The 461,373-nt window shown below is 38.2% G+C and carries 428 protein-coding genes, 12 tRNA genes, 3 rRNA genes, 8 pseudogenes, 1 riboswitch and 2 other annotated features (2 of these 454 only partly in view); of the genes and pseudogenes, 266 read left to right on the plus strand and 185 right to left on the minus strand.

What is annotated here, in order from left to right; translation table 11 throughout:
• From gshA to SB028_RS04875, 3 genes are all read left to right on the plus strand, one after another.
• Positions 1–1,479: the 3' portion of a glutamate--cysteine ligase gene (gshA, locus tag SB028_RS04865; protein WP_069367093.1), read on the plus strand. 102 nt of this gene lie to the left of the window's left edge; the window shows 1,479 of its 1,581 coding nt (coding positions 103–1,581); its start codon lies beyond the left edge, outside the window; the stop codon is at positions 1,477–1,479.
• 162 nt (positions 1,480–1,641) lie between these two features.
• Positions 1,642–2,157, plus strand: coding sequence for an S-ribosylhomocysteine lyase (gene luxS, locus SB028_RS04870; RefSeq protein WP_069367094.1), 516 nt, complete (start codon positions 1,642–1,644; stop codon positions 2,155–2,157).
• Positions 2,158–2,350: 193 nt separating this feature from the next.
• Complete coding sequence (locus SB028_RS04875; protein ID WP_248620767.1) at positions 2,351–3,100, plus strand: hypothetical protein; 750 nt, start codon at positions 2,351–2,353, stop codon at positions 3,098–3,100.
• Between the two features lie 36 nt (positions 3,101–3,136).
• Here the strand turns inward: SB028_RS04875 and SB028_RS04880 are convergent, their stop codons facing one another.
• Together SB028_RS04880 and SB028_RS04885 are read right to left on the minus strand one after the other, a co-directional pair.
• Entirely contained in the window at positions 3,137–4,411 is a 1,275-nt protein-coding gene (locus SB028_RS04880; protein ID WP_069367096.1) for a CNNM domain-containing protein, read from the minus strand.
• A 34-nt stretch (positions 4,412–4,445) separates the two neighbouring features.
• A complete protein-coding gene (locus SB028_RS04885) occupies positions 4,446–5,246 on the minus strand; it encodes an inner membrane protein YpjD (RefSeq protein WP_069367097.1) in 801 nt (266 codons plus the stop codon).
• Positions 5,247–5,419: 173 nt separating this feature from the next.
• Here SB028_RS04885 and ffh point away from each other — a divergent pair, with 173 nt between their 5' ends.
• The 8 genes from ffh to SB028_RS04925 all read left to right on the plus strand — a co-directional run bounded on the left by ffh (position 5,420) and on the right by SB028_RS04925 (position 13,734).
• The gene (ffh, locus tag SB028_RS04890; RefSeq protein WP_023580979.1) at positions 5,420–6,781 is read left to right on the plus strand and encodes a signal recognition particle protein; all 1,362 of its coding nucleotides are present in this window, start codon (positions 5,420–5,422) and stop codon (positions 6,779–6,781) included.
• A 137-nt stretch (positions 6,782–6,918) separates the two neighbouring features.
• Complete coding sequence (gene rpsP, locus SB028_RS04895) at positions 6,919–7,167, plus strand: 30S ribosomal protein S16 (protein WP_004244772.1); 249 nt, start codon at positions 6,919–6,921, stop codon at positions 7,165–7,167.
• 18 nt (positions 7,168–7,185) lie between these two features.
• Positions 7,186–7,731 carry a ribosome maturation factor RimM gene (rimM, locus tag SB028_RS04900; protein WP_006534751.1) on the plus strand — a complete coding sequence of 182 codons (546 nt, stop codon included), beginning with the start codon at positions 7,186–7,188 and terminating at the stop codon, positions 7,729–7,731.
• Positions 7,732–7,769: 38 nt separating this feature from the next.
• Positions 7,770–8,522 carry a tRNA (guanosine(37)-N1)-methyltransferase TrmD gene (gene trmD, locus SB028_RS04905; RefSeq protein WP_006534750.1) on the plus strand — a complete coding sequence of 251 codons (753 nt, stop codon included), beginning with the start codon at positions 7,770–7,772 and terminating at the stop codon, positions 8,520–8,522.
• 52 nt (positions 8,523–8,574) lie between these two features.
• On the plus strand, positions 8,575–8,928 hold the full coding sequence (rplS, locus tag SB028_RS04910) for a 50S ribosomal protein L19 (RefSeq protein WP_023580978.1): 354 nt from the start codon (positions 8,575–8,577) through the stop codon (positions 8,926–8,928).
• 369 nt (positions 8,929–9,297) lie between these two features.
• A complete protein-coding gene (locus SB028_RS04915; protein WP_069367098.1) occupies positions 9,298–10,392 on the plus strand; it encodes a 3-deoxy-7-phosphoheptulonate synthase in 1,095 nt (364 codons plus the stop codon).
• Positions 10,393–10,419: 27 nt separating this feature from the next.
• Positions 10,420–11,544, plus strand: a complete 1,125-nt coding sequence (gene tyrA / locus SB028_RS04920; protein WP_069367099.1) for a bifunctional chorismate mutase/prephenate dehydrogenase — start codon at positions 10,420–10,422, stop codon at positions 11,542–11,544.
• Positions 11,545–12,393: 849 nt separating this feature from the next.
• Positions 12,394–13,734, plus strand: a complete 1,341-nt coding sequence (locus SB028_RS04925; RefSeq protein ID WP_069367100.1) for an anaerobic C4-dicarboxylate transporter — start codon at positions 12,394–12,396, stop codon at positions 13,732–13,734.
• 73 nt (positions 13,735–13,807) lie between these two features.
• Here SB028_RS04925 and pheA read toward each other — a convergent pair whose 3' ends face one another.
• The 3 genes from pheA to bamD form a co-directional block, all read right to left on the minus strand.
• Positions 13,808–14,965: a bifunctional chorismate mutase/prephenate dehydratase gene (gene pheA, locus SB028_RS04930; protein ID WP_069367101.1), complete on the minus strand. Its 1,158-nt coding sequence runs from the start codon at positions 14,963–14,965 to the stop codon at positions 13,808–13,810.
• A gap of 35 nt (positions 14,966–15,000) precedes the next feature.
• Positions 15,001–15,117, minus strand: a sequence feature (Phe leader region).
• Positions 15,118–15,270: 153 nt separating this feature from the next.
• Positions 15,271–15,606 carry a ribosome-associated translation inhibitor RaiA gene (gene raiA, locus SB028_RS04935; protein ID WP_069367102.1) on the minus strand — a complete coding sequence of 112 codons (336 nt, stop codon included), beginning with the start codon at positions 15,604–15,606 and terminating at the stop codon, positions 15,271–15,273.
• A 271-nt stretch (positions 15,607–15,877) separates the two neighbouring features.
• Positions 15,878–16,612, minus strand: a complete 735-nt coding sequence (gene bamD / locus SB028_RS04940; RefSeq protein WP_069367103.1) for an outer membrane protein assembly factor BamD — start codon at positions 16,610–16,612, stop codon at positions 15,878–15,880.
• 135 nt (positions 16,613–16,747) lie between these two features.
• On the opposite strand from bamD, the gene rluD reads away from it, so the two are divergent.
• From rluD to rrf, 8 genes are all read left to right on the plus strand, one after another.
• Positions 16,748–17,725: a 23S rRNA pseudouridine(1911/1915/1917) synthase RluD gene (gene rluD, locus SB028_RS04945; protein ID WP_069367104.1), complete on the plus strand. Its 978-nt coding sequence runs from the start codon at positions 16,748–16,750 to the stop codon at positions 17,723–17,725.
• Entirely contained in the window at positions 17,726–18,457 is a 732-nt protein-coding gene (gene yfiH / locus SB028_RS04950) for a purine nucleoside phosphorylase YfiH (RefSeq protein WP_069367105.1), read from the plus strand.
• A 147-nt stretch (positions 18,458–18,604) separates the two neighbouring features.
• Positions 18,605–21,178 (plus strand): ATP-dependent chaperone ClpB, encoded by a 2,574-nt coding sequence (clpB, locus tag SB028_RS04955; RefSeq protein ID WP_069367106.1) that lies wholly within the window; start codon positions 18,605–18,607, stop codon positions 21,176–21,178.
• Between the two features lie 582 nt (positions 21,179–21,760).
• Positions 21,761–23,303 (plus strand): 16S ribosomal RNA (locus tag SB028_RS04960).
• Between the two features lie 71 nt (positions 23,304–23,374).
• Positions 23,375–23,451 (plus strand) — tRNA-Ile (locus SB028_RS04965).
• 132 nt (positions 23,452–23,583) lie between these two features.
• Positions 23,584–23,659 (plus strand) — tRNA-Ala (locus tag SB028_RS04970).
• 338 nt (positions 23,660–23,997) lie between these two features.
• Positions 23,998–26,901, plus strand: a 23S ribosomal RNA gene (locus SB028_RS04975).
• A 117-nt stretch (positions 26,902–27,018) separates the two neighbouring features.
• Positions 27,019–27,134: ribosomal RNA gene (gene rrf / locus SB028_RS04980) — 5S ribosomal RNA — on the plus strand.
• The 16S, 23S and 5S rRNA genes sit together here with 2 tRNA genes alongside, the layout of an rRNA operon.
• Before the next feature lie 83 nt (positions 27,135–27,217).
• Here the strand turns inward: rrf and SB028_RS04985 are convergent.
• From SB028_RS04985 to SB028_RS05000, 4 genes are all read right to left on the minus strand, one after another.
• Positions 27,218–27,565, minus strand: coding sequence for a YfiM family lipoprotein (locus tag SB028_RS04985; protein ID WP_069370022.1), 348 nt, complete (start codon positions 27,563–27,565; stop codon positions 27,218–27,220).
• Positions 27,566–27,704: 139 nt separating this feature from the next.
• Positions 27,705–29,063, minus strand: coding sequence for a CDP-diacylglycerol--serine O-phosphatidyltransferase (pssA, locus tag SB028_RS04990; RefSeq protein WP_069370023.1), 1,359 nt, complete (start codon positions 29,061–29,063; stop codon positions 27,705–27,707).
• A gap of 178 nt (positions 29,064–29,241) precedes the next feature.
• Positions 29,242–31,911, minus strand: coding sequence for a bifunctional acetate--CoA ligase family protein/GNAT family N-acetyltransferase (locus SB028_RS04995; RefSeq protein WP_069370024.1), 2,670 nt, complete (start codon positions 31,909–31,911; stop codon positions 29,242–29,244).
• Between the two features lie 28 nt (positions 31,912–31,939).
• Positions 31,940–32,641 (minus strand): tRNA-uridine aminocarboxypropyltransferase, encoded by a 702-nt coding sequence (locus SB028_RS05000; RefSeq protein WP_069370116.1) that lies wholly within the window; start codon positions 32,639–32,641, stop codon positions 31,940–31,942.
• A gap of 139 nt (positions 32,642–32,780) precedes the next feature.
• Between SB028_RS05000 and SB028_RS05005 the strand changes: the two genes are divergently transcribed.
• Together SB028_RS05005 and SB028_RS05010 are read left to right on the plus strand one after the other, a co-directional pair.
• A complete protein-coding gene (locus tag SB028_RS05005) occupies positions 32,781–33,836 on the plus strand; it encodes a hypothetical protein (protein ID WP_069370025.1) in 1,056 nt (351 codons plus the stop codon).
• 174 nt (positions 33,837–34,010) lie between these two features.
• A complete protein-coding gene (locus tag SB028_RS05010) occupies positions 34,011–35,174 on the plus strand; it encodes a tRNA/rRNA methyltransferase (RefSeq protein WP_069370026.1) in 1,164 nt (387 codons plus the stop codon).
• Between the two features lie 93 nt (positions 35,175–35,267).
• On the opposite strand, the gene emrB is transcribed toward SB028_RS05010, so the two are convergent.
• The 8 genes from emrB to SB028_RS05050 all read right to left on the minus strand — a co-directional run bounded on the left by emrB (position 35,268) and on the right by SB028_RS05050 (position 44,822).
• Complete coding sequence (gene emrB / locus SB028_RS05015) at positions 35,268–36,785, minus strand: multidrug efflux MFS transporter permease subunit EmrB (protein ID WP_069370027.1); 1,518 nt, start codon at positions 36,783–36,785, stop codon at positions 35,268–35,270.
• 15 nt (positions 36,786–36,800) lie between these two features.
• Entirely contained in the window at positions 36,801–37,979 is a 1,179-nt protein-coding gene (emrA, locus tag SB028_RS05020; RefSeq protein ID WP_069370028.1) for a multidrug efflux MFS transporter periplasmic adaptor subunit EmrA, read from the minus strand.
• A 192-nt stretch (positions 37,980–38,171) separates the two neighbouring features.
• Complete coding sequence (gene mprA / locus SB028_RS05025; RefSeq protein ID WP_069370029.1) at positions 38,172–38,699, minus strand: transcriptional repressor MprA; 528 nt, start codon at positions 38,697–38,699, stop codon at positions 38,172–38,174.
• Positions 38,700–39,191: 492 nt separating this feature from the next.
• A complete protein-coding gene (locus SB028_RS05030; RefSeq protein ID WP_069370030.1) occupies positions 39,192–40,400 on the minus strand; it encodes an MFS transporter in 1,209 nt (402 codons plus the stop codon).
• A gap of 166 nt (positions 40,401–40,566) precedes the next feature.
• On the minus strand, positions 40,567–40,974 hold the full coding sequence (locus tag SB028_RS05035) for a hypothetical protein (RefSeq protein WP_069370031.1): 408 nt from the start codon (positions 40,972–40,974) through the stop codon (positions 40,567–40,569).
• A 10-nt stretch (positions 40,975–40,984) separates the two neighbouring features.
• Complete coding sequence (locus tag SB028_RS05040; RefSeq protein WP_069370032.1) at positions 40,985–42,316, minus strand: phosphatase PAP2/dual specificity phosphatase family protein; 1,332 nt, start codon at positions 42,314–42,316, stop codon at positions 40,985–40,987.
• Positions 42,317–42,420: 104 nt separating this feature from the next.
• Entirely contained in the window at positions 42,421–44,190 is a 1,770-nt protein-coding gene (locus SB028_RS05045; RefSeq protein WP_069370033.1) for a bifunctional alpha/beta hydrolase/class I SAM-dependent methyltransferase, read from the minus strand.
• A complete protein-coding gene (locus SB028_RS05050) occupies positions 44,187–44,822 on the minus strand; it encodes a CDP-alcohol phosphatidyltransferase family protein (RefSeq protein WP_069730315.1) in 636 nt (211 codons plus the stop codon). The genes SB028_RS05045 and SB028_RS05050 overlap by 4 nt, the downstream gene beginning before the upstream one ends.
• Before the next feature lie 550 nt (positions 44,823–45,372).
• On the opposite strand from SB028_RS05050, the gene SB028_RS05055 reads away from it, so the two are divergent.
• The gene (locus tag SB028_RS05055) at positions 45,373–47,700 is read left to right on the plus strand and encodes a TonB-dependent hemoglobin/transferrin/lactoferrin family receptor (protein WP_286139157.1); all 2,328 of its coding nucleotides are present in this window, start codon (positions 45,373–45,375) and stop codon (positions 47,698–47,700) included.
• Between the two features lie 83 nt (positions 47,701–47,783).
• On the opposite strand, the gene SB028_RS05060 is transcribed toward SB028_RS05055, so the two are convergent.
• The 8 genes from SB028_RS05060 to nrdH form a co-directional block, all read right to left on the minus strand.
• Entirely contained in the window at positions 47,784–48,134 is a 351-nt protein-coding gene (locus tag SB028_RS05060; RefSeq protein WP_069370034.1) for a ribonuclease G, read from the minus strand.
• A gap of 281 nt (positions 48,135–48,415) precedes the next feature.
• On the minus strand, positions 48,416–49,411 hold the full coding sequence (gene proX / locus SB028_RS05065; protein WP_069370035.1) for a glycine betaine/L-proline ABC transporter substrate-binding protein ProX: 996 nt from the start codon (positions 49,409–49,411) through the stop codon (positions 48,416–48,418).
• Positions 49,412–49,530: 119 nt separating this feature from the next.
• Complete coding sequence (gene proW / locus SB028_RS05070) at positions 49,531–50,730, minus strand: glycine betaine/L-proline ABC transporter permease ProW (protein WP_069370036.1); 1,200 nt, start codon at positions 50,728–50,730, stop codon at positions 49,531–49,533.
• Positions 50,723–51,922, minus strand: coding sequence for a glycine betaine/L-proline ABC transporter ATP-binding protein ProV (gene proV / locus SB028_RS05075; RefSeq protein WP_069370037.1), 1,200 nt, complete (start codon positions 51,920–51,922; stop codon positions 50,723–50,725). The genes proW and proV overlap by 8 nt, the downstream gene beginning before the upstream one ends.
• Positions 51,923–52,544: 622 nt before the next feature.
• A complete protein-coding gene (gene nrdF / locus SB028_RS05080) occupies positions 52,545–53,513 on the minus strand; it encodes a class 1b ribonucleoside-diphosphate reductase subunit beta (protein WP_069370038.1) in 969 nt (322 codons plus the stop codon).
• 24 nt (positions 53,514–53,537) lie between these two features.
• Entirely contained in the window at positions 53,538–55,664 is a 2,127-nt protein-coding gene (gene nrdE / locus SB028_RS05085; RefSeq protein ID WP_069370039.1) for a class 1b ribonucleoside-diphosphate reductase subunit alpha, read from the minus strand.
• 5 nt (positions 55,665–55,669) lie between these two features.
• Entirely contained in the window at positions 55,670–56,089 is a 420-nt protein-coding gene (nrdI, locus tag SB028_RS05090) for a class Ib ribonucleoside-diphosphate reductase assembly flavoprotein NrdI (protein WP_069370040.1), read from the minus strand.
• 10 nt (positions 56,090–56,099) lie between these two features.
• Complete coding sequence (gene nrdH, locus SB028_RS05095) at positions 56,100–56,324, minus strand: glutaredoxin-like protein NrdH (protein WP_069370041.1); 225 nt, start codon at positions 56,322–56,324, stop codon at positions 56,100–56,102.
• Between the two features lie 282 nt (positions 56,325–56,606).
• Between nrdH and SB028_RS05100 the strand changes: the two genes are divergently transcribed.
• Positions 56,607–57,080, plus strand: coding sequence for a methylated-DNA--[protein]-cysteine S-methyltransferase (locus tag SB028_RS05100; protein WP_069370042.1), 474 nt, complete (start codon positions 56,607–56,609; stop codon positions 57,078–57,080).
• A gap of 197 nt (positions 57,081–57,277) precedes the next feature.
• Positions 57,278–57,487 carry a transcription antiterminator/RNA stability regulator CspE gene (cspE, locus tag SB028_RS05105; RefSeq protein ID WP_069370043.1) on the plus strand — a complete coding sequence of 70 codons (210 nt, stop codon included), beginning with the start codon at positions 57,278–57,280 and terminating at the stop codon, positions 57,485–57,487.
• Positions 57,488–57,624: 137 nt separating this feature from the next.
• Here the strand turns inward: cspE and crcB are convergent, their stop codons facing one another.
• The 10 genes from crcB to rsfS form a co-directional block, all read right to left on the minus strand.
• The gene (crcB, locus tag SB028_RS05110) at positions 57,625–57,999 is read right to left on the minus strand and encodes a fluoride efflux transporter CrcB (RefSeq protein ID WP_023581134.1); all 375 of its coding nucleotides are present in this window, start codon (positions 57,997–57,999) and stop codon (positions 57,625–57,627) included.
• A 13-nt stretch (positions 58,000–58,012) separates the two neighbouring features.
• Positions 58,013–58,978: a lipoyl synthase gene (gene lipA, locus SB028_RS05115; RefSeq protein WP_069370044.1), complete on the minus strand. Its 966-nt coding sequence runs from the start codon at positions 58,976–58,978 to the stop codon at positions 58,013–58,015.
• A 101-nt stretch (positions 58,979–59,079) separates the two neighbouring features.
• On the minus strand, positions 59,080–59,724 hold the full coding sequence (gene lipB / locus SB028_RS05120) for a lipoyl(octanoyl) transferase LipB (protein ID WP_069370045.1): 645 nt from the start codon (positions 59,722–59,724) through the stop codon (positions 59,080–59,082).
• A 160-nt stretch (positions 59,725–59,884) separates the two neighbouring features.
• Positions 59,885–60,148 (minus strand): DUF493 family protein YbeD, encoded by a 264-nt coding sequence (ybeD, locus tag SB028_RS05125; protein ID WP_036912266.1) that lies wholly within the window; start codon positions 60,146–60,148, stop codon positions 59,885–59,887.
• Positions 60,149–60,348: 200 nt separating this feature from the next.
• On the minus strand, positions 60,349–61,560 hold the full coding sequence (gene dacA / locus SB028_RS05130) for a D-alanyl-D-alanine carboxypeptidase DacA (RefSeq protein ID WP_248620322.1): 1,212 nt from the start codon (positions 61,558–61,560) through the stop codon (positions 60,349–60,351).
• Positions 61,561–61,682: 122 nt separating this feature from the next.
• Positions 61,683–62,618, minus strand: coding sequence for an endolytic peptidoglycan transglycosylase RlpA (gene rlpA / locus SB028_RS05135; protein ID WP_248620323.1), 936 nt, complete (start codon positions 62,616–62,618; stop codon positions 61,683–61,685).
• 10 nt (positions 62,619–62,628) lie between these two features.
• A complete protein-coding gene (mrdB, locus tag SB028_RS05140) occupies positions 62,629–63,741 on the minus strand; it encodes a peptidoglycan glycosyltransferase MrdB (RefSeq protein WP_318859916.1) in 1,113 nt (370 codons plus the stop codon).
• A gap of 5 nt (positions 63,742–63,746) precedes the next feature.
• Positions 63,747–65,642, minus strand: coding sequence for a peptidoglycan DD-transpeptidase MrdA (mrdA, locus tag SB028_RS05145; RefSeq protein WP_069370049.1), 1,896 nt, complete (start codon positions 65,640–65,642; stop codon positions 63,747–63,749).
• Between the two features lie 37 nt (positions 65,643–65,679).
• Complete coding sequence (gene rlmH, locus SB028_RS05150; protein ID WP_069370050.1) at positions 65,680–66,150, minus strand: 23S rRNA (pseudouridine(1915)-N(3))-methyltransferase RlmH; 471 nt, start codon at positions 66,148–66,150, stop codon at positions 65,680–65,682.
• Between the two features lie 2 nt (positions 66,151–66,152).
• Positions 66,153–66,479 (minus strand): ribosome silencing factor, encoded by a 327-nt coding sequence (gene rsfS / locus SB028_RS05155; RefSeq protein WP_074454116.1) that lies wholly within the window; start codon positions 66,477–66,479, stop codon positions 66,153–66,155.
• Between the two features lie 519 nt (positions 66,480–66,998).
• On the opposite strand from rsfS, the gene SB028_RS05160 reads away from it, so the two are divergent.
• On the plus strand, positions 66,999–67,745 hold the full coding sequence (locus SB028_RS05160; protein ID WP_069370052.1) for a YbgA family protein: 747 nt from the start codon (positions 66,999–67,001) through the stop codon (positions 67,743–67,745).
• A 10-nt stretch (positions 67,746–67,755) separates the two neighbouring features.
• Here the strand turns inward: SB028_RS05160 and nadD are convergent, their stop codons facing one another.
• The 8 genes from nadD to SB028_RS05200 form a co-directional block, all read right to left on the minus strand.
• Positions 67,756–68,427 carry a nicotinate-nucleotide adenylyltransferase gene (nadD, locus tag SB028_RS05165; RefSeq protein WP_069370053.1) on the minus strand — a complete coding sequence of 224 codons (672 nt, stop codon included), beginning with the start codon at positions 68,425–68,427 and terminating at the stop codon, positions 67,756–67,758.
• Positions 68,420–69,454 carry a DNA polymerase III subunit delta gene (gene holA / locus SB028_RS05170; RefSeq protein ID WP_069370054.1) on the minus strand — a complete coding sequence of 345 codons (1,035 nt, stop codon included), beginning with the start codon at positions 69,452–69,454 and terminating at the stop codon, positions 68,420–68,422. The genes nadD and holA overlap by 8 nt, the downstream gene beginning before the upstream one ends.
• Positions 69,451–69,999, minus strand: coding sequence for an LPS assembly lipoprotein LptE (gene lptE / locus SB028_RS05175; RefSeq protein WP_069370055.1), 549 nt, complete (start codon positions 69,997–69,999; stop codon positions 69,451–69,453). The genes holA and lptE overlap by 4 nt, the downstream gene beginning before the upstream one ends.
• 12 nt (positions 70,000–70,011) lie before the next feature.
• Complete coding sequence (leuS, locus tag SB028_RS05180) at positions 70,012–72,594, minus strand: leucine--tRNA ligase (RefSeq protein ID WP_069370056.1); 2,583 nt, start codon at positions 72,592–72,594, stop codon at positions 70,012–70,014.
• A gap of 326 nt (positions 72,595–72,920) precedes the next feature.
• A complete protein-coding gene (locus SB028_RS05185) occupies positions 72,921–73,646 on the minus strand; it encodes an amino acid ABC transporter ATP-binding protein (RefSeq protein WP_069370057.1) in 726 nt (241 codons plus the stop codon).
• Entirely contained in the window at positions 73,647–74,321 is a 675-nt protein-coding gene (gene gltK / locus SB028_RS05190; RefSeq protein ID WP_006537724.1) for a glutamate/aspartate ABC transporter permease GltK, read from the minus strand. It abuts the gene before it with no gap.
• Positions 74,321–75,061 carry an amino acid ABC transporter permease gene (locus tag SB028_RS05195; RefSeq protein WP_069370058.1) on the minus strand — a complete coding sequence of 247 codons (741 nt, stop codon included), beginning with the start codon at positions 75,059–75,061 and terminating at the stop codon, positions 74,321–74,323. Before SB028_RS05195 ends, gltK begins: the two co-directional genes overlap by 1 nt.
• Before the next feature lie 117 nt (positions 75,062–75,178).
• Complete coding sequence (locus SB028_RS05200) at positions 75,179–76,072, minus strand: amino acid ABC transporter substrate-binding protein (RefSeq protein WP_069370059.1); 894 nt, start codon at positions 76,070–76,072, stop codon at positions 75,179–75,181.
• Between the two features lie 366 nt (positions 76,073–76,438).
• Here SB028_RS05200 and SB028_RS05205 point away from each other — a divergent pair, with 366 nt between their 5' ends.
• The 4 genes from SB028_RS05205 (at position 76,439) to SB028_RS05220 (ending at position 80,186) form a co-directional block, all read left to right on the plus strand.
• Positions 76,439–76,828, plus strand: a complete 390-nt coding sequence (locus tag SB028_RS05205) for a metal resistance protein (protein WP_069370060.1) — start codon at positions 76,439–76,441, stop codon at positions 76,826–76,828.
• 84 nt (positions 76,829–76,912) lie between these two features.
• Positions 76,913–78,952: a protein-disulfide reductase DsbD family protein gene (locus SB028_RS05210; RefSeq protein ID WP_069370061.1), complete on the plus strand. Its 2,040-nt coding sequence runs from the start codon at positions 76,913–76,915 to the stop codon at positions 78,950–78,952.
• Positions 78,952–79,683 carry a DsbA family protein gene (locus tag SB028_RS05215; RefSeq protein WP_069370062.1) on the plus strand — a complete coding sequence of 244 codons (732 nt, stop codon included), beginning with the start codon at positions 78,952–78,954 and terminating at the stop codon, positions 79,681–79,683. The genes SB028_RS05210 and SB028_RS05215 overlap by 1 nt, the downstream gene beginning before the upstream one ends.
• Positions 79,683–80,186 carry a protein disulfide oxidoreductase gene (locus tag SB028_RS05220; protein ID WP_069370063.1) on the plus strand — a complete coding sequence of 168 codons (504 nt, stop codon included), beginning with the start codon at positions 79,683–79,685 and terminating at the stop codon, positions 80,184–80,186. Before SB028_RS05215 ends, SB028_RS05220 begins: the two co-directional genes overlap by 1 nt.
• Before the next feature lie 8 nt (positions 80,187–80,194).
• Here the strand turns inward: SB028_RS05220 and SB028_RS05225 are convergent, their stop codons facing one another.
• The 6 genes from SB028_RS05225 to miaB all read right to left on the minus strand — a co-directional run bounded on the left by SB028_RS05225 (position 80,195) and on the right by miaB (position 86,421).
• Positions 80,195–80,878, minus strand: coding sequence for a hypothetical protein (locus SB028_RS05225; protein WP_069370064.1), 684 nt, complete (start codon positions 80,876–80,878; stop codon positions 80,195–80,197).
• 75 nt (positions 80,879–80,953) lie between these two features.
• Complete coding sequence (lnt, locus tag SB028_RS05230; RefSeq protein ID WP_069370065.1) at positions 80,954–82,480, minus strand: apolipoprotein N-acyltransferase; 1,527 nt, start codon at positions 82,478–82,480, stop codon at positions 80,954–80,956.
• 7 nt (positions 82,481–82,487) lie between these two features.
• Positions 82,488–83,369, minus strand: coding sequence for a CNNM family magnesium/cobalt transport protein CorC (gene corC / locus SB028_RS05235; RefSeq protein WP_023581153.1), 882 nt, complete (start codon positions 83,367–83,369; stop codon positions 82,488–82,490).
• 71 nt (positions 83,370–83,440) lie between these two features.
• A complete protein-coding gene (gene ybeY / locus SB028_RS05240; RefSeq protein ID WP_069370066.1) occupies positions 83,441–83,908 on the minus strand; it encodes an rRNA maturation RNase YbeY in 468 nt (155 codons plus the stop codon).
• Complete coding sequence (locus SB028_RS05245; protein ID WP_318859920.1) at positions 83,901–84,962, minus strand: PhoH family protein; 1,062 nt, start codon at positions 84,960–84,962, stop codon at positions 83,901–83,903. Before SB028_RS05245 ends, ybeY begins: the two co-directional genes overlap by 8 nt.
• Positions 84,963–84,990: 28 nt before the next feature.
• Positions 84,991–86,421: a tRNA (N6-isopentenyl adenosine(37)-C2)-methylthiotransferase MiaB gene (miaB, locus tag SB028_RS05250; protein ID WP_069370068.1), complete on the minus strand. Its 1,431-nt coding sequence runs from the start codon at positions 86,419–86,421 to the stop codon at positions 84,991–84,993.
• Between the two features lie 205 nt (positions 86,422–86,626).
• On the opposite strand from miaB, the gene ubiF reads away from it, so the two are divergent.
• Positions 86,627–87,814 carry a 3-demethoxyubiquinol 3-hydroxylase gene (gene ubiF, locus SB028_RS05255; protein ID WP_077885176.1) on the plus strand — a complete coding sequence of 396 codons (1,188 nt, stop codon included), beginning with the start codon at positions 86,627–86,629 and terminating at the stop codon, positions 87,812–87,814.
• Between the two features lie 47 nt (positions 87,815–87,861).
• Here ubiF and fghA read toward each other — a convergent pair whose 3' ends face one another.
• The 13 genes from fghA to nagB all read right to left on the minus strand — a co-directional run bounded on the left by fghA (position 87,862) and on the right by nagB (position 94,862).
• A complete protein-coding gene (fghA, locus tag SB028_RS05260) occupies positions 87,862–88,695 on the minus strand; it encodes an S-formylglutathione hydrolase (RefSeq protein ID WP_069370069.1) in 834 nt (277 codons plus the stop codon).
• A 53-nt stretch (positions 88,696–88,748) separates the two neighbouring features.
• Positions 88,749–89,861: an S-(hydroxymethyl)glutathione dehydrogenase/class III alcohol dehydrogenase gene (locus SB028_RS05265; RefSeq protein ID WP_069370070.1), complete on the minus strand. Its 1,113-nt coding sequence runs from the start codon at positions 89,859–89,861 to the stop codon at positions 88,749–88,751.
• Between the two features lie 19 nt (positions 89,862–89,880).
• A complete protein-coding gene (locus SB028_RS05270; RefSeq protein WP_036938507.1) occupies positions 89,881–90,156 on the minus strand; it encodes a metal-sensing transcriptional repressor in 276 nt (91 codons plus the stop codon).
• A gap of 254 nt (positions 90,157–90,410) precedes the next feature.
• Positions 90,411–90,495: transfer RNA gene (locus tag SB028_RS05275), tRNA-Leu, on the minus strand.
• A 50-nt stretch (positions 90,496–90,545) separates the two neighbouring features.
• Positions 90,546–90,620, minus strand: a tRNA-Gln gene (locus tag SB028_RS05280).
• 5 nt (positions 90,621–90,625) lie between these two features.
• Positions 90,626–90,702 (minus strand) — tRNA-Met (locus SB028_RS05285).
• A 36-nt stretch (positions 90,703–90,738) separates the two neighbouring features.
• Positions 90,739–90,813, minus strand: a tRNA-Gln gene (locus SB028_RS05290).
• Between the two features lie 41 nt (positions 90,814–90,854).
• A tRNA-Gln gene (locus SB028_RS05295) sits at positions 90,855–90,929 on the minus strand.
• Between the two features lie 27 nt (positions 90,930–90,956).
• Positions 90,957–91,041 (minus strand) — tRNA-Leu (locus SB028_RS05300).
• Positions 91,042–91,048: 7 nt separating this feature from the next.
• Positions 91,049–91,125 (minus strand) — tRNA-Met (locus tag SB028_RS05305).
• A gap of 399 nt (positions 91,126–91,524) precedes the next feature.
• Positions 91,525–92,757: a DNA-binding transcriptional regulator NagC gene (gene nagC, locus SB028_RS05310; protein WP_077885177.1), complete on the minus strand. Its 1,233-nt coding sequence runs from the start codon at positions 92,755–92,757 to the stop codon at positions 91,525–91,527.
• 13 nt (positions 92,758–92,770) lie between these two features.
• On the minus strand, positions 92,771–93,931 hold the full coding sequence (gene nagA, locus SB028_RS05315) for an N-acetylglucosamine-6-phosphate deacetylase (RefSeq protein WP_069370071.1): 1,161 nt from the start codon (positions 93,929–93,931) through the stop codon (positions 92,771–92,773).
• A gap of 124 nt (positions 93,932–94,055) precedes the next feature.
• The gene (nagB, locus tag SB028_RS05320) at positions 94,056–94,862 is read right to left on the minus strand and encodes a glucosamine-6-phosphate deaminase (RefSeq protein ID WP_069370072.1); all 807 of its coding nucleotides are present in this window, start codon (positions 94,860–94,862) and stop codon (positions 94,056–94,058) included.
• A 353-nt stretch (positions 94,863–95,215) separates the two neighbouring features.
• Between nagB and nagE the strand changes: the two genes are divergently transcribed.
• The 4 genes from nagE to SB028_RS05340 all read left to right on the plus strand — a co-directional run bounded on the left by nagE (position 95,216) and on the right by SB028_RS05340 (position 102,519).
• On the plus strand, positions 95,216–97,258 hold the full coding sequence (gene nagE, locus SB028_RS05325) for an N-acetylglucosamine-specific PTS transporter subunit IIBC (protein WP_069370073.1): 2,043 nt from the start codon (positions 95,216–95,218) through the stop codon (positions 97,256–97,258).
• Between the two features lie 197 nt (positions 97,259–97,455).
• On the plus strand, positions 97,456–99,123 hold the full coding sequence (gene glnS, locus SB028_RS05330) for a glutamine--tRNA ligase (protein WP_069370074.1): 1,668 nt from the start codon (positions 97,456–97,458) through the stop codon (positions 99,121–99,123).
• A gap of 629 nt (positions 99,124–99,752) precedes the next feature.
• Complete coding sequence (gene chiP / locus SB028_RS05335) at positions 99,753–101,147, plus strand: chitoporin ChiP (RefSeq protein ID WP_318859925.1); 1,395 nt, start codon at positions 99,753–99,755, stop codon at positions 101,145–101,147.
• Between the two features lie 532 nt (positions 101,148–101,679).
• Positions 101,680–102,519: a DUF817 domain-containing protein gene (locus SB028_RS05340; RefSeq protein ID WP_069370076.1), complete on the plus strand. Its 840-nt coding sequence runs from the start codon at positions 101,680–101,682 to the stop codon at positions 102,517–102,519.
• A gap of 79 nt (positions 102,520–102,598) precedes the next feature.
• Here the strand turns inward: SB028_RS05340 and fur are convergent, their stop codons facing one another.
• The 4 genes from fur to ybfF form a co-directional block, all read right to left on the minus strand.
• Entirely contained in the window at positions 102,599–103,045 is a 447-nt protein-coding gene (gene fur, locus SB028_RS05345) for a ferric iron uptake transcriptional regulator (RefSeq protein WP_023581171.1), read from the minus strand.
• A 188-nt stretch (positions 103,046–103,233) separates the two neighbouring features.
• On the minus strand, positions 103,234–103,761 hold the full coding sequence (gene fldA / locus SB028_RS05350) for a flavodoxin FldA (protein ID WP_069370077.1): 528 nt from the start codon (positions 103,759–103,761) through the stop codon (positions 103,234–103,236).
• Between the two features lie 275 nt (positions 103,762–104,036).
• Positions 104,037–104,345: a LexA regulated protein gene (ybfE, locus tag SB028_RS05355; RefSeq protein WP_069370119.1), complete on the minus strand. Its 309-nt coding sequence runs from the start codon at positions 104,343–104,345 to the stop codon at positions 104,037–104,039.
• A gap of 161 nt (positions 104,346–104,506) precedes the next feature.
• Positions 104,507–105,289 carry an esterase gene (gene ybfF, locus SB028_RS05360; RefSeq protein ID WP_069370078.1) on the minus strand — a complete coding sequence of 261 codons (783 nt, stop codon included), beginning with the start codon at positions 105,287–105,289 and terminating at the stop codon, positions 104,507–104,509.
• A gap of 459 nt (positions 105,290–105,748) precedes the next feature.
• Between ybfF and seqA the strand changes: the two genes are divergently transcribed.
• The 5 genes from seqA to SB028_RS05385 all read left to right on the plus strand — a co-directional run bounded on the left by seqA (position 105,749) and on the right by SB028_RS05385 (position 110,349).
• On the plus strand, positions 105,749–106,300 hold the full coding sequence (seqA, locus tag SB028_RS05365) for a replication initiation negative regulator SeqA (protein WP_069370079.1): 552 nt from the start codon (positions 105,749–105,751) through the stop codon (positions 106,298–106,300).
• A gap of 74 nt (positions 106,301–106,374) precedes the next feature.
• A complete protein-coding gene (pgm, locus tag SB028_RS05370; RefSeq protein WP_069370080.1) occupies positions 106,375–108,015 on the plus strand; it encodes a phosphoglucomutase (alpha-D-glucose-1,6-bisphosphate-dependent) in 1,641 nt (546 codons plus the stop codon).
• A gap of 146 nt (positions 108,016–108,161) precedes the next feature.
• Positions 108,162–108,644 carry a DUF1456 family protein gene (locus tag SB028_RS05375; protein WP_069370081.1) on the plus strand — a complete coding sequence of 161 codons (483 nt, stop codon included), beginning with the start codon at positions 108,162–108,164 and terminating at the stop codon, positions 108,642–108,644.
• A 531-nt stretch (positions 108,645–109,175) separates the two neighbouring features.
• On the plus strand, positions 109,176–109,382 hold the full coding sequence (locus SB028_RS05380; protein ID WP_069370082.1) for a YbfA family protein: 207 nt from the start codon (positions 109,176–109,178) through the stop codon (positions 109,380–109,382).
• A 223-nt stretch (positions 109,383–109,605) separates the two neighbouring features.
• Positions 109,606–110,349, plus strand: coding sequence for a type 2 GTP cyclohydrolase I (locus tag SB028_RS05385; RefSeq protein WP_069370083.1), 744 nt, complete (start codon positions 109,606–109,608; stop codon positions 110,347–110,349).
• Between the two features lie 72 nt (positions 110,350–110,421).
• Here the strand turns inward: SB028_RS05385 and SB028_RS05390 are convergent, their stop codons facing one another.
• The 7 genes from SB028_RS05390 to SB028_RS05420 form a co-directional block, all read right to left on the minus strand.
• Entirely contained in the window at positions 110,422–112,482 is a 2,061-nt protein-coding gene (locus SB028_RS05390) for an SWIM zinc finger family protein (protein ID WP_069370084.1), read from the minus strand.
• On the minus strand, positions 112,479–113,633 hold the full coding sequence (locus SB028_RS05395) for a VWA domain-containing protein (protein WP_069370085.1): 1,155 nt from the start codon (positions 113,631–113,633) through the stop codon (positions 112,479–112,481). The genes SB028_RS05390 and SB028_RS05395 overlap by 4 nt, the downstream gene beginning before the upstream one ends.
• On the minus strand, positions 113,620–116,202 hold the full coding sequence (locus SB028_RS05400) for a DUF5682 family protein (protein WP_248620340.1): 2,583 nt from the start codon (positions 116,200–116,202) through the stop codon (positions 113,620–113,622). The genes SB028_RS05395 and SB028_RS05400 overlap by 14 nt, the downstream gene beginning before the upstream one ends.
• Positions 116,203–116,301: 99 nt before the next feature.
• The gene (locus SB028_RS05405; protein ID WP_069370087.1) at positions 116,302–117,411 is read right to left on the minus strand and encodes an ATP-binding protein; all 1,110 of its coding nucleotides are present in this window, start codon (positions 117,409–117,411) and stop codon (positions 116,302–116,304) included.
• 25 nt (positions 117,412–117,436) lie between these two features.
• Positions 117,437–121,165, minus strand: a complete 3,729-nt coding sequence (locus tag SB028_RS05410; RefSeq protein ID WP_069370088.1) for a DUF4132 domain-containing protein — start codon at positions 121,163–121,165, stop codon at positions 117,437–117,439.
• 395 nt (positions 121,166–121,560) lie between these two features.
• On the minus strand, positions 121,561–124,179 hold the full coding sequence (locus SB028_RS05415) for a DUF4132 domain-containing protein (protein ID WP_069370089.1): 2,619 nt from the start codon (positions 124,177–124,179) through the stop codon (positions 121,561–121,563).
• A 108-nt stretch (positions 124,180–124,287) separates the two neighbouring features.
• Entirely contained in the window at positions 124,288–125,421 is a 1,134-nt protein-coding gene (locus SB028_RS05420) for a multidrug effflux MFS transporter (RefSeq protein WP_069370090.1), read from the minus strand.
• 101 nt (positions 125,422–125,522) lie between these two features.
• Here SB028_RS05420 and SB028_RS05425 point away from each other — a divergent pair, with 101 nt between their 5' ends.
• Positions 125,523–126,284 carry an AraC family transcriptional regulator gene (locus SB028_RS05425; RefSeq protein ID WP_069370091.1) on the plus strand — a complete coding sequence of 254 codons (762 nt, stop codon included), beginning with the start codon at positions 125,523–125,525 and terminating at the stop codon, positions 126,282–126,284.
• Between the two features lie 80 nt (positions 126,285–126,364).
• Here SB028_RS05425 and SB028_RS05430 read toward each other — a convergent pair whose 3' ends face one another.
• Complete coding sequence (locus SB028_RS05430) at positions 126,365–127,648, minus strand: citrate synthase (RefSeq protein WP_069370092.1); 1,284 nt, start codon at positions 127,646–127,648, stop codon at positions 126,365–126,367.
• Between the two features lie 623 nt (positions 127,649–128,271).
• Between SB028_RS05430 and sdhC the strand changes: the two genes are divergently transcribed.
• The 12 genes from sdhC to ybgE all read left to right on the plus strand — a co-directional run bounded on the left by sdhC (position 128,272) and on the right by ybgE (position 142,597).
• Positions 128,272–128,652, plus strand: coding sequence for a succinate dehydrogenase cytochrome b556 subunit (sdhC, locus tag SB028_RS05435; protein ID WP_128860624.1), 381 nt, complete (start codon positions 128,272–128,274; stop codon positions 128,650–128,652).
• Positions 128,646–128,990, plus strand: a complete 345-nt coding sequence (gene sdhD / locus SB028_RS05440; RefSeq protein WP_006537664.1) for a succinate dehydrogenase membrane anchor subunit — start codon at positions 128,646–128,648, stop codon at positions 128,988–128,990. Before sdhC ends, sdhD begins: the two co-directional genes overlap by 7 nt.
• Positions 128,990–130,756, plus strand: a complete 1,767-nt coding sequence (gene sdhA, locus SB028_RS05445) for a succinate dehydrogenase flavoprotein subunit (protein ID WP_023581183.1) — start codon at positions 128,990–128,992, stop codon at positions 130,754–130,756. The genes sdhD and sdhA overlap by 1 nt, the downstream gene beginning before the upstream one ends.
• Positions 130,757–130,790: 34 nt before the next feature.
• Positions 130,791–131,507, plus strand: a complete 717-nt coding sequence (locus SB028_RS05450) for a succinate dehydrogenase iron-sulfur subunit (protein WP_006537662.1) — start codon at positions 130,791–130,793, stop codon at positions 131,505–131,507.
• 245 nt (positions 131,508–131,752) lie between these two features.
• Positions 131,753–134,557 (plus strand): 2-oxoglutarate dehydrogenase E1 component, encoded by a 2,805-nt coding sequence (gene sucA, locus SB028_RS05455; protein ID WP_069370094.1) that lies wholly within the window; start codon positions 131,753–131,755, stop codon positions 134,555–134,557.
• 13 nt (positions 134,558–134,570) lie between these two features.
• Positions 134,571–135,776, plus strand: coding sequence for a 2-oxoglutarate dehydrogenase complex dihydrolipoyllysine-residue succinyltransferase (gene odhB, locus SB028_RS05460; protein WP_069370095.1), 1,206 nt, complete (start codon positions 134,571–134,573; stop codon positions 135,774–135,776).
• Positions 135,777–135,937: 161 nt separating this feature from the next.
• Positions 135,938–137,104: an ADP-forming succinate--CoA ligase subunit beta gene (gene sucC, locus SB028_RS05465; RefSeq protein WP_006537658.1), complete on the plus strand. Its 1,167-nt coding sequence runs from the start codon at positions 135,938–135,940 to the stop codon at positions 137,102–137,104.
• Positions 137,104–137,973 (plus strand): succinate--CoA ligase subunit alpha, encoded by an 870-nt coding sequence (sucD, locus tag SB028_RS05470; RefSeq protein ID WP_069370096.1) that lies wholly within the window; start codon positions 137,104–137,106, stop codon positions 137,971–137,973. The genes sucC and sucD overlap by 1 nt, the downstream gene beginning before the upstream one ends.
• A 1,476-nt stretch (positions 137,974–139,449) precedes the next feature.
• Complete coding sequence (gene cydA / locus SB028_RS05475; protein WP_069370097.1) at positions 139,450–141,015, plus strand: cytochrome ubiquinol oxidase subunit I; 1,566 nt, start codon at positions 139,450–139,452, stop codon at positions 141,013–141,015.
• Between the two features lie 14 nt (positions 141,016–141,029).
• The gene (gene cydB, locus SB028_RS05480; protein ID WP_069370098.1) at positions 141,030–142,187 is read left to right on the plus strand and encodes a cytochrome d ubiquinol oxidase subunit II; all 1,158 of its coding nucleotides are present in this window, start codon (positions 141,030–141,032) and stop codon (positions 142,185–142,187) included.
• A gap of 12 nt (positions 142,188–142,199) precedes the next feature.
• Complete coding sequence (cydX, locus tag SB028_RS05485; RefSeq protein WP_069370099.1) at positions 142,200–142,313, plus strand: cytochrome bd-I oxidase subunit CydX; 114 nt, start codon at positions 142,200–142,202, stop codon at positions 142,311–142,313.
• Positions 142,313–142,597: a cyd operon protein YbgE gene (ybgE, locus tag SB028_RS05490; protein ID WP_069370100.1), complete on the plus strand. Its 285-nt coding sequence runs from the start codon at positions 142,313–142,315 to the stop codon at positions 142,595–142,597. Before cydX ends, ybgE begins: the two co-directional genes overlap by 1 nt.
• A 182-nt stretch (positions 142,598–142,779) precedes the next feature.
• Here the strand turns inward: ybgE and SB028_RS05495 are convergent, their stop codons facing one another.
• Positions 142,780–143,667 (minus strand): LysR family transcriptional regulator, encoded by an 888-nt coding sequence (locus tag SB028_RS05495; RefSeq protein ID WP_069370101.1) that lies wholly within the window; start codon positions 143,665–143,667, stop codon positions 142,780–142,782.
• 89 nt (positions 143,668–143,756) lie between these two features.
• On the opposite strand from SB028_RS05495, the gene SB028_RS05500 reads away from it, so the two are divergent.
• From SB028_RS05500 to SB028_RS05550, 11 genes are all read left to right on the plus strand, one after another.
• Positions 143,757–145,127, plus strand: coding sequence for an MFS transporter (locus tag SB028_RS05500; protein WP_318859931.1), 1,371 nt, complete (start codon positions 143,757–143,759; stop codon positions 145,125–145,127).
• Positions 145,117–145,524 (plus strand): hypothetical protein, encoded by a 408-nt coding sequence (locus tag SB028_RS05505; RefSeq protein WP_069370102.1) that lies wholly within the window; start codon positions 145,117–145,119, stop codon positions 145,522–145,524. Before SB028_RS05500 ends, SB028_RS05505 begins: the two co-directional genes overlap by 11 nt.
• Before the next feature lie 310 nt (positions 145,525–145,834).
• Positions 145,835–146,230: a tol-pal system-associated acyl-CoA thioesterase gene (ybgC, locus tag SB028_RS05510; RefSeq protein WP_069370103.1), complete on the plus strand. Its 396-nt coding sequence runs from the start codon at positions 145,835–145,837 to the stop codon at positions 146,228–146,230.
• Entirely contained in the window at positions 146,230–146,916 is a 687-nt protein-coding gene (tolQ, locus tag SB028_RS05515) for a Tol-Pal system protein TolQ (RefSeq protein WP_069370104.1), read from the plus strand. The genes ybgC and tolQ overlap by 1 nt, the downstream gene beginning before the upstream one ends.
• Before the next feature lie 22 nt (positions 146,917–146,938).
• Positions 146,939–147,364, plus strand: coding sequence for a colicin uptake protein TolR (gene tolR / locus SB028_RS05520; protein WP_023581195.1), 426 nt, complete (start codon positions 146,939–146,941; stop codon positions 147,362–147,364).
• 28 nt (positions 147,365–147,392) lie between these two features.
• Entirely contained in the window at positions 147,393–148,460 is a 1,068-nt protein-coding gene (gene tolA, locus SB028_RS05525) for a cell envelope integrity protein TolA (protein WP_069370105.1), read from the plus strand.
• Between the two features lie 142 nt (positions 148,461–148,602).
• Complete coding sequence (gene tolB, locus SB028_RS05530; RefSeq protein ID WP_069370106.1) at positions 148,603–149,898, plus strand: Tol-Pal system beta propeller repeat protein TolB; 1,296 nt, start codon at positions 148,603–148,605, stop codon at positions 149,896–149,898.
• 45 nt (positions 149,899–149,943) lie between these two features.
• The gene (gene pal / locus SB028_RS05535; RefSeq protein WP_069370107.1) at positions 149,944–150,438 is read left to right on the plus strand and encodes a peptidoglycan-associated lipoprotein Pal; all 495 of its coding nucleotides are present in this window, start codon (positions 149,944–149,946) and stop codon (positions 150,436–150,438) included.
• A 9-nt stretch (positions 150,439–150,447) separates the two neighbouring features.
• Complete coding sequence (gene ybgF, locus SB028_RS05540; protein ID WP_069370108.1) at positions 150,448–151,215, plus strand: tol-pal system protein YbgF; 768 nt, start codon at positions 150,448–150,450, stop codon at positions 151,213–151,215.
• 154 nt (positions 151,216–151,369) lie between these two features.
• Positions 151,370–151,445, plus strand: a tRNA-Lys gene (locus SB028_RS05545).
• Positions 151,446–151,475: 30 nt separating this feature from the next.
• Positions 151,476–151,551: transfer RNA gene (locus tag SB028_RS05550), tRNA-Lys, on the plus strand.
• A gap of 169 nt (positions 151,552–151,720) precedes the next feature.
• Here the strand turns inward: SB028_RS05550 and SB028_RS05555 are convergent.
• A complete protein-coding gene (locus SB028_RS05555) occupies positions 151,721–152,608 on the minus strand; it encodes an aminoglycoside 6-adenylyltransferase (RefSeq protein WP_069370109.1) in 888 nt (295 codons plus the stop codon).
• Between the two features lie 253 nt (positions 152,609–152,861).
• Here SB028_RS05555 and pnuC point away from each other — a divergent pair, with 253 nt between their 5' ends.
• Positions 152,862–153,590 (plus strand): nicotinamide riboside transporter PnuC, encoded by a 729-nt coding sequence (pnuC, locus tag SB028_RS05560; protein WP_077885178.1) that lies wholly within the window; start codon positions 152,862–152,864, stop codon positions 153,588–153,590.
• A 244-nt stretch (positions 153,591–153,834) separates the two neighbouring features.
• Entirely contained in the window at positions 153,835–154,893 is a 1,059-nt protein-coding gene (aroG, locus tag SB028_RS05565; protein WP_069370110.1) for a 3-deoxy-7-phosphoheptulonate synthase AroG, read from the plus strand.
• Positions 154,894–154,966: 73 nt separating this feature from the next.
• Here aroG and gpmA read toward each other — a convergent pair whose 3' ends face one another.
• Together gpmA and modF are read right to left on the minus strand one after the other, a co-directional pair.
• The gene (gene gpmA, locus SB028_RS05570; protein WP_069370111.1) at positions 154,967–155,719 is read right to left on the minus strand and encodes a 2,3-diphosphoglycerate-dependent phosphoglycerate mutase; all 753 of its coding nucleotides are present in this window, start codon (positions 155,717–155,719) and stop codon (positions 154,967–154,969) included.
• A 389-nt stretch (positions 155,720–156,108) separates the two neighbouring features.
• Positions 156,109–157,575 (minus strand): molybdate ABC transporter ATP-binding protein ModF, encoded by a 1,467-nt coding sequence (modF, locus tag SB028_RS05575; RefSeq protein ID WP_069370112.1) that lies wholly within the window; start codon positions 157,573–157,575, stop codon positions 156,109–156,111.
• A gap of 182 nt (positions 157,576–157,757) precedes the next feature.
• Between modF and SB028_RS05580 the strand changes: the two genes are divergently transcribed.
• The 24 genes and pseudogenes from SB028_RS05580 to SB028_RS05695 all read left to right on the plus strand — a co-directional run bounded on the left by SB028_RS05580 (position 157,758) and on the right by SB028_RS05695 (position 182,619).
• On the plus strand, positions 157,758–159,302 hold the full coding sequence (locus tag SB028_RS05580) for a ShlB/FhaC/HecB family hemolysin secretion/activation protein (protein ID WP_069370113.1): 1,545 nt from the start codon (positions 157,758–157,760) through the stop codon (positions 159,300–159,302).
• Positions 159,303–159,317: 15 nt separating this feature from the next.
• Positions 159,318–164,612 (plus strand): DUF637 domain-containing protein, encoded by a 5,295-nt coding sequence (locus SB028_RS05585; protein WP_318859933.1) that lies wholly within the window; start codon positions 159,318–159,320, stop codon positions 164,610–164,612.
• Positions 164,612–165,118 carry a contact-dependent growth inhibition system immunity protein gene (locus SB028_RS05590; RefSeq protein WP_069370114.1) on the plus strand — a complete coding sequence of 169 codons (507 nt, stop codon included), beginning with the start codon at positions 164,612–164,614 and terminating at the stop codon, positions 165,116–165,118. The genes SB028_RS05585 and SB028_RS05590 overlap by 1 nt, the downstream gene beginning before the upstream one ends.
• Before the next feature lie 145 nt (positions 165,119–165,263).
• Positions 165,264–165,503 (plus strand): hypothetical protein, encoded by a 240-nt coding sequence (locus tag SB028_RS05595; protein ID WP_069370115.1) that lies wholly within the window; start codon positions 165,264–165,266, stop codon positions 165,501–165,503.
• Between the two features lie 297 nt (positions 165,504–165,800).
• Complete coding sequence (locus tag SB028_RS05600; RefSeq protein WP_318860133.1) at positions 165,801–167,396, plus strand: DUF637 domain-containing protein; 1,596 nt, start codon at positions 165,801–165,803, stop codon at positions 167,394–167,396.
• Positions 167,393–167,725, plus strand: a complete 333-nt coding sequence (locus SB028_RS05605; RefSeq protein WP_069369151.1) for a hypothetical protein — start codon at positions 167,393–167,395, stop codon at positions 167,723–167,725. The genes SB028_RS05600 and SB028_RS05605 overlap by 4 nt, the downstream gene beginning before the upstream one ends.
• A 465-nt stretch (positions 167,726–168,190) precedes the next feature.
• Positions 168,191–169,603 (plus strand): DUF637 domain-containing protein, encoded by a 1,413-nt coding sequence (locus SB028_RS05610; RefSeq protein WP_318860134.1) that lies wholly within the window; start codon positions 168,191–168,193, stop codon positions 169,601–169,603.
• 6 nt (positions 169,604–169,609) lie between these two features.
• On the plus strand, positions 169,610–169,942 hold the full coding sequence (locus SB028_RS05615) for a zinc ABC transporter substrate-binding protein (RefSeq protein WP_069369149.1): 333 nt from the start codon (positions 169,610–169,612) through the stop codon (positions 169,940–169,942).
• 29 nt (positions 169,943–169,971) lie between these two features.
• Positions 169,972–170,160 (plus strand): hypothetical protein, encoded by a 189-nt coding sequence (locus SB028_RS05620; protein WP_069369150.1) that lies wholly within the window; start codon positions 169,972–169,974, stop codon positions 170,158–170,160.
• 297 nt (positions 170,161–170,457) lie between these two features.
• Positions 170,458–172,032, plus strand: a complete 1,575-nt coding sequence (locus SB028_RS05625) for a DUF637 domain-containing protein (protein WP_318860135.1) — start codon at positions 170,458–170,460, stop codon at positions 172,030–172,032.
• A gap of 3 nt (positions 172,033–172,035) precedes the next feature.
• On the plus strand, positions 172,036–172,542 hold the full coding sequence (locus SB028_RS05630; RefSeq protein ID WP_318859934.1) for a contact-dependent growth inhibition system immunity protein: 507 nt from the start codon (positions 172,036–172,038) through the stop codon (positions 172,540–172,542).
• Between the two features lie 69 nt (positions 172,543–172,611).
• Positions 172,612–173,130, plus strand: coding sequence for a hypothetical protein (locus SB028_RS05635; RefSeq protein ID WP_318859935.1), 519 nt, complete (start codon positions 172,612–172,614; stop codon positions 173,128–173,130).
• 55 nt (positions 173,131–173,185) lie between these two features.
• Entirely contained in the window at positions 173,186–173,713 is a 528-nt protein-coding gene (locus SB028_RS05640) for a hypothetical protein (protein WP_260664481.1), read from the plus strand.
• A gap of 342 nt (positions 173,714–174,055) precedes the next feature.
• Positions 174,056–174,433: pseudogene (locus SB028_RS05645) on the plus strand (DUF637 domain-containing protein); the annotation flags it as partial.
• 1,037 nt (positions 174,434–175,470) lie between these two features.
• Positions 175,471–175,713: a hypothetical protein gene (locus SB028_RS05650; RefSeq protein WP_260665192.1), complete on the plus strand. Its 243-nt coding sequence runs from the start codon at positions 175,471–175,473 to the stop codon at positions 175,711–175,713.
• 277 nt (positions 175,714–175,990) lie between these two features.
• On the plus strand, positions 175,991–176,161 hold the full coding sequence (locus SB028_RS05655) for a hypothetical protein (RefSeq protein ID WP_318859936.1): 171 nt from the start codon (positions 175,991–175,993) through the stop codon (positions 176,159–176,161).
• 297 nt (positions 176,162–176,458) lie between these two features.
• Positions 176,459–177,871 carry a DUF637 domain-containing protein gene (locus SB028_RS05660; RefSeq protein WP_318860136.1) on the plus strand — a complete coding sequence of 471 codons (1,413 nt, stop codon included), beginning with the start codon at positions 176,459–176,461 and terminating at the stop codon, positions 177,869–177,871.
• Between the two features lie 6 nt (positions 177,872–177,877).
• On the plus strand, positions 177,878–178,210 hold the full coding sequence (locus SB028_RS05665) for a zinc ABC transporter substrate-binding protein (protein WP_069369149.1): 333 nt from the start codon (positions 177,878–177,880) through the stop codon (positions 178,208–178,210).
• Between the two features lie 29 nt (positions 178,211–178,239).
• Positions 178,240–178,428: a hypothetical protein gene (locus SB028_RS05670; protein ID WP_069369150.1), complete on the plus strand. Its 189-nt coding sequence runs from the start codon at positions 178,240–178,242 to the stop codon at positions 178,426–178,428.
• A gap of 297 nt (positions 178,429–178,725) precedes the next feature.
• Positions 178,726–180,300, plus strand: coding sequence for a DUF637 domain-containing protein (locus SB028_RS05675; RefSeq protein WP_318860137.1), 1,575 nt, complete (start codon positions 178,726–178,728; stop codon positions 180,298–180,300).
• Positions 180,301–180,303: 3 nt separating this feature from the next.
• A complete protein-coding gene (locus SB028_RS05680) occupies positions 180,304–180,810 on the plus strand; it encodes a contact-dependent growth inhibition system immunity protein (RefSeq protein WP_069367494.1) in 507 nt (168 codons plus the stop codon).
• A 317-nt stretch (positions 180,811–181,127) separates the two neighbouring features.
• Positions 181,128–181,439 carry a hypothetical protein gene (locus SB028_RS05685; RefSeq protein ID WP_069367495.1) on the plus strand — a complete coding sequence of 104 codons (312 nt, stop codon included), beginning with the start codon at positions 181,128–181,130 and terminating at the stop codon, positions 181,437–181,439.
• Positions 181,440–181,641: 202 nt separating this feature from the next.
• Positions 181,642–181,974 carry a hypothetical protein gene (locus tag SB028_RS05690; protein WP_069367496.1) on the plus strand — a complete coding sequence of 111 codons (333 nt, stop codon included), beginning with the start codon at positions 181,642–181,644 and terminating at the stop codon, positions 181,972–181,974.
• Between the two features lie 42 nt (positions 181,975–182,016).
• Positions 182,017–182,619, plus strand: a complete 603-nt coding sequence (locus tag SB028_RS05695; RefSeq protein WP_069367497.1) for a hypothetical protein — start codon at positions 182,017–182,019, stop codon at positions 182,617–182,619.
• A gap of 128 nt (positions 182,620–182,747) precedes the next feature.
• Here SB028_RS05695 and modE read toward each other — a convergent pair whose 3' ends face one another.
• Complete coding sequence (gene modE / locus SB028_RS05700; protein ID WP_069367498.1) at positions 182,748–183,539, minus strand: molybdenum-dependent transcriptional regulator; 792 nt, start codon at positions 183,537–183,539, stop codon at positions 182,748–182,750.
• Between the two features lie 158 nt (positions 183,540–183,697).
• On the opposite strand from modE, the gene SB028_RS05705 reads away from it, so the two are divergent.
• The 4 genes from SB028_RS05705 to modC all read left to right on the plus strand — a co-directional run bounded on the left by SB028_RS05705 (position 183,698) and on the right by modC (position 186,687).
• Positions 183,698–183,841 carry an AcrZ family multidrug efflux pump-associated protein gene (locus SB028_RS05705; RefSeq protein WP_071788544.1) on the plus strand — a complete coding sequence of 48 codons (144 nt, stop codon included), beginning with the start codon at positions 183,698–183,700 and terminating at the stop codon, positions 183,839–183,841.
• A gap of 307 nt (positions 183,842–184,148) precedes the next feature.
• Positions 184,149–184,919: a molybdate ABC transporter substrate-binding protein gene (gene modA, locus SB028_RS05710; protein ID WP_069367499.1), complete on the plus strand. Its 771-nt coding sequence runs from the start codon at positions 184,149–184,151 to the stop codon at positions 184,917–184,919.
• Between the two features lie 17 nt (positions 184,920–184,936).
• Positions 184,937–185,629: a molybdate ABC transporter permease subunit gene (gene modB, locus SB028_RS05715; RefSeq protein WP_069367500.1), complete on the plus strand. Its 693-nt coding sequence runs from the start codon at positions 184,937–184,939 to the stop codon at positions 185,627–185,629.
• Entirely contained in the window at positions 185,623–186,687 is a 1,065-nt protein-coding gene (gene modC, locus SB028_RS05720; RefSeq protein ID WP_069367501.1) for a molybdenum ABC transporter ATP-binding protein ModC, read from the plus strand. Before modB ends, modC begins: the two co-directional genes overlap by 7 nt.
• Before the next feature lie 76 nt (positions 186,688–186,763).
• Here modC and SB028_RS05725 read toward each other — a convergent pair whose 3' ends face one another.
• A complete protein-coding gene (locus SB028_RS05725) occupies positions 186,764–187,585 on the minus strand; it encodes a pyridoxal phosphatase (RefSeq protein ID WP_069367502.1) in 822 nt (273 codons plus the stop codon).
• A 149-nt stretch (positions 187,586–187,734) separates the two neighbouring features.
• Between SB028_RS05725 and pgl the strand changes: the two genes are divergently transcribed.
• Positions 187,735–188,724, plus strand: coding sequence for a 6-phosphogluconolactonase (pgl, locus tag SB028_RS05730; protein WP_069367503.1), 990 nt, complete (start codon positions 187,735–187,737; stop codon positions 188,722–188,724).
• Between the two features lie 59 nt (positions 188,725–188,783).
• Here the strand turns inward: pgl and bioA are convergent, their stop codons facing one another.
• Positions 188,784–190,058, minus strand: coding sequence for an adenosylmethionine--8-amino-7-oxononanoate transaminase (gene bioA, locus SB028_RS05735; protein WP_069367504.1), 1,275 nt, complete (start codon positions 190,056–190,058; stop codon positions 188,784–188,786).
• A 103-nt stretch (positions 190,059–190,161) separates the two neighbouring features.
• Between bioA and bioB the strand changes: the two genes are divergently transcribed.
• From bioB to SB028_RS05765, 6 genes are all read left to right on the plus strand, one after another.
• Positions 190,162–191,199 carry a biotin synthase BioB gene (gene bioB, locus SB028_RS05740; RefSeq protein ID WP_036912109.1) on the plus strand — a complete coding sequence of 346 codons (1,038 nt, stop codon included), beginning with the start codon at positions 190,162–190,164 and terminating at the stop codon, positions 191,197–191,199.
• Positions 191,199–192,362, plus strand: coding sequence for an 8-amino-7-oxononanoate synthase (gene bioF, locus SB028_RS05745; protein ID WP_069367505.1), 1,164 nt, complete (start codon positions 191,199–191,201; stop codon positions 192,360–192,362). Before bioB ends, bioF begins: the two co-directional genes overlap by 1 nt.
• Positions 192,337–193,101, plus strand: a complete 765-nt coding sequence (gene bioC, locus SB028_RS05750; RefSeq protein WP_069367506.1) for a malonyl-ACP O-methyltransferase BioC — start codon at positions 192,337–192,339, stop codon at positions 193,099–193,101. Before bioF ends, bioC begins: the two co-directional genes overlap by 26 nt.
• Positions 193,094–193,777: a dethiobiotin synthase gene (gene bioD, locus SB028_RS05755; RefSeq protein WP_069367507.1), complete on the plus strand. Its 684-nt coding sequence runs from the start codon at positions 193,094–193,096 to the stop codon at positions 193,775–193,777. Before bioC ends, bioD begins: the two co-directional genes overlap by 8 nt.
• A gap of 471 nt (positions 193,778–194,248) precedes the next feature.
• Positions 194,249–196,258: an excinuclease ABC subunit UvrB gene (gene uvrB / locus SB028_RS05760; protein ID WP_069367508.1), complete on the plus strand. Its 2,010-nt coding sequence runs from the start codon at positions 194,249–194,251 to the stop codon at positions 196,256–196,258.
• A 202-nt stretch (positions 196,259–196,460) separates the two neighbouring features.
• Positions 196,461–197,411, plus strand: coding sequence for a DUF1266 domain-containing protein (locus SB028_RS05765; RefSeq protein WP_069367509.1), 951 nt, complete (start codon positions 196,461–196,463; stop codon positions 197,409–197,411).
• Positions 197,412–197,515: 104 nt separating this feature from the next.
• Here the strand turns inward: SB028_RS05765 and yvcK are convergent, their stop codons facing one another.
• The gene (yvcK, locus tag SB028_RS05770) at positions 197,516–198,454 is read right to left on the minus strand and encodes a uridine diphosphate-N-acetylglucosamine-binding protein YvcK (protein ID WP_069367510.1); all 939 of its coding nucleotides are present in this window, start codon (positions 198,452–198,454) and stop codon (positions 197,516–197,518) included.
• Between the two features lie 279 nt (positions 198,455–198,733).
• A riboswitch (molybdenum cofactor riboswitch) is annotated at positions 198,734–198,876 on the plus strand.
• On the opposite strand from yvcK, the gene moaA reads away from it, so the two are divergent.
• The 5 genes from moaA to SB028_RS05795 all read left to right on the plus strand — a co-directional run bounded on the left by moaA (position 198,866) and on the right by SB028_RS05795 (position 201,975).
• A complete protein-coding gene (moaA, locus tag SB028_RS05775; protein WP_069367511.1) occupies positions 198,866–199,846 on the plus strand; it encodes a GTP 3',8-cyclase MoaA in 981 nt (326 codons plus the stop codon). It overlaps the preceding riboswitch by 11 nt.
• 39 nt (positions 199,847–199,885) lie before the next feature.
• Entirely contained in the window at positions 199,886–200,365 is a 480-nt protein-coding gene (gene moaC / locus SB028_RS05780) for a cyclic pyranopterin monophosphate synthase MoaC (protein WP_023581221.1), read from the plus strand.
• Complete coding sequence (gene moaD, locus SB028_RS05785; RefSeq protein ID WP_069367512.1) at positions 200,362–200,607, plus strand: molybdopterin synthase sulfur carrier subunit; 246 nt, start codon at positions 200,362–200,364, stop codon at positions 200,605–200,607. The genes moaC and moaD overlap by 4 nt, the downstream gene beginning before the upstream one ends.
• Before the next feature lies 1 nt (position 200,608).
• On the plus strand, positions 200,609–201,070 hold the full coding sequence (gene moaE, locus SB028_RS05790; protein ID WP_069367513.1) for a molybdopterin synthase catalytic subunit MoaE: 462 nt from the start codon (positions 200,609–200,611) through the stop codon (positions 201,068–201,070).
• A gap of 194 nt (positions 201,071–201,264) precedes the next feature.
• A complete protein-coding gene (locus SB028_RS05795) occupies positions 201,265–201,975 on the plus strand; it encodes a Bax inhibitor-1 family protein (protein WP_069367514.1) in 711 nt (236 codons plus the stop codon).
• Between the two features lie 107 nt (positions 201,976–202,082).
• On the opposite strand, the gene SB028_RS05800 is transcribed toward SB028_RS05795, so the two are convergent.
• From SB028_RS05800 to cecR, 5 genes are read right to left on the minus strand one after another with little or no spacing between them, the layout of a single operon-like run.
• Positions 202,083–203,192 (minus strand): ABC transporter permease, encoded by a 1,110-nt coding sequence (locus tag SB028_RS05800; protein WP_069367515.1) that lies wholly within the window; start codon positions 203,190–203,192, stop codon positions 202,083–202,085.
• Between the two features lie 12 nt (positions 203,193–203,204).
• The gene (locus tag SB028_RS05805; RefSeq protein WP_069367516.1) at positions 203,205–204,356 is read right to left on the minus strand and encodes an ABC transporter permease; all 1,152 of its coding nucleotides are present in this window, start codon (positions 204,354–204,356) and stop codon (positions 203,205–203,207) included.
• Positions 204,349–206,118, minus strand: a complete 1,770-nt coding sequence (locus tag SB028_RS05810; RefSeq protein ID WP_069730277.1) for an ATP-binding cassette domain-containing protein — start codon at positions 206,116–206,118, stop codon at positions 204,349–204,351. Before SB028_RS05810 ends, SB028_RS05805 begins: the two co-directional genes overlap by 8 nt.
• Positions 206,119–206,130: 12 nt before the next feature.
• Positions 206,131–207,117, minus strand: a complete 987-nt coding sequence (hlyD, locus tag SB028_RS05815; RefSeq protein WP_069367517.1) for a secretion protein HlyD — start codon at positions 207,115–207,117, stop codon at positions 206,131–206,133.
• Positions 207,118–207,128: 11 nt separating this feature from the next.
• The gene (gene cecR, locus SB028_RS05820) at positions 207,129–207,827 is read right to left on the minus strand and encodes a transcriptional regulator CecR (RefSeq protein ID WP_069367518.1); all 699 of its coding nucleotides are present in this window, start codon (positions 207,825–207,827) and stop codon (positions 207,129–207,131) included.
• A 375-nt stretch (positions 207,828–208,202) separates the two neighbouring features.
• Here cecR and rhlE point away from each other — a divergent pair, with 375 nt between their 5' ends.
• The 3 genes from rhlE to SB028_RS05835 all read left to right on the plus strand — a co-directional run bounded on the left by rhlE (position 208,203) and on the right by SB028_RS05835 (position 210,975).
• Positions 208,203–209,618 (plus strand): ATP-dependent RNA helicase RhlE, encoded by a 1,416-nt coding sequence (rhlE, locus tag SB028_RS05825; RefSeq protein ID WP_069367519.1) that lies wholly within the window; start codon positions 208,203–208,205, stop codon positions 209,616–209,618.
• Positions 209,619–209,627: 9 nt separating this feature from the next.
• Positions 209,628–210,560, plus strand: coding sequence for a tRNA dihydrouridine(16) synthase DusC (gene dusC / locus SB028_RS05830; protein WP_069367520.1), 933 nt, complete (start codon positions 209,628–209,630; stop codon positions 210,558–210,560).
• 166 nt (positions 210,561–210,726) lie between these two features.
• Positions 210,727–210,975, plus strand: coding sequence for a GlsB/YeaQ/YmgE family stress response membrane protein (locus SB028_RS05835; RefSeq protein WP_069367521.1), 249 nt, complete (start codon positions 210,727–210,729; stop codon positions 210,973–210,975).
• Between the two features lie 77 nt (positions 210,976–211,052).
• On the opposite strand, the gene sseA is transcribed toward SB028_RS05835, so the two are convergent.
• From sseA to metC, 4 genes are all read right to left on the minus strand, one after another.
• Complete coding sequence (gene sseA / locus SB028_RS05840; RefSeq protein ID WP_069367522.1) at positions 211,053–211,895, minus strand: 3-mercaptopyruvate sulfurtransferase; 843 nt, start codon at positions 211,893–211,895, stop codon at positions 211,053–211,055.
• 13 nt (positions 211,896–211,908) lie between these two features.
• Positions 211,909–212,094, minus strand: coding sequence for a hypothetical protein (locus SB028_RS05845; RefSeq protein WP_069367523.1), 186 nt, complete (start codon positions 212,092–212,094; stop codon positions 211,909–211,911).
• A 285-nt stretch (positions 212,095–212,379) separates the two neighbouring features.
• Positions 212,380–213,747: a C4-dicarboxylate transporter DcuC gene (gene dcuC / locus SB028_RS05850; RefSeq protein ID WP_069367524.1), complete on the minus strand. Its 1,368-nt coding sequence runs from the start codon at positions 213,745–213,747 to the stop codon at positions 212,380–212,382.
• A 34-nt stretch (positions 213,748–213,781) separates the two neighbouring features.
• On the minus strand, positions 213,782–214,957 hold the full coding sequence (gene metC / locus SB028_RS05855; RefSeq protein ID WP_069367525.1) for a cystathionine beta-lyase: 1,176 nt from the start codon (positions 214,955–214,957) through the stop codon (positions 213,782–213,784).
• Between the two features lie 403 nt (positions 214,958–215,360).
• On the opposite strand from metC, the gene purB reads away from it, so the two are divergent.
• Positions 215,361–216,728: an adenylosuccinate lyase gene (purB, locus tag SB028_RS05860; RefSeq protein ID WP_069367526.1), complete on the plus strand. Its 1,368-nt coding sequence runs from the start codon at positions 215,361–215,363 to the stop codon at positions 216,726–216,728.
• A gap of 81 nt (positions 216,729–216,809) precedes the next feature.
• Complete coding sequence (locus SB028_RS05865) at positions 216,810–218,198, plus strand: MmgE/PrpD family protein (protein WP_069367527.1); 1,389 nt, start codon at positions 216,810–216,812, stop codon at positions 218,196–218,198.
• 63 nt (positions 218,199–218,261) lie between these two features.
• On the opposite strand, the gene fabZ is transcribed toward SB028_RS05865, so the two are convergent.
• The 3 genes from fabZ to SB028_RS05880 form a co-directional block, all read right to left on the minus strand.
• The gene (gene fabZ, locus SB028_RS05870) at positions 218,262–218,687 is read right to left on the minus strand and encodes a 3-hydroxyacyl-ACP dehydratase FabZ (protein WP_069367528.1); all 426 of its coding nucleotides are present in this window, start codon (positions 218,685–218,687) and stop codon (positions 218,262–218,264) included.
• 186 nt (positions 218,688–218,873) lie between these two features.
• A complete protein-coding gene (locus SB028_RS05875) occupies positions 218,874–219,755 on the minus strand; it encodes a dihydrodipicolinate synthase family protein (protein WP_069367529.1) in 882 nt (293 codons plus the stop codon).
• A 55-nt stretch (positions 219,756–219,810) separates the two neighbouring features.
• Complete coding sequence (locus SB028_RS05880) at positions 219,811–220,719, minus strand: LysR family transcriptional regulator (protein ID WP_069367530.1); 909 nt, start codon at positions 220,717–220,719, stop codon at positions 219,811–219,813.
• Between the two features lie 252 nt (positions 220,720–220,971).
• On the opposite strand from SB028_RS05880, the gene dinG reads away from it, so the two are divergent.
• A complete protein-coding gene (dinG, locus tag SB028_RS05885; RefSeq protein ID WP_069367531.1) occupies positions 220,972–223,086 on the plus strand; it encodes an ATP-dependent DNA helicase DinG in 2,115 nt (704 codons plus the stop codon).
• Between the two features lie 63 nt (positions 223,087–223,149).
• Here dinG and dps read toward each other — a convergent pair whose 3' ends face one another.
• Positions 223,150–223,656, minus strand: a complete 507-nt coding sequence (gene dps / locus SB028_RS05890; RefSeq protein ID WP_069367532.1) for a DNA starvation/stationary phase protection protein Dps — start codon at positions 223,654–223,656, stop codon at positions 223,150–223,152.
• A gap of 274 nt (positions 223,657–223,930) precedes the next feature.
• Positions 223,931–224,824 (minus strand): threonine/homoserine exporter RhtA, encoded by an 894-nt coding sequence (gene rhtA, locus SB028_RS05895; protein ID WP_069367533.1) that lies wholly within the window; start codon positions 224,822–224,824, stop codon positions 223,931–223,933.
• 330 nt (positions 224,825–225,154) lie between these two features.
• Here rhtA and SB028_RS05900 point away from each other — a divergent pair, with 330 nt between their 5' ends.
• Together SB028_RS05900 and SB028_RS05905 are read left to right on the plus strand one after the other, a co-directional pair.
• On the plus strand, positions 225,155–225,733 hold the full coding sequence (locus tag SB028_RS05900; protein ID WP_069367534.1) for a TIGR00730 family Rossman fold protein: 579 nt from the start codon (positions 225,155–225,157) through the stop codon (positions 225,731–225,733).
• A 9-nt stretch (positions 225,734–225,742) separates the two neighbouring features.
• Complete coding sequence (locus SB028_RS05905; protein ID WP_069367535.1) at positions 225,743–226,207, plus strand: GNAT family N-acetyltransferase; 465 nt, start codon at positions 225,743–225,745, stop codon at positions 226,205–226,207.
• A gap of 81 nt (positions 226,208–226,288) precedes the next feature.
• Here SB028_RS05905 and SB028_RS05910 read toward each other — a convergent pair whose 3' ends face one another.
• A complete protein-coding gene (locus tag SB028_RS05910) occupies positions 226,289–227,989 on the minus strand; it encodes an amidohydrolase (RefSeq protein ID WP_069367536.1) in 1,701 nt (566 codons plus the stop codon).
• A 525-nt stretch (positions 227,990–228,514) separates the two neighbouring features.
• Here SB028_RS05910 and SB028_RS05915 point away from each other — a divergent pair.
• Genes SB028_RS05915 through SB028_RS05930 form a run of 4 tightly spaced genes read left to right on the plus strand, consistent with a single transcriptional unit; the run spans position 228,515 to position 231,121 of the window.
• Complete coding sequence (locus SB028_RS05915; protein ID WP_171729907.1) at positions 228,515–228,652, plus strand: hypothetical protein; 138 nt, start codon at positions 228,515–228,517, stop codon at positions 228,650–228,652.
• A gap of 31 nt (positions 228,653–228,683) precedes the next feature.
• Complete coding sequence (locus SB028_RS05920; RefSeq protein WP_069367537.1) at positions 228,684–229,478, plus strand: Gfo/Idh/MocA family protein; 795 nt, start codon at positions 228,684–228,686, stop codon at positions 229,476–229,478.
• A 15-nt stretch (positions 229,479–229,493) separates the two neighbouring features.
• Entirely contained in the window at positions 229,494–230,693 is a 1,200-nt protein-coding gene (locus SB028_RS05925) for a DegT/DnrJ/EryC1/StrS family aminotransferase (RefSeq protein WP_069367538.1), read from the plus strand.
• A complete protein-coding gene (locus SB028_RS05930; RefSeq protein ID WP_069367539.1) occupies positions 230,690–231,121 on the plus strand; it encodes an NUDIX hydrolase in 432 nt (143 codons plus the stop codon). The genes SB028_RS05925 and SB028_RS05930 overlap by 4 nt, the downstream gene beginning before the upstream one ends.
• A 75-nt stretch (positions 231,122–231,196) precedes the next feature.
• On the opposite strand, the gene moeB is transcribed toward SB028_RS05930, so the two are convergent.
• Positions 231,197–231,964: a molybdopterin-synthase adenylyltransferase MoeB gene (gene moeB, locus SB028_RS05935; protein WP_069367540.1), complete on the minus strand. Its 768-nt coding sequence runs from the start codon at positions 231,962–231,964 to the stop codon at positions 231,197–231,199.
• Positions 231,965–231,969: 5 nt separating this feature from the next.
• Positions 231,970–233,211 carry a molybdopterin molybdotransferase MoeA gene (gene moeA / locus SB028_RS05940; RefSeq protein ID WP_069367541.1) on the minus strand — a complete coding sequence of 414 codons (1,242 nt, stop codon included), beginning with the start codon at positions 233,209–233,211 and terminating at the stop codon, positions 231,970–231,972.
• A gap of 210 nt (positions 233,212–233,421) precedes the next feature.
• Here moeA and SB028_RS05945 point away from each other — a divergent pair, with 210 nt between their 5' ends.
• The 3 genes from SB028_RS05945 to yeiB all read left to right on the plus strand — a co-directional run bounded on the left by SB028_RS05945 (position 233,422) and on the right by yeiB (position 236,565).
• The gene (locus SB028_RS05945; RefSeq protein WP_069367542.1) at positions 233,422–234,591 is read left to right on the plus strand and encodes a YbfB/YjiJ family MFS transporter; all 1,170 of its coding nucleotides are present in this window, start codon (positions 233,422–233,424) and stop codon (positions 234,589–234,591) included.
• Between the two features lie 148 nt (positions 234,592–234,739).
• A complete protein-coding gene (gene folE, locus SB028_RS05950) occupies positions 234,740–235,399 on the plus strand; it encodes a GTP cyclohydrolase I FolE (protein WP_069367543.1) in 660 nt (219 codons plus the stop codon).
• A gap of 14 nt (positions 235,400–235,413) precedes the next feature.
• On the plus strand, positions 235,414–236,565 hold the full coding sequence (gene yeiB, locus SB028_RS05955) for a DUF418 domain-containing protein YeiB (protein WP_069367544.1): 1,152 nt from the start codon (positions 235,414–235,416) through the stop codon (positions 236,563–236,565).
• On the opposite strand, the gene sanA is transcribed toward yeiB, so the two are convergent.
• The 6 genes from sanA to metG all read right to left on the minus strand — a co-directional run bounded on the left by sanA (position 236,562) and on the right by metG (position 243,764).
• Positions 236,562–237,293 carry an outer membrane permeability protein SanA gene (gene sanA, locus SB028_RS05960; RefSeq protein ID WP_069367545.1) on the minus strand — a complete coding sequence of 244 codons (732 nt, stop codon included), beginning with the start codon at positions 237,291–237,293 and terminating at the stop codon, positions 236,562–236,564. The two genes, yeiB and sanA, sit on opposite strands and share 4 nt — an antisense overlap.
• A 140-nt stretch (positions 237,294–237,433) precedes the next feature.
• Entirely contained in the window at positions 237,434–239,131 is a 1,698-nt protein-coding gene (locus tag SB028_RS05965) for an NAD-dependent malic enzyme (RefSeq protein WP_023581254.1), read from the minus strand.
• 213 nt (positions 239,132–239,344) lie between these two features.
• The gene (cdd, locus tag SB028_RS05970; RefSeq protein ID WP_069367546.1) at positions 239,345–240,229 is read right to left on the minus strand and encodes a cytidine deaminase; all 885 of its coding nucleotides are present in this window, start codon (positions 240,227–240,229) and stop codon (positions 239,345–239,347) included.
• A gap of 201 nt (positions 240,230–240,430) precedes the next feature.
• The gene (locus SB028_RS05975; RefSeq protein WP_069367558.1) at positions 240,431–241,126 is read right to left on the minus strand and encodes a CidB/LrgB family autolysis modulator; all 696 of its coding nucleotides are present in this window, start codon (positions 241,124–241,126) and stop codon (positions 240,431–240,433) included.
• 2 nt (positions 241,127–241,128) lie between these two features.
• Positions 241,129–241,602 (minus strand): CidA/LrgA family protein, encoded by a 474-nt coding sequence (locus SB028_RS05980; RefSeq protein ID WP_036912149.1) that lies wholly within the window; start codon positions 241,600–241,602, stop codon positions 241,129–241,131.
• A gap of 134 nt (positions 241,603–241,736) precedes the next feature.
• Complete coding sequence (gene metG / locus SB028_RS05985) at positions 241,737–243,764, minus strand: methionine--tRNA ligase (protein WP_069367547.1); 2,028 nt, start codon at positions 243,762–243,764, stop codon at positions 241,737–241,739.
• A 204-nt stretch (positions 243,765–243,968) separates the two neighbouring features.
• Here metG and apbC point away from each other — a divergent pair, with 204 nt between their 5' ends.
• From apbC to SB028_RS06120, 28 genes and pseudogenes are all read left to right on the plus strand, one after another.
• Entirely contained in the window at positions 243,969–245,081 is a 1,113-nt protein-coding gene (gene apbC / locus SB028_RS05990; protein ID WP_036912151.1) for an iron-sulfur cluster carrier protein ApbC, read from the plus strand.
• A 220-nt stretch (positions 245,082–245,301) separates the two neighbouring features.
• Complete coding sequence (gene udk, locus SB028_RS05995; RefSeq protein WP_023581260.1) at positions 245,302–245,943, plus strand: uridine kinase; 642 nt, start codon at positions 245,302–245,304, stop codon at positions 245,941–245,943.
• A gap of 67 nt (positions 245,944–246,010) precedes the next feature.
• Entirely contained in the window at positions 246,011–246,592 is a 582-nt protein-coding gene (dcd, locus tag SB028_RS06000; RefSeq protein ID WP_006537532.1) for a dCTP deaminase, read from the plus strand.
• 46 nt (positions 246,593–246,638) lie between these two features.
• Entirely contained in the window at positions 246,639–248,573 is a 1,935-nt protein-coding gene (asmA, locus tag SB028_RS06005) for an outer membrane assembly protein AsmA (RefSeq protein WP_318859950.1), read from the plus strand.
• A 275-nt stretch (positions 248,574–248,848) separates the two neighbouring features.
• The gene (gene dcuC, locus SB028_RS06010) at positions 248,849–250,210 is read left to right on the plus strand and encodes an anaerobic C4-dicarboxylate transporter DcuC (RefSeq protein WP_069367549.1); all 1,362 of its coding nucleotides are present in this window, start codon (positions 248,849–248,851) and stop codon (positions 250,208–250,210) included.
• Positions 250,211–251,397: 1,187 nt separating this feature from the next.
• A complete protein-coding gene (locus SB028_RS06015; protein WP_069367550.1) occupies positions 251,398–251,709 on the plus strand; it encodes a hypothetical protein in 312 nt (103 codons plus the stop codon).
• A gap of 13 nt (positions 251,710–251,722) precedes the next feature.
• A pseudogene (locus tag SB028_RS20700) lies at positions 251,723–251,860 on the plus strand (type VI secretion system tip protein VgrG); the annotation flags it as partial.
• Between the two features lie 153 nt (positions 251,861–252,013).
• The gene (locus SB028_RS06025; RefSeq protein WP_318859953.1) at positions 252,014–253,003 is read left to right on the plus strand and encodes a DUF6708 domain-containing protein; all 990 of its coding nucleotides are present in this window, start codon (positions 252,014–252,016) and stop codon (positions 253,001–253,003) included.
• 437 nt (positions 253,004–253,440) lie between these two features.
• Positions 253,441–253,782: pseudogene (locus tag SB028_RS06030) on the plus strand (DUF2345 domain-containing protein); the annotation flags it as partial.
• Positions 253,775–254,557 carry a DUF4123 domain-containing protein gene (locus SB028_RS06035; protein WP_069368852.1) on the plus strand — a complete coding sequence of 261 codons (783 nt, stop codon included), beginning with the start codon at positions 253,775–253,777 and terminating at the stop codon, positions 254,555–254,557. The pseudogene SB028_RS06030 and the gene SB028_RS06035, both read left to right, overlap by 8 nt.
• A gap of 48 nt (positions 254,558–254,605) precedes the next feature.
• Positions 254,606–254,863: a PAAR domain-containing protein gene (locus SB028_RS06040; protein WP_069730294.1), complete on the plus strand. Its 258-nt coding sequence runs from the start codon at positions 254,606–254,608 to the stop codon at positions 254,861–254,863.
• A 50-nt stretch (positions 254,864–254,913) separates the two neighbouring features.
• Entirely contained in the window at positions 254,914–255,438 is a 525-nt protein-coding gene (locus SB028_RS06045; protein ID WP_077886967.1) for a DUF3304 domain-containing protein, read from the plus strand.
• A complete protein-coding gene (locus tag SB028_RS06050) occupies positions 255,423–255,968 on the plus strand; it encodes a DUF3304 domain-containing protein (RefSeq protein ID WP_318859954.1) in 546 nt (181 codons plus the stop codon). The genes SB028_RS06045 and SB028_RS06050 overlap by 16 nt, the downstream gene beginning before the upstream one ends.
• Positions 255,953–256,498, plus strand: a complete 546-nt coding sequence (locus SB028_RS06055; protein ID WP_318859955.1) for a DUF3304 domain-containing protein — start codon at positions 255,953–255,955, stop codon at positions 256,496–256,498. Before SB028_RS06050 ends, SB028_RS06055 begins: the two co-directional genes overlap by 16 nt.
• Complete coding sequence (locus tag SB028_RS06060; protein WP_069369409.1) at positions 256,483–256,707, plus strand: hypothetical protein; 225 nt, start codon at positions 256,483–256,485, stop codon at positions 256,705–256,707. Before SB028_RS06055 ends, SB028_RS06060 begins: the two co-directional genes overlap by 16 nt.
• Positions 256,704–256,904, plus strand: coding sequence for a DUF2235 domain-containing protein (locus SB028_RS06065; RefSeq protein WP_069369410.1), 201 nt, complete (start codon positions 256,704–256,706; stop codon positions 256,902–256,904). The genes SB028_RS06060 and SB028_RS06065 overlap by 4 nt, the downstream gene beginning before the upstream one ends.
• Complete coding sequence (locus tag SB028_RS06070; RefSeq protein ID WP_069730311.1) at positions 256,879–257,112, plus strand: hypothetical protein; 234 nt, start codon at positions 256,879–256,881, stop codon at positions 257,110–257,112. Before SB028_RS06065 ends, SB028_RS06070 begins: the two co-directional genes overlap by 26 nt.
• Before the next feature lie 65 nt (positions 257,113–257,177).
• Entirely contained in the window at positions 257,178–257,588 is a 411-nt protein-coding gene (locus tag SB028_RS06075) for a phospholipase effector Tle1 domain-containing protein (protein WP_318859957.1), read from the plus strand.
• Between the two features lie 67 nt (positions 257,589–257,655).
• Positions 257,656–258,498: a formylglycine-generating enzyme family protein gene (locus tag SB028_RS06080; RefSeq protein WP_069369401.1), complete on the plus strand. Its 843-nt coding sequence runs from the start codon at positions 257,656–257,658 to the stop codon at positions 258,496–258,498.
• 299 nt (positions 258,499–258,797) lie between these two features.
• Positions 258,798–258,911: pseudogene (locus SB028_RS20705) on the plus strand (hypothetical protein); the annotation flags it as partial.
• Positions 258,912–259,095: 184 nt separating this feature from the next.
• Complete coding sequence (locus tag SB028_RS06085) at positions 259,096–260,076, plus strand: DUF6708 domain-containing protein (RefSeq protein WP_318859958.1); 981 nt, start codon at positions 259,096–259,098, stop codon at positions 260,074–260,076.
• A 627-nt stretch (positions 260,077–260,703) separates the two neighbouring features.
• Complete coding sequence (locus SB028_RS06090; protein WP_286138796.1) at positions 260,704–261,585, plus strand: DUF2345 domain-containing protein; 882 nt, start codon at positions 260,704–260,706, stop codon at positions 261,583–261,585.
• 175 nt (positions 261,586–261,760) lie between these two features.
• On the plus strand, positions 261,761–262,384 hold the full coding sequence (locus SB028_RS06095; protein WP_069367554.1) for a T6SS effector amidase Tae4 family protein: 624 nt from the start codon (positions 261,761–261,763) through the stop codon (positions 262,382–262,384).
• Between the two features lie 480 nt (positions 262,385–262,864).
• Positions 262,865–264,772: a lipase family protein gene (locus SB028_RS06100; RefSeq protein WP_077885082.1), complete on the plus strand. Its 1,908-nt coding sequence runs from the start codon at positions 262,865–262,867 to the stop codon at positions 264,770–264,772.
• Entirely contained in the window at positions 264,720–265,514 is a 795-nt protein-coding gene (locus SB028_RS06105) for a hypothetical protein (RefSeq protein ID WP_069367555.1), read from the plus strand. Before SB028_RS06100 ends, SB028_RS06105 begins: the two co-directional genes overlap by 53 nt.
• Before the next feature lie 244 nt (positions 265,515–265,758).
• On the plus strand, positions 265,759–266,025 hold the full coding sequence (locus SB028_RS06110) for a PAAR domain-containing protein (protein WP_069367556.1): 267 nt from the start codon (positions 265,759–265,761) through the stop codon (positions 266,023–266,025).
• 2 nt (positions 266,026–266,027) lie between these two features.
• Positions 266,028–267,161, plus strand: a complete 1,134-nt coding sequence (locus SB028_RS06115; RefSeq protein WP_069367557.1) for a hypothetical protein — start codon at positions 266,028–266,030, stop codon at positions 267,159–267,161.
• 353 nt (positions 267,162–267,514) lie between these two features.
• The gene (locus SB028_RS06120; protein ID WP_318859962.1) at positions 267,515–270,517 is read left to right on the plus strand and encodes an ImcF-related family protein; all 3,003 of its coding nucleotides are present in this window, start codon (positions 267,515–267,517) and stop codon (positions 270,515–270,517) included.
• A gap of 127 nt (positions 270,518–270,644) precedes the next feature.
• On the opposite strand, the gene SB028_RS06125 is transcribed toward SB028_RS06120, so the two are convergent.
• Positions 270,645–270,944, minus strand: a complete 300-nt coding sequence (locus SB028_RS06125; RefSeq protein ID WP_069368816.1) for a hypothetical protein — start codon at positions 270,942–270,944, stop codon at positions 270,645–270,647.
• Positions 270,945–271,010: 66 nt separating this feature from the next.
• Positions 271,011–272,591, minus strand: a complete 1,581-nt coding sequence (locus tag SB028_RS06130) for a TerC family protein (protein WP_069368814.1) — start codon at positions 272,589–272,591, stop codon at positions 271,011–271,013.
• Positions 272,592–272,835: 244 nt separating this feature from the next.
• Here SB028_RS06130 and gndA point away from each other — a divergent pair, with 244 nt between their 5' ends.
• Positions 272,836–274,242 (plus strand): NADP-dependent phosphogluconate dehydrogenase, encoded by a 1,407-nt coding sequence (gndA, locus tag SB028_RS06135; RefSeq protein ID WP_069368813.1) that lies wholly within the window; start codon positions 272,836–272,838, stop codon positions 274,240–274,242.
• 126 nt (positions 274,243–274,368) lie between these two features.
• Here gndA and SB028_RS06140 read toward each other — a convergent pair whose 3' ends face one another.
• The 3 genes from SB028_RS06140 to SB028_RS06150 form a co-directional block, all read right to left on the minus strand.
• Positions 274,369–275,721, minus strand: coding sequence for a dicarboxylate/amino acid:cation symporter (locus SB028_RS06140; RefSeq protein ID WP_069368812.1), 1,353 nt, complete (start codon positions 275,719–275,721; stop codon positions 274,369–274,371).
• Between the two features lie 548 nt (positions 275,722–276,269).
• Positions 276,270–277,619, minus strand: a complete 1,350-nt coding sequence (locus tag SB028_RS06145) for a dicarboxylate/amino acid:cation symporter (protein ID WP_069368811.1) — start codon at positions 277,617–277,619, stop codon at positions 276,270–276,272.
• Positions 277,620–278,049: 430 nt separating this feature from the next.
• Complete coding sequence (locus SB028_RS06150; protein WP_069368810.1) at positions 278,050–278,547, minus strand: YbaK/prolyl-tRNA synthetase associated domain-containing protein; 498 nt, start codon at positions 278,545–278,547, stop codon at positions 278,050–278,052.
• A gap of 314 nt (positions 278,548–278,861) precedes the next feature.
• Here SB028_RS06150 and yiaY point away from each other — a divergent pair, with 314 nt between their 5' ends.
• The gene (gene yiaY / locus SB028_RS06155) at positions 278,862–280,013 is read left to right on the plus strand and encodes an L-threonine dehydrogenase (RefSeq protein WP_069368809.1); all 1,152 of its coding nucleotides are present in this window, start codon (positions 278,862–278,864) and stop codon (positions 280,011–280,013) included.
• Between the two features lie 99 nt (positions 280,014–280,112).
• On the opposite strand, the gene hisIE is transcribed toward yiaY, so the two are convergent.
• Genes hisIE through hisG form a run of 8 tightly spaced genes read right to left on the minus strand, consistent with a single transcriptional unit; the run spans position 280,113 to position 287,243 of the window.
• The gene (gene hisIE / locus SB028_RS06160; RefSeq protein ID WP_069368808.1) at positions 280,113–280,730 is read right to left on the minus strand and encodes a bifunctional phosphoribosyl-AMP cyclohydrolase/phosphoribosyl-ATP diphosphatase HisIE; all 618 of its coding nucleotides are present in this window, start codon (positions 280,728–280,730) and stop codon (positions 280,113–280,115) included.
• Positions 280,727–281,503, minus strand: a complete 777-nt coding sequence (hisF, locus tag SB028_RS06165; protein ID WP_069368807.1) for an imidazole glycerol phosphate synthase subunit HisF — start codon at positions 281,501–281,503, stop codon at positions 280,727–280,729. Before hisF ends, hisIE begins: the two co-directional genes overlap by 4 nt.
• Positions 281,485–282,222, minus strand: a complete 738-nt coding sequence (gene hisA, locus SB028_RS06170; protein ID WP_069368806.1) for a 1-(5-phosphoribosyl)-5-[(5-phosphoribosylamino)methylideneamino]imidazole-4-carboxamide isomerase — start codon at positions 282,220–282,222, stop codon at positions 281,485–281,487. Before hisA ends, hisF begins: the two co-directional genes overlap by 19 nt.
• A gap of 6 nt (positions 282,223–282,228) precedes the next feature.
• Positions 282,229–282,819: an imidazole glycerol phosphate synthase subunit HisH gene (gene hisH, locus SB028_RS06175; RefSeq protein ID WP_069368805.1), complete on the minus strand. Its 591-nt coding sequence runs from the start codon at positions 282,817–282,819 to the stop codon at positions 282,229–282,231.
• Positions 282,819–283,886, minus strand: coding sequence for a bifunctional histidinol-phosphatase/imidazoleglycerol-phosphate dehydratase HisB (gene hisB / locus SB028_RS06180; protein WP_069368804.1), 1,068 nt, complete (start codon positions 283,884–283,886; stop codon positions 282,819–282,821). Before hisB ends, hisH begins: the two co-directional genes overlap by 1 nt.
• Before the next feature lie 49 nt (positions 283,887–283,935).
• Positions 283,936–285,018, minus strand: a complete 1,083-nt coding sequence (gene hisC / locus SB028_RS06185; protein ID WP_069368815.1) for a histidinol-phosphate transaminase — start codon at positions 285,016–285,018, stop codon at positions 283,936–283,938.
• 5 nt (positions 285,019–285,023) lie between these two features.
• The gene (hisD, locus tag SB028_RS06190) at positions 285,024–286,337 is read right to left on the minus strand and encodes a histidinol dehydrogenase (RefSeq protein ID WP_069368803.1); all 1,314 of its coding nucleotides are present in this window, start codon (positions 286,335–286,337) and stop codon (positions 285,024–285,026) included.
• 6 nt (positions 286,338–286,343) lie between these two features.
• Entirely contained in the window at positions 286,344–287,243 is a 900-nt protein-coding gene (hisG, locus tag SB028_RS06195) for an ATP phosphoribosyltransferase (RefSeq protein WP_069368802.1), read from the minus strand.
• Between the two features lie 44 nt (positions 287,244–287,287).
• Positions 287,288–287,417: a sequence feature (His leader region), on the minus strand.
• Positions 287,418–287,780: 363 nt separating this feature from the next.
• Between hisG and SB028_RS06200 the strand changes: the two genes are divergently transcribed.
• Positions 287,781–288,602, plus strand: coding sequence for an SDR family oxidoreductase (locus SB028_RS06200; RefSeq protein ID WP_069368801.1), 822 nt, complete (start codon positions 287,781–287,783; stop codon positions 288,600–288,602).
• On the opposite strand, the gene SB028_RS06205 is transcribed toward SB028_RS06200, so the two are convergent.
• Positions 288,599–289,219: a glutathione S-transferase family protein gene (locus SB028_RS06205; RefSeq protein WP_069368800.1), complete on the minus strand. Its 621-nt coding sequence runs from the start codon at positions 289,217–289,219 to the stop codon at positions 288,599–288,601. The genes SB028_RS06200 and SB028_RS06205 overlap by 4 nt on opposite strands.
• Before the next feature lie 157 nt (positions 289,220–289,376).
• On the opposite strand from SB028_RS06205, the gene SB028_RS06210 reads away from it, so the two are divergent.
• Positions 289,377–290,579 (plus strand): serine hydrolase, encoded by a 1,203-nt coding sequence (locus tag SB028_RS06210; RefSeq protein WP_069368799.1) that lies wholly within the window; start codon positions 289,377–289,379, stop codon positions 290,577–290,579.
• Between the two features lie 250 nt (positions 290,580–290,829).
• Positions 290,830–291,999, plus strand: coding sequence for an RNA-guided endonuclease TnpB family protein (locus SB028_RS06215; RefSeq protein WP_318860138.1), 1,170 nt, complete (start codon positions 290,830–290,832; stop codon positions 291,997–291,999).
• A 43-nt stretch (positions 292,000–292,042) separates the two neighbouring features.
• Here SB028_RS06215 and SB028_RS06220 read toward each other — a convergent pair whose 3' ends face one another.
• From SB028_RS06220 to ybjG, 4 genes are all read right to left on the minus strand, one after another.
• Positions 292,043–293,713 carry a formate--tetrahydrofolate ligase gene (locus SB028_RS06220; RefSeq protein WP_069368152.1) on the minus strand — a complete coding sequence of 557 codons (1,671 nt, stop codon included), beginning with the start codon at positions 293,711–293,713 and terminating at the stop codon, positions 292,043–292,045.
• A 362-nt stretch (positions 293,714–294,075) separates the two neighbouring features.
• The gene (locus SB028_RS06225; protein ID WP_069368153.1) at positions 294,076–295,440 is read right to left on the minus strand and encodes an L-serine ammonia-lyase; all 1,365 of its coding nucleotides are present in this window, start codon (positions 295,438–295,440) and stop codon (positions 294,076–294,078) included.
• Between the two features lie 124 nt (positions 295,441–295,564).
• Positions 295,565–296,881: an HAAAP family serine/threonine permease gene (locus SB028_RS06230; RefSeq protein ID WP_069368154.1), complete on the minus strand. Its 1,317-nt coding sequence runs from the start codon at positions 296,879–296,881 to the stop codon at positions 295,565–295,567.
• A gap of 909 nt (positions 296,882–297,790) precedes the next feature.
• Positions 297,791–298,402: an undecaprenyl-diphosphate phosphatase gene (gene ybjG, locus SB028_RS06235; RefSeq protein WP_069368155.1), complete on the minus strand. Its 612-nt coding sequence runs from the start codon at positions 298,400–298,402 to the stop codon at positions 297,791–297,793.
• A 239-nt stretch (positions 298,403–298,641) separates the two neighbouring features.
• Here ybjG and SB028_RS06240 point away from each other — a divergent pair, with 239 nt between their 5' ends.
• On the plus strand, positions 298,642–299,067 hold the full coding sequence (locus SB028_RS06240) for a secondary thiamine-phosphate synthase enzyme YjbQ (RefSeq protein WP_069368156.1): 426 nt from the start codon (positions 298,642–298,644) through the stop codon (positions 299,065–299,067).
• Positions 299,068–299,320: 253 nt separating this feature from the next.
• Here SB028_RS06240 and SB028_RS06245 read toward each other — a convergent pair whose 3' ends face one another.
• A complete protein-coding gene (locus SB028_RS06245) occupies positions 299,321–299,584 on the minus strand; it encodes a GrxA family glutaredoxin (protein ID WP_036912158.1) in 264 nt (87 codons plus the stop codon).
• A 169-nt stretch (positions 299,585–299,753) separates the two neighbouring features.
• Between SB028_RS06245 and SB028_RS06250 the strand changes: the two genes are divergently transcribed.
• The 4 genes from SB028_RS06250 (at position 299,754) to SB028_RS06265 (ending at position 303,201) form a co-directional block, all read left to right on the plus strand.
• Positions 299,754–300,056, plus strand: coding sequence for a YbjC family protein (locus SB028_RS06250; protein WP_069368157.1), 303 nt, complete (start codon positions 299,754–299,756; stop codon positions 300,054–300,056).
• Positions 300,057–300,222: 166 nt separating this feature from the next.
• Entirely contained in the window at positions 300,223–300,732 is a 510-nt protein-coding gene (locus tag SB028_RS06255; RefSeq protein ID WP_069368158.1) for a YbjN domain-containing protein, read from the plus strand.
• 30 nt (positions 300,733–300,762) lie between these two features.
• Complete coding sequence (rlmC, locus tag SB028_RS06260; protein WP_069368159.1) at positions 300,763–301,896, plus strand: 23S rRNA (uracil(747)-C(5))-methyltransferase RlmC; 1,134 nt, start codon at positions 300,763–300,765, stop codon at positions 301,894–301,896.
• Between the two features lie 105 nt (positions 301,897–302,001).
• Positions 302,002–303,201, plus strand: coding sequence for a multidrug effflux MFS transporter (locus SB028_RS06265; RefSeq protein WP_069368160.1), 1,200 nt, complete (start codon positions 302,002–302,004; stop codon positions 303,199–303,201).
• A gap of 120 nt (positions 303,202–303,321) precedes the next feature.
• On the opposite strand, the gene artM is transcribed toward SB028_RS06265, so the two are convergent.
• From artM to SB028_RS06295, 6 genes are all read right to left on the minus strand, one after another.
• On the minus strand, positions 303,322–303,990 hold the full coding sequence (artM, locus tag SB028_RS06270; RefSeq protein ID WP_069368161.1) for an arginine ABC transporter permease ArtM: 669 nt from the start codon (positions 303,988–303,990) through the stop codon (positions 303,322–303,324).
• On the minus strand, positions 303,990–304,694 hold the full coding sequence (artQ, locus tag SB028_RS06275; protein ID WP_006537477.1) for an arginine ABC transporter permease ArtQ: 705 nt from the start codon (positions 304,692–304,694) through the stop codon (positions 303,990–303,992). The genes artM and artQ overlap by 1 nt, the downstream gene beginning before the upstream one ends.
• A 17-nt stretch (positions 304,695–304,711) precedes the next feature.
• Positions 304,712–305,446: an arginine ABC transporter substrate-binding protein gene (artJ, locus tag SB028_RS06280; RefSeq protein ID WP_069368162.1), complete on the minus strand. Its 735-nt coding sequence runs from the start codon at positions 305,444–305,446 to the stop codon at positions 304,712–304,714.
• A 14-nt stretch (positions 305,447–305,460) separates the two neighbouring features.
• Positions 305,461–306,189 (minus strand): arginine ABC transporter ATP-binding protein ArtP, encoded by a 729-nt coding sequence (gene artP / locus SB028_RS06285; RefSeq protein WP_069368163.1) that lies wholly within the window; start codon positions 306,187–306,189, stop codon positions 305,461–305,463.
• Positions 306,190–306,301: 112 nt separating this feature from the next.
• Positions 306,302–307,759: a DUF2867 domain-containing protein gene (locus tag SB028_RS06290; protein ID WP_069368164.1), complete on the minus strand. Its 1,458-nt coding sequence runs from the start codon at positions 307,757–307,759 to the stop codon at positions 306,302–306,304.
• A gap of 52 nt (positions 307,760–307,811) precedes the next feature.
• Positions 307,812–308,714, minus strand: coding sequence for a lysine exporter LysO family protein (locus tag SB028_RS06295; RefSeq protein WP_069368165.1), 903 nt, complete (start codon positions 308,712–308,714; stop codon positions 307,812–307,814).
• Between the two features lie 322 nt (positions 308,715–309,036).
• Between SB028_RS06295 and SB028_RS06300 the strand changes: the two genes are divergently transcribed.
• The 3 genes from SB028_RS06300 to macB all read left to right on the plus strand — a co-directional run bounded on the left by SB028_RS06300 (position 309,037) and on the right by macB (position 313,904).
• Positions 309,037–310,713: an ATP-dependent nuclease gene (locus tag SB028_RS06300; protein ID WP_069368166.1), complete on the plus strand. Its 1,677-nt coding sequence runs from the start codon at positions 309,037–309,039 to the stop codon at positions 310,711–310,713.
• Positions 310,714–310,848: 135 nt separating this feature from the next.
• Entirely contained in the window at positions 310,849–311,958 is a 1,110-nt protein-coding gene (gene macA / locus SB028_RS06305) for a macrolide transporter subunit MacA (protein ID WP_069368167.1), read from the plus strand.
• Entirely contained in the window at positions 311,958–313,904 is a 1,947-nt protein-coding gene (gene macB, locus SB028_RS06310; RefSeq protein ID WP_069368168.1) for a macrolide ABC transporter ATP-binding protein/permease MacB, read from the plus strand. The genes macA and macB overlap by 1 nt, the downstream gene beginning before the upstream one ends.
• 141 nt (positions 313,905–314,045) lie before the next feature.
• Here macB and cspD read toward each other — a convergent pair whose 3' ends face one another.
• Positions 314,046–314,255 (minus strand): cold shock domain-containing protein CspD, encoded by a 210-nt coding sequence (gene cspD, locus SB028_RS06315; RefSeq protein WP_023581298.1) that lies wholly within the window; start codon positions 314,253–314,255, stop codon positions 314,046–314,048.
• Between the two features lie 288 nt (positions 314,256–314,543).
• On the opposite strand from cspD, the gene clpS reads away from it, so the two are divergent.
• Positions 314,544–314,858, plus strand: coding sequence for an ATP-dependent Clp protease adapter ClpS (gene clpS / locus SB028_RS06320; protein WP_069368169.1), 315 nt, complete (start codon positions 314,544–314,546; stop codon positions 314,856–314,858).
• A 30-nt stretch (positions 314,859–314,888) separates the two neighbouring features.
• The gene (clpA, locus tag SB028_RS06325; protein ID WP_069368170.1) at positions 314,889–317,180 is read left to right on the plus strand and encodes an ATP-dependent Clp protease ATP-binding subunit ClpA; all 2,292 of its coding nucleotides are present in this window, start codon (positions 314,889–314,891) and stop codon (positions 317,178–317,180) included.
• Between the two features lie 122 nt (positions 317,181–317,302).
• On the opposite strand, the gene infA is transcribed toward clpA, so the two are convergent.
• The 5 genes from infA to trxB all read right to left on the minus strand — a co-directional run bounded on the left by infA (position 317,303) and on the right by trxB (position 323,180).
• Positions 317,303–317,521, minus strand: a complete 219-nt coding sequence (gene infA / locus SB028_RS06330; RefSeq protein ID WP_004244560.1) for a translation initiation factor IF-1 — start codon at positions 317,519–317,521, stop codon at positions 317,303–317,305.
• A gap of 340 nt (positions 317,522–317,861) precedes the next feature.
• On the minus strand, positions 317,862–318,554 hold the full coding sequence (aat, locus tag SB028_RS06335) for a leucyl/phenylalanyl-tRNA--protein transferase (RefSeq protein ID WP_069368171.1): 693 nt from the start codon (positions 318,552–318,554) through the stop codon (positions 317,862–317,864).
• Position 318,555: 1 nt separating this feature from the next.
• Entirely contained in the window at positions 318,556–320,307 is a 1,752-nt protein-coding gene (cydC, locus tag SB028_RS06340; RefSeq protein ID WP_069368172.1) for a heme ABC transporter ATP-binding protein/permease CydC, read from the minus strand.
• 2 nt (positions 320,308–320,309) lie between these two features.
• A complete protein-coding gene (gene cydD, locus SB028_RS06345; RefSeq protein WP_069368173.1) occupies positions 320,310–322,079 on the minus strand; it encodes a heme ABC transporter permease/ATP-binding protein CydD in 1,770 nt (589 codons plus the stop codon).
• 141 nt (positions 322,080–322,220) lie between these two features.
• Positions 322,221–323,180: a thioredoxin-disulfide reductase gene (gene trxB / locus SB028_RS06350; protein WP_069368174.1), complete on the minus strand. Its 960-nt coding sequence runs from the start codon at positions 323,178–323,180 to the stop codon at positions 322,221–322,223.
• Positions 323,181–323,726: 546 nt separating this feature from the next.
• On the opposite strand from trxB, the gene lrp reads away from it, so the two are divergent.
• The 6 genes and pseudogenes from lrp to serS all read left to right on the plus strand — a co-directional run bounded on the left by lrp (position 323,727) and on the right by serS (position 331,619).
• Positions 323,727–324,221 (plus strand): leucine-responsive transcriptional regulator Lrp, encoded by a 495-nt coding sequence (gene lrp, locus SB028_RS06355; RefSeq protein WP_004244566.1) that lies wholly within the window; start codon positions 323,727–323,729, stop codon positions 324,219–324,221.
• 132 nt (positions 324,222–324,353) lie between these two features.
• Positions 324,354–325,872 (plus strand): annotated as a pseudogene (locus SB028_RS20710) (DNA translocase FtsK 4TM domain-containing protein); the annotation flags it as partial.
• Positions 325,873–326,348: 476 nt separating this feature from the next.
• Positions 326,349–328,133: pseudogene (locus SB028_RS20715) on the plus strand (DNA translocase FtsK); the annotation flags it as partial.
• Between the two features lie 112 nt (positions 328,134–328,245).
• Positions 328,246–328,854: an outer membrane lipoprotein chaperone LolA gene (gene lolA / locus SB028_RS06365; RefSeq protein WP_069368176.1), complete on the plus strand. Its 609-nt coding sequence runs from the start codon at positions 328,246–328,248 to the stop codon at positions 328,852–328,854.
• A 7-nt stretch (positions 328,855–328,861) separates the two neighbouring features.
• Positions 328,862–330,211: a replication-associated recombination protein A gene (locus SB028_RS06370; RefSeq protein ID WP_069368188.1), complete on the plus strand. Its 1,350-nt coding sequence runs from the start codon at positions 328,862–328,864 to the stop codon at positions 330,209–330,211.
• A gap of 118 nt (positions 330,212–330,329) precedes the next feature.
• Positions 330,330–331,619 carry a serine--tRNA ligase gene (serS, locus tag SB028_RS06375; protein WP_069368177.1) on the plus strand — a complete coding sequence of 430 codons (1,290 nt, stop codon included), beginning with the start codon at positions 330,330–330,332 and terminating at the stop codon, positions 331,617–331,619.
• Positions 331,620–331,795: 176 nt separating this feature from the next.
• On the opposite strand, the gene SB028_RS06380 is transcribed toward serS, so the two are convergent.
• Positions 331,796–332,128, minus strand: coding sequence for a hypothetical protein (locus SB028_RS06380; RefSeq protein ID WP_077885105.1), 333 nt, complete (start codon positions 332,126–332,128; stop codon positions 331,796–331,798).
• Between the two features lie 390 nt (positions 332,129–332,518).
• Between SB028_RS06380 and allD the strand changes: the two genes are divergently transcribed.
• Positions 332,519–333,568, plus strand: a complete 1,050-nt coding sequence (gene allD, locus SB028_RS06385) for an ureidoglycolate dehydrogenase (RefSeq protein ID WP_069368178.1) — start codon at positions 332,519–332,521, stop codon at positions 333,566–333,568.
• A 108-nt stretch (positions 333,569–333,676) separates the two neighbouring features.
• Here allD and SB028_RS06390 read toward each other — a convergent pair whose 3' ends face one another.
• From SB028_RS06390 to ycaO, 5 genes are all read right to left on the minus strand, one after another.
• Positions 333,677–334,555: a BPSS1780 family membrane protein gene (locus SB028_RS06390; protein ID WP_069368179.1), complete on the minus strand. Its 879-nt coding sequence runs from the start codon at positions 334,553–334,555 to the stop codon at positions 333,677–333,679.
• A 367-nt stretch (positions 334,556–334,922) separates the two neighbouring features.
• Entirely contained in the window at positions 334,923–335,663 is a 741-nt protein-coding gene (gene pflA / locus SB028_RS06395; protein WP_069368180.1) for a pyruvate formate lyase 1-activating protein, read from the minus strand.
• 106 nt (positions 335,664–335,769) lie between these two features.
• Positions 335,770–338,052 (minus strand): formate C-acetyltransferase, encoded by a 2,283-nt coding sequence (gene pflB, locus SB028_RS06400; protein ID WP_069368181.1) that lies wholly within the window; start codon positions 338,050–338,052, stop codon positions 335,770–335,772.
• A 54-nt stretch (positions 338,053–338,106) separates the two neighbouring features.
• Positions 338,107–338,961, minus strand: a complete 855-nt coding sequence (gene focA, locus SB028_RS06405) for a formate transporter FocA (protein WP_069368182.1) — start codon at positions 338,959–338,961, stop codon at positions 338,107–338,109.
• 672 nt (positions 338,962–339,633) lie between these two features.
• Complete coding sequence (gene ycaO, locus SB028_RS06410; RefSeq protein WP_069368183.1) at positions 339,634–341,391, minus strand: 30S ribosomal protein S12 methylthiotransferase accessory factor YcaO; 1,758 nt, start codon at positions 341,389–341,391, stop codon at positions 339,634–339,636.
• A gap of 228 nt (positions 341,392–341,619) precedes the next feature.
• Here ycaO and ansB point away from each other — a divergent pair, with 228 nt between their 5' ends.
• Positions 341,620–342,657, plus strand: coding sequence for an L-asparaginase 2 (gene ansB, locus SB028_RS06415; protein ID WP_077885106.1), 1,038 nt, complete (start codon positions 341,620–341,622; stop codon positions 342,655–342,657).
• A 71-nt stretch (positions 342,658–342,728) separates the two neighbouring features.
• Here ansB and SB028_RS06420 read toward each other — a convergent pair whose 3' ends face one another.
• Both SB028_RS06420 and SB028_RS06425 read right to left on the minus strand, forming a co-directional pair.
• Positions 342,729–343,997: a filamentous hemagglutinin N-terminal domain-containing protein gene (locus tag SB028_RS06420; protein WP_069368184.1), complete on the minus strand. Its 1,269-nt coding sequence runs from the start codon at positions 343,995–343,997 to the stop codon at positions 342,729–342,731.
• Between the two features lie 127 nt (positions 343,998–344,124).
• Complete coding sequence (locus tag SB028_RS06425; protein ID WP_069368185.1) at positions 344,125–345,555, minus strand: MFS transporter; 1,431 nt, start codon at positions 345,553–345,555, stop codon at positions 344,125–344,127.
• Positions 345,556–345,691: 136 nt separating this feature from the next.
• On the opposite strand from SB028_RS06425, the gene serC reads away from it, so the two are divergent.
• Positions 345,692–346,780, plus strand: coding sequence for a 3-phosphoserine/phosphohydroxythreonine transaminase (gene serC, locus SB028_RS06430; protein ID WP_069368186.1), 1,089 nt, complete (start codon positions 345,692–345,694; stop codon positions 346,778–346,780).
• Between the two features lie 195 nt (positions 346,781–346,975).
• On the plus strand, positions 346,976–348,262 hold the full coding sequence (gene aroA, locus SB028_RS06435; protein WP_069368187.1) for a 3-phosphoshikimate 1-carboxyvinyltransferase: 1,287 nt from the start codon (positions 346,976–346,978) through the stop codon (positions 348,260–348,262).
• A gap of 150 nt (positions 348,263–348,412) precedes the next feature.
• Here the strand turns inward: aroA and SB028_RS06440 are convergent, their stop codons facing one another.
• Positions 348,413–349,582 carry an RNA-guided endonuclease TnpB family protein gene (locus SB028_RS06440; RefSeq protein ID WP_318860131.1) on the minus strand — a complete coding sequence of 390 codons (1,170 nt, stop codon included), beginning with the start codon at positions 349,580–349,582 and terminating at the stop codon, positions 348,413–348,415.
• Between the two features lie 56 nt (positions 349,583–349,638).
• Between SB028_RS06440 and tnpA (SB028_RS06445) the strand changes: the two genes are divergently transcribed.
• The 12 genes from tnpA (SB028_RS06445) to mqo all read left to right on the plus strand — a co-directional run bounded on the left by tnpA (SB028_RS06445) (position 349,639) and on the right by mqo (position 363,296).
• Positions 349,639–350,064 carry an IS200/IS605 family transposase gene (tnpA, locus tag SB028_RS06445; RefSeq protein WP_069368236.1) on the plus strand — a complete coding sequence of 142 codons (426 nt, stop codon included), beginning with the start codon at positions 349,639–349,641 and terminating at the stop codon, positions 350,062–350,064.
• 273 nt (positions 350,065–350,337) lie between these two features.
• Positions 350,338–351,024, plus strand: coding sequence for a (d)CMP kinase (cmk, locus tag SB028_RS06450; protein WP_069368237.1), 687 nt, complete (start codon positions 350,338–350,340; stop codon positions 351,022–351,024).
• A gap of 173 nt (positions 351,025–351,197) precedes the next feature.
• Positions 351,198–352,871 carry a 30S ribosomal protein S1 gene (gene rpsA, locus SB028_RS06455; protein ID WP_006537421.1) on the plus strand — a complete coding sequence of 558 codons (1,674 nt, stop codon included), beginning with the start codon at positions 351,198–351,200 and terminating at the stop codon, positions 352,869–352,871.
• A gap of 64 nt (positions 352,872–352,935) precedes the next feature.
• Complete coding sequence (gene ihfB / locus SB028_RS06460) at positions 352,936–353,223, plus strand: integration host factor subunit beta (RefSeq protein ID WP_006537420.1); 288 nt, start codon at positions 352,936–352,938, stop codon at positions 353,221–353,223.
• A gap of 400 nt (positions 353,224–353,623) precedes the next feature.
• Positions 353,624–355,993, plus strand: coding sequence for a DNA internalization-related competence protein ComEC/Rec2 (locus SB028_RS06465; RefSeq protein WP_069368238.1), 2,370 nt, complete (start codon positions 353,624–353,626; stop codon positions 355,991–355,993).
• A 36-nt stretch (positions 355,994–356,029) separates the two neighbouring features.
• Positions 356,030–357,775 (plus strand): lipid A ABC transporter ATP-binding protein/permease MsbA, encoded by a 1,746-nt coding sequence (gene msbA, locus SB028_RS06470; protein WP_069368239.1) that lies wholly within the window; start codon positions 356,030–356,032, stop codon positions 357,773–357,775.
• Positions 357,772–358,761 carry a tetraacyldisaccharide 4'-kinase gene (gene lpxK / locus SB028_RS06475; RefSeq protein WP_069368240.1) on the plus strand — a complete coding sequence of 330 codons (990 nt, stop codon included), beginning with the start codon at positions 357,772–357,774 and terminating at the stop codon, positions 358,759–358,761. Before msbA ends, lpxK begins: the two co-directional genes overlap by 4 nt.
• Before the next feature lie 512 nt (positions 358,762–359,273).
• The gene (locus SB028_RS06480; protein ID WP_069368241.1) at positions 359,274–359,489 is read left to right on the plus strand and encodes a cold-shock protein; all 216 of its coding nucleotides are present in this window, start codon (positions 359,274–359,276) and stop codon (positions 359,487–359,489) included.
• 415 nt (positions 359,490–359,904) lie between these two features.
• Positions 359,905–360,084 (plus strand): Trm112 family protein, encoded by a 180-nt coding sequence (locus SB028_RS06485; protein ID WP_004244593.1) that lies wholly within the window; start codon positions 359,905–359,907, stop codon positions 360,082–360,084.
• 4 nt (positions 360,085–360,088) lie between these two features.
• Positions 360,089–360,850 carry a 3-deoxy-manno-octulosonate cytidylyltransferase gene (gene kdsB / locus SB028_RS06490; protein WP_069368242.1) on the plus strand — a complete coding sequence of 254 codons (762 nt, stop codon included), beginning with the start codon at positions 360,089–360,091 and terminating at the stop codon, positions 360,848–360,850.
• 540 nt (positions 360,851–361,390) lie between these two features.
• Positions 361,391–361,786, plus strand: a complete 396-nt coding sequence (locus SB028_RS06495; RefSeq protein WP_069368243.1) for a cupin domain-containing protein — start codon at positions 361,391–361,393, stop codon at positions 361,784–361,786.
• Positions 361,787–361,799: 13 nt separating this feature from the next.
• Positions 361,800–363,296, plus strand: coding sequence for a malate dehydrogenase (quinone) (gene mqo / locus SB028_RS06500; RefSeq protein ID WP_069368244.1), 1,497 nt, complete (start codon positions 361,800–361,802; stop codon positions 363,294–363,296).
• A gap of 103 nt (positions 363,297–363,399) precedes the next feature.
• Here the strand turns inward: mqo and SB028_RS06505 are convergent, their stop codons facing one another.
• Both SB028_RS06505 and elyC read right to left on the minus strand, forming a co-directional pair.
• On the minus strand, positions 363,400–364,323 hold the full coding sequence (locus SB028_RS06505; RefSeq protein ID WP_069368245.1) for an AEC family transporter: 924 nt from the start codon (positions 364,321–364,323) through the stop codon (positions 363,400–363,402).
• A 446-nt stretch (positions 364,324–364,769) separates the two neighbouring features.
• On the minus strand, positions 364,770–365,603 hold the full coding sequence (elyC, locus tag SB028_RS06510; RefSeq protein WP_069368246.1) for an envelope biogenesis factor ElyC: 834 nt from the start codon (positions 365,601–365,603) through the stop codon (positions 364,770–364,772).
• A gap of 375 nt (positions 365,604–365,978) precedes the next feature.
• Between elyC and cmoM the strand changes: the two genes are divergently transcribed.
• From cmoM to SB028_RS06550, 8 genes are all read left to right on the plus strand, one after another.
• Complete coding sequence (gene cmoM / locus SB028_RS06515; RefSeq protein WP_069368247.1) at positions 365,979–366,752, plus strand: tRNA uridine 5-oxyacetic acid(34) methyltransferase CmoM; 774 nt, start codon at positions 365,979–365,981, stop codon at positions 366,750–366,752.
• 9 nt (positions 366,753–366,761) lie between these two features.
• Positions 366,762–368,084, plus strand: a complete 1,323-nt coding sequence (gene mukF / locus SB028_RS06520) for a chromosome partition protein MukF (protein ID WP_069368248.1) — start codon at positions 366,762–366,764, stop codon at positions 368,082–368,084.
• Entirely contained in the window at positions 368,065–368,796 is a 732-nt protein-coding gene (gene mukE, locus SB028_RS06525; protein WP_069368249.1) for a chromosome partition protein MukE, read from the plus strand. The genes mukF and mukE overlap by 20 nt, the downstream gene beginning before the upstream one ends.
• On the plus strand, positions 368,793–373,253 hold the full coding sequence (mukB, locus tag SB028_RS06530) for a chromosome partition protein MukB (RefSeq protein ID WP_069368250.1): 4,461 nt from the start codon (positions 368,793–368,795) through the stop codon (positions 373,251–373,253). Before mukE ends, mukB begins: the two co-directional genes overlap by 4 nt.
• A gap of 224 nt (positions 373,254–373,477) precedes the next feature.
• On the plus strand, positions 373,478–374,191 hold the full coding sequence (gene aphA, locus SB028_RS06535) for an acid phosphatase AphA (protein ID WP_023581332.1): 714 nt from the start codon (positions 373,478–373,480) through the stop codon (positions 374,189–374,191).
• Between the two features lie 350 nt (positions 374,192–374,541).
• On the plus strand, positions 374,542–376,269 hold the full coding sequence (gene ldtD, locus SB028_RS06540) for a L,D-transpeptidase (protein ID WP_069368251.1): 1,728 nt from the start codon (positions 374,542–374,544) through the stop codon (positions 376,267–376,269).
• A gap of 317 nt (positions 376,270–376,586) precedes the next feature.
• A complete protein-coding gene (locus SB028_RS06545) occupies positions 376,587–377,135 on the plus strand; it encodes a YcbK family protein (protein WP_069368252.1) in 549 nt (182 codons plus the stop codon).
• 37 nt (positions 377,136–377,172) lie between these two features.
• Positions 377,173–377,823, plus strand: coding sequence for an MBL fold metallo-hydrolase (locus SB028_RS06550; RefSeq protein WP_069368253.1), 651 nt, complete (start codon positions 377,173–377,175; stop codon positions 377,821–377,823).
• A 157-nt stretch (positions 377,824–377,980) separates the two neighbouring features.
• On the opposite strand, the gene SB028_RS06555 is transcribed toward SB028_RS06550, so the two are convergent.
• The 4 genes from SB028_RS06555 to pncB form a co-directional block, all read right to left on the minus strand.
• Positions 377,981–379,171 carry an amino acid aminotransferase gene (locus tag SB028_RS06555; protein WP_069368254.1) on the minus strand — a complete coding sequence of 397 codons (1,191 nt, stop codon included), beginning with the start codon at positions 379,169–379,171 and terminating at the stop codon, positions 377,981–377,983.
• A 424-nt stretch (positions 379,172–379,595) separates the two neighbouring features.
• Positions 379,596–380,717 carry a porin gene (locus SB028_RS06560; protein ID WP_069368255.1) on the minus strand — a complete coding sequence of 374 codons (1,122 nt, stop codon included), beginning with the start codon at positions 380,715–380,717 and terminating at the stop codon, positions 379,596–379,598.
• A 340-nt stretch (positions 380,718–381,057) separates the two neighbouring features.
• Positions 381,058–382,458 (minus strand): asparagine--tRNA ligase, encoded by a 1,401-nt coding sequence (gene asnS / locus SB028_RS06565; RefSeq protein ID WP_069368256.1) that lies wholly within the window; start codon positions 382,456–382,458, stop codon positions 381,058–381,060.
• 269 nt (positions 382,459–382,727) lie between these two features.
• The gene (pncB, locus tag SB028_RS06570; RefSeq protein ID WP_069368257.1) at positions 382,728–383,942 is read right to left on the minus strand and encodes a nicotinate phosphoribosyltransferase; all 1,215 of its coding nucleotides are present in this window, start codon (positions 383,940–383,942) and stop codon (positions 382,728–382,730) included.
• Between the two features lie 340 nt (positions 383,943–384,282).
• Here pncB and pepN point away from each other — a divergent pair, with 340 nt between their 5' ends.
• The 5 genes and pseudogenes from pepN to SB028_RS06595 all read left to right on the plus strand — a co-directional run bounded on the left by pepN (position 384,283) and on the right by SB028_RS06595 (position 390,481).
• Positions 384,283–386,898 carry an aminopeptidase N gene (pepN, locus tag SB028_RS06575; protein WP_069368258.1) on the plus strand — a complete coding sequence of 872 codons (2,616 nt, stop codon included), beginning with the start codon at positions 384,283–384,285 and terminating at the stop codon, positions 386,896–386,898.
• 203 nt (positions 386,899–387,101) lie between these two features.
• Positions 387,102–388,112, plus strand: a complete 1,011-nt coding sequence (pyrD, locus tag SB028_RS06580; protein ID WP_036912193.1) for a quinone-dependent dihydroorotate dehydrogenase — start codon at positions 387,102–387,104, stop codon at positions 388,110–388,112.
• A gap of 218 nt (positions 388,113–388,330) precedes the next feature.
• Entirely contained in the window at positions 388,331–388,882 is a 552-nt protein-coding gene (locus SB028_RS06585) for a cell division protein ZapC (RefSeq protein WP_069368259.1), read from the plus strand.
• Between the two features lie 1,016 nt (positions 388,883–389,898).
• Positions 389,899–390,210, plus strand: a pseudogene (locus tag SB028_RS20720) (colicin E3/pyocin S6 family cytotoxin); the annotation flags it as partial.
• A 13-nt stretch (positions 390,211–390,223) separates the two neighbouring features.
• Positions 390,224–390,481, plus strand: coding sequence for a colicin E3-like toxin immunity protein (locus SB028_RS06595; RefSeq protein WP_069368260.1), 258 nt, complete (start codon positions 390,224–390,226; stop codon positions 390,479–390,481).
• A 335-nt stretch (positions 390,482–390,816) separates the two neighbouring features.
• On the opposite strand, the gene SB028_RS06600 is transcribed toward SB028_RS06595, so the two are convergent.
• Complete coding sequence (locus tag SB028_RS06600) at positions 390,817–391,974, minus strand: YcbX family protein (protein WP_069368261.1); 1,158 nt, start codon at positions 391,972–391,974, stop codon at positions 390,817–390,819.
• A 108-nt stretch (positions 391,975–392,082) separates the two neighbouring features.
• Here SB028_RS06600 and rlmKL point away from each other — a divergent pair, with 108 nt between their 5' ends.
• From rlmKL to rmf, 7 genes are all read left to right on the plus strand, one after another.
• On the plus strand, positions 392,083–394,197 hold the full coding sequence (gene rlmKL / locus SB028_RS06605; RefSeq protein ID WP_069368262.1) for a bifunctional 23S rRNA (guanine(2069)-N(7))-methyltransferase RlmK/23S rRNA (guanine(2445)-N(2))-methyltransferase RlmL: 2,115 nt from the start codon (positions 392,083–392,085) through the stop codon (positions 394,195–394,197).
• A gap of 6 nt (positions 394,198–394,203) precedes the next feature.
• Positions 394,204–396,132 (plus strand): ABC transporter ATP-binding protein, encoded by a 1,929-nt coding sequence (locus SB028_RS06610; protein ID WP_069368263.1) that lies wholly within the window; start codon positions 394,204–394,206, stop codon positions 396,130–396,132.
• An 85-nt stretch (positions 396,133–396,217) separates the two neighbouring features.
• Positions 396,218–397,507 carry a membrane integrity-associated transporter subunit PqiA gene (gene pqiA, locus SB028_RS06615; protein ID WP_069368264.1) on the plus strand — a complete coding sequence of 430 codons (1,290 nt, stop codon included), beginning with the start codon at positions 396,218–396,220 and terminating at the stop codon, positions 397,505–397,507.
• On the plus strand, positions 397,500–399,152 hold the full coding sequence (gene pqiB, locus SB028_RS06620) for an intermembrane transport protein PqiB (protein ID WP_069368265.1): 1,653 nt from the start codon (positions 397,500–397,502) through the stop codon (positions 399,150–399,152). Before pqiA ends, pqiB begins: the two co-directional genes overlap by 8 nt.
• Positions 399,149–399,724 carry a membrane integrity-associated transporter subunit PqiC gene (gene pqiC, locus SB028_RS06625; protein WP_248620403.1) on the plus strand — a complete coding sequence of 192 codons (576 nt, stop codon included), beginning with the start codon at positions 399,149–399,151 and terminating at the stop codon, positions 399,722–399,724. Before pqiB ends, pqiC begins: the two co-directional genes overlap by 4 nt.
• A 97-nt stretch (positions 399,725–399,821) precedes the next feature.
• Positions 399,822–400,235, plus strand: coding sequence for an ASCH domain-containing protein (locus SB028_RS06630; protein WP_069368266.1), 414 nt, complete (start codon positions 399,822–399,824; stop codon positions 400,233–400,235).
• A gap of 462 nt (positions 400,236–400,697) precedes the next feature.
• Positions 400,698–400,868, plus strand: a complete 171-nt coding sequence (rmf, locus tag SB028_RS06635; RefSeq protein ID WP_069368270.1) for a ribosome modulation factor — start codon at positions 400,698–400,700, stop codon at positions 400,866–400,868.
• A 567-nt stretch (positions 400,869–401,435) separates the two neighbouring features.
• On the opposite strand, the gene fabA is transcribed toward rmf, so the two are convergent.
• From fabA to SB028_RS06650, 3 genes are all read right to left on the minus strand, one after another.
• Complete coding sequence (fabA, locus tag SB028_RS06640; RefSeq protein WP_023581351.1) at positions 401,436–401,954, minus strand: bifunctional 3-hydroxydecanoyl-ACP dehydratase/trans-2-decenoyl-ACP isomerase; 519 nt, start codon at positions 401,952–401,954, stop codon at positions 401,436–401,438.
• An 83-nt stretch (positions 401,955–402,037) separates the two neighbouring features.
• Complete coding sequence (locus tag SB028_RS06645; RefSeq protein ID WP_069368268.1) at positions 402,038–403,780, minus strand: AAA family ATPase; 1,743 nt, start codon at positions 403,778–403,780, stop codon at positions 402,038–402,040.
• Between the two features lie 293 nt (positions 403,781–404,073).
• On the minus strand, positions 404,074–405,243 hold the full coding sequence (locus SB028_RS06650) for an RNA-guided endonuclease TnpB family protein (RefSeq protein ID WP_318860131.1): 1,170 nt from the start codon (positions 405,241–405,243) through the stop codon (positions 404,074–404,076).
• Positions 405,244–405,299: 56 nt separating this feature from the next.
• On the opposite strand from SB028_RS06650, the gene tnpA (SB028_RS06655) reads away from it, so the two are divergent.
• Together tnpA (SB028_RS06655) and matP are read left to right on the plus strand one after the other, a co-directional pair.
• Positions 405,300–405,725 (plus strand): IS200/IS605 family transposase, encoded by a 426-nt coding sequence (gene tnpA / locus SB028_RS06655; protein WP_069368784.1) that lies wholly within the window; start codon positions 405,300–405,302, stop codon positions 405,723–405,725.
• Positions 405,726–405,904: 179 nt separating this feature from the next.
• Positions 405,905–406,366, plus strand: coding sequence for a macrodomain Ter protein MatP (gene matP / locus SB028_RS06660; RefSeq protein WP_069368782.1), 462 nt, complete (start codon positions 405,905–405,907; stop codon positions 406,364–406,366).
• A 199-nt stretch (positions 406,367–406,565) separates the two neighbouring features.
• Here the strand turns inward: matP and ompA are convergent, their stop codons facing one another.
• Positions 406,566–407,669: a porin OmpA gene (ompA, locus tag SB028_RS06665; RefSeq protein ID WP_069368781.1), complete on the minus strand. Its 1,104-nt coding sequence runs from the start codon at positions 407,667–407,669 to the stop codon at positions 406,566–406,568.
• Between the two features lie 347 nt (positions 407,670–408,016).
• The gene (sulA, locus tag SB028_RS06670) at positions 408,017–408,574 is read right to left on the minus strand and encodes an SOS-induced cell division inhibitor SulA (protein ID WP_069368780.1); all 558 of its coding nucleotides are present in this window, start codon (positions 408,572–408,574) and stop codon (positions 408,017–408,019) included.
• Between the two features lie 229 nt (positions 408,575–408,803).
• On the opposite strand from sulA, the gene SB028_RS06675 reads away from it, so the two are divergent.
• Positions 408,804–409,412 carry a TfoX/Sxy family DNA transformation protein gene (locus SB028_RS06675; protein WP_069368779.1) on the plus strand — a complete coding sequence of 203 codons (609 nt, stop codon included), beginning with the start codon at positions 408,804–408,806 and terminating at the stop codon, positions 409,410–409,412.
• Positions 409,413–409,482: 70 nt separating this feature from the next.
• Here SB028_RS06675 and yccS read toward each other — a convergent pair whose 3' ends face one another.
• Positions 409,483–411,651 (minus strand): YccS family putative transporter, encoded by a 2,169-nt coding sequence (gene yccS, locus SB028_RS06680; protein WP_069368778.1) that lies wholly within the window; start codon positions 411,649–411,651, stop codon positions 409,483–409,485.
• A gap of 114 nt (positions 411,652–411,765) precedes the next feature.
• Here yccS and helD point away from each other — a divergent pair, with 114 nt between their 5' ends.
• A complete protein-coding gene (helD, locus tag SB028_RS06685) occupies positions 411,766–413,817 on the plus strand; it encodes a DNA helicase IV (protein ID WP_069368777.1) in 2,052 nt (683 codons plus the stop codon).
• 2 nt (positions 413,818–413,819) lie between these two features.
• On the opposite strand, the gene SB028_RS06690 is transcribed toward helD, so the two are convergent.
• Positions 413,820–414,278: a methylglyoxal synthase gene (locus tag SB028_RS06690; protein ID WP_069368776.1), complete on the minus strand. Its 459-nt coding sequence runs from the start codon at positions 414,276–414,278 to the stop codon at positions 413,820–413,822.
• 137 nt (positions 414,279–414,415) lie between these two features.
• Here SB028_RS06690 and SB028_RS06695 point away from each other — a divergent pair, with 137 nt between their 5' ends.
• Positions 414,416–414,829, plus strand: coding sequence for a CoA-binding protein (locus tag SB028_RS06695; protein ID WP_069368775.1), 414 nt, complete (start codon positions 414,416–414,418; stop codon positions 414,827–414,829).
• A 79-nt stretch (positions 414,830–414,908) separates the two neighbouring features.
• Here SB028_RS06695 and hspQ read toward each other — a convergent pair whose 3' ends face one another.
• Positions 414,909–415,229 carry a heat shock protein HspQ gene (hspQ, locus tag SB028_RS06700; protein ID WP_171729935.1) on the minus strand — a complete coding sequence of 107 codons (321 nt, stop codon included), beginning with the start codon at positions 415,227–415,229 and terminating at the stop codon, positions 414,909–414,911.
• A gap of 195 nt (positions 415,230–415,424) precedes the next feature.
• Here hspQ and SB028_RS06705 point away from each other — a divergent pair, with 195 nt between their 5' ends.
• The gene (locus SB028_RS06705) at positions 415,425–415,706 is read left to right on the plus strand and encodes an acylphosphatase (RefSeq protein ID WP_069368774.1); all 282 of its coding nucleotides are present in this window, start codon (positions 415,425–415,427) and stop codon (positions 415,704–415,706) included.
• A 34-nt stretch (positions 415,707–415,740) separates the two neighbouring features.
• On the opposite strand, the gene tusE is transcribed toward SB028_RS06705, so the two are convergent.
• The gene (gene tusE, locus SB028_RS06710; RefSeq protein WP_023581360.1) at positions 415,741–416,070 is read right to left on the minus strand and encodes a sulfurtransferase TusE; all 330 of its coding nucleotides are present in this window, start codon (positions 416,068–416,070) and stop codon (positions 415,741–415,743) included.
• 182 nt (positions 416,071–416,252) lie between these two features.
• Here tusE and SB028_RS06715 point away from each other — a divergent pair.
• Positions 416,253–416,340: transfer RNA gene (locus SB028_RS06715), tRNA-Ser, on the plus strand.
• 164 nt (positions 416,341–416,504) lie between these two features.
• A complete protein-coding gene (locus SB028_RS06720) occupies positions 416,505–417,689 on the plus strand; it encodes a tyrosine-type recombinase/integrase (protein ID WP_318859970.1) in 1,185 nt (394 codons plus the stop codon).
• 3 nt (positions 417,690–417,692) lie between these two features.
• Here SB028_RS06720 and SB028_RS06725 read toward each other — a convergent pair whose 3' ends face one another.
• The 17 genes from SB028_RS06725 to SB028_RS06805 form a co-directional block, all read right to left on the minus strand.
• Positions 417,693–417,899, minus strand: coding sequence for a helix-turn-helix transcriptional regulator (locus tag SB028_RS06725; protein ID WP_161669813.1), 207 nt, complete (start codon positions 417,897–417,899; stop codon positions 417,693–417,695).
• A gap of 204 nt (positions 417,900–418,103) precedes the next feature.
• Positions 418,104–418,304, minus strand: coding sequence for a hypothetical protein (locus tag SB028_RS06730; protein ID WP_318859973.1), 201 nt, complete (start codon positions 418,302–418,304; stop codon positions 418,104–418,106).
• 7 nt (positions 418,305–418,311) lie between these two features.
• A complete protein-coding gene (locus tag SB028_RS06735) occupies positions 418,312–418,914 on the minus strand; it encodes an MT-A70 family methyltransferase (RefSeq protein ID WP_318859974.1) in 603 nt (200 codons plus the stop codon).
• Positions 418,901–419,467: a hypothetical protein gene (locus tag SB028_RS06740; protein WP_318859975.1), complete on the minus strand. Its 567-nt coding sequence runs from the start codon at positions 419,465–419,467 to the stop codon at positions 418,901–418,903. Before SB028_RS06740 ends, SB028_RS06735 begins: the two co-directional genes overlap by 14 nt.
• A gap of 158 nt (positions 419,468–419,625) precedes the next feature.
• On the minus strand, positions 419,626–419,853 hold the full coding sequence (locus SB028_RS06745) for a hypothetical protein (RefSeq protein ID WP_318859977.1): 228 nt from the start codon (positions 419,851–419,853) through the stop codon (positions 419,626–419,628).
• On the minus strand, positions 419,853–420,338 hold the full coding sequence (locus tag SB028_RS06750) for an ASCH domain-containing protein (RefSeq protein WP_318859978.1): 486 nt from the start codon (positions 420,336–420,338) through the stop codon (positions 419,853–419,855). The genes SB028_RS06745 and SB028_RS06750 overlap by 1 nt, the downstream gene beginning before the upstream one ends.
• The gene (locus tag SB028_RS06755) at positions 420,338–420,658 is read right to left on the minus strand and encodes a hypothetical protein (protein ID WP_318859980.1); all 321 of its coding nucleotides are present in this window, start codon (positions 420,656–420,658) and stop codon (positions 420,338–420,340) included. The genes SB028_RS06750 and SB028_RS06755 overlap by 1 nt, the downstream gene beginning before the upstream one ends.
• Positions 420,659–420,908: 250 nt before the next feature.
• Positions 420,909–421,466: a single-stranded DNA-binding protein gene (locus tag SB028_RS06760; RefSeq protein ID WP_172767685.1), complete on the minus strand. Its 558-nt coding sequence runs from the start codon at positions 421,464–421,466 to the stop codon at positions 420,909–420,911.
• Positions 421,456–422,154, minus strand: coding sequence for a lambda exonuclease family protein (locus SB028_RS06765; protein WP_159287667.1), 699 nt, complete (start codon positions 422,152–422,154; stop codon positions 421,456–421,458). The genes SB028_RS06760 and SB028_RS06765 overlap by 11 nt, the downstream gene beginning before the upstream one ends.
• Entirely contained in the window at positions 422,151–422,966 is an 816-nt protein-coding gene (locus SB028_RS06770; protein WP_318859982.1) for a recombinase RecT, read from the minus strand. The genes SB028_RS06765 and SB028_RS06770 overlap by 4 nt, the downstream gene beginning before the upstream one ends.
• 107 nt (positions 422,967–423,073) lie before the next feature.
• Complete coding sequence (locus SB028_RS06775; RefSeq protein ID WP_216483069.1) at positions 423,074–423,295, minus strand: hypothetical protein; 222 nt, start codon at positions 423,293–423,295, stop codon at positions 423,074–423,076.
• Entirely contained in the window at positions 423,292–423,546 is a 255-nt protein-coding gene (locus SB028_RS06780; protein ID WP_318859986.1) for a hypothetical protein, read from the minus strand. Before SB028_RS06780 ends, SB028_RS06775 begins: the two co-directional genes overlap by 4 nt.
• A 7-nt stretch (positions 423,547–423,553) precedes the next feature.
• Positions 423,554–423,709, minus strand: coding sequence for a hypothetical protein (locus SB028_RS06785; RefSeq protein ID WP_170110775.1), 156 nt, complete (start codon positions 423,707–423,709; stop codon positions 423,554–423,556).
• A gap of 53 nt (positions 423,710–423,762) precedes the next feature.
• Positions 423,763–423,954, minus strand: coding sequence for a DUF551 domain-containing protein (locus SB028_RS06790; RefSeq protein WP_063693272.1), 192 nt, complete (start codon positions 423,952–423,954; stop codon positions 423,763–423,765).
• Positions 423,955–423,976: 22 nt separating this feature from the next.
• Positions 423,977–424,177, minus strand: coding sequence for a hypothetical protein (locus SB028_RS06795; protein WP_069367902.1), 201 nt, complete (start codon positions 424,175–424,177; stop codon positions 423,977–423,979).
• A 62-nt stretch (positions 424,178–424,239) separates the two neighbouring features.
• Positions 424,240–424,503 carry a hypothetical protein gene (locus SB028_RS06800; protein WP_069367903.1) on the minus strand — a complete coding sequence of 88 codons (264 nt, stop codon included), beginning with the start codon at positions 424,501–424,503 and terminating at the stop codon, positions 424,240–424,242.
• 118 nt (positions 424,504–424,621) lie between these two features.
• Complete coding sequence (locus SB028_RS06805) at positions 424,622–424,864, minus strand: hypothetical protein (RefSeq protein WP_069367904.1); 243 nt, start codon at positions 424,862–424,864, stop codon at positions 424,622–424,624.
• Positions 424,865–425,030: 166 nt separating this feature from the next.
• On the opposite strand from SB028_RS06805, the gene SB028_RS06810 reads away from it, so the two are divergent.
• Entirely contained in the window at positions 425,031–425,312 is a 282-nt protein-coding gene (locus tag SB028_RS06810; RefSeq protein WP_318859991.1) for a DUF2622 domain-containing protein, read from the plus strand.
• Here the strand turns inward: SB028_RS06810 and SB028_RS06815 are convergent.
• The 4 genes from SB028_RS06815 to SB028_RS06830 form a co-directional block, all read right to left on the minus strand.
• Positions 425,299–425,652: a hypothetical protein gene (locus SB028_RS06815; RefSeq protein ID WP_318859992.1), complete on the minus strand. Its 354-nt coding sequence runs from the start codon at positions 425,650–425,652 to the stop codon at positions 425,299–425,301. The two genes, SB028_RS06810 and SB028_RS06815, sit on opposite strands and share 14 nt — an antisense overlap.
• A 14-nt stretch (positions 425,653–425,666) precedes the next feature.
• The gene (locus SB028_RS06820; RefSeq protein ID WP_318859994.1) at positions 425,667–425,984 is read right to left on the minus strand and encodes a hypothetical protein; all 318 of its coding nucleotides are present in this window, start codon (positions 425,982–425,984) and stop codon (positions 425,667–425,669) included.
• A gap of 443 nt (positions 425,985–426,427) precedes the next feature.
• Positions 426,428–427,336 carry a hypothetical protein gene (locus tag SB028_RS06825; protein WP_318859995.1) on the minus strand — a complete coding sequence of 303 codons (909 nt, stop codon included), beginning with the start codon at positions 427,334–427,336 and terminating at the stop codon, positions 426,428–426,430.
• 49 nt (positions 427,337–427,385) lie between these two features.
• Positions 427,386–428,030 (minus strand): LexA family transcriptional regulator, encoded by a 645-nt coding sequence (locus tag SB028_RS06830; protein ID WP_318859996.1) that lies wholly within the window; start codon positions 428,028–428,030, stop codon positions 427,386–427,388.
• A 105-nt stretch (positions 428,031–428,135) separates the two neighbouring features.
• On the opposite strand from SB028_RS06830, the gene SB028_RS06835 reads away from it, so the two are divergent.
• From SB028_RS06835 to SB028_RS06905, 15 genes and pseudogenes are all read left to right on the plus strand, one after another.
• A complete protein-coding gene (locus SB028_RS06835) occupies positions 428,136–428,345 on the plus strand; it encodes a helix-turn-helix transcriptional regulator (protein ID WP_004247477.1) in 210 nt (69 codons plus the stop codon).
• Positions 428,346–428,503: 158 nt separating this feature from the next.
• A complete protein-coding gene (locus SB028_RS06840; protein ID WP_260282495.1) occupies positions 428,504–428,845 on the plus strand; it encodes a lambda phage CII family protein in 342 nt (113 codons plus the stop codon).
• Between the two features lie 138 nt (positions 428,846–428,983).
• The gene (locus SB028_RS06845; RefSeq protein WP_318859560.1) at positions 428,984–429,652 is read left to right on the plus strand and encodes a GIY-YIG nuclease family protein; all 669 of its coding nucleotides are present in this window, start codon (positions 428,984–428,986) and stop codon (positions 429,650–429,652) included.
• Positions 429,652–430,467, plus strand: a complete 816-nt coding sequence (locus SB028_RS06850) for a hypothetical protein (protein ID WP_318859559.1) — start codon at positions 429,652–429,654, stop codon at positions 430,465–430,467. The genes SB028_RS06845 and SB028_RS06850 overlap by 1 nt, the downstream gene beginning before the upstream one ends.
• A 3-nt stretch (positions 430,468–430,470) precedes the next feature.
• Positions 430,471–431,325 carry an ATP-binding protein gene (locus tag SB028_RS06855; RefSeq protein WP_318859557.1) on the plus strand — a complete coding sequence of 285 codons (855 nt, stop codon included), beginning with the start codon at positions 430,471–430,473 and terminating at the stop codon, positions 431,323–431,325.
• 54 nt (positions 431,326–431,379) lie between these two features.
• Positions 431,380–431,586, plus strand: a complete 207-nt coding sequence (locus SB028_RS06860) for a DUF551 domain-containing protein (RefSeq protein ID WP_318859556.1) — start codon at positions 431,380–431,382, stop codon at positions 431,584–431,586.
• Complete coding sequence (locus SB028_RS06865) at positions 431,583–431,948, plus strand: hypothetical protein (RefSeq protein ID WP_318859555.1); 366 nt, start codon at positions 431,583–431,585, stop codon at positions 431,946–431,948. The genes SB028_RS06860 and SB028_RS06865 overlap by 4 nt, the downstream gene beginning before the upstream one ends.
• A 2-nt stretch (positions 431,949–431,950) precedes the next feature.
• Complete coding sequence (locus SB028_RS06870; RefSeq protein ID WP_318859554.1) at positions 431,951–432,124, plus strand: Lar family restriction alleviation protein; 174 nt, start codon at positions 431,951–431,953, stop codon at positions 432,122–432,124.
• A 14-nt stretch (positions 432,125–432,138) separates the two neighbouring features.
• Positions 432,139–432,582, plus strand: a complete 444-nt coding sequence (locus SB028_RS06875) for a YbcN family protein (protein WP_318859553.1) — start codon at positions 432,139–432,141, stop codon at positions 432,580–432,582.
• The gene (locus tag SB028_RS06880; protein WP_318859551.1) at positions 432,579–432,809 is read left to right on the plus strand and encodes a DUF3310 domain-containing protein; all 231 of its coding nucleotides are present in this window, start codon (positions 432,579–432,581) and stop codon (positions 432,807–432,809) included. Before SB028_RS06875 ends, SB028_RS06880 begins: the two co-directional genes overlap by 4 nt.
• A complete protein-coding gene (locus SB028_RS06885) occupies positions 432,802–433,281 on the plus strand; it encodes a hypothetical protein (protein WP_318860000.1) in 480 nt (159 codons plus the stop codon). The genes SB028_RS06880 and SB028_RS06885 overlap by 8 nt, the downstream gene beginning before the upstream one ends.
• Positions 433,253–433,895: pseudogene (locus SB028_RS06890) on the plus strand (recombination protein NinG). The gene SB028_RS06885 and the pseudogene SB028_RS06890 overlap by 29 nt, the downstream one beginning before the upstream one ends.
• Positions 433,896–434,037: 142 nt before the next feature.
• The gene (locus tag SB028_RS06895) at positions 434,038–434,556 is read left to right on the plus strand and encodes an HNH endonuclease signature motif containing protein (RefSeq protein ID WP_318859549.1); all 519 of its coding nucleotides are present in this window, start codon (positions 434,038–434,040) and stop codon (positions 434,554–434,556) included.
• A 152-nt stretch (positions 434,557–434,708) separates the two neighbouring features.
• On the plus strand, positions 434,709–434,900 hold the full coding sequence (locus SB028_RS06900) for a hypothetical protein (protein WP_318859548.1): 192 nt from the start codon (positions 434,709–434,711) through the stop codon (positions 434,898–434,900).
• Complete coding sequence (locus SB028_RS06905) at positions 434,897–435,397, plus strand: antiterminator Q family protein (protein ID WP_161752100.1); 501 nt, start codon at positions 434,897–434,899, stop codon at positions 435,395–435,397. Before SB028_RS06900 ends, SB028_RS06905 begins: the two co-directional genes overlap by 4 nt.
• 510 nt (positions 435,398–435,907) lie before the next feature.
• Here SB028_RS06905 and SB028_RS06910 read toward each other — a convergent pair.
• Both SB028_RS06910 and SB028_RS06915 read right to left on the minus strand, forming a co-directional pair.
• Positions 435,908–436,084 (minus strand): hypothetical protein, encoded by a 177-nt coding sequence (locus tag SB028_RS06910; RefSeq protein ID WP_310989978.1) that lies wholly within the window; start codon positions 436,082–436,084, stop codon positions 435,908–435,910.
• A 2-nt stretch (positions 436,085–436,086) separates the two neighbouring features.
• The gene (locus tag SB028_RS06915; protein ID WP_318859546.1) at positions 436,087–436,563 is read right to left on the minus strand and encodes a hypothetical protein; all 477 of its coding nucleotides are present in this window, start codon (positions 436,561–436,563) and stop codon (positions 436,087–436,089) included.
• Between the two features lie 225 nt (positions 436,564–436,788).
• Here SB028_RS06915 and SB028_RS06920 point away from each other — a divergent pair, with 225 nt between their 5' ends.
• From SB028_RS06920 to SB028_RS07055, 28 genes are all read left to right on the plus strand, one after another.
• Entirely contained in the window at positions 436,789–437,178 is a 390-nt protein-coding gene (locus SB028_RS06920) for a putative holin (protein ID WP_004916901.1), read from the plus strand.
• A gap of 8 nt (positions 437,179–437,186) precedes the next feature.
• Entirely contained in the window at positions 437,187–437,468 is a 282-nt protein-coding gene (locus tag SB028_RS06925) for a phage holin family protein (RefSeq protein WP_226693055.1), read from the plus strand.
• On the plus strand, positions 437,455–437,787 hold the full coding sequence (locus SB028_RS06930; RefSeq protein ID WP_318619889.1) for a M15 family metallopeptidase: 333 nt from the start codon (positions 437,455–437,457) through the stop codon (positions 437,785–437,787). Before SB028_RS06925 ends, SB028_RS06930 begins: the two co-directional genes overlap by 14 nt.
• Positions 437,774–438,166, plus strand: a complete 393-nt coding sequence (locus tag SB028_RS06935) for a hypothetical protein (RefSeq protein ID WP_318859544.1) — start codon at positions 437,774–437,776, stop codon at positions 438,164–438,166. Before SB028_RS06930 ends, SB028_RS06935 begins: the two co-directional genes overlap by 14 nt.
• 141 nt (positions 438,167–438,307) lie before the next feature.
• Positions 438,308–438,487 carry a hypothetical protein gene (locus tag SB028_RS06940; protein WP_318859543.1) on the plus strand — a complete coding sequence of 60 codons (180 nt, stop codon included), beginning with the start codon at positions 438,308–438,310 and terminating at the stop codon, positions 438,485–438,487.
• Between the two features lie 18 nt (positions 438,488–438,505).
• A complete protein-coding gene (locus tag SB028_RS06945) occupies positions 438,506–438,697 on the plus strand; it encodes a crAss001_48 related protein (protein WP_318859542.1) in 192 nt (63 codons plus the stop codon).
• 274 nt (positions 438,698–438,971) lie between these two features.
• Positions 438,972–439,556, plus strand: a complete 585-nt coding sequence (locus tag SB028_RS06950; protein WP_318859541.1) for a hypothetical protein — start codon at positions 438,972–438,974, stop codon at positions 439,554–439,556.
• Positions 439,553–439,759: a hypothetical protein gene (locus SB028_RS06955; RefSeq protein WP_318859540.1), complete on the plus strand. Its 207-nt coding sequence runs from the start codon at positions 439,553–439,555 to the stop codon at positions 439,757–439,759. The genes SB028_RS06950 and SB028_RS06955 overlap by 4 nt, the downstream gene beginning before the upstream one ends.
• Positions 439,756–439,914: a hypothetical protein gene (locus SB028_RS06960; RefSeq protein WP_318859539.1), complete on the plus strand. Its 159-nt coding sequence runs from the start codon at positions 439,756–439,758 to the stop codon at positions 439,912–439,914. The genes SB028_RS06955 and SB028_RS06960 overlap by 4 nt, the downstream gene beginning before the upstream one ends.
• 30 nt (positions 439,915–439,944) lie before the next feature.
• Positions 439,945–440,082 (plus strand): hypothetical protein, encoded by a 138-nt coding sequence (locus tag SB028_RS06965; protein ID WP_161748292.1) that lies wholly within the window; start codon positions 439,945–439,947, stop codon positions 440,080–440,082.
• A 10-nt stretch (positions 440,083–440,092) separates the two neighbouring features.
• Positions 440,093–440,491 (plus strand): terminase small subunit, encoded by a 399-nt coding sequence (locus SB028_RS06970; RefSeq protein ID WP_196571439.1) that lies wholly within the window; start codon positions 440,093–440,095, stop codon positions 440,489–440,491.
• The gene (locus SB028_RS06975; protein WP_318860002.1) at positions 440,484–441,827 is read left to right on the plus strand and encodes a PBSX family phage terminase large subunit; all 1,344 of its coding nucleotides are present in this window, start codon (positions 440,484–440,486) and stop codon (positions 441,825–441,827) included. Before SB028_RS06970 ends, SB028_RS06975 begins: the two co-directional genes overlap by 8 nt.
• On the plus strand, positions 441,824–443,242 hold the full coding sequence (locus tag SB028_RS06980; protein ID WP_318860003.1) for a DUF1073 domain-containing protein: 1,419 nt from the start codon (positions 441,824–441,826) through the stop codon (positions 443,240–443,242). Before SB028_RS06975 ends, SB028_RS06980 begins: the two co-directional genes overlap by 4 nt.
• Complete coding sequence (locus tag SB028_RS06985) at positions 443,208–444,014, plus strand: phage minor head protein (protein WP_318860004.1); 807 nt, start codon at positions 443,208–443,210, stop codon at positions 444,012–444,014. The genes SB028_RS06980 and SB028_RS06985 overlap by 35 nt, the downstream gene beginning before the upstream one ends.
• Positions 444,015–444,339: 325 nt before the next feature.
• Entirely contained in the window at positions 444,340–445,392 is a 1,053-nt protein-coding gene (locus SB028_RS06990; RefSeq protein WP_318860005.1) for a DUF2213 domain-containing protein, read from the plus strand.
• A 2-nt stretch (positions 445,393–445,394) separates the two neighbouring features.
• The gene (locus SB028_RS06995) at positions 445,395–445,883 is read left to right on the plus strand and encodes a hypothetical protein (protein ID WP_318860007.1); all 489 of its coding nucleotides are present in this window, start codon (positions 445,395–445,397) and stop codon (positions 445,881–445,883) included.
• Positions 445,883–446,908, plus strand: coding sequence for a DUF2184 domain-containing protein (locus SB028_RS07000; RefSeq protein WP_164526641.1), 1,026 nt, complete (start codon positions 445,883–445,885; stop codon positions 446,906–446,908). Before SB028_RS06995 ends, SB028_RS07000 begins: the two co-directional genes overlap by 1 nt.
• A 1-nt stretch (position 446,909) precedes the next feature.
• Positions 446,910–447,236, plus strand: coding sequence for a hypothetical protein (locus SB028_RS07005; RefSeq protein WP_318860008.1), 327 nt, complete (start codon positions 446,910–446,912; stop codon positions 447,234–447,236).
• 2 nt (positions 447,237–447,238) lie between these two features.
• Positions 447,239–447,643 carry a DUF4054 domain-containing protein gene (locus tag SB028_RS07010; protein WP_318860009.1) on the plus strand — a complete coding sequence of 135 codons (405 nt, stop codon included), beginning with the start codon at positions 447,239–447,241 and terminating at the stop codon, positions 447,641–447,643.
• Positions 447,636–448,094, plus strand: coding sequence for a hypothetical protein (locus SB028_RS07015; protein WP_318860011.1), 459 nt, complete (start codon positions 447,636–447,638; stop codon positions 448,092–448,094). Before SB028_RS07010 ends, SB028_RS07015 begins: the two co-directional genes overlap by 8 nt.
• Before the next feature lie 133 nt (positions 448,095–448,227).
• Positions 448,228–448,461 carry a hypothetical protein gene (locus SB028_RS07020; RefSeq protein ID WP_235365705.1) on the plus strand — a complete coding sequence of 78 codons (234 nt, stop codon included), beginning with the start codon at positions 448,228–448,230 and terminating at the stop codon, positions 448,459–448,461.
• The gene (locus tag SB028_RS07025; protein WP_318860013.1) at positions 448,449–448,934 is read left to right on the plus strand and encodes an LIC_12616 family protein; all 486 of its coding nucleotides are present in this window, start codon (positions 448,449–448,451) and stop codon (positions 448,932–448,934) included. Before SB028_RS07020 ends, SB028_RS07025 begins: the two co-directional genes overlap by 13 nt.
• An 11-nt stretch (positions 448,935–448,945) precedes the next feature.
• Positions 448,946–450,403 carry a DUF3383 domain-containing protein gene (locus SB028_RS07030; RefSeq protein ID WP_318860014.1) on the plus strand — a complete coding sequence of 486 codons (1,458 nt, stop codon included), beginning with the start codon at positions 448,946–448,948 and terminating at the stop codon, positions 450,401–450,403.
• A gap of 12 nt (positions 450,404–450,415) precedes the next feature.
• Positions 450,416–450,862, plus strand: coding sequence for a phage tail fiber protein (locus SB028_RS07035; RefSeq protein ID WP_129037599.1), 447 nt, complete (start codon positions 450,416–450,418; stop codon positions 450,860–450,862).
• Positions 450,862–451,272 (plus strand): hypothetical protein, encoded by a 411-nt coding sequence (locus SB028_RS07040; RefSeq protein ID WP_049206580.1) that lies wholly within the window; start codon positions 450,862–450,864, stop codon positions 451,270–451,272. Before SB028_RS07035 ends, SB028_RS07040 begins: the two co-directional genes overlap by 1 nt.
• 253 nt (positions 451,273–451,525) lie before the next feature.
• A complete protein-coding gene (locus SB028_RS07045) occupies positions 451,526–453,916 on the plus strand; it encodes a hypothetical protein (RefSeq protein ID WP_318860015.1) in 2,391 nt (796 codons plus the stop codon).
• 64 nt (positions 453,917–453,980) lie between these two features.
• Positions 453,981–454,445 carry a hypothetical protein gene (locus SB028_RS07050; protein ID WP_318860016.1) on the plus strand — a complete coding sequence of 155 codons (465 nt, stop codon included), beginning with the start codon at positions 453,981–453,983 and terminating at the stop codon, positions 454,443–454,445.
• A 38-nt stretch (positions 454,446–454,483) separates the two neighbouring features.
• Positions 454,484–455,026: a hypothetical protein gene (locus SB028_RS07055; protein ID WP_318860017.1), complete on the plus strand. Its 543-nt coding sequence runs from the start codon at positions 454,484–454,486 to the stop codon at positions 455,024–455,026.
• Between the two features lie 49 nt (positions 455,027–455,075).
• Here the strand turns inward: SB028_RS07055 and SB028_RS07060 are convergent, their stop codons facing one another.
• Positions 455,076–455,525: an Arc family DNA-binding protein gene (locus SB028_RS07060; RefSeq protein ID WP_318860018.1), complete on the minus strand. Its 450-nt coding sequence runs from the start codon at positions 455,523–455,525 to the stop codon at positions 455,076–455,078.
• Positions 455,526–455,653: 128 nt separating this feature from the next.
• Between SB028_RS07060 and SB028_RS07065 the strand changes: the two genes are divergently transcribed.
• The 9 genes from SB028_RS07065 to SB028_RS07105 all read left to right on the plus strand — a co-directional run.
• The gene (locus SB028_RS07065; protein ID WP_318860019.1) at positions 455,654–455,830 is read left to right on the plus strand and encodes an Arc family DNA binding domain-containing protein; all 177 of its coding nucleotides are present in this window, start codon (positions 455,654–455,656) and stop codon (positions 455,828–455,830) included.
• A gap of 112 nt (positions 455,831–455,942) precedes the next feature.
• Positions 455,943–456,440 carry a Bro-N domain-containing protein gene (locus SB028_RS07070; RefSeq protein WP_318860020.1) on the plus strand — a complete coding sequence of 166 codons (498 nt, stop codon included), beginning with the start codon at positions 455,943–455,945 and terminating at the stop codon, positions 456,438–456,440.
• Between the two features lie 75 nt (positions 456,441–456,515).
• Positions 456,516–457,298: an ORF6N domain-containing protein gene (locus tag SB028_RS07075; protein WP_318860021.1), complete on the plus strand. Its 783-nt coding sequence runs from the start codon at positions 456,516–456,518 to the stop codon at positions 457,296–457,298.
• Positions 457,299–457,375: 77 nt separating this feature from the next.
• Entirely contained in the window at positions 457,376–458,068 is a 693-nt protein-coding gene (locus SB028_RS07080) for a phage baseplate protein (RefSeq protein ID WP_318860022.1), read from the plus strand.
• Positions 458,069–458,344, plus strand: coding sequence for a hypothetical protein (locus tag SB028_RS07085; protein WP_318860023.1), 276 nt, complete (start codon positions 458,069–458,071; stop codon positions 458,342–458,344). It begins immediately after the preceding gene.
• On the plus strand, positions 458,331–459,218 hold the full coding sequence (locus SB028_RS07090) for a baseplate hub protein (RefSeq protein ID WP_318860024.1): 888 nt from the start codon (positions 458,331–458,333) through the stop codon (positions 459,216–459,218). The genes SB028_RS07085 and SB028_RS07090 overlap by 14 nt, the downstream gene beginning before the upstream one ends.
• Positions 459,199–459,891, plus strand: coding sequence for a phage baseplate protein (locus tag SB028_RS07095; protein ID WP_318860025.1), 693 nt, complete (start codon positions 459,199–459,201; stop codon positions 459,889–459,891). Before SB028_RS07090 ends, SB028_RS07095 begins: the two co-directional genes overlap by 20 nt.
• Before the next feature lies 1 nt (position 459,892).
• Positions 459,893–460,246: a hypothetical protein gene (locus SB028_RS07100; protein WP_049206563.1), complete on the plus strand. Its 354-nt coding sequence runs from the start codon at positions 459,893–459,895 to the stop codon at positions 460,244–460,246.
• A protein-coding gene (locus SB028_RS07105) for a baseplate J/gp47 family protein (protein WP_318860026.1) crosses the window boundary here: on the plus strand, positions 460,243–461,373 show its 5' portion. 60 nt of this gene lie beyond the right edge of the window; the window shows 1,131 of its 1,191 coding nt (coding positions 1–1,131); its start codon is at positions 460,243–460,245; its stop codon lies beyond the right edge, outside the window. The genes SB028_RS07100 and SB028_RS07105 overlap by 4 nt, the downstream gene beginning before the upstream one ends.

Below are 461,373 nucleotides of genomic sequence, written 5' to 3' on the forward strand. Positions count from 1 at the left end.
CCAGAAGGTCATTTAGCATCAACTGAGCATCCTATTTCATTAGGTAAATCATTAACTCATAAGTGGATCACAACTGATTTTGCCGAGTCCTTATTAGAGTTTATTACACCTGTTGATGACAACATTGCACATACCTTGCATTTTTTAGGTGATTTACATCGCTATACCGCACGTCACTTAGATAATGAACGTATGTGGCCTATGAGTATGCCTTGCTTTATTGAAGGGGAAGATAAGATTACGCTGGCTCAATTTGGCACATCTAATGTTGGACGTTTTAAAACACTCTACCGTGAAGGGCTTAAAAATCGTTATGGCGCGTTAATGCAAACTATTTCAGGTGTGCATTACAATTTCTCACTGCCTATCGAATTTTGGCAAGCATGGGCAAATGTAAAAGACGAAGAGAGTGGAAAAGAGGCGATTTCTGACGGTTACTTGCGTCTTATTCGTAACTACTATCGCTTTGGTTGGATCATTCCATTCTTTTTTGGTGCATCGCCGGCAATTTGTGGATCTTTCTTAAAAGGAAGAGAAACAAATCTCCCCTTCGAAAGCACTTCTAAAGGGGCGAAGTATTTACCTTATGCAACGTCATTACGTTTAAGTGATTTAGGATATACCAATAAATCTCAAAGTGATTTAGATATCACCTTTAATCATCTTGAAACTTATGTAAAAGGGCTGAAAAAAGCGATTCACAAGCCTTCAGAAGAGTTTGCTAAGTTAGGTGTTAAGAAAGAGGGGAAATATATTCAGTTAAACACCAATGTGTTACAGATTGAAAATGAACTCTATGCACCTATTCGTCCTAAACGTGTGGTTAAAGGTGATGAATCACCTTCTGATGCGTTATTACGCGGTGGTATTGAATATATCGAGGTTCGTTCACTGGATATCAATCCATTTACGCCAATTGGTGTTGATGAAACTCAAATTCGCTTTCTCGATTTATTCCTGATCTGGTGTGTATTAGCAGATGCGCCAGAAATGAGTGCATCTGAATTAGCGTGCTGCCGTTCAAATTGGAATAACGTTATTCTAGAAGGGCGTAAGCCAGGTCAAGTAATAGGAATGGGTTGTGGCGAAAGAACAGAGCCACTCGCGCAAGTTGGTAAAGCTTTATTTGCTGATTTAAAACGTGTTGCTAATGTTCTTGATTGCTGTTCAGGCACTAAATATATGGAAGTTTGCGTTAAGTTAGAAGAAATGTTTGATAATCCTGAATTAACTTTTTCTGGAAGACTTTTAGACAAAATTAAAACGCAAGGTATTGGTGGTTTTGGTTTGTCTTTGGCTGAAGAATATTACCAAGAATTAATTAAAACACCTTATGAAACGTTAACCGATGAAGCTTTTGATCATGAGAGAATTTCATCCATAAAACGTCAAGAAGAGTTAGAAAAGAGTGATACCATTTCTTTTGATGAGTATTTGAAGATCCATGCGGGGACAAACACCGATAACGTGGCTTCCTAAACTTAGATAGAAAAAAGCCACACTAAAATTTGTGTGGCTAAAAAATTCTATAGAGAAATAGGGATGATAACAATTTGCGCGTATTCATTACTAAGACCGAGCTACTTGCAGAAAGTTTCATTTTTTCTTAAAAATATTTAAATTTTTCTTAGGAGGTTTTTTATGCCTTTATTGGATAGCTTTACTGTTGACCATACACGTATGTCAGCACCTGCTGTACGCGTTGCAAAAACAATGAAAACGCCGTCAGGTGATACCATCACGGTATTTGATTTACGTTTTACTGTGCCAAATAAAAAAGCCATGCCTGAGAAAGGAATTCATACTCTAGAGCATCTATTCGCTGGATTTATGCGTAATCATCTTAATGGTGATGGTGTTGAGATCATTGATATTTCTCCAATGGGATGCCGTACAGGCTTCTACATGAGCTTAATTGGGCAACCAGAAGAGCAACGTGTAGCTAATGCATGGAAAGCGGCAATGGAAGATGTTTTGAAAGTAAAAGATCAAAACCATATCCCAGAATTGAATGTGTACCAATGTGGTACCTATGAAATGCATTCCCTGACAGAGGCACAAGATATCGCACGCGATATTTTATCTCATCGTATTGGCATTAATCATAATGATGAATTAGCACTACCTGAAGAGACGTTAAAAGAGCTACATATCTAAGCCATCGCTAATTTATAACATTAGGGGATAATAGATCAGAAAATTCGCATTCTGATTTATTATCTCTTTTTTATTTTTATCTCCTTTGTTCTTTTTCTTTTCTGCACACCATTGTTTTATTTTCTTATCTTCTTATATTGTTAGCATCGTAATGGATTAAATTGATATTTAATACACGGAGTATACTTCTGCTATGGAACATCGCCAATTTTCATCACCTAAATTAGTGTTAGAGTTTTTTGTTCGAGAATTTTATTTTGTAGGTAAAGGCACATTACGTACTCAATTTCCTAAAGATGCCTTTTTCTATCAAGGACGTTCTAAAGCACTTGAATATCGTTACTTTGAGCGAGTCCATAAACAGTATGTTAAACGCACTCAGTGCGAACCAGAGCTTATTATCAAGCCTGATTTATTATTGTTATCGTCTGAACTCAATTCTGAATTATTTACCAAAATCACTCAATTACAAACCAACACCATAATGAAGATCAGTGGTGATTATCTTTATAAAGAAAAAGAAGAAGAACAATACCGCTGGTATTTTCAACAAGATGAAATCAAAACAAATAGTTATAGTGGTGAGAATTTACAGTTAAAATATGAAAATATTCGTAGCTTAGCACCTCATCATTTTAATATTGAAGCAATAAATGATGAGGGGGCGATTATTACTAATTTTCCACGCAAGTCGCTTTCTCTTACTTTGAATAAAGGCGAAACAGCGTGTTTTATTTGTAGACGTGAAGAGTATGGTGCTGATTATTCTTATCAACCTGCATTAAACTTAGTTATGTGGGTGAAAAATCATGGTTTTTATTCTGCTTATCAACAATTAAATCCTGCAATACTAATACAAGAACAAGTGATAGAGCCTTTCTATATGAAAGCTGCGAGAGAGTTTGATTTTCGTAATAGTAAATTACGATTTGAACTAGGATAAACAGCAAAAAGCGCCTTAGAAGGCGCTTTATATTCACTAATGATGCGGAATAGAAAGGTGGCGAATTAACGCCTTTTTGATAACGTTGTCCTGAACTTCAAGTATTTCAAATTCGTAGTCACTCACTTTTATTTTATTACCAATAATAGGCAAGTCACCTAACTCTTCAATAATGACACCGTTGATCGTTCGAGCTTCATCTTCAGGTAAATGCCAGCCAAAAGCTTTATTGATATCTCGAATATTTGTTGTGCCATCAACTAATAGTGAACCGTCTTTTTGAGGGATAACCTCTTCAGCTAAAGAGGGGGACATCGAAGTAGTAAAGTCACCAACTATTTCTTCAAGAATATCTTCAACGGTGACTAAACCTTGGATTTCGCCATATTCATCAACCACAATACCCGCTTTTTCATTATTACGTTGGAAATTGACGAGTTGTAGGTTTAATGGTGTGCTTTCAGGAATAAAGTAGATTTTATCGGCAGCTTTCATCAGAATTTGTTTGGTAAATTCTTTTTTCTCAGTCATTAAACGATAAGCTTCTCGTACTCGTAACATACCAATTGCATCGTCAAGAGTATCACGATAAAGCACAATTCGACCGTGAGGAGAATGCGTTAATTGTCTGACGATCGATTTCCATTCGTCGTTGACATCGATACCAAAAATCTCATTTCTTGGTACCATAATATCGCCAATTGTCACTTTTTCTAAATCTAGAATCGACAGCAACATATTCTGATTTCTTTGTGAAAGCTTTGATTTAGATTCATTAACGATAGTTCTTAACTCTTCTTTTGAAACCGCATTTCCCTGTATTACTGGGGATTTGATACCAAAAATACGCATGAGTATTAATGTGATTTTATTAAAAAACCAGACAATGGGTAACATCAGTTTTTGCAAAGGAGAGAGAACAATACTACTTGGGTAAGCAACACGTTCTGGATACAGTGCCGCGATTGATTTTGGAAGCACTTCAGCAAAAATAAGGATGATAAAAGTCAGCACACCTGTGGCTATTGCTACACCTGCATCACCATATAAACGTATACCAATAATGGTCGCTAGTGCAGACGCAACAATATTAATTAGATTATTGCCAATCAATACTAAACTAATCAATCTGTCAGGACGTTGTAATAATTTTTCCACACGTTTTGCAGCACGATTTCCTTGTTTTGCAGCATGACGAAGGCGATAGCGATTAATCGTCATCATACTGGTTTCAGTCCCAGAAAAATAAGCTGAGGCAATAATCATACATACAAGTATGATAATGAGCGTAGTTGTCGACACATGCTCCAAAATTGAGATCCTTTTGCTACCCTAAAATAGAAAATTAATTAAGCACTAACTCTTGTAATAAACGATTACCAAAAAAAGCTAATGTCAAAATAATAGCGCCAATCAAATTAAAGATAATGACTTTCTTTCCTCTCCATCCTTCTCGGAAATGTCCCCATAATAAAATGATGTAAACAAACCAAGCAATGATAGAAAAAATAGATTTATGGATGTTTTCCTTACCAAAAATATTATCCATATACACCAAACCTGTGCATAAGGTCAGTGTCAGCAATACCACACCCACTTGTGTAATATGAAACATTTTACGCTCAATTGACATTAATGGTGGCATTTGAGGTGAGAATTTTAGTTTCTTATTTTTTAGTTGATAGTCGAGCCAACTAAGTTGTAATGCATAGAGAGCGGCAATTAACAGTGTGGCATAGCTTAATAAAGCCAGCCCAATATGAATAAAGAGTGATGTGCTACTTTCAAGATGTGTAACAAATTCACCCGGCATCAGCGCTGCAATAACGAGATTAACTATTGCGAAACAATAAACAATAGGCAGTAAGAACCATGCACGACCACGAGAAGCCACAATTGTCATGATAACGCAGACCATTAGGCTAACAATTGCACCTAGATTGGTGAGTGAAAGATTCTGTCCGCTATGCGGGCGGAAAATTAAAAATTTTAATGAAATGGCATGTGCAATGAGTGCAATTACCGCAAATAGCAGAGCTAATCCGCGGTATCCATTCTGCTCTTTCCGTAACAGACCGGGCAAAAACAGCACCAGACTGAGTAAATAAGCGCAGACAGCGACGATAGAGATTGATATAACGGGCATAGTTTCGCTTACATATATTGTTTGAATAACTTCCTAGTATAGCGCTAGGAGGATACGGCTCCAACTATTGAAGTCATTAAGCTTAAATCTCTATGCAGAGATCCGCGAGTCATCGTGATATAATCGGTGGCATACATGACCGATAAGCCCAACTTTAACACTGAGCTAAGATAATGTTTGAGAATTTAAGTGACAGACTATCGCGCACATTGCGCAATATAAGCGGTCGAGGAAGACTGACCGAAGAAAACATTAAAGAGACACTGCGTGAAGTGCGTATGGCTTTACTAGAAGCTGACGTTGCCTTACCAGTGGTTCGTGATTTTATTGCGCGCGTCAAAGAGAGCGCAGTAGGTCATGAAGTTAACAAAAGCCTGACACCGGGTCAGGAGTTTGTAAAGATTGTTCAAAATGAACTCGTCAATGCGATGGGGGAAGTGAATACCGACCTTGATCTATCAGCACAGCCACCTGCTGTTGTCTTAATGGCGGGGTTACAAGGTGCTGGTAAAACGACCAGTGTCGCAAAACTAGGTAAATTCTTAAAAGAGAAAAAAAAGAAAAAAGTTCTTGTTGTTTCTGCTGACGTTTATCGCCCAGCAGCGATTAAACAGCTTGAAACGTTAGCCGAAACGGTTGGCATTGATTTCTTTCCTTCGACAGTTCAAGAAAATCCAGTCACAATTGCAAGTAATGCATTAAAACATGCACAACTTCAATTCTATGATGTATTGCTGGTGGATACAGCGGGTCGTTTGCACGTAGATGAAGGCATGATGGAAGAGATCCAACTTCTCCATAAAGCCATTAACCCAGTTGAAACGCTGTTTGTTGTTGACGCTATGACAGGTCAAGATGCGGCAAATACAGCAAAAGCATTTAATGAAGCATTGCCATTAACAGGGGTTGTATTAACCAAAGTTGATGGTGATGCGCGTGGTGGTGCGGCATTATCAATTCGCCATATCACGGGTAAGCCAATTAAATTCCTCGGTGTTGGGGAAAAAACAGAAGCGTTAGAACCTTTCCATCCCGATCGTATTGCCTCTCGTATTTTAGGCATGGGTGATGTTCTGTCTTTGATTGAAGACATTGAAAGTAAAGTTGATAGAGCACAAGCTGAGAAGCTTGCTACAAAACTTAAAAAAGGTGATGGCTTTGATCTAAATGATTTCTTAGATCAATTAAAGCAGATGAAGAACATGGGCGGCATGGCGAGTATGTTAAGCAAAATGCCGGGTATGTCTCAGGTGCCAGATGCAGTAAAATCACAAATGGATGATTCAATTTTAGTGAAAATGGAAGCGATTATTAATTCCATGACTAAAAAAGAACGCCAAAAACCAGAAATCATCAAAGGTTCCAGAAAACGTCGTATTGCTGCGGGTTCAGGAACGCAAGTGCAAGATGTCAATCGTTTATTAAAACAGTTTGATGATATGCAACGTATGATGAAAAAAATGAAAAAAGGTGGCATGGCTAAGATGATGCGTAGCATGAAAGGTATGATGCCACCTGGATTCCCAGGCCGATAAAATCAAAAAGCCTGAAAAAAAACGTGCTTTGGATTGCTTTTTTCGCCAAAGTGAGTAAACTTTTCGGGCTTTTTATATGACAACCGGACTCCGTTCCTCGATGGCGTCTGGTTGTTTTATTAACTAATGAGGATGTTATGGTAACAATTCGTTTAGCTCGTGGCGGCGCAAAAAAGCGTCCGTTTTACCAAGTAGTAGTAACCGATAGCCGCAATGCGCGTGATGGTCGTTTTATTGAACGTGTCGGTTTTTATAACCCACTGGCAACCGGTAATGCAGAAGAATTACGTTTAGACGTAGACCGTGTTGAACACTGGGTTGCTCAAGGCGCAACAGTTTCAGAACGTGTTGCTGGCCTGATCAAATCAGCGAAGAAAAGCGCTTAATCTGTCGCGGTGGTAACAATGAGCGAACAAAAAACCTTAAAAGAGCCTGTAGAACCTATTGTTATGGGTAAATTGGGCTCACCTTACGGGATCCGTGGTTGGCTCAGAGTTTTTTCCTCCACCGAACACGCCGAAAACATTTTTGAATATCAACCGTGGTTTATTCAGCGTCATGGACAGTGGGAAACCATTGAAATTGAAAGTTGGAAACATCACAACCAAGATATTATCGTCAAGCTAAAAGGTATTGATGACAGAGATGCGGCTAATTTCCTGACTAATTTTGAAATTGTCGTAAATGCTTCGCAACTTCCAGAACTTGAAGGTGAATATTACTGGAAAGATCTGATGGGTTGCCATGTAGAAACGGATAAAGGCTACGATCTGGGTGTTGTTACAGACATGATGGAAACGGGCTCAAATGATGTCATGGTGATTAAAGCGAATCTGAAAGATGCGTTCGGTATCGGGGAACGGTTAGTTCCGTTTCTTGATGGGCAGGTTATCAAGAAAGTCGATCTCTCAGCGAAAAAAATTATCGTTGATTGGGATCCTGGTTTTTAGATTATCCGGTTAACGGTTCTCAATAGTGGGACACAAAAATGTGGATTGGGGTAATTAGCCTATTTCCAGAAATGTTCCGCTCTATAACCGAGTACGGGGTGACTGGTCGGGCAGTGAAGCATGGTCTGCTCAATGTAGAATGTTGGAATCCCCGAGATTTTACATACGACAGACACAATACCGTTGATGACCGTCCTTATGGCGGTGGTCCTGGTATGTTGATGATGGTTCAACCTTTAAGGGAAGCTATTCATCAAGCAAAAGCTGCGGCAGGTGATGGAGCAAAGGTGATTTATTTATCACCTCAGGGACGCAAACTCGATCAACAAGGAGTTTGTGAACTGGCAACAAATGAGAAATTAATTCTGGTTTGTGGTCGGTATGAAGGTATAGATGAACGTGTCATTCAGACTGAAATCGATGAAGAGTGGTCTGTTGGTGATTACGTATTAAGTGGTGGGGAATTACCGGCCATGATAATGATAGATGCAGTAGCGCGCTTTGTACCGGGTGTTCTCGGACACGCAGCCTCTGCGAAAGAAGATTCTTTTGCTGAAGGTTTACTGGATCATCCTCACTATACTCGTCCAGAGGTTTTAGATGGTATGGAGGTTCCGGCAGTTTTACTGTCAGGCAACCACGCCCATATTAATCGCTGGCGCATGAAACAATCACTGGGTCGAACCTGGCTAAGAAGACCTGAGCTTCTGGAAAGCCTAGCTCTGACTGACGAGCAAAGAGTGCTGTTAACAGAGTTCCAACGGGAACATCTGTCAGGAACAGCAGAGTAAGTCTGACACAAGATGTCATTAATATCAGTTTACCTAGGGTAAGAGAGTTATTATGAGCAATATTATTAAACAAATCGAACAAGAACAGATGAAGCAAGATGTTCCTTCATTCCGTCCTGGTGACACTTTAGAAGTTAAAGTATGGGTTGTTGAAGGTTCTAAAAAACGTCTGCAGGCATTCGAGGGCGTGGTTATCGCTATTCGTAACCGCGGTCTGCACTCTGCATTCACTGTTCGTAAAATTTCTAATGGCGAAGGTGTTGAGCGTGTATTCCAAACTCACTCACCAGTCGTTGATAGCATCACTGTGAAACGTCGTGGTGCGGTTCGTCAAGCTAAACTGTACTACCTGCGTGAGCGTTCAGGTAAGGCTGCTCGTATCAAAGAGCGTCTTAACGCTAAATAATACGCTTTCGCACATCCGAAAGTTATTGTTAAAAGGTCAGCATTTGCTGACCTTTTTTTATCTCTGTTACTTCTATATTCCTATCTCATCTACTCATCTTATATTGAGATTCATTAAAAGATAACATGTAAACTTATATTTACATTTTGGTATATTAATTTAATCTCTATCACATTATTTTATTTTCTTTTGTTTTTTATAACTATGTGTAATCTAATGTTTATTTTTTATATTAGTACTTGGTGTAAAGTTATAATTACAACATTGTCAAAATTATTAAAAATATGGATTGATTTCTTTACATTGCATGTTATCTTATCTTTCAGACACACAAAAATCACAATGACAGATATAAAAAAGGTAAAGATTATGATCATGCAAAAAGACGCACTCAATAATGTGAATATCAGCGAAGAGCTGGTTTTAATTACTCCAGAAGAGTTAAAACAAAAATACCCATTGAGTCGCAATGATCTGCATGCCATTGCTCAGTCACGTCAGACAATTTCTGAAATTGTCCAGCGTCGTGATCCTCGCTTACTCGTGGTATGTGGGCCTTGTTCCATTCATGATGTCGATGTTGCGTTAGATTACGCAAAACGCCTGAAAGTCTTAGCGTCTGAATTAAGTGATAGTCTGTATATTGTGATGCGTGTCTACTTTGAAAAACCTCGTACAACAGTTGGTTGGAAAGGTTTAATTAGTGATCCATTTATGGATGGTAGTTTTGAAATGGAAAAAGGATTACATATTGCCCGTAAGCTACTAACTGAACTTGTGCAATTAGGGCTACCTCTGGCGACAGAAGCATTAGATCCTAATAATCCACAATACTTAGGCGATTTATTTAGTTGGTCCGCAATTGGAGCCAGAACAACAGAATCTCAGACTCATCGTGAAATGGCATCAGGGCTTTCAATGCCAGTTGGATTTAAAAACGGAACAGATGGTAATTTAGATACTGCGATCAACGCAATGAAAGCGGCTTCTATGCCACACCGCTTTATGGGAATTAATCAATCAGGACAAGTTTGTTTATTGCAAACACAAGGTAACCCTGATGGTCATGTCATTTTACGTGGTGGCAAAACACCTAACTACCATGAAGAAGATGTTGCTCAATGTGAAGCTCAGATGGCAAAAGCAGGATTAAAACCATCATTAATGATTGATTGTAGCCATGGTAATTCTAATAAAGATTTTCGTCGTCAAACGGTGGTGGTTGATTCTGTGATTGAGCAAATCACTAAAGGTAATGAATCTATCACTGGTATTATGTTAGAAAGCCATATTAATGAAGGCAATCAATCGTCAGAGCAGTCTCGTAGCGAAATGAAATACGGTGTTTCAGTAACAGATGCGTGTATTAGTTGGGAAACAACGGAGTCTGTGTTAAGAAATTTACATGCTCAACTTTCCCCAATTTTGGCTCAGCGTGAAGCACAGTTAAAAAAAGTTAGTTAATCATAAAGAAAAAAGAGGCAAGCATAGATGGCTGAAGAATTACAAAGTTTGCGTGAGCAAATTGATCAGGTAGATAAATCACTGCTTTCTTTACTCGCAAAAAGAATGCAATTGGTAGCTGAAGTGGGAGAAGTTAAAAACCGTCATGGCTTACCGATTTATGCACCTGATAGAGAAGCCTCCATGCTTGCTTCTCGTCGTAATGATGCACAAATGATGGGGATTTCTCCTGATTTAATTGAAGATGTATTACGCCGAGTAATGCGAGAATCCTATACTAAAGAAAATGATAAGGGATTTAAAACACTCAACCCTCAATTAGGTAAAATCGTTATTGTGGGAGGAAATGGGAAAATGGGTAAACTATTTTCTCGTTTGTTTACACTCTCAGGCTATCAAGTTGAAAGTTTAGAAGCTGATGAATGGCAAACTAAATCGCCCGCTATTTTTGATAATGCAGGAATGGTGATTATCAGTGTACCCATTCATTTGACTGTTGAGGTGATTAAAGCGCTTCCTGTTTTGCCTAAAAATTGCTTACTTGTCGATCTCGCTTCTATTAAAAAGGCGCCTTTAGAAGCAATGTTAAAGGCACATAGTGGACCTGTTTTAGGTCTTCATCCAATGTTTGGCCCTGACGTCCCCAGTTTAGCGAAACAGGTTGTGGCGTACTGCGAAGGACGAAACCATACAGAATTTGAATGGCTGTTAGAGCAGTTAATGGTATGGGGAGCAAGAATTGAGGCTATTACGCCAGAAGAGCATGATAAAAACATGAGTTTTATTCAAGCACTTCGACATTTTACGACCTTTGCTTATGGTCAGCATTTAGCAAAAGAAAAAGTGGATTTGGCCAGCTTACTGCGACTCTCGTCTCCTATTTATCGTTTAGAATTGGCAATGATAGGGCGCTTATTTGCTCAGGATCCTCAACTTTATGCTGATATTATTTTGTCATCGAAAGAGAATATTGCCTTAATTCGTCGATATCATCATTCATTAGGTCAAGCTATCGATTTATTAGATATAAATGCCAAGAGTGAATTTGTTCATTCATTTAATAACGTGAGTGATTGGTTTGGTGATTATGCTTCTCAATTTATGAAAGAGAGTGGTATCTTATTACAAAAAGCGAATGATAGCCGAATATAGTTAAATTATTTGTTATATAAAAGGCCGAGCAATAAAATAAATTGTTCGGCCTTTTTATATTATTAATTATTTTAAGTTTAACTTATCATTATTCATTATCATAAAATGACCAAACATCGCCGCTGGGCTCTGTGGTCTTGCTATTATTTTGAGGTTATTCATTTATTGATGATTTATTTTCTTTTATATCTTCATAAAAATGAGCACTTATATAACGAATGAATAAAAATTGACGTATCAAAATATACATTTTATTCATAATAAACAATGTACTATAACTTAATAGTTTTTAGGATCTGGACATGGACTTACTGTACAACGGTTCGAATCTGATTGACTAGCTAATGAGTAAGTGTAATAACTCTCTTGTGATTTAATGTTATCTGCGGTATTAGTGAAAAATAGACTTGAAATCAGTATGATAAAAGCATTCATATTCTTCTCCCTGCCATTTTAAAATTTAATAATAGATAAGAATCATCTATTTTCATTCGAAAAATAAATGTGAAGAATTATAAATATACATTTAAAAACAATAAGATAAACATTTATTTTTATTAATCAACTAATCCATTCTATATTTATTGTTATTTAATTGTTATTACAGGGTTTAATTAAATAAAAATTAATGTTCAATATTGTCTTTTTATTAAAAATTATTTGTTGATGAGATCTTAAAACTGAATGAAATTAAAAGGCATTGTGAAAACTATAACAATGATCAAAAAAATGGTTATAACAGTTGTCGTAAATTATATTTCATAAACTCTTTTTTTGAAAAAAAAGTGCTGAAAATTTAATTATATTATTTTTTATTTATATTCTGCCGTGTTTTTCAAGGGGTAATTTATGGATTTTTTAATACAACTCGCCATTATATTAGTGTGTCTATTTTATGGAGCTAGGAAGGGAGGAATTGCATTAGGTCTATTAGGCGGTGTAGGTCTGGTTATTTTAGTTTTTATTTTTAACCTGCCTCCAGGAAAACCACCTGTTGATGTAATGTTAGTTATTATTGCCGTTGTTTCTGCCTCAGCGACATTACAAGCATCTGGTGGATTAGATGTTATGTTGCAGATAGCAGAAAAATTATTACGTAAAAATCCAAAATATATTTCTATTGTTGCGCCACTCGTAACTTGTACTCTTACAATATTATGTGGTACTGGGCATGTTGTTTATACCATATTGCCTATTATTTATGATGTGTCGATTAAAAATAATATTCGCCCTGAAAGACCTATGGCAGCAAGTACAATCGGCTCTCAAATGGGGATTATTGCCAGCCCTGTTTCCGTTGCTGTTGTGACATTAGTCGCAATGCTCGGTGGTGTGACTTTTAATGGTAAACACCTTGAGTTCCTAGATTTATTGGCAATTACTATTCCTTCTACTTTTATTGGTATTTTAGCTATTGGTATTTTTAGCTGGTTTCGAGGGAAAGATTTAGATAAAGACCAACGCTTCCAAGAATTTGTTTCAGTTCCTGAAAATCATGATTATGTTTATGGTGATACAGCAACACTTCTAGATAAAAAGCTACCGATGAAAAACTGGGTAGCAATGTGGATTTTCTTAGGTGCAATTGCTGTTGTTGCAATATTAGGTGCCTTTTCTGAAATACGCCCTGTTTTTAATGGTAAACCATTATCTATGGTGCTTGTTATTCAGATGTTTATGTTATTAGCTGGCGCATCAATTATTATTATTTGTAAAACCAATCCTTCTCTTATTTCTAAAAATGAAGTGTTCCGTTCAGGGATGATAGCAATTGTTGCTGTATATGGTATTGCTTGGATGGCAGAGACAATGTTCTCTGCACATATGAAAGAAATAGAAGCAGCATTGGGGCAATTAGTTCGGGAATACCCTTGGGCTTATGCGGTTGTATTATTGTTAGTATCTAAATTTGTGAATTCACAAGCAGCTGCTTTAGCCGCTATTGTTCCTTTAGCATTGGGGATTGGTGTTGATCCTGCTTATATTATTGCGTCGGCACCCGCTTGTTATGGTTATTATATTCTACCAACTTACCCTAGTGACTTAGCCGCAATTCAATTTGACCGTTCTGGTACAACTCGAATAGGGCGTTTTGTCATTAACCACAGCTTTATTCTACCGGGATTAATTGGTGTTACCGTTTCTTGTGTCTTTGGTTGGGTATTTGCAGCGATGTATGGTTTCTTATAATTCATTTTAAAATAAAAACAAAAAAGAAAAGCCGGATAGTTATATGCTATCTGGCTTTTCTTTTTGAGTGAGGTTATTTCACTTCAACAGGAACAACATTTTCTGAAGGATAACAACCTAGGATTTTTAATGAACGTGTAGTTTGTGATAAATCGTGTAAGGCTTTTTGCATATTGATATCACGTAAATTTGCTTGAACATCAATATAAAACATCTCTTCCCAAGGCGTGCCATTAATAGGACGAGACTCAAGTTTGGTCATAATAATATCGTATTTTTTTAAAATCATTAATGCATCGACTAATGCACCCGCTTGTTGCCCTGTTGCCATTAAGAAGGTTGTTTTCGCGGGCACTTGCTCTGAAACATCAATAGCTTTTCGTGCAATAACAATAAAGCGTGTTACGTTTATTTGTTGGTTTGCTAAATTGCTAGCCAAAGGTTTTAAACCATAAAGAGAGCCTCCCGCTTCACTCCCAATAGCAGCAACATGTGGTGATTGTGCAAGAGCTACTTTTTCCATTGCAGCCGCTGTACTTTCGCAGTATTCGATTTTCCAGTGTGGATACTGATTTAAATAATGGCTACATTGCTGGAAAGGTTGAGGGTGACTATAAATAGTTTGTAACTCTTCTGTGCGGGTATCAACACTTGTTAAAAGGGCATGATTAATAGGAATGCGAATTTCTCCAACAATAGAGATTGATGTTGTTTGCAGTAAATCGTAAACATCATTAATGGCACCAGAACTGGTATTTTCAATTGGAAGCAAACCGTAATCAGCTTGACCTGTATCAACAAGTGTAAAAATGTCGTCAAACTTCTGACAAGTGCAATCAATGAAGGTATCAAAATGGCGAGCGGCATATTGACGAGCCGCAATATGTGAATAAGAGCCTTTAGGTCCTAAATAAGCAATTCTGGCCGATGCATTGGGTGTCGCATTAAGGTGTTGTTGTAGAATGGCTTGTTGAGTTAATACGGAGTCTTCAATGATCATTTGAAAAATACGACTAATATAAAAACCATCTAGCCCAACGTTTTTTCCTTTCTCAATTAATAAATCAAGTAGTTCACGCTCACGATTTTTATCTCTAATAGGGCGATGTGTATTCAATTTAAATTGAGCAACATCAGCAGATAATTGACGTCTGTTTGCTAACAATGTTAGTAATTCTGAATCTAACGTTGTGATTTTATCTCTGATTGCTAATAAATCGAGTTTTTCCATGTTTAAGCCCTATACCGTTATGTCATACCATCATAAATAAAAAAGCCTCCAATTTGGAGGCTATTGTCGTTCTTACTTTTCTTTCTGAAATGACTAAGCCTCTTAATGAAAGAGTAGAAAGAAAAAGAAGAAAGGCAAATGTGAATATTTGTTCATTATATTGATTGGTCAATATTTAACATATCTCTATCAAACATGATGATGTGAAAGGAGTCAAGAAAAATACAATAAAAAGCGCATCACAAGGATGCGCAGAGGCGTTTTGAGTCAGTGATTTATTCTAATTTTTAATCTTGTTTTACTATTTATATTTCATCGACAAGTAAATTTTCTTCCTTCAGACTGTTATTAGCTCGACGAGATTCATTTTTATGCTGAACTTTGTTTAATTGACGTTCAAGTTTTGCGAGTAAGTCATTAATTGCAACATACATATCGGTGTGTTGTGCATTAGCGACCAATTGCCCATTTGGTGTATGAATGCTGGCATCAACACTAAAACCTTTTGGATCTTTTGTCAGAATAATATGAGGGTTGATTAAATTCACCTGCCATTTATTGAGTTTAGTTAGACGGCTTTCAATGTGCTCACGTAGTGCTGGGGTAATTTCCATTTGCTTGCTAGTAATATTTATAATCATATAGTTACCTCTTTATTACTCCGTCTTCGATAACTTCAGAATATCGTGATACACAATTTAAAACATGATCAAAATCACTTTTTGTTAGATGTCTATGTAACTAGTAATAGAAACGTGACAAATGATAGATAGCTGAAAAAGACCGCTTGTTAAGTTGCATTTATTCAGTCATATTAGGAAGGTTGGACTGATGAAAAGTAAAGACAATTTAGCTAGAAAAGAATAAAAAAACAGCAGCGATAAGCTGCTGTTTTTGATGGTGATGTCTTAATTAGGCTGGATTTGCTGCAATTAATGAAGCTACTTTATCTGCTTCTTGTGTCAGACCTAATTCTTTATACGCATTTTCCATATAGACAAGCGCGTCACGAGTGGCTTGTGTATCAGGATAATTACGCATCATTTGCTCTACTCTATTAATAACCGCGACATAAGCCCCTCGTTTAGTATAGAATTTCGCAACAGAAAGATCATACTTCGCTAAACGGTTTTTAAGAAAGACGAGGCGTTTGGTTGCATCGGCGGCGTAAAGGCTGTCTGGATAGTAACGAACTAATTGACTAAAATCTTTAAATGCCACAATTGCATGTTGAGGATCACGGTCTGAACGATCAATACCAAAGAATCCTTGTAATGCACTATCATCTAATGCTTGAGCAGTTAAGCCTCGCATATAAAGAACATAGTCGATATTAGGATGGGTTGGGTTTAATCGCATAAAACGGTCGATTGCAGAAATCGCCATTGGTAGTTCCGCTGACTTATAATAAGCATAAATCAGATCGAGTTGAACTTGTTGCGAGTAAGGGCCAAAAGGATAGCGATTATCGAGAGACTCTAATTGTTTGATAGCCGCTCCATAATTGCCATCTAGCAATTTTTCCTGACTGGTTGAGTAAAGCTCAGAAGGTGACATATCGGCAGTAGCGTCTTTGTCTGAACTCGAACAGCCAGTAAGTAACAGGCTTAAAGTGGCCGCTGCCACCAGGTATTTAATGCGTCTCATCACGTATTGATTATCCTCTGAATAGGTTTGGGGAGTCTCTCCGTGAAGCTCCCCTGAAATCGGTTACACTATAACTCATTTTAAATGAAACGGCTGTGCCGTCAAAACACTAACTTAATTAATAGAAAATTATTTATGTCTCAACAAATACGACTTAATGCTACAGTCGCAGATTCACAGCTGGGTCAACGCTTAGATCAGGCTTTGGCCGAAATGTTCCCTGATTATTCAAGATCTCGTATAAAAGAGTGGATCTTAGACAATAGAGTGCAGGTTAACGATAAAATCATCAATAAGCCAAAAGAAAAAATGCTTGGCGGTGAAAAAATTGAAGTCGATGCCTTAATTGAAGAGGAAGTTCGTTGGGAGCCTCAGAATATTCCGTTAAATATCGTCTATGAAGATGATGATATTTTAGTTATCAATAAGCCAAGAGATCTCGTTGTGCATCCTGGTGCTGGTAACCCTGATGGCACCGTATTAAACGCATTACTTTATCGCTATCCAGAGATTGCTAATGTCCCTCGTGCAGGTATTGTCCATCGATTAGATAAAGACACAACAGGTTTAATGGTTGTTGCAAAAACAGTTCCTGCTCAAACGCATTTGGTAGAAGCTTTACAACGTCGTGAAATCACGCGTGAGTATGAAGCGGTTGCAACAGGAAGAATGACTGCTGGAGGAGTAGTGAATGAACCTATTTCTCGACATCCAACTAAACGGACTCATATGGCTGTTCACCCAATGGGTAAACCAGCGGTAACACATTATCGTGTTATGGAGCATTTCCGTGCTCATACGCGTTTACGTTTACGTTTAGAAACTGGCCGTACTCACCAAATTCGTGTTCATATGGCACATATTCACCATGCTTTAATTGGTGATCAGCTTTATGCAGGAAGACCTCGTCCTTTAAAAGGGGCATCAGATGAATTACGTGAAACGTTACGTTTATTTGATAGACAGGCTCTACATGCAACGATGCTACGCCTTTATCATCCAATAACAGGTATTGAAATGGAATGGCATGCACCATTACCTGATGATATGGTTAAGCTGATTGATGTGCTAAAAGCTGACGTTGAACAGTTCAAAGATGAAATGGATTGGTAAATGACTTCATTAATTTTTCCAGATTGGCCACAACCTGAAAATATTGGGGCTTGCAGTACCTTGAGAGAGGGGGGAGTGAGTCTGCCACCTTATAATAGCCTGAATTTAGGCGCTCATGTTGGTGATAAACTATCTGATGTCGAAGAAAATAGACGCAGATTGTGTCAGCAAGCTCAGTTGCCTGAAATGCCACTATGGCTTGAACAAGTTCATGGCACTCATGTTGTTACGCTAAGTGCTGAGAAAAATAATGAAATACAAGGTGATGCCCTTTACACCTCTACGGTGAAAAAAGTTTGCGCAATTATGACGGCAGATTGTTTGCCTGTCCTTTTTACAACGGTTGATGGAACAGAAGTTGGCGCAGCTCATGGTGGATGGAGAGGGCTTTGCCATGGTGTATTACAAAATACACTTGCACACTTTAAAGCTCCTAAAGATCAAATTATGGCATGGTTAGGACCGGCAATTGGACCCACCGCTTTTGAGGTGGGGGCTGAAGTCCGTTTGGCGTTTATAGAAAAAAATATAGCCTTTGAATCTGCATTTATTTCCCACAATGGTAAATACTTAGCTAATATTTATATGTTAGCGAGATTAATCTTACAGGAAAGTGGAGTAACCCAGATTTATGGTGGTGATTTTTGTACTGTAACGGATCCATCACGTTTCTTTTCTTATAGACGAGAGCATGTAACAGGGCGAATGGCATCATTAATCTGGATTAAATAAAACTTTCCTCTTAACGTTTTTCTCACTTATCTCAAATATTGATGAATATTTTTGCTCAAAATTTCTATTTTGAGCTTGAATATCGTCAAAATGACCTCATCTATTCTCCAGTTACGAATTTTACTTTAAATTTTTCTTGGAGGTGTTATGCGTCTGGATAAATTAACCAATAAATTCCAGCAAGCTCTCGCAGACGCCCAGTCATTGGCACTTGGGAACGATAATCAATTTATAGAACCCATACATTTACTGAGTGCGTTATTTAATCAACAAGGTGGCTCAATTCGCCCTCTATTAACATCCGTAGGTGTTAATGCATTGCAATTTAATGAGCGAATTAATGATGCTTTGTCTCGATTACCTAAAGTCGAAGGTGCTGGTGGAGAGGTTCATCCCTCAAATGATTTAATTAAGCACCTTAATTTGTGCGATAAATTGGCACAGAAAAAAGGTGACGAATTTATTTCGTCAGAGCTCTTCCTTTTAGCGGCCATGGAAACCGGTGGTCAAGTTGCTGACATGCTAAAAGCCGCCGGAGCGAATAAAGCAAGTCTCGAGATAGCAATTGAAAAAATACGTGGTGGAGAAACAGTGAACGATCAAAATGCAGAAGACCAGCGTCAGGCATTGAAAAAATATACTGTGGATTTAACGGAAAGAGCGGAACAAGGCAAACTCGATCCTGTTATTGGTCGTGATGAAGAAATAAGAAGAACCATTCAAGTTCTACAACGCCGTACTAAAAACAATCCAGTGCTTATTGGTGAGCCTGGTGTAGGTAAAACGGCGATTGTTGAAGGGTTAGCTCAACGTATTGTTAATGGTGAAGTTCCTGAAGGGTTAAAGAATAAGCGTGTACTTTCTTTAGATATGGGTTCTCTATTAGCGGGCGCCAAATATCGTGGTGAGTTTGAAGAACGTTTGAAAGCTGTTTTAAATGATTTATCTAAACAAGAAGGCAGTGTCATCCTGTTTATTGATGAATTACATACAATGGTTGGGGCTGGTAAAGCTGACGGTGCTATGGATGCGGGAAATATGTTAAAGCCTGCATTAGCTCGTGGGGAATTACACTGTGTGGGGGCAACAACACTTGACGAATATCGTCAATATATTGAAAAAGATGCGGCATTAGAGCGTCGTTTCCAAAAAGTGTATGTGGCTGAGCCAACCGTTGAAGATACTATCGCTATTTTACGTGGTCTGAAAGAACGTTATGAACTTCATCATCATGTTCAAATTACAGACCCTGCAATTGTTGCTGCGGCGACTTTATCTCATCGTTATATTTCTGACCGTATGTTGCCAGATAAAGCGATTGATTTAATTGATGAAGCAGGTGCAAGCTTACGAATGCAAATGGATTCAAAACCTGAGGCGTTAGATAGGCTTGATAGACGTATTATTCAACTTAAACTCGAACAACAAGCACTGCAAAAAGAGTCTGATGATGCAAGTAAGAAACGTTTAGATATGCTAAATGAAGAACTTGCTGAAAAAGAAAAAGAGTATTCTGTTTTAGAAGAAGAATGGAAAGCGGAAAAAGCTGAGCTTACAGGCACTCAACATATTAAATCTGAATTAGAGCAGGCTCGTATCACATTAGAGCAAGCTCGACGTAGTGGTGATTTGGCAAAAATGTCAGAGATCCAATATGGACAAATTCCAACATTAGAAAAACAGCTTGCTGAAGCTAATAAAGCTGAAGATAAGCATATGAAGTTGTTACGTAATAAAGTCACTGATGCTGAAATTGCAGAAATCTTAGCCCGTTGGACCGGTATTCCTGTCTCTAGAATGCTAGAAGGGGAACGTGAAAAATTGCTAAGAATGGAACAAGAGCTACATAGACGCGTTATTGGTCAGGCTGAGGCTGTGAGTGCTGTATCTAATGCTATCCGCCGTAGTCGCGCTGGATTATCTGATCCTAATCGCCCAATCGGTTCGTTCTTATTCTTAGGACCTACGGGGGTTGGTAAAACGGAGTTGTGTAAAGCATTAGCGAACTTCTTGTTTGATAGTGATGATGCAATGGTTCGTATCGATATGTCTGAATTTATGGAAAAACACTCCGTTTCTCGTTTAGTGGGTGCGCCTCCAGGATATGTTGGTTATGAAGAAGGTGGGTATTTAACAGAAGCCGTTCGTCGTCGCCCTTATTCAGTCATCTTGTTAGATGAAGTTGAAAAAGCGCACCCAGATGTATTCAATATCTTATTACAAGTATTGGATGATGGTCGTTTAACAGATGGACAAGGTAGAACAGTTGATTTTCGTAATACAGTTGTGATCATGACATCGAACTTGGGGTCTGATTTAATTCAAGAACGATTCGGAACAATTGATTACCCTGAAATGAAAACCATTGTGATGGATGTTGTTGGCCATCATTTTAGACCAGAGTTTATTAACCGTATTGATGAGGTTGTGGTATTCCACCCATTAGGTAAAGAAAACATTGCAGCGATTGCACAAATTCAGTTACGTCGTTTATACCAGCGTTTAGAAGAACGTGGTTATCACGTTACGATCACAGGCGCTGCATTAGAGAAATTGAGCGAAGTTGGATTCGATCCAATTTATGGTGCTCGTCCATTGAAACGGGCTATTCAGCAAGAGGTTGAAAATCCATTAGCTCAAGATATCTTGTCCGGTAAATTATTACCAGGCAAAGAGATTATCTTAGATTTAGATGATAATAAGATAATTGCAAAACAGTAATATAGAGCATCTTCTCTATTTACTACGATAAATAAGATATAATGTGAAACGGAAAAAGAGGCTTATATAAGCCTCTTTTTTTATGTTTTGTGTTTTCGCTGGGAAGAATGAAGATAATCTGTCAATGGCGTTTTTTATATTTGAAACTTTTTTAGCCAGAAAGTGTCTATTATTTGTGCCAAAAAGGTTAATTTGATTATTAAGTGCGCTGTCGAAGTTTTTTTTTAAAATAATGCTTGTCACATTCAGAAAACTCCCTATAATGCGCCCTCGTTGTCACGGCAAACCACGCTAAGTGAGTTAGTCGAGAGAACGAAGAAAAAAGTGAAAAGCCTTGAAAATAAACGCTTGACACTCAATGAGGAAGATGTAGAATGCACCTCCTCGCAGCAACGCAGAAGACCGGAAACGGCAGCGAATGTTGCACTGCTCTTTAACAAATTATCAGACAATCTGTGTGGGCACTCGCAGAGACGATATCTTCTAAAATATTAGATGTATCAAGTCTTGAAGAGTGAACAACAAAAGTAAATTCATTTATGAATAGCTAAGTTTTCGATTTCTTTGAGCATCAAACACTTTTAATTGAAGAGTTTGATCATGGCTCAGATTGAACGCTGGCGGCAGGCCTAACACATGCAAGTCGGGCGGTAACAGGAGAAAGCTTGCTTTCTTGCTGACGAGCGGCGGACGGGTGAGTAATGTATGGGGATCTGCCCGATAGAGGGGGATAACTACTGGAAACGGTGGCTAATACCGCATGACGTCTACGGACCAAAGCAGGGGCTCTTCGGACCTTGCGCTATCGGATGAACCCATATGGGATTAGCTAGTAGGTGGGGTAATGGCTCACCTAGGCGACGATCTCTAGCTGGTCTGAGAGGATGATCAGCCACACTGGGACTGAGACACGGCCCAGACTCCTACGGGAGGCAGCAGTGGGGAATATTGCACAATGGGCGCAAGCCTGATGCAGCCATGCCGCGTGTATGAAGAAGGCCTTAGGGTTGTAAAGTACTTTCAGCGGGGAGGAAGGTGATAAGGTTAATACCCTTATCAATTGACGTTACCCGCAGAAGAAGCACCGGCTAACTCCGTGCCAGCAGCCGCGGTAATACGGAGGGTGCAAGCGTTAATCGGAATTACTGGGCGTAAAGCGCACGCAGGCGGTCAATTAAGTCAGATGTGAAAGCCCCGAGCTTAACTTGGGAATTGCATCTGAAACTGGTTGGCTAGAGTCTTGTAGAGGGGGGTAGAATTCCACGTGTAGCGGTGAAATGCGTAGAGATGTGGAGGAATACCGGTGGCGAAGGCGGCCCCCTGGACAAAGACTGACGCTCAGGTGCGAAAGCGTGGGGAGCAAACAGGATTAGATACCCTGGTAGTCCACGCTGTAAACGATGTCGATTTAGAGGTTGTGGTCTTGAACCGTGGCTTCTGGAGCTAACGCGTTAAATCGACCGCCTGGGGAGTACGGCCGCAAGGTTAAAACTCAAATGAATTGACGGGGGCCCGCACAAGCGGTGGAGCATGTGGTTTAATTCGATGCAACGCGAAGAACCTTACCTACTCTTGACATCCAGCGAATCCTTTAGAGATAGAGGAGTGCCTTCGGGAACGCTGAGACAGGTGCTGCATGGCTGTCGTCAGCTCGTGTTGTGAAATGTTGGGTTAAGTCCCGCAACGAGCGCAACCCTTATCCTTTGTTGCCAGCGCGTAATGGCGGGAACTCAAAGGAGACTGCCGGTGATAAACCGGAGGAAGGTGGGGATGACGTCAAGTCATCATGGCCCTTACGAGTAGGGCTACACACGTGCTACAATGGCAGATACAAAGAGAAGCGACCTCGCGAGAGCAAGCGGAACTCATAAAGTCTGTCGTAGTCCGGATTGGAGTCTGCAACTCGACTCCATGAAGTCGGAATCGCTAGTAATCGTAGATCAGAATGCTACGGTGAATACGTTCCCGGGCCTTGTACACACCGCCCGTCACACCATGGGAGTGGGTTGCAAAAGAAGTAGGTAGCTTAACCTTCGGGAGGGCGCTTACCACTTTGTGATTCATGACTGGGGTGAAGTCGTAACAAGGTAACCGTAGGGGAACCTGCGGTTGGATCACCTCCTTACCTAAGAGATACGTGTTATGTGCAGTGCTCACACAGATTGTCTGATGAAGAACGAGCAGAAATACCGGTATAGGCTTGTAGCTCAGGTGGTTAGAGCGCACCCCTGATAAGGGTGAGGTCGGTGGTTCAAGTCCACTCAGGCCTACCAAATCGCCTTGAATACTGCGTTGTGAAAGAACTCGTTTACTTTGAGTAAACTTCGTTATTTCACGCCTTGTCTCAAGTCGATTTATCTTGAAAAAGATAATGGTTGAAACACTGGTTATTTCGACTGCATTATGGGGCTATAGCTCAGCTGGGAGAGCGCCTGCCTTGCACGCAGGAGGTCAGCGGTTCGATCCCGCTTAGCTCCACCATAATCTCTTGAATATAAATGAATAATTCAGAGTATATTAGCAATAGTATACTGCGAATTATTTTGCTCTTTAACAATCTGGAACAAGCTGAAAAATTGAAAACAAATCAATATATCACCGAGGTATATTGATGAGTCTCTCAAAATCTCAGACCTTGAATTTGTGATACTCCAAGGCGAGTGTCATGAGCGAACAACAGCAATTCTAGGCGGACAGCGCGCAGTAAGCGCAGCATACTTAAGTATGTGAGCATTACGAGCACTGCCCAACAACGAATTGATGCTTGTGTAGCCATGACCTTTAAAGTCGTCTTCGAGAGAAACATCTTCGGGTTGTGAGGTTAAGCGAATAAGCGTACACGGTGGATGCCTAGGCAATCAGAGGCGATGAAGGACGTGCTAATCTGCGATAAGCGTCGGTAAGGTGATATGAACCGTTATACCCGACGATTTCCGAATGGGGAAACCCAATATCCCATGGATATTATCATTAACTGAATACATAGGTTAATGAGGCGAACCGGGAGAACTGAAACATCTCAGTACCCCGAGGAAAAGAAATCAACCGAGATTCCCCTAGTAGCGGCGAGCGAACGGGGAGCAGCCCAGAGTCTTAATCAATGGCAGCATCAGGAGAACGGTCTGGAAAGTCCGGCAGTAAAGGGTGATAGCCCCGTATCCGAAGATGCTGTTATTGTGAACTCGACGAGTAGGGCGGGACACGTGTTATCCTGTCTGAATATGGGGGGACCATCCTCCAAGGCTAAATACTCCTGATTGACCGATAGTGAACCAGTACCGTGAGGGAAAGGCGAAAAGAACCCCGGCGAGGGGAGTGAAAAAGAACCTGAAACCGTGTACGTACAAGCAGTAGGAGCCTCTTTATGGGGTGACTGCGTACCTTTTGTATAATGGGTCAGCGACTTATATTCTGTAGCAAGGTTAACCGTATAGGGGAGCCGTAGGGAAACCGAGTCTTAACTGGGCGAATGAGTTGCAGGGTATAGACCCGAAACCCGGTGATCTATCCATGGGCAGGTTGAAGGTTGGGTAACACTAACTGGAGGACCGAACCGACTAATGTTGAAAAATTAGCGGATGACTTGTGGATGGGGGTGAAAGGCCAATCAAACCGGGAGATAGCTGGTTCTCCCCGAAAGCTATTTAGGTAGCGCCTCGTGAACTCATCTTCGGGGGTAGAGCACTGTTTCGACTAGGGGGTCATCCCGACTTACCAACTCGATGCAAACTGCGAATACCGAAGAATGTTATCACGGGAGACACACGGCGGGTGCTAACGTCCGTCGTGAAGAGGGAAACAACCCAGACCGCCAGCTAAGGTCCCAAAGTCATGGTTAAGTGGGAAACGAAGTGGGAAGGCTCAGACAGCCAGGATGTTGGCTTAGAAGCAGCCATCATTTAAAGAAAGCGTAATAGCTCACTGGTCGAGTCGGCCCGCGCGGAAGATGTAACGGGGCTAAACCATGCACCGAAGCTGCGGCAGCGACACTTATGTGTTGTTGGGTAGGGGAGCGTTCTGTAAGCCTGCGAAGGTGTACTGTGAGGTATGCTGGAGGTATCAGAAGTGCGAATGCTGACATAAGTAACGATAATGCGGGTGAAAAACCCGCACGCCGGAAGACCAAGGGTTCCTGTCCAACGTTAATCGGGGCAGGGTGAGTCGACCCCTAAGGCGAGGCTGAAAAGCGTAGTCGATGGGAAACGGGTTAATATTCCCGTACTGGTGGTAACTGCGATGGGGGAACGGAGAAGGCTAGGTTGTCCGGGCGACGGTCGTCCCGGTTCAAGCATGTAGGCAGAGTGATTAGGCAAATCCGGTCACTTAATGCTGAGGTGTGATGACGAACCACTAAGGTGGTGAAGCAATTGATGCCCTGCTTCCAGGAAAAGCCTCTAAGCTTCAGGTTACCAACAATCGTACCCCAAACCGACACAGGTGGTCAGGTAGAGAATACTCAGGCGCTTGAGAGAACTCGGGTGAAGGAACTAGGCAAAATGGTGCCGTAACTTCGGGAGAAGGCACGCTGGCGGTAAGTGAAGTCCCTCGCGGACGGAGCCGAAGCCAGTCGAAGATACCAGCTGGCTGCAACTGTTTATTAAAAACACAGCACTGTGCAAACACGAAAGTGGACGTATACGGTGTGACGCCTGCCCGGTGCTGGAAGGTTAATTGATGGGGTTATCCTTAGGGAGAAGCTCTTGATCGAAGCCCCAGTAAACGGCGGCCGTAACTATAACGGTCCTAAGGTAGCGAAATTCCTTGTCGGGTAAGTTCCGACCTGCACGAATGGCGTAATGATGGCCAGGCTGTCTCCACCCGAGACTCAGTGAAATTGAACTCGCTGTGAAGATGCAGTGTACCCGCGGCAAGACGGAAAGACCCCGTGAACCTTTACTATAGCTTGACACTGAACATTGAGCCTTGATGTGTAGGATAGGTGGGAGACTATGAAGTGTGGACGCCAGTCTGCATGGAGTCAACCTTGAAATACCACCCTTTAACGTTTGATGTTCTAACCTAGGTCCATAATCTGGATCGGGGACCGTGTCTGGTGGGTAGTTTGACTGGGGCGGTCTCCTCCTAAAGAGTAACGGAGGAGCACGAAGGTTGGCTAAGCATGGTCGGACATCATGCGGTTAGTGCAAAGGCATAAGCCAGCTTGACTGTGAGAGTGACGGCTCGAGCAGGTACGAAAGTAGGTCTTAGTGATCCGGTGGTTCTGAATGGAAGGGCCATCGCTCAACGGATAAAAGGTACTCCGGGGATAACAGGCTGATACCGCCCAAGAGTTCATATCGACGGCGGTGTTTGGCACCTCGATGTCGGCTCATCACATCCTGGGGCTGAAGTAGGTCCCAAGGGTATGGCTGTTCGCCATTTAAAGTGGTACGCGAGCTGGGTTTAGAACGTCGTGAGACAGTTCGGTCCCTATCTGCCGTGGGCGTTGGAAGATTGAGAGGGGTTGCTCCTAGTACGAGAGGACCGGAGTGAACGCACCACTGGTGTTCGGGTTGTCATGCCAATGGCATTGCCCGGTAGCTAAGTGCGGAAGAGATAACCGCTGAAAGCATCTAAGCGGGAAACTTGCCTCGAGATGAGTCTTCCCTGTCACCTAGAGTGACCTAAAGGAACGTTTAAGACTAAGACGTTGATAGGCTGGGTGTGTAAGCGTAGCGATACGTTGAGCTAACCAGTACTAATGAACCGTGAGGCTTAACCTGACAACACCGAAGGTGTTTTGTCAGAGAGACGAAACGATGAAGTAAGCTTGTTTAAGATTGATAATTACTGGTGACGAGCCGTTGAAGGGTGAGTGACGGGTAATAAAACAGAATTTGCTTGGCGGCCATAGCGCAACGGTCCCACCTGATCCCATGCCGAACTCAGAAGTGAAACGTTGTAGCGCCGATGGTAGTGTGGGGTCTCCCCATGTGAGAGTAGGGAACTGCCAGGCATTAAATAAGACGAGAAAGCCAACCCAATGGGTTGGCTTTTTTGCGTCTGGAGTTCTCTATTTTACTTTTTGGAGATGAAACATTATTTTAATTGCTGATAAAGCAATGAACCTGCCGCCGCCCCTGCAACATCATAAGCGAAATCATGCCAGCTCCAGCCTGTACCATCTGGGCGACTATCATAAAGCTCCTTTGCTGCACCTAAACTAATAGAAACTGAGAGCCCAATTAATAATCCCTCTCTATAACCATAATTTTGATGGTCTGCATACGCATTTGCACCAGCAGATGCTGCCATTGAAAATAAAAAATGCTGGGCTTTATCTTTGCCTTTCCAATTATCATTGGCAAAATGAAATGACTGGCACCCATTTAAAATCACTATTGATAATAAAATAATTAGAGAGTGATACTTAAGCTTTAGTTTCATAAAAAATAAAAGTCTTTTCATTGATAAGCGTGTTTTTAATATAGAGGATTATTAAAGATAAGGGATGATTTAAGAAAAAATTTTATCAAACAAAAAAGCCTTGCTGTTATTTAGCAAGGCTTATCAAATGAAGCGTCGATTAAAGTATACGACTGATTAATCTATCAACACGAATACGTCGTAATCGTTTGATTAATTTCTTCACTTTTAGTGGGTAAAGCTTAATGCTTTCTAGATCTTGATAGTGTTTCACAACGCTTGTGTGTTGGCGAATACACGCTAACTCTTTATGTCGTTGTTCATGCAATTCATGTTTAGGATCATGAATTAATATGGCATTTTCTAAATCTAATCCCCATGCACGTGGATTAAGATTATTACCAGTAATTAATTGCCAGTTATCATCTACCCACAGACCCTTCAAGTGATAGGTGTTATCGCTATCTTTCCAAAGTCTTACTGTTAATTGGTCATTATCAATAAATCGTTGGAAACGTTGCGTAAATTTACGCAGATTGATCTCATAGAGATAAGGTAGAGCACCAATAATTTTAAATGGCTCTTCGGGGGGAATATAAAAGTCATTTGCGGTTTTATCACCAATAATAATTTCGACCTGTTTGCCATTTCTTAACAAATGACTGATTTGGCGTACAAGGATCGCAGGTAAATTAAAATAAGGTGTACAAATAACAAGTTTTTCTTCAGTAGAAGCCATAAGGTGAGAAATTGTCTTATTTAAGATATTCTTCTTACCTAAACCCATTAAAGGTGTTACTGCCAGTTCATTGTTAGAAGCATTGGCTTTAATATCATAGCCATCACGAGTACGTAAATTAAAACGAAATTGACGAATACAGTTTTTAATTTCGGCACAACGAATTCTATCTTTGATATCCAATCGTTGAATTGCTTCTGATTGTAAAAGATCAGTCACAATAAATTGCTTCATTGTGGAGGCTAATTCTCTATTTTGGATGATGTGATATCTGTCATAGCGATATTTATCCAGTTTATGCAAGTAAACGTTATTAATACTTGCACCACTATAAATAATCGTATCATCGAAGATAAAGCCTTTAAGGTGTAATACTCCTAATGCTTCACGAGTGTTTACGGGAATACCATAAATAGGGATCTCGATATCAGGGTGTTGTTGTGCAACATGGTAGTACCAATCTGCATTTGTTGCATCAGCAGAGACACCAATACGCCCACGCTGAGCACGGTGCCAGTCAACAATAACGGTAATGGATAATTCAGGACGTTGTTGTTTTGCGCTGTAAAGCGCATCAAGGATCTCTTCACCCGCCTCATCGTGCTCTAGGTAAAGAGCCGTAATAAAGATCTCTTTCTTTGCTTGAGCTATATATTTCAATAAGGTGCTGCGAAACGCGGACGTCTGATAAAGCGTTTCAACATCAGCAACTGACTGAGCTAATTTAGGCAGTTGTGCAAGGTGTTGTTGATGCTTAGCAAGTTTTAGTTTAGACAACATCACAGTGCTTAATTCTCTTGTTTATGATGGCTGATGGAGCCATCGTCCATGTGGATTTTCTTTAACCGATCTTCTGATCATAACATTAGTTATATGGGATGTACGCATAAAATCATCATATATAGCTAATTTATCAAAGGATGCGTGAACAATCACATAAAGAAACTTTCTCTTATGATTATAGCATTGGTGACTCTTTTGAGGATCCAAGTTGTAAATCAAGATTGACTATTCCTTCATCAAATTGTACTTCAACAGAAAATCCCAGTTTTTTCGCTAAACTTATCATGTTGCGATTTTCTGGCATTGTTATCGCGGTTAGACGTTTAATGCCATGCTCTCTAGTATAGTTGATCAGTTTAGTCATAAGTTGATGACCTAAAGTATTTCCTTTTAAATCAGAACGCACAAGAATAGCAAATTCTGCATGTTGATTATCGGGATCAGCCATCGCACGGGCAACCCCAATAATTTCAGGTTGATCTTCGAGATTTCTAATCGCGACAAAAGCCATTTCACGATCGTAGTCAATCTGTGTCATATTCGCGAGATCGTCATGTGTAAATTCACTAATTTCACTAAAATAGCGATAATAAAGATCTTCTTTTGTTACTTGGTTTATAAATGTTTTCAGTAATGGCTCATCTTCTGGCAAGATTGGGCGGATAAAACAAGGATTGTTATCTCTTAGAAAAAAAGTTTCTTCTAATTCATTGGGGTAAGGGCGAATAGACAGTCTTTGATGAGGGTCGCCTTGTAGAGGTGCTAACTCCATCGCGACATCGAGTAATGTAAAATCATTACCTGAAGCCAGTAGAGGATGAATATCTAATCTGACAATTTGTGGGCAATCTAAAAGTAAGTGAGAAACCTGCACTAAAAAATGGCTTAGACTTAATATATTTAGGGGTTGTAAAGCGCTTCTAGGCTGTATTTTTCCACTTTTTATCGCATTAATAACCAGATAACGGGCAAGCGCCATATTAAGAGGAGGCAAAGCAACAGCCGCTTTAGTTTCTATTTGCCATTCAACGCCTCCCTCACCTAATACAATTAATGGACCAAAAATAGGATCTTGCTCTATTGCGACCCGTAACTCTTGGGAACCCGCTCTATTTGCCATACTTTGCACTAATAAACCTTGAATTTGCGCTTGAGGGTAGAGTTCTGTAACCCGCTCTATAATCGCATGAGCTGCTGATGATACTTCTGTACTGTCTCGAAGATAAAGCATAACACCTTGCACTTCGGACTTATGAGGGATATCAGGAGAACGTAATTTCAGTGCAACAGGGTAGCCAATTTTCTCAGCAATACTAACGGCTTCTTGCGCATTATGGGCAATCCAAGTAGGCAGTGTATGAAAGCCATAAGCTTCCATAATTGGCTGAACTTGGTGTGTATCTAATCGATATTGCTTATTTTTTAATGCCTCTTCAATACAACGATGTGCTTGTCGTGTATTCATTTTGACATCTAAAGGCAATGCAGGCGTTTCTTTTAACTGTTTCTGGTTTCGACGATATTCCACCATATGCATAAATGCGGTGACGGCACCTTCAGGTGTTCGATAAGTTGGAATTCCTGCTTCACTAAATAATTTACGTGATTGCTGAGATGAATACTCCCCCCCCCAGTTAGTGAAGACGGTAAGCCATTTACGTCTAGGGTGTTTATTGATGGCATCTATGACGCGTTGTGCTGTTTCAATGCTAGGAGCAATGGCACTCGGTGTATGAATAAGGAGTAAAGCATCATGATCATGGCTATCTAACAAACAATTCAATGCTAAAATATAACGATCAACGGTTGTATCATCACCTAAGTTTAGTGGATTGCGAATGGCATTTTCTTCTTGAATAACACTTTGTAGTTTTTGTTTTGTTTCATAGGTAAGTTGTGCGAGCTTTCCTGAATGGAGAAAGAGTTCATCTATTGCCATCGCAGCAGGTGCAGATCCATTACTCATGATCATTAATCTTTCGCCTTTTAAAGGCGTCATATAGCTAAGTGTTTCAACTGCAGAAAACATTTCATGGGTATCTTGTACACGTAATAAACCTGCACGTTGAAAAGCTGCATCATAAGCCACGTCATAACTGGGTGTGTCACCCAATAACAGTTGAGCTTTTTGAGTACGTCCACTTTTTATCACCAGAATCGGTTTATTACGAGAAGCACTACGCGATGCTGACATAAAACGTCGTGCATCTTTTATATGTTCGAGATGCAATAAAATAGCACTGGTTTTACTGTCTCTTGCCAAAAAATCTAATAAATCATCGACTTGAATATCTTGATTATCACCTAACGCAATAAAATAGGAAAAACCGATATTACGGTAATAAGCCCAATCTAAAATTGTGTTGGCGACAGCAGCTGATTGCGAAATAAAAGCTAACTTTCCTTTTTTAACCGGAAGAGGTGAAAAGCTAGCATTTAAACCTTGCCACGGTGCTAAAAGTCCCAAACTATTTGGGCCAAGTAAACGGATGTGATATTGCTGGCAAAGTAATTTTATTGGCTGAAATTGTTCTGGTTGTGCAGAAAGCACAATCACGGCTTTGCAACCCGAGTCACCTAATTGTTTTAGTAGCTCAAGATTACGGCGATGATGTGTACAAATAATCGCAAGATCAGGAACTTGAGGTAACTTATCGATAGAAGGATAAGTGAAAACACCTGAGACTGAGCTACGAGAGGGATTAATCGGAAACACTGGACCATTAAATCCACCACTGAGCAAATTTTTCATCATGGTGGTTCCTGCTCGACCTAATTTTTCAGAGGCACCAATCACCGCAATAGATTTAGGACGTAATAGTGCTTCAAGACCTCTTTGGCTCATATCTACTCCAGAGTTTCATTATCAACTGCTATTCAATGTAGCTGATTTGCTCTTCTTTTGCCTGACTCCGGTCTGGTTTTCCAAGTAAATATTGTTGACGAAAGTAACTAAAATGAGAAAAAAGCTGTTGTGAAGCTTGAATATCGCCGACATTCTCTAAAATAGAAGCCGCCACTTCTGCGGTACAATGCTGATCTTCTCTTGCTGCTTGGCGAAGGATGTACTCACATTTACTTGCCTCATTTAAAGAAAAGAGGGGCAATGAATTGAGATAGGGGCTTTTGCGAAACATTTTGCGTGCTTCACTCCAAGTACCATCGAGAAGGATAAACAAAGGGGGTTTACTATTGGTAGGGAGTTGGTTGTATACAACGCGTTCACTTGATGCATAGCTTTCGGGGAAAACAACATAAGCTTGTCTATCTGGTGTATTGATTAGATCAAGCAAAGCTTGGTCTGGAGTGGTTCGAGACCATAAAAAAGCGTGTGTGTCTGGTAATACATCGGCAATTAATTTTCCCGTATTGCTTGGCTTCATCACTTCAGTATCATACATCAATAAACAAAATTGGCTTTTTGCTGGTTGATTGACAATGGTGTTACAAAGACACTGTTTTTCAGGTAATAAGCAAAAAGTGCAACGTTTTGTACGAAAACCTCGCGCTTTAAAAGGGCGAGTTGAAATAGAAAGTCGATATTGACGAAGTCGAGAGACTGCATTGTCATGCATAACAGATTGACCAATACTCATAAAAAAGAATTGAATTTTATCATGATACCCAAAGGTCTACTATCAGTTGTTTTTTTTATGAAAGTTAATTTATAGGGTGGTAATAGGATTATTATTATTTAATAAATTATGGTGATTTATGAGTATAACGCCAATCGCTTTTATACCTAATCAACAGAGTATTAAAGATAATGAAATTAAAAATCTATTTGATATCTTTGATATTCAGGTTTTTAATAATGATAGCTTGAGCCTCAATCTTGAAATTGCTAAAAATAAAATAAATGAACTCGCCGATTCAGTAAGAAATGGAAGTTCAAAAGATTTAGATTATTTAGTCAACATCATGTTTCATGATGATATAAAAATAAGCCTATATGCCACTAACCAACTCTATTTAATTTATTCTAAATTAAATGATTCGATAAAAGAAGATATTAAGGAATTAATTAAATCGTTCTATGAAATAAAAGTAAGAGACGATAAAGAATATTTCAAAGAGCGACCTTTATTAAGTGCTATGGCTTGTGGGGATGAGATTGCAGGACAACAGGGAAGCGGGAATAATGTTTTTATCTCAGCGATTGATAATTATTTAAACATGAAATGCAATGATAGCGTGTTGGTTAATAGTACTGAAAGCGTAAGTAGTCATAATCGTTATATCTCTTCATCAGAATTACAATCTTGGGTTTCACTTCAATCCTATCAATGTGATATTGGTCACTATGAAACAATGCTTAAAAAAATAGAAAATAACAAAAAATCTGATGAGTTAAAAAATTACGTAGTTTTAGTCAACAATAACCATTGGGTTGCAGTATTTACTTATAAAGATAGCTGTTTTTTATGTGATTCATTATCTTCAAACAAAAACAATAATGATGAACGTTATAAATTATTAACTAGGCTAAAAGAAAAAGGATTTAGAACCTTTAATATAGACGATAACTTACAAAAAAATGTACCGAATGGGTGTGGTCTTTTTGCTCTTAATTATATTGATAATTTACAAAATAAATTAAATACTGAAAAAGTAGCAGATTTAACATCCACAATAGAAACCGTATTACGGAATACGGGGAAAACTTTTCTTAGCCAGAGTGATGAAGAGCAAGCCACATTTAATCATGATTTTAGGAAAAAATTGATCATGGATACACTTTTTTGTTTTGTTAAATTTAGTAATGAATAACTTTCTTACATATTGATATATCGATTATTTTTTATTAAAAAAAAGTTAAATCTAATCTTATTTTTAAAGAGAGGTTTTTTTGATATAGGTTTATCTCTTACTCTGCGTGATTCTCTCGGTGACAGTTGCTAAACTATCATGTAATCTGCGCCCCTATTGCAGTTGGAGAGACAAATGAACGATTCTTATGAAGGTAAAAACGGCAAAGTAAAAGTGATGTATGTCCGCAGTGAGGACAATGCCGATAATAAACCTAAAAAACCATCCCGCCGTCCTGAAAATGGTCGTGGTGATAGCCGTGATAATAAACGCGGTAATAACCGTGACGACAAAAATCGTGATAATAGACGTGGTGATAACCGCGATGATAAAAATCGTGATAACAGACGTGGTGATAACAAATTTTCTCGTCGTGATGACCGCGGTGCAGGTAAGCCTTCAGGGCGTGGCGCGTCACGTAATGAATCAAAACCTTCTCGCGATAGCGAAGGCGGAAGTTTTTCTCCATGGAAAACGATTTCTCGCCCAGCAGGTGAAGAGGCAATTAAAGAGCACGATGGCATTACCGGTAAGAGCCAAATCGATCCTGAACAGTTGCGCCGCCAACGTTTAGAAGAAACACGTATTTATGGTGAAAATGCTTGTCAGGCAATGTTTAAAAATCGTCCTGATGCCATTGTTCGCGCTTGGTTTTTACAAGATGTGACACCACGTTTTCGTGATGCACTAAAATGGATGGCAGCAAACCGTAAAGCCTATCACGTTGTTGAAGAAGAAGAGATGGTCAAAGCCGCTCGTACTGATCACCATGGTGGCGTATGCTTCTTAATTAAAAAACGTGTCGGCCATGATGCAGAAACCTATCTGAAAGATGCACCTGAACATGATTGCGTATTAGCACTTGAAGATGTGGGAAATCCACATAACGTTGGTGCAATTATGCGTAGTTGTGCGCACTTTGGTATAAAAGGTGTTATCTCTCCTGATTCTGCTGTATTAGAATCGGGTGCAGCTGTGCGTACCGCAGAAGGTGGTGCTGAATATATCCAAGGTATTGATGCTGATAACTTTGCTCAAACGTTAGATAAATTTAAAAAAGCGGGTTATACGCTGGTGGCAACCTCAAGCCATAAAGGCAGTGTGCCATTATCAAAAGTACAATTACCAGCGAAAATGGTTCTTATCTTGGGTCAAGAGAAAGATGGCCTAAGTGAAAGTACCTTAAATCAAGGTGATATGAGTATTTACATCGGTGGAACAGGGCATGTTGAAAGCTTAAACGTCTCTGTGGCTTCTGGTGTATTATTAGCGGAATGGTGGCGTCAACACCAAGGCTAATCGTTTTATTACTTTAAAGAATAATATAAAAAATCCCGCTTAATAATATGATTTTTAAGCGGGATTTTTATTGATAAGAGCGGTACTAATACATTATTTTCCTGGTGTAAATGGCGGTTTAGCAAACCAAACCACGATCATCATGATGAGAAAAATACCTGCCGCTAACCAAAAAATCTCATTGGCTGAAATAATTAAACCTTGCTCTGTGATCGTCCTTGCCAAATAGGCTGATGCTTGTTCATTGGAAAGACCAAGATCATTCATTTGTTGGTACGCCATTTGAGAATCAGGATCGAGCGGATTAATTTTTTCTACAAAGGTTTCATGGTGAAGTGACTCTCTTTGTGTCCAAATTGTTGTGGTTAATGATGCACCAATTGCCCCAGCTAATGTTCTTAAAAAGTTTGAAAGACTTGATGCTGATGCCATTTTTTCTGGCGGTAATCCAGATAATGTCATTGTGGTTAATGGCATAAAGAAACATGCAACAGCTAAACCTTGCCAGAATTGAGGCCACGCCACAGTGGCAAAATCCATTCCTGGCTCGAAGGTATAGGCTCGCCAATAAAAACAGACAGAAAACATAATAAAGCTGAAGCTGATGATATAGCGTAAATCCACTTTACCACCAAACTTACCTATAATCGGAGTGATTATTAAAGGTAATAAACCAACTGATGCTGATGCTAATCCTGCCCATGTTGCTGTATAGCCAAAGACTTCTTGTAAAAGCAGTGGCAATAAAACGATAGTACCAAAATAGATCATATAGGCGAGGCTGAGAGTGACACAACCAATGGTAAAGTTTCGGCTTTTAAAGAGTGAAAGGTCTATCACTGGGTGATCATCTGTTAACTCCCAAACAATTAAGAAGCTAAGTGCAACCACAGCAACAATGGCGAGGACGATAATTTCTGTCGAATTAAACCAATCGAGCTCTTTACCCTGATCGAGCATGATTTGTAAAGCGCCTATACCTACAACGAGTAAAACAAGACCAATAGTATCGATGGGCTTAATTTCAGTTTTTGTTTCGCGTCCTGCTAAGGTGTTTGATATACACATAATAATCAACACACCAAATGGAACGTTAATAAAAAATATCCATCCCCAATGATAGTTATCACTGATGTAACCACCTAAAATAGGCCCTAAAATCGGCGCAACAACAATGGTCACAGACCATAGGGCAAGTGCCATATTTCGTTTTGCTGGTGGATAGTTATTCAATAACAAACTTTGAGATAAAGGAATAAGCGGTCCGGCAACTAAACCTTGAAGCACACGAAAGAAAATAAGCATTTCAAGGCTTTGTGAGATTCCACAAAGCCAAGAGGTTAACGCAAAAAGTGCCGTTGACCACATAAAGAGTCGAACTTCACCAATACGTTTTGCTAACCAACCTGTAATTGGGATAGAAATAGCATTCGCCACACCAAAAGAGGTAATAACCCAAGTTCCCTGTGAGTTAGAAGCACCTAAGTTTCCTGCAATAGTTGGAATGGCTACGTTAGCGATTGTAGAATCGAGAACTTGCATAAAGGTTGCCAACGCAAGAGCGATGGTCATTAAGGCAAGTTTTCCTCCTTGTAATGGCTCTTTGATCACCTTTACACCTCGCCTTTATTGTCCCGCATTTTGTTCAATGATTTCATTGATCAGTTTATTAATCTCTGACATCTCAATAGTTAAAACATCCGTATGGTAAGCAGGTTGTTGGCGCTCGCTGTGTGATAATACTTTTCCATCAAGGTTAATCGTATCAACAGTCACTTCAGAAGAAAGCCCTATACGCAATGGTTTTTCAGCTAATTCTTTTTCATCTAATGAAATACGAACAGGTAAGCGTTGAACAACTTTTATCCAGTTACCACTGGCATTTTGCGCAGGTAATAATGAGAAAGCACTACCAGTCCCCATATCTAAACCTAATACAGTACCGTGATAAATCACTTTTTTCCCATAAAAATCAGTTGTGATCTTTGCTGGTTGACCAATACGCATATTGGCGAGCTGTGTTTCTTTAAAATTGGCATCAATCCACATACCCGTTATAGGAATAACAGCCATTAACGGTTTACCTGGTGAGACTTGCGCACCAACTTGAACACTACGACGTGAAACATAACCATCTGTTGGACTTAAAATTTTAGTGCGTTCTAAGGCCAGCCATGCATTACGAACATCGGTTGATGCTTGCAAAACAGAGGGTTGTTTTGCAATTGGCGTGTTTAAGATAATTGCCTGATTAGCATTATATTGCTCTTTTGCAACGTCTAAAGCCGCTCTTGCGGTGGAAACCGCTTCTCTTGCATGTTGAAGTTCTTCTTTACCAATAACATTGCGTTCGCCTAAAACCTCACGGCGACGAAGATCATTTTGTAATTTAGTGAGTTCTGTTTCGCGTAAAACGATGTTTGCTTTTAATTGACGACCGTTGATGATTTGTTGATGCATTTGGCGAACACTATTCGCTAATGCTGTTTTTGCTTTTTCTAGTGCCAGTTTTTCATCACTTGAATCTAATAAAACTAAGGGGTCACCGGCTTTTACAAAATCGGTGTTATCCACATAAACAGTGGTAACAGAACCAGAAATCTGTGGCATCACCATGATTTGATTGCCTGTTACATAAGCATTATCTGTTGTTTCATGATGTCTTAACACCATAAACCAATAAGCTGTATAAGCTGCACCAGCAATAATAAATAGAATAGTTAGCAACAGTAGAACATTTCGGCGAGTTCGTTTTTTATTGCGAATGGGAGCCTGAGGGGGGATATTTTCCTCATTAACACTCATTTAGAAGATCTCCATAGAACCAGAAAAACATCATTAGCTATGTTTCCAGTTTTAAAACTGGAAACATAATTATAAAGTCAATCTTAGAATAATTATTAGCGTGAAGGTAAATTATAAATGCTAATGGGTAAGTATGTTTGCCGATTTATGGCGTAAATAGGATTAGATCAATAAAACTATTTATTATGCTACTTATTCACAATCTTTTTCAGCTAACGTATCTAATTGTAATAATAACTTACGCATTAGTGTCTCAAGCTGTTTTTGTTCCGATTGATCTAATACAGACCAAATTTGTTTTAAACACTGATGTTGCGGGGGTAATAAGCTATTTAAAAACTCTTCACCAGCATCAGTTAAATGGAGATGTAAACAACGGCGGTCATTATGGCTTTCACGACGTTCAATCCAACCTTGTTTTTCAAGCTCATCAGCAATACGCGTTGCATTTGTTCTTGAAGAACCTAAAGCTGCACTTAATTCTGATGGTTGAATACTACGATTTTCTGTCGTATCTAAAATCATTAGTGCCATAAATAATGTCTCGTTAATGCCCTGAGACTTCAACATATTATTACGACTTTCAAGAAGCTTGCTTTGAACATGCATAGAAAGACGAGTTAACAATATTTCTTGATAAGGAATATCTTTGTTAAGCGATTTCTGTTGTGTAGCGCGAGTGTTTAGTAATTCTTCTGTTGGCGTAAATGAGCTTTCCATTTTTAGACACCTTGTTAGTTTCGAAAATTAGGATAATGCTGTTATCAACATGTTAAATGGTATATTAAACACACAATTTAGCAATTTTTATTATTTATAGTCACTATGTTTTTTTGATTATGTTACCTGATTCATAAATTTTCTGAATGATAACACAAAAAAAAGGATAGGTACTTATCTCTTTGCAATAAGTTAATAAAATCAATTTATCACTTATCTGACAATGAATAGTAGTCTATTTGCGAAAAAAGGGATCATTTTTTACGATAAAACACGTAATAAATTTATTATTACTATCATTTGTTACTATGTTTATAGTATTGAAATGAAATTATTCATACAATACTTTATTGGGTGGATTGATATAATTTTCTTAATAAAGAATGAGATGATGATATACATTAATAGTAATCACGCTGTTAAAACATTTACATTTTATTCTGATTAGCGTGAGATTGAAGGAATAATATAGCCCATCCTTGGGTCTGAAAATTATTCGACATGGATTATTGGATCATTTTTATAACCTAAAAACCACACAATAAGACCGATAACACCAATGATTAATCCCGCGATAGAAACACCTGTCCATCCATATTGATGATAAGCATAGCCCGAGAGTAAAGATCCTAATGCCCCACCGATAAAATAGCTTGTCATATAAGCAGCAGTCAGGCGATTTCTAGCATCAGGCAATATACGGTATATAGTACTCTGATTGGTGACATGAACACCCTGAACAGCTAAGTCTAGCAAGACAACACCAATAATAAAGCTGGTGAGTCCAACCCAGTGATAATGAGGTGCAATAATGATAAACCCCCAAGAAAGAAAGAGAATGATTAATCCTATCGTAGTGGTTTTTTTGCCTTTCCCTTTATCAACTAATACACCTGCCTTACCCGCCATTAATGCTCCCGCGACACCCACAAGACCAAATAAACCGATCACAGCATCCGAGTAATTAAAAGGATCAGAAGCTAATAAAAAGGCCATTGAGGTCCACAATAAACCAAAGTGAGCAAAAATAAGTGCGCCAATCAATGAACGAGTTCTTAATACCGGCGTTGTTGCAAATAATTTGAAAATAGACCCTAACAATTGGAAATAATTTAAATATGTTTTACTTTTATAAGTGGGTAAACAGCGCCATAAAGTGATAGCTAAAATCGCCAGAAAAACACTCGCTACCCAGAAAATACCCTGCCAATTAGTAAATGACGCCATTAACCCAGATGCGGTTCTTGCGAGTAAGATCCCGAGTAAAAGGCCACTCATAATCGTTCCAACAGCCTTTCCTCGTTGATGAGGCGCAGCAAGCGTTGCAGCAAAAGGAACAAGAATTTGAGCCACAACAGAGAACATGCCTGAGAGTGCTGTTCCGATTAACATCATCCAAATATTAGATGCCATAGCGGTAATTAGTAGACCACTCGCTGAAATTAATGTCATGGTAATTATGAGTGAGCGACGTTCAAAGATATCGCCAAGAGGCACTAATAACATTAACCCTAGGGCATAACTTAATTGTGCCGTAGTGACAATAAATCCAGCCAAAGTAGGTGATATGTGGAAATAGTTTGCGATTGAATCAAGTAGAGGTTGTGCATAGTAGTTACTGGCAACAACCATACCTGTGGCAACTGCCATAAGTAAAATAAGGCCTTTGCTTAGCGATGTGTGTGGTGCGGTGTTTTCCATAATACTCATAACAAATCATTTGTAAGGTAAATGATAGTAACACGAGTCATTTTTTTGAGAAAAGAATTACTCCGATAGAGAGGTTCAATTGATTGGATATACCCCCTTAGAATATATTCTTATAACATATTGTTTTATATGATTAATAAATATTGGCATCAGCATGTTAATAACTAAAAAGCCCAAAAAATAGCATAGCCAAACACCATATCCATTGAACTGAAACGCCAAGCACGGCAAAAGAAAATAGACGTTTAGCACCTAGCCAGCGGGCTTTCATCGTCTGTTTTTTAAGGCGTTTAGGAAACAATATCAAGAGACTTTCATCAAAGCTAACATCGTCTTTAGAGCGATAAAGATCTCGAAAAAAGTGGCTATCAAGCCATAAACGAAAAAGGTGATATTGCGTAAATAAAAATAAAAGAGAAGCAACAAAGAAAGCTAATTTATTGTGAAAGTGAAGACTAAACACAGGCCATGTACTGATATAAGGTAATAGTGATAACAGCAGTAAATAGCGCCAACTTTGAGTTAAAGATAAAATGACGTTACCACTCGTTTCTGTTGTCAACATCGTTGCCTCGTTATTTATTTTGTTGGAAACGTGAATACCAAATTTGTAATGCCTCTTGTGTTTCTGTATTTAAAATCACTTGAGGACGGGCTTGATACACCTGTTTTATTGCATCTTCTAAAGTATCTACATTACCATTGTAAATTAGCCATGCAACCGCAATAGTGGCACTGCGCGAATAGCCTAATTTGCAATGAATATACACCGTACCTACTTGGCTGAGTCGTTCCATAGACAACATGGCTTTGCTGATATCATCAGGAGATAATGGTAATAAATCGATTTGAGGTTGGGCTAAATAAAGCTGATTTCGGCTAAATTTGTTTCTTGGCCATTCACAAGTTAAATCAAAGACTGCGTTCGCTTTTAATTTATAGAGGGGGCGCCCACCTAATAACATGTTTTCAGTCACGAAACTGGGTGTTTGGCAACGAGTTAGATAATAGCGATAAGTACACCAAGCAAAAAAACGATAAGGTAATAGGATTATCTGTGCGGAAAGAGGGATTTCACCCTGTTCATTTTTTTGAAAGATAGAAGCGCCAGCCCCTAAATAACCCAAAGTCACAAAAGTTAATGTGATTGCAGGCCAAAGAAAGATCCAAAAGAAACCTTGTAAGCCAAAAGATAACAGATAAAACACCATCGCTGATAACGCATAATTTTTACCAATACGTAAACTACGTTTGCTGCCGGTAAAATGCCATTTCCAATGGGCGTTTATTGGTAATAAATAACAAATAAACACGCCAACACCAAAGCCTGTAATGATATCAATAAAGTGGTGTTGCCACGTTGTCAGTACAGAAATTGCAATAAGCAATGACCAGAAATTTAAAAACCATTGCCATGATTTAGGCGTATGTGCGCGAAAACGTAACCAAAGTATCCACAATAAGATAATGTGTAAAGAAGGGGCTTGGTTATAAGGTAAATCAAAACCTTCTAATTGGGTAAATAACCAACCAGAGACGCCTTCAGTTGTTGGACGAATAAAACTAAATTTTAAAGGGAATAATAAAAAACCCGCACAAGCAATAAGCGAGGCTACAATTAAACGTAGCCCATGTATAAATTGTTCTCTTAGCGTTGTACAAATAATCAGTGAAATACCATAGGCAATATTCACACTCCAATAAGGAATAATTGTCCAAGGTAAAAAGGGGATCGCTTTTTCCCACGAATAAACAAAAGAAGGAACATCAGATAAAGTGGAAGTATAAGTATTAACTTGCATATAAGTTAAATAGAAAAATGGGGCAAGAAAAGACAACCATGCAATACCAGCAAGCCAGATACTTTTTCTCGATGATGTTATTTGAGTGTGTTGGGTTCCACCCATACTAAAATTCCTTTCTGTATTTTTGTTTCTATTTTTACAACGATTTAAAACTATCGCTATATGTTGCCATATAACGATAGCTCAGTTGTTGATGGTGTATTCCGTTAGCGACGTCTTGCTATCGATACACTAAAAATACCCCAATGATCAATTTGTTGATCTAACTTTTCAAATCCTGCTTCATTGACTAAAGCATCCATTTCACCTTGACTACGGCAACGCATGATCCAAGGCTGCCCATTTTGATGACTTGGCAATACACGCGCAATCATTTCCAGTTGAGGGTGCCAAGGTTGACAGGTATAAATCAATAAACCACCACTAGGGATGGCTTGCGATAGCCCTTTTAAAGACTCTTTTAGCAGATGATTTTCAGGGAATAATTCATAGAGTCCACTGACAATACCTAACGTTGGTGGTGGCGAAACAGCACTCAAGCTTTCGGCATCAAACGCGTTACCTTCTTCAAAGCGCACTTTATCTTCTAAGTGACGCTCTTTAATCGCTATCCTGCCTTGATCGACATTAATGGCACTATAATCGCGCATTAAAATAGAATCGACCTTACCATAATCATTAACCGCATCAAAAAGATAGCGTCCTTGTCCTGCTGCGATATCCATAATATGCACAGGCATATTATTGTGTATTAATTGGCGAATTGCGTAGCGGATCGTATTTTCAATATTGATTTTACGTTGGCGAATACCTTGCCAACCAATGCTATTTAAATACTGCCTATCAATAACACGACCAAACAATCCTTTCCCTTGGGGTTGATTTCGGTAGACATAATCTAGTGTTGATCCAGAATCAAAACCTTTATCGTATCCCAGAGCAACACCTTCAGACGCTTTACCTAATGTGCTCATAGAATGGCTAAGTACTTTATAATAAAGTCTTTTGGGACAATATTTAGGAAGGGGAGTCTGTAATGCGCGGTAAACATCAGCACTATGGCTCCACGTATCTTCATGTTGATAATCATGCTGATAAAGTGGTTGTGCAAATAAGGTTTCAATAAAACTACGCATTTTATTGATAGGAATAACTCTGTCTTTCTCACCTAAAGTATCGTGGTAAAAACCGGGTAAGACATGCTTTTCTTTGATAGGGGTATTTAAACGTTCATAGAAAAGATGTTGGGGCTTGGCGTGAACTACATGATCATTGCCTGAAATAAATAACTGTGTTGGTAAGGTAATCGCACTTGCATCTTCAACAACACGATCTGCCGTTTTATAAAGTTCTAATAAAATATTGACGGCAATAGGGCGAGTGATCAGTGAGTCTTGATTAAAAGAGTTGATACGGCTTTGGTCATGGGTTAAATATTTGGCTTTCACATACGAATTGACGTAAAAAAGGCCGCGAACTTTTTGCATTAAGGCAAGACCAGTACGTGCAAAAGGAACATATAATTTTACTTTAAATGCAGGGGAAGCGAGCACCATTCCCCGAATTTTTGGGGCGTAATCGTGTACCCAACCAGTAACTAAAACAGCACCGACACTTTGACCAACGACTAGAATATTCCCCATTGGAATATGATAGTTAGATGAAATGTAATGAACGAATTCGTCTATATCTTTTATTGATGTTCCCATTGATGGGCTATAACCGCGAGCGCCTTCATTTTTACCATGTCCACGAGCATCCCAAGCAAACATTGAAAAATCAGGAAGGTCTAACTCATCAACTAGATGAGAAACACGTCCTGAGTGTTCATGGCCTCGGTGAAATAAAATAATTGCTTTGGGCTCAGTGGTAATTTGAGCAGGCCAATGGCGATAATACAGTGGTGTCTTATCGCTGGTGGTAAATTCAGACTCAATCATATTCCTTTGAGTGTGATATTGCGGTTGTTGATTCATAACGATGTATCCTTATCTTTATCTGTCATCGTGGCTTCTTTTAATGCGCGATGAATTCGGTGATAACAAGTCAACAAAAGTAGTAAATTAATAATAATAAAAAGATAATGCGTGTTTTCTGATAATGTCAGCGAGGGGAATAATCCGATAAAAAACGCGATAGCACCGAAAGTAAAAGCTCTATCACTTTTTCCCATCGGTCCATCATAACGACGAGAAGCATGAATAGTTTGGGCAAGAACGCCTAAAAACTCGGTCATTATCATTAAAAAAAGTGCCAGCATAATCCACCAGTAGGCCTGTGGAAAAATAAAAGCAAAAGGGAGATAGAGGGCAATGTCTGAAATAACATCACTGGCTTCGTTTAATATCGCCCCAAGTGCACTTTTTTGATTATGTTCTCGTGCAAGCATGCCATCTATGGCATTAAGCGCCATACGAAAAAAAAGGACAAAAGGGAGTAATAAAAATAAACGAGGAGAAGGGGACAGCAAAAGCAACCCACCAACGGCAAGGGATAACAGTAAGGCAGAAAGTGTGATCTGATTTGCTGTGATCCCTTTTGTGAATAACCGTTCAACATAAGGGCGCAATAGAGATTGAAATTTGGGTTTTAGGTCATAAATTGTCATGACGCATCCTTGTGTTCAAAAGTGCGTATATTACCTCAAAATTATTATTTTATTATTAGCTGATTTTTATCTTATTGAATATCTTTATTTTAATGATTTAATTTATTTTGGCTTCAAACAGAGTATTCATCTCTAAAATTTACTTGAGTTAATAATTAGTTAGCCTCCAAATAAAGTAAAACTAAGATACGCAAAATTATCATTATCAGACTGTTCCGTGTCATTTTTACTCTTTTTTATTTTAAGAATGATTAATTTTTATTTAGAAATATTTACGTAATTATAATTAGATAATTAAATAATAGAAATGGAAATAAGGGATATTAAATACCTTATAATAATCAATGAAATTAGTTTAATTTATTGAAAATATTATTTTATATAATATTTAAATCTAACAATAAGGTATCAATAGCGTAGTTATCTGTATTGAGTGATAAGCGCAAAAAAACTAGATAATGATAATTATTATCATTATCATAATTAACAATGTTAATTATAGCTCTAATCATCTATCAAACTAATAACCATACAAAAAGATACTACTATTATGATCCATTTCTTAGCAAAAAATGATGCTTATCGTCAGGGAATGAGGATGTTTTCATCATCAGCGATGACATTATTATTGACTTCACTCACTTCATTAAGTAGCTATGCAGCTGAAAATGCAAAGACAGAAATCACGACATCCACAGAATTGGAGAATTCTGTACAACCGACATCACGCGAAAAGATTATTATTGAACCTATCTATGTATCAGGTGAGCTCAATTCAAGTGTTGATGCAGGAAGTACGGTCTTGACATTAAAAGATATCGACAGAATTCAACCTAATAATATTGCAGAGCTAGTGGATAAATTACCCGGAATTTCCTCATCAGGTTCACCAAGACCTGGCGGTCAAACATTAAATATCTGGGGAATGGGTAATCCTGAAGATATTAAAATCACCCTTGATGGCACGCCGAAAACTTTTGAAAAATATCGCCAAGGTTCAATTTTTATTGATCCTGAATTAATACGCCGTATTGATGTTGATAAAGGACCTCATAATATTACTCAAGGAAATGGTGGATTTGGTGGTTCGGTGAGAATTGAAACCAAAGATCCTGATGACTTATTGTTACCCGATCAGAATATTGGGATGTTTTTAAAATATGGTCACCATACCAACGATAGACAGAATCGTTATAGTGGTGCGATATATGGTAAATTACTTAATGGACAAGCCGATGGATTATTCTATTTTAACCGCCGTGAAAGTGATGATCTTCGGCGTCCTGATGGAACTAAATTTGGCTATTCACAGTCAGACCAAGATTCTTTTTTAATTAAAACGAATATCTATTTAACTGAAGCACAAATAATCACGTTATCAGCATCACGCTCAGAAATTGATGGTTGGACGCCTTGGGCGGCGAAACGTGATGAATTAGCTAAACCTAGTCAAGCTGAAGTGGATAAATATGGTTTTGATGCGGCGATGAAACGAAAATTAGTCTATCGTGATCAAAAAGATGACACTTTTAGTGTGAAATGGAATATTCAGCCCGTTGATTCTGATTTAATTAATTTAACGCTTACCTACGGTTATTCAAAAACGAAACAAAACGATAGTCGCCCAGAGACGGCAAGTTCCTATTTTAGTGGCAGTATGGGAAATCAAAGTTGGGTAAATTATCGAAATCATCAAATTGAAATTAAAAATGAAAGCACGATTATGCAAGGCGCTTTAGAACATAAGGTATTAATGGGAACACGCTGGCATCGTAATGATCGCGATGTCTTAATGTTTACTCGCGATAAAGCTAAAAATCCAAATTATAACTATGGATATTATGCGCCGCCTTATATGCCAGAAGGTACGCAAACAACCACCAGTTTCTATTTTCAAGATTCAATGAGTTATAGAAACCTGACGATAACACCGGGTATTCGCTATGATATTGTTAAAAACCAAGGTAAGGGAAGTCGAGCGATTACCTACCAAGATCCTGATCCCTATTATGGTCATGATTATTCGGATGTGACTTATCGTGGGGCAACACCTCATCTAGGTTTATTATGGAAAATGAACCAAAACTTCCGATTCTTTGGTGATCTAACTTACACATGGCGAGCGCCATTGATTGATGAACAGTATGAAGTCCAAGGAAGTATTTCTAGTTTAACGGGCACTAGTCGTCATCTAGAGAAAGAAACGGTAAGAGCGGCACGAATTGGTGCCATTGTCGATTTTGAAAATGTTATTCAACAAGAAGACCAACTGCAGTTAAGAACAACCCTGTTTGATACTCGAGGTAAAGACGAAATCTTCCGTCGACGTGGTGTTTATTGTGAAAGCCAAAAGGTGGATGGACATAATGGAAATTGCCCGCCTTCAATAGGTAATTACCGTAATTTACCAGGCTACCATATTCAAGGATTGGAAATTGAAGCTTTTTATAATAGCTCTAATGTATTCGGTCGGTTAGCGTATTCAACAATGAAAGGAAAACGTGATCAATCACCGCGTGATCCGTGGTTTGGTCAAAAAACATGGATTGCGGAGATCCAGCCTGATGCGCTACATGCCACTCTTGGCGTAAAAGTACCAAGTATTCATGTCAATATGGGGTGGACGGGAGATTTTATTGGTGCTCAACGCCGTTCACCAATGGATGCTGATCCTGATGCGGGCTACTGGTCATTACCAAAAAGTAAAGGTTATGCAATCCACGGCTTATTTGCAAATTGGGAACCTTCTTTTATCGATAATACTGAAGTTCGTTTTACGGTTTCGAATTTATTTAACCGTGATTATTACCCTTATTTAGGTGAATCTGTTTCAGGTGTCGGACGTGATTATCGATTTACTGTGGTAAAACGTTTCTAATATTACTGAAAATAATAACAGATAAACCCCATAGATATTATGGGGTTTATTGTCATTGAGAGTCGAATACTCAATATATTGGATTAATAACCTTGTGATGCAGACGTTGCAATCATTGCCATCATAGTCGTGAAGAAGAAAATAAAGAAAATAACGGCCATAATGATACTGATAATAAAGTAAACAAAGCCTGCTCTATTCCATGTTTCCTGCACTTTCATAAAGGTTTCAACAGAATCATAATCACCATTTTTCCATGCCCATTCATTCCCTTTAATACCACAGACAAAAATCCAAATAAGATTAAGTAAAGGAACCAGCGCTAATAATGGAAGATAGGATTTATTACCAAAGCCCCAAATAATATTAAACATGAAAGCCCCCCAGTTCCAACGTTTAATTTCTTCAGGCACAGGTTTGTTAGTATAAGACACAGTTTATTCCTTATCTAAAATAATAAATATAAAAATGAGAATGCCAATATGGCAACTGGAGAAAAAGGTAATCATAATTGAAGGAATGAGAGAATGAAAGACGAGGATATCTTTGCCATTAATAAAAAGAATAATCTTAATAATAAAATAGTATTAAGATCTTTTCATTTTTATATAAATTCATTTTATTTAATTACATGTAATTGGTTGGTTATAAATAAAAACAGGCCACAATAGTGTGACCTGTTTTGTGATAATCTTAATTTAAGATTATTTATCGATTACTTTGCAGCTGCTTGGGCTTGTTCAATCCAACCATCAAAGGTTTTTTGATGTGCTTTGATCCAAGCATTAGCATGACGTTCTATATCTGCCTGTGACTTTTGACCATTATGCATACGTAAGTTTTGCGCATTAATATCAGCAACAGACACTTTCATGACTTCAAAGAGTTTAGCCGCAGCGGGATTTTCTTCAGCCCATTTTTTATTTGCTGCAATATGCATGGTACTGGGCGGGAAGCCATAGTTTTTACCATTTGCTAATGTGGTATCGGTTTTATCATCACCCGGTAATGAAGAGAAAGGCACTTGTAACCAAACAACATCTTTACCCGGTTTTAATACATCACTGATCCAGTAAGGTGTCCATGTGTAATAAAAAATGGGTTTACCTTCTTTGTAACGTGTAATGGTATCAGCCATCATTGCCGCGTAATTACCTTGGTTATGTGTGACCGATTTTTCTAATCCATAGGCTTTTAAGTGATTGTTGATAGCTTCTTCACAACCCCATCCTGGATTACACCCTGTTAAATCGGCTTTGCCATCACCATTGGCATCAAATAATTTAGCAATTTTAGGATCTTTTAATTGCTCAATATTTGTAATGTTATATTTTTCGGCTGTTTTCTTGTCTATTAAATAACCTTGAGCGGCATTAACGACATAGTCCCCTTTACGATAAAAGGTATTATCACCTCCCGCAGCGGCATATTGTGAATTATGAAGAGGCACCCAACTGACCGCCATAAAGGTGGCATCACCATTGGCGATAGAAGAATAAGCGACATTATAGTCAACTTCTTTGATTGGCTGAACAGTGTAACCTAATTGTTCTAGTGCTTTATTAACGATCAAAGTTTGAAAGGTTTCTTCAGAAATCGTACTTTGCACAGGTTGAACCGAAACCCCTTTTCCAGGTAAATCAGCAGCGGATAACTGAGTGCTTATCAGTGTGGCGGACAATACGGTTGCCCAGATAACTGGATTACGCATAGTTTTTCCTTCTGTTGTGATGGTAAGAGATAAGTCGCGACAGCGAACTGTCGCCTTTATTTCTTATATTGATTGAACGTAATGTTTTTATTAATTTTGATTAAGAGTAAAAATAGGTATTACGATATTTTTTTGCCAAAGAGTCGATAAATTAAGCCAATCGGACCTGTCATATACCAGCATCGGTTACCTTTATGGCGACTGTTTTGACCTAACGATTGAGTTAATCGGTCAAGGATAATGGCGAGGATAACAATACCCGCACCACCTACGGCAGCAAGTCCCATGTCAAGGCGACCAATACCCCGTAATACCATCTGACCTAATCCACCAACGGCGATCATCGACGCGATAACAACCATTGAAAGCGCTAGCATCAAGGTTTGATTAACACCCGCCATGATAGTTGGCATAGCAAGTGGCAATTGTACTTTAAACAGCATTTGTCGCGGGTTTGCACCAAATGATTGTGCGGCTTCAATTAAATCTTCAGGAACTTGTTTGATCCCTAAAATAGTCAACCTCACAATGGGGGGTAAGGCAAAAATAATGGTGACCACAACACCGGGAACGTTACCAATACCAAATAACATGACAATCGGCACTAAGTAGACAAATGCAGGCGTTGTTTGCATCGCATCCAGTAAAGGTCGAACAATGTTGGATGCTCTATCGCTGTTAGCTAGCCATATTCCTAAGGGAAGCCCGATAATAAGACAAAACAGTAATGAAGTGAGTACCAATGCAAGAGTCACCATGGCTTCAGACCAAGCACCAATCGCACCAATTAATATTAATGAGATAAAAGAAGCGACACCCATCGCTTTACCTGAAAGTTGCCATGCAATTAGAGAAAATAGAATAATGGCAATAGGTGCTGGCATTGAGGTTAAGAAATTTTCAAAACCACTTAAGACCAAATCAACGGGCACACGAATACCTTGGAAAACAGGACGAAAGTGCAGCACAATCCAGTCAATTGCATCAGTAACCCAAGAATCTAAAGGGATCAGTGTGTTGTGAAACGGATCCATTAGATTGAAAGAGTCGGGAGCGACATCTGTTGGTGCAGCATCTAACCAATCGCTGCCAGCAGATGAGGTATCGATATTTTCAGTACCACTGCTAGTACCCCATGGATCAGCGTCTGTTGATGAACTGTCAGTGCTACTCCAAGGATCACTTTCTGTTGTGCTAGCATCTGTTGTTGCCCAAGGATCGTCATTTACGTTATTGGTTGTTTCTTGTGTTGTCTCACTTGTTGTGGTTTCTTGGATATTTGTATCCAAAACGGTATTTTGATCTGTTGTATTACTCATTTGGCGTCTCCTTATCCAGTGCTTGTAGTAACATTCCTTTAGAAATTAAGCCGATATAACGGTTTTTTTCATCAATAACAGGAATGGCACAGGGAGATTGTGCAACAGTTGAAATCAGCTCGTTTAATGGGGTATCACCATTAATGGCACAAGGCTCAGATAAAATTGCTGATTCAATAGGTTGTTTATTTTTGAGCGCTTCTTCAAGAGAGGTAACGGAAACGATACCAATAAATTTTCTTCCTCGTTCAATGAGGTAGCCAAAATTTCTATCTTCATCTTCGAGTACTTTCAAGGCAGAACGAGGACCAAAACCGGGCGCAATATGCAGTAAGGTTTCAGGGCGACGTTTGGCAATATCTTTTGCACTAAATACGTGGCTAATATCAACACCACGGAAAAACGTACGCACATAATCATTTGCTGGATTGTTAAGTATTTCATCTGGTGTGCCTGTTTGAACAACCACACCACCTTGCATAATGGCTATTCGGTCACCAATACGCATAGCCTCATCGAGGTCATGAGAGATAAACACAATGGTGCGTTGTTTATCACCTTGTAAGCTTAATAGCTCATCTTGCATTTCTGTTCGAATTAATGGGTCAAGTGCTGAAAAGGCTTCATCCATTAACAAAATATCGGGATCATTGGCAAGCGCGCGCGCAAGGCCAATACGTTGACGCATCCCCCCAGAAAGTTCATCTGGCCAAGAGTTTGCGTAACTCCCCAAGTTGACTTGCTCTAAGGCATCCATCGCTTTTTTATAACGCTCGTCTTTACTTAATCCAGCGAGATCCATTCCAAATGCGGTGTTATCAAGTACGTTCATATGAGGCATCAATGCAAATGACTGAAACACCATACTGATTTTTTTACGGCGTACTTGTCGTAATTCTTTATCCGACATGGTGGCAATATTTTCACCATCAATAAGCACCTCTCCTTTTGTTGGAGAGATCAGACGATTGAGAAGGCGGACTAGCGTGGATTTACCTGAACCAGATAATCCCATGATGACAAATATTTCGCCTTCTTCAATTGCCAGATTTGCATTTTGAACGCCTACCGTAAGCCCTGTTTTATCAAAAATCTGATCTTTATTCATACCAGACTCTAATAATTCAAAAGCGCGTTTAGGGTGCTCGCCAAAAACCTTGTAGAGATTTTTTACTTCAAGTTTAATTGCCATGAAATATAGAGTTTCCTATTTAAATATTGAAAGGAATAATTTAAATATTAATTAATAAGTGTTGTTGTTTTTCCTAGAATAAGATTTTAGTAAGAGAAATACCCTACCACAATGATTGAGCCTGACAACCCTATGTTAATTATAATTAATTAAATAATTTGGCTATATTTTCTTTGTTTTTAATATGATTAATAATTAAATAAAGTGAAATAAATAAAATTTTAAAAAAGATATTTATATTGCTAACTAACTGAAATAACTTTGGTTTTAGAGAAGTTGTGATTTTGATTAGGATCTCAATAAAAATGAAGACTTAATCTCGGAATAGAGAAGAAAAAGAGAGAAAAATTAAATGAAAAAAATCAATATTTATTAGTTTTGTTAATGTTTTTTGCCTTGTGATAAGGTTTATCTACGTGATGTAAGCTAAAATCATTCGAAAAAAATTGATATTTTGACAACATTGAACAACAAAAATCATCTAATTAGGTTGTTTAGTGAACAAATAAAAATACACCAAAAAATAATCTATATTTTTCAGTGTATTATAGTTTAGGTGTGATACATAATTAAATTGAATGTATTATGTTGTTTTTCTTAATTTTAACGAGAGGAATAAATTTTAAAAATCCCAATCATCATCTTCAGTGTTAATCGTTTTTCCAATAACATAAGATGAGCCTGAACCAGAAAAGAAATCGTGATTTTCATTTGCATCTGGTGATAATGAAGAAATAATGGCAGGACTTACATCGGTTATTTCATCCGGAAATAAGGCTTCATATCCTAAATTCATTAATGCTTTATTGGCATTATAATGAAGAAATTTTTTGACATCCTCTGTCCAACCAACAGTATCGTAAAGATCTTCGGTATATTTCACTTCATTGTCATATAAATCTAATAATAATGAGAAAGCAAAATCTTTAATATCTTGTTTCTCTAATTCGGATTTATTTAATAACTGATTTTGAAATTTATAGCCAATATAATAACCATGAACAGCTTCATCTCTAATAATAAGACGAATTAAATCAGCTGTATTGGTTAATTTCCCTCGGCTTGACCAATACATCGGTAAATAGAATCCTGAATAAAATAAAAAGGATTCTAAAAAGACGCTGGCAATTTTTTTCTTTAAAGGATCATTATCTTGATAATAACGCAAAATAATTTCTGCTTTCTTTTGTAAATAAGGGTTTTCTTCACTCCAACGGTATGCTTCATCGACATCGGTTGTTAAGCAGAGTGTGGAAAATATCGAGCTGTAAGAGCGTGCGTGAACGGCTTCCATAAAACAGATATTAGATAACACGGCCTCTTCATGAGGTGTGAGTGCATCAGGCATTAAAGTCGGTGCGCCTACGGTGTTTTGGATCGTATCAAGCAAAGTTAGCCCTGTAAAAACACGGATCGTCAGTTGTTTCTCAGCTTGGGTCAGCGTATTCCACGAAGGAATGTCATTAGAGAGTGGAATTTTTTCAGGCAACCAAAAATTCATAGTTAAGCGATTCCAAACTTCTAAATCTTTTTCATCTTCAATACGATTCCAATTAATCGCATTAACGTGGCTTAATAAAGATGATGGCATGTTATGTTCTCCTTATTGTTATTATTAAAGTGCACACGAAACACAGCCTTTGATTTCAGTGCCTGCTAATGCAGATTGTCGGATACGAATGTAATACAAGGTTTTAATACCTTTACGCCATGCATATATTTGTGCTTTGTTAATATCTCGGGTGGTTGCTTCATCAGAAAAGAATAATGTGAGCGATAAGCCTTGGTCGATATGTTGAGAAGCCTCAGCATAGGTATCGATGATTTTTTCTGCCCCTATTTCATAGGCATCTTGATAATATTGACGATTTTCATTAGTCATAAAAGGAGCAGGGTAATAAACCCGCCCAATCTTACCTTCTTTTCTAATTTCTATGGGCGCAGCAATAGGATGAATGCTTGATGTAGAGTGGTTTATATAGGAAATAGATCCTGTCGGTGGTATTGCTTGTAAGTTTTGGTTATAGATCCCATGAGTCATAATAGATTGTTTAAGCGTCTGCCAATCTTCTTGGGTTGGAATATGAACATTAGATTGACTGAATAGCTGGTGGACTTTTTGAGTTTTAGGCAACCACTGTTGTGATACATATTTATTAAAATATTCACCTGTTGCATATTTTGAATTTTCAAAGCCTTTAAAGTGCTGTTTCTTTTCAATAGCTAATTGATTAGATGCTAATAACGCATAGTAAGTGACGGTATAAAAATAGATATTAGTAAAATCTAATGCTTCTTCTGATCCGTAATAAATCCTTTCACGAGCTAAGTAGCCATGTAAATTCATTTGTCCTAAACCAATGGCATGAGACGCGAGATTACCTTTTTCAATAGAAGGAACAGACTCAATTTTTGTCATTTCAGAGACATTACTTAATGCTCTAATTGCAGTACTGACGGTATGTGCAAAATTAGGTGAATCCATTGCCATAGCAATATTCATAGAACCTAAATTACAACTGATGTCATGACCAATATGGCGATAACTTAAATCAGGGTGATATTCACTTGCGCTGTTTACTTGTAAAATTTCAGAGCAAAGATTGCTCATATTAATTCTACCGGCGATAGGATTAGCGCGATTGACGGCATCTTCAAACATAATATAAGGATAGCCAGATTCAAATTGAATCTCGGCAAGCGTTTGAAAAAATGCTCTCGCTTTAATTTTCTTTTTGCGAATTTGCGCGTTATTCACCATTTCATTGTATTTTTCACTAATACTGATCTCTGACATAGGGATGCCATAAACACGCTCTACATCATAAGGTGAGAAGAGATACATATCTTCATTGCGTTTCGCTAATTCAAAAGTAATATCAGGGATAACAACGCCTAAAGAGAGCGTTTTAATTCGAACTTTTTCATCCGCATTTTCTCTTTTTGTATCAAGAAAATGGTAAATATCTGGATGATGAGCATGAAGATAAACAGCGCCAGCCCCTTGTCTCGCACCTAATTGATTAGCATAGGAAAAAGCATCTTCAAGCATTTTCATAACAGGAACAACGCCAGAAGATTGATTCTCTATACGTTTAATAGGGGCGCCTGCTTCACGTAAATTAGTGAGCAAAAATGCCACGCCACCGCCACGTTTAGAAAGTTGTAATGCGGAATTTACCGATCGGCCGATAGACTCCATATTATCTTCTATACGCAGTAGAAAGCAGGAAACTAATTCACCGCGTTGTTGTTTCCCACAATTTAAAAAAGTCGGTGTTGCAGGTTGAAAACGACCACTGATGATTTCATCAACAAGATGAATAGCAAGATCCGTATCGCCTTGTGCAAGCGTGAGAGCTACCATACAAACACGATCTTCATAGCGTTCAAGGTAGCGCTCTCCATCAAACGTTTTTAAGGTGTAACTGGTGTAGTATTTAAAAGCGCCAAGAAAAGATTGAAAGCGAAACTTTTTGCTATAAGCATGTTTGAATAGTTGTTTGATAAAGGTAAATTCATACTGCTCTAATACCTGAGCTTCGTAATAGTGTTGTTGAACTAGGAACTCTAATTTTTCTCTTAGATCATGAAAAAATACGGTGTTTTGATTGACATGCTGACGAAAAAAATGATGTGTCGCTAATTTGTCTTTATCAAACTGAATATTGCCTTGCTCATCATAGAGATTTAGCATGGCATTTAATGCATGGTAATCCAGTTGTTCTGTTGATTGTGTCATGTTAATTATCTCGTGACGCATTGATCAGTAAGATTTGACCAAAATGTACTTAAACCTGTTTTGACGCGGTTTACATCTTCTGGTGTACCTAATAATTCAAATCGATACAAAAAAGGGATTTGACATTTTTGTGCGATAATATCGCCGGCTAATCCATAAGCTGTACCAAAGTTAGTATTCCCAGAAGCGATGACGCCGCGTATTAATCGGCGGTTTTCAGGAATATTTAAAAACTGAATAACCGCTTTAGGTACTGCACCTTTAGCACTTCCGCCGCCATAAGTTGGGCAAAGCAACACAAAAGGTTGCGTTGCAAGCAATGTTTCATCTTTAATAATTCTGGTTGCCTTTAAATTGAGCTTTTGTATAAAACGATGGCAATTTTCAGAGCGACTGGAAAAATAGATCAAAGGTGCCGTTTGCATAAGATGCTCCTTAGAGCGTGATCTGTCTGATTTTATCAGGGCAGAAACCCGACCAATGTTGTTCACCATGAACCACAACAGGTACTTGGCGATATCCCATAGAAACAATGTGAGCGAGGGCTTGTGTATCTTTGGTGAGATCAACAGAAACAAATGGAATATTTTTCTGTTTTAAGGCGCGTTCAGTGGCACTGCATTGAACACAATTCGGTTTGGTATAGAGGATAACAGACATAAAATAACCCTTATAAAAATATGGATGCGTCTGTTTTCACATCCATAATGAGAAGTCCTTGAATACTATATATAGAGTTATTTATTTTCAACCACACAATATATGGTGGTTTTTATTTTTGATAATGATTATCATTAAAATTAAATAGTTAGTGCCTAAATTTTATTTTTAGATCGCTCAATTGATCAATTTTTATTAGATATACGAGTAATTAGATGATTGCTTTATCAATCAAGCATGATTTAATCTTGATGCTAAAGACAAATCAGCAGAGAAAACATTATGTACCAAGACTATCTCGATGCACCTAAAGGTTTTCCAAAACCCTATATCTCTATCACTGCAAATGAAAAAGGGATCACGAGTCTCTATTTTGTGAGTGATAAAGAGATTGTTGTAAATTCAAACTCAGTGATTAACCAATGTATACAACAATTAAAAGAGTATTTTGCGGGTAAACGCACGACGTTTTCAGTGCCATTAGCGCCGGAAGGAACTGAATTTCAAAATCGTGTTTGGAAGACATTACAGACAATTCCTTATGGTGAAATTTGGAGTTATAAAGAATTGGCACTTACATTAGGTTCAGTCAATTATTGCAGAGCGGTAGGAATGGCAAATTCACGTAATCCAATTTCTTTAATTATTCCTTGTCATCGAGTTATTGGGCATAACGGTAAGTTAGTCGGCTATACGGGTGGATTAGATATTAAACGTTGGCTACTTCAATATGAAAAAGTAGACGTCGATGAATAGTTCAGATTGTAAGTATTAAGTATTGTTTCTTAAGTAAACTATGCGTTAAGGCATGGGATTTGTCTGAATATTAATCATTTGGCAGAAAAAAAATGTGAGTTTCGTGATCTAGACTGTGGACAGGGAATCATCATTTTTGTTTTACTATAGCCAACGCAAAACGCTTGCGTTTATTTTCTATTTTAAAGGTAAACTTGATGTCTAAATTAAAAGGTAACGTTAAGTGGTTTAACGAAACTAAAGGTTTTGGTTTTATCACTCCAGAAGATGGCAGCAAAGATGTATTTGTACACTTTTCCGCTATTGCATCAGAAGGCTTTAAAACCCTTGCTGAAGGTCAAAAAGTAGAGTTTGAAGTTACTGACGGCGCGAAAGGGCCATCTGCTGCAAACGTTGTCGCTATCTAATTAACGACTTCTTTGAGACAAGTAAAAACCCGTTATAAAAGCGGGTTTTTATATATCTAGCGCAAAGCCCGTTTTTAACGGGTTTTTATGTATCTAACGCTAAACCCGTTATTTAACTAATTGTTATATTCCGAGTATTACATCTCTCGTAGTAACCAAAATGCAAATGCGGTCATTAAAAATGAACCCGCCAAGTTAGCGCCCATCGTACTTAATGCCCATCCTATTTTCCCCTCTGTTAAGAGTGCGACAACTTCGACAGAAAAAGTTGAAAATGTTGTCAAACCACCACAAAAGCCCGTGGTTAGCATAATTTTCCAAATGGGATCAATATGTGGTGCTTTGCTAAACCATGCGATACCAAAGGCAATAATAAAAGCACCAATACAGTTAGCAATAAAGGTGCCTGTGGCAAAATGAGGAAAAATAGAATTTAGGCGGTAGCTAATTAGCCAGCGTAATACGCTACCTAAACCACCACCTATAAATACAGCAATTGCAATATTAAGCATGAGAGATAAATTATTATTTAACCTCAATCCCCTGAGCTTGAAGATCTGCATGATAAGATGAGCGAACAAATGGTCCACAAGCTGCGTGGGTAAAGCCCATCGCAAGTGCTTGCTCTTTCATATATTCAAACTCTTCGGGACTGACGTAGCGTTGAACAGGAAGATGGTGACGACTTGGCTGTAAATATTGCCCTAATGTCAGCATCGTTACCCCATGTTTACGCAGATCACGCATGACGTCAATAATTTCTTCGTTGGTTTCCCCAAGGCCGACCATTAAACCTGATTTAGTAGGAATATCAGGGTGAGCTTGTTTAAAACGCTCTAACAATGTCAATGACCATTGATAGTTAGCACCTGGGCGTACTTGACGATAAACGCGAGGAACGTTCTCTAGGTTATGGTTGAAGACATCGGGTGGCGTATCCGTTAGGATCTCCAGTGCTTTATCCATGCGCCCACGGAAATCTGGAACTAATGTTTCAATACGGATCGCTGGGTTTTTTGCACGAATAGCCGCAATACAATCAGCAAAATGCTGAGCACCGCCATCACGTAAATCATCACGGTCTACGGAAGTAATGACGACGTAGCGTAACCCCATATCTTTAATCGTTTGAGCAAGTTTTTCTGGCTCTTGTGGGTCAGGCGCATTTGGGCGACCATGAGCAACATCGCAAAATGGGCAACGGCGTGTACAGATAGCGCCCAAGATCATAAAGGTTGCAGTTCCATGGTTAAAGCACTCTGCAAGGTTAGGGCAAGAGGCTTCTTCACAAACAGAATGAAGGCCATTTTTACGCATTGCTGCTTTGATACCCTGAATTTTACTTGAGTCAGCGGGTAGCTTTATTTTCATCCAATCAGGTTTGCGTAGCAGTTGTTCACGTTCTGTAGCGACTGTTTTAACAGGAATAAGTGCCATTTTATCGGCGTCGCGATATTTAACTCCGCGTTCCATCTGAATAGGTTTACTCATAATTGTGCCAGTTCCAGTTATCTAGAGTGATTAACACGATGTGACTGAGGTAATCAGGGTTTTAAAAAAATATGACAAATGTTAAAAAAATTATAGCATTTTTATTGCTGTGGTTGAAATCCTAGTTGTGTACAAAAATGCTTAACTAATAACGGTGCTACCTGTGTCGTTGTCGTATTAGGTGCAAAATCAATTAATTGCGTCATTTTTAGATCAGAATAACCACAAGGATTTATTCGTGAAAAAGGGGATAAATCCATATCGATATTGAGCGCAAGTCCATGAAAAGAACAGCCTTTACGAATACGTAATCCTAAAGAGCAAATTTTATCACCCTTTACATAAACGCCAGGCGCATCAGCGCGAGCATAAGCTTCTACATTAAACTCTGCCAACGTATCAATAACGGTGTTTTCAAGAGCGGTGACTAATTGACGAACACCTATATGATTGCGTTTTAAATCAATTAAAACATACATCACTTGTTGACCAGGGCCATGATAAGTCACTTGACCACCACGATCAGATTGAATAACAGGGATAGTTCCCGTATTTAATAAGTGCTCTGCTTTTCCTGCTTGGCCTTGGGTAAAAACCTGTTCGTGTTGAACGAGCCATATTTCATCCGGTGTGTGACTTTCCCTTTTTTCCGTAAACTGATGCATAGAATCAGAAACCGGTAAATAGGGTTTCACACCTAATTGGCGAATAATGATTGTCTTGTCTTGCACCGTGAAAATCTTCATTTGTAGCGTAATTGTGAAGAGCAGTATAACGCTCCAGTAAATGAACTACCAGATTGAGATGTTTTTTTTCCGAGGTAGGATTAAAAATAAGGAGATACAGAATAAGAAAAAGCGCCTTAATGAAAGGCGCTTTTAAAAAGTTATCGATTAGAAGAAACGATTAGAGAACCATACGTACTAGTTCAAGCTCACCTAATTCTTTATATAATGTTTCTACTTGATCGATATGCGTTGCGTTGATGGTAATGGAAACAGAGTGATAATTACCTTTACTACTTGGTTTCACTGAAGGTGTATAATCACCCGGTGCATGGCGTTGAATGACTTCAACGACTTGGTCCACCAATTCTGGTTTTGCATGACCCATCACTTTATAAGTGAAAGAACATGGGAACTCTAACAGCTCGTTTAATTTTGTTTTCATCATAATGTAATTCCTTAAGACAACAGGCGCTGTTGTTTTAATAATGTATTTCTACACCTAATCTTAGCAAATAAAAAGCGCATTCCTTACATAATAAGGAATGCGATACTGGTAATTAGGGTAAATATTTAGGCGGTAAATGTGTTTCTGCCAATATCTGTATGAAAGTTATATGTGGCCACATTTAGCTTTTTCAAGTCTTAGCCAAACCAGTGTGAGAATAATAATTTTATATAGTCGATAATACGGCTAAAGAAACCACCTTCTTTTACATCATTCATCACAACAAGCGGGCGCTGCTCAATAACTTGGCCATCAAGTTGGAAATTAATTGTTCCCACAACTTGATTTTTAGTGACTGGTGCATGTAATTCTACATTATCAAGAATATAGCTGGCTTTTAAATCTTTTAAACGACCGCGAGGAATAGTTAAATAAACATCTTTATCTACCCCTAATTGTACTTTATCTGTTTCACCATACCAGATAGGCTCAGCCGCGAACTCTTTACCCACTTGTAATGGTTTTACAGTTTCAAAGAAACGAAAACCCCAAGTAAGTAGTTTTTTACTTTCGGCATCGCGACCTTTAGATGAATGACCGCCCATAACCGCAGAAATTAAACGCATATTGCCTTCAGTTGCAGAAGCGACAAGGTTATAGCCAGCAGATGCAGTGTGGCCTGTTTTAATACCATCAACGTTTAAACTGGTATCCCATAACAAACCATTTCGATTAGTTTGGCGGATATTGTTGTAGGTGTATTCTTTTTCTTTATAGATGGCATATTCATCTGGTACATCGCGAATTAATGCAGCACCAATTAACGCCATATCGCGCGCCGAGCTGTATTGTCCAGGGGCATCAAGACCATGAACGGTTTGGAATTGTGTATTTTGTAAACCTAGACGTTTAACGTAATCGTTCATCATGGTCACAAATGTATCTTGGCTTCCCGCAATGTAAGAGGCCATTGCGACACAAGCATCATTACCTGATTGTAAGTTAATACCACGCGTTAATTGTGCGACTGTAACGTGATCACCCGGTTTTAAGAACATTAAAGAAGAACCACGAAAAATAGGATTACCTGTTGCCCATGCTTCTTCACCAATGGGGACAATATCGCTATTAGAGATTTTACCCGCACGAATAGATTGACCGATAACATAGCTGGTCATCATCTTGGTTAAACTTGCAGGATCGCGGCGAACGTCGGCATTCATTTCAGCCAGTACTTTTCCTGAATTATAATCAATAAGAATATAAGATTCGGCTTCGATACTAGGAACAGCGGGTATCATTGTTTTTAGGGAATCTTCCGCAATGCCTTGATGACTTACTGTGAGTAAAGCAAAAGTGGCGCTTAATAGACTTGTTCTTAGTAATTTTGCTGGGAGTATTTGTTTCATTCTGTTTGTTTAATCCAAAAATTCAGTGAAAAATAGGGGCTGATAAATAAAATATCAGCAAATCCAGACGATTCTACGCTTGAATTTGCTGATATAAAAAGGATTTTACGTAAAAATATCCCTTATTGGGTAATAATAAATCCAGTGATATCTTTAACTTGTTTTAATTTGTTTTTTATTGTTTCGGCTTGATCTTTCGATGAATAAGGGCCGAGTTGCACTTTATATAATCCATCTGTTTTATTTATCACACCTTGGGTGCTAAATAATGATGATAAGTCATTGAGCCAAGACTGAGCATTATTTTCGTTACTGAGAGCACCGACTTGGACATAAAAACCTTGTGCTATGGAATTTGAGGATAATACTGGCTTTGGAGCTGGAGCTGGAGCTGGAGCTGGAGCTGGAGCTGGAGCTGAAGGCTCAATAGGCATATTGTTGCTTGTAGGCGCAGCAGGCTGAGCATTAAAATTAGGACGTTCTGGCAATGCTGTTGTTTTCTTTTCTATCTGTGCACCATGTGTACCAACACCACTCATATGGCCTGTTTGGTCAACAACAATTCCTTCAATAAGCAATGGGGTTGTCGGCATTAAACGTAAGCTATCAGAAACGGCTGGAGTGACTTGAATTTGTTTTCCATTGACGTAAGGACCACGGTCGTTAATACGTACAACCATTGTGCGTCCATTGAGCAAGTTTGTGATTTTTGCATAGCTTGGGATCGGTAATGTCGGATGTGCGGCAGCAAATTCATAGGGATTAACGCGCTCACCAATGCTCGTTAAACGACTCATTGCTAAACTATCATAGACAACGGCTTCTCCTCGCTCACTGAAGTTGGCAGGATCACTCACAATACGGTAAACCACCCCATTTTTTCGGTAATCTTGATTGGCGGTAGGGTGATAAGGCTCGTAACGTGGCTCAGTACCGAGCACACGTTGAGTTGGCACATTGGGTAATGGTGCTGGTTGTTTATTCGTATTCGGCTTATCACTAACACACCCTGATAGTAGCAATGCACTGATACCAATCAAAACCCATTGCAGACGCATAAAAACCTCATTATAAACTTTTCGATAGTAGTTTTCGGTGTGTATGAATTGACATCACGATACCAAACCCTGCCATTAACACAATAAGAGCAGAGCCGCCATAACTCATCAGCGGTAATGGAACACCCACAACAGGAAGGATGCCACTCACCATGCCTATGTTGACAAACACATAGACAAAGAAAATTAACATTAATCCGCCAATCATTACTCTGCCAAATGTATTTTGTGCTTTCGTTGCAAGGTATAGGCCTCGCGCGATTAAGAGTATATAAAGCGTCAGTAGTATCAAAACACCAATTAATCCGAGTTCTTCAGCCAATACAGCAAAAATAAAATCCGTATGGCGCTCTGGTAAGAATTCTAATTGAGATTGAGTGCCTTGTAACCATCCTTTTCCATGTAATCCACCAGAACCAATGGCAATTTTAGATTGGATGATATGATATCCCGCGCCAAGTGGATCTGATTCGGGGTCAAGAAGCATCATTACTCGTGCTTGCTGGTAATCATGCATGAGGAAAAACCAAAGTATGGGGATAAAGGCGGCAACAAGAATAATCGCTACGGTGATAAGGCGCCAACTCATGCCCGCCAAGAAAAGGACAAATAATCCGGAAGCGGCAACAAGAATTGATGTTCCTAAGTCCGGCTGCGCTGCAACTAATAAAGTTGGCACAAAAATAAGTACTAGAGCAATAGCAGTATTACGCAATGTAGGAGGGCACACATCACGATTCATAAATCGGGCGACCATTAAAGGTACTGCTATTTTAGCGATTTCTGAAGGCTGAAAACGTACAATACCTAAATCAAGCCAACGTTGTGCCCCCTTACTTATTTGACCAAAGACATCAACAAGAATAAGCAAAATAACACAGAAAAAATAGAGATGAGGCGCCCAGTTTTCATAGACTCTGGGGGGGATTTGCGCCATGACTATCATGATCATAAACCCCATTGCAATCTGTCCTATCTTACGTTGCATCATTTCTGGATCTTGTCCGCTGGCACTCCACATAATAAATGCGCTGTATCCTAATAAAGCAATAATACAAAGTAAGAATAAGGGATCGATATGGATCCGTGTCCAGAAGGATTTTTTCTTATTATTTTCAGTCATGAGTATTATTCCTCTGAACCACGTGGTGCGGGTGGAGAAGCTGGCAATACAGTATTGTTATCACCAAGAAGAATGTGGTCTAGAATTTGTCTTGTAATATCACCGACAGAAGGGCCTGCGCCACCATTTTCTAGAATAATAGAGATGGCTACCGTTGGCTTATCATAAGGCGCAAAGGCAATCATCAATTTGTGGTCACGAAGATGTTCAGCCAATTGGCTCGCATTGTAGGTTTCGTAACTGAACACCTGTGCCGTTCCTGATTTTGCGGCTACTTTATAAGGTGCATCAGCAAAACTTCGGCGACCTGTACCATTAGGGAAATTAGCCACACCATACATACCGTGTTTTGCTAATTCCCAATAACCTGAGTTGATATCACCAATTTGGCGTGTTTCAGTATCAACATAAGGCAACATTTCATTGCCAAGCTTTGTACCATAAAGTAGGTGAGGGGTTTTAACTTGACCATCATTAATTAATGTCATTAAAGCTTTCGCCATTTGAATTGGCGTTGCTGTCCAATAACCTTGCCCAATCCCTACGGGGATCGTGTCGCCTTGATACCAAGGCTTTTTATAACGTTGTTGTTTCCACTCTCGCGTTGGCATAATGCCGTTGCGCTCTTCGGATAGATCAATACCAGTATATTCGCCATAACCAAAGCGACCCATCCACGTTGATATACGATCAATTCCCATATCATAAGCAACTTGGTAGAAGAAAGTATCCGCAGATTCTACGATAGATTTTGTAACATTAAGTTTTCCATGTCCCCAACGTTTCCAATCGCGATAACGTTTTTCAGAGCCAGGAAGTTGCCACCAGCCAGGATCATGAATTGTTGTATTGGCAGTGATTACACCTTCACTTAATGCAGCAACAGACATAAACGGTTTTACAGTTGATGCTGGCGGATACAGACCTTGGGTTGTACGGTTGATCAGCGGTCTATCTGGGTTGTTTAATAACCTTTGATATTCGGTGTTCGAAATCCCACCGACAAACAAGTTAGGGTCATAACTCGGGTTTGATACAAGCGCTAAAATTTCACCATTGCGAGGATCGGTTACGACAACTGCAGCTCGGCTTGTGGTGAGTAATGTTTCAATATAGGTTTGCAGTTCAAGGTCAATGGTAAGATAGATATCTTTACCTGCTTGTGGAGGCTGTTCATGTAATTGGCGAATAACTCGACCACGGCTATTAACTTCAACTTCTTCATAACCTGTTGTTCCGTGTAAAACAGACTCATAATAACGTTCGATGCCTAACTTGCCAATATCATGAGTTGCCGCATAGTTAGGTGATAAACCTTCTTTATCAAGGCGTTCAACATCTTTATCGTTAATTTTTGCGACGTAGCCAATTACATGCGTTAATGCAGAACCATAAGGATAATAACGACGTTGATAGCCTTTAATTTCTAAGCCGGGATAACGGTATTGATTGATAGCAAAACGTGCGACTTGTACTTGGGTTAATGTTGTTTTTAAGGCAATAGAGCTAAATCGACGTGAACGCTTGCGTTCTTTTTCAAAGGCTGCAATATCTTCGTCAGTTAAGTCAACAACATCCCTTAAACTTTCAAGCGTCTCTTGTAGGTTTGTTACCTTTTCAGGCACAATTTCTAACTGATAGATAGTGCGATTTAGTGCAAGAGGGATACCTTTGCGGTCATAAATAATGCCCCTGCTGGGCGCAATGGGGACTAATTTAATTCGGTTATCATTTGAACGTGTTTGGTAATCATCATGGCGATCGATCTGTAAGTGATTGAGGTTAAAAACCAAAATACCACTTAATATAATAATTACTGAAAATGCGACAATTACACGACGGATAAATAACTTTGATTCCGCTGTATAATCTCGAAACGGGGTACGTTTTTTTCTTTTCATCCCATTTGACTTCACTTACTGACCCGCCAATTATTGATTATTCACGATGATAAGGATGGTTTGTGGTAATGCTCCATGCTCGATAAAGGCTTTCTGCAACCACGACACGAACAAGGGGATGTGGCATTGTTAAAGGAGATAACGACCAGCTTTGTTCTGCGGCAGCTTTACAAGCGGGTGCTAAGCCTTCAGGGCCACCAATGAGTAAGCTGACATTTCTACCATCAAGCTTCCATCGATCAAGCTGTTCTGCAAGTTTTGGCGTATCCCAGCGAGCACCTGGAATATCGAGAGTGACGATGCGATTTCCTTTACCTACGGCTGCTAACATGTGTTCACCTTCTTTTTCGAGAATACGTTTAATATCCGCATTCTTCCCTCGCTTGCCAGCGGGGATCTCGATAAGTTCTAAAGGCATGTCTTTGGGAAATCGACTAAGATAATCCATAAAGCCGGTCTGTATCCAGTCCGGCATTTTTGTACCAACGGCAATGAGCTGTAATTTCAAACTCAGCTCCAGAGTTTTTCAAGTTCATACATACGGCGGCTATCTTCTTGCATGACGTGTACCATGGCTTCACCAAGATCAACGACAATCCAGTCAGAAACGCCTTGACCTTCAACACCTAAAGGTTGTAACCCTACTTCGCGACAATCATCAACGAGATTATCTGCAACAGACATGAGATGTCTGCTTGATGTGCCTGTACAAATAATCATGTAATCAGTCACACTTGATTTTCCGCGTACATCTAATGCAATAATGTCTTGAGCTTTAGAATCTTCAAGTTTATCAATAATAAATTGCTGTAATTCAGAGCCTTGCAAAAGGATCACCTTTAATCTAATGAGTTAATTCAATCGAAAAATAACATACTCGTGGTACTTCAAGTTGCAGCGTTGTTGACGACATTTATTTTGCACTAGTTATATACTTTGGTATGCTCCTAGAGACTTACTCACTTGTTGTCTAACTGCGGCTCAAATTATTTAGAATATGCATGCTATTTTAAAGGAATTTATACCAATAAATCTATTTTACTGAATGATTAATTCCAGTTAGCAATAACAAGAACATCAACCTCATTTTCTTGTTTTTCGACGTTTGATTTAAAAAAATTCATATATGCCCATTAACTGCGCCATAATAAATAACAAAAAGAAGGCAGATAAGAACTTTTCCGTTTAGACGACAGTTTTACCTTACAGTTCCCTTAAGGGAACAGAGGGTGAGAATAACAGCTAAACCTCGTCTGTCAATGCTGATTAGACACCTAATTAGCCTGTTGCACTTTGTTTGTTAAGTTTAGATTATACAGGCTCATACTCATACTTTTTTAGTTAGAGAGAAAAAGAATGGAAAGAAAAGAATATTATCTCGGACTATCTTCAGAAATTGTGAGTAAATGCAATCGCCAATTACAAGAAAAGTTAGCGTTACTTTGCCATGTCGTAAAAGATGAAAAAATAGGTATTTTGCAAATAGATCCCCAAAGCAGAGAACATTTGTTGCCAATTTATGGTTATATCGGAAAAGAAGGGGATCGTATTGTTTCACCATCAAATTTTATCTTACCTCAATTAAGCTTTGAGCAACTTTTACAGCCTATTGCTCTTGATCATTTTCTTACCCAATTTTTTACACTATTTGATTATCAACAACAGGTTAATCAATTATTAAGTAAAGGGGCTTTGATTAAATTCCATAGTCGATATAAGTATTTGATTATGGCTTATTCACAAGTGGCTTATCGAGAGTTAGGACGCTATATTGCTAATCTTTCTGACGAAATCTCCCTTGACGAAATTGCCTCGACATATCAACAAAAGCTAATGAGAGCATTAAGTGTTGCACCAAATCGAGAAGGACAAACTAATGCATTGATGCATATGGCAGGATATTTTAAGCGAGCACTAAATTCGCAACAGAAACAAGAAATGTCACAGACAATTTTGTTATATCGTCAAGGTGTAGTGCCTTTCTCTCAACCTTATGATTTACTTCAATATTGGTTAACCATTTATCCTGATGATTATTTGATTAATCAACGCTATTTTTCGCCTTATCCATCTGCTTTTAATGACTTAAGAGCACAACTTTAGAATGAACATCTTATTTATAAAGTTGTTGCTGGCGAATATAGTCTTCAACAAGGGTAGGTAGTAAATCGTGGCAATCTAAACCGGCTTTGTGACGAGCTCGAATCTCTGTCGCTGAAATATTATAAAGTGGTGTGTCAGCGAGAAATATTTTGCCCGCAGGTAAACAATGAATGTCTTCTTGCTGATGAGTTTGATGCGTGGTCAGCCATGTCTGCATTTTTGCCGAGCCAAAATGTGTTTGATAACCGGGACGGGCGCAAACTAGTAAATGGCATACATTCAACAGTTCATCCCACTGATGCCATGTATTAATAGAAAGTAATGAATCTTGACCAATAATAAAAGCTAAAGGATGCTTATCACCGATCTCTTTTCTGAAGTCTCTTAGTGTCTCAATAGTATAAGAAGGTGTTGGCTTCTCAAGCTCTCGAGTATCGACTTTAAATGAGGAGTATGGCTCAAGAGCAAGGCGTACCATCTCAAGACGTTGTTGAGAAGATGCCTCTGGTTGAGGGCGATGAGGAGGAATATTGTTAGGTAACCAAATCACTTCTTTTAAACCAATTAATCCTGAAAGTGCTTCAACAGGACGCAAATGTCCATAATGAATAGGATCAAATGTACCACCATATAAAGCGATGGCTTGATTAATTAAAGGTGTTGAGTGATTGGTTCTAGGCATGGCTTACAAATCCTTCAGGCAATGCTTTTCCACAAAGTAATAACCCTAGCGCACTAAGAGAAGGCCAAACTGTTTGTCCATAATCTTGTTTAAGAGTAATTTCAATTGTTGTTAGCAATCTTATTGCTGTCAGCAATTGATGTTCAGATAAACGTTGTAGTGCTGCTGTGAATATTGGGCGTCGGTTTTGCCAGATTCGATGTTTATCAAAAATCGTTTTTAACGAAGCTGTTTTAGACTCACGATGTAGAGTGATCAACTGCATTAATTCACGTTGCAACGTCCTGAGTAAAATGACTGGTTCAGCGTCTTCTCTTTTGAGTTGTTGCAAGATATGCCATGCACGTTGTGTTTTCCCAGCGAGTAATGCATCAACCCAGTGATAAGGGGTAAAATGTGACGCATCATTGACGGCGGCCTCGACTCTTGGGAGCGTTAGCTTACCATCAGGGTACAACAGAGAAAGGCGCTCGATAGCTTGTGCTAGTGCCAGTAAATTTCCTTCATAACAGTAGCAAAGTAATTGATTACCTTGTTCATCCAGCACTAACCCTTTTTGTTTTGCTCGACGTGCAACCCAATGAGGTAATTTATCAAGCTCTGGGGTTAGACAAGAAATGTAAGTTCCGTGTTGGCTTAGCGTTTTAAACCATTCACTGTTTTCTTGTGCTTTTGTGAGTTTATTGCCACGTAAAATCAACAATAAATCTTGATGTAATTCTTGAGATAGGCGAGTGAGTTTTTCTGACATCGCTGCATTGGGACCATTTTCAGGTAAATGCAGTAAAAGAGATTGCTTTTGAGAAAAAAGGCTTAGCGATTGACAAAGCGAGTAAATTTCATTCCAGTCCGTATTATTATCAAGGGTGAATTGATAATGTTCGATGAATCCTTGGGATTTAGCCACGGATTGAATAGCATCTTGAGACTCTTGGAGTAACAGCGGTTCATTACCCCAGAGTAGGTAACTTTGGCGCAGCCCCTCTTGGAGCTGCGCATTCAGTTGTTCTGGATATAAGCGGATCATTTGGCTGGTGAGATTATCTGTTTTGCCTGCTCAGCTTGTGTCGCTTTTTGGCGTTCAGCGTTGTGAACAACCAATAATTTACGCACTAATATTGCTGTCGCTTGTTCACGCATCTCTTGCTTGATAATGTCATTTTCAGCATCTTTCGCTAATGCTTCTAATGGGTTATCGAAGAATGGGCGTGAGACCTGTGATGAAATTGGGTAAATCGTGCCATCAGGCATAATCACTTGCGCATCAAGCACAAATGTTAACTGACGTTCTGCTGATTTACCGTCTTGATACACAGAAACGGTCTCTTTACTTTCTGATGAACCGACAATTTTAAGAATAGGGATGTTTGCTGTTGGATTTTCAACAAGTTGGACACCACTAAGTCTAAGTTGTTGACGCATTACACGAGATAATGGGCCATAAGGGTCACCAGAGCTAAGATAAAGCGTTTTTAATTCTGCTGGAACCTGAGTTTTACCTTGAAGGTGAAAACCACAGCCAGCGGTGATTAACACCGCTAAACCGAAAAATAGCGAAAGTAGATATCGCACTAGGCCTCCTTATCAGCCAACAACGATGTTCAGTAGTTTTCCTGGAACATAGATGACCTTACGAATAGTCACATCTTCCAAGTATTTAGCAACACTGTACTCTTTTGTCGCCATTTCCTGAACATATTCTTTTTCTGAATTAGCCGGAACAGTGACTCGACCACGTACTTTACCATTGACTTGAACGATGATCAGTTTGGTGTCATCGATCATTGCTTCTTCATCAGCAACAGGCCATGGTGCAACATCAACGTCTTCTTTTCCACCTAATGCCTGCCACATAACAAAACAAGCATGAGGGATGATTGGAGAAAGCATACGAACAATGGCTTCTAAGGCTTCTTGCATTAAAGCACGATCTTGTTCTGTTTCTTGCGTTGCACGAGTTAACTTATTCATTAACTCCATAATGGCCGCAATCGCGGTGTTAAAGGCTAAACGACGACCTAGGTCATCTGATACTTTCGCAATCGTTTTATGTAAGTCGCGACGTAAATCTTTTTGTGCTTCTGTCAGTGCTGAAAGATCAAGAGGCTGTGTCGCGCCTTTTTGAGTGTGCTCGTGAACTAAACGCCATAAACGACGTAAAAAACGGTTTGCACCTTCAACACTAGATTCCTGCCATTCCAGCGTTAATTCTGGTGGCGCAGCAAACATCATAAATAAACGAACAGTATCGGCACCATAACGTTCAACCATAGTTTGTGGGTCGATACCGTTATTTTTAGATTTAGACATTTTGCTCATGCCAGCATAAGTCAGTTCATGGCCTTCACTGTCAGTGGCTTTTATGATGCGGTTTTTCTCATCACGTTCAACAATAGCTTCAGCAGGAGATACCCAATGACGAGCACCATCTTCACCGGTGTAATAGAACGCATCTGCTAATACCATGCCTTGGCACAGTAAGCGTTTAGCAGGTTCATCCGAGTTTACTAAACCAGCATCACGCATCAGTTTATGGAAAAAGCGGAAATACATTAAGTGCATGATGGCGTGTTCAATACCACCAATATACCAGTCAACGGGTAACCAATAGTTAGCAGCTTTCGGATCTAACATGCCTTTATCGTAATCAGGGCAGGTATAACGAGCATAATACCAAGAAGATTCCATAAAGGTGTCAAAAGTATCTGTTTCGCGCAGCGCAGGCTGACCATTGATAGTGGTTTTTGCCCACTCAGGATCGGCTTTGATTGGGCTGGTGATCCCGTCCATTTTCACATCTTCTGGCAGGATAACAGGCAATTGATCTTCAGGAACAGGAACAACAGTGCCGTCTTCTAAGGTAGCCATTGGAATTGGCGCACCCCAGTAACGTTGACGAGAAACACCCCAGTCACGTAAACGGTAGTTAACTTTGCGTTCACCAATACCCATTTGTGCCAGTTTATCTGCAATAGCATTAAAGCCAGCTTGGTTATCTAAACCAGAGAATTCACCAGAGTTGATCAGGCTATTTTTCTCGGTTAATGCACCTTCAGATAAGTCAGGTTGATTACCTTCAGCATCAGCAATAACGGCTTTAATAGGTAAGTTATATTTGGTTGCGAATTCCCAGTCACGTTCATCATGACCTGGTACTGCCATGACAGCTCCTGTGCCGTATTCCATTAATACAAAGTTAGCAACCCAAATAGCGATTTTCTCTTTTGTTAATGGATGAATAGCATAAAGACCTGTTGCAATCCCTTTTTTCTCCATTGTTGCCATATCGGCTTCTGCCATCTTCATGTTGCGGCATTCATCAATGAAGTGTTGAACTTCAGGATTATTTTGAGCTGCTTTTTGCGCTAATGGGTGACCTGCTGCAACGGCAACATAAGTGACACCCATAAAGGTATCAGGACGCGTTGTATAGACGGTCATAGTGTCGTCGCTGTCAGCTACATCAAATTTAATTTCGACACCTTCTGAGCGACCAATCCAGTTACGTTGCATGGTCTTAACTTGTTCAGGCCACTCGTCTAACGTATCTAAATCGTTTAACAGCTCTTCTGCATATTCAGTAATTTTGATAAACCACTGTGGAATTTCTTTACGCTCAACAGGGGTATCACAGCGCCAGCAACAGCCATCGATAACTTGTTCGTTGGCTAAAACAGTTAAGTCGTGTGGGCACCAGTTAACGGCAGAGGTTTTTTTATAAACTAAGCCTTTTTCATATAACTTAGTGAAGAACCACTGCTCCCAGCGATAATATTCAGGTGTACAGGTAGTGACTTCACGATCCCAATCGTAACCAAAACCCAGTTTTTTTAACTGGTTTTTCATATAATTGATATTTTCGTAAGTCCATGGTGCTGGGGCTGTGTTATTTTTTACTGCGGCACCTTCTGCGGGTAAACCAAATGCATCCCAACCGATAGGCTGTAAGACGTTTTTACCTAGCATACGTTGATAACGGGAAATCACGTCACCAATGGTGTAGTTACGGACGTGTCCCATGTGTAGTCGGCCAGAAGGATAAGGTAGCATTGACAGGCAGTAATATTTTTCTTTGTTATTATCTTCTGTCACTTTAAATGTATTGTTCTTTTCCCAGTGTTCCTGGATAGTTTGCTCTATATCTTCGGGACGATATTGTTCTTGCATGGCACCGATAATCCTATGGTGAATTAATGGCTACCGGAGGGTAACCGCTATTATGAAATTAAGACTTGCATAGCATAGCTGATTTTGTCTAATAGCCACAACTATTGATCTCAATGAAAGTCACTGTTTGCATAACTTTTTCAAGACAATGAAGAGATATCTTGGAAAGCGTTAAAACAAAAAGACAATAAATGCGTATTTTCTCAAAAAATAATAGTGATATTGCGAGAAAATAAAATTACTTGATATTTAATTGCGATATTAATCGAAATTATTATTTGGGGCTAGCGTGCTAAAAAAGCACGCTAGCAGAGGAGATGTGAGGATTAATGCAGAATTTTAGCGAGGAAGTCTTTTGCTCGCGCTGATTTTGGATTATCAAAAAAGTCATTTTTAGGTCTATCTTCCACAATTCGACCTTCATCCATAAAAATAATACGGTCAGCAACTTTTTTCGCAAAACCCATCTCATGGGTTACTACCATCATCGTCATACCTTCATTTGCAAGCTCTACCATGACATCAAGCACTTCATTAATCATTTCAGGATCAAGTGCTGATGTCGGTTCATCAAATAACATTGCAATTGGATCCATACATAATGCGCGAGCAATGGCAACACGTTGTTGTTGACCACCAGAAAGCTGAGTTGGATATTTATTAGCATGACTGGCTAATCCCACTCGCTCTAATAGCTTTAATCCTTTCTCTTTTGCAGCCTCTTTTTCTCTATTAAGCACTTTAACTTGTGCCAGTGTCAGGTTTTCAATAATAGAGAGGTGAGGGAAAAGTTCAAAATGTTGGAATACCATACCTACTTTTGCGCGTAATTTAGCAAGATCAGTATGTTTGTCATTGACTTTTATTTCATTAACAAGGATTTCGCCTTGTTGTATAGGCTCTAAGCCATTCACTGTTTTGATCAGTGTGGATTTACCCGATCCAGAAGGTCCACAGACAACAACAACTTCCCCCTTTTTAACTTCAGTGGAACATTCAGTCAGTACTTGAAACTGACCATACCATTTGGATACGTTTTTTAGGGAAATCATCTAAGTAGTCCTTTTTTTAAGAAAGTTCACTAACATTGAAGCTGCGAAACTAATGACAAAATAAACAAAACCAGCAAAGAGGATCATCTCAACTTGTGTACCATCTCGTTCGCCAATATTTGCCGCTGTTCTGAAAAAGTCAGTAAGACTTAAAACGTAAACTAAGGATGTATCTTGAAATAATACAATTCCTTGAGTTAGTAAAAGCGGGATCATGGCTCTAAAGGCTTGAGGTAGGATCACTAAACGCATTGTTTGTGATTTAGTCATACCTAACGCGAGTGAGGCTGAAAATTGCCCTTTGCTAACACTTTGAATACCTGCTCTTATAATTTCAGAGTAATAGGCTGCTTCAAATAAAGAGAACGCTATCATTGCTGAAATTAAACGGATATCACTTTTCGGTGAAAGCCCTAGAACATTTTGTAATATGTTAGGCACAATTAAATAAAACCACAGCAATACCATGACTAATGGGATAGAACGGAAGGTATTAACATAAGCAGCTGCAAACCAGCTAATAGGTTTAAAGGTAGATAGGCGCATAACGGCAAGCACCGTTCCCCATAAAATACCAACCACAATAGCGGTGATAGTAATTTTTAGTGTGATAGCCATTCCATCGACTAAGAAGGGTAGGCTTGGAACAACAGAACTCCAGTCAAATTCGTACATTATTGACCTCCTGTTGTGCCAGGTAAACGAACGCGTTTTTCAAGCCAATGCATTATTAACATAATGATGACGTTGATAAATACATAGGCCAGTGTGATTGCTGTGAATGACTCATACGCTTTTGCTGAATAGTCGAGAAGCTTATTCGCTTGAGCTGCCATATCAATAAGTCCGATAGTAGAGGCAATCGCTGAGTTTTTCACGAGATTGAGCATTTCGGAGGTCATTGGCGGAATAATGACTCGGTATGCATTGGGTAATAAAACATAACGATAAGTTTGAGGTAAAGTTAAGCCCAGCGCTAAGCCTGCGGCTTTTTGACCACGGGGTAATGAGTTTATTGCAGCTCTAACTTGTTCACACATACGCGCGGCGGTAAATAAACCTAAGCAGAGTGCTGATGAGACAAAAAATTGCACATTTGGCGCTAAGTCCATTTTAAACCAGTCGCCAATAGATTGAGGTAATAATTCAGGAATAACGAGATACCACGTAAAGAATTGAACAATCAGTGGCACGTTACGGAATAACTCAACATAAACAGTGCCTAAGCTTGAGAGCCAGCGATTAGGTACAGTACGTAAAATTCCGAATAAAGAACCGACAAGAAAGGCAATAACCCAAGCGCATAAAGATAAGGCGATAGTGACTTGGAAGCCAGAAATCAGCCATCCTAAGTATGTGGTGTTTCCGAAAGGGGCTTCTTGGAAGAATATCCCCCAATCCCAATCAATCGACATGATTTCACCTCCGGTGAAAAAAGAGGGGCAGGGAACGGCTGCCCCAAACTTTACTGATCTGTCTGTCCAACAGATACTTTATAATTATTTATTTTTGCATCAACTTGTTATGTGCTTTTAATTCAATGCCTTATCATTTGGTGATGCAAATAATGCTTTCATTTCATCAGAGATGGTGAATTCTAAGTTAAGATTTTTAGGTGGGATGGGGGCATTAAACCAGCGATTAAATGATTTTTCCGCTTCACCTGTTTTTTGTGCTTTAGCGATAGTTTCATCAATTAACGCTTTGAATTGAGCGTCATCTTTACGCAACATACAACCATAAGCTTCTTCAGATTGTGGGGTTCCTACAATTTCCCACTCACCCGGTTTTTTCGCTTTAGCGCGTTCACCAGCTAATAATGCGTCATCCATCATAAAGGCAACAGCACGGCCTGATTCAAGTGTTCGGAATGAGTCGCCATGATCTTTTGCGCTGATAATGCGCATATTCATTTTTTTCTCATCATTTAATTTGTTGAGTAACATTTCAGATGTTGTACCTGATGTTACGACAACATTTTTACCAGACAGGTCGGCAAAATCTTTAATTCCACTGTCTTTTTTCGTCAGTAAACGGGTACCTACAATGAAAATAGTATTAGAGAAGCTCGCTTGTTGCTGACGAGCTTCATTATTGGTTGTTGAACCGCACTCAAAATCAAATGTGCCATTTTGTAATAATGGAATACGATTCTGAGAAGTAATAGGTATGAGGCGAACTTGTAAATTTGGTTTGCCTATTTTGTCTTTTACAGCCTGCACAATTAAGTTGGAATAGTCTTGAGAATAGCCAACCACTTTCTGTTGATTATCATAGTAAGAGAAAGGAACAGAGGATTCTCTGTGTCCAACAATGATTATATCGTTGTCATTGATTTTTTTTAAGGTTCCAGTGAGTTCTTCTGCCTGCACAGCGGCAGCAGCCCCTAAGATCATTAATGATAATGCTAGTTTACGCATGCGCATAATAACTCCTGTCGTGGTGATAAGTGATATTTGTGTTTTTGCTTTATGTTGCTTTTTTGTTTTAATTTGTTTTGGTAATGTTAATAAATAGAACAAATAACATACTGTTGGGAAGTGTAATTTGTGAAATACGAGAGGTATCTCTCAATAAAAGAATCAAATCAAATATAGTTGATTATTTTTTTGGAAGTTGTTTTCAATATTTAAAAGAATTGTAGTAGAAACCTCATAAAAAGAAAGGTTAAAGATGAGAATTTGAGATAAGGCGAAAAATAAACTAAGTAGGGATTTGTAAAGTTTGTCTTAAGGAGTTGTTTGTCTGTGGATTACCGCTAAGATAACGGGTCATATTGATGAGGAACATCTATGAGTAATTGGCGGTCAGGTCGCTGGCTAGTGTTGATAACTGTTTTGCTGATCTTGTGTTGCATTGTTCAGCGTTCATTGGGTGCTCACATTATTAGTGAGCGCTTAGCAACGGCTGTTGCTCAAACTCAATACCCTCTATCAACATCCACTGCTGATGAAAAGAGCGGAACCGAGCATATTTATTCGTTGTCTACCTGTGAGTTAAGCGCCAAATCATTATTATCGGTTCCTCCTCTAACAATAGAGCCATTTTTCCATTCATGGGCTGTATTGCTATTGTTAAGCATGGCTGCTATCTATGTTTCGCGTCAGCGGAATCAGAAAAAACATCATCATCCACCTCCCCCAATCAGACTTCACCTTCATTATTGTATTTTGAGGGATTAGAAATTTCCTTTTAGCTAAAAGATTGCACGTCTATTTTGGACGAGGCTCTATGTGTAGCGTTGTAGGAATTTTTAGGGAGTTGTTATGTTTCGTTCTTTTATTATGGCGTTGATATTAACGCTATTTACTTTATCTACTTCTCAAGCCGCTGATACAGGCTGGTTAACCACGCCTGATAATTCTCATGCAAAAGTTAGGGCGATAGCACAAAAATCCCCAGCCGGTGACGTGAAAGTTTTACTCGAAGTACAGCTTGAGTCTGGATGGAAAACGTATTGGCGTTCTCCAGGAGAAGGTGGGGTTGCTCCTGAAATTAATTGGTCGCAAGATGTGGGGGCAATGACTTGGCATTGGCCTTCGCCTTCAGCATTTGATGTAGCAGGTATTCATACTCAAGGTTATGATAAACAAGTTGTTTTTCCCATTGAGTTATCAGCTGTTCATACTGATCGTTTAATGGGTGTACTAACTTTATCAACATGCAGTAATGTCTGTATTCTGACTGACTACACTTTAGATTTAGATCTTACTGAGCCAGTGCCTGCAGATTTTGAATGGCAATATAATCAGGCAATGTCCAAAATTCCTGTTGGAACAGGATTAATATCATCAGTTTCTTCTGGTTATAACAATAGCCAACTCACTATCTCTTTACAAAAAGAACAAGGTGCTTGGGTTAATCCTAATATATATCTTGATCCCCCTGAAGGTATGCTTTACGGCATTCCAAAATTAAATCACCAAGATAAAAACCTATTTGTTACAGTTGATGTGACAGATGATTGGGGCGATGCTGCTGGTGATATCTCAGGCAAAATGCTTTCTTTTGTTATTACTGACCAAGACTCTTCTCGTCAAGTTAATGACACAATAGGGCATGGAAAAGGGGAACTTACGCCACCGTCTAATTCAGGTATCGGGCTTTGGAGTATTCTTGCTTTTGCACTCTTGGGGGGCTTAATTTTGAATTTGATGCCCTGCGTATTACCCGTACTTGCGATGAAGATGGGATCAATCTTACATCTTGAAAATCGTGATAAGAAGGTTATTCGCAAACAGTTCTCTGTTTCTGTTTTGGGTATTTTAGTCTCATTTTGGGCGTTAGCTCTGTTTATGACAGGCTTACGTTATAGCCAAGAAGCTTTAGGATGGGGAATTCAATTCCAAAGCCCTTGGTTTATTGGTTTTATGGTATTAGTTACCGCTATTTTTACTGCAAATCTATTTGGATTATTTGAATTGCGATTAAGTAGTAATATGAATACCAAAATGGCAACCGCGGGTGGACAAGGATATAGCCGACACTTTTGGGAAGGTGCATTTGCAACTTTACTCGCAACACCTTGTTCTGCGCCATTTTTAGGAACCGCAGTGGCTTATGCACTGATTGCGCCTTTAAATGAACTCTGGCTTATTTTTACCGCTCTAGGGATTGGAATGAGTTTGCCTTGGATTTTGGTCGCCATTTTCCCATCTATCGCCAAAGCACTACCTAAACCCGGTAAATGGATGAATCGCCTAAGAGTGGTTTTAGGTTTTATGATGTTGTTATCCAGTATTTGGTTAATTACATTACTTATTCCACATTTAGGAATGCCAATCGTTATGGCTATTTTTGGTGTGATTGCTTTGCTTTTATTGTTAGCAATTGCACGGCATTATGGCAAAAAAACGGTATTTATTTCGGCTATTATTGCCCTCTTTTTAGCGGGAAGTACCTATCTATTTGTGGAACAACCCGCAAGCCAAACACTTGCAGGTCAAGATTCGATAGATTGGCAGCCTTTATCAGAAGAAGCGATACACCAAGCATTAGCAGATAATAAACGCGTATTCGTTGATGTCACAGCAGATTGGTGTGTAACCTGCAAAGCAAATAAATACAATGTATTATTGCGAGATGAGATCCAGGCAGCACTTTCAGCGCCAGATGTTGTCGCATTAAGAGGAGATTGGACCAAACCCTCTGATAAGATCACTCTGTTTTTAAAACAACGTGGTCAAGTTGCAGTACCTTTTAATCAAGTTTATGGACCAGGCCATAAAGATGGCGTGGTTTTACCCCCTATTTTAAATAAAGATTCAACATTGACAGTTCTTTCTGAGGCTAAAGGAGCCCAATAATGAAAAAAACACTTTCTGCACTGGTTATCTCTTCGTTACTTTTTGGTGCAAATGTGCACGCTGCGGCATTAAGCGCTGATCAAGAAAAAGAAGTTCGGGCGCTGGTTCGTGATACGTTAATCAAAAATCCAGAAATCTTGGAAGAAGCGATCACTGCATTACAAACTCAAAAAGCAGATGAGCAACAAGCTCAATTCCGTACTGCATTAAGTGCAGAGCATGACGCATTATATAACGATGCAGCAAGTCCGCGTATTGGTGCAAAAGACGCGAAGTTAGTGCTCGTTTCTTTTACTGATTATAACTGCCCTTATTGCAAGCGTTTCGACCCATTATTAGAACAAATCACAAAAGATTATCCTGAAATTGCTGTAGTTATTAAACCACTGCCATTTAAAGGCGAAAGTTCTGCAAAAGCGTCTCAAGCTGTTCTTTCAGTTTGGAAAGAAGATCCGAAAGCATTCTTAGCATTACATCAACGTTTAATGCAGAAGAAAACAATGCTAGATAATGCAAGTATTGATGATGCAATGAAAACAACGAATACAAGCAAAGTGAAATTAACGGATGAAAGTTTAAAAGTGTTACAAAATAACTTAGATCTGTCTCGTAAGTTAGGTATCCAAGGTACACCAGCAACTATTGTTGGTGATATGGTTATTCCTGGTGCCGTTGATTACGCTCAGTTAGAGGTAATTGTGAAAGAGCAATTGGCTAAAGTGAAAAAATAATGCGTAGTCGCTTACGAAAATGGAGTAAAGAACTGATTGTTCTGGTAGTCATTTTCGTTGTAGCTACTTTTGCGATAGATTGGTGGCGACAACCTACGCCACCATCTTTAACAAACTTACCTGAGCTTTATACTGTTGATAATAAAGTTGTTTCTTTAGCTGAATTGAGTGCTGAGAAGCCTTTATTAATCTATTTTTGGGCAACGTGGTGTGGGATTTGTAAACTAACAACACCCGCGGTAAATTCGTTAGCGCAAGAGGGTTATAACGTGACATCTGTTGCGATCCGTTCTGGTGATAATGCGAAGTTAGAGCGCGGTATTCAGTCTAAAGGGCTGCGCTTTCCTGTAATAAATGATAGTCGGGGGGATATTTCTCAGCAGTGGGAAATTAGTGCAACACCTTCATTTGTTATTATTTATAAAGGGGAAATGGTAGGATTTACGAGCGGTTGGTCATCTTCGTGGGGATTAAAACTACGTTTATGGTGGGCTTCTATCTAAACGAGTTATCAAAATTTAAGTAAAGAAAAAATAAGACCAGGTAAACTTGCTATGAAATAGATTATTTCATAAATAATATTTTCACGTCTGCGTTCAATTTTTTTTTCTTCCGTATTTTGGGTAACTAATGCTTTTTCATCAGCAATGCGTTTGGCTGTATTAATATGTATTGGCACAATATTAATAGGAATAACGATTTGATTATTTTTATTAGCAGGGGTTAATTGAGCTAATGTCCAACCATATTGATGCTGTTTATCTCCAAACGCATTTTGCTGAATAACATATCCGTAATAATCTTTACGAAATCCTTTTTCTTCATTATCACTAGAAATTTTATGGGCATATTGCCAATAAGATTGAATATTTTCTGATGACTGAATTAATTGGGAGAGTGCTGGTGGTTCAAGTAGAGTGACATTAACGCGTTTTGACTCAGCGTCTTGTTTTTGTTGATCGGTAATCGCTGTTTTCCAATGCACAGGTATAATAGTTTTATCTTCAATCAGTTGAGCAATTGACGTTGGTTTTTGTGATAATACCCAGCCAAATTCATGTTGTTGATTGAACATGCTGCGTTGGATCCATTTGTTTTTTTTATCTTTACGAAATCCTTTGGTTTCATTATCTGTTGATATTTCTTTAGCTCTTTGCCAAATAATATCAAGAATATGTTCAGGATAATGCGCCATTTTAAAGCCCTCATATAAGAAAAAGCCCAACTTAATTAATATTAACTTAATAGGGTTGAGCTTTATTCCTCTTAATTATGCATTATGACGTTTAATAAAGGCAATGATAAAAAATAATCCAACTATTATCCATAATGGTGTATTACCCCACTTATAATAAGGGGTTAACCCAGTTGTTGGTGTGATTTTTTCTGCTAAAGCACCTTCTTCAAATTGAGGAAGTTGAGAAATAACATCACCGTTGGCAGCAATAAATGCAGTAATACCATTATTTGTCGAGCGTAATAGCGGTCTTCCTAACTCAAGAGAACGCATTCTTGCCATTTGGAAATGTTGCCAAGGACCAATTGAATTACCAAACCACGCATCATTAGAAATTGTTAATAAGAACCGTGTATCAGGTTTAAAATTAGCACGGACTTGTTCTCCTAAAATAATTTCGTAGCAAATAGCGGCGGTTATTTTGGCATCATTGACTGTAAGCTGAGGCTGAACATATTCCCCTTGGCTCAATGATGACATTGGTAAATTAAAGAAAGGGGCAAGTGGGCGTAATAGTGATTCTAATGGTACATATTCACCAAAAGGAACCAAGTGATGTTTGTTATAGCGATCTGTCGCTGGGTATTGATAAGCATAGTGTTCACCTAATGTGATGACACTATTGTAAAAGCGATAACCTTCTAATGTTGGGCGGGCATCAATAATTCCCGTCATTAAATGAGTATCTTGCTCTCTTAATTGTTTATCTAATTCAGCTAAAAAGTTTTGTTGTTGAATTTCAATATCGGGGATCGCTGATTCAGGCCAAATAATGAGATTTGCATTACCCATAAAAGGGCGACTTAAGGTGAGATAGGTTTTTAATGTACTCTCTAATGTACCCGGTTCCCATTTTAAAGATTGTGCAATATTCCCTTGGATTAATGCAATTTCTTGCGTTTCATCAGGCAGAGGTTGATACCACTGATAGGACTTAAAGCTGATAGGTAATACTAATAAAAGTAGCGCAGCCACAAGGCTGTAAATTGATTTACGATAGATTGTAAAGGCAATTAAACCACTAATAACGGTTAAGAGCAGTGTTATCATGGTGACACCAAAAATAGGTGCAATACCTTTTAATGGTCCATCAATCTGACTATAACCAAATTGTAACCATGGAAAGCCTGATAATACCCAACCCCTTAAAAACTCAGTGATTTGCCATAGTGCAGGTGCTGCGAATATAAATCGCCAGAGTGTTGGTTTGGGGAAAAATTTATTCAGTAATCCAGCAAATAACAGTGTGTAGAGTGATAAATAGAGTGCTAATAAAATCACTAAAAAAATATTTATCGCAAATGGCATACCACCAAAATCAGCGATACTGACGTAAACCCAATTTACTCCGCTACCAAATAATCCAAATCCCCACGCAAAACCAAGGAATGCCCCTTGACGTGTTGTGCGATGAGTGATTATTAGTAATAAACCAAGTAATGAAATTAACGCCGCAGGCCAAAAATCAAATGGCGAAAATGCTAATGTGCCAATAGCACCGAAAAAAACCGCCAGAAGGGCGCGAACCCACTGGCGGTTTAAGAAAGAGATCTTATTCATTGATATCCTATGCATCATTACCGAGTTCAGGGATTGGTGCATCATCGGGGATATGCACATAAACCTGAATGATCTTACGGCTATCTGCCATAACAACTTTAAATTGGTAATTATCAATAGTAATAGTTTCACCACGCGCAGGAAGATGACCAAAGGCTTGCATAACTAAACCGCCAATCGTATCAACTTCTTCATCGCTGAAATGTGTACCGAACGCTTCATTGAAATCTTCTATCTGGGTTAAAGCTCGAACTGAGTAAGCGTGACGACTTAACGGACGAATATCAATATCATCCTCATCATCATACTCATCTTCAATTTCGCCTACGATAAGTTCAAGAATATCTTCAATTGTGACAAGCCCAGAGACACCGCCGAATTCATCAATCACAATCGCCATATGATAGCGTTGAGAGCGGAACTCTTTTAATAGGCGATCAACCCGTTTGCTTTCAGGCACAACAACAGCAGAGCGTAAGACTTTATCCATACTAAATGGCTCTGCGTCAGTACGCATAAATGGCAGGAGATCTTTTGCCATTAATAAGCCTTCAATATGATCTTTGTCCTCGCTAATGACTGGGAAACGGGAATGTGCTGAATCAATGATCACATCTAAACATTCATCAAGGGTTTGATTGCGTTTTAGTGTGACAATCTGTGACCGAGGGATCATGATATCTCGGACACGTTGTTCAGCAATATCCATTACCCCTTCAAGCATGTCGCGGGTGTCAGGATCAATTAATTCTTTCTGTTCAGAATCGCGGATAAGCTCCATCAGATCATCACGGTTTTTAGGTTCACCGTGGAACCACTGATTAAGCAGTGTGAGAAACCCTTTCTTAGGACCAGGGTTATCGTTACTCGAAGATTGGTCGTCGCTCATGGCGTTTTAACTATTTTTCCTCATTGAATGGTTAATTAGATATAATATTTATCATAAAAATAAGAGAACTGTTACTCTTTTTCAATTAAATAGGGATCTGCATAACCTAAATTTTGTAAGATTTCTGTCTCTAAACCTTCCATTTCTTCGGCTTCATCATCTTCAATATGATCATAGCCTAAAAGATGCAGACATCCATGAATAACCATGTGTGCCCAATGCTCTTCAACAGTTTTACTTTGCTCAACGGCTTCTTTTTCTACCACTTGGCGGCAAATAATTAAATCACCTAATAACGGCAACGCTATTTCAGGCGGTGCCTCAAAGGGAAAAGAAAGCACGTTAGTCGGCTTGTCTTTTCCACGATAAGTGAGATTCAGTTCGTGACTCTCTGCTTCATCAACAATACGAATAGTCACTTCACTTACAGGTTGAAATTGCGGTAATACCGCTTCTAACCATGTCATAAATTGGGCTTCAGTAGGAAGCCCTTGCGCATTTTCACTGGCGACTTGTAAATCAAGGATAACTTCACTCATGATTTTCTCTCTGAAGCTTCTCTTTTTCTGCTTTGATAGCTTGGCGGCGTTTTTGATCTTCCGTTTCCCAAGCTTCATAGGCGATAACAATTTTAGCAACCACAGGATGGCGAACCACGTCTTCACTGTGGAAAAAGTTAAAACTTAAGTCATTTACATCAGATAAAACTTCAATAGCATGACGTAAGCCTGATTTGTTACCTCTTGGCAGGTCAATTTGGGTAATATCCCCAGTAACAACCGCTTTAGAGTTAAAACCAATACGTGTTAAGAACATTTTCATCTGTTCAATGGTGGTGTTTTGGCTTTCGTCAAGAATGATAAAAGCGTCATTTAATGTGCGTCCACGCATATAGGCGAGAGGTGCAACTTCAATGACATTACGCTCTATAAGTTTCTCAACTTTTTCAAAACCTAACATCTCAAATAACGCATCATAAAGTGGTCGTAAATAGGGATCGACTTTTTGGCTTAAATCGCCGGGTAAAAAAACCAGTTTTTCACCTGCTTCAACGGCTGGACGCGTTAATAAAATACGACGCACTTCTTGACGTTCTAGGGCATCAACAGCGGCAGCAACGGCCAAATATGTTTTCCCTGTACCCGCAGGGCCAATACCAAAAGTAATATCATGGGTCTGGATATTGGCAATATATTGTGCCTGATTCGGTGTACGAGGTTTTATCACACCTCGCTTAGTTCGAATATTGGTTGATTTTCCAAATTCAGGAACATGCTCATCACTTTGCTCAAGCACACGGCTTTCTTTGATTGCAAGGTGAATTTGTTCAGGGTCGATATCGGGGATCACGCCTTTAATGGGCGAGGTTTCCACATACAGGCGACGTAAAATTCCTGCGGCTGCATTGACACACAATGATTTCCCCGTGAGTTTAAAACGGTTATCACGATGATTAATCTCGATACCTAAACGGCGCTCAAGTTGCTTAATATTATCGTCAAATGGACCACATAGGCTCATTAAACGGGCATTGTCAGCTGGCTCTAAGAAAATTTCTTGGGTCGCTACCTGTGTATGTGCTATTACTGTCACTGATTATCCTTTTGTTCAATCTGATCAATTAAGGTTGGTAGACACCTACCCCTAATTCATCTTCTTTACGTGTACGTGCAATAACGGATTCTGGAGATTCGTGAATACGTAAATCCATTTCATCTTCCGTTCTAACGACTTTACCACGCAGTGAGTTGGCATAAACGTCAACAATCTCAACATCAACGAACTTACCAATCATATCCGGTGTACCTTCGAAGTTAACCACACGGTTATTTTCAGTACGACCAGAAAGTTCCATCACATTTTTACGTGAAGGTCCTTCGACGAGAATACGTTGTACAGTGTTTAACATTGCACGGCTAAAGTTCATCGCTTGTTGATTGATACGTTGTTGTAGCAGATATAAACGTTGTTTCTTCTCATCTTCACTGACGTCATCAGGTAAATCAGCAGCAGGTGTGCCCGGACGTGCTGAATAGATGAAACTAAAGCTCATATCAAAATTAACATCCGCAATTAATTGCATCGTTTTTTCAAAGTCGTCTTGGGTTTCACCAGGGAAACCGATGATAAAGTCTGAGCTTATCAGAATATCAGGACGTGCTTTGCGTAGTTTGCGAATGATGCTCTTATATTCAAGTGCAGTATGGTTACGCTTCATCAATGTTAGAATGCGGTCAGAGCCACTTTGCACAGGTAAGTGCAAATAGCTGACTAATTCTGGTGTATCTTCATAGACGGCAATAATATCGTCAGTAAATTCGATAGGGTGGCTGGTTGTAAAGCGAACACGGTCAATGCCATCAATTGCGGCGACTAAGCGAATTAATTCTGCAAAACTACAAATTTGACCATCAAAAGTAGCGCCACGATAGGCATTAACATTTTGACCTAACAAGTTGACTTCGCGCACGCCTTGTGCAGCTAATTGAGCAATTTCAAATAGTACATCATCACAAGGACGGCTAACTTCTTCACCACGTGTGTAAGGAACGACACAGAAAGAGCAGTATTTGTTACAGCCTTCCATTATAGAGACAAACGCTGAAGGACCTTCGGCACGAGGCTCTGGTAAACGGTCAAATTTTTCGATTTCAGGGAAGCTGATATCGACAACGGGGCTTTTCGTCCCTTTAACCTGATTAATCATTTCAGGTAAACGGTGTAAAGTTTGTGGTCCGAAGATAATATCGACACACTGCGCACGTTGACGGATGTACTCACCTTCTTGAGAGGCAACACAACCGCCGACGCCAATGATAATATCGGGTTTATTATCTTTAAAATATTTCCAACGTCCTAATTGATGAAAGACTTTTTCTTGTGCTTTCTCACGGATAGAACAGGTATTTAGCAGTAGAATGTCCGCATCTTCGGCGACATCGGTTAACTGATAACCGTGGGTGCTTTCGAGTAGGTCTGCCATTTTGGATGAATCGTACTCATTCATCTGACAGCCCCAAGTTTTAATGTACAGTTTTTTTATCGTCGACATTGTGTAAATCCGGTATTTTCAGTGAGACAATAGCTAATCATTGGAAAACGTTGCGTGTAATAAGCCAATAAGGCGGTTATTGTAGTCATTTGTGTGGTCAGTGACTAGAGCAAGTCGGCGCTAATTATCTATGGCGTTTAGTTTAATAGAAATAAATTGAAACAGCGCTTACCTATTATTTAAAGTAATGAGTTATGGCATAACAATGATGAGTAATGTAAAAAACAATTTTGATGCAATTATCGCAGGTGGCGGAATGATTGGCGCTGCTGTTGCAATTGGACTGGCGCAAGAAGGATTGCGTGTTGCAATGATTGAACGACAGTCTCCAGCACCTTTTGATGCGTCATCTCATCCTGATATCCGTATTTCTGCGATTAGTTGTGCGTCCGTTAGTCTATTAAAACAATTAGGTGCATGGCAACATGTTTTAGCGATGCGTTCTGCACCTTATCTTACCTTAGAAACATGGGAAGAAGAAAATGCCCATGTAGTTTTTGATGCTAAAAGCTTAGGTTTACCTGAATTAGGCTATATGGTTGAAAACCGAATTTTGCAATTAGCACTTTGGAAAGAGGCTGAACGTTATAGCAATATCACTTTATTATGTCCAAATAGTCTAAGTAAAATGACTTATTTAGAGGATAAATGGAAAGTAACACTTTCTGATGGTAGTGAAGTGACCACCAATTTAGTGGTAGGTGCGGATGGTGCGAATTCTCAAGTGCGCCAATTTGCGGGTATTGGTAGCAATGGCTGGCAATATCGTCAATCTTGTATGCTGATCACGGTGAAAACAGCGTTACCACCTGAAAAGGGGACATGGCAACGGTTTTACCCTTCAGGACCTCGTGCTTATTTACCTCTTTTTGATCATTGGGCTTGTTTAGTTTGGTATGACTCACCAGACCGAATTAGAAAACTGCAAAATATGTCGATGACACAGCTAGAAAAAGAAATTCAACATGCTTTTCCTGAGCGATTAGGTAAAGCAACACCTATTGCCGCTGGTTCATTCCCATTAACGCGTCAGCATGCAAGTCGTTATGTTGATAAAGGCGTTATTTTGCTGGGAGATGCGGCTCACACGATCAATCCATTAGCGGGACAAGGTGTTAATTTAGGGTACCGTGATGTGGATTGTTTCTTAGACTTAGTGGCTGAAGCGAAAAAACATTTTGAACCTTGGGATTCAATGGCGTTATTGAAGAAATATCAGCGTCGTCGTATGCCTGATAATTTAATCATGCAAGCGGGTATGGACGTATTTTATCACGCCTTTAGCCGCCAATTACCAGGTTTGAAAGTCGTTAGAAATATCGGGCTTTTAGCTGCTCAACATGCCGGAAAAGTGAAAGAAGCGGCGTTACGTTATGCATTAGGTATTCAGTAATTAGAAATGCGATGATCCGAGTTGAATATTAGATCATCGCATTGCCGTTATGCTTTTAACTGTTTGGCATGAAAAGCAATATGCTCACCAATAAAACTCGCCACAAAATAGTAGCTGTGATCGTACCCTTGATGGAAATTCAATTGATAAGGGAATTGTTTTGTATCACAAGCTTGTGCAAATAATTCAGGTTTCAGTTGCTCTTGATAAAAAGGATCATCAAGTCCAACATCAATACGTATAGGTAACACATTTTCTGCTTGGTTAATTAATGCCACTGCATCATATTGTTGCCATTGCGTCGTATCATCGCCTAAATAAGCACTAAACGCTTTTTTACCCCAAGGAACAACTGATGGTGCCACGATCGGAGAAAACGCTGACACACTGCGGTAGCGTGCTGAATTTCGCAGTGCAATTGTTAATGCGCCATGCCCTCCCATCGAATGACCACTAATAGCACGTTGATGAGTCACAGGAAAATGCATTTCTATTAATGTAGGAAGTTCATCAACAATGTAATCATACATATTGTAATGAGTATTCCACGGCGATTGTGTTGCATTGAGGTAGAATCCTGCACCTTGCCCTAAATCATAAGCACTATCATCAGCGACATTTTCACCGCGAGGGCTGGTATCGGGTACCACTAAAATAATGCCATGTTGCGCTGCAAATTGCTGAGCACCTGATTTAGTAATAAAATTTTGTTCATTACAGGTTAAGCCGGATAACCAATATAAAACAGGGTATTTTTGTCCTTCGTCTTCCATAGGAGGAAGATAGATGGCAAATTTCATCTCACAATTCAACGACTTTGATGTATGTTGATAGACTTCTTGCCAACCACCGAAACAGGCGTGACGTTCAATCCTTTCCATTTTGACTCCTTTAAAAGCAAAGACAAACCTATGAAATAGAGGTTTGAGAATGGTTAATCGAAATGAATAACGGTTCGGATTGATTTACCTTCGTGCATTAGATCAAACGCTTCATTAATTTTTTCTAATGGCAGTTTATGGGTAACAAAAGGCTTAAGTTCGATAGTGCCTTTCATTGCATCCTCAACCATACCAGGTAATTGGCTACGGCCTTTAACGCCACCAAAAGCGGTACCTTTCCACGAACGACCCGTCACTAATTGGAATGGACGAGTGGAGATCTCTTGTCCTGCACCCGCGACACCAATAATAATGGATTGACCCCAGCCACGATGTGCACTTTCTAATGCCGCTCTCATGACATTAACGTTACCAATACATTCAAAAGTATGATCAACACCCCATTGTGTCATTTCAACAAGGATTTGTTGAATGGGCTTATCGTAGTCATTAGGATTGATGCAATCTGTTGCGCCAAACTGGCGTGCTAGTGCGAATTTTTCAGGATTTGTATCAATAGCAAAAATACGGCCTGCTTTGGCTTGTCTTGCTCCCTGAAGAACGGCAAGACCAATACCGCCTAAACCAAATACAGCAACTGAGTCACCTTCTTGCACTTTTGCTGTATTGTGAACCGCACCAATACCTGTGGTAACGCCACAACCTAATAAGCAGACTTCTTCGTGATTGGCTTCTGGATTGATTTTTGCCAGCGAAACTTCAGCGACCACGGTATATTCGCTAAAAGTTGAACATCCCATATAGTGATAAATAGGCTGTCCGTTATAAGAAAAACGTGTAGTTCCATCGGGCATTAAACCTTTACCTTGCGTTGCTCTGACTGCAACACATAAGTTGGTTTTGCCTGATTTACAGAATAGGCATTCGCCACATTCTGCAGTGTACAGAGGAATAACGTGATCGCCGGGTTTAACACTGGTGACACCTTCACCGATTTCGACAACCACACCAGCACCTTCATGACCAAGAATAGCAGGGAATACACCTTCAGGATCATCACCCGAAAGCGTAAATGCGTCTGTATGGCAAACACCTGTGTGACTAATTTTAATGAGCACTTCACCTGCTTGAGGTGGCATCACATCAACTTCAACGATTTTTAAAGGTTCTCCTGGCCCAAATGCGACCGCAGCACGAGATTTCATGGTGTATCCTTTTTTGTTATTAACGCAGGTAAGTGCGGATAAGTGAAATGGCATCATCAACGGAGTTTTTTTGATCTTCAGGAGAAGCGACAGCATCCATAAGACCTTCACGTAAATGACTTTCGAGCACACCCGCCATCAGACCGTTTATAGCACCTCTGATGGCGGCAATTTGTTGTAATACCTGACCGCATTCATTTTCATTTTCAAGTGCAGTTTCTAATGCAAGAAGTTGCCCTTTAATTTTTCTTACGCGAGTTAACGCGGCTTTTTTTTCTGCTGGTGAGTGTGGCATGCATAATCCTTAAATATACTATGGGGGAGTATAGTATTTGGTAGAATATATGTACAGAGAGAGCAATCAAAAGTGATGAGAATAAAAATAATAATGTGGAAAATGTCGCTCTTTGAGAACGGAAGAATAAGAAATGAAGAGAGAGAACAGGTGTTTAGAGAATAGATAGGGAAAATATTAAGAGATAAAAACAAAAAAGACTCGCGATGGCGAGTCTTATCTGTTGATTTCGTGATAAACACGTTCGTAATCAATGGTGCGGGAGGCGAGACTTGAACTCGCACACCTTGCGGCGCCAGAACCTAAATCTGGTGCGTCTACCAATTTCGCCACTCCCGCAACAACTTGGAGAAAAAAAGACTCGCTCAGCGAGTCTCTCTTTCAAAATATGGCTGGGATACCAGGATTCGAACCTGGGAATGCCAGGATCAAAACCTGGTGCCTTACCGCTTGGCGATATCCCAAAAAATGGTGGCTATGACGGGATTCGAACCTGTGACCCCAACATTATGAGTGTTGTGCTCTAACCAGCTGAGCTACATAGCCATATTGAATCTAGCTAGCTATCTTTCTTTCGAAAGATGGCTGGGGTACCAGGATTCGAACCTGGGAATGCCAGGATCAAAACCTGGTGCCTTACCGCTTGGCGATACCCCATCCGCAAATTCAATTGTCAACACACTTATCTATCAGAAATATGGCTGGGATACCAGGATTCGAACCTGGGAATGCCAGGATCAAAACCTGGTGCCTTACCGCTTGGCGATATCCCAACTGATAAATTTTTGACGAGGTTAAAATGGTGCGGGAGGCGAGACTTGAACTCGCACACCTTGCGGCGCCAGAACCTAAATCTGGTGCGTCTACCAATTTCGCCACTCCCGCAAAAAGATGGTGGCTATGACGGGATTCGAACCTGTGACCCCAACATTATGAGTGTTGTGCTCTAACCAGCTGAGCTACATAGCCATCTTTTTTTGCATAACCTTCGTCGGCGTTGCGGGGCGCATTATGCGTATTACAGACAAATCCGTCAACTGCTTTTTGCATTAATTTTCGAGAAACGTGTCCGTTTGCTCGATGGTTAATCATTTTGTCGAAAAAAGATCCAAAAAACAACCTTATTGATGAAAAATATCTCAAAGAATAGGGGGTGAATAAAAAGAAAAAACAAAGCAGTAAGAGAAGTGATATTAAGTTAAAGAGAGAAAAAACGAAGAACAGTGAACATAAAAAAGAAATGAGGTGAAAATTCACGCTACATTTCTTTTTCTTTGGATATGACTGATTGAATTTTAAGTTGATTTTATAATGAAGGTCAGAAAAGTCTATATTCAACTCAAAAAAGTATAATTTTTCAACAATACATTACTTTTCTAAGAGGTATTGTAGTAATTCTCCGTTCAGCATTGCACGTTTAGTCAAGGCAAAAGCCCCTATGGCAGAACGATGATCAAGCTCCGATGTGACAATAGGAAGCTCTTCTCTGAATTCTTTTAATACTTGTGTATTAATGCAACTTTGAATTGAGGGTAGCAAGATTTCAGCGGCTTCCGTCAATTCGCCCGCTAACACCACTTTTTGTGGATTAAACAGGTTAATGGCGATTGCAATAGCTTTACCTAAGTGTAAACCCACTTGTTTAATGGTTTCGACTGCTAGCGGATCATTCTTAACGGCTGCTCGACAAATATCTTGGATTTGGCACTGTGTTGGCGATAAATACTGGCTAGGATAACCTTGCTCTAATTGATAGCGCACTTTAGCTTCGATGGCTGTATTGGATGCAATTGTTTCTAAACAACCAAAATTACCACAATGGCAACGTTCACCTAAAGGATCGATTTGAATATGACCAATCTCTCCTAAGTTACCACGTTGGTTGAGCAGAATTTTATTATTAATAATAACACCCGCACCTGCACCACGATGAATACGGACTAGTAGCGAGTCTTCACAATCTCGTGTCGCACCAAAATAATTTTCAGCGAGTGCAAGGCTTCGAATATCATGCCCAGCATAACAAGGCAGATTAAAGCGTTTTTCTAAGCTATTTACCAGAGCCCAATTATCTACTTTCATATGCGGCATATAACGAACAATGCCTTTATTGGGATCAACAAGACCGGGTAAGATCACAGAAATTGAAATAAGCTCACGGATGCGGCGTTGATTTTGTTTAATAAAATCATCAATTGCATTGATAAGTATCGTCTCAACTTCATTTTGAGTACTTTGCTCTAAAGGGTAGTGTTGTTCAATGATAACCTTACCACTCAGATCGTAAAGAGCAACGGTGGCATCATTACGACCCAATCGCACACTAACGGTATTAAAATTGCGGTGTTCAACTACAATAGAAATTGCGCGACGCCCACCCGTTGATGCCTGTTGATCAACCTCTTTGATTAAGCCTCGTTCAAGCAGCTGACGAGTAATTTTAGTCACACTGGCGGGCGCTAGTTGGCTTTGTTCGGCTATTTGGATACGGGAAATTGGCCCGTGTTGATCAATCAGTCGATACACAATTGCACTGTTAAGTTGTTTAACAAGATCGATATTGCCAATTTGCGTTTCAGTGTTGTTATGACTCATCAGCATACACATCCATTAGTTATTCAGTTATTTCAATACCATTGACAAATGTTGTACAAAGGTTGAAGTCCTTATCAAAAGAAGCGAGGTTAGCAGTTTTTCCCGCTTCAATTGTTCCCAATTCTTTTTCCATTCCAATTGCTCGAGCAGGATAAAGTGTTGCCATCCGCAATGTTTCATCTAATGGAATACCAACATGGATCACGCTATTTTTAATTGCACCAATCATGGTTAGTGATGATCCACTTAATGTGCCATCTGCATCGACACAAAGACCATTACGATAATATATGGTTTTACCTGCAAAAACGAAGCTATCCATCTCATTTTTATTAGGATCAAGTCCCGCTGGCGCAGTTGCGTCTGTGACTAAAAGTAGTTTTTCACCTTTTAAACGCTTACTGTTACGAATATTTGCCCATGAAACGTGTAAACCATCGGCAATGATACCAGCATATACCTCAGGTGTATCATAAATGGCACCCACAAGCCCTGGACCTCGACCTGTAATATAAGGCATTGCATTGTAAAGGTGAGTCGATAATGAGATACCATTACGAAATCCTTTCCGTGCTTCTTCATAAGTCGAATTTGAATGACCCGCAGAAACAATGATACCTGCTTTGATTAATTGACGAACATATTTTTCATCAACCATTTCTGGTGCTAAGGTGATTTTAGCGATGACATCGGCATTATCGCATAAATAGCTAATCATCTCGGCACTTGGCTGACGAATGAATTGTGGATCATGAGTCCCTTTTTTAATTATATTGATATAAGGGCCTTCTAAGTGTAATCCCAACACTTTATTTTTATGTTTTTTCATATAAGCACGAGTTGCTTCAATGCCTATTTTCATCAATTCATCAGAACAGGTAATTAATGTTGGTAAATAGCTAGTGCAACCTAAACGTTCATTCGCTTTTTGCATAATTTCTAACGTTTCAGCGGTGACATTTTCAGGTGTGTCATTAAATTGCACACCACCACAACCATTAACCTGTAAATCGATAAAACCGGGAGAGACAATTGCACCTTTCATATCACGAACAGTGATGTCTTTTGGCAGTTGATCCTGTGGGCAAACCTGCTCAATACGGGAGCCGTTAATAATAATGGCGTGGTTTTCTAAACGGTCGTAACCTGTATAAATAACAGCATTTGTTAAGGCAAACATACCTTTGTCTCCTGATAAGGGAAGTCAATCTAAAAAGCCGATATCAGCCAGCAAATTCTGGCTGATAAGTAAGAGAGCTTAGCCTTTTCCGCTACTTAATTAGTAGGTACTTAATTTACTAAACTTAGTCTTGGTATTTCTGACACTCTTGCGCTTCAATCTGTTGGAAATAACGCAATGTTTTTACTCGTAATTCCATTGTTGCAGGATCATCACATACTAAAATTGCTTTAGGGTGAAGTTGAACACAAGAAATCGTCCATAAATGGTTAACCGCGCCTTCTGTTGCGGCATGTACTGCTTGCGCCTTATTAAAGCCTGTTGCCAAAATCATTAATTCTTCAGCATCTAATAATGTGCCTACACCAACGGTTAGTGCATATTTAGGAACATGATTAACATTATTGTCGAAGAAACGTGAATTTGCTAAGCGTGTATCTTCCGTTAGCGTTTTCATGCGAGTGCGTGAAGAGAGTGATGACGCAGGCTCATTAAATGCAATATGACCGTCGTTACCTACACCACCCATAAACAAATTGATTTTGCCATAAGACTTAATTTTCGCCTCATAACGTTCGCATTCTGCTTGTGGATCTTCTGCATTACCATTTAATAAATTGATATTTTCATCTTTAATATCAATATGATTAAAGAAATTTTCATACATAAAAGTACGATAACTTTGTGAATGATCAGATGGAATACCAACATATTCATCCATATTGAACGTTACAACGTGTTGGAAGCTGACTTTTCCTGCGCGATGTAATTCAATTAACTCTTTATATGTCGCCAATGGCGTGCCGCCAGTCGGTAAACCAAGTACGAAAGGATGCTCTGCAGTTGGATTAAATGCGTTGATCTTCTCAACGATATAATTTGCAGACCACTTACCAACTTGTTTTGCCGTAGATAGGGGGATTAACCTCATAGTAACCTCATAGAAAAAAGACAAATCTGATAACTCTGTAACGTGTTATTTCATCGTGTAATTATCAGTAGCTCATCTATAACACGAATTTCTTTTCATTTTTAGCTGATGATCGAAATGTCCCGCCAAAAGATATTTTTAATCATAAAATAAGCTTTCTGACTTAGCCAGCATTTCAGCTAAAAATTATACGACATTGGTGACTTCAATCACAAATTATGACTAATTAATTTGCGATACGAAATAAATTTTTTAGACTAAAAATGGAATTAAATAATTAGCTCATCAATTTATTATTAAATATGAATGAGTATAAATAAGATCCCGCATAGGGGCTATCCAAGGGGGAGTTTGTGAATATTTTAAGTTATCTGCAGAAGATAGGGCGGGCGCTGATGGTGCCTGTTGCTACATTACCTGCAGCAGCAATTCTGATGGGGATTGGCTACTGGATTGACCCAGTAGGCTGGGGTGGTGATAACGCGCTTGCTGCCTTACTTATCAAATCTGGTGCTGCCATTATCGATAATATGTCAGTCTTGTTTGCCATTGGTGTTGCTTATGGTATGTCAAAAGACAAAGACGGTGCTGCCGCTTTAACAGGATTTGTTGGGTTCTTAGTCGTGACAACACTTTGTTCTCCAGCCGCAGTATCAATGATCAAAGGCCTACCTTTAGAAGAGGTTCCAGTTGCTTTTGGTAAAATAAATAACCAGTTTGTTGGGATCTTGGTTGGTGTACTTTCTGCGGAGCTTTATAACCGCTTTAGTAGCGTTGAACTGCCTCGTGCACTGTCATTCTTTAGTGGGCGTCGTTTAGTGCCAATCCTAACCTCATTTTTAATGATCATCGTCGCCTTTATTTTGATGTATATCTGGCCTGTGATTTATGGCGGATTAGTCAGCTTTGGCGAAAGCATTAAAGATATGGGGGCATTAGGTGCGGGTATCTATGCATTCTTTAACCGTTTATTAATTCCAGTTGGCTTACACCATGCGTTGAACTCTGTATTCTGGTTTGACGTTGCTGGTATTAACGATATTCCTAACTTCCTTGCAGGTCAGCAAGCTATCGATTCTGGTTTAGCAACTGTGGGGGTTACAGGTCGTTATCAAGCTGGCTTCTTCCCAGTGATGATGTTTGGTTTACCGGGTGCGGCTCTTGCGATTTACCACTGCGCACGTAAAGAGAACAAAGCAAAAGTTGCGGGTATCATGATTGCTGGTGCATTTGCTGCCTTCTTCACAGGTATTACTGAACCACTTGAATTCTCCTTTATGTTCGTGGCACCCGTGCTTTATGTTATTCACGCATTCTTAATGGCAATTTCTGTTTATATTGCAGCCAGTATGGAGTGGATTTCAGGATTCGGCTTTAGTGCCGGTTTAGTGGATATGTTCTTATCATCTCGTAACCCACTTGCTGTGCACTGGTACATGCTGATTGTCCAAGGTATTGTGTTCTTCTTCATTTACTACGGTATTTTCCGTTTCACTATCACTAAATTCAACCTGAAAACACCTGGTCGTGAAGATGATGTGATTGGTGATGAAACGGCTGATGGTTATGATGAAGATATCAAAACAGCGTCAGCAAATAGTAAAGAAGGTCTTCAGCAAGAAGCTCGTCAATATATCGCGGCTATCGGTGGCTCTGATAACTTAACGGGGATTGATGCTTGTATTACCCGTTTACGTTTAAATGTAAAAGATGCCACGGTTGTTAATGATGCCTATGCAAAACGTTTAGGCGCATCAGGTGTTATTCGCTTAAATAAACAAAGCGTTCAAGTGATTGTGGGTACGCGTGCTGAATTAGTTGCTAATGCGATGCGTGATGTATTGACACAAGGCCCTGTACCCGCTTATGAAGCGCCAGCCGTTTCAACAGTCACTACTGAAAAAGCGCCTGTAAAACAAGCCAATACAAATGCGACAGTGCTACTAAAAATGATTGCACCTTTTGATGGTGAAGTCGTGGCATTGAAAGAAGTGCCTGATGAAGCATTCTCCAGTGGGGTTGTTGGTGATGGTATCGCAATCAAACCCACTTCTAACATTGTAATGGCGCCTGCGACAGGGACTGTTGTTAAGATTTTTGATACAAACCACGCATTTTGTATTGAAACGGATAATGGTGTTGAAATTATCGTGCATATGGGGATTGATACTGTTGCGTTAGGTGGAAAAGGCTTCAAACGTTTAATTGAAGAAGGTGCAGACGTTACAGTTGGTCAACCTATCTTAGAATTAGATCTTGAATACTTAAACGCGAATGCCAAATCGATGATAAGCCCTGTCATTGTTAGCAATATCGATGATTTTGATAAGATTGCCGAACAAGCCACAGGTGTTGTGGTCGGAAATAAAACGGTTATCTACAACGTGCTAAAATAATTTCTATATAGATATTTAATCCTCTATAAAGAGATGGTTAAATAAGACGATAAAACGGGGAGTCTTTCGAACTTCCCGTTTTTTTATCTCTATTTTGATAAATATCTCAGGGGTGTATTTAGCTAAGGTATTTATGAAACCTGCTTATTGGATTATAGTGGGTTAATTATGCGTTTTGCTTTGAGGAAAAAATGACCATGAATGAGGCAGATGCCCGCCCAACGAACTTTATTCGTCAAATTATTGACGAAGATCTGGCTACCGGGAAACATGATAGCGTTCATACGCGTTTCCCACCTGAACCTAATGGCTATCTTCATATTGGCCATGCGAAATCAATTTGCCTGAATTTTGGTATTGCTAAAGATTATCAGGGAAAATGTAATCTACGTTTTGATGATACCAATCCAGTAAAAGAAGATATTGAGTATATCAACTCAATTCAAAAAGATGTTCAGTGGTTAGGTTTCCAATGGGAAGGTAGCATTCATTACTCCTCAGATTATTTTGATCAACTTTATCAATATGCGATTGAGCTGATTAATAAAGGCTTAGCTTATGTTGATGAGTTAAGCGCTGAAGAAATTCGTGAATACCGCGGTACATTAAAAGAGCCAGGTAAAAATAGTCCTTATCGCTCACGTAGCGTAGAAGAGAACTTAGCACTATTTGAAAAAATGCGTGCTGGTGGCTTTGAAGAAGGTAAAGCGTGTTTACGTGCGAAAATTGATATGGCATCACCGTTTATTGTTATGCGTGATCCTGTGCTTTATCGTATTAAATTCGCTGAACACCACCAAACTGGAAATAAATGGTGCATTTATCCTATGTATGATTTTACCCACTGCATTTCTGATGCACTGGAAAATATCACACATTCTTTATGTACTTTAGAATTCCAAGATAACCGCCGTTTATATGATTGGGTGCTGGATAATATCACTATCCCTTGTCATCCTCGCCAATATGAATTCTCACGTCTTAACCTTGAATACACAGTGATGTCAAAACGTAAGCTGAATCAGCTTGTGACAGAAAATATTGTGAATGGTTGGGATGATCCTCGTATGCCAACCATTTCAGGCTTACGTCGTCGTGGTTATACTGCAGAATCTATCCGTGAATTCTGTTTACGTATTGGTGTAACGAAACAAGAAAATAACGTCGAAATGGCAGCTTTAGAATCTTGTATTCGTGATGATTTAAATGAAAATGCACCACGCGCAATGGCGGTTATTGATCCGGTTCGTTTAGTGATTGAAAATATGCCTGAAGGCGAAGAAATTCTTGTTGCTCCAAATCACCCGAACAAACCAGAAATGGGAACGCGTGAAGTACCATTTAGCCGCGAGATCTATATTGATCGCGCTGACTTTAAAGAAGAAGCAAACCGTCAATATAAACGTCTGGTACTTGGTAAAGAAGTCCGTTTACGTAATGCTTATGTTATTAAAGCAGAGCGAGTTGAAAAAGACGAACAAGGCGAAATTACGACCATTTACTGTTCTTATGATGCAGAAACTTTAAATAAAGATCCTGCTGATGGACGTAAAGTAAAAGGCGTTATTCACTGGGTAAGCATCCCACACGCTATTCCAGCTGAAATCCGCCTTTATGACCGTCTGTTTAGCGTACCAAATCCAGGCGCAGAAGAAGATTTCTTATCAACAATCAACCCTGAATCATTAGTTATTCGTAACGGTTTTGTTGAACGTAGCTTAAAAGATGCCGCTATCGAAAAAGCGTATCAATTTGAGCGTGAAGGCTACTTTTGTGCCGATAAGCTTTCAACAGCGGATAAACTTGTGTTTAACCGTACTGTGGGCTTACGTGACACTTGGGCGAAGATTTCTCAGCAAGGTTAATTTGACGTGCTTTAAGTCACATTAGTATCTTAATGAATAAAATGCTCGATAATGATTTTATCGAGCATTTTTTTATCTGTTCTACATCTTCACTTGTATTATTTCTCATCTATAAATATTAAATATTTACTATTCTTAATTGATTAGTTTCTCTTTTTTAGGTGATAAGTTTTCATTTATTTCGTTTGAAATAGTTTATTCATTATCACTTTATTCTTTTGTTTTTTCATATCATCACGCTCAATAAAACTGTAATAAGAAAAGTGTGATCCAAACGACATATTTCACACCATTAAAAAAGATTATTTATAAATATTACTTATTATTCATTTATGTAAAAACGAAACTTCATATCATTTAAAGATTACTTTAAAAAGTTTATGTAAATCAATTTGTTATTGTTTTTTCTAATTAATCCTTATAAAAGAAATAAAATGAAACGATCATTTAGTTATGTGCCCTTTGTCATATTTTGATAAAAATTCTTTTTTTTGGGTTGATAATTCGCGTCGCGAAAAATATGCTGGTTCTAACCTAATTTAGGTTTTTTCCCCACTTGGGGTTTTATATTTGGAAATAGGCATTGTGCTTATTTCTTTTTTAGTCAAAGTCAAAGAGGAAACAATGCTATGGTTATGCAACATGCTAAACCAGGCAGGGTGGCACTTGTCGTTATGGGCGCATTGCTTGTAACTGCACTACCTGCAAAAATGTCTTATGCTGAAGGGTTTATTGATGATTCAACCTTAACAGGCGGTCTTTTTTATTGGCAACGTGACCGTGATAGAAAAGAGTTAACACCAAATAGCCCAGATTACGGCAAATACAAAGCTAACTTACACCATTCTACTTTCAACGCTAATTTAGATTTCTCATCAGGTTACCTTGGTGATTTTATTGGTATTGATTTAGCTGCTTTTGGTGCGGTTGAATTGAATAACAGTGGTCCTGCTGCACCTAATGAAATCGGTTTTAGTGATGCCAAAAGTCGCTGGGATGAAAAATGGACGGGCGATCGCAGTGGCGTGAGCGTTTATAAAGCGGCTGCAAAATTTAAATTAGGCAATTTTGGGGCTCAAGGTGGGTATATTCAACCTAAAGGTCAAAGTTTATTGCGCCCACATTGGAGCTTTTTACCGGGAACTTACCGCGGTGCTGAAGCAGGGGCTGTTTTCGACTTCGATAAAAGTGGTGAATTATCTTTCTCTTACATGTGGACAGATGAATATAAAGCACCATGGTATCGAAACATGTACAACTTCCGTAAAGCTGATTTAGAAACGAATATCAGCTATCTTCACTCTTTCGGCGCCAAATATGATTTTAAAAACAGCTTAGTGTTAGAAGCTGCATTTGGTCAGGCAGATGGTTATATTGATCAGTATTTTGGTAAGGTTTCTTATGATTTCCCAATTGCTGAGAATGCATTAAGAACGTCTTACCAATTCTACGGTGCTAAAGATAAAGTGACTGGTGGTGGCGTTAATGATGTTTATGATGGGCTGGCATGGTTACAAGCACTGACTTTTGGTTATACCTATAATGTATTTGACTTCAAAGTAGAAGGAACATGGGTTAAAGCTGAGGGTAATCAAGGTTATTTCTTACAACGTATGACGCCAGGTTGGGCAACATCTAATGGCCGCCTTGATATTTGGTGGGATGGTCGTTCTGACTTTAACGCCAATGGTGAAAAAGCACTTTATGCGGGCGTTATGTATGATCTGAAAAACTGGGATTTGTCAGGTTGGGCAGTAGGTACTTCTTATGTTTACGCATGGGATGCTAAGCCAAGTGGTAAAGCGATTTATGATCAAGGGCAACGTATCAGAGAAAGTGCATGGAATGCGGATATTATGTATACGGTTCAAGAAGGTCGCGCTAAAGGTACGCTCTTTAAGCTTCATTATACCCGTTATGATAACCACTCTGATATTCCAAGTTATGAAGGCGGTTTTGGTAATATTTTCCAAGATGAAAAAGACGTTAAGTTTAACGTGATAATGCCATTCACTATTTTCTAATATCATCATAAGGATAAAGTGTATTAATTGCACTTTATCCTGAATAAAACTAAAAAAGCTAATTACGATTACGATAAATAAAAATAAATAGTAGAAAGGTAGGGATGCAGTAATTAAAAAGCGCTTTATAAATAAGCCTTGTTAATAAAGTGAAGTTGTCAGCAGTAGTAAGAAGTAGCAGTAAAAAGTAGTAAAGAGTCGTTTTAAAATCGCAGTATGTAGTAAAAGTCATGAAGTAAAGTCGTCATGTCATGTCGTCTGAGATAAATGTGAGTGGGTTATGTTTATCTCTTGTGCTTCAGTTATTTCGCAGAATTTGCGTAAGGTATTTACCCTAAGTAAAGGCAGTCAGAGTGGGTATCGTAGTGGGGGGTAAATACCTTTATTTTTTCTTCCTTCTTGTATTTTTCGTCCTTTTCGTCCTTGTGCGTTTTTGGTTTCTATGGCAAATTTTTTGTCATTCATTTTATCTCACCTTATTTATTATTCTGCATTGATGGTTGTTTGTTAATGCGAATTTTCAGGAAGAAGCATGTTAAAGCGATTGGATGATTTTTTATTAGACCCACCGTTGAAGCCTTTCAAAGGTATAAAACGATTTATTGTTGAATTTCTTTTTTTTGGTGTGAAAGAAGCGCGTTCTTGTTTATTTGCGGGATTTTTCTTTTTTATTTTATTTGCAACACCAAGTACAGGCATTTTGGGTATACCTCGCTATGATGTGCTGCTTATTCTCGCTATCGCTTTTCAATTATGGATGGTGTGGGGAAAGTTAGAAACATGGGATGAATTAAAAGCGATTTGTTTTTTCCACATTGTTGGTTTTGTAATGGAGTTATTTAAAACATCAGCGGCAATTGGTTCATGGAAATATCCTGATTTTGCTTACACAAAATTATGGGAAGTTCCTTTGTTTACAGGATTTATGTATTCCGCGGTAGGAAGCTATTTAATTCAAGCATGGCGTTTTTTAAAAGTTCGTATAGATAATTACCCACCTTATTGGCTTGCAACATTAGTTGCTCTTGCGATTTATATTAATTTCTTTTCTCATCACTTTATTGGTGATTATCGATGGTACTTAACGGCTTTTATTTTAGGTCTTTATGCCCGCAGTGTGGTTTATTTTACGCCTTATGATACAGAGCGAAAAATGCCCTTATTACTCGCTTTTGTTCTGATAGGTTTCTTTATTTGGCTTGCTGAGAATTTCGGTACATTTTTTGGTGTTTGGCAATATCCTAACCAAATTGGGGCTTGGTCTGCTGTACATGCAGGTAAGTGGGGCTCTTGGTCGCTATTAGTCATCGTTACATTTACCATCGTAGTACATTTAAAGCATATTAAATACAGTGTCAGAGTGGTAAAATAGCGCTCACCTCGAATTTTAGTCAATAAAAAAGGAACTGTTCACAGTTCCTTTTTTTTACTGAGAGATTATCCAGAATGAATTATTTCTCATCATGTGCGTGGCTATCTTCTTTACAATTACCTTCAGCGCAGTGGCCATATAAATAAAGGCTATGATTGGAAAGTTTGATACCATGACGTTCAGCGATGTTTCTTTGGCGTAATTCAATTGCATCGTCTGTAAACTCGATAACTTTACCACAATCAAGACAAATTAAATGGTCATGATGGTGTTGTTGAGTTAATTCAAATACTGATTTACCACCTTCAAAATTATGTCGGGTAACAATACCAGCATCATCAAATTGGTTTAAGACGCGATACACTGTTGCCAGACCAATCTCTTCACCGATATCGATGAGTTTTTTGTAGAGATCTTCAGCACTGACATGATGGCACTCAGGATCCTGGAGCACTTCCAAGATCTTTAAGCGAGGAAGTGTAACTTTTAACCCAGCATTTTTTAACGCTTTATTATTGTCGGTCATGCGGATTTAATCCTGTTGCTAATGGTGAATTTAATTTTTGTGCTCACAAATAGGCTTTATTCATTAATACTCGGGTGAATAAATAACCTTATTGATTATAGGCATGATATTTAAAAATAAACACCCCACCTATCACACTATCTTAGCACACCATTGAATAATTATCATTCTCAATTTGAGTGTTTACGTTATCCCAGAATTTCGTCTAGGCTCATTTCTTCTTTGATCTGAGCAACCCAAGCGTCAACACGCTCTTCGGTTAATTCTGGTTGACGATCTTCATCAATTGCAAGACCGATAAAATGATTATCATCAGCAAGCCCTTTAGAGGCTTCGAAATGATAACCTTCAGTTGGCCAGTGTCCTACGATAACGGCACCACGAGGCTCAATAATATCGCGGATCGTACCCATTGCATCACAGAAATATTCTGCATAATCCTCTTGGTCACCACAACCAAATAGTGCAACAAGCTTACCATTGAAATCAATATCTTCTAGTGTTGGGAAAAAGTCATCCCAATCACACTGTGCTTCACCATAATACCAAGTAGGAATACCTAGTAACAGAATATCGAATGCTTCGATGTCTTCTTGACTGGATTTTGCAATATCATGTACTTCGGCATTGTCAGCGCCCAGTCTTTCTTGAAGCATTTTGGCAATATTTTCAGTGTTGCCAGTATCACTACCGAAGAATATTCCTATGAGTGCCATAAAGTGAGATAACCTCTTTTATTCTAAATTCGTTATATTTTAAATTGTAGCGTTATTGACTACGTATATTTTTACCAAACACATACTTCTTGTTGTATGTTTCTAGTGACTCATTCTCTCGTCATTTAGCTACACTTCAAAATATTTAGAGTATATTGTCTGTGTTTGAACAATTACTAGTGAAAGATAAGCATTATGTTTTCATTATAGAAAACTAAAAACGTATTTTGACGAAAATAGCAGGTTAATTCTGTCGAATTTGTGTGATTTATCTGCTAGCTATTTTTGTTTTGATACCTTTTTAAAGCGTGATTTTGCGCCAATTGCTCTAGTAGTATTTCTTCAATAAGCTCACTACGACTGACGTTTTTTTCTGTCGCCAACTCATTGAGAGCATTCACAGCATCTTCATTTAATTTTAACTCAACTCGACGTAAGCCATTAACTCTGTCACGTCTTAATTGATTGCGTTTATTAATTCTAAGCTGTTCATCCCGAGAAAGCGGGTTCGTTTTAGGTCGCCCAGGTCTGCGTTCATCTGCGAACAAATCCAGTGTGGTGCGATCAGTTTGTTCTTTTGCCATAAATTTTGCTGTGAAAGGGCGTATACCAATGACTAAATTGCGAAACGCCCAATAATACCCCACATAGTGTTGTCTCGCCACTGCTTCCTGTGTTTAACCTATTGTGATTTGGTCTTTTTATCAACAGACGCTATTTTTAAGCACAATAATTATACATTCTACTAAGCTTTCTCTAGAAAACGACGGATGGCTTTAATAACCGTATCGGGTTTTTCTGAATGTACCCAATGCCCTGTATTTGCGACAACAAAGGCAGTCGCGAGAGGAAATTGACGAGCGATGTTTTCACGATACTCATCTAAAATATAAGGTGATAAACCGCCACGAATAAATAACACTGGATGATGCCAAGCAGGCACCTCTTGCCAGCCAATAATGTCTGAATAAGCATTTTTTATTGCAGGCAAATTAAATAGCCATTCACCATTTTTGAATGATTTGAGTAAAAACGGGATCACGCCTTCCTCTTTAATAAAAGGACGCATGATTTCCGCCGCATCTTGACGGCGTGTAACTCCAGATTTTGTTACGGCTTCAAGCGCAGCAAAAATTTTGTCATGGCGGCGAACGTTATAAGCAACAGGCGACATATCAATAACAATAATGTTGGCGATACGTTTGGGGGCTAATGCTGTCATCGCCATTGCAATTTTTCCTCCCATTGAGTGCCCAATAATAATGGCTTTTGAGATAGTTAAACTATCAAGCAATGTGAGCACATCTTGTGCCATATCTTGATAATTCATACTTTCGCTATGAGGAGAGTGTCCATGGTTACGTACATCAATTTGTATCACGGTATTATCTTGACGAAGTGCACGACCTAAAACGCCTAAATTATTAAGATCACCAAAAAGGCCATGGATCAAGACGATAGGTAAACTCGATGTCGGTGTCGTTTCTGGTTGATGTAATTGATAATTTAATAATGTATTGAGTTTCATATTAATGACCAAGATGATTGCGATTTTCTTCTATGATGACATGCACAAGATGCTAAGCCAACTTATCGCAATAATATGAAAGAGTATTAAAGCTTAGTAATAATTGATAAAGAAAATTTTATAAAAAACTATAAAAATAAAATTATATAGATATATATTCTAAATTTATTTAAAAACTTAAAATATTGACATTGCTCAAAAATAAATAATTGGAATTTTATATCATCTGGACTGTGGTGGTGGGATAGGGTGAAGTTTAAAACTGATTTTTTGCGAATAAGTTCAAAGAATAGAAGATGATACCAAGATAAACAATAGGATAAATACCGAGCTTAGCCTTTAAAACAGTAGGATCATGAAGAGATCCTCTTTAAGTTATTGAAATTTTACCTATTTTGTTTTTAAAGATTATATCTTATAATCCTGATTACTTTTTTTTGAAAACAGTACTGGGTAGCAATGAAAAAGATAGAAATTGATGACGAACTTTACCGCTATATTGCTAGCGAAACTAGACATATCGGTGAAAGCGCTTCAGATATTTTAAGGCGTCTACTGAAGCTCGATGCCAAACAGCCCGTACAACCAGTCGTTGTCACTGAGTCAGTACAAGCACCTGTTATTAAACAGGAAGCTGAACCTACACCTATTACACCAGCAAAAAATCCGATCCGTGAAATGCGAGAACTGCTGTTATCTGACAGTTACGCAGAAAAAACAAAATCAGTTGATCGCTTTTTACAGATCCTGTCTACATTATATAGCCTAGATAGCGCTACATTTACTCAATCTGCTGAAACAGTACATGGACGAACACGTATCTATTTTGCTGGTGATGAACAAACATTACTCGATAGTGGACGTCATACAAAACCGCGCCATATTTCAGGCACGCCGTTTTGGGTTATCACTAACTCAAATACAGAGCGTAAAAGAACGATGGTACAAAGCATCATGCAGGATATGCAATTCCCTGCAAATGAGATTGATAAGGTGTGTGGAACTATCTAACCACTATTGTTAATTGATGCATTGCAAAGGCTTTTGTTTAAAGCGTGATTGTGATGTCAAATAGGAGAAGATTTGTGGCAATTCATCCAAGAGCAGGGCAGCATACTCGCCAAAGTGATCTTATTAATGTGGCGCAATTAACGTCTCAATATTATTCACTTAAACCACAAGCTAACAATAACGCTCATCGTGTGAAATTTGGTACATCTGGTCATCGTGGAAGTGCGAATCGCCATAGCTTTAATGAAACGCATATTTTGGCAATTGCACAGGCTATTGCTGAAGTACGTGCTAAAAATGGAGTAACAGGACCATGTTATGTGGGTAAAGATACCCATGGACTATCAGAGCCTGCATTTATTTCTGTTTTAGAAGTGCTTGCTGCCAATAAAGTTAAAGTGATTATTCAAGAAAATAATGGCTATACACCAACACCCGCAGTCTCTTTTTCTATTTTGACATACAACGAAGCACATCAAGATATTGCTGATGGTATCGTGATCACACCATCTCATAATCCACCTGAAGATGGCGGTATTAAATATAATCCATCAAATGGTGGGCCTGCTGATACAGATTTAACTTCTGTTATTGAAAAACGTGCTAATGAACTGCTTGAGAACAATTTAGCAGGGATCAAGCGCCTTTCTTATGATGAAGCATTAGCAAGTGGTTATATTCAAGCTCAAGACTTAATTATGCCTTATGTCAAAGCGTTAGGTGACGTTGTTGATATGGAAGCAATTAAGAAAGCAGGCTTAAAATTGGGTGTTGATCCATTAGGTGGTTCTGGTATTGAATACTGGAAACGTATTGGTGAGTATTATGATCTTGAGCTTGAATTAGTTAATGATCAAGTGGATCAAACATTCCGTTTTATGACGCTTGATCATGATGGTGTTATCCGGATGGACTGTTCGTCCCCATGGGCAATGGAAGGTTTATTACAACTACGTGATAAATTTGATTTAGCCTTTGCGAACGATCCAGATTACGATCGCCATGGTATTGTGACTCCTTCTGGTTTAATGAATCCTAACCACTATTTAGCCGCGGCAATTAATTATCTTTTCCGTCATCGCCCACAATGGGCTAAAGATGTAAAAGTGGGTAAAACACTGGTTTCAAGTGCAATGATTGACCGTGTTGTGGCAGATTTAGGTCGTGAGCTAGTTGAAGTACCTGTGGGTTTTAAATGGTTCGTTCAAGGCTTATTTAGTGGTGAGTTTGGCTTTGGTGGTGAAGAGAGTGCTGGTGCATCTTTCTTACGTTTTAATGGTAAACCATGGTCAACTGACAAAGACGGTATCATTTTATGTCTGCTGGCGGCTGAAATGAAAGCAGTAACAGGTAAAGATCCGCAAGAACATTACAACGAATTAGCGCAACGTTTTGGCTCACCAAGCTATAATCGTATTCAAGCATCTGCAACACATGAACAAAAATCGCTGTTGTCACGTTTATCACCTGAAATGGTAACTGCGAGCACATTAGCAGGTGATCCTATTACTGCGCGTTTAACGCATGCATCGGGTAATGGTGCCTCTATTGGTGGCTTAAAAGTGATGACGGATTACGGTTGGTTTGCGGCTCGTCCTTCGGGTACTGAAGAAGCCTATAAGATTTATTGTGAAAGCTTCCGTGGTCCTGAGCATCGTGAATTAATTGAAAAAGAAGCCATCGAAATAGTAAATAATGTTTTTGCTAACAAATAAGTTAGTGCAATAAACTATTTATATAGAATACACTCTGCCTAAAGGTAGAGTGTATTTTTTTAATTATTGAATATTTTTAGATCACAGCATTGATATCCATCATTGAGGTTGATTTAGAATTAAAAATAGAGTGGATAATCAATACAATGCAAAATAATTTTGTTTTACGAAGTGTACGTTACATGCTGGATCTTAGTGATGCACATGTTGTTGAAATCATGAAACTAGCAGATTTCACAGTCACAAAAGAGTTAGTTAATCGTTGGCTGAAAAAAGATGATGAACCCGAGTTTGTAGAATGTGACGATAATGCGATGGGACATTTTTTAAATGGTTTAATTTTTTATCGTCGCGGAAAAGATGAGAATTTTCCAGCACCTGAAGTTGAAAAGCGTATAACCAATAATATTATCTTAAAAAAACTGCGTGTCGCTTTCGAATTAAAAGATGTGGATATTTTAAAAATTTATGAGCTTGCAGACTTCCGTGTCTCTAAACCAGAGCTTAGTGCGATATTTCGTAAGCCAGGACATAAAAACTACCGTAACTGCGGTGATCAGCTAGTAAGATATTTTCTTAAAGGGTTAACCGAAACCCTACGTGGTAAAGGCAAAACGGTGAAGAAATAAGTTTAGGGAATTTTAAGATATAAAATTCTCTATTTATTGAATGATACCCCAAAATTGGTTTTCGATTTTGGGGTGTTTTTTTATGGTGTTATCTATCAAAAAATAATACCTGACTGATTGCTCGCCTTATTTCTCATTCAATGGATGTTGATCCTCTTGATTTCCCTGAATAAATATCTCATTACTCACTGGTGACTGCTCCCCGCCCGCACTGGGCGAGGGTTTACGGCGTTTTTCGCTAAAATCCGCATTCTTGAATATCCTACCTCTCTTCTCTTATTTGATTTTTTTCTTTTTTGATAATTTATTCTCAAAATTATTTACTGCAACTTTTATTAAGTAAAAACACTGATCTTATTTTGTTAATGATTATGTTTAAAATGTTTCTTTTTTGTTTCCATTATGAAATTTAATTACATATCAAGCCAAATAAAGGTGATTTTTCGCACAAAATAAGTGGTCTGATCAGTAGTAAAATTTCATCAAATGAGGTAATATTTCAACATCAATCATTTTATGCAGGAGAACACTATGCCAGCTTATAACGAATACACTAAAAAACATGTTTTAGCCCGTCGTACTGGTGCGGTAGCGCTAGGTATTGTGGCCTTTCCTGTTATGATTTTTCATCCTAAACGCGCTCAGTTTTATAGCTATTTACATCGCGTATGGTCTAAAACAAGCGATAAACCCGTTTGGTTGGCAAAATCAGAAATGGCACTAAATAGTCACAAATAACAGAATATTAAGATAACGCCTACAAAAGTAGGCGTTATTTTTACCTTCCCTTTCCCCTCTTTTCGAGCACTACCTTCTTGTTTCCCCTTATCTTCAAATAATTTTTAGTTTTTACGTTACAATAAACAGTAATGAGCCATTTAAACGAAGGCGATTAACCTATTGCTATTTATCTTATTGTTATATAAATAGTGGCATTCGTGATAACAGGGAAATAAATAAAATGAAAAATACTGATCTGGAATTAGTGATTAATGAGAAGTTAAGTATTGAGAACTTTCAAGATTATGCACCTAATGGGCTTCAAGTTGAAGGACGACCTCATATTCAAAAAATAGTCACCGGTGTAACGGCAAGTCAGGCATTACTTGATGAAGCGGTACGTTTAAATGCCGATGCGGTATTAGTTCACCATGGTTATTTTTGGAAAAATGAGCCAGTAGTTATCCGTTCAATGAAGCGTAATCGCTTAAAAACACTGCTTTGTAATGATATCAATCTGTTTGGTTATCACTTACCTTTAGATGCCCATCCTATTTTAGGTAACAATGCGCAATTAGCGTTAAAAATGGGCGTTAAAGTTGAAGGTGAAATCTTACCGTTAGTGCCTAAAGGTGTGTTTGATTTGCCTTTAACGCCTCTTGAATTAAAAGAACGTTTAGAAAAAGCGTTACAACGCAATGTATTGCATTGTGGTGATAATGCACCTGAAACTATTCGTAATATCGCTTGGTGTACGGGGGGGGGACAGGGCTTTATTCAAGATGCCGCAGAGCAGGGAGTGGATGCTTTTGTGACAGGTGAAGTATCAGAACAGACTATTCATATCGCAAGAGAAATGGGTGTTCATTTTTTTGCGGCAGGACACCATGCGACAGAGCGTTATGGTATTAAAGCATTAGGTGAGTGGCTGGCTCAAACACATCACTTCGATGTGACGTTTATTGATATTGATAATCCAGCATAAGCCTATTTATTTTTATCTTATAAGCTATCTCTCTTATTAAAGAGAGATAGCTTTTTTGCTTATTACGACTTATTACTCATTAAGCTGAATGGGTAATGGGCTTTGTAATTGTTGCAGATTATCGCATAACCAAATTAACTGTAATAAAGCCTGGGGATCACGTGTCGTTAACGCTAGATAACGCGTTAATTGGTTGGCAATGAATGTCATTCCTAAATCGTCAGCCGTATGCTTGCTTATTTCTAACTGCTCTTTTTGCATTTCAGAAAGTAATTCTCTTCCCGTACATGCTTGGGCTTCCAATACGGACAAAATAGGGCGGCAAAATTTTTGTGCTAAAGTCGGTTCGCTGTGATGCATTGCCGTTTGTTGCTTACGTTTAGCCATATATTCTTGAATGCGGTTAATAAATTCGGATTGTTTTTTCTTGCGTGGAAATTGATCAAAATCGAGATAAAACAGCTCAATACCTTTTGTCGTTTTAAGCCAAATGGTTGTTGGCAATAAATCGATATTTAAATCACGTCGAACAGGCTGCACTGTGATTGCAACTATCTCTAATTCACGCTTAGTGAGATATCGTAATTCTTCCAGATTATTTTGCATTGCCCCGTCCCAATAAAGACGTAAGAAGGCTGAATTATCATGATTATCTGAAACATCCCAAATAACACACTGCTCTATTTCATACCAAATTAATGGCTTATAGCTTTTGATATGTAAGACGAGAGGAGAAAGAAATCCTTCAGGTTGATTAGCAAAATAGTCTGGTAACTCTTGCCAATTGTTGATCCCTAATTCTGTTTGTAGATTGTGATAATCCGTAATATCAAGAAAATCAGTTTGGCTTTGTGCAAAACTGTCGCCAATAGTCGCCAGTTTTCCTTCATCAGAAATACGAGGTTCTTGTAATAAAAAAGGGCGGCGCATTAACTTATCGGATGTTTGTTTCCATAACGATAAACTATTCCAAACACTATAACGGTTAAACAGAGTATCAAGTTGATTCGGACGTGCTTGTGTCGCTTGTAAGAGTTGTTTTTCTTCTTTATCCCAAAAGGTAAAGGTTGCTCCTAATGCACCACTTTGTGCCGTCCACCAGTTTGCACCAACAGGGATCAGTGAGAGACTGGTTTTTTTACTGTCATATTGACGACGAAGCTGTCCTCGTAACACGTTTAACTGTTCTGGCGTTGCATTGGATAATTGGAATAGATAGGCTGAAATATGAGCTAACAAGCGTAAGACATTGCTCTCATCCATCGTAAAATGTCTTTCTGCCAATAGTTTTACTTGGGTGCTTAATGTCCGCAAATAAGATGCTAAACGTGGTAAACCTTCTGCTCGAGCCGACATATTCAATAAGTGCAATTGTGTCGCACTGCTTACGCTAATATGTGATAGCCCTTGACGCAATAAATCATAAATAAATTGTTCAACGGTCATAATTAACGCTAACTCATCTTCATTGAGAGGACGCTTTGACGATTGCACAATGATTAAATCTTCAGGCCAACCCCATGGTTGAGCATGTTGTTCAAATATTTTCGCCACAATAGCAAGGTGAAATGCCTTTTTCTGTGAGTCAGAAAAAGGCGATAACATACCATCGTAACCGCTACCTTGTAAGAAAATAACAGGCTCATCAACATCAGGGAGTTGAATTTTTAACTGTGTCCCTGTGTCTTCTAAATTTAATGTTGTCGTTTCCCATTGTTCAACTAATTTAATCGCCACACGACAGGCAGGTTTTCCTGCTTTTTTGATTAATATTTCTGGATCAAGAGCCAATAGCGTGGGTAACAGAGGAGGTGATCCAACAGGTTCAGTAAGGGCTTCGGATGATATTTCACTATTTGAATTATCCGCATTATTATTGGCTTGAAGCCACAAAACGGCAGCTAAAATATGTTTACAACAACCCGATGCAGAACAGTCACAACTGGCTTGTTGGATCCCCGCTTCGTGTAAAACAACATTTTGTCCGTCACTATTAAATTGGCCTGTATTAGCATTAGTGAGAGACACTTTTTTGTTATCAATATCTTTTTTTGCGCGCCTTAATAATCCTGCATTAGCAAATACAGTGAGCGCATCTTCATCGTAATGAAAGTAAACAGTTTGCCAACTCATTGCATTACCTCTGCCAACCATTGTGCGAAATGTTCTGGAGTTAACGCAGCAACTTGCATGCCTCTATCTGCAAGTTTTTGTGCAATCGCAGAGTCATAAGCAGGTTGAGCTTCATCATCAAGTGCCGCAAGCCCTAATAATTTAACTTGTTGGCTATTAAGGCGTTGTGTGCAATCTAGTAGGCGGTTTAATGAGCCACCTTCTTCAAAGTCACTGATAAGTGAAATAACGGTGCGTTTAGGATTTTTGACCAAACTTTCACAGTATTGCATTGCACTAGCAATATCAGTACCGCCTCCCAATTGTACCGTCATTAAAACTTCAACGGGATCGTCAGCTAAATGTGATAAATCGACAACTTGAGTATCAAAAACCACTAAAGAGACATTAACGGCAGGCAATGAAGCTAAAATACTGGCACAAACAGCAGCATACATAATAGAACTCGACATTGATGCACTTTGGTCAACGCAGAGAATAACATCCCACGGAAAATGCTGTTGCATCCGTGAGTTAAAATAAGGTGTTTCAATCACTAAGCGACGATTTTGGGTATCATAATGCTTTAAATTTGCAGCAATAGTTGCGCGCCAATCAAAGTTGCGACTATTAGGCACCAAAGAGCGCCTAAAACGGTTACGGCGACCTGTTAATGATTGGCGAAAGTTATTGCGAATTTGACGCAAAATATCATCAACCACTTTACGAATAATGGTTTTAACCGCATCTCGCGTTTCTTCACTCATACGTCCACGTAAGCTTAATAATGTTTTAGCTAATGCTTTTGTGGGTTCCATCGCTTTTAACGTATTGGGATCTTTAAGAAAACTACTGATTTGATAACGTTCAATTGCTTGGGATTGCATACGCTCAAATGTACTATTAGGGAATAGTTTACGAGCTTGATTTAACCAGTTTACCGCAGTAAGTTGCGACGCATCGAGTGAGCCATGACGTCCTCGTTCTTGGCGAAGACCTCGGCGCTGATATTCTCGGCGATAGAGAAAGTCGAGTGTACGTTCAACTTTTAAGTCATCGGCATTAAACGTCGCTTGCCCAAGCGCATCATCAGCATATTGACCTAAAATCAGGCGCCAGCGTTTTGCTTGTTTTATTTTATCTTCAGGCATATTGTCATTATTCTGACTCATGAGTTGTATCTCCTTTCTCTTTTTTCTTAGCATCAAACCAAGAAATCATGCCTTGTTCCATTATTCGCTGTTGTAATTTTTGATGGAGTTTAGTGGCTTCAAGCATCTGTTTAGCACTAAATTCTGACTGCCACAAAGATAATGCTTGCGTATCTAAACCAATATCGTTGGCAATATATTGTGCAAGCTCTGCATTTTGTTTGGGATTAAGTTGGCTAAAAGCAAAACGCAGATCAGGTAAGATCTGAATAAATCGTTCTTCATCCCATTGCAGTAATAAGGTATTTAAGTGATCGACTAATAACGGTAGGCGAATAATTAGCTCTGGCGCGGTTCGCATTATACCAACGAAATAACCAATGGCGTGTTCAGGAGAACTCCCTGTACTAAAAGCCGTATTTAGCGCGGTAACTAGCGTATTTTCATCAATATATGAACCTAGATAACGTAATGCATCTACGGCACCTTTTAATAAAGGCACTGTATCTAATTGACCATCAAGGCGATTAAGTTGATGATAAAAATCACTTTTATAATCATGCTGATTATTCAGTGATGGCATAAATTCAATTAATTCACGCAAAGAGAGCAGTGCTTGTAAATTGCTTTCTTGTTGTTGTTCATCACCTTGAGTCAATTGTTCTAAACAAAAGAAAGCTTGTGGAATAACTTGATGTAGGCGATTTTCCAGTGAAAGTTCATCAGTAATATCAAGATATTGACGACCTCGCCATAAATGGATCAGTTTATGTCCACATTGAGTGAGTGACTCAAGACGAAAATCTTGCTGAATATAGCTATCTAACAGTTTAAACAGTGATGGTATACGCTGGTGAAGTCCGATTAATGCTGCTTGGATTAATAACGTGACTGCACTCTGGCTTGAACGACTTTGCCCTTGTTCTTCAAGCTGTTTTTCCATTGATAACAGTTTATTTAGGGCGATGGTTTCAAGTTGAGCGCCTTTTTCTGATAATGAAATGAGTTCGCCTTCCACATTGGGTGTCCAAGCGTATTGCCATTCTTCAAATAACAGATCTAATTGGTGACCAGAAAGGAAATCTGGGCCATTGATACGGTGGGCAAAATGGATCTCTAAGAAAGCCAATAAATGTAAAAAGCGACTCCTTAAGCGATGTTGTGGGTTACGGTAGACATCACACTTAGTTGTTTTTGCTAAAGTATCATCAAGTTTGAAACGAAAAGCTTTAGCTCGTTCATAGGTTTCATTGACTAAAGGCGGGGTTGCCGTGCCTAATGGAATTTGTCCTAAGAGATAACCTGAAAAGCAGGTTTTAATTTCAGTCCATAATTCACTTTGGCTATCATCTAAACTGCCCTTAATAAAGGCACTTTGTAAACCATCGAGCAAATCATAGCGACCTGTACCCGCGTGATCTCTTAGCAACGCGAGGCGTAAACTCTGTTCAGCGGCAAGTTTTACCGCTAAATAGCTAGGTGGATTATCAAATTGTTTTTCTCTGATTGCCTGAGCCACGGAGCTTAGAAAAGCGATCCCCATTTTATTACGATAAACTTGAGTTGGCTGTTTTGCTGCATCATTATGCTCTAATTTATCATGATGTTGTTGCATTAAACTTTGCCAAACTTGTTGATAAAATGCGGGAGAAGGCATGCCGGAAGCATAACCATTAAGTGCATCTAATCTGTCAAAACTGTAGCGAATAAGCCACGCTTGTTCATTTTCGCCCATTTTTTGCATTTTAGTGAATTGCTTTTGTTCTGTCTTAGAAATGGCGAAAGATTGAGATTGTGAATTAGCTAGACCTTCAATTAATGCAAGGGTATGGAATCCTCCCGTTACGATCAAAATTTTGGCATCAGGCTCTTGCTGTTTGATGGTTTGAATATGAGTGAGCATATGCGCTTCACGCTGTGAAGAGCCCTCAGACTCAAGCACTTCGGGTTCGTAATCAAGACGAGCAAGTGCGCACCAAATAAAGGTGTCATTGAAAAAGGTTTGCCAATCTATCAAGGCTTCAATATTGCGTAATTCAAAAAGATGTTCCCAAACATCATCATGATCACGACAGCGACACTTTTTGGCTAATTGCGCGATAAACTGGCTATGTGCTAAATAACGTTCTTTTTGTAAGCTACGACTTTGTGAGTCGCTATACTCTTCGTTATTAACTTGTGCCGCCCAAGGTAAATCGATAAAACGTGTTTTTGCATTGATGCGTAATCCCCCCCGCAACGCTTGCCATTCAGGGGAATATTCACAAAATGGAAAATAGGCAGAATGGAGTGATTTTTCACGCTCTTCTTGGTTTCCATCATTATTCAAATATTCTGCTTGCCCCATAATCGCAACGGGAGGTAGGGTATTTTTATCTGTTAGACTAGGAATAAGCGAATTAAAAGTATCTGGACCTTCAATTAAAATATAATCAGGTTTTACAGAATCAATTAATGATAAAACTGCATAAGCACAAGCTGGGCTATGGTGACGTACAGGGGCAAAATAGAGATGTTGTTGCTGTAACGACGTCCATTTCAGTCGTGCGTGGTCAATTCTTTCTGGTAAAGGTATTGAAGGTAGCGTCACCGTGTCGATCCCTTTTCTGGGTGAAAAGGCAGAGTGAATTAACTCTGCCTTTAATAGATAAATAACGTAATTTAATGTGTAACCAAGAGTCTTAGCGTTTTATTGCCAAAACGCTTTTGATGCATCAAAAAAAGCTTTCCACTCTTTACTGTTTCTCGCTCTTTCTCTAGCGACATTGTCCATGTAATAACGAATACGTTTGATATCATCGGCATTGTCTTTTAATACAACACCAATTAATTGACGGGCAATTGCGCCAGCATTCATCACACCATCGCCTAAATAATGCGCTTCTAAGGCACAAGCATAAGCAATATTCACCGCTTCTGCCGTTGACATCACTGCATCAGGTGTTTTGATATTGCCACCCTCTTTCGTATTACCTGAACGTAACTCTTGGAATGTCGTGACCAGTAATTCTACAACATTCGTGGGTACAGTAATTTCATTGGCTAAAGCGCCTAGTTCATTTTCTAGCTGTGATTGGATCAAGCTAATTTCGAATGCCGGATCGCGAATAGGTTTCACCGTTTCGAAATTAAAACGACGCTTTAATGCGGCAGACATCTCGTGGACACCACGATCGCGTAAGTTTGCTGTACCGATAAGGTTAAATCCAGGTTTTGCACTAATACGCGCACCATCACCCATTTCGGGGATCATTAACTGTTTTTCTGACATCAAAGAAACCAGTACGTCCTGAATTTCAGGAGGACAACGGGTTATCTCTTCAAAGCGAACAATTTTACCTTGTAACATACCTTGATAAAGCGGCGAGCCCACTAAAGCGCGCTCTGTTGGGCCTTCTGCTAATAGCAAAGCATAGTTCCAAGAATACTTAATATGATCTTCTGTTGTGCCAGCCGTGCCTTGGATCGTTAATCCTGAATCACCACTGATAGCGGCAGCAAAAAGCTCGGAAAGCATCGATTTTGCGGTGCCGGGTTCACCCACTAGCATTAAACCTTGTTTACCCAATAATGTGACAATTGCGCGATCTACTAATGCATCATCGCCAAAAAACTTAGGTGTGATACCTAATGCATCATCACCTAAAATAAATTGGCGTACAGCACGAGGAGAGCGAAGCCATCCTTGTGGTTTCGGGTTATTAGTATCAGCTTTGGTTAAACGTGCTAACTCTTGAGCAAATCGAACTTCAGCGCTTTCCCTAATTGCTTGTTGATCTGCGGGTGCTTTTTTAGCCATATTTTTTCCTAATTATCCCTATCTTTTACCAAGGTGTTTTCTTTTCCCATTCAGGATCAAATCCTGCACAAGCGTCAGCGACTTTTAAATAATCAGCATAACTTTCTGCTAATAGAATGGGGGGGACATCTTTTAGCTCAACATTATTACGATCCCAGTAATCTTGCTGATTTTTCTCAAAGCTCAAATCAAATAAGACTGCTGGAATGTTTTCTTCTGGCACATAGCTCCCACTGAAACCGATATTCACGTAGTAGTTTAAACTAGAGAAGAATTTGTAATAGTGTGAGAACGAGCCACCATCTTCAGCAGGGCCTCGTTGATAACCCATTTTGGTGAGGATGCCGCGTAAAGTGAAGGTATCTGTGATCCAGCCTTTTCTATCTTCCACTTCAGTTTGTTTCAGATCTAATTCTGGGATCTTATGCTCCATTTGAGAGAACAAGAATTTCACTTTGTAATCTTTAAAATGAGCGATCCATGCCTTACGTTCATCTTCATTAACCAATGCTGCGTGAGCAAGTTGGATCAACGAATCATTTTGTAAAGTCACTTCATCATCTTCTAGATCAAGCAATGCACCGTCATCAGAAGGGCGGAATGTATTAATAACCTCGCCATCTTTTACTTCTTGCCAAACCAGTTGTTCAATCAATTTATGCATGATTGGGTGAGCTAAGATATATTCTTGCCAATCTGCGCTTAACCACTGACGTTGAGCACACATTGCTTCATATAAGCGTACACTTTGTAGCTCAATAACTTGCTTAAGTTCTTTTTTACTTGAAGTGAAGAGTTTCTTCGCTTCTTTGATAAGTTCTGCATCGTCATTTTTACGTGCAGCAGGTAAGGCTTTAACCTCTTTACCTTCAGGATTAAACAAGACCAGTTTCTGTTTTGCATCCATCTTCGCAGTAAAGATACGTTCACCATATTCCAGCACTAATGTCCCCGTATCATCAAAGCCCGCGGTTGGAATGGTTCTATCGGCTAATTCATCTGAACTCCAGCCATTACGTTCAGCAATTTGTGTGACTAAATTACGGGCTTTTTCTTGAACCGATGCGGTGCGATAACGGCGTGATAATGAAAGAAGAAGCTGAATAATAATCGGATCATTGCTTGATGCTACGGCGTCAATCATCGCTTCAATTTGCGCACGGCGCTGATAGTGATCACGCATATAGTTACGTAATACAGATACCGCAACATGACCTTCGATACCACAGATAAGCGCTAACATGCCTTTATCACTGATTGCAGAGCCTAAATAACGACGTAATACCTCGTTTTTAATCTCTTCAACCACTTGTTCTAACGTGTAGTTTTCATATTTAGCGTAGTACTCAGGATAGCGCTTCGCCCAGTTTTGATAATTACTTAAACGTCCTGGGGCTTCGCGTTGTGCTTCTACCATCGCTTCTTCAAGTGATGGACCTTTAATATCTTGAGCCACGAAAGTATGCAGAATAAAACTAGAAAGTTTATGTTGGCTATCGGTAGAAAGTAGGCCGATATAACGTTGTAATAATGCGTTTCCTCCTGGCATTTTGAGTTTTACTGCCAGAATAATCCACCAACGAATAATGGCGGGATCAACGGCTTTTTTGTTTTCCCACGTTAAAGCAGGAATAGCCTCAAAGTTAAACCAAGCAAGGCTTGCAGGGGCTTTGGCTTTAAGCCCTTTTTCAGCTTCAGCTAGTAAGGTTTTTGGTGATAAATAGCTTGAGATATCTTCACCAAGTTGCTCTAACGCGGTTAATAAAGAGGCGCGGACGATTTCGCGTTTTTCTTTCTTCAATAAGGCATTCAGTGCTGGTAATGATTCGGGATTTTTTAAACGAGCCAGCCACTCAATAGTGGTAACACGAATTTCTTGTTTACTTGAAGCTAAACCTTCTTGCGCACTTAAGTGAATATTAGGCAAGGTTTCTAATAATTTTTGTGCAGAAACGCGGTGTGTTTTATTTTCACCTAATGCTAATTCCATAATTCGGGGTACGAATTGTGCAGGAATGGTTGGAAAACGGCTTAATACTTCAATACCTTGTGATGTTTCGAATTGGCGATAGCGGTGTTCACTTTGATTTGGCATTAAGTTTAGCGCTTCTGCAATATAATCGGTATGTTGAGAGAAGAAAGGCCAAACTTGTTCTGGTTTACGAAAACGGCGTAAACCATCTTGATAAGATTCTAAACATAATGCGGCTGTCAGGCGGGTTGCATTTTTAAAGTTACAACGTTGTAGCACATCTTCGAGATGACGCAATTCAATATCACTAAATAAACGCTCAGGAATATCACCATTAAAATAGTGAGAGGAAAAGTGATCCGCATGTTGGCGATTATTGTTTATCACACGTACTGCATGGAACAGCGTGTATTCAGGTAAATTAGGAATACGATTTTTGTGTTTAATGATTTGAATTTCATTTGATTGAATAGTGCCTTGTCCACTATTCAATTTATCCACTAATGCACGACACTGTTTCTCATCAATCTTAGATAAATCTTTATAATGGCGTTGTGCCCAATTATAAGAATGTTTAGATGTTTTATTTTCTTCAATTTCACGTTCAGCATTTTCCTTTGCTTTAACTAACATTTCATTGAAGTTATTGACCATTATATCGCGAACGCTATCCGGTAATGGCGTATCTTCTAATGGAGCAAAATCAGGTGTCTCAATTGCCTCTACGGTATTGGCATCATCTGCAACATTAAAGCGTAGTAGGGCGCTTTCAATACTTTTGATTACCGCTTTTGAGGTTTCATGTTTTAACGCTTCTTCAAGTACATCACGGTTTTCACCTTGGCGTGCAAATAAATCTGCTGCTTGAGTACGTTGTTTAGGCGTACCATTCATTAAAACATGGGTAAGATTTTCTTTAACAATTTCAGGTGGTAAGGTGATTAAAATTGGCTCAGCGGCTTTTTTAACGCTTTTTAAGCTGCTGGTGGCAAGTAACACAATAATATCAGCAAAAGTGTCACGTAATACGGTGTTTTTATTGAGATAATTAATTAACTCAACTAAGCCATTTGCAGACAAATGTTCAATTAATTCTGTTCTAATAAATTCTTGATGTGAAATTAGATAGTTTTTTAAATCACTTAATTCATAAATACGCTTAAGATTAGAGGCATAGTATTCAGAAATATCTTTTCGATCAAACACCGCGAATAAAGCATTTTCACCTGCAATATTGGCCTCTGCTTCGACCATATTGGCAATAAACTCCATACTCCAATGTTTACGATGTTCTAAATTAAGATTACGTGCATTATCGTAAGTGGTATAAAACGCATCAACTAAGAGATAAAGAACCCAAGTTGGCACTTGCGTTGTTGTCACTTTGATATTGATGTCCTGACATGCAGCAGCAATGACCTTTGCATAACGAGCCACTTGTTCTAAGGAGAAGCTTTCACCAACTTTTGAGTAGAGCTTATGACGAGCATTAAGGCCTTGGGTGATAACTTTACTGTACTTTCCTGTGTCAATATTACTGGCATACCACCACTCTAATGTCCCTGCGCGATGAAAATAAACGGCGGCTTTTGCTGCATCCAGTTTATTTAATTCAAATAGAATTTCAGGATTTGTACCTGTAAGCACATACTCTAATGCACGTTTAGGTAAACTTTCATCAAATACAGCGAGCAGGATAAGAGATTCTTGAAGATATTTTTCAGTAATATCAACGTCTTTTTTCCCAAAAAGAGGGAGAATATCTAAGATTTTTTTTATCACGCCAGTTCCTTAAGCTATGTATGGATAAACAGTTTTTTTTACCATGAAATAGCGAAACGAACAATTTGATTCTCACTATCAAAAATAAAAAGCATATGTACTATTTGTTAAATATATAGAGGTAAACGCTAAAAAAAATAACTTACCTATATTAATATTCAGTTTGTCTTTATATAAAAGGGAATATTAGGGAAAAGTGCTAAAAATGAGAATGTGATAATAAAGGCATTTTTTGTGGCATTTAAAAAGTTTAAGAATTGTCTGTTAAGCAAAATAAGCGTTAACACTTAGCTAAATTGATTAAAAAATAACAGCAAAAATGAACTTAATATAGTAAGAAAAAATCCCATACTCTAAATTGAGTACGGGATTTTTTCATCATCAGTAAATAATATTTACCAAGGTAATTTCTTTTCCCAATCAGGGGAAAAACCCGTGCAAGCATCAGCAATTTTTACGTATTCAGCGTAGCTTTCTGCTAATAAAATAGGGGGAATATTTTTGATAGCTAATTTTTGCCTATCTAATCCACGTTGACGACCTTTTTCAAAAACTAGCTCTAATAACGCGACAGTAACGTTTTCTTCTGGTACACAATTACCACTAAAGTTGATAATGACACTGAGATCTAAGCTAGAAAAATATTTGTAATAACAGTTATAAAATCCAGCATCTTCGACAGAACCACGTTGATAGCCTAATTTTGTCATTGCACTTCGTAATGTATAGGCATCTGTTAACCAACCTTTTTTCTCTGCTATCTGAGTTTGGTTGTCTTCTAATATTGGTGTCTCATGTTCTATTTGAGAAAATAAAAATGTTATTTTGTAATCTTTAAAATGGGTTAGCCAAGCATGTTTTTCTTCTTCACTTAATAATACGCAATGTGCTAAGCGAAGAGATGAATCACTTTGTAATGTAATTTCGTCATCTTCGATATTTAATAAAGCACCATCATTTGAAGGACGAAATGTATTAATAACTTTGTCATTTTTGATTTCTTGCCAAATTAATCGCTCCATTAATTTATGCATAATCGGGTTAGCTTGAAGAAATTCCTGCCAGTCAGTACTTAACCATTGACGTTGAACACACATCGCTTCGTATAAGCGTAATGTCTGTGATTCGATAATTTGCTTTAATTCTTTTTTACTTGATGTAAAGTATTTTTTTGTCTCTTTAATTAGCGTGCTGTCATCATTAATTCGAGGTGCTGGCAACGCTTTTATTACTTTCCCTTCAGTATTAAATAGGACAAATTGCAGTTTATCGTTAATTTTTGCTGTAAATGTGCGTTCGCCATAATCTAAAGTCAGTACTCCAGAATCATCAAGCCCTGCTGTTGGTATGGTTCTATCCGCCAGTTCATCTTCAGTCCAATTATTACGTTGTGCTATTTGGGTAATTAATTGTCGTGCTTTAGCTTGAATAGAGGCTGCCCGATAACGGCGTGAAATAGAGAGTAAAAATTGAATAATAATCGGATCGTTACTTGCGCCAATAGCCTCAATCATTGCCTCTATTTGTGCTCTGCGTTCGTAATGGTCGCGCATATAATTTCGTAATAAAGGTACTGCAATATAACCTTCAATGGGAAAGATAAGCCCTAACATGCCTTTTTCTTTAATTGCTGACATAGGTGCAGAATAAGATAACCCTGAGCTTAGATAAATTTTATTTTCTGATGGTGTATCAACATCTTGCGTAATAAATTTAATTAACAAAAATTGAGCAAGAGTTTGTTGGCTTTTCAAAGAAAGTAAATTGATATAGCGATGTAATAACGTATTACCTGTCGGAAGTTTTAATTTTACCGCTAACACTATCCACCATTGAATAATTTTAGGTTCAACAGCTTTATCATTTTTCCAAGTCAGTTGAGGTATGGTATTAAAATCAAACCAAGATAAATTATCGGGGATCTTATTTTTTAAGCCAATTTCTGCTTCTGCGAGTAAGGTAAGTGGATCGAGAAAATCTGCAATATCTTCATCAAAATGTTCTAGCGCAGTAATTAAAAGCGTACGTACAATTTCGTCATTTTCTGTCTTTAATAAGTCAATCAGTGCTGGAACAGCATCATGATTATTGAGTTCAATGAGCCAATTTATTGCAATAATTCGGGCATTTTTTTTCTTTGATGTTAGACCTTCTTGAATAAATAAGTGAGGCTCTGGAAGTTTTTCAATTAGTTTTTGTGCATCAACGCGATAACTTTGTGTATCACCTAAAGCCAATTGTAATATTTTAGGAACAAATTGGGATGGAATAATAGGGTAGGTTTTTAGCACACGAAGGGCATTATCAAGGCTAAATTCATCGCTCTCACTACTTCCTTGATTCGGGATGAGTTTTAATGCTTCAGCAATATATTCAGGGTGTTGGTAATAAAAAGGCCAGATTTGTTCAGGTCGTGAGAAATTTTCTATACCGTGTTGCCCAAGAAAAAAGTCAGCAACAATACGTGAAGCATTAGGGTAATTTCGTTGGATCAGAATTTCTTCAATATGACGTAATTCGATATGTTTAAAAATATGGGCTGAACCATAGTTGTTAATAGTATAACTGGAAATATATTTCGATGAAGGATTGTTATCCAATGTGCGAATAAGGTGAAAAAGGGTGAATTCAGGTAAATTTGAAAGACAATTTTCATACATGATAATTTCACGATCAAACTTATTTAAAATACCGTTACTGGCATTAAGTTGAGTGAAAATATGTCCTAAATGGCTTTCATTATATTGAGAAAAGATGTCATAAGTTTCTTGAGCATCTTTATATACAAATGAGGAGTGTTTATTCCATTTTTTCTCTTCAATTGCTTTTTGCTGCATTTCTTTTAATAGTGCATGATATGAGGTGATAATTATCTTATATGCACTATCAGGTAGCGGCGTGTCTTTTAATTGAATTAATTCTGGTATTTCAATGGGATAAATATTATTTTTATTACTAAATTGTGCTAGTTTTTTGTCTAATTTATTTTGTGACACACTGATTCCATTTGCCATTTTTTATCCTTATTTATTTTTAATTTGTTGATGTCGCTCCTTCTAAGTTTATATAAAAATAGTAAAATAAAAAGCGCTTCCTAATAAATTTAAGAAGCGCAGTTAGGTTTACGACTTTGTTGTTTGATGAGAAAAAGAGAGTAGCAATGAACCTAAACTACAAATCAGCAAAGTAATGGCTAAACTTTGTCCCCATCCTGCAAGTGCAAGCCCACCACCAATTAACAAATAGTAGAATAAGCCTAATAATGCACCCGCAGTGCCTAAACGATCTTTATATTGTGTTAATGCTGTGGCTAAGATATTTGGAATAGCAATGCCATAAGCAACAACACTTGTTATCATTGGAATAATAAAGCTAATGTGGTTACGTAATAAATAAACTCCTATGGCACTGGCTAATGCAATAACACTTGCAAGTAAAACTAATTTTTCACATGACCAATGATGGTTTAATAGTGCTTTATTAATATAAGAGCCAATACCAACACCAATTGCCAATGCAATACCGCTATAACCAAAAGTACTGGCGCTATAACCTTGTTGATCAAACATAAAAGGTGCTAACTGATAATAAGCAAAAAGGCTGATATTAAAAAAGGCAATTAATAATACTGTTTTCGCAATTTGCTTATCTTTAAGCATGGTTATTGCTGTTTCTCCTAATGGCGCTGTTTTTACGGTTTCAGGGCGACTTTCAGGTAACGCAAAAGTACTCCATAGCAGTAAAATCACAGCAAGAAAGGCAAGGCCACTAAATACACCTTGGTAACCAGCATAACTTACTAATAATGAACCGCTTAACATCCCAATAGCGGGACTTAGAGCGATAGCCGCTCCCATAACAGAGAAAACTTTAGCCAATTCATCACCACTATACACATCTCGCATAATGGTTTGTGTGCCGACTGAGCCTACCGCAGCGCCAAAAGCAGAAAGCATACGCAATCCAAGTAAGACTGAAAAATCTTGTGTCATAAAAACGCCAAGACAGGCAATAGCATAAATAAACAGTCCAGCTAACATTGTCGGACGACGACCAATGACATCACATAATCGACCCCATATAATGACGCCCAATGCAAACGCAAAGAAATAGAGCGAAAGTGTTTGTCCAGCCTCGTTTGCACTGACATGAAAGCCGTTTGCAATATCGGTCAGTGCTGGGCTATAAATGGTTTCTGCAATTTGTGGAAACATCATTAACGCAATTGCTAACCATAAAGAGAGTTTTTTGTTCATCTTTTTATCCTACATCCTTAAATCTTGATGGACAGAATACAGAGATAATGAATGTCTTGTTATAAACATAAAGACATATTATTTTTCAAATAGGACAAGTGATGGCTTGGCTTAATCAATACGACCACTTTGTGCCAGAAGAGCATCTTGCATCAGTCGTTGGTATTGCGGCAGAAATGGGAAAGCACGACTCAGGATTTCATTCTCATGATCGCGGGCAGTTATTATTTACACAGTCAGGGTGTATGCGAATTACTTTGGCTTCCCGCGTTTCTGTGTTACCTCCCATGAGGATTGCGTGGATCCCCCCGAGAGTTGAGCATCGAGTCGAAATGTATGCTTCTGTTGGATATCGTTCAGTTTATATTAGTGAAGAATTTCATGATAATTTTCCCAATGACAGTGAGATCTTAACGATTTCACCTCTTTTACGAGAAATATTAGAACGAATTTCTATTGCTGATTTTGATACTCAGTGGGAAGAAGGTCGCTACGCCAATTTATTGGCTGTTTTTTTTGATGAAATCGCTCAGGCCCCGCGGCAACATAATCATTTATTTATGCCTAAAGATAGACGGTTAAGTCGTTTATCCTTTGATGATTTGCCACCAGCATTACAAGAAATGGCGAAGTATGTGGGGGCGAGTGAAAAAACGATCACACGTTTATTTTACAAAGAAACAGGACTGAGCTATCAACAATGGCGCCAACAATGGCGATTAATGAAAGCCATTGAATTATTAGCTACCCATCATCGCTATATTGATATTAGCCAGATATTAGGATTTGCCAGTGACAGTGCCTTTATTACCTTTTTCAAAAAAATGACAGGGCAAACACCGCAAGAATATTTGAAAAGCTGATTGGATTTTATTGACAAGTTTAAAACATAAAGCCCCGATTTAAACGGGGCTTAGTAAGCGAAATCATTAATAGAAATCAATTATTTCTTTTTAATTTCACTTTTGAAATTGCGCTCATTATATCCCGTATAAAGCTGACGAGGACGCGCAATTTTCAGGCCGTCTTCGTGCATTTCATTCCAGTGAGCAATCCAGCCAATTGTACGTGCAATAGCAAAAATAACAGTGAACATATTAGATGGAATACCTAGCGCTTTAAGGATAATACCAGAGTAGAAGTCAACGTTAGGGTACAGTTTTTTCTCAATAAAGTACGGATCGTTTAGAGCAATACGTTCTAATTCCATTGCCACTTCAAGTAAGCTGTCATTGAGGTTTAATTCTTTTAACACTTCATGACAGGTTTCACGCATGACTGTTGCACGAGGATCATAGTTTTTGTAAACACGGTGACCAAAGCCCATTAAACGGAAGGAGTCATTTTTATCTTTTGCGCGTTTAATAAATTCAGGAATGTGTTCAACCGTTTTGATCTCTTCCAACATACGTAAACAAGCTTCGTTAGCACCACCATGAGCAGGTCCCCATAGTGAAGCAATACCCGCAGCAATACAGGCAAATGGATTTGCACCCGAAGAGCCCGCAGTACGTACAGTAGATGTTGAGGCATTTTGTTCATGATCAGCATGGAGAATAAAGATCCTATCCATCGCACGTTCAAGAACAGGGTTAACCACGTATTCTTCACAAGGTGTGGCAAACATCATATGTAGGAAGTTACCCGCATAGGACAGGTCGTTTCTTGGGTAAACGAAAGGTTGTCCAATGGAGTACTTGTAACACATTGCCGCAACAGTAGGCATCTTAGACAGTAAACGATATGCAGTAATATCACGGTGAACAGGATTAGATACATCAAGCGCATCATGGTAAAACGCAGCTAAAGCCCCTGTCACACCACAAAGTACCGCCATTGGGTGTGAGTCACGACGGAAACCATGGAACAGGCGAGTGATTTGTTCATGGATCATGGTATGGCGAGTGACGGTTGTTTTAAATTTATCGTATTGCTCTTGGGTCGGTGCTTCTCCATAAAGCAAGATATAACAGACTTCTAAGTAGGTTGACTCAGTGGCTAATTGTCCAATAGGGAAACCGCGGTGCAGTAAAATACCGTTATTACCGTCGATATAGGTAATTTTCGATTCACAAGAAGCGGTTGAGGTAAAGCCGGGATCATAGGTGTAATAACCTTTGGAGCCGAGAGTACGAATATCAATAACTTTGGAACCGAGTGTAGGGGATAGAACGTCCAAGTCTACAGATGTTTCAGCAATCGTTAGCTTAGCTTTGTTATCAGCCATTTATAATCTCCTTAGCGCTTATATGTCTCCTAACAAAGTCGAGGGTATCTTCATAAAGATGCACTTCGATAGTGAAACTATAGTTGATATAAGGCACCTAGCTGAGTTTTATTTAATGCCCGTAATGTCTACGTCTATAGTGTGTCACTTATGTTAAGGAGCTTTTGATGTTATGTTTTTTTAGGTGCTTTTTTATGCAATGCACTTAGAATTAGTACTGCTATCACTTTTACATAAGTTTGAAGTTTCTGGAAGCGTGTTTGCGCACAAAAAAAACATAAACATTAAAATAATGCAGTAAATGTAATTAAAATGTTGTGCATGTGTCAAAAATGCTAATCATTTTTGCATCCGATGTATTAAATAGTGATCCCTCTCACTGTTCGAGGCAAATGTCGGGCACACAAGTTGTGTGGTAATTGTAATAATTTTGTGAAGCACTTATACTGCGCGCAGGTCTCCGGAACCTTTGTTGTATGGAGAACCAGCGTAACGAATCCACACTTTTTGTAAAATAGACGGATTTAACATTTTACTTAAGATGTGCCTTTGTACCCCATTCGCTGTTTGATTTCCATCCAGGTCCGGAGGAAGGAAAAATTATAAAAGCTGTGTGGGCATAAATTGTGAAAAAACAAAGACCTGTCAATCTGGATTTACAGACGATACAGTTTCCACTCCCTGCTATCGCATCGATCTTGCATCGTGTCTCTGGGGTTATCATGTTAGTCGCAGTGGGCATCTTACTGTGGTTACTTGGCACCTCTCTCTCTTCTCCTGAAGGTTTTCAGCAAGCCGCTGAAATTATGACTGGCTTCTTCGCGAAATTTATTTTGTGGGGCATCCTAACAGCATTGGCGTATCACATTTGTGGTGGTATTCGTCATATGTTAATGGACTTCGGCTTTATTGATGAAACCTTGATTGTGGGGCGCAAATCTGCGGCTGCATCAATGGTTATTACCGTTATTTTATCAATATTGGCGGGGGTATTAGTATGGTAAGTAATTCTTCTACTTTAGGCCGTACTGGCATACAGGATTGGTTATTCCTTCGTGCCTCAGCCATTATTATCGTTTTATATGTTCTTTATCTTGTGGGATTTATTGCTACAACAGAAATAACCTATGAGGTATGGCGTGGGTTCTTTAGCTCATCCTTAACCAAAGTGTTCACCATATTGACCCTGCTTTCTATTCTTATTCACGCGTGGATCGGAATGTGGCAAGTGTTAACGGACTATATTAAACCGCTGGCATTACGCCTGACTTTACAACTGATTATTGTTGTTGCGCTGTTGGTTTATCTTATTTATGGAACAATTGTGGTGTGGGGTGTGTAATGAATTTGCCAGTAAGAGAGTTTGATGCTGTTGTTATTGGTGCTGGTGGTGCTGGTATGCGTGCCGCTTTACAGATTTCTCAAATGGGTCTGTCTTGTGCACTGATTTCTAAAGTTTTTCCTACTCGTTCACATACTGTTTCCGCTCAAGGTGGTATTACTGTTGCTCTGGGTAATACCCATGAGGATAACTGGGAATGGCACATGTACGATACAGTAAAAGGTTCCGACTATATTGGTGACCAAGACGCTATCGAATATATGTGTAAAACCGGCCCTGAAGCAATTTTAGAGCTGGAACATATGGGGCTCCCATTTTCTCGCCTAGATGATGGTCGTATTTATCAGCGTCCATTCGGTGGCCAGTCAAAAAATTTTGGTGGCGAACAAGCCGCTCGTACAGCCGCTGCTGCTGACCGTACTGGGCACGCATTACTGCATACCCTTTATCAGCAAAATTTAAAAAACCACACCACTATTTTTTCAGAGTGGTATTCACTGGATCTCGTGAAAAACCAAGATGGCGATATTGTCGGTTGTACTGCAATTTGTATCGAAACAGGTGAAGTCGTTTATTTCAAAGCAAATGCGACAATTTTAGCGACAGGTGGTGCCGGTCGTATTTACCAATCGACCACAAATGCGCATATCAACACTGGTGATGGTGTGGGGATGGCCGTTCGTGCTGGTGTTCCTCTGCAAGATATGGAAATGTGGCAATTCCACCCAACGGGTATTGCAGGGGCTGGCGTATTAGTGACAGAAGGTTGTCGTGGTGAAGGCGGATATCTGTTGAATAAAGACGGTGAACGCTTTATGGAACGCTATGCACCAAATGCCAAAGACCTTGCGGGTCGCGATGTGGTTGCGCGTTCTATTATGATTGAAATTCGTGAAGGTCGTGGTTGTGATGGCCCTTGGGGTCCACATGCGAAATTGAAACTCGATCATCTGGGTAAAGAAGTCCTTGAATCACGTTTACCAGGTATTCTTGATCTATCTCGTACGTTCGCACACGTTGATCCAGTTAAAGAACCCATTCCTGTTATACCTACTTGTCACTATATGATGGGAGGGATCCCAACAAAAGTGACGGGGCAAGCTATTCGTGTAAACGAGAAGGGCGAAGATGTTGTGATCCCTGGACTGTTCGCAGTCGGTGAAATCGCTTGTGTATCTGTTCACGGTGCAAACCGCTTAGGTGGTAACTCACTGTTAGACCTCGTTGTATTTGGTCGTTCAGCTGGCGTTCACTTAAAAGAGTCATTGATGGAACAAGGCACAATGCGTGATGCGAGCGATTCTGATGTTGAAGCCGCTTTAACTCGTTTAAATCGCTGGGAAAACAACCGTTCTGGTGAAGATCCTGTTGAAATCCGTAAAGCACTGCAATCTTGTATGCAACATAACTTCTCGGTATTCCGTGAAGGCGATGCAATGGCAAAAGGCTTAGAAGAACTGAAAGTTATCCGTGAGCGCTTACAAAATGCAAGACTGGATGATAATTCAAGTGAGTTTAATACACAGCGTATTGAATGCTTAGAATTAGATAACTTGATGGAAACGGCTTATGCCACAGCAGTATCGGCAAACTTCCGTACAGAAAGCCGTGGAGCTCATAGCCGTTTCGATTTCCCAGAGCGTGATGATGCTAACTGGTTATGCCATACATTATATCAACCGCAAACCGAAACAATGACACGACGTGAAGTCAACATGCAGCCGAAACTGCGTGAAGCCTTCCCACCAAAAGTGCGTACCTATTAATTAGCGGTGTTATTGAAGTTGCGGAGACTTAAATATGAAACTTGAATTTTCGATTTATCGTTACAATCCCGACGTTGATAATGCGCCGCATATGCAAGATTACACCCTCGAAGTGCCTGAAGGGCGTGACATGATGCTGTTGGATGCATTAATTCAATTAAAGGAAAAAGATCCTACCTTATCGTTCCGTCGTTCTTGTCGTGAAGGTGTTTGCGGCTCTGATGGCGTGAACATGAATGGTAAAAATGGTTTGGCTTGTATCACACCTATTTCATCTTTACAGAAAGGAAGTAAGAAAATTGTGATCAGACCGTTACCCGGTTTACCAGTAATTCGTGATTTAATAGTGGATATGACTCAGTTCTATACACAGTATGAGAAAATTCGTCCGTATTTAATTAATAATGGCAAAAATCCTCCTGCTCGTGAGAACTTACAGTCACCCGAACAGCGTGAAAAGCTTGATGGACTCTATGATTGTATCCTTTGTGCTTGTTGTTCAACCTCTTGCCCGTCATTCTGGTGGAATCCAGATAAGTTTATCGGGCCAGCAGGATTGTTAGCGGCTTATCGTTTCTTGATTGATAGTCGAGATACAGAAACTGAATCTCGTCTTGATGATCTTAATGATGCGTTCAGTGTGTTCCGTTGTCATGGCATCATGAACTGTGTCAGCGTATGTCCTAAAGGACTTAATCCAACAAAAGCGATTGGTCATATTAAGTCAATGTTGTTAAAACGTAGTGCATAAAATAATAACCGCCCTAAAATAGTTAGGGCGGTTAATGGAAAAGCTAAGTTAGACGTTTGCGGTAAAAATAGTAAGGCACCTTTAACCACTGTAAGACAGTGCTTAAAGGTTCCTTGAGAGCTAAAGCTCCATATTTAAAGAACCTGCGAGATAGCGGGTCATAAGAGAACCTTGCAATCGACACCGTTTAATCACGGTATTAGTTATCCACGGCGAACTAAAGCTGTATAGCTTAAGGGATCATAATGCAGAACGGCGCAATGAAGGACTGGCTAGAATCAACCTTTCTAGCAGGAGAGAATCAGTCTTACATAGAAGATATCTATGAAGATTACCTAACTGACCCAAACTCTGTTGACGAAAGTTGGAGAGAGATTTTTCAACAACTGCCCGCAAGTCAAGGCATAGAACAGTCGCATTCTCAAACCCGCGACTACTTCAGACGCCTCGCAAAAGAATCCACTCGATATCATACCTCGGTAAGCGATCCGGCAATGGACTCAAAACAAGTTAAAGTTTTGCAGCTCATCAATGCCTTCCGTTTCCGTGGTCACCAAAATGCTAATCTCGATCCGCTTGGTTTATGGAAACAAGAATCTGTTCCAGATTTAGATCCTGCTTTCCATAATCTAACTAAAGAAGACTTTGAAGAAACCTTTAACGTTGGTTCTTTTGCTATCGGCAAAGAAACAATGAAATTAGGTGATTTATATGAAGCACTGAAACGCATTTACTGTGGTTCAATCGGCGCTGAATATATGCATATCACTAATACTGAGGAAAAACGTTGGATACAACAACGTTTAGAATCAGTGAATGTTGCAGACCAATTCACTAAAGAAGAAAAGTTACGCTTCCTGACAGAGCTAACCGCAGCTGAAGGTTTAGAGCGCTATTTAGGTGCGAAATTCCCTGGTGCAAAACGCTTCTCTTTAGAAGGTGGTGATGCATTAATTCCGATGTTAAAAGATTTAATTCGCCATGCAGGTAAACAAGACACTCGTGAAGTGGTTCTTGGTATGGCACACCGTGGACGTTTAAACGTTCTGGTTAATATCCTAGGTAAAAAACCAGCGGATTTATTTGATGAATTTGCGGGTATTCATAAAGAACATTTGGGAACGGGTGACGTTAAATATCACCAAGGTTTCTCATCTGATTTTGCGACTGAAGGTGCGCAAGTTCACCTCGCATTAGCTTTTAACCCATCTCACCTAGAGATAGTTAGCCCTGTTGTTATCGGCTCTGTTCGTGCTCGTCGTGATCGTTTAGATGAAGCGCGTAGCAATATGGTTCTTCCTATCACTATTCATGGTGATGCGGCTGTGACTGGTCAAGGTGTTGTGCAAGAAACCCTAAACATGTCTCAGGCGCGTGGTTATGAAGTTGGTGGTACCGTTCGTATTGTTATCAATAACCAAGTTGGTTTTACGACTTCCAATCCAAAAGATGCCCGTTCAACACAATACTGTACTGATATTGTGAAAATGGTTCAGGCACCGATTTTCCACGTTAATGCAGATGATCCTGAAGCGGTCGCTTTTGTTACTCGCTTAGCATTGGATTTCCGTAATACGTTTAAACGCGATGTCATGATTGATCTCGTGTGTTACCGTCGTCATGGTCACAACGAAGCGGATGAGCCAAATGCGACTCAACCTCTGATGTATCAAAAAATCAAAAAACATCCAACACCACGTAAAATTTATGCGGATAAATTGGTTGCTCAATCGTTGCTTGATGCTAATGATGTGACAGAACTGGTCAACCTCTATCGTGATGCGTTGGATCGTGGGGATTGTGTTGTTGAAGAATACCGCCCAATGGGTCTGCATTCTTACACATGGGAACCATACTTAAATCACGAATGGAATGAAGAGTATCCACATAAAGTAGAGAAAACGCGTTTACAAGATTTAGCGCGTCGTGTGAGTACCGTTCCTTCAGAAATCGTGATGCAGTCTCGTGTTGAGAAAATTTACGCTGACCGTGCTGTTATGGCAGAAGGTGAGAAATTACTCGACTGGGGGGCAGCAGAAACATTGGCATATGCGACTTTAGTTGACCAAGGTATCGCCATTCGCCTTTCTGGTGAAGATGCGGGACGTGGTACATTCTTCCACCGTCATGCCGTTATTCATAACCAAACAAATGGCTCTGTTTATGTACCATTAGCTAATATTCACAATGCTCAAGGACAATTTAATGTCTGGGACTCTGTATTAACAGAAGAAGCTGTACTTGCATTTGAATATGGTTATGCCACAACAGAACCTCGCGGTTTAACAATTTGGGAAGCCCAATTTGGTGACTTCGCAAACGTAGCTCAAGTGGTTATCGACCAATTTATTAGCTCGGGTGAGCAAAAATGGGGCCGTATGTGTGGTTTAGTTATGTTGTTACCACACGGTTATGAAGGCCAAGGTCCAGAGCACTCCTCTGCCCGTTTAGAACGTTATCTGCAACTGTGTGCAGAACAAAACATGCAGGTTTGTGTGCCATCAACGCCGGCTCAGGTTTACCATATGTTACGCCGTCAAGCGTTACGTGGTATGCGTCGCCCACTTATCGTAATGTCACCAAAATCACTGTTACGTCATCCATTAGCGGTTTCTGAGCTGGATGAATTAGCAAATGGTAAATTCTTACCTGTTATTGGTGAAATCGATGATTTAAAACCTGCTGATGTGAAACGTGTTGTGATGTGTTCCGGTAAGGTTTACTACGATTTATTAGAACAACGTCGCGCTAATGAGCAAAACAACGTTGCCATTATTCGTATCGAACAACTGTATCCATTCCCACACGAAGATATTGCGCAAATTCTCGCACCTTATGCTCATGTCAAAGAGTTTATTTGGTGTCAAGAAGAGCCCCTGAATCAAGGTGCTTGGTACTGTAGTCAGCATAACTTCCGTGATGCTATTCCAGCAGGCGCAACATTACGTTATGCAGGACGTCCTGCATCAGCCTCTCCAGCAGTTGGTTATACCTCTGTTCATCAGGAGCAACAAAAAGCTCTGGTTGAAGACGCACTGAAAGTTGAATAAATAAGGATAGAAAATGAGTAGTGTAGATATTCTAGTACCGGATCTCCCTGAATCAGTTGCTGACGCATCGGTCGCAACTTGGCATAAAAAACCTGGTGATAGCATTCAACGCGATGAAGTGCTGGTTGAAATCGAAACAGACAAAGTTGTTTTAGAAGTACCTGCAAGTGAAGCTGGCGTTTTAGAAAGCATTCTTGAAGAAGAGGGCGCTACTGTTGGTTCACGCCAATTACTAGGTCGTATTCGTTTAGGTGATAGCACTGGTATTCCTGCTGATGTGAAACCTGCTCAAGATAGCACTCCAGCACAGCGTCAACATGCTGATATTGCTGAAAAAGGCAATAATGATGCGCTAAGTCCAACAGCACGTCGCTTAGTGGCTGAACACGATATTAACCCTGCAGATGTGAAAGGTAGTGGTGTCGGTGGACGTTTAACTCGTCAAGATATCGAAGGTCATGTAGCGAATAAATCAACGGCACAACCGGTAGCCGAAGCGCCTCAAGCACTGTTATCTCATCGTAGCGAAAAACGTGTACCAATGACACGTTTACGTAAACGTGTCGCAGAACGCTTATTAGAGGCGAAAAATACCACTGCAATGTTGACAACGTTTAACGAAATCAACATGCAACCAATCAAAGATTTACGTGCTCAGTATGGTGAAGCATTCGAAAAACGCCACGGTGTACGTTTAGGCTTTATGTCTTTCTATATTAAAGCCGTTGTTGAAGCGCTGAAACGCTATCCAGAAGTCAATGCTTCTATCGATGGTACTGATGTGGTTTATCACAACTACTTCGATATCAGTATTGCAGTATCAACACCGCGTGGTCTGGTAACACCAGTATTACGCGATGCGGATGCAATGAGCATGGCAGATATTGAGAAAAACATCAAAGCATTAGCTGTAAAAGGTCGTGATGGTAAGTTGACTGTTGAAGACTTAACAGGGGGTAACTTCACTATTACAAATGGTGGTGTTTTCGGTTCATTAATGTCAACTCCAATTATCAACCCACCACAAAGTGCCATTTTAGGAATGCATGCAATTAAAGATCGTCCAATGGCAGTTGATGGTCAGGTTGTTATTCTACCAATGATGTATCTGGCTCTGTCTTATGACCACCGTTTAATTGATGGTCGTGAGTCTGTCGGTTTCTTAGTAACCGTTAAAGAGATGCTAGAAGATCCAGCTCGTTTATTACTGGATGTATAGGTAATAAATATCGCTTTTAGGCAGGAGATGCTCCTCCTGCCTACTTAGCAACAGTCACAAGCATCAAAGAAGTACAGTGTGTTCGTGAAGCCAGATTTCTCTGGCTTATAGTCAAAAAAATAAGAAAGCCCGACTTTCAACAAGATTATGGATAGAACATCATGAATTTACACGAGTATCAGGCAAAACAGCTTTTCACACGGTATGGATTACCAGCACCTGCTGGTTTCGCCTGCACCACACCGCGCGAGGCAGAAGAAGCTGCATCAAAAATCGGTCAAGGCCCTTGGGTCGTGAAGTGTCAAGTTCACGCGGGTGGACGTGGTAAAGCGGGCGGCGTAAAAGTCGTTAAATCTAAAGAAGAGATCCGCGCATTTGCTGAACAATGGTTAGGTAAACGTTTAGTCACTTATCAAACAGATGCTAATGGTCAGCCGGTTACACAGATTTTGGTTGAAGCAGCCACTGATATTGCTAAAGAGCTTTATCTTGGTGCGGTTGTTGACCGTGGTACCCGCCGCGTTGTCTTTATGGCCTCAACAGAAGGTGGCGTTGAGATTGAGAAAGTGGCTGAAGAAACGCCAGAACTTATTCATCGCGCAATTATTGATCCACTGACAGGCCCTATGCCTTATCAGGGAAGAGAATTAGCATTTAAACTGGGTTTAAAAGGCAAGCAAGTTAGTCAATTTGCTAAAATCTTTATGGGATTAGCTTCTATTTTCTTAGAGCGCGATCTTGCTTTAATCGAAATTAACCCACTGGTTATTACTAAAGAAGACGATCTAATTTGTCTTGATGGTAAATTAGGTGTAGATAGTAATGCGTTGTATCGTCAACCAGAAATGCGTGAAATGCATGATCCTTCACAAGAAGATCCTCGTGAAGCACAAGCTGCACAATGGGAACTGAACTACGTTGCATTAGATGGCAACATTGGCTGTATGGTTAATGGTGCTGGTTTAGCGATGGGGACAATGGATATCGTTAAACTTCATGGCGGTGAGCCTGCAAACTTCCTCGATGTAGGTGGTGGTGCAACAAAAGAGCGCGTAACTGAAGCATTTAAGATTATTTTGTCAGATGAAAATGTCAGTGCTGTATTAGTCAATATTTTTGGCGGTATTGTTCGTTGTGACTTAATCGCAGACGGTATTATTGGCGCAGTTGAAGAAGTTGGCGTTAATGTTCCTGTGGTTGTTCGTCTTGAAGGAAACAATGCAGAGTTAGGCACCAAAAAATTAGCAGATAGTGGATTAAATATTATCGCTGCTAAAAGCTTAACTGATGCCGCGAAACAAGTTGTTGCAGCAGCGGAGGCAAAATAATGTCTATTTTAATCGATAAGAATACCAAAGTCATTTGCCAAGGTTTCACTGGTAGCCAAGGAACATTCCATTCAGAGCAAGCTATTGCTTACGGTACGAAAATGGTTGGTGGTGTGACACCGGGTAAAGGCGGTACTACGCACTTAGGTTTACCTGTATTCAATACCGTACGTGAAGCCGTTGAAGCAACGGGAGCAACTGCGACAGTAATTTATGTCCCCGCACCATTTTGTAAAGATTCAATCTTAGAAGCAATTGATGCGGGCATTAAACTAATTATTACTATTACGGAAGGTATTCCTACGTTGGATATGCTGACGGTAAAAGTTAAATTAGATGAAGCTGGCGTGCGTATGATTGGCCCTAACTGTCCAGGTGTTATCACTCCTGGTGAATGTAAGATTGGTATTATGCCTGGTCACATTCACTTACCAGGTAAAGTCGGTATTGTATCTCGTTCAGGTACATTAACTTATGAAGCTGTTAAGCAAACAACAGACGTTGGTTTAGGTCAATCAACCTGTGTTGGTATTGGTGGTGATCCAATTCCGGGCTCTAACTTTATTGATATTCTGAAGCTATTCCAAGAAGATCCACAAACAGAAGCGATTGTGATGATCGGTGAGATTGGGGGGACAGCGGAAGAAGAAGCGGCTGCTTATATCAAAGAGCACGTAACGAAGCCAGTTGTCGGCTATATCGCTGGTGTAACAGCACCTAAAGGCAAACGTATGGGACATGCGGGTGCAATTATTGCGGGTGGTAAAGGCACCGCGGATGAGAAATTTGCTGCCCTTGAATCTGCAGGCGTTAAAACAGTGCGTAGCTTAGCGGATATTGGTGAAGCAATTAAATCACTGATCAAGTAAGTAACAAATCTGTTAATAATTTCAGATTGATACTATTTAAAATGCCAGTTTCTAAAATAGAAGCTGGCATTTTTTATTGCTAGTTTTATTTAATAGTCTATATCAACAGCTAATATTGTAATTAACATATCGATACCATCCCAAATTACCATTAATTGATTGTTTTATATCATTTTTTTTTAAAATTGATCTGCATGGGAAACCTCATTTTTTTATTTATCTTATTTCTTCTAGAACTTAAACATAATGAGGTAAATCAGGCATAAATCTTCTGAATTGTTAAAAGTAATATTTTAAATACGTGTTTTGAGTGAAAAAGTGCCATCAAGAAAAACTTGTTTCATAATGTCTTCAATAGAGGTGTTTCTATGAATATCATAATAATTAGCTTTAAATTTATACTATGATCACGTTGTAACACTGATTTTTACTAAGAATATAGGCATTTAAACATGTTAATGAATACATCAGGATAAGAGGGAGATAAGCTTTTTGATAGAAAAAATATCTTTTTATTATGAGAATACGTCAAAATGACCATTAAAGGCGAATTATAATCGCTTTATCGTTATAAGAAGAGTCAATAAGAAGTTGGTGAGTGTTCCGAAAAACACTTTATTCAAATAAGAAAATAGAATAAAAGCGTTTTTGTATTTTTTCTTATTAATTTCAATAAATGATTTTTCTTTTACTTGTATCGCATTGATTTTTATAATTATTTATTTTTTGCTAATGATGGTTTTGTGCTTTTTCAGTTAAATACAGATTTATTGTGCTTCGTTTACCCAGAATCAAAAATACACTAAAAAAAAGAAATAGTATTAGGAATCGATAATCAATATTAGGCTTTTTATATATTTTTATTCGATAAATAATTGAGCATATTTTTTATATTTACATTTCTGTAAATTTCAACTTATTAATTAATAGATTATTTTTTTAAAATATTTATTATTTACCTGCAAAAAAATGAAATTGATATTAAAATTAATAAAACACAATTAAAAGCGTTTATTTTTAAGGCTTTTATGAAAATAAAAAGTTAATTTTATTATGGAAAATATAAGGAGGTAAATTATACTAAAAAATAAAAACAACATTGCATTAACACAGTGGTAACTATTAGGTAATTTATTCGCAACTAGTTAACATTAAAGTGTTTTTTTGATGTGGGTCAAGTTATTAATTGTGGAAAAATTTTCTGAATATGCTTAAATTGGCACACGATCAAATATGCTGTTACAAACCTAAAAGTCGTATTGTTGACCTAAGCTCAGAATTCAAATCTGGGTCACGCAAAATATATTTATTATATGTAAATATAAGCGTACTATTTGTAAGGTATTGTGTTTTTGGTCTTTAATATTCGTTGTTGTTTTTAGAGGCATTTATTGCTGGTAGTTATGAGGCTTTATAAATTTAATAAGGTCGGGTTGCCGCAAGTCGGTGTCTTCCTGCTAGGAGCAAGGAGTCAAGATGTTTGATATTGTCGAACTGTCACGGTTACAGTTTGCCTTAACAGCAATGTATCACTTCCTGTTTGTCCCATTAACGCTGGGTATGGCGTTTATGCTGGCAATCATGGAAACGATATATGTTCTGTCGGGTAAACAAGTTTACAAAGATATGACAAAGTTCTGGGGTAAGTTATTTGGTATTAACTTTGCTCTGGGTGTCGCAACTGGGTTGACCATGGAGTTCCAATTTGGTACTAACTGGTCATATTTCTCTCATTACGTCGGTGATATCTTCGGTGCGCCTTTAGCAATCGAAGGTTTGATGGCGTTCTTCTTAGAATCAACTTTCGTCGGATTGTTCTTCTTTGGCTGGGATCGCTTAGGCAAGAAGCAGCACTTGATGGTAACTTGGTTAGTTGCTTTCGGTTCTAACTTCTCTGCTCTGTGGATCCTTGTTGCGAATGGTTGGATGCAAAACCCTGTCGCTGCAGACTTCAACTTTGAAACCATGCGAATGGAAATGTTGAGTTTTGCGGATCTGGTTTTAAACCCTGTCGCTCAAGTTAAATTTGTTCACACCGTTGCTGCTGGTTACTGTACTGGTGCATTCTTTGTTCTGGGTATCAGTTCTTACTACCTGCTTAAAGGTCGTGATATCGGTTTTGCAAAACGTTCTTTCGCTGTTGCTGCTACTTTTGGTATCGCCGCTGTCTTATCTGTTATCGTACTGGGTGATGAATCTGGTTACGAAATGGGGGACGTGCAGAAAACCAAACTTGCTGCAATTGAAGGTGAATGGCATACAGAACCAGCTCCAGCTGCATTTAATCTGATTGCATTCCCTAATCAAGAAAAAATGGAAAACTCGTTTGCATTACAAATCCCTTATGTCATGGGGATTATCGCAACGCGTTCTTTCGATACGCCAGTATTAGGTCTTAACGATCTGATGAGTCAGCACGAAGTTCGTATTCGTAACGGTATGAAAGCTTACGAATTATTAAGCGAATTACGCGCAGGTAATACTGATCCTGCTATTCGAGCTGCATTTAATGACACTAAACAAGATTTAGGCTACGGCTTATTACTGAAGCGTTATACTGATAACGTTGTTGATGCAACAGAAGAGCAAATCAAATCTGCTGCAAAAGACACTATCCCTAATGTCGCACCTCTGTTCTGGTCATTCCGTATCATGGTTGCCGCAGGCTTCCTGATGTTACTGGTTGTTGCGATTTCTTTCTGGACTGTTCTGTCTAACCGTATTGGTAACTATAAATGGTTACTACGTGCTGCTCTGTTTAGTATTCCATTACCATGGATCGCAGTTGAAGCCGGTTGGTTTGTTGCAGAATATGGACGTCAACCATGGGCGATTGGTGAAATCCTGCCTACGGCTGTAGCAACTTCTTCACTGACACAGGCTGATATCCTAGTATCTATGGGGCTTATCTGCGGTCTGTACACGTTGTTCCTAGTTGCTGAAATGTTCCTGATGTTCAAATTTGGTCGCCTTGGGCCGAGTAGCCTGAAGACGGGTCGCTATCACTTTGAACAGAAGACAGCTTCTTCTCAAAGTAAGTAACACAGGAGTCCACTATGTTTGATTATGAAGTATTGCGATTTGTTTGGTGGCTACTGATTGGTATCTTACTGATTGGGTTTGCAGTCACTGATGGTTTTGATATGGGTGTTGGTGTGTTACTACGCGTTATCGCTAAAGATGACACTGAACGCCGTATTTTAATTAACTCTGTTGCACCTCACTGGGATGGTAACCAAGTATGGTTAATCACAGCTGGTGGTGCACTATTCGCTGCATGGCCAATGGTTTATGCTGCGGCATTCTCTGGTTTTTATTTCGGTATGATCTTCGTATTGGCGGCATTATTCTTCCGTCCGGTCGGTTTTGATTACCGTTCTAAACTGGAATCTCCAAAATGGCGTGGTATGTGGGATTGGGGCATCTTTATTGGTAGCTTCGTTCCGCCATTAGTTATCGGTGTTGCTTTTGGTAACCTGTTGCAAGGTGTTCCATTAGAAGTCGATAGCATGCAACGTGTATCTTATAACGGTACAACTAATGCACTAATCAACCTATTAAGTCTGTTAAACCCATACGGTTTATTAGCGGGTGTGGTTAGCTTAATGATGATTGTTGCACATGGTGCAAGTTATCTTCAAATGCGTACAACAGGTGAATTACATGAGCGTACTCGTAAAACAACGTACATTACCTCATTAATTACTTTTATCGCATTCGCATTAGCAGGTGTATGGTTAATCTATGGTATCGATGGCTTTATTGTTACAAGTGCTATTGATACTGCTGGTCCATCATCGCCACTGCTGAAAACCGTTTCTCATGAAGCGGGTGCTTGGATGACTAACTACAACAATTATCCAGTATTATGGATATTACCGGCCTTAGGTCTGCTATCTCCATTACTGGCGATTGTTGCCACTAAAGCAAATAAAGGGGGTTGGGCATTCCTGTTCACTTCACTGACAATTGCTTGTGTTATCCTGACTTGTGGTGTGACTATGTTCCCATTTGTGATGCCTTCAAGCACTTTCCCAGATGTGAGCTTAACAATGTGGGATGCAACTTCTAGCCTGTTTACTCTTCAGGTAATGACAGTTGTTGCGATTATCTTTGTACCTATCGTTCTCCTTTACACTATCTGGTGTTACTGGAAAATGCATGGTCGCCTCGATAAGAAATTTATCGAAGGCAATAATCATACTCTGTACTAAGGAGCATAGAGAATGTGGTATTTTGCATGGCTTCTCGGAACGCTCTTCGCTTGTAGTATTGCGGTGATCGCAGGACTGGCTTTCGAGCACGCTGAAGCGAAAAAAGCTTCAGAAAGTGAAGAATAATGTTGGATAAAAGCTACCAACTACTCGACAAGGGCCCTATTAGGGCTCTTGTTTTAATCATGGCGTTGGTAATGGCATTTTGTGTTATGTGGGATCCTAGCCGATTTGCAGCGAACACGAGTTCACTTGCAATTTGGCAAGGTATTCTTCTTATTTGGTCTGTATGTGCTGGAGCGACGTTTGGTCTAGCATTTCGTCCTAAACATGTTGTTGCAAAATGTTTATTACATCCAATCCCTGCAATTATTATTTTAGTTGTTGGGCTAATTTACTTTTTCTTCTAAAAAAATACCTTATTTCTGCTCAGTGTATGAAAAAGAAATAAGGTATTTTATTTTGTAAATATCTATCCTTGGTGACTGCTCCCCGCCGTAAACGGCGAGGCTTCCCACTTCTCAGACCGCAATCCTCTGTACGACGGATTTACGCTGGTCTCCATGGGCTGAATTCTCTCACTCCTCTAGCGTTATAGTTGGATATTTTCTTTTAAGTAATCAATAAATAAACGTGTTTTTCTTGGAACATACTCACTATAAGGAAAAATAATATTAACGGATTGCATTAGCAAAGAAATTTCAGGAAACAACACGACTAGTTTTTCATCTAATAATTCTTGATGAATATACCAATGTGGCAAAATAGTCATTCCAGCACAAGAAAGTACCATTTTTTTTAATGCCGCAATGGTATTCGTTTCAAAATAGGCTTCTTGAGCTAACTGAGAAAGCAGAGTGTTAAATTCTGAAGAGGGTGAAAGCTTACTTTGGCGTAAATTACTATTTGCTAAATAAGGAATAGCGCTTAAGTCGTCGATAGTTTTTATTGAGAAATTCTGTAATAACTCAGGAGAGATAACCAAACTTATTTGATATTCCGCCAGTTTTGTAGAACGATAATTACTGTCTTTCAATGTGCCAAGCCGAATAGCGAGATCAAGTTTATGGTTTATTAAATCTTCAATAGATGAATTAAACGCATACTGTATTTTTAGCTTTGGGTGTAACTGCATAAATTGATTAAGTAATGGCAAAATATAGTATTTACCAAATTCAGCCGTTGAGCTTAATCGCAACGATCCCTGTAATTCTTGTTGTCCTAATCGCGCTTTATCTAAAGTTTGTTCTAACTGACTTAACACGAGACGGAAATCTTGATAAAGCATTTCACCGGTTTCAGTGAGTGAAAATCGCCGTGTATTACGATTGAGCAATGACACATCCAATTCTGTTTCTAATGCTTTGATATGAATACTTACCATTGATTTACTGAGGCGTAAATATTTTGCCGCTTGAGTAAATGAGCCTGTATCAACAACCGCAATAAAAGAGCGAATTCGATCAATTTGATTTTGCATGATTGTTTACTCTGATTAAACAATAAGTTCTATTTTGTCAGATAGACGAAATTCGTCAATCTTTCGTACTCTATGCACGGAGGATTTTTATGACTTACCGCTATCGAATTGCATCTATATTTCTGCTGGGCTTCTTTATAGATTGTATTAACATTTTTATGTCAGCTATTGCATTACCTGCAATTGCTGATGATATGCAAATCTCTATTGTTTCGGTTACATGGGTTTCAAATAGTTATATTCTGGGATTAACATTAATTATTCCATTGAGTCACTGGTTATCTCAACGTGTTGGAATTAAAGCATTGATGGTAACGTCAATGTTGATGTTTAGTTTATCTGTCGCATTAGTGGGGTATTCACACGCTTTCAGCGAACTTATTTTTTGGCGCTTTCTTCAAGGTGTGAGTGGTGGTCTGCTGATCCCTATTGGGCAAGCATTAACGTTTCAATATTTTCAAGGGCATGAAAGAAGTAAAATTTCTACACTTATTATGGCAATAGCCTTAATTGCACCTGCAATATCGCCGACATTAGGTGGATTTATTGTCGATGTTGTTTCGTGGCGTTGGGTTTTTTATAGCAATATTCCATTCTCATTGCTAACTGCGTTTCTAGCCTTTATCTGGGTAAAAGAGCCTTTACCTAAAGAAAACGTGATACCTGATATTAAAGGTATCATTCTTATTAGCTTGATCATTGTATCTGGATTGTTCGCGTTATCTGCTTATGGTGAATATCACTCAACATTACTTGCTTTAGCGATTGCCCTATTTTCAGCAATTTTTACTGTATTTTATTATTACCATTATCGGCACCATTCATCGCCAGTTATTAATTTAGCATTATTAAAAAATAGAAATTTATCACTCTCTATTTTTATTTATTACTGTATTCCAGGTATTTTTACTGGAGTGAATATTCTCGCTATTTTTTATTTACAACAATATTTAAAATTTACAGGTCAAGGTACAGGTTTTTTTATGTTGTTGTATGCACTGGGTGCTTTTATTTCAATAATAATAAGTGGTGCTCTTTATAATAAATTAGGTATGAAATGCTTATTTATTATTGCATTGTTATTACACAGCATAGGTATTTCTTTATTAACACTTGTAAATAATAATACAGATATTCCATTACTTATTAGTACATATCTAATTATCGGAGTGGGTGGGGGGATTGGTGCAAACACTGCTCAAACCACCGCATTGTATGACTTTAGTGCACAAAAATTAGTTCAAGCAAGTGTTATTTGGAATATTAACAGACAAGTTGTTTTTAGTGTCGGGGCAACAATGGTTGCTATGTTATTTAATATTCTTTCTCTTTTTTGTTTACCACAAACAGCTTATAAAATGACGTTTTTAATATACGCATTGATAGGCATATTACCTCTTATTTTATTATTGACACTAAAGAAAGATGTTATTACACAGGAAATACAAGATGAATTTTAATTCGGACTTAATTATAGAAAGCATTAAATCTCTGCATGATGAGATTGAAACCGTTTTTACGCAATATCCGCTATCTGTTGATGCTATTACAAAAATAGAACATCTTTTATCTCAAGAGTTTTCGATGGTTGGGATCAATGGAAAAGCAGTGAGTTATGATGACGTTATCGCGATGTTCAGGAAAAATGCAGGGAAAAGAAGTGGTCTGAAAATAAAAACGGATAATTATAAAATAATTTATCAGTCAGATTGTTTGGCGCTTGTCAGATATCAAGAAAAACACAGTGAAAATAAGAAAATTCTTATGCGTGAGTCAGTGGTATTATTGAGACGTAATTCTCATGATGAGTGTTGGCAATGGCACTATCTTCATGAAACTCCAATCTCAAATAATTAATTGATTTATATAAAAAACCAGTTTTTAAACTGGTTTTTTTCTGTCATTAAAAATAATACTGCTAAATGAGGCAATCTATGAATTTCTAATTAGCAAGCATTTTTATGCTGTCTTAATAAAAATATTTTTTCTATTCCGAGCATAAAGCATATTGCGTGTTGCAAAGAAGAGTTTATGATTGGCGCCTGAAAACTGCGTTTTCTATTCTTTACGTTACTATGATTCCCTTAGAGCGACCTCTTAAGTATAGTTAAGTAACCTGTGGCTACATTATTTATGGACTTAACTGGGGAAATGTAAGGGAGGTAATATGCAGTTTCTTTGGCCTGTTCGTGTTTATTATGAAGATACTGATGCTGGTGGTGTTGTTTATCATGCCAGTTATCTGAAATATTTTGAACGCGCTAGAACTGAGCTACTTAGAGAGAAAGGTTTTCATCAGCATGATTTACGGGAGTATGATCATGTTGTATTTGTTGTACGTAAATTATCAATAGAATATATTGCGCCAGCTCGACTTGATAATCTTTTGCAAATAGAAAGTGAAATTACCACATTGCGTGGTGCTTCAATGACATTTTCTCAAAAGATTATTAATGAAGATGGTTGTGTATTATGTAGCGCAGAAGTGCTCGTTGTCTGCGTAGATTCATCAAAAATGAAGCCAGTAGCGCTTCCTAAGTCCATTATCGCGGAGTTTAAGTAGTGGCTGACATGAATGTTATCGATCTCTTCCTAAAAGCAGGGCTTTTAGTCAAGTTGATCATGTTGCTTTTAATCGGATTTTCTATTGCATCTTGGGCGATTATTATTCAGCGAACAAAAGTTCTGAATGCCGCCGATCGTGAAGCTGCAGACTTTGAAGATAAATTCTGGTCAGGTACTGATTTGGCGCGCTTATATAAAGATAGCCAAGCTCGTCGCGATGAGTTATCTGGCTCAGAGCAAATTTTTCATTCTGGCTTTAAAGAATTTGCCCGTTTACATCAAGCAAATGTTCACGCACCTGATGCGGTTGTTAACGGTGCGTCGAGAGCTATGCGAGTCTCGTTCAATCGTGAACTAGAATCTTTAGAAAATCACATTCCTTTCCTTGGTACTGTCGGTTCTATTAGCCCATATATTGGTCTGTTTGGTACTGTCTGGGGGATTATGCACGCATTTATTGCATTAGGCAGTGTAAAACAAGCAACATTACAAATGGTTGCCCCTGGCATTGCTGAAGCATTGATTGCAACAGCTATCGGTTTATTTGCGGCAATCCCCGCAGTTATGGCTTATAACCGGTTTACGCAGCGTGTAAATAAACTGGAACAAAGTTACGATAACTTTATGGAAGAGTTCCTGACGATTTTACATCGCCAAGCTTTTACCTCCGCAGAAAAGAAATAGTTAACGCAGAAGGAGAGAGCTGATGGCACGGGGTCGCAGTAGCCGCCGAGGCGTAAAATCAGAGATTAACATTGTTCCTTTGCTCGACGTACTATTAGTGCTGTTACTTATTTTTATGGCAACGGCACCTATTATTTCGCAAAGTGTTGAGGTTGATCTTCCTGAAGCAACAGAGACACAAACGGTTTCAAGTAGTGACAATCCTCCTGTGATTGTCGAAGTTGCAGGTGTTGGGCAATATAATATTCGTGTCGATCAGGAAGTATTAGAATTATTACCACAAGAACAGATTATGGCAGAAGCTAAACGACAACTGGAAAAAAATCCGAAAGTTGTCTTTCTTATTGGCGGTGCTAAAGATGTTCCTTATGATGAGATAATTAAAGCGCTCAACATGTTACGTCAAGCAGGTGTTAAATCTGTAGGTTTAATGACTCAGCCTATGTAATTAGGTTGAAATAAGTTTGGATAATAGCGTGGGAAAGAAAACGAAGCCAATCCGAAGTAAATTGAGCGGTTCAGTTATCTTGTCTACCGCCTTACATTTGCTTGTTATCGCATTGCTTATCTGGGGGTCATTAACTCAGAAATGGGATTTAGGTGGTGGCGGTGGATCAGATGGGCAAGTTATTGATGCTATTATGGTTGATCCTAATGCGGTAGTACAACAGTATAACCAGCAAAAAGCACAACAGGCTAACGTCCAAAAGGCTGAGCAAGAACGTAAAGCGAGAGCTGAGCAGCAAGAAGAAGAGTTGCGTCAGCAGCAAATGAAAGAACAAGAACGTTTGAAAACGTTAGAAGTTGAGCGTTTACAAGCGAAAGAGGCAGCTGAAGCTCAAAAACGTGAAGCTGCATTAGCGGCTGCTAAAGCAAAAGAAGAACAAAAAGTTGCAGAAGAAGCGGCAGCGCAAGCGAAAGCAGAGCGTGATCGCATCTTAAAAGAACAAGCAGATGCAAAAGCTCAAGCTGAAGCAGAAGCAAAAAAACAAGCTGAATTAGCGGCAAAACAAAAAGCAGAAGAAGCTAAAGCAAAAGCCGAAGCAGATGCGAAAGCAAAAGCTGAAGCTGATGCCAAAGCCAAGGCTGAAGCAGAAGCTAAAGCCAAAGCTGCGGCAGAAGCTAAAGCGAAAGCGGCAGCTGAAGCAAAAGCCAAAGCAGCTGCTCAACAGCAAAGTAAGGCTGTTGATAGTTTGCTTGATGGTTTAGTCGCTGATGGTAATAAACAAAGTGGAGCCTCAGCTGCTGGACAGGGCGGAGGAAATCGCACAGGTGCAAATGGTGAAGGTGTAGATCGCTATAAAGGCCAACTGAAAGTCGCAATAGAACAGAAATTTATTGATCCAGAGTTATATAAAGGTAAAACTTGTGAGCTAAGGATTAGTATTGCGCCTGATGGAATGTTAATTAATGCGAAGATTGCAAGTGGTGATCCCGCATTATGTCAAGTGGCATTACGTGCAGCGAATACAGCTAAATTACCTAAACCACCGAAAGATGTTTATGAACAAGTAAAATCATCAACAATTGAGTTTAAGCCATAAAACTGTCTGATTGTAGGAAAACATACACTAATTTATAGCTATTTTAGAATGTTATTGATGCGCTGTATGGTGTTGTTGAAAAGCGTTTGTTACTATTCTGTACGTTATTGCGTAATAACCGCAATAATAAAAGGGAGACATGATGAAGCAGGCATTAAATGTTATCTTCGGGCTTTTAATTTTATGCGTAACCACTTTGGCTAACGCTGAAGTTCGAATAGAAATTACACAAGGGGTAAATACTGCACGACCTATTGGTGTTGTTCCTTTTAAATGGGAAGGCACAGGTCAAATGCCAGAAGATATCGCTGGTGTGATTGCGGCTGATTTACGTAATAGCGGAAAATTTAATCCAATTGATGTATCCCGTATACCTCAACAACCTGTTACCGCATCTGAAGTCCAACCTGCACTTTGGACTGCATTAGGCATTGATTCTGTTGTTGTGGGACGAGTGCAACCATCAGCGGATGGTCAATATTTGGTAAGTTATCAGCTTGTTGATGTTGCAGGCTCACCCGGTGCCGTTTTATCTCAAAGTGAGTTTAAAGTTCCATCTAAATGGCTACGTTACGCTGCACACACAGCGAGTGATGAAGTGTTTGAAAAACTAACAGGTATTCGTGGTGCATTCCGTACACGTATTGCTTATGTCGTTGTGACAAATGGTGGTGCATATCCTTATGAATTGCGTGTTTCAGATTATGATGGATTTAACCAAGATCGTGTTTATCGTTCATCACAGCCATTAATGTCACCAGCATGGTCGCCAGATGGTGCTAAACTTGCATATGTGACCTTTGAAAGTGGTCAATCTGCTTTAGTCGTGCAAACATTAGCAACAGGTGAAATTCGCCAAATTGCATCATTCCCAAGACATAATGGTGCACCTTCGTTTTCACCAGATGGCTCTAAACTGGCATTTGCGCTTTCTAAGAGCGGTAGCTTAAATCTGTATGTTATGGATTTAGCCAGTGGAAATATGACACAGGTAACCAATGGCAGAAGTAATAATACCGAGCCAAATTGGATGCCAGATGGACAAACCTTAGTCTATACTTCAGATCAAGGTGGTCGCCCACAAATATACAAGATTAATATTAACGGTGGAACACCAGAGCGCATTACTTGGGAAGGTAAACAAAATCAAAACCCAGCAGTAAGCTCAGATGGTAGTTTCTTAGTTATGGTGAGTTCTGAAAGCGGTAGGCAACATATCGCTAAGCAGGATCTGGAAACGAATTCCGTACAATATCTAACAGATACGTTTCTGGATGAAACGCCAAGCATCGCTCCTAACGGTACAATGGTTATTTATAGCTCTACACAGGGCTTAGGCACCATTTTGCAGCTAGTATCGACTGATGGACGTTTCAAAGCGCGTCTTCCGGCGACTGACGGTCAGGTTAAATCACCTGCCTGGTCACCGTTTATGTGATGCATAAAAATTATGTATGGCAAACAAATAAAGGAACAAATAGAGATGCAATTAAACAAAGTGTTTAAAGGGTTGATGTTAGCATTACCACTCGTTGCTGTTGCAGCATGTAGCTCAAACAAAAACGACGATCAAACTGATACAAACAATGTACCTGTTGTTGAACAAGGACCTACTGCTGAAGAATTAGCGCGTCAGCAATTAGAACAACTGAAACAACAAAACATCGTTTACTTCGGTTTTGACAAATATGACATTAGCTCAGACTACGCTAACCTGTTAGATGCACACGCTGCATTCCTGCGTGCAAATCCATCAGTACGTATCACTGTAGAAGGTCATGCTGACGAACGCGGTACTCCAGAATACAACATCGCTCTGGGCGAACGTCGTGCTAACGCAGTGAAAATGTATCTGCAAGGTAAAGGCGTATCAGATGATCAACTGAAAATCGTTTCTTATGGTAAAGAAAAACCAGCTGTACTAGGTCATGACGAAGCCGCTTATGCGAAAAACCGTCGTGCAGTACTGGATTACTAAGAGAACGGCATGAACAACAGTAACTTCAGACCTTTCGTGATGAGTCTGTTGTTACTGGTTGGCGTAGCGGCTCCCGTAGCCGCTATTGCCCAAGCGCCAATCAGTAATATCGGTTCAGGTTCGACCGATGAACGACTCGCCCAACTTGAGCGTTTTTCAAATGCTCACAGCCAGCTTTTGACCCAATTACAGCAACAACTCGCTGATTCTCAGCGTGATATTGATATGTTGCGTGGCCAAATTCAGGAAAATCAATACCAGTTAAATCAAGTTGTTGAACGTCAACGCAACATCTATCAACAATTAGATAGCCTTGGTGGTGGTACTTCAACTTCAACAGAAGCCACTCAACCTGATAATTCTGCTTCTTCAACACCGTCTACGACAAATAACGCAGGGCAAGGTGATGAAAAGGCTGATTATAATGCAGCAATTGATATCGTACTGAATTCTAAAGATTACGATAAGGCAATTGTTGAATTAAACAACTTTATCAATAATTATCCGAAGTCTAGCTATCAATCAAATGCACAATTTTGGTTGGGTCAGATGTATTATCTAAAAGGTAATAAGGATCAGGCAGCAAGCACATTTGCTATTGTTGTTAAAAACTATCCAAAATCTCAAAAAGCAAGTGAAGCCTTTTATAAAATTGGTTTGATCATGCAAGAGAAAGGGCAAAAGGATAATGCTAAAGCTGTTTACCAACAAGTGATTAAGCAATATCCAAATAGTGCTGGCGCTAAATTAGCGCAAAAGCAGTTGGGAGCACTCTAATTATTAACCCCGTAATGTTAGATGTTGCATTTTCGGGGTTAACTGATTGTTTTTTCAACGGTTGAGTTTTTTTTTGAAAAAAAACATTGCACAAAAACATTAAATCAGTATTATTACCCGCCGTTGCCACAGAGAATGTGGTGAGTTCGAAAAAGGGTCGTTAGCTCAGTCGGTAGAGCAGTTGACTTTTAATCAATTGGTCGGGCGTTCGAATCGCCCACGACCCACCACTTTCGAACATCAATCCGTTTTATTGAAATGGGTCGTTAGCTCAGTCGGTAGAGCAGTTGACTTTTAATCAATTGGTCGGGCGTTCGAATCGCCCACGACCCACCATTTCAAACCCTTCTTAGATTAATCATCGCTACGTTAGTCACCAGCTATATTATCAATTATTCTATCTTTATTTTCTTTCGATACTACAATCGAATCACTTTGCTCAAGACTTAAGACAGTCTTTCCAAAATCGAAAAAACCATCTCACTTTAATTAAAAAATATTGCGATCAGTAATGACAAATAATTGATGACGTGATCTGGTTGTATTCATTTTCAGTCAAAAATTCATTGTCAATTAACCAGTTACTGACAAGTTCTTGAGTTTTAATAGCTGTAGCAATAGGATGATTGAGACGTTTTGAAGCATCAAGGAAAAATGCCATCATAATTGAAAGTGTTGCAGCAGATTCATAGGGAGTGCTCATTGCAAGGGTACTTTCCAATGAACGTAATGAATAAAACTTAGGTAGCCATTCTTTCAGGTTTTTTCCTTGATACCATACATCTTGTGTTGGCGTATTGTGTAACGCAACTTGTTCAAGTAACACGATTAGCCATTCACGCATATCATTTATACGATAATTAGCAAACCAAAATTCATGGCGTAAAATGGCTATAGCGACTTGTGTCGCCTCAAACCAGAATTCTTGAGCATTGTTATACGCCTGTTCTTTTGACAGCGTAGGTGGCGTTATAGTGCTAATTTCAGGAAGCTCATCACATAACCCCGTTTTATCGAGTAAGATTTGATATCCACGCTGGTAAACTGGGCTAAGTCCTTCAGTTTTCATGTTAAAAATACGTTCAGGCTCCGCCATCATAATGTCCATTTTTCGGCCTTGAGCTAAAACATGTAAATAAATGGGCCAAAACTTACTTTTGGGATCTTCACATTCCAACTGTAAGCTGACAAGAGCATCACCGAATTGCGATAACCAATGTTGGTTTTTTGCGAGCTCTGTCGCACCATAACCGATAAGCTCTATATCAATATCAGAATAACTGTCTATCTTTCTATTGCGTCCTAACGATCCCGTTAAGATCACGGCTTCAATTCTAGGATCGAGAAGAGCAAAAGATAGCATGCGATCGATTAAACGTGTTGTTGTCTCCATATTTCTCTCTAATAAGTAAAATGTACTAAAGTTATTTGTCGTTTTTATTATTTAAAACGTAGAATTAGAATATTTTGTTTAGTATATAAAACATTTGTTTGTTATTTTTCTGAATAAGAAACATAATGTTTAATATTAAAAACCAAGTACCATTATAAATATGAATTTATAATATATCTTTACTACTTTGCAAAGATATCGCAGGAACCCATATTTTCTTTGTTTTTTTATATGATTAAGTCGGGGTTGTAAAATGGATGTGATGAGTTGGTTTAGTATCAATAATATTTTAGTCAATATCCCACTCGGAAAAGGTGGGTATCCACTTTCATGGATTGAAGCCGTTGGTACCATTGCTGGTCTACTCTGTATTTGGCTTGCCAGTCAGGAAAAAATTATCAATTATTTATTTGGACTTATTAATGTCACTCTGTTTGCCATTATTTTTTTCCAAATCCAGCTATATGCAAGTTTACTCCTTCAAATATTTTTCTTTGCCGCCAATATTTATGGATGGTATGCATGGAGCCGAGTGAATGACTTTGAGCAGGCTGAATTGAAAATACGTTGGTTAAAGTCAAGTCATTGCCTCTTTTTAATCGTGGTTTCGATAGCCGCGATTGCCGCTCTTACTTTTAATATTGATACTGTATTTGGTTATTTAGCTGTTGTTGCTGTTGATATATTAAATGTCTTTGGTGCAAATTTAGCGACGCCAGTTCTGGAACCTGATGCTTACCCATTCTGGGATTCCACAATGACAGTGCTTTCTATTGTCGCAATGATCTTAATGACACGGAAATTGGTTGAAAATTGGCTAATTTGGTCAGTTATTAACGTAATTAGTATTGTTATATTCTACAAACAAGGTGTTTATGCAATGTCTGTTGAATATATCATTTTACTGGCTATCGCAATTAATGGTTCTCGTTTGTGGATCAAAGCAGCAAAGCGTTCTAGCGAAAATAATTATCTCTCCTAATAAAAAAAGGCTGGTAGAGTTATCTTTCTCTCCAGCCTTAATATTCATTGTTTTTATTCTTATTTATAACGCAATTTTGAATCATTATTTTGCTTAAATGCGCTATTTCCCGTTATATTGAAATTTTTAGAAAGGTGACTATAGGTGCTTTAGGTGGAAAGGGTGTTTACAGATAGAAATCGAATGGTTAGATTGGAAAAGCAATAATAACATTGACTAGATAACATAGAGTGGATACACGGGAATGAATTATCAAAATGATGACCTTAAAATAACACAAATTAATGAACTTTTACCGCCAGTAGCTTTATTGGAAAAATTTCCAGCAACTGATAATGCGGCTTTTACAGTTCGTCATGCCCGTGAAGCTATTCATCAAATCCTTGCAGGAAAAGATGATCGTCTATTAGTGGTAATTGGACCTTGTTCTATTCATGATCCGAAAGCCGCACTGGAGTATGCACAACGTTTAAGTCTTATTAGAGAAGAGTTGAAAGACAAACTTGAAATTGTAATGCGTGTTTATTTTGAAAAACCTCGCACTACCGTAGGTTGGAAAGGCTTAATTAACGATCCTCATATGGATCATACTTTTGACATTAATGAAGGCTTACGTATTGCTCGTAATCTTCTATTAACGATTAATGATAGTGGCTTGCCAACGGCTGGCGAGTTCTTAGACATGATAACGCCTCAATATGTTGCTGATTTAATGAGTTGGGGCGCAATTGGTGCTCGTACCACAGAATCACAAGTTCACCGTGAGCTTTCATCGGGCTTATCTTGTCCTGTTGGTTTTAAAAATGGTACAGATGGCACGATTAAAGTGGCGATTGATGCAATTAATGCTGCAGGATCGCCACACTGTTTTCTTTCTGTAACCAAATGGGGACATTCTGCTATTGTGCGCACAGCAGGTAATGGTGATTGCCATATTATTTTGCGTGGCGGTAAAGAGCCAAATTACAGTGCTGAACATGTTGCTGCGGTTAAAGAAGGGCTTAAAAAAGCCGGTTTACCACAAAACGTCATGGTTGATTTCAGTCACGCAAATAGTTGCAAGAAATTTGAGAAACAAATGGAAGTTGGTGCTGATATTTGCCAGCAAATTAGCTCTGGAGAAAAAGCATTAATTGGTGTAATGGTTGAAAGTCATTTAGTGGAAGGTAGTCAATCATTAGAAAGCGGTGAGCCTTTGGTTTACGGTAAAAGTATCACTGATGCATGTATTGGTTGGGATGATACTGAAACGCTGTTACGCCAACTAGCAGATGCGGTTGTAGCACGTCGTAATAAAGCTTAAACGTTAAATTTGATGTAAAAAAATGCCACTTTGAAGTGGCATTTTTTATATATTATTCAAAATAAAAATTAAATTATTTTGCTTTACCTTGGTTAGCAACAGCGGCTGCTTTTGCTGCGATTTCGTCAGCATTACCTAAGTAGTAACGTTTGATTGGTTTCATGTTTTCATCAAATTCGTAAACTAAAGGTACAGCTGTTGGGATATTCAGCTCAAGAATTTCATCTTCGCTCATATTGTCTAGGTATTTAACCAGAGCACGCAGTGAGTTACCGTGTGCGGCGATGATAACTTTTTCACCAGAAGCCACACGAGGTTTAATCACTTCTTCCCAGTATGGTGTTACACGGTCGATAGTCAGCGCTAAGCTTTCTGTTAATGGCAGTTCTGCCGCAGTTAAAGATGCATAACGAGGATCTTTACCAGGGAAACGGTCATCATCTTTCGTTAATTCTGGTGGCGTAACAGCAAAACCACGACGCCATTGTTTAACTTGTTCATCGCCATATTTTTCAGCGGTTTCAGCTTTGTTTAAGCCTTGCAGAGCACCGTAATGGCGTTCATTTAATTTCCAGCTTTTTTCAACTGGCAGCCATTGTTGATCTACTTGATCAAGAATGTTCCACAGAGTGTGAATTGCGCGTTTCAGAACAGAAGTATATGCAAAGTCAAAAGTGAAACCTTCTGCTTTCAATAACTTACCCGCTTCTTCAGCTTCAACTCGACCTTTGTCTGACAGCTCAACGTCAGTCCAGCCTGTAAAACGGTTTTCTTTGTTCCATACACTTTCACCGTGTCGAACTAGCACAAGCTTAGTTACTGCCATAGTTTAGACTCCTATAATTACTTTCTTAATATAAGTTTAAAATTAGCACTTCAATCATTATATGGATCATCGACAAGAACACCAAACATAAGTGACAAAACAAGGGGGATTAAGTCAAAAATGTCGTTTGTTCGATGAATTATTGCACAGTTGTCACACCTTTTGCTTAATCGTTCAAGCTATTAATCTAGCGGGATCGGCGTAAAAAAACAAAATATCCGTTTTGTATAAAAAATAGACGAAAATAGCGTCCATAAAAACGACACATTTTTTATTTATTATTGTTCGAATAACAAGCAAAAAAGTGTCGATTTAAATAAAAAAGCAAAGCCAAGTTTACCGTTAATTTCTAAAATCATTGCCCTGATTATGTCAGTAAAAGTCCGCATTTAACAAATTTCTTGCTGATAACGATAAATTTCGCCGTCTTTAATAAAAGTCAATCGATGAGTAATACATGAAGGCGCATCCTCTTGATGATGGCTGACAAATAAAAGTTGCGTATTACTGTGGCTTATCATGATATCAATAAAACGCTGTACTAAGAGTCGATTCGTTGTATCTAATCCTTGCAGTGGCTCATCAAGAATAAGCAAAGTAGGGTGCTTAACTAGAGCCCTCACAATTAATACTAAGCGCTGTTGTCCCCAGGATAAAGCATGAAATGGACTATTGGCATGGTTTGTCAAACCAATTAACGCTAACCATTCATCAGCGAGTTTCAGCTGTTTATCGGTAATAGCCTGATAAATACCAATTGAGTCATGAAAACCTGAAATAATGACATTCTTTACTGTTGAAGAAACGCGATAACTTTGATGCAGGGCATTACTGACATAACCAATATGGCGTTTAATTTCCCATACTGTTTCGCCACTTCCCCTTTTACGACCAAATAGTGCTAAGTCATTGCTGTAACCTTGAGGATGATCCCCTGTAATTAAACTTAATAATGTCGATTTTCCTGCGCCATTAGGGCCTAAAATTTGCCAATGTTGTTGCGGTTTTACCTCCCAACTTAAATGGTGAAGAACAGGTTTGTCGTTATAGCTCACTACACCATTTTTTAGCACGATAGGGGAAAGTGTTGGCGGTAATTGTGGGATCGCATCTGGTGACTCTTGTTCAGGTAGTGTGAGATTTTCAAGGGTTTCACTGTGAGATAACTGCCCTATTACCGAATCAGATAAAATCTGCTCTTTTTTACCGCTTATCACCAATTCACAATTAATCAGTAATCCTGCATATTGAATAAAATCAGGAATATCATTAAAGCGATTTAAAATCAGTACAATTGTCAGATTTTGTTGATGTAATAGCGATAATAATTCATTTAAAGCACGGCGAGAATCTACATCTAAACCATCAAAAGGCTCATCTAAAATAATCAAATCTGGTTTGTTCATTAAAAGCTGAATAAGCAATACTTTCCGAGACTCACCAGTAGAAAGATATTTAAACCGTCTTGATAAAAGATATTCAACGCCAAATTGCTTAGCTAATAAAAAACATCTGTCATCATCTTTTACCTGCATTTGAATAACTTGAGCCACCGTTAAGCCAGTGTCTTCCTCACCTTCACTTAATAAATCTGTATTATTACGGCGCCACTCTTCTTCGATCATTTTTTGTAGTTTTTCAAAAGAGAGGCTAATTGGACGAGAAAATGTATTGATAAGCTCACCAGAAAGCAAAATGCTTTCTTGGCATAATGCATTTGCTAAGGCGGTCTTGCCACTACCATTACTGCCGACAAATGCCCAACTGTCACCTTCATTAATCGTTAAGTCATTAATTTGCAAACAGAGTGTATCGCTTAATCGAAATTGTGTTTTTTTGAGTTGCAAGTACGTCATTATTATTATCCGTATATTTTTAGAGCAAGTAGAGTACTTACCAATATCGGGTTAACTAAACATTGTCAATATCTGTTGAATCATTCTTAAATTAAAAAATTAAGAGGCTATTAAAAAATGATAATCATTAAGTTAGATAGTTTATGTAATGATATAAAAAATAACTCAAGGATGATTTTTTTATGCATAAATTTAAAAATAAAAATATTATATTATTGTCGTTTTTTTTATTCATTTTAATAAATAAAAAATGTTTTTCTGATGTCAATAAAAATAATTGCTTTTTAATTAATGAAATAAAGATAGAAAATGCTGATGTATTAAGTGATAAAAAACAGAATAAACTAACATCCAAATACCTATATCGATGTTTAACATTAAATGATATACAAAGTATCGCTAATGTTATAACAAATGAATATATTAAAAAAGGTTATATCACTTCACAGGCATTTATTTCTCATGAAGACTTATCTAAGAATAAGCTTACAGTTAAAGTGATAGAGGGAAAAATAAAAGATATTTTTATTAATAATACTTCTTCTCGATTAATTAATATTATCTTTCCATTGTACAAAGAAAAAATACTTAATCTACGCGATTTAGAACATGGGCTTGAGCAACTTAATCGATTAACAACATCACAATATACACTGGATATAAGACCAAGCGATAGTGTGGGATATTCTTCTATTTTTATTGTTCAGAATAATAAAAAACTTGCATTTAAAAATCAATTAACCGTTGATAATTCAGGTACCAAAACAACAGGTGAAATTCTATTAACGAATACTACAACCATAGATTCTTTATTTGGCTTGGGTGAACAATGGATTCTTTCACTAAAAACAAATACTGATTTCACTCGCACTCACTATTCTCGTGCTTATACTGCAAGTGTGAATATTCCTTATGGTTATTGGTTTTATCAGTATCAAGTATCGCATAGCCAATCCTCTTATCCTTTTCAAAGCCATAATGCTCAATATCGTTATAAAAACAAAAATAGTGATCAACACTTTGATATTAGTCGTTTAGCCTATCGTGATAATAAGCAACGAATAATATTAAAGAGTTCCCTGAAACATAAAAAAGCAAGGACACAATTAGCACAACAAAAACTATTAATAACGAGCCCTACATTAACTTCTTTGTCATTTAGCCCTGAATATAATTTAAGTATACATAATGGATATTTAATCATTAATCCAGTTGCCGAGCTCGGGATTTCTCTTTTTGGTGCAACACCGGATTATATTGCTGAAAACTCACCTCGTAGTCATTATCGAAAACTAAGCATAAATTTAAGCTATCAACATTTATTTCTTAACAAATTTGTCTATATTACGTCATTTTATGGGCAATATACGCCAGATAATCTTTATAGTATAGAAAGAGTTGCAATTGATGGAATAAAGGCAACTCGTGGATATAAAGAAACAAAACTGAATGCGAATAGCGGATTTTATTGGCGTAATGAAATAAACACACCACAAATAAAATGTTTTTTAGGTAATGTTAATTTTATTTTTGCACTTGATTATGGCGTTGCTCATTCAGATAAATATGAAACAAAGAAAAATAAAATAATAGGAAGCGCAATAGGTGCTTCTTTTGATCACTCTATTTTTTCCTCTCAGATATTAATTAATAAGCCTATGTTTTATCCCACATCATTAAAACCTGATCATTGGTCTTTATTTTGGTCTGTTTCTTTTGTTATTTAAGGTTTGGAGGTTTATATGCACGAAAAGGATATTTCTCGAAAACAGCGCTTAATTAGCTATAGCATTATTTATTTAACTGCTATTTACCCATTACATCCTGCTTGGAGTTCTGTAATTACTCCCGTCGATAAAACGATAAAAATAAGTCAGCAAAATACCGTTCCTATTATTAATATTGCAACACCTAATAATGTTGGTATTTCTCATAATCAATTTCACTCATTTAATGTCGGAAAACAAGGTGCTGTACTTAATAATGCAACAACACCTGTTAATACTCAATTAGCCAAACAAGTGAATGCTAATCCCCATTTAAAAGGTAATTCAGCGCATTTAATTATTAATGAAGTAGTAGGAAATGGATATTCACAGTTATTAGGAAAATTAGAAGTTGCAGGTGAACAGGCGAAAGTGGTTATTGCCAATCCGAATGGTATTACCTGTGATGGTTGTTCATTTATTAATACCCCAGCAATTACGCTTACGACAGGAAAACCTCAATTTAGCCCTCAAGGTGCTTATTCGGCAATAGAAGTGAAAAAAGGCAGTGTTGTTATTGGAAAACAAGGCATGGATCTCCAAGCTCAGAATTATGCCGACATTATTAGCCGCAGTATTGAGTTAAATGGAAAAATAAACGCAAAAAACCTTTCTTTAATGCAAGGTAATAACCGTATTGATTTTGAAAAAGGAGCGGTAAATAGCCTTACTGGAGAAGACATAAAGCCAACAATCTCGATTGATACTAAAGCGCTGGGAGGAATGTATGCCAATCAAATACGCCTAGTCAGCACAGAAAAGGGTGTTGGTGTTAATTTAAGTGATATTCATACAAATCAACACAGTGTGAATTTAACGGTTGATGGAAAAATTACCTTTAATGGCAATATTCAATCAGAGCAAGATATTAATGTTAGCAGTAAAGAACTACAGGTTAATCATAATACTAAGTTAAAAGCAAAAAGAGATATTACGTTAGCCACTAATACGCTAACTAATCATAGTGAAATTATCTCAGAAAAAGATATACGTTTATTTGCAGATAAACTCACTAATAAAGGCGAAAAGGCACTTGTTCAAGCAAAAGATAACTTATGGATACAAAAAAATGCACAGGGTGATCCTAGTACTTTAATTGAAAATCAATCCGCCACGATAAAAACAGAAAAGGGTGATTTGATTATTAGAACAAAGAAATTGGTTAATACATCTTTAAGTGATTTACCCATTATTTCAAGTATTGAAGCAAACTCTACCGCTAAAAGAAGTTTTGTCGCATCATATTGGGGAAATAGTCAAGGTGTTGTTTCTATAAACACCTATTATCCCGAATTAGAGAATTTTCCATATGAAAAATGGTTTGGCTATCTCGATTTAACAAGTACGGATGTTATTAATACTGAAAGGTATAAATATAAGTATAGTAATTCTATAGGATATATAGATTCAGGAAAAAATATTTATATTAATGCTAATGAATTGGTCAATAAATTAGGTGTGATCCGGAGTAATAAAAATACTATTTTAACAGGAAGTAATGCTGTAATTTCAAATTTAGGATCTGGAGAATTAAATTTATGGTACAAGTATAAGACTGCATATGATCATCTAGGGGTATATGCAGATGAGGAGGAGGATGAAGATAATTACGATATTCTTTATGTAAGAGAACCATTGAAGTTTGAATTAGTTAATAAATTTTATTCTTGGTTACCTGATAGAAATAATTCTTTAATAATATCATCAAAGGGTAATTTAATTTTAGATTTTAAAGATAGTATTAATATAGAAACGAAGCCACCATCTAAATATTCACCCACAAAAAGATTGATCAATAAAATTCCATCTGGTTATGAAATTTTAGCTGATAATATATTAATTAATTCTAGTTCTATTAACGTATCGTCAAATATAAAATCAAATAATGATTTATCTATTATCTCTAATGATGATATTACAATAAAAGATGCACAACTTTTATCAGAATATTCGTTAAGTTTAATTTCAAATAAAAATATAGAACTTAACCAAGTAGATTTAACAGCAAAAGATAATGTTGTTCTTGCTAAAAATGGAAACATTAATTATACATTAAATCCTATTTCTGCATTTAATGAAAAAGATTTTTTAACTCCTCCTGTTATTAATGTTTCTAATTCTATTTTATTTCAATCAGGAGGGGATATTACTTTTAATAATATTGATGTTAATAATGCTAATTCTTTAAATTTAATTTCATCTGGTGATATAAAAATTCAGAGAAATGAATCAGAGCTTTTTAAAATATTGCCGTATTTCCATTTATATACTCAAGAACCTGCATTATCAAAAACGGAAAGCTGGAAAATGCGAGGTGATATTACATTCACTTCCGGTAAAGATATTATTAGTCAAGGAATAAAATATCATAGTGATAAAACTATAACCTTTAATGCCGGAAAGGATATTTTCCTTGCCTCTAAATCAATAAAAAAAGCCGATCCTTTCTTTAGTGATGTTTATTATCCTCAATTACAATCTAAATTATTTTCAGATAATAACCTTATTTTAAATGCTGCTCGTGATATTGATTTAAGTTCAACAGTATTAAATTCAAAAGATAAAGTCATTGTATTAGCGGGTAGAAATATAAAACTAGGTGCAAATGCTTATTCTGCTATTACAGATCCTCACGAAGATGCTCAAGATATTCAATATGCCACAGCAACGATAACCGGTAATAAAGGTATTTCTATTGCGTCATCAGGCACATTAATCACAGAAGGAAGTTCAATTAAATCAGAGGGTGACGTCACCATTTCAAGTGGTGGCAATATTCAATTGGGCGCAGTAAGAACACATTTTCGTAAAGAGTCGGGTTCTGACTTAGAAGAACTTCGTAAACAAGTCAGTACTGAAATTAATAGTGGTAATAATCTAACACTATTATCTGAAGGTAGTATTTTATTTCAGGCATCAAAATTAACTGCAAATAAAGAGATGGATATCGCCGCTAAAGGTGGATTTCTTTACGCACAAGCGATGGAAGAATCGAGTTACTACAAAGAAGAAAAGAAAAAATGTAATAAGTGGACTTTGTGTATTACTAAAAAGAAATATACGAAAACATTTTATAATACCAATAATAAAGTTACCGAATTTATTGCTAATGGCAATATTAATTTATTGGCTAAAGATGATATCACTTTAGAAGCGACTAAAATTGATACAGCAAAAAATGCCAAGTTAACCAGTAAAACAGGAAAAATTAATTTTAAAGCAGTAAAAAATACAGCCTTTAAACAAGTTATTACCAATTCAAAAGATATTTATATTACTCAACGTGATCAGGGATACACCAAAGGAATATGGGTATTACCTGAACTTTATATTGGCGGAAAGCTCACAATTGATGCCCCCAAAGGCATATCTGCGGATATTAAAGCCCAGAAAGAACAATCACTAGAACAAGCATTAACGGTTTTAAGTAACACGCCAGAATATGCTTGGCTTAACGCTCTCCAGCGCCAAGAAAATATTAATTGGAATTTAGTGAAAGACACTTATTCCAGTTGGGATGATAAAACTCAGCAATTAAATCCTGTTGTTGGTGCGGTTATTGCTATCGCGGTAGGGGTTGCAACTTACGGTACTGCAACGGCGGCAACCATTGGTGGAATGGCAAGTGAAGCCACCATTGCGGCAGGTGCATCAGCCAGTGTGGCTTCAACGGCATCTGTCGCAGCACAAGCAGGTTTTGCCTCTTTAGTATCGCAAGCAGCGGTATCTTTAGCCGAAAACAAAGGCAGTATTTATAAAACTATTGAATCCCTCGGCCGTAGTGATACCGCTAAATCTATTGTTACGAGTATGGTGGTTGCGGGGGCATTGCAAGGTCTTGACCAATTTATGGGTTGGGATCAGGCAATCCAAGGAGGAACCTTACCCTCAACAGGTAAGTTACTGCTTACTGATAACGCCACATGGACTCAAGTTGCTCAACGCGTTGCCTCACAGTCAGTAGTGAGTTCTACACTAGGCACAGCCATTCAAGGTGGCAGTTTTATTGATAATTTTAAAACTGCGTTATTAAACCATATCGGCAGTCAATTTCACGCAGAAGGCGCCAATCTCATTGGTGATAACGGTGCGGTATTAGGGCATGCGGGAAAGGTGTTAAGCCATGCAACATTATCTGGTTTATCTGCCCAAATTAGTGGGGGAAATGTTAATGGTGCAATTGTCGGCAGTTTAGCTGCTGAAATTGCGGCTATTTCGTTGGGTGATAATACTATTAAGGCTGAGGAGTGGCAGAAAAAATCAGAATCACAAGCTCAATTTGTTAGATTATTTGGTGGCATTGCAGGTGGAATTTTTACTGGTGAGCCAGGTGGTGTATATAGTGGTGCTAGTTCAGCTGAGAATATATTCCGTTTCAACCATTTATTTCATGATCTTTCGATGGATTTCGATCGAGAAATACATAAGTGTGGTTCTAATGCTGAATGCTTATCAAAGATAATCGACAAATATGCAGTTTTTAGCAATGAAAATAGTTTAAAACTAGATGTTGAGTTAAATGACAACCCGTTAGCAGTTATCGAGATCAAGAAAAAAAGAATTGAAAATGCACTTGAGTTAACTAAGAGACCATATTGGGCTAGTTATCTTGGTGCTGATACAATGCAAACTGAGATAGCTAAACAATATGTTCAATATTGGAATTCACAAGATTTAGATAAAATAGACGTAAACACTCCTTCTTGGTTAAAGTTTTCATCGTGGATTTCAGAGCCAGATAACCAGTTTTTTCTTGTTAGTGCTGGTTTTTTAGTTAAAGAATTAAGCGATTTTGCTATTAGATATTTTGGCAGAAATTCAGCAATTAAAACAATCTCTGCTTCTGAAATTGGTATGAAATGGTCTTCTGGGGGAGGAAATATAAATACACAAGGAATGTCATGGGAAAACTCTATTGCGAAAAGCTTACCTGTTCATACTAGATTACCAAAAAATTTTAAAACATTTGATTTTTATATTGCTAAAGATAAAGTAGCAATAAGTGCAAAAAGCCTAGATACTCAAACGATGAGTAAACTTAATCGACCAAAACAAATTTATAATACAATTAAAAGTAATATAGATGATGTTGCAAAATTTGAAGGTTATAGATTGTCAGGAGTCAATTTACATTCAGAAATGATAGCAAAACGAGAAATTTGGCTTGCTGTACCACAATCGACAACAAAGGCTCAATGGATTGAAATTAACCGTGCGGTAGCTTATGGTAAAAGTATGAATATTGAAGTAAAGATAACGCAGGTAAAATGATGACGTTTATTAACGATAATGAGTATTGTGCTTTGATAGTAATGACAGATAAATTTTTTTGCTTAAATACTGAATCTGGTTATGGGCTAATGACAATCGATCCGAATTTTTCATCAATTATACTTTCTTTAACGTGTTCAAATAAGGAGCTTGGTGAAAGTTTAATTAAAGTTTTAGAAAATAGTCGAACTCAGCTTAAAGATGAGGAATATGACAAACTCTTTAAGAAGGAAAATATAAAAAAAAACTGGAATTCATGGCTAGAATTATTACGGTATAAATATGATTATCGCTCAAAACGCCAACTTTTAGCTAATATGCTAAACTGTTCTATTTATCTTTCTAATAACAAAATATTAATTTCACCTTCTTACCATTCAAGTCTTGAAGGGTGGGAAGGAATTGGGGCATCCCATAAGGTTATTTTATCGTTAGATAGCTCATTTGATGAGATAGGTTCGGGTATTCGTCTTGCATTTAGTCGGTGTACTACTAAGAAATTTTAACTTAACGAAAGTGAGAATCCTGTATAATTGAAATGTAATATATATGTAAATTTTAGGTAATGGATATTAAATTAAATAATTAAATAATTAAATAATTAAATAATTAAATAATTAAATAATTTTATTTTGAATTAAAAAGATTGGAATGTTTCTTTTTGAAGCTCTTAATGAACTATATGAAAATTACCCAGTAGGCTATGAAGGTAAAACGAAAATAGCTGACTATTTTCGTTTTATTGTTCCAACTATTTATGCAACGATAAAAGATATTCCTGAAGAGTTAAGAAAATATATTGTCGTCTCTGATAGTCTTGATTTTACCAAAGATAGATTGCTTGATAATAATAAAATTAGCGATTATTTTACTCGAATGTATTCAGAATAAATAAATTTAATTGTTTATTCTTTAATAAAAATATTCTTCTAAACTAAAAACCATCACTTAATATTATTTCTAAAATAATAACTAAGTAATGGTTTTATTTTTTTATTGAAAAGCAATCATGCTAATAATTAACAATGAATGGCGATAATTACCCGAACTCTATATTGGCGGGTAGCTCACAATTTATACACCACAAGGTATCTCTGCGGATATTAAATCCCAAAAAGAACAATCATTAACGGTTTTGCTTCTTTAGTTTCGTAAGCGACTGTTTCTTTAGCTGAAAACAAAGGCAATATATCTAAAACTCTAGAGTCATTAGGTCGTAGTGACACTGTCAAGTCAGTCGTTACCAGTATGGTGGTTGCAGGGGCATTGCAAGGTCTTGACCAATTTATGGGTTGGGATCAGGCAATCCAAGGAGGAACCTTACCCTCAACAGGCAAGTTGCTTGCGACGGATAACGCCACATGGACTCAAGTTGCTCAACGCGTTGCCTCACAGTCAGTAGTGAGTTCTACACTAGGCACAGCCATTCAAGGTGGCAGTTTTATTGATAATTTTAAAACTGCGTTATTAAACCATATCGGCAGTCAATTTCACGCAGAAGGCGCCAATCTCATTGGTGATAACGGTGCGGTATTAGGGCATGCAGGAAAAGTTTTAAGTCATGGCGTCGTAGCAGGTATTAGTGCAGAAATTGCAGGAGGCAGTGTTACTGGTGCAGTCGCGGGTGCTTTGGCAGCAGAGATAGCGGCGATATCGCTACAAAGTAAATTATTTGAGCCTAGTTATTTAAATGAAACTGACAGACAAGTTGCATTAATTCAAGAGGCAATGCATGGCAATGAAGGTCAAACACAGCTCACTAAATTAATTGGTGCACTGACAGGCGCTATTGTGACTCGTAAGCCTGAGGGCGTATTTTCTGCGGCTAATTCTGCGGAATTAGTTTATCGGCATAATTACAGTGAACATATGCTTTCTAACTTAGCTTTAGAAAATAATAAGGATATGATCGCTGCTTCGAAAGGAGATGTTGCAGCAGCAGAAAGAGTTGTCAATCGACGAAATGCAGGAATGGTTGCAATCGCTCTTGGTTTAGGAGGAAGTGCAAGTTTTATTGCTGGTCATACAGTTATTGCAGCAACACCTGAACTTATCACTATTGCTCAAGTTGCATTTAATACATGTAAATCTAATTGGGTTTATTGTACTAATCAGCTAGGTATTAATATTGCTGGGATATCGGCTCCAGAAGCAGCAATAGCAGGCGTCACTTTTGGCAGCGGTTATAAGGTGTTAGCAAGTTCAGAAGAAAGTGCTAAAGCTTTTTCTAGCATGTTAGCTAATAGCGCAAAGTCTTTAATAACGTCAGGCAAATTAAACATTACTGCTATAAAACCGATAGTAGAACAAGAAAAATTATTAATAACTACCCATAAAAAAGCGATTGAAATAATCAATAACAGGGAACTTATAATATATTCAGGAGTAACTACGAATGGATATAAAGTATCTAATGGAGCCAAAACAGTAGTTTCTAAAAATGAATTAGACCATCCTATTGTTCAATCTAGAATTAATATTGATAATGGTAACTTAAAGCGTGGTTGGGTACATGTGATTCATCGGCATTTTTCAGATAAAAATGCTAGCCAATTCACTATAAGTCAAGTAGATTTAAAGCTAATACTTCAAAGTAATGATATTTCAAAAATAAAAATTAGTAGAATCATCAATAGTAAAGATGAAAAATTGTATGAAAGAGTTATTATATTAGATAAATATATTGGCATTGATAAATTTACTAAAAACTCAACGAATATCATAACAATTTTAACGGATAATTTAGGTAATTTAGTAACGGTAATGCCAGGAAGACTAAAATGAAATTAATTGGTTCTAGAAAAGAAATGATTATTAAGGATAGGTTAATTAAAAATGAAGGTTCTATTCTAAAAAATGAAAAAATTAATTGTCTTTTAAAAAATAGATTCTCTAATATAATAAGCGTATATTGTTTGGAGCATGTTTTAGAAGAAGATTATGATCTATATACATTATTAGTTAATAAAGATTCTATTGTTGAGTTTGAATTATCTAGATTTAATGGTGAATTTAAAGATATCAATATATCATCATTAGATTTATATTCAAAAAAAATAAAGGATAAAAAATTAAGGTTAAAACTACTTGTTGCGGTAAATTTACCAAAATAGGTAACTATTTTCGTTTTATTGTTCCTACTATTTACTGCAACGATAGAAGATATTCCTGAAGAGCTAAGAAAATATATTGTCGTCTCTGATAGTCTTGATTTTACCAAAGATAGATTGCTTGATAACAATAAAATTAGCGATTATTTTACTCGCATGTATTCAGAATAAATAAATTTAATTGTTTATTCTTTAATGGAAGTATTATTCTGAACTAAAAACCATCACTTAATATTATTTCTAAAATAATAACTAAGTAATGGTTTTATTTTTTTATTGAAAAGCAATCATGCTAATAATTAACAATGAATGGCGATAATTACCCGAACTCTATATTGGCGGGTAGCTCACAATTTATACACCACAAGGTATCTCTGCGGATATTAAATCCCAAAAAGAACAATCATTAACGGTTTTGCTTCTTTAGTTTCGTAAGCGACTGTTTCTTTAGTTGAAAACAAAGGCAATATCTCTAAAACCCTAGAGTCATTAGGTCGTAGTGACACTGTCAAGTCAGTCGTTACCAGTATGGTGGTTGCGGGGGCATTGCAAGGTCTTGACCAATTTATGGGTTGGGATCAGGCAATCCAAGGAGGAACCTTACCCTCAACAGGTAAGTTATTGCTTACTGATAACGCCACATGGGATCAAGTTGCACAGCGTGTTGCCTCGCATTCAATCGTTAGTTCAACCCTCGGTACGGCAATTCAAGGCGGTAGTTTTATTGATAATTTTAAAACCGCGCTATTAAGCAATATTGGCAGTCAATTTCACGCAGAAGGTGCCAATCTCATTGGTGATAACGGTGCGGTATTAGGGCATGCAGGAAAGGTGTTAAGCCATGCAACATTATCTGGTTTATCTGCCCAAATTAGTGGGGGAAATGTTAATGGTGCTGTTATAGGTAGCCTAGCTACTGAAATTGCGGCTATTTCTCTGGGTGATAATACTATTAAGGCTGAGGAGTGGCAGAAAAAATCAGAATCACAAGCTCAATTTGTTAGATTATTTGGTGGTATAGCAGGTGGTATTTTTACTGGTGAGCCTGGTGGTGTATATAGTGGTGAAAGAGGGGCTGAAAATAGTTTCCGTTACAATTATCTCTCTCACCATCAGCAAAAGTTAATGGAGAAAGAATTATCTACTGAAACTAATTATTTTAAAAAGACAGCAATTTATCTTAAATGGCTATCAGTAGATATAGGACAAGATACAGGGTTTAATGCAGGTCTTATAGCAGGTATACCAACAGGATTGTATGAAACGATTGAAGGGCTCGCTTCTCTTGCTACAAATCCACTCGAAACATACCAAGCTATTAAAGCAGTTATTCAAAGTGATAATGCTTTCGATACATTAACTCAAACAGTTAAACAATCGTATATCGAGCGTATTGAAAAACTGGAAGCAGAATATCAAAAAGCAGGTGTATCTGGTTCATTTAATGCGGGTGTTGAAAGCGGGAAACTTATTTTTGATCTCGTAGGCTTATTTGCTGGTGGTGCTGGAGTTGCGAAAGGAAGTTCTCAGCTTATAGCTAAGACATCAGCTAAGATTACCACAAGAAATAAATTGATTTCTTCTATAAAAAGTGGACAAGTAGGATTAAGTGATCCTGATGCAGTTGATTTAATAAAAGCTGATATGCTTAAAAACTTTTATAGCTATAAAGCTCCATCAGGTATTATTGCTGGTTATATAGACAAAAAGGGTATTTATTATGTAACGGAAGGTAACCATAGGATGGTTGCTGCAGTGGAAATATATAATGAAATAGGAGAAATAAAATATATTAATCAATTGTTAGATAATGGAAGCTGGACTAAAATAGAAAATCCTATAGTTGATTCAAAGCCATTACCGGTAAGAAAAATAAAGTGAGAATATATGACTAAAAATGAAATATACATAGATATGATGTATTGGATTTTGCCTCAATTAAGAAATATTCAGTCTAGAGGAATGATAGCAAAAGCAAAAGATAAATCTTGTTATTACGAATTACAGTTAATTCATAATTTACCCAAAAAAATACTTAATCAAGATTTTGATGAAAGTGATATTTCATTTTTAAATTTTCAAGCTAAAACATATACTGAAAAATGCAATTCAAAAATAAGTATATTATATGATGGTAATATCAAGTATATTAAAATGTTATTTAACTTGGTTCCTAATGAATTACGACATCAATTACGATGGAATGGGCCAACCAATTAAATTGAGGATACATAGTTTTAGCTCTGTATATGAAGGCAAAACCAAAATGGATGATTATTTTCGTTTTATTGTTCCTACTATTTACTGCAACGATAGAAGATATTCCTGAAGAGCTAAGAAAATATATTGTCGTCTCTGATAGTCTTGATTTTACCAAAGATAGATTGCTTGATAACAATAAAATTAGCGATTATTTTACTCGCATGTATTCAGAATAAATAAATTTAATTGTTTATTCTTTAATAAAAATATTCTTCTAAACTAAAAACCATCACTTAATATTATTTCTAAAATAATAACTAAGTAATGGTTTTATTTTTTTATTGAAAAGCAATCATGCTAATAATTAACAATGAATGGCGATAATTACCCGAACTCTATATTGGCGGGTAGCTCACAATTTATACACCACAAGGTATCTCTGCGGATATTAAATCCCAAAAAGAACAATCATTAACGGTTTTGCTTCTTTAGTTTCGTAAGCGACTGTTTCTTTAGTTGAAAACAAAGGCAATATCTCTAAAACTCTAGAGTCATTAGGTCGTAGTGACACTGTCAAGTCAGTCGTTACCAGTATGGTGGTTGCAGGGGCATTGCAAGGTCTTGACCAATTTATGGGTTGGGATCAGGCAATCCAAGGAGGAACCTTACCCTCAACAGGCAAGTTGCTTGCGACGGATAATGCCACATGGACTCAAGTTGCTCAACGCGTTGCCTCACAGTCAGTAGTGAGTTCTACACTAGGCACAGCCATTCAAGGCGGCAGTTTTATTGATAATTTTAAAATCGCGCTATTAAGCAATATTGGCAGTCAATTCCATGCAGAAGGTGCCAATCTCATTGGTGATAACGGTGCCGTATTAGGACATGCAGGAAAGGTTTTAAGTCATTCCGTCGTTGCGGGTATTAGTGCAGAAATTGCAGGAGGCAGTGTTACCGGCGCAGTCGCAGGTGCCTTGGCGGCAGAGATAGCGGCGATATCGCTCAACGATAATTTAATTAAGACAGAGCAGTGGCGAGAACAGCAGGCTCAGAGAAGCCGTCTAGTGGGTGCTTTTGCTGGTTTACTTGCAACAGGTAAAGCGGAGGGCGTTATTAGTGCGGCTAATTCAGCAGAATTAGTCGAACGTTATAATCGACAACTTCATTTAGAAGAAACAAAAGCAATTAATAAATTAGCCAATGGAGATAAAAATAAATTAGAGCGCTTATTAGCTGCGTCTTGTCGAAAAGTTTATTGCGTTGCTCAAGAATCATTAGATTCATCTGAAAGAAATTATTATGAATCTTTAATGAAAAAATATCCATATACACATGTGGAAGATTCATTACTTTCAGATTATTGGATCACAAAAGAGAAAACTAGGATAGGTGGAAATTATCCCTTATTTAGTGGTTATGAAAAAATCAAATTATTTACTTACACTGAAGCCGATAAATTAACAGATAGTGAAACATTTTCAAAAAATCAATGGATTGAAAATGCGAGTAAATTTACTGGATGGGATAAAAAAACACTTGAAAACTTAACTTCAGTAATTGCAATAGGTGCATCAATAACTAGGCGTAATGGTAATAGAATTTATGGTCCAATAAGTTTTAATGCCAATAAAACGCAGTTTATACCAATAAATGATATTTATTTTATTGACAAATCAGGAAATAAAATCACAATGAAATGGATGTACCAAGGTGCAATAGTAGAGCAAGGAATGACATTTGAGAATTACATTGGTCTATCAAATAAACGACTTACACGATTACATCTTAATGCCAAAACATTTGACTATTATGATGGTAATACAGGTGAATATATTAGTGTAAAGACATTAAATACCCAGACGGAATCAAGACTTAAAAATCCAAAATCAATAGAAAATATATTAAATAAATATATTTCAACTATGGATAAATATAGTGGTGATGCGCATGGAACTACAGAAATTTCTAAAAAAGATGTGAAATTAAAAACATTAGAATTAGGCGTTCCAGAAAAAACCAATAAAGAACAATGGGATGCTATTAATGATTCTATCAAAAATGCATCATCAAAAAATATAAAAGTTAATATTACGATTATTAAGGAATAGTATATGTTTAAATTAAAAAATAATAAATTAAGAGCAAGTGTTTATTATAATGATGCTCATTATATTTTATTAACTTTTTCTGGTCACTCTATCTATATAATGGATCTAAAAAAAGGCTATAAAGTTTTACCTAATGATCTTCTTGATGCAGAATTAGGTTATTATGCAAAACTCGCTCTGATTAAAAGTGAGCAAATTAAAGAAAATTCAGATCAGTTTCATCAAATGTATAATGATAAAAAACCTTATCAAGACTGGATAAAAAAAATAATCGAAGAGTATGATTATAAAAATAAAACAGCACTTTTTAATAATATGAATCGATGTAGCTTAGATCTTACAGATGATGAAATTACTATTAGTCCTCTAAATCATTTACGTATGGATCATTGGGTAGGTGAGGGAATACCTGATAGTGCAATTATTACATTAAAAACCAATTGCAGTGACGAGGTCTTAGGTGCATCAATAAAAGAAGCTTTTACACGTTGTATTAGTCGTAAAGCTTAAATGGATACTAAATAAAATCACCTTATACTAATTATATGTAAGGTGATTTTTTGTTATATGAGTTTATTTATGAAAAATAACCAATTAATAAATCATTTACATTCTGTCTATCCAGAGCTTCCTATCAATATTCATAAAATAAAGGGGTATTCTGATGATGAGATAAAAAAAATTGAACGTCTTTATGATATTAAAGTAGCTGGTCAGCTATATGACTTTTTGAATTGCATGGGGCGTTGCAGTGGTGGTTTTTTTTGTGATTATTCATTGTTATTTTATCGATATAATTTTTCGGTTAGAGGACATGTACAATTTCAAATTGGTACACGTAATGATCTATGTAACATAAAACAATTTAATTTAATTAAAAAGAAACCTTTTTTCATCTCTATAGAGTCAGAAACCCAATATTTATTTTTATTAACTGATTCAGATAATCCAAACCAAGTTTATCATTACGATGAAAATGAAGAAATAGTAAAGGAGACAGAGTGGACACTTTATCAATATTTAAAAAAATTAATCAACAGCGAAACTAGAAAATGTGTAAAAAAGCATTGTGTTACAGGCGAATTAATTAATATATGAAGATAACTGTAATAGTAATTTACTACTATTAATTATATAAGGGTGAATAATTTTTATGAAAAACAATCAATTAATAAATAATCTACATTTAATTTACCCCGAGATTTCTATCAATATTCATAAAATAAAAGGATATTCTGATGATGAGATAGAAAAAATAAAACGTTTCTATGATATAAAAATAACAGAACAATTATATAGTTTTCTAAGTTGTATAGGGCGATGTAGTGGAGGGATTTTTGATGATTCATCTCTTTTATTTTATTGCCATACATTTTCTGTTAGAAATCACATTCAATTTCAAATTGATATGTGTGAAAGTTTGTGTAATATACAACAGCATGACTTATTAGATCAAAAACCTTTCTTTTTTTCAATAGAATTAGAAAATGAATATCTATTTTTATTAACTGATTCTGATAATCCAAATAAAGTTTATCAGTATGATGAAAATGAGGAAGTGATAAAAGATACTCATTGGGAATTTAATGATTATCTAAAGTATTTAATAGATAAGTCAAAGAAGAGGAATATAGATAATATTTTAAATGATGATTTTATTGGTGAGTTGATCGAAATTTAATAATATGAAATCATATGGTTTAAATGGATAATAAATAAAACCACCTTATTCTAATTATGTATAAGGTGGTTTTTTATTATATATAATGTTTTTTAATAATTGTAAATAATAAAATGAAAAATAGAATTATCTTATCTGGTTTTATTTTTTAATAAAACTAATAATGTTAATAATTAATAAAGAATAGCAATAATTACCCGAACTCTATATTGGCGGGTAGCTCACAATTTATACACCACAAGGTATCTCTGCGGATATTAAATCCCAAAAAGAACAATCATTAACGGTTTTGCTTCTTTAGTTTCGTAAGCGACTGTTTCTTTAGCTGAAAACAAAGGCAATATATCTAAAACTCTAGAGTCATTAGGTCGTAGTGACACTGTCAAGTCAGTCGTTACCAGTATGGTGGTTGCGGGGGCATTGCAAGGTCTTGACCAATTTATGGGTTGGGATCAGGCAATCCAAGGAGGAACCTTACCCTCAACAGGTAAGTTACTGCTTACTGATAACGCCACATGGACTCAAGTTGCTCAACGCGTTGCCTCACAGTCAGTAGTGAGTTCTACACTAGGCACAGCCATTCAAGGTGGCAGTTTTATTGATAATTTTAAAACTGCGTTATTAAACCATATCGGCAGTCAATTTCACGCAGAAGGCGCCAATCTCATTGGTGATAACGGTGCGGTATTAGGGCATGCGGGAAAGGTGTTAAGCCATGCAACATTATCTGGTTTATCTGCCCAAATTAGTGGGGGAAATGTTAATGGTGCAATTGTCGGCAGTTTAGCTGCTGAAATTGCGGCTATTTCGTTGGGTGATAATACTATTAAGGCTGAGGAGTGGCATAAAAAATCAGAATCACAAGCTCAATTTGTTAGGTTATTCGGTGGTATAGCAGGCGGTATTTTTACTGGTGAGCCTGGTGGTGTATATAGTGGTGCAAGAGGAGCTGAAAATAGTTTCCGTTACAATTATCTCTCTCACCATCAGCAAAAGTTAATGGAGAAAGAATTATCTACTGAAACTAATTATTTTAAAAAGACAGCAATTTATCTTAAATGGCTATCAGTAGATATAGGACAAGATACAGGGTTTAATGCAGGTCTTATAGCAGGTATACCAACAGGATTGTATGAAACGATTGAAGGGCTCGCTTCTCTTGCTACAAATCCGTTAGAAACATACCAAGCTATCAAAGCGGTTATTCAAAGTGATAATGTTTTCGATACATTAACTCAAGCGGTTAAACAATCTTATATCGATCGTATTGAAAAACTGGAAGCAGAATATCAAAAAGCAGGTGTATCTGGTTCATTTAATGCGGGTGTTGAAAGCGGGAAACTTATTTTTGATCTCGTAGGTCTATTTGCTGGTGGTGCTGGAGTTGCGAAAGGAAGTTCTCTGCTTATAGCTAAGACATCAGCTAAGATTGCTAGGCAAAATAAATTTAGTATAAAAAATTTATTAGATTCAGCGAATAAGCCTATAAATTCACAAGGCTTATCTGAGGCGGCTAGAGCATGGGAAAAACATGCAGGTAGAAAGGGAGGGTCTTTTGAACCATTAAAAGGAAATATTGAGAATAAAAATGCGCTAGCAAGTATTTTTATAGAAAAATTATTGAAAAACCCATCCACAATTAAAACCGAATTATCTAGAGGTGGAATTGAATATAGATTACCTAATGGGCAAGGTGTTCGATATAATGCAGATGGTTCTTTTTCTGGTTTTCTTGATCCTAAAAGAGGTAATAACTAATGATCGATTCTAACTTTGAAATTGATTTTGTAAGTGACAATAAATATAAGAATATTACTGTTGAAATTTCATATAAAAAACAAATACTTTGTCAATTAAATAAAGATAGTGGAACCGATAAAATAGAAATTGAATTTTTTAATGATAGTCGGTATTTAAGTGAAGATGTGAAGCATAAATTTAATTTAGATGATTTTATGGCCATTTTGAATAGTGCAAAATTAGATTTAATTAATGCTTAAAATTATTCCATGTTCAATTTTTAAAATATAAATATAACCATCACTTAATATTTTTATTAAAACACTAACTAAGTGATGGTTTTCTTTTTTATTGAAAAGCAACCATATTAATAATTAACACAGCGTCGCGATGATCACCTGAACAGTATTAAATAACGCTGTTACGGTATCATTAATATGTTATTTGATTTAGTTCCTAATGAATTACGATGGAATGGGCCAACCAATTAAATTGATGATACATAGTTTTAGCTCTGTATATGAAGGCAAAACCAAAATGGATGATTATTTTCGTTTTATTGTTCCTACTATTTATGCAACGATAGAAGATATTCCTGAAGAGCTAAGAAAATATATTGTCGTCTCTGATAGTCTTGATTTTACCAAAGATAGATTGCTTGATAACAATAAAATTAGCGATTATTTTACTCGCATGTATTCAGAATAAATAAATTTAATTGTTTATTCTTTAATGGAAGTATTATTCTGAACTAAAAACCATCACTTAATATTATTTCTAAAATAATAACTAAGTAATGGTTTTATTTTTTTATTGAAAAGCAATCATGCTAATAATTAACAATGAATGGCGATAATTACCCGAACTCTATATTGGCGGGTAGCTCACAATTTATACACCACAAGGTATCTCTGCGGATATTAAATCCCAAAAAGAACAATCATTAACGGTTTTGCTTCTTTAGTTTCGTAAGCGACTGTTTCTTTAGTTGAAAACAAAGGCAATATCTCTAAAACCCTAGAGTCATTAGGTCGTAGTGACACTGTCAAGTCAGTCGTTACCAGTATGGTGGTTGCGGGGGCATTGCAAGGTCTTGACCAATTTATGGGTTGGGATCAGGCAATCCAAGGAGGAACCTTACCCTCAACAGGTAAGTTACTGCTTACTGATAACGCCACATGGGATCAAGTTGCTCAACGCGTTGCCTCACAGTCAGTAGTGAGTTCTACACTAGGCACAGCCATTCAAGGTGGCAGTTTTATTGATAATTTTAAAACTGCGTTATTAAACCATATCGGCAGTCAATTTCACGCAGAAGGCGCCAATCTCATTGGTGATAACGGTGCGGTATTAGGGCATGCAGGAAAGGTTTTAAGCCATGCAACATTATCTGGTTTATCTGCCCAAATTAGTGGGGGAAATGTTAATGGTACTGTTATAGGTAGCCTAGCTGCTGAAATTGCGGCTATTTCTCTGGGTGATAATACTATTAAGGCTGAGGAGTGGCATAAAAAATCAGAATCACAAGCTCAATTTGTTAGGTTATTCGGTGGTATAGCAGGCGGTATTTTTACTGGTGAGCCTGGTGGTGTATATAGTGGTGCAAGAGGGGCTGAAAATAGTTTCCGTTACAATTATCTCTCTCACCATCAGCAAAAGTTAATGGAGAAAGAATTATCTACTGAAACTAATTATTTTAAAAAGACAGCAATTTATCTTAAATGGCTATCAGTAGATATAGGACAAGATACAGGGTTTAATGCAGGTCTTATAGCAGGTATACCAACAGGATTGTATGAAACGATTGAAGGGCTCGCTTCTCTTGCTACAAATCCACTCGAAACATACCAAGCTATTAAAGCAGTTATTCAAAGTGATAATGCTTTCGATACATTAACTCAAACAGTTAAACAATCGTATATCGAGCGTATTGAAAAACTGGAAGCAGAATATCAAAAAGCAGGTGTATCTGGTTCATTTAATGCGGGTGTTGAAAGCGGGAAACTTATTTTTGATCTCGTAGGCTTATTTGCTGGTGGTGCTGGAGTTGCGAAAGGAAGTTCTCAGCTTATAGCTAAGACATCAGCTAAGATTACCACAAGAAATAAATTGATTTCTTCTATAAAAAGTGGACAAGTAGGATTAAGTGATCCTGATGCAGTTGATTTAATAAAAGCTGATATGCTTAAAAACTTTTATAGCTATAAAGCTCCATCAGGTATTATTGCTGGTTATATAGACAAAAAGGGTATTTATTATGTAACGGAAGGTAACCATAGGATGGTTGCTGCAGTGGAAATATATAATGAAATAGGAGAAATAAAATATATTAATCAATTGTTAGATAATGGAAGCTGGACTAAAATAGAAAATCCTATAGTTGATTCAAAGCCATTACCGGTAAGAAAAATAAAGTGAGAATATATGACTAAAAATGAAATATACATAGATATGATGTATTGGATTTTGCCTCAATTAAGAAATATTCAGTCTAGAGGAATGATAGCAAAAGCAAAAGATAAATCTTGTTATTACGAATTACAGTTAATTCATAATTTACCCAAAAAAATACTTAATCAAGATTTTGATGAAAGTGATATTTCATTTTTAAATTTTCAAGCTAAAACATATACTGAAAAATGCAATTCAAAAATAAGTATATTATATGATGGTAATATCAAGTATATTAAAATGTTATTTAACTTGGTTCCTAATGAATTACGACATCAATTACGATGGAATGGGCCAACCAATTAAATTGAGGATACATAGTTTTAGCTCTGTATATGAAGGCAAAACCAAAATGGATGATTATTTTCGTTTTATTGTTCCTACTATTTACTGCAACGATAGAAGATATTCCTGAAGAGCTAAGAAAATATATTGTCGTCTCTGATAGTCTTGATTTTACCAAAGATAGATTGCTTGATAACAATAAAATTAGCGATTATTTTACTCGCATGTATTCAGAATAAATAAATTTAATTGTTTATTCTTTAATAAAAATATTCTTCTAAACTAAAAACCATCACTTAATATTATTTCTAAAATAATAACTAAGTAATGGTTTTATTTTTTTATTGAAAAGCAATCATGCTAATAATTAACAATGAATGGCGATAATTACCCGAACTCTATATTGGCGGGTAGCTCACAATTTATACACCACAAGGTATCTCTGCGGATATTAAATCCCAAAAAGAACAATCATTAACGGTTTTGCTTCTTTAGTTTCGTAAGCGACTGTTTCTTTAGTTGAAAACAAAGGCAATATCTCTAAAACCCTAGAGTCATTAGGTCGTAGTGACACTGTCAAGTCAGTCGTTACCAGTATGGTGGTTGCGGGGGCATTGCAAGGTCTTGACCAATTTATGGGTTGGGATCAGGCAATCCAAGGAGGAACCTTACCCTCAACAGGTAAGTTATTGCTTACTGATAATGCCACATGGACTCAAGTTGCTCAACGCGTTGCCTCACAGTCAGTAGTGAGTTCTACACTAGGCACAGCCATTCAAGGTGGCAGTTTTATTGATAATTTTAAAACTGCGTTATTAAACCATATCGGCAGTCAATTTCACGCAGAAGGCGCCAATCTCATTGGTGATAACGGTGCCGTATTAGGACATGCAGGAAAGGTTTTAAGTCATTCCGTCGTTGCGGGTATTAGTGCAGAAATTGCAGGAGGCAGTGTTACCGGCGCAGTCGCAGGTGCCTTGGCGGCAGAGATAGCGGCGATATCGCTCAACGATAATTTAATTAAGACAGAGCAGTGGCGAGAACAGCAGGCTCAGAGAAGCCGTCTAGTGGGTGCTTTTGCTGGTTTACTTGCAACAGGTAAAGCGGAGGGCGTTATTAGTGCGGCTAATTCAGCAGAATTAGTCGAACGTTATAATCGACAACTTCATTTAGAAGAAACAAAAGCAATTAATAAATTAGCCAATGGAGATAAAAATAAATTAGAGCGCTTATTAGCTGCGTCTTGTCGAAAAGTTTATTGCGTTGCTCAAGAATCATTAGATTCATCTGAAAGAAATTATTATGAATCTTTAATGAAAAAATATCCATATACACATGTGGAAGATTCATTACTTTCAGATTATTGGATCACAAAAGAGAAAACTAGGATAGGTGGAAATTATCCCTTATTTAGTGGTTATGAAAAAATCAAATTATTTACTTACACTGAAGCCGATAAATTAACAGATAGTGAAACATTTTCAAAAAATCAATGGATTGAAAATGCGAGTAAATTTACTGGATGGGATAAAAAAACACTTGAAAACTTAACTTCAGTAATTGCAATAGGTGCATCAATAACTAGGCGTAATGGTAATAGAATTTATGGTCCAATAAGTTTTAATGCCAATAAAACGCAGTTTATACCAATAAATGATATTTATTTTATTGACAAATCAGGAAATAAAATCACAATGAAATGGATGTACCAAGGTACAATAGTAGAGCAAGGAATGACATTTGAGAATTACATTGGTCTATCAAATAAACGACTTACACGATTACATCTTAATGCCAAAACATTTGACTATTATGATGGTAATACAGGTGAATATATTAGTGTAAAGACATTAAATACCCAGACGGAATCAAGACTTAAAAATCCAAAATCAATAGAAAATATATTAAATAAATATATTTCAACTATGGATAAATATAGCGGTGATGCGCATGGAACTACAGAAATTTCTAAAAAAGATGTGAAATTAAAAACATTAGAATTAGGCGTTCCAGAAAAAACCAATAAAGAACAATGGGATGCTATTAATGATTCTATCAAAAATGCATCATCAAAAAATATAAAAGTTAATATTACGATTATTGAGGAATAGTATATGTTTAAATTAAAAAATAATAAATTAAGAGCAAGTGTTTATTATAATGATACTCATTATATTTTATTAACTTTTTCTGGTCACTCTATCTATATAATGGATCTAAAAAAAGGCTATAAAGTTTTACCTAATGATCTTCTTGATGCAGAATTAGGTTATTATGCAAAACTCGCTCTGATTAAAAGTGAGCAAATTAAAGGAAATTCAGATCAGTTTCATCAAATGTATAATGATAAAAAACCTTATCAAGACTGGATAAAAAAAATAATCGAAGAGTATGGTTATAAAAATAAAACAGCACTTTTTAATAATATGAATCGATGTAGCTTAGATCTTACAGATGATGAAATTACTATTAGTCCTCTAAATCATTTACGTATGGATCATTGGGTAGGTGAGGGAATACCTGATAGTGCAATTATTACATTAAAAACCAATTGCAGTGACGAGGTCTTAGGTGCATCAATAAAAGAAGCTTTTACACGTTGTATTAGTCGTAAAATTTAAATGGATACTAAATAAAATTCCCTTATTCTAATTATGTGTAAGGTGATTTTTTATTATATCTATATAAAAATATTTTTTTAAAATTGTAAATAATTAAATGAAAAATAGAATTATCTTAGCTGGTTTTATTTTTGAATAAAACTAACTATGCTAATACTTTAAGGTAATGATATTTAAAAAATTAAATAATGCTAGGGAGCATATATGGGATTGTTACTTGATATAAACAGGTATCCTAGTCAAGCAAGAAATCATTCATGGATTGCTATAGATAAAAATGGAAATTTAATAACTACTACCCCTGGAGAAATAAAGTGATGACAAAGGAAGCTTTTTTAAAATTTAAGGATTCAGAAAATAAAATTATTATTCCGTACCTCAAAAAAGTATTTCCATCATTGAAATCAGCATATTGTTTATATCATATGATAGAACAATTAGAGGATGTTTATACTTACTTAGTTAATAGCAAGGATGTTATTTTTATTGAAGTGTCGAGGTTAAATAATTCTATTAACCATACGGATATTTTATCAATTAAAGATTATGCTATTATGAAAAAGGGGAAACAATATCATCGTTATATGAAAGAGATTATTGCTTTATCAAATAGTGAGATAATTAAATGATAGTTCATATATGGAATGTTAGATTAATAAATTATATATAATAATGCAATTATAATGTTAATAATAAGAAATTGTATGAAAGAGTTATTATATTAGATAAATATATAGGTATTAATAAATTTACTAAAAACTCAACGAATATCATAACAATTTTAACGGATAATTGAGGTAATTTAATAACAGTAATATCAGGAAGACTAAAATGAAATTAATTGGTTCTAGAAAAGAAATGATTATTAAGGATAGATTAATTAAAAATGAAGGTTCTATTCTAAAAAATGAAAAAATTAATTGTCTTTTAAAAAATAGATTCTCTAATATAATAAGTGTCTATTGTTTGGAGCATGTTTTAGAAGAAGATTATGATCTGTATACATTATTAGTTAATAAAGATTCTATTGTTGAGTTTGAATTATCTAGATTTAATGGTGAATTTAAATATATCAATATATCATCATTAGATTTATATTCAAAAAAAATAAAGGATAAAAAATTAAGGTTAAAACTACTGGTTGCGGTAAATTTATCTAAATAATATGTGTGAAAATTATTTATTAAATAATGCTAGGGAACATATATGGGATTGTTACTTGATATAAACTGGCATCCTGGTCAAGCAAGAAATCATTCATGGATTGCTATGGATAAAAATGGATGTATTTCAATGATGCTAAATAATGGGTATGGATGGTTACCTAAATGTATATTAAAAATAAATAATATAAAAGAATCACTTAATGATTTATGTGAATATATCGATGGAGACTCTGAAAAATATAGTAATGATGTAAATAAAAAAGGTGAGTACCTTATAGACCTATATTCTAGCTGGGTATATAAAAAATATAAAAATAAACAAGAAATAATTAATAGTTTTAATTTTAGGTTGGAAAATAAAAAAAATTGTGATGCTGAATTAGCAACTAAAATGGGAATGTTTTATTTTGAAGCATTAGAGGGACAATCTATAGGAGAAGATTATCCCATTGGCTATGAAGGTGAAACCAAAATGGGTGACTATTTTCGTTTTATTGTTCCTACTATTTGTGCAACGATAGAAGATATTCCTGAAGGGCTAAGAAAATATATTGTCGTCTCTGATAGTCTTGATTTTACCAAAGATAGATTGCTTGATAACAATAAAATTAGCGATTATTTTACTCGCATGTATTCAGAATAAATAAATTTAATTGTTTATTCTTTAATGGAAGTATTATTCTGAACTAAAAACCATCACTTAATATTATTTCTAAAATAATAACTAAGTAATGGTTTTATTTTTTTATTGAAAAGCAATCATGCTAATAATTAACACAGTGTGGCGACAATCACCTGATCGGCATTAAATAAAGCCGTTACACTATCATTAATATGCAATTTTTGCTCTTTAACATGCTGATTAGAACAGGTGGCACAGACTTCTTGCCCACCTTCTAATGTCACCACTAATTCACTGTTTTCACTGCCTGTCTCAATTTGAGTCAACGTGCCAGAAAGGGCATTGTCATATTGTTGCGCTAAAGAAGTCTCTTTCTCAATATTGACCCAAGGTGCCTTAATTAAAATCAGTACTTCTTTGCCTTTTTTCAAACCGAGGCGATCTGCACTTTTTTCTGTTAATGCTGCGCGAATAGTCGTTTTTTTATCAGCGAGTTGAACATTAACATGTTGTTGAACCTGAAGATTATCACGTTCAATAATGGTACCAAAAAACTGGTTTCTGGCGCTGGTTTGTAAGGAGAAACGTGAAATAGCCGCTAATAGGCTATCAAGAGGAAGTGAGTCATCCTTTAATACATCAAAGGCTTTTTGCTGAATTTGACCGAGTAGATCGTAAAGTTGAAGTAAACGCTCACAATAATGTGTAAGGGTTGCACCACCGCCACCTTTACCGCCTGTTGCTCTATCAACAAGAAGTTCGTCTGCGAGTTGATTCATTTCATTAATGGCATCCCAAGCACTTTTATAACTAATGCCTGCCATTTTTGCCCCTTGGCTAATAGAACCCGTCGCTTTGATCTGTTTTAATAATGCAACACGACGAGGATCGGCAAAGAGCTTATCTTGAAGTTTAAGAGTTAATAATATTTCTGCTTGCATAATGATAGGCTTCTTCTTTTTTGTGTGTTTATCGCATTTTTTGTGCCGACACAAAGCGATAATTCTCTAGAATATATACATCTATAGCGTTATTATTCGTCATTCGTGAAGAAATGCCAACTCTGGCTTTCCGAATATACCATGATAAAGAGGTTATCATGCTTGAATTGTTGAAAAGTTTAGGGTTTGCTCTCTTGATGGTACCCGTTGTAATGGTACTGATTATGGGCATCATTTATGGTTTAGGTGAAGTGTTTAACTTGATTTCACCAAGTCAGCCAAAAGCAGACAAAAAATCATAAAATCTCCCTCCCTGATTTAGAATAGCCCTTTTTTGAAGGGCTATTTTTTTACTCGTCATACTTCAAGCAACGGCGTTCTTTCGCACTAGTCACATACTTATATATGCTCCTAGTGACTCATTCACTTGTCGCCTAGCCGTGACTTGAATTATTTAGAGTATGTAAATTTCTCTATCTCTATTTTCTGTTTCTTTTTAATGGTTATATTTATTGATATATAACCAGTTTCTCTCATCTAATCCTTTCATTTTTCGCTATATCTTGGTATATACAGCGTGTCATCCTTTAATTTAAGTGGAATTCGAACATGAAAAAATTATCAGGCAAGTTGCTTGCTGGCGCAGTTATTTCTTTTGCTTTAGTCAGTCAAAGTTTTGCATCGGAAAAAGTAACGGTATTTGCGGCCGCTTCTCTTACTAATGCTCTTAATGAAATTTCGGCACAATATAAGCAAGAAAAGAAAACTGACGTGGTTGCATCTTATGCTTCGTCTTCAACGCTGGCGCGTCAAATTGAACAAGGCGCACCTGCAAATCTGTTTATTTCAGCAGACCAGCAGTGGATGGACTACGTAATCGATAAAAATTTAATGGTTGCAGATTCTCGTCATACACTATTAGGTAATGATTTAGTGCTTATTGCCCCTAAAGATAGTCAATTAAATGACGTTGTTATTAATAAGGAAACCAAATGGAAATCCTTGCTTAATGGTGGAAAACTAGCCGTAGGCGATCCGGATCATGTACCTGTTGGTATCTATGCAAAAGAATCATTAGAATATTTAGGTGCATGGGATACGGTAAGCCCTGATATGGCGCGTACTAATAACGTACGTAGTGGTATGGCGCTGGTTGAACGTGATGAAGCACCATTAGGTATCGTATACGGTTCTGATGCGGTTGCGAGTGATAAAGTGAAAGTGGTTGGCATATTTCCAGCTGATAGCCACAAACCTGTTGAGTATCCAATGGCAGTTGTAAAAGGTCAGGACAATAAAGCCGTTCGTGATTTTTATGACTATCTGAAAACACCTCAAGCCGCAGAAATCTTTAAGAAATACGGCTTTAGCCCACTGTAGGAATTATACTTTTGGAGATGTTAAGTGAATACGAATGGCAAGCTATCATACTAAGCCTTAAGGTATCGACTGTTGCAGTTATTATCAGTCTACCTTTTGGTATTTTTATGGCTTGGCTTTTAGTTAGGGTACGTTTTCCCGGTAAATCATTGCTTGATAGCATTATCCATTTACCTTTAGTTCTGCCACCTGTTGTGGTCGGTTATCTTTTACTGATCAGTATGGGGAGACGCGGATTTATTGGTGAGTGGTTGTATGACTGGTTTGGCTTTAGCTTTACCTTTAGTTGGCGAGGCGCAGCACTTGCATCCGCAGTCGTTGCATTTCCACTGATGGTAAGGGCGATCAGATTGGCATTAGAAGCTGTCGATCAACGTATGGAGCAAGCAGCAAGAACCTTAGGGGCTTCACCGATACGCGTCTTTTTTACCATAACGTTACCTTTATCTATGCCGGGGATCATCGCAGGGATTGTGTTGGCGTTTGCGCGCTCATTGGGAGAATTTGGCGCAACAATCACTTTCGTCTCCAATATTCCGGGGGAAACCAGAACAATCCCTTTGGCTATGTATACCTTGATTGAAACACCAGGCGCAGAAATGGACGCTGCCCGTTTATGTGTGATTGCAATTATTTTAGCACTCGTCTCTTTAATGGCTTCAGAGTGGTTAACGCGTTGGGGTCGTAGAAGATTGGGGGGCGTATGCTAGAGATGAATTTTAAACAGACGCTAGGATCACTGCGTTTGGAAATCAATACTGAATTGCCAACAGAAAGTATTACTGCCGTCTTTGGTTTATCTGGGGCGGGTAAAACTTCACTAATTAATGTGATTGGCGGTTTAACCAAACCCGATTCAGGTCGGATTGTATTAAATAATCACACACTGGTTGATACTGAAAAGAAAATTTATCTGCCGCCTGAAAAACGTAAAGTGGGTTATGTATTCCAAGACGCCCGACTGTTTCCTCACTACACAGTAAGAGGAAATTTGCTTTACGGTATGTCACCGACAATGAAAGTACAGTTTGATCGCATTATTCATTTATTAGGTATTGAACATTTACTTTCACGTTTTCCTATCACTTTATCAGGTGGTGAAAAACAGCGTGTGGCAATAGGGCGAGCCTTGTTGACTGCGCCTGATATTATGCTAATGGATGAGCCTTTAGCCTCGCTTGATTTACCGCGTAAACGTGAATTACTGCCGTATTTAGAAAAGCTCTCACAAGATGTACAAATTCCTATTTTGTATGTGAGTCATAGCCTTGATGAAATTATTCGGCTTGCAGATAACGTCATTGTAATGGATGCAGGAAAAATTAAGGCGACAGGTAAACTCGAAGATGTATGGGCAAGTAGTGCATTACGTCCGTGGTTACAAAAAGAGACATTAAGCAGCATCGCCAATGTGATGGTGGTGGAGCACCATAGTCATTACGATATGACAGCAACGGCGTTTGGTAATCAAGTGCTGTGGTTGCCTCAAATTGAGGCAAAAATCGGTCGTGATGTGCGTGTACGTATTGATGCTTCTGATGTGTCATTAACAACGACTCGTCCATCAAATAGCAGTATTCGTAATATTTTGCATATGAAAGTGGTTGAAACCATTAAAAATGATGGTCAAGTTGATGTGAAACTTGTCAATGATGGAAATTATTTATGGGCGAGGATCACCCCTTGGGCGAAAGATGAATTGAATATTCAAGAAGGGCAATGGCTTTATGCGCAAATTAAGAGTATTTCGCTAAGTCGCCACCTTTAATTTATTCGTTATATTGGCTGATCAAAAAACCTCATCTTTGATGAGGTTTTGTCTTTTGGATGATATAAAAATAAGACTAAGACAGAATATATTTATGAATAGTTTCAGCAATACCCGGCTGTGAATTTACTTTAGTGACCATTTTTGCACGTGCTTTCACTTCATCTGAAGCATTACCCATGGCAACACCTAAGCCAACATGTTCTAACATGCTAAGATCATTAAAATTATCACCGAAAGCAATTACATCACTCATACTCATACCGTTTGCTTCGACCCAACGTTGTAAACGACGGCCTTTGCTGTTGCCTTTTTTAGCAATATCAACTTGATCAACCCAAGACCATTCACACTCTAAGCCAACTTGTTGCTCGATTTTTTCTACTAATGCATGTAATTCATCGTGATCAGGCGTTGTTGTGGCAATTTTCCAAATTGCATTAACATCATGCATCGCTTTATAAAAATCATCGACTTTAACTAGATTGGGGCGTTGTGTGATAGGAAGGGTATCTGCCCAATTAAGTGTGCGTTGTACTGCTGCGGTAAGTTGGTCATACATCATTGCATCATCAGCATAAACTAAATGGTGTACATCTGTTTGCTTAACGAGATCTAACACAGCTTTGGTTTCTTGAGTTGTTAATGGATCGGATTCGATTACCTTTTTACCAATATAATCATAAAGGTAGGTCCCATTACAACAGATTGCAGGGGTATCAAGATCGAGTGCTTGATAGAATGGATGAATAGCAACATGATGACGACCTGTTACAATTAAGACTTTAACACCTGCTTTTTTTGCAAGATTGAGTGCTTCTAAAGATTCTGGCAGGATACGTTTTTGGTCATCAAGCAGTGTGCCATCAAGATCCAATGCAATAACGCGATATGACATAAATAAGCCCCTTGATAGTATTAAGATGCAATGTTGTTGATGGTACACGTTAACCAATAAAAGATAAACTAGCTTAATCGTGACAGGTTATCGTTGGTTTTTCTATTATTCTTTATAAATCAATGGGTAATTGGGTTTAAGGAGAAGGAATGAAACAGGTCGTTTACGTAGCAAGTCCAGAGAGTCAACAAATCCATGTTTATGCATTAAACACCGAAGGTGAAATGGATTTATTGCAGATTGTTGAGGTTGCAGGACAAGTACAACCGATGATTGCAAGTGCGGATGGCAAATACCTTTATGTTGGTATTCGACCTCATTTTAGTGTGGTGACATTTGCAATTGCTGTTGATGGTCAGTTAGAGCAAAAGGCTATCACTTCTATTCCAAGTACGCCTGTCCATTTATGCTTAGATAAAACAGGGCGTTTTTTATTTGTTCCTTCTTATCACCAAGGCAATTTAGCGGTTTTACCTATTAATGCGAAGGGGATCCCTCAATCACCGATTCAAATTATTGAAGGCTTGAATAAGCCTCATTCATCTAATATCGATTGGAATAATAAACAACTGATTGTCCCTTGTTTAGGTGAAGATCATATTCGTTTATTCGATTTATCAGAAGATGGGCGTTTAACCGAAGTGGGTACTGCCGAGCTGACAACCGCACAAAATGCAGGACCTCGCCATATGGCATTCCACCCTAATGGTGATGTGTTTTATTGTCTTAATGAATTAGATGCGACAATCAATGTTTATCGTCGTATGGGGGATTTATATCGTTTAATGCAAACGGTTGATATCGTCCCTGAAACCTTTAATAGTACTCGTTGGGCGTCAGATATTCATATTACACCGGATGGCCGTTTTCTTTATGCAAGTGAACGCTCTGAAAGTTTTATTTGTGCCATGACAATTTCAGAGACGGGTGACTATTTGCAACCTGTGGGTTATTACCCAACACAAACACAACCTCGTGGCTTTTCTCTTGATAACACAGGTAATTACCTGATTTCTTGTGGTCAAAAATCAGATTTTGCTTCTGTTTCTCGTATTGATAAACAGACTGGCGCATTAACAGAATTAGCACAATATCCTGTGGGTAAAGGTGCCATGTGGGTAACCGTCGTAACGAAATAAACACCATTGTAAACCTCTAGCCTATATCACTTTGCTAGAGGTTTATTTTTTAGCAATGTTTAGGTGAGATTAACCACTTTCTCAATAGATTGAGTCAGTTTAGTCAGGTTTGCTGACGACATAATAAATGGCGGCATGATATAAATCAGTTTGCCAAAAGGTCTGATCCAAACCCCTTCATCCACAAAGATTTTCTGTAACTTTGCCATATCGACGGGTTCATTCATTTCAACCACACCAATGGCACCTAAAATCCGCACATCTTTGACACTTTTAACTTGTTTTAGTGGTAATAACTCTTTTTTAAGTTGTGCTTCTAATAGTGCAACTTGGTTTACCCAATCACCTTTTGCTAACAGAGATAAACTGGCATCAGCAACAGCACAAGCCAATGGATTTCCCATATAAGTTGGGCCATGCATAAAGCAACCTGCATCGCCTTGGCTGATGGTTTCGGCAATATGGCGAGTGGTTAAGGTCGCTGATAAGGTCATGTAACCCCCTGTTAATGCTTTACCTACACACATAATATCAGGAGAAATTCCAGCATGCTCACAGGCAAACAGCTTACCTGTTCGACCAAAACCAGTCGCTATTTCATCGGCAATGAATAACACGTTAAATTCATTACACAAGGCTCTTGCGTGTTTTAAATATTCGGGATGATAAATTCGCATTCCACCTGCACCTTGAACAATGGGTTCAAGCATAACAGCAGCTATTTCTTGATGATGTTGTTCTAGTGTTGAGCGTAATGAGTCGATATCAGCGGGATCCCACTCTTCATTAAAACCCGTTTTTGGTGCATCTACAAAAAGATGATTAGGCAGATAACCTTTATAAAGACTGTGCATGGAGTTATCTGGATCACACACTGACATGGCACCAAAGGTATCACCATGATAGCCTTGTTTTAATGCCACAATGCGTTGACGTTTTTCACCTTTAGCCTGCCAATATTGCAAAGCCATTTTTAGCGCGACTTCAACAGCAACAGAGCCAGAATCAGCTAGGAATATGCATTCAAGAGGCTCTGGTGTTATCGCTAATAATTTTCGACAAAGTGAGACTGCTGGGGGATGAGTAATGCCACCAAACATCACGTGAGACATATTGTTTAACTGTGTTGTCACGGCATTATTGAGTTCTGGGTGATTATATCCATGAATTGCTGCCCACCATGAAGACATTCCATCAATCAGTTTTCTACCATCAGCCAAGACTAATTCAACGCCTTTTGCACTGACGATAGGATAAGCCGGTAAGGGATGGCTCATCGACGTGTATGGGTGCCAAATATGGTGTAGATCGAAAGCGATATCTTCAGGTGTCATTATATTTTTCATTTAATCATGTAAACCAATGGTGATCAATTTTAGTTGACATGATAACCCTATTATTTAAACTGGCAATCACTTTTAAAAAGGAGATTGTATTGTGAGCGCATTAAAACGTTGGACACTAAAAGAAGCTAGAGCACTGTTTGATATGCCATTTTTAGATTTGGTTTTTCAGGCACAACAAGTTCATCGTCAACATTTTGACCCTTCACAAATCCAAGTGAGTACTTTGCTGTCGATTAAAACCGGGGCTTGTCCTGAAGATTGTAAATATTGCGCCCAAAGCGCGCGGTATAAAACGGGATTAGAAAAAGAGCGCTTAATGGAAGTTCAGCAAGTAATTGAATCTGCGAAAAAAGCAAAAGCAGCAGGTTCAACTCGTTTTTGTATGGGGGCCGCATGGAAAAACCCACATGAACGCGATATGCCTTACCTTGAGCAAATGGTCAAAGAAGTTAAAGCGCTGGGTATGGAAACCTGCATGACTCTTGGCAAATTAGATGATTCACAAGCTAATCGATTAGCCGATGCAGGGCTGGATTTTTATAACCATAACCTTGATACCTCACCTGAATTTTACGGCAGTATCGTGACAACACGTACTTATCAAGATCGCTTAGATACACTTGATAAAGTGCGCAATGCGGGGATTAAAGTGTGTTCTGGCGGAATTTTAGGCTTAGGTGAGGAAGTGAAAGATCGCGCTGCAATGTTAGTGCAATTAGCGAATTTGCCACAGCCTCCTGAAAGTGTGCCGATTAACATGCTTGCTAAAATAAAAGGGACACCCTTGGCTGATAATGAAGATGTCGATCCTTTTGATTTTATTCGTACTATCGCGGTTGCTCGTATCATGATGCCACGCTCTTATGTGCGTCTTTCTGCTGGGCGTGAGCAAATGAGTGAACAAACACAAGCATTTTGCTTTATGGCTGGGGCAAACTCTATTTTCTATGGCTGTAAATTATTAACGACAACCAACCCGACTGAAGATAAAGATCACCAGCTATTCCGTAAACTAGGTTTAAACCCTGAACGATTAGCAGTATCTATGGGCGATAATCAGCAAGAAGAAGCTTTGATGCAAGCGGTTGCTAATAAAGATACTGAACAATTTTATAACGCGGCACTGTAATGAGCTGGAAAACCTATATAGATGAACAACTTAATGTGCGTAGAAATACGCCATTATGGCGAAAACGCAAAGTGATTAAACAATCGGATGGACGTTTTTTGATCACAACATCAGGGGAAAAATACCTTAATTTTTCAGGCAATGACTATTTAGGTATTAGTCAACATACGGACGTCATTAAAGCATGGCAACAAGGTGCTGATGAGTACGGTGTCGGTAGCGCTGGTTCAGGCCATATCACTGGATTTACACAAGCTCATGCGCAATTAGAACAACATCTTGCAGAGTGGCTAGGTTACGATAATGCACTGTTATTTTCATCTGGGTATAGTGCTAATCAAGGGGTGATTTCGGCATTACTTGAAAAAAATGATGCCATTATTGCAGATAAACTTTGTCATGCTTCACTCATGGAAGCCGCCGTATTATCACCCGCCACATTATGGCGATTTCTACACAATTCTTCTGATTCTTTATCTCAACGACTTAATAAAACGTCAGCTAATAAAACCTTTGTGGTAACAGAAGGGGTATTTAGCATGGATGGCGATCAAGCTCCATTAACTGAAATAGCAACAATAAGCCGACAACATGAGGCATGGTTAATGGTCGATGATGCGCATGGTATTGGTGTTTTAGGTAAAGAAGGTCGAGGCAGTTGTGATGAAGCGGGGATTAAACCTGAAATATTGGTAGTCACTTTTGGTAAAGCTTTTGGTGTCAGCGGAGCCGCTGTGCTTTGTAATGCATCAACCGCAGCATTTTTTGAACAATATGCTCGCCATCTTATTTACAGTACCTCGATACCGCCAGCACAAGCTATTGCTTTAAATACCGCGCTTAATGTTATTAAGCAAGCGGATAATGAACGGGAATATCTTCAACAATTAATTCATACTTTTCGCCAAGGTGTCATTTCACTTCCAGTTAAATTACTACCTTCAGCAACGGCTATTCAGCCATTAATTATTGGTGATGAACAATTGTGCCAAACACTTTCAGATTATCTGCAATCTAAAGGACTTTGGGTAAAGGCAATCTTTCCACCTACTGTACCTCCTCAAAGTGCGCGTTTACGAATAACGTTAACCACTCGCCATCATCTTTCAGATATTAAGCTGTTAATCGAGACGCTTCATGCTTTCTTCAATCAAAACAGATAAACAACGTATAGCTCAAACATTTGGTAAAGCCGCCGTTCATTACGATAATTACGCCAATATTCAGCGTTATAGCGGTAATAAATTAATGGATTTAGCGCGTCATGATAGTGGCAATATTGTGTTAGATGCGGGATGCGGAACAGGATATTTTAGTCAAAAATGGAAGCAAGAAGGCAAGTTTGTTATTGCACTTGATCTGTCACACACCATGCTACAAGTGGCAAAACAGCAACAGCGAGCCGATGGTTACTTACAAAGTGATATTGAGCATTGTGCCGTTGCACCACAAAGTGTGGACATTGTATTCAGTAATTTAGCGATGCAATGGTGTGATGATTTATCGGGTGCGATTAAAACACTAATGAATACGGTCAATATAAAAGGCGCACTTTATTTCTCAACACTGACTACGTTGACATTGCAAGAAGTCAGAGAGGCTTGGCAATCTCTGGATCAGCATCCTCATGTAAATCCTTTTTTATCGCTCCACGATATTGAGAAAGCGTGTTGTGGTTTTCATTACCAATTTTCCACTGAAATGGTCACTGAACAATATGATTCATTACATGCGCTCTTTGCTTCTTTGAAAGGCGTTGGTGCTAATTTTGTGCAGGGTAATCGACAAAAAGGGTTAATGACACGACAGAAATTTCGTGCACTAGAAAATGTCTGGAAAACAGAATCAGGTAAATATTTGCTCACTTATCAAATTGTTATAGGAAAAATATCACATGGCTAAAACATGGTTTTTAACAGGCACAGATACAGAAGTGGGTAAAACGGTAGTTAGTGGGGCTCTATTACAATGTGCAGCACATCAAGGGTATCAAACCGCAGGTTATAAGCCTGTTGCATCGGGCAGTGAGTGGCTAAATGAAGGTTTACGTAATTCAGATGCACTTACACTGCAAAAATTCAGTACGGTAAAGTTAGATTATCACCGCGTTAATCCTTATTGTTTTGAAACGCCAACGTCACCACATATTGTTAGCCAAGAAATGAATCAGCCTATTGATTTTGATGTGATGTCAGAAGGTTTGTCTTACTTAAAGCAGCAAGCTGATTGGGTTTTAGTCGAAGGTGCTGGTGGTTGGTTTACACCACTGTCAGCAAATCGATTTTTCTCTGATTGGGTTATCACTGAAAAACTACCTGTTATTTTGACCGTGGGGGTAAAATTGGGTTGCATTAATCATGCGTTATTAACACAACACGCAATTATGCAGTCTGGTTTAACATTGGCGGGTTGGGTTGCAAATGAAGTTGAACCTGCGGGGCGATATCAGAAAGAATATCTAGCAACACTAAAACAGCATATTAAAGCCCCATTCTTAGGTAAAATACCCTACTTAAATGAAGTAAAAGAGCATAATTTTACGCCTTATCTCGATCTTTCTTGTTTAAAACAAAGTTGATAGGGTGTTATTAAGCCCAATTATAACAGTCCATTTTTTATACCAATAAAAAAATAAAAAAAATAAATTTTGCCAATTTTTAGGGATATTTTAAGGTAAAAAAAAAGACGTAACTTACCGAGAGATAACAACTTTGTGTAGTTATCCACTATTCCTGTGGATAACCTTGTGTATTACCATTATAAAAATACGCTGAATAGAGAGAATACAAGGCATTGCTAAAGATTGGCGCTATTCTCAACTTTTATTTTTAATTCTTATATATCAACTAATTAAATAAAATCAATAGAGCCAGTGGTGTCAGTGTGTCTCTTTGAATAATTAACAAAAAAGGGGGTTGCTTTTTGAAAAAAATGCAGTTCCAAAACTGGGGATAACTTATGCTAATTATTCAGGCAAATTTTATGAGATAGAGATTGAAGCTGGATTTTTATCCAGTATCATAAGGAGTGTCAGCGAGGAGAAGAAAATATGAGCAAAGATTTCAAACTGCATTCTGAATTTAAACCGGGTGGTGATCAACCTGCGGCTATTGCCTCACTCTGTGAAGGATTAGATGATGGTCTTGCTCATCAAACTCTTTTAGGGGTAACTGGATCAGGTAAAACCTTTACGATTGCCAATGTGATTGCCAATCTAAATCGTCCGACGATGGTATTGGCGCCAAATAAAACATTGGCAGCACAGCTTTATAGTGAGATGAAAGAATTCTTTCCTGAAAATGCAGTGGAATACTTTGTTTCTTATTATGATTATTATCAGCCTGAAGCGTATGTTCCAAGTTCTGATACCTTTATTGAAAAAGATGCTTCTGTTAACGAACATATTGAACAGATGCGTTTATCTGCGACTAAAGCTTTGCTAGAGCGTAAAGACGTTATTGTTGTGTCATCGGTTTCTGCTATCTACGGTTTAGGGGATCCTGATAGTTACTTAAAAATGATGTTGCATCTGACAAACGGCATGATAATCGACCAACGTGCCATTTTACGTCGCCTTGCTGATCTACAATATACTCGCAATGATCAAGCCTTTCAGCGGGGGACATTTCGTGTACGTGGTGAAGTGATTGATATCTTCCCTGCCGAATCTGATGATTACGCATTACGTGTTGAGTTATTTGATGAAGAAGTCGAACGCCTTTCACTGTTTGACCCTTTAACAGGACAAATTCATTACAATGTACCTCGTTTTACTGTTTATCCTAAAACGCACTACGTCACCCCTCGTGAGCGTATTCTTGAGGCGATGGAAGAGATCAAAAAGGAACTTGCGGATAGGCGCAAAGTTCTTTTAGCTAACGATAAACTTGTTGAAGAGCAACGTGTGACACAGCGTACTCAGTTTGATCTTGAAATGATGAATGAATTGGGATATTGCTCTGGTATCGAAAACTATTCACGTTATTTATCAGGTAGAGGTCCCGGTGAGCCACCCCCAACCTTATTTGATTATCTTCCCGCTAACGGTTTATTAGTGATTGATGAATCACACGTTACTATTCCTCAAATTGGTGGAATGTATAAAGGAGACCGTTCCCGTAAAGAAACCTTAGTTGAATACGGCTTCCGTTTACCTTCCGCGCTTGATAACCGTCCATTACGTTTTGAAGAGTTTGAGGCGTTAGCACCACAAACGATTTATGTTTCAGCAACACCGGGTAAATATGAACTTGAGAAATCAGGTCATGAAATTGTTGAGCAAGTTGTCAGGCCAACAGGTTTACTTGATCCCATTGTTGAAGTACGTCCTGTTGCCACACAAGTTGATGATTTGCTTTCTGAAATCCGTATTCGTGCAGCAAAAAATGAACGTGTATTGGTGACAACACTAACAAAACGAATGGCTGAAGACTTAACAGAATATCTTGAAGAGCATGGTGAGCGGGTTCGTTATTTACACTCTGATATTGATACTGTTGAACGTGTCGAAATTATTCGTGATTTGCGCCTAGGTGAGTTTGATGTATTAGTCGGCATCAACTTACTTCGAGAAGGTTTGGATATGCCAGAGGTCTCTTTGGTCGCGATTTTAGATGCTGATAAAGAGGGCTTCTTACGTTCAGAGCGCTCATTGATTCAGACGATTGGTCGTGCAGCTCGTAACCTTGAAGGTAAAGCGATTTTATATGGTGATAAAATTACCGATTCAATGGCGAAAGCGATAAGTGAAACTGAACGTCGTCGCGAGAAACAGCAACAGTTTAACCTTGATCATGGTATTGTGCCTAAAGGATTAAATAAAAAAGTGGGTGATATTCTTAAGATTGGTCAACCTACGCAAGGGCGCAATAAGAAAGGGCATAAAGCAACAGATATTCATGAAAATTATCCGTTGTTATCAACGGCTGAATTGGAAAAAGAGATCCAACGTTTAGAAGCCGAGATGTATCAATATGCAAAAGATCTAGAATTTGAGAAAGCAGCGAGTACTCGCGATAAGTTGCAAGCATTACGCGCTCAATTTATTGCTAACTCTTAATTAGCGAATTAAGTTCACAAACCGCTAAAGGGATATCCGTATTTTTACAGGGATTATCCCTTTTTACCGTCTATCTTCCATTTTTTGCCTTGTTTGATATTCCCTTAATGGCGTTCAACTGTTTAAATACCACCACAAACAAAGCGTCAATTAGTTACAAAGATAAATAGTTACAAAGATAAAAAGACATTAAGGACAGTGAATGAGTGGTTATGTTTATGCAGGGTTTCCTAGCTCTGCTGGGGTAATTCTTGGTGTTATTCTTCTTATTATGCTTTTTAAATGGTTACGTAAATTTGCTGTACAAGATAGTGAGCTACAAAAACCATCAACAGTAGGGCAGGAGCCTATTTTATCTGAAGCAGAAAATACCTCGGGTCAATTGTTGCCCAACGAATGGGGGTTATATGTAGCAGCTCCTTACGCGGTAATGAATGAATGGGCTTATAACGAATACGCTCAAGGTAAAGATGATGGTGGATTATCTGCGGGTTGGGGAATTAACGACCGTTGGGATTTAGTCTATCAATTATTTTGGTTGCTCACTCAAGGCCACACTAATGATTTTTATCAACTACGTGACCAGATTTTGGATGGCAAAGAAGACGATGTTCAGTCATTAAAAAATGATATTTTACTTTCAGAATTAACGGAACACGATAAAAATGAGCGTTTATGGCAAATCGATATGATGAGCACAAATCGCATGAATATCCAAAATGTGAAATACCTTATTTGGGATCTCTGCCGTTTTAATAAGCTCTGTTTAGAAGGTTGCCAGCAAGGTTATATTACTCAACAAGAAGCCCAAACATGGTCACTGATGAGCGCATCAATGTTGCGTCGGATCTATGATGGTTGGGAAGATATGTGGAGAAACTTTATTGCAGCTCGTTGGTTTTGGGCAAGTGGCGATCAAGATTGGGTATCTTCTCATCAAGCGTTTACGGATGTTATACAAAATATTCTGAATGCAGAAGATACGCTGGCAACAGAAGAGAATTGGATCATGGAGTTACCTCCATTAGATTTAATGTCATTCTCTCGTACTGTGGCAGGTCTTGGTCTGATGAAAAATGATGTACCAATGACTCTTGACGAAATTGAAGAAGTGATTAGCCAGCGTATAACATTAAAGCAGCTTAATAGCTAATAACACGTTGGAAACCAATCGTGATATTGTGTTTTTATCGACAAAAACCGCACTTGCTATTTATTGCAGATGCGGTTTTTTTCTGAAAGCAGATAAGTTAAATACTATTTGATCGCTTGAGGTGATGCATTACGTTGCCCTAATCGTTGTAACGTTAACTCAATCGCTTTGCTTAATAGATGACGGTCGTGACGATAAGGAATATCTTTGGCTTCCAGTTGAGTTTGTACAATTAATCGACCTTTCATCGATTCATATTGTGTTTCAGGGCTAATAATCACGGCATCTATTGTTTGTAAACCAATATAATTCTCCATCATGGCGATTTTATCAGACATCGTCATGCTGGCAGCAGCAGGACTTAACTCTTTACCTAAGTTACCAATATAAATTGTTGTTGCACTGCTACGGCGCAATGCTTGTGCAAGCTCTGGCAGTAATAATAAAGGCATTAAACTGGTAAAAAAGCTACCTGGGCCAATTAAGATCAAATCTGCTTGTTCAATCGCTTCAATAGCTTCTCGTGTAGTCGGTACTTTAGGATAGAGATCAAGCTTTTGGGGGATCTTAGGTAAAATATCAACATTGACCTCACCATAAATCTCATTTCCTTGATCGTCTATCGCCATAAGATCAACGGCTTGTTCTGACATGGGAATAAGGTGAGCATTCACTCTTAATAACCCACGGATAAGATTAATGGCTTCTAAGGGGCGAACACTTAAGTTATCAAGTGCTTTAAGCATTAGATTACCTAAATTATGTCCTGCCAGCTCGCCTGTACCAGAAAAACGGTATTCAAACATTGCAGAAGCAACAGAAGGTTCAGTAATTAACTGATTAATACAATTGCGCATATCTCCCCACGCAATGCCACCTTCTTCTTGGCGAATACGGCCAGTAGAACCGCCATTGTCTGTTGTTGTAACGATACCAGTAAGACGAGAGCCTAAGTAGGAGAGTGCTGAAAGCACACGTCCAAGGCCATGACCACCACCAAGGGCAACAACACGATCTAAATCACTTAGCGTGCGATTTCGCATATTTGTTCTACTCATCTTTAAAAATTTGCCGCTAATTTATCACAATTAAATTTTAAGCCTATGATCACGACGTGATTTCATCACATTCCTAGTTTAGTTTTACTTTTAATAGCTTAATTTTTAATCAGCAAAGGTGTTTTTACTTAAGTTATTGGAGTGATTAAAGTGTCGTAAGTCGTTGTATTGTAAATTATATAGCGAAAACAGTATTCGCTTTTTGAAAGATTAGCAGGTAGAATCCACAATAAATATATAGGTATTAGAAACCTGTGATAAACAGGTAAAGATTAACTCCTAGCCTTAACGTCTAAGTCTTGTGTTTATAAGATATGATGTTCTGGCCGTGACGAAACAAGTCACCAGGGTGCAAGGTAGAAATGCCCGCATCTCCCGATTTGGAAAGGTGTTACTATGCAACAACTCGTTGATGCGTTTTCCCGCAAATTTTTCTATTTACGTCTTTCAATTACAGACGTGTGTAATTTTCGTTGTACTTATTGCTTACCTAATGGTTATAAGCCTAACGGTCATAAATCATTTCTTTCGTTAGATGAAATCAGCAGACTGACACAATCTTTTGCCGCGTTAGGGACAGAAAAAATTCGCCTAACAGGTGGTGAGCCTACAATGCGTCGTGATTTTACTGATATTATCGCCACGATTAAAGACAATGCATCTATCAAAAAAATCGCGGTAACCACTAATGGCTATCGTTTGTCTAGAGATGTTGCACAATGGCGTGATGCGGGGTTAAGCGCAATTAATGTGAGTGTTGATAGCCTCGACCCTCGCCAATTCCATGCTATTACTGGGCAAGATAAATTTAGCCAAGTAATGGAAGGTATAGATGCTGCATTTACAGCGGGTTTCGAAAAAGTAAAAGTTAACGTTGTGCTAATGCGCAATGTAAATGACAAAAACCTCCCTGATTTTCTTAATTGGATCAAAGACAGACCCATTCAACTGCGCTTTATTGAATTAATGGAAACCGGTGATGGTAGTGATATATTCAACCGTTTTCATTTGTCTGGTGAAGTGATCCGCCAGCGCTTACTCAATGAAGGTTGGTTGCAAATTCCTCGCGCTCGTAGTGACGGGCCAGCTCAAGTATTTACCCATCCTGATTATCAAGGTGAAATAGGTCTTATCATGCCTTATGAAAAAGACTTTTGTTCAACTTGTAACCGTTTACGCGTTTCAGCTATTGGTAACCTCCATCTTTGCCTCTTTGGTGAAAATGGTATTCCTTTACGTGACTTACTTGCTGATGATAGTCAACAAGAAGCATTACAACAGCGTATTCAGGGGGGCCTTCTTCATAAACGAGAAACCCATTTTCTTCATCAAGGCGATAGCGGTATGACACCGAACTTATCTGTTATTGGTGGATAGTTTTTCGCTCTGTTATTTCGTTAATTTCAGGAGTTGTGCATGTCTCAACTAACTCACATTAATGCTGCCGGTGAAGCCCACATGGTGGATGTTAGCGCTAAAGCTGAAACAGTGCGAGAAGCACGAGCTGAAGCTTTTGTTGAAATGTCAGCAGAAACATTAAGCATGATCACCGAAGGTAAACATCATAAAGGTGATGTATTTGCAACCGCAAGAATTGCTGGTATTCAAGCCGCAAAAAGAACATGGGAGTTGATCCCATTATGTCATCCGCTGTTATTAACTAAAGTCGAAGTGCGTTTAGAGGCTCTCACTGGATCTAACCGTGTACGCATTGAATCTGTTTGCCGTTTAACGGGGAAAACAGGGGTTGAGATGGAAGCCTTAACTGCGGCATCGGTAGCAGCGTTGACGATTTATGATATGTGTAAAGCCGTTCAAAAAGATATGGTGATAGGGCCTGTACGCTTATTAGAAAAAACAGGTGGCAAATCAGGTCACTTTAAGGTGGAAGCATGATTAAAGTTCTCTTTTTTGCTCAAGTCCGTGAATTAGTAGGTGTTGATTCTCTTGAATTAGATTGTGAATACCACACCGTCGACGATTTACGCAAAGTATTAATCACCAAAGGTGAACGTTGGTCACTCGCGTTAGAGGATGGCAAGTTACTCTCTGCGGTAAACCAATCCTTTGTTCAAGGTTCTCACGTGATTAATGATGGTGATGAAATCGCCTTTTTCCCACCTGTTACAGGAGGATAAGATGAGCGCATCAACGCGTATTTCAGTACAAACTGAAAATTTTAGTGTGGGTGATGAATACCAATGGCTTTCAGAGTGCGACAGCGACGGTGCTGTTGTGACCTTTACGGGGAAAGTTCGTAATCATAATCTTGGTGATGAAGTGAGTACACTCACACTTGAACATTATCCGGGAATGACTGAAAAAGCACTGACAGAAATTGTGAATGAAGCACGTTCTCGCTGGCCTTTGCAGCGTGTCAGTGTTATTCATCGTGTAGGAACTTTGCATATTGGTGAAGAAATAGTGTTTGTCGGTGTCACCAGCTCTCATCGTAATAGTGCCTTCGAATCCGCTGAATTTATTATGGATTTCTTAAAAACACGCGCACCATTTTGGAAAAAAGAAGGGCTTTCTGAAAATAATGATAGATGGGTTGATGCACGCCAAAGTGATTATGACTCGGCTGAGCGTTGGGAATAAATCAGCACTCTTAATTAAATACTACATTACTTTACCTAAATTTATTTTATGGTGACATTTCATACAGTTTATTTCATGGAAATGTAAAATCAGTGTGATAAAATTAAATTCTAATGAGTCCATAATGGACTCTTTACTGAAATAAACGTTATTATTAAATCTAACGTTATCACTATGATTAAAGGGTAATCATCATGGATCGATTTTCACGTTCAAATGATTCAATCGTACAGCGTACAGGTTCTGGCCTACAAACCTTTATGGCTCAGGTTTATGGTTGGATGACGGTAGGTCTGTTACTCACTGCGTTTGTTGCATTCTACGTGGCATCAAGCGAAGCATTATTAACAATGATTTTCTCGAGCAAGATTGTCTTTTTTGGTTTGATCATTGCTCAATTAGGGTTAGTTTTCGTGTTATCTGGTATGGTTCATAAAATGAGTGGCGCAATGGCAACCTCATTATTTATGCTCTATTCCGTGCTAACAGGGGTAACTATCTCAAGCGTATTACTGCTTTATACCGCATCTTCCATTGCGAGTACCTTCTTTATTTGTGCGGCAATGTTCGGTGCATTAAGTATTTACGGTTACACCACTAAGCGTAGCTTAACAGGTATGGGTAGCTTCCTGTTTATGGGGCTTATCGGTATCATTATTGCGTCTATCGTGAATATCTTTATGCAAAGCTCAATGATGAGCATGGTTATCTCTTATGCAGGTGTGTTGATTTTCGCAGGTTTAACGGCTTACGACACACAAAAATTAAAAGATATGGGTAGCGAAATTAACCAAGAAGATAAAGAAAATATGCGCCGTTACTCAATTATGGGTGCATTAACGCTTTATTTAGATTTCATCAACCTGTTCTTAATGTTACTGCGTATTTTAGGCGACCGTCGTTAATTTTAGCGATATAACGTTGATAGACGCTGTTTAACCACAGTATAAAAAATAAACCCCACAACGTATAAGTTGTGGGGTTTTTTTTATTGAATAGTTTAATTGTTGTTTTAAGCAATCTTCCGTTGGAAAAGATAATAGGCAATGCTACCCGTTCCGACTGTAATGACCAATAAAGGCCACAAACTGTGCCATATAACAGTGATGTCAGCATTTTTAAGGTAAATCTGTTTTGTGATATCAGTGAAATGACGAATTGGATTTATCCATGTGGCATGTTGTAGCCAAATAGGCATATTTTCTACGGGGGAAATATAGCCAGATAATAACACCGCAGGCATCATAAACACGAAAACACCAATAAAAGCCTGTTGTTGTGTTGAACTTAATGCTGATATTAATAAACCAAACCCTACTAGCGATAAGCCATAAATCAACATGGTAAAGTAAAACAGCAATAATGAGCCAGAAAAGGGAATTTGATAACCAAATATCCCAATAATTAATACGATGGTGCCTTGAACAGCGGCCACAACCATTGCAGGAACTGCTTTACCGACAAAAATTTGCCATGTTGATAGGGGGGAAACTAACAGCTGATCTAATGTACCTTGCTCACGCTCTCTAGCAACAGAAAGTGAGGTAACTATCATTACGCCAATGGTAATAATTAACGCAACTAAAGAAGGTACAATAAACCATTTATAATTTAAATTCGGGTTATACCAATTGCGAACAATAAGTTCTGTTTTATTCAGTAGAGAAGGTGTATTGCCTGCTAATTCAGTTTGATAGTTTTGTACAATTTGCTGTACATAATTAGCCGCAATTTGCGCACTATTAGAATTTCGACCATCTAGGATTAATTGCAATTTCACAGGAACACGGCTTTCTAAATCGGCACTAAAATTTTGTGGAAAGCGAACTAATAAAAGCGCTTTGCGGTTATCAATAGCTTCTTTTATTTCATGTTCATTTTTAAGCAAAAGAGTCTGAGAAAATGCACTTGCTTTGGCGATACGTTGGGTTAACTCAATAGATTGTTTACCATTATCTTCATCAAAAATGGCAATAGAGGCATTGGTCACATCTAACGTCGCAGCAAAAGGGAATAAGATCATCTGGAAGATGACCGGCATGATTAAAATAATACGCGTTTGAGGCTCTTGTAATAATGATTGTAACTCTTTCATTATCAGGGTGAGAAGGCGATAAAACATAAAGCTCTCCCTTTAATCTAATCGACGACGTGTTGCTAACGCCGTTAATCCAATAAAAAATATCGCCGATACAATCAATAGCCACATATCTAGCATCAATATCAACGGAATATCACCCGCTAAAAATAGCGTTTGCAAACTGCTTACAAAATAACGCGCGGGAATAAAATAGGTCACGACTTGAATAAAGATAGGCATGCTATCAATTTCAAAAACAAAGCCTGATAACATAATGGCGGGCAAAAAAGCCGCATTTAACGAAATCATTGCCGCATTAAATTGATTACGCGTTAGCGTGGAAATAAGCAATCCCATACCTAAAGCAGTCGCTAAAAAGAGCGAGGTGATCCCGCCTAAAATCCATAACGATCCTCGATAAGGCACGCCAAGCACAAACACCGTAACGACCATACATAACACCATGACAAAGCTACCTAACACTTGGTAAGGAATAAGCTTTGAAAGTAAAAGTTCTGTGCGTGTAATTTGAGTGGAAAGAAGGGCTTCCATCGTACCTCTTTCCCATTCGCGGGCAATCACTAACGAGGTAAGAATAGCGCCAACGACTGTAATAATAATCGTGACAGCCCCTGGAATAATATAGTGCTGACTTATTGCCGCAGGATTAAACCAATAACGAGGTTCTATTTCAATTAATGGCGTAGTATCAATTCCCTTACTGATAGCTTGCTGCTGCAACCAAATTTGCCACACGCCTTTGGTATAAGCCTGTACAAAGTTTGCCGTATTGGGCTCACTGCCATCAGTGATCACTTGAATGGGGGATTGAGTATCCTGACGAGCCAGTAATTCAGCAAAATTAACAGGAATAACGACAATACCTCTAATTTGCCCCGCCTGCATTTTATCGATTAATAATTGTCGATTATCGCTAATAGTTGCATTGATATACGGTGAATTGGTGAAGGTGTAAACAAGCTCTTGTGCTGGTTGACTTTGTTGATTAGTTAAAATACCAATATTTAATTTGCTTGAATCTAAATTAATGCCATACCCAAAAATAAACAGCAAAGTAAGTGGAATAACAATCGCAATTAGCGCACTACTGGGATCACGAGTAATTTGCTTTGTTTCTTTTAAACACAGTGCGTATAAACGTCGCCAAGAAAAGCGAGCATGAGATGATTGAGCTGAATTATGCATGTTTTTCGCTCCCTTTATCATTTTCACTTTCAAGTTTTTTATCGTAATCCAGCACTAAACCAATAAAGGCATCTTCCATTGAAGGGGTTGGATTATCCTCACTGGCAACCATTTTTTTGAGTGAATCTGGTTCGCCTGCCGCAATGATTTTTCCTCGATAAACTAAACCAATGCGATCACAATATTCTGCTTCATCCATAAAGTGAGTGGTAACCATCACGGTTACTCCTTTATCAACCATGCCATTAATGTGTAGCCAAAATTCTCTACGTGTTAATGGATCAACGCCTGATGTAGGTTCATCTAAAAAGAGAATATCAGGCTCGTGCATTAAAGAGCACGCAAGGGCAAGGCGTTGTTTATAGCCTAAAGGCAAGGTTTCAGTGATTTGATTTACCATGGGTTGTAAACCAAAGGCTGTGATCATATCGTTGATTTTATTGTGTTGCTGTTTACCATGTAAGCCATAAACACCAGAAAAGAATTTCAAGTTTTGTCCCACTTTAAGGTTGCCATAAAGTGAGAATTTTTGTGCCATATAACCTAAATGTTGACGCGCTTTCCCTGAGCTTTCTTTCAAGTCCATACCAAGCACAAGGGCTTTACCGCTAGTGGGAACTAATAAACCGCACATCATTTTAAAGGTTGTCGATTTACCTGCACCGTTAGGACCCAATAAGCCAAAAATTTCACCACGTTTAACTTGGAAATCGACATGATCGGTCGCAGCAAACTGCCCAAACATTTTGGTTAACTGTTGTGCTTCAATCACGGTTTCATTAGGTGCGGGAGGGATCTGAGGCATAATTTCAGCTAATTCAGACTTATGAGAAGGGCCGCCTCCTAATAAATCTATAAAAGCATCTTCAAAGCGAGGTGTGGCAGGAATAAGCTTCGCATCAGGTTTACCCAAAGCACTTAATAATTCAGTTTGATTACTCTGTTTTTTCAAGATCAAACGAACGGATTGCCCTTGAATAACACCATCAGTGACTTGAGGTTGAATAATTGCTTGTTGCAATACTTTTCTACGCTGATGACCTTCAACATTAAGTAGAAAAGAGCGACCTACCATTTTTGCGGTTAAATCTTGAGGGATACCACTATAAAGTAGTTCTCCTTTGTTAAGTAAGAGAATGTTTTTACATTGTTCTGCTTCATCAAGATAAGAAGTGCTCCAGAGGATCAACATGCCATCACTGGCCAAAGCATGCACCATTTGCCAAAGCTCACGGCGTGCAATGGGGTCGACCCCAACGCCGGGTTCGTCAAGAAGCAGAACTTTAGGACTCCCTAATAAAGTACATGCAAGCCCAAGCTTTTGTTTCATTCCGCCGGAAAGATTACCTGCAAGGCGAGATGTAAAGCGAGTGAGATCGGTAAAGGTGAGCAATTGGTGATAAACTTTCTCTCGCTCCTCACCGATGACATTTTTTAAGTCAGCATAAAGATTAAGGTTTTCTAAGACCGTTAAGTCTTCATAGAGCCCAAATTTTTGTGGCATATAGCCAAGAATAGCTCTAACATCGACACTCTGTTTTTGCGGATCCATTCCTAAAATACAGATATCACCAGCATCCGGTTTTAATAAACCAGCAAGCATACGCATTAAGGTTGTTTTGCCAGCCCCATCAGGACCAACTAACCCCGTTACAGAGCCACCTGTGATGGTGGCTGTTAATGATGAAACCGCGGGGCTTTCCAGTCCTATAAAGCGTTTCTCAACATCTTGAAGTTTGATGGTGTAATCAGTGTGTTCCATTTTGCCTCCCACTTAATGAGTAGGTGCAAATTTTAAGGTAACAGGCATTCCTTGGCGTAATGTGTCATCGGCATCCGTCACAACCACTCTGAGGCGATAAACTAAATCGGTTCTTAACTCCGGTGTTTCAACACTTTTTGGGGTAAATTCGGCGGTGGGTGATACAAATCCAATCGTACCGTGATAAGGCTTATCTTTACGTCCATCGGTATATAGATAAACTTCTCGATTAGGCACAGCTTCGCTTAAGTGAGTTTCACTGATATAAGCTCTGACCCAAACGGGATTGGTTAATGACACGGTAAATACAGGGCTTCCAGCAGATAACATCGTGCCAGGCTCTACAGCGCGAGTTAGCACAGTACCTTGTGATGGAGAGAGTAATTGTGTGTCTTGGAGATTTAACTCAGCTTGTGCAACGGCGGCTTTAGCTTGCATAACTTGTCCTTTTGCCGCATCAATATCTTCTTTTCTATAACCATTTTGATACTGATTTAGCTTATCTTGCGCTGCTTTTAAGGCGGCTGCTGCTTGATTGCGATTATTTCTTGCGCTATCTAAATCGTTGGCTGAAATGACTTTTCGGTTAGCAAGATCTCGCTGACGTTTATAAAAATTATCTGCGTATCGCCAAGCAGCTTGTTTTAATGACACATCAGATTGAGCTTGCGCGATTTCTTCAGTGCGATATCCCGCTTCCATTAAAGCGAGTGAAGCAATGGCACTATCACGCTCACCATAAGCTTTATTGAGTGCATTGCGATAGGGGGCATCATCAAGCTTGCCTAATAATTGCCCTTTTTGCACAGGAGCACCTTCATCAACTTGTAGTGTGTCTAACCTTCCAGCCACACGAAAACTAAGATTAACTGTACGTATATCGACATTGCCATAGAGTACTAATTCAGACTCTTTGTTTTCTTCGTAATAATAGATACCTGCAACAATACCGATAATAATCATTAAGATAATAAACAAACTGACTTTTTTAGTTTTCATAATAACTCTATTTATGCATGATGAGTGTTAGTGTAAATCTCTCTTAATCCGTTGAGTAATAAAGTAATATGCGTTTTTAAGGTGTTGGAGATAATCTGATACTCATTTTTACCAATTCTATCCCATCCCGTTTGCCTTAGGATCGTTTCCCTCACTAAACGAAATGATAACACTTCTCCCAATATAGCGTGAGTATGTAACATCGTTGTAGGCAGAGCAGCATCTAAACCAATATAGATGGCTAATAGTTTGTTTACACGCGTTAAAAGAGGCGATAACGCTTGCTGGTGGATCAAGGAATATGCTTCGGTTGGAACAAGCTGTTCCCTTGCCATAATACGACTAAGGTGAATATTTTCTTTATCAAGCACAAGGCGAGCATATTGTAAAAAACTATCTGTGATAAGCGTTTGCAGTAATGGGAGGTGTTCTGCTGGGTTAGGTTGTTCAAGAAATTCGTCAAGAATGACCACCGTTGGTTCAAAATCAAGGCGAATAAGATCAGCAATATGCTGTGCAACGGCAAGATATAACCCTTCTTTGGAACCAAAATAATAAGCGATAGCGGCAATATTTTGTTGAGCAGCTTGTGCAATTTGGCGTGTTGTGGCGGCATCGGGCCCATTTTTACCAAAGATCTCACATGCCGCTTCCAATAATTGTCGTTTTGCTAGTTCACCGCGCGTCGTCTTCTGTTGGGTGTCTGACATGATAGAAGATACCTTACTTAAGTAAAATGTAACAAAACCAATGATATTAAAAACAGCGATAACAAGGCATATTATATTAGATGATATTGAACAATAGGGGAAATTTGTGATAAATAATCGAATAAAGATGATATGTAATAAAAAAAGTGCAATCTATTATTGAAAATTATTTTTGTATTCTGAATATAGCAAAAACTGTTAGAATAGGGATTATTAAGTTAACCTAATAAGGTTCATTCTCTTTCATCACTGTCTATACTTAAAAATAATAGTACCTATATAGCAATAATGCTTATAGATTGACAGCGTAAGAAAGCCCGTCATTTTTAATTTCAATCACCGTGTTATACGTTCTGGTTGTAGGAGACTACTGTTTTGACCGATTTTACATCGCTTGGTTTAAGTGAGGCGCTTCTCCGCGCTATTGATGAACAAGGGTATAAAACCCCAACCCCTATTCAACAGCAGGCGATTGAGCCGATTTTGGCGGGTAAAGACGTATTAGCGAGTGCGCAAACCGGTACAGGTAAAACAGCAGCTTTTACATTACCAATATTGGAAAAATTATCTCAATCAGCAATCAAAATAAAAGGTCGTCAACCTGTTAAAGCGCTAATTTTGACACCAACGCGCGAGCTTGCGGCTCAAATTGCTGAAAATGTAAAAGCGTATAGCCGTTATATTCCTATTCGTTCATTAGTTGTTTTTGGTGGTGTGAGCATTAATCCACAAATGATGAAGTTACGTGGTGGTGTTGATGTATTGATTGCAACCCCAGGACGTTTACTCGATCTTGAACATCAAAATGCGGTTGATCTTTCTCGCGTTGAAGTTTTAGTGCTTGACGAAGCTGACCGTATGTTAGATATGGGCTTTATCCACGATATCCGCCGAGTGATTAGTAAATTACCGAAAAAACGCCAAAACTTACTGTTTTCAGCGACGTTCTCTAAAGAGATCACGGGTCTTGCCAATTCGCTCTTAAATGATCCAGTGAGTATTTCTGTTGCCCCAAGAAATTCAGCTGCTGAATCTGTCGATCAATATGTCCATTTAGTTGATAAAAAGCGCAAAACCGAACTGTTATCACATTTAATTGGTTTAGAGAATTGGTCACAAGTCTTGATTTTCACCCGTACTAAACATGGTGCAAATAAACTTGCTGAACATTTAAATGCAGATGGTATTAAATCAGCAGCTATTCATGGTAATAAAAGCCAAGGTGCAAGAACTCGCGCATTAGCTGATTTTAAAGAGGGTAAATTAAAAGCATTAGTTGCAACAGATATTGCCGCTCGAGGTCTTGATATTGACCAACTGCCATATGTCGTCAATTTTGAATTACCACAAGTAGCAGAAGATTATGTGCATCGCATTGGTAGAACGGGTCGTGCAGCTGCAACGGGTAAGGCAATTTCGCTTGTTTGTGTTGATGAGCATGGTTTATTAGCGGATATTGAACGTTTATTAAAACGCGAAATTCCACGTTTAGCATTAGAAGGTTACGATCCTGATCCATCCATTAAAGCTGCGCCTTTGCATAAAAAACCTAAGAATAATGCACCGCGTAGAAGTGGGGGGCGTGCTGATATTCGTGGTAAAGACAATCGCAACAACAGTCGTAAAGACGGCGATAGCGAAGGTAAAGCGTCTGGACGTAATAAAAGCAAAGAAAACTACCGTAATAAAGATGGCTCTCGTACCGGAAAGTTAGGGCCTCGTCGTTCACGTAAAAGTGATGAAGGTAGTGATAATCAAAGCCCTTGGTCAAAAGCTAGAAAAGAGTTTTGAGGTTAAAAAGTGCGAGTTCTATTAGCGCCAATGGAGGGGGTTTTAGACCCCCTTGTGAGAGAATTACTTACTTCAATTAACGATTACGATCTCTGTATTACCGAGTTTGTAAGAGTTGTCGATTCATTACTACCAACAAAAGCATTTTATCGTTTATGTCCTGAATTGCAGACAGAAAGCCGTACGAAAAGTGGTACACTGGTGCGAGTACAATTATTAGGACAACACCCACAATGGTTGGCTGAAAATGCTTTTAGAGCTGTTTCTTTAGGCTCTTGGGGGGTTGATTTAAACTGTGGATGTCCTTCAAAAACAGTTAATGGTAGTGGTGGTGGTGCTTCACTTCTAAAACAGCCAGAAACGATTTATCAAGCAACAAAAGCAATGCGTGATGCAGTGCCTTTAGCGTTACCTGTTTCTGTTAAAGTGAGACTTGGCTGGGATTCATCAGCATACAGTCATGAAATTGCAGATGCGGTGGTACAAGGTGGTGCTACGGAAATTACCATACATGGTAGAACAAAAGAAGATGGCTATAATGCTGAAAAAATTAATTGGCAGGCCATTGGTGATATTCGTCAGAGGCTTTCAATCCCTGTCATTGCTAATGGCGAAATTTGGAACCGTGAAGACGCATTAGCCTGTTTAGCGACAACAGGTTGTGACGCGATAATGATTGGTCGTGGTGCAATGAATACCCCGAATTTAAGTCGTGTTGTAAAAGGCATAGAAGCTAGAATGCCTTGGCTAGAAGTGATTGAATTATTAAAGCGTTATGTTCGCTTAGAAAAGCGCGGTGATACGACGATTTATCATGCATCACGTATTAAACAGTGGTTTAGCTATTTACGCAAAGAATATCCAGAGGCAGATGAGTTATTTAGGCAAATCAGAACATTAAAAACATCCCCAGAAATTGCGGTCGCAATAGAGGCGTTGTAGTTTAAAATAGGCTTATTTTTTGCGTTTTAAGCAATAATTTTTCTATTTATCTTAAATATGATGTTACTTATCTCCAATAATTGGAAAAAATAACTATTCCGACTTACACTCAATAAGTAACATTTTTAGGTATGTTGTTTATATCATGACTATTCTAGGGGGAAATATGGGAATTCTTGCTTGGATCATTTTTGGTTTGATTGCGGGTATTTTGGCGAAATTCTTAATGCCAGGCTCTTATGATATTGGTCTGATATGGACTTGTATTTTGGGTATTGTGGGTGCGGTTGTTGGTGGTGCAATTAGTAGCTTCTTTGGAAAAGGTAAAGTGGATGGCTTTAACTTTGGTAGTTTTGTTGTCGCTGTCATTGGTGCCATTGTCGTGCTCTATCTTGCGAAAGTATTTGCAAGCTAATACCTTCATATCCAATAGATACTGATAATAAACCCGCATAATGCGGGTTTACTTTTTCTAATGCAAAACGCATTCAATTAGCATTCACAAGGAAGGGCACTTTCAGCCCCCCACTGCGCCCAAGAACCATCATAAAGCGCGATAGATTGGCAATCCAATACCGTTAACGCTAAAAATAAAATCGCCGCCGTCATACCAGAGCCACAAGTGACAATAATGGGTTGTGATAAGTCAACATCGGCTTGTTCAAAAATTTGCTTTAGCTCAGCCTTGCTTTTCAATTGCCCATTAACAACAAGTTCATTCCACGGAACGTTTTTACTGCCAGGAATGTGCCCTCTGCGTAAACCAGGACGAGGTTCTGGTGCTCTGCCATAAAAACGATCTGCGGAGCGAGCATCAATCATCTGCTTTTGTTTTGTCTCTAAATTATCAAGAAGTTGCTGCTTATTAACATAACGTTGTGCATCACGTTCGACAATAAAAGGAGACTGTGTAGGTACTTTAATTGCCTCCCCTTGTTCTGTCGCAAACCCTGCTTCAATCCATGCGTGCAAACCACCAGCAAGAATGCGCACATGACGACAACCTAAGGTTGTTAATGTCCACCAACCTCTTGGTGCCGAGAATAAATTGCCTTGATCGTAAAGAATGACAGTCGTGGTATTAGAGATACCTAATTGTGTCAGTGTTTCTGAAAACAATGCATCAGAAGGTAGCATATGGGGTAATGATGTTGTTTTATCAGCGACCTCATCAAGATCAAAAAAATGGGCATGTGGAATATGGTTTTTTAGGTAAAGTGCTTGATAATCAATATCTTGAGTTGGCATTGGTGCACTTACATCAAGGATCACAAGATCAGCGTTATCTTGTTGTTCAAATAGCCATTGGGGAGTAACAAAGTAATCGTATTCCACGGTGCAACCTCATTTATTTAGCAGAAGGTGAGCTGTCTGGGATAGCTGGAAATTGCTGGGTAGGTGAAGTTTCAGGTTGTGTTTGCTCTGTTTCTACGGGTGTCGTGGAGCGTGTATAGATATTTAAGCCCGCAAGAAAAACACCACCGATAGAACCAAAGGCAAGTAGTGCGATAATAACAATAATTATTTTTTTCATAATGTTCATTTGCAGATGAATGTTACGTAAAAGTATATCGAGATATGAAGTTGAAACAAGTAATAAGTCGGTTTAATCGACAAATGATAGTGGCTAAAACGTCAATTTTTTAGGTAAAAAAAAGAAAAATAGAGAAAGAAACAGGCTATTTATTTTTTATAAATAGCCTGAGTCGCGTTAAGGTTGAGATTAATTTTTTCAATCAAAGGTTACAGTCAATGATAAGAAAAAATCCCTTAAACTCAGGAGTAAATGAGTTTAAGGGAAAGGGGTAACGCAACTTAATTAAGAATATAAAAACCAGAATGTCATTGCTAAGTTCACTATGGCTGCAACAGCCATAGGAATAGCGGTACGTTTAACTATTTGGAAAGGTGAAACATTCGCGATACCTGCAATGGCGACAATCGCGGCAGTAATTGGTGAAACAGTACGACCAAAACTTGTCATGATTTGCATTGGTAAAATTAGGGTGATCACATCGACTTTCAAGAAAGCGGCAATTTTGGGTGTTAAGGCTGCAAAAGAGAAGAATGCCGCATTGCCTGACCCCATTAAAAAGGCGGCTAATGCAAGAATGGCACTCATGACAATGATCATGGCTGCAATACCAAAACCTGCATCTTGAGCTGAGCTAATTAGCGTATCGACGGCACCACTTTTTAGTAAACCGTTCGCAAAGAACTCACCTGATACAATTAACGATACCACTAACACAAACTGCTTACCCATTCCTTCAAAGAACAGCATAAAGCTATTCATTACCGCTTTTGCATCGCGTAAGCGAACATATTCAAAAAGAAGTGCAATAACAGTACTAATAATCATCGCTGTGGTGACTTCTAATTTAATATAAGGGTGTAGTAATGGACTGAAGCCGATAATCAGAATTAAAGGGATCACGGGTAATAAAGCATAAGATAATGGGATTTTATTACCTTCTTCTTTTACGGCATCAATTATTGTTGGGTCAAACACAAATCCTTCACGTTTATCCCACCAGCGTTGAATAAAGAAGTGAGTGATAGCAACGGCAATAATAATAGGGATCGTGATGGGCAACTGGTGCTGAACAAAATAGACGGCAGGTTCAATATCTGCTGTTTTTGCCGCCATAATGACGTTACCAGAGCCGGGACCATGGTCAATAAACTGGCAGCATCCAATAACGGCTAAAGCAGAAAGTGGACTAATCCCAGAGCGAATTAATATCGGATACATAGTGACCATTAACAGCATACCTAAACCTGCATGGCTAGGGATAAAGATCACCAAGATTTGGGTAACTAGAAATGAAATCACTAATAATAAGTAAGGCGATTTTATCGCTTTTAATGGCTTTTCAAAAATAGCGAATAAAGCACGGCTTGCGCCAACGTGTTCCATATAACGAGAGAAACCCGCAATAGCCATTAATGTTAAGCCAAGACCCGCTAGGCGAGAACTCATAATATCCGTAAAGATTTGGAAAATATCAAAATATTTAAATTGAGTGGATTTATTTTCTGGCAATAACGGATTAAGATCGAGAGATGCTGTTAAAAGTAATAGTAACAATCCGCCGAGTAATAATACGGGTTGAGGCTTATAGCCTCTTGCCAGTAAATAAACCACCAACGCTGTTACCAACGCGGCAATGATTAAACCTGTCATAGTGAATTCCCCGGTACTGATGCAATATTTTTTGTTATTGGTTTAATGCTGAAAAAGCTTGTGTAATATCTGCAATAAGATCATCCGTTGCTTCAAGACCAATATGTAAACGGACAAAAGGACCATGGCCTTCACGCCAATCTGAAGCAGTTCTTGCACCGACAACATTGGCGGGTAAAGCAAGGCTTTCAAATCCTCCCCAAGAAGCACCGATGCCAAAAAGCGCAAGTGCATCAATAAATTGCTCTGATTGTTTTGTGGTGTATTTTTGTTTAAATTCAATGGTTAATAGTCCATTACTGCCTTTACAGTCACGTTTCCATAAATCATGGCGAGGGTGATTAGGTAATTCAGGAAACCACACTTTTTCCACTTCAGGGCGAGTCTCTAACCACTGTGCAATGGCCAATGCTGATTTACCATGTGCAGCGATGCGTTGACCTAGTGTTCTCATACCACGAAGAACTAATGCGGCATCATCAGGACTACTGGCTTGACCTAATGCTTCAGGTAATGCACCCACTTTTTTCCATGCTTTTTCATTCGCAACCATAATGCCCATCATCACATCCGAGTGACCGCATAGATACTTCGTTGCAGCGATAACAGAGACATCCGCACCTAATTCTAGTGGGTTGTAAAGCCATGCTGAGCCCCAAGTATTATCAACACCGACAGGAATATTTCTCTCATGAGCAATGCGGCAAATTTCAGGTAAATCGAGCATTTCATAAAGTAATGAGCCAGGTGATTCGACAAAAATAAGTTGTGTATTGTCTTGAATTTTTTGCTCAAAATCAGAGCCATCGGTTTTAAAGAAACTATAAGCAATATTATTAGGCTCAAGAAAAGCTGATGCGATCTTACGAACAGGTTCATACACAGAATCAGCAAATAAAACATGCCCTCCACTACGAGCATATCCCATAATAGTGACTGCGATAGCTGCCAACCCGGTAGGGAACAACTGAGCGCGATAACCTCCTTCTAATTCGGTGACTAATGCTTCAAGAGCAAAGGCTGTTTCGGTACCACGTGCGCCATAGCTTAAAACACGCTCTGTTACACGACGATCACGAACTTCTCGCCAACTTTTAATAGAATCAAAAACGATGGTACTGGCTCTCATTACAGGTGGATTAATTGGACCTGAAGTTTTGATTGCTTGGCGTCCACAGTGTATCAATTTTGTTTGTTTATTTTGTTTCATTATTAATATCTCCAAATATAGAAATAGAGTTCCCCGGTAATTAAATAAAATGATTAATTACTGTTTGTGCTTATTTTGTTTCTATTATTTATAACAAACTTATTTATTTTTAAAATAGCTATTTTCTAAAAATGATGATCTTCCTCTAACTTTTTAGCATTAATTATTCTAATTAAATCTTAAATAACATTTAAGATTCAAAAGTTATAAGCAATAAATAAAGAGTTGTTTATAACTGATTGAATTAATGTTATTTTTTAATTGATTAGAAATATTTGAAATTAGTTTAAAATTATCAAAGTGTTTTTATTGAGATTATATTGCATAAATAAAATAACAATCTAACAAGTCGTTTTATTAAAAAAACGATTTTTTTATTATTCTTTTAACAGGGGAAATAATTATGGGAACCAGCGTTTTTGATTCTGTTTTATTAAAGAATTTATGGTCGACAGAAGAAATGAGAACTATTTTTTCTGATAAAACCAGAATGCAAAATTGGCTTGATTACGAAGCTGCATTAGCGATTGAGCAAGCTGAATTAGGTTTGATCCCAAAAGATGCTGCAAAAGTGATTTCAGACACCGCGAAACTTGAAAAGCTTGATATGGATTATATCTTAGAACAAGTGCGTCTTACACGGCATCCATTAGTGCCAACAATTCGTGGTTTAGAACATGCTTGCCCAGAACATTATGGGGAATATGTTCACTTTGGTCCAACAACACAAGATGTGATTGATACAGGTCTTGTACTACAACTAAAAGAGGCTCACCAGACTTTCTTACGTGATATCAAAGTATTAGGTCGCGCACTGCTATCATTAAGTGAACAACATCGCAACACACCCATGGTTGGACGCACATTGGCATTACAAGCGTTACCAATTACGTTTGGTCATAAAACTGCAATTTGGTTAACTGAATTAGCGCGTCATTATCAACGCCTTAAAGAAATTGAACCCCGCTTATTTGTTGGCAGTGTTGTTGGCGCTGTGGGTACAAAAGCCTCGTTAAGCGATAAAGCGGATGAATTAGAAGCTCGTGTATTAAAACGCTTAGGCTTAGGTGTACCTGAAATATCTTGGCAGCCTGCGCGTGATAGATTCAGCGAATATGGCATGCTAATGGGCTTAATTAGCGGGACTTTAGGTAAAATTGCTAATGAAATCTTACTATTAGCACATAACGAAATTGATGAGTTATCTGAGCCTTTCAGTAAAGGTCAAGTAGGTTCTTCGACCATGCCACATAAACGTAATCCTGCCATTGTTGAAAATGCGGCTTGTGTAAGCAATACCCTGAAAGCGAATCTTTCTGTTTTAACGGATATGATGAAACACCAACATGAGCGTGATGGTGCGATCTGGAAAATGGAATGGAAGATCATGCCTGAAATGTGCCTTATGCTGTCAGTTATCTTCGATAATATGAAAACAGTCATAGGTGGACTGAATGTGCATGTTGAGAAAATGCGCGAAAATATGGATATCCTAGGGGGCTTTATGCTGGCAGAGCGTGTGATGTTTGCTTTATCTGATAAAGCAGGTAAACAAACGGCGCATGAAATTGTGTATGAAGCATCAATGTCTGGGCAAGAAGAAGGTATTACCTTCGTTGAAGCGATTAATCGTGATACCCGTATTCGTGATCACATTACTCAAGAAGAGCTTGATGCACTTTTAGATCCAACGACATATGTGGGTAATGCACCCGCTCAAGTTGATCGTGTTGTCGCACAAACTAAAGCCTCTGGCTGGTTAAATGATTAAGTGACTTGATTACCTCCAACCTTCTTATTATCTAAAAGCCGGTGATATTGCTGGCTTTTTCTTATCTATTTCGAGGTGTTTATGACATTGAGTCAGCAGTTAGCCCAATTTATTACTACAACTCATTTTTCTGATTTACCAGCCCAAGTTGTTAGTCGAGCTAAGATTCATTTATTAGATACATTAGGTGTCGCTCTTGCCGGAACAGTACAACAAAGTGCCATTCAAAGTCGCCAAGGCGTGACTTTTTTACCTGATAGTCAAGGTGATATTCCCATTTGGGGAAGTTCGTTAACAGCAAGTACCACTGTGGCTACATTGACAAATGGTATTGCAGCGCATGCATTAGATTTTGATGATACACACACTGATTCGATTACACATGGTAGTGCGGTATTAACACCGATTGCTTTTGCATTAGGTGAATCTATCGGTGCCTCATCACAAGATATTTTAACGGCGTGGGTGGTTGGCTGGGAAGTTGCAGCAAGAGTAGGCTTAGCAAGTCATAGTGGATTTCATCAGCGCGGTTTTCATGCCACAGCCATTGCGGGGATTTTTGGTGCAACCGCTTGTGCCGCGTCATTGTTAAAATTGACACCAGAGCAAACTGTGAATGCATTAGGATTAACAGGAAGCCAAGCAGGAGGCGTTGCGGAATACCTTACCAATAGCTCATCTTCTAAATGCTTTCATGCAGGATGGGCTGCACAATCAGGTATTATCGCAGCATCATTAGCAAAAGGGGGGATGACAGGCCCTGAAACAATATTTGAAGGTCGTTATAGCCTTTATCAAACACATGGTATTCGAGAGCAAGCGCAACCAGAGCAAGTGGCATTAGGATTAGGTGAAACATGGGAATTTTTAAATGTTTCTATTAAACCTTATCCAGTATGTCATTTTGCTCATGCAACGGTTGATTGCGGACGTCAATTGCTGAAAAAAGGGATCACGATTGATGATATCGATAATGTAGAGTGCGTTGTCGACCCAGTAGCCGCCGCCTTGATTTGTGAACCACCTGAAACAAAATGGGCGCCTCAAACAGCTTATGGTGCCAAATTTAGTTTGCCATGGTTATTTGCTGCGGGCTTTTTAGATAATGCTTTAACGTTATCTTCATTATTACCTGAAAACCTACAACGGGAAGATATTCAATCGTTAGCGAAACGTGTAAGTTATCGCTATCCCGAAAAAGGGGAAATTCCATTTCCTACTTATTTTCCGGGATTAATTTTCGTGACATTAAAAAATGGCGAGAAGATCACGGAGAGATTAGATATTCAGTATGGTAATTCGAAAAATCCAATGACAGATAAAGATGTCATCAGTAAGTTTTATGATAATGCATCTTTGGTAATAGAAACTGAACAATCGGCACAATTAGTTGAAAAAATACTGCATTTCGATAATGTCACTATTTCAGAAATAACACAATTATTACGTATTAAAGAAAGAGAAAGTTAAGCTGAAATAATACAAGCAAGATGGTTGTGGAAAGAAGGATTGGTGTTTCTACCAATCCTTTCTTTATTGCCTTGCACACATAAATTCAGATGTACACACTGTGTTTTCTCCGATTTTTACCGTACCTGAAAAGCTAACAATAGTACGTCGTTGTCGGCGAAATTGGATTTCAATAAGTAGTTGATCGCCTGCTTTTACCACATCATAAAAGCGTGCATTCTTTATGCTGGCAAAATAACATTGCTGATCTTTCTCCATAGGTGAAAGATAGTAATGTGCAAGAATACCCGAAGCTTGAGCCATGCTTTCAAGTAGTAATAAAGGTGGATAAAACTCGCCAAAAACAACGGTGTCATTGGTAGTGATATTTTTAATGGCCGCTAATCTACCAAGGGTAAGTTCAGCTGGCTCAGAAATAACACGATCAATTAATAAGAATGGATAACGATGAGGCAATATTTCCATTATTTCACTGACGGAAATGGGCATGTATTCTCTCCTCGTTACAGTGATAGGATAAACTCGGTTTTACAACAGCGGCGGTTATTATTTCATTCTTATTCAATATCGTACAGTATTGGCTTATCTTTTGGGTGGAAATTTGCGTTAAATAGATAACAAAGACCAGAATAGGAAAAATCCAGCCTTTGTTATTTCTAAATTAAGAACAGCTTATTAATTAAGACGAGCAATAATTTGACGTAGATCGTTCATTGCTGCTTCATTTAGAGGCTCTTGCGGTAAAATAGGTGAGCCTACTTCAAAGCCTTGAATATTTAGGGATGCTTTAATACATGATGCGAGTGAGTATTTTGTAAATGCTTCATTGATTTGCCACACCTCTTTTTGTTTTACTAATGCCGTATCAAAGTCGCCTTTCGTTGCGAGCTCATACAGTTCAACACATTGTTTGGGTAATACACAAGCAGGACCCGCCATCCAACCTACACCGCCAAGTTTTAATACTAACAAGGGAATATGCGCTGAAGCACTAAAGATTTTAACGCGTTCACCAAACGTATTGATCATGGTGAGTAAGCGACCTGTATTGCTTGAAGCATCTTTAATATATTCGATATTGGGAATATAACTAAGTTCATTGAATAAAGAGATAGGAAGAACATCGCCCAACAATCCCGGATTGGTATAAATGGTCATCGATTTTTCAGGAAATGCTTCTGCGATGGTTTGGAAATAACCCGCTTGAGCCGTTTCGCTTAACGGGTACATTTTTTGTGAAATCAATACCATGCCATCAACGCCTAATTGAGCATATTGCTCAGCTTGATGACAAGCATCTGCGGTTGAAAAACTGGCGACACCGGCGATAACAGGAATACGTCCTGCGGTTTGATCAACAGTAATACGGACAATTTCATTGCGCTGTGCTTGAGAAAGGTAAGCGTATTCGCCAGTGCTACCTAATGGGCTTAAGCCATGAACACCGCTTGAGATTAGATGCTCAACCAAGCGGCGTAACGAGGCTTCAAGGATAGTCCCTTTTGTTTGATCAACAGGCGAAACAAGGTAAGGAAAAATGCCATGGAATTGGGTCATAATCGGTGTCCTGTTTTAATTTTGATGTGTTATTGCAATGGTTTATTTATTTTGGTTATTCTTGTTGAAGTGTTATATCAGCGTGATTAATGACTTCATTTTGTTCGTTTTTTAATGAATCAAACAGTATTTGGGCTGCTTTCCCTGGGCTATTGGCATTGAGATACAGGTTATAACTAATTGCGGGTAAAGCAGGTAAGCCTTCTTTTTCACCTAAAATGCGCAAATCATCACCTGAAAGCTCAATTGAACGCGCCATAATGCCTAAGCCTGCACGTACTGCGGCTCTGGCACCTGAAAGGGTTGTAGCCACATAAGCGATCCGCCAACGAATACCTTGTTGATCAAGATGATTTATCATCATATCGCGGTATGTGCTGGGTTCATCTAAGACGACTAATGGTAGGGGTTCATCGAGATCAAATCTGAAGTGTTTTCCGCAATACCATAAAGAGGGGGAAACACGTAATACAATTTTGGGATAACCCACATGTTCTTCGGTCGAAATGGCTAAATCAAGTTCGTTATTTTCTAACATTGCCATTAAAAATGGACTACGTTTAACAATAATTTCCATGATCAAGCGAGGATAGGCGCCAGAAAAACGGGCGAGAAGATCAGGTAAAATCGTGTTTGCCGTATCATCAGGAGAACCAATTTTTAAAATTCCATCAATTTCTTCATGCATCAATGAAAGGCACGCTTCATCATTCAGACGTAAAATACGGCGAGCGTAGTTAAGCAGTTGTGTACCGGCTTCTGTCAGTGTTTTATTTCGGCCTTGGCGAGCAAACAACTCTTTTCCTATCAGTGATTCAAGCCGTTGCATTTGCTGGCTTACAGCAGATTGTGTACGACACACAGATTCAGCGGCTGCTGCAAAGGTATTTCCATCGACAACAGCAACAAAGGTTCGGAGTAAATCAAGTTCTAAGTTAAAAATAGGGCGCTTTGCAGAAGTCATTATAGATGTCTCTTAATGGGTGTTGTGTTTAATAAAAACAATAAATCATATTTTTTATAAGACTCTTTTAGAGATTACGTAATGAATACTCATATTATGAAGAGTTGAATTAATAATCTATAACAAAGCTCAATAATTTCGAGGTGTTATCCATTCTTTAATGAAAAAGTAGAACAAATGAAGGTAACTACTGATTTTTATACAGTATTATGAGACAATGACGCCTTTCTTAAAATCAGTTACAGAGTGGTTATGTCCCTTTCTCAATCCGTTAAAAATCAAATAAGTCAGTGGTATAAAGCCTTACCAGAGCATATTGAAGGGTTTATTCCTCGGGCGCCACAGCGTGAAATGATCGCTGAGGTGGCGAAGACTTTTTCTGATGAAATGGGGCGCCATTTAGTGATAGAAGCCCCGACTGGCGTAGGTAAAACGCTCTCTTATCTTATTCCAGGTATTGCCATTAGCCGTGATGAGAAAAAGCCACTAATAATCAGTACAGCAAATGTGGCTCTGCAAGATCAAATCTATAGCAAAGATCTGCCCTTACTTAAAAAAATCATTCCTGATCTTACGTTTACGGGGGCTTTTGGCCGTGGGCGTTACTTATGCCCTCGCAATTTAGAGGCAATTTGTGCAACAGAAGGTGAGCAAATTGACTTAATGTTTTTGCTTGAAGATAAAGTTGATGTTGCGACGAGTGCAGAAAGAGAAATTTGCCACGAACTCAAAAATGATTTCACTCACTTTGGTTGGGATGGTTTACGTGATCACCATAAACGTGCGCTAACAGACAATTTATGGCGTAAAATTAGCACGGATAAAATGAATTGCTTAGGGCGCAATTGCCAATATTATCATCGCTGTCCTTTCTTTATTGCACGTCGTGAAATTGATGAAGTCGATGTGGTTATTACCAATCACGCTTTAGTGATGGCAGCAATGGAAAGTGAATCTGTGTTACCTGATGCTAAAAATCTGCTGTTGGTTCTTGATGAGGGGCATCATATTCCTGACGTTGCGCGAGATGCACTTGAAGTCGAAGGGGAAATAACCTTAGCCTCCCTTAATAACCAGCTTGATAATATCACGCGCCATGTTAGCCAGTATTTAGCGCAATTTATTCCTGTACGTCCTCCTAAATTGGCAGATCCTATTCGTTTTGATGCTCATATCGCTAAGTTACGTGAAGCTTATCAAGAGGTTGATACGTTCACGCGCGCACTATTACCAGAACGCAGTGAACAAGATGAATATCTCTTTCCGTTAGGTGAATTACCTGAACAACTTCTGTTAAGTTGCCAGACCCTATTTAAGTTAACGGATGGTTTAAAAATGCTGGGCGAAGCTATTTTAAACGATTTAACAGAACGCACAGCGAAAGAAGATGTTGTGCGTTTACATCGTGCCATTTTAACGACCAGTAGAATGGTGGGATATTTAGAAAATATGGCGAAACTTTGGCGCTTAGCCACACTAGATCAAACCTCTAAAGCGCCTGTATCTAAATGGCTAACTCGCCGTTATGATAAAAAGCAGTCTCATCTCTATTTTCATTGCGCAGGAATTCGTGTTAGCGAACAATTGACACAATTATTATGGAAAAATATCCCACATGTGGTTATCACATCTGCGACATTACGCTCGTTAAATAGCTATTCTCGCATTCAAGAATTAACGGGATTAAGTGAACATTTCGATGATCGCTTTATTACGTTGTCTTCGCCTTTTGAACATAAAGAGCAGGGTAGATTAGTTATTCCTAAAATGCGTTATGAACCGACGATAAGCCATGAACGTGAACATTTAAAAGAGATGGCACGGTATTTTCGACACAGCATGGAAGAGGATAACCACCGAGGTCAGTTAGTTTTATTTAGTAGCCAACGGGCAATGGAAGGCTTCTTAGAAGAAGTGAAAGATTTGCGTTTATGCTTATTAGTGCAAGGCGATCAGCCTCGCTATCGATTAGTTGAAACACATTGTAAGCGTATTGATGCGGGCGATAATAGTGTGTTGATAGGCTTGCAATCTTTTGCTGAAGGGCTCGATTTAAAAGGGGATTATTTAACACAGGTACATATTCATAAAATTGCTTTTCCGCCCGTGACAGATCCAGTGATTGTGACAGAAGGCGAATGGCTTAAATCTCTAAAACGTTATCCTTTTGAAGTGCAAAGTTTGCCAAGTGCATCATTTAATTTAATTCAGCAAGTTGGGCGCCTTATTCGTAGTCATCATTGCCACGGTGAAATTATTATTTATGACAGGCGTTTATTAACAAAAAACTACGGTTCACGCTTATTAACGGCGTTACCTATATTTCCTATTTATCAACCTGATATGCCCAAAGGGAAAGATAAATAAAAAAGACTACCTAAAGAAAAAGAGGTAGCCTTTTAACGTCATCATGGTCATTCATATTAAGAATTAGTTCTCAATATTAGCTTCAATAAACCATAAGAATTTATCGAGATCACGCGATGCGGCAGTAAACATATCTGCGGTATCTTCGTCTTCAACTTCGTCAATAGCTTTACGAATATCATTAGCAACAACGGCATAACGATCAGCCAGTGCTTTTAGGTGATCTTGCACATCATGGATATCCAGAGGATAAGCTTTTAATGGTGTTTTCTTACTCACCACTTGTGCAGTACCTAATACAGTGCCACCTAATTGAACAACACGCTCTGCAAATTCATCGGTGTGCTGATTAATGGTATCGCGGAAGCCGTCAACCATTTCATGAACAGAAATAAAGTTTCTGCCACGCATATTCCAGTGCGCTTGTTTTGTGATGAGAGATAGGTCGATAAACTGTGTCACCATCTGTTGCAGTAATTCGATTGCGTGCAGTTTTACGCTGTCATCGAGGCTATTACGGGTATAAAGCAGAGTTGAAGGTGTGGATTTGACTAATTTAGCAGTACTCATAATCGTTCTCCCTAAATAATTAATAACTCAATATCTCAATTTCTGTTAATAATGATAGTGAATTATTAATGGTTAGTCTTATCGATTGATACTATTAAATTGATAGGTCATCTATTTAAAAAACTTAATCTATCGAAATAGTCTATTTAGAGTAAGACAATGAGCGTAAAATAGCAATGATAGGTCAGTAAAGTTATTATTTAATAAGTAAAAAAGGATCAAAAGATCCTTTTTAAATAAATATTTATTTCTTATAAAAAATACAGTTAAATAGTTATTTAACCTCTTCAATTTTGGTTTTACTTTTCATTGTCGTTGTTGAGCCAATAGACGCTAAAACAATAAAGGCTAAGGCAACCCATTGTATTAGTGTCAGATGTTCATGTAAGAAAATAATACCAATAAAAGCGCCCATACAAGGTTCTAAACTCATTAACGTACCAAATGTTTTAGCGGGTAAGCGGGTAAGTGCGACCATTTCTAAGGTATAAGGAAATGCAGTCGATAAAATCGCAATGGCTAAAGCGATAGGTAAAATAGACCAGCTAAACATAATATCTGGACTACTTTGTAACATACCAATAGGAACGAAAATAAAGGCAGCAATTAATGAACCAACAGAGACGGTTGCGGCACCATAGCCTTTTCCTGCACGTTGTCCGAATACAATATATAATGCCCAACCTACACCTGCCCCCAACGCATAAAGCATACCCAGCGGATCAAGACCATCATGGATATTATCGCCAATAGGCAGTAATAAGCCTAAACCAGCAATCACTAAAATTATCCATAAAAAGTCAATGGCTCTACGTGATGAAAACATAGCAACCGCTAAAGGGCCGGTAAACTCTAGTGCAACCGCAATACCTAATGGAATTGTTTCAAGTGCAAGGTAGAAAAGGTAATTCATAGCACCTAACGATAAGCCATATAAAAAGAGTGGCATTATCGATTCACGAGTCAATTTAAGTCGCCATGGCTTAAAGATAAAAAAGAGGATCAATGTACCCAGTAATAGACGTAACGCTGTTACAGCAGGGGCGCCGATAACAGGAAATAGGGTTTTAGCAAGGGATGCGCCGCTTTGAATTGAAAGCATGGAGAGAAGCAAAAGAAGCACAGGGTAAAACACCTGTAATTTAGCTGAGTGTCTGGCTGACAACATCCTATAAAACCTCGTCAATAATCAATCGTATGTGTTCTCTGTTTGCAGATAACAAAGGATCGCATAATATAAAATAAAATTACTTATTTTAATATAGCTATTTATTAATAAATGTTTTTTATTTTAATTCGATTGAGTGAAACTAGCTAAAATATAAATTAAGTTATTTTTAATAAAATAAAAAATAACTTCTTACAAGTATAAGTATTAATAATGATTAAATATATATATGCGATAAAAAGTGTAAAAACATTTTTTTTAACCTTTTTTATTAAAAGTACCTTCAGTATAATTTCAAGCTCGTTTTAACTAGCTAAAAGAGAATAAAAAATGAGTAAAATAAAATCTATCGCAGTGTATTGTGGTTCTAGTTTAGGGGCTTCACCTATTTATAAAGAACAAGCAATTATTTTTGCTAAAGAGCTGGTTAAACGCAATATTACCTTAGTTTATGGTGGCGCCAGTGTTGGTATTATGGGCGCACTTGCTGATACGGTATTAGCCGAAGGCGGAAAGGTGATTGGTGTTATTCCTACCTTATTAGAAGGGCGTGAAATTTCACATAAAAATCTGACCGAACTGCATGTTGTTGAAACAATGCATCAGCGTAAAAGTAAAATGATCGAATTAGCTGAAGGTTTTGTCGCTTTACCTGGTGGTTTTGGTACATTAGAAGAATTTAGTGAAGTTTTTACGTGGAGCCAAATTGGTTTGCATCAGAAACCATTAGGCTTACTTAATATCAACCAGTTTTATTCTCCATTATTAATGATGATTGATAAAATGGCTGATGAACAATTTTTACATGAAAAATACCGCAATATGGCGATTGTGGAACAATGTCCTATTCAACTTTTAGATAAATTTGAAACGTATATTGCGCCTCCTGTAAAAACCTACAACAAATAAAGGTATAAAATGATAATAATAAGAAAAGCAATTTTGTCTGATGTAGAAGAAATTAATACGCTTTACACTTATTTATTTAATGAAATGGCTAACTTACAACCCGATCGATTAAAACCGGGTAAACAAGATGAAGCCTTTATTATTAATGGAATTAAAAATAATAAGTTTCATCTTTTAGTTGCCGATTTAGACGGTAAAGTGGTTGGATTTAGCATAGCGCAAATTCAAGAAACACCCCTGTTTAATTGCTTGGTTCAACGTAAATATGCGTATATTTATGATATTGTTGTCGCTCCTTCTGCTCGTAGCCAAGGCGTAGGTCGTTTATTATTAACCGCGATGAAAGAGTGGGCGAAATCAGAAAAAATGACGCATCTTGAGTTATCTGTATTAGCTGAAAATGGTGCGGCTAAACGTTTTTACGAACGTGAAGGATTAAAAGAAGTGAGCACAGTCATGGGGATCACTTTATAGCAGATTAAATTGACGTTAATTTTCTCTAATTAAATAAAAATAAACCCGCTTTAAGGCGGGTTTATTAATTATATTATTCAGCTAAATTGTGGGTTTCCCCGCAATGATCGTACACAATACCCTGACATTTTCAACATCTTCTGTCGGTATTTCAAACAAGTTTCTATCTAATACAATAAAATCGGCAAACTTTCCGACTTCGAGTGATCCAATTTGAGTGTCCATATCCAAAGCTTCTGCTGCATTAATGGTGGCTGCACGTAAGACTTCCACTAATGTCAGATTACGATCGTTATCAAGACGAGGACTTGTTGCCTCTTTTTGGCGAGTCATTGCGACTTTAAAATCATACCATTCATTAAGCGGATCAATTGGCCAATCGCTACCAAAAGCCACAGTGACGCCAGCATCAATAAATTTTCCAGCAGTTTCTAAATAGTTGCAGCGAGATTTACCTAACATTTCAATATCTTTTTCGATGTTATTTTGATCAACCGCCGCCCATTGAAATGAAAGAAAAGGATAGGTGTTTAGTTGTGCGAAACGCGCATAATCTTTTTCACACATCAATTCATTATGCGCAAGCCCTGGTCTAATGTCTTTTTCAGGTAAGGCGTTACGCATTTCACTAATAGCATCAAGGGCCGTACTAATTGCACCTTCAGCAACCGTATGAATATGAGGGTGATAGCCCGCACGAGCAATTTCTGTGACTAACGGTGTTAAAATTTCAGGAGAGAAATAGAGATCACCAATATGTTCAGAATCTTGCCAATGTGGTGTGTCATCAGTGCCAACATTAATACGATAAGGTGAGTGTAAGCGCGCTGTCATAATCGGCGCTTGTAATACACCATCAAGGAAAAGTTTGATATGGCGGATCGCAACACTGGGTTGTGCTCCATTGCTGATTTGATGCCATTGTGAAAAGCGAGTAGTAGCATGGCGTACCGCGTTTGGAATATCTTCAATACAAGGTACATCATCTGGGGTGATTTCAACGGCATTCTCTACGCGAAGAGTCAGTTCGCCTGCTTTTCTTAATGTATTAAAGGCTCGTAATTGAGGCTCACCTACTCGTGCATCCATAATAGTGGTTACGCCTTGTTCATTTAATAATTTTTGAACATGGCGAGCTATCTGTAAATTTTGAGCTTCAGTCAGTGGCGGTAAGCTGTCAATGGCTTGCATTGCTGGCGCATCTTCAAGAATACCAATCGGTGTTCTATCACCATCACGTTCAATGTTTCCATCAGGTGGATCGGGTGTTTCTGCCGTGATATTTAATCGTTCTAAAGCGCGAGAATTTGCAAGTACACTATGGCAATCGCTAGAAAAGAGCAAAATAGGGCGAGCGGTGTTTAAGGTATCAAGGTGATAACGTGTCATCTGCACACCTTCTGGTTGCATGCCTTCACGATACCATGCAGAGACTTTTAACCATTCGGTATCATTATCAATAAAGTTTTCATCAAGGTATTCTTGAATGCGCGATAAAATGTCATCAATAGAGAGTGATTGATAATCCAGATGGCACCCTGCTAACGTTGCACCTCCCCAAAATGGGTGCATATGCGCATCAATAATGCCCGGCATGACCATGCTTCCCTGTAAATCAATCTGCTTAGTGCTTTCATCACAGTAAGAAAGTAACCCTTCTTTTTTTCCTGAAGCAATAATGACACCTTGGCTGATCGCGATAGCGTCAACAATATTGTTATGATGATCAGCGGTATAAATAAGTCCGTTGTAATAGAGAGTGTCTGCAATTTGAAATGTCATTCTTCTACCTTGTATTGCTTTTTTAGCACATAGAGCGCGTGCTTAAATGATTATTTTGCTTATAGGGCATCCTGTTGCGTTTTGACGCGGGCGATAATATTTTGAAAATATGCCGTAAATAATTAATCAATATAAAACAGGTATGTATAAGAGTACAACTTACTTTTATTAATGTTTCTAATTTTATTATTTAATTTATTTAAATAAGCTAAAATAATTTAGACTTATAAACTAATGTTAAAAATATTCTAATTGAAATGAAATAAATACAATAACTTTATAATTAATTATGAGGTTGTTATTTATATTTTATGTAAGTTATTTTATATAAAAACATCCAATTAAAATTGTTTTATAATTTAACATGGTACTTTTAAATTATATTTTTACTTGTTTGAATAATTTATTTATATAATGGGTTTTATAGAGTGTTTTTTATTGTGTGAATGAGATTTTATTACTATCTAATTATTTTAAAATTAAATAATTTAAATTTATTTAATTTTTACAAGGAAGGAGTTTGTAATGAAACTGGCAGTAATTGGTTATGGGAGTATTGTATTAAAAGAACATTTACCTGCAATGATTTTATTAGGTGTTAAAATTCATGCTTTGTGTGATATATCTTCAGATAATATTAATCAAGCTAAAAAAAATCCTTAATTATGAAATTCCAATCTATTCTTGCTATAAAATGCTAATAGAGAATATTCAACCTGATACGTTGATTATTGCTTTACCTCATAATTTATATTATGAAATATTAAAATATTGTAGTAAATACCCTTTGAAAATAATAAAAGAAAAACCATTCGCGCTTAATTTAACGCAAGCGAAATTATTTAGTGACTTTTCTCGTGGAAATAATTTTAAAATATTTACAGTTTGTCAAAAGAGATATACACCATCTTATGAATTACTTAAAAAAGAAATGGATAAGTCAGGCGATAAAATTTCTCAAATAATGATTAATTATATCATTTCAAGTAAAAATCCTAATTCAAATTGGAGAAGCGAATTTTTAACCTCTGGCGGTGGCGTTTGGTTAGATATGGGATATCATGTTGTTGATATTATAAATTATTTATTGAATGGTGAGAAGATTACTATTAATTATGCAAAATTAATAAACTCATCAGAAGGAGAATATAACGTTGATGATATTGCTTTTGCTGAGTTTGAATGTGCTGGGGTAACTATTTTTGCCAATATTTCATGTGTAGGAATGGAAAAAACTGAAGATATTATTGCCTATGGGAGAAATAGAATATTTCATGCCAATAAAGAAGGTGTCACTATTAAAAATAAAAAACAAAAGGTAATTAATTTTTATAAATCAGAACCAATATCACCTTTTATCAGGATGTATCAAAGTTTTCTTTTTGATGGTGGTGAGGCAGGTTTTGAAAAAAATTTAAATAATTCAATATCTATAATGCATGTTTTAGAACAAGCAGTAAAAAAAAGTAATTTTAATAGAACTATATAAATGAGATATCTAACTATGAATTCAAATTACTCTAAATTCTTACATCCCCAAATTTCTGATGAAATAAAAGAGAGTGTGCAAAACCAACTTATTGAGGATATCTCCATTTATGATAATGGTGGTATTTATGAACGGGTTGAAAATGAGTTCAAAAGAAAATTTAATGTAGAAAATGCTGTTGCAGTAAATTCTGGAACAACAGCTCTATTTTCTATGTTCTACGGTGCTGGAATTACTCATGGTGATGAAGTTATTGTTCCTAGTTATACTTTTTTTGCAACTTGTGCGCCCCTTCATCAACTGGGAGCAGAATTGAAATTTGCTGATTGTGGAGATAATGGCAATGTTGATCCTAAGGCTGTAGAAGTTTTAATTACTAGTAAGACAAAAGCTGTAGTGATAACCCATATGTGGGGTATTCCATGTGATATGGATGAGCTTATAGATATTTGCAAACGCAATAGTTTGCTTCTTCTGGAAGATAGTTCACATGCACATGGTGCAATGTGGGACGACAAGATAATTGGTAGCTTTTCTGATGGTTCGGCATGGAGTTTTCAAGGTAAGAAGATCCTGACTTCTGGTGAAGGTGGTTTTTTCGCAACTAAACATCGCAGAATATATGAGAGAGCTATCCTAATTGGGCATTTTAATAAACGTGCAAAAAAAGAAGTTCATAATGAGGATTTAAAAGATTTTGCTATTACTGGTACTGGGTTGAATTTACGAATGCACCCATTAGGAGCGGCCATTGTTATGCCTCAAATGGCTCACTTTGAACAAATAATGGAAGAAAAGCGAGAAACGGCAATGTTAATGAAAAAAGGTATTGAGTCTATCAATGGCTTAAAAATAGTCCGTATTCCTGACAAAGCTAATCCTGCTTGGTACGCATTACCTATCATATTTGATAAAACTCAATTTACAATTGAACTCCATGATTTTGTTAAAAAATTAAATGAATTTGGTGCTGTAGAGGCTGATATTCCGGGAACAACTTGCCCACTTAATAATTATTTTTTATTTCACTCTCCACAGAAGATATCTCAAAGTTATTGTAAAAAAGTACGCATTCAAAAATGTCATTTCGAGAATGCCATTAAATTTCATAATAGTATGTTCAAATTAGATGTTTGGTATGGTGAAGAACGCTACAATTTTATTGATAACTATTTATCCATTATTAGAACTGTTGCGGAGTTATATAAAAAATGATTGAGCCTTTAGTTCCTTATAACATATTAAATTCTTTGGATAAATATGATCGTATCGTAGTTGGTGGTATCATTAAAGTTGATGACATAAACGATAAAGTACTTTTTCTAAAACGTTCTCAGCATGAGTTTATGCCTAATGTTTGGGAAATACCTTCAGGTGGTATTGAAGAGGGAGAATCCATGCTTCAAGCACTTAAACGAGAAATAAAAGAAGAAACAAATCTAGATATTTTAGATGTTGAGAAATTTGTCAGTGCCGTTGATTATCTTGCCGGTGAAGCTAAATGCCTACAACTAAACTTTAATGTACGTTGTTCTGGGAATGTGAAACTAAGTGATGAACACTCTGAATTTATCTTTTCAAGATTAGATACTTTCTTGAGTAATTTAGATGAGTTTATGCTTAAGATAATTACATTAGGGTGAATACCGCTATTTTTAAAAGGCGGTAAGGTAAGTTTAAAGAGGTAAAACTTACCTTATCTAGAGGATAGAAAATGGTTAGTTGTCGGGTAAATTAGCTGAGCACACTTCACAATGTGGATTTTTAGGTAATTTGAACTCACGAAATTGCATTCGCATTGCATCAAACATCAATACTTTACCCTGTAAATTTTCACCGTAGCCAGTCAGTAATTTAATGGCTTCAACCGCTTGTAATGTACCAATAGTACCCACAACAGGTGCCATTATCCCTGCTTCAACACAACTTAAAGCGTTATCGCCAAAAAGATGGCTTAGGCAACGATAGCACGGTTCGTCATCTTGGTAAGTGAATACGCTGATTTGGCCTTCCATTCGAATAGCTGCACCCGATACAAGCGGTTTTTTCTGATGAAAGCAGAGGCGATTAAGTTGCTCACGTACTGTCACATTATCCGTACAGTCCATGACGATATTATGTTGACTAATCAGTTTATCTAAAGCCTGATCTTCAAGTAATGCATCAACGGTTTCTATCGTAACATGAGGATTAATTGCTTCTAATGTTGCTTTTGCAGAGAGGACTTTTGGTTGACCGATCGTGGTGTCGCGATGAAGGATTTGGCGCTGAAGATTAGAAAGGGAAACCGTATCAAAATCTAATAATGTGAGTTTTCCTACCCCTGCGGCTGTCAGATATTGCGAAGCGCTACATCCTAAGCCACCCGCACCAACAATGAGTACAGAGGCACTTTTCAGCGCCTCTTGACCATCAAAATCAAAACCTCTTAATACAATCTGGCGATTGTAGCGTAGCGTTTCTTCATCCGTTAATTCAATACTCATAAAAACTATTCACTTTTTAACAGAGAATTAAATAGCTCGATTGTGACCGTTTCACCCGCAGACACTTTACCACGTTCACGTTCTAAGACGATAAAACAGTTAGCGACACTAAAGGAGCTGTAAACGTGTGAACCTTGGTGACCTGAGGTGTCTACTTGCCATACACCTTCTGCATTAATACTGGCGATACCACGTTGAAAATCAAGACGACCTACTGATTTTTTCAATGATGATTGTGCAATGGCTTGGAAACGTTGCGGTGCTTTCCAATGGCTAAAGCCTGATAGACGTGCAATTAAAGGCTGAACTAATTGATAGAATGTCACGGTTGCTGAGACAGGATTGCCCGGTAAACCGCAGAACCATGCATGATGTAATCGACCAAAGGCAAACGGTTTTCCCGGTTTAATGGCAAGCTTCCAAAAACCAATCTCACCCATTTCATCAAGAATTTGTTTAGTGTAATCGGCTTCACCCACAGAAACCCCACCACTACTGATCACTAAGTCTGCTTCTTGATCAGCCTTTTTAAAGGTTTCACGTAGTTTTTCTGGTGAATCAGGAACAACACCTAAATCTAAAACGTCACATCCTAGTTTTTCAAGCATTAAACGTACCGCAAAGCGGTTGGTATCATAAATCTGACCGGCTTTTAATGGTTGTCCGATGGTTTGTAATTCATCACCTGTTGAGAAAACAGCCACTTTTAAACGGCGATAGACTTGTACTGTTGCGACGCCTAAAGACGCAATTAACGGTAATTGCGCTGTTGAAAGTTTAGTACCTGCGGGCAATACAATGTCGTTTTCTTTAATATCTTCACCAATACGGCGAATATTCTGGCCTTTCTTTGCTGGCTGTAAAAAACGAACCCCATGTTCAGTTACTTCAGCGTCTTCTTGCATAATCACGGTATCAACACCTGCAGGAACCATAGCTCCTGTCATAATGCGTACACATTGTCCCGCGGGGAGTTCTCCCTCAAAAGGAATACCCGCGAACGATTTACCGGCAATAGGCAGTGGAGTTTGAGCGTCTAAGTCAGCGTAACGTAGCCCGTAACCATCCATTGCCGAATTATCAAAAGGCGGAACATTCAGTGGCGATGTAATATCTTCACTTAGAATATAATCTGCAGCGTTATTTAATGGAATGTTAAGGGTATTCGTAATTGCCAGCGGTTTTTCAAGTAGTTTTTCTAGCGCTTCATCAAGAGATAATAAACCGCTAACGTGACATTGACTCATCATATACTCCAAGATCTATCGAAATGTTCTGTTTTATTTCATGATACTAATCTATCACGATGAACATCATCATGTCAGAGATCATCTTGTGAATAGAAAGAAATGAAACTTCTTATTGCAAAAATGTTAACTGATTGAGGTTAATGTGTTGCTTGTTCTGTTATTAATAAGCAGCATATTGAAAATGATAAAACAAAATAATGGATATCCATGAATACTTCAAATCACCCAAGTCATTCAGCACAAGCTTTTCATATCGCTTTTAGTGGGTTTCTTGCTTTAGTGGTTGCAATGGGAATAGGGCGCTTTACATTTACCCCACAAGTGCCGTTGATGATTGCAGAACATCAATTAACGCTGACAACGGCGGGAATTGTGGCTGCATTTAATTACCTTGGTTATCTTGCTGGCTCTTATGATGCGATGAAAGCTGTTAAAGGTGTGGGATATCGTTTGTGGGCGGGACTTTGGGGGGCGGTGATAATCACGCTGTTGTCTGCTTTTTTAAATGATGCATTTACACATAGCATTGCACGTTTTTTTATTGGTTGGGCAAGTGGTTGGACATTAGTACTGGTGGCTTCATGGGCAAATGAGTTACTTGCTCGCCTTAATCGACCTGCATTAAGTGTGGCCGTTTATGCAGGAACAGGCGTCGGTATCTTGATTAGCGGTATTCTTGCTGTATTCATTATGAAATGGCAAATGAGTGCGACAGCAGGGTGGTTAATTTATGGTTCTCTTGCTTTTATTTGTGCCATATATGTAAGTTATCATCTTCCAAAGCCTTGGACAATGAATAGGGAAGAAGTCAACGTTGCTCCTTTAACGCTTACGCCTGCGATGAAAAAGCTGATTTGGGGTTATACTTTTGCCGGATTTGGCTATATTTTACCCGCTACATTTCTTTCTCAAATGGCGGCAGAGCGGTTTCCGGGGAGCTTAATTGCGCAATTTGTTTGGCCTGTCTTTGGTGCTTCTGCGGCATTATGTATTGGGATTGCTATTTTAACACGTAATGTATTAAACACGCAGTTACGCTTAGCCATTACGCTTTGGTTACAAGCATTAGGTATTTTGATTGCAGAGTGGATCCCTACAATAACAGGGCTTGCGATTGGTGCTTTCTTAATTGGTGGCGGTCTTATGTGCGCTGTACAACTTGCTTTTTTACGAGGCAAAGAATTAGCCCCTGATCATGGGCGCTATATGGCGGGTTTACTCACCACTTTTTATGCTATCGGACAATTAGTTGGTCCTGTTATTTCTTCACTTTCAACAGCATTGACGGGAAAATTAGAACCCGCACTTTATGTGGCATTTATTGTGTTGATTATAGGCGGATTTTTAGTGTGCTTAAAAGAAAAAACGGATCAGTAAACTAAAAATAGCGCATACAAAAATGCAATAATCTCATAACGAAAAATGCGGTATTGCTGGATAATGTGATTGAGGTCATCTAAAGTGTAAGCTGTTGTTGCTAAGTGCGATAACAGTTACTTAATTAATGTGTTTATCGGAGAGTCCAATGTCATCATTAAGTAAAGAGGCGCAATGGGTGCATGCTGCGTTAGTTGAACGCGGTTTGGAAACGCCTCTTCGTGAACCTAAGCTCTCTCCAAGTGAGAGCAAACAGCAAATTGAACATCATATGACAGAAGTGATGAAGCTGTTAAATCTGGATTTAAGCGACGATAGTTTAGCTGAAACACCTCGCCGTATCGCTAAAATGTATGTTGATGAAATTTTCTCAGGGTTGGATTACCACAACTTCCCAAAAATCACGCTAATTGAAAATAAAATGCAAGTTGATGAAATGGTGACAGTGCGAGATATCACATTAACAAGTACTTGCGAACATCACTTTGTCACTATTGATGGTAAAGCGACTGTGGCTTATATCCCGAAAGATAAAGTAATTGGGTTATCTAAAATCAATCGTATTGTGCAATTCTTTGCTCAACGCCCCCAAGTACAAGAACGCTTAACACAGCAAATTCTGATTGCATTACAAACGTTACTAGGTACAAAAAATGTGGCTGTTTCTATTGATGCCGTTCACTATTGTGTTAAAGCGCGTGGCATTCGTGATGCAACGAGTGCTACCACAACAACATCGTTAGGTGGGTTATTTAAATCGAGTCAAAATACGCGTCAGGAGTTTTTGCGCGCTGTTCGTCATCTTTGAGATTTTAAATAAACATGAATGAATCGTCTCATCAACGTATCGAAGCACTTGATGCGTTGAGAGGAATGGCGATCCTTGGCATTCTATTACTCAATATTTCAGGTTTTGCATTATTAAGAGTGGCTTCATTTAACCCCTTACATTCGGGAGAAGCCTCTTTTGGTGAGCGTATAACATGGATGGCATTAAATCTGTTTGCTCAAGGGAAATTCCTCTTTATTTTTGCGCTACTATTTGGTGGTACGCTTTATCTCCTTTTATATAAAGGAACTCGTTTTAATTTATCGCGACTCGTTGTGCTGGCATTGATTGGTGTTATTCACACATTATTTATTTGGGAAGGGGATATTTTATTTCCATATAGTATATGTGGTTTATTTGTTTTTGCGTTTATCAAATCAATAGCGACAAAGCGTCAATTTATATTGGGAGCAATACTCTATTTTTGTGGTGCACTTATTTTAGGTGCGTTGTTTTACTATTATCGGGATTTTATTGATACCGTTTGGTATAGCACCCCATACTCTCAATTGGCTGAATCAGATTGGAAAACAGGCCCTTATTTAAACAGTGTTTACTATCGTTTGAATGAGCTAAGTCTTTTTGTATTTAATTTAGTACGTCAATACAGTTGGTTTTTGTTTGGTGCGATGCTGATGGGCTCTGCATTAATGGCATCAGGTTGGTTGCAACAGAAATTTAGTCGTGCCCATTATGGCTATGTGGCACTTTATTTCCTCACAATTAGTTTAAGCTTTCAAGCAATCATTGTGCTGGTGGATTATTACCTTGATTGGGATTACCGATGGGCGGCTATTTGGGCTCAACCTTTAACTATGCTGATCCAAGTGATGCAAAGTTTGGGGTATATTGCGCTGTTTTATTGGAGTTGGAATATTATTCAACACTCTTATTTTGCTTATGCTTTACGTTGTGTTGGCAAAATGGCGTTAACGACCTATTTAATGCAAAGTCTTATCGGTATTTATTTATTTCAGCGCATGGGGCTATTTAATCAATTTACTTTACCAGAACTGATGCCTTTTGTTGCCATCATTTGGGCAATCAATATTGCTTTTGCTGTGATCTGGTTACGTTATTTTCCACAAGGACCAATAGAGTGGATCTGGCGTAAATCAGCCTCGAAATTAGCGCAATTTTTTTAGGTTTTTTCATGATTATTTTCATTCAGAGGAAGCGATTCGACTTCCTCGGGTGAAACCGCAGGGTAACCTTTAATACCTTCAGGTATAGATTGTATTGCGGGAATAGTTTCGGGGGGGCCTAAGAATCGAGGTTCGCGTTTTAGAATATACACATCAATCATTGCACCAACTCTTGCGAAGACTTCGCGTACACGTACCTTAAACATGCTTTTAGGTGATGCAACCGCAAAACATTGTGCATCAATACCTTTTTCTAATGCGATAAAAACCGCACGTTCACAGTGAAAACGCTGGGTAATAATGGTAAATCCATCTGTACCAAATACCTCTTTTGTTCGAACTACGGAATCAAGTGTTCTGAAGCCTGCAAAATCCATCACAATACGAGAGGCAGGAATACCTGCTTTAATGAGATCTTTACGCATCGTATTTGGCTCATTATAGCTATGCTTTGCATTATCACCACTGAGTAATAAATACTGAATTTTGCCACTATTATAAGCATTAACAGCACCTTGGATGCGGTATTGATAAAACTGATTTATATAGCCACTGGTATAGTACTTTGATGTACCCAACACCATACCCACTTTTTTAGCAGGTAATGTATCCACATCTTCAAAGATATAAGGATGAGTTTTCCAGCCGATCCATCGATCGCAAGCAATCAAGGTGATTGCAAGTAGAATAAAAAGTGTAAGAAAGAGATAAATGAGGCGTTTTAGCATGCCCTTGCCTTAATGACGCAAATAATAAATGACTTTCATAATACTTAAGGCTACTTGAGCCGAGATAGGGAAGCAAGAAAAAAGCGCCTCATATTAAGTAATGACGCGCTTTTCAGAATGGTACTTAGTGTTTAAAAGACTTAGAACGAGGTTCTTTTATAAATACGGTACTCTGGTGACCAATAGTTACGTTCAATAGCTTCTTCTAATGCTGAATCAGAAGTCACCGTTGCGACACCTTGTACTTGTGCTTCTTTTGCAACTTGTTTTGCGATATAACGAGAAACTTGTTGAATATCAGCCAGTAAAGGTAGCAGAGAACCATCACCTTCTTTTGCCATTGGTGAGCAATCGGCTAATGCGCGACTTGCTACCATTAACATGGCATCAGTAACACGTTTTGCACCACAGGCAATGACACCTAATCCAATACCAGGGAAGATATAAGAGTTGTTGCATTGTGCAATTGGATACTCTTTATCTTTATATTTAACTGGCGCGAATGGGCTCCCTGTTGCGACTAAAGCTTGGCCATCCGTCCAGTTGATAATGTCCTCAGGACGTGCTTCTACACGGGATGTTGGGTTAGATAATGGCATTACGATAGGACGTTCACAGTGTTTGTGCATTTCACGAATAATTTCTTCAGTGAATAAACCCGCTTGTCCTGAAACACCAATCAAAATCGTTGGTTTTGCATTCTTAACCACTTCTAACAGTGAAATCGCATCGCTTCCGGTTTCCCAATCAGCAATAGTTTCGCTTTTTTGAATAAGTTTACTTTGGAAATCAAGTAAATTTGGCAGTTTGTCTGTCAATAAGCCGAAACGGTCAACCATAAAGATACGTTCACGCGCTTGTTCATCACTTAAACCTTCAGATTTCATTTGGGCAATGATTTGCTCAGCAATACCACAACCCGCAGAACCTGCGCCTAAGAACGTGACAGTTTGGTCTTTTAATTGGCGACCAGCAGCACGACTTGCTGCAATTAGGCTACCTAAAGTGACCGACGCTGTACCTTGAATATCATCATTAAAACAACATAATTCGTCACGATAACGGTTTAATAAAGGCATCGCATTTTTTTGTGCGAAATCTTCAAATTGGAGTAAAACATTTGGCCAGCGACGCTTAACAGCTTGGATAAACTCATCAACAAACTCGTTATACTCATCACCTGTAATACGAGGATGACGCCATCCCATATACAGTGGATCGTTTAAACGTTGTGGGTTGTTAGTACCAACATCAAGTACAACCGGCAATGTGTACGCTGGGCTAATACCACCACATGCGGTATATAAAGAGAGTTTTCCGATAGGGATCCCCATACCTCCGATGCCCTGGTCACCTAAACCAAGAATACGTTCGCCATCAGTTACAACAATGACTTTTACGTTCTGTTTAGTGGCGTTTTGTAGCATATCGTCGATATTGGCACGGTTAGGGTAAGAGATAAATAAACCGCGAGCACGGCGATAAATATCAGAGAAGTGTTCACACGCTTCACCCACTGTTGGTGTGTAAATGATAGGCATCATTTCAGTGAGGTGAGATTCCAATAGACGGTAAAACAGGGTTTCATTGGTATCTTGGATATTTCGTAGGTAAATATGTTTATCGTTATCGTTTTTGAAATCAAGATATTGGCGATAAGCGCGTTCAACCTGCTCTTCGATGGTTTCAACAGCTTCAGGCAGTAAACCATGTAAGTTAAAGGTGCTGCGTTCTTCTTCGCTGAAAGCACTACCTTTATTTAACAGGGGAAATTCAAGCAGGATTGGACCTGCATACGGGATGTAGAGAGGGCGTTTACTTTCGTGTTCCAGTTCCATGAAAAATACTCTTGTAAGGCAGTTAGTCACATGACAATTGTAGATCCTACAAAATAATAAAAATATGTACAGCTTATGTTATTTTTTTATGATTTTTATGCTTAGAAATGAGAGATAGATACAGTTGTTACAACTTTTTCTGGTAAGCATCAGCAAAATTTACATGCTGATGCTTTTTTAGGAGCGATTTTTAGAGGAATAAGTTAAAACTTTTTACAAAGTGATGCGTTGCATTTGGCGACAACCTAAAGCTGTTAATGTTGCTTGTGTTGCATCCCACTGTGTTAAAACCGCCTCTGCTTTTTCCATTAAAACAGCAGATTCAATATCCATCACACTCTCACCTGCCATATTTAATAAAATTAATGCTGCTTGTAATGGCGGTAAACTTGGATTAAATGCGGCATTTTCAGCGTAACTACCTTGGAAAATTTTGCCATTTTTCATTTGAACAGCAATACCACTGTGCGAACCACTATAAGGAGCATGGCTACGGTTAGTTGCTTGTAGTGCCTGTTGTGCTAATTCACTTGGGTTATCAATTTTATAACCGTGATTAACATTATCCATCAATAGTGATGTGATGTTGAGATCTTTCGGACCAAAGCTATCAGGTAAATAATCACCCAATGTTGCCATTTTTCTACCCGGTAACTGAATTTGAATGTGGGTGCCGCTGTTCAATTCGTTCATAAACTGGCGACAATGACCACAAGGTGTATAGTTAACGGTAACGGAGATCAAGCGAGATTCACCTTGTAACCACGCATGAGTTACAGCGCTTTGTTCAGCGTGAACAGTTTGTTGTAGTGGGGCACCTGAAAATTCCATGTTGGCACCAAAGTAGAGATTACCACTTTCACCACGAGCAATAGCACCAACATTAAAATGAGATATCGGTGTCACTGCACAAGCAGCCGCGACGGGTAAAAGTGCGAGGGCTAAGGCATCATCATTACATTGTAACTGTGTTTTTATGGCATTGACTTGTTCTGCCGTGAACATTGCTGGAAATTCATCCTGCTCAAGATAAGGAACAAGTGCTTGTTGTAACTGAGGGGATAAATCTGACCAAACTGCCTGAAAACGCGTATGCATACATGAGTCTCCCATTAATCTTTCTGTATTATAAGATTCTAGGCATTTTTACTCATTCTTATATGTGATGAAAATCATATTTTCAATGAAACAATTGCAACAAATTCATTAATTGGGAGATGTATCTCAAATTTATAGTAAAAATCCCCGAAATAAATTTAATAAAATCGGGGATTTAAGAATGAGAGAGTAAGAAATAGATTAACTATAAAGGTGCAAAATAATAGGAAAGATAAATGGTGCGGTAAGGGAAGTAATAATCCCGCATGTCATTAATGCCAATGAACTATACGCACCTTCAATATAATCGACTTCTGCCGCTCTTGCGGTTCCTACTGCGTGAGAAACCGTACCCATAGCTAAACCACGAGAAGCATGAGTAGGAATTCGTAATATCTTAAATAACGAATGACCAAAAATAGCCCCTAAAATACCCACGGCAATAACACATGCTGCACTGATGGCAGGAATACCACCAATAGAATCTGCGACGGCCATTGCAATCGGTGTTGTCACTGATTTGGGTAAGATTGATGCGGCAATTTCAGGTGTTGCACCAGCCCAGAATGCAATAGCTGTTCCACTGACCATCGCCGCAATACTACCTATAAAGCAAATACTAATTAATGATTTCCACTGTGCGCGAATTTGGTGTAATTGCTGATAAAGCGGTATAGCTAAAGCAACAACAGCAGGTTGTAGTAAGTCATTTAAAATACGACTACCTGCAAAATAATTCTCATAAGGTATTTTAGTTATTAATAAAATAGGAATAATCACCACAATAGCAATTAAAAGCGGATTTAAAATAGGCAATTTAAATCGGGTTGCAAGCTTTCGGGCTAAGTAAAAAATAAAAATACTTAAAGGTAGTGACCACCAAATATTCATCAATATGGCTAACATTTTTTCTTCTCACTTAACGCTTTATCGTCGTCTTTCTCTTTTGTTTCAACAATATCTTCAACTTGGTCTGGTTTTGAACCTACGATAATGCGCTCACGATGAACGTAGTGTGAGCAATATGCAACGAGTGCCATAACACCAAAGGTACTCACGACGCAGGCTAAAACGATAGGAAAAAGTTGCTGACTTAATAAATCATAATAGTTCATTACACCAACACCGATAGGGATAAAGAGTAATGACATATTTTTTAAGAGGATATTGGCGCCGGGTTTAACCCAACGTAAAGGGATAAGCTGGAAAGCAAGTAGACCAAAAAGGATCAGTAAGCCAACAATACTGCCTGGAACCGCGAAGGGTAGAAGGGCTGAAATAAGATTACCCGCAAAGAGACAAAGATAAAGTACTAAAAAAGATCGTAGATAATGCCAAAGTGTAATCTGCAATCGTGCCCGTTTAGATTTCATAATTAAGTGTCCCAAATCAACTAACAGAATTATCATACACCGATTTTGAAAGTGTGCTATGGATCACAATAAAAAAAGAGCGGGGCTCTAATAGAACCCCGCCATTCATTTGCTTGGTAAATGAATCTTGGTTGTTATTTCACTTGTTGACCCGGTTTTGCACCAGAATCTGGGCTGAGTAAGAAGATATCTTTATCACCAGGGCCAGCGGCCATTACCATGCCTTCTGAAATACCAAAACGCATTTTACGGGGTGCTAAGTTTGCCACCATCACCGTTAAGCGACCTTCTAACACTTTAGGATCTGGGTATGCACTACGAATACCTGAGAATACTTGGCGAGTTTCGCCACCTAAATCCAAAATTAATTTCAGCAGTTTGTCTGAGCCTTCAACAAAATCAGCTTGTTTAATTTCAGCGATACGCATATCAATTTTAGCAAAATCGTCAAACTTAATGGTTTCTTGAATCGGTGAATCTGCTAATGGACCCGTGATTTCTTTTACCGGTGCAATGGTGCTTTTTGATGCTTCAACCATCGCGTTGGCTTTATCCATTTCAATGCGATTAAACAACGCTTTGAATTTAGTGATCTCATGACCTAATAGCGGTTGTTCAAGAGCATCCCATGTTAGTTGGGTTTGTAAAAAGGTTTCTGAACGCGCTGTCAGTGAAGGTAATACAGGTTTCAGATAGGTCATCAGCACGCGGAATAGATTAATTCCCATGGTGCAAATGGCTTGTAACTGAGCGTCTTGTCCTTCTTGTTTTGCCACTACCCACGGCGCTTTTTCGTCAATATAGCGGTTAGCTTCATCAGCTAATGCCATAATTTCACGAATAGCTTTACCAAATTCACGATTTTCAAATGATTGTGCGATAGTTTCTTTCATATCAACAAAGTGTTGATAAAGCTTAGCATCATCTAAAGTATCTGCTAGTTTTCCATTGAAACGCTTGCTAATAAAACCCGCTGTACGTGAGGCAAGGTTAACGACTTTATTTACAATGTCACTGTTAACACGTTGGACGAAGTCTTCTAAGTTTAAGTCAATATCGTCAATGCGTGATGAAAGTTTTGCTGCATAATAATAACGTAGACAATCAGCATCAAAATGATCAAGATAAGCGCGCGCAGTAATAAAGGTGCCACGAGATTTTGACATTTTTGCGCCATTTACAGTGACATAACCGTGAACAAACAGATTTGTTGGTTTGCGATATTCGCTACCTTCTAACATTGCAGGCCAAAATAAGCTGTGGAAATAGACGATATCTTTACCAATAAAGTGATAAAGCTCAGTTTTACTGTCTTTATTCCAGAACTCATCAAAACTTAAATCACCACGTTTTTCACATAAGTTTAAGAAAGAGCTCATGTAGCCGATGGGTGCATCTAGCCATACATAGAAATATTTACCCGGAGCATCAGGGATTTCAAATCCAAAATAAGGTGCGTCACGAGTGATATCCCACTGTTGTAAACCGCTATCGAACCACTCTTGCATTTTATTCGCCACTTGCTCTTGCAGAGCACCTGAGCGGATCCACGCTTGTAACATGTTGCTAAATGCAGGTAAGTCGAAGAAATAGTGTTCAGTTTCACGCATAACAGGCGTTGAACCTGATATCACTGAGCGGGGATCAATTAATTCTGTTGGGCTGTACGTTGAGCCACAAACCTCACAGTTATCACCATATTGGTCTTGTGCTTTACATTTAGGACAAGTGCCTTTTACAAAACGGTCAGGCAAAAACATGCCTTTTTCTTCATCATAAAGCTGAGAAATCGTTTTGCTTTTGATGTGACCATTTTTTTTCAATGCAAGATAAATTTTAGTTGATAATTGGCGACTTTCTTCACTGTGTGTAGAGTGATAATTGTCGTAACTAATATTAAAACCTGCAAAATCCTGCTGATGCTCTTTGCTCATTTCTTCAATCATGGCTTCTGGTGTAATACCCAGTTGTTGAGCTTTCAGCATAATTGGTGTGCCGTGAGCATCATCAGCGCAGATAAAATGAACTTCTTTGCCGCGCATTCGTTGATAACGGACCCAGATATCTGCCTGAATGTGCTCAAGGATATGACCGAGATGAATTGAACCGTTAGCATAAGGTAACGCGCAGGTTACCAATAATTTATTCGCGACGTGAGACATAGTAAGGATCTTACTTCCATAAAATTAATAAAAGGGACTTTGATGTTAACCGATCCGTCATGATGTCGCTAGGGCAATAATTGAGTTTTTGCAAGAGAAATTTCAGTTGGCAAATTGAGGTAAGGCATTATCGTAGTCATCTACTATCTGATATGATAGATGTACTCATATATTTAATAAATAATGAAAACGAGAGGAGCCGGGATGAGTGATAAATCCCCCGAGCAGACCACCCCTGAGATTCTGAACGAAAAAGTTTCAGGTGTCTTGTCTACTTTTGAACACCCAACATTGAAACGTAACCTGCTTTCTCTAAAAGCATTACATCAATGCGCGATGATTGACGATGTTCTTCATATCGAGTTAGTGATGCCGTTTGTTTGGAAAAAGCCTTTCCAAGTCCTAATCGAAGAAAAAACAGCTGAACTTCGTAATATCACAGGCGCAAAAGCCATTGAATGGAAACTCAAGCACAATATTTCAACCTTACGTCGCGCAAATGATCTGCCTGGCGTTAATGGTGTACGTAATATTCTTGCTGTGAGTTCTGGCAAAGGTGGCGTTGGTAAATCAAGTACAGCCGTTAATCTTGCATTAGCCCTTGCACAAGAAGGTGCTAAAGTCGGTATTCTTGATGCTGATATTTATGGACCGTCTATTCCTAATATGTTGGGTACCACAATGGAACGTCCAACGTCTCCTGATGGGCAACATATGGCGCCGATTATGGCTTATGGTTTAGCGTCTAACTCTATCGGTTATTTAGTCACAGATGATAATGCCATGGTATGGCGTGGTCCTATGGCGAGCAAAGCATTAATGCAAATGCTCCAAGATACGCTGTGGCCTGATTTGGATTATCTGGTCATCGATATGCCACCGGGAACCGGTGATATCCAATTAACCTTATCTCAAAATATCCCTGTGACGGCTGCGGTTGTGGTCACAACACCACAAGATATCGCGCTGGTGGATGCGATGAAAGGGATCGTCATGTTTAAGAAAGTCAATGTGCCTGTATTAGGTATTATTGAAAACATGAGCGCACATATTTGTAGTAACTGTGGTCACCTTGAACCTATCTTCGGTACTGGTGGTGCAGCTAAATTGGCAGAGAAGTATCATTGTCAATTATTAGGCCAAGTTCCTCTTCATATCTCTTTACGTGAAGATTTAGACCGCGGGCAACCAACAGTAATGCGTGATCCAGAAGGCGAGTTTGCTGATATTTATCGTGAAATCGCGTCAACAGTGTCTGCTCAAATGTATTGGGATGGTGATGCAATTCCAACGGAAATTTCTTTCCGCGCAGTGTAATGACAGCAGAATAATAGGTTGAATTATTTGCTGATTTAAATGGAAAGCGATTTAGCTTTCCATTTTTTACATGCGATTTCCGACTGTTTTTGATAAAAAACCAATAGATTTCTGGTTTTACGCTGGAACCAGAAGGATTTCAAAACTATAATCTGCGCTAGCGTAATATTTACATATTATTACGTTATCCCTCTTTTTATTTCAAACCAGGTTTTTGATTATGGCTGACACAGCACATCAGTGCACAATTGTAGGTATCGCTGGAGCCTCTGCTTCGGGTAAAAGTCTTATTGCAAGTACACTTTACCGTGAATTAAGAGCACAAGTAGGTGATCATAATATCGGAGTGATACCAGAAGATTGTTATTATCGTGACCAAAGTGATTTAACGATGGAAGAACGATATAAGGTCAATTATGACCACCCAAATTCGATGGATCACGCACTCTTATATCAACATTTGTGTGAACTAAAAGCAGGAAAAACCATTGAACTCCCTCAATACGACTACGTTGCTCACACTCGCAAAGCAGAATCCATTCCTTTTCAACCTAAAAAAGTTATTATTATTGAAGGCATCTTATTATTAACAGATAAACGCCTGCGTGAAGAGATGGATTTCTCAATCTTTGTTGATACGCCATTAGATATTTGTTTAATGCGCAGAATTAAACGTGATGTGAATGAACGTGGACGTAGCTTAGACTCAGTCATTGAACAATATAATAAAACTGTTCGCCCTATGTTCTTCCAGTTTATTGAACCTTCAAAACAATATGCCGATATTATTGTGCCTAGAGGGGGTAAAAACCGCGTTGCGATTGATATTCTGAAAGCGAAAATTGGGCAGTTCTGCGAATAATAGGTTCATTTGTGGGCAGCTTTCATGCATGATGAAACTGCCTGTTTAACTTGAAGAAGGAAATAAAATGCGATTATGCGACCGTGATATTATTCAGTGGCTGGATGAAGGCAAGTTAGTCATTGAACCCCGCCCGCCCGTCGAGCGAATTAACGGCGCAACAGCAGATGTTTGTTTAGGAAATCAATTTCGTGTTTTCCAAGGTCATACTGCTGCTTATATTGATTTGAGTGGTCCTAAGGCTGAAGTGAATGCAGCTCTAGAACGTGTAATGAGTGATGAAATTGTTTTACCTGAAGGTGAAGCCTTTTTCTTACATCCCGGTGAATTGGCGTTAGCTGTGACACTTGAGTCAGTCACGTTACCTGATAATGTTGTTGGATGGTTAGATGGACGCTCCTCATTAGCCCGTTTAGGTTTAATGGTGCATGTTACTGCTCATCGTATTGATCCTGGCTGGCATGGACAAATCGTATTAGAATTTTTTAATTCAGGTAAACTTCCTCTTGCATTAAGACCGGGTATGGTTATTGGTGCATTAAGTTTTGAACCTATGTCTGGTTCTGCTGACAGACCTTATAATCGTCGTCAAGATGCAAAATATAAAAATCAACAAGGTGCAGTAGGTAGCCGGATTAGTGAAGATTAACTATCTTTATAATCATCATTATCATGTTCACTAAGCGGGTAATTATATGAAAAGGTTTTTGACAACACTGGCTATTTTGCTTGTGGTCATTTTAGCAGGCTTAACAGCGTTAGTTTTACTCATTAACCCGAATGATTTCCGTGGATACCTTGTTGAAAGGGTTGAAAAACAAAGCGGTTATAAACTCACATTACAAGATGATATGCGTTGGCATGTGTGGCCAAAGTTAAGCATTATCAGTGGTAAAATGTCATTGACAGCCCCTGGTGCTGAAATGCCTTTAATTACAGCCGATAATATGCGTCTTGATGTTGAATTATTACCGCTACTTTCTCATCAACTTGAAGTAAAAGAAGTTATGCTTAAAGGTGCCGTAGTTCGGCAAACACCTGAAAGTAAGGCTATCCCTAAAATCTCACCGCCTTCTGCTCCGCGAGATATTGCTCGCCCCGTTATCGAACCTAGAGCGAATAAGTGGCAGTTGAATATCGCCAAAGTAAAAATTTCAGACAGCTTAATTATTTGGCAAATGAAAAATGGTGAGCAGCTTAATTTACGTGATATTAATTTATCGTTAAAAACAGACGAGAAAAAACAAATTAGTCTTGAGATGAGCACGAAAGTGAATCGTGATCGTCGTGAGATCACGCTCAATGTTGCCGCTGATGCGGATATGAACCGCTATCCTTACCAAGTTACAGGTAATATCAAACAGTTAGATTACGCTTTATCTGGGGTCGGGATCCCTGAAAATGGGATTACAGGAAGTTTAACTTCAGATTTTACGATCCAAAATGAAGGTGTGAGAAAAGTGTCACTCGATAACTTAAATCTCACTGCTAATAATAGCCAATTGCAAGGTAATATTAGCGCAGAATTTGCGGATGTTACTCGTTATCAAGTTGATTTAAAAGGTGAACAATTAAATTTAAATACGTTGTTACCAGAGTTAGCCACGACTAAAACGGCTGAAACTGTATTATTGACGCCTAAAGAGAATAAAACGCCGTCAGCATTCTCATTATTTAATACAGCACATGCCGCACCCGCACCGAATGCCACTATTATGGCTAAACCTGTTATTACTTCAGCCACTGTTGAAAATAAAGAATATGATTTAACACATTGGAGTAATATTGAATTCACATTGAAATTAGCACTGAATAAGCTTCTTTATAAAGATTTAGAGATTAATAATTTTAAACTGGATGCTCTAAATAATCCTCATTCACTGAATATTCAAACTTTAACAGGCCAAGTCCTTCAAGGTGATTTTTCCCTTCCTACGGTTATTTCGACAAGCATTGTGCCAGCGCATATCAGCATGGATATCACAATGAATAATATTCCATTGCAGCCACTATTGCGTGTTTTTAATCAACCTGAAAATTTCAGTGGATTAATTTCAGCAAAAGGAAATTTAGAAGGAAAGGGGTATAACCGAAATGCTTTTTATCATTATTGGCAAGGCACGTTAAATACATCTGTTTCCCAATTTAAAATGCAGGGATTAAATATACCACAGGTTATTCAGCAATCTGTCGCTCAAGCGACGGATAAAGTGATTTATCCTGAAGATATCGAAAGTTATACGCAAGCTGATAATGTGATTGCTCAATTTAAATTAGCACCAAAAGGGAAAGTAACAGTTAATTCACTTGATGCTCAAGCAGATGCCTATCAAATTAAAGGGCAGGGCAAAGTAGATCTTCAACGCCATGATCTTGATGTGATGTTATTTGTTAATATTAAAAAAGGTTGGGGTAAAGAAAATGAATTTATCCGACAATTGGCTAAAATTGAAATTCCATTAAGGCTCTATGGTAATTGGGATGCCATTCAGTATGAACTTAATATTGAAAAATTATTGCGCGACCAATTACAGCAAAAAGCTAAGCAAGCTATCGATAATTGGTTAAATAAACAAGATGCTGATCGCCCAGAAGTGAAAGCACTTAATCAGCTATTAGAGAAAATTTAATTTTACAATTTTTAACTTCGTCACAGGCTTAATAAAAGCACACTATTTTGATAATCGTGTGCTTTTTGCTTTATATCTATCATTTAATTTATTTTTTGAATAAAAAGTAATCATTCGTACTATGTATATGTAAAAAAATAGTCGTTTTTTTTGATATATGTCATACACTGCAACGTTGCCTTTGGGCAGAGTGTGTCAATCGCACTAAACGCAACAATGATGATAAAAATAAAAAACTTCATTTTGTAAATGACTACTTTAGACAGGATAAATAAATGATCGAAATTCTTATCGGCGCCTTCGTTGCTGTTGGTGTTGGGCGTTATATTGTAAAAGGTTATTCACCAACAGGTGTCTTAATGACGGGTGGTCTGTTATTACTGATCATCAGCGTTATTATGGGAAGAGCTGTTTTACCAGCAAGTGCTACTGCAACAGGTTATGGCTTAATCGACATTGTTGAGTATGTGAAAAATCTACTAATGAGCCGTGGTGGCGATTTAGGTATGATGATCATGATACTTTGTGGTTTTGCTTCTTATATGACACACATCGGTGCTAATGATGTTGTTGTTAAATTAGCATCACGTCCACTCAAAATGATTAATTCACCATATCTTCTGATGGTTGCGGCTTACATTGTTGCATGCTTGATGTCACTGGCTGTTTCATCAGCAACAGGTTTAGGTGTGTTATTAATGGCAACACTGTTCCCTGTTATGGTGAATATGGGAATTAGCCGAGGCGCTGCTGCTGCAATTTGTGCGTCTCCAGCTTCTATTATTTTAGCGCCAACATCGGGCGATGTGATTTTAGCCGCTGAAGCGTCTCAAATGCCGCTGATTGATTTCGCATTTAAAACTACATTACCTATTTCGATTGCTGCAATTATTGGTATGTGTATCGCTCACTTCTTCTGGCAGCGTTACCTTGACCGCAAAGAGCATATTGAAACAGAAATGTTAGACGTGAATGAGATCAAAACGCACGCCCCAAGTTTCTATGCGATTTTACCTTTTACACCCATTATCGGTGTTCTCGTTTTTGATGGTAAATGGTTACCAGAACTTCATATTGTTGCCATTATTATCATCTGCATGATTTTAGCGGCTATTATCGAATTTATTCGTAGTTTTAGCGCCAAACAAGTTTTTGAAGGTTTAGAAGTCGCCTACCGTGGTATGGCAGATGCATTTGCTCAAGTTGTTATGTTATTAGTCGCAGCTGGGGTATTTGCTCAGGGCTTGACAACCGTTGGCTTTATCAATGCGCTAATTGAAGGTGCTCAGTCATTAGGTTCGGGTGCGATTGTGATGATGATTGCTCTGGTATTAATCACCATGTTAGCGGCGATGACCACAGGCTCTGGTAACGCACCATTCTATGCATTTGTTGAATTAATTCCTCGTTTAGCAAGTAATATGGGCGTGAATCCAGCTTATTTAACTATTCCTATGTTACAAGCTTCGAACTTAGGTCGTACATTATCTCCGGTTTCTGGTGTTGTGGTTGCGGTCTCAGGAATGGCCAAAATTTCACCTTTCGAAGTAATGAAACGTGTTTCTGTACCTGTATTGGTCGGTCTTGTGATTGTGATTGTTGCGACTGAAATTCTAGTACCAAGTACTTTAGGTTAATTTTTATTGTATTGAATTAATCTAACATTATTGTTTTAAATTTTATCGACGGGCTTTGTGATAAGACAAAGCCCGTTTTTTATTGGATAAAATTAAAAAAAACTACTAGATATAATCTCATAGCATCCATTAATAAATAAAAAATACTAATGTTTTTTATTTTACATATTTTTAGAGTAATTAATTATATTTATATTTTTAGTTATCTATTATGCAATTAAATATCACTTTAAATATTCTTTTTATATTACAGCTTATGTTCAAATCTGGCTGTTTTTTATTTAATTAATTGTATTTAAAAGCTGTTTCTTTAATTTCTCATTATTTATGAAAAATAAATTGCCAAAAAATCACGATAATACATAAGAATAGTTACTTATTTTTCTTTGTTTTTTTACTATCAAATCACACTTTAACGTAAAAATATTTAACGTATTTTATCTGTTCTGATATGTTTGACTTAATTTATTTGTAATTATCAGTTAAATGCATTGTTTTATTGGTTAAAAATGATGCTATGGGTAATAAATTGATATGACGCCTCTATGTGCTTTGGTTTACAGCAAAGGGCGGTAGCGTATTTTAGGTGAGCAATAGCGTTAGTTTGGCAGTGATAGCCACTAAGAAAAATACGTCATTGATCAATTCAATACATACAAAGAGAAGGTGAATAATGGATAGTATTGTTAGGTTTAATGGACAAAATCGAAATAAAATTTAAAATCTTTTTTCAATTTTAATTGTTTCATTTTATACATTAATTCTACTTTTTTCTATTGATGGTTTACAACGAAATAGAACAGTTAATAATTTATTAAATAAACTACCATCATTTTTCACTCCTGCTTATTCTTTTACTTTTTTATTCATCCTGATAATAATATTAACTATAATAGTGCTCTCTGTATTCAAAAAATTTAAAATAGAAATCAGAACAATAATTATACATTCATTTTTTATTTCATTAATTATTTATTTTACCGTTATGTTAATTCCAAATTTAAACACCTACTTATATGATAAATATATTTTTATTTTTTACAATGGGATTATTTGTAATGGCGAGGAACGAACGCAACAAGTATTCTCTTTTATGTTTAGAATATTCACTATAATTTCTGTTTTCAGTATTACATTAATAATTCTTTTTAAAAAAGTAAAAAGTAAAAATTTATAAGAAAATAAATATGTTTTCTTATAACACAGTATCAGTCTGTCAAATAAAAATAGTAAGTTTGAATAATAATCAGAAAAAATACCGGATTGATATAAAGTTAGTTGATGAGCTAAATAAACCTATTTCTGGTATATCATGGTATGCTGAAAATAAATCAACACGTTGTGGGCACAATAAGATTTATAAAGGAAAAAGTGATAAAGATGGAATAATTACCATTAAAAACCTACATAAGCTGGAACTTTTTCTCTTTCTAGAGGCTCAAGAATTTGCTGATGAAATGGAAAAACGACAACTTAGTGCAAGATCAAACACAAACTGAAGTGATCCGTTTTGCCGATCGTGATGAAAAACCGATGGGTTATGAAAGTATGTCTGTACATCTTGCAAAATCCTATGTGGGTGACACCTATGGGATGCATTTTCTGTTAATTCAAGCGACTGAAGTCGCTATCGCCTTTCATGAAGGTGACCTATATAGAATATTATAAGCCCAACGAATTAATGTTATGGATAAATAAAACCAATTTCTTTGGTAAAAATAATGAGGTTTTTTATTTCCGAAAAAGAGGAAGAGATAGTTTTTGCTAAACTTTGGGATAATACAGAAAAAGGTCAATAATCTGATGAAAAAGAAAAAAAATAAAATAGAAGAAATTATGTTTAATTTTCGAATAAATCGTTATTTAGATGATGAGGATTTATATAATCGTCTTATTCAAGGTTATCGACGTGACGAAATTAAGCAAAAAGATTTAATGAGTGATTTATCCATAATTAAATTAAATTCTACTTTTTTAGAAGTGACGGATGTACATTATAAAGAACGTGGTTATGTTACTCTTATTATTTTATTTTGTTTTTCTTTAATGATGTGTTTTTTTTTAAATGCTGTTTTTTTTCCATTAAATATCGATTGGTATATAATATCAATATCAATACCAAGTTTATTTTTTGCTCTTTTTTTCCTTAAAATCGAATGCTTTATTTATACTCATTATCCCATTCGTTTTAATCGTAAAAAACAACTGGTTCATCTATTTAGAGTTAATGGAGAAGTACAAACTATACCTTGGAAAGATATCTATTTTTGTATGCGAAGGGAAAAGCCCGATGGGATGACACCTAAAATGTGGTATCTGTGTGGACATCTTTTAGCTGAAGATGGTATTACGGTTATTGATACCTTTACGGTGAGTATGTATGCGCCGAAAAAAATATATGTGCTACGCTTCTGGGAATTGATACGCCGTTATATGGAAGATAAAAACGGTGTTAAAGAAGTAGCTGATATTTCCAGTTGGTTTTTACCTATCAATGAACGAAAAGAGCCGTTTGGAATAGGGCTTTGGATGTTAACTATGCACAGTGGATTTATTGGTTCAATCATTATGCTTCCCGTAAATATAGCACATGCAGCAGCTCGTTGGCTGACCTTTCAAACCAGTAAAATTCCCCAATGGACACCCGAAGTTGAAGCTCTTTGTCATATCAGTGAGCATGATCCTTATAATTTTGATTGTCATAGTGTGGACATGAAATGGCGTTGGCGTTATTTGCTTTTTTGGCGTTATAAAGAAGGTATTGCTGTGACAGGACGTCGTTGGAAACGATAATTTTAAAAAACTTATTTTTGGGAATAAGCGATGATACGACCGGATTCTATTTTACTAAAAACTCTTCCTATTCCACCTAAATTAAATATAAATAAGCACATTGTTATTGTTTTTTTTCTGGGAGTAATTATATTTTTATCTTTGGTTTTTGTTTCCTACCTATTCAAGATTGACAAACCAAAATTAATATATGTTGTGTTATCTTCAATAACTTCAATCTGTTACTTAATTTTTGATCAAGAAAATAAAAGAAATGAATAATATTTATTCTGGAAAAGAAATTATAAATAATAACTTTTCTATGAGTTTATCATCTAAGATCTCTAATAGATTAAAAAATCATTATGGCACTTTTTGGCGCAGAAAAATAACAATCCAACTCCTCATCGGCACGCCCCTTTCTATCTAAAAACTCACTCCCAATCTAACAACTGATATTACGCATTGTCTCTGGAAAAGGACCTTTTGAATTAGAATCACATGGCGATATCTTCGAAGCAACGGCACTTAAAGATATTACAGTACAATCAACTCAAGGTCATATTCAATTAACTGCTAAAAATGGAATTACTTTAGGCTGTGGCGGTGGATATATTAAAATAATGCCTGATGGCCAAATTGAAATTCATACACCGAGTCGTTTAAGCCTCAAAGGACAACATATTTGGAGTGAGCCAGCGAGTGAAGATTTCCCATTACCAGACCTTCCTCAATCTGTTTGTAAAGAGTGTTTAAAGAAAGCCCAAGAAAATGCTATGGGAGTCGCTATCCGTGAATAATACATTACAATCCCCATCAAAAGAAATAACGGATCAATGGATAAAACAATTAAAATTGATCTCAGAAAAAACACATCTAGATTATCTCGATATTGTTATTGACCAAGCTGGGTTAGAAAATCCCATCGTTCCCGCTTTAATCAAGATGGATAATGATATTAGATGGTTTTCGCTTTTCACTAATATGCCGGAAGAAGGTTTTTTAGAACAAGCTCCTATGCTTATTCGTATTGAATGGAATAAAAGTACACACTTAATTTTGTTAGAAGAGTTGTTTGAATTGCTTTATTCAGAGCCTCGGTTATTAATAACATCATCCCCTCTTCCATTTAATATGTTATCTACTTTTTTACTTTCTCTTGCAGAAGTAGAATGGGGATTTAAATCTTGTTTACTTCGTTTTTATGATACACGCGTATTTCCAACATTAATAAAAGATATTCTTACACCTGAACAAAAAAAAAGATTTACTGATATTACTTTTATTTGGGGCTGGCTAGATAGAGATAATGATATGAGTTGGTTATTAGGCAGTTATCACCCAGAAATTGAGGATGATACTTTTCCAATAATGCAGTTTAATGATGCTCAAATAAATAAATTGGGCTGTATTAGTGATGCTGAAGAACTAAGGTCATATTCTGAATTTAATAACACATCCATAACTCAAGAAGAAAATTTCAATCACTTATATAACCTTGCTATTCAAGCTAATAATAGTGACCACTTAGGCACTGTAGAGGAATATATTCGCAAACACTCTGTTAAGAATTAAATTATTCATATTACTATTTTTCAAATTCACACTTAAAAAGAATATAAAATGAAAAAGATAATTAGAGTTGGAGATACTTTAAATCCTTATGGGGGACAAGTGATGACCGGAAGCTACTTAGCGTATGGAAAACCTGTAGCTTGTATTGGTGATTCTGTTATTTGCAATAAACATGGTGAAAATAAAATTATGGAAGGAGCAACAAATTCAATCATAAATAAAAAAGCCATTGCATTAGATGGACATCATTGCGCTTGTGGTTGTACTTTAGTAAGTTCCCTTTCTGATATAAATATTAAATCATAAACTAATTATTTATATTCCATTATTATTTTATAATATATAAAGTAGGTAATATGATTAAATTAAAAATAATATTATTAATTCTAGCCTATTCCTTTTTCCTTTCTGGTTGTGCCAATGCGGGCTCTTGGGGTGCGAAACCGGAAAACTCCATATTGGGAGCCGGGCTTCAGGGCTATAACCACACGCAATACAGTATTACCGGTTTTTCGATTAATGAAGGTTATGGCAGTATTGGCGGCACGGTCTGTTGTGTGATGATCCCCGAAAAATGGCGCCCTAATTTAATCGCGCATATTCAATGGGAAAAACTCGATAAAAGTAAACTATCTCCAGCACCTGATTTTGATCAAGTAGAAGCCTATAACCGCTGGGAAAAAGAATTAGACCGCTATACGACCTATCACGAAGCTTGGGTGCCAATCCCACAATATGATGAACCTTGTAGTGTAAAAGTGCATTTCTTACCTTGCGACGAAGTGAAAATCACCACGTCTTGCAAGGGATATGGCCATCCTGAATATCCAATTAATGAGCCTCATAATTTGAAGGAGCCCGCTGTATGTCCCCAAAAATAACCTTTTGGCAAATTTCCCCCAAACTTGCCTCGCTCTTAATTATCTCTTTTTTCCTTTCTGGTTGTGCCAATGCGGGCTCTTGGGGTGCAAAACCAGAAAACTCCATCTTGGGAGCCGGGCTTCAGGGCTATAACCACACACAATTTGAAATTTCAGGTTTTTCAATTAATGAAGGTTACGGCAGTATTGGTGGCACGGTCTGTTGTGTGATGATCCCTGAAAAATGGCGCCCTAATTTAATCGCACATATTCAATGGAAAAAGGTGGATACCACAAAATTTCCACCAGCACCTGATTTTGACCAAGTCGAAGCCTATAATCGCTGGGAGCAACAACTGCGCGATAATACCTCAACCCACGAAGCTTGGGTGCCGATCCCGCAATATGACGAACCTTGTAGTGTTAAAGTCCATTTCTTACCTTGCGACGAAGTGAAAATCACCACGTCTTGCAAGGGATATGGCCATCCTGAATATCCAATTAATGAGCCTCATAATTTGAAGGAGCCCGCTGTATGTCCCCAAAAATAACCTTTTGGCAAATTTCCCCCAAACTTGCCTCGCTCTTAATTATCTCTTTTTTCCTTTCTGGTTGTGCCAATGCGGGCTCTTGGGGTGCAAAACCAGAAAACTCCATCTTGGGAGCCGGGCTTCAGGGCTATAACCACACACAATTTGAAATTTCAGGTTTTTCAATTAATGAAGGTTACGGCAGTATTGGTGGCACGGTCTGTTGTGTGATGATCCCTGAAAAATGGCGCCCTAATTTAATCGCACATATTCAATGGAAAAAGGTGGATACCACAAAATTTCCACCAGCACCTGATTTTGACCAAGTCGAAGCCTATAATCGCTGGGAAAAAGAATTAGACCGCTATACGACCTATCACGAAGCTTGGGTGCCAATCCCACAATATGATGAACCTTGTAGTGTAAAAGTGCATTTTTTACCTTGTAATGAAGTAAAAATCACTACTTCCTGTTATAGCTATCACGACCCTGAATATCCAATAACTGAACCAATGAAAATGAAGGAGCCCGCCGTATGTTCGAAGAAATAAAAGCAGATCCAGTTTGGGTACCTAATCATTTCCCTGATAAAGGCCGATTAAAATTAACACAACAACAGATAGAACATAACTATAAAATACGAGAAGAAGAGAAACGAAATCATAGTTCCAGCCTTGCTAGCATAAAAATAACTGCTGTCGAAATTTGCATATTAGTTTCTTTTTCGATGGCACCAATAATAATCGAGATAGAGATATGAAGGCTGAGCCTAAAACCGCCACCAATATTACACATTTATTTGAAGCTACTAACGAAGACTCTGAAGATAAAGCCAAAAAAGAAAGAGAATATTTTAAATATTATATGCCTGGTGTCGGCACAGCCTTTCCTGAAATAGCAGAATATAACTTCACTACTACGGGTTTAAAATATGCTACCGGGGGAGGATCGTATTAATTGGGCATTATTAATGTTAGCCAATACATTAATTATTGCTTCAAATCAAAAGGAATTAGTAACATCTGAATTACGTACTCACTTAAAAGATATGGCAACCCCAACATATCTTCCTATTAGCGGTAAAGGTCGTCGCCGTGCCATTATCCACTCTTTAGTTAATAAAAAGAGATTATTGAAGGATTACAACTTAAACCTAAAACATTAACGATTAAACTTTATGTTTATGGTTTCTCTCGTGGTGCGGCGGAAGCAAGAACCTTTGTTAATTGGGTGACGCAATTATTTGATACCCCAGAAGGAGCCGATAAACCTGTTCAAAAATTATGTGGTATTGATGTAAAAGTCGAATTTATCGGTATTTTAGATACCGTACCCTCTGTGGGTATAGTGCACTTGGCGCCCTTCTTTTCGGGTCATATGGATTGGGCAAATGGTACTCAGCAACTCCCCAGTGAAAAAGTTTTTCCTAACTTTATTAAATGCTGTCGTCACTTTGTTTCTGCCCATGAACAACGTTTCTGTTTTCCTCTAGATACAGTAAGACGGCCTTTAAATTGGGAGAATGAAAAAAATAAAGTAAATATATCTGAAAGTAATAAAAATACTGATGGGAATAAATATGATCGTTATCCTAAAATATCCGATATTGAAGAAGTGGTTTATCCCGGTGGTTCAAACTAAGCTTGAGACAATTGACAGTTGTACACAGTTTATTCCCACCGATGATACTAAAAATTGGAAATAACCCATGAAAAACTTATCTCTTTTTATCTTTATCCTTATTTTACCCACTCTTGCGGGATGTGATAGTGCGGAAAAAAAAGCCAAGAAAGAGGCAGAAACCTATGCATTACGCCAATCTTCATTTGAGAATATGGTTGATATTAAAGGGGGGCGCTTTCAAATGGGGGATTTTGGTGATTTAGTGGCATTAAAAATTCAATATAGTACAGATCCAACGACTAAACCGTTGCATTGGGTAACGTTGTCTGATTTTAAAATGGGAAAATATCGAGTGACGTGGGGGGAGTTTAATCGTTGGCTTGCTTTGCAAGGGCGAGATAAAACGGATTATTACTTAGATATATTTAATAACCCGTATGCAGATAAAGATAAATTGGGGGACGATTATCCTGCCAAGGTTTCTTGGGCTGATGCGAAAGCTTATTGCCAATGGTTGGGAAAAGATACACAGCGCCATACTGATTTGCCCACGGAAGCCCAATGGGAATACGCCGCACGCAGTGGCGGACAACTACTGATTTACGGTAATAGTGACAATAAACTCCATTATCAAGATGATCCTGACCTTAATTTTGTCTCCTTCGGTAAGCCTGTTGGCAGCTTTGCTCCTAACCCTATTGGGCTATATGATATGATGGGTAATGGCAGAGATTGGATTAACGACTGGTATTCCTCCGACTATTATCAACACTCCCCTGAAATTAATCCCCAAGGCCCAGAATCGGGTAAAAAAAAGGTGATACGTGGTTATATGGGATCGTTTGATGGTATGCTCACGATTACTCGTGGTGGCGATCTTCCCGATACTGAATTTGGTAATGGTTTTCGCTGTGTGGAAAACTTGTAATGAAATATTTATCGCTTGAATCTTATCTCTTATTTTATTTCCTCTTACGAAGGGTGATGATAGTGAAAAAGGGCTGAAGAAAAAGCATTAATCTTTTTTTAATAATATGGTTTATATTAAAGGAAGGCTTTTGGCCATTTGTTGGAATTAAAAATTTAATATAATTTTGAGTCTGAGATTAAGCCTTTACATTAGATAACTTTGCCTGACTTTAAAATGGGAATGCGGGCAAAATATGGTGATTTTAACCACTAGCTTACCTTATTAAGCAATGATTGTCTTATTCAACTTTTATTGATGGATATGAAAGTATGTCTGTACATCTTGCAAAATCCTATGTGGGTGACACCTATGGGATGCATTTTCTGTTAATTCAAGCGACTGAAGTCGCTATCGCCTTTCATGAAGGTGACCTATATAGAATATTATAAGCCCAACGAATTAATGTTATGGATAAATAAAACCAATTTCTTTGGTAAAAATAATGAGGTTTTTTATTTCCGAAAAAGAGGAAGAGATAGTTTTTGCTAAACTTTGGGATAATACAGAAAAAGGTCAATAATCTGATGAAAAAGAAAAAATAAAATAGAAGAAATTATGTTTAATTTTCGAATAAATCGTTATTTAGATGATGAGGATTTATATAATCGTCTTATTCAAGGTTATCGACGTGACGAAATTAAGCAAAAAGATTTAATGAGTGATTTATCCATAATCAAATTAAATTCTACTTTTTTAGAAGTGACGGATGTACATTATAAAGAACGTGGTTATGTTACTCTTATTATTTTATTTTTCTTTAAGGATGTGTTTTTTTTAAATGTTGTTTTTTTTCCATTAAATATCGATTGGTATATAATATCAATATCAATATCAATATCAATATCAATATCAATATCAATACCAAGTTTATTTTTTGCTCTTTTTTTCCTTAAAATCGAATGCTTTATTTATACTCATTATCCCATTCGTTTTAATCGTAAAAAACAACTGGTTCATCTATTTAGAGTTAATGGAGAAGTACAAACTATACCTTGGAAAGATATCTATTTTTGTATGCGAAGGGAAAAGCCCGATGGGATGACACCTAAAATGTGGTATCTGTGTGGACATCTTTTAGCTGAAGATGGCATTACGGTTATTGATACCTTTACGGTGAGTATGTATGCGCCGAAAAAAATATATGTGCTACGCTTCTGGGAGTTGATACGCCGTTATATGGAAGATAAAAACGGTGTTAAAGAAGTAGCTGATATTTCCAGTTGGTTTTTACCTATCAATGAACGAAAAGAGCCGTTTGGAATAGGGCTTTGGATGTTAACTATGCGCAGTGGATTTATTGGTTCAATCATTATGCTTCCCGTAAATATAGCACATGCAGCGGCTCGTTGGCTGACCTTTCAAACCAGTAAAATTCCCCAATGGACATCCGAAGTTGAAGCTCTTTGTCATATCAGTGAGCATGATCCTTATAATTTTGATTGTCATGGTGTGGACATGAAATGGCGTTGGCGTTATTTGCTTTTTTGGCGTTATAAAGAAGGTATTGCTGTGACAGGACGTCGTTGGAAACGATAATTTTAAAAAACGTATTTATTGGGAATAGATGATACGACCGGATTCTATTTTACTAAAAACTCTTCCTATTCCACCTAAATTAAATATAAATAAGCACATTGTTATTGTTTTTTTTCTGGGAGTAATTATATTTTTATCTTTGGTTTTTGTTTCCTACCTATTCAAGATTGACAAACCAAAATTAATATATGTTGTGTTATCTTCAATAACTTCAATCTGTTACTTAATTTTTGATCAAGAAAATAAAAGAAATGAATAATATTTATTCTGGAAAAGAAATTATAAATAATAACTTTTCTATGAGTTTATCATCTAAGATCTCTAATAGATTAAAAAATCATTATGGCACTTTTTGGCGCAGAAAAATAACAATCCAACTCCTCATCGGCACGCCCCTTTCTATCTAAAAACTCACTCCCAATCTAACAACTGATATCTGGCAAGAAAATAACGGCACATTGCTTAAAGTCCGATTTAACGCTATACCTTATAGTGAAACTCTTTGCTGGCGTCCAGCTGTTAAACCTCGCCCAATTATCACAGGCACACTGACTGCGCGTTATTGTTGATGCCAATCGTGATAAACGTGGCGAAGGTTTTGAATTACGCACTGACAGTTGGGGAGCTATAAGAGCAGGTAAAGGGTTATTTATTAGTGCAGATAATCAAGCCAAAGCAGGTGGTGAAGTGCTGGCAATGGAGGAGGCGATTGAGCAATTAGAGCAGGCTCTGTCACTCGCTAGAAATCTACAAAAAGCAGCTATAACAGCTCATGCAAGTAGCCATGATTTAGACTGCCAATCAAGTTTAAACACAACTTTAAAACATTTATCCTCCGCAGGTATGCTTTTACATGCACCAAAAGGTATCGGTATTTTAAGTCCCAAAGCTATTATGCTTTCTTCTGGAGTAGAAAGCATTGGCATCATATCGGGTCATAATACGGATATTAGTGCAGAAAACTCAATAATAGCAACAGCGAGTGAAACAATAAGTTTGTTTGCTAGAAAATCAGGAATGAAATTATTTGCGGGACAAGGAAAATTAGAATTACAGGCTCAGGATGATGAATTAAATGCCATTGCGTTAAGTAATATATTATTAAGTAGTGAACAAGGAAAGGTTCTTATTAAAGCTAATCAAGAACTCACTTTAAATTGTGGTGACGCCTATATAACACTTAAAGATGGAAATATTGAGCTAGGTTGTCCTAAAAATATTCTATTAAGATCATCGAATGTACAAAAAATGGGAGCGGCTTCCTTATCAACTCCAATTAATGAACTACCTCGAGGTTTTAGTGGTGAATATGTATTAACGAGTGAACAAACAGGAGAACCATTACCTTTCACTTCTTATAAAATCACAACAGAAGAAGGAGAAGAATATAATGGCGTTTCTGATAAAGATGGGAAAACACTAACTATCTATACCTCTTATCCAAACTCATTAGAAATTGAATTTCCTGATACCATTCACGATGAGCAATTCAAAGCAACTAATAAATAAACAGGAAAACCTATTCCTAATTATCCTTATTATATAACATCAAATAATGGTAAGGTTTTATTCGGATACACAAATAACATGGGATTAACAGAGCGATTTGAAACAGGTATTGAACCTGACATTAAAATTTTATGGGGAGATGAAGCACTAGAAAAAATAGAACAAGGAGAAGAGAATGCCCAATAGAAAAACAACAACTAAAACTACTAGTGATTCAAATTCAATAAAAATAGTTCCCCTCACTGTTTTACAATTTGAACAACTATGGGATGCTTATCCTTCTACAACAGTAGAACATCAAGATCCTAAAACAAAGGATGATGTTTTTTTAAATCACAGTGCTATACATGTCAGTGAAGCACTGTATCAATGTGGAATACTCATGAGGAGTTTTCGTGGCACTCGTTGTTGGCATTGTCCAACACCTGACGATAAAACAAAAAAAGGGATACATGCAATTAGGGCACAAGAATTAAGTCATTATTTACAAAATCAACCTTTTGCAGGTTATCCTAAAACAATAGAATTAACTGGTAGCTCATACGAAAGTGTAATATCAAGTAAAACTGGTATCATATTCTTTCAGGATTATTGGTTACGGGCAGGAGAAAAAATAGCAACCGGTGACCATATTGATTTATGGAATAAAGGTGAATTAGCCGGTAGTGGAACAATAGGCTCTTTTTTTAGAGTGACGTTTCCTAATTTTACAGAAAGTTTTACTGCCTTATTTGGTTCAAATGCGCGAGTAACATCCCTTGAAAAAACCAAAAAAGTTCTTTTTTGGGAGATTTTATGAGAGATAAACTTTTAAATATCTTATCAATCTTAATTATTTCATTTTATACATTTATTCTACTTTTTTCTATTGATGGTTTACAACGAAGCAGTACAGTTAATAATTTATTAAATAAACCACCATCATTTTTCACTCCTGCTTATTCTTTTACTCTTTTATTCATCCTGATAATAATATTAACTATAATAGTGTTCTCTGTATTCAAAAAAACTTACAATAGAAATAAAAAGAATAATTATACCTTCATTTTTTATTTCATTAATTATTTATTTTACCATCATATTAATTCCAAATTTAAACACTTACTTATATGATAAATATATTTTTATTTTTTACAATGGGATTATTTATAATGGCGAGGAACGAACGCAACAAGTATTCTCTTTTATGTTTAGAATATTCACTATAATTTCCGTTTTCAGTATTGCATTAATAATTTTTTAAAAAAAGTAAAAAGTAAAAATTTATAAGGAAATAAATATGTTTTCTAATAAAACATCATCAGTCTGTCAAACAAAAATAGTAAGTTTGAATAATAATCAGAAAAAATACTGGATTGAAATAAAGCTAGTTGATGAGCTAAATAAACCTATTTCTGGTATATCATGGTATGCTGAAAATGAATCAACACGTTGTGGGCATAATAAGATTTATAAAGGAAAAAGTGACAAAGATGGAATAATTACCATTAAAAACTTACATAAGCTGGAACTATTTCTCTTTCTAGAGGCTCAAGAATTTGCTGATGAAATGGAAAAACGACAACTTAGATTAAACCGATACGATGAAAGTTCAACAGTCAAATTTTATACAGATAAGAGCCATATTTATCACTATGCAAAAATTGGAGAACTCTGTAACCAAGCGCCTGTGATTGAAAATTGGAATGAAAAAGAATTACCTTTTTACCATTTCCCAAATGGAAATAAATTTGATGGGTATAAAATATCCGACCAACAGTTAAATAAACGCCATGTTATTGAAATTTGCCCTTTCCGCGCATGGTCACTCATTCTTCATCATATACCCGAATATTCCCTAGTTAATGCTTATAATCTCGCTGTAATGTCTGATTTAGCCTATCTTGAACGACCTGATTTACTTAAATTTTTTAATCGTGATTTTCAAGATTTATCGACTATTCCACAACTCACAAAATCCACGATTATGCCTTACACCGTAGTTAATGATGTTCCATTTAGTGAGCGTTACTATCCTCCTGTTTTTATGGATACCGCAAACATAGAAACTCCAATTGGTAATACGCAACTTTTTTATGTTGAAAATAAAGAACATATTATTGTTTCTTGGCGAGGGACATGGGAGATTCCCGATTGGCTTACTGATATTAGTTATGCTCCGAGTATTTGCCCAAAAGAGATTGCCTCTGAGGGGAAAATGCATGGGGGGTTTTTAGAAGCCTATAATATATCAAAAATAAGTTTTAAAGATGAATTTAAAAATATAAATAATAAATTGAGTGATAAAAAGCTTTTCATTTGTGGACATAGTTTAGGCGGTGCACTTGGTCTAGCTTACGCTGCTGAAATGACCGATTATAGACCTCTATTATATACCTATGGTATGCCTCGTATTTTTTCAGCTAAAGCTATTCAAACAATGACTGGCTTTGTTCATTACCGACATATTAATGATTCAGATACTATCACGAGTGTTCCCCCTGATGCTGATTTAGATAACTGGTTATATGGTAAATTTGGTTACTTGGGTAATACTTTTGGTTTTATCTGGGCGGGTTTAGTTCAACTTCCATTAGATAAAGTAGGTGCCATATCTGGAGATCCTTTTTGGCATCATGGTGAATTAGTTTGCTTTTTTAAAATAACACAAATCGTTGAATGGCAAGAATGTACTATTGATAACAATCCATCTAGTTGCCGAACTTTAACATATCCACTTCCTATTAAAGTTAAGCTTTTTCTTGTTCCTTCGATAGCAAAATTAGAAAACCAACAAGCACATTTAAATCAAGAAGTTTTTATGAAGGAACATGATATTAATGATATTCAACGTTTTTTTCCACCAAATACCAATCCATTATTAGATAGTTTTACAAACCCCAAAAATCATTCTATGTCAAAAATGTATGTTCCCTATTTAAATAATGAATTATTAGAGGCTTCTTGGCCTGAAATTCAATTACAACGTAAAATTAAACGACTAAAGTTTATAGAGCAAATGGAGCAAAACAGCCACAGACACGATAATGCTGGGATCTCTCCTGAAGAATTAGAAAGAGACAAAGCATTTTTAAATATGCAAAAAATAGTTTCAAGTACCCTTAATATCACAAAATCAATTTCAGGAGGCGAAAATGCCCTCATCCGTTTTAGAAGTAAGACAAGAGAAGAATTGGAGCGTTTATAAGTTTTTTCTCTTACTTTCTATCCTCATTATGATCCAAGGCTGTGCACCTCGTAGTGATAAAAATAAAATACTATCTCCACCTGCTGATACGGAGTGGGTTACCGTCGGGATCAAACTTCCAGAAGGCATTGAGGCATTACCTTTAAATGTGCTTTATCGTTCCGAAATTTGCCAACGTGCTCGATATAATTCGGCTGGAGAAAAGTATTATATTTCGGGTTTTAATCCTAACTCCGTAGCACTTAAACAACAAGGTAGCAGTGATATCTATCAGACTAAAATCGCCCTTAATGGAGGAGGCTCATGCCAATGGCAATTGAGTGAAGTTTGGATGTCAATTCGTTATAAAAAAATACTGAATACTTATAATGATTTTGAAGCAATACCATCACATAAACTTATTTTAATCTTTAATAACCATAAATATAACGAAGGAGAAATTATAAGAAATTTAATAAAAAATGAAGAAATAGGACTAAATTACTATCCTGTATTTATTAATAATAAAATAGCAAATGAAAAAAATATAATTTTGTTTCAGCATTGGAATAGATCTCAATATATATTAGTCAATAATGAAAAAAATATATTATTTACTCCTCTTTATCATAAGGATAATATCACGAAGATTGACATACCTAAAGAGCGAGGAACTGATGTTATTATTTATTATTCAGATGGTACCATAGAAAAAAAACCTTCATGGTCTCCAAATTATAATAAATTAAAAAGTCTTAACTAAATATAACTTCAATTACAGCTCTAGATATTATTTGAACCTATTTATGTCAAATATAAGGCAAGAGAAGAAATAGATCATTTATAAACTTTCTTTCTTATTGTCTATGATCATTATTATTCAAGGCTGTGCACCTCGTAGTGTTAAAATACAGCTCTTTATTTGACACTAAATAGCTTACTGTTGGTATTCAATATCTAAAAGAAATTGAAACATCATCCTTGAATGTATATTAATGGAATAATTTATGAATAAAAATATTATTGTGTTAGGCGATAAAACTAGTCATGGCGGCACAGTTATTACTGCAACATCAGATATTATTATAAATGGGAAAAAAGCAGCTAAAGTAGGAGATAAAGTCAATTGCCCTAAAAAAGGACATGGTATTAATTCTATTATTGAAGGATCTTCCAATTTTATTTGTAAAGATTCATTTATTGCTGTTGAAGGTTGCCGTACAGAATGTGGTTGTTACCTTATTGCAAGTATTACTGATTTTTCATTGGATTAATTATGGCGTGGAATAAAGAATCAATTAAATTAATATCAAAACCAACCCCATTCCCTTATTTTAAATGGGGTTTGGCAATATTTTTATCGATTTTCTTTCTAATCTATTCTTTAAGTTTAAAAAATAAAGATGAAGTTATACAACAAAAAGAATTATTTAGTAGTGTTATTTCAATTTTACCTTTATTAATAATAATAATTTCTTTTTTATATAAATACATGGATTATATAAAAAACAAAAACATTTATTATTTTTTATATAATGAAAAAAAATTTGCAGATAAAAAATGGGAAGATTGGAGCGCGCGTAGTGTTGGTGTTATCGATAGTCTTGTTTTTCTTCCACAAAAGACAACTATTTCATATATGAAAAATAATTTATCAGAACATATATCATGCTATAATATTCCACAATACATTGATTATTTAGATAATAAAAATCCATCACTATATTATTTATTGAAGAGTACAAAAAAAACTATCGAAAAATTGCTTGGTACACATCATATAGAAATAAAATATTTAACTATTAAAGATAAAAATAGTGTAGAAAATAAATTTCAGCTTGTATGGAAAGAACTATTTCTCAATAAGGAAATGCCAAAGTTAGAAATAGTTGAAAAATTATCATTTCAGTATATAGAAGAGATAATTTTAAAAAACAATGATGTCGTAGAAATAATAATTATAGATCAAGATTATACAGAAAAACAATCAGCGGCTTTAGCAATATTGATTATGGCATCAGATGACACAAATAAAAAATATCATATTGATACCATTGCTAATATTCAACGTCCTATGTTAATAGGAGAAAATGAAATCTATAAAGAAGCTATAAATATTTTTAGTGAGATTCAAATTGAATCGCGATCAGCTAGTTATATTATGATAGATAATAAATCAAATAGTGATATGCTAGTTGCTTTATTTAATAATGATAATTATTTGACTAAGATATCCTTAGATAATATTTTCGATATAGAGTATTTTATCGGTCCTGTTGGTGATTATTCTTCTTGGGTAACAATAGGATTATCCGTAAATTTTGCATATCAATATAAGAAAAACATTCTTACATTATCTCGTGAAAAAGATAATTTTTATATTAATACAACAATCTCAAATGATGATTAAATAAAATGAATATAAAACTAATACCATTCTCTATAAAGTCTCTTTTTTTTATTTTTATTTTATTTGTACTTTGCATAGTTATTTTGCGTTATGGTGATTATTTTTTCATTGATTCCATAGGCATGAAGAAAATGGCTATTGTTGTTATACTATTAATCAGTTCTTTTATTACTGTTTTACTTTTCTACTTTAAAAAAATAAAAAAATATAGATATAGAAATGATACGAATAATTCTAACAAATACCCATCTGAAGAGTATAGAGTAAAATCAGGAAATAATAATAACAATATATTATTAAAAAAAATGAAAGAGTTTTATGGTTTTTTTTGGTATAAAAAAGTAAAAATTTATTTGCTAATAGGTTCTTCATTTTCTATCGAAAAACTCACTCCCAACCTGACAACGGAGATCTGGCAAGAAAGTAACGGCACATTGCTTATCTATGGTGGCGATATCCATCAACCTATGGATGAAAATTTAATTCAAGATCTAAAACAACTGCGTCGCCGTCGTCCACTTGATGCCGTTATTTGGGTATCAGAAAATAATTTATCGCAACAACCGCTGGGTCATTCCTTATTTAATCACTTAAATTCGACCAACACCGATACCGCAAGCCGCTATTTCCACCAGCTCTTTCGTCAATTACGCTGGCAAGCCCCCATTTGGCTTTGGAACGTCAGTAATAACGGCGAAATAACCACAGATGAAACGCCCACCGTGCTTTATTCAGCTCCTTTCAAGGCGACGGCTGAAACGCTTTCCAATGACTTAAAAACGCTTTTACCTGCATTAGTGGAACAAGGTACACAAGCAGTCTTACATAATCAAACACAGACCTATTTACTGGCTTTAGCTCGCTTTTTGCAGTATGAAGGATGTGAAAAACTCGCCAATAACTTGGCTCCACTATTATCAGGTTATCGCTCGTTGCCGTTTGCGGGTGTGCTCTTTAGTACGGCGGGTAACGATAACGTTTCAGCCATTTCACCAAAAACCAATCAGTGGACATCCAATTCCCATTGGAAAGCGCTCATTACAGCAAATTCACAACTGCCTTATCAGTTAAAAGCCTCACCTTTAGGCTTAAATTCAAAACGTATTTTACAATATACCGTCGCAACGGCCATGACGCTGTGGGGCATTGGCATGGTAGTTTCTTACTTTATGAATCGCCAATTAATTACCCAAAGTCAGCAACAAGCGCAATTAGCAACGGACAATCACCAATCTGAACTTGCCCGCTTACAAGCCCAGTATGGCTTACAACAAACTCTCGGCTTATTGAGTCACCGAGAAAAAACCGCTGTGCCATTTTGGCTACGCTTTGGATTAAGTCGTAATAACGCATTGCTTAATCATCTGTGGCCCGTTTATAGCCAATCCATGTTGCCATTATTACGGGATTCAACTCAGCATCATCTTGAATCTTATCTGCAAGCATTTATGCAGCTCCCTCCTGAAAGTGAGGAACGAATTGAAGGCGCTCAATCGGCTTATCAAGCATTAAAAGCCTATTTAATGATGAGCGACCCCTCTCGTATCGAACCGGTTTTTTTTACTGAAAGTGTACTCAATATTTGGCATCAAAATGAAGATCTAAAAGACGGTGAATGGCAAACCTTAGGCACAGAATTATTAACTTTCTATGCTTCTCAATTACCTTATCACGAGGAGTGGATAATTAAGCCTAATCGTACTTTAATTGCCGGAAGTCGCACTATTCTTATTCGTCAAATTGGTCAACGTAATGGCGAATCTGCGCTTTACCAAAAAATCTTACAACAGGCACAGCATAACTTCGCAGAGATGACATTAGATGATATGACCGGTGATACCGATGTCAGTTTCTTACTCAGTACCTCTGAAACCATACCGGGGATTTTTACACGTAAAGCGTGGGAAGAATCGATTGAACCTGCTATCAAAAAAGCAGTTCATGAAAGACGAGAAGAAATCGATTGGGTATTAAGTGACACACAAAAAGAGACCGATATTGATGTCTCTCCCGAAAAACTACAACAAAATCTGACAGAACGCTATTTTAATGATTTTTCAGGTAGTTGGTTAAGCTTTCTCAACGGATTACAGTGGCGAGAAACACAAAATTTATCCGATACGATTGATCAACTCACATTAATGAGCGATGTCAGACAGTCTCCTATTATCGCCCTAATGAATACACTTTCTTATCAAGGTAAAACGGGTCGTCAGCAAGAAAAATTAGCTGACTCTTTTGTGAATTCCGCCAAAGACTTGTTAAACAAAGAGCAACAACCTGTCATTAGCCAAAAAGCCGAATTCACAGGTCCTCTAGAGCCTGTTTTTGCACCGATATTGGCGTTTACTGATCCGCAATCTTCAGCACAAAATAGTGATGCATTGAGCTTACAAGCCTATCTTACTCGCGTGACAAGAGTGCGCTTAAAACTCCAACAAGTGGTGAATGCCCCCGACCCCCAAGCCATGTCTCAAGCCTTAGCCCGAAGTGTTTTTGAAGGAAAAACCGTCGATTTATCCGAAACGCAAGATTACGGAAGCTTAGTCGCCGCAAGTTTTGGTCAAGAGTGGAGCGGTTTTGGGCAGACACTGCTAGTACAACCGATGTCTCAAGCATGGCAGCAGTTATTAGCGCCGACGTCGCAAGGTATTAATACGCAATGGCGCAATGCGGTGGTAAATGACTGGAATAACGCCTTTGGAGGTCGTTATCCCCTTAAAAATACCCAAAGTGAAATTTCATTACCTTTAATGGCACAATATTTACGCCCTGATAATGGGCGTATTCAGCGTTTTCTTGAAAGCCATCTCAACGGAGTGTTGCGTAAAGAAGGCACCCATTGGGTACCCGATACCACCAATGCCCAAGGCTTAACCTTTAATCCCGAATTTTTAAAAGCCTTAGATAAACTCAGCTATCTGGGGGATGTTGTTTTTGCGAATGGTGAAGCACGTCTTTACTTTGAATTACGCCCAGGTACCTCACCCAACATTATGCAAACGCATTTAATGATAGATAGACAATCTCTTCTTTACGATAACCAGCAACCCCAATGGCAGCGTTTTGTCTGGCCAGCGGATACCGTTGCCTCTGGAGCATCACTGAGCTGGATAACCACAAACACAGGCACGCGTATTTATGGTGATTATCGTGGCGTCTGGGGCATTATTCGTTTACTGGAAGATGCCCAAATTACACCTTATGCAGGGAGTACCAGCAGTTATTCTGTTAGTTGGAAAACCTTAAACGGACAATCACTAAATTACACCTTAAGAACTGAAATGGGTGAAGGTCCTATCGCTCTCTTGCAACTACGCAATTTTGTTTTACCAGAAAAGATCTTCTTGGATTAACCCTTTAAACAATAAAGAGAACATTAAAATGGAACTTTATGGATTACTACAAAGTTTAAGCTTAACAGTACGTTGGACAACGTTTTTTTTACCACGAAACTTGATTACACTAAAAGTATAAAAATGATTATTTAAATTGAATAAATACATCCGCAACTTTTTTAGGACCTTCATAAATTTCAATTTGTTTTAATTCTTTTAATAAGTGGTGAGGAGCATGTTCAACTAAAAACTGCATATCGCCTTCACTTATCCAATGTTCAGACTCTTGCCAAGTATAAATAATTTTAATCGCAAGGCTCCAGCTATTTGGTTCATAAGGTAGTTGAGTGATTGGATAATAAATACCCGTTAAAGGCGGGGGGGATTGTCTTCCTCCTTCAATAGAAGTAAGCCAGATGATTTTAACGCTAACATTGGTATGCATATTATTTTCCATCATCAAATAAAAAATATCCGCCATAAAGGCGGATATTTAAAGCGCTAATTGAAATTACGCTTCGTCAACGTTTTCTTCGTCTTCTGGTGTAGGCTCAACAATTCGAACTTTATTAATTCGATGGTTGTTCACTTCTAATGGTTCAAATTCAATACCCTCAATTAGGATTTTTTCTCCTACTTTGGGTACACGCTGTAAATGTTCCATTAGTAAGCCTGCTAAAGTTTCATACTCACGTTTTTCATCCAATTTGATTGGAATATAAAGTACCAGGTCTTCAAGTGGTGTAAAGCCATTAACAGTCCATGAACCGTCTTCGTTTTGAGCCAAGTCATGACGTGAATCGTTTTCTTCAGAACTGACCGGCAAGTTACCTGCTATGGTTTCCATTACGTCAGTCAGCGTCACAATCCCTTCTACCGAGCCAAATTCATCGACGACAAATGCGAAGTGAGTGTGAGCATTACGGAACTGTTCTAACGCTTGCAGTAAGGATAAACCTTCAGGGAAAATCAACGGTTGAGTGACCAATAAACGTAAGTTTAGAGGTTCATTACGTAACTGTTGATTCAGTAGTTGAATAACATTAACCACTCCGACTGGTTCGTCACTCGATTGTTCATCCGTGATCACGAGGCGAGAATGAGGTTCTTTTTCCAATAATTGGCGGATATCATCTTGTGTTGCATTTAAGTCTACATATTCAACATCATGGCGTGAGGTCATGATACTGTTAACATTACGTTGGCTTAAACCAAGCACACGCACAATCATTTGGCGCTCTTGAGGATCAAATACGTCTTCTGAACTGGAGACTAAATCAGAGGTATGAGGATCTAATTCAGAAGATTCGGGCTTACCATTAATAATACGTAAAACCGCTTCTGCTGTACGTTCACGCAGAGAGCGAGAAGCAGATAAGAAACGGCGACGATTAAATTGTGCAAGCTGATTAAAGACTTCTATCATGATAGAGAAGCCAATGGCTGCATATAGGTAACCTTTTGGAATGGCGTAGCCAAAGCCTTCGGCAACTAATGCAAAACCAATCATCAGCAAGAAGCTTAAACACAAAATAACAATGGTTGGGTGATTATTGACAAAATTTGTGAGGGGCTTACTTGCAAGGATCATCAAGAACATTGCAATAGTAACAGCCGCAATCATAACACCTAAATGATCAACCATACCCACAGCGGTTATCACTGAGTCAAGTGAGAATACCGCATCCAGCACGATAATTTGTGCAACGACAGACCAAAAGCGAGTTGTTTTGCGTTGTTTTCCTTCGTCGTGATCTTTACCTTCTAACCGTTCATTAAGCTCCATTGTGGCTTTGAACAGCAAGAATATCCCTCCGAGCAACATAATTAAGTCTCTTGCACTGAAAGGATGATCAAACAGTGTAATAAGAGGTTTTGTCAGAGTGATAAGCCAAGAAAGACTAAATAACAATACAATTCGCATAACAAGGGCACACAATAGGCCTGTTATACGAGCTCTATCTCTTAGTTTTGCTGGAAGTTTATCTGCCAGAATAGCAATGAAAACAAGGTTATCAATACCAAGTACGATTTCGAGAACAATAAGGGTGGAGAGTCCTACCCAGATTGTCGGATCCAAGATCCATTCCATACAGTTTGTTTTACCTTCTATAAAGACGGCATATGCCGACTCGAGAATAATGAGCAATTTGAAGGAATTTTTCAATAAATTATTATCAGTAGTAGGGGAATAGTTTTAATTTGTCTAAAAGATTGTGATACCAATTACATCAATAACTACCACCAAGTGAGAGACTGAGTTACTATGTGATCAGGTTAACAAATTGTCAGTACATTGATACTGGCAGGTTTATTTTCAGACGGGAGTTATTTTCATGTCAAAACAGCAAATCGGCGTGGTTGGTATGGCAGTGATGGGACGTAACCTTGCGCTAAATATTGAAAGCCGTGGTTATTCTGTATCTATTTACAACCGCTCAAGCGATAAAACCAATGAAGTTATCGCTGAAAATCCAGGTAAAAAACTGGTTCCGAATTATTCTATTGAAGAGTTTGTTGATTCGTTAGAAAAACCGCGTCGTATTTTATTAATGGTAAAAGCGGGTGAAGCAACGGATAAAACAATTGCTGCATTGACGCCGCATTTAGATAAAGGTGATATCCTTATCGATGGCGGAAATACTTTCTTTAAAGATACTATCCGTCGTAACCGTGAATTATCAGCACAAGGCTTTAATTTCATTGGTACTGGTGTTTCTGGTGGTGAAGAAGGCGCATTAAAGGGTCCTTCAATCATGCCGGGTGGACAAAAAGAAGCTTACGAATTAGTTGCTCCAATCCTTGAAAAAATCGCGGCTGTTGCTGAAGGCGAACCTTGTGTGACGTATATCGGTGCCGATGGCGCAGGTCACTATGTGAAAATGGTTCACAACGGTATCGAATACGGTGATATGCAGCTGATTGCAGAAGCGTATTCAGTATTAAAACACTCTTTAGGTCTAACTAACGAAGAACTAGCAGAAACCTTTACCGAGTGGAATAAAGGTGAATTAAGTAGCTACCTGATTGAAATTACTGCTGATATTTTCCGCAAAAAAGATGATGAAGGTAAATACCTTGTAGACGTTATTCTTGATGAAGCGGCAAATAAAGGGACAGGTAAATGGACTAGCCAAAGTTCTTTAGACTTAGGTGTGCCAGTGACTCTTATCACTGAGTCCGTATTTGCTCGTTATATCTCTTCATTAAAAGATCAACGTGTCGCTGCATCTAAAGTATTATCAGGTCCAACACCTAAAGCATTCTCAGGTGATAAAAAAGCCTTTATCGAAAATGTTCGTCGCGCACTGTATTTAGGTAAAATTGTCTCTTATGCTCAAGGTTTCCAACAACTGAAAGCGGCATCAGATGAATATAATTGGGATTTAAATTACGGTGAAATCGCGAAGATTTTCCGTGCGGGTTGTATCATTCGTGCTCAATTCCTACAAAAAATTACTGATGCTTATAACGAAGATGCAAACATTGCGAATCTGCTGTTAGCGCCATACTTCAAACAGATCGCTGACGATTACCAACAAGCTTTACGTGATGTAGTTTGTTATGGTGTACAAGCGGGTATTCCTACTCCAACATTCTCTGCGGCTATTTCTTACTACGATAGCTATCGTGCAGAAGTGTTACCTGCAAACTTAATCCAAGCCCAACGTGACTATTTTGGTGCGCATACTTATAAACGTACTGATAAAGATGGCGTGTTCCATACAGAATGGATGGAATAAGTAAGATTAAATATTAAGTTATATCTCGATTAATATAACAAGTAAAAGGTGCTCAATTTGAGCACCTTTTTTATAGAGGTAATATTGTAGTATTAAGCAGGATGAGTATTGTTAAAAAAATACAAGTTATTGCTCAGAGACTTTCACATAATGAGGTTCTTCATTTACCTTACCAGCGACTAAATTATCATCAGCAAAGTCTTCTCTGGATATTCTTCCACTAAAAACAGCGTTCATTTTCTCTTTATCTAAGGCATCTTCCCAACGAGCAACAACAATACAGGCGCAAGCATTACCGACAAGATTAGTTAATGCGCGACATTCTGACATAAAACGATCAATTCCTAGAATTAATGCCATACCTGCGACGGGAACACTCGGCACAACGGATAAGGTTGCGGCTAAAGTAATAAAACCCGCACCAGTGACACCCGCAGCGCCTTTTGAGCTGACCATAGCAACAAAGAGTAGCGTAATTTGTTCTGTTAATGACAAATCAACGCCCGTTGCTTGTGCAATAAATAAGGCTGCCATGGTCATATAGATGTTCGTGCCATCTAAGTTAAAGGAGTAACCCGTTGGGATCACTAAACCAACGACTGATTTTTTACAGCCAAGTTGCTCCATTTTACTCATTAATGTGGGGAGTGCGGCTTCAGATGAAGAAGTGCCTAATACCAACCAAAGTTCATCTTTTATATATTTAATTAAAGAGAGAATAGAAAAACCGTTATATTTCGCAACAGCACCTAAAACGACTAACACAAAAAGTAATGCAGTTAGATAAAAGGTAATGACTAACAACATTAAATTACCAATGGAAGAGATGCCGTATTTACCTATAGTAAAAGCCATTGCGCCAAAGGCACCAATAGGCGCTAATTTCATGAGCATACTCACCATCTTAAAGACGGGATCGCAAAGATGCTGTAAAAATTTTAATACAGGTTCGCCCTGAGAGCCTACCGATGCTAACGCTAGGCCAAAAATGACAGAAACAAACAGGACTTGTAAGATATTACCGTTAACTAATGGACTCACGATAGTATCGGGGATGATATTCATGAAAAAATCAACAAGAGAAGAGTTATGTGCCTGAGTGACATACATTTCTACTCGGCTACTGTCTAATGATTCAGGAGAAATATTTAAACCGTCACCAGGACGAATAATATTCGCGGTGATTAATCCAATAACAAGTGCAATCGTAGAAAATGTGAGAAAGTAAATCATCGATTTACCTGCCACTTTTCCAACGGTTTTCATATTGCTCATACCCGCAATACCCGTGACTACGGTTAAGAAGATAACAGGTGCGATGATCATTTTTACAACTTTGATAAAACCATCACCTAAAGGTTTGAAGGATTCGCCAATATCAGGATAAAAATGTCCTAATAGAATACCGAAAATGATAGCAATAATGACTTGGACATATAACACTCGATAAAAGGGGAGCTTGCGGGATGAAGTCTGCATAAAAATTCCCTGTAACTGAAAGATATTGACTCAATAAAAAAGAAATTATGATGTAAATTATTATTTACATTTATTTTGTTGTGATAGGTAACTTAAAGGTATGAACAAATTAGGTCAATAAAATAAAGTTGATTTTATCAAATATTGTGCTCTTCATCTAAAAAATTAGATTTAATTTCAATTTATCATAACTTTTGAAAATTATTTTTCTAAAATCAATGAGTTAATAAAATTGTATTTTGTTTTATTTTGTTGTTTTAATTTAAAAAAATGTGTGTATTAGTTTATTTTTTAGTGAATAAAATGGTTTAAATGTAAAAAATGCGGGTAGGGAGAAGTAGAAAGTAGATTTTGATATAATGATTTGTTTTTATTTAGTTTATTTTTAAAAGAAAAATGATCTTCTGACAAATCCATCAATGTAAATAAGCCCTAACTAATAAATAAATAAGCATTCAATAAGAACAAGAGTAAAGGTGGGTATTGAGGAAGAGATAAAAAGTTAAAGAGCGCATAAGCGCTCTTTAATGGATCAGAGAAAGTGCTCTTTATTTTACAGGGATTTTAATGGAGTTATCAGACTCAATTTCAATAGGGACTAATGGCGTATCTTCAACAAACTCACTTGACGCTTTGCCACTAAAGACATCGTTCATTCTTTCTTTATCTAAGGCATTTTCCCAACGAGCAACAACGATACAGGCACAAGCATTACCCACAAGGTTGGTTAATGCGCGACATTCCGACATAAAGCGGTCAATCCCTAGAATTAAAGCCATACCTGCAACAGGAACACTTGGTACAACGGATAAGGTTGCCGCTAAAGTAATAAAGCCAGCCCCTGTAACACCCGCAGCACCTTTTGAACTTATCATGGCGACTAAGAGTAGCGTGATTTGTTCTGTTAATGAAAGATCAATACCCGTAGCTTGTGCAATAAATAGAGCCGCCATGGTCATATAGATATTAGTCCCATCTAAGTTAAAAGAGTAACCCGTTGGGATAACTAAGCCGACCACTGATTTTTTACAGCCTACATTTTCCATTTTACGCATTAAGCTAGGTAAAGCGGCTTCTGAAGAAGAAGTACCTAATACTAACCAAAGTTCATCTTTAATGTATTTAATTAAAGAGAGAATAGAAAAACCATTATATTTTGCAACAGCACCTAACACGATAAGAACAAACAATAATGAAGTAATGTAGAAAGTCAGAACAAGCAATACTAAGTTACTGATTGATGAAATACCATACTTTCCGATGGTAAAGGCCATTGCACCAAAAGCGCCAATAGGTGCTAATTTCATTAGCATACCGACCATTTTGAATACTGGCTCTGAGAAGTTCTGTAAGAATTTAAGCACGGGCTCACCGCGAGGACCGATGGATGCTAATGCGATACCAAAGACTACAGAAACAAATAGGACTTGTAAGATATTGCCGTTAACTAATGGGCTAACTACTGTTTCAGGGATGATATTCATTAAGAAACCAACAATAGAAGAGTCATGCGCTTTCGCTACATAACTTTCTACTTTACTGGCATCTAATGAAGCAGGGGAAATATTTAGTCCATCACCTGGGCGAATAACATTTGCAACGATTAAGCCAATAATTAATGCAATGGTAGAGAAAGTCAGGAAATAAGCCATGGATTTACCCGCGACTGTACCTACCGCTTTCATATTATTCATACCTGCAATACCTGTTACTACGGTTAAGAAGATAACAGGTGCGATGATCATTTTTACGATTTTGATAAATCCATCACCAAGTGGTTTAAAGGATTCACCGACGTCAGGATAAAAATGCCCAAGCAAGATCCCAAGTAAAATGGCGACAATAACTTGCACATATAACACTTTATAAAGCGGTTGTTTTTTAGTTGAAGTTTGCATGAAGATTTCCCTGCACCTATTGGTACATTGTTTATATATTTATTTGTATGTTAGAAAATAACTGAATTGTAAATTTAATTTTACACTATTGTATTATTATTGATGCTAACTTAAATGTACGAGTAAATTAGGTCAATAACATAAAATCTATTTAGTTAATTATTGAGTGCTGAATCGAGAAAAAAAGTTAAAATTTTATGCTCTAGGTGTTTTATAGCATTACAGGTGATCTAATATAAAATTAATGAAATTTATTCTTATTTTTGGTTTTTTATTGATATTAAATGCTAGAGGTGTTTGGGGGGGGAATATCTAATATTGCTTTTAGTGTGTAATATAATACATACACTAAGAATGATTATCATGATAACAATTACCCTTAGTTGAATTTAAAACTGGGTAATTGTTAAAGATAAGTTGGCTGTTTTTATTATTCGTTTTCTTCTTCTCGAATAAAAGAGATTAATTCTGGTTGTGCAATACGTTTGTAATCTTGCGTATTGAGAATAATAGAACGTTCTAATGTACCAGCATTAAAAGCTAATTCATCAAAACGTTCAAAAAGCAGAGGGTCAGCCACAAGCTTTAATGAAGGATGAAAACTAAAAGGGGGAATTGCACCAAATACGCATTGAGTCAGATCATCCACTTCTTTAGGGCTTGCCAGTGACGCCCTTGTTCCACCAATTTGGTGAGCGAGTTTTGATAGATCAGCTTGTTTATCAGCAGGTAATATCGCAAGAACATGTTGTTTAACACCGTTACCTTTTATATGGCAAACAAGTCCTTTTGCTCCCTGTCCTAATTGTGTTCCTCTGATTTTTGCAACTTCTTCAGAACGGCCTGCGGTAGGGTGCTCCATAACACGGTAAGTTGCGTGGTTTTTATCCAATAGAGCAGTAAGTTGCTCAAAAATAGTCAAAGACATCAATGACTCCTGAAGTTAATAAGTTATTTCTTTGTGGTCATTATACGACTTTAAAAAAAATATTCTGCTGTGATGTTCACGGTTGGTTTTGATTATTTTGATAAGCTTTTCAAATTATTTTGTTACAAATGATAATATGTTAATAGTAATATCCTATTGAATTAATAGAGTAATTGTATGCCTTAATTTTATTATTTGTAATAACATGATAAACAAATTGATATTTATTCATTATTTTGATGATGATCAATTTAAGAATAAAAAGAATAGAACATATTAAAACATAGATTTAATTACTAAAAAGGAAGTCAATAATGGCTGTTTCTACATTCTATATCCCTTCTGTAAATAAAATTGGTGCTGGTTGTCTTGCAGAAGCTGTAAGTTCAATGAAAGACTTTGGTTTTCATAAAGCATTAATCGTTACTGATAGTATTTTAAATCAACTGGGTGTTGTTGATAAGGTCAGCAAATTACTGACAGAAGCTGGTATTGCTAGTGTGACTTATGACGGTACTGCACCAAACCCTACCGTTGAAAACGTAGAAGCGGGTTTAGCTCTTCTGAAAGAACATCAATGTGACTGTGTTATTTCTTTAGGTGGTGGTTCTCCACATGATTGCGCTAAAGGTATCGCGTTAGTGGCTTCTAATGGTGGAAAAATTGCAGATTATGAAGGTGTTGATCGCTCAGCAAAACCTCAATTACCACTGATTTCAATTAATACCACAGCAGGTACAGCATCAGAAATGACACGTTTTTGTATCATCACAGATACTGCGCGTCATATTAAAATGGCTATCGTTGATAAAAACGTTACACCACTCTTATCTGTAAATGATTCAGAATTAATGATTGGTATGCCAAAAGGTTTAACCGCTGCAACAGGTATGGATGCATTAACTCATGCTGTTGAAGCCTATGTTTCAATCGCAGCAAACCCAATCACTGATGCGTGTGCATTAAAAGCAGCCACTATGATCAGCGAGTCTTTACGTAAAGTTGTTGATAATGGTGGTGATGCGGCTGCGCGTGAAAATATGGCTTACGCTCAGTTTTTAGCGGGTATGGCATTTAATAATGCTTCTTTAGGTTATGTACATGCTATGGCTCACCAATTAGGTGGTTTTTATAACTTACCTCATGGTGTGTGTAATGCGGTTTTATTACCACATGTTCAAGCTTATAACATTCAAGCAGCAGCGGGTCGTCTAAAAGATATCGCACAAGCAATGGGTGTTGATGTTTCTGCAATGAGCGATGAGCAAGGTGCGAAAGCCTGTATCGAAGAAATTCGTAAACTGGCTAAAGATGTTGGTATTCCAGCGGGTCTGAAAGAGTTAGGCGTGAAAGAAGAAGATTTCAAAACATTGGCAGAAAATGCGCTGAAAGATGCTTGTGCAATCACTAATCCAGTTCAAGGCTCTGAAAGTGATGTTATCGAGTTATTCCGTCAAGCAATGTAATGTTTAGGAAATAAAAAGGTAATTAAGTCATTACTTTTTTTCAAAAATAAAGCCGATACTTTAGTGAGTATCGGCTTTTTGATATTCAGGTTATATCCATTATTCTGCTTTTTTATGGCGCTTTTGCAGGCAATCTATTATATCAGAGAGTGATAATGACTGATCTTGCAATAAAACCATTAAGTGATAGAGCAAGTCTGAAGCTTCATTTTTTAGCTCTTCCCTATCATTAACAGTGGCAGCCAACGCTGTTTCTACGCCTTCTTCTCCAACTTTTTGCGCAATACGTTTTGTACCACTGGCATAAAGACGGGCAGTGTAAGAGCTATCTGGTGAGGCATTTTTGCGGTCGCGTAATAAATTCTCAAGCTCATAGAGAAATCCCCATTGACTTTGTGCCGGGGCAAAACAACTTTCAGTACCGTTATGGCAAGTTGGACCAAGAGGATTGGCTAAAATGAGTAAAGTATCGTTATCACAGTCAGGATAAATATTGACTAATTTGAGAAAGTTGCCAGAGGTCTCACCTTTTGTCCATAAACGCTGCTTAGTGCGCGAATAGAAGGTAACATTCCCACTTTCTAAAGTGACATTTAATGCTTCTTTGTTCATGTAACCTAGCATTAATACATCACCTGAAATGGCATTTTGGATAATCACTGGCATGAGATTATCGACTTTTTCCCAATCTAGTTGCGCTAATATTTCATTATTCATGATATTCTTACCTTAACGTCATTCTTTGCAAGATACTGTTTTAATTCGTTGATATTAATTATTTGTTTATGGAAAACAGAGGCTGCAAGAGCACCATCGACATTAGCTAATTTAAAGGCATCAAGAAAGTGTGACATTTCGCCAGCTCCTCCTGATGCGATTATAGGAACATCTGCAACTTGACGGACTAGAGCAAGTTGTTTTAGATCATAGCCTTGTCTTACGCCGTCTTGGTTCATCATATTTAAAACAATTTCACCTGCGCCACGTTGCTGAACTTCACGTACCCAATCAAGGGTTTTCCAGCGCGTTTGTTGTGTACGTTTTTCATCCCCAGTAAATTGATAAACTAAATATTCATCCGTTTTTTCATCAAACCAAGTGTCAATTCCTACAACAACACACTGTACACCATAGCGATCAGCCAAACGAGATATCAGTGAAGGATCAGAAAGTGCAGGGGAGTTAATCGAAATTTTGTCTGCACCAAATGAGAGAATTTTTCCAGCATCTTCCACAGAGCGAATGCCACCAGCAACACAAAAAGGAATATCAATCACTTCAGCAACACGCGAAACCCAGCTTTTATCAACAACACGACCATCAGAAGATGCCGTAATGTCATAAAATACGAGTTCATCAGCGCCTTCTTTAGCATAGCGTTCAGCAAGAGGGACAATATCACCAATAATTTCATGATTACGAAATTGAACACCTTTGACAACTTGTCCATCGCGGACATCAAGACAAGGAATTATGCGTTTTGCCAACATGATATCGCCTCTTTTAATGTAAATTTGCCTTCTAATAATGCTCTACCCACAATAATACCGGCAACACCAGATGCGGGAAGATCTGCGATATCTTGTAAATCACCAATACCGCCTGAAGCTTGGAATAAAATATCAGGGAAACGCTGGCTAATTTCTTTATACAGTTCGACGTTAGAACCGGCTAATGTGCCATCACGAGAAATATCAGTACACAACACATGCTTTAAACCGACACTTTGATAAAGCTCGATGATATCTTCAAGTGTATAGGGGGAGTTCTCTTGCCAACCACTGACAGCCACCCACTTTTTACCTTGTTTATCAATGCGAACATCGAGGGCTAATACAATGGCATCTGCACCATAGCGCTCAAACCATGTTTTTACTATTTCGGGCTGACTAACGGCGGTAGAGCCAATGACAACTCGGCTTGCTCCTGCTTCGAGTAGTGACTTAACATCATCTTCAGTGCGAATTCCGCCCCCTACTTGTACGGGAACATTGACACAAGCAACAAGTTTTTTTAACAGTGGAATTTGGCGAGCAGATGGATCTTTTGCTCCCGTTAAATCTACTAAGTGAAGTAATTTTGCGCCATCTTTTTCATATTGTTGGTAGCGTGTCAGCGGATTATCATCATAATCACGCTGTTTTGCATAATCACCCTGATGAAGACGAACGACTTTCCCATTAATTAAATCTAATGCTGGAATAATCATAACAGGTTACATCTCCAAAAAGTTCTTGATAAGTTGCGCACCAGCTTTCCCTGAACGCTCAGGGTGAAATTGCACGCCATAAAAATTATCTTTTTGAATTGCGCTACTAAAACGCGAGCCGTATTCAGTTTCAGCAATCGTTGATTTATTGAGAGCTAACGCGTAGCTATGAACAAAATAGAACCAAGCATCGTCACCAAGATCACGAAAAAGAGGATGTCCAGGTTTTGCTAATACTTGGTTCCAACCCATATGAGGTAATGGTAATCCTGCTGTATCAAGCTTATCGATGGTGCCATCAACTAAACCTAATAAAGGGATATCTTTACCTTCCTCGCTTAGAGAGGCCAATATTTGCATACCTAAACAAATACCTAAAACCGGTTGTGTTAAGGCTTTAATTAAAGGAATTAGCTCTCGTGCTTTGAGTTGTTCCATTGCTGCTCTCGCCGTGCCTACTCCGGGTAGAAAGAGTTTATCCGCAGATAACACAACGTTTTTTTCATAGGACACGATGGGATCATAACCGAGTCGCTTAACGGCGTAAGCGACAGAGGCTAAATTGGCACAGCCCGTATCAAGAATAACCACTTTCATCACAGAACACCTTTTGAACTTGGTAAAGTATTACCTTCAACACGAATGGCTTGGCGTAATGTACGACCAAAGACTTTAAATAAGCTTTCAGCTTTGTGGTGATCGTTTTTGCCTTTTGATTTCAGATGTAATGTGCAACCCATGGTGTAAGAGAGTGAACGGAAAAAGTGTTCAATCATCTCTGTACTTAAATCACCGACACGTTGATATTTAAATTCGGCTTTGTATTCAAGGTGCGGGCGACCAGAAATATCTAACGCACAGCTTGCAAGGCATTCATCCATTGGTAATGTAAAGCCAAATCGAGCAATACCTCGTTTATCACCTAATGCTTCACGTAATGCTTCACCCAAAGCAAGGCCGGTATCTTCTACCGTGTGGTGATCATCAATCACTAAATCACCTTTTACATTGATGTTCATACGAAAGCCGCCGTGCGTGGCAATTTGATCAAGCATGTGATCAAAGAAACCGACGCCTGTACTGATCTGACTGTTGCCTTCACGATCAAGCCAAATATCGATCGCGATTTGTGTTTCTTTTGTTTTTCGTTCAACGTGAGCGTAGCGATCTTTTTTAGTTAATTGCTCAGTAATAATTGCCCAATTGAGTTCATTGGTATTATAAAGTAGGCCTTTGATCCCCATATTTTCAGCTAGCTGAATATCAGTTTGTCTATCGCCAATGACATAGCTGTTATCTCTATCTAGTGCACCATCTACTAAATACTGAGTGACAAGTCCAGTTTCTGGTTTACGACAAGGACAGTTGTCTTCAGGTTTATGAGGGCAAATTAAAACATCATCAAATATGATCCCTTGAGATGAGAAAACTTGCATCATTAAGTTATGAGGAGGATCGAAATCCGCTTGAGGAAAATTTTCTGTGCCTAATCCATCCTGATTTGTGATCATGATGAGTTTATACCCTGCTTTTTGTAGAGCAGTAAGTGCGGGGATCACCCCATTTTCAAAGGCAAGTTTATCAAGTCTATCAACTTGGTAATCAGTGGGTGGCTCAGTGATTAAAGTACCATCACGGTCGATGAAAAGAATTTTTTGGCTCATGGTAGAGATCCCTCAGTTGCGATTTTTTGTTGTTATCGTTTTTAATGTTTTATACGTTTGCAGTTTGAATATTCTTTATGGCATTAATCACGCTATCACATTCTTCCGCTGTACCGATAGAAATACGCAAACAGCCCTTAAGCCCATATTGACGCTGTTGATCGCGTAAAATAATCCCTTGTTCCCATAAAGTACGGAAAACCAGAGTGGCATCAGTGAATTTCACTAAAATATAGTTAGTTTCACTGTTATAAACCTGTTCAACATTAGGCAATTTTTGTAACGCATTAGACAAGATAGCTCTGTTGCGTGAAATTTCTGCCACTCGTTTTTTCATTATTTCAATACCGGCTTCTGTTAATGCTTGCGCAGCAATATCTGCAACAGGTGTTGAAAGTGGGTATGGTGCGATCACTTTTAGTAATAATTCAATGACTGGTGGGTTGGCAAGCGTAAAGCCACAACGAAGCCCTGCTAAAGCGAAAGCTTTCGATAAGGTTCGCAAAATAACTAAATTCGGATACTCTGCAAGCCATGACACCATTGACGCGTGTGGACAAAATTCAATATAAGCTTCATCTACCGCAACAATGGCTTTGCCTTTAGCCAATGCTAATACATCACGAATAAGCGAAGGATCAACGATATTTCCTGTTGGGTTATTTGGGCTGCATAGGTAGATAAGTTTTACATTATCAAGTTGTGATGCGATGGCTTTGACATCAGGGTTCCAATCAGCAAGAGCAGGGACAACACGCTGTTCTACACCAAAGGTTTCCGCACTAACGCTATACATTCCATATGTGGGTGGGCAATAAAGCATTGCGTCTTTACTCGGCTCACAAAAAGCACGAATAAGAAGCTCAATCGCTTCATCAGCACCACGGCTAACTAAAACTTGATTAGCATTGACACCTGCATATTTTGCATAACGACTAATCACGTTAACAGGCTGACATTCAGGGTAGCGGTTTAAATTTTTTTCATTAAACGTAAAGTCAGGAGCGATAGGGTATTCATTTGCATTTAACCAAATAGAACCATTTCCCCCTAAGCGTCGAGCAGATTGATACGGTATTAATTCACGTACATTTTTTCTTGCAAGTGTATTGATATCAAATTCAGTTTTCATCACGCTTATTTCCCCTTAGCTAACGCATTTACACGAAGTGTGACCGCATTTTTGTGTGCGGTGAGTTGTTCTGCTTGCGCTAATATTTCAATGGTCTGTGCTAAATCAGATAAGCCTTGAGCAGTGAGTTTCTGTACTGTCATACGTTTCATAAAATCAGCTAAACCTAAGCTTGAGTAAGTTGCTGTATAGCCATAAGTTGGTAGAACGTGATTAGTGCCAGAAGCATAATCTCCTGCAGATTCAGGCGACCAAGCACCAAGAAAAACAGAGCCGGCACTGGTAATGCTATCAACACGGGTATCAGCATCATTGGTTTGAATAATTAAGTGCTCTGGACCATAACGATTACTGATTTCAATACACTGCTCGAGATCACGAGTAATAATAACCCGGCTTTCTGCAAGTGCCTGTTTAGCAATTTCAGCGCGGCTTAATAGCGTCAGTTGTGTTTCAGTTTCAGCAATAACGGCTTTAGCGAGTGTTTCATCGGGTGTTAATAACACAACTTGGGAATCTGGGCCGTGTTCAGCTTGTGAAAGTAAGTCAGCAGCAATAAATACAGGATTTGCATCTGCATCCGCAATGACTAAAACTTCTGAAGGGCCTGCTGGCATATCGATTGCTGCACCTTGAAGTGATTGGCTTGCTTGGCGCTTCGCTTCGGTTACATAAGCATTACCAGGGCCAAAGATTTTATCAACTTTAGGAATAGATTCAGTACCAAATGCCATGGCTGCAATCGCCTGTGCACCACCTACTTGAAAGATTTCATCAATACCAATTTGTTGAGCAATATATAAAATTTCATCAGCAATAGGGGGCGGAGAGCAAAGAATAATTTTGCGACAACCCGCAATACGGGCTGGAATACCCAACATCATTACTGTTGAAAGCAATGGTGCGGAACCTCCGGGAATATAAAGTCCTACCGCATCGATTGCTCTGCTGACTTGCTGACAAAAGACACCAGGCTGAGTTTCTACGTTGATAGTGTTAGGTATTTGAGCCTCATGAAAGCGACGAATATTATTCATCGCCTGTGCTATCGCTTGTTTTATTTTGCTATCAAGTCTTGATGACGCTTCATTGATTTGTGATTTTGATACCAAAACACTTTCCGGTGCTGTCTTATCAAATTTTTGGCTTAGTGCTTTAAGCGCTTTATCTCCATCATTGCGTACTTGTGAAATGATGCTAGCAACCTGTTCTGTAATTGAAGCTGATGCAGAAATAGCAGGGCGAGTTAATAGCACTTGTTGCTGTTCTTTCGTGCATTTATCCCAGTAATTTAATGTATTAAAACCCGTTTTCATCATTTCACCTTATTCCATCATTTTTTCAATTGGTAAAACAAGAATTGAACTTGCACCTAATGATTTAAGTTTTTCCATTGTTTCCCAGAATAGGGTTTCGCTACTTACCATATGCATTGCAACGCGATTTTGATCTCCCGCCAGAGGTAAAATAGTCGGTCTTTCCGCTCCCGGAAGTAATGCAATGACATCCTCAAGGCAATCACTTGGTGCGTGTAACATAATGTATTTTGATTCTCTGGCTTGAATAACGCCTTGAATACGGGTCAGTAAACGGTTGATAAGTTCTTGTTTATCCGCTTCCATTTCACCGTCGCGTTGGATTAAACATGCTTTTGAACGATAAATTACTTCAACTTCTTTTAAGCCATTGGCTTCTAATGTTGCGCCAGTAGAAACTAAGTCGCAGATAGAGTCAGCAAGGCCGGCACGAGGAGCGACTTCAACAGAGCCATTTAATAAACATGATTTAAATTTGATCCCTTTTTGGTCTAAATAGCGTTTGAGCAGATTGGGATAGGAGGTTGCGATTCGAGTGTTATTTAAGCATTCCGCACCTTGATAATCGAAATCGACAGGTGTTGCAAGAGATAAACGGCATCCCCCGAAATCAAGACGACGTAGTGTGAGATAACTTGGATCTTCACCTTGTGAGCGACGCTTTAATAACTCTTCTTCTAAAACGTTTTCACCAATGATCCCTAAATCAACAACGCCATCCATGACTAATCCCGGAATATCGTCATCTCTCACGCGCAAAATATCGATTGGCATATTTTCAGCGTAAGCAATCAGGCGCTGTTGATTTAAGTTAATTTTGATGCCACAACGAGCTAAAAGCGCACGAGAATCATCGCTTAAACGGCCAGATTTTTGCATTGCAATTCTTAATCTTGCTTTATCTAACATAATATTACCCTATCTTTTTCTCTATTTTTGTTATGAAAATTAGCTATAAAAAAACCCCGGAAGTTGCCTTCCGGGGTTTTAGTTGTTATCTGCATTCAGACCACCGGAAGCGTTTCTTAAACGTCTTCCAGCACTCATCGCCTGAAAGACTAGTCAGGGTGATGGTGATGATGGTGGTTTAATTGAATGCTATACATAATATTTTCCTAGCTAATAACATTATTTGTTATTTAATAATGCCCGTTACTATTGAGCTGTATGCTGTATTTAGTAACCCGCATTTAGAATTTGTCTGCCTTTCAACCTACATGATTTACAAAGGAGAAAGCAACCTATTTTTTAATAATAATTTAATTATTTTATAACCTTTTGTTTTTAATGTAATTTTAATATTTCTCTTATTTACTTAATGGAACAAGTAGGCGAGTATATAGGGAGGCACTAAATATTCACGAAATATAAGTGGTATTTATAATTAATGGCGAAACTAAAATTTTATAGCATACTTTGATTAGGCCATTTAAGTAGGGGAGCAAAATGAAACGAATAACCATCGTAGGATTAGGTTGGTTAGGTTTACCACTTGCTACTGCGTTGCGTGATGCAGGCTATCAAGTTAAAGGGACTAAAACCACCGAAGATGGCGTAGAAGCAGCAAGAATGAGTGGCATTGACTGTTGTTTAGTGAATTTAACACCCGCAATCGAATGCGATAGAGATGATTTTGATTACTTAATGGAAACTGACGTACTCATTATTACGCTACCACCAAGTGCTGCCGGTGGAGGTTATGATTATGTTGAAGCCATTCAGACGCTGGTGGATAGCGCAATGTCTCGCCATGTGACGAGAGTCATTTACATTAGTTCTACTTCTGTATATGGCAACCAAACGGGTAATATCACGGAAGAAATGGATATTCGACCAGAAACACAATCGGCAAAAATGTTAGCCGAAGTTGAGAACTGGCTACATCGTTTACCGTTGACTACGGTTGATATTCTTCGATTAGCAGGATTAGTGGGACCAGGTCGTCATGCAGGACGTTTTTTATCAGGTAAAAAACAGGTAAAAGGCGCTCATCAATGCGTAAACTTAGTCCACTTAGATGATGTCATTTTTGCTGTTGAACAACTGCTCGCACAGAATGAAGGTGGCCATTTATATAATTTATGTGCACCAATTCACCCTAAAAAGAAAGATTTTTACTCGAGAGTGTCGAATCAACTTGATCTCATTCCACCCGAATTTATTGAGGAAGAAAAGCCTGCAATACGAGAGATTGATGGTCAGGAGATTTGTCGAGATCTTGGATTTCATTACCATTATCCAGATCCCGACAAAATGCCAATGAATTAATTTACAGGCAGTAACACAATATCACGGAAAATAGATCTTTCACTTAATTGGGCAAACCAACGCTCAATATGAGGGACGTGTGGTCTATCTTTGCAAACTTCTAGCCATGGATAGACCAAAGGTGCGATTGCCATATCGGCAAGAGAGAATGTATCTCCTGCAAAATAAGTGGTTTTCGCAAGTTGGTCGTCAGCAATTTTAATAAGTTTATTAAGCTTCTCTTTCAACGCATTAACACTTTCAGGATTTTGCTGTTCTTTAGGCGTACGAACAATCATGATCATCATTTGTTGAATGGGCGAAAATAGGCTGCCATTTGACCAATCCATCCATTTTTCTACATTTGCTCGCTGTTTAAGATCAATGGGATAGAGCGTATTATTTTTATATTTTGTACATAAATAACGAATAATGGTATTAGACTCCCATAAAGCAAAGTCATCATCTAGTAAGGTTGGAATAGAAGCGTTGGGATTCATCGCTAAATAATTTGCTTCATTGAGTCCACCAAAAGGGCCACCAACGTCGATTTGCTCATAAGGAACGTTTAATTCTTTTAAGCACCAAAGCACTTTTTTAACGTTAGATGAGTTTTTTCTACCCCAGACTTTTAACATAAAGGTCTCCTAAGCTACGATAAGTAATAAAATTTCCCTCTATAGGGCGCTAAATATGAATATAAGATAAATCTCTATATATCAATGTTGGCGTCTTATTCTAGAAAGCCATATAGTAGGAAAGCTTTAACAAATTGATATAAAAGGGTGATCGGTAATGAAAAAAAATATTCCATCTGTTCTGGGTAAGGTTACCGCGGGAATGGGTTTACTGCTAATTATTTCTAGTCCTTCATTTGCAGTCAATAATCCGGTGCCTCCTCAAATAGAGGCAAAATCTTATGTATTAATGGATTACAACAGCGGAAAAATTCTGGCATCAGAAAAACCTGATGAACGTTTAGATCCCGCCAGCCTAACAAAAATCATGAGTAGCTATGTTGTTGGACAAGCGATCAAAGAAGGTCGTATGTCACCTGATGATATTGTTATTGTTGGGCGTAATGCATGGGCAACGGGGAATCCGGTATTGAAGGGATCATCATTGATGTTCTTAAAGCCGGGTGATCAGGTTAAAGTGATTGATTTAAATCGCGGTATGGTTATTCAATCTGGTAATGATGCCAGTATTGCATTAGCAGAACATGTTGCGGGTAGTCAGGAAACCTTTGTGGATTTAATGAATTCCTATGCTAAGAATCTCGGTTTGAAAAATACACACTTTAAAACCGTTCATGGGTTAGATTCTGAAGGGCAATATACAACCGCACAAGATATGGCATTACTCACAGCCGCCATGATCCGCGATGTGCCTTCAGAGTATGAAATTCATAAAGAAAAAGAATTTACATTCAACAATATTCGTCAGCCAAACCGTAACCGTTTATTGTGGAATAAAAATATGAATGTCGACGGTGTGAAAACAGGTCACACTAATGGAGCAGGGTACAATCTTGTTTCTTCGGCAACTGAAGGTGATATGCGCTTGATTGCTGTTGTTTTAGGAACGCCATCAGATAAAGTGCGTTTTGCTGAAAGTGAAAAATTATTAGGCTGGGGCTTCCGCTTTTTTGAAACGGTAACCCCCGTAAAAGCAGGTACCCCACTGACAACTCAAAAAGTGTGGTACGGCGATAAAGGCGAAGTTGCATTAGGGGTTGCTAATGATGCTTCAATCACTATTCCTAAAGGTGAACTGAAAAACTTGAAAGCTTCGTTTACTTTAACCAATCCTGTATTAGAAGCGCCACTAACGGAAAATCAGGTGGTAGGTACCGTTAACTTTTTATTAAATGATGAAGTGATTGAGCAACGCCCATTAGTCGTAAAAGAAGCGGTTGAGGAAGGCGGTTTCTTTAGTCGTATTTGGGATTTTGTTGTTAAAACAGTATCCGGTTGGTTTAATGCTATTTTTGGTTAAATCATCAATAATGGATCTATCAAAACGTTACTGAGTTTTTCACCCAAAAAGAAAGACTAGCTCTATTTTTATATAAATAATCCGTAATTGTTTAACGATTACGGATTTTTTATATTCAATAAAATAGTGGGATATCTCTATTTTAGCGAAAAACGCCGTAAACCCTCGCCCAGTAAATCATCATGATTACTCAATTGATATATTGCCATAACGTGTTAAAATAAAAACATTATATCAATGAGCGCTGATGATGTTAAGAGCAACAAAAGTACGCATCTACCCAACACCAGAACAGGCTGAATATCTCAACGCTCAGTTCGGTGCGGTTCGTTTTGCGTACAACAAAGCGCTGCACATCAAGAAAGACGCTTACCAGCGGCACGGCGTAAATTTAAACCCGCGTAAAGACCTTAAACCGCTGCTTGCCGTGGCGAAAAAATCCCGCAGATATGGGTGGCTTAAAGAATATGATTCTATTGCATTGCAGCAGGCGGTGATTAACCTTGACGTGGCTTTCTCCAACTTTTTTAATCCGAAACTAAAAGCCCGTTTTCCCACGTTTAAAAGTAAGCATGGCAGACAATCTAGCTATCATTGTGTCGGGATCAAAGTCATTGATGGCGCGATAAAAATCCCGAAAATCGCACCGATTGAAGCGCGTTTACATCGTGAAATTACGGGGGCGCTGAAAAGTATCACACTGAGCCGCAGCGCAACCGGAAAATACTATGCGTCACTACTCTGTGATGACGGGGTAGAAGCACCGGCAAAGCCAACATTGATATCAAATATCACGGGGCTTGATGTGGGGCTAAGTCATTACGCCATCAAATCAGACGGCAATAAGATTGCTAATCCGCGCCACCTTATCAATGCCAGCCGTCACCTACGTCGAAAACAAAAAGCCTTATCTCGCAAGCAAAAAGGGAGTGCTAATCGCCGTAAAGCCCGAATACAGCTTGCAGGTGTACACGAACGGGTAGCCAATGCCCGTGCTGATTTTCAACACAAACTCTCTCGTGCAATTGTTGACGAAAACCAAGCGGTAATTGTCGAGACACTGAAATCGGCGAATATGATGAAAAACCACTGTCTGGCTCGCGCTATCGGTGATGCAGGCTGGCATGGTTTTATCACAAAGCTGGAATATAAAGCCGCAGAAAAAGGCGTCCATCTGGTAAAACTGGATCAATGGTTTGCCAGTTCGAAAACCTGTCATTGCTGCGGTCATAAAATGTCAGAAATGCCACTACATAAGCGTATCTGGCAATGCCCTGAATGTGGAGTTGAACATGACCGAGATATCAATGCGGCAATCAATATCCGACACAAGGGCATATTGGAATTACACGCGGCGGGACTCGTCGTTTCAGCCCATGGAGACCAGCGTAAATCCGTCGTACAGAGGGTTGCGGTCTGAGAAGTGGGAAGCCTCGCCGTTTACGGTGGGGAGCAGTCACAACTTAAGTAAGCCCATCGATTTTTCCTTGATTATCAACGTTAACAGCGATAGCCGCGGGGATTTTAGGTAACCCTGGCATTGTTGTGATAGAGCCCGTTAAGGCGACAACAAAGCCTGCGCCAGCAGAAACATACACTTCACGGACGTTGATTGTAAAGTGAGTCGGGCGACCTAATAAGGTGGGATCATCTGAGAGTGAGTATTGCGTTTTTGCCATGCAAACAGGGAAATGAGCAAACCCCATACTTTCTATTTTTTTCAACATATTACGAGCCTTTTGGCTGTAAGTCACACCATCAGCACCATAAATTTCTTTGGCAACAATATCAATTTTTTGACTCAGTGAGGCATCATCAGGATAAATTAATTGAAATTGACTCGGTTCATTTTCAAGTGTATCAATCACTTGTTTAGCCAACTCAATACCACCTTCGCCCCCTTTTTCCCATACTTTTGTAATCGCGAAGCGACAACCTCTATCTTGGCAAAATTGTTCGATAAACTGGTGTTCTGCAAGACTATCTGTGATATAAGCATTAAGAGAAACAATGACAGGTAAACCATATTTTTTTAGGTTTTCAATATGTTTTTCAAGATTAACAATGCCTTTTTCAAGAGCAACTAAATCTTCATTATTCCACTCACCTTTACCTAAGCCACCGTTATATTTTAGCGCTTTCGTGGTGACAACAATAACGGCACAATCAGGACGTAATCCACTGATCCGGCATTTTATATCAAAGAATTTTTCAGCACCTAAATCAGCCCCAAAACCAGCCTCTGTCACAGTAATATCAGCAAGTTGAAGAGCAAGTTTTGTTGCTCTTACGCTATTGCACCCATGGGCAATATTTGCGAAGGGACCTCCATGAATAATAGCGGGAGTATTTTCGAGTGTTTGTACTAAATTAGGATTAATAGCATCTTTTAATAAACTCGCCATTGCACCGACGGCTTGTATATCGCTTGCTGTAATAGGATCACCCTGATAAGAATAGGCAACAATAATGCGAGAAAGTCGTTGTTTCAAATCATCAATATCTACGGCTAAACAAAGGATAGACATGATTTCAGAAGCAACGGTAATAACAAAGCTATCTTCTCTTGTAATACCGTCTTTCTCACCACCTAATCCCACAACAATATGACGTAAAGCACGATCGTTCATATCCATACAACGTTTAAACACGATTTTTTTAGGATCGATATTTAACGGATTACCCTGATAAATTGAATTATCAAGCATGGCTGCAAGTAAGTTATTGGCAGAGGTAATAGCATGGAAATCGCCAGTAAAATGAAGGTTCAGATCTTCCATTGGAATGACTTGTGAATAACCACCACCCGTTGCCCCACCTTTAATACCAAAGCAAGGGCCTAAAGAGGGTTCACGCAATGCAATAATGGCATTTTTTCCAAGATGATTAAGTGCTTGCCCTAATCCCACTGTGACAGTTGTTTTACCTTCACCTGCAGGTGTTGGATTAATTGCTGTGACTAAAACTAATTTCCCAGTTTTTTTTGTTGCAATTTTTGACCAAATACGGTGACTAAATTTCGCTTTGTACTTGCCATAAAACTCAATATCATCTTGATCAATATTTAAATTTTTAGCAATATCCTGAATCGGTAAGGGGTGTGCTTCTTGGGAGATTTGAATATCTGATTTCATTTTAGTTCTCTTTTATCCCGCTAATGATGTCTCTAGTGATCTTTACTTATCAACTTTAGACAATAATCTAAATATCACCAATAGATTGATTAAGTTATCATTATTTACTTTAGATAACGTGTTCATTATCACGCCATCTAAATGATTTTTGTCGTTAACCCTTATTTTTCTTTAAGTTCTTCTTATTAAGTCATGCTTTGTATTTTTGAAAAAACGTATTTTAACTAAGGATGACAATTTAATCTCATACAAAACAAATGGTATTAAAAAAGAAGATCATCAAGATAGATGCGAATAAACAAAAAAGGCGCTGAGATCAGCGCCTTAACTATCATAAATATCTGGATTGAAGACTTTTAGGTTTAGTCACAAGAAATTTTAATGGCTAATCCGCCTTGAGAGGTTTCACGATATTTAGCATTAATGTCTTTACCTGTTTCGTACATTGTTTCAATGACTTTATCTAAACAAATACGAGGATCACTGACACGGCGTAAAGCCATACGAGATGAGTTTACAGCTTGTACGGCTGCGATGGCATTACGTTCAATACAAGGAACTTGTACTTGTCCTGCCACTGGGTCACAGGTAAGTCCTAAGTTATGCTCCATTGCAATTTCCGCAGCAATACAAACCTGTTCGGGGCTACCGCCTAGCAGCTCAGTTAATGCGCCTGCTGCCATTGAGCAAGCAACACCGACTTCACCTTGGCAACCGACTTCAGCGCCCGAGATAGATGCATTCATTTTGTAAAGTGAGCCAATAACACCCGCAACTAAGAAAAAGCGAGTGTAAGAGTTTTCATTTACAGGACGAATAAATTTATCATAGTAAGACAATACTGCTGGAATAATACCACAGGCACCATTTGTTGGTGCTGTGACAACACGCCCACCCGCCGCATTTTCTTCATTCACGGCAAGAGCAAACATATTAATCCAGTCAACAACTGTCATTGGATCGGTCGTCGTTTTATCTTCTGTGACTAACATACGGCGTAATGCCGAAGCACGGCGAGGTACACGTAATGGCCCTGGTAATAAGCCTTCGGTATTTACACCACGCTCAATACCTGATTTCATCACATCCCAAACCGCTGCAAAATGAGCTGAAATTTCTTCTTTGCTACGTAATGCTAATTCGTTTTGCATCACTAATGCGGATAAAGAAAGGCCTGTTTCTTTGCAATGACGACGTAAATCAGCCGCATATTGATAAGGATAAGGAACTTGAACACTATTTTCTTCTGGTTGACCAAAATGTTCTTCATCAACAATAAAACCACCACCAATAGAATAATAGGTTTTTTTCAATAAAACCTGGTCACCGTTATAAGCGGTAATGGTCATGCCATTTTCATGGAGAGGCAGATTGGTTTTATGGAAATTCATACCGCCTTCAACCGGAAAGTCGACTTCTTTTATGCCATTTGCCAGCATTAAGCGACCAGTGGTTTCTACCTGTTTAATAAAAGGGGGAATAGAATCTATGTCCACCGTGTCAGGTAAATTTCCTGCGAGTCCCATAATAATAGCAATATCAGTTGCGTGACCTTTACCTGTTAAAGATAAAGAGCCATAAACATCAACGATAACGCGGGAAACTGAAGAGAGGAGATTTTTTTCAGCAAGTAAATCAACGAATTCTTTACCTGCTTTCATAGGGCCTACAGTGTGTGAGCTTGAAGGGCCGATACCAATTTTAAAAATATCAAAGACGCTAACCATAATATTCGCCTCCCTAATTAATTTAAAGGCGCAACTGTGTGATTATTAGAGTGTTAAGTGTCAGTTTTGAAAGCTAAAGCTGTAATGGCTACTTCCATTGAGAAAGTAGCCATTAGATGTCTTATTAGCCCATGAAAGAGTTAATTAAGCTATAGAAAACTGCTGAGATTGCGATAAGACCCATGATTACAACGAATACGTTGCTGATATGACCCGCATATTTCTTCATCGCAGGGACTTTACGGATTGCATACATTGGCATTAGGAACAGTAACATTGCGATAATTGGGCCGCCTAATGTTTCAATCATACCTAAAATGCTTGGGTTTAATGTTGCAACAATCCAAGTTGTTACCAGCATAAACAGTGCAGTGATTTTGTTTAAACGATCTTTTTCGATTGTTTTACCTTTTTCACGCAGTGATTTGATGATTAAACCGTTGAAACCTTCACGAGCACCTAAGTAGTGACCTAAGAAAGATTTAGTAATCGCAACGAAAGCAATAAATGGTGCAATATAAGCAATAACAGGCGCTTCAAAATGGTTAGCAAGATAAGACAGAATACTGATGTTCTGTTCTTTTGCTTCAGCTAAGTTTTCTGGTGTTAAGCTAAAGACACAGCTAAACACGAAGAACATCACAGTGAGAACCATCATGATATGCGCATAAGCTAAAATGCGTGAACATTTTTTCTCAGCGTTTTCACCGTATTCTTCACGTTTTGCAACAGCAAACGCAGAGATAATTGGAGAGTGATTAAAAGAGAACACCATAACAGGGATAGCTAACCATAGGGTTACTAATAGGCCTTGACCCATACCTGAAGTTGCTGCGTGATCAAAAGAGAGAGTATCAAGAATTGCGCCATTCCACTCAGGGATCAGATACAGTGCAAGTACCATCAAGATTGCAACAAACGGGAATACTAATACGCTCATTGCTTTAACGATAGCTTGTTCACCAAAGCGAATAATACACATGATGCCTACGATGAGGATCAGGGATAAAATTGCACGAGGTGGCGCAGCCATATGCATTTGGTTCACAATAAAGCTTTCTACGGTATTGGTGATAGCAACACTATAAACCAGTAGAATAGGATAGATTGCGAAGAAATAGAGTAGGGTGATTAATTTACCCGCTGTTTTACCAAAGTGTTCTTCAACAACTTCAGTGATATCTTCACCTGGGTTTTTACCTGATAACACAAATCGGCACATACCACGGTGTGCAAAGAAGGTCATTGGAAATGCAAGTACTAACATGATCAACAGAGGAATTAAACCACCAATTCCTGCGTTAATAGGTAGAAATAGAACACCAGCACCGATAGCCGTACCGTACAAACCTAACATCCATACTGTATCTGACTTACGCCATGCTTTGTAATCACTTTGGGTATTACCCGATGCGATAGAACCAGCTTTGGTTGTATCCATAATACTCTCCGAAATAACGCGGTAAAAAAATAATGAATAAAAATAAGAGCGTGATCGTATTTCTTTTTAGAAATAATCACAGCATAAATTTAATTATGAATAAATGAGTGCATTGAGTGCCTGGTGTTATCTCAATATCTTCAATTACCACATATAAAAATCTTTAAATTTCAAAAGAATTAGACCCTTCCAAAATTTGAAAAAATATTTAATAAGTTTATATCCAGACTTAAGAGGTGCAGAATATAGTGTTTTTCAGGATAAACTACCGTGATCTCCATCTCAAATGCTAAATATAACTGAAAAACCTAAAAATGTAACATTTTTTATATTTTATGTTTTTCTCGGAGGTTTTTAAACATTTTGAAATAACTTTCCAATTTTAAAGTAAGTATAAAATAAAGCTAAATACTTAAATGTTCATATATTAATGATTTTTTTTCGGTGTTTTTATTATCTAAGAAATAAATGATTAAAATCAAATGGGTTATTTTTATTTACAATTAAAACATTATATTAACCTTCTATTCCATTGATATGTATAGATTAAATATTTTCTTTAATTTATGTTTAAAAGTAGACGCAAGAATATAAAAATAGGGAAGGATGATTATTTATTAATGAATACCTTTCATTTTATGAAATGAATATATCTATATTTCAGTGATAAGTAGAATATTGTTTATAAATGCAACAATAAATTTGTTAATAAATGAGCAGGGTAGGCGGTTATGTCGCGAATATAAAAATGTTATTTTGATTAAAATAACAACAAATTTATTTTTTTGGACAAATACTATAATAGTAGAGGATATTTTTATTTATATATTAATATATTGAAGGGGGTGTTACTTAAGTTAAATATAAAAAAAACCGCAATAAATGCGGTCTTTTTCGATGCTCGAAAAGTTAAGCCTTTGTCCAACCTTTGCGAATAGGATAAGCGAAACAGAGCTGATAGAGCTGTTGTACCCATTTTTGGAGTATATCACCACCTTTAGACCAGAAGAGCTGGCAAAGACCACAAGAAAGCAGAGCAACGATAAAAGCCCCCATCATATCGATTGGCCAATGCACGCCAAGATAAATACGCGCCCAAGCAATCGCAAGCCCTAAACCGAGCATAATATAGCCAATGCGTTTGCGGTTATGCCAAAAGAGATAAGCTAAAGCAATGGTGAAAACAAACGTACCATGGTTACTTGGGAATGAAGGCGTTGCATCGTGATCAAGAAAGTTGTAACCAATGTTGGCGGCAAAAGGGCGTTCATGAGGAACAATAGCACCAATCACCCAAGAGATAGAAAGTGCGATACCTAAAGAAACAGCGGCTTTGCATACTAATGTTCTTTGCTGACTAAGATGTTTTTCATTCCCCCATAACCAATAGAACACTAAAGATAATGGAAAAAGATAGACAAGGTACTTAGCAATAACTATCGCCATACCGATTTCTAAAGGAGATGCCGTAGGTGTTGCATTCATCATTGAAAATACGGCTAAATTGAATTGTTCCAGCAAAGTAGGCTCCATACATGTCGTACTGATAAGCGATGTTTATGATATATGATACGCAAGTTTTTAAGGGTAAATGAGGGAGTAATAGGGGTAAAGTGTTTTTTTCTTATTTAATTGTGCTTTTTTTAAAGATTTGTCAGTTTTATTCTCAAACTGAGTTAAAGCACTCTTAAAAAGAGTATTTCGCTTATGTTATTACTCTCACATCGTTTTTTTTCTTATCTTCAATGAGGTATTACTTTATGTGGTTCCAGAAAAATATAGTCCTTAATGCAAGGCCAAGAGGATTTCACTTAATTACACAAACATTGATTCAAGAATTACCGGAACTAAGACAATATAAAATTGGAATTGCTCATTTTTTTATTCAACATACATCGGCTTCATTAACGATTAATGAAAATGCTGATCCAACAGTACGAAATGACTTTGAAAGTTTCTTTAATCAATGTGTCAAAGAGGATGAGGATGACTATCTTCATACTTATGAAGGTAGTGACGATATGCCAGCGCATATTAAAAGTAGCTTACTTGGACAAAGTGTCACTGTTCCTATTAGTCAAGGAGAACTGAATTTAGGGATTTGGCAAGGGATTTATCTTGGTGAACATCGTAATCACGGCGGTAATCGTCGTATTATTGTGACATTACAAGGTGAGTGTGGCTAAGTTTCAAGCAATAAAAAACCCGACAGTTATTTCACCAAATGGGTTGAAACTATCGGGCTCCTCAATATTTGGGGACATCAAAGAAAAGCAGTGGCACTAATTCAGACTACGGGTTAGAAAGAAAGTTCGCTGACTAATGAAAAAAAATAGAATATTTTTTTAGAAAAAGTGGAAATAGAAAGGAAAAATGGGGATTAAGAAAAAAGAAAGCGCTAAAACATATTGATAAATAAGCTGTTTTAGCGCTTTTGGATTAGTTGTAGATGCCTAAATTTTCTTTAGCATAAGCTTCAAAATCTGTGCAACCACCAATGTGTTTCTCATCAATAAAAATTTGTGGCACAGTTTCAACAGGTTTACCAACAGTTTTAGATAAATCAGCTTTTGTAATTCCTTCAGCTTGAATATCGACATAGCGGAAATCGAAATCGTCACGTTTTTCAGACAAAGTTTCAGCCAGTTGTTTTGCACGAACACAATATGGGCAACCTGGGCGACCAAAAATGACAACAAACATACAACACTCCTTATGAGGAAATAAAATTCAGGCATAATAGTTTCTATTGATTGTTACTATGCCTTTTTATGAGGCTAAATAAAAACAGTTATTGCCTTTTAGTGTGATAAATTATATCAATTTGCCGAATAATGAGATAGGACTGCGATACAGCTTTAGCGGAGAAATGATGGAAAAGCCTTCAAATCGAGATATGAAATCACTGTCAGATATGCCCAAACCCATTATCATCATTGAAATAATTGGGATTATTCTCTTAGTGATTGCTTATCTTTATATCAATCAATATATGACCTCCCCGCAGTGGCTAGGAACATATACAGGACAATTGACGCTGGTTGTTTTAGGCGTTATCTGCATGATCCCGCCAGCTATCCATATTGTATGGCGTGCTATTTATCGATTAACTTTTTTAGGGATCGATAATAAATCCACAAATAATAAAAAGAAAAAAGAAAATACCGAAGAATAGCAACCTGTTTTTCCTCAAAATGTATTAGAAACTAAGAAAAACCAAGATGTAAATTGGCTTAATTTTCTTCGTTTTTCTATTTATTTAGTGCCTTCAAGATAGAAAAAGTGGCAAAATAGCACCAATGCCAAAAGGCACTCTTTTTTTGCGCGTAAAGGTTATTTAAATGAACGCTGTTGTGACTACCGATCTGGATCAGCTAAAATCTTGGCTTGATGAACTACAGATTGCTTATTATGAATGTGACTCTTGTCAGGCGTTGCATTTACCACATCTTCAATATATCAGTGGCATTTTTGATGCTAAAATTGATATTCTTGAGGATGTACTTGTATTTACTGCTATCGCTGAGTTAAAACCGTCAGCAATCGTGCCATTAATGGCCAATTTAAGCCAAATTAATGCAAGCTCTTTATTTATTAAAACATTTCTAGAAATTAGTGATGATAATTTACCAAAATTAGTTTTCTGCCAATCATTTCCGGTTGCAGCAGGCATTTCACTGAATCAATTTGACCTGTTCTTACAAAAAGCAGAAGAGCAATCTGCTGAAGTTGTTAGTGAAATTTTTAATAACGGTTTCTTGTATGGTGAAAAGCAAGAAAGTGAAAACGAAGAAGATGAAGATGTTGAGATAAATAGCACATCAACTGACTCCTCCTATACTGTACATTAATATTAATCTCCATAACGGTCACAAAATCTTATGCAATGCGCACGATTTAGTGCGGGTGAATGTCATTCTTGTGAGTGGCTTTCTCTTGCTTACCCTGAACAAATCAAGAAAAAACAGCACAGCCTATTAGCATTACTTCCCAATGATTATGCTTTTGATAAATTAGCACCTGTGGAAAGCCAACAGGCGCAGTTTCGTAATAAAGCCAAAATGGTCGTTAGTGGGAGTGTCGAAAAACCTGTTTTAGGCTTAAAAACTAAGGATGGTATCGCTGTCGATTTATGCGAATGTCCACTGTACCCAGCTTCTTTTGCACCCGTGTTTTCTGTTTTAAAAACATTTATTGCAAAAGCAGGGTTAGTACCCTATGACATTGAACGCCGCCGCGGTGAACTCAAGTTTATTTTATTAACAGAGAGTCGAAGCAATAGCACCATGATGTTGCGCTTTGTTTTGCGCTCAGAAAAAAAACGAGAACAACTTCGTAAAGCACTTCCTTGGTTACAAGAGCAATTGCCTCAATTAGCCGTTATTTCCATTAATATTCAACCTGTACATATGGCTATTTTGGAAGGTGAGCAAGAAATTATTCTGACAGAAAAAACGTTCTTAGATGAATCATTTAACCAAATACCCTTACATATTCGTCCTAGAGGTTTTTTTCAAACTAATCCAGTAGTAGCTTCATCACTTTATGCCACAGCAGGTCGTTGGGTGAGAGAATTAAATATCACACATTTGTGGGATATGTTTTGTGGTTCTGGGGGCTTTGGATTGCATTGTGCGGATAAATCAACCCAATTAACAGGTATTGAAATTAGCCCAGAAGCAATTGAATGTGCTCGTTTATCAGCTCAGGAATTAGGGCTAGAACATGTTGAGTTTCAGGCTTTAGATTCAACAGATTATGCATTAGCGAAAGGAGCAGTTCCTGAATTAGTGCTTGTTAATCCACCAAGGAGAGGTATTGGTGAGGCATTGTGCGATTATCTTAATAAAATGAAACCTCGCTTTATCCTTTATTCAAGTTGTCATGCTCAAACTATGGCAAAAGATATTCAGCAACTTTCACACTATCAAATAGATAGAGTGCAATTGTTTGATATGTTTCCTCATACTTCTCACTATGAAGTGCTGACGTTATTGGTATTACAAGACAACTAAGATATTTATTACAAAATAGTGATTGAGTGTTAGTATAAATAAGCATTTAACGCTCGATGGATAACATCGGGCGTTTTCTTTTTTATTAGATAGGCATTCTATTTTATGCAGAATTTAAAAGCATTGTTATTAGTGATGGTGTTATTGGGGCCTTTGGGGATCGATCTCTATTTACCGACAATACCAGCGATTGCTCAAGATTTAGGGAGTAGTGTATCCCTTATTCAATCAACTATCGCTTTATTTATTTTAGTCCTCGGTGTAGGGCAACTTATATCAGGGCCTTTAGTGGATAAGTTGGGTCGTAAGCCTATCGCTATCGCTGGGATCCTTATCTATATTTTAGGTTCTGTTATTGCAACGGTTTCGACCGACTCAACATTTTTTATTATTTCGCGATTATTACAAGCTTCGGCAGTATGTTGTACTTCCGTTGTGGCTTTTACCTGTGTGCGTGACTGTTTTAATGGTAATGAAGCTGCTCGCGTTTTTGGTTTTTTAAATGGCACGTTAAATATTATTCCTGCTTTGGCACCGCTATTAGGTGGATTGTTGGCAGAATATTGGGGATGGCGCGCACCTTTCGGGTTCTTAATTTTCTATTCAGTGTTTGTATTGATTTTGATCACCCGCTTTTTACCAGAAACAAAGCCTGAAAATACAGCTCAATCAAAACAAAAGTTAGGTAAAACATACCTTGAGATTTTATGCAGTAAACGCTTTTTGACTTTTGCTTTAGTGAATGCGGGTACAATGGGGATGGCATTAACCTATGTGTCATTTGCCCCAATTGTATTGATGAATGATGCAAAATTATCGGCACTGATTTTTTCTATTGTTTTTGGTGTAAATGGTTTTTGGATCATGTTTGTCAGTTTTTATGCGAATCGTGTTATTCATCGCCTCGGTAGACCTATTTGTTTGATCTTAGGGAGTGGGTTAATGGGATTAGGTTGTGTGAGTTTGTTAGGCAGCTTGTTGCTCATTCCTACCGACATGCAGGATCATTGGCTGATTTATATGCTTCCTGTGGCAAGTGCTTGTGCTGGTCTTGCTTTTATTATGGGGCCGGCGACAAGTTATGCGCTTGAACCTTATTCACAAACGGCTGGTATTGCCTCTGCATTAGTGGGTTTTATTCAAATGGCAGGCGGGGCAGTTTTTGGTTTAACGGCATTAGCTTCACCAGTACAACCTAAATTAGCGTTAGCTATTGTGATGTTAATGGGGAGTTTATTAGCGTTGAATGCTTACCGAGTAAGCCATAAAGAAGCATTAATAGAAAGGCAGGCTACACAAGAATAGAACACGTATTTGTTGTTTATTCTGACATATAAAAACACCCCAAAGTTGGTGTCCAACTTTTGGGGTGCAGTTCAAAAACGGTTGGGGTGTTTTTATATCGATAATTTGGTTTACACGTTTTTAATTACGATGCTCAAACTCTAAGGCTTTTTTCTCAATCAATCTCATTAATAGTGTCAATATTCCGTTGATACACAGATAAATAATACCCGCAGCAACAAAAACCATGACATCATAACTTTGACCAAAGACTTGTCGGCTATAACCTGTTAACTCAAGTAAAGTGATGGTACTGGCAAGTGAGGTACTTTTGAATATTAAGACTACCTCGTTCGAATATGATGAAAGCGCACGCTTAAATGCATAAGGTAATATCACTCTTGCTGTTTGTATAGGTGACATGCCTAACGCTTGGCAAGACTGCCATTGTCCTGATGGAATAGCTCTTACCGCACCATAAAAAAGTAGAGTTGAATAAGCCGCACTATTTAATGCTAATGTAACCATTGCACAAAACCATGGTGTTGATAGCAATTCCCACATTGTTGGGAAGTTTTTTAACGCAGGGAATTGCCCAGGGCCATAATAGATTAAGAAGAACTGTACTAATAAAGGCGTACCAGTAAATAAGGTAATATAAGCTTTTATTATTTGACTAATAACGGGTGTTTTTAGTGCTAAAACAAACGTCATTAAAACTGAGAGTGTAAATGCAACCAATAGCGCCACAAGCGTTAAAGAAAGGCTAGTTGGTAATCCTGGTAAAATATCTACAATATAATCCCACATTATGAGGCACTCCGTTCAAATCGGGTCGTTCTCATCTCTAACCATTTCAGGATATATTGACTGACCAAGGTAATAGCCAAATAAATCAAGGCAACAATGCTATACCAAGTAAAAGGTTCTTGGGTTCGGTTAGCAATACTTTGCGTTTGTAACATTAAATCATTAACGCTGATTAATGAGACTAATGCTGTATCTTTTAATAACACTAACCACTGATTACCTAAGCCGGGTAAAGCGTGACGCCACATTTGAGGCATGATAAAGCGGAAGAAAATAGTAATACGCCCCATACCTAATGCTTGACCCGCTTCCCATTGTCCTGTTGGTACGGCTTTTAATGCACCACGTAGAGTTTGTGAAGCATAAGAAGCATAAAGAAGTGAAAGGGCGATAACACCGCAATAGAAAGGCAATGATTCAGTATCACCAAAATCAATTTGTAAGGTGAAAGCACCAAGATCAATTCCATCCATTAACATCATGACGCCTTGCAAGGTGCCATAATAGACAAAAAGAACTACCAGCATTTCTGGTAGTCCTCTAATGAGTGTTACCCAGCATGTTCCTAAGAAAGCAAAGGCTTTCCATCTTGCGGATTCCCAAGCTGTAAACAGCATGGCTAGAACTAATCCGATGATAAGAGCAGAAATAGCAAGTGTGACCGTTGTGACGGCCGCACCTGCTAGAGTTGTTATTTCATTCATTTATTAAACTATTATTGTTATTCAAACCATTTTTTATAAATGACATCATAGGTGCCATCAGCTTTTACTTCAGCTAATGCTTTGTTTAATTTATCTTGTAAATCAGCATTGCCTTTTCTTACTGCGATCGCAAGGCCTGTACCAAAGTAGTTAGGATCGGTAACTTTGTCGCCTACAATACCTAATTCAGGGTTCTTTTTCAGCCATTCATTAACAACCGCAGTGTCACCAAAGATAGCTTCGATACGACCATTTTTAAGATCTAATACTGCATTTTGATAGCTGTCATAAGGAACAGTTTTCATCTCTTTGTGTTGTTCATTGATAAATTTCTGATGGGTTGTTCCATTTTGTACACCAATTTGTTTGCCTTTTAAGCTCGCAACATCAGAGATTTTACCTGTTACTGTGATAAATACTGCTGAGTTATCATAGTAAGAATCAGTGAAATCAACTTGCTTTTGACGTTCTGGCGTAATATCAATACCCGCCATTAACGCTTCAAAACGACGGAATTTCAAACTAGGAATTAAACTATCAAATGACTGATTGGTAAAGGTACAATCAGCATTAATCTTTGCACACATTGCATTTGCTAAATCAACATCAAATCCCACAATTTGATTATTCGCATCAATCATTTCAAATGGAGGATACGTTGCTTCAGTTGCAAAACGAATTGTCTCTTTCTCAGCCGCAGTTGCAGAAAGTGTAATACTGGTCAGAAGTGCTGCAAATAATATTTTTTTCATTGTCTGATCCTGATTTAGTGTGACAAGTAATTAGCAAAAGCTTCCGTTTGTGGCGCAGTGAAACGATAGTTATCACCTTGCTCTATAATACGGCCGTTTTCCATATATACAACTTTGCTCGCGGCTTTGCGTGCAATTTCAACTTCGTGGGTTACAATAACTTGTGTAATACCCGTTTCAGAAAGTTCTTTGATAATATCAACAACTTGAGCTGTAATTTCAGGATCTAATGCTGCCGTAGGTTCATCAAATAAGAGAACTTGAGGCTCCATCATTAATGCTCTTGCAATAGCAACACGTTGTTGCTGACCTCCCGATAAATGCAGAGGAAAACGTCCTGCATAATCACTTAAACGTAAACGCTCAAGTAATTTCATTGCTTTTTCTTTGGCTTGCGGTTTTGATAAACCTAATACACGACATGGTGCTTCAATTAAGTTATCTAGAACCGTTAAATGTGGCCATAAATTGTATTGTTGAAATACCATGCCCACATTTTGGCGTAATGAGCGAATTGCTTTTGCGTTAGGCTGCTGGCTAAAGTCAAAATGTAGACCCGCAATTTCTAATTCGCCTGAACGTGGCATTTCTAATAAATTAAGAACTCTCATTAGTGAACTCTTACCTGCACCACTTGGTCCCAACAGAACCATTGTTTCACCAGCAGAGCATTCCAGATTAATATCATAGAGTGCTTGGTGCGAACCGTAGAAACAATTTATGTTTTTTAATTGAATACTCATGCGTTTTTTCTGAATAGTCATTAACTGATGCAAATAATAAAACGGCAAGAATAATTATGCAACTAAAACTGCATAATAAAGTGGTTTTTTTACGTAAAAATGGGTAATTTAGCTATTTCTCTTCACTGTTAGGTGAATTTTTATCCAGTTTGTAAGCGTTAGTACTTATTGTTTTAGCCATACCTTTGAAAATAAATAAGTGAGCAGGCATCATGGCAAACCAATAAAGCAATCCACTAAACCCTGCTGGGTGCCACCACGCACGAACATCTATTGAACGAAGATTACCGCTGTCGTGGATCGTGAAAGAGAGTCTACCTAAACCAGGAGCTTTCATTCCAAATAGCAGTGTGAGTTGTTTTTCAGGCTCAAGTTTGATCACTCGCCAACCATCAATCATATCGCCAAGTTCTAATGTTTCTCTAGAAGGGCGCCCGTAAGTGACTTTATTTCCAGCGATATCATCCATAATAGCGCGTGTTTTCCATAGCGTATTACCATAAAAATAGCCTTGTTCTCCGCCGATTTGTTGCACTGTATGCCAAAGGGATGCTGCGCTTGCGGGGGTGGATACTGTACAACCTGCATTTTTAGGGTAATAACCATAACCGGGTTTCCAGCGGCTACGAACAGCGGGAGAGTATCCCCAATCTTGGTTATCTAAAGCCGCTGCTTCATCAGCGAGGGTTTCTTTTACTGCATCATCAAATTTAATGAGAGATTGGGGAATAAGTTTACGTAATGGCTCATCGTTGGCTGGGAGATCGAATTTAAGCCCTTGGATCAACTCTTTGGCAATCGAGGTTGGCACAGATGTTATCATACTGATAAAACCTGCCGAAATAAGACTTCCCGGCATCGGTATCGGGATCAGCACGCGTTTTTTACCTGAGATTTTAATAAAGCGTTCAAAAAGGGTTTGATAACTAATATATTCAGGGCCACCCGCATCAAAAATGCGGTGTTGATGAGTGGGATGATGAATAATTTCAGTTAAATAGTGAATTAAATTTTTGAGCGCTATAGGCGAGGATTTAGAACGAACCCAACGTGGAGGGGTAAGAATAGGAAGGTTATAAACCATATCACGCATAATTTCAAAGGCAGCAGAGCCGGGCCCTACAATCATAGAGGTTCGAATTTCAGTGACAGGAATAGTGCTCGTTCTTAACACTTCCCCTGTCAGTTTTCGGGCAATAAGATGAGGTGAATATTGTTGATCCTCATGCTGTAAGGCACTTAAAAAGATAATTTGTTTAACGTTCGTGCCTTCTAATGCTTCTACAACGTTAATTGCCGCTTTACGCTCTTGCTCAACTAAATTATGTGAATCGCCCATGCTATGAACAAGATAATAAACGATATCTGTATCGAGCATGACCTTGCTTAAGGTTTCTGGATCATGCAAATCGACAAAGATACAGCGTGTATTTTTCCAACCTTGAGACATCATCCAGTCAACTCTACGGGCACCCGCTGTGACCTGATGACCTTGTTTTATCAGAGCTGGAATAAGATTTTGACCAATATGTCCACTTGCACCAAGTACTAATACACGCAGTTGATTCATTATTAATCCATTGTAAAAAGAGAACGTTATTGTTCTATTGTTACTGATTTTTCTATGAAGTAAAGAATGCCATCAAGATTGGTGTGATTAAACTTAAAACGAATCCATGCACAATCGCTGCTGGCACGATGGATACACCTCCACTTCTTTGTAAAACCGGTAAGGTAAAGTCCATGGATGTTGAGCCACAAATACCTAATGCGGTATTTCTATAACGATTAACAATGATCGGAATAAGCATGATTGCCGCTAATTCACGCATTAAATCATTGAAAAATGCAGTACTACCAATTACGGGGCCAAATGCATCGGTGAGCACAATACCCGATAATGAATACCAACCATAACCCGATGCAATGGCTAATCCCATTTTCATCGGTAGTCCCAGCAAGTAAGCCGCCAAAGCACCACCAGCAAGTGCGCTAACCCCCATAACGACAGCAATGGTTGTTCCACGACGGTTGATCAGAATTTGTTTTGGGCTCATTCCGCTATTACGTAATTGTAAACCGACTAACCAAAGTAAAAAGATAAGCGCACCTTGGCTGGCATGAGAGGCATAATGGAAAATTGACCAGTTGGTTAAGCCTATAAAAAAACCCACAACAACGACACCACATAATTGCAGTGATTCAAGTACCATTTTTATACGTGAAGGGGGCTTGGATTGTTTATGGGCTGGAACATCCCAAGGATCTTTTTTATCCAATAGCCATAAAAACAGTAAATTTGCGCCAAATGTACATAAAAAGAAAACACTGGCATAAGAAAGAATCGAGACTAAGTTTTCACCAATATTATCTAGCATGGCTAAACTAACACCCATTAGAAATAGGATCACGTAAACCATCGCGCTGAGCAGGCGGTTTGCCAGATGAAGTAATGGGCGATTGTTTAACTTAATCAAATACCCTACAAAAAGCGGAAGTAGGATAATTAATAATCCTGATAGCATTTCTATTCCTTACTGAGTGCGCTCAAATTATAAAATAAACTAATAACGTAACTTGGATTATAACATTTACTTATGATGTTGTGGATACAGAAATTAAGATAAGCCTAAAATATTTATTAAGGGTCATGAGCCTACCATGTTTCACAATAATAGGCTTTAATTGATTGAAAAGTGAACGAAATGGGTATATATCGAATAGTTGAGTAAATTTTATTACGGCTATCTTGAACTATGATTTAATGAAATTATTCATTAAGTGAAATTATTAGCTGATTAAGAATAAAATAAAATCATAGCTTAGTCGTAACTAACGAGGAATTTTATGTATTTAGAAAGAGTGGAAATCGTTGGATTCCGTGGACTTAATCGTCTTTCATTACCTCTTGATATGAATACAGTCTTAGTGGGTGAAAATGCGTGGGGTAAAAGCTCATTACTTGATGCGTTAACACTCAGTTTGGGTATTGAAACCTATCAATATGCATTTACACCCGATGATTTCCATCGTTTGCCGAATGAGCCTGAAGAAAATAGCAAAAAAAGCCTACAAATTATTCTAACGTTTACAGAATCTCGCCCTGGACGTCACCGCTCTTATCGTTTCCATAAAATAGCACCTGTATGGGTTGAAAATGGTGATGATCTTAAACATATCTATTACCGTATCAGTGCTGAATTAGATGAACAAAAGAATGTAAAAACATTTCGCTATTTTCTCGATAAAGAAGGGAAGCAAATTCGCTTACCTAATGGGCAAACGCAAGAAATCATTGCAGAGATTGTTAGGCTTTATCCTGTACTTCGCTTACAAGATGCACGTTTTGTTCGTGATTTAGCCTCTGATGTTATCGATTCTCATAATAATCCTCACCGAGAAGCGTTTAATAATAAAATGAGTGAGTTAACCAAAGCGTTAGTCAAAAATCCTGACGAATTGTCAGATGAAGATTTACGTGAAGGTCTTGATGCAATGCAACAACTGTTAGGGCACTATTTTGCAGATCATGGTTCATTGCTGTTTAAATCTCGCCCTCGTCATTGCAAAGTTAACGAGCCTCATGTACGTGGGTGGCATGCCTTAGAAAATATTAATAAAGTGTTGGCAAAACCCAATCAGAGAAGTATTCGATTAATTATCTTGGGGATGTTTTCTTCTATCTTACAGTCTCGTGGTAGTGTTGCGCTTGATCCTTATGCGAGACCTATCGTGATTGTTGAAAATCCAGAAACGCGTTTACATCCTATTATGCTCTCGGTGGCTTGGGGATTACTCAATCTTTTTTCATTGCAACGACTCACAACCACAAATTCAGGTGAGTTACTGTCACTTGCACCCTTAGAGAGCGTTTGCCGTTTAGTGCGTGATACCGATAAAGTTGCTGCTTATCGTGTTGGAGGGCAGCAACTGCATTCTGATGAAGAGCGACGTATCTCTTTTCATATTCGTTATAATCGCCCCTCTGCGTTATTTGCGCGTTGTTGGTTATTGGTGGAAGGTGAAACAGAGATTTGGTTAATGAATGAACTGGCAAGGCAATGTAATTATTTTTTTGAAGCCGAAGGAATAAAAGTTATTGAGTTTGCTCAGTGTGGGCTTAAGCCATTATTAAAGTATGCAACTTATATGGGTATAGAATGGCATACTTTGGTGGATGGTGATGAAGCGGGTAAGAAATATGCCGCTACTGTTAAGGATTTTGCATTAAAAAGTAATGATGCAGAGCGGGATAGATTAACGAAATTGCCAGCGTTAGATATGGAACACTTTTTATACAAAGAAGGTTTTCGTAATGTATATCATGATGTTGCTGGTGTACCCGATAATGAAAAATGGCCAACTCGACGCGTGATCATTAAAGCTATTCAACGTTCATCGAAGCCTGATCTCGCACTAATGGTGGCGAATAATGCGGCTAAACGTGGAGTAGACTCCATCCCTTCCATACTAAAAAGTATGTTCTCTCGTGTTGCATGGCTTGCAAGAGGTAAGGCGAATTAATTCGAATTCACTACACTTGTGCCAGTAAGATAATTTCGCGAGATCTACACTTATTTTATTTAGCTATGAGAATAAAACCTCATAGCTAACGCTTTGTATGATTTATTATATCTCTATGTTTGAAAAGGAAAACGTATGGCTTTTTTATCTTTAAAAAAGCGAGGGAGAGTGCTCACCCTTATTTTAATTGTTGCCGCTATTGGCACGTACTTTTTTTTGCCAAAAGAGAAGGCACCGATATATCAAACACAGCAGATCACGCGAGGTGATCTGTCAAAAGAAGTCACCGCAACAGGTAAACTAGATGCTGTGCGTAAAGTTGATGTGGGGGCACAAGTCAGTGGTCAATTACAATCGCTCTTTGTAAAAGAAGGGGATGTGGTTAAAAAAGGGGACTTACTCGCCATTATAGATCCTAAAAAAGCGCAAAATGACGTCACTGAATCTCAAGAAACAAGTAATGAGCTTAAAGCTAATCTTCAACAAGCACAGGCCGAATTACGTTTAGCGCAATTAACTTATCAACGTCAATTAAAACTCATTGGCACTCATGCTATTGCACAAGATGAGCTTGATCGCACTAAAACCGATGTCGAAGTAAAAAAAGCACGCATCATCACTTATCAAGCACAAATTAAAAAGAATCAAGCGACGTTAGATACTGCAAAAACGAATCTGCAATATACACGGATAACCGCGCCTATGGATGGGGTTGTGACCTTTATTAAAACCCTTGAAGGCCAAACGGTAATTGCAGCACAAGAAGCACCGACTATTTTAACGTTGGCTGATTTAGACACCATGTTAGTAAAGGCAGAAGTATCAGAAGCGGATGTCATTTATTTAAAGCCGGATCTTAGCGCCTCTTTTACGGTTTTAGGTGCACCAGATAAAGCTTTCAGCGGTAAATTGAAAGATATTTTGCCTACACCTGAAAAAATTAATGATGCTATTTTTTACTATGCCCGTTTTGAAGTACCTAATGAACAACATTTATTACGTTTACAAATGACTGCGCAAGTTAAAATTCTTATCGAAAATAAGAAAGATGTGCTTCTCGTTCCACTTTCTGTATTAGGTGATGATGCAGGAATTAATGAATATTATGTTGATGTATTGGTTAATGGTCAGCCAGAAAAGCGTACAGTAAAAATAGGTATGCGTACTGATGTTTATGCAGAAGTTCTCAGCGGATTGAAAGAAAACGATGAGGTTATTCTGGGTGAAGCTTCAGGAGATGCATGATGCCTGCATTATTAGAGCTCAATGAGGTTAGCCGTTTATATACCAATGGTGAAGAAGAAACGGTTGTTCTCAATAAAGTTTCATTAACGATTAATGCTGGAGAAATGGTGGCGATTATTGGCGCTTCTGGCTCTGGAAAATCGACTTTAATGAATATTTTAGGCTGCTTAGATAAACCAAGTTGCGGTGAATATAAAGTGGCAGGGCAAAGTGTTGCGAAAATGGAAGGTGATCAGCTTGCTGCATTACGCCGTGAGCATTTTGGCTTTATCTTCCAGCGCTACCATTTAATGGCGCATTTAAGTGCAGAACAGAATGTCGAAATTCCCGCGATTTATGCAGATAAAAATGCCGCTCAACGAAAAGAGAGGGCTCGCGAGCTCTTAACGCGCTTAGGATTAGGCGATCGTGTTGATTATCGCCCCAATCAACTCTCTGGCGGTCAGCAACAGCGTGTAAGTATTGCTAGAGCATTAATGAACGGTGGTGAAGTCATTCTTGCTGATGAACCCACAGGGGCATTAGATAGCCATTCTGGTAAAGAGGTGATGTCTATTCTTAAACAATTAAATGAACAAGGGCATACGGTTATTATCGTTACTCATGATCCTTTAATTGCAGCACAGGCAGAGCGAATTATAGAAATAAAAGATGGTAAAATTATTAATGATAATTGCCATCAAATAACGGTAAATAAAGTAAAAAAAGAGACAACAACGGCTTTAGCTTCTCCCTATTTAGGGCAAATATTCGGGCGTTTTACACAAGCATTAGATATGGCTAGGCGCGCAATGGTGGTGAATAAAATACGCACGTTGCTAACGATGCTCGGCATTATTATCGGTATAGCCTCTGTTGTTACGATTATTGTCATTGGGGATGCTGCTAAAAGCATGGTATTGGCAGATATAAAGGCGATTGGCTCGAATACAATTGATATTTATCCAGGGAAAGACTTTGGTAGTGATTCACCAGAAGATAGACAATCGTTAACACTGCAAGATGTCTTCGCTTTAAAGCAACAATCTTACGTACAAGCGGTTACACCACAAGTACAATTTAGTACACGATTACGCCGTGGAAACCAAGATTCGCCTGCATCTGTTACAGGGGTTAGTGATGATTATTTTACTGTGTATGCGATGAAGTTTTCACAAGGCCGCTCATTTACACCTGATATGATCCAGCGGCAAGCTCAAGTTGTCGTTATTGATGAAAATACCCGTCAGCGGTTCTTTCCTACTCAAAAAGAGGTTATTGGTGAACAAATTATTATTCGCAATATTCCCTCTACAATTGTTGGTGTTATTGCTGAAAAGAAATCGGCTTTTGGCAATGGTCAATCGCTCAAAGTATGGGTGCCTTATAGCACATTAAATAGTCGTATTTTAAATCGAAGTTATCTTGATAGTATTACAGTAAGAGCTACTGAAGGTTATGACGCCAGTGTTGCGGAGCAACAAATTATCCGTTTATTAACGATCAGACACGGTAAAAAAGATATTTTTACTTATAACCTTGATAGTTTTATTAAGGCCGCTGAAAGCACAACACAAACAATGCAACTGTTTCTCACTTTAGTGGCCGTTATTTCATTAGTCGTCGGTGGGATTGGTGTAATGAATATTATGCTGGTTTCAGTAACGGAAAGAACGCGAGAAATAGGTATTAGAATGGCGGTGGGGGCTAGAGCGAGTGATGTGATGCAACAATTCCTTATCGAATCTGTGTTGGTTTGTTTAGTTGGTGGATTATTAGGAATAGGCCTTTCATTTGGTATTGCGATGGTGGCTAGTGTTATGTTGCCTGATTGGCATTTTGTATTTCAACCCATTGCATTAGTGAGTGCTTTTATTTGCTCGACGGCCATTGGTGTTATTTTCGGATTTTTACCCGCAAGAAATGCAGCAAAAATGAATCCAATAGATGCCCTTGCGCGTGAATAGAGAATAACTCAAACGATAAGATAAAAGCCCTTAAATTATAAAGGGCTTTTATTTGAATGAGTTAGGCATTCTATTTAACTAGAGTACGTTATCGTGAGCAAAAGGTATTTTTATTGGGTTAATCTATGCTGTATTTACCTTTTATTCGATAATAGGAATGATAAGGTCAGCATGATCACCTTTAGGCCCTTTTATCGTGCTATAATTAACTTTCTGTCCCGCTTTAAGTGTGCGGTAACCTTCCATTCTGATTGTTGAATAGTGGGCAAAAATATCATCGCCACCTTTTGCTGGGGTAATAAAACCAAAACCCTTTGCATTATTGAACCACTTTACTGTACCTGTCTCCATACTTAGCTTCTCTCATATACTTGTATTTATTTGTTTAACATCACTTTCAGTATATTTACTGAGCTGTTCATAAAACATACTCTATTTTATTGTTTCAATCGTCAAGAGGTGGAGGGGATAGAAAGTGTTTCGAGTAGATGAAATTTTGATGTAGCTAACGCTTTGTCATTTTTTGAATGTAAAAAGAAGGAATAAAAAAGCGTTGATAGGCAGACTTTCCTGTGAGATGGTAAACTAAATGTCATAATTGAAAGTGATGTTTAACAAAACTATGAGTAATGCAAAACAATGGGTCAGTTTGATTTTTTAACAGAAACCACGTTAAGGGATGATGTTCATCAGAAAAATGAGCCACCAGCAATGTATAAGGTGATCTTGAATAATGATGATTACACTCCCATGGATTTTGTTGTAGAAGTGCTTACGATGTATTTTTTTCTTAGCGAGGAAAAAGCAACGCAAATTATGTTGGACGTTCATCATAAAGGAAAAGGAGTTTGTGGGGTTTATAGTGCGGATATTGCCGAAACAAAAGTGGCTCAAGTTAATCTGTATGCAAGAGAAAACGAATACCCACTTTTGTGTACTCTTGAACAGGCATGATCCGGTTAGTCTTTTAAGGAGGAGGTGCTTATGCTTAATCACGAATTAGAGCTGAGTCTTAATGTTGCATTCGCGAAAGCCCGTGATAACAGACACGAATTTATGACTGTAGAGCACCTGTTGTTGGCGCTATTAAGTAATAAATCGGCACGCGAAGCATTGGAAGCTTGTAAAGTCGATCTGGCAGTCTTACGCGAAGAACTTGAAGTCTTTATTCGTAAAACAACCCCAATTCTACCTGAAAATGTGGACAGAGAAACACAGCCAACGCTGAGTTTTCAGCGTGTATTACAGCGCGCTGTTTTTCATGTTCAATCATCGGGTAAAAATGAAGTCACAGGTGCTAATGTGCTGGTGGCTATATTTAGTGAACAAGAATCTCACGCAGCTTACTTATTACGTAAACACGATGTTAGTCGTCTTGATGTCGTTAACTTTATTTCTCATGGTATTTCAAAAGAAGATCAACAAAACGAAGATCTTTCTGACATGAATGATATGAACGCACAATCTCAGCAAGAGATGCCTCAAGGTGACGATCATATGGATAATTTTACCACTAACCTTAATCAGTTAGCTCGCCAAGGTAAAATTGATCCCCTAATTGGGCGCCAAGCTGAATTAGAAAGAACTATCCAAGTATTATGCCGTCGTCGGAAGAATAACCCCTTATTAGTGGGGGAATCAGGTGTCGGTAAAACAGCTATCGCAGAAGGGCTTGCATGGCGTATTGAGCAAGATGATGTGCCTGATGTGATGAAAGGTTACACTATTTATTCACTCGATATTGGTTCGTTATTAGCGGGAACAAAATATCGTGGCGATTTTGAGAAACGGTTTAAAGCATTACTGAAAACCCTTGAAAAAGATGAAAAAAGCATCTTATTTATTGATGAGATCCACACCATTATCGGTGCTGGAGCAGCATCTGGGGGACAAGTTGATGCCGCAAACTTAATTAAACCATTGTTATCTGGTGGTCGAATTCGTGTTATAGGCTCTACGACTTATCAAGAATTTAGCAATATCTTTGAAAAAGACAGGGCGCTCGCGCGTCGTTTCCAAAAAATTGATGTCACTGAACCCTCTCCAGATGAGACGGTTTTGATCATCAAAGGATTGCGCCAGAAATACGAAGCACACCATGATGTACGTTATACCAATAAAGCGATTCAGGCTGCGGTGGACTTATCTGTAAAATACATTACGGATAGACATCTACCTGATAAAGCGATTGATGTTATTGACGAAGCAGGTGCAAAAACACGTTTAATAGCTCCAAGCAAACGTAAAAAAACGATTAATGTCTCAGATATTGAGTCGGTCGTCGCTAAAATTGCACGTATTCCGGAAAAAACAGTTTCTAGCAGTGATAAATCAATACTGAAAAATCTTGATAACCAATTAAAAATGTTGGTATTCGGTCAGGATCAAGCAATTCATGCTTTATCTGAATCGATTAAGATGAGTCGTGCAGGATTAAGTCAAGAGAATAAACCCGTGGGCTCGTTCTTATTTGCAGGTCCTACTGGGGTAGGTAAAACGGAAGTCACTGTACAGTTAGCAAAAGCGTTGAATGTTAAATTGCTACGTTTTGATATGTCGGAATATATGGAAAGGCATACGGTCAGTCGTTTAATTGGTGCGCCTCCAGGTTATGTTGGTTTTGACCAAGGTGGATTATTAACAGACGCTGTTATCAAAAATCCCTATTCCGTTGTGTTACTTGATGAAATCGAGAAAGCACATCCTGATGTATTCAATATTCTGTTGCAGGTAATGGATAACGGCACATTAACGGATAATAATGGTCGTAAAGCTGATTTTCGTAATGTCATTTTAGTGATGACAACCAATGCCGGTGTGCGTGAAACGCAACGTAAATCGATTGGGTTTACAGAGCAAGACAACAGCACTGATGCGATGGTTGAAATCAAAAAAGCTTTCTCACCCGAATTTCGTAACCGTTTAGATAGTATTATTTGGTTTAATGCCTTATCACCAGAAATTATCTCTATGGTTGTGGATAAATTTATTGTTGAACTACAAGTGCAGTTAGATGATAAAGGGGTATCGCTAGAAGTTAGCCAAGAAGCACGTCAATGGTTGTGTCATAAAGGTTATGATAGAGCGATGGGTGCAAGACCAATGGCGCGTGTTATTCAAGATAACTTGAAAAAACCATTAGCTAATGAGATTTTATTTGGTTCTCTTGTCAATGGTGGTTCAGTTTCTGTGACGCTTGATAAGCTGGCAGATAAATTGAATTATGAGTTTATTAGCCAAGAGAAACTGGCTAAGAATGAAGACACCGTTATCTAAGGATAGCGGTTAATCTGACTAAGCTATAAAAGCATACACCACAGGTGAGCATCGATAAATGCCTTGCCTGTGGTGTTTTTTTCACCCGTTATATGACAATAGCGGGAGAGAACAGATTGGGATCAACGGCTACGGAAGATGATACGGCCTTTGCTCAGGTCATATGGGGTCAGCTCAACGGTAACCTTGTCGCCTGTCAGGATACGAATATAGTTTTTACGCATTTTTCCTGAGATATGAGCGGTAACGACGTGTCCGTTTTCTAATTCTACACGGAACATCGTGTTTGGCAGAGTATCCAGTACAGTGCCTTGCATTTCAATGTTGTCTTCTTTGGCCATCTAATCCTCTAAGTTTTAATAACCATATTTTTTAAACGGCAAGATAATGCCGAAAATATTGTCCTATGTAAAGGAATGTTATTGGGAAGCAATGGTGTTCACCTTGCTATTGCACTTAACATCCTTACCGCAACTTGCGTTTTACTTTGTGAAATAAAAAGTAATAACAGAAGTCGTAATTCTTTGTTTTGTGGTATTTGTAGCAATAAAATAGCAACACCCTAACCACATAATGGGTGTGCAAGATAAAATTTTTGTATAAACCTTTTTGCATAAATAACAGAATGATCTTCTCGATTCTGTCTTAAATTAAGAAGGGCTTTACAAAAACAAGCAGTGATTATAATTCCAACGATTGCTGATACCAACACTTTTTATCAATAATCACTTTTTTCCAACGAGCTAACGCAACTAAATAATGTTCACGTGAAATCTCAGTGGCGCCTAATGAGGCAGTATGAGAGTTTAGCACCTGACAATCAAATAGTTGACCCCCATAACGAAGAAAATGGTTATAAAAAGCAATAAAGGCACATTTAGATGCGTTATCTCTACGGCTAAACATAGATTCGCCACAAAAAACGGCGCCGATGTTTACACCATATAATCCTCCAATGAGTTCATCATCTTCCCAAACCTCAACAGAGTGAGCTTCACCTTGTTGATGAAGCGCGTTATAACCTGTTTTTATATCAGGACCTATCCATGTTCCTTCTTCACGTACAGAACATGCTTCAATAACTGAAGCAAAGGCATGATTTAACGTAATTTTATAATTCTGGCGCTGAATAAATTTACGTAAACTACGCCCAATATGCAAATCACCCGCCGATAAAACCGCTCTTGGGTCGGGTGACCACCATAGCGGTTCCTCGTTAGGGAAATACCAAGGAAAAATACCCGATTGATAGGCAATACGTAATCGTGCAAGGGAGATTTCTCCCCCTATTGCTAATAAACCATTAGGCTCTTTTAACGCTAAATGAGGTTCTGGAAAATCCAAATCACTATCATCTAATTGAAACAATGGCATATTATGCCTCGTGAGTTGGTGTTAATAGCGCTTGTCTTTGGTGAAACTTAGCATAATGCCCCTGTTGGTGTAATAACGAAGCATGGGTGCCTGTTTCAACGATTTTACCGCCATCCATAACGCAGATTTTATCCATTTTATCTAAACCATGAAGTCTGTGGGTGATCATTAATACCGTCTTACCTTGGCAATGCTGATGTAAGAGTGTAAGGATCTGCTGTTCTGTATCGGCATCAAGACCTTCTGTTGGCTCGTCAAGCAATACAAGAGGTGCATTGTGGAGTAGGGCTCTTGCAAGTCCTAAACGTCGCTGCTCGCCACCAGAGAGCTGCCTACCACCATCACCCATCCATGCATTTAAGCCTTCATCATTTTCAAGTAGTTGTCCAAGACCAACTTGCTGAAGAACCTGTTCAAGCTCTTCATCTGTTGCTTGTTCTTTTGCCATTAATAGATTTTCTCTTAATGTGTGGCTAAAGACATGAACGCGTTGAGGGACAACTGACATCATTGAACGTAATGTCGCTTCATCATAATTAGCAATAGGCACATTATTTAAACTGATCGTGCCGTGAGTCGGATCAAAAGCGCGATTGATCAACTGTAATAGTGTCGATTTGCCACAACCTGTTTTTCCTAATAAGGCAATGTGTTGTCCTGCGTCAATCGTTAAATCAATATGATTGATGACTTGCATTGGTTGGTTTGGATAAGTAAAACAAATATCGTGCATTGTCAGTGTGGCGTGATTGTTGGATTCTCCTCCTTTTTCAGGAAAAGTGACATCAGGTTGTTGTTCAATTAAATGAGAAATACGCGTTGCTGATGTCATTACTTGTCCTAGATGCTGGAAAGCGACAGTAACAGGCGCTAATGACTCAAATGCTGCCAATGCACAGAACGTAAATAAGGCAATTAATGCTTCTGGCATAAAGCTATTATCGATACCTCCCGCCGCCAGCCATAGAATTAATGTCGCTGTTAGACCCGATGCGAGGATCATTAATGATTGTGATAAACCGGTTAAGTTTGCTTGTTGAGCTTGTCTACGCAGCCATTTAGCTTCAAGTTGCGCTAAATTTTGCCTAAAACGAGGTAATGCACCAAAAACAGTGAGTTCGGCTTGTCCTTGCAACATGCTGGTAAGTACTGTGCGATATTGACCTCGTAAATCGGTGAGATCACGTCCAATAGGCTTTCCTGCGTAGTAGAATACGAAAGGCAAAACAATCAGCAAGGTAAGCATAATGCCACCTAGCGTATTGGCTAAACGAGCATCGATTAAGCCAAGGCCAAACATAATTGCCATAATGACAACAAAAGCGGCAATGATAGGGGAAATAACGCGAATATAAAGGTGATCGAGTGTTTCAACATCAGCCACTAAGCGGTTCAGTAACTCACCTTGACGAAAACGCGCTATTCCACCCGGTGAAAGCGGGAGGATCTTTTTAAAGGTGAATACACGTAGGTGCGATAATACGCGAAATGTTGCGTCATGACTGACAAGTCTTTCAAAATAACGACCTGCGGTACGAAAAATTGCAGCACCTCGAACGCCTGCCGCGGGTAGCATATAGTTAAAACTATAAATTCCCGCAAACCCCGCAAGAGATGTCCCTGCTAAAAACCAGCCTGATAGTGTTAAAAGACCAATACTCGCCAGTAACGTCAGAATAGCAAGAATAATTCCCAGCAGTAACATAAACCAGTGACGGCGATAAAGCGCCAGAAAAGGAAGCAATACCCTCATGATTAAAGTTCCTCTTTACGATGAGCAAGAAGGCGAGCAAAAGTGCCGTTCTGTTGGCTTAACGATGCATAAGTGCCCGTTTCAATAATTTGGCCTTTTTCCATCACCCAAATTTGGTCGTAACCGAATGTTTCTTCGAGTAGATGTGTAATCAGTAAGGTCGTTTGATTTAATGAGGCGTTATTAAGTGCATGCATCACACGTTGTTCACTATGAGAATCAAGGCTTGCAGCAGGCTCATCTAATAACAAAAATTGACAAGGAGACAATAGAGCACGAGCAACAGCAATACGCTGAGCTTGACCAACAGAAAGGCGTGCAGCACCATCGCCAATAATCGTATTTAAGCCGTCAGGTAACTCATTAATAAAATCGCTGACATACGCTTTTTCAATGGCTAGGTTGATTTGTTCATTGCTGGCATTAGGCTGGCTTAAGCGAATATTATCCAGCAAGCTTTGTTCGGGTAAATTAGGATTCTGACCAACCCAACTTAAGCATTGACGCCATGCTTCAGGCGAGAGTTGCGTCAATTCAATATCATTAACTTTTAATGAACCTCGATAAGGTAAAAAACCAAGCAACGCATTTAATAACGAGCTTTTGCCTGCGCCACTTAGACCGACAATTGCAATTCGTTGATTAGGGTTAATGGTAAAGTTTAATGGACCCGCAAGTTTGACACCTTGATGCGATAGAATTTCTAGCTCATGAGCGGTTATTTTAATACTCTCTGTTGTATTGATACGCTCATTGCCTGTGAATTGTGGTTTTTCACCTTCGGCTTCTAAAAATTCGACCAGAGATTCAGCCGCACCAATGGCTTGTGCTTTAGCATGATAGTAAGTACCTAAATCACGTAGAGGTTGAAAAAATTCAGGGGCTAAGATCAGCGCTAAAAAGCCTGAGAAAAGTGTCACTCCTAAACCATAACTCCCGAAATTAAGTTCACCTAAGTAAGAAAAACCAAAGTAAACAGCTACAACAGCGATAGAAACAGCAGTAAAGAATTCCAATACGCCTGATGAAAGGAATGCCATTCTTAACACTTCCATGGTACGTTTGCGGAAATCTTCTGTTGCTTCCGTAATCTGTTTAACTTCAGCATGACCACGGTTAAATAATCGTAATGTATCTAACCCTCTTAATCTATCGAGAAAATTACCACTTAAACGGCCTAATGCGAGAAAGTTTCTACGATTAGCATCTGCTGCACCTAATCCAACTAATGCCATAAATAATGGGATCAGTGGGGCGGTGAAAAATAGGATCAAGCCAGCAGCCCAGTTAACAGGGAAGATGGTGATAAGGATAAGGAGAGGAACAATAGCAGAAAGATACATTTGCGGGATATAGCGCGCATAGTAATCTTGCATATCTTCTATTTGCTCTAGAATAATTGTTGCCCAACTTCCTGCGGGTTTGCCTTTAACCCAGACAGGGCCTAGCTCTTCAAGTCTATCAAGAACAATTTTACGAATTTGTTGTCTGACCGCCATACCACAGCGATAACCTACACGTTCCCGTATCGCCATCACCACAGCGCGTAAGATAAAAATACCAATAAGGGTGAGAAAGGTAGGTATGTGCGTATCACGACTCAAACTGTCCATGATAAATGCTTGAAGTAAAACGGCTAATAACCATGCTTGTGCAATAATTAATAAACCGCTTACAACACCTAGGATCATTGATAGCCGTAGCCATCGACGGGCTGGAGCACTTTGCTGTTTCAGCCATCGAACCAATTCACTTTGTTTAGTTTTATCCATAAGAAAAGATTCAAATCTGCAGGTGAGATACAAAGTATCAGAAAGGCCAAGGGTAAGTAGTTATACGCTTTGGCAACCAAGCTAGTATGTTACATGGTAAAAGGCGCTACTGAAATAGCGCCTTGAAAGGAAGTGAGGATTTTAGTTGGATTTTAGTGCGTCTAAGTAACGTTCGGCATCTAAAGCCGCCATACAGCCTGTACCTGCGGAGGTAATTGCTTGACGATAAATGTGATCCATGACGTCACCAGCTGCAAAAACACCCTCGATAGAGGTTTGTGTTGCATTACCTTGAGTACCTGATTGCACTTTGATGTAACCATTGTCCAGTTCTAATTGACCATCAAAAATAGCGGTATTAGGACTATGGCCAATAGCGATAAAGACACCCATAACATCTAATTCTTCGGTTTTATCGCTCTTAGTATCTTTTAAGCGAACTTTCGTTACACCCATATCATCGCCAAGAACTTCGTCTAAGGTACGATCAGTATGCAAAATAATATTGCCACTGTTTACTTTGTCCATTAGACGGTTAATTAAGATTTTTTCAGAACGGAATGCATCACGGCGGTGGATCAGATGAACTTCTGATGCAATATTAGCTAAATAAAGTGCTTCTTCCACAGCGGTATTTCCGCCACCGACAACAGCAACTTTCTGGTTACGATAGAAAAAACCGTCACATGTTGCACAAGCAGAAACGCCTTTGCCTTTAAAAGATTCTTCTGAAGGTAAACCGATATAACGTGCAGAAGCACCTGTTGCGATAATTAATGCATCACACGTATATTCTTGCTCATCGCCAAATAGGCGGAATGGACGGTTTTTCAGATCGACTTTATTAATATGGTCAGAGATAATCTCTGTATTAAATTTTTCAGCGTGCTGAAACATGCGGTCCATTAATCCAGGACCTGTTAATCCCTCTGGGTCACCGGGCCAGTTTTCAACTTCTGTTGTTGTAGTCAGCTGACCGCCTTTTTCAACACCCGTAATCAGTACTGGTTCTAAGTTTGCTCTTGCAGCATAAACGGCGGCAGTATAACCCGCAGGGCCAGAACCTAAAATAATAAGTTTGCTATGTTTGATGGTGTTCATGTATACCTCATCTCTGATTAGGCGTGATGCGAATTGAGGGATTGTAGGAGAAATAAGACGTTAAAAAAAGCCAATGACGAGAAATAGACATAATATTTTAGCTATTTTAGCAATAGTTAATACTAATATAGTTTAATAATTATAGAGTTATATTGGGCTAACATCATCGAATTAACCTGAAACATTTTGCTTTACAATTGATGTTTATCTTGCGTATATAGAGAATAACATAGCGCCTTGTTCTGATTTTTACTCATTTGCTTTGACAATCCGCTGTACATTTGCGAAAACATGATTGTTAAAGATAATTATCCTCGGATGTTACGCGTATTATTTTTTAGACAGACAGGGTGTAGGGTAGTTATTTTGCGATATTTCCTAATGGGTATTTGGATAAAATAGAATTTTTATCTGGTATTAAAAGGAAATAGATTGGTAGTTTGCTCTGACCGTTTGATACCGAAGTTTCGACAGTGATGCTGAAGGTGTACACAGGTATGGGTATAGGAAAATAAAGTAAGAGAAAAAGAGAAAGAGAGTATAGTGATGATTGATAATAAAAAACGTCCGGGTAAAGATCTTGATAGAATAGACCGGAATATTCTAAATGAGCTTCAAAAAGATGGTCGTATTTCAAACGTTGAGCTGTCTAAACGTGTAGGTTTATCACCAACACCTTGTTTAGAGCGTGTACGTCGTTTAGAGCGCCAAGGATTTATTTCTGGCTATACTGCACTGTTAAACCCACATTACTTAGATGCTTCATTATTGGTATTTGTGGAAATCACCTTAAACCGTGGTGCACCAGATGTTTTCGAACAGTTTAATATGGCTGTTCAAAAACTTGAAGAAATCCAAGAATGCCATTTAGTTTCTGGTGATTTTGACTATCTGTTGAAAACTCGTGTACCTGATATGTCCGCTTACCGTAAATTACTAGGCGAAACACTATTACGTCTTCCAGGTGTTAATGACACACGTACATACGTGGTTATGGAAGAAGTTAAACAAAGTAACCGCCTTGTAATTAAAACTCGTTAAGTCAACTTAATAGGTTGGTGCAAAGCAGGAAAAAGTTAGGTACACTCCTGTTTATGCATACAGTTTCAACGCTGGGGTATCTCAGCGTTGTTCCGTTTTAATTCACCCTAAGTTAAACCTGGAGAGCCCTCTTTGAGCCAGGAATATACAGAAGATAAAAATATTCGTTTAACAAAGATAAGCAACCGCCGCCGTATTTGGGAAGCTATTCTCATCCTTATCGGCATTGGTGCTATCTTTTTAATGGTTTCATTACTTAGTTTTCATCCCTCTGATCCTAGCTGGTCACAAACCACTTGGAATGAGCCTATTCAAAATTTAGGCGGCAGTATCGGAGCATGGTTAGCTGATATTCTATTTTCTGCATTTGGTTTACTGGCCTATGCAATTCCTGTTGTCGTGGTTTTTGGATGCTGGAATTCTCTACGCTACCAACAAAACCGTGAGTACACCGACTTCTTTTCTCTTGCACTTCGCACGATTGGTGCTTTGGCTCTGATCTTGACTTCTTGCGCATTGGCTGATCTTAATTTTGATGATATCTATAATTTCAGTTCTGGTGGTGTTATTGGAAGTTTGTTCAGCAAAGCGCTATTGCCGTGGTTTAATGTTTTAGGTGCTACTCTTGCCTTGTTATCTGTTTGGGCAATTGGCTTTACACTCTTTACGGGCTGGTCTTGGCTAACAATCACAGAAAAAATTGGTGCCGTTATTTTAGGATGCGTGGGCTTTATTACCAACAGAGGTCGAAATGAAGCTGATTATGAGGAAGATGAAGAGACTCAAGACGTTATTACAGAACTAGTTGATAACTCAAATCAAAAAGAAAGTCAGCAATCTGAATTAACAACAGAAGAGAGCGATGATATTTTATTTTCTGCGCCTTCAGCACTTGAGCTAGCTCGTCAGCAAGAGCAAGAGATAGAAATATTACAACCTAAAGCAGAACCAAAAGCAGAACCAAAAGCAGAACCAAAAGTAGAACAAGAAGATGATTTGCCCTCATTCTCAGCAACAAATGAAATAGCAGATGAGCAAACGCAAGTATTGACGCAAACTGATCCTCTTGTGTCCGCCATGGTTTCACAACCAGCGCATAAAGAGGAAGAACCAGAGCATTACCGTTTTGATATTCCTGAAGCCTTCTTGAAGAAAGAATTTCAATCAGACGTTAATGTTCCTCAAGGTTCCGCTGACTTAATACCAGAAGATAATCCACCTTCTGTGGTGCCATCAGAAAATGGACCTATGGCACAGCCGTCATCTGTATCAACAGAGCGTATTATACCAGCCAGTATTGAACCGACATTTTCTTCGCTAGCCCCTGATACAGATCCTTTAACACAAGCTGCTACGGTGGCTACTGGTGTAGCGACTAGTGCTTTTGTTAATTATGGCTCTCAAGTTAAACAAGGATTAGGCCCTGAATTACCACGCCCAAATCCAGTGCGATTGCCAACACGTCGAGAGCTTTATGGCATTCATATACCTTCACAGCGTGAAGCTGAATTGCGTCGTCGTGAGGAAGCCGTTCAATTTGAACCAGAAGATGAATTAGCTGATATTCAAGAACAAGCGAATTTTGAACAAGCGTTGCGTCAGCAATTTCTCGAACAGCAACGCGAACGTTATGGTGAGAGCGATAGTGCTGATCCTGAAGAGATTATTGGATCCTATCAGCCAAATATGACAACACCAATATCTTCAGTTAGTCATCAACAAGATGATTATCATAATGAGCCAACGGTTACCGCGAATACATTCTCTTCTACTGAAGAGAATAACAATGATATTGATGAAGATGAGCAATATCAGAAACAATTAGCCGCACAATTTAAGCAACAATTACAGGATCGCTATGGTGATGATGTTTCGTTAGATGATGACGAAGATGATGTTTTACCTCAAATATCAACACCAGCCCCTTCATTGCAAGCAACAACGGGTTATCAACCTCATATTCAACATTCATTTGCGTCACAATCTGCACAACCGACGCAGACTATTGAGAAAAAAGTTGAATATCCAACAAGCAATGCCTTTCTACAAATCTCGCCTCGTGATGAAGATGAGGAAGAGTATAGCCCTAAAATCGAGCTAGAAAGAGAACTCACTGCATTAGAGGCATTCTCGCCAATTGATGATTTATTAGATGAAGATCCGATAGAGCCAATATTTACACCGATTGTTTCAGAGCCTGTTACGCCACAAGCTGCACCCCAAATAGCATCGCAATCACGTATTGAGCCACAGCCTAATATGGCTCAGCATTTTGCACAGCAACAGCAACAGCAACAGCAACAGCAACAGCAACAGCAACAGCAACAGCAACAGCAACAGCAACAGCAACAGCAACAGCAACAGCAACAGCAATCTTTAATTCATCCGTTATTGATGCGTAATGATAGGCCGTTACAAAAGCCAACAACACCAATGCCTTCGCTGGATCTACTCACAACACCACCAGTAGAAGAAGAACCTGTTGATATGTTTGAGCTTGAGCGAGTGGGTAAATTGATTGAAGCACGTCTGAATGATTATCGTGTAAAAGCTAAGGTGGTGGGTATTTCGCCGGGGCCTGTTATCACTCGTTTTGAACTTGAACTTGCACCTGGCGTAAAAGCTGCACGTATATCAAATTTATCACGCGATTTAGCACGTTCCTTATCTGCTATTGCAGTACGTATTGTTGAAGTTATTCCGGGGAAACCTTATGTAGGACTGGAATTACCTAACAAGAAACGTCAAACCGTATATATGCGAGAGTTGTTAGATAGCGATGCATTTCGTGATAGCCGTTCTCCATTGACTGTGGTTTTAGGTAAAGATATCGGTGGTCAACCCGTTGTTGCTAATTTGGCTAAAATGCCTCACTTACTTGTTGCTGGTACAACCGGTTCAGGTAAATCTGTCGGTGTGAATGCGATGATTATCAGCATTCTTTATAAAGCGAAACCAGAAGATGTTCGCTTTATTATGATTGACCCTAAAATGCTTGAGCTTTCGGTTTATGAAGGGATCCCCCATCTTCTAACAGAAGTGGTTACCGACATGAAAGATGCAGCAAGTGCTTTGCGTTGGAGTGTGGCTGAAATGGAACGTCGTTATAAACTAATGTCAGCATTAGGCGTGCGTAATCTCGCAGGTTATAACGAAAAAATTAAAGAAGCCGAGGCAATGGCGCGTCCTATTCCTGATCCATTCTGGAAACCAAGCGATAGCATGGCAACCGAAATACCGACATTGGAAAAAGAGCCTTATATTGTCGTTGTCGTTGATGAATTTGCTGATTTAATGATGACAGCGGGTAAGAAAGTGGAAGAGCTGATTGCTCGCTTAGCACAAAAAGCACGTGCAGCGGGTATTCACCTTGTACTCGCTACGCAGAGACCTTCTGTTGATATTATTACAGGTTTAATTAAAGCCAATATTCCGAGCCGTATTGCATTCACTGTATCGAGTAAAATCGACTCTCGAACGATCTTAGACCAAGGTGGTGCAGAGTCATTACTCGGTATGGGGGATATGCTTTATGCACCGAATGGTTTTGTTCCTGAACGTGTTCACGGTGCTTTTGTGAGTGATGATGAAGTACATGCCGTGGCAACTGACTGGAAAGCACGAGGTCGTCCTCAATATATTGAAGCCATCACAAAATGTAGCGAAGATGGTGAAGGCAATAGTGGCGGTGGATATGATGATGGTGAAGAGCTTGATCCATTATTTGACCAAGCTGTAGAATTTGTGGTTGAAAAACAACGTGTTTCTATCTCTGGTGTGCAACGTCAATTTAGAATTGGTTATAACCGCGCAGCAAGAATTGTGGAACAGATGGAAATGCAAGGTATTGTGAGTGCCCCAAATCACAACAATACGCGTGATGTACTTTCACCACCACCTTCAGATATGTAATATCTTGAAAACACAGTTATCAGCTAATGAGATCGCTGGTAATCTGCACAACATCATCAATAATTTATACGCCGACATTATGTCGGCGTTATCTCATGCCGAGGCTTGTAGAATGAAAAAAGTATTATTTGCAGTGTGTGCGATGACATTAATAAGTAGCCAAGTCGCTTGGGCTGATGCTCGTCAAGATTTACAGCAACGATTAAATAAAGTGAATAGTTTTCAAGCAAACTTTAGCCAAACAGTGACCAGTAATGAAGGCTCGCTTATCCAAAAAGGGGAAGGTAATTTAAAAGTACAACGCCCTGATTTGTTTAATTGGCAAATGACAGCGCCAGATGAGAGTACATTGATCTCTGATGGTAAAACATTGTGGTTTTACAATCCGTTTGTAGAACAAGTTACTGCAACTTGGCTTGAAAGTGCCACAACCAATACCCCTTTTATGCTGATTGCTCGTAATGACAGTAAAGAGTGGCAAAACTATGACGTAAAACAGTCTGGCGATCGCTTTGAGTTAACACCTAAAGTAGAAAATAGCTTAAAACATTTTACGATAACGGTATTACCTAACGGACAAATTCAGCAATTTGCAGCCACAGAACAAGATGGTCAAGTAAGCAATTATCAATTGACTGCACAGACTGTGGCACCAATCGATGCATCCGCGTTTCGCTTTACACCTCCTGCGGGTGTGACTGTGGATGACCAACGTCAGTGAGGATATTTTGAGTAATTTATCACTCGATTTTTCACGCAATGAGTTCCAACCTTTAGCCGCAAGAATGCGGCCTGAAACGTTAGAACAATATATCGGACAAACTCATTTACTTGCCGAAGGTAAACCATTACCACGAGCGATTAAAGCGGGTCAATTGCATTCCATGATCTTATGGGGGCCTCCTGGTACGGGTAAAACCACACTTGCTGAGATCATTGGCCGCTATGCGCAAGCTGATATAGAACGATTATCTGCGGTGACATCGGGTATTAAAGAAATCAGAGAGTCCATTGAAATTGCACGCCAAAACCGCAATGCAGGGCGTAGAACGATTTTGTTTGTTGATGAAGTTCATCGCTTTAATAAGAGTCAACAAGATGCTTTTTTGCCTCATATTGAAGACGGTACGATCACTTTTATTGGTGCAACAACAGAAAACCCCTCTTTTGAATTAAATTCCGCGTTGCTATCCAGAGCAAGGGTTTATTTATTACGCTCATTAACCGAAGTGGATATTGAGCAAGTGCTACAACAAGCACTGGACGATCCCGAACGAGGTTTAGGTGGGCGCAATATTATCCTGCCAGATGATACACGCAATATGATTGCACAATTGGTTAATGGTGATGCGCGTCGTTCATTAAATTTGCTTGAAATGATGGCAGATATCGCTGAGGTTGATAATCAAGGAAAACGCGTATTAACACCCGCATTACTGACAGAAATCAGTGGTGAGCGAAGCGCTCGTTTTGATAATAAAGGTGATCGCTTTTACGATCTTATTTCTGCATTACACAAATCAGTTAGGGGATCTGCACCTGATGCTGCTCTTTATTGGTATGCAAGGATCATAACCGCAGGTGGCGATCCGCTTTATGTTGCTCGCCGCTTATTGGCAATAGCATCAGAAGATGTGGGAAATGCTGATCCTCGCGCTATGCAAGTCGCAATTGCTGCATGGGATTGTTTTACGCGTGTTGGCCCAGCAGAGGGTGAACGTGCGATTGCTCAAGCAATTGTGTATCTGGCTTGTGCGCCCAAAAGTAATGCGGTTTATACCGCCTTTAAAGCAGCCATTGCTGATGCGAAAAGTAAACCAGATTATGATGTACCTGAGCATTTGCGTAATGCGCCAACAAAATTAATGAAAGAAATGGGGCTGGGTGCTGAATATCGTTATGCTCATGATGAACCAAATGCTTATGCGGCAGGAGAAGTCTATTTCCCTAAAGAAATGGCAAATACGCAGTACTATTATCCAGTAAAAAGAGGGTTAGAGATCAAGGTTGCAGAGAAATTAGACTGGCTTTCTCAACAAGATCAAAATAGTGTTACAAAACGCTATCGCAAAATGTAAAGATGCGGTAAGGTTATTAAAATATCATTAATTTCTTAACTATGCCTTGTCTCAGATATCTTTTTTATAAGATAGGAGAGAAGGTCTTTATTAATCTATCAATAAGCACAGGATAAGCATGCTCGATCCAAATCTACTGCGTAATGAGCTAGACGCGGTCGCCGAAAAACTGGCTCGCAGGGGGTTCACCCTCGATGTGGAAAAAATCCGTCAACAAGAAGAACGCCGTAAGGTGTTACAAGTTGAAACTGAATCCCTGCAAGCAGAACGTAATTCTCGATCGAAGTCCATTGGTGCGGCAAAAGCGCGTGGTGAAGATATTGAGCCACTTCGTCAAGAAGTTAACCTGTTAGGTGAAAAACTTGAAGCTGCAAAAGCCGAACTTGAGGTGCTTCAAGCGGAAATTCGTGATTACGTTTTAACTATTCCAAATATGCCAGATGATGCTGTTCCAAATGGTAAAGATGACAGTGAAAACGTTGAAGTTTCTCGTTGGGGTACACCAAAGACGTATGATTTTGAATTAAAAGATCATGTGACTTTAGGTGAGCTAACGGATGGTTTAGATTTTGCTTCTGCAGTGAAAATCACGGGTTCACGTTTTGTTGTGATGAAAGGTCAAATTGCACGTTTACATCGAGCTATCACACAATTTATGCTGAATCTGCATACAGAAGAACACGGCTACCAAGAAATGTATGTTCCTTACTTGGTTAACCACGCAACACTGTACGGTACAGGTCAATTACCTAAATTTAGTGAAGATTTATTCCACACTAAACCGTTAGAAGAAGAAGCAGAAAGCCAATACGCTCTTATTCCAACAGCAGAAGTACCTGTGACAAATATGGTAAGAGACGTCATTCTTGAAGAAGACGATCTACCACTGCGAATGACTGCGCATACACCTTGCTTCCGTTCAGAAGCAGGTTCTTATGGACGTGATACTCGTGGTCTTATTCGTATGCACCAATTTGATAAAGTTGAACTGGTTCAAATCGTTCATCCTGAAAAATCAATGGAAGCATTAGAAGAGTTAACGGGTCACGCTGAGAAAGTGCTGCAATTACTGAATCTACCCTATCGTAAAGTTGTACTGTGCACCGGTGATATTGGTTTTGGTGCTCGTAAAACATATGACTTAGAAGTATGGGTTCCGGCTCAAAATACTTACCGTGAAATTTCTTCATGCTCTAACTGCTGGGATTTCCAAGCGCGTCGTATGCAAGCACGTTTCCGTGCTAAAGGTGACAAGAAAACGCAATTAGTTCATACCTTAAATGGTTCTGGCTTAGCCGTAGGCCGTACTCTTGTGGCGATTATGGAAAACTATCAAATGGCTGATGGTCGTATTGAAATTCCAGAAGTGTTACGCCCATACATGAACGGTTTAGAATATATCGGTTAATTATTATCTAATTAATTGAGTATTAATAAATTAACCCTCTGCTTAGGCAGAGGGTTTTTGTTTAATAGCATAGAACGAAATAAAAAGCTCAGAAGTTGTAATTGAAATAAAGTACTGATAAGAATATTACATGATCAATGATGTGTTTGTTACGCATTAATTCAATACGTTGTAATTTAATGAGGCTGAGATAAATAAGGTAATAAAGTGAGAAATATCTCTATTTTTCTTTCGTTTGTCATATTAACAAAATCGTCCATTGCGATTTCTATATAATCGATAGTTTGATTATGGATCGTAAATTTATACATTAAATGTCCACTCCAACTACGGTGAACATAGACACAGTTTTCTATACTATAAGAAAGCCACTTATCTTCCATACAGGCAGGTAGCCAACCATTTAATATATTTTTTTCAGCCTCTTTAGTTAGAGAATAGTTAATATAATGAATTAATGGCTTTTTTTCAAAATACTTTAAATTCTTTAATATTTCTTTACTTGGCATTTTATTTATTCCATAAATTATAGTTATTGCCATAGAGTACTGAAATCAATCTAATTGATCAAAAGAAATAGATAAAACTTCATGCTCTTTAATATAAAGAAGTGATACATAATATTATGTGGAAATAAAAAACAGCAGATGTTACTTATAATTTCCCATCAATAAAAATAGGTTTCAATATACATATAAAGTATCAAATTAATAGATGATTATAAAAAAATTCTTACTAAATAAAGCAAGATTAAATAAAAATATAATGCAATCTGCCATTGGTTAAACCGATCACGGCAGATCCTATTTATGCTGTTAAATTAGATCTATCACTCGAATTTACTTCTGCGATTTTATGGTATGTCTGTTTAATTAGAACCCAACCAAAGAGCATAATTTATGATAGTTTCTAAACAGCAGTTACATCAATTAATAAAAAATAAATTACATCATGCAGGGTTAAGTGACGCTCATGCGGATACGGTAGCCGATGTCTTAGTCCATGCTGATGCCAAAGGTATTCATTCTCATGGTGCTGTACGTGTAGAGTATTATGCTGAGCGGATCAGCAAAGGTGGTACCAATACGGCTCCTGATTTTACTTATACTGAAACGGGACCATGTAGTGCTGTATTTGATGGTGATAATGGTGCTGGGCATGTTGCAGCGAGCGAGGCAATGGAACGTGCAATTAAAATAGCACAAGAAAAGGGCGTTGCGGTTGTTGGCGTAAGACGAATCGGTCATAGTGGCGCATTGTCTTACTTTGTAGAACAAGCATCACAAGCAGGTATGATAGGTATTTCACTGTGCCAATCCGATCCCATGGTTGTTCCTTTTGGTGGTTCAGAAGTTTATTATGGTACGAATCCTATCGCTTTTTCAGCTCCCGGAGTCGGTGATAAACATATTACATTTGATATGGCAACAACTGTACAGGCATGGGGTAAGGTACTAGATGCACGTTCACGGCATGTGGATATACCCGATACTTGGGCAGTCGACGAGCGTGGAAAACCGACGACGGATCCCTTTGCAGTAAAAGGATTATTGCCTATTGCGGGGCCTAAAGGTTATGGTTTAATGATGATGGTTGATGTGTTGTCTGGGATCTTGCTTGGGCTTCCTTTTGGTAAGCATGTCAGTTCGATGTATCACGATTTAACCGAAGGGCGAGAACTCGGCCAATTGCATATTGTGATTAATCCTGCTTTCTTTACTGATGCCACAATATTTAGAGAACATATCTCACAGGTTATGAGTGAGTTAAATGCTATTAAGCCTGCACCGAATGTAGATAAAGTTCTCTATCCTGGAGAAAACAGTCAAATCGAAGAACAAAGAAGTGAAAAAGAAGGTATTGAAATTGTTGATGAAATTTATAACTATTTAATATCTGACGTACTTTACAATAAATCTTATGATAATAAAAATCCGTTCGCGAGTTAATGATGAGCTGATTTATTCTAGATAATAAAAAACACCCCAACGTTGATGTTTAACTGTTGGGGTGTAAATAAAAACGTTATTTTTCGGTTTAATTAATTAAATTGTATATTAGCTCACTAACTTACCGATATTAGATCCCGCCGTTTTATTAAGAGAAATTGTTCCATTTCCACCGCTATTTTCTTGGTTGTCTACATTATGGTGATAAAAAATATCACGATAAGAGCCATACATCGCAGTGTAAGAAAGAGGAATAGTAATTAATAATCCTAAACCAAATGGAATAAGGCTAATGGCGAGAATAAAAAACAGTAAAATAAAGAAGAAAAAACCACCTGCTAAATTTATTTTTACTGCGGAAAGGCTTGCTTTAACGGCAGGAAATGCTTTATAGCCGTTGACTAACACCAAAGCTGGGACAAACCAATAAGCTGCCGTACTCAGTGCACCAAAGATAGCCATAATAATAAAAAACAGCATAAAGCCAGAAGAGTTATCTAACATCATTTCAGCAATAATTTCTTCTGGATAATCACTATTGATAGCATAAAAAATATCCATCATCGCCGCACTACTGACGATAACGGCAAGAATAATACCAGCAAGTAAAATTAGAAAACTAATACCGTAAGCACCCATCAAGCTAAGGTAACGTTTGTTGTAAAAACCAAAAAATAAGTTATCAACATCAATTCGCTGAGTTTCATACTGTTGATGGGCAATTGCCACAATACCTGCGGCTAATACAGTCGTAATAAAAGGTGAGATAATCGGACCAATTAGCGGAATAAATCCAAGAATAGTCGATATAATAAGACTAACGATAAAGTAGATAATAATAACGCCTATCCACATCCAAAAACGCTCTTTTATTAAATCCCACCCCAGCCCTAACCAGCGAACGCCGCCTGCGGCACCTCGCGCTTGAGGAATAGGCGTAAATACCTCTTGTGGCTCTGTTGGCGATGAATTATTGTTTTGTTCCATTTCCTGTACCTTAATCCCAATATCTTTGTTTATAAAATATAAGTCTTCTATAATATCTTTTTGTTTTGTTATTAATCAACAGTATTAAAGCTAATATAGGTTAAGGATAATCTTATAAAGACATGTTTAAATATGTTGGTCATTTCATATTGATAATAAAAAATAAACAAAATAGTGTAAAAATCATTAATCTCATAAAAAGTATATTATTTTCAAAAAATACTATTCAGACTAGGATGACATAAGATGAGAAGAATAAAGAGATATGAAAAATAATGCTTTCTCTAGTATTAATGTGGTTTTACTTTATAAACAAAAAAGCAGCGCTTAAAACCGCTGCTTCTAAATTAATATTAAGGAAAATAACTTAATAGATAACTTTATGGCCGTAAGATTCAAGTATTGATTTTACATTCTCCATCGTCTCTTTGGACGGTGGATGAATGCCATCTAGTTTGTATTCTTCTCCTAAAGCGACCCATTTATGTTTGCCAAGTTCGTGGTAAGGAAGAAGTTCTACTTTTTCGATATTTTTCATATCTTTAATAAATTCACCTAACCGATGAGCAGAATCATCATCGTCAGACCAACCTGGCACAACCACATAGCGAATCCATGTTTTTTGACCTCGTTTTGCTAAATAACGAGCGAATTCAAGCGTACGCTGGTTTGATACACCAACCAGTTTCTGATGGATCTCATCATTGACTTGTTTTAGATCGAGCATCACTAAGTCAGTGGCATCCATTAATTCATCAATGACTGGGTCATAACGACGAACAAAACCGTTAGTATCTAGGCAAGTATGGATATTTTCTTTTTGACATGCGCGGAACCAATCACGTACAAACTCTGCTTGCAAAATTGCTTCGCCACCTGAAGCAGTCACACCGCCCCCTGAAGCATTCATAAAATGACGATAGGTAACCGCCTCTTTCATGAGTTCATCAACGGTGACGATTTGCCCACCATGAGTATCCCATGTGTCACGGTTGTGACAATAGAGGCATCTCATTAGGCATCCTTGAAAGAAAACAATGAAACGTATTCCGGGACCGTCAACAGTACCGCAGGATTCAAATGAGTGGATACGACCAAGTACGGACATAACAGGGTTACTCCAAAACTGTCTAATAAAAAGGCCCCAAAGTAGGGGCCTTTATTCTAAGCGATTTTATCTACTTTCTCAGTAAATAAATGCATGAGTTATCAAATTACATTGTTTGTGTAAATGTACGGGTGATAACGTCTTGCTGTTGCTCTTTAGTCAGTGAGTTAAAGCGAACGGCATAACCAGAAACACGGATAGTTAACTGAGGATATTTCTCAGGATCTTCCATTGCTTCTAACAGCATTTCACGATTCATCACGTTGACGTTCAGGTGTTGACCACCTTCGATGCCTGCTTCGTGGTGGAAATAACCATCCATTAGGCCAGCAAGGTTAGCTTTACGAACATCATCATCTTTACCTAATGCATTAGGTACGATTGAGAAGGTATAAGAAATACCATCTTTCGCATAAGCAAATGGCAGTTTTGCAACAGAAGTCAGAGAAGCTACCGCACCTTTTTGGTCACGACCGTGCATTGGGTTAGCACCTGGTCCGAATGGTGCGCCTGCACGACGACCGTCTGGAGTATTACCTGTTTTCTTACCGTAAACAACGTTTGAAGTGATAGTCAGGATTGACTGTGTAGGTACCGCATTACGGTATGTACGCAGTTTCTGAATTTTCTTCATAAAGCGTTCAACTAAGTCACAAGCGATATCATCTACACGAGGATCGTTGTTACCAAATTGTGGGTATTCGCCATCAATTTTGAAGTCAATCGCTAAGCCGTTTTCATCACGGACAGGAGAAACTTTTGCATATTTGATTGCAGACAGTGAGTCAGCAGCAACAGACAGACCTGCGATACCACATGCCATTGTACGATATACGTCACGGTCATGAAGTGCCATCAGAGCGGCTTCATAGCTGTATTTATCGTGCATGTAGTGGATAACGTTCAACGCAGTAACGTACTGAGTTGCTAACCAATCCATAAAGTGATCCATTTGGTTCATCACGGTATCGAAGTTTAATACATCGTCCATGATTGGCGCATGTTTTGGACCTACTTGGATTTTCAGTTTTTCGTCAACACCACCATTGATGGTATACAGTAAGGTTTTCGCTAAGTTTGCACGAGCACCGAAGAACTGCATTTGTTTACCAACAACCATTGGGCTAACACAACATGCGATTGCATAGTCATCGCTGTCGAAGTCAGGACGCATTAAGTCATCATTTTCGTACTGGATTGAAGACGTATCGATTGAGACTTTTGCTGCGTATTTTTTGAAGTTGATAGGCAGTTGTTCTGACCACAGAATGGTCATGTTTGGTTCTGGTGATGGACCCATTGTGTACAGGGTATTTAAGAAACGGAAAGTATTCTTAGTTACCAGAGTACGGCCATCTAAACCCATACCTGCTAAAGATTCTGTTGCCCAGATTGGGTCACCAGAGAACAGCTCATCATATTCAGGAGTACGTAAGAAACGAACCATACGTAATTTCATGACTAAGTGGTCAATTAATTCCTGAGCTTGTTCTTCTGTCAGTAAACCTGCTTCAATATCACGTTGGATGTAGATATCTAAGAAAGTCGATACACGACCAAATGACATTGCAGCGCCGTTTTGAGATTTAACAGCGGCTAAGTAACCGAAGTAAGTCCATTGTACGGCTTCTTTTGCATTTTGAGCTGGGCGAGAAATATCGTAACCATATTTTGCCGCCATTTCTTGGATTTGACCTAAAGCAGCGTGCTGCTCTGCGATTTCTTCACGCAGTTGAATAGTCATTTCCAAATCTTCGCCTTTTTCCATTCTTTCTTGTAAAGAAGTGAATTGGGCAAATTTATCTTTACGCAGGAACTCAATACCATACAGTGCAACACGACGGTAGTCACCAATGATACGACCACGGCCATATGCATCTGGCAGACCAGTTAAGATACCTGATTTACGGCATTTTAGGATGTCTGGAGTATAAACATCGAAAACACCTTGGTTGTGAGTTTTACGGTAATCAGTAAAGATTTTTTTCAGTTCTGGATCTAGCTCACGGTTATAAGCGTGGCAAGAACTTTCAACCATACGGATCCCACCGAATGGGATGATTGCACGTTTTAGAGGTGCATCAGTCTGTAAACCGACGATTTGTTCTAAATCTTTCTCGATATAACCAGCATCGTGAGAAGTGATAGTTGAAGCAACAGAAGTATCAAAATCAACCGGCGCGTGCGTGCGGTTTTCGATTTTGATGCCTTCCATAACTTGTTCCCAAAGTGTATCAGTTGCTTTAGTGGAACCTGCTAGGAAAGATTCGTCGCCTTCATATGGAGTGTAGTTTTTTTGAATAAAGTCACGAACGTTAACACCGTTCTGCCATTCACCTTCAGAAAAACCTTTCCATGCTTCAGCAAATTTTTCATTTAAATCAGACATGATACTTCTACCTTTTTACAATGGAACTTAAGAAATCAGTCATATCTGCACGGATTAATGTTTGTCACCGCGCAGATGCATTAACCAGTATACCAGACCGACTAGGACTGCCCCGCCAATAATGTTACCGATAGTGACAGGTAATAAATTATTAGAGAGAAAATTTGATACAGTTAAATTTGAAAATTGTTCGGGTGATGCACCTACTTTAGTCCAGAATTCTGCTGGTGCAAAATCCTTAATCACAATACCTAAAGGAATAAGAAACATGTTAGCGATACTGTGCTCAAAACCACTAGCAACGAACATACCGATAGGTAAAATCAGTGCAAAAAGCTTATCAATCAGCGTACGACCTGCATAGCTCATCCATACTGCAAGACAAACCATTAAGTTAGCAAGAATACCTAAACAAACAGCTTCAATAAACGTGTGCTCAAGTTTATGTTGCGCAGTTTGTAAAACATTCAGCCCCCAAAGCCCATTTGCTACCATATGCTGACCAGCAAACCACATTAATGCGACAAAAAAGAGTGCGCCAATAAAGTTACCAAGATAGACATTTATCCAGTTAGCAAACATTTTGCTCCAAGATATACGTCCAGTTGCTTTAGGAATAATAGTAAGAACAGTTGAGGTAAATAAATCCGCGCCACAAACGACAACGAGCATTAACCCCAAAGAGAAGCAGATCCCACCGACTAATTTAGCCAGCCCAAAAGGAACAGATGCGGTACCTGTAGTAGCAGTAATATAAAAAACAAAAGCAATTGATATAAACATTCCCGCAGTAAATGCAGATAAATAAGTCATTGGGATCTGTTTATTTGCTTTATAACAACATGCATCATCGGCAACTTTTGCCATATCAGCAGGTGATAATAAATTAAAAGGGCTGTCAGCTTTCATACTAACACTCTCTTATATGTTGGAATAATTATAGCACGCAATAATAGTAGCAAAGGGGCTTACATCTAAAATTGATATGGATCATAGTCACTCATTAGAATCCCATTTTTAGTGCGTAAAAACCCACTATTTCGACTATAACTATTTGATTAATAAAATAAAAAAATTTTTTAAAAATTATCAAAAAATTTTAGACCAGCTGGATAAATAAAGTAGAAAGTAAATATAAAGTATTATTAATACTCGGTATGTTAATAATCAAAAATTAAAATTAACGTCTTATTTACTTTTGTCATAAATATAAACATTACTTTATTTATGGTTAATCTTTAATGATTACTCCAGACATATATCCATTATAAAAATAAGGTTTTTAAATTTTTGAGATCTGCTTAAACAAATAGCAATTTAAACTGGATTTAAGTGCCATTGTTGGTTTAAAAGTTTAATATATATTTATAGTTTCATATTAAATGCCTTAAATCGTCAGTTTTGCCATATTTTGACAATTTTGTCAGATGGCAAAATTGTCATATTGACAAATCTGTCAATATTTTATTTTGCTAAAAATAAAACACTCTACTTTTCAATAGAGTGTTTCAATTTAAATACGCGCTTATTATTCAATTAAAATTAGTTATTATTTAATAAATAATCTTAAATAAAATGGGCTTATTTAGTCGATTGACGTTTTGCTTTCTGTAATTTCTCATAGGCGGAAAGTAATGACTGGTGAACAGGCAAATTAGCTAAATCAGGATCAATCGTTTGTAATCCGTAAAATGCTTGTTTACCTTGCATTGCGTTTAAAGCTGCTTGTAATGTTTTTTCACCATACATACGAGAAAATGCGTGCATATATTGTTCTGGTTCACGTTCAGTCTCTTGTTGTAATAATAAGAGATTATGTAAACAGCGATAATAGTTTTGACGCTCTGGCGTAAATAAAGAAGCATTAAAATCTTGAGTCCATTCAACCCAAACGAGTGCTTGGTCAAGGTCGCCACCCGCGAGCGCTAACATTGATTTTAATTCGCCTACACGTAAATGGCTCCAACCATTATCTTTACCTGGAGCAATACCAATCATCTCTCTGATACGTGTAAAATCGTCTAAACCATCTTCATCAAATTGACCAATAAGAGAAAGATACTCTTCTGGAGTGCCTTCGCTTGTTGGTAAAGAAAGAATTGTGTCACGCCAATGTACACCCATAATGTTATTGGCTAATTGTAAATCTTCAGCAGGATAAATATCGGATAAACCTGGTACTAAAATACGACAAGCGTAAACACCTAGGTGTGAGTAGTCCATGATATAAACTTCAGCGCCACAATGCTGACAAAGTGACATTAATGTGTGGAATTCTTCTTCTGTCGTACCACTGAAGTTCCAATCAACAAATGTGTAATTAGCATCTTTCTTAAAGAGATCCCAACTAATTAAACCACTTGAATCAATAAAGTGTGTTTCAAGGTTAGTATGATCACCGACTTCTTCATCATCAAAGCTTGGCGGATTAAAGACATCGAGATCTTTAAGACTACGGCCTTGCAATAATTCAGTCACAGTACGCTCTAACGCCACACCAAAATCAGGGTGAGCACCGAAAGAGGCAAAACAGGTGCCATTTTGTGGGTTGAATAATACAACACAAATAACAGGGAATTGCCCTCCCAAAGAGGCATCAAAGCTAAAGATTGGAAAACCTTCTTGTTCTAACGTTTCAATTGCCTCAATAACAGCAGGGTAGCGAGTTAAAACGTCTTTAGGAATTTCAGGTAAGCTAATTCTTTCAGTGATAATGCGATTTTTTACATAACGTTCAAAAACTTCAGAAAGCCCTTGAACTCGTGCTTCATTCTTTGTATTTCCTGCGGACATGCCATTAGACGCATATAAATTAGCAATAATATTTACAGGAATATAAACAGTTTTTTCATCAGATTGACGTATGAATGGCAGTGCACAAATTCCGCGATCATGATGACTTGATTGTAAATCAACTAATTCACTACCACATAACTCACCTTCAGGATCATAAAATTTGCGTAAACGTGGATCTAATAAGCCTGCGGGAACAGAATCATCTTCTGTTAGTGGGAACCATTTTTCACTGGGATAGTGAACAAATTCACCTTCTGCAATATCAGCACCTAGCCAGAAATCAGAGAAGAAATAATTCGTTGAAAGACGTTCAAAGTATTCCCCCAGTGCAGAGGCTAAAGCTGCTTTTTTACTGGCACCTTTGCCGTTAGTAAAACATAAAGGGCAATCTTTATCGCGAATATGAACGGACCAAACATTAGGAACAGGGTTTAACCATGAAGCTTCTTCAATGTTAAATCCTAAGTCGGTTAATTTTTGCTGAAAGTTAGCGATAGAATCTTCCAGTGCGGCATCTTTGCCAGGAATAAATGTTTGTGACATGGCAGGTTTCATTAATATTTTGCGGGTGATAGTTAGGGGCACATGATACTGAAATCCCCTGTAATGCACTAATAATTTCTCTCATTTACCCACGGCTAATTATATTCATAACTCATAATCTATCTGATATATGAATTTTTTTAATAAATTCGTTCTATTTATCACGGAATTAATAATTTTAAATCATCATAATTGGATTTATTTATAAACTCATAAGGGATCAGTTCGATGATGAAAAAAACATTGCTTGCCAGCCTGTTAGCTGTAATCAGTGGTTCTGCTTTTGCCTTACCTAATGTCACTATTTTAGCAACAGGTGGCACAATTGCGGGTGGTGGTGATTCCGCAACGACATCTAGCTATACAGCAGGTAAATTAGGTATTGATACATTGATTAATGCAGTACCTGAGGCTAAACAAGTTGCGAATTTAAAAGGCGAGCAAGTTGTGAATATCGGCTCTCAAGATATGAATGACCAAGTATGGCTTAAGCTGGCTAATAAAATTAATGCAGATTGTGATAAAACAGATGGTTTTGTGATCACTCATGGTACAGACACCATGGAAGAGACAGCCTATTTTCTTGATTTAACCACTGCATGCAAGAAACCTGTCGTTATGGTAGGCGCAATGCGTCCTGCAACTGCATTAGGTGCAGAAGGTCCTTTGAATCTTTTTAATGCGGTTGTGATTGCGAGTGATAAAGCGTCTGAAGATCGTGGTGTGCTAGTTACCATGAATAATGCGGTTATCAGTGGTAAAGATGTTGTGAAAATGAATACGACTGAAGTACAAGCATTCCAGCCTGTTAATGCAGGTGCGCAAGGTTATGTACATAATGGAAAGGTTCATTATTATACAGCAGCATTACCTCGTGCGGATAAACCCGTATTTGATGTCAGTAAACTAACTGAATTACCAAAAGTGGGTATTGTTTATAACTACTCAAATGCCTCTAATTTACCCGCAAAAGCTTTTATTGATAATGGTTACAAAGGTATTGTCAGTGCGGGTGTTGGTAACGGTAACTTATATACTGATATTTTTGACACCTTAGCCGATGGCGCTAAAAAAGGTGTCGTTGTTGTGCGTTCAAGCCGTGTACCCGTCGGTTTTACTACACAAAATGGTGAAGTGGATGATACAAAATATGGCTTTGTTGCATCAGAGCGCTTAAATCCACAAAAAGCGAGAGTGTTATTGCAGTTATCTCTGACAGAAACACAAGATCCAGCGAAGATCCAAGAAAACTTTGAAAGATATTAATGCTAGTTAACTTTTAAGTTAAACGAGAAAATCATCCGTCAATGAATAACGGATGATTTTCTTTATTAATATTATCTTATTTTGAGTAATTTAGTATAAAGATTGATATCTTCGTTATGGTTTTTAATATTAGTTATGTTTTTATCGCGTGTGTATAATCGATGTATCTTGATGATGCCATTATTTATCAGTTGACTATCTTCACTGAGATCTAAGGTTACTTTTTTCATTCGGTAAACCGTGTTTTTAGGTATAAATCCTACATATGTACTGCTTGTATTACTGTTACCACTGTCAGAGTCAAGCCAATATTGCATTCCAATCGTCCCATCATCCGTATTGTTAAAGATAGATTTATTTTGGAGATTTAAATATCCGTTCTTGGCGAGAATATATCCATAATTATTAAATGTTGTGTTATTTAAATTTAATTGAATTGCTTTTCTATTACTATTAACACTCTCTAAAGAACCATAGTTATCAATAGTTGTATCAGAAGCATTGATAATAATATTTTTATACGACGTCAAACCTTGTTTTTTAGGGTCACTATCCTTATCACCTAATATGATCTTATTTGGCAGTTTACGTCTTAATTCTCTTGTTTGCATGGCATTTTCTAAGATGGTAACATCGTCTTTTATGATTACTCTTTGTTCCCCTGAATAAATAGTTATATTCCCTTTAGAAGATATAAATCCTTTTTCTAGGTTAATATTATTAGAGATGATATTAATCTTATTAAAGGAATTATCAGGATGACGTTTATTTTCGTTTCTGAATACAATTCTTCCTATATGATCAAACGGTTTACCACCAAAAGTTCGGCGATCTAAGAAAGAGATTGATTGTTCTAACTGATAACCGACTAATTCATCATTATGTATAATGGGTTTTCCGGTTGCTAGTGTTTCAGATAATGCATTCGAAAAACTACAATTATTACACTCAATCCCATTGGGATTAGCGATAACAACGTGCGCTGCCTTTCCTTTTATATCGATATTTCCTTCTAATAATGATGTTGTCCCATCAATCACTTCATTAATAATAACGTCAGCGACAACCTTGTCATTATTTAAGATAATGCCATCGCTAGGTACATTGAATGTATCATATTTATTATGAGAAACACCTTTGGAATTTGTCGGTGCAATTAATATTTCGGCTTGATTGAGATTAGTTTTGTTTAATTTAATTGTTGTTGAAGAATCTTTATTGATACTGATAGGAATATAAACGGCAGGAGGTTCACTATTCACATAGTAGGGGCGAGGTACCGCTTGGCATATTGATGGTGCGTATATTATTCCTATTACTATTGCATTTCTTAATTTCATATTTTTACCCTTATCTGTTATTCATGGGTAATTTATCTATATTGGTAACATAAATAAAGATGGAAAAATTTAAAAGGCGTTTATTTATAAATATTAAAAAGGCTATTTTTAATAGCCTTTTTAGTTATTAATTTTTTCTTATATTGGAAATAATAATTTTTGCAGTAATAAATGCAATTAGTGGAGTAACAGAAAATATAATAAACAACCAATGTGCGGCATTTTTAGCGCCTATTATACCTCCCGGATCTGTTAGCCCAGCCATATTAACTACAGTCCCTGAAATAGAGGCACCGACAGCCGTTGAAAATAATTGGATCGTGGTAATGGATGTTGCTGCTTTTTGAGCTTCTTGTCCCTGAGAAACATGTAAAACACGGGTTAAATAATGAGGCCATGCCATACCAATTCCAGCACCTGTAAAAAAGAGGGCGATACAAATAATGATAATTTGCCCATATGGTATGGTTAGAGCACTAGAAATAAATAAACCAAGGATCACAATAGCGACAAAATTAATCATTGGACCAAAACGCATTAATCTCTGAGCAGTAGATTGTTTACTTGATGAAGATATGATGGCAGAGAAAGACCAACCTGCGCCAACCAATGCTGCTAAATAACCAGAAAGTAGTGGGGTAATATTATGGATAATTTGTAAGAAATAAGGTACAAAGACCTCAGTTTGTACACTGATCCCTAATAAAGCCATGGTGAGATATATAGGGGCTAATGGTGCAGAAAAAGAAAATGTCCCTTTAGGAAATAAACCATCATTTGATTTTTTATCAATATTGACTAACAGTAGAATAAAGATAAAAGCAAATACAAAGGACAAAGCGTTATATAAAATAACGTTATAAAGGCTGCCAATAGAAATAGATAATACAGCAAGCATTAATAAAATAAGTTGTTGATAAGGTAGCGGGGTTTTCGCGATAATATTATCGGTATTATTTTCGGTAGGAAGAATAGTAAATAATAAAATGGTGTAAGGGATACCTACAAATAAAATAGACCAAAATGCACCACGCCAAACATCATACTCAGCAAATATTCCCCCTAATGCAGGGCCTAATAGTGTCGATATCCCCCACATGCTAGACATTAATGCCATGGCTCTAGACCACAGGGGTTGAGGAAACATGACTCGGACTAAAGAGTAAGCAAGTGCTAGCAACATTCCTCCGCCAGCGCCTTGAACAAATCGCCCTAAAAGTAATATCTGCATTGAGGGCGCTGTTGCGCAAATAACAGAACCTATTAAAAAGCAAATTGTGGCAAAAAGATAACTATTGCGAGGTGCAAATGCACTCAGTAATCGTGAAGTTAATGCAGAAGAGAGAATTGAGGCCAGAATAAAAACAGTGGTATTCCATGCATATAAATTAAGCCCTCCAATATCACGTACAATGGAAGGTAGTGTTGTGATCGTAATATAGACATTAATTGCGTGTAATGCGACACCTCCTGCTAAAGCGAGCGATTTTAGACTATTTTTTCCATGAAGAAGCATTCCCCAGCTCGCTTCTTCTTTTTTATTTACACTCCCCGACATAAAACACTCCTAACCATTATTTTTATACTCTGTATATTATGCGTTAGTTCACAATAATCATTGCGCCAATTTAACGAGAATGATACAACCGATAAAGGTCATTTTGTAAAAACATATTCAGATAGGGTGAATTTGAATGAGTCAGGTATATAACTTTAGTGCAGGTCCGGCTATGTTACCGGCAGAAGTCCTTCGTCGTGCAGAATTAGAATTATGCAACTGGCATGAACTTGGGCGTTCGGTTATGGAAATTAGCCACCGCAGTAAAGAGTTTCTTGAAGTTGCTCATCAGGCAGAACAAGATCTACGTGATCTTCTCAATGTGCCAGAAAACTACAAAATTCTTTTTTGCCACGGTGGGGCTCGAGGCCATTTTGCAGCGTTACCTCTCAATTTATTAGGCGATAAAGCCAGCGCTGATTATATTGATGGTGGCTATTGGGCTAAAAGTGCAGCCGAAGAAGCTGAAAAATATTGTTCGCCAAATATCATTAAAATTAAAACAGAAGTTGATGGCAAAATTGGTGTTAAGCCAATGAAAGAGTGGCAATTAAGTGCAGATGCGGCTTATGTGCATTATTGTCCAAATGAAACCATTGATGGTATTGCTATTCATGAAGAGCCCGATTTTGATGATAGCAAAATTATTATTGCTGACTATTCCTCTTCTATTTTATCTCAACCAATAGATGTGAGTCGTTATGGTGTTATCTATGCGGGGGCACAAAAGAATATTGGTCCTGCGGGTTTAACGATTGTCATTATTCGTGAAGATCTATTAGGTAAAGCGCGCAAAGAAACGCCTTCCGTTTTTGATTACACCGTACTTGCTGAAAATGATTCCATGTTTAATACTCCACCTACCTTTGCTTGGTATCTATCAGGAATGGTCTTTAAATGGTTAAAAGAGCAAGGTGGTTTACAAGAGATGGCAAAACGTAACTATGAAAAAGCAGTGCTTCTTTATAGCGCAATTGATAATAGTGATTTCTATATCAATCGTGTAGCCACAGAAAACCGTTCACTAATGAATGTACCTTTCCAAATGTCTTCTCCTGAGCTGGATTCTGTATTCTTAAAAGAGGCAGAAGCACAAGGTTTAGTCGCCTTAAAAGGTCACCGTGTATCAGGTGGTATGCGTGCTTCTATTTATAATGCAATGCCATTGGCGGGAGTTCAGGCATTAGTTGACTTTATGGCTGATTTTGAACGTCGTCATGCGTAATAAATAGGATCTAGAATAAGAAAACCTGCTTAAAATACAGGTTTTCTTATTTATTCAATATTTAAGCTGTTAATAATTAAAATTGAATTACTGAGTACAGAATTAATAAATAAAAATATAAGTACCTGAATAATTTATATTTAATTAAATAGCACTTTCGTTTAATTTACTTGTTTATTGGAGTTTTACCTGTTTATGGAATCATTAACATTACAACCTATCGCTCATATCGAAGGTGTTATTAATTTACCAGGATCAAAAAGTGTCTCTAACCGTGCGTTGTTATTAGCGGCTTTGGCTAAAGGTAAAACTCGTCTCACTAACTTATTAGATAGTGATGATATTCGTCATATGCTTAATGCATTAAAAGTGTTAGGTGTACAATATCAATTATCAAATAACAATACGGTATGTGATATTGAAGGGCTAGGAGGCGAATTTAAAACCACTTCGCCATTAGAGCTCTTTTTAGGTAATGCAGGTACAGCAATGCGCCCATTAGCGGCAGCATTAAATCTCGGCCAGCATGATATTATTCTTACTGGTGAACCTCGCATGAAAGAGCGTCCGATTGGGCATTTAGTTGACGCTTTACGTCAAGGTGGCGCAAAAATTGACTACCTTGAACAGACGGATTATCCGCCAATTCGCTTACGGGGTGGCTTTTTAGGTGGCAATGTTGAGGTTGATGGTAGTGTTTCTAGCCAATTTTTGACTGCATTATTAATGACAGCACCTTTAGCAGAGCAAGATACGATTATTACCATTAAAGGTGAATTAGTATCAAAACCTTACATTGATATTACCTTAGCATTAATTAATACCTTCGGTGGTAAAATTGAAAACCAAGGCTATCAACGCTTTGTTATAAAAGGTGGTCAGCAATATCAATCACCAGAAAAGTACCTTGTAGAAGGTGATGCTTCATCTGCTTCTTATTTTTTAGCCGCAGCGGCGATTAAAGGCGGTACAGTACGAGTTACAGGCATAGGTAAAAACAGCTTACAAGGAGATATTCATTTTGCTTCTGTTCTTGAAAAAATGGGCGCAAAAGTACGCTGGGGTGACGACTATATTGAGTGCGAGCGTGGAACGTTAAAAGGTATTGATATGGATATGAATACTATCCCTGATGCCGCAATGACGATTGCGACAACGGCACTTTTTGCTGAAGGTGAAACAGTTATCCGCAATATTTATAACTGGCGTGTAAAAGAAACTGACCGATTAGCGGCAATGGCTGCTGAGTTACAAAAAGTGGGTGCGATTGTTGAAGAAGGGCACGACTACTTAAAAGTGATACCACCAAAACAGTTAACCACTGCGGATATCGAAACTTATAATGATCACCGTATTGCGATGTGTTTTTCGCTGGTGGCGCTTTCAGATACGCCTATTACTATTCTCGATCCGGGATGTACCGCAAAAACGTTCCCTGATTATTTTGAGAAATTAGCAACACTTTCTCAAGGTAATAATTAATGAGAAAATGATTAATTAAAATAAGTTAAATTTAACTCAATTAAATTGGCAGCATTGGACTTTTCAAAGAACAATACTGCCGATTTTTTATTGTAAATAGATTCGTTTTTGTGACTGCTCCCCGCCGTAAACGGCGAGGCTTCCCACTTCTCAGACCGCAACCCTCTGTACGACGGATTTACGCGGGTCTCCATGGGCTGAAACGACGAGTCCCGCCGCGTGTAATTCCAATATGCCCTTGTGTCGGATATTGATTGCCGCATTGATATCTCGGTCATGTTCAACTCCACATTCAGGGCATTGCCAGATACGCTTATGTAGTGGCATTTCTGACATTTTATGACCGCAACAATGACAGGTTTTCGAACTGGCAAACCATTGATCCAGTTTTACCAGATGGACGCCTTTTTCTGCGGCTTTATATTCCAGCTTTGTGATAAAACCATGCCAGCCTGCATCACCGATAGCGCGAGCCAGACAGTGGTTTTTCATCATATTCGCCGATTTCAGTGTCTCTACAATTACCGCTTGGTTTTCGTCAACAATTGCACGAGAGAGTTTGTGTTGAAAATCAGCACGGGCATTGGCTACCCGTTCGTGTACACCTGCAAGCTGTATTCGGGCTTTACGGCGATTAGCACTCCCTTTTTGCTTGCGAGATAAGGCTTTTTGTTTTCGACGTAGGTGACGGCTGGCATTGATAAGGTGGCGCGGATTAGCAATCTTATTGCCGTCTGATTTGATGGCGTAATGACTCAGCCCCACATCAAGCCCCGTGATATTTGATATCAATGTTGGCTTTGCCGGTGCTTCTACCCCGTCATCACAGAGTAGTGACGCATAGTATTTTCCGGTTGCGCTGCGGCTCAGTGTGATACTTTTCAGCGCCCCCGTAATTTCACGATGTAAACGCGCTTCAATCGGTGCGATTTTCGGGATTTTTATCGCGCCATCAATGACTTTGATCCCGACACAATGATAGCTAGATTGTCTGCCATGCTTACTTTTAAACGTGGGAAAACGGGCTTTTAGTTTCGGATTAAAAAAGTTGGAGAAAGCCACGTCAAGGTTAATCACCGCCTGCTGCAATGCTATGGAGTCATATTCTTTAAGCCACCCATATCTGCGGGATTTTTTCGCCACTGCAAGCAGCGGTTTAAGGTCTTTACGCGGGTTTAAATTTACGCCGTGCCGCTGGTAAGCGTCTTTCTTGATGTGCAGCGCTTTGTTGTACGCAAAACGAACCGCACCGAACTGAGCGTTGAGATATTCAGCCTGTTCTGGTGTTGGGTAGATGCGTACTTTTGTTGCTCTTAACATCATCAGCGCTCATTGATATAATGTTTTTATTTTAACATGTTAGGGCAATATATCAATTGAGTAATCATAATGATTTACTGGCGGAACCCCTCAGAAAGCGGCACCGTGTCAGTAAACTGGTCGTGCCTCTGATCTTTACGACAAAGTATCGACGTAAGCTATTTGACGGACTGATGCTCGCTCAACTGCGTGATGCATTTGACTCCGCTGCGGCAAAACTTGAATGCGAAATTATTGAGATGGACGGAGAGCCTGACCATGTGCATCTGCTGGTTGCTTACCCGCCAAAACTGGCGGTCAGTGTGATGGTCAACAATCTGAAATCAGTATCGTCGCGCCTGCTGCGCCAGCAAAACACACATTTACGGACGCAAAGTAAAACGGGGCTTTTGTGGTCAAGGTCGTACTTTGTCTGTAGCACCGGAGGGGCAACGATTGAAACACTCAGAGCCTACGTTCAGAGTCAGTCAACGCCTGATTGATCTTTAAAGCCCTGCGGGCTTTTCGCCTTATACCCCCGCCCGCACTGGGCGAGGGTTTACGGCGTTTTTCGCTAAAAAATGCACTATCTCGAAAAAATAATATTAAATAAGACGCGTTAGTACCTATCTACTTATTTCTTCCTATACATTGTATGCGTATAATGTCGCGCATATATTAATACTGTTTTTCTTTGTTTGAACGCTATGCTTATTATATCAATGTAATAAGAGCAACAAATACAGAAATGCAGTGTCCACGAAAAGGAGAAACTCATGGCGGTTAGCGTCCCTGTTATAACTGTTGATGGGCCTAGCGGAGCAGGTAAAGGAACATTATGTCAAGCATTAGCGAAAGCGTTTGGTTGGCATTTACTCGATTCTGGTGCTATTTATCGTGTATTGGCATTAGCCGCTTTACATCACCATGTTGATATAACCTCAGAAGATGCTTTAGTGCCCTTGGCTGCAAATTTAGATGTGCGTTTTATTCCTAATGAGAATGGCTTAAGTGTCATTCTTGAAGGTGAAGATGTTTCAACTGAAATTCGAACAGAAACAGTTGGAAATACGGCATCACAAGCGGCGACTTTTCCCCGTGTAAGAGAAGCATTACTGCGTCGTCAGCGTGCGTTTCGTACTGCGCCTGGCTTAATTGCAGATGGCAGAGATATGGGCACCATTGTTTTTCCTGATGCCCAAGTAAAAATATTTCTAGAGGCGAGTGCAGAAGAGCGTGCGCGTCGTCGCATGTTACAGTTGCAGGAAAAGGGCTTTAATGTTAACTTTGAGCGCCTTTTATCCGAGATAAAAGAACGCGATCACCGTGACCGGAATCGCGCTGTTGCGCCACTTGTTGCGGCGAAAGATGCATTAATTCTCGATTCTACAAGTTTGTCTATTGACGAAGTCATTGAAAAATCGTTGACTTATGCTAAAAAAAATCTGCAATTAACAGCGTAATTCATTTTTATTTCGTTTATACTAGGAAATTATCTAAATCGGGTTGACGTGTTAATGAAAACACAACAATGCCCGATGACCTCGTCACAAAGGATGTAATGAGGTATGTGAAACAACCCCATTCGGCCGGATGCTAAATGGACGTTAATTAAATTTACTTGAAGATCATTAACATGACAGAATCTTTTGCTCAACTCTTTGAAGAATCCCTAAAAACAATCGAAACTCGTCCTGGCGCTATCGTTCGCGGCGTTGTAGTTGCTATCGATAAAGACGTTGTTCTGGTTGATGCAGGTCTGAAATCAGAATCTGCTATTCCTGTAGAACAATTCAAAAACGCTCAAGGCGAATTAGAAATCCAAGTGGGCGACGAAATTGATGTTGCTCTGGACGCGGTTGAAGATGGCTTCGGTGAAACCGTTCTGTCCCGTGAGAAAGCTAAACGTCACGAAGCGTGGCTGATGCTAGAAAAAGCTTACGAAGAAAACGAAACTGTTGTTGGTATCATCAACGGTAAAGTTAAAGGTGGTTTCACTGTTGAACTGAACGGCATTCGTGCGTTCTTACCTGGTTCACTGGTAGACGTTCGCCCAGTTCGCGATACAACTCATCTGGAAAACAAAGAGCTTGAGTTCAAAGTCATCAAATTAGACCAAAAACGTAACAACGTTGTTGTGTCTCGTCGTGCGGTTATCGAATCTGAAAACAGCGCAGAACGTGATCAGTTATTAGAAAACCTGCAAGAAGGCATGGAAGTTAAAGGTATCGTTAAGAACCTTACTGACTACGGTGCATTCGTTGATCTGGGCGGTGTTGACGGTTTACTGCACATCACTGACATGGCTTGGAAACGTGTTAAACACCCAAGCGAAATTGTCAATGTTGGCGACGAAATCACTGTTAAAGTCCTGAAATTCGACCGTGAACGTACTCGCGTATCATTAGGTCTGAAACAACTGGGCGAAGATCCATGGGTAGCTATCGCTAAACGTTATCCAGAAGGTACTAAACTGACTGGTCGTGTAACTAATCTGACTGATTACGGCTGCTTCGTAGAAATCGAAGAAGGCGTTGAAGGTCTGGTACACGTTTCTGAAATGGATTGGACTAACAAAAACATTCACCCATCTAAAGTTGTTAATGTTGGTGATGTTGTTGAAGTTATGGTTCTTGACATCGATGAAGAACGTCGTCGTATTTCACTGGGTCTGAAACAGTGTAAATCTAACCCATGGCAGCAATTCGCAGAAACTCACAACAAGAACGACCGTGTTGAAGGTAAAATCAAGTCTATTACTGACTTCGGTATCTTCATCGGTTTAGACGGCGGTATCGACGGTCTGGTTCACTTATCTGACATTTCTTGGAATGTTGCAGGTGAAGAAGCCGTTCGTGAATACAAAAAAGGCGACGAAATCGCTGCTGTAGTTCTGCAAGTTGATGCTGAACGTGAACGTATCTCACTGGGCGTTAAACAATTATCAGAAGATCCATTCAATAATTACCTGTCTGCTCACAAAAAAGGTGCTATTGTTTCTGGTAAAGTAACTGCTGTTGACGCTAAAGGCGCAACTGTAGAATTAGCTGACGGTGTTGAAGGTTATCTTCGTGCTTCAGAAGCTTCACGTGACCGCGTTGAAGATGCAACTCTGGTTCTGAATGTTGGCGAAGCTGTAGAAGCTAAATACACTGGCGTTGACCGTAAAAACCGCGTTATCAACTTATCTGTTCGTGCTAAAGACGAAGCAGACGAGAAAGACGCTATCGCTTCTGTAAACAACAAAGAAGAAGTTGGTTTTTCAAACAACGCTATGGCTGAAGCTTTCAAAGCAGCTAAAGGCGAATAATTTAAGTTATTAACGGAAGGCAACGTTAATCGTTGCCTATTTATCGGTAGTTTAGGGAGGTAATATGACCAAGTCTGAGTTAATCGAGAGACTTGCAGGCCTACAATCTCATCTTTCGGCTAAGACGGTTGAAGAAGCTGTAAAAGAAATGCTTGATCATATGGCTGATACTTTAGCTGATGGTGAGCGTATCGAAGTCCGCGGATTCGGCAGTTTTTCTCTACACTACCGTGCGCCGCGTACGGGTCGTAACCCGAAGACTGGTGATAAAGTAGATCTGGAAGGTAAATACGTTCCACACTTTAAGCCAGGTAAAGAGTTACGTGACCGTGTAAATATTTATACGGAATAATAACGCCTGTCGAAATGGCACGATGTTAGTTAACTTTCTCAAAAACGGTACTTAGGTGCCGTTTTTTATTCCCTAGTATTATGACTTTTAGTGTGTTTTTCTGTTCTTTAATCTTCTTCAATTTTTAATTCTAACTTATTCAATTCGCTCTATTTATTTTATCCACCATGTACCTTTCTTTTTATTACTATAATCCGCTTTAGTTTTAATTTCTCTATTTAATTACTGAACTCACTTAGTTGTTTTTCTTTTTATGAGTTTCTTCTCAAAATTTATTGTATGTAACAAGAGATCTTTTTCTTTTTATAAAGCATCGCTAAAAGATGGCATAAAAGTATTTCTTTAACTAAATGATAATATCATGATATTTAAAGAATGATTGAAGGCAAGGATGCTGAGAATGATTTTATTGAATCGAATGATGGTTTTTTTTAAGTTAGAGGTATTATCAATAAAACGGAAGTGTTTTCATTCAGCTTATTTTCAAAAACTTTATTTCACAAAATTAACTTTAGATAGTATTGCTTTAGCAATGATATTAGGCTGTTTACCGTTATTAGTTCAACATACACTTTTTAGTCAGACTATTTATTCTATTACTATTTTTGTTGCATTATTTTTATTATTTTTTCCTTTTCGTTCATTACGATTTTTCTCTATCTTTCTGTTTTTCTGGGTTTATTCAAATATGGCTGCATCATCCTTAATGACGAGAACGGAGCAGTTTGCCGATAATATAGTAATATTTGAAACCAAAATTATGGAATATCGCCAATTAACAGAGGGTAATATTATTATCAAAATACCCATTACCAAAAAAACGCGCTTCTCATCATCTGTTTATGCTAACGTGTATTGGCGAAATCCCCCTAAAAATATAGCAGTAGGGCAATATTGGAAATTTAAAATTCAATTCAGAGCAGTACATAGCTATTTAAATGAAGGTGGGTTTGATAGTCAAAAGTATGCTGTTTCTATGAAAGAAACGTTAACAGGTAAAGTGATGACGGCCCAGTTTATCCGAGATGATACATCACTGCGTACTCAATTTATTCAAACCCTTTCAACTTATTGGCAAACTGCAGAAAATAAAGGCGAAATTATTGCTTTAGTCTTAGGTAATAAGCGATATATTGAACCTGAGAAGAAAGATCTCTATATCAAAACAGGAGTTGCACATTTAATTGTGATATCGGGGTTGCATATAGGTTTAGCTGCTTGTGCTGGCTGGATCATTGCAAGAAGTATTCAATTTATATTTCCTATCAGATGGATTAATCCACAGTTTCCATTAGTCATAGCTTGGCTATGTGGGGTTTTCTATGCTGCGTTATCAGGTTGGGGAATACCAGCAACAAGAGCTGTTATTGGATTAACCGTTTGGGTGATTTTACATTGGGCAAACCGATTATTTTTACCTTGGCAATGGGTACTTTGGAGCGCCGCACTCATTCTTATTATTGAACCTCTTTCTATCCTTTCAGCCAGTTTCTGGCTTTCCTTTTCTGCTGTATTTGCCATTATTTTTTGGTATTGGATGTATCCATTAAAAACTAAATATAATTATCAAAAACGGTGGTTTATTTTACGATTGGTACATTTACAATTTGGTTTATTAATTATTTTGTTACCATTTCAATTATATTTATTTAATGGTGCTAATTTTTTTAGTTTTATCGTTAATTTGTGGGCAGTTCCTGTTATTTCTTTTATTACCGTACCGTTAATAATGATTGGATTATTGACATTTTTTCTCTCATTTTTACAGCCGATAATTTGGCATTGGGTTGATCTTTCTATCAATTTTGCTTTTTGGTGTACTCCATTATTTTTACCATTTTGGCAAGAAAGTGGTGCTATTCCTTTATTATTAGCTTTTTTGGGGCTCGGCATTATTTTAGTCATCAAAATGTCATGGTGGCATTATCATTTTATATGCATTGTGGCTATTGGTGCTGTTTTATATTGTGAATTGACAGCTTCTTCACGCTATCAATGGCGAATGTCCATGCTAGATGTTGGACATGGTTTAGCTGTTGTTCTTGAAAAAGAAGGAGAAGCGGTTATTTATGATACTGGAATACGGTGGAAAAGTGGTGGTTCAATTGCCAAAAGTGTCATTATTCCTTATTTAAAAAGTCATCGGCTTAAACCCGTTGCATTGATAATTAGTCACGATCATCTTGATCATACTGGGGGGATTAACGATTTAATAAAAGCGTATCCTAACTTAAACATTCGTAGTAGTTTTGACGATCCTTCGCATTTACCTTGTTTAAGTAATAAATCATGGCAATGGAAAGGGCTTCGATTTGAGGCATTATGGCCACCGAATAAGTTACCTTCCCCGAAGAATAATCAATCCTGTGTGATTAATGTCAGTGATGGTAAACACCATATTCTTTTGACTGGAGATATAGAAAAAGAAGCTGAAGCTCAATTAGTAAGAGTCAAAAAAGAACAACTGAAAGCCGATGTTTTACAAGTTCCTCACCATGGTAGTCAAACATCATCCACATTGATGTTTATTCAAGCAGTATCACCTAAATTTGCGCTCGTTTCTGCTGCTCGTTATAGCCCTTGGCGTTTACCTTCTGATAAAGTACATCATCGTTATAAAAGAGAAGCTATTAATTGGCTAACAACTTCTATTAGTGGACAAATTTCTATCGAGTTTAATCAAAATAATATTGATGTATTTACCTATAGACGAGATATTTTACCTCGTTGGTATCATCAGTGGTTTGGTGTTTTGACGTTTCCCGAGTAGAATGACCGGCTAATTATTAAAAGTTTGGTAATATATATGAATGATATAGATCTATCAACGTGGCAAACATTCCGCCGCTTATGGCCAATGATCCGACTTTTTAAAGCAGGGTTAATCGTTGCTGCAATTGCATTAGTCATCAATGCGGGGGTGGATGCATTTATGATTTCTTTATTAAAACCGCTTCTTGATGAAGGTTTTGGTAAAGCCAGCAATGACGTATTAAAATGGATGCCTCTTGCTGTTATTGGACTGATCGTTCTGCGTGGTATATCTAACTTTATTTCAAGTTACTGCCTTTCTTGGGTATCAGGAAAAGTGGTAATGAATATGCGTCGCCGACTGTTTTCTCACATAATGGGAATGCCGGTGAGCTTTTTTGATCAGCAATCAACAGGGACTTTACTCTCTCGTATCACATATGATTCAGAACAAGTTGCCTCTTCATCATCAGGCGCATTAATCACAGTTGTACGTGAAGGTGCTTATATTATTGGGCTATTTTGTTTGATGTTTTACTATAGCTGGCAATTATCCCTGATCCTTATCGTTATCGCACCTATTGTGGCTGTTGTTATCCGTTTGGTATCGACTCGTTTTAGAACGATCAGTAAACGGATCCAAAATAGCATGGGACAAGTAACAACTAGCGCAGAGCAAATGCTAAAAGGGCATAAAGAAGTTCTGATTTTTAATGGTCAAGAAGTTGAAAATAAGCGCTTTAACCATGTGAGTAATCATATTCGCCGTCAAGGTATGCGTATGGTTGTCGCCTCGTCAATTTCAGATCCTATTATTCAATTGATTGCTTCCTTTGCATTAGCATTTGTTCTATATGCAGCAAGTTTCCCAGAAATTATGGAAACATTAACGGCGGGGACAATTACGGTTGTCTTCTCCTCAATGGTTGCATTAATGCGCCCATTAAAATCGTTGACTAACGTAAATGCTCAATTTCAGCGTGGTATGGCTGCTTGTCAGACACTATTTACTATCCTCGATATGGAGCAAGAAAAAGACACGGGTAAGCTTGAACTGAAAAAACCAACGGGTGATATTGAATTTCGTAACGTGACTTTCCAATATGTTACGAAAGATACGCCAGCATTGAAAAATATGTCGTTTACCATTCCAGCAGGAAAAACTGTTGCATTAGTTGGACGTTCAGGCTCTGGTAAATCTACGATTGCCAACCTGATCACTCGTTTTTATGACGTTAATGAAGGTGAGATATTAATTAATGGTCATGATATTCGTGAATACACATTAAAATCTTTGCGTAACCAAGTTGCATTAGTTTCTCAAAATGTGCATCTTTTTAATGAAACTGTGGCAAACAATATCGTCTATGCTTGTGAAGAGCAGTATACCCGTGAAGATATTGAAAAAGCGGCGAAAATGGCTCATGCGATGGATTTTATCCAAAAAATGGATAAAGGCTTAGATACTGAAATTGGTGAAAATGGTGTGTTACTTTCAGGTGGACAACGTCAGCGTATTGCAATTGCAAGAGCATTATTACGAGATTCCCCTATTCTTATTCTTGATGAAGCAACATCAGCGTTAGATACAGAATCAGAACGAGCTATTCAGTCCGCACTTGATGAACTACAGAAAAACAGAACCTCTTTAGTCATTGCTCACCGTTTATCAACGATTGAAAAAGCGGATGAAATATTAGTTATTGAAGACGGCGAAATTGTTGAACGTGGCGCACACCTTGATTTGATTGAAAAACAGGGTATTTATGCACAACTTCACAGGATGCAATTTGGCAAATGATTGAGCGGATTTGGTCTGGTAAATCTTGGTTTTATATCCTATTGCTTCCATTCTCATGGTTGTATGGTGCGATTACACTGCTAAGGCGTTTTGCATATCAGAAAGGGTGGTTAGCATCATGGAAGGCCCCTGTTCCTGTTGTGATTGTGGGGAATTTAACTGCAGGTGGGAATGGTAAAACACCTGTTGTGATATGGCTTGTTGAGCAATTAATACAGCGGGGATTTAAACCAGGTGTCGTGTCTCGTGGTTACGGCGGAAAATCAGATCATTATCCATTACTTTTGACATCCGATACGACACCAGCCATGGCTGGTGATGAACCTGTATTGATTCATCATCGGACAACGGCTCCCGTTGCAGTTGCGCCTAATCGACGAGATGCAGTAAAAGCGTTATTAGCTCAATATGATCTGGATGTGATCATCACTGATGATGGTTTACAACATTATGCATTACAGCGTGATTATGAAATTGTTGTCATTGATGGTCAACGTCGATTTGGCAATGGTTGGTGGTTACCAGCAGGCCCTATGCGGGAGCGTGCAGGGCGCTTAAATTCAGTAGATGCAATTATCGTTAATGGTGGAGTAAGCCAAGGTAATGAGATAAGCATGGTACTGGAAGGTGATATTGCTGTTAATCTTAAAACGGGAGAAAAAAGACCAATCCAGCAAATTAAAAAGGCGGTTGCTATCGCTGGGATTGGTCATCCACCTCGATTTTTTAACTCATTACGTGAAAAAGGGATTGCATTAATCACAACAAAAGCATTTAGTGATCATAGTGATTATAGTGCTCAAGAATTACAGGATTTAACACCTGATTTAGAACCGCTTATTATGACAGAAAAGGATGCTGTGAAATGTCAGCATTTTGCACAAGATAATTGGTGGTATTTACCTGTTAGCGCTGAATTAAATAGCCAATCTGTGCTAAAACAAGTCAGCAATTTAATTTACAGCTCGAAAAAAACTTGTATCTGATCTGAAACAATGATATTTATAATGGAAATCAGGATAGCGTTACATAAAAGATTACCTACCCGTAGTTGCATATCGCTTTTGTCGTAGTTCAATTTAACTCGCCATTACCCTATCTACTCAAAAGCCTTGTGTGGAGAGTTTGTGGATCTTGAATGTAAATTAATATTTTGTGCAGTGAAGAGTGTCAGCTTTGTGCATGATGAATGATAAAAAACCGTTTTAATGATGACTCATTGTTTTTATATTCGGTTGTCTTTTTATCCATGCTCTATAAATATCGAGATGTCATTTTTTCGTCATATTGATACTGTAAATATTTATTGCGCTTTATGATATTTATTCAGCTTAGCTATCACGGTTTTGAACATTTATATTTGAATAATAAAATGCACTACTTAGATTAATGTGTTCAGAATTTAATTGGGGTTTTATATAAGAAGACTTAATAAAAAGTAGGATGCATTTGTATAGGAAAATAACACTATACAAAGAACAAAAGGAGTTTATCTATCATGACATTACAATTAAGAATGGGTCGCGTAAAATGGTTTGACAATAACAAAGGTTATGGTCTTATTGTTGCAAGAGACATTGAACAAGAAATTTATGTCAATAAAAAAGCGATTGCCAATACAAAAAATAAAGCATTAACAGAAGGTCAAGACGTTGAGTTTTCTGTTATCAGAACAGCAGCAGGTTTAGAAGCCGCTGATGTTATTGGGTTTTAAATAAGGCGTTGCCTTATTAAAGATGTAGATAAAACGATAGTTTAATACTGAAACTAAATTATCGTTTATGCCTATTTTTAGGTAGGTAAACGTGAATAGTTTGCCACTAAGTTGAATAAGTCATATAAAAGAGTCATTTCGTTAATAAGAATGCAATAAAGATAATAAAAAGGTTAAATTATTATCAATAAAAGCTGAATGTAATTCTTTATTAATGATGTTGCAGACTCAACGATAAAAAGCCACATTAATGTGGCTTTTTTGTTGCTTATAGTAAAAGAGAAAATAATAAATTCATTAATAACTAAAATAATTTTCGAATTATCACTAAACGAGAGGTTTTGAGTATTAACGCTGATCCTTCCTTATGATATCCTTTCGCCATATAAAATGATTAACCCTTGAGAGGGACAAAATGGATCACCGCTTACTTGAAATTATTGCTTGCCCAGTTTGCCATGGCAAACTTATCTTTGATAAAGAAAACTCAGAGCTTATCTGCAAAATTGATCATTTAGCTTATCCTGTACGTGACAATATCCCCGTTCTTCTGGAGAATGAAGCAAGAGAATTATCACTAGAAGAGGAAAAGTAACTTCATGTTTACGGTCATTATCCCAGGTCGATATGCATCGACCCGTTTACCGGGTAAACCTCTCGCGGATATTCATGGTAAGCCTATGATTGTTCGTGTAATGGAACAGGCTATGCGCTCTGGTGCAAACCGAGTCATTGTTGCAACTGATAACTTAGATGTTGTTGCCGCAGTTGAAAAAGCGGGTGGGGAAGCGTGCATGACTCGCGAAGATCACCATTCTGGTACAGAACGTTTAGCTGAAGTCATTGAAAAATACCAATTTGCAGATGACGAGATAATCGTTAACGTACAAGGTGATGAGCCTCTTATTCCACCCACTATTATTACTCAAGTAGCCGAAAATTTGGCGAGTTGTGGCGCAGGAATGGCGACATTAGCGGTGCCTATTGTTGACTCAAAAGAAGCTTTTAATCCGAATGCGGTGAAAGTTGTGATGGATGCAAAAGGTTTCGCACTTTATTTTTCTCGTGCAACCATTCCTTGGGAAAGAGATCGTTTTAATTTGTCACATGATGAAATTGGTGAGCACTATTTACGCCATATTGGTATTTATGCTTATCGCGCGGGCTTTATACGTCGATATATTACTTGGGAGCCAAGCCCATTAGAATCTATTGAAATGTTAGAGCAACTGCGTGTGCTGTGGTATGGTGAAAAAATCCATGTTGCAAAAGCATTAGAAGTTCCTGGTGTGGGTGTAGATACACAAGATGATCTTATCGCAGCCAGAGCTGCCTATCGTGCTCTTAATCAAGAATTTTAATTATTATATTAAAATCTGAAATCTCTCGCGGCACTTATTTTATTAAGTGCCGTTTTTATATTTTTTTAACTTTATTTAACTATTTAATGTTATTGAGTTTATTATCGCTAAATTACAATTTTTAATTGTAATATTGGTTATTTCTCTGACATTTGGCGACGAATATCTTCCATTCTCACTTCTTAATCCCCAAGTTTCAATATATTGATGATCTCAGTTTCAATAAGATATCTCTTTTATCAAAATATAAAAATCTTAATTTGTATAATGACTTAAAAATAGAATGGAAAAAATAAGATGCTCAAAAAATGATGAATATAAAAAGTGAGTAAAATATTGATTGAAAGAAATATTATGTTTTTCCCGTTCAACCTATTAAATAATGATCTAACCATCAATTATATAATTTAATTACTGCTATACTTTTAAATAATTGAAATACGTAATTATAACGCCAATTTTTGGGAAAAAGTAAAAACATTATCTATACTAAATAATTATAAAGGTTTAAGTATTAAATGATTAAAGGAGTTTGAAAATATGATCCGATGTGTTCGCTTATGGACTGGAGAAGATGGTAATTCGTTATTTGAAGAAGGTGTTATCGAATTTCAAAATAGCTCTCAAGGCGATAGGGAAAGTTTGCCTATCAATGTTTCAGAATTATCGTTTCGGGAAACAACTTCTGGTGGTTCATATGATTGGCATCAAGATCCCGTTCCTCGTTATGTTATTACCTTATCAGGAACATTAGAGTTTGAAACAAAAGATGGTTCTACTTTCATTATTAAGCCTGGTGATGTGTTATTAGCACAAGATAACAGTGGTACAGGTCATAAATGGCGTCTTTTAGATAATGAGCCTTGGCGTCGTGCTTATGTTGTCTATAAAGAAGATGCAGGATTATGTTTTAAGGCTGGCAAAATAACCAACTAATTGAGGGATTGTTATGAATAAATCTATTAGTGAGCAGGTTGATGTCGCATTAATTGGCGCTGGTATTATGAGTGCGACGCTCGGTACACTACTTAAAGAGCTTGAACCTAGTTTAAAAATCGCAATGTTCGAAAGACTAAATGATTGTGGCCAAGAGAGCTCTAATTCATGGAATAATGCAGGAACAGGACATGCCGCTAACTGTGAACTAAATTATACGCCACCAAATCCTGATGGAACTGTCAATATCAGCAAAGCATTAGAAGTTAATACAGAATTCGATTTATCTCGTCAGTTATGGTCTTATTTAGTAACAAAAGGAAAAATTACTGACCCGCGAGATTTTATTCATGCTTGCCCACATATGAGTTTTGTTTGGGGTGCTGATAACGTTAAATTTCTTCATCAACGTTATCGCCAAATGTCTGCTAATCACTGTTATGAAAATATGGAATACAGTGAAGATAAAAAACAAATTGAAGATTGGGCACCATTAATAATGGAAGGGCGAGATCCCAATCAACAACTTGCAGTGACTCGTGTTGCTACTGGCACTGATGTCGATTATGGTGCATTAACACATTTATTAGTTAAGCAACTTTCTCAACAAGACAATTTTGAGTTGCACTATAAACATGATGTTATCGATATCAAGAGAAATGAAGCTGGTGGTTGGAATATTGAAGTTAAAGATCTCACCACTCATGATAAATACCTAATTTCAGCCAAATATGTGTTCGTTGGTGCAGGTGGCCGTGCCATCGATTTATTACAAAAATCAGGTATTCCAGAAGGTAAAGGTTACGGGGGGTTCCCTGTTAGTGGTATTTGGTTGCGCTGTGATGAAGATAAAATTTCTAATCGCCATCATGCTAAAGTTTATGGGAAAGCGGATGTAGGTTCACCGCCTATGTCTGTACCACACCTTGATACACGTATTATTGCAGGTAAACGCTCTTTACTCTTTGGTCCTTATGCTGGATTTTCGAGTAAATTTTTAAAACAGGGTTCATATTTAGATTTATTTGAGTCAATTCGATTAAGTAATATAGAACCGATGCTTGATGTAGCAAAAGATAACTGGTCATTGACTGAATATTTAATTGGTCAAGTCTTACAAACTTCTGCACATCAATTTGAAATGCTCAAACAATTTTATCCTCAGGCACAGCATGAAGATTGGCAAGAAGCGGTAGCTGGACAACGGGTTCAGATCATTAAGCCTGAAGCTAAGCATCATGGCGTGTTAGAATTTGGTACTGAGTTAATTAGCAGTGCAGATAAATCATTCTCAGTATTATTAGGGGCGTCACCAGGTGCTTCTACAGCGGCATTTATTGCTATCAATATCATTAAGTCTTGTTTTAAAGAGCAGCTTGAAAGTGATGGTTGGGAAGATCGTCTTAAAACGATTATTCCAACTTATGGTATTGATCTTAAAGTTGATGAGGATGCTTGTCGAAATATTCGTGCATCAACAGCTAAAATATTAAAATTAGATACGCCTTAGTCATCGTATTTATTAAAAAAAACAGACCTGTTGTTATGGTCTGTTTTTTTATTCGTGTTGCTATTATAAATAATATTTTCTCAGATAAATACACTTAGAAAACTTACATCATTTCTACAATAGAAATACCACCAATAATAGAAAGTAATGAACACAACGTACTTAATAATACGGTACCTGTTGCCATATCGGTATAAGCCTTATTTGTAATAGCTAAGGCAGGCACTGCTGTTGCGGTAGGTAAGACACCAATTAGAAATACCGCTTTTAATAACTCAGTCTCTAATCCAAGTGCAAACCCCGTTCCTAGAATTAATGCTCCTTGCACAACATTTTTTATTATCACATTAAAAACAATTTCAGTATTAACTTTAAGTTTAAGGCCTGAAATTAATAGTCCTAAGAAAAATAATGCCACTCCCCCCGATGTTTTCCCTATTTCATTAACTGAGTTTTGTAAAATCTCTGGAAGTTTAACGCCAAAAATAGCAAGTATAGCCCCGAAGATAGGTAGGAAAACTAATGGCTGAGATATAGCATTAAGCAATGACTGGAAAATACTTTTCCCTTGTTTGGCGCCACTAATCATCATCATCGTAAAAGGTAAAATAATCACTGTGTAGATCAAATTCCCCACGACCATAGCAATCAAACCTGATGAACCGACTGTTGCTAGTAATACCGGTGGTCCACAATAAGCCATATCAGGAAATGAAACCGACAACGCCTGCATTGCAGAATTCTTTTTATCATGTTTGAAAATAAACTTGCCACCTAAAAAACCAATGAGATAAGAAACAAGTAATCCTACCGCTAGCGCTAATAGATAATCGATATTAAAGAAAACCGAAGGAGAAGCTTGGGTTGCCGCTAAAAAGAGTGAAAACGGTAGTGCAATTTTAACGACAAAATCAGCAAAGGCTTGTGAATACTCTCTTTTAATAAACCCATATTTACCGGAGAGCCATCCAACTAAAAGCCCTAATATAATCGGTCCCAGTGCTGATAAGATGGTATGCAGTAACATATTACCTCTGGATGTTTAATATAGTGATTTTTGTTTTATTCAAGCATCCATAACTAATTAAAAAATAGTTATATCTTTATATGAATAAAACAACTCCGTATTATTACTTAGTAATAAAAATTAAATCTTTTTAATTATCGAAGATATTTGAAATTATTCAATAGATAAATGTCAATGTTATTTCATAGTGCTAAAAATAATACTTCATTTAGTAAATAGCACATGGAAAATTAAATTTAATAATAAAAACCATATATTAATATGGTTTTTAATGATATATAAAATTATTTTCTAATGCGCGTTCTATATATCTAATTCGTAACATGGTGATAACTTTTTTATAGAATATAATACATATTAATAATATCGATATCTGTTGAGTATTCAACGAGTTGATTATTGAGGAAAACTGAACCTCTATGTTGAGGTTCAGTATGGAGAAGAGATCAGTTATCTGAATTTATTTTATCTGACGGGGAATGATTATTTTCTGATATTTCTGTAGGTTGTTCCGAGGGTTTTACTGATTGCCATATCGATCCTAAAAATTCATACCATGCACGTTCGCTGTGTTGAAAATAGGTGGCGGAAGGAAAATATTTTTCCCAAGGATGTAATGGTGAAGTGATAGCCAATTGATTAGCTGGTGCAACAATAGGTTTCATTCCTCGCGCTAAAAAGAAACGCTCAGCACGAGCTAAATGGTTAGCAGACGTCACAAGTAAAAATGGTTTTTTGCCAATTAATTTATCAACTTCATAAGCTTCTTCTTCAGTATCTTTGGGTGTTGATAAGGCGATAGTTTTCTCAGCAGGTACACCTAAAGATTGTGCAACTTGAGCCGCTACCTCTGCACTGCTTATCTTATTAACACCGGCACCACCTGTAAAAATCAGTGTTGCGTTAGGATTGCGATAGTAGAGTCTTACACCTTCAGCAACACGAAACAAACTGTTGTTAAGAAGATTAGAACTTGGCGCCCATTCTGGGTTATAAGTAAATCCACCTCCTAAAACAACAATGTAGTTCACATCTTGTTGCGAATTTTCTCGTAATTCATAACGAGCTTGATACTCTTTTTCACTTGGCATTAATAGTGTATCGGCAACAGGCTGTATACCTAAAATAGTTAATAGAACAAGCGCGACAGTGAGTAGGCTTTTTCCCGTCTTTTGCCAACGAGTAAACCAAAGAAGTGCTAATGCAAAAAAGGCAATTAATAAGAGCAAAGGCAAGGGCATCAGAAAGCCTGCAACATATTTTTTGAGCAAAAACAGCATAAATCATCCTAAATTGAGTGAAATACATGCAATTGATAGCGAAAGCTTAGTGAAAACTAGGGGAATTCTAAGACGTTGTGTCAAAATAGCTAACACAACAACGTTTCATTAAGTTTTCATCAATAGAAATAAAGAGCCGTTTAATAATTTATAAAACGATAAACGTTTGAACGTTAAATTTTTTATTAATAAGCGTTATATTTATACTGCGCTTTGCGAATAGTCTGATTCATGACTTATTTCTTTAGAGAAAACAGTCAGTATCATAGAACACTGGTAAAATTGCCGTCATTATTTGTGTACAGTGTCTCATATTTTTGAATTTATCAGAATGCAAAGAGCGCAAGTAGTCAGCTGTTATCATGAGGCGTTTTAATGTCAGATCGTAATTTTGACGATATTGCAGATAAATTCTCCCGCAATATCTATGGCACAACAAAGGGTAAAATACGTCAAGCGGTGATTTGGGAAGATTTACAACAATTATTGACCCTCTTACCTAATCGGAGTTTGCGTATTTTAGATGCAGGTGGCGGTGAAGGTTATTTCTCTCGTCAGCTTGCTAAATTAGGACACCAAATTATCTTATGTGATTTATCACAAGAGATGCTTAATCGCGCACAAGAAGCAGCGATTGAAGAGGGTGTTGTCGAGAACATGACGTTCGTTTGTTGTGCCGCTCAAGAAATGAAAGAGCATATAGATGAAGGGGTTGATTTAATTCTATTTCATGCCGTATTGGAATGGATCACGGATCAGAAAGACGCCGTAAATGTTCTTACCGATATGTTGTTACCTCATGGTATTTTATCGCTGATGTTTTACAATGCGAATGGTATTGTCATGAGAAATGCGATTTTAGGAAATTTTCATCTGGCAAATCCAGAGATCCCACGTAGAAGAAAAAAATCGCTATCACCTCAAAACCCATTGCAACCAGAAGATGTTTATCAATGGCTAGATGAGTTTTCGATGACAATATTAGGAAAAACCGGTGTCCGCGTTTTCCATGATTATTTACAAAGTCGTCAGTTACAGAATAAAGACTTTCCATCGTTGCTTGCATTAGAGCAACGATATTGTCGGCAAGAGCCCTATATCAGTCTGGGGCGTTACATTCATGTCATGGCACAAAAGCGTGTAAATTAAGGATGTACTATGAGTGATTTTACCCAGACCGTTCCTGAGTTAGTGTCTTGGGCGAGAAAAAATGATTTCTCAATCTCACTGCCACCAGAAAGATTAGCTTTTTTGATGGCAGTCGCTGTATTAAACAGTGAGCGTCTTGATGGCGAAATGAGTGAAGGGGAGTTAATTGATGCCTTTAGGGAAGTGTGTAAAGGCTTCGAGCAACCCGCAGAATCAATACAAGTTCGCGCGAATAATGCCATTAATGACATGGTAAAGCAGCGACTTTTTAACCGTTTTACCAGTGAATTGGTAGAAGGTAATGCAATATACCGTTTAACTCCGTTGGGAATTGGAATTAGTGATTACTATATTCGCCAACGTGAATTTTCATCATTGCGCTTATCTATGCAGCTTTCTATTGTGGCGGGTGAGCTTGATTCAGCAGCGAGCTCTGCTGAAGATGGCGGTGATGAATATCATTGGCATCGTAATGTTTTTGCACCTCTAAAATATTCAGTGGCGGAAATTTTCGATAGCATTGATTTGTCTCAGCGAATTATGGATGAGCAGCAAAATACAGTAAAAGAAGATATTGCTGAGTTATTAAATCAAGATTGGCAAGCGGCTATTTCCAGCTGTGAACAGTTGTTGTCTGAAACGTCGGGTACATTAAGAGAGCTACAAGATACGCTTGAAGCCGCGGGTGATAAACTTCAAGCTAACCTCTTGCGTATTCAAGAAGCGAACATGAATACAGGCCATGTTGAGCAAATAGATACCTTAGTGTTTGAACTTCAAAGTAAGTTAGATCGTATTATTAGTTGGGGTCAACAATCTATTGATTTATGGATTGGCTATGATAGGCATGTCCATAAATTTATTCGTACAGCGATTGATATGGATAAAAACCGTATTTTTTCTCGCCGCTTACGTCAATCGGTACAAAACTATTTCGACAACCCATGGGCATTAACTTACGCTAATGCTGATCGGTTGTTTGATATGCGTGATGAAGAACTGGTTTTACGTGATGAAGAAGTCACGGGTGAGTTACCCGAAGAGCTTGAATATCAAATGTTCAGTGAAGTGAACGAACAGATAGCGCAATGGGTAGAGCAAGAGCTTGCTTCTTACAAATTAGAACAACGAGCATTAGATCTCAGTTTAGTATTAGTTGAATACCTTAATCGTTATCCGCAACAGAAACATTTCGATGTTGCACGTATTGTTATTGATCAAGCAGTACGATTAGGTGTAGCGAAAGCTGAGCTCGCAGGATTACCTGCAAAATGGTCAGAAATTAACGAATATGGAGCTAAGGTACAAGCGCATGTCATCGATACATACTGAACAATTTATGCCAGCAAAACTGGCGCAGGCATTAGCGAACTCACTTTTCCCTGAACTGGATAGCCAGTTACGTGCAGGTCGACATATCGGTATAGACTCTCTGGATAATCATGCTTTTTTGATGGATTTTCAAGATGAGTTATCAGATTTTTATGCGCGTTATAACGTTGAATTAATTAGAGCGCCAGAAGGTTTTTTCTATTTGCGACCTCGTTCAACCACACTTATTCCACGCTCAGTCCTTTCTGAAATGGATATGCTGGTGGGGAAGATCCTTTGTTATCTCTATCTTAGCCCTGAACGATTAGCGAATCAGGGAATATTCACCGTTCAAGAACTGTTCGATGAATTAAGAACATTAGCAGATGAAACCAAACTTTTGCGCTTAGTGAATCAACGCTCAACAGGTTCTGATCTTGATTTGCAAAAATTACAAGAAAAAATGAGAACCTCTTTAAATCGTTTACGTCGTTTAGGCATGATTTCATTCTTATTAAATGATATGCAGCGTTTTTCGATCACGGAATCTGTTTTCCGCTTTGGTGCCGATGTACGTAGTGGCGATTCTCCACTCGAGGCTCAAATGCGAATGATCCGAGATGGTGAAGCCATGGCACTTGAAGACAGCTCAGAAACACTTAATGATGATGAAGAAAATGAAGATGAGCACTTACAATCCAGTGAAGATGATGCGGAGGAAGAAAATAAATGATTGAACGGGGAAAATTTCGCTCATTAACACTTATCAACTGGAATGGGTTCTTTGCTCGTACTTTTGATTTAGATGAGCTGGTGACCACGTTATCAGGTGGTAATGGTGCAGGTAAATCAACCACTATGGCTGCATTTATCACGGCAATGATCCCTGATCTCACTCTACTTCATTTCCGTAATACAACAGAAGCGGGTTCCACAAGTGGATCGCGTGATAAAGGGTTATACGGGAAACTGCGTCCAGGTGTGTGTTATGCCGTATTAGATGTGATCAACTCGCGTCACTTACGTGCAGTGGTCGGTGTTCGTTTACAGCAAATTGCAGGACGTGATAAGAAAGTTGATATCAAACCCTTTATGATCCAAGGGTTGCCAATGGCGGAAAATCCAACAGAAATTTTGACACAAGCTGTTGCAGATCGCCAAGCCCGTGTTTTACCGCTTAATGAATTAAAAGAAAAAGTTGAAGCCATTGATGGGGTTGTTTTTAGACAATTTAATTCTATCACTGATTTTCATGCAGTCATGTTTGATTTAGGGGTTATTCCTAAACGTTTACGCTCAGCAAGTGATCGTGCCAAATTCTATCGTTTAATTGAAGCTTCATTATATGGTGGTATTTCAAGTGCGATTACACGCTCTTTACGTGATTATTTACTCCCTGAAAACAGTGGTGTAAGAAAAGCGTTCCAAGATATGGAAGGCGCATTACGTGAAAACCGAATGACGCTTGAAGCTATTCGTGTCACTCAATCTGATCGTGACTTATTTAAGCACTTAATTACAGAAGCAACATCTTATGTTGCTGCTGACTATATGCGCCATGCCAATGAGCGACGCGTTCATCTTGATGAAGCTTTAACCGTGCGTCGTGAGTTATGGAGCCAGCGTAAATCTATTAATAACGAAGCTTATCGCTTTATTGAAATGGGTAAAGAGTTAGAAGAGCAACAAGCGTTATCTTCTGATCTTGAAGCCGATTATCAAGCGGCTAGCGACCGACTAAATTTAGTGCAAAATGCGGTTCGTCAACAAGAAAAAATTGACCGTTATGTTGCTGATGTAGAAGAAATAACGTTTCGTTTAGAAGAACAAAGCGAAGTGGTTGAAGAAGCCGCGTCTAAGAAAGAAGAACTTGAAGCACGCGTAGAATCAGCCGAAGAAGAAGTCGATGAGCTGAAAAGTCAGTTAGCAGATTATCAGCAAGCATTAGATGTACAACAAACACGCGCTATCCAATATCGTCAAGCTGTGCAGGCTTTAGAGCGTGCTAAAGCACAATGTGATATTGCGGATTTAGACGAAATCAATGCAGAGCAGTGGGCTGAACGGATCCAAGCAAAAATCCAAAACATTACACATTCATTGCTTTCTATGGAGCAGAAACTCAATGTTTCTGAAGCGGCTAAAACGCAATTTGATCAAGCCTATAAGCTGGTAAGTTCTATTGTTGGTGAGGTTGAGCGTCAAAATGCATGGGATGCTGCAAAAGTGGCATTACGTGAATGGTCTTCTCATCGACATCAAGCGGATAGGGTTCATCCTATTCGTATGCAGTTGGCTGAATTAGAACAGCGTTTACATCAACGAAATAATGCAGAACGTCAACTTGAAGAGTTTAACAAACATCATGGTAAGTCGATGGAACCTGATGATTTGTTAATTCTCCAAGATGAATTAGAAGCAAAAATTGAAGAGCTTAGCGATTACGTTAATGAATCTGGCGAACAGCGTATGCAAATGCGCCAAGAGCTGGATCAACTTAAACAACAAATTGAAAAGCTGAAAAAACAAGCGCCAGCATGGCTTGCAGCACAAGATGCGTTAACACAATTATGCGAGCAGACTCGTCAATCTTTTGAAACCGGTCATCAAGTAACAGAGTATATGCAACAGTTACTTGAAAAAGAGCGTGAAGCAACAGTATTACGTGATGAAACAGCCGCTCGCAAACAACAGATTGAAGCGCAAATTGAACGTTTAAGTCAGCCAAGTGGTGCTGAAGATGGGCGATTAATTACATTAGCAGAACGTTTTAATGGCGTTTTATTATCAGAAATTTATGATGATATTACGTTAGACGATGCGCCTTATTTCTCTGCATTATATGGTCCAGCGCGTCATGCCATTGTTGTGCAAGATTTATCTCAAATTCAGGCGCAATTAGAAACATTAGAAGATTGTCCTGAAGATCTCTATTTTATTGAAGGCGACCCACAATCTTTCGATGACAGCGTATTTAATGCCCAAGAGATGGATAAAGCGGTTCTTATCAAGAGTACTGATAGACAATGGCGTTATTCGCGCTACCCTGAAATACCCTTGTTTGGCCGAGCCGCGCGTGAAAATCAATTAGAAATCTTATCGCGTCAGCGTGATGCGCTTGCTGAACTTTACGCAACACAAGCTTTTGATGTACAGAAGATCCAACGTGCTCACCATGCCTTTAGTCAGTTTGTGGGACAACATATTTCTGTGGCATTTGAGGCCGATCCTGAAGAGGGTATTCGTCAGCTTAACCAACGACGTAACGAGCTAGAAAGAGCATTAGCGCAGTATGAAGAGAGCACTCAGCAACAGCGCCAACATTATGCACGAGCAAAAGAATCGCTAAATCTTCTTAATAAACTTATTCCTCAAGTTAATATCTTGATGGATGAAACACTGATCGATCGAGTTGAAGAGTTACGTGAAGAGCTGTACGCAGCTGAGGAATCAATGCGTTACTTACAGCGTCACGAAAAAGCATTAGCAACATTAGAGCCTATCGCTTCAATCTTGCAAAGTGATCCACAAGAGCATGAACAGCTAGCGCAAGATTACGAGCAAGCAAAGTCAGAGCAACAACGTTATCAGCAACAGGCTTTCTTGTTGGTAGAAGTGGTACAGCGTCGCCCACACTTTAGTTATAGTGATGCTGTTGAGATTGTCAGTGAAAATAGTGATCTTAACGAAAAGTTACGTCACCGTTTAGAGATGGCAGAAACAGAACGTGCCACGGCAAGAGAACTTTATCGTCAGCAACAAGCCCAATGTGCTCAATTTAATCAAGTACTCGCATCATTAAAAAGCTCTTTTGACACTAAATCTGAATTACTCAGAGAGCTTGAGCAAGAGATGCGTGATACTGGGATCCATATTGATATTGGTGCAGAAGCAAGAGCGAAAGAACTTCGCGATCAACGCTATTCTGCGGTAAGTGCAAACCGTACACGTATTAGTCAACTAGAACGAGATATCGCACTGAGTGAGGCTGAACGAGACAACCTAACCAAGAAAATTCGTAAACTTGAACGTGACTACATTCAAATTCGTGAGCATGTTGTGAGTGCAAAAGCGGGTTGGTGTGCGGTTATGCGATTAGTGAAAGAAAATGGTATGGAGCGTCGTTTACATCGACGAGATTTTGCTTATCTTTCTGCTGATGAATTACGTTCAATGTCGGATAAAGCGTTAGGTGCCTTACGTCAAGCGGTTGCTGATAATGAATATTTACGTGATGCATTACGCCGCTCAGAAGATGCGAAATATCCTGATCGTAAAGTTCAGTTCTTTATTGCGGTATACCAGCATTTAAGAGAACGTATTCGTCAAGACATCATTAAAACCGATGATCCGGTTGATGCAATTGAACAGATGGAAATTGAACTTGCTCGCTTAACTGAAGAGTTGACTAGCCGTGAGCAAAAATTAGCAATTAGCTCACGAAGTGTTGCGAATATTATTCGTAAAACTATTCAACGCGAGCAAAATCGTATTCGCATGTTAAACCAAGGTTTGCAGGCGGTTTCATTTGGTCAGGTACGCGGTGTTCGACTCAACGTTAATATTCGTGAAAGTCATCAAGTGTTATTGGATGTGTTATCTGAAGAAGATAGCCAGTATCAAGATCTATTTAAAAACCAAAACCTTACTTTCTCTGAAGCAATGGCGAAGCTTTATCAGCGTTTAAATCCTCAAGTGGATATTGGTCAACGTATGCCACAAACTGTGGGTGAAGAGCTGTTAGATTATCGTAACTACCTTGAAATGGATGTTGAAGTTAATCGTGGACCAGAAGGTTGGTTAAAAGCAGAAAGTGGCGCTTTATCAACAGGTGAAGCGATTGGGACGGGGATGTCAATTCTAGTGATGGTGGTACAAAGCTGGGAAGAAGAATCACGACGCTTAAGAGGAAAAGATATCTCTCCTTGTCGTTTACTTTTCCTCGATGAAGCCGCGCGTTTAGATGCGAAATCTATTGCGACGTTATTTGAGCTTTGCGAACGCCTTGATATGCAATTAATTATTGCCGCACCAGAAAATATCAGTCCAGAAAAAGGAACAACCTATAAATTAGTGCGTAAAGTGTTCAATGGTACCGAACATGTACACGTTGTTGGGTTAAAAGGATTTGGTCAACAGACTGAAAAAGATAAAATTACATCATTAAATGTTGCTGAAATAACAGAATAATTTTATTCCATTATCTGCCTCAAGAGGGCAAGAATAAGGCGCTACGGGCTTATGCCGATAGCGCCTTATTTTTTAAAGTGTTACATAGATCAAAAAATGAAAGTAAATTAACAAAAAAATGAAATTATAAGTGGTATAACGTGCGCCATATCTCATTTAAATGTAATTATGATGTTTATTATTATTCCCGTATGTGATTAATATAAAAATTTAAAGGAAAGAGAATGCGTAAAGTCACGTTAGCTTTTAGTGCAATTGCTTTAGCGTTAAGCTTAAATGGCGCAGCAATGGCAAAAGTTCATATGCCAGAAGTTGTTAGCCCTGGCGTTACCGTTGCACAGCTTGCACAACAACAACCAATTCATTGGGTTTCTGTTGCTGATATTGAAAAAAGCCTTGCAGGTCAAGCACCGATGGCGGTTGGTTTTGATATTGATGACACCGTTCTGTTCTCAAGCCCAGGTTTCTACCGTGGTAAACTAGAATACTCACCAAACGATTTTAGCTACCTGAAAAACCCAGAATTCTGGGAAAAAATGAATAACGAGTGGGATAAATTCAGTATGCCTAAACAAGTCGGTATCGATCTTGTTCAGATGCACTTAAAACGTGGGGATACGGTTTATTTCATTACTGGTCGTACTCAAACTAAAACTGAGACTGTGACCAAATATGTACAAGAAGGCTTAAATATTCCTGCAGATAAAATGCAGCCTGTTATTTTTGCGGGTGACCAACCTGGCGCAAATAACAAAGTAAGCTGGATGCGTGATCACAAACTGAAAATTTACTACGGTGATGCTGATGCCGATATCGCAGCAGCAGATGAACTGAATATTCGTGGTATTCGTATTCTACGTGCCGCTAACTCTTCTTACCAACCACTGCCAAAAGCAGGGCAGTTTGGTGAAGAAGTTGTTATTAATTCAGAATATTAATCTTTACCTGTTGTTTACTTTTATTTGTAAGGCGTAGGAAACTGCGCCTTTTCTATTTTAAAATACCTTCCATTCAAATAATCTTATTTATCCATTCAAACTTCTTTATTATTTTTGAAAGTTTATCTTTAATTTGTCTGTTTTCTGTTCTTTTGTTGCGCCTTTATTTAAATTATATATTTGAATATAAAAGTAGCGAAATAGTCTTTTTTTGATTGAATAAAATTAAATTTCTATCAAGGGCTTACAAAACGTTAAAAATATTAGTTTATTCCTATAAAACTCTTTGCCTAGCTCATCTAATATTCTAGGATACCAAAATAATAATAAGGGATGAGGGTAGAGGATTTATGGCGCATCAACCAATTAAAAGAGCAATCGCATATTCATTTGTTATAGGTACACTTCTTTCTGGGCATTATGCAATCGCCACAGAAACAGAGTCGGCAACGTTATCTGCACCCGAAGCAGAAAGCGCATCATTAGTTCCTGTGAAGAACGACGTTATGCCATCACCTGCAATTGTGGCTATAGATGCACCACAACTGACTGAGTTAGCAGTAAGAACAAAACTACAATCATGGCTCCCTATAGGTTATAAACCTTCATATTTAACTCAGCTTGTGAAAATGTACCAAGCGAATAATCTTGCATTAATTTGGCAAGATGAAAAAATAGTCCAGCAATTACAAGGACAAATAGCAGAAGTGGCTATTTCAGGCATTCAACCCCAATTTGGGCAATGGCTAACACAATTAGAAACACCTGAATTAACTAAAGAAGGGCGTGATATTATTTTATCAGATGCTTTTTTAGGTTATATCAGTTTTGTTGAGCAAGTGAATAAATCAGGTACATCTTTACTGTATCGCAGTGCAATACAAGCATTACCCGCTCCTTCTGATAATGCCGTAATTGAATTACAACAAAATATTCAAAATAGCACCTTAGGTAGCTCTGTTATTTCTTATGCCCCATCTCACCCTTATTACACCTTAATGAAAGAGGAAGTGCGAAAGCAGTTACATAGTCCAGTTGTTTGGCCAGAAATGAAAGGAACGGCATCATTAAAGCCAAATCAATCATCACAAGAAGTTGTACCGCTGAGACAAATTTTACGTAATTTAAAATTAATTCCTGAGCTAGCAGAAAATGAGCAGGAAATGGCGACGACTGTTTATGATGCGCCTTTAGTTGCCGCTGTTAAATTATTCCAAACAGCGCATGGGTTAGAGCCAGATGGTGTTATTGGGCGACAAACACGGGCGTGGTTAAATATAACACCTGCACAACGCGCGAGTATAATGGCATTAAATATTCAGCGTCTTCGTCTGACCCCTGCCATTGGCAATACGGGAATTTGGGTTAATATTCCTGACTTCTCACTCTATTTTTATGCTAATAACGAGCTTATTCTCGACTCAAAAGTCATTGTCGGTCGCCCTGATAGAAAAACACCGATTATGAGTAGCGCACTAAATAATGTCGTGGTTAATCCACCTTGGAATGTGCCAACAAGCATGACGCGTAAAGATATTGTGCCTAGAGGCAAAGCTGATCCTAGTTACTTTAGTCGTAAGGGATATACTATTTACTCAGGGTGGGGAAGTGATGCTTATCCTATTAACCCTTACGATATTGATTGGCAAAATATGAGTGCCGCTAATTTCCCTTATCGTATTTGGCAGGCGCCAGGTCCAACAAATTCATTAGGTCGTTATAAATTTAATATGCCAAATTCAGAAGCGATTTATTTACATGACACTCCAAATCACTCACTGTTTGCAAAAAATATGCGAGCAATCAGTTCAGGCTGTATTCGTGTTAATAAAGCCTCTGAACTTGCTTCAATTTTATTGGGTGATGCTGGATGGAAACAAGATAGAATTGATGCGGCACTAAAACGTGGTTCAACACAATATGCGCCAATTCCTGAGCGTATTCCCGTTTATTTATATTATCAAACAGCATGGGTAGCTCAGGAAGATGCACCTCAATATCGTGCAGATATTTATGGTTATGATAAAATCACCACCAATGCACAACCTTATTTAGAGAATATTAAGAAATATTTTTAATATAAATAAATATAAATTTAATAAAGGGTAGCTAATTTGGCTACCCTTTATTTTTATATAAATCAATAAGATGATTATATTCTCTTATGGTTATAAAAAATATAATAAATGATTAAATATTTTTAAAATTTCTATTAAAATTAGAACGATAAAAAGAGATTTTAGTATAAATAATAAAATTAATAAGATTTGAAATGCCGATAAATTGAAACGAAGTGTTATTTACAATACTATACAAACCATAAGAAACAATTCGAGAAAAATATTGTCATAATAAAGGTTCTTCCTCCCGAAATAATTTGTTGAGTGCATATACTATGGATATTATTGATTCACATCGCCGTAAATGGCTGGGGCTTGGTATGGCCGCAGTGGGGTTAGGGTTATTGCCTACTCATGCATTTGCTTCATTAGCTACACCTAAACCAAAAATCCTTCGCTTTAATAATTTAAATACTGGTGAAACTATTAAAGCCGAGTTTTTTGATGGAAAACGTTATAATAAACATGAACTTGCTAAATTAAATCACCTTTTTAGAGATTACCGTCAAAATAAAATCAAAACCATTGATCCTGCGCTATTCGACCAAATCTACTTATTGCAAGTGATGCTCAATAACAATAAACCCGTTGAACTTATTTCAGGTTATCGCTCTTTAGTGACAAATAATAATCTGCGCCATAGTAGTAGCGGAGTGGCAAAGAAGAGCTATCACACGCGTGGACAAGCAATGGATTTTCGTTTAGTCGGTACTGATCTTGCCAAAGTACGTCAAGTCGCTTTAAGAATGAAAGCGGGAGGCGTTGGTTACTATCCGAAAAGTAATTTCGTGCATATTGATACAGGACCCGTTCGCTCATGGTAATCTATTGAGAATTAGTTAATAGAGAGTGGAGTGGTTGATGATGTATCACATTGTACCTGTGACAAACTATATGCAAAATTGCACCCTTATATGGTGTGATGAAACAAAAGAAGCGGCAATTGTTGATCCTGGTGGCGATGTCGAAAGGCTTATTGCAGAAATCGAAGAACGCCAGTTAACATTAACCAAAGTATTATTAACACACGGACACTTTGACCATATTGCAGGCACCTCTCAGATTGTTGAACATTTTCATGTTCCTGTCTATGGTCCCCATAAAGATGATAATTTCTTATTAGAGGAATTAGAGCAACAGTGCCGTATGTTTAATTTTCCTTGTGGTAAATCATTTACACCAGATAGCTGGTTAAATGAAGGCGATACCGTCACAATAGGTAAAACAATTTCGTTATCTGTATTACATTGCCCAGGGCATACACCGGGACATATTATTTTTGTAAACCATCAAAATAAACTTATCTCTATGGGAGATGTGTTATTCAAAGAAAGCATTGGTCGTACCGATTTTCCGCGTGGAAACCATGCCGATCTTATTGCTTCAATCAAAAATAAAGTCTTACCTTTAGGCGATGATTATCTGTTTATTCCAGGACATGGTCCTATGTCTAATTTAGGGCATGAACGCCAATATAATCCTTTTTTACAAGATGAAATGCCAATCTGGTAATTGTGTACTGACTGATATAAGTAAATAAAGAAAAGCGCTTTATTATAAAGCGCTTTTTTATGAGTAAAAATGTGATTTGTTTGATGACTCTAAATAAGAATGCCACATTATCATTATTAAAATGTGGCATTTATCTTAATGACACTTTAAAAGGTAATTAGAGTACGGCAACAATGGCTTCGCACAGTGGAACCATATTCTCAAGGGTTAAGCCTGCAACGTTAATACGCCCTGAACCTACGATATAAATACCGTATTCAGCACGTAAACGTTCAACTTGCTCTTTATTTAAACCACTAAATGAAAACATCCCATTTTGGTCAATAATAAAGCTAAAGTCTTGCTTAGCACCTTTTTCTTGCAATGTGGTGACTAACAGTTGACGCATACGCTGAATACGTTCACGCATGGTTGTCAGTTCTTCAATCCATTCTTCTTTTAACTCTGGGTTAGAAAGAATAGTTGTAACCACTGAAGCACCATGTGCTGGTGGGTTAGAGTAGTTAGCACGAATAATGGCTTTTGCTTGGCTAAAAGCTTTCTCAGCAGTGTCACTGTCTTTGGTAACAATCGTGCATGCACCTACACGTTCATTGTAGAGACCGAAGTTTTTAGAATATGAACTAGCAACAATAAGCTCCGGGTTCTTTTCTGCAAAGAGGCGTAAGCCTTGCGCATCTTCTTCAAGACCACGTGCAAAACCTTGGTATGCAAAGTCAAAAACAGGTAACCAACCTTTTTCTGCTGATAGTGCTGCTAATTGGCGCCATTGCTCTTCTGTTGGATCAATACCACTTGGGTTATGGCAGCAACCGTGGAACAAAACAACATCACCCGCTTGTGCATTTTCAAGGCTTGCTAACATACCATCAAAGTCTAACCCATGATTTTCAGCATCATAATAATCGTAATGACAGATCTCAAGACCTGCTGTTTGGAAAATATTATTATGGTTAGGCCAAGTTGGATTGCTTATCCAAACGCGTTTTGCTGTGGTTTGCTGAGCAATAAAATCAGCAGCAATACGTAAAGCACCTGTGCCACCTGGAGCTTGTGCTGTGCGTGCGCGCTTTTCAGTGATAATAGGGTGTTGTTCACCAAACAGAAGTGCTTGTGTTACATTGCCAAATTCAGGGATACCGCTAATAGGAAGGTAATTTTTAGTGGTTTCGTTTTCTAACAGGTATTTTTCTGCTTTCTTAACCGTGGTTAAAACAGGGGTCTTGCCTGTTTCATCCTTGTAAACACCAATCCCTAAGTTAATTTTGTTTTCACGAGGATCAGAACGGAAACTATCAGCTAAACCTAGAATAGGATCGGCTGGTGCAGCAATGATTTTCTCAAACATAGTGTAATTGTTCCCTAAGCTCAAAACGAAGCCGAAATATGAGTATCAAGAGTAACGCTATGAGGCCTTTTTGCCAACTGTTTGTAGAGAAATTAACAAGAAGTTGTGAACTAAGTGAGAATAAATAGCAAAACAAGATGTAAATAAGTGAATATCCTGTGATTATATTAACATGTAAAAATAATCACTAAAAAGACATAATTGTTTAGTATGATAAACTTTTAAATATTTCAAAAATGGGGATCACAGAGCGTGTTATCACAATAGAGAAGCTAATTAAGTGTGATTAATTTAGGGGTAAATAAAAAGATAAGGGAAAGGGGGGAGAGAAGGAGTGTTAAATTGTGCAAATAAAAAAGCAACACCGAAGTGTTGCTTTTCAAATCAATTATTAACTTGACTGTTTAATTACCTAAAGCGGTAATTAGAACTGATAAGTCAGACCTAAACCAACTACGTTGTCAGTTGCAACGCCGTAAGCTTTAGTGAAGTCATCTTTATCTAACAGGTTGATTTTATAATCAATAACTGCAGTCATGTTTTTGTTAAATTTGTAGAATGAACCTACAGAGATATATTTAACTAAATCATGATCGTTGTCTTTCAGACCACCAACGCCATTGTTCAGATCTTTACCTTTAGATTGAACATAACCTAAAGATGGTTTCAGACCTAAATCAACAAAGTCATATTGTGCAGTTAACTCGATGTTTTGAGTTTTGTTAGCGATAGTGCCTTTACCGTAGTAGTTCATGTTACGGCTTTCACCGTACATAGCCGCTAAATAAACGTTGTTAGCTGCGAATTTACCACCAAAGTTCCATGCTTCTGCATTTTTACCAGTTGCGCTGCTGTGGTGTTCCTGCCAGTTAGTACGAGCAGAGTTAGAGTAACCACCACCCAGTGTTACACCCCAACCTAAGTTGTAAGATGTAGAGAAACCGAAACCGTCACCATTAGCTTTAGCTGTATCAATACGTTTGCTGCTATTGTTGGTGTTTTCGTTGTTTTTGCCTTGGTATTGCAGAGCAAAGTTCAGGCCATCAACGTAACCGAACATATCAGTGTTACGGTAAGTCAGAACGCCAGTAGTACGACCAGTCATATAAACATCAGACTGAGACATTGAGTCACCGCCCCATAAAGGCAGAACGTCTGTCCATGCGTTGGTGTCGTAAATTACACCGTAGTTACGACCATAATCTAATGAGCCGTAGTCAGCGAATTTAAAACCAGCGTAAGCGAAACGAGTTTTAGATGAGTTTTCGCTTTCAGTAGTATTAGTTTTGATTTCATACTCGAAACGACCAAAACCAACTAAATCTTTATTGATTTGAGTTTCGCCTTTGAAACCGATACGAGCACGTGAAGCGTCACCGCTTTCGTGATCACTATTTGTATCAGAATCTGCGAAGTAATGACGAACGTCAACTTTACCGTAGATGTCTACTTTGTTGCCGTCTTTGTTGTACATTTCAGCTGCGTTTGCTGCACCAGCAAACATTAAAGCTGGGATTACCACTGCAAGAAGATTGCGCTTCATCATTATTATTACCCTCATTGGTGTTATTCAGACACCTTTGCCACTGCCAGAAATAGTTTCTTAATTTTTATGGAACTATTTATGAGAGTTAAGTGTCGTCTGTGTCGGGTGACAGTGTTCCATTGGTAAAAAATTTTATCTACCCCCAATTTGCTACAAAAACGAAAAAAGTGTAACAAATTGTAACTATGTATTTCAAAGTGTGTATTTGGGGGAACTTTTGTATCAAATAACAGCCATGCATAAAAAAAGCCAACCTTGAGGTTGGCTTCTTCACTTAAGTAAAACGAGCACAATAAAACAGCAATGTAAATTTCCAGTTGAATACTAATTAATCACTAAATTAGAAATCTGCATTTCTTGGTGTACGTGGGAATGGAATAACTTCACGAACGTTTGCAACGCCGGTCACATAAGCAACTAAACGTTCAAAACCTAAACCAAATCCTGAATGGGGTACAGTGCCATAACGACGTAGGTCGCGATACCACCAGTAGTCTTCTTTACTCATTCCCATTTCGTCTAAACGTTTATCAAACATATCTAAACGCTCTTCACGCTGAGAACCACCGATGATTTCACCGATGCCTGGTGCTAACACGTCCATTGCTGCAACTGTTTTACCATCTTCATTCATACGCATATAAAATGCTTTAATGTCTTTCGGATAGTTTTTCACCACAACAGGTGCTTTAAAGTGTTTCTCTGCAAGATAACGCTCATGCTCAGAAGAGAGGTCAACACCCCAATAAACAGGGTTTTCAAATTTCTCACCACAGTTTTCAAGCACAGTGACCGCATCGGTATAATCGATTTGAGCAAAGTCAGAGGTGATAAAGTTCTCTAAGCGTGTAATTGCGTCTTTATCGACACGTTGTGCAAAGAATTCCATATCATCTTTACGCTCTGCTAATACGGCTGCAAAGGTGTATTTCAGCATTTTTTCAGCAAGGGCTGCGATATCGTTAAGATCAGCAAATGCGACTTCAGGCTCTACCATCCAAAATTCAGCGAGATGACGACTGGTATTTGAGTTTTCAGCTCGGAAGGTTGGACCGAAAGTATACACTTTGCTTAATGCAGAGGCGTAAGTTTCACCATTTAGCTGACCAGAAACCGTTAAAAACGCTTCGCGGCCAAAAAAGTCTTCACTAAAATCAACGTCGCCTTTATCTGTGCGTGGTAGGTTGTTCATATCAAGTGTAGAGACACGGAACATCTCACCTGCACCTTCGGTATCAGCCGCTGTAATCAGTGGCGTAGAAACCCAGAAGAAGCCTTGTTCATCGAAGAAACGATGTAGTGCTTGTGCTAATGTGTGACGAACACGAGCAACTGCACCAATTAAGTTAGTACGAGGACGAAGGTGAGCAACTTCACGTAGGTACTCAATACTATGACGTTTGGCGGCCATCGGATAAGTTTCCGGATCATCGACCATTCCTACCACAACAACATGGGTGGCATGAATTTCAAAGTTCTGTCCCTGGCCCGGAGATTCAACAATTTTACCGGTGACTTCCACAGAACAGCCTGTGGTTAAGTGCAGCACTTCATCTTGATAATTCGGTAAATTATTATTAATGATGGCCTGTACTGGATTAAAGCAGGAACCGTCATAGACGGTAAGGAATGAGATACCAGCTTTTGAATCTCTTCTTGTACGTACCCAACCGCGAACGGTGACGTCTTCGCCAACCGCGATACGGCCTTGCAGTACGTCGACTACAGGCGCAACGATCATAAATAAATCTCTCTTCGTTTAATTAAAATAATTGTTTGGTTAATTCACTCTGCCCCTGTCGGACAGTTTTTCTATGTTACTTGCAATAGCGCAGGAAACAAGTAGGAAATTTTAGTTTAAAGAGTCAATAAAGAAGAGAAAAGCTTTTGTATAAAATAAATTGATAAAAATAGATGAAATATTGATAAGAGTAGGTGTTATGGGTGAGAGATGACAAAAGAAAGGGCAAATATTACCCTTTCTTTTATTAATGAAGAATTTTGAGTTAATTAACAGGCTTGTTTAACAAGAGGAACGTCAAAGGCTTTACGTAGCTTGTCAACAAAATCATTATCGTCACAAATGGTTTTACCGGGGCTATCTGATAATTTAGCAACGGGTTTACCATTACACTCCACCAGCTTAATCACAATATTAAGAGGCGTTATTTCAGGAATGTTACACGTGAGTCGAGTGCCAATACCAAAAATTAGACGAATACGCTTATGGAAATGCTTATAAAGTACGAGTGCTTTTTGAAAATCGAGGCTATCAGAAAAGACTAATACCTTACTCATTGGATCAATACCCAATTTTTCATAATGCGCGATCGCTTTTTCACCCCATTCAATCGGATCGCCAGAGTCGTGACGTAAACCTTGGTAACTTTCGGCAAAGGTTTTATCAAAATCACGCAAAAACGCATCCATTGTAATGCAATCTGTTAATGCAATACCTAATTGGTCTGGATATTCATCTAACCAAGATTGCAAGGCTGCGCGTTGGCTATTTGCTAGCTCAGGGCTAATCTGCTGATGAGCTTGAAACCACTCGTGAGCCTGTGTTCCTACTGGGGCTAATTGCATACGTTCAGCTAAATGGTAGTTACTTGTACCAATAAGATAAGGGAAATGATTTTTCAGCTCATCCACAATGGCGCGCTGTACATCATAAGAGAAACGGCGACGAGTACCAAAATCCATCAATTTAAAATCAGCTAAGTCAATCTGTTGCTCTGCTGCATCATGATAGAAGATATCAATTAGCTTACGTAGTTGATTAACTGCATCATCAGGCGTGATTTGAGGAGAGCGAACACGATGTACAATTTCACTCACTAAAGCCAACAAAGGAACTTCCCATAGAATGACTTCGCGCCAAGGCCCCGTTATTCTGATCGTCAGTTGGTTTTCAGGTGTTGTTGAAATTTGGACTTGTTCTGGTTTAAAGCGAAAATGCTTAAACCAGTGCAGATAGTCATTTTTGAAAAAGGGGAGACTCTGAAGATAGTCAAACTCTTCATTCGTTAATGACAAGTCTGCCATCATGTTAACTTGATGGCGTAAGGTTGTTGCATATTCACCTAGACGTTCATCACTCCGGCAGCGGAACTCAGCAACGACAGGAATATCACTATAATGGTGGTAAACCGCTTGTTGCATGTGGAGCTTATATGCATCGGTATCCAACAGTGATGTAATAATCGGTGTAGCGTCTAAAATCATAGCGCGTCAAGCATCCTCACGGAGCGTTTTTATGTCTGCTAAATCGTTAAGGTTGGAGAGTATACCCGAATATGATGACAATGCGTCACTATTCAATAATATTTCTCTGCAACATAAAAACAAGCTGTAAAACTTAGATGAGTTTACCACGTTAAACATAATTTGGGAGTATATTAGCATCATTTACCAAATAAATTGATTACATGTATTAATAAAGTATTAACATTCTGTTGACTTTTAATGTTTTCAATTGAATATTCGACTGGCTAAACAGATTTTTGACGAGTAAGCTTTGGCAATATAACTGTTAAATAGTCGTGTTAACTAAAAGGTTTTTTCTATGACACAACAAAGAATCGCGAAATTTCGCAAAGATTATCGTGCCCCTGACTACACAATCACCGATTTACATCTTGATTTTATCTTAGATAAAGAAAATACCCAGGTTACAGCGATAAGCCAATGTAAACGTCTAAACGCAGATGCGACAGCATTAGTGTTAGATGGTGAAGACTTAACATTAAAATCAATTGCAGTGAATGATGTAGCTTGGACACACTATAAAGAAGAAAACGGCAAACTCATCATTGAACAACTACCAGCGCAATTTACATTAAAAATTGTTAATAACATTAATCCATCGGCTAACACCGCGTTAGAAGGATTGTATGTTTCTGGTGATGCATTATGTACACAATGTGAAGCTGAAGGTTTCCGCCATATTACTTACTATTTAGATAGACCTGATGTATTAGCTCGTTACACCACGACAATCACCGCAGACAAAAAACAGTATCCTTATTTATTATCCAATGGTAACCGTATAGCACAAGGTGAATTGGATGATGGTCGCCATTGGGTAACATGGGAAGATCCACATCCAAAACCAAGTTATTTATTTGCGTTGGTAGCGGGTGATTTTGATGTACTACGAGATACTTTTATCACCAAAAGCGGTCGTGAAGTTGCTTTAGAGCTTTTTGTTGATAAAGGTAATTTAGATCGTGCAGATTGGGCAATGACATCATTAAAAAATGCGATGGCATGGGATCAATCTCGCTTTAATTTAGAATACGATCTCGACATCTATATGATAGTGGCTGTTGATTTCTTTAATATGGGAGCGATGGAGAATAAAGGGCTGAACGTCTTTAACTCTAAATATGTGCTCGCGAAAAGTGAAACAGCAACTGACAAAGATTATTTAGGTATTGAGTCTGTTATTGGTCATGAATATTTCCATAACTGGACAGGTAACCGTATTACTTGTCGAGATTGGTTCCAGTTAAGCCTAAAAGAGGGTTTAACCGTTTTCCGTGATCAAGAATTTAGCTCTGACTTAGGCTCTCGTTCTGTTAATCGTATCAATAATGTACGAGTGATGCGCACGGCTCAATTTGCAGAAGATGCAAGCCCTATGGCACACCCAATTCGTCCTGATAGTGTGATCGAAATGAACAACTTCTATACTTTAACCGTATATGAAAAAGGTTCAGAAGTGATCCGAATGATCCACACCTTATTAGGTGAAGAGCAATTCCAAGCGGGTATTCAAATGTATATTCATCGTCACGACGGCAGTGCTGCAACTTGCGATGATTTTATTCAGGCAATGGAAGATGCTTCTAATGTTGATCTTACCTTATTCCGTCGTTGGTATAGTCAATCAGGGACGCCACAACTGACTGTTCGTGATAGTTATGATGCCAATAAAAAGCAATATACGTTAACTGTGCGTCAAATGACGCCACCAACAGCCGATCAAACTGAAAAACAGCCATTACATATTCCATTAGATATTGAATTGTACGATACCAAAGGCAATGTGATCCCACTGCGCTCGCAAGGTCAAACTATTTCTAATGTATTGAATGTGGTACGTGAAGAACAGCAGTTTGTCTTTGACGATGTGCCAGAACAACCGATCCCATCTTTATTACGTGAGTTTTCAGCACCTGTAAAACTTGACTATCCATTTACGGATGAGCAACTCTCTTTCTTAATGAAATATGCACGTAATGCATTTTCACGTTGGGATGCAGCTCAAGCATTATTAGGTCGCTATATAAAAGAAAATGTTGCTCGAGTTCAAAAGGGGGAAACCTGCATTCTGCCTGAAATGGTGGTTGATGCTTTCCGTGCCGTATTACTTGATAAAGATATCGATCCCGCATTAGCGGCACTTATTCTGACATTACCAACAGATGTTGAAGCAGGTGAATCATTTAGCATTATTGATCCTGTTGCTATCCATAAAGCACTTGGTTTTATTCGTAAAACACTCGCAACTGAAATGGCTGATGAGTTCTCTGCTGTTTATCATTCAATGCATATTGGTGCTTATCGTGTTAATCATGATGATATTGCAAAGCGTGATTTACGTAATGTTTGTCTAGCTTATTTAGCGGTTGAAAATGAGCAAACGGGTAATCAGCTTGTTGATGTACAATATCACAACAGTGATAACATGACCGACGCACTTGCCGCACTTAATGCCGCTGTAATGGCTCAGTTACCTTGCAAAGATACTCTATTACAAGAGTTCGACGACAAATGGCATCAAGACGGTTTAGTGATGGACAAATGGTTTAGTTTACAAGCCATGAGCCCAGCAGCAGATGTATTACAGAAAGTACGGAGTCTGTTATCTCATCGCTCATTTACACTTGCAAACCCTAATCGCACTCGTGCATTAATTGGTGCGTTTGTTAATAATAATCCAGTCGCTTTCCACGCTGAAGATGGTTCTGGTTACTTATTATTGACAGAAATTCTGACTGATTTAAATAGCCGTAACCCACAAGTTGCATCACGCCTTATTGAACCGTTTATTCGCTTGAAACGTTATGATGCAACACGTCAAGAAAAAATGCGTGCAGAGTTATTAAAACTGAAAGAGCTTGAGAATTTATCAGGTGATTTATATGAGAAAATCACCAAGGCGTTAGCTGATTAATATTACGTTTTATATCACTTTATGAGTGAGTAGATAGTATAAAATCAGAAAAATAACTAGATCCCCAGCAGAGTCTGGGGATTTTTATGACGAATTGTTAAACTGAAACGTTTACTTTTCGTGCTTTTATCTATATGATGCACGACGCTTAAATTGTCGTAGACATATCATTCCTAATACCCGATATTCTCAATGGAGATCGTATGTATTATTCCTTAGTCAGGAAGGCATTGTTTCGGCTAGATCCTGAACGTGCCCATGATTTTACCTTCCGCCAGTTAAAACGTTTATCTCATTCCCCATTTCAATTTCTTATTCAGCAGTCACTTCCTTCTAAACCTGTTTCCTGTATGGGACTCTCATTTAAAAATCCACTTGGTCTTGCTGCCGGTCTTGATAAAAACGGTGATTGCATAGATGCATTGGGTGCAATGGGATTTGGTTTTATTGAAGTTGGTACAGTGACACCACGTCCTCAAGTGGGAAATGATAAACCTCGTTTATTCCGCTTAGTGGAAGCAGAAGGTTTAATTAACCGAATGGGCTTTAATAACCTTGGTGTCGATAACTTAATTGAAAATGTAAAACAATCTCGTTATGGTGGCGTACTGGGTATTAATATTGGTAAAAATAAAGATACCCCAGTAGAGCAAGGTAAAGATGATTATCTGATTTGTATGGAAAAAGTCTATGCTCATGCGGGGTATATCGCAATCAATATCTCCTCACCAAATACCCCGGGTTTACGTACACTACAATATGGTGAAGCATTAGACGATCTGCTATCAGCAATTAAAAATAAGCAATTAGAGTTGCAGGGTAAATATCAAAAATATGTTCCTGTTGCTGTTAAAATTGCACCTGATTTAACACATGAAGAATTAATCCAAGTTGCAGATAGCTTAGTCCGTCATCATATTGATGGTGTTATTGCGACAAATACCACATTAGATAAATCATTAGTGAGTGGATTAGATCACTGCAATGAAGCTGGGGGATTAAGTGGTCGTCCTGTACAATCAAAAAGTACACAAATCATTCGCCAATTAAATGAAGAATTAAAAGGTGCATTACCTATTATTGGTGTCGGTGGGATTGATTCATTAACGGCAGCCAGAGAAAAAATGGATGCAGGTGCTTCTCTTATTCAAGTCTATTCAGGATTCATTTATCAAGGTCCTGCACTTATCAAATCTATAATTAATCATATCTAAATACATTTAATAATGAGTTAGGGGCTTTTCTTCTGCCCTTAACTCGTTTATATTGCCTCTAGTTGGTTATTTTTTATTAAATTGCACTGATTGTGCTTAATTAATAGTAAAATGAATCCTGTTTTTGTTAGGTGATATTAAATATTTTATTTAGGTCATTTAATTTTGATTGTTTATCAGAGTATAAAACAGGGAATGAATCTAAGGGGGATTAATTAGTGATAATAAAACCCGATGATCGCTGGCGTTGGTATTTTGATGTTGAGCAACAAAAATTAATGCTTGATTTAGCAAATGGTATGGTTTTTCGTTCCCGCTTTTCAAGCAAAATGTTGAGTGAGAGTGCTCGGCAATCAGCATCTTTTACCGTCGATGATGCAGCTCTTTATTATGGATACGATGAGCAAATTCGACAAATAGATATGCCATCAGAATCAAGAGCTGAATTAGCTTTAAATGCATTAATAGCCCATCGCTTTTTAAAGCCACTGATGCCTAAGAGTTGGTATTTTGAAGTTAACAATAATCAAATCAACCCTTATTTATCGCAAGTGGTAGAAGTTTCATTAAAAGAAGAAGACGAAACCGCTCTTTTTTTAGTGACTGAAGTGGGGGCTCAAGCTTGTTTATGTTTATTAGCGCAACCTCAGTTAACATTATTTGATAGAATACTTAATTTTTGTGACCCAATAAAAATAATGAATGATAGGTTAAGCAATTACCATAAAAAGTCAGAGTCAGGATCATTTTTGTACGAGAAAGTTATTTAACAAAAAGAGTAAAAAGGACTTACTCTTTTTATCGTTACTCATTATTTATGACATTCTAAAAACAAATTTATCTCAAACAATACTCCCTAATATCAAATCTTCATTACTCTCTTTCTGTATTCTTCTAAAAAATAAAATGAATTTATCAATAAATTCTCATTGAGTTATTAATAAGATAATTCTTATTAAATAAACTGTTTTATTTAAAATAAAAAAAGAAGATAAGGGCAAATTACCTTCTTTTAATTTGTGATAAAGATAAGCGTTATTTTTTATTAAGTGAAAGTTTCACATTACCGTTAGGCACACAGCTACAAGCTAAAATTTCACCTGAGCGTTATGGCTGAGCGAAGGTAACACCTTATTTATTAAGAATACTCTTTCATGGAAAGAGAACATGATTAGCCAATAACTTGTGTGGTTACGCTTAATATGGCTCTTTGAAGAAGAGAGATTTTCTTATGGTGTGTTCTCCTCCCGTTGGTATCGGGAGTGATAGATACCCTCCAATGATTTATCAAGAATACCCTAAAAATAAAGAAACTGCGCTTACTGCTACTGGACTGAAATTAAATATTCCCAAAGAAACACAACTGAGAGATATAGCAAGGCAAAAAGGTATCATTAATACTTCGGCAACTGTAATTGAACAGATTGTTAATGGGACGAAACAAATTGAATTAGTCAAAACGAATACACCAGTTAAAACTCGTGTAGTTGAAGCAAGAAAAACGGTTGAGAAAGGTATTTTTGCTTATACTTTACCAAATAAGAAACAAGAAAGAATAGTTCAGATTGGTAGTGCGGAGATCTTAACGGGGACTGCATTACCTCAGCCAGAAAGACATAAATATCTACCTGGTAAGATATATGATATTCCTAGGTTTAATACTTTACCTTTAGATGCACCTACTTTTTTTACAGAAAGTGAGAAAGAACAGTCTTCGCTAAAAGAGCCTATAATTTTGGTGTTTCCATGGGAATTGGGAATAAAACCAATTTATTTATCGACAGGAAAGAAAGATAAACCTCGCCAAGGCGTAAAAGAGCGCGGCCATAGTTATCACCCAGCACCAAGAGCTGAAGATATTAAAGGATTGGGCATCCTTAAGCCCGTTCAAGGTAAAACACCTAAACAAGGTGGAGCAGGCAAACGTAATCGCTGGAAAGGTGATAAAGGGCGAAGGATCTATGAGTGGGATTCACAGCATGGCGAGCTGGAAGGATATCGCGCCAGTGATGGTCAACATATAGGGGTATTTGACCCCAAAACAGGTAAGCAGTTAAAACCTGCAGATCCTAAACGCAATATCAAAAAATTTCTATAAGGTAGATAAGATTATGGGATTGAAATTACATACTCAGTGGTTTGATAAAAAAACAGAAGAAATGATAGGCGAAGAATACTCAAAAGATTTTGGTGATGATGATTTCCTGATTGATGAAACAATTGATCCAAAAGATGAAAATATAATTAATAATGGGGTTTTTGATTTACATAAAGATTGGGTTAAAGCTATTCAAAAGCATGTTACACATAAAATTGAATTGAATAAGTATATTTATCAAATTTCTTTCGACTATCGTGATAAATGGTAATGAACAAGTGTATATAATATTCATTTATATCATTTTGAAAGTCTCTTAATGGAGACTTTTTTATTGAGTTATGAGATATCCTCTTAAAAATTAGCTAGTTAATCAATCTTAATGCACTTATTCTCAAGAAAATCCTTTTCATTACCTTTATACTTAACAAGGTAATACTGTTCTGACAAATCATAACGACTGACGATGTAATGAATATTAGGGGGAGATTACTTGAGCTTTGGGATTCAATAAACTCAGTTATATATGATTGGGGGAAAGCTAATCAATTTAATATTTACTGATAACGATATATATCATACATAACTGTGTTTATATTGAGTTCTTTATTTCATTTCTTTGTTTATAGCAATGTCATTTTTATTATCTTTAAGTGAAAGTTTCACATTACCGTTAGGCACACAGCTACAGGCTAAAATTTTACCTGAGCGTTTAATTGCGCCAGCTTTTAATGCATTAACATCGCCTTCATCTAATTGGATAGCACAAGAGCCACAAAGGCCAGCTCGGCAACTATAAGGAATGGTATAACCATTATTTTCAAGCTGTTCTAACAGGACTTCTTGGTTATTACCTTCGAAAACCTCACCGTTAAATTCAATACTGACAGTCTGTTCTTGTGCGTTTTCAACAATAGGTGTTGATTGTGTTTCAACAGGTGCTGTTACAAGATATTGTTTCGCTTCTTTATAAGCTAATACTTCAACAGTGTCTCCCACACGAATAATACCCGTTTGACGAATGATGATATTTTGACCAAAATCGACATCACCCGTTTCATCACTACGGAATGTTTGCAGTGTTGCGAGTGGTTCTGTGTTAGGATGTTTAACGCCTTTATCAATACTGATTGTGGTCATGATGCAACGGCTACAAGGTTTCATAAGATCCATCACAACAGCGCCAATACGAATAGTTTGCCAAGTATCTTCTTCAAAAGGCTTTGCACCTGTTATGAGGATATTGCCTCGAAATTGCTCAATATTAATTGAAGCGGGGCAACGCTGTTGTAAGTATTGAAATGAGGCTTCATTAATTAATAAATAAGGGTAACCATCAGCGAAAGAAACCGCGGTTTCTGGATTTTTTTTCACTCGACGGGTCGATTTTTCACCCGTCCAACGAAGTTGAACATCCATTTTTAAATAACGACTGAACCACTGATTTATTTCATCTGGTGCCACATACGCGGTAAAATGGTTGCCCCAAACTTCTGTCGGCTGCAATGTGGTCTCAAAATCTTGATAAGTGATAGCAATGCCTTCACCATCAGGTGCTTGAATATAAATACCGTTTGCCATGACAGTGGGAATAAAACACAGCAAAATGGGAAATTTTCGTGCTGTGATAAAAGTCCCTTCTGGGGTGGTTATCATAAAATCACGATCAAACGTGAATCCGCTCTCACGAGCAAATGCATGAGAAAGTCGAATTCCCTTCATTGATTTAACTGGGTGTATATAAAGGCGTGAAACGTTGATCATCGGTGCTCCCAAAAAGACATTATTATTTTTTATAGCCAGTAACTTTATGACAACGTAATACAATTAGCTATAATGCCCAACAATTTTATTTTAGGTGGTAACAATATTATGCGCTCTCTGTTTGCCAGCACAGGCCGAGGTCTGGAAGAACTATTAAAATCTGAACTTGAACACCTTGGTGCTCAGGCTTGCCAGATAACACAAGGCGGTGTTTATTTTCGTGCTGATGATAAAACCATGTATCAGTCTTTACTTTGGAGCCGTTTAGCGTCACGTATTATGTTGCCGTTAAATGAGTTCAATGTTTATAGTGATTTAGACTTATATCTTGGTGTGCAGGCAATTGATTGGAGTGAAATTTTTACTGTTAATCAAACTTTTGCTATCCATTTTAATGGTACGAATGACATTATTCGTAATAGCCAATATGGTGCATTAAAAGCAAAAGATGCCATCGTTGACTCATTTCAACGTAAAATAGGGCAACGTCCAGATGTCGCTAAACAATCTCCTGATATCCGCTTAACTATCCACCTTCATAAAGAAAAGGCCTCATTGTCTTTAGATTTAAGTGGTGATGGTTTACATCAACGTGGCTACCGCGATTTAACAGGACAAGCACCATTAAAAGAAAACTTAGCTGCCGCAATTATTATGCGTTCAGGCTGGAAAACCGACACACCATTAATCGATCCAATGTGTGGCTCTGGTACATTATTAATTGAAGCTGCCATGATGGCGACTGACTGCGCTCCTGCATTAAATCGTGTGCATTGGGGATTCCGCCATTGGTTAGGTCACGATGAAGCGTTATGGAAAGAAGTGACTCATGAAGCGTTTGCCCGTTTCCGTGAAGGTAAAAAGAATACCACTGCGCGTTTCTACGGTTTTGATGTCGATAAACGTGTATTGGATATGGCAAGAGCCAATGCCCGCAGAGCGAATGTAGCTGAACTGATCACGTTTGCTCATGGTGATGCCGCTAAACTGACAAACCCTGTGTCAACAGAAATAAAAGGGACTATTATCAGTAATCCTCCTTATGGTGAGCGTTTAGAAAGTGAGCCAGCATTAATTGCACTACACAGCCAATTAGGACGAGCGATAAAAGCACATTTCCCAGGATGGCGATTATCGCTATTTAGTGCATCACCAGAATTGTTAAGTTGTATTCAATTACGTGCTGAAAGAGAGTTCAAAGCAAAAAATGGTCCTCTTGATTGTGTACAAAAGAACTATTTACTTTCTGATACACCATCAACGATTAACACTGGACTTGCGGAAGATTTTGCAAACCGTTTACGTAAAAATGAGAAAAAACTCGCGAAATGGGCAAAACAACAGCAAATTGAATGTTATCGTTTATACGATGCTGATTTACCTGAATATAATGTTGCTGTGGATCGCTATGGCGATAAAGTGGTTATTCAAGAATATGCCCCCCCTAAAACGGTTAATGAACACAAAGCCCGTCAGCGTTTATTCGATGTGATTAGCGCAACAATGGAAGTATTGGCATTACGTTCTGATCAACTGATTTTAAAAACCCGTCAACGCCAAAAAGGTAAACAGCAGTATGAAAAAATGGCCGAAAAGGGTGATTTTTTCTTAGTTGACGAGTTTGGTGCAAAATTTTGGGTAAACCTAACCGATTATCTTGATACCGGGTTGTTCTTAGATCACCGTATTGCACGAAAAATGCTGGGTGAAATGAGCAATGGAAAAGACTTCTTAAATCTTTTTGCTTATACCGGTACAGCTTCTGTTCATGCGGGAATTGGTGGTGCAAAAAGCACAACAACCGTTGATATGTCCCGTACTTATCTTGAATGGGCTGAGAAAAATTTCCAAGCGAATGGTTTATCTGGCAGACAGCACCGTTTAATGCAAGCAGATTGCATTCAGTGGTTAATGCAGAGCAATGAACAATTTGATGTGATCTTTATCGATCCACCGACGTTTTCTAACTCTAAACGAATGGAAAACACCTTCGATGTACAGCGGGATCACATTGAACTAATGAAACATTTGAAACGTTTGTTAAGAAAAGGCGGAACAATTATGTTCTCAAATAACAAACGTGGATTCAAAATGGAACATGACGAGTTAGCAAAAATTGGGTTGTGTGCAAAAGAGATAACACAGAAAACATTATCACAAGACTTTGCGCGTAACCGTCAAATTCACAATTGCTGGCTGTTAACTCATGCTGGTGAGGAATAATTTACAATGCCGTTAATTAGTTTGACTGGGGCTTATCTCTCTTTCAGTGATGCCCCATTATTAGATAGTACCGATTTATTTATTGAAGAAAATGAACGCGTTTGTTTAGTTGGACGCAATGGTGCGGGTAAATCAACGCTATTAAGAGTGTTATCGAAAGAGCAACCTTTAGATGATGGTCAAGTGGTTTATGAGCAAGATCTTGTAACTGCTCGTTTGCAACAAGATCCGCCAAGAGACATTGAAGGTACTATCTTTGACTTTGTTGCAGAAGGTGTTGAAGAAGATGCTAAATATCTAACGGATTACCACCATATTTCTAAATTGATTGAGACAGATCCTTCTGATAAAAATCTCAATAAAATGGCAGAGCTGCAAGAAGTACTTGATAGTCGTAACTTGTGGTTACTTGATAGCCGAATTGCAGAAGTGCTAGAAAAACTCGGTTTAGATGGTGAAGCAGATCTTTCTTCTCTATCTGGTGGTTGGTTAAGAAAAGCAGCATTAGGACGTGCATTAGTCAGCGCACCCAAAGTGCTGTTTTTAGATGAACCAACAAACCACCTTGATATTGAAACGATCCTTTGGCTTGAGAAGTTCTTAAAAGATTTCCAAGGAAGTATAGTCTTTATTTCTCATGACCGTTCATTTATCCGGAATATGGCAACGCGGATTATCGATCTTGATCGTGGAAAACTTTCTTCATGGCCAGGAAATTACGATAAGTATCTTGAAAGCAAAGAAGAAGCATTACGTGTTGAAGAGCAACAAAATGCAGAGTTTGATCGTAAATTAGCGCAAGAAGAAGCGTGGATACGCCAAGGTATTAAAGCTCGACGTACTCGCAATGAAGGTCGTGTTAGAGCATTAAAAGCGCTACGTGTTGAGCGCAGTGAACGCCGTGAAGTGTTAGGTAGTGCACGTATGCAGGTCGAAGAAGCGACTCGCTCTGGTAAAATTGTTTTTGAACTTGAAGATGTTAATTACAGCATTGGAATGCGTAAGTTAGTTCATGACTTTTCTGCCAAAGTACAACGTGGTGATAAAATTGCGCTGGTGGGACCGAATGGTTGTGGTAAAACCACTTTATTGAAACTCATGTTGGGCGATTTAAAAGCAGACAGCGGACGAGTTCATTGTGGTACTAAGCTTGAAGTTGCTTACTTTGATCAGCACCGTGCGACACTTGATCCTGATAAAACAGTCATGGATAACCTTGCTGAAGGTAAACAAGAAGTGATGGTTAATGGTCGTCCGCGCCATGTACTTGGTTATTTGCAAGACTTCTTATTCCCTCCAAAACGTGCAATGACGCCTGTTCGTGCTCTTTCAGGGGGAGAGAGAAACCGCCTATTACTGGCTCGTTTATTCTTAAAACCAAGTAACTTGCTTATTCTCGATGAGCCAACCAATGATCTCGATGTTGAAACATTGGAATTGCTAGAAGAGCTTGTTGATGCCTATCAAGGCACTGTTTTACTGGTTAGCCATGATCGTGAATTTGTTGATAATAGTGTAACTGAGTGTTGGATCTTTGAAGGTGATGGTGTTATTAACAGCTACGTTGGTGGATATTACGATGCTCAACAACAACGAGCACAGTCGGGTTCACTAAAAAGTGCGGCAAGCAAACCGCGCAATGCACCAGAAAAAGCTGAAAAAGAAGCAAAAGTGAAAGATAGCTCTAAAAAGAACACTCGTTCTAACAAGTTAAGTTATCATTTGGCGCGAGAACTTGAGCAACTTCCTGCTAAATTAGAAAGCTTAGAAACGCAGTTAAGTGCATTACAAGAAGAAGTAAGTGGGGCAGATTTTTTTACACGTCCTCATGAAGAAACAGAAAAAGTGTTAAAAGCGCTTGCAGATAAAGAACAAGAGCTTGAAACTGCTTTTGACAGATGGCAAGAGCTAGAATTGATGCAAAACGGCGAATAGCCGACCGAAAACGGGGCATCACGCCCCGTTTTACTTTCTGAGTTAACTATTCTTTTATTGATTATTCTAAATAAGAGGTGTCGCTGTGTGCTCTGGTCAACAACATCGTCATGAACATAAACATGAGCAAATATTATGTCCTCAGTGCGATCTGGTGGTCAGTGTTCCTCAATTAGTGCAAGGAACAAAGGCAACATGCCCTCGTTGCCATACTATCTTAGTTGCACGTTGGCGACAGCCTTTTTATCAACCTGTCGCATTAGCAATCAGCGCATTATTTATGTTGCTAATGGCAAGCCAGTTTACTTTCGTGAGTATGGAAGTGGCAGGTATTGCTAACAATGTGACACTGATGCAAATCCCAACGGTGATGTTTAGTGAAAATTACGTCGAATTAGGCGCATTTTTCCTACTGTTTGTTCAAATTGTGCCCGCTTTTTGTATGGTGGCAATCTTACTTCTTTGTACACCAATTCAATTACCTCGAAAGCTACAAATTTGGTTATCACGGATTTTATTCCAATTAAAATCGTGGTGTATGGCGGAGATTTTTCTTGCGGGTATTTTAGTTAGCTTCGTAAAATTAATGGCTTATGGTGATATTGGACTTGGACTCAGTTTCCTACCTTATGTACTTTATTGCTTATTTCAAATTCGAGCATTCCAGTGCCTTGATAAACATACTTTATGGGAAAAATTAGAACCTCGTCCAAATTATCCCGATATTGAATCAGGTAAATCAGGGCTAAAACAAGGCGTTAGATTATGTCGTTCATGTACGGCAATCTTACCCGCAGATCAATATGAATGTAGTCGCTGTGAAGTTAAAGGGTATGCAAGAAGACCGAAAAGCTTGCAATGGACAGTTTCCCTATTGATTACGTCATTTATTCTTTACATCCCTGCTAATTTATTACCTATCATGGTGACTGAATCATTAGGTAATAATATTTATTCCACAATTATGGCTGGGGTAATTTTGCTTTGGGAAGACGGCTCTTATCCTGTTGCGATGGTGATATTTATTGCCAGTATTATGGTGCCAAGCTTAAAAATGGTAGCAATAGCGTGGTTATGTTGGGATGCACATAAATCGAATGGAAAAAGAGATCCTGCTAGAATGCATTTTCTCTACGAGGTTGTTGAATATGTAGGGCGTTGGTCGATGATTGACGTCTTCGTCATTGCTGTTTTAGCTTCATTAGTCAGAATGGGACGTCTGATGAGCATCTACCCAGATTTTGGTGTGGTGCTATTTGCAGTAGTCGTGGTACTCACTATGTTCTCTGCAATGATGTTTGATCCTCGGTTGACGTGGGATAAATGTACAACCGAAGATGATAAACCGATGATTAAGGAGCCTAAGGGTGACTGAAAAGAATGAAACTGCTTTAACTGAAGCAAAAATTAACAAATTAAAAAGCTGGTCTCCAGTTTGGATCATACCGCTTGTCACCTTATTGATTGGTGCATGGATACTTTATTATCATTTCAGCCATCAAGGTCCTGAAGTTACCTTAATTACTTATAATGCTGAGGGCATTGAAGCCGGTAAAACGAAAATCAAAAGTCGTAGTGTAGATATTGGTTTAGTCGAAAGTGTCACACTCGACAGTAATTTTAGCCGCGTTATTATCAATGCACGTCTTGATACCGGCATGAATGAACTATTACGATCAGATACCGCTTTTTGGGTTGTAAGACCGCAAATAGGTAAAGAAGGGGTGACCGGGCTGGGAACCTTGCTTTCAGGTGCCTATATTGAATTACAACCAGGTTTGACTGGAAACGAGAAAAATGAATTTAATCTTCTCGACTCACCACCGCTAGCTTCGCCTGATGCGAAAGGCATTCGCATTAACTTGGTGAGCGAAAGAGCAGGTCAATTAAATGCAGGTGACCCTGTTTTATTTAGAGGTTATCAGGTCGGCTCTGTTGAAACCAGTGAGTTCAATATCGAGAGTCGAGACATGCATTATCAACTCTTTATTAAAGCGCCTTATGACAAAATGGTGACATCTAATGTTCGATTCTGGAAAGATTCGGGTATTGCTTTTGATATGTCTTCATCTGGGGTGCGTGTTGAAATGGCATCTCTTTCCACTCTCTTTAGTGGCGGAGTGAGTTTTGATGTTCCTGCGGGTTGGTTGCCAGGTGAACAAATTGCACCTAAAACAGAGTTTAAACTCTACGATAATGAGAAAAGTATTCAAAACTCGTTATATACTGATTATCGTAGCTACATTATGTTTTTCTCTGATTCAGTAAGAGGATTACAAGCTGGAGCCCCTGTTGAGTTTCGAGGAATTCGGATGGGGACTGTTGTTCAAGTACCTTATTACACAAAAGGTATGCAACAAACGTTGGATAAAGATTTTCGTATTCCAGTGCTTATCCATGTCGAACCAGAACGTTTTGCCAATGATGTGGGTGAAAGTTTTGATTTCGTCAAAGAGATCACTTCAGCTTCTAATAATGGATTAAGAGCTTCATTAAAATCAGGTAACCTTTTAACAGGTGCTCTGTATATTGATCTTGATTTCTACCCAGATGAAAAAAAATGGGAAGGACCTCTAGAGGTCGCTGGCTTCCAGCAAATACCTACAGTGGGATCAGGTTTAGCGCAAATTCAACAAAAAGTGATGACATCGCTTGATAAGATCAACAACCTTCCTGTTGAACCGATGCTTAAAGAGATGACAGCAACTTTATCGGAAAGCCAAAAAGCAGTTGCTGAAGCAAAAGAAACACTGAAAGCATTGAATGCCATGATTGGCAGTGATGAATTTAGAAATCTTCCTAATGATATTCAACAGTCACTGGAAGAGATCAATCGCAGTATGCAAGGTTTTCAACCGGGCTCTCCGGCTTATGGAAAAATGCTCGATAATATGCAACAGCTTGATCAAGTGTTAAGAGAGATGCAGCCTTTATTGAAAACATTGAACAATAAGAGCAATGCATTGATTTTCGAAGCGAAGGAAGGTAAAGATCCAGAACCAAAGAGGGCTGAAAAATGATGAAATACATCATTGGGATATTTGTGTTGATGTTAATGGGATGCTCGAGTCAGATTGATAAAATGTATTATCAGTTGCCTAATATTTATCAAAATAGCGTCACAGAACAAGTCTCGGCAACACAGTCAGCTAAGAAGCCTCAAATTTGGGTTCAGCCGATCCGCTTGTCTAATATGTTAACTAATGCAGGAATTGTTTATCAAACGACGGATATTAACTATACCGTGGCTAATCAGCACCTATGGATTAATCCACTTGATCAGCAATTACAACAGAACCTTATTTTAGGTTTAACAAAAGCATTGCCAGGTACCGTCGTTGCTAATCAACCTGTTGAGGATAACTTGGCTAAATTAACGGTTACTGTTAATTACTTTCAAGGCCGTTATGATGGACAAGTAATTATTTCAGGTGACTGGATTTATACTGACAATAATAAAGTGATTAATCAGCCATTCTCTTTAGTTTTAACACAAACTGAAGATGGTTATCCTGCTCTAGTGCGTACATTAGGAGAAGGGTGGGAGCAAGTTGTTTCTGATATAGCGAAAGCGATTCAATCCCAATATTAACTGATTTAGTCTTACGTTTATTCAAACCCAATATTCTCTTTAATTTTTTCAAATTGAATATTGGGTTTTGTTTATTTAAAACACAAAAGGTAACAATATGTTAGCCAAACTTAAAAAGAAATACCCCACTGCAATTAGTTGGTCATTTGGTGACAATGCTCAGTTAGCAGATGAACTTGCTATGCTAGTGATTGACGGTAAAAAAACGGCAACATGTAGCTCATTGAGTGGTTTTTTTAGTGACAGTGTTATTCCAGTTATCGGTGGTTTTAACATTATTCTGAACAGTAAAAACGAGCCTGTTTGCGTGATTCGTACACGTTCTTTGCAGTTAATTCGATTTAATGAAGTCACAGAAGAGCTAGCTAAGAGAGAAGGTGAAGGGGATTTAAGTTTGTCCTATTGGCAAGAAGGACATAAAGCGTTCTTTAACCGAGAAGGCACTTTTTCAGAAGATATGGAGTTAGTATTTGAAGAGTTTGAATTAATAGAAGTCTGTAAGAGGCACTAATCACTTATTTTGCCTTCAATGATGGCTAATTCCTTAATAAAACAAAGGTAATTAAAAAGCGCTTTCTACAAAAAAGATAAATAGAGCAAAAACTTATATTTATTAACCAAGTTTTATATTGACATAAATTTAAAAATAAATATCAATTTATCTTATTAAATTTCTTAATTAAATAAGCTGAAAATAGCTTAAATAGTTTTAAATTAATAATGTATGTTAAATATCAATAAATTAAATTTTATTTTTCGTGATGTAAAAAATAACCCGATAATTTCTTATGATAAATATTAAATAATAATGTTGGTTATTAAACTTGCAACTGGCTCAACATCACAAATATGACATTTGTATTAACTTCTTTACTTGCTTAAATGCTCAATAGAGCGTATCAATTTATAGTGATTGTTGAAAAAACAATCATTATCTTTCCGCTTAAACTTAGAACGTGAGGGTTGTCTAGATATGAAAAGACAGAAACGAGATCGTTTAGCAAGAGCATTATCGAAAGGTTATCAAGCTGGTATGCAAGGCCGTTCAAAAGAACTTTGTCCTTATTTCGCGGTTGATGCGCGTTCACATTGGCTGGGAGGCTGGCGACAGGCCATGGAAGATCGCCCAAGTCTGATAAAATAAATAATCCGCCGTAGTGAAATAAACAATGATTACATTGGAATATTATCACTAAGATTTTGTCGACAATCAAAATAAGGGTTATTTATATACATTTCTGTGTTCATATTGAATACAGTACAATTTGAATATAAATAACAAACAGTAGTTATAAATTGAATATAAAAAGGCTTGCATCTTTTGCGAGCCTTTTTACATTAGACTGACATTATTGTTTATTCATTTCTACTTATTTTCTTACGTAAACGAAACCCATAAATAGTAAGAAAAATAGCAAGTATTGAATTGACAGAATTATATAACCAATCGATTTTCTCTGAAGTAAACCAACCTATAATAGAGATTAATATCAGGAAAATACCACAATAGAACATAAAATCTGCATGTTTTTTCGATACGTTACCTTTGTTAATCATTTATTTTCCTTACATCATTTTTATGAAAACATTCTGGTGTATATCAATGGTCTCTATGATTATTGCAATAGGCTATTAGTATAGATAAAAAAATACCGTATATTTTAATTATACGGTATTTTTATAATAAATTGGGGAGAATTGATCTTAGACTTTAGAATGCAGTTGTATCTTTAAATAAGCCAACTTTTAAATCTTTTGCTTCATAAATCAGCTTACCATCAACATACACTTCGCCATCGGCAATACCCATAATCAGTTTACGATTGATAACACGTTTGAAATCAATTTTATAGGTAACTTTTTTTGCTGTTGGTAATATTTGCCCAGTGAATTTTACCTCACCGACACCAAGCGCACGGCCTTTACCTTCACCACCAAGCCAGCCAAGATAGAAGCCGACAAGTTGCCACATGGCATCTAGGCCTAAGCAACCAGGCATAACCGGATCATTGACGAAGTGACAATCAAAGAACCATAAATCTGGCTTAATATCGAATTCTGCTTCGATAAAGCCTTTATTATGGGTGCCGCCATCTTCTGTCATTTTAATGATGCGATCCATCATTAACATATTACCAGATGGCAGTGGTGGGCCATCTTGGCCAAATAATTCACCACGGCCTGAAGCAATGAGGTCTTCTTTAGAATAAGATTCGCGTTTATCAACCATTGTCTATATAGCCTTTATCAAGTGTAAGATAACAGAATAGCTTACACTTGTACGCTGAACAACTCCGATCACTTGAAACAGAATTATCTGAATAGACGTAAGAACCAAGGCAATTTAGGTCTATCCTGATTATTTGCGAGTGTTATGCGATCATGGATCACAGCTAACAAGTGTGAGTCTGATTGTTCTGGTTCACATTGCTCTTCATAATATGGCTGACGGGTCAATAATGTTATTGCTTCCGCAACATGGGTAACAGGCCAAATATGAAATTTCTCTTCTTTTACCGCTTGCTGCACATTTTCGTTGAGTACAAGATGACGAATATTGGCAAGAGGAATAATTACGCCTTGCGCACCTGTTAATCCTCTTTGTTGGCAGATATCAAAGAAGCCTTCGATTTTCTGGTTTACGCCACCAATCGGTTGGACTTGACCAAATTGATCGACGGCACCTGTAACAGCAATTTGTTGATCAATAGGTTGTTGTGCCAGTGTACTAATAAAAGCACATAATTCAGCTAAAGAGGCGCTATCACCATCAACTTCACCATATGATTGCTCAAAAACAATCGAGGTGCTAAATGGCTGTGGTTGGTCTAAACGTAATTCTGAGTTTAAGTAAGCTTGCATAATCATCATGCCTTTTGCATGAAGATTACCGCCAAGCTCAGCTTTTCGCTCAACATCCGTGAACTCACCATCACCTATATGTGCAACGCAGGTAATGCGAGTCGGTTCTCCGATTAAATCAGGGTATCCTGGGTAATCTAAGACAGAAAGTCCATTGATTTGACCAACAGCTTCACCTTCTGTTTGTATCATAACTTGGTCTTGTAAAATCTCGTCACGACTACGTTCTAACAAATAACTGTGTCGCCATAGGCGATTTTCTTCTGCTTTTTTCAATGCATCAGCATTTAGAAAAGCATCATGATTAAAACGTACTGCATAGCGAAGCTGGCGTAAAATCCATTCTAAATCTAGGCTCAAAATTAGCTGATCTTCATGTTGTCTTGCTGCTTGTGTTAGCAAGACTTCCCAAGCATCAGCAGATAGAGAAGGCAGACGATATTTTTGGCACAGTGAATTTACAAAGCCGCACCATTGAGCAAGAGCTGTTTCGTCTTCTAAATACATGTCGTATTCATATTCACCATATAAAGCAGTACTACTTAGTTCTGGCTCTATAAATTCAAGCTCTTCAAGACTAAGTCTATCACCAACTAAAATAACTCGAAGGTTAAGTGGCATACTTTCAATAGGTAAAGGCAGGGATTGGTTGTCATTCCAGACCAACCACTCAAAACGCTGTTCTTCAACCATTTTCTTAAGGCGGAACCACATTAATGGTTGCGCAAGTAAAGATTTTATAGAGAGGACTAAGATGCCTCCATTTACTTTATGCAACAATCCAGGGCTAAGGGTAACTTCATCTTTATGGCAATAGAATGAACCAAAAAGTTGTTCAGGCTCTATCCATTGACAACAAACAATAGATTCTGATGATGAAAATGTACTTTGTACATTTTCTTGCCAATCGATTTTACTGGTTTCTGCTTGATAACTGCCAACAACAGGATCTGTTTTGATCCCTGATTGCGTTAATGTGTCTGTCAGCATATCAAAGTAAGCAGTGGAATCATCCGCTTTTAACAGCATAAACTGCCCTGAATCTGCATTATTTAACCATTGCAGGCTTTCATACAGGCGAGGTTGAACCTCACGTAGTAGAGATGCAGGTAATTGAGATGCTGTTTGAAAGAAAGTTTGGTAGGAGGCGTAATCAGGACGTAACGCCTGCCATTCTAATTCGTTGTTTTTCAAGGTTACCGTTTTTATTATTGATTAGTGAAAAGAGATAATTAGATATCATATAAGTCGATATCTATCCTGCAATAAGACGGTTCTTTAACTGTCATCAACTGTATAGGCAGGGAATATGTACTGCTACGACCTTATAATGACGAGTTAATGTAAGGTCATTAAGGTTTTATCATAGCGACGCTCGATTCTATCATAACGTGTTCAGAAAACTATCCCTTATCGAGGCTTGTTATTAATTGATAAGAAAGATTATGTGACTGCTCCCCGCCGTAAACGGCGAGGCTTCCCACTTCTCAGACCGCAACCCTCTGTACGACGGATTTACGCGGGTCTCCATGGGCTGAAACGACGAGTCCCGCCGCGTGTAATTCCAATATGCCCTTGTGTCGGATATTGATTGCCGCATTGATATCTCGGTCATGTTCAACTCCACATTCAGGGCATTGCCAGATACGCTTATGTAGTGGCATTTCTGACATTTTATGACCGCAGCAATGACAGGTTTTCGAACTGGCAAACCATTGATCCAGTTTTACCAGATGGACGCCTTTTTCTGCGGCTTTATATTCCAGCTTTGTGATAAAACCATGCCAGCCTGCATCACCGATAGCGCGAGCCAGACAGTGGTTTTTCATCATATTCGCCGATTTCAGTGTCTCGACAATTACCGCTTGGTTTTCGTCAACAATTGCACGAGAGAGTTTGTGTTGAAAATCAGCACGGGCATTGGCTACCCGTTCGTGTACACCTGCAAGCTGTATTCGGGCTTTACGGCGATTAGCACTCCCTTTTTGCTTGCGAGATAAGGCTTTTTGTTTTCGACGTAGGTGACGGCTGGCATTGATAAGGTGGCGCGGATTAGCAATCTTATTGCCGTCTGATTTGATGGCGTAATGACTCAGCCCCACATCAAGCCCCGTGATATTTGATATCAATGTTGGCTTTGCCGGTGCTTCTACCCCGTCATCACAGAGTAGTGACGCATAGTATTTTCCGGTTGCGCTGCGGCTCAGTGTGATACTTTTCAGCGCCCCCGTAATTTCACGATGTAAACGCGCTTCAATCGGTGCGATTTTCGGGATTTTTATCGCGCCATCAATGACTTTGATCCCGACACAATGATAGCTAGATTGTCTGCCATGCTTACTTTTAAACGTGGGAAAACGGGCTTTTAGTTTCGGATTAAAAAAGTTGGAGAAAGCCACGTCAAGGTTAATCACCGCCTGCTGCAATGCAATTGAATCATATTCTTTAAGCCACCCATATCTGCGGGATTTTTTCGCCACTGCAAGCAGCGGTTTAAGGTCTTTACGCGGGTTTAAATTTACGCCGTGCCGCTGGTAAGCGTCTTTCTTGATGTGCAGCGCTTTGTTGTACGCAAAACGAACCGCACCGAACTGAGCGTTGAGATATTCAGCCTGTTCTGGTGTTGGGTAGATGCGTACTTTTGTTGCTCTTAACATCATCAGCGCTCATTGATATAATGTTTTTATTTTAACATGTTAGGGCAATATATCAATTGAGTAATCATGATGATTTACTGGCGGGATCCCTCAGAAAGCGGCACAGTGTCAGTAAACTGGTCGTGCATCTGATCTTTACGACAAAGTATCGACGTAAGCTATTTGACGGACAGATGATCGCTCAACGGCGTGATGTATTTGACTCCGCTGCGGCAAAACTTGAATGCGAAATTATTGAGATGGACGGAGAGCCTGACCATGTGCATCTGTTGGTTGCTTACCCGCCAAAACTGGCGGTCAGTGTGATGGTCAACAATCTGAAATCAGTATCGTCGCGCCTGCTGCGCCAGCAAAACACACATTTACGGACGCAAAGTAAAACGGGACTTTTGTGGTCAAGGTCGTACTTTGTCTGTAGCACCGGAGGGGCAACGATTGAAACACTCAGAGCCTACGTTCAGAGCCAGTCAACGCTTGATTGATCTTTAAAGCCCTGCGGCCTTTTCGCCTTATACCCCCGCCCGCACTGGGCGAGGGTTTACAGCGTTTTTCGCTAAAATAACTTTGCTTATAAAATAGTCAAAAAATTTCGGTTCAGTGGCAGTATTTTTGTAAAATTGTTGATATGCTACTATATAGTTACGTTGTCACGGGATTTTATATGAAATATCAACAATTAGAGAACCTAGAATGTGGCTGGAAATGGGCCTATCTAGTAAAAAAACACCGTGAAGGTGAATTAATTACCCGTTATATAGAAAAAAGTGCCGCTGATGAAGTCGTCGAGCAATTGTTGCTTCTTGAATCACAACCATTAAAAGTTTTAGAGTGGATAGATTTGCATATGAATCCTGATTTATCTAATAGGATGAAGCAAACTATTCGTGCCCGTAGAAAACGCTATTTTAATGCTGAGCATCAACACACACGCAAAAAATCAATCGATTTGACGTTTAAAGTTTGGCAACGCTTATCTGCATTGTCACAGCGAAGAGGGGTCACATTATCAGAAACAATAGTGCAATTAATTGAAGACGCTGAACGAAAAGAACAATACGCATTAAAAGTGCATAGTTTAAAAGATGGGCTTATTGAATTATTAGAACGCGATAAAGAAAAATAAGTGACATTGCTTTTGGTCTATTGGTTTTGATTATTTATTTTTATCGTCGTTTTGTTCTCTATTTTTATTGTGATATTTCATACCTATCTGCAAATCTTTTTAGTTTTATATTTTTACCTCATTCTTATCGGAATAAAGAAAAACCCTGCCATTGGCAGGGTTTTGAATTCATCAACAGTAGATTATTCTACTATTTGAATTATTGACCAGCAGGAACAATAACTTCAGTTGTACCTTGGATTTCGATCTCAACACGACGGTCTGGCGCTAAGCAATCGATCAGAGCTGAACGAGCTTTAACGTTGTCACATGTGTTGCCAGTAACTGGGTTTTCTTTACCGCGACCTTCAGCAGAGATGCTGTTTGCAGGGATACCTTTAGAAACCAGGTAATCAACTACAGATTGAGCACGTTTTTCTGACAGAGGCAGGTTGTAGTTTTGTGAACCGATACGGTCAGTGTAACCGATAACGACTACACGACCTTGAGTTGGGTCGATGTTAGCCAGTTCATTGTACAGACCATTCAGAGCTTCTTGACCTTCAGCTTTCAGAGTAGATTTGTTGAAGTTGAACAGAACGTCTGAACGCAGAGTAAAGGTTTTGTTCTCAACAACTGGCGCTGGAGCTACAACTGGCGCTGGAGCTACAACTGGTGCTGGAGTTTCTTGGTTGAAGCGGTAAGCAACACCAACACTCAGCATGCCGTTATCTGGACGCGCATTCAGAGTACCTTTATCACCGATGTTGTTGATCCACTGATATTCAACACGGGTAGCGATGTTTGGAGTGATCGCGTATTCAGTACCTAATGCGAATACTGGAGAAACGCCAGTGTCATTTTCAGAAAAACGTTTTTGATCTGGAGCTGGTAAAGTAGCGTTTTTAGTTGCAGAAGAATCTGCACGCCATACCATACCACCTAAACGTGTATAAACGTCTAAGTCTTCCATTACTGGATAACTTAATTTAGTGGTTAATTGGATACCTTGAGCACGGAATGCACCGTTGTCATATGAACCTTTGTAAGTCATACGACCTAACCAATCATAACCCAGCTCAAAACCTAAGTATTGGTTGTACTGATAACCAACAAATGCACCAGCACCTAATTGGTCACGGTGAGTATTACCGTTACCGATAGATACATCTTTACCGTCTACATTCCATTGGTTGCTAGTACCTTGGTATTGAGACCAACCTAATTTACCACCGGTATACCAAGTATTGTCTTTTGGAGCTGCTTGCGCTGCAGTTGCGAAAGCTGCCACTGCCACTGCTAATGCGATAGCTGTCTTTTTCATTTTACGCCTCGTTATCATCCAAGTTAGGCATTTGGCTTTAAGCCTTATTATTTGCCCTTGGTTAAATTATTGTTAGGGAGCAAATGCTTTCATCAAGTGATGATCCCAAAAATGGGATTTAAAGCATAACCTTAACGACATAAAGTCTACAATGAACTTAAAAAGTTACAAGTAATCCTTTAAAATTTGACTTAAAATTTTAAAAAGATCCGTCTTATTCTGCAATGGGAAAGATTCTGTATTTTTGTTAAATTTATTGTAACTATATGATTTAGGTTATAAATACATTTGACTTATCTTAAATGATATCAGCGTGTTTTGAGTATTAGGAAAACTCTTAAATTTCACTAATGGTAGTGAATTGAATGAATTTTTACGGAATTTAAATGTCGTTTAGATGTATTACTACTTTCTAAATGGATATTTGTATTAATTTGCTGTCGCATTATAAACCCGAGCGTTTTTCCTTTACTTGCAGCAGATTCTAGTCGTTTCATCTCTTCTGACGATATTTCTGGTAACCAACCGAGCACTACACTGTAATTACCACTCATCAATGCTTTTTCCATTAAATCAACAGTAGTTATCATATTTATATGATTTAACTGGATTATTTTATTAAGTGGTAATCCCGCATTTTTTAACCAAGTACGATTTAGCTTTTGTTGTGGGTTTAGCCACAATAACCAACGTGATTCATGGCTATACTGTTTCAGTAATGGCAAAAGAATGTGATTAATGACGAGCGGATTTTGGTAGAGAAGTTCACTCACCATACCTTGTTTATTATCGTTATCGCTATTGTAAGTCGCCACTGTTGAAGGGATAGATAGAGGTAATACCTCATTTGAGATCTCTTGGAGAATGGCGTTCTGTCTTGTCGGAGATGATGTTGAGAGTTTCATATTTACCTCGTTCCATATGCACTGTATGAATATACAGTATCTCTATATTTCGCTTAAATCAAGCCTATTTTTTTGAAAGTTCCTCTCAAATTTTATGTAAATCTCTATTTTTAAGTCGTTAACTATTGGCAATAAAAAGGAAATTCTTTATTGTCTTCCTTGTGAATTTCTATGCATGTTTTTGAATTCAAAGATAAAAATCAATCTTAAAGTTTGTGTTGGAGTATCAATGTTATTTTTACCTGAGCAAAGGAAGGCTCATTTGTTATCGCGTATTGCGCAATATGGAGAGTTAACAACAAAGTCTCAATTCGGTGGTGTTAGCTTAATGATTGATGATGTTATGTTTGCTATCACGTCTGATAGTGAGTTTTATTTAAAAGGAAGTGGCTTTTTAGAAACGCTCTATAAAGCAACAAAAATGAGTTCCTATACTTATTTGAAAAAAGGAGTTCCTATCATATTGCGTTATTACCATATAACGGATTCGTTATGGGAAAATCAGCAAAAATTAGATCAATATATTGATATGACATATCACTACAGTATCCAAGAATATTTGGGACAACGAAAAAAACCTTGCAGAATAAAAGATTTACCCAATCTAGGCGTAATATTAGAAAAAAGATTGAACCAAATTGGTATTAATCAAGTTGAAGAACTGCGTTTAATTGGTGCTAAAGCGTGTTATCTAAAATTAATGCATGCGCACAATTTGAGAAATAGTGAACTTTTACTTTCCTTGGCAGGCGCTATCGTTGGGTGTCATCGTTCTGTATTACCTAACCAACTTAAAATGGAATTATTAGATTGGTACAACGAATTATCTTTTCAATAAGATAAAAGTCGTGACGGTTATTTTCTCTAATGTACTTATGGAAATTAGAGAAAATAACGTCAACAAGAGATTAAACTTGAGGTTGAGGTAGGCTGTTTAATTCGCCTTGCTCAATGGTTTTGATGCAACAAATAATTTGCGGTAACAGATCCAATAATAATCGGATTTGAGTAAGTACTAATTGAATGCGAGGATTATCTGCATTAGGTAATAGATTGATCCTTTCAATTAATTCTACATGAGATTGCTTAAATCCTTCGTCTTGTGGCGTTTTGCGACGTAAAGCAGAATCGATATAACAAACTGTATCATTAAGCAGCGTGAGTACGTTCTCATCGTCTATTTTTGCTCGATGAACGCCAAGTGCAGAAATATAACTGAGTAAAGTATGATTTAAGCAAAGTAACTGAAAAGCCACTTCTTGAGATGCTTGATAACTTTTTGGCTCTGATGACATATTTGAGATCAATGAGGCTAATTCCCCATCACTGCTATGAGCATTTCGACGAGCAATTCGGTAACTCAGACTATTATCTTTCCCTTGGTAATATTGAATAAGAATAGCATCAAGATAATAGCAGTTATTTGTCATTGTTTTTTGAATAACAACAGGCAGTTGACGGAATTTCCAATCAGGCCAAATAAAACTGACAGCAAACCATGCTATGGCACAGCCAATCAAGGTATCGATAATGCGAGGAAGGGCAACATCATAACCTTCACCAAGCAAATTGAAGCTTAATAAAACCAATAAAGTAATAAATAGTGTGGCATGTGCATATTGTATGGTTCTAAATGCGAAAAAGAGCGTACCAGTTATCACAATTAAAACCAGTTGTCCTTCAATTGAAGGAACAAAATATAAAATAGGGAAACCAATTAAAATACCAATAATAGTACCACTCACACGTAAGGTAAGGCGTCGACGAGTAGCATTGTAGTTGGGTTGGCAAACAAATAGACTAGTCAATAATATCCAATAGCCTCTATCCAATTGGAAAAATTGAATAATGGCATAACCGATACATAACACGAGTGACATCCTAACAGCATGTCTAAAAAGTGCTGATTTAGGTGTGAGGTGCTCTTTGATTCTTAGTGCAATATCGTGCCACCCAGTTAAACTATCATCAGAAAGTTGTGTTTCTTCTTTTTGGTCATGGGATATTTGGTATTGCTCTGTACTAATACTTCGTAAAAGCGCATCAATGCCTTGAAGATTTTGCAGTAAATTATTTAAAGGCGTAATTAATTGTGGTTCTGAAGTTGTATTTTTTAAATGATTTAATGCATTCTCTAAATAATTTATCGCACGCTCTAATGAAGGGTTATGCTGATATTTTTTATGCCAAAGAATAGATTGTGCAACTTGTTCACAAGCTCGTGCTTGCATAGAAAGTAAACGTTGAAAACGAAATAACACATCACTATGCCGCAATTCATTACTTAATAATTGGTATTGAACATGAGATGAACTAGCTCGCTCATGAATATCTTGAGCAACAAAATAGTAATGAAGTGTAAAACGACTACTGCGTTGGCCTCTATCACCTTTTAATCGACTTAATAATGTGACTTTAGTTTGATTCATCGTGTCAATTAATTGGCTATTTGCCATTGCTAAATTATACAGCGAATGTTGATAATCATCTTCGATATCAGGATCAAACAATGTCGCTTTAGCTTCGAGGTAAGTTGCAAGTTGTTGGTAACAGCGAGTTAAATGGTCTTGAACTGGGCGAATTGGGAATAATAAGTGACCAACTAATGTTAAAGAGTTATACCAAATAGCACCTAACAGTAATAAAACAGGTTGTTCATACCATTCAGGGAAAATAGGCATACCGAGCATAGTATAAATTGCGATTAATAAAGCTCCAAACGCAATAGTTGCGTATCGTTGCCCTAAAGCACCTAATAAAATAAATCCCCAAGTCGAAATGGCTAAACCGCAAAAAAATAAAATAGGATATGGATAAAGCAATCCTATTGATGCTGAAGCAAGTAGAAAACAGCATAAAGTGATAACGAGGTTTTTTAAACGGCCAACAAGCCTATCATCTAAGTCAGTTAATGCTGCTGCAACCACACCTAAAGTGAGAGGAATTGTATATTTAGGATCTTGCCCTAAAATCCAAGGAAACAAAGTCGTTCCTGTAAGTGCGATTATTATGCGAATATAATATAAAAAGTGGCTATTATAGATAAATCGGCGGGCGCCATTTAGCAAAGTGAACACAAAAAGCCCTTAAATAAACAAGATGAAGATAATTACCTCTTAGAATATAGGGTTTATCACCGATTAAAAAGAGCTTAACAACAGACTATTTGTTATTTATTGCAGGAATTACGTATGGAACTAAAATCCACCCCGATGGGACAACGTTTAGCACAGCATCCTTATAATAGAGTCAAATTGTTAAATGCAGGTATTGAAGTCAGTGGTGAAAAACATCAATATTTAATCCCTTTTAACGAATTGATTAATATCTTCTGTAAAAAAGGGATTGTGTGGGGGGAGTTGGAATTTTTATTGCCAGAAGATAAAGTTGTTCGATTACATGGAACCGACTGGGAAGAAACTCAGCAGTTTTATCGTTATCTTTATCAATCATGGCAAAATTGGAGTAAAGAAATGAGCGATATAAGTGCTCAGGTGCTTGAGAAGCAACTCCATAATATTAATGAAATCACTCAATCAAATAGATGGATAAAACAGTCTAAACTGAGTGAAATTCAACAATCTATCAAAGAAAGTTTTTCTGCTATTCCCCTTCCTCTTGAACGCCTTATTCAATTTGATAATTGCCATACTCTTTATCAAAAATGTTTAGAATGGCTAAAGCAAGGTGAAACACTTATTAATAAAGAAAATTCCGCATGGGTAACTCAAATATTAAATGATCATGCAGAATTTTTTAATACGATTGAATCATCGCCATTAAATGAATCTCAGTGCCGTGCTGTAATTAATGGTGAAGAAAATGTTCTTGTTCTCGCTGGTGCGGGAAGTGGTAAAACATCGGTATTAGTTGCGAGAGCGGGATGGTTATTACGCCGTCAATTAGCGCAGCCAGATCAAATTTTATTACTTGCTTTTGGGCGCAAAGCCGCACAAGAAATGAATGAAAGGCTTTCTAGCCGTTTAAATGTCGATATTATGGCAAAAACGTTCCATGCATTGGCAGTATCCGTTATTCAACAAGCGACAAAAAAACAACCCAAAATTAGTGAGCTTGAAGTAAATAGTGAAAAAAGAAGAGCGCTATTATTAGGTGAGTGGAGAGAGCAGTGCCAACAGAAAAAAGCACAAGCAAAAGGATGGCGAGAGTGGTTATCTCAAGAACTTGAGTGGGATATCCCTGACGGTGATTTTTGGAATGATAAAAAATTAGAAAATCAAATTGCTATAAGATTAGAGCGTTGGGTCGGTTTATTAAGAATGAAAGGCGGTAGTCAAAAATCGCTGATTGAAAGTGTACAACCCGAATACACAGAAGCCTTTAAAAAGTATTTAAAATTATTATCGCCATTATTAAAAGTTTGGAAAACTGCATTAAAAGAGGAAGATGCAATCGATTTTTCGGGCTTGTTACATCAAGCTATTAATCTTATTGAAAAAGGGCGTTTTATTAGTCCATGGAAACATATTCTTGTTGATGAGTTCCAAGATATTTCGCCATTAAGAGCTTCATTATTAACTGCATTAAAACAGCAAAATAAACAAACATCTCTATTTGCAGTAGGAGATGATTGGCAAGCCATTTATCGTTTTAGCGGTGCCGAGTTATTATTAACGACTTCTTTCCATCACTCTTTTGGTGAAGGTGCTGAATGTGCATTGGATACAACTTATCGTTTTAATGACACAATAGGGAATATTGCCAATACATTTATTCAACAAAATCCAGTTCAGTTATCTAAACCTTTAAATAGTTTAGTGAAAGGGAATAAAAAGTCAGTCGTGCTGTTATCTGATGATCAACTTGAAAGTTTACTCAATAAAATGAGTGGTTATGTAGAAGAAAACGAAACGATACTTTTACTTGCTCGTTATCACTATCTCAAACCAGAATTATTAAAAAAAGCGAAAACACGTTGGCCTAAATTAGATCTGCAGTTTATGACTTTTCATGCTTCAAAAGGACAACAGGCAGATTACGTTATTATTTTAGGTTTACAAGAAGGTAAAGATGCTTTTCCTGCACCAGCAAGAGAATCAATTATTGAATTGGCATTACTGCCTAGTGTTGAAGATTATCCTAATGCTGAGGAACGGCGTTTAATGTATGTCGCTTTAACAAGAGCAAAAAAACAAGTATGGCTATTGTTTAATAAACAACAGCCATCTTGTTTTGTTTCAGAGCTAAAATCTCAAGGTGTTCCTATGCAGCGAAAACCTTAAGATTATTTTAATCTTTCTTTTAAATAACCTTCGTAATCTGGGATTTTAATTGTAGATTCTTGTGAAAAGAAAGGGGATGAAATTAAAAAGTTCGCAGTTGCACGATTTGTTGCAACGGGGATGTTCCAGACCGTAGCTAAGCGTAAAAGTGCTTTAACATCAGGATCGTGGGGAACGGCATTTAGTGGATCCCAAAAGAAAATCATAATATCAATTTTCTTTTCAGCGATCATTGCACCTATTTGTTGATCACCACCCATTGGGCCACTTAGCATTTGAGTCACAGGAAGACCAGTGTGATGGTTAATTAGGTTACCAGTAGTTCCTGTTGCAAATAATTTGTGTAGAGACAGTTGTTCACGATTATTTTCAACCCATTCCAGCAATGAGCTTTTACAGTGATCATGGGCAACAAGCGCGATATTTTTTTCTTTTAAGAGCGTGCGGTCAATTTGTTCCATTTGATACCTTTAAATATAAACATAGTAATTGTTTCAGTTTTCAAAATACCTTTTTTTTATCTCATATGCTATGAACAGATCAAGATACTATGATGTATCATAATATTTTCAATCTTCATGATGAACGGAGTAGGTAAATGGTGGATTCAGACATTTATGACATTTTAAGAAGCGTTAAAACCATTGCGCTTGTTGGTGCGAGTAATAAAGAAGATCGCCCAAGCTATAAAGTCATGAAATTCTTATTAGAACAAGGCTATGATGTTATTCCTGTTAATCCAGGTATGTCAGGGCAAACCTTATTGGGGCAACAATGCTATGCCTCATTAAAAGAGATCCCTGTTACTGTTGATATGGTTGATGTTTTTCGTCAATCTGACGTAGCATTAAAAATTGCGCAAGAAGCAATTGAAATTAATGCCAAAGTATTATGGTTGCAGATTGGTGTGATTAATGAAGATGCTAAAAATTTAGCTGAAGATGCTGGATTACGTGTAGTAATGGATCGTTGTCCTAAAAAAGAAATTGAAGCACATGGACTTCCTTGGTAATACGCCAAAATAAAATCGCCGAAAACAAATTCGGCGATTAACAGTTTATCCAGATTACTGGTTATGTAGGTTCATTGGATTAGTTTCTTAATCGTGGTGCTTGTAATTGGCTACGAATAGACTGAGATAATTCATCCAATGAGTCATTATCTAAGTGTTCATCTGAAACTTCATAGGTTATCTGTGCCTCAGCAAGATAAGTGTGAAGGGGCTGCCCTTCATCGTCTTCCATCACAACATGGTACCAAGGTGCTGCTCGCAAGGTCACATTAGATGCAATATCATCCCCATTAGGTTGATCAAGGGAATATTCAGCATCCACATCGACAACAACGCCTAAGTAGCCGAGTAATTTATGTCTAACTTGCTGTCCTATCCCAAATTTGCTGGCGATCATCATAGTATCACCTCCATATAGCCTTGCTTATTGGTTATATATATGAGGGCATAAAGTAAAATTTCAAGGATTTGAAAAAATATAATCCTTTACTTTTATTATGAATAAGAACCTCACAAAATCAGATTATCTATTGTATAAAGAAAAGACAATAACCTAGACAGAATTTTTATTGGGAAAACATGACTAGGAGAGCATATGAAAATAGGTAGAGAATATATTATTCAAGGGCGTGTTCAAGGTGTTGGTTTTCGTTTTTTTACTTCTCAATGGATGAAAAAAAAACCAATAACAGGGTATGTTTGGAATCGTGATGACGGTAGCGTGGGAGTAAAGGCCTTTGCGAAAGAAAATGCATTAAAAGAATTTGAAGAGTGGTTAGAAGCGGGTGGTCCAAAAAGTGCCAAAATTACATTTTGGTCAGCAACATCTTGTGAATATGAACAAATGGCAGATTTTTCAATCCACCATTATGAGTAATATTGTTTTAATTATCGTTTATCGAAAGATAATATTAAATACATTTCACGGGTTTTGGTAAGCCAGCAAGTTTTGTTGCTTGTTTTGCTGGGCCTTTAGGAAACAAGCGATAAAGATAACGGCTATTTCCTTTTTCGTCGCCATATTTTTGTGCAAGCGCTTTTACTAACATACGAATGGCGGGAGAGGTATTAAATTCTAAATAAAACTGGCGAACAAAACGGATGATCTCCCAATGTTGCTCTGTAAGTTCAATTTCTTCTAGTTCAGCTAATGTTGGAACCATATCTTCATTCCACTCATTGCTATTTTTTAAATAACCGTGACTATCGGTTTCGATTTCTTTTCCGTTAAATACAAACATGTGTGCAGCAACCAATCAAAAATAATACCGTTAATTTAGCAAAAATAAGGAAAATACCCAAGTAGAACCCATGAATCGTTGATAAATTAAGCCATTGGCTTGTAATGCGTTTAATTTTAAGGCAAACAGTACAATAAGGGCTTTACAACATAAGCTTAGGTGTTTATATTGCTCCCCATTGCGGAGGGGTGGCCGAGCGGCTGAAGGCAGCGGTCTTGAAAACCGCCGATGGGAAACCATCCGAGAGTTCGAATCTCTCCTCCTCCGCCATCTCAACATCTCCTAGCGTCTCCTGAAGTCTCCCAAATCCAGTAAAATCAAGCCTTATCACTAAATCATTGTCTCCTAAAGTCTCTTAACGTCTCTTGAAAGCTCCATTTTTTTGGGGTACAAATGGGGGAACATTATACCCCTTAATATTTAATACCCCCAATATGAAACTAACAGTTAAGCAAGTTGATAGCAGTAAGCCAAAAGAAAAGGACTACAAACTATTTGATGGAGGAGGTTTATATCTATTAGTTACAAAATCGGGAAGTAAATATTGGAGATTAAAATACCGTATAGATGGCAAAGAAAAAGTTTTAGCTATCGGTGTCTACCCAACGATAACTCTCGCGGAAGCCAGAAAGAAAAGGGATGACGCAAAACGGCAGTTATCTGATGGTGTTGATCCCAATAAGATAAAGAAGGATAAGAAAAGGGATTCAAAATTCGAGGGAAGCAATACGTTTAAAAACATTGCTCTAGAGTGGTATGAGGGAAGAAAATACCGATGGTCTGAAGGTTACCGTGATGACATGATGGAAGCATTTGAAAATGATGTTTTCCCATACATTGGTGATCGCCCAATAGCAGAGATTAAACCTCTCGAATTGCTTGAAGTGCTTTCGATAATGGAAAAGCGTGGCGTTACAGAGAAATTAAAAAAAGTTCGTCAGCGCTGTGGTGAGGTTTGGAAATATGCCATCATAACTGGACGAGCTGAATATAATCCCGCCCCAGATTTAGCTAGTGCGTTTATTCCACATCAACGAGAAAACTATCCGTACTTATTAGCTGATGAATTACCTGAGTTTTTATCTTCGGTAGACAAGTACCAAGGAAGTCAGATCGTAAGAACTGCTTTAAACATTTTAACGCTTACTGGTTTAAGACCAGGAGAGCTAAGAAAATCAGAATGGTCATTTATCGACTTTGAAAGTAGAACATGGAAACTACCAGAAAAAATAATGAAGATGGGGAGGGTTCATGTTGTACCAATGTCAGATCAGGTGATTTCTTTACTGCGTCAAATACAGCCAATAAGTGGCGATTACCAGTATATTTTTCCTAGCCGAACTAACCATAAAAAACACCTGTCCGAAATGGCAATAAATACAATGATTGGAAGAATGGGTTATAGAGGCAGAGCTACTGGTCACGGCTTTAGACACACCATGAGCACAATATTGCATGAGAAAGGATTTAATACAGCGTGGATAGAGTTACAACTTGCTCATGTTGATAAAAACTCTATCCGTGGTACTTATAACCATGCGCTGTATTTGGAGGGTAGAAGGGAGATGATGCAGTGGTATGCTGATTATATAGATGAGCTGAGAAGTAAAAAGAAATGAAATTCAATTGATAGTTTTTTCAGGGCAGCGAGTGTTATTAATTCGTTGCTCTATCCATTCGTTAATTTCACTTTCAATAAAAGCAACCGAACGAGAGCCTATTTTAACTTGCTTTGGAAACTCTCCTTTATCTATTAATTTGTAAGTCCATGACTTGCTATATCCTGTTCTATCTAAAACTTCATCCAAACGTAATAATTTATATTCCATCTTTCTCTTCCTTTTGTAATTTCCGTAGGTAATACGATAGGACCATCTTGTCCTGATAGTTCATGTGATTTAGAGGCTTAAACTTCGGTGTGTATTTATCGAGGATCTGAGTGGTTAGTTTGTCGTTGGGTATTCCGTGGCTTCTGAGTTCAATTAAGCATTCCTTTGCTATTTGCCTTCGTGCGTTTTCCATTGCTTGTGCGTTCATAGCCCTTGCCTTTTATTTCTCATTATTACTCTGAGAGAGTTTGGGCAATTTTCTATTTCTACGTTATAAATTGTATTTTTAATTTTAACTCTGTGATTTATTCGAAATCCTTTCTTGCTTTTATCGTGGATATTTAAGGCTGCATTTATTGCCATCTTTTCTATATCATTAACATCACCATGAATTCTGATTTCCATAATTCACCTATATTAATTGAATACTTTCTTCCGCTTGGTCACCACATACATCCCAATCACCATATTTCTCTCTTGCAAATAATTCGAGTCGAGGAACATCTCCGTATAATTCCTCCAAACGATGATGTACCTCTTTTGGCTTTTCGCTGTGCTCACCTAAACATGAATAAATAACTTGTCGAACACTTGCAGATTGACGAGGTAATCCATTACCTCTTGTGGCTATTAAACACATTTCGACATTTTGACGGGTGTAATTACCGCAATTAATTTTTGTCTCATTATTTAATATTTCCATAAAATCGAAAAAGTCCTCTGGCGGTTTTTTATTTATTCTATCTCCTGCATTTTTATTTAATTTAACCCATGCGAACCCGAACATGTTTTTAACTTTAAAATCCCACGCTTCGGCTAATTTAATAGCTTCGAGTGCAAAGTTGCCTGTGTACCACATACAGAGCACAGCGTTATCAGAGGAATATTCAGGTACTTTAATTCGGGTGAGTTTGTGAAATCGAGTGGTATTGTAATGATTATCTGCTGCGCCATTTGAAGATTTGTTATTGTAAGACCAAGGTGGATCAGCGAGAATCAAGTCATACTTTTTCATTCTCATCACCAACGTATTTAATTCTTCCATCCATCATTGCATCAATTATTGTTCGCAATTCCCAACACCAATAAGCAGATTCAACATATATTGATAACTTGCCGTAGTCGTGCTGTTTGCTCTTAATAAATCGTTCTGCGGCTTCTTTGGTTAGATGCGAATTTACTGTTCTGTAATCCCATTTCCAGTAGTAAATATATGAGTCGTCAACAACATCAATGATTGAGTTAGCTTTGTCGTAGTCGCTTAAATTGCTCCATGAGCACTTAGCATCTTCTTCGGATTTAGATTTCAGTGTGTTTTTTGTTTCTTCATTTAGCCAGTCGAACGCATCATTAACATCATCGAAGTATTCACCTTCACAGCAAATACCCACGTTATCATCTTCACTGCCAGTAACGGTTACTTTCTCTCTTACAGTGAAGATAGGGTAAGAGGTTGCATGATAATTAACACCTTCACCTTGATTGTGATATTTAAGCCGCTCAATAAAGTTATTCCATGTTTCGTTATTTAATTCATCACCATCTGCTAGTGATTTAATTTCGCTCATCTGAATACCCCCCCACAAACTATTTCAACATTCCTCACTGACATTAAATATTCAGCACGTTTATTGCATTCCGATTGCGTGTATAAATCTTCCGTTACAGGCACAGCAGAACCCTGTATTAGCATGAGTAATACATATCCGATTATTTGCATGGTTGTTTAATCTAATTTATAGAGTGGTATATTTATTTTTTCACTTCTTTCTTCATTGAGATGGGTATATCCATATTCTTTTATATTATCGAACCCGCTTGATGTTATATAACCAACCGGCTCCAAACCATTAATTAAACTCTCGCGTGATGCTTTCCATATATCAAATGGCGAGATATTGTATAAATCTTTACCATCAGACCATTCCTCAAACTGCCGTCTTGATTTACCCATCACTCCACCTTTTTAAACTCAATCACCCATACCCACTCGTTATTATTCCAGCTGTCTTCGCCGTAAATACCTATCCATGCGTCAGCGAATTTATCGTATGGTGTGAATGTCTCTCCGCCACTGTCTGGGTCGCCATAAGTAGGTATCCACCCAGTAAGCTCAAATCCTTCAGCGTGAGCATCATCCTGTGATATCTCCTGAACTTGCTGAACCCAAACATCAGTAATTTCAATTTTCCCTTTGATATTACCGTCCTTGTCGGCAATGTTGATGATGCTGTTGATTTCACCATATGGAAAAAATTCAAGATGATATCTTTCAAATGGTTCATCAGGGTTACAATCAAGAGGAAAGCACTCTCCAACTTCTGAGGCGATATCGAACACGCGGAGAGTTTCCTTATCAATAGGTCTGCGCGTCTGAGTTTTTCTGCCATCCATGACAGCCGATAACATTGCATCGTTAAACTTGATTCTGTCTTTCATCACTCCACCTTTCTATATCCAGCTTTATATAATCGCTCGGCGTACATATAAGCAGTAGCCATACCTAAATCAATTAATCCTTTATTACCAGCAGAAATAACAGCTGCGATACGTTCTATTTCTTTTTTAGCTATATGCTTACGCTTTTCATCTGCCATTTCCTTCGCCAAATCTGAGCACTCGAAGCAAATATTTGCATTTTTACTGGTAATTAAATTGTCTCTACCCACGTTACCACCACAAAGATTACAAACATTCTTAGGGTCTGGTTCTGGCGGTGTAAATTTCATAAATTGCCCATAATGTGTAAAACTGTTCATATTCATTCCTCTTCATTGCATCCCTGCGAGTTACACTTAATCACCATCTCCGCATCTTCAATGGTGTCGAATAGACCAGCCTCATATCCACAATTAAGGCATTGAATTATGAAACCGTATGTATCTGACGTCTGATCATAAGATTGGATTATTTTTGTTTCATCTCCGCAGTCATGGCATTGATACCGTTTTCCTTTCATATCTATCTCCTGTTTGCATCCTTGCACTGAGTAATGGTTATATCCTTTGGTTAAATCACATAAATAGCGTGGCGTGGGTAGGGGAGTCCAATAGGGGCAAAGGGGATGTCGTCATCGAAATCCATCGGAGGTTCACTTTGTGGTGTTTGTTGTTTAGGTTGTTGTTGCGGTGCTTGCGGTGCTTGCGGTGCTTGCGGTTGCTGAGGTTGTCCCCATCCTTGATTCTGCTGAGGCTTCTGGCTTCCTGCCTGATTACCACTATTACCACCTAGCATCTGCATTGTTCCACCGATATTCACAACAACTTCCGTTGTGTATCGGTCTTGTCCGCTTTGGTCTTGCCATTTACGAGTTTGAAGAGAACCCTCGATATACACTTGTGAACCTTTACGCAGATATTCACCTGCAATTTCTGCTAATTTGCCGAAGATGCACACTCGATGCCACTCAGTTTTTTCTTTCATCTCACCAGTTTGTTTATCACGCCACGATTCCGATGTGGCCAATGTGAGATTTGCAATAGCGCCACCTGATGGCATGTATCGAATTTCAGGGTCTTGCCCCAAGTGACCAATAAGAATACATTTATTCACGCCTTTACTTGCCATATACACTCCATTGATTGCCAAATTGAATGCCTAACTTGTTTAACCCCTGATCCATTACTTCGATGAACTCAGGCACTAACTCGTCGAATTCTTTCATCATTTTTTCGTCACGCTCAACAAGGAAATATGCGATTTCTTTCCCTGCCGGCATGCGTGGGTCAAAATTTGCAAAGTGCCAGATATCCTTACCTGTAACCCACATGGAATATTGAACTTGAGCCACATATTCCTTTTTCATTGCATCGATTCCATTCAATGCTAAGTCTATAAATACGTCCGTGTTATTAGGACATTTAAGCTCCAATCCAGAGCCATCACTGCAAATGCCGTCTGGTGAGCAAGCTATCCGTAGTTGCTCATCTTTAAATATTATTGGCACTTCCTTTGCCGTTAATCCGGTGTAAAACTCGAATGTCATCCTTGCTTCTAATTCGTAGTTTTTACCCCATTCCAGCGTCCTTGCTGATACTTCCTTGTAAACTCCTGTACAGACTTCACCAATAAGGGTGTTTAAATATGTTTTCTTTGTGTCTGTCCATTTTTTCCCTGACTTTGGCTTAGAGATAACCTTCCATGCCTCAGAGGCAGTTACTACACCGAGCCTGATAGACATCCATTCTTCGCTTCCTTGCTCTACTTTGGTTAAATCGATGCCTGTTTTGCTTAGAATGATGTCATTACTAATCATTTCCCTTCTGCCTTTTTCCTTAGCATGTCGATAATGGTATTGGCTTCAAATGCGGTTAATTGCTCTGGATGGGATATTTGATGGTTGAATTTTCTACTAATGAATGCGAAGAATGCGTCACTCCACTCGCCATTAACTTTAATCATCAAATCGGTAATGGTTTTCAGTTGATCTTCGCTTGCTGGCGTTATGTCCTTTGGTTCTTGTTGCTCACTTCCAAAATCAATACCTTCTCCAGCCTCGGTGTTAACATAATCAATAGCCTTATCTAAACGCTCTCTACGTGGCCAGTATTTGGCTGCTTGTTTCACTACTGTTTTTAGGATCATTTGCTCTTCGTCAGTTACCCAAGGGCATGATTTTTTCCTTGATATCCAAGCTTTCCATGCTGTTGAGCGGTCACGGATTGCGTGGATGTCAGCAATAGGCATTGTGTGAGTTAGATAATCCCCATCTTCTGTTTTTACTACCGTGTAAGCTCCGACAATCTCACCTCTCTGTTCCTGAGTGGCAAAGGCGTTGTATTCGTGGCGGGGTGCGGTATCTATTGATGTGAGTTGGAAATTATCATTTTGTCGAACAATGCTTGATTGACACCACTTAATAGCCTGTGATTGTTGAGCAATATGCATCAAGCCCATGTAACTGATATCGAGACATACTTTCTTGTCTCTAGGAACTAGGTAAGCCAACTTTTGCGCTGGGTTTAAACTAATTCCGATAGCTGATACATTCATGATCGCACTACGAACTGACACAAGGTTATTAACTGCAACATTTGCCAGATAATCATTGTTCGCGAATATTTGCATGGCAAATTCAGATTCCCTTTTGAATGCAATGCTTGGCTCGCTACACACTTGTTCGAACTCATTTTTAAGAGGATTTACAACCTCATATATTTTTTGAACTGCATTTGTCACGACATCCTCCTACGTTCCTGATAGCTCTTTAACTCCTTGTAAAGACCATCAATTGTCATATCGAAAACGCTGTCACTCCATTGACTGGTAATATCCTTTGGTAATCCATCAACCACGTTAAATGCGACATTACTTAACTCAGCGTCCTTTGCATCAATCCATGATGCTTCTTCTTGTCTTCGCTCTTCCATTGCGTCAAGTTCATGGTAAGGATTCACGCAACCCTCCTTAGCAGAGCCAGTTTAGAAATAGGAGCATCCTTGCTTGCTTCATTGACAATCCTGTCAATCTCTTCCTTGTCGAACTGCATAATCCATTGCAGTGCTTCCACGGGGTCGATTCCCGTTAATTTAGCCAAGTCAGCGAAACTTCCTATCTCAATACTGAGCTTGCTACTTTCGTCAAATTCCATGACTGTTTTGCCGTCTACTACCCAAGTTCCGTTCGAGTAGCTGTATGAAATTTGCATAATCACCTCAGCTTACAAATGTCGGTATTACGCCAACGGTTGTCACAATGACCACAGCTAAACTGAATAACCATGGGCTTGTACGTTTATTCTTACGTGCTTGAGGCGTAGTGATACGCACCGCCATGCAATCACGCATAGCGCTGTAATAGTTAGTTTTCATTGTTACCTCGCTAGGTGAGCGATAGGGTGGTTATCTGGTGTTGGCGCGGTGGGTTACTGCTTTGCTGGTTCTGGTAATTCCTGCCAGTGAGTTGCTATCACTTCTTGTCCAAGTCGATTAAATCTATTACCCTTCACTCGGCTCGCTTCAACAACATTTCCGTATATTGTTGTGATAAGAACTCGTTTACTTGCTAACGGAAGTTCATCATCACAGCGAATCCAGCCGTTATTATCATTTGCCATTTCCTATGTTCCTTATGTGCGTTTAGAAGTTTTTGGCATGATATTCTTCGAGCAAATTGGCGATATCAGATTCTTTAAATGAACCGCCATGCTCACCGCTTGGCTCTTCTATCCAAAGCTGACCATCACCAAACTGTGAAATAGTCATCTTACCGATAGTTACTGCTTGAATTGGCTTGTTGCGTCCTGCCATCGGATTACTTTCTGCTTCTGTGAATTTCATAATTAATTCCTTATGTGCGTATTCCTCACTATTAATAGTGATATGAATGATTAAGTGGTGGGTTACTGCTGACCGAGGGCTTTTGCGATTACAGCGTCAGTGGTATCTAAATTGTCGTCATCATCTGGTTTATAGCTTGCAATTTTATTGCGAAGTCTTATTAACTGCTCTAATAACTCTGGTGCTGATGCGATTAGATGAGCATCTTCTTCTTTAATTTCAGTGAGAAAGGATGCTACAACGTTATGATTATCATCAATCAAAAGAGAGTTTTTAATTACTCCGCCCCTTAAATGCCACGGCGCTGGACTATGCTTAAACTCCATACATCACCCCCTAGCCTTTAACATTGCATTCATAGCTTCGGCGGCTAGATAATCTCTAAAAGAAATATCAGCCAACATCAATTCTTTAACTTCTGTTTTGTCTGTCATACTCCCTCCGTTATTCCTCTGTTTCATCTGGCTTGACGGCTGTTTCGATATTTACCGGACCATACAATACGCCAACCAGACCAGCGCTTAATTCCCAATAGTCAGGAATGCTGTCATTGAAATATTCAGGTGTAATTAAGTGCTTTCCATCGTCACTCAACCAAGCAAAATCAATATCGTTTGTATTTCGATACCAGAGATATGTCTTTCCATGTTCCATATCTTCAAAATCAACTTCTGGAATGCGCTCCATCTCTATCTCCTATCTATTAATCAACTCACCACAGCCCACTGAATGGACTGTAATTAGTTAACTGTGCCTGCTTTTAACCACGTCAGGCGAGGTGGTTCCTTACTTTCCACAGTCAAGGAAAATTGATATATTGGTTATTCCACAGTCAAAATAAGGAATGTTTTAAATGGGTATGTTTATAGTAAGAGTGGAATTACCTGATGCCGACTATTCAGACTATCAAAAGTTATATGATTTAATGTTCGGATATGGATTCACTAAATATATAACTAGCGATAGTGGCATTAAGTATGACTTGCCTGATGCTGAGTATTATTACAATGGGTCATCTGACATAAACACGGTAAGTGACACTGCCTTTAGGGTGGCTAAGTCGGTTAGACTTTATGCAAAAATTCTTGTAACTGAAGCCAAACTTGTTAAATGGGATGGTCTTAACCGGCACTAATATTTTCTTGCATAATACAATCGGAGCCAACCCCTCCGATTTCTGGTTTATCGTTTTCCAAGTTATGCAGAGCTTCAACAAGGCGACTACCGAGATATTTAATAGTTCCATCTGGTAAGTCGTGCGTATTTTTGTACTTATCTTTGATTAACTCAGCTAATAGCTCTCGAGCTAATTGCTGTGATTCAATCGTAAGGTTTGAAAACTTACTTTCCGACCTCTCTTTGACAAGGAGGTCTTCCATATTCAATTTACTTAACTCTTCAGTTTTTGCCTTAATTACCTCTGCTAAGCCAGTTAAAGTTGCAATAGCCTCTTTTTCTACCTGTTCGATATTCATTTCCTATCTCCTATTTAACGTGCCGTAACCCCGAACTCACGGCTCGGCTGTTTTGTTTTAACTCCTGAAAATATTGCTACATTAGGTAAGCAACAGTTATCTACCGATGGTTGGTATTTAGGTTCAATATTTCTAGTAACCGGTATGTGACTTAATGACAGCGTTTTTTCTACTGATGTAAGTCTTTTCTCCTGAGGAAATACTGATTCTAATTTCAATTCAATATTCTTTTTTGCAATAGCTTCTGCTTTCCGTCTGGCGTGACGTCTATTTGCAGATGATCCACGTAAAAACTCAGGCTTGCGTGACTTTTTAACTGTAATAGTTGCCATATATCCTCCAAACAGTTGGCTTTAATGAGCACAGGGATCGAAACCATGTTATTTCTGTTTATACATGGGATGTTCTCCATGTCGGGGCAAATCTCCCTATGGTGGGGGTGAATACCCTGTACTCATTAAAACCTTCTGAGAAGGTTGACGCTTTATCAGCGCCACCGTTCTGATAGCTAATACACAGCTCGCCATCATCGTTGTTAAAGAACATCAACGTGCTGTGTTCCGTTGATGGATAGTATATTCACAAATTGTGATTTTAATGTCAACCACAAAATGTGTTTATTTGTTTGTTTTTAAATTAAGCTGATGATTTGAAATATAAAATAAATGATAAATAAACACGAAATGTGTTGTTGGTCACATAAGATTGGAATGCAGATCACTTCTTTGGAGGGGTAGAGGCACGAAAAAGCCCTCGCAGGGAGGGCTGGGTGGGGTTAGTGTTTGTTTGGCAGCTCTGGTCTTCTCACTGCTTCAAGAAGTTCATTTATATTATTAAATTTCTTGCGTTTAAGGTATCCAGGTAGGTTCTCTATTGAGTAATTAGCATATAGCCATTTTCTAAATACGCCCAACGCTTCAATTGGATAAATCCATGGCTTTACAAAACTATTAGCAATGGATTGCCTATAATTGCCAGGGAATGTGTGATCATATCGCACTCTTGGCCCATACTTTTTTTCTAATCCATTATCTTCCCAATAGCGTCCCCATATCTGACCAACGCTATTGTCGGGCATTGTTGTATCATCAATAGGAAGCCCTCCATTAATGAGGTGTATTATTAAATCGGCTACTTCTCTAAATACTGAAAAATAATTAGCTGGAAGCTGGTCGTTAAGCATCACCCTTTCTTGGTAGCTAATGAATGATGGATTGAGTTGTTGTTGCGGGTTATATCCTGTCTTCTCATAGATAAATCTAGTGAATGAGTCTCTAGCTAAAATCCTATAACTTTCTCTAGCTTTGTTTTGATTACCTGTACCCGTTGCATCAAGGGCATAATATTCAAGTATCGCCATACACACAGAGCCGGTATATGCGTGATTTTCACCACCAACGCCCCAAATCCTAACTATTAAATCTTTATTTGTATAACCTTGAGCAATCAATGATTCCTGTATTTTTCTTCCTCTAGGTCGGTGTTTCTCCATCTGCCAGTTTGACGCAAGCCCTTGTATGACCGATGGTGCAACACCGCACATCATAGCTAAGCCTCGCATAGTTAAATAGGGTGTTCCATCACTTAACACGCCCATTTGGATACCTTCAATCTCAGCTTCTTTTACTGGTCTAAGTGGTAAATTTAACTGATCACCACTTGACGGTAAATTACCTCTATTCAATTGATTCTCCTAGTTATTTTATGTTCTCCAAATGGGTGTTTTCCACACCCTAAAACGTGTCGTCAGGCCATTGTGACTTGATTACCTTGCCTATGATTGTGCAGTTGCCGTTAATAGGAATCAGGTCGAAACGAGGGTTTAATGGCTCTAGATACTCAATACCACCATCTCTAATCAATCGTTTGAATGTGAATTCATCATTCAGCAGGCGAGCGACACAGAAATCTCCGAACTCAACCTCTTCTTCAGGATCAACCAGAATTAGCATTCCTTCTGGAAAACTTGGTTTTCCTCCTGGTGGTGCTGTCATTGATTGACCTTCAACTTCTAACCAGAAAGATCGCTCACTCGCTTTCTTAGCTGTTGGTATCCACGACACAGCATCTTTCTGAGTGTATGAGTTAAATTCTGTTGAGAAAGCGCCAGCCTGTACCTTCGTGAAGAGAGGGTATTCATAATTCTTGATTACTTGATCACTTTGACTGCCAAACATTAATTCAGCAGGTGATATACCAAGTGCTTCACTTATAACAATTGCATCATCAGCGCTAATCTTACGCTCTCCAAGCTCATAGTTTCCTATTCTGGACGCAGCAGAGTAGCCACACAATTTAGCTAATTGAGCTTGACTTAATCCTCTTGATTCACGAATGGATTTTAACCTTTCGCCAATAACTTCATTTACTTTTTTCATGTATACCTTTTAACACAAACCGTGATAAATGTATTTAAACGTTTTGTGGTTGACAGTTAATCACATATTGTGTGTAATAGGGGTATAAACAAGGAGGATACACACATGAATAACATCGCAGAACAGCGAAAAAAATTGGGAATTTCTCAAGCTGTTTTAGCTTCATCAATAGGGTGGGGGCAGTCTCGCATTGCCAACTATGAGTTAAATATTAGAACTCCTAGCTTAAATGACTGCCGAGCCATTGTTGAAGCATTACAAAAATTAGGGGCAAATTGTTCTTTAGACGACGTTTTTCCTCCAAAAGTAGCTTGATTTCACCACGTTCTTTAACAACCGCAGGGTTTTTGACTGCTACGGAGTCGCTGATAAAGCGACAGATTTACCCACCAAACAATCCGCTCATATGGAATGAGCCACGGATCATTACTGCTGTTCTCTAACGAGAAGTAATCTAAGAAGGAATTTAACAAATGGAACTATCAAACGAACGCAAATTTCGAGAAATCGAATCAAAAATCATGAAAGGGATACTTGTTACTGGCGCTAGAGAAGTAGCGAAAAGAACGGGTATTCACGAATCACAGATATCTCGCTGGCAATCTCAACAATCTAAAACGCAATTAAGCTTCATACAACGTTGTGCAAGGCTTTTAGTTGCTATTGGGTATGAGACACCAGATGACACAGTGATATTGCAAGGTGATGAGGCTAGGGCATTAATTCAGATGCTTGAACATGTCAAAGCACCAAAAAGAAAAACCTCAACCACTGCGAATGGTGAGGCTTCTCAACAAATAGACTTAACCATTTAACTTAACAAATACACTGTATCAATAACCAGTAATTACGACAAGAGAAATTTAGGTTTCTCTTGTCTTATACAGCTAATTAATGGAGTAATTATATATGAATTCTGTTTACTTAACAAATAGATATGGAGGTCGCTAGGTATGAGCGTTGGTCACTTAGGTGAAATGAAATTCAACCGTGAAGTATCCAAGACCGAATCTCTTCCAACTAACTTCAGGGTTGAGGGCTGGGTTTATATTCTGAGCAATGAGTATATGCCGGGCATATATAAAGTCGGAATGACAACTATCTCGCCAGAAAACAGAGCCAAAGAGCTATCCTCCGCAACTGGCGTTCCAGACAAATTTAAAGTTGAAGCATCTTTTTACTCTGAATTTCCTAGTAATGATGAGTCCACTGTTCATGACTATCTGGACAAATACAGAATAAATGAGTCTCGAGAGTTCTTTAAATGTGATTTAGAAGAAATTATTGAAACTTGTGAGGAAGTCTGCATTGCGAGAGTCGGGGATAAAGTTGAAGTGTTGGCTGACTCATACGACATCATATGCACTGAAAGTCTAGATAAATTACATCTTGGCGAGTTATTTGACTCTCTTAACGTTAGTGTTTTTGGTTGCAAAGTTGCCACAGCAGAAAGATTAATAAGACTTGCTGTTCACTTTTGCTCGAAGAGATTTAACACCTCTCATGCCCTCTACTTCAAAGAGGATACAGCTTATTTAATGCAAAGCTTAATAGGTCAAAACTTAGAGGAATGGAAGAAACATAACCCTGAATTAGCAAACAGATCGGAGGTGCCTTTCTAATGGCTAGAGCAAGAAATATTAAACCAGGCTTTTTTACTAATGATGACCTTGCTGAATGTGATCCATTTGCACGAATCCTATTCGTTGGTTTATGGACCATTGCAGATAGAGAAGGTCGCTTAGAAGATAAGCCACGTAAAATTAAAGCAATGGTTTTGCCATACGATGACGTTGATTGTGAAAAATTACTCGCACAACTACACAGTAAAAACTTTATTACCAGATATGCAGTAGATGGAAATGAGTTTATTCAGATTAACAACTGGAAGAAACATCAGAACCCTCACGTAAAAGAAGCGGCTAGTGAAATACCAGAACAAGTAATGCAACCTACTGAAAACAAAGGAGCACCAGAAGAGCACCATACAAGCACAGTACAAGAACCAGAAGAGCACACAACAAATCCTGCTGATTCCCTTAACCTGATTCCTGATTCCCTTAACCTGATTCCTAATAACACCCAAGCCGAAAACACGGCTTGTCCTAGTGAGCCAGAAAATCAATCTGCAAGTATTCACCAAATGTCGAGCAAGTATGCATTCGAGGGAGAAGTGATCCGCTTAAACCACAAAGACTTTGCTGAATGGCAATCGCTGTATTCAAACATCGACTTGGTGCATGAGCTAAAACGACTGGATATCGAGTTCAGAGCCGCTAAGCCTAAAAACTGGTTTATCACTGCAAGCCAGAAGTTAAATTACCAAAACAAGAACTCAGGTAATTCATGGAAAGCCACGCCACCTAAGCGAGCTGTAAACGAGAATTTTGCATCCAAGGACTACGGTAAAACGGATGCGCCAACATGGATGAATTAAATCATGAACCTATCAGACAAAATCGAGCAAATCGAAAGGCAACTTGAAAACCTAAGTAAACCGCCAGCAGAAATACCGAACACCGAAGTAACGATTGTTGAATTAACCTGCTCTAAGCATGGCGCATATCAAGCCAGAACTCGCTCAAGTAAAACCGCGATATCAATTCCATCACGACCAACACCTTGCCCACACTGTCTCGTGGAGGAGCTGGAAGCCTTGAAGATCGAACAGCGTGATTATGACATGCGTTTCAAGAAGAAACTTACAGAGAAACTCCTTGATGAACTTCATGTACCAGAGCGCTTTAAATCTTGCACATTGGATAACTACGAGGCTGTGAACAAGGACGCTCAATACAATCTCAATGTCTGCAAAGCCTATGTTAAAAAATGGGAAGATCGCCTAAAAAATGGCGGTGGTTTAGTGATGTGCGGAAAGCCTGGTACTGGTAAAAATCATCTGGCATTAGCTATTGCGAAAAGTGTCGTTGAGGATTATCAAAATTCTGCGCTATTCACGACGGCCTTACGAATTGCAAGAAAGTTTAAATCTACTTGGAGTAAGGACTCTACCGAAACAGAGTTTGAAGTTATTCGGATTTACACAAAACCAGATTTGTTAATCATTGATGAAGTTGGTGTGCAGTTTGGCACTGAGGCGGAAAAGTTGATCCTATTTGAAATCATCAACACTCGTTACGAGAAGATGAAACCAACAATCCTAATCAGCAACCAAACTAGAGAGGAGTTAGGCGCATTCATTGGAGAGCGAGTTATTGACAGGATGAATGACGGCGGTGGTTGCACGCTGGCTTTTACATGGGATAGCTACCGAACCAGAAAACAAGTCGCTTAACACGCAAGAGGATTTTTAAATGAAAGCAACAACGTTAATAGAGAGAGGCATCTAATGCAGGGAATTAATTGGGTTAAGGTGAGCGAGAGATTGCCTGATGACCGCACTCAAGTAATTCTTTGGGACGCCGACCTTGAAGAAGTTAACAGTGGTCACTACAGCCACAAAACAGGGTTATTTTATAGCTGTGGTCGCACTATCGAAAATGAAATTACACATTGGTGTATTCCGCCACTCCCACCAATGCCAGAGGGTGAATGATGAAGTATTACAAACAACATCCAGTAACGTTCAAGCATTTTCTTCACAGGCCAACATGGGCGGCAACAGCGGGATATGATTTTAATTTCATTGACTGTATGGCGTATGTTGCAGATTCATATAGTGAATATATGAAAACTCGTGATTGGTTGTTTTGGCTAGATAGTGAGATTAGAGAGTTACCTATGACTCTATTGACGTTGTTTTTCATGCTATCAATTGCGCTATCAACGCCATTTCTTTACCCATTCTACAGCATAGTAACGTACATAAATTGCAAGCGAAGCAAAAAAGATGAAATAACAGAAATTGTTGATACAAACATTTCAGTTTGGCTGCGTGATTTTGATAGGCGAGGATAGTTATGGACGAACTCAAGAAATGCCCTGAATGTGAATCAACAAAAGTTGGTGTCGCCAAAAAACTGAAATACCCAATGTGGTTTGTAATTTGTCATTGTTGTGAATATCGAGACATGGCGCAACCATCAGAGCAGGAAGCCATAGCAGCATGGAACAGGAGAGCTAACAGTGAGTGATATAGGAGGTTAACTTGGAAGCAGATTTTCTCTTCCACGAATCAACCAAAAATACCGCATGGCAACACCTCAAAGAAGTTCTAGCAACAAACCAACCACACCGAATCATTATCAAGCCTTGGAAAAACAAGCGTTCACTATCTCAGAATTCCACTTTTCATTTGTGGTGCTCAGAGATAAGTAAATACCTATGTAAGAACAACGCCAATTACACACCAGAAACCGTTAAGGAAATGCTTAAGCATACATTCCTAGGTTATGAGGTTGTCGATATGGTTGACGTTACTACACAGCTTACAGAGCGCGTAAGGACACTTCGGAAAACATCAAAACTTGATACGGGTGAAATGTTCCACTTCATGGAGCAGGTTGAGCGCTGGTCGGTAGGTATAAATTGTTTCGTGACGATACCTGATAACAGTGAGTATATGAAATTGAAAAGGAAGCAAGAAGAATGACAGACAACGTAAATAACCCACCACACTATGCATCAGGTGATATTGAGTGCATAGATGCCATAAAAGCCAGTATGACCAAAGAGGCGTTTCTAGGCTATCTAAAAGGTAATATTCAAAAATATGTCTGGCGATACGAAAAGAAAATTAACCCAGTCGAAGATTTGAAAAAGGCTCGTTGGTATATGGAACGGATGGTTAGTGAGATGGAGGGCGGAAGCAATGGCTAAGAGAAATAACGCATTAGAGAACATGAAAAAGTGGATGGAGGTTATCCCTCAATGTTTACAGCCACAAAATAAGCAATCTGAAAACGAGGTAAAGGCGAAACAAAGTGATAAGCCGTTACCATCCGGACAAAGACGAGTGCTGTCATTTATTAAAAATTTCATCTCTGAAAATAAATATCCTCCAACGAGAGGGGAAATAGCCGAGCACTTTAAGTGGAAGTCGGCTAATGCAGCTCAAACCCATATTGAAGCGTTGACTAAGAAGGGGTTTTTAATCGCTAAAGTTGGGATTAGCAGAGGGCTTGTTGTTACTGGAAAAGACTCTTGTGTTTATTGCCGGTCATGCAATAGACAGCTAACAGATGATGAAATTTACGTTTGCGACGAGTGCGTAAATGAATATCCGCATCTTGAGGTGATGGAAATAGTGAAAGGAGAGGGAGATGCAGAAGCTAAGGCGACGGCGCTGTAAAATATGCCGAGAATGGTTTATTCCAAAGCAGAGCTTTCAAAATTGGTGTAGCCCGGAACATGGATTTGAATTATCCGAGCAACGAAGGAATAAAGATAGAGAAAAAGCATTAGCAAAACTTAAAAAGGAGAACCAGGAAAAAGAACGAGAAGCAAAAGACAAACTCAAAGCCCGCAAGTTAGAAGTAAAACCCCTCTCATATTTCAGACAACAAGCCCAAGCAGCATTTAATCAATTCATCCGACTTCGAGACCGTAATGAGCCATGCATTAGCTGTGGTGAAACCAACCCCCCCTGATCTCCATGGTGGTCAATGGGACTGCGGTCATTTTTTGTCTGTTGGTGCTCACCCTGAACTCCGATTTGAGGAGAAAAACGCATACAAACAATGCAAATCATGTAATGCAGGAGCCGGTAAATTCTCGCATAAAAATGCCACCGTCACTCAGAAATACGAGCTGCGGCTGGTTGAAAGGTTTGGGTTGGAGTTAGTTGACTGGTTACGTGGTCCGCATGAGATACCGCACTGGAAACGAGAGGATTACATCCGAATCCGCGATAAGTACAGAGCCAAAGTGAAGGAACTGAAGAAAAAAGGAGACCTAAATGTGTAAGTGCAAGGTTGCCGGATGTGATCGCCAAGCCATGTATAAATCGCAGATGGTTTGCCAAATGCATTATTTCAGGATGATGAGAACCGGAAGCTACGAAAAGAAAATACGGTCGCTCAGAACTCATAATGCGAAAGGGTATCAGATGCTATACCTGCCAGATCATCCATTGGCAATGAAAAACGGATATGTATATGAACACCGCGTCGTTATGCATCAGTTACATAGTGATAACCCAATGAATTGCAATAAGTGTGGGAAAACGATTGATTGGAGTACGGTGCACGTAGACCACATCAATGAAGATGTTAAAGATAATTCGCCAGAAAATCTTAGGTTCTTATGTAACGGATGTAATGTGATGAGAACTAGAAAGCATCAGAAAGAATACACCAAGAAAAGGAGAGTGGGTATTACATGTAATGGAATAACATTGACGGCAACAGAGTGGAGCAGAATGCCCAATGTTAAAGTTTCAAGAGGAACAATTTCCAGAAGAATAAAAAATGGCTCATCACCGTATGACGCTATTTATGGAGAAAAAGAGACGCACATATCAACTATCCCTGAAAGTGGCTACACCCCTAAATATAAAAATGCCCACGTTGAGTCCTGCATATCCCACTACCGAGCCAAGTTAAAGGAGCTGAAGAATGACTCCTGATGCATGGTTTGCAGTTATAACTTGGGGGATTTTATTGTTTGTTTGGATTCCTTACAACTACCTCAGGTATAGGCGAAATATACGGATAGCAAAAGCAAAAAGAAGAGCTTACATATTCGCATCTAAGTATAGAACGGTAAAGGAGCTGAAAGATGTTCACTGACTTAATCACAGCTATTGAAGAAGCAAGATATTTAAAATCCAGATCAGGCGGTCGAGTTAACTTCTGTGTAATGCAGGTTATGGACTATATGGAAGTGGTAAGCGGGCTGATGGATGGTGTTAGGATTTTATATACAACTGCGAATGATGATTATCACACAGTATTACCGGAGGCGAGATGAGCTATATCGGAGAAAAGGAATTAACGGATGAGCAATTTCGCTGGCTAGATGGATGGTTAGAGCTTTGGGGTGCATGGGTTCAATCAGGTCGGTCTGGACGCATGATAAACATGATTTATAAGTTTATGAAGACGGTCGAACCGAATACAGCCCCATCAAGACCTATGTGCAATGACGATGAAGGAATGTTGATTTCTCAGGTCGTAGATTCAGTCATCGCCACTGACACACAGGCTTATGGAATATTACTCAGTTATTACGCTCACGGTTCATCTAAGTTGTCGATTGCATCTTACTATCACCGAGTTGCAAAACCACGCAAAATGCAAACGAGAGGGGGAAATAGATTTAAAAAGCCATCACTTGGAACTTGCAGAAATGATGTTGATGCAAAACTCAAAGCTGCACAGTGGTTGTTATACGAACCTCTGCGAAATGCAATGAATAATCGCAAACGTGTGGCTAAAGTGAAGAAAATAACTGAACTTTGCTATTGACTTATAATATCAAATTAGCAATACTAATCAGGTAAGTTGCTTTACGTGACTCTTAAGTTTACTTACCTCATTCAAGACCTCGCTACGGCGGGGTTTTTTGTTATCTGAACTCAGTCATTGGCTGGGTTAAAAAATATACACACTCTTCATTTTGGAGAGTTGTGTGATTAGGGACACCTGATGATGTTTTGGTCGACGGATATCTGGTGTCCCTAGCTATTGCTATGTACCAAAAAAGAATAACAAAGCACACTTGTCATCCGTGCTTTTGGGCGGGGTTAATTGTTTTTTCATCGGTCTGTCGCCAAACAAATGCCGAAGAAATTAACAATTAATCCCGTTTCGTTTTCCAATCTGGTGTAATTCCACTATTTTAATCCCCCCTAATTCGAGGGTGTTACCTTCATTGATGAGGGTAACATAGGTTAAGTTATTGATATTTATCCAGAGTGCTTATTTGCATTGTGGATATCCAACTCTCCGGAATTACCGGATAGTTCACATGTTCGGTTATTCCGAACTACTGACTGAAGGCAACCCCCTGCGTGGGCTATATAGTTGATCGCCAACAACAATAAATCCCTTATTTATCCATTGCGTGATTTGTTGTGGTTTTACTTCGCAAGCTCTAGCAAATTCAGCGTTATTCCCGTTGTAATGCAATTTTATATATTCTTGTAGTGGCATGATTAGCACTCTACTTCTTGTAATTTACGATTAACGCAGTATGCGATATAAACAGTACCCTGCTCATCAAATGACTCTGCACAGTCATAGCCTAGTTTGTGGGCTAAAATGCCTTGAAACTGTTGGATAGCCCAGTTTGCCTGTCCGTCATCTTCGTAGCTGTGTTCATATTCACTAATGTTTGTCGTTCCATCTAATAAATCAGCTAACTCACTATCATCAACATCGATACTAAAATCATCACGCATCATACTGAAAACATCTTGAACAGCATTTTCATCAGTATCGTGCTCATAGAAAAAACGACTTGCACGGATAACGTTATTGACATCTAGATTGTATTGAAAATTACAACGACCCGCTAAATTGTAGTCGTTATCTTCACTGCCAAAAAAAAGACACCCTTTGAAGAATGGCGCGTAGTGAACAGAGTCTTTAACTTCGTCGATTTTAGTTGCTGATGCGTGAGTGATAATCATTTTTGTATTCCTTAATCTTGTTTGTATGAATATATGGTAAAGCGTTTTACTTTATATGTAAAGTGTTTTACTTTATATTTTATTTAATATTTGATGTAAGTCACATTCAGAAGATCGCTTAGGCGGTCTTTTTTCGTATATGCCGACCACAGAATCAATCACACACTAATCACTTCACATAAGAGCTGTGAGTCGGCGTTCTATTAACTAATCAGGACTACATATATGCAAGAGCCGTTAACAGGCACAGCAACCGCCTCGTTAGCGGGTGTCTCTATTGTAGGTCTCTATTCAGGTATGGACGCAGGCGTTGTTATCGGTGCGTTCGCAGGGGCGGTGATATTTGTATTGTCCGCTCATGATATCCGGCTGTTAAAGCGATGGGCATATTTCACGGTTGCATTTGCTATCGGGATATTAGGCGCTGATTTCATGTCGTCACTGCTGAGTGGCATTGTCGGAGATAGAGAAGTCGATCGCTCTGTTGGTGCAATGTTCTCATCGGCTGGTTTGGTTGGTGTGTTGGTAACAATATCTAAACCTGGTGCTCTCACCGACAGTATTAACAACGTTATTAACAACCTGATAGATAAATTCAGAGGAGGTGGAAGATGACCATCTCAATGTTTTGGATTTACGTCAATTTTTTCTCATGCTTATTCGCTGTTATTCGTCTTGTTAACTATGAGCGTAACGGCGCTAAATACAAATTTTTTCCGTCACTTATAGCATGGGTTCTCATTGTTATGCTTGGTTCTATCCCACTACGCATATTAACGAATGACTACGCCCATGCAGATCCATTTGAGGTTGGAATCAATATCACGCTATGCGCACTAATAATTCTTAGTCGTGGGAATGTGATGCAAATATTTAGAGGGGTTAGTAAAAATGACACTCGGTGAGAAACAACGCAAGTTCACTCGCATGATTGCGGACTTAATTATTTTTGCCTACAACAACGGATATGAGCTGACATTCTCGGAAGCATACCGAACACCAGAGCAGGCGCAGTTAAATGCCAAATCAGGTTCCGGTATTAAAAATAGCTTACACACCCAACGCCTAGCTGTGGATTTCAACCTATTTAAAGACGGTAAATATCTAACGGCATCAAGTGACCATAAATTACTTGGTGAATACTGGGAATCTATTGGTGGTACGTGGGGAGGTCGATTCAATGACGGCAATCACTACTCGTTAGAGCACAATGGCGTTAAATGATATGAACACGCTAACTAAGGTATTAGCTGGACTACTGGCAATATCCGCATTCTGGCTATGGTGGGTAACAGATGATTACGACAAACTGAGAAAAGATTACAACACAGCAACCAATCAGTTATCTCGCCAAAACTCAATCACAGAAAACGCCAGCCGCACATTCAGGATTATCAATAATGTCTCATCACTTAATAGCGAAGAGCGGAATAGGTCAGCCGTGGATTCTGAAAAAGTTAAAACGGTTATCAAAACTGTTCTTATCAATAATGATTGCGCCAATACTGCTATTCCTAATGACGCTCTTATCAGGATGCACGACTATTCAGAAAGAATACGTGCCAATGGAGCACATAGCGATACCGGCACACCTAACCGCTGATTGTCTATTGCCCTACATACCAGAGCAAATGACATGGGGAGAATCGTTAATGTTAAACATCTCCCTGTTATCGGTTATTGAGCAATGTAACTCAGACAAGAAAGCAATACGGGAAATTGAACAACAAAGACAGGTGATGAAATGAGCATAGAGTCTGAATTGGCTTACTTAAAGTCAGCTAAAAATAAGGTTCTTGAATTCATTGATGAGACACCTGCTGAAAATGTTATCTCTCTAGCGAGTTGGAAATCCCAGTTAGCTAAATTGGATAAGAAGATAAATGAACTAGAACAACGAGCCTCCAATAGCGGGGCTTTTTAATGCCTACAGGAGTATCAAATGCAACCACATCAACAACGAGTAGTAGATGAGAAATCTGAGTTAGACGACAAAATCACAAAGCTGACAACTTTCATTAATGGCGATATCTGCAAGACGCTAGAGCATCGCGACCAAGAGTTATTGAGCAATCAATTAGGTCATATGCGCAGTTACTCTGAAACTTTATCTCAGCGCATTGAGCGATTCTAAAGAACAACCCCGACAAGGTTAGATAAATCGTTTATCCATTAAGGAGAGTGATCACTATCTTGACTGCTAGGAACAGACTAGAAGTGGCTTAGCAGTGTATCGCTAAGCTGCGAGCTAAATCGCATTTCACCATGTGCACCACATGCACACACATCTAAAAGCATCGAGCCGTTATTTAGGAATGAGCCTTTGAGGTGATCAGTTATAGCTGATACTGCTTCGATGGGCTGATTTCCTATGTGGCAAGGGTTCATTACTAAGTAAGGACAGTATCATGTCAGATAAATTAGTTTTTAAAGGCAATGAAGTTATCCCATTTGACAATGGTGATGGAAAGGTTTGGTTTACCAACAAACAGCTTTCAGAGTTACTTGAGTATAAAGATGAATCATCTGTGACTCGTATCTTTAATCGAAACAAAGATGAATTTACCGATGGTATGTCTCAGACGGTCAACTTGACCGTTAGCAATAAAAACAACGAGATACAAAATAAGAGGGTAAGAATATTTTCGATTAGAGGCGCTCACTTGGTAGGGATCTTATCTAAGACAGATGTAGCGAAAGCCTTGCGTCGATGGTTGCTTGATCTAGCAGAAAAAGAGTCAAAACCACAAACGGGGTTAGCAAACCTTGATATGAATGAGCTTAAAAGCCTGACTATCAATGAGATGCAAAATAGATTAGTGGCAGCCGATAGTTGGTCGTTCGAGAACTTTGGCAGGAAAGGTAGTGACTTAATGAATTTACGCAAGCGTCACTTAAAGAAAATACGCAAAGCGAAGAAGGCAATTAAAGAACTATCACAATTAACCTTACCTGATATGGGCGAATTTCCAGATGGAGAAGAGCCGGCATGAACCACGAACAATTCATAGAGCAGAACGTACTGGCCGAGTTAAAAAACCTCGGCTTTTCTTTACCTGTTTGTCGTAGAGCGAGCTACATGGCGGTAGATCATTATCGCCGAAGCTCTCAAGCAAGTAGAAAAGGGCGAATGTTTGACGACTGCTTACATATTGCCAAGGTGTGGGCAAGTAAGTTTGCTAAGGAGAAAGTATGACCAAACAAGAAAAAGCAAACTTATCCATTCTCTATCGTCAATTACAGCAATCACTTGAATACTTACATTGCGGCAGGGTTGATGATGGGTGGATAGTTGCTGAAATCGTCGAGCGAGAGTTAGGCAAGCTAGTCAACAAACAGAAAACCAAATAGGCCCTAGTGGCCTTTTTTATTGGGTGGAATATGAAAACAGGAACACTGCATTACAAAATGACACTGCGCCGTTATATGTATCCATTGTTTATTATCGGCGCTTTAATTAACAGCACTTGGTTAATGAAGCTCTGTTTTAAGAAAGAAATTGTGTTTAAAGAAATTTAAAGGAATGGATATGGCACTGACAGTTAAGCAAGAAAAATTCTGTCAGGCATACGTCGAAACAGGTAATGCGTCTGAAGCTTATCGAATGGCGTATGCCACAGATAAAATGAAGGCAACCTCAATAAACTCAAAAGCGTATGAATTGTTGAATAACGGTGAGGTTACGGTGAGGGTTGCGCAACTTCAACAAGAGCACAGGACAAAGCACGACATTACTGTTTCTGATTTACTTAAAGAGCTGGAAGAGGCTAGACAAAAAGCACTATCCGCAGAAACCCCTCAGGCATCAGCGGCAGTGGCGGCAACAATGGGCAAGGCTAGATTAACTGGCTTGGATAAAGTTGTTATCGATCTAACCGCTGACGTGAAAGTCGAGAATCGTTCTATCAAGGATATATTCGATGGCTAACCCTTACTTTAAACCATTTGCAAAAAGCGCCCCCTATAAGGTGGCTTACGGTGGTCGAGGTAGCGGTAAGTCTTATTTCTTTGCAGAGTTAGCGATTGAAGTATCACGTAGAGTCAAAACAGTTATTCTGTGTACTCGTGAGTTTCAGGGTTCGATTAGTGACTCAGTACATAAGTTGCTTTGTGAAACCATCGACAGGTTAGGCTACACGAACGAGTTCGAGATACAAAAGAACACAATTATTCACCTTGGCACTGGCGCTTCATTCGTATTTGCTGGTATCAAAAATAACGTCAATAAGATTAAATCAATTCAAGGTGTAGGTATTTGCTGGATAGAAGAAGCTGAGGCGGTAGTTAAAGACTCATGGGAAGTATTGCTCCCCTCCATTCGTGGTGATAAAAACGCTGAGATATGGGTAAGCTTCAACCCGAAAAACATTCTTGATGACACTTACCAGAGATTCGTTGTTAAGCCACCAGAGGGTGCAATAGTCCTCAAAGCTAATTACGATGTTAATCCCCACTTTTACGACACACCACTTCCTAAGCAAATGGAAGAGTGTAAAGAACGTGATCCTGAGTTATACCGACATATCTGGCTAGGCGAACCGGTTGCAGACTCCGCTTTAGCAATTATCAAGCCTGCGTGGATTGAGGCGGCTGTCGATGCGCATATCAAATTAGGATTTGAGCCAAGAGGTAAGCGAATTGTCGGATTCGACGTTGCTGATGATGGTGGCGACTCAAACGCAACAATATTGCGACACGGCTCAGTAGCTATCGAAGTTAACGAGTGGCGAGGTCAAGATATCATTTGGAGCACAGACCACGTTTATACCTATGCTGAAAAAGTCAATGCTGACACAGTTATATACGACAGCGTGGGGATGGGGGCTGGCGTTAAGGCTCAATTTAATCGTAAAGATAATCGCATTGTTACTGTTGGGTTTAATGCTGGCGCTTCCGTAGAGAAGCCAGAAAGTAACTATAAGCCTGGAAAAACCAATAAGGACATGTTCTCCGATTTGAAAGCGCAGCAATGGCAATTAGTTGCTGACCGCTTCTATAACACTTGGAGGGCTATCGAGCATGGCGACAAATTCACCGATGACCAGTTAATCAGCATATCCAGTGAGATGAAAGATATCGAATACCTCAAAGCCGAGTTATCACGCCCTCAAGTCGATTATGACAGTAACGGACGCGTAAAGGTTGAGAGTAAAAAGGATATGAAGAAACGTGGCATACCAAGCCCCAATAAAGCCGATGCGTTCATTATGGCGTTCTCTAGCGCTAAACAACCATTCCGTATTCCAGACGAGATACTCCGATGAGCAAGAGTAAAAAAACACAACAGCCTGTCGGAAAACAACCGTTCAGGATTAAAGATATTGATTTAGAAAAAGCTTCCACATCAGGTGAAGAGAAAAAATATGCTCACTTCGAGCGATATGAGCCATTGCCTGGTGTAGTTCCTGAATCTAAAAAGGAAGCTGTATTTGCAATGGATGCCACGCCATACGATATGCTTAATACGATGTCGATTGGTGATGAGTATTCAGGGTTTCGTGGATACCCACAGTTAGCGGCAATGTCTCAGCAAGTTGAATACTCTAATATGCACAGCGTATTCGCTGATGAGATGACCCGTAACTGGATTGAAGTTAAAAGTCGTAAAGAGGGCGATCCTGATATTGAACTGATGGAAAACGCACTTGTTAAATATGATGTAAAGCGATTAATTCACGATGCGGTTAAGCAAGACTCTCAGTATGGTGTTGCTCATGTTTACATTGATACTGGTGCAAAGACAGATGATGAGTTGGAGAAGCCTTTATTCTTAGACCCAAGGAAGATACCAAAAGGATCACTAAAAGGCCTTAGAGTTGTTGATCCGACTTGGATTTATCCTGCCATGTACAACACGCAGTGGCCGTTAGCTGATAATTTCTATAAACCAAGCGCGTGGTTTGTTATGGGCAAAACAGTTCATGAATCAAGGTTTATGGACATTGTTAGTCGACCAGTGCCAGATATTCTCAAGCCGTCATACAACTTTGGCGGGTTATCTCTCACTCAGTTAATGGAGGATTACGTTGTTGACTGGCGTGATGCTAAGAAAAACGTAATTAAGATACTCCGCACATTGAGAATGAGGGCGCTTAAAACTGATATGGACGCGCGGTTACAAATGCCTGGCGAGTTTGATAAACGCATCAAGATGTTTACGCAATATCAGGATAACTTCGGTATTTGGGCAATAGATACAGAAGAAGATTTAATTCACATGCAAACTTCGCTAAGTGAATTATCCAATCTGCTATCAAACTATCAGGATCAACTATGTATTCCTTCGCGCATCACCAATTTAAAACTGTTAGGGAACGCTCCTGCAGGCTTAAATGCCTCGGGCGAGTCAGAGTTATCAACGTGGCATGAAACTGTGTCAGGGTATCAGGACGGAAATCTAAGACGACCTTTAGAGAATATCTTCAAGATTATCCAACTTTCAGAGTTTGGAGAAATAAAAGAGGATATTTACTTTGAGTTCAGGCCGCTTGATGAGATTAGCGAAAAAGAACGCGCTGAAATCACGAAGATTCGCGTTGATGCTGTGGCGGTTGCTGCTGACAGTATGTTGGTTAGCTCAGAGGAAGCCAGAGATGCTCTCAAGGGTATAGAGGGTGCAGGTTTCGAAAATTTGGATGGTGATTATGAACCAGAAAACGACGAGACTGAAGCCTATTAACTATAATGCTGGCAATATCAAGTGGTATCAAAGGCAGTTGCTAGCCGAAATTAGAGAAATGAACGATGAGGTTATGCGCGAAATAGTTAACGCTATTCTCAGTAATCCTCTCGCTCAGGATGCTAATTTAGCTATGGATGCTAACCCTGTTACTTTTATCAAAAGGCTGCTTGATTCTCTAGCAAGGAAATGGGTTGACCGATTCATTAATAAGGCACTTCCAATATCAGATGAGTTAATGGATAAAACGCAAGATGCAGTCGATAGAGGTTTATTGGCTGCAGCTAGGCGCGAATCTATGACTATCAATATGCAATGGACAGACGCCATGTTAGAGAAGCGTGAGGCGATCATTGCTGAGAATGTTTCTCTTATCCGCTCCATCCCTGAGAAATACTTTACTGAAGTAGAAGGTATGGTATATCGCGCCGTTGCTCGTGGCGGTGATAGAAAAATGCTTGCTGATGAAATTGAGCGTAATTTTGGCAAGCGTCACGGCATTACACGGCGAAGGGCTGAGTTTATCGCTCGTGACCAAACACGCAAGGCAACAAGTGCGTTATCTGCAGCAAGGCAACAAGCTGCTGGTATCGTTGAGGCTGAGTGGGTGCATAGTGGCGGTGGTAATAAACCTCGCCATAGTCACGTTAAAGCAGGTCGAGAAAGAAAGCGATTTAAGCTATCTGAAGGCTGTTTGATTGATGGTGAATATATTATGCCAGGTCAACTGCCTAATTGCGGTTGCGTATGGCGACCCGTGTTGCCGTTCTAATAACAGATCACTTCGGTGGTCTTTTTTTATGGGTGAAATAAATACTATGCAGAGACACATAGTTATAAGCGTTATCGGGATAAGCCCTAAAGGAATGATTGAAAGCTCGAAAATTCAAGCTACTAGTGATGACTACTTCCATCCTGAAACTTTATTCTCTGCTGATGGATTAAGGCTGCTTCGCGAGCAGGTTAAAGCTCTCGGATGGACAAAGTTCTCTATCTGTGGATTTGAATGTATTTAATTTTAATAACGAAGGTAAACCATGAAAGATGTGAAATTTGCCTTTGATAAAGCAAGCGTTAGGACTTACGACGAGGACGGGATGATGCACGTAGCATTAACCCCAATCAGCAAGGCTAACGTGTGTATCTACTACGGCAAGGAAATACCTGACTCTGAGGCGTTAGGTTTAGACCCAAATAAAGCCTATCGTCTGCTACGTGACCCTGAAGAACTCAAGAAAGCTGTCAGTACATTCAATAATAAGCCTGTGCTCAATAAACACATCGGCGTAACCGTGATTGACCCACCAAAAGACGCAATTGTCGGCTCTACTGGAGAGCGTGCAGAGTTCGATGGTACTTATCTTAAAAACTCAATGGTTATTTGGGATCTGGACTCAATTCTCGGCGTTGAAACTGAGAAGCAAAAAGAAATTTCCTCATCTTATCGTTATCGACTTGATTTGACAGCGGGAGAGTATGAGGGAGAAACATACGATGGCGTAATGCGTGACATCGTTTGTAACCATGTGGCCATAGTGCCAAGTGGTCGGGCAGGCCCCGACGTATTTGTTTATGACTCGAAACCAATAGGAATCAAACTGATGTCAAAATTAGAAAAACTTTGGGCGTATTTGCTACCTAAATTAGCTAGTGATGCAGATCCAGATGAAGTGAAAAAAGAAGTCGGAAATGTCATTAAAGATGAAGATGACGACAAAGACGACAAAAAAAACAAAACTGCTGATGATGAAGACTCTGATAAAAAAGAGAAGGCAGCAGACGACAGTGATGATGAAGACGATAAGTCTAAAAAAACTGCTGACGATGAAAGTGACGACAAAAAAGCCAAAGACAACAAAATGGCTATGGATGCCGCTATTAGCGCAGTAGAGCGTAAATTTATGGAGTTACGTCAAGCTGAACGTGATGTTCGTCCAGTCGTTGGAGAACTGGCCTGTGATAGTGCAGAAGATGTTTATCGTACAGCTTTAAAGCAAATGGGCTGTGAAGATTACGCATCAATTCCTGCATCAGGACTGCGTTCTGTTTTCAATGCCTACTCAAAAGTGCCTACGATGGCTCAAGACTCCGCACCTATTGCGGCATCCTCTCGCGATAATGTTCGCAAGTTCTTTGATGGAGATAAATAACTATGGCATTTCAATCAAGTGTTCGCCTTTACTCTGGCGTAGGTCAGGAAGGTCAACCAGCATCTAATAGCCCAATTGTTGCAGCAGCAGGCGGTGTCGGTGCGTTCAAGGCAGGTGATAACGGCCTTAATATGTGTCGTTTCGCTTGGCGTGACGCGAAAGACCCTAAAAAATTAAACAACAAAGGTACTGGCAAGCCAGTTGGTTTTGTCTACAACAATGCTAATGCCACCATTGATTACCTACAAAGCAATAGCTTGTTAATCCCGAAAGGCCGTGAAGCATCTCCAATTGTTGGTGGTGATTTTTGGGCTAAATCAGCAACACAAGCGATTGTTGGTCAGAAAGTATTTGCGGTATTAGCAGACGGAACAATCAAAACGGGTGATGCTGGCGCAACTGTTGATGGTGCAATCGAAACCGAATGGTATGTAGCAAGTGCTGCCGCTGTTGGTGATTTATTCGTAATTTCTACATGGAGCAAAGCATAATGCCACAATTAACACAGGCTGATTTCTCAGCATTTAAAAAGGAAGCAGAATCTCGCGGTTTTTACCTACCGCCTTCTGTGACTAAATTCGCTATGGATGCGGAAATTCAGCCATCCATGCCTGCGAACGGTGGTATTCCTGCTATCGTTTCAACATTTATTGATCCTGAAATTGTCCGTACTATCTTTGCTAAGCAAAAAGCAACTGACATTTTAAGTGAGAGAAAGAAAGGTTCATGGGCACAAGATACCATGATGATCCAGCGCGTTGAGCAGTCTGGTGACGTGGTCGCGTATGATGATTACAGCGAACAAGGTGCAAACCAAGTTACAAACGCATGGGAAAATCGTCAAGTGTTCCGTTATCAAACAATGGTAACTTACGGTGAGTTAGAGCAAGAGCGATATGGTTTAGCTATGCTGCCTTATGTTGCAGAAAAACAACGCGCCGCAGCTTGGACTATGAATCAGGAGCAGAATAAGTTCTACTTCTATGGTGTTGAAGGTTTGCTTAACTACGGCATTCTGAATGACCCTGCATTACCAGCACCAATCACCCCTGCTACAGTTGATGGGAAAACGCAGTGGAAAGATAAGCAAATTATCGATATCTATAACGATATCCTGTCACTTTATGCAGACCTGATTGCTCGCACTAATGGTGCCGTGGGTGATGGTGTTGATATGGCATCTCCATTAGTTCTTGCAATGAGCCCTAAAGCTTCCGTTTGGTTTAAAAAATCAAATGAAATCTTTGGCAACTCTGTTGAAAAAATGGTTAAAGATACGTTCACTAATCTACGCATTGAAGTCGCGCCACAATACGACACTGATGCTGGTGAGTTGATCCAGATGTTTGTTGAAACAGCCCAAGGTCAAAGTGCTGGTTATTGTGCGTTTAGTGAAAAGCTTCGCGCTCACCCAGTTATCACAATGTCCTCAAGCTGGAAGCAAAAATATTCTGGCGCAACTTACGGTGCGGTAATCACTCAGCCGTTCTTATTTGCTCAAATGCTAGGGGTGTAAAGTGGCTAAAGTTTCAAGTTATGTTATTGGTTGTAAATTACCTAATGGGATCACCTTTAAGCATGAAGGTAAAGATATCACGCTATTGGGTGCCAACTCATCCGCTCTTCTGAATGGGTTTGGTATCACTCAGGATGTTCCTGCTGATGCTTGGGAAGCCTTTGAGAAGTCATTTAAAGACCAAAAAATATTCCTTAATGGCATTGTGTTTGCTGTGACGGATTATAAATCTGCCGAAGATGCTTCAAAAGAGCGCACCAAACAGAAAACAGGATTAGAGCAAGCCAGCACTAAATCTGCTGGGGTGGAGCCACTAACAGAGGATTAATTATGGCAATCGTGGAACTGAATAAAACTACGTTCCGCGCCATGTTCCCAGTGTTTTCCAATATATCAGACGATTTATTACCTTTCCTTTTCGACCAAGCCACCGATTACCTCGATAACACTGAATTCTCATTGGTCTATCAGACTGATAAGCGAGAGAGATTGCTCTACTTGCTTATGGCTCATTTGGCATATATGAGATACGGAGATAAAGACAGCAAAGGTGGCTCGGGAATGGTTGGGAGAGTGTCGTCTGCAAGTGAGGGAAGCGTGTCTGTATCTTCTGAACTTGGTGCGCTTGAGTTTAGAAATGCATGGTACACGCTTAGCCCTTACGGAATGGATTACTGGCAGGCCACAAAAGTTTATCGAATGGCTAACTACTATCCGGGGAGCATTTATGGCTAATGGGCTAGAAAAATACCTAACGGATTTAGCTGCGAGACTGGATGCAACGGAGGTTAAGGCAGGGTTTATTGATGGCACTACCTATCCTGATGGTACGAGTGTAGCTGAGGTTGCTTATAAGAACGAGTATGGGGTTCCTGAAAATAATCAGCCGCCCAGACCATTCTTTAGAAATGCCATTAATAGTAACAAGGAGGAGTGGGTTAGAGGGGTATCGAGAGGATTGGCTTCTGGTGTCAGTTCCAGAGATGTTCTTGAGGTAATTGGCGCAAGAATGAAAGGTGATATTCAGACATCAATTTCTGAGCTGGTTGATCCTCCGCTATCTCCAACTACTTTAAAAATAAGAAGAATTAGAAAGGTTATGCCTAACTCATCAAATAAACCACTGGTCGATACGCGGGTAATGATTGGTGATGTTAACTACGAGGTGATTGATGATCAAAGTTAGAGCTATTGCCAACTCAGCCATTCAAGTCGTTAACAAAAACCTACCTGCGACCCTAATCGCCAACGAGGGATTTGAAATTATCCCCGGAGGTAAGCAGGTTCCTAAATTCGTCTCGTATGAAATAAGCGTCCAAATGCAAAGCTTGAGTACTCAAGACCTTGAGCATTTAGGTGTTATCAATCAGCAAGGTGAATTCATCTACTGTTATGCGAGAGGGCAAATCGAAGCCATTCGCAGAGCAAAAGATAAAGGGGCTGACAAGATTAGTTTCGTTGCATACGGTGAATCCGAACCATCTGAATGGTTGGTCACTAAGGTCATAGAATCATACCCATCATGGGTTAAGGTGCTTTTATGGCGACAATAAGCATTACTGAAGATGATCTCTTTCTTGAGTTATGGACATACTTAACTGATTTATTTGGCTGCCCTGTTGTTCGTGGTTATGAAAATAATGTTCCCGTACCCAAAGACGGCATTGTCATGCACATGCTGTACGAAAGAGATTTGGATTACACGGCAGATTATTGGGAATCGACAACGGAAGAGGTAACAGCACAGCGCTCAGTAGAGGCTACTTTTCAGTTTGATTTTTACGGTGAAGAAGCCAATAACCGATCAAGAGTTGTAGCAAATCTCTGGAAGTCATCATACACAACCGACCGACTCAAAAAATGCAAACCTTTAGACAGCGGAAGTCCAAAGAAAAACGTATTGGTTAATGAAGCAAATCAATACGAAAACCGCATGATGCTAGACGTTACCCTGCAGTATAACCCTGAAATCTCTTATCACACCGATGGTGTCAATCGAGTCTCTATCACTACCACTCAAGTTTAAAAGGTAAAAATATGAATTCTATTCCAGCAAGCGATATCGTCCAGATATTGCCCGGTGTCGTTGGCACTGGTGGTAACCCTCTGGCACTTAACGCGCTGTTTATTACAAAGAAAAAAGCAGAATCAATGCTAGGTGTTCGTTCATTCGGATCTGAAGATGAAGTCGGCGAAGTGTTCGGCATTGACTCTGATGAATATCGAGCTACTCAAATCTATTTCGCTGGTTTTGTTAACTCAACCTCTCGACCTGAATCACTCTACATTGCCTATATGAATGGTGAATCGGAGTCAGCAAAACTCATTGGTTCTAAAGTTCCTGTTCGCACCGAAAGTGATTTCAGCCCACTACCAAGTGATTTAACTTTAACCATTGATGGCGAGAAAGTTTCCGTGACCATTGATGGCGAAGTGACAAGTTACTCTGCTTTAGCTCAAGCGGCGACTGCTTCACTGGGTGCAAAAGGTCAATGTGCTTATGATGCTTCATCGCAAACTTTCGTTATCTCTGGCGCCACAAAGGGAGCGAAAGGCAACATCTCATTTGCTGTTGGCGATTTAGCTGAATTTATGGGGTTGACTGAATCATCTGGCGCACAGAAAAATGACGGTATTGATGCTGATTCTATTGAAGAGCTAATGCCTCGTATTACCAAAGAAACGCGTAACTTTGTTTCGGTAATGACTTTGGGCGACTTCTCGGTGAGTGAAAAGCTCACAATTTCTCGCTGGGTTTCATTGCAGAATGATCGCTACATTCACGTACTGTACCACTCAAATGATGATGATTTAAAAACCATCTCGGATGCGATTATTGGCGCAGAAGTTGGTGGCACAATACTGATGTACGGTGATTACACTCACGGTGCTTTCGTGTGTGGCTATCCTGCCTGTCTTAACTTTGATGAATTAAACGGCCGTACAAACCTGTCATTCCGTTACCAAGAAGGGTTAGCGCCATCAGTTGATGAGAAATCAAAAGCAGATGAGTTAATGAAGTTAGGGTTTAACTTCTACGGTGCATACGGCACAGCTAATGACCGATTCATTTTTGTTTATCCTGGTTCAATCTCTGGCAAGTTCAAATTCATGGATAGCTACGTTAACCAAGTATTCTTCAATAGCCAGTTACAACTAGCACTCATGACCATGTTAGTGAGCAACAAGAGCGTTCCATACAATGATGCTGGCCGAGCCATGCACCGCGCAGCAGTAACCGATCCTGCCAATCAAATGCTTAACTTTGGTGGCATTCAGCCGGGTGTTGAATTATCCGAACAACAGAAAAAGCAGATTAACTACGAGGCTGGTTTTGATGCGGTATCGCAACTGAAAACCGCCGGTTGGTGTATTCGCGTTGGTGAAACCCCAGCTCAAACCCGAGGATTGCGTAAATCCATGCCATTAAAACTCTGGTACGCAGATGGCGGTAGTGTCCAGCAAGTTAATTTACCGTCAATTAACGTTCAATAGGAGTAATGAATTATGGGTATGGGCCATAACGAAAGAACAATTACCTCGGCAAACTCAGTCATGATGATCCGCTGTAAGGGTATTTATGATGACTGGGTGCGCATTCAGGGTTTCCAAGCTGACAACGCATGGGAGTTTGGTGACGCAAATATCGGCGAAACTCGCATGGGGGTGGATGGCAAACAATCCATTGGTTACACACCACACGAAACGCCATGGACACTGTATCTGGAGGCTAACAGCGCATCTATTGAAGTGATGGAAACTATCCGCAAAGACTTCAATAGCAATATGGAAGTGCGCCCGATTGAAATCATTATTGAAATGCCGTCAATCGCTAAGCGTTACACAGGTAAAGGCGGTTTAACCACCATGAAAGGTGGCCCAAGTGGTAAGAAAATGCTCGATGGCACAACTTACAATTTCAACATGGTTACAGAAGGCGCAGAGGAAATCTAATGTCACTAAAAACAAAAACTATCACCATCGAAAAAGGTCGTGATGAAGGTAAAACATTCGTCATTACTGAAATGCCGATCACTAAAGCCGACAACTGGGCCATGCGTGCTTTATTTGCTATTGCTAATGGTGGTATCGATATCGAAGGCATTAACCCTAACATGGGTATGCTAGGAATGGCTCAGGTGGCGATTAAGGCACTATCTGGCATTAAGCCTGATGTTGGTATTCCGTTGCTTGATGAGCTGTTAGAGTGTGTCCAAGTGATTCCTAGTGGTGGTAATGCGCGAGCGTTGATTATCGACTCAGATATTAAAGATTTAAGTACGATGTTCACACTCCGCAAAGAAGCGCTAGCCATTCATATTGATTTTTTAACTCAAGGCGGTGGGTCAGACTTGAAAAGTTAAAAGCTGGTCTACCGCTAAAGGATGGCGTACTCGCTGAAACAGCTAATGTATCTAGTGTGGTGTCTCAGGTAATTACATCCGGTCACGCCACACTGCATGAACTATCGACGGTATACAGTCTTGAGGACTGCATGAATTTGATAGAGATACATCAGGTCAGCGAGTACAACAAACAATTAATGAAAGAACTCAGTGAGTCTGAGTAAGTGCCACAAATGTGGCTTTTTTATTGCCTGAAATTTGAGGTAACACTATGGCTACAGTTGTGGAATCACTGATTGTCTCACTGAAATTAGACAACACTGAGTTCGGACGTGCAGTAAAACAAGCAATTGAAGATAACGAACAATTATCTGATGCGGTTAATGGTGTTGGTGATGCGTCAAAAGATGCAGGTATTAATATCAACATCTACACGCAGGAAACAAAGAAATCCAACGACGAAACAGATAAAGCCAAAAAGAAAAATAAGGATTTAGAGAAAACAATAAATGGAGTTGTAAAGGCTTTATCTGGCTTATTTACCACAATATTTGTTTCAACCGGTTTACAAAAACTGATTGATGAAACCAGCAAAACCAATGATCAACTCTATTTCTTAAGTAAAAACTTAGGTATGAATGCAACCGACATTAAACGGTGGCAGAACATGGCAGAGATGACAGGCGGTAGTGCTGATGGAATGGCAGCGAGTTTATCGGGCTTGAGTCAATCCCTGTGGAACTTAGTCACCACGGGTGATGCCTCTATCCTGCCTTGGTTTAATGCGCTCAATGTTGATGTGGTTAACTCTGGCGGTCAAATTAGAGACCTTAATGATATCTTGCTCGATGTGTCTGATAGCCTATCGAAAATGTCACGACCTCAGGCATATAACATTGCCAAAAATATGGGGTTCGATGACGGCACAATAAATCTGTTGCTTGAAGGTCGTCAAGCTATGCAACAGATGCTAGAAACTCAAAAGCATATCGTTATCTCCAGCGAAGAAGAATTAAAGCTCAGTCGTCAACTTAACCAGCAAAACGCATTAGTCAGCAAGCAGTGGGAAGGTTTAAAAACACTCATTGCGAACTACTTAATGCCTTACTTCCTCCGCTTCTCTGAGAAGGTCTCAGGTTGGCTTGATTACCTCAATAAAAATAGAGAGGTAGCCAAAGACCTGTTTAAGGGAATGGCGGTTGTTCTTACAGTATTTCTGATCCCTGCACTAATAAAGGGTGCAATCGCAATGGCTGGCATGTTCGCCCCTTTACTTACCGGAACGGGGTTAGTGATTGCATTGGGCGCGGCATTAATACTGTTATATAGGGATTATAAAAGATGGAAAGAAGGAAAGGACTCTTACTTTGATTGGTCTGAATGGTCTAAAACAATCGAGACAGTCCTTGGTTGGTTAGATGGTTTATCTGAGTGGTTTAAGAATACATCAATAGGTAAATGGTTTACCGATCAGGACGGTAGGGTTAATGGATGGAAACTTGCATTAGGTGGATTACTTGCGTTCTTCACTGGTAAGTTTGCACTTGGGTTTGGTAAAACAATATTATCAATTGGCAGTGCATTTGCTGGACTCATGGGGTGGCCGATGTTGATTCTGGGAGCAATTGCAGGAAGCTTGCTCTGGTTTAAAAACTACGTTGATAACTTAGATCTCGGCTCACTCGCTCCTGAAATAGCAAATGTCACTATGACGGGAGTTAAAACGGCAGATGCTTTATCTCACGTTTCAAAAGACAAAAGTAATGCCGAAAATGCGAACATTATTTTAAGTTCGTTAGACTGGTTGATACCGGGTGGAAAGGCTATTGGTCATATTACTGAAGAAGTGGATAACAAAGGTTTCAAGAATGCAGTTGGTTCAATGGTTAGTGGGCTTGGTGGTTTCGCCAAAAGAGTGCTAACGCCTGCGGTTATCCCAACTAGTGTTGAGGTTTCAGGGCAAAATAAAAGAGTTTATAAGTCAGCATCCTCAGATCAAGTAAAGGAGGGAGGCTCTAGATCTTGGAGAAATAACAACCCGGGAAATATTGAGTACGGAGATTTTGCAAAAAAATTTGGAGCGATCGGTACAGATGGTCGTTTTGCAATATTTCCTGATGAGGAGACCGGAAGAAAAGCTAAAGAATATTTGATTTTTGAAAGTAATGGTGGCAGAAAATTAGCGAATAGTGGTGATTATGGTGCAGGTCTGGGCTATAAGGATAAAACCCTATCCCAAGCAATTACTGCATACGCCCCACCTGATGAAAAAGGGAATATAACAGGTGATTATATAAAAAGAGTACTGTCATCTGTTGGTGTTGAAAAAAGAATGGGTGATTATACCAATAGCGAGAGATTGGTAATTCTAGAAGCCATGAAAAAAGTAGAAGGATGGAGAGAGGGTAGTCAGCAATTAATAAATAAATTAGATAGTAAGATTTCCAGACCTTTAGTTAAAGGAGGAATTAGCGATCCACAAAACTTTTTATCCCAAACTCAAAAACTAAGCAGCAACCCAACTACTGTTAATAATAAGACTGATGTAAATATTGGCGACATTAATATCACAAGCACCGCTCCTACAATAAAAGGAACTATTGATGACGGAAGGAGAGCTGCGAGAGAATCACTATCACAAATAATGCCTGCAATGAGCTAACTTGCTTCAAATTGCACCAACCCAGTGGCACAATTACTTAAATGTTATTTAATAAGGATGAGAAATGCTAAAGACAATAGTCATTGGGTTGTTGTTATTGCCATGTGTTGTATTGGGGAGCGATAATTCGACATTGGTAAGTAAAGGAAATGATGGTCATAATCTACTTATCGATGGTAATTATGAATGTTTTTATAACAATTTTGAAAAAGCAAATCAGGGTAATAATAAATTATCTGGTGCTGAGTTGTATATTGAAAAAATGGAGAATGACACCGTTCTGTTTATAGCCTCTCTACCGGGTGATATATCATTTAATCCCCCAGTAGCGGAAAGAAACAAGCAAAAGAAAGACTCAATTTCTTATTACACTGAAGATGATAACGGAAGTGGTTTTGTTGTTGGGTATATTGAAGATATAGGATTGGTGTCTGCAATTAATATAGACTCAGGTTCGGTGAAGGCTAATATACTTATATATGATTGTAAAATAATAAGAAATTTAGAGAACCCAGTTAGCACAAAATAACATTCAAAAAGTTAATATGAATATCAGTGAGAATAATCATGGTTAAAAAATTATTTATTATTGCTGTCACATTTTCTTTGTCATCATGCGCTATTTGGGAAGGTCCTAAATTTAGTAAGCCTGTTAAGCAAGATGTGGATTATGAAGCATACGTAGTAAGAAATGGTAATTATCTCTGTATTTATGATGTTGTGGATAATTACAATAGATCATTATTGATAAATAGCGCCAGATTAAGAAAAGCTCCGCTAGCAGCATTAGACATTAAAAGAGTGGATGATTACAAGGCTACTGCTGTTTTAGTGTTGGATGATGGTCGAATGTATAAGGGAGGAAACCTTAAACTACAAAGGCCAGAAGAAAATTCTACAAGCTACGAACAAAGACCGTCTCCACAAAATATAACTAAGTCTTTTTACACATTTGGATTTACTTATCATACTGATAAAAATAAAAGCCTAAAGGGAGTGGTGGCTTATCATACGGATCTATCAACTGAACTAACAGTCGTTGCAAAGTGCTTTAGTGATGAAAAAGTTAAAAGCATGATGAGTAAGCCAGGATATGGATTTTACCAATAAACCCTCCTCAACCACAAAGACTAAACAAGGGCATCCGTGCCCTTTTATTTTATTTTGTGTGGGATGGTTCTTTAGGTATCTCAACCATAAATCCATCGACACTCCAAGTTTCATCCCAAACATAATACCCAAGTTCTTTTAGCTTGCTAAAAGTTGTATCAAATAAACTTTCAAACACATCTTCATCAATATCTTCAAGCTCTAAATCATTAAGGTCTATATAGAATTTTTCATGCCCTAATCTTATTTTTTTATTAATTTCATCAAATGTTCTTTTGAATATGATGTTTTTTATTTCTTCTTTGGCGTTATTGGCAATTTTTATAGCATCTTTCGCTGAAATTAAATCATCTTCATTAATCTCACCAAGAAAGCTAGAGTCCAGCCTTTGAACTATTTCGGCATTCATTGAACGCCCATTTTCTTTTGCGGTTACTTCTATTTTTTCTTTTAATTCAATTGGTAACCTAATTCTTAATTGCGGGTCTTCTCTGCTCATAGAAACACCAATCACTCGTAATGAAAATAATTACAAATTATGCCCCACTGTGGGGTTGACTTCAATGACGCACGGTGTGACAATGATTTTGCCCCACATTGAGGCATTGAAAAATTAAGGATGAAATAATGCAAAAAGCAAAAGATATGTATCAGAAGAAAATTAGATTTCCAGAGGATGTATGCAAAGCGATTCAAGCTAATGGGAATTTGGAGTGTAGAAAATTTAATACTGAGATTATTTATCAACTAAGAAAAGCTTACGGATTGATAGAAAGTAAAAGCCCCAGTTGCGCTAACAACTGAGGCCAGTTGCCAAATAAACCCATCGAAAGGAATAAATGACATGAACATTGTAGCGAAAACAGATTTAACTTTCCAGAACATTACATTTGAGCCGATTTATCAAGATGGTCAGTTGTGGTTCACATCGACTGAATTGGCTAAGGCTTTAGGTTATAGCAGAACCGATAACGTTAACCGTGTTTACGCTCGTAATTCAGATGAATTTACGGACTCAATGACAACCACCGTCAAAATGACGTTGGTTAGGAAAACTGGTGAAGTTGATGTAATGGTTAGAGTTTTTTCTTTACGTGGCGCTCACCTGATCGCAATGTTTGCATCTACTCCAGTGGCTAAAGAATTTCGCAAATGGGTACTGGATATTCTGGATAGAGAAGTAGCTGACAAGAAAGATTTACCAGTAGAAAAAGATAGTTCGGTTAGTGCAAATGGATTGTTAGCAAGATTAAGTCTGATTTGTACAACGTGGGATGAAGCTAAAAAGGATATAGAAAACTTCGATCCGAAAATGGCGAAACATCTCAATTCAACAATGAGTATGTTCTTAATGTACTCACAACACATGAAAGGAATAGTTAAGACAAAACAAGTTAGGAGATTAACGCATTGATGGGCACTAAAAACAGAAAAGCCAACAGGGGCAAACTGCTGGCTAATCCCAAACAAAACCAAGAAGGAATGTTTCATGAGTCAAATTACAGTAGCAAACAATAACTCAGTTGTCACGCAAAACCGTTTTACAGTTCCAGAAGTCTATTACCGCAACCAGAAGGTTATCACTACTGAATCACTGGCTATTGGTTATGGTGCAACTGATAAGAAGATTACAAATAACTTTAGTCGAAATAAAGACAGATTTGTTGAAGGTAAGCATTACTTCGAAATTAAAGGTGAAGAGTTACAAGAACTTAAAAGGCTCCCCTCTTTAAGAGGTGTGGTTAATAAATATGCAAGTCAGCAAATTTTCTGGACTGAGCGTGGGGCATCTCGCCACGCTAAAATATTAGAAACTGATCAAGCGTGGGATTTCTTTGAGTTACTCGAAGATACCTATTTTGGATCACGCAAAAATAATACCCTTCCTAGTAATTACATTGAAGCTCTGGAAAATTTACTAAAAGCGGAAAAAGAGAAAGCGGTAATTGCAGCAGAGCGTGACCATGCAATAGAAACCAAAGCATGGATTGGCAAAAAACGTGAAGCAACTTCAATGGCTACGGCATCTAAAGCTGTTCGTGAAAAGAATCGCCTTGCTGAAAAGCTAGGTGAAAGTAAAAAACATGCAACAGTATTAGCAGTAGAAAAGAAACTAAACAAAAAATTCAAATGGCAACCATTGAAGAAATGGTGCAAAGAGAATGATGTAGAAATATCTACTGTTCATGATGATCGATACGGAACAGCTAACTCATATCCATCAGGCGCATGGAAGTCTGCTTATGATGTGGATTTAGCTAAATTGTTCTAATCACCCAAGCCAAGGACGGCTTGCTTGAGATCACATATCACGCCTCTTAATTGAGGATTTTCACGTTGGAGATAACAATGTTCGGAATGCCTGATATACCAAACTGGAAGGGGTTGCCTAACGCTGGATTAGATGCAGGTATTAGCCTTGGTGGTGCTGCGCTAATTAATTCCCTATTCGGCAACTACTGGGGAATATTTAATGAATACGGTGTTCCGTTATTACTCGCTGATAACGTGATATCACTCCAGTATGAAAACAAAAGCCGTGTTGTAAATGCGCCTATCGAAAGAGGCACATTTGCCAGCTACAACAAAATAAGCGATCCATGGAAAGCAACTGTACAAATGAGTAAAGGTAGCGGTGGTGCTTTAGAACGAGGTGCTTTCTTGGCTCAACTTGAAATCCTATCTAAAAGCACATTACGATTTATTGTTATTACGCCTGAGTTTGTCTACAAGTTTGCAAATATCGTCGGGTATGACTTAGCGAGAGAGGCTAAAGACGGGGCGACACTTATTAAAGTAAACGTACATCTTGAAGAAATTCGAGAGGTCACAGTTAGCTACGCTGAGGAAGAAGTCACCAAGCCAGATGATTCAAAGGTGAAAGATACTGGTGATCAGACTCAAAAGGTGGAATCTCAGGGAATATTTGACTGGGATGATGAAATAAACGAAATACAAAATATTTCAAATATAGTTCAGAAATCAATAGGTTCGCTGGAAAATTTTCTCAAGTTTGCACAAGGGCAAGTATCTGGAGGTTAAATGAATTTTGAAATAAAACTATCGCCCACTCCAAACCAATCAACCTCATTCACTATCAATAACACACTTTACGAACTCACGTTAGAAACCAGAATTGAAAACCTATTTGCCACAGTAAAACGAGATGGTGAATATCTGGTGTGTAATCGTATTTGTCGAAACCTTACTTACATTTGCCAGTGGTTGATATTTGTCGATATCGAGGGGAATACAGATCCAGTGTATTCAGAGTTAGGCTCACGTTATAAGTTGGTATGGAACGATGGCATTCAATAGAAAAGTATTGCGCATAACATTAACGCTATCGGGTGAGAATCAATCATTTTCTACTGAGAATAAAAATAGCCTGTCTGCTATTGGATTGAGGGCGAGTGCTGAAATTAACTATGGCAATGGCTCTCCTGCACCCAGTGCCAGAGTGAAGATTTACGGTTTACCGATTGAGACAGCAGATAAGTTACTGCGCATTAAGTTCAATTCGTTAAACGGATTAAGAGACACGATAGCAATAGAGGCAGGGGATCAGGATAGTGAGTTAGTGCCTGTGTTTAAAGGCGGTATTACATTTGCTTACCCTGATTTTGGTGATGCGCCTAATGTTGCTCTGATTATTGAGTCACAAACAGCAGTGCTTGAAAGTATGGCTCCTGTTGATGCTGAAAGTTACAAAGGCTATCAAGACGTTGTCAACATTATGGGGCAGATATGCGAAAGAGTGGGCTATACGTTAGAAAGTAACGATGTGAACGCAAAGCTCAACGATGTTTATCTTTGTGATACTGACATGAAAAAAATAAGAAAACTCGCTGACGATGCTCATCTTGACCTTTATCTTGAAAATAACCTTGTTGCCATAACACCAAAAGGACAGCCGAGGAAAATTAAAATCCCTATCGTTTCTCCTGAAACGGGATTAATTGGCTACCCGACCCCAACAATGGTTGGTGTTAATTTCAAATGCTTCTTTGACCCACTTGTCCGCTTCGGAGGAGTTGTCAGAATTAAAGATAGCGAAGTTAAATTTTGCAATGGCGACTGGCTGATTTATGGGATTAGGTCAACCCTTGAAACCGAGCAAGAGTCTGCAAGGTGGCATATGGAGGTTTCAACACAAACATTAGGAAATAGGAATGTCGCAATCAAAAAATGAGACAGCCTCACTATATGGGCCTAAAGATATGGCTGGCGGTATTGGCACTCAAGAGATGATCATTAACTCATTGATTGGTCGCGTAGCAACTACCACTGTCTGTAAGGTTGTGGCGATTAAGCCTAGTGGAACTGATGCGGTTGGATTGTTAGATGTCATGCCACTGGTGCTTCAAGTTGACGGAGCGGGGAATACTTACAAAAACGCAGTTATCCATAACGTGCCTTACTTTCGCTATCAGGGCGGCGCTAATGCGGTAATTATCGACCCTAAAGTCGGTGATTTGGGTATTTGCCTTGTTTGTTCTCGTGATATCTCAAAAGTTAAGCGGACGAAGGATGAAGCCGCGCCAGATAGCAAGCGTCGATATGACTGGGCTGATAGTTTGTATATTGGGGGAATCCTTAACGGAGCGCCTACCCAATTTATCCATTTCCTAGAAAGTGGAATAGATGTTGTATCGACTGGCGTTATTAAAATGAAAGGAACTAAGGTTGTTTTAGATGCCCCAGTAGAAACTACATCAACATTACAATCAGCAAGCCATATTACTGACAATACTGCGCAGGGCAACACTCAAACAATGGCATCAATGAGAACCACTTACAACGGCCATACCCATAGAGAAAACGGTCAAGGTTCTGATACGAACCAACCAAACCAGCAGGTATAAAATGAAAACATTATTTCTACTGCCTGATACATGGGATCTGACCCTTGATGTATCGGGAAACCTCGCTATTGCCTCTGAACAGTATGAGACGGCTCAATCAGTTGCTAATAAGTGCCGAGTGTTTATGAAAGACCTTTATTACTCACAAAATGAGGGCATTCCTTATTTGGAGGATATTTTAGGCAAGAATCGCTACTCACTTTCTCTATACCGGCAGAATTTAGAAGAGGCTGCGCTTTCTGTTCCTAATGTCGTTACGGCTACTGCTGAATTATCAACGGCAAATGACAGAGTGGTTAGAGGTAGGATTTTATTCACTGACAATAAAGGAAATAAAGGGAGTATTTCATTATGATCCCACCGGTACAAATACTTCCTCAAGGTATCGTCGCACCAACCACTCAGGAAGTGATAGATGGATTATGGCAGTTAATGAAGGGGTGTTTTGGTGAGAACATCAATACATCGATGGATACACCTCAGGGTCAGTTAGTCACCACATTATCAGCCGTTATTACTGACGAACGAAACTTCATGATTAACCTATTAAACAGCTTTGATCCACGCTATGCATCAGGTCAAATGCAGGACGCTCTAGGTTACATCTACTTTATGCAACGAAAACAAGCGACACCTTCTGTGGCTGAGTTAACTTTTAACGGATTGAGTGGTGTTGTGATACCTGAAAATTATCAGGTAAGTGATGATAGAGGGTTATTCTGGTCAACATCTGAAGAGGTTGTCATTAATGAATCAGGCGTTGCAGTAGTCAAAGCCAACTGCTTAACCTCAGGTGCTATCGATGCACCAGTAGGCGTTATTAATCGACTAACTAAAAGCATTAGTGGACTGGATTCGGTATCAAACAGAACAGCAGGAATACCGGGTAGAAATGCTGAAAGTAGACAAGAGTTCGAATATCGCAGATCTGAATCTGTCGCAAAGAATGCTAAGAATACCAATTCAGCAACTTATGGTGCAGTAGCTAATCTAAAAGGCGTTATTGATTGCTATGTTGTTGATAACCCAACAGATGCAACTATTCAGGTAGGTAAAACAAAATACTCTTTAATCAGAAACTCAATTGCTGTTTCAGTAGTGGGCGGGGATAATGAAGAAATTGCACAGCAAATATTAACGAAAGCTGGCACTGGGTGCTCGTTCGTGGGTAACACAACAGTTACTTATGAAGATAAAGAAAACTTTCCTTACATGCCACCTAAGTACACGGTGAAATTTATTCGACCATCGGATATCGCTGTTACATTCACAATTACCGTTGAAGATAAAACACAATTAACTCACCAAGCAAAGCAAGCCATCATAAAAGCTATTACCGAGGAATTCACGACTGGTAGAGGAAAAGGGCAAATCGGGAAGAGATTAATTGCGAGTGATTATGTATGCAGTGTAGCTCAAGCAACTACCTCACGATTAATCAATATTCAGGTTGGTAGAAAAGGATCTGCTCTGGCTAGTTAC

This window comes from Proteus vulgaris (assembly GCF_033708015.1).
In the GTDB taxonomy this organism is placed as follows: Bacteria; Pseudomonadota; Gammaproteobacteria; order Enterobacterales; family Enterobacteriaceae; genus Proteus.

Coding starts and splice junctions, on each gene's coding strand:
- moaD (WP_069367512.1), top strand. CDS start 200,362: ATGATTAAAGTTCTCTTTTTTGCTCAAGTCCGTGAATTAGTAGGTGTT.
- SB028_RS05000 (WP_069370116.1), bottom strand. CDS start 32,641: ATGCATGACAATGCAGTCTCTCGACTTCGTCAATATCGACTTTCTATT.
- SB028_RS07100 (WP_049206563.1), top strand. CDS start 459,893: ATGAAAACATTATTTCTACTGCCTGATACATGGGATCTGACCCTTGAT.
- SB028_RS06080 (WP_069369401.1), top strand. CDS start 257,656: ATGAAAAACTTATCTCTTTTTATCTTTATCCTTATTTTACCCACTCTT.
- SB028_RS06065 (WP_069369410.1), top strand. CDS start 256,704: ATGAAGGCTGAGCCTAAAACCGCCACCAATATTACACATTTATTTGAA.
- elyC (WP_069368246.1), bottom strand. CDS start 365,603: ATGCTGTTTTTGCTCAAAAAATATGTTGCAGGCTTTCTGATGCCCTTG.
- nadD (WP_069370053.1), bottom strand. CDS start 68,427: ATGCCTAGAACCAATCACTCAACACCTTTAATTAATCAAGCCATCGCT.
- SB028_RS06800 (WP_069367903.1), bottom strand. CDS start 424,503: ATGGAGTTTAAGCATAGTCCAGCGCCGTGGCATTTAAGGGGCGGAGTA.
- dcuC (WP_069367549.1), top strand. CDS start 248,849: ATGATCGAAATTCTTATCGGCGCCTTCGTTGCTGTTGGTGTTGGGCGT.
- seqA (WP_069370079.1), top strand. CDS start 105,749: ATGAAAAAGATAGAAATTGATGACGAACTTTACCGCTATATTGCTAGC.
- SB028_RS06600 (WP_069368261.1), bottom strand. CDS start 391,974: ATGATCAACGTTTCACGCCTTTATATACACCCAGTTAAATCAATGAAG.
- SB028_RS05200 (WP_069370059.1), bottom strand. CDS start 76,072: ATGCGCATGCGTAAACTAGCATTATCATTAATGATCTTAGGGGCTGCT.
- trxB (WP_069368174.1), bottom strand. CDS start 323,180: ATGAACACCATCAAACATAGCAAACTTATTATTTTAGGTTCTGGCCCT.
- SB028_RS06495 (WP_069368243.1), top strand. CDS start 361,391: ATGATCCGATGTGTTCGCTTATGGACTGGAGAAGATGGTAATTCGTTA.
- SB028_RS04925 (WP_069367100.1), top strand. CDS start 12,394: ATGGATTTTTTAATACAACTCGCCATTATATTAGTGTGTCTATTTTAT.
- SB028_RS06440 (WP_318860131.1), bottom strand. CDS start 349,582: ATGTTAAGAGCAACAAAAGTACGCATCTACCCAACACCAGAACAGGCT.
- holA (WP_069370054.1), bottom strand. CDS start 69,454: ATGATCCGCTTATATCCAGAACAACTGAATGCGCAGCTCCAAGAGGGG.
- SB028_RS05045 (WP_069370033.1), bottom strand. CDS start 44,190: ATGAATCAACAACCGCAATATCACACTCAAAGGAATATGATTGAGTCT.
- fabA (WP_023581351.1), bottom strand. CDS start 401,954: ATGGTTGATAAACGCGAATCTTATTCTAAAGAAGACCTCATTGCTTCA.
- SB028_RS05495 (WP_069370101.1), bottom strand. CDS start 143,667: ATGCAAAATCAAATTGATCGAATTCGCTCTTTTATTGCGGTTGTTGAT.
- SB028_RS05835 (WP_069367521.1), top strand. CDS start 210,727: ATGGGAATTCTTGCTTGGATCATTTTTGGTTTGATTGCGGGTATTTTG.
- moaE (WP_069367513.1), top strand. CDS start 200,609: ATGAGCGCATCAACGCGTATTTCAGTACAAACTGAAAATTTTAGTGTG.
- SB028_RS07060 (WP_318860018.1), bottom strand. CDS start 455,525: ATGAGCAGAGAAGACCCGCAATTAAGAATTAGGTTACCAATTGAATTA.
- bioC (WP_069367506.1), top strand. CDS start 192,337: ATGCTTTCTTCAATCAAAACAGATAAACAACGTATAGCTCAAACATTT.
- SB028_RS05650 (WP_260665192.1), top strand. CDS start 175,471: ATGATCGATTCTAACTTTGAAATTGATTTTGTAAGTGACAATAAATAT.
- aroG (WP_069370110.1), top strand. CDS start 153,835: ATGAATTATCAAAATGATGACCTTAAAATAACACAAATTAATGAACTT.
- ldtD (WP_069368251.1), top strand. CDS start 374,542: ATGGCGCATCAACCAATTAAAAGAGCAATCGCATATTCATTTGTTATA.
- mukF (WP_069368248.1), top strand. CDS start 366,762: ATGAGTGATTTTACCCAGACCGTTCCTGAGTTAGTGTCTTGGGCGAGA.
- pal (WP_069370107.1), top strand. CDS start 149,944: ATGCAATTAAACAAAGTGTTTAAAGGGTTGATGTTAGCATTACCACTC.
- SB028_RS06760 (WP_172767685.1), bottom strand. CDS start 421,466: ATGGCAAGTAAAGGCGTGAATAAATGTATTCTTATTGGTCACTTGGGG.
- serC (WP_069368186.1), top strand. CDS start 345,692: ATGAGTCAGGTATATAACTTTAGTGCAGGTCCGGCTATGTTACCGGCA.
- SB028_RS06755 (WP_318859980.1), bottom strand. CDS start 420,658: ATGAACAGTTTTACACATTATGGGCAATTTATGAAATTTACACCGCCA.
- SB028_RS06205 (WP_069368800.1), bottom strand. CDS start 289,219: ATGTTAAAAGTCTGGGGTAGAAAAAACTCATCTAACGTTAAAAAAGTG.
- mprA (WP_069370029.1), bottom strand. CDS start 38,699: ATGGAAAGCTCATTTACGCCAACAGAAGAATTACTAAACACTCGCGCT.
- SB028_RS05765 (WP_069367509.1), top strand. CDS start 196,461: ATGAGTGGTTATGTTTATGCAGGGTTTCCTAGCTCTGCTGGGGTAATT.
- helD (WP_069368777.1), top strand. CDS start 411,766: ATGGAACTAAAATCCACCCCGATGGGACAACGTTTAGCACAGCATCCT.
- hisA (WP_069368806.1), bottom strand. CDS start 282,222: ATGATTATTCCAGCATTAGATTTAATTAATGGGAAAGTCGTTCGTCTT.
- SB028_RS07000 (WP_164526641.1), top strand. CDS start 445,883: ATGCCACAATTAACACAGGCTGATTTCTCAGCATTTAAAAAGGAAGCA.
- macB (WP_069368168.1), top strand. CDS start 311,958: ATGCCTGCATTATTAGAGCTCAATGAGGTTAGCCGTTTATATACCAAT.
- SB028_RS06960 (WP_318859539.1), top strand. CDS start 439,756: ATGACCAAACAAGAAAAAGCAAACTTATCCATTCTCTATCGTCAATTA.
- SB028_RS06815 (WP_318859992.1), bottom strand. CDS start 425,652: ATGAATATCGAACAGGTAGAAAAAGAGGCTATTGCAACTTTAACTGGC.
- focA (WP_069368182.1), bottom strand. CDS start 338,961: ATGAAAGCTGACAGCCCTTTTAATTTATTATCACCTGCTGATATGGCA.
- cydD (WP_069368173.1), bottom strand. CDS start 322,079: ATGGATAAAACTAAACAAAGTGAATTGGTTCGATGGCTGAAACAGCAA.
- SB028_RS05670 (WP_069369150.1), top strand. CDS start 178,240: ATGAAGGCAAAACCAAAATGGATGATTATTTTCGTTTTATTGTTCCTA.
- nrdE (WP_069370039.1), bottom strand. CDS start 55,664: ATGACACAATCAACAGAACAACTGGATTACCATGCATTAAATGCCATG.
- SB028_RS06695 (WP_069368775.1), top strand. CDS start 414,416: ATGGTGGATTCAGACATTTATGACATTTTAAGAAGCGTTAAAACCATT.
- modF (WP_069370112.1), bottom strand. CDS start 157,575: ATGACGTACTTGCAACTCAAAAAAACACAATTTCGATTAAGCGATACA.
- SB028_RS07035 (WP_129037599.1), top strand. CDS start 450,416: ATGGGTATGGGCCATAACGAAAGAACAATTACCTCGGCAAACTCAGTC.
- SB028_RS06870 (WP_318859554.1), top strand. CDS start 431,951: ATGGACGAACTCAAGAAATGCCCTGAATGTGAATCAACAAAAGTTGGT.
- SB028_RS05340 (WP_069370076.1), top strand. CDS start 101,680: ATGTTAAAGCGATTGGATGATTTTTTATTAGACCCACCGTTGAAGCCT.
- ybfF (WP_069370078.1), bottom strand. CDS start 105,289: ATGAAACTCAATACATTATTAAATTATCAATTACATCAACCAGAAACG.
- moeB (WP_069367540.1), bottom strand. CDS start 231,964: ATGAGTATTGAATTAACGGATGAAGAAACGCTACGCTACAATCGCCAG.
- SB028_RS05210 (WP_069370061.1), top strand. CDS start 76,913: ATGTTTCGTTCTTTTATTATGGCGTTGATATTAACGCTATTTACTTTA.
- crcB (WP_023581134.1), bottom strand. CDS start 57,999: ATGCTTAATATTGCAATTGCTGTATTTATAGGTGGTGGTTTAGGTAGC.
- dcuC (WP_069367524.1), bottom strand. CDS start 213,747: ATGACAGGTTTAATCATTGCCGCGTTGGTAACAGCGTTGGTGGTTTAT.
- SB028_RS06015 (WP_069367550.1), top strand. CDS start 251,398: ATGTTTTCTTATAACACAGTATCAGTCTGTCAAATAAAAATAGTAAGT.
- allD (WP_069368178.1), top strand. CDS start 332,519: ATGATAGTTTCTAAACAGCAGTTACATCAATTAATAAAAAATAAATTA.
- yfiH (WP_069367105.1), top strand. CDS start 17,726: ATGACTTCATTAATTTTTCCAGATTGGCCACAACCTGAAAATATTGGG.
- tyrA (WP_069367099.1), top strand. CDS start 10,420: ATGGCTGAAGAATTACAAAGTTTGCGTGAGCAAATTGATCAGGTAGAT.
- artJ (WP_069368162.1), bottom strand. CDS start 305,446: ATGAAAAAAATATTATTTGCAGCACTTCTGACCAGTATTACACTTTCT.
- SB028_RS06200 (WP_069368801.1), top strand. CDS start 287,781: ATGAAACGAATAACCATCGTAGGATTAGGTTGGTTAGGTTTACCACTT.
- SB028_RS06975 (WP_318860002.1), top strand. CDS start 440,484: ATGGCTAACCCTTACTTTAAACCATTTGCAAAAAGCGCCCCCTATAAG.
- mukE (WP_069368249.1), top strand. CDS start 368,065: ATGTCATCGATACATACTGAACAATTTATGCCAGCAAAACTGGCGCAG.
- SB028_RS04915 (WP_069367098.1), top strand. CDS start 9,298: ATGATCATGCAAAAAGACGCACTCAATAATGTGAATATCAGCGAAGAG.
- SB028_RS05395 (WP_069370085.1), bottom strand. CDS start 113,633: ATGAGTCAGAATAATGACAATATGCCTGAAGATAAAATAAAACAAGCA.
- clpB (WP_069367106.1), top strand. CDS start 18,605: ATGCGTCTGGATAAATTAACCAATAAATTCCAGCAAGCTCTCGCAGAC.
- SB028_RS06730 (WP_318859973.1), bottom strand. CDS start 418,304: ATGGAAATCAGAATTCATGGTGATGTTAATGATATAGAAAAGATGGCA.
- SB028_RS06970 (WP_196571439.1), top strand. CDS start 440,093: ATGGCACTGACAGTTAAGCAAGAAAAATTCTGTCAGGCATACGTCGAA.
- nagC (WP_077885177.1), bottom strand. CDS start 92,757: ATGCTGATGAGTCATAACAACACTGAAACGCAAATTGGCAATATCGAT.
- SB028_RS05945 (WP_069367542.1), top strand. CDS start 233,422: ATGAATACTTCAAATCACCCAAGTCATTCAGCACAAGCTTTTCATATC.
- SB028_RS06390 (WP_069368179.1), bottom strand. CDS start 334,555: ATGGAACAAAACAATAATTCATCGCCAACAGAGCCACAAGAGGTATTT.
- ihfB (WP_006537420.1), top strand. CDS start 352,936: ATGACCAAGTCTGAGTTAATCGAGAGACTTGCAGGCCTACAATCTCAT.
- SB028_RS06560 (WP_069368255.1), bottom strand. CDS start 380,717: ATGATGAAGCGCAATCTTCTTGCAGTGGTAATCCCAGCTTTAATGTTT.
- modB (WP_069367500.1), top strand. CDS start 184,937: ATGTTAAGTGAATACGAATGGCAAGCTATCATACTAAGCCTTAAGGTA.
- msbA (WP_069368239.1), top strand. CDS start 356,030: ATGAATGATATAGATCTATCAACGTGGCAAACATTCCGCCGCTTATGG.
- matP (WP_069368782.1), top strand. CDS start 405,905: ATGAAATATCAACAATTAGAGAACCTAGAATGTGGCTGGAAATGGGCC.
- SB028_RS05705 (WP_071788544.1), top strand. CDS start 183,698: ATGCTTGAATTGTTGAAAAGTTTAGGGTTTGCTCTCTTGATGGTACCC.
- SB028_RS05050 (WP_069730315.1), bottom strand. CDS start 44,822: ATGACAATTTATGACCTAAAACCCAAATTTCAATCTCTATTGCGCCCT.
- SB028_RS06230 (WP_069368154.1), bottom strand. CDS start 296,881: ATGGATACAACCAAAGCTGGTTCTATCGCATCGGGTAATACCCAAAGT.
- SB028_RS06650 (WP_318860131.1), bottom strand. CDS start 405,243: ATGTTAAGAGCAACAAAAGTACGCATCTACCCAACACCAGAACAGGCT.
- SB028_RS05030 (WP_069370030.1), bottom strand. CDS start 40,400: ATGGAAAACACCGCACCACACACATCGCTAAGCAAAGGCCTTATTTTA.
- SB028_RS06070 (WP_069730311.1), top strand. CDS start 256,879: ATGCTACCGGGGGAGGATCGTATTAATTGGGCATTATTAATGTTAGCC.
- SB028_RS06550 (WP_069368253.1), top strand. CDS start 377,173: ATGATGTATCACATTGTACCTGTGACAAACTATATGCAAAATTGCACC.
- SB028_RS06980 (WP_318860003.1), top strand. CDS start 441,824: ATGAGCAAGAGTAAAAAAACACAACAGCCTGTCGGAAAACAACCGTTC.
- fghA (WP_069370069.1), bottom strand. CDS start 88,695: ATGGAAAGGATTGAACGTCACGCCTGTTTCGGTGGTTGGCAAGAAGTC.
- SB028_RS05930 (WP_069367539.1), top strand. CDS start 230,690: ATGATTGAGCCTTTAGTTCCTTATAACATATTAAATTCTTTGGATAAA.
- tolR (WP_023581195.1), top strand. CDS start 146,939: ATGGCACGGGGTCGCAGTAGCCGCCGAGGCGTAAAATCAGAGATTAAC.
- hisIE (WP_069368808.1), bottom strand. CDS start 280,730: ATGAATAATGAAATATTAGCGCAACTAGATTGGGAAAAAGTCGATAAT.
- SB028_RS05640 (WP_260664481.1), top strand. CDS start 173,186: ATGAAAAACAATCAATTAATAAATAATCTACATTTAATTTACCCCGAG.
- SB028_RS07045 (WP_318860015.1), top strand. CDS start 451,526: ATGGCTACAGTTGTGGAATCACTGATTGTCTCACTGAAATTAGACAAC.
- ybgF (WP_069370108.1), top strand. CDS start 150,448: ATGAACAACAGTAACTTCAGACCTTTCGTGATGAGTCTGTTGTTACTG.
- rlmC (WP_069368159.1), top strand. CDS start 300,763: ATGCAATGCGCACGATTTAGTGCGGGTGAATGTCATTCTTGTGAGTGG.
- sucA (WP_069370094.1), top strand. CDS start 131,753: ATGCAGAACGGCGCAATGAAGGACTGGCTAGAATCAACCTTTCTAGCA.
- miaB (WP_069370068.1), bottom strand. CDS start 86,421: ATGTCGACGATAAAAAAACTGTACATTAAAACTTGGGGCTGTCAGATG.
- hisB (WP_069368804.1), bottom strand. CDS start 283,886: ATGAGCCAAAAAATTCTTTTCATCGACCGTGATGGTACTTTAATCACT.
- SB028_RS05880 (WP_069367530.1), bottom strand. CDS start 220,719: ATGACTTCTGCAAAGCGCCCTATTTTTAACTTAGAACTTGATTTACTC.
- cydA (WP_069370097.1), top strand. CDS start 139,450: ATGTTTGATATTGTCGAACTGTCACGGTTACAGTTTGCCTTAACAGCA.
- metC (WP_069367525.1), bottom strand. CDS start 214,957: ATGAAACAAAATAAACAAACAAAATTGATACACTGTGGACGCCAAGCA.
- hisF (WP_069368807.1), bottom strand. CDS start 281,503: ATGTTGGCAAAACGCATAATTCCTTGTCTTGATGTCCGCGATGGACAA.
- SB028_RS07040 (WP_049206580.1), top strand. CDS start 450,862: ATGTCACTAAAAACAAAAACTATCACCATCGAAAAAGGTCGTGATGAA.
- proV (WP_069370037.1), bottom strand. CDS start 51,922: ATGGCAATTAAACTTGAAGTAAAAAATCTCTACAAGGTTTTTGGCGAG.
- SB028_RS04985 (WP_069370022.1), bottom strand. CDS start 27,565: ATGAAACTAAAGCTTAAGTATCACTCTCTAATTATTTTATTATCAATA.
- ybeD (WP_036912266.1), bottom strand. CDS start 60,148: ATGAAAACAAAATTAAACGAGCTGTTAGAGTTCCCATGTTCTTTCACT.
- SB028_RS06250 (WP_069368157.1), top strand. CDS start 299,754: ATGGAAAAGCCTTCAAATCGAGATATGAAATCACTGTCAGATATGCCC.
- hisG (WP_069368802.1), bottom strand. CDS start 287,243: ATGTTAGATAAAGCAAGATTAAGAATTGCAATGCAAAAATCTGGCCGT.
- SB028_RS06255 (WP_069368158.1), top strand. CDS start 300,223: ATGAACGCTGTTGTGACTACCGATCTGGATCAGCTAAAATCTTGGCTT.
- trmD (WP_006534750.1), top strand. CDS start 7,770: ATGTGGATTGGGGTAATTAGCCTATTTCCAGAAATGTTCCGCTCTATA.
- mukB (WP_069368250.1), top strand. CDS start 368,793: ATGATTGAACGGGGAAAATTTCGCTCATTAACACTTATCAACTGGAAT.
- ybeY (WP_069370066.1), bottom strand. CDS start 83,908: ATGAGTGAAGTTATCCTTGATTTACAAGTCGCCAGTGAAAATGCGCAA.
- infA (WP_004244560.1), bottom strand. CDS start 317,521: ATGGCCAAAGAAGACAACATTGAAATGCAAGGCACTGTACTGGATACT.
- raiA (WP_069367102.1), bottom strand. CDS start 15,606: ATGATTATAAATATTACTAGCAAGCAAATGGAAATTACCCCAGCACTA.
- apbC (WP_036912151.1), top strand. CDS start 243,969: ATGAGTGATAAATCCCCCGAGCAGACCACCCCTGAGATTCTGAACGAA.
- SB028_RS07075 (WP_318860021.1), top strand. CDS start 456,516: ATGAGTCAAATTACAGTAGCAAACAATAACTCAGTTGTCACGCAAAAC.
- hlyD (WP_069367517.1), bottom strand. CDS start 207,117: ATGAAAACTAAAAAAGTCAGTTTGTTTATTATCTTAATGATTATTATC.
- serS (WP_069368177.1), top strand. CDS start 330,330: ATGCTCGATCCAAATCTACTGCGTAATGAGCTAGACGCGGTCGCCGAA.
- SB028_RS06765 (WP_159287667.1), bottom strand. CDS start 422,154: ATGATTAGTAATGACATCATTCTAAGCAAAACAGGCATCGATTTAACC.
- SB028_RS06425 (WP_069368185.1), bottom strand. CDS start 345,555: ATGTCGGGGAGTGTAAATAAAAAAGAAGAAGCGAGCTGGGGAATGCTT.
- SB028_RS05910 (WP_069367536.1), bottom strand. CDS start 227,989: ATGACATTTCAAATTGCAGACACTCTCTATTACAACGGACTTATTTAT.
- SB028_RS05590 (WP_069370114.1), top strand. CDS start 164,612: ATGACGTTTATTAACGATAATGAGTATTGTGCTTTGATAGTAATGACA.
- yiaY (WP_069368809.1), top strand. CDS start 278,862: ATGGCTGTTTCTACATTCTATATCCCTTCTGTAAATAAAATTGGTGCT.
- pheA (WP_069367101.1), bottom strand. CDS start 14,965: ATGGAAAAACTCGATTTATTAGCAATCAGAGATAAAATCACAACGTTA.
- SB028_RS06555 (WP_069368254.1), bottom strand. CDS start 379,171: ATGTTTGAGAAAATCATTGCTGCACCAGCCGATCCTATTCTAGGTTTA.
- SB028_RS06770 (WP_318859982.1), bottom strand. CDS start 422,966: ATGCAAATATTCGCGAACAATGATTATCTGGCAAATGTTGCAGTTAAT.
- artP (WP_069368163.1), bottom strand. CDS start 306,189: ATGAGTATTCAATTAAAAAACATAAATTGTTTCTACGGTTCGCACCAA.
- lipA (WP_069370044.1), bottom strand. CDS start 58,978: ATGAGTAAACCTATTCAGATGGAACGCGGAGTTAAATATCGCGACGCC.
- bioF (WP_069367505.1), top strand. CDS start 191,199: ATGAGCTGGAAAACCTATATAGATGAACAACTTAATGTGCGTAGAAAT.
- SB028_RS05915 (WP_171729907.1), top strand. CDS start 228,515: ATGAAACTGGCAGTAATTGGTTATGGGAGTATTGTATTAAAAGAACAT.
- SB028_RS06690 (WP_069368776.1), bottom strand. CDS start 414,278: ATGGAACAAATTGACCGCACGCTCTTAAAAGAAAAAAATATCGCGCTT.
- dinG (WP_069367531.1), top strand. CDS start 220,972: ATGTCCCTTTCTCAATCCGTTAAAAATCAAATAAGTCAGTGGTATAAA.
- SB028_RS05385 (WP_069370083.1), top strand. CDS start 109,606: ATGAAAAATACTGATCTGGAATTAGTGATTAATGAGAAGTTAAGTATT.
- udk (WP_023581260.1), top strand. CDS start 245,302: ATGGCTGACACAGCACATCAGTGCACAATTGTAGGTATCGCTGGAGCC.
- modA (WP_069367499.1), top strand. CDS start 184,149: ATGAAAAAATTATCAGGCAAGTTGCTTGCTGGCGCAGTTATTTCTTTT.
- SB028_RS05925 (WP_069367538.1), top strand. CDS start 229,494: ATGAATTCAAATTACTCTAAATTCTTACATCCCCAAATTTCTGATGAA.
- SB028_RS05845 (WP_069367523.1), bottom strand. CDS start 212,094: ATGAAAAAAATAATTATTGTTATTATCGCACTACTTGCCTTTGGTTCT.
- SB028_RS05195 (WP_069370058.1), bottom strand. CDS start 75,061: ATGTCGATTGATTGGGATTGGGGGATATTCTTCCAAGAAGCCCCTTTC.
- pnuC (WP_077885178.1), top strand. CDS start 152,862: ATGGATGTGATGAGTTGGTTTAGTATCAATAATATTTTAGTCAATATC.
- proW (WP_069370036.1), bottom strand. CDS start 50,730: ATGAGTAATACAACAGATCAAAATACCGTTTTGGATACAAATATCCAA.
- SB028_RS06060 (WP_069369409.1), top strand. CDS start 256,483: ATGTTCGAAGAAATAAAAGCAGATCCAGTTTGGGTACCTAATCATTTC.
- SB028_RS06810 (WP_318859991.1), top strand. CDS start 425,031: ATGGGTATGTTTATAGTAAGAGTGGAATTACCTGATGCCGACTATTCA.
- SB028_RS05505 (WP_069370102.1), top strand. CDS start 145,117: ATGAATTTTAATTCGGACTTAATTATAGAAAGCATTAAATCTCTGCAT.
- SB028_RS05865 (WP_069367527.1), top strand. CDS start 216,810: ATGACATTGAGTCAGCAGTTAGCCCAATTTATTACTACAACTCATTTT.
- SB028_RS05695 (WP_069367497.1), top strand. CDS start 182,017: ATGGGATTGTTACTTGATATAAACTGGCATCCTGGTCAAGCAAGAAAT.
- moeA (WP_069367541.1), bottom strand. CDS start 233,211: ATGAGTCAATGTCACGTTAGCGGTTTATTATCTCTTGATGAAGCGCTA.
- SB028_RS05430 (WP_069370092.1), bottom strand. CDS start 127,648: ATGGCTGATAACAAAGCTAAGCTAACGATTGCTGAAACATCTGTAGAC.
- SB028_RS06790 (WP_063693272.1), bottom strand. CDS start 423,954: ATGGCAAATGATAATAACGGCTGGATTCGCTGTGATGATGAACTTCCG.
- SB028_RS06420 (WP_069368184.1), bottom strand. CDS start 343,997: ATGAAATTAAGAAATGCAATAGTAATAGGAATAATATACGCACCATCA.
- aphA (WP_023581332.1), top strand. CDS start 373,478: ATGCGTAAAGTCACGTTAGCTTTTAGTGCAATTGCTTTAGCGTTAAGC.
- SB028_RS06785 (WP_170110775.1), bottom strand. CDS start 423,709: ATGAAAACTAACTATTACAGCGCTATGCGTGATTGCATGGCGGTGCGT.
- SB028_RS05655 (WP_318859936.1), top strand. CDS start 175,991: ATGGATGATTATTTTCGTTTTATTGTTCCTACTATTTATGCAACGATA.
- SB028_RS06955 (WP_318859540.1), top strand. CDS start 439,553: ATGAACCACGAACAATTCATAGAGCAGAACGTACTGGCCGAGTTAAAA.
- SB028_RS05225 (WP_069370064.1), bottom strand. CDS start 80,878: ATGGCGCATTATCCTGAACATATTCTTGATATTATTTGGCAAAGAGCT.
- SB028_RS06845 (WP_318859560.1), top strand. CDS start 428,984: ATGAGCGTTGGTCACTTAGGTGAAATGAAATTCAACCGTGAAGTATCC.
- SB028_RS05220 (WP_069370063.1), top strand. CDS start 79,683: ATGCGTAGTCGCTTACGAAAATGGAGTAAAGAACTGATTGTTCTGGTA.
- SB028_RS05795 (WP_069367514.1), top strand. CDS start 201,265: ATGGATCGATTTTCACGTTCAAATGATTCAATCGTACAGCGTACAGGT.
- sdhD (WP_006537664.1), top strand. CDS start 128,646: ATGGTAAGTAATTCTTCTACTTTAGGCCGTACTGGCATACAGGATTGG.
- ompA (WP_069368781.1), bottom strand. CDS start 407,669: ATGAAAAAGACAGCTATCGCATTAGCAGTGGCAGTGGCAGCTTTCGCA.
- pflA (WP_069368180.1), bottom strand. CDS start 335,663: ATGTCCGTACTTGGTCGTATCCACTCATTTGAATCCTGCGGTACTGTT.
- SB028_RS06480 (WP_069368241.1), top strand. CDS start 359,274: ATGACATTACAATTAAGAATGGGTCGCGTAAAATGGTTTGACAATAAC.
- rimM (WP_006534751.1), top strand. CDS start 7,186: ATGAGCGAACAAAAAACCTTAAAAGAGCCTGTAGAACCTATTGTTATG.
- SB028_RS06985 (WP_318860004.1), top strand. CDS start 443,208: ATGAACCAGAAAACGACGAGACTGAAGCCTATTAACTATAATGCTGGC.
- rplS (WP_023580978.1), top strand. CDS start 8,575: ATGAGCAATATTATTAAACAAATCGAACAAGAACAGATGAAGCAAGAT.
- dcd (WP_006537532.1), top strand. CDS start 246,011: ATGCGATTATGCGACCGTGATATTATTCAGTGGCTGGATGAAGGCAAG.
- hisH (WP_069368805.1), bottom strand. CDS start 282,819: ATGAAAGTGGTTATTCTTGATACGGGCTGTGCCAATTTAGCCTCTGTC.
- uvrB (WP_069367508.1), top strand. CDS start 194,249: ATGAGCAAAGATTTCAAACTGCATTCTGAATTTAAACCGGGTGGTGAT.
- cspD (WP_023581298.1), bottom strand. CDS start 314,255: ATGGAGACAGGTACAGTAAAGTGGTTCAATAATGCAAAGGGTTTTGGT.
- cydX (WP_069370099.1), top strand. CDS start 142,200: ATGTGGTATTTTGCATGGCTTCTCGGAACGCTCTTCGCTTGTAGTATT.
- cmk (WP_069368237.1), top strand. CDS start 350,338: ATGGCGGTTAGCGTCCCTGTTATAACTGTTGATGGGCCTAGCGGAGCA.
- SB028_RS05205 (WP_069370060.1), top strand. CDS start 76,439: ATGAGTAATTGGCGGTCAGGTCGCTGGCTAGTGTTGATAACTGTTTTG.
- rpsP (WP_004244772.1), top strand. CDS start 6,919: ATGGTAACAATTCGTTTAGCTCGTGGCGGCGCAAAAAAGCGTCCGTTT.
- SB028_RS05010 (WP_069370026.1), top strand. CDS start 34,011: ATGAACGATTCTTATGAAGGTAAAAACGGCAAAGTAAAAGTGATGTAT.
- SB028_RS06145 (WP_069368811.1), bottom strand. CDS start 277,619: ATGCAAACTTCAACTAAAAAACAACCGCTTTATAAAGTGTTATATGTG.
- SB028_RS05185 (WP_069370057.1), bottom strand. CDS start 73,646: ATGATTTCCCTAAAAAACGTATCCAAATGGTATGGTCAGTTTCAAGTA.
- SB028_RS06245 (WP_036912158.1), bottom strand. CDS start 299,584: ATGTTTGTTGTCATTTTTGGTCGCCCAGGTTGCCCATATTGTGTTCGT.
- bioD (WP_069367507.1), top strand. CDS start 193,094: ATGGCTAAAACATGGTTTTTAACAGGCACAGATACAGAAGTGGGTAAA.
- nagA (WP_069370071.1), bottom strand. CDS start 93,931: ATGTTTGCCTTAACAAATGCTGTTATTTATACAGGTTACGACCGTTTA.
- SB028_RS06150 (WP_069368810.1), bottom strand. CDS start 278,547: ATGTCTTTGACTATTTTTGAGCAACTTACTGCTCTATTGGATAAAAAC.
- SB028_RS06950 (WP_318859541.1), top strand. CDS start 438,972: ATGTCAGATAAATTAGTTTTTAAAGGCAATGAAGTTATCCCATTTGAC.
- SB028_RS06485 (WP_004244593.1), top strand. CDS start 359,905: ATGGATCACCGCTTACTTGAAATTATTGCTTGCCCAGTTTGCCATGGC.
- modC (WP_069367501.1), top strand. CDS start 185,623: ATGCTAGAGATGAATTTTAAACAGACGCTAGGATCACTGCGTTTGGAA.
- pepN (WP_069368258.1), top strand. CDS start 384,283: ATGACACAACAAAGAATCGCGAAATTTCGCAAAGATTATCGTGCCCCT.
- ffh (WP_023580979.1), top strand. CDS start 5,420: ATGTTTGAGAATTTAAGTGACAGACTATCGCGCACATTGCGCAATATA.
- SB028_RS05415 (WP_069370089.1), bottom strand. CDS start 124,179: ATGGCAAATGGAATCAGTGTGTCACAAAATAAATTAGACAAAAAACTA.
- SB028_RS06240 (WP_069368156.1), top strand. CDS start 298,642: ATGTGGTTCCAGAAAAATATAGTCCTTAATGCAAGGCCAAGAGGATTT.
- SB028_RS06105 (WP_069367555.1), top strand. CDS start 264,720: ATGCCCTCATCCGTTTTAGAAGTAAGACAAGAGAAGAATTGGAGCGTT.
- SB028_RS06965 (WP_161748292.1), top strand. CDS start 439,945: ATGAAAACAGGAACACTGCATTACAAAATGACACTGCGCCGTTATATG.
- SB028_RS06830 (WP_318859996.1), bottom strand. CDS start 428,030: ATGAAAAAAGTAAATGAAGTTATTGGCGAAAGGTTAAAATCCATTCGT.
- ycaO (WP_069368183.1), bottom strand. CDS start 341,391: ATGTCACAAACATTTATTCCTGGCAAAGATGCCGCACTGGAAGATTCT.
- SB028_RS05405 (WP_069370087.1), bottom strand. CDS start 117,411: ATGGCTAAAAAAGCACCCGCAGATCAACAAGCAATTAGGGAAAGCGCT.
- SB028_RS06705 (WP_069368774.1), top strand. CDS start 415,425: ATGAAAATAGGTAGAGAATATATTATTCAAGGGCGTGTTCAAGGTGTT.
- SB028_RS06210 (WP_069368799.1), top strand. CDS start 289,377: ATGAAAAAAAATATTCCATCTGTTCTGGGTAAGGTTACCGCGGGAATG.
- proX (WP_069370035.1), bottom strand. CDS start 49,411: ATGCGTAATCCAGTTATCTGGGCAACCGTATTGTCCGCCACACTGATA.
- SB028_RS06720 (WP_318859970.1), top strand. CDS start 416,505: ATGAAACTAACAGTTAAGCAAGTTGATAGCAGTAAGCCAAAAGAAAAG.
- SB028_RS06045 (WP_077886967.1), top strand. CDS start 254,914: ATGATTAAATTAAAAATAATATTATTAATTCTAGCCTATTCCTTTTTC.
- SB028_RS05215 (WP_069370062.1), top strand. CDS start 78,952: ATGAAAAAAACACTTTCTGCACTGGTTATCTCTTCGTTACTTTTTGGT.
- SB028_RS05635 (WP_318859935.1), top strand. CDS start 172,612: ATGAAAAATAACCAATTAATAAATCATTTACATTCTGTCTATCCAGAG.
- SB028_RS06545 (WP_069368252.1), top strand. CDS start 376,587: ATGGATATTATTGATTCACATCGCCGTAAATGGCTGGGGCTTGGTATG.
- clpS (WP_069368169.1), top strand. CDS start 314,544: ATGGGTCAGTTTGATTTTTTAACAGAAACCACGTTAAGGGATGATGTT.
- SB028_RS06855 (WP_318859557.1), top strand. CDS start 430,471: ATGAACCTATCAGACAAAATCGAGCAAATCGAAAGGCAACTTGAAAAC.
- fldA (WP_069370077.1), bottom strand. CDS start 103,761: ATGGCACTCATAGGAATATTCTTCGGTAGTGATACTGGCAACACTGAA.
- SB028_RS05420 (WP_069370090.1), bottom strand. CDS start 125,421: ATGAACAAAAAACTCTCTTTATGGTTAGCAATTGCGTTAATGATGTTT.
- SB028_RS05800 (WP_069367515.1), bottom strand. CDS start 203,192: ATGTTTTATCGCCTTCTCACCCTGATAATGAAAGAGTTACAATCATTA.
- emrA (WP_069370028.1), bottom strand. CDS start 37,979: ATGAGTGTTAATGAGGAAAATATCCCCCCTCAGGCTCCCATTCGCAAT.
- gpmA (WP_069370111.1), bottom strand. CDS start 155,719: ATGGCAGTAACTAAGCTTGTGCTAGTTCGACACGGTGAAAGTGTATGG.
- SB028_RS06995 (WP_318860007.1), top strand. CDS start 445,395: ATGGCATTTCAATCAAGTGTTCGCCTTTACTCTGGCGTAGGTCAGGAA.
- SB028_RS06865 (WP_318859555.1), top strand. CDS start 431,583: ATGATGAAGTATTACAAACAACATCCAGTAACGTTCAAGCATTTTCTT.
- hisD (WP_069368803.1), bottom strand. CDS start 286,337: ATGATGAAAACGGGTTTTAATACATTAAATTACTGGGATAAATGCACG.
- yeiB (WP_069367544.1), top strand. CDS start 235,414: ATGAATGAATCGTCTCATCAACGTATCGAAGCACTTGATGCGTTGAGA.
- SB028_RS06290 (WP_069368164.1), bottom strand. CDS start 307,759: ATGAATCAACTGCGTGTATTAGTACTTGGTGCAAGTGGACATATTGGT.
- rpsA (WP_006537421.1), top strand. CDS start 351,198: ATGACAGAATCTTTTGCTCAACTCTTTGAAGAATCCCTAAAAACAATC.
- fabZ (WP_069367528.1), bottom strand. CDS start 218,687: ATGCCCATTTCCGTCAGTGAAATAATGGAAATATTGCCTCATCGTTAT.
- ybgC (WP_069370103.1), top strand. CDS start 145,835: ATGCAGTTTCTTTGGCCTGTTCGTGTTTATTATGAAGATACTGATGCT.
- sulA (WP_069368780.1), bottom strand. CDS start 408,574: ATGAAACTCTCAACATCATCTCCGACAAGACAGAACGCCATTCTCCAA.
- aat (WP_069368171.1), bottom strand. CDS start 318,554: ATGCCATTGTTTCAATTAGATGATAGTGATTTGGATTTTCCAGAACCT.
- SB028_RS05055 (WP_286139157.1), top strand. CDS start 45,373: ATGATCCATTTCTTAGCAAAAAATGATGCTTATCGTCAGGGAATGAGG.
- corC (WP_023581153.1), bottom strand. CDS start 83,369: ATGAGCGACGACCAATCTTCGAGTAACGATAACCCTGGTCCTAAGAAA.
- sanA (WP_069367545.1), bottom strand. CDS start 237,293: ATGCTAAAACGCCTCATTTATCTCTTTCTTACACTTTTTATTCTACTT.
- SB028_RS05980 (WP_036912149.1), bottom strand. CDS start 241,602: ATGAAATCTAAACGGGCACGATTGCAGATTACACTTTGGCATTATCTA.
- SB028_RS05725 (WP_069367502.1), bottom strand. CDS start 187,585: ATGTCATATCGCGTTATTGCATTGGATCTTGATGGCACACTGCTTGAT.
- SB028_RS05690 (WP_069367496.1), top strand. CDS start 181,642: ATGAAATTAATTGGTTCTAGAAAAGAAATGATTATTAAGGATAGATTA.
- hisC (WP_069368815.1), bottom strand. CDS start 285,018: ATGAAAACTGAATTTGATATCAATACACTTGCAAGAAAAAATGTACGT.
- SB028_RS05450 (WP_006537662.1), top strand. CDS start 130,791: ATGAAACTTGAATTTTCGATTTATCGTTACAATCCCGACGTTGATAAT.
- lipB (WP_069370045.1), bottom strand. CDS start 59,724: ATGAAGATTTTCACGGTGCAAGACAAGACAATCATTATTCGCCAATTA.
- ansB (WP_077885106.1), top strand. CDS start 341,620: ATGATGAAAAAAACATTGCTTGCCAGCCTGTTAGCTGTAATCAGTGGT.
- SB028_RS05875 (WP_069367529.1), bottom strand. CDS start 219,755: ATGACCCAATTCCATGGCATTTTTCCTTACCTTGTTTCGCCTGTTGAT.
- SB028_RS05425 (WP_069370091.1), top strand. CDS start 125,523: ATGGCTTGGCTTAATCAATACGACCACTTTGTGCCAGAAGAGCATCTT.
- SB028_RS05805 (WP_069367516.1), bottom strand. CDS start 204,356: ATGCATAATTCAGCTCAATCATCTCATGCTCGCTTTTCTTGGCGACGT.
- clpA (WP_069368170.1), top strand. CDS start 314,889: ATGCTTAATCACGAATTAGAGCTGAGTCTTAATGTTGCATTCGCGAAA.
- SB028_RS05605 (WP_069369151.1), top strand. CDS start 167,393: ATGAAATTAATTGGTTCTAGAAAAGAAATGATTATTAAGGATAGGTTA.
- SB028_RS05500 (WP_318859931.1), top strand. CDS start 143,757: ATGACTTACCGCTATCGAATTGCATCTATATTTCTGCTGGGCTTCTTT.
- pncB (WP_069368257.1), bottom strand. CDS start 383,942: ATGATTTTAGACGCTACACCGATTATTACATCACTGTTGGATACCGAT.
- nrdH (WP_069370041.1), bottom strand. CDS start 56,324: ATGTCTGTTATCCTCTATACCAAACCGAATTGTGTTCAATGCAGTGCC.
- SB028_RS06835 (WP_004247477.1), top strand. CDS start 428,136: ATGAATAACATCGCAGAACAGCGAAAAAAATTGGGAATTTCTCAAGCT.
- SB028_RS04995 (WP_069370024.1), bottom strand. CDS start 31,911: ATGAGCCAAAGAGGTCTTGAAGCACTATTACGTCCTAAATCTATTGCG.
- SB028_RS05900 (WP_069367534.1), top strand. CDS start 225,155: ATGAGTAAAATAAAATCTATCGCAGTGTATTGTGGTTCTAGTTTAGGG.
- cspE (WP_069370043.1), top strand. CDS start 57,278: ATGTCTAAATTAAAAGGTAACGTTAAGTGGTTTAACGAAACTAAAGGT.
- lrp (WP_004244566.1), top strand. CDS start 323,727: ATGATTGATAATAAAAAACGTCCGGGTAAAGATCTTGATAGAATAGAC.
- SB028_RS06745 (WP_318859977.1), bottom strand. CDS start 419,853: ATGGGTAAATCAAGACGGCAGTTTGAGGAATGGTCTGATGGTAAAGAT.
- SB028_RS07080 (WP_318860022.1), top strand. CDS start 457,376: ATGTTCGGAATGCCTGATATACCAAACTGGAAGGGGTTGCCTAACGCT.
- folE (WP_069367543.1), top strand. CDS start 234,740: ATGTCATCATTAAGTAAAGAGGCGCAATGGGTGCATGCTGCGTTAGTT.
- cdd (WP_069367546.1), bottom strand. CDS start 240,229: ATGCATACGCGTTTTCAGGCAGTTTGGTCAGATTTATCCCCTCAGTTA.
- SB028_RS06900 (WP_318859548.1), top strand. CDS start 434,709: ATGTTCACTGACTTAATCACAGCTATTGAAGAAGCAAGATATTTAAAA.
- SB028_RS06380 (WP_077885105.1), bottom strand. CDS start 332,128: ATGCCAAGTAAAGAAATATTAAAGAATTTAAAGTATTTTGAAAAAAAG.
- SB028_RS06915 (WP_318859546.1), bottom strand. CDS start 436,563: ATGATTATCACTCACGCATCAGCAACTAAAATCGACGAAGTTAAAGAC.
- SB028_RS05595 (WP_069370115.1), top strand. CDS start 165,264: ATGTTTCTTTTTGAAGCTCTTAATGAACTATATGAAAATTACCCAGTA.
- SB028_RS05905 (WP_069367535.1), top strand. CDS start 225,743: ATGATAATAATAAGAAAAGCAATTTTGTCTGATGTAGAAGAAATTAAT.
- SB028_RS06905 (WP_161752100.1), top strand. CDS start 434,897: ATGAGCTATATCGGAGAAAAGGAATTAACGGATGAGCAATTTCGCTGG.
- SB028_RS05040 (WP_069370032.1), bottom strand. CDS start 42,316: ATGGGTGGAACCCAACACACTCAAATAACATCATCGAGAAAAAGTATC.
- asnS (WP_069368256.1), bottom strand. CDS start 382,458: ATGATCGTTGCGCCTGTAGTCGACGTACTGCAAGGCCGTATCGCGGTT.
- SB028_RS05375 (WP_069370081.1), top strand. CDS start 108,162: ATGCAAAATAATTTTGTTTTACGAAGTGTACGTTACATGCTGGATCTT.
- pflB (WP_069368181.1), bottom strand. CDS start 338,052: ATGTCTGATTTAAATGAAAAATTTGCTGAAGCATGGAAAGGTTTTTCT.
- SB028_RS06140 (WP_069368812.1), bottom strand. CDS start 275,721: ATGCAGACTTCATCCCGCAAGCTCCCCTTTTATCGAGTGTTATATGTC.
- SB028_RS06990 (WP_318860005.1), top strand. CDS start 444,340: ATGATGCACGTAGCATTAACCCCAATCAGCAAGGCTAACGTGTGTATC.
- SB028_RS07055 (WP_318860017.1), top strand. CDS start 454,484: ATGGTTAAAAAATTATTTATTATTGCTGTCACATTTTCTTTGTCATCA.
- SB028_RS05380 (WP_069370082.1), top strand. CDS start 109,176: ATGCCAGCTTATAACGAATACACTAAAAAACATGTTTTAGCCCGTCGT.
- rlmKL (WP_069368262.1), top strand. CDS start 392,083: ATGCGCTCTCTGTTTGCCAGCACAGGCCGAGGTCTGGAAGAACTATTA.
- SB028_RS06885 (WP_318860000.1), top strand. CDS start 432,802: ATGGCTAAGAGAAATAACGCATTAGAGAACATGAAAAAGTGGATGGAG.
- SB028_RS06780 (WP_318859986.1), bottom strand. CDS start 423,546: ATGCAAATTTCATACAGCTACTCGAACGGAACTTGGGTAGTAGACGGC.
- sucD (WP_069370096.1), top strand. CDS start 137,104: ATGTCTATTTTAATCGATAAGAATACCAAAGTCATTTGCCAAGGTTTC.
- SB028_RS06880 (WP_318859551.1), top strand. CDS start 432,579: ATGACAGACAACGTAAATAACCCACCACACTATGCATCAGGTGATATT.
- SB028_RS06930 (WP_318619889.1), top strand. CDS start 437,455: ATGACACTCGGTGAGAAACAACGCAAGTTCACTCGCATGATTGCGGAC.
- SB028_RS05270 (WP_036938507.1), bottom strand. CDS start 90,156: ATGCCACACTCACCAGCAGAAAAAAAAGCCGCGTTAACTCGCGTAAGA.
- mrdA (WP_069370049.1), bottom strand. CDS start 65,642: ATGAAAAGAAAAAAACGTACCCCGTTTCGAGATTATACAGCGGAATCA.
- metG (WP_069367547.1), bottom strand. CDS start 243,764: ATGTCTCACGTCGCGAATAAATTATTGGTAACCTGCGCGTTACCTTAT.
- SB028_RS07025 (WP_318860013.1), top strand. CDS start 448,449: ATGGCGACAATAAGCATTACTGAAGATGATCTCTTTCTTGAGTTATGG.
- SB028_RS06740 (WP_318859975.1), bottom strand. CDS start 419,467: ATGAGCGAAATTAAATCACTAGCAGATGGTGATGAATTAAATAACGAA.
- aroA (WP_069368187.1), top strand. CDS start 346,976: ATGGAATCATTAACATTACAACCTATCGCTCATATCGAAGGTGTTATT.
- rhtA (WP_069367533.1), bottom strand. CDS start 224,824: ATGTTGTCAGCCAGACACTCAGCTAAATTACAGGTGTTTTACCCTGTG.
- SB028_RS06920 (WP_004916901.1), top strand. CDS start 436,789: ATGCAAGAGCCGTTAACAGGCACAGCAACCGCCTCGTTAGCGGGTGTC.
- SB028_RS06895 (WP_318859549.1), top strand. CDS start 434,038: ATGCTATACCTGCCAGATCATCCATTGGCAATGAAAAACGGATATGTA.
- gltK (WP_006537724.1), bottom strand. CDS start 74,321: ATGTACGAATTTGACTGGAGTTCTGTTGTTCCAAGCCTACCCTTCTTA.
- pssA (WP_069370023.1), bottom strand. CDS start 29,063: ATGTTGTCTAAACTAAAACTTGCTAAGCATCAACAACACCTTGCACAA.
- rlpA (WP_248620323.1), bottom strand. CDS start 62,618: ATGCGTCTGCAATGGGTTTTGATTGGTATCAGTGCATTGCTACTATCA.
- SB028_RS06130 (WP_069368814.1), bottom strand. CDS start 272,591: ATGGAATGGATCTTGGATCCGACAATCTGGGTAGGACTCTCCACCCTT.
- dacA (WP_248620322.1), bottom strand. CDS start 61,560: ATGAAACAAATACTCCCAGCAAAATTACTAAGAACAAGTCTATTAAGC.
- cecR (WP_069367518.1), bottom strand. CDS start 207,827: ATGTCAGACACCCAACAGAAGACGACGCGCGGTGAACTAGCAAAACGA.
- purB (WP_069367526.1), top strand. CDS start 215,361: ATGGGAACCAGCGTTTTTGATTCTGTTTTATTAAAGAATTTATGGTCG.
- modE (WP_069367498.1), bottom strand. CDS start 183,539: ATGCAAGCAGAAATATTATTAACTCTTAAACTTCAAGATAAGCTCTTT.
- SB028_RS06125 (WP_069368816.1), bottom strand. CDS start 270,944: ATGCATACCAATGTTAGCGTTAAAATCATCTGGCTTACTTCTATTGAA.
- SB028_RS05390 (WP_069370084.1), bottom strand. CDS start 112,482: ATGAGTTGGCAAACTGTTTACTTTCATTACGATGAAGATGCGCTCACT.
- odhB (WP_069370095.1), top strand. CDS start 134,571: ATGAGTAGTGTAGATATTCTAGTACCGGATCTCCCTGAATCAGTTGCT.
- SB028_RS06025 (WP_318859953.1), top strand. CDS start 252,014: ATGAAAAAGAAAAAAAATAAAATAGAAGAAATTATGTTTAATTTTCGA.
- SB028_RS07085 (WP_318860023.1), top strand. CDS start 458,069: ATGAATTTTGAAATAAAACTATCGCCCACTCCAAACCAATCAACCTCA.
- SB028_RS05265 (WP_069370070.1), bottom strand. CDS start 89,861: ATGAAATCTCGTGCTGCGGTCGCATTTGGGCCAGGAGAACCTTTAAAA.
- fur (WP_023581171.1), bottom strand. CDS start 103,045: ATGACCGACAATAATAAAGCGTTAAAAAATGCTGGGTTAAAAGTTACA.
- nagB (WP_069370072.1), bottom strand. CDS start 94,862: ATGAGGTTAATCCCCCTATCTACGGCAAAACAAGTTGGTAAGTGGTCT.
- SB028_RS06610 (WP_069368263.1), top strand. CDS start 394,204: ATGCCGTTAATTAGTTTGACTGGGGCTTATCTCTCTTTCAGTGATGCC.
- SB028_RS06805 (WP_069367904.1), bottom strand. CDS start 424,864: ATGGAGCGCATTCCAGAAGTTGATTTTGAAGATATGGAACATGGAAAG.
- SB028_RS06910 (WP_310989978.1), bottom strand. CDS start 436,084: ATGCCACTACAAGAATATATAAAATTGCATTACAACGGGAATAACGCT.
- kdsB (WP_069368242.1), top strand. CDS start 360,089: ATGTTTACGGTCATTATCCCAGGTCGATATGCATCGACCCGTTTACCG.
- SB028_RS06940 (WP_318859543.1), top strand. CDS start 438,308: ATGAGCATAGAGTCTGAATTGGCTTACTTAAAGTCAGCTAAAAATAAG.
- SB028_RS06100 (WP_077885082.1), top strand. CDS start 262,865: ATGTTTTCTAATAAAACATCATCAGTCTGTCAAACAAAAATAGTAAGT.
- hspQ (WP_171729935.1), bottom strand. CDS start 415,229: ATGATGATCGCCAGCAAATTTGGGATAGGACAGCAAGTTAGACATAAA.
- SB028_RS06505 (WP_069368245.1), bottom strand. CDS start 364,323: ATGTTACTGCATACCATCTTATCAGCACTGGGACCGATTATATTAGGG.
- SB028_RS06300 (WP_069368166.1), top strand. CDS start 309,037: ATGTATTTAGAAAGAGTGGAAATCGTTGGATTCCGTGGACTTAATCGT.
- pgl (WP_069367503.1), top strand. CDS start 187,735: ATGAAACAGGTCGTTTACGTAGCAAGTCCAGAGAGTCAACAAATCCAT.
- SB028_RS06220 (WP_069368152.1), bottom strand. CDS start 293,713: ATGAAATCAGATATTCAAATCTCCCAAGAAGCACACCCCTTACCGATT.
- SB028_RS05160 (WP_069370052.1), top strand. CDS start 66,999: ATGGAAAGAAAAGAATATTATCTCGGACTATCTTCAGAAATTGTGAGT.
- SB028_RS06055 (WP_318859955.1), top strand. CDS start 255,953: ATGTCCCCAAAAATAACCTTTTGGCAAATTTCCCCCAAACTTGCCTCG.
- chiP (WP_318859925.1), top strand. CDS start 99,753: ATGGTTATGCAACATGCTAAACCAGGCAGGGTGGCACTTGTCGTTATG.
- SB028_RS06095 (WP_069367554.1), top strand. CDS start 261,761: ATGCCCAATAGAAAAACAACAACTAAAACTACTAGTGATTCAAATTCA.
- SB028_RS06465 (WP_069368238.1), top strand. CDS start 353,624: ATGATTTTATTGAATCGAATGATGGTTTTTTTTAAGTTAGAGGTATTA.
- lpxK (WP_069368240.1), top strand. CDS start 357,772: ATGATTGAGCGGATTTGGTCTGGTAAATCTTGGTTTTATATCCTATTG.
- SB028_RS05665 (WP_069369149.1), top strand. CDS start 177,878: ATGACTAAAAATGAAATATACATAGATATGATGTATTGGATTTTGCCT.
- nrdI (WP_069370040.1), bottom strand. CDS start 56,089: ATGCAAACGGCACCTTTGATCTATTTTTCCAGTCGCTCTGAAAATTGC.
- luxS (WP_069367094.1), top strand. CDS start 1,642: ATGCCTTTATTGGATAGCTTTACTGTTGACCATACACGTATGTCAGCA.
- SB028_RS06795 (WP_069367902.1), bottom strand. CDS start 424,177: ATGAAATTCACAGAAGCAGAAAGTAATCCGATGGCAGGACGCAACAAG.
- bamD (WP_069367103.1), bottom strand. CDS start 16,612: ATGAGACGCATTAAATACCTGGTGGCAGCGGCCACTTTAAGCCTGTTA.
- tusE (WP_023581360.1), bottom strand. CDS start 416,070: ATGTTTGTATTTAACGGAAAAGAAATCGAAACCGATAGTCACGGTTAT.
- SB028_RS06840 (WP_260282495.1), top strand. CDS start 428,504: ATGGAACTATCAAACGAACGCAAATTTCGAGAAATCGAATCAAAAATC.
- asmA (WP_318859950.1), top strand. CDS start 246,639: ATGAAAAGGTTTTTGACAACACTGGCTATTTTGCTTGTGGTCATTTTA.
- SB028_RS07065 (WP_318860019.1), top strand. CDS start 455,654: ATGCAAAAAGCAAAAGATATGTATCAGAAGAAAATTAGATTTCCAGAG.
- SB028_RS06050 (WP_318859954.1), top strand. CDS start 255,423: ATGTCCCCAAAAATAACCTTTTGGCAAATTTCCCCCAAACTTGCCTCG.
- SB028_RS05920 (WP_069367537.1), top strand. CDS start 228,684: ATGCTAATAGAGAATATTCAACCTGATACGTTGATTATTGCTTTACCT.
- pyrD (WP_036912193.1), top strand. CDS start 387,102: ATGTATTATTCCTTAGTCAGGAAGGCATTGTTTCGGCTAGATCCTGAA.
- sucC (WP_006537658.1), top strand. CDS start 135,938: ATGAATTTACACGAGTATCAGGCAAAACAGCTTTTCACACGGTATGGA.
- SB028_RS06735 (WP_318859974.1), bottom strand. CDS start 418,914: ATGAAAAAGTATGACTTGATTCTCGCTGATCCACCTTGGTCTTACAAT.
- SB028_RS06675 (WP_069368779.1), top strand. CDS start 408,804: ATGTTATTTTTACCTGAGCAAAGGAAGGCTCATTTGTTATCGCGTATT.
- SB028_RS06115 (WP_069367557.1), top strand. CDS start 266,028: ATGGCGTGGAATAAAGAATCAATTAAATTAATATCAAAACCAACCCCA.
- moaA (WP_069367511.1), top strand. CDS start 198,866: ATGCAACAACTCGTTGATGCGTTTTCCCGCAAATTTTTCTATTTACGT.
- artM (WP_069368161.1), bottom strand. CDS start 303,990: ATGTGGGATTATATTGTAGATATTTTACCAGGATTACCAACTAGCCTT.
- dps (WP_069367532.1), bottom strand. CDS start 223,656: ATGAGTACTGCTAAATTAGTCAAATCCACACCTTCAACTCTGCTTTAT.
- SB028_RS06215 (WP_318860138.1), top strand. CDS start 290,830: ATGTTAAGAGCAACAAAAGTACGCATCTACCCAACACCAGAACAGGCT.
- pqiC (WP_248620403.1), top strand. CDS start 399,149: ATGATGAAATACATCATTGGGATATTTGTGTTGATGTTAATGGGATGC.
- SB028_RS07020 (WP_235365705.1), top strand. CDS start 448,228: ATGCAAAGCTTGAGTACTCAAGACCTTGAGCATTTAGGTGTTATCAAT.
- SB028_RS04875 (WP_248620767.1), top strand. CDS start 2,351: ATGGAACATCGCCAATTTTCATCACCTAAATTAGTGTTAGAGTTTTTT.
- SB028_RS05585 (WP_318859933.1), top strand. CDS start 159,318: ATGCACGAAAAGGATATTTCTCGAAAACAGCGCTTAATTAGCTATAGC.
- SB028_RS05615 (WP_069369149.1), top strand. CDS start 169,610: ATGACTAAAAATGAAATATACATAGATATGATGTATTGGATTTTGCCT.
- SB028_RS05555 (WP_069370109.1), bottom strand. CDS start 152,608: ATGGAGACAACAACACGTTTAATCGATCGCATGCTATCTTTTGCTCTT.
- SB028_RS07095 (WP_318860025.1), top strand. CDS start 459,199: ATGTCGCAATCAAAAAATGAGACAGCCTCACTATATGGGCCTAAAGAT.
- cydB (WP_069370098.1), top strand. CDS start 141,030: ATGTTTGATTATGAAGTATTGCGATTTGTTTGGTGGCTACTGATTGGT.
- SB028_RS05630 (WP_318859934.1), top strand. CDS start 172,036: ATGTTTAAATTAAAAAATAATAAATTAAGAGCAAGTGTTTATTATAAT.
- glnS (WP_069370074.1), top strand. CDS start 97,456: ATGAATGAGGCAGATGCCCGCCCAACGAACTTTATTCGTCAAATTATT.
- rmf (WP_069368270.1), top strand. CDS start 400,698: ATGAAAAGACAGAAACGAGATCGTTTAGCAAGAGCATTATCGAAAGGT.
- SB028_RS05680 (WP_069367494.1), top strand. CDS start 180,304: ATGTTTAAATTAAAAAATAATAAATTAAGAGCAAGTGTTTATTATAAT.
- gndA (WP_069368813.1), top strand. CDS start 272,836: ATGTCAAAACAGCAAATCGGCGTGGTTGGTATGGCAGTGATGGGACGT.
- SB028_RS06225 (WP_069368153.1), bottom strand. CDS start 295,440: ATGGTTAGCGTCTTTGATATTTTTAAAATTGGTATCGGCCCTTCAAGC.
- rluD (WP_069367104.1), top strand. CDS start 16,748: ATGTCTCAACAAATACGACTTAATGCTACAGTCGCAGATTCACAGCTG.
- SB028_RS06040 (WP_069730294.1), top strand. CDS start 254,606: ATGAAAAAGATAATTAGAGTTGGAGATACTTTAAATCCTTATGGGGGA.
- SB028_RS06750 (WP_318859978.1), bottom strand. CDS start 420,338: ATGAAAGACAGAATCAAGTTTAACGATGCAATGTTATCGGCTGTCATG.
- mqo (WP_069368244.1), top strand. CDS start 361,800: ATGAATAAATCTATTAGTGAGCAGGTTGATGTCGCATTAATTGGCGCT.
- SB028_RS05005 (WP_069370025.1), top strand. CDS start 32,781: ATGAGTATAACGCCAATCGCTTTTATACCTAATCAACAGAGTATTAAA.
- tolB (WP_069370106.1), top strand. CDS start 148,603: ATGAAGCAGGCATTAAATGTTATCTTCGGGCTTTTAATTTTATGCGTA.
- SB028_RS04885 (WP_069367097.1), bottom strand. CDS start 5,246: ATGCCCGTTATATCAATCTCTATCGTCGCTGTCTGCGCTTATTTACTC.
- mrdB (WP_318859916.1), bottom strand. CDS start 63,741: ATGACTGAAAATAATAAGAAAAAATCCTTCTGGACACGGATCCATATC.
- ybgE (WP_069370100.1), top strand. CDS start 142,313: ATGTTGGATAAAAGCTACCAACTACTCGACAAGGGCCCTATTAGGGCT.
- SB028_RS05685 (WP_069367495.1), top strand. CDS start 181,128: ATGACAAAGGAAGCTTTTTTAAAATTTAAGGATTCAGAAAATAAAATT.
- SB028_RS07030 (WP_318860014.1), top strand. CDS start 448,946: ATGAATTCTATTCCAGCAAGCGATATCGTCCAGATATTGCCCGGTGTC.
- SB028_RS07090 (WP_318860024.1), top strand. CDS start 458,331: ATGGCATTCAATAGAAAAGTATTGCGCATAACATTAACGCTATCGGGT.
- sdhA (WP_023581183.1), top strand. CDS start 128,990: ATGAATTTGCCAGTAAGAGAGTTTGATGCTGTTGTTATTGGTGCTGGT.
- SB028_RS05810 (WP_069730277.1), bottom strand. CDS start 206,118: ATGGAACACACTGATTACACCATCAAACTTCAAGATGTTGAGAAACGC.
- leuS (WP_069370056.1), bottom strand. CDS start 72,594: ATGCAAGAACAATATCGTCCCGAAGATATAGAGCAAACTATCCAGGAA.
- SB028_RS05035 (WP_069370031.1), bottom strand. CDS start 40,974: ATGTTGACAACAGAAACGAGTGGTAACGTCATTTTATCTTTAACTCAA.
- SB028_RS05620 (WP_069369150.1), top strand. CDS start 169,972: ATGAAGGCAAAACCAAAATGGATGATTATTTTCGTTTTATTGTTCCTA.
- artQ (WP_006537477.1), bottom strand. CDS start 304,694: ATGAATGAAATAACAACTCTAGCAGGTGCGGCCGTCACAACGGTCACA.
- SB028_RS06935 (WP_318859544.1), top strand. CDS start 437,774: ATGGCGTTAAATGATATGAACACGCTAACTAAGGTATTAGCTGGACTA.
- bioA (WP_069367504.1), bottom strand. CDS start 190,058: ATGACACCTGAAGATATCGCTTTCGATCTACACCATATTTGGCACCCA.
- lolA (WP_069368176.1), top strand. CDS start 328,246: ATGAAAAAAGTATTATTTGCAGTGTGTGCGATGACATTAATAAGTAGC.
- moaC (WP_023581221.1), top strand. CDS start 199,886: ATGTCTCAACTAACTCACATTAATGCTGCCGGTGAAGCCCACATGGTG.
- SB028_RS06110 (WP_069367556.1), top strand. CDS start 265,759: ATGAATAAAAATATTATTGTGTTAGGCGATAAAACTAGTCATGGCGGC.
- ubiF (WP_077885176.1), top strand. CDS start 86,627: ATGATGAGTAATGTAAAAAACAATTTTGATGCAATTATCGCAGGTGGC.
- cmoM (WP_069368247.1), top strand. CDS start 365,979: ATGTCAGATCGTAATTTTGACGATATTGCAGATAAATTCTCCCGCAAT.
- SB028_RS06860 (WP_318859556.1), top strand. CDS start 431,380: ATGCAGGGAATTAATTGGGTTAAGGTGAGCGAGAGATTGCCTGATGAC.
- SB028_RS06265 (WP_069368160.1), top strand. CDS start 302,002: ATGCAGAATTTAAAAGCATTGTTATTAGTGATGGTGTTATTGGGGCCT.
- SB028_RS06630 (WP_069368266.1), top strand. CDS start 399,822: ATGTTAGCCAAACTTAAAAAGAAATACCCCACTGCAATTAGTTGGTCA.
- SB028_RS06595 (WP_069368260.1), top strand. CDS start 390,224: ATGGGATTGAAATTACATACTCAGTGGTTTGATAAAAAAACAGAAGAA.
- SB028_RS07015 (WP_318860011.1), top strand. CDS start 447,636: ATGGCTAATGGGCTAGAAAAATACCTAACGGATTTAGCTGCGAGACTG.
- SB028_RS06925 (WP_226693055.1), top strand. CDS start 437,187: ATGTTTTGGATTTACGTCAATTTTTTCTCATGCTTATTCGCTGTTATT.
- SB028_RS05580 (WP_069370113.1), top strand. CDS start 157,758: ATGCATAAATTTAAAAATAAAAATATTATATTATTGTCGTTTTTTTTA.
- cydC (WP_069368172.1), bottom strand. CDS start 320,307: ATGAGGGTATTGCTTCCTTTTCTGGCGCTTTATCGCCGTCACTGGTTT.
- SB028_RS06085 (WP_318859958.1), top strand. CDS start 259,096: ATGTTTAATTTTCGAATAAATCGTTATTTAGATGATGAGGATTTATAT.
- yvcK (WP_069367510.1), bottom strand. CDS start 198,454: ATGCGAAATCGCACGCTAAGTGATTTAGATCGTGTTGTTGCCCTTGGT.
- SB028_RS06850 (WP_318859559.1), top strand. CDS start 429,652: ATGGCTAGAGCAAGAAATATTAAACCAGGCTTTTTTACTAATGATGAC.
- SB028_RS06820 (WP_318859994.1), bottom strand. CDS start 425,984: ATGGCAACTATTACAGTTAAAAAGTCACGCAAGCCTGAGTTTTTACGT.
- ybfE (WP_069370119.1), bottom strand. CDS start 104,345: ATGGCAAAAGAACAAACTGATCGCACCACACTGGATTTGTTCGCAGAT.
- nrdF (WP_069370038.1), bottom strand. CDS start 53,513: ATGCCATCATCTTTATTAAGCCACGTTAATGCGATTAATTGGAATCGT.
- SB028_RS06945 (WP_318859542.1), top strand. CDS start 438,506: ATGCAACCACATCAACAACGAGTAGTAGATGAGAAATCTGAGTTAGAC.
- SB028_RS07010 (WP_318860009.1), top strand. CDS start 447,239: ATGGCAATCGTGGAACTGAATAAAACTACGTTCCGCGCCATGTTCCCA.
- macA (WP_069368167.1), top strand. CDS start 310,849: ATGGCTTTTTTATCTTTAAAAAAGCGAGGGAGAGTGCTCACCCTTATT.
- SB028_RS05965 (WP_023581254.1), bottom strand. CDS start 239,131: ATGGAACTGGAACACGAAAGTAAACGCCCTCTCTACATCCCGTATGCA.
- SB028_RS05100 (WP_069370042.1), top strand. CDS start 56,607: ATGTACCAAGACTATCTCGATGCACCTAAAGGTTTTCCAAAACCCTAT.
- lnt (WP_069370065.1), bottom strand. CDS start 82,480: ATGAATAAGATCTCTTTCTTAAACCGCCAGTGGGTTCGCGCCCTTCTG.
- SB028_RS06295 (WP_069368165.1), bottom strand. CDS start 308,714: ATGCTATCAGGATTATTAATTATCCTACTTCCGCTTTTTGTAGGGTAT.
- SB028_RS06725 (WP_161669813.1), bottom strand. CDS start 417,899: ATGGAATATAAATTATTACGTTTGGATGAAGTTTTAGATAGAACAGGA.
- SB028_RS07050 (WP_318860016.1), top strand. CDS start 453,981: ATGCTAAAGACAATAGTCATTGGGTTGTTGTTATTGCCATGTGTTGTA.